A 461,373-nucleotide genomic window follows, 5' to 3' on the forward strand; every position below is an offset into this window, starting at 1 on the left:
GCCCGCAGCCTCAACACCGCCCCCCGCCAGACCGTGCCTTGGGCGATGGAAAACACACCGATGCCAATGTCCGGCGACCACGCCGAACACATGGCCCACAGCGGCACGCTAGCGGGTCCCGCCGCACCGACCATCAGCCTGCAAGACGTGCAGGACATCGCCGTGCAACGCCAGGTCGAACCGGGCTACAGCATCACTTTCCCAACCACCGCGACTGGCGTGTTCACCATCGCCGTGTTCGCCGACGACCCGCGCAACGACGCCACGCTGCATGTGGACCAGTACACCGGCGACGTCCTCGCCGACGTGCGTTTCGAGCAGTACGGCGCCGTCGCCCGTGCAACAGAAATCGGCGTGATGTTGCACGAAGGCAAAATGTTCGGCCCGCTCAATCAGATCATCATTCTGCTGATCTGCCTGATGATTCTGCTCAGCGCCGTCAGCGGTGTGGTGATCTGGTGGAAGCGCCGTCCACTAGGAAAATTCGGTGTTCCGCCGCTGCGCCACGACTTGCCGAAATGGAAAACCGCGATGGTCATCATGTTCGCACTGGCGGTGGCGTTCCCGTTGGTGGGCGCGTCCCTAGTGGTGGTCTGGCTGCTCGATCGGGTGCTGCTGTCGCGATTCAATCGGCAAACTGAATCGGCCTCACCTTCATCATGAAACAGGCGAGATGCGCGGCCTAGAGGGATCTGTAGACTTCCCGCGCTTATCTCCCGGTCATTTTCAGTGTTACTGTGTAACGCAAAATGCCGTCCTGATCCAATGGCCCCTTCGCGAGCAAGCCCGCTCCCACATTAGATCGCATTCCAGTGTGGGAGCGGGCTTGCTCGCGAAAGCGTCATCAGCATCACCAATATCTCAGAGCAAATGCATGACCTCGCTGAACCTCACAAACCTCGCCTGGACACCCTTGGGCCACGGCCATTGTCATCACCAGTTTCAACTGCGTGATGCAACCTTGCACGTGCTCCCCGGCGAGTTCGTCGGCCTGATCGGGCCCAACGGCAGCGGCAAAACCAGTCTGCTGCGCTGTGCCTGGCGCTTCAGCAAACCCGAGCGCGGCGAGGTCAAGCTCGACCACCACAACGTCTGGAAGCAATCCTCGCGCTGGTGCGCGCAACGCATCGCCGTGGTCCTGCAGGAATTCCCCGACGCCTTCGGCCTCACCGTCGACGAAGTCGTCGCCATGGGCCGAACCCCGCACAAAGGCCTGTTCGACGGCGACACCCTGGAGGACAGAAAACTCGCCACCCAGGCCCTCGAATCAGTCGGTCTGAAAGGCTTCGAGGATCATGCCTTCGCCACCCTCTCCGGCGGTGAAAAACAGCGCGTGATCCTCGCCCGCGCCCTGGCTCAGCAACCGCAAATGCTGATCCTCGACGAGCCGACCAATCACCTCGACCCGCGGTATCAGCTCGAACTGCTGCAGCTGGTCAAACGCCTGAAGATCGGCACCCTGGCGAGCATCCACGACCTCAATCTTGCGGCTGCTTTCTGTGATCGGCTGTACGTGATCAATCATGGCCGCATCGTCGCCAGCGGCACGCCGAAAGAAGTCCTGACCGCGCCACTGCTGTGCGACGTGTTTGGCGTCGAAGCGCTGATCGATGAACATCCCTTGCACGGCTACCCACGAATTACCTGGATTACCCAACCATGACTTTGCGTTACCTGCTTTGCGCCGCTCTGTTGCTGGGCAATGCCCAAGCATTTGCCGAGGCCACGCGTTACCCGCTGACGATTCAGAGCTGCAACCGCGAAGTGACCTTCAAGCAAGCACCGAAACACGCGGTCAGCCACGACATCAACATGACCCAGATGATGCTCGCCCTCGGCCTGAAATCCAGCATGGCCGGGTATAGCGGTGTGACCGGCTGGAAGTCGGTCACGCCCCAGATGCAGACCATCCTCAATGGCTTGCCAGAGTTGGCGGCCAAGTACCCGTCGGTGGAAACCCTGCTCAACGCCAACGTTGATTTCTTCTTCGCTGGCTGGGATTACGGCATGCGCGTGGGCGGTGACCTCACACCGCAAACGTTGCAGCCGCTGGGCATCGATGTCTACGAGTTGACCGAGTCCTGCGCGTTCGTGATGAAGCGTCCGCCGGCCAGCCTGGAAGACACCTACAACGACCTGCGCAACCTCGGCAAAATCTTCGACGTGCAGAATCGCGCCAATGCCTTGATCGCCCAGATGCAATCGCAGGTCGCCGACGTGCGCAAGGATCTGCCGGCAGTCAAACCTCGGGTGTTCCTCTATGACAGCGGTGAGGACCGGGCTATGACGTCCGGTCGCCTCGGTATGCCGCAAGCGCTGATCGACGCCGCTGGCGGGCGTAACATTCTCGACGACGTCGAAGCGAGCTGGACCCGGGTCAATTGGGAGAACGTGGTCGAGCGCAATCCGCAGGTGATCGTCATCGTTGATTACGGCGAAGTCACCGCCGAACAGAAAGAGCAATTTCTGCTGAAAAACCAGGCGCTGCAATCGGTGGACGCGATCAAGAACCGGCGCTTCATCGTGATTCCATATGTGCAGGCCACGCCGGGGATCGACAACGTGCTGGCGGTCGAAACCCTGGCCAAGGGATTGCGCGGCGAATGATCAATCGTCGCTACGCCTTGTTGCTGGTGGCCCTCGGCGTGTTGTTGCTGGTGTCGTGCGTGGTGTCGCTGGGCTTTGGCCCGGCGCGGGTGCCGGTGGAGGTGGTGTGGCGGATTCTGTTGCACAAGATGTTCGGTGTCGGCGTGCCGGACTGGGCCGCCGGGCAGGAACACATCGTCTGGCTGATACGCGTGCCGCGTATGCTATTGGGTGCGCTGGTGGGTGCCGGGCTGGCGCTGATCGGTGCGGTGCTGCAAGCGGTGACGCGCAATCCGCTGGCCGACCCGCATTTGCTCGGGGTCACCTCCGGCGCGACCCTCGGTGCGGTGATCGTGGTGCTGCATGTCGGTGAAATGGTTGGTCTGCTGACCTTGCCGATCGCCGCGTTTATCGGCGCGTTACTGAGCATGCTGATCGTGCTGATGATCGCTAACCGCAACGGGCGTCTGGACAGTGATCGGCTGCTGTTATGCGGCGTGGCGGTGTCCTTTGTGATGATGGCGATCGCCAATCTGCTGCTGTTTCTTGGCGACCATCGCGCGAGTTCGGCGGTGATGTTCTGGATGCTCGGCGGGCTGGGGTTGGCGCGCTGGGAATTGCTCGCGGTGCCGGCGGCCAGCGTATTGCTGGGGCTGGTGTTGCTGCTGGGCATGGCTCGACCGTTGAATGCGTTGATGGCCGGCGAACAGACCGCCGTAACCCTAGGCCTCAATGCTCGCACCGTGCGCTTGCGGGTGTTTTTGATTGCGTCGCTGATGACTGGGGTGCTGGTGTCCATCAGTGGTTCCATCGGGTTTGTCGGGCTGATGGTGCCGCATATCGCACGTCGGCTGGTCGGGGCCGAACACCGGCGATTGCTGCCGGTGTGCGTGCTGTTGGGCAGTGTGTTTCTGGTGTGGGTCGATGTCGCCGCCCGCACCCTGATCGCCCCCGAGGATTTGCCGATCGGCGTGGCCACGGCGGCGATTGGCGGGTTGTTTTTTATCGGTCTGATGCGCAGGCGCTGATGCCAACGGTTGTGACCGGTCCCCCGCCCCTCTTACAACTCATCCCGCGTGGGGTGGGGAGAGACATCCGGAATCTGTTGGCGTTTGATGCTCCAGTCGGAGCCCAGGCGCCTGGCCTGATTCCAGAAATACGCAGGCTTGAGCACCTGCAAATTGCCGATGTCCGCCAGACGGGTAATAAACACATCGGTCGACAGCACGGTGGCCCACTTTCCTTCGACGAGCTGAACGGGCTGGGTCAGCAGCAATGTTCGCTCCGAGGCTGAATAGGTTGGCGTGTATTTAAGCAATGCTCCATAACGCGTCGAATAGTAGTAGGCGTTGATATCGAACCCTTTGGCTTTCAAGGCATGGGTGTGCGCATGCACCTGGGCTGGAGAGGCGAAGTTTGCGTCAGTTGCATCGGAGCGTTCGGCCAGTGTCGAGCCTGCGGCCTGGAAAAGCTGATGGCCGGCCACCAATGTGTAGCCGTCGGGAAAACGTGGCGGCTTATTGCGCGGTGAGGTCAAGGGATCACTCGCAATACGGAAAATTCGCTTGATGGCTTCATTGGGATACCCAGGGTCTGCAATGGGCTCCAGTGCCACAAAGGAATTGCTGCCGGGGCTGCTCAAAATCCCGCTGGCGTGTACCGTCGTTTGACTCTCGTGACTGTCCAGCCGCGACTGCGCATAAAGGGCCGCGTCGTCAGGATGATGGAACATCGGCCCCAAGGCTGGCGCAGGGCTGTTTGCCCACTGCTCATCGACGGAAACAGAAGGCATGCGGGGCCGCCAGTTCTGGCCCACTTTGCCTTTTCGGGACCAATAGGCGCTGGTCACCAGGACCTCCAGTTCTCCGGACTTGGCCATTCGCTGGATGTAACGGCTCAGCCTGAACCTGCCCTCGCCGATGTCCTTCCAGTCACGCTGTGCGTGCTCAAGCGCGGCAAACGGATTGTCCTTGAATTCGTACTGGCCGAATTTGTCCCGCGAAAGGTCCGGGTCGAAGGGGCTGAGCACCAATCGCAACAAGGCACCATCGGCGCAGGAGAAATAAATCGGTCTGAAGCCATGGGGCGTTCGCGCAGCGTCACGGGCCAGACTCACGTCCATGGGGGAAAGGAAATGTCGGTAATCATCGTCCGACAGCTTTTGCGGCGCTTGCCCCGCGCACAGGTGAATCGCGCTGCTGACGTGGGAAGAAGGGAGTACACCGGGAAAGATTCGCTCATACGCCAACCATGTGCCTTGCACGTCAATGGGCAGGGTCGCAATGAAGGCGCCGGTACGGGTATTTTTCAGAATGAATCCAAAACCTGTCGCTGAACGATTGCGTGCATGTTCATGAGCGAAACAGGCCGCATCCTGTTCTCGAAGGTACATCGGGCTGCAGGCCGGTTCGGCAACCGCTCGTGCATAGCCGGAAGTTAGCGCGGCGGCCGGGGGATAGGCTTCAAATTCTGTCACGGTATGAGCCGGGCCCCATAGCGGGCTCCCTGAAACCACTTGCAGGTAACCGGACTTTGCCAGGCTTTTTACCCAGTTTGTCGGTGACAGCGACCCCCGATAGATTTGCTCCTTGATCGATGCGGCATCCAGCTCTCGCCCCGGCTTGCCCGAAGTGCCCAGGGCAATGGCCAGGTCGGCTTTGAATCGTGCCCATAACCCGGCCCGATAACGAATGGTCGCGCCGTCCGGCGCCAGAAAGTATTCATCGAGCGTTTGCCCTTCACGGGTGAATGCGGTGTACGCGACATCGGCGGAGAGCATGTTGAGATACACCTCCTTGTCGACTGTCGACAGCAGCACCGGCAACTCGCGAGGCACTCGGGAGCGATAGCGCGCCACCACCGAACACCCCGCCGGAAACTGGCCAAGCGTCACGGCTTCGTCCGGGAAGACCCACGGGATACCAAAGTCCTCTCGCAGGATAGCGATCGGATCGGTGGCCACAAAAAAACCATCGGCTCGTTTCAGGATCACACCGCCAAACGCCTTGACGCTACCGCTCGGTATTTGCGAACGCGCATGCAGAGCCGCATCATCAGCCGTCAGAAATACCGGGCCAAGGGTGCGCCGTTGCAGGTTCATGCTCGACTGCCAGTACTTGTCGACCATCCCTTTACTGTCCCAGCAGACATTGGTGCGCATCACCTGCAACGCACCGCTGTTGGCGACCACTCTGACAAAACCCGTCGGGGTCAGCACACCACTGGCCAGGTTTTTCTGGATATCCTCCAGCCCCATGCCGGGGGTGTCGTTGTCGAACAGCTTGGTGCCCTTGCGCGGGACGTATTTGAGCAGGGCTCCGTCCTGAGTCGAAATGTAGAGAGGAATGACCCTGTCCGGGTCCAGCACCGGACGTTTATTGGAGTCATAAACCACCACAAACAGATCCTTGGGCACAATGAAGTGGTGCGCCAGCCAGCGTCTGGCGGGGTCGCGGGCGTGCTTGACCCGTTGGCGCGAATAGTAAAAAGCGTGGAGCTTGAATGACTCGGGATAGTCATAGTCCCCGGCCTTGCGGGAAATGCCAAACAGGCTGCGCAACGAGTAAAGCTTGTCTCTCCCATCGCTGACCGGGACCAGTTCAGTGGCGATGTATTCTTCCTTACCTTGTTGTTTGAGGATGAATCCGAACCAGGTCCGTTCTTCGTCATGCAGCTCGGTGTCTTTGGCGTAGCGCTCCAGTGCCGCCTCATCGACTGACCGGGAAACCGCACCAAACGACACCCGCTGCGGCACGCTACGTTCCCACGGACCGGCCGCGACAGGGCCGGTTATTCTTCCCCGGGGCCGCCAGCGGCCGTTGCTGACAAGGACTTGTAAATCACCGGCCGCCGCTGCCTCCTCGACGAATTGTTCCGGTTTGATGACTCCCGTCTTCATTCCCAGGGCAAACACGCCAGGGGCGGCCTCGGTGCCCAGTTGCGCCAGCAGGCTCGACGTACCACGCCTGTCGGGAGTGAAACCGATCAGGCTGTTTTCCGCCCCTGAAAGATAAGCCGGCAGACCGCTCCGCAGGCTGTTGCGCAGTTCGTCAACGCTGAACATCAACAGGCTGGTCGCGGCGTCTTCGACAGTCCACTTCAGCTGAGTAACCTTGGCTACGTCGAGCGTCGAAAGCGCAGGATGCGAATAGAAACGACTGTGCAAGACATGCTTGTCGGGGATCACCTTGTGATGGGAAGTCATGCTGACCGGATGCCCGGTCAGGTCGGTGAGCACAAACCGCTGATCGTTTCGCTGAAGGATATAGCCGTAATACCCGCGGTTACGGTGGCGGCCGATTCGCTCATGGGCATAACGAGCGGCATCGTCCGCCGAAAGAAACGCCCTTTCCAATAGGTTCAGTGCCGATCCCGACGGGGTCGGCGCGAGTTGTTGGGGTTGTTCGTCCATGCAGTGGAACTCCATTGAGTCATTCAAGGGTGGTCCTCACTCTCGCACCGCAAAGCATTGCGCAGGCGGTACATAGTTACTACTTCGTGCGCTCGGCACCACTTGGACGCATCGCCGTGCACGCAAGCGTTTTTATGCCCGCTCACGGTGCAACAAGTAGCTGCGCCGAACGTTTTCACCCCCGCGCAAAAGCACTTGCGGTGTTAGGCACAGCCCTTGCTAAAGACCCTTCAGTAGTCCGCATCTGCCAACCAAGAAAATTCATAAGTTCATGGAGATCGCACAATGAAGCGTCGCAGCTTGATCAAGGCTTTCACACTCTCGGCAAGCATTGCCGCGATGGGCATGACCTGGAGCCTCCAGGCCGCCGAGACCATCAAGGTCGGTATTCTGCATTCGTTGTCCGGGACCATGGCGATCTCCGAAACCTCGCTCAAAGACATGGCGCTGATGACCATCGACGAGATCAACGCCAAGGGCGGCGTGAACGGCAAGATGCTGGAACCGGTGGTGGTCGACCCGGCATCGAACTGGCCGCTGTTCGCCGAAAAGGGCCGTCAGTTGCTGACCCAGGACAAAGTCGCCGTGGTGTTCGGTTGCTGGACGTCGGTGTCGCGTAAATCGGTGTTGCCGGTGTTCGAGGAGCTCAACGGCCTGCTGTTCTACCCGGTGCAGTACGAAGGTGAAGAGATGTCGCCGAACGTGTTCTACACCGGCGCCGCGCCGAACCAGCAAGCGATCCCGGCGGTGGAGTACCTGATGAGTGAAGAAGGTGGTAGCGCCAAGCGTTACTTCCTGTTGGGCACCGACTACGTCTACCCGCGCACCACCAACAAAATCCTGCGCTCGTTCCTGCACTCCAAAGGTGTGGCGGACAAGGACATCGAAGAGGTCTACACCCCGTTCGGTCATAGCGATTACCAAACCATCGTGGCCAACATCAAAAAATTCTCGGCCGGTGGCAAGACTGCGGTCATCTCCACCGTCAACGGCGACTCCAACGTGCCGTTCTATAAAGAGTTGGCCAACCAGGGCTTGAAAGCCACCGACGTTCCGGTCGTGGCGTTCTCGGTCGGCGAAGAAGAACTGCGCGGCATCGACACCAAACCGCTGGTGGGCAACCTCGCGGCCTGGAACTACTTCGAGTCAGTCGAGAACCCGGCGAACAAGAAGTTCGTTGCCGACTGGAAAGCCTACGCCAAGAAACACAACTTGCCGGGCGCCGACAAAGCGGTGACCAACGACCCGATGGAAGCCACGTACGTGGGCATCCACATGTGGGCGCAAGCGGCTGAGAAAGCCAAGTCCACCGACGTCGACAAAGTCCGCGAGGCCCTTGCCGGCCAGACCTTTGCTGCGCCGTCGGGTTACACGCTGACCATGGACAAGACCAACCACCACCTGCACAAACCGGTGATGATCGGCGAGATTCAGGCGGACGGTCAGTTCAACGTGGTGTGGCAGACCGAAGGGCCAATCCGTGCCGAGCCGTGGAGCCCGTTCATCTCGGGTAACGACAAGAAGCCGGATTATGCGGTGAAGAGCAACTGAGTCACTGGTTGTCGGACCGAGCCCCAAGCCCGGGCCCGACACAAATCCCTGTGGGAGCGGGCTTGCTCGCGAAGACGGCGGCACATCCAACATCCATGTGTCTGACACACCGCATTCGCGAGCAAGCCCGCTCCCACATAGTCCGCGCAAGGCGACTCTTTATGCCCACTGCCCTTTACCGTTTCATCCTCGCCCTCGCGCTCTTACTGCCGATGGCCGCGCATTCTGGCGACGCCGAAGACTTCGTCGTCGCCAATCCCATGCAGCAAGCCAGGCTTCTGGAAGCCTGGGCCGCGCAGCCCGATCCGGCCCGTATCGAGCTGATCAACGCCCTGCAGCAAGGCGAGTTGACCGTCGACGGCCAACCGAAAACCCTGCGCCTGAACAACCGCCTGCGGGGTCTGATCGACACCGCACTGGCCAGCCACCAATTACTCGCCACCGACGCCAAAACCCGTCTGGCCGCCGCGCAACAATTACAGAAAAGCGCCAAGCCGGCGCAGTTGAAATTCCTCGACCAGCAACTGGCTGGCGAAAAAGATGAAAGTGTTCACGCCGCTTTAAGCCTGGCCCTGGCCAATCTGCAACTGGTCGATGCTGACCCGGCCGTACGCCTCGCCGCTGTGCGTCTGCTGGGTGAAACCGGTGATCCGCTGGCTCGCACCCGCCTCGAAAGTCTGCTGCAACCCGGTGTCGAAGCCGACGCAGGCGTACGCACCGCTGCCGAAACCAGTCTGGCCCAGGTCAAACGCAAACTGCTGATCGGCGAGGTTCTCGGCCAGGCTTTTAGCGGCATGTCGCTGGGTTCGATCCTGCTGCTTGCGGCCCTCGGTCTGGCGATCACCTTCGGCCTGCTCGGCGTGATCAACATGGCTCACGGCGAGATGCTGATGCTCGGCGCCTACTCGACGTACGTGGTGCAACTGATGTTCCAGCGCTTCGCCCCGCAAGCCATCGAGTTCTATCCGCTGATCGCGTTGCCGGTGGCGTTTTTTGTCACCGCCGCCATCGGCATGGCGCTGGAGCGCACGGTGATTCGCCACCTCTACGGCCGCCCTCTGGAAACCCTGCTCGCCACGTGGGGCATCAGCCTCATGCTGATTCAGCTTGTTCGGTTGGTGTTCGGCGCGCAGAACGTCGAAGTGGCCAACCCGGCGTGGCTATCGGGCGGGATTCAAGTTCTGCCGAATCTGGTGCTGCCGTACAACCGCATCGTCATCATCGCCTTCGCGCTGTTTGTGGTGGTGCTGACCTGGTTGCTGCTGAACAAAACTCGCCTTGGCTTGAACGTGCGTGCCGTCACCCAGAACCGCAACATGGCCGCCTGCTGTGGCGTGCCGACCGGGCGCGTGGACATGCTCGCCTTCGGCCTCGGCTCGGGCATCGCTGGCCTTGGTGGCGTAGCCCTCAGCCAGATCGGCAACGTCGGCCCGGACCTCGGCCAGAGCTACATCATCGACTCGTTCCTGGTGGTGGTGCTCGGTGGCGTTGGTCAGTTGGCCGGTAGCGTGCTGGCAGCGTTCGGCCTTGGCATCGCCAACAAGATTCTCGAACCGCAGATCGGTGCCGTGCTCGGCAAGATCCTGATCCTCGCGCTGATCATTCTGTTTATCCAGAAACGTCCGCAAGGCCTCTTCGCACTGAAAGGACGGGTGATCGACTGATGAATCAGCCCCTGCTCGTTACCGCAACACAAAAAGCCGGTCCCAAAGTCACGATCGCCGTTGGCGCGGTGATCCTCGTTCTGTTGCTGGCGTTGCCGCTACTGTCGTTGTTGTCGCCGGACAGCGCATTTCACGTCTCGGCTTACACGCTGACGCTGGTGGGCAAGATTCTTTGCTACGCCATCGTCGCCCTCGCGCTGGATCTGGTCTGGGGATACGCCGGTCTGTTATCCCTTGGTCACGGTTTGTTCTTTGCCCTCGGCGGTTATGCGATGGGCATGTACCTGATGCGCCAGGCCTCGGGCGATGGCTTGCCAGCGTTCATGACCTTTCTGTCGTGGACCGAATTACCGTGGTACTGGATCGGCACCAGCAGCTTCCTCTGGTCGATGTGTCTGGTGGTATTGGCGCCAGGGTTGCTGGCGCTGGTGTTCGGCTTCTTCGCCTTCCGCTCGCGGATCAAGGGCGTGTATTTCTCGATCATGACCCAGGCCCTGACCTTCGCCGGGATGCTCCTGTTCTTCCGCAACGAAACCGGGTTTGGCGGTAACAACGGCTTCACCAATTTCCGCACCATTCTGGGCTTCGGCATCACGGAACCGGGGACTCGCGCGGTGCTGTTTTTCGCCACCGTGGTGTTGCTGGTGGCGAGCCTGTTCATCGGCTGGCGTCTGGCGCAGAGCAAGTTCGGCCGGGTGCTGACCGCCCTGCGCGATGCGGAAAACCGCCTGATGTTCTGCGGCTACGACCCGCGCGGTTTCAAGCTGTTTGTTTGGGTGTTGAGCGCAGTGTTGTGCGGCCTGGCCGGCGCGTTGTATGTGCCGCAAGTCGGGATCATCAACCCGAGTGAAATGTCGCCGACCAACTCCATCGAGGCCGCCGTGTGGGTGGCGCTGGGCGGTCGAGGTACGCTGATCGGCCCGCTGCTCGGTGCCGGGGTGGTCAACGGAATGAAGAGCTGGTTCACCGTGGCGTTCCCGGAATACTGGCTGTTCTTCCTTGGCGCATTGTTCATCGTCGTGACCTTGTACCTGCCCAAAGGCGTGATCGGTCTGCTGAAAAAAAGAGGTGAACAATGAGAGTCACTGCAACGGCTGAATTCATGCTCGAACCGGCTTTTTTTCCACCACTGGAACCCAACCGGGACGCCGGCAGCAGCCGTGACGCTATTGGCCTCGGCCAGCGCGCCAGCCCCGGCCTGAACACGCGCCACGGCACGATCCTGACCCTGGAAGACATCAGCGTCAGCTTCGATGGCTTCAAGGCGCTGAACAATCTGAATCTGTACATCGGCGTCGGCGAATTGCGCTGCATCATCGGCCCCAACGGCGCGGGCAAGACCACCCTGATGGACGTGATCACCGGCAAGACCCGCCCCAGTCACGGCAAGGCCTGGTTCGGTGAAACTCTCGACCTGACGCAGATGAGCGAAGTGCAAATCGCCCAGGCCGGCATCGGTCGCAAGTTCCAGAAGCCGACAGTGTTCGAAGCCTTGAGCGTTTTTGAAAACCTGGAACTGGCGCAGAAAACCGACAAATCGGTGTGGGCCAGCCTGCGGGCGCGCCTGAGTGGCGAACAGAAAGATCGCATCAGCGAGGTGCTGGACACCATTCGCCTGACCCCGTCGGTCAATCGCCCGGCGGGCTTGTTGTCCCACGGTCAGAAGCAGTTTCTGGAAATCGGCATGTTGCTGATGCAGGACCCGCAACTCTTGTTGCTCGACGAGCCGGTGGCGGGCATGACCGACGCCGAAACCGAATTCACTGCCGAACTGTTCAAGCGCCTGGCGGGCAAGCATTCGCTGATGGTGGTGGAACACGACATGGGTTTTGTCGGCTCCATCGCCGACCACGTCACCGTGTTGCACCAGGGCAGCGTGCTGGCCGAAGGGTCGCTGGAGCAGGTGCAGGACAACGAGCGCGTGATCGAGGTTTATTTAGGCCGATAGACCTGCAAATACCTATCCAATGTGGGAGCGGGCTTGCTCGCGAAAGCGGTGTATCAGGCAGCGAATATGTTGAATGCCAGTCCGCATTCGCGAGCAAGCCCGCTCCCACAGGGGATCTGAGGAGATCTGGAACATGCTGCAAGTCGACAAGCTGCACCAGTATTACGGCGGTAGTCACATCCTGCGGGGCCTGACGTTTGAGGTGAAGGTCGGTGAAGTCACCTGCCTGCTCGGACGCAACGGTGTGGGCAAAACCACCCTGCTCAAGTGCCTGATGGGTTTGTTGCCGGCCAAAGAAGGCGCGGTGAACTGGGAAGGCAAACCGATCACCGCGTTCAAGCCACACCAGCGGGTTCACGCAGGGATCGCTTACGTGCCGCAGGGTCGGGAAATTTTCGGCCGGCTGACCGTGGAAGAAAACCTGTTGATGGGCCTGTCGCGATTCCCCGGCGCTGAAGCCAAGGAAGTCCCGGCGTTCATCTACGAGCTGTTTCCGGTGCTGCTGCAGATGAAGCAGCGCCGCGGCGGTGACTTGTCCGGTGGCCAACAGCAGCAATTGGCGATCGGCCGAGCGTTGGCCAGCCGTCCACGCCTGCTGATTCTCGACGAACCCACCGAAGGCATCCAGCCCTCGGTGATCAAGGAAATCGGCGCGGTGATCAAGAAGCTTGCGGCCCGTGGTGATATGGCGATTTTGCTGGTGGAGCAGTTCTACGATTTCGCCGCCGAACTGGCCGATCAGTACCTGGTGATGTCTCGGGGTGAGATCGTGCAACAGGGTCGCGGGGAAAATATGGAGGCCGAGGGTGTGCGCGGTCTGGTTACGATCTAGTCTGTAGCGTCTCGACGATAATTAGACATCATGAATTTACCTGTTCCCACTGCCGTATTTACCCCGAGCTGGCACGCCGAGCTGGAACTCGGCTACGCCCGATTCGGCGACAGCACGCGCCCGGTTCAGCGCCGGCACAAAGGCCCGCTACGGGTGCAGAAGCATCTGTATGCCGAAGGACCCGAGGTTTGCCAGCACATCGTCGTGCACCCGCCGGGCGGGATTGCCGGGGGTGATCGGCTGGATATCTCGGCCAGTGTCGGCCCTGATGCCTGGGCGCAAATCACCAGCCCCGGCGCGGCCAAGTGGTATCGCGCGGCGGGGCCCGCTTATCAGCAGCTGGATTTGAAAGTGGCGAGCGGTGCGACACTGGAGTGGCTGCCACAGGAAACCATTATCTTCAGCGCCGCTCAGGCTGAGCTCAGCACCTCGATTGATCTGGAAGGCGATGCGCGATTGTTTTACTGGGATGTTGTGGCGCTGGGTCGCCCGGCCAGCGGCGAGCGTTTCGACCTCGGGCATTTTCAGGCGCAGCTGGACATCCGCCGCGACGGTCAGTTGCTCTGGCATGAACGCCAGCGCATTGTCGGAGGCGATGGTTTGCTGGATTCGCCGATTGGCCTGGATGGACAACCGGTGTTTGCGACCCTGTTAGTGACCGGCGACATCGATAGCGATTTACTGGAGAAATGCCGCTCGCTGCCCCATGACGTGCGCGGAGATCTGACCCAGTTGCCCGGGCTTTTAGTCGCCCGCTGCCTGGCCAGTGAAGCATTGTTGGCGCGGGGTTGGTTGATTGATTTGTGGCAACTGCTTCGGCCGGCATTGCTCGGCCGCGAAGCCGTCCCCCCCAGAATATGGAGCACCTGAAACACGATTCAATGTGGGAGCGGGCTTGCTCGCGAAAGCGGTGTGTCAGACACCGAAAATGATGAATGTAAGTCCGCTTTCGCGAGCAAGTCGAATCGTCGCACCGCCGCTCCCATAGGGCGTTCGTGTTTACAGATCCGAATACTTTTTTATCTGCCGATATGGATTCCAAACGATGGACCTGACCCCACGCGAAAAAGACAAGCTGCTGATCTTCACCGCCGGCCTCGTGGCCGAGCGGCGTTTGGCGCGCGGCGTGAAACTCAACTACCCGGAAGCCATGGCCTACATTTCCGCAGCGCTGCTCGAAGGCGCCCGCGACGGCCAGACCGTGGCCGAGTTGATGCACTTCGGCACCACCCTGCTCAGCCGCGAACAAGTGATGGAAGGCATCCCGGAAATGATCCCGGAGATCCAGGTCGAGGCGACCTTTCCCGACGGCACCAAACTGGTCACCGTCCACCAACCGATCGCCTGAGGCCGCGCCATGACTTACCACATCCGCGATGCAGCGCACGCCGACTTGCCGGCGATCCGCGACATCTACAACGACGCCGTGCTCAACACCACGGCCATCTGGAACGAACAGGCCGTGGATTTGGGTAACCGCCAGGCCTGGTTCAGCGCCCGCCAATCCCAGGGCTACCCGATTCTGGTGATTGTCGACGGCGACAACACGGTGCTGGGCTACGCTTCATTCGGTGACTGGCGGCCGTTCGACGGGTTCCGTCACACCGTCGAGCATTCGGTTTACGTGCGCAGCGATCAGCGTGGCAATGGTCTCGGCCCGCAATTGATGACCGCGTTGATCGAGCGCGCCAAAGGCTGCGACAAACATGTGATGGTCGCCGCCATCGAAAGCGGTAACGCCGCTTCTATTCGCCTGCATGAACGAGCCGGTTTTGTGACGACCGGCCAAATGCCCCAGGTGGGCACCAAGTTCGGTCGCTGGCTGGACCTGACTTTTATGCAACTGACCCTCAATCCTGGCGCGGAGCCGCCGACCGCCAACAAGGAGTAATTTGCCATGAACGCCGCCCAACTGCGCCGCGTCAATGTTGAAAGCTTTGCGCACTATCGTCAGGGTTTGATTGATCTGCTGCTCGACGCCGTCGGCTATGGCGCCAGTGTCGGGTTCATGGCCGATCTGGACGCGACCCAGGCCCGTGCCTATTTCGATGATGTTCAGGACAACCTGAACAAGGGCAACGTGCTGCTGTGGGTGGTGGTCAAGGACGAACAGGTACAGGCCAGCGTGCAACTGACCCTGTGCCAGAAAGCCAATGGCCTGAACCGCGCTGAAGTGCAAAAAATGTTGGTACGTGAACACGCGCGTCGTCGTGGTCTGGGCCAACAGTTAATGAGTGCTTTGGAACAAGCCGCCCTTCAGCACAAGCGCGGCATGCTCTACCTCGACACCGAGGCCGGCTCCCCCGCCGAAGACTTCTACAAAGCCCTGGGTTACACCAAGGCCGGTCAAATTCCCGACTATGCCTGCGACCCGAGCGGCCAGTACAAACCGACCGCCCTCTACTACAAGATTCTCCAAGGAGCCCATTGATGATTCCCGGTGAATACCAAATCCAGCCCGGTGATATCGAACTCAACGTGGGCCGCCGCACCGTCAGCCTGAAGGTGGCCAACAGCGGCGACCGGCCGATCCAGGTTGGCTCGCATTACCATTTTTTCGAAACCAACGACGCCCTGACCTTCGACCGCGCCGCCAGCCGCGGCATGCGCCTGAACATCCCCGCGGGCACCGCCGTGCGCTTCGAGCCGGGGCAGAGCCGCGAGGTCGAGTTGGTAGACCTGGCCGGGCATCGCCGGGTGTTCGGGTTTGCCGGGCGGATCATGGGTGACCTGTAAGTAATGCAGTGTCTGCACTGGCCCCTTCGCGAGCAAGCCCGCTCCCACAGGGGAATGCGATCAACTGTGGGAGCGGGCTTGCTCGCGAATCTGTGAGCGAAGCGAACAGTCTCAAATTCAATTGAATCTCAAGGCGAACGAATGAAGATTTCCCGTCAGGCCTATGCCGACATGTTCGGCCCCACCGTCGGTGACAAGGTCCGTCTGGCCGACACTGAGCTGTGGATCGAAGTCGAGAAAGACTTCACCACCTACGGTGAAGAAGTGAAATTCGGCGGCGGCAAAGTCATCCGCGACGGCCAGGGTCAAAGCCAATTGCTCGCCGCAGAGGTCGTCGACACGCTGATCACCAACGCGCTGATCATCGACCACTGGGGCATCGTCAAGGCCGATGTCGGCCTCAAGGACGGGCGCATCGCCGCCATCGGCAAGGCCGGCAACCCGGACATCCAGCCGAACGTGACCATCGCAGTCGGCGCCAGCACCGAAGTCATCGCCGGTGAAGGCATGATCCTCACCGCGGGCGGCATCGACACGCACATCCATTTCATCTGCCCGCAGCAGATCGAAGAAGCCTTGATGAGCGGCGTCACCACCATGATCGGCGGCGGCACCGGCCCGGCCACGGGCACCAATGCAACCACCTGCACGTCCGGCCCGTGGCACCTGGCGCGCATGCTCCAGGCCGCCGATGCGTTCCCGATGAACATTGGCTTCACCGGCAAGGGCAACGCCAGCCTGCCGGAGCCGTTGATCGAGCAGGTCAAGGCCGGGGCCATCGGCCTGAAGCTGCACGAGGATTGGGGTACCACCCCGGCCAGCATCGACAACTGCCTGAACGTCGCCGACCAGTACGATGTGCAAGTGGCGATCCACACCGACACCCTCAACGAGTCCGGTTTCGTCGAAACCACCCTCGCTGCTTTCAAGGGCCGCACCATCCACACCTATCACACCGAAGGTGCGGGCGGCGGTCATGCGCCGGACATCATCAAGGCCTGCGGCTTTGCCAACGTGCTGCCGAGTTCCACCAACCCGACCCGGCCGTTCACCCGCAACACCATCGACGAACACCTCGACATGCTGATGGTCTGCCATCACCTGGACCCAAGCATTGCCGAAGACGTGGCCTTCGCCGAAAGCCGCATCCGTCGCGAAACCATCGCCGCCGAAGACATCCTCCACGACCTCGGTGCGTTCTCGATGATCAGCTCCGACAGCCAGGCCATGGGCCGCGTTGGCGAGGTGATCACCCGCACCTGGCAGACCGCCGACAAGATGAAAAAACAGCGCGGCCCGTTGCCCGGTGATGGCGAAGGCAACGACAACTTCCGCGCCAAACGCTACATCGCCAAGTACACGATCAACCCGGCAATCACCCACGGCATCAGCCATGAAGTGGGTTCGGTGGAAGTGGGCAAATGGGCCGATCTGGTGCTCTGGCGCCCGGCATTTTTCGGCGTCAAACCGACGCTGATCCTCAAGGGTGGCGCCATCGCCGCCAGCCTGATGGGCGATGCGAACGCGTCGATCCCCACACCGCAACCGGTGCACTATCGCCCGATGTTCGCCAGCTACGGCGGCTCATTGCATGCCACCAGCCTGACCTTCATCAGCCAGGCGGCACAAGACGCCGGATTGCCCGAAGCGCTGGGATTGAAGAAAAGAATCGCCGTGGTCAAAGGCTGTCGCGAGGTGCAGAAAACCGACCTGATCCACAATGATTACCTGCCAAACATCGACGTCGATCCGCAGACTTATCAGGTCAAGGCCGACGGGGTTCTGCTGTGGTGTGAACCGGCTGACGTGTTGCCCATGGCGCAGCGCTATTTCCTGTTCTGAAGGTTCAAGGCACAAGAAAAAACCCTGAGTGCGCCAACACACACTCAGGGTTTTTCTGTTGTATCACCCGTTTCTTGAAGCGGGGTTTCAGCCAGCAGCTGGTCAGCTCTTGGTGTCCACCGTAAAGAGCGGAGGTTCAACCCGTTGCAGTTTTGCCCGGTCCATGGCTTGCTGAGTCAGTTGTTTGAGAAGGGTTTCACGCTCCTCCTTGATCAGGTCAAGCTCGGCGGCAAACGCTTCATCGGTCACGACTTGCCCCGGTGCAAAGGCGCTTTCAGGTTTACCGAGTTCGGCGGCCAGTATCCTTATTTCTTCCTTCAGCTTCTCTCGCTCTTCCAGTGTCAGGTCCGTGCGGGAGGCTCGTTCGTCAAGAGCAACCTTGAACTCGGTCGTCGCTACCGTTTTGCGATCAAACGCCCTGAAACGTGCGCGATTCGAACGCTGCACATAGGTCCGCCAAAATGGCTGCTCGGCAATCGAATCACGCAGCAGATCCCCCTCCTCCAGCCCCAGGATCCGCTGGTAGGCGTTCTCGATCATTTCGCTGGTAACGCCCGCGATCTGGCGAAACTGCATTCCACGCGCCTGCCACGGCAGGTCAAGCCGTTTTGCCAGGTCCGTCATGAACGCGAGGTGAACCTCGACCTCGTCAATGGTTCCTCGGACATTGCCTTGGCCGTCAACGCGTCGAAAACGTTCACCTGCGGCCTCGCGGTCGATGATATGTCGACGGGCGATTCGCTCGACTTCATCCAGGCGGCTCTTACCCCTGGCCAACTCGATCAACTGCGCTTCAGTCAAACTGGCGTTGCCCAATTCGAGGGCTTCCTGGACCAGCACATCTACCCCCAGAACGTTGAACAGCTGGGTCGCGCCATCCACGCATTGGGTGCGCATCGAAGCTTCGGTGAAAAACTTCGTGCGCAATTCAGCGTCCTTGGCCATGGTCTCGATCATCCGCCACATCTTGGCTGTCAGATCGGTTCGATAGGCGCCACCGGCGGTGAAGTCCGCCGATTGGGTCAGGCGCCTGATCTCGTCGAAGAAACCGGTCGAGTTGAACTCGTCTTCAAGCGCATCCCAGAGCTTTTGTTTCTCTACCCACTCGTCAAAGGTAATACCTTGTTGCCAGTCCAGGGTGTCACGCACGCCCCGGGGTGGATACGGGCGGTCAGGGTCCAGTCCTGTTGACCTGATGTATTCCCTGAGCAGCTCCAGGTTTTCGGGGGACATAAAGGGCGGTTGGCGGCTGAGCAACGTACGTGCCAGCAACTCCGCGTCGACCGAACCTGGCGTGACTTCGGGTATGTGTGTGAGCAGGTTGCGCTGCAGGTCCAGATAGATATGCCGGGGGCGCGGAAGGTCGAACAGCCCCGGTGGCCAGGTGGTCGCTCCGGTGTCGTACAGAAGCAGTGTGTGCAGGTCGGGCATGCGACCGATGTTCGGCAGCAGACTCAACGGATTGCCGGCCAGCGCCAGGGTTTGCAGCTTCGTGCAACGGCCGAGCATTTCGACATCGGCGGGCTTCAGCACAATCCGGTTTCCCGTGAGTTCGAGGAAATTGAGGTGCGGCATGTCGGCGATGTGTCGCGGCAAAGTGGTCAGTTTATTGCGACCAAGGTCCAGGGCTCGCACCTTGCGAAACGGCTTTAGAAAGGACTGTTCCGCATCGGTAATACCGGTGTTATATAGTTTCAGGTACGTGACATGGTCGAAATTGCCCTCCAGCGCCGGCATTTTTTTGAAATGCAGGTTCAGCGGAAAGCTGCTCAGGTCGAGCTTCTGCCCAACCACATTGCCGAACGAGTCAAACTGTTTTGGCCCCGTACGCTGCCAGCACTGCCTGATTTTTCGGGCGAATTGATTCCTGGCATTCCACTCCCCGACGCCACTGGGACTCAAACGAAAATCCCGGGTCGGCGAATTCACCCATCGCTTCAGCGTTGAATTCAACCGTTCGAACTCAAGTTCAAGCTCTTCGAGCTGCATGTCGACCGGAATCCCTTGTTGGTTGAAACGCTCCAGCAACGCAGTGGTTTCTTCCTCCGTGAAAGCGGGGTAGAGCTTTCTGATCCGCGCCTGCGAAATTTGCTCCCCACGCCCGCCAGCGAGCTCACGCAAATACCCCAACATGCCGCCTGGCAAGCGCATGGTTTGCGAGTCGTACAACGGTTTACGAATCGGCTGCTCAAGCAGGATCGGTTCGAATTGCTCGTGGCTGAGTGGTGAACGCCGCACCGCTTCCTTGAGCCGTGCACTTTCGTGAATGTCATAACCCAATGCGTTTCGTTCGGTATCCGGCAGGGCATGCAACACCGAGGCGTAGAGATCGTCGGTACCGTGCAGGTGCTGGTCCTCCGCGCCCCGCGCCTGATAACGACCATCCTCACCCAGCACCAATACTTTGCGGATCGGCGCATCCGCCGCCCCTACGCTTGCGAGCAGATCCCCGGAAAATCCCAAATGACGAATTTCGATCCGGACTTGCGTCGACCATCCGGGCAGGCTGGCCAGCGTGGCCAGTTCGAGCCGGCGAGTATCGGTACTTTCCAGTTCATCCAGGTAAAGCCCTTCATACGCCCGGTTCAAGCGCACGCGCTCCTGGGCCCGGCGTGCCTGCTGGCGCAAACGCAGCGACAGGCGCTGTTTCTCGGCCAGGTGTTTCAGGTCGGCGGGCTCGGCGTTGTCGAGTAATTCTTGCGCAACGCTGCCGGGCAGTTGCGGGTAATCGTCCACCAGCAAACGCACCTGCGCGCTGTCGGACACATCGCGGCTCTTGTATAGCGCGTCGAACAGGCGCTTGTGTTGTTTGCGCGCCTGCATGGCCAATCGGCTGCGCAGCGCGTCGATCCGTGAGGGCGTGTCATTGGCGACCTGTGCGCCAAGCATTTCCCGCAGTTCGGTCGGGTTCAGGGATTCAATCACTCGCTCAGGCAGTTTCCCGGCCATCACCTCCGAGCGGCTGATTTTGATGGTCTGCGGCTCAGCGGCCATGCTGTTGCCATGTTTGACGGATGCCCCGGTGCGATCATCGCCTTCGAACACCTCCAGGGCTCGGGACTCCGGCCAGCGTGGCAGCTCGACCAGAGTCGCCGGCAGAAAACCGGACATTTCCTCCGGCACCTGATTCGACAGGATTTGCTCGGGATAGTGTTGCGCGTCGGCATAGGTATTGAAGCGTTTGAGGGTGTCGCGCAGCAGCGCCGGCGGCGTTTCATGCTCGGCATGCAGCCGGCGCAACACGCCCTCTTCAACGCCACTCACCTTCTGGATTTTGGCCAGGGTGGCGGCCGAGTAATCCGCCATAGAGTCGTCCAGTCGGCGCATCAGGCGAGTCGTGTCCCAGGCCAGCGGTTGCTCGGTTTCAGCTTTCCAGGCACCAGCGCCGTTATGCTCCACCGTCGGTTGATAAGCGTTAGGCCGGGTCGGATGTTGCAGGCGATGCTCGCCCGTCACCGGGTCCTGGCGCACCTGGTAACGCTTTTGCTCCAGGCGCAGCCATTGCCGATCGTTGTGCTTATACAGCCCCAGGTCATCGGGTTTGGCCTCGGTGGGCAGCGTCAGCGGGTGTTCGTACGGCGTCAGGTCCGGTTTCCACAGGCGGGTCTTGCCCGTGGGCAGTTCCACCGGTTTGAGGTTGTCGATCAGCGGACTGGGTTTGACCGGGAGCCGGGCCGCCTGCGGGATCACGTGCCCGGCGCTCATCAGGGCCAGTTGCGCAAAGTTGATGATGACCCCGTTGATGTGCGCCGATGCCTCGTCGCGGTCGCCCTTGCTCCAGTCTTCGATGCCTTCCAGCAACTCGGCGGCCATCTGCGCCACCATCAGCGCCAGCATGGCTTCGCCCAGCCCCGGCACCAGCATCGCGGCAAAATTGAAGACGTTCCAGCCGATGTCCAGGTAGCTGCTCAGGCGCTTCCAGCGCGTGGCGGCGTCCTCATCGCCGGTCGGGACGGCAATCGCGCGCGCGTCGCTGAGCGCCTTGTCGCGCTTGAGCCGATACAGCTGCGGCCACAGTTCACCCGACAGTCGGTGGGTGACGGGTTCGGCATTCGGGTTCTCCACCGCGGTTTCCCGCCACCAGGGCCCCATGTCCAGCGGCTCGCGCTGCTGCCAGGTGATCCGGCTCAGACGCTCGCGGACCCGGGCAAAGAACCGGCCCTGGTCCTTGTGCGCCACGAAGCGGCTGAAGAACGCCTGATAGTCCGGCTCGCGCAGTTGGCTGATCAGCGTTTTCATGAAATCCGCCAGCGAGGCGTACTCTTTCAGCGGGTGCTGCGGGTCGTCCGGCACATAGGCAATCACCGGGCCGCTCAAGCGGCTTTGCCGGTAGATGTCACGCTGGCGCAGCATCTCTTCGCTGACCCCGGCCGGGCCATTGGCGAAAAACGCCTGCAGCAGTTTGAACTTGTCCAGGTCGCGACCTGGTGACATCGTCGACAACACGCTCGACCAGTCGAACCAGGAGGCCCGCACGTCAGGGGCCAGGGCCTCCACCGCCGCCTGGATCAGGCCCGCATCGCCCTCGGCGCTGAACAACACCACACCGTGCAACTTGAACCCCATCAGCGACAGCCGATGCAGGTGCAGCGGCCGCCGATGAAAACGGATATCGCTTGTGTTCTCGCGGAGCTGGCGCAACACCCCGTAGGCATTGGAACTGATGTCGTCTTTCAGCAGGGCGATCAGCGAGGCCAGTTCGAACGCCGCCTTTTCACTGGCGGCGCCATGCCGTTCCAGGGTTTGCCTTTTCTGCGCATCGGCCGGCAGCAGCCGGGCTTGCAGATGCGCTTGATACTGCCCGCCGAGGTCCAGCCGACGACACAGCGCGGCGATTTTACTCACCGTCATTGACGCTATCAGCGACGGTTCTCCCCTGAAGTTGCTGCGATAGACCCCGGAGCCGGTCCGGAAATAATCGGCGGCGGTTTCCGGTTCCTCGAAATTATGCAGCGCCGCGTCCAGGAGGCTGGACTCGCGCAGATGGCTGGCGCCGCGATCGATACCGAAGATGATCCGGTCCGGCACATACAGCTTAAGGGTCAGTTGGCTGACGTCCTCATGGACGTTGAAGTTCGAACTCATCGACAAGGACAGCAAGGGTTTGGCAAACGCTTTGATGTCCTGTTGCAGGTCTTGCAACGGGGCATCCACCAACCGCTGCAACAACCAGCGTTTGTCGATCAGTTCCTTGAGGTATTGCCGATCGATTGCGGAAGCTTTGAGGTACCAGCCCGGTGTCGGGACCATGGTGCTGGCGAGCAACGACATCCTGACCGGCGGGGTCGCTGTTATAGCGGGAGGAAGTGCCTGAACGATACGTTCATAATGAACACCGTTGTTGTCCGCCGGTAATACCGGCGAACTTGAAACATCGCTTACATCCTGTAACTCATCCATAGACTGACAATCCAAAACAACTTGATAAGCCCTCAGCTTAAATCCTGCGCAATAAAACAAAAGACTAAAAACCTGCTGAACGCTCTGGGCAATATTTAAATAATCATTCGAATATTAAAGAGATGGATATATATAAATACCGCCACGCCTTTCCGATACATCAACTAACAGAGTATCAATCTCGAGAAGGCCAGATTTTTTGATGTTGAACTACTCGATCACCAACCGAGCCAACCGCTGCTTGAGCATGCGGTTCTCGGCCCGTAGTTGCTGGACCTCTTCCAGCAGGTCCAGCGCCAGGGCGACGCCTTCCCATTCCAGCTCCAGGTCGCGCCGCAGCTTGGCGGCACGCTTGGCCAGCACCAACTCATAATCGTTGAAACGCCAATCCTTGGGCTGCTTGCCCTGAGGTTCGAGGATGCCGTGCTCGACGATTTCGATCACGTAGACGTCCGGCAGGTCGGTCGCCTCGCAGAATTCTGCCAGGTCCAGTTGAACGATCAGGGGGTTGCTCATGATGGGCTACTCCGTCTCTTGGATCAGAAGTTTTCTCTGGGGTTGAAAGCCGCTTTTTTCGCCAGTTCCTGCCACAGCGCCTTGACCTCGTCGTCCGAGGTTTTAGGCATGACGGCCTTGAGCTGTACAAACAGATAACCGCGATGACCGGCCTTGTTCAGCAAACCGTGGCCCTTGGCGCGCATGCGCTGGCCGTTCTGGCTGCCGGCCGGGATCTTGAGGTTGATCTTGCCTGTCAGGGTAGGCACTGCCACCTCAGTACCTAATGCCAACTCCCACGGCGCCAGCGGCAAGGTAATGATCAGGTTCTCGCCTTCGACGTCGAACTTGGGGTGCGGCGCAAAGCGAATGATCAGGAACAAGTCGCCATTGGCCCCGCCACCCGTGCCCGGTGCGCCCTGGCCCTTGAGGCGGATGCGCTCGCCGTCGGCCACGCCGGCCGGGATCTTCACGTTCAGGCTTTTGCTGGTGTTGCTGACATGCTGGCCGGCAGCGTTGTACTGCGGCACCTGGAAAGTAACCTTCTTCGATTCGCTCGAAAGGGTTTCTTCCAGGAAAATCCCGAGTTCCATTTCCACATCTTGCCCTCGACGCCCGGCGCTGCGGCCTGACTGTCCACCCCCAAAACCAGGGCCACGGTTGCCGAAGATCGAACTGAAGAAGTCCGAAAAATCGCCCGTGTCCTGACCACCACCGAAACCGCCTGCGCCACGCCCCTGCCATCCCGGCGGGCCCTGGAACGGTTGGCCGTGCTGGCCGTATTTGCGCAAGTCGTCGTATTCGGCGCGCTTGTCGGCGCTTTTCAGCGCTTCATAGGCTTCCGAGGCGTCTTTGAATTTGGACTCGGCGTCCTTTTCCTTGCTGACATCCGGGTGATATTTACGCGCCAGCTTACGATAGGCGGCCTTGATCGTCTTATCGTCCGCGGTCGGTTCCACACCGAGAATCTTGTAATAGTCTTTGAAGTCCATCTAAGGATCACCATCCGTTATCGATATCGCGCCACTACCGGCAGCATGCGCTCTTTGGCAGCCGCCAGGTTGATCGATCTCAAGGTGGCAGCGCATCAGAAGTTTTTCGGCAGCAGTGGGCGGTTCTTGCGACCGTCCGAGGGCTGCCAGGGCCAATGCAGACAAGTTTGGGGCATCTGGCCGTCTTATCAAGGCGCTAATCGTGGAGATTTAGCGGATAGTCGGCCTTCGAATCTGCGCCGCACTGACATACACTGCGCGGCCGTTTTTTAACCGGAACTCGATAGACATGAAAAACGCATCTCCAGCCCGTGCCTGTGGTATCGACTTCGGCACGTCCAACTCCACCGTCGGCTGGCTGCGCCCCGGCATGGAAACGCTGATCGCGCTGGAGGACGACAAGATCACCCTGCCTTCGGTGGTCTTCTTCAACATGGAAGAACGCCGCCCGGTGTACGGCCGCCTCGCGCTGCACGAGTACCTGGAAGGCTATGAAGGCCGGCTGATGCGCTCGCTCAAGAGCCTGCTGGGCTCCAAGCTGATCAAGCACGACACCAGCGTCCTCGGCACGGCAATGCCGTTCAAGGATTTGCTCGGGCTGTTTATCGGCCAACTGAAGAAACGCGCCGAAACCGCCGCCGGTCGCGAGTTCGATGAAGTGGTGCTCGGTCGTCCGGTGTTTTTCGTCGATGACGATGAAATGGCCGACCAGGAAGCCGAAAACACACTGGTGGACGTGGCCCGCGCCATCGGCTTCAAAGACGTTTCGTTCCAGTACGAACCGATTGCGGCGGCCTTCGACTATGAGTCGACCATCGAAAAAGAAGAGCTGGTGCTGATCGTCGACATCGGCGGTGGTACCTCGGACTTCTCGCTGGTGCGCCTGTCCCCTGAACGCCGTACCCACGACAACCGCCACGATGACATCCTCGCCACCGGCGGCGTGCACATCGGCGGGACCGATTTCGACAAGCAGCTGAGCCTGCAAGGCCTGATGCCGCTGTTCGGCTATGGCAGCCGGATGAAGAGCGGCGCCTACATGCCGACCAGCCACCATATGAACCTGGCGACCTGGCACACCATCAACTCGGTGTACTCGCAAAAGTCGACCCTGGCGCTGGGCAGCATGCGTTACGACATCGAAGACACCGGCGGCATCGATCGCCTGTTCAAGCTGATCGACCAGCGCGCCGGCCATTGGCTGGCCATGGAAGTGGAAGAAACCAAGATCCAGCTGACCCACGCCGACAGCCGCCATGTGCCGCTGGACCGCATCGAACCGGGGTTGAGTGTGGAGCTGAGCCGGGCACTGTTCGAATCGGCTATCGACAACTTGCTGGAGCGCGTACGTAACAGCGTGACCCAGCTGTTGAACGACGCCAATGTACGAGTCGATCAGGTCGATACGGTGTTCTTCACCGGCGGTTCGAGCGGGATTCCGGCACTGCGCAACAGCGTTTCGGCGATGTTGCCGAACGCGCGGCACGTGGAAGGGAACATCTTCGGCAGCATCGGCAGCGGCTTGGCGATTGAAGCGATGAAACGCTACGGCAACATGGACTGACCTGACACCCTGTGGTGAGAGGATTTATCTGTGGTAAGAGGATTTATCTGTGGTAAGAGGATTTATCTGTGGCGAGGGGATTTATCCCCGTTGGGCTGCGAAGCGGCCCCTTCTTTTTTGGATAAGGGGGGCCGCTTCGCGACCCAACGGGGATAAATCCCCTCGCCACAGTAGATCAGCAGCGGATCAAACCATCCCCACCTGCTTCAACTCACTCTTCAGGTACGCGTAATAAATCGGCCCCGCCACCACCCCCGGCAGGCCGAACGCGGCCTCGAACACCAGCATCGCCAGCAGCAACTCCCACGACTTGGCACTGATCTGCCCGCCAACGATGCGCGCGTTGAGAAAGTATTCGAGTTTGTGGATAAAAATCAGGTAACCCAGCGCCGCCACGGCCACCCAGATCGACAGCGACAAACCGACGATGGTGATCAGGGTGTTCGACATCAGGTTGCCGATCACCGGCAACAGGCCGAGCAGGAACGTCAGTACGATCAGGGTTTTGGTCAGCGGCAGCTTGATCCCGAACGTCGGCAGGACCACCGCCAGGAAAATCCCGGTGAAGAAGGTGTTGAGCAGGGAAATCTTGATCTGGGCGAACACGATGTTGCGAAACGCCTGGACCAGCAGGTGCAAGCGTTCGAACAGCGCGGCGGCCAATGGCTTGCGCTTGGTCACGTCCGGCACGCGCTGCAAGGCAATGATCGCCCCCAGCACCATGCCGATCAGCAGCGTCACAAACATGTGCGCCGCGTCCTTGCCCACCAGTTGCAAGTCGCTGAGGTGCTTGCTCACCCATTCGCCAATCGCCACACGGAATTCGGCGGCGCTGGCGGGCAGATAGGCGTCGATGAACGGCGGCAGTTGCCCGCGCGCCCGATCAACCACGTGCATGAATTTGTCGAGAGAAGCGCCGGGGTTTTCCGCTTCATGCAACAGAAAGCTGAAGGCACCGGCAAAGATCAGCGTCAACACACTGACCACTAGCGTTCCCAACAACGCCACCGCCAGCCAGCGCGCACGCCGCCCTTCGATCAGGCGCTGCAATTGTGGGGTGAGCATGTTGACCAGTTCGAACACCAGCAGGCCGGCCAGCAAACTCGGCAGTAATCGCAGCGGGATCACCAGCAACAAACCGCCGAAAATGATGACCCAACTGATGAGTTGCAAGACTTGGCGTTGAGAAAACGTTGGCATACAGCCTCAAAACGAACGGCGTAAAAGGATTGGCAGTCTGCCAGCGTTCCGATGCCAGCACTAGGGATTGTGTAGGTCGACCTTAGTGGGGGCGGTGGCGGCTTTTTGCAGTGCCCTTGCCGGCCCCTTCGCGAGCAAGCCCGCTCCCACAATGGATCTGTGTCCGCAGGACAAATGTGGGAGTGAGCCTGCTCGCGATGAGACCCTCTCAGCCCCACATCTTGCCGCCCAATGATTATTTTTTCTTCAGGCATTCGCTCATGAAGGCTTTACGCGCATCGCCTTTCAACGCCTGAGTGGCGGCATCGGCGTTGCAGGTTTTCATCTTCTCTTGCTGAGGGGTAAGGGTTTTTGCGTCATTGGCGGCCGGGGCCGCTTTGAGGCAATTGCTCATGAACGCTTTGCGTTCGTCTCCCTTGAGGCTTTTCGCGGTGGCGTCAGCATTGCAGGTGGTCATCTTGTTCTGTTGCTCGGTGGCGGCAAAGCCCTGGGCGCAGAACAGCAGACCGATCATCAACAAAGGGACACGCAACATCTTCATGAAGTTTTCTCCTTGTTGTCGCGCCGAGCGGCGCGACCTCAAGGGTAGTGTAGACAAGACCTGTTACCGCTTCATCCGCCAGCGATTATTCAGCATCCTCCTGCGCACGCAGGATGTCGTCGAACGCTTTCAAGTAGTTGCGATAAGCCTCAACTCGATTTTCAATGACCGAGGCAGGCAATCGCTCGAATGAAACCGGAGTGCCGTCCTCCACACGGTAGGTTTGGCCTAACTCTTTTAATGATGTCCATTGGGCGTACGCCCCGGATGTGTACAGCTTGTTCATTTTTATCTGCCTGAACGTGTTCGTTTCGGAAACGACAGGCAACGTCGCCGGGCCTGGTGGCGCCTCATTGATAAAGTTGTATTCGCTGACGGCCGGACCGGGCGCCAGTGTCTCCACCGGCGGCATTTCGAACTCGAAGTAGCCCTTGCTCGCCAGATGCGCCGCGGGGAACTCCGGCCAGGAGTCGGCGACGACCAGAGTCCCGGGATTGTCCAAGTCGCCAATGACCACATATTGATGATCGAAGTCAGAGGCTTTGACGATGTGAATGCTCGATGTCCGGGGCTGGCTGGCGAGGATCGAAAACGTCACTTTCGAGTTTTCCGAGCAATTGCCGCCCTTGATTTCAATGGCTTTACGAGCCGCTTCAGCGATGGTCAGTTTTGCGGTGAAACCACCTTCCTCCAGGTTCAGCTCCCTAAGACCCTTGATCTTCGCAATCGCCGAACCGCCCTTCTCCCACATGCTCGGCAATTGATTGCCGGACAGGGGGATAAGCTCCTTGGTGCGGCAGATTGCACGTTGTGCCATTTTCAGGTCGGCCATGATTGGCGGCGAAACCTCAATCGGTTCGTCGGACGTCACGACATCACTGGACAGCAGCTCACCATAGCTGAGCAAATCGGCCAATTCAGGGCTTGGCGTTACAGCGTTTTCCCGGACTGAACGTAACAGCGCCTGATACTCATCCGTCCGGCCGGTGCGCTCCAGATTTCGGGCATTGATGGCCAGGTTGCGCTCGGATTCGGGCAGCGGGATCAGGCCATCCCTGGTGAACATCTGCTCAATCAATGGTGTGAATTGCTCGTCCGACATCAGCTTTTCCAGGTCCGGCAACGCTTCGATGCTCTGTACGATGTTTGCATTGGCTTGCGCATCTTCGGCGGTGTTGGCGTCATACAACGCCTGCCAAAGAGAAGAAAAGTACTCTTCAGAATAGTTGTCCTTTATAAGCTTCAAGCCACGCAGGTAGTCATATTTTGCGTAGGACGAGACGGAAGAATCAAACGCACCTGCAACAAGACTCGGATAAAGAACCCCAATCGCCTGCAACACGACCGCCTCACCTTCGCCGGTCGGAGCGCCACCACGCAGGCGCATGACCTGCGGATCGAAAGTGAGCGGGTCAAGCACCGGAAGGTCTGAAAGGACTTTCAGGAGCCGATAAGGTTTCAATGCCCGATTACGAATCGCCTCTTTCAGTTGCCGTCCTTGCCCTATGTGAATGTTCAGGGCATTACGCTCGGCGTCCGGTAGTGCCTGCAGGATCGATGAATAAAAGTCCGACCCGGCATTCAAGGCGTTGCCCTCATCGTCATAGGCCTGGAAGGTCAGGTCTTCACGTTCGACGATGGTGCGTCGAATGGCGGCATCTTCCTTGCCAATGCTGTCCAGCAACGCACCTCCCAACTCGAACCGGTGAACGTCGATTCGCACGTCAGGATTCCAGCCGGGCAGGTTTTCCAGCGAGTGCAAGGCCAGCCTGCGGGTATCAGGATTGTCGACTGACTTCAGATGCAGCCCTTCATAAGCGCGGGCACTTCGTACGTCCCTAAGAGCCCAGCGCGCGAGGTTTTCCAATCTGTCGGACAGTTTCGCTCGTGCGATATCCTGCAACTCCTCGGGGGAGGCAATCGCCAGCAACTCTTGCGCAACGGTGCCCGGCAAATCCGGCACTCGGTCCTGGATATTTCGCACCAAGGCACTCTTCGCACTTCGGGCATTTTCAAGCTGACGGTAGCGCGCCTCGAACAGCCCTGTACGCCTGTTTTTGGCAAGTTTCGCCAGTTCAAGCCGCAGCTGTCGCGCGTTCACCTCGGCGGCCAATACCGGTGCGCCGAACTCGTTGTTCATCAGTGTTTTTGTTTCCGCTTGATCAAGGTGGGCTAACAGCGTTTTAAGCAAATCACCGTCGATCAAGCGATCCTTTCGTATCCGAACAGGTGACGCGTCGGCACGGCCAATCACCTCAAGGACCTGACCGTCAGCGCCCACCAGCTCAATTGCCCTACCGGGCCATACGCCATCGAGCAACCGGAACTGAAAGGCGGGGTCGGCTTTTAAATAGTCTTGCGGATGTTCACTGCCAATCTGCTCAATAAATGTCTGAATATCGTGGTCGATCCGGAAGCGCGTCACGGTATCGCTCAGCAAGGGCAAAGCGCGCTCCTTGTCGACATACATCCGGCGGATCGCGTTGACGTCGCTGCGACTGACCGTTCGAATGTCGCCGTATGCGTCCGCCAACCCTTTCATTGACTGGCCGAGTCGCGCCATCAACGTATCGTCATCCCACAAATGCGGCTGCTCTCCCTCAATCACGAAGGCGCCTTCTCCATTACTCTCGACCAGCGGTTGATACGCGTCCGGCCGGACTGGATGTTGCACTCGGTGCTTGCCAGTCTGCGGGTCTTTATTGAGTTCGAAGTAGCGCGTATCAAGATTGAGGATCGGCTTGCCTTCATGCCGATGCAGCCATTGATCGTCAGGTTTTGAATCGGCGGAAAGCATAAGATCGCGCTGGTAGGCCTCGAGGTTCTGTCCCCATAGACGCTTGTCGCCGTTGGCCAGGGTGACCGGCTTGCTCCCTTCGATGAACGAAGAAAGCTTGGGTAGCACCACCTCCGATCCGAGCTTCATGCCCGCGCCGAACGTGCCCAACTGGATCAAACTTTCAGCGAAGCCGATCAGGTGCTCGGCCCCTTCCAGATAAACACCTTCGGCCAGGTCAACGACACCTTCGACCACTTCACTGACTAATTGATAAACCATGTAAGCCATCATCGCCTCGCCCAGAAAAGGCACGAACGGCGTCACGACCAATAATGCGGCATTGAGAACGTCGGACAGCATCTTCTCCAAATTGTCGAACCAGGCCCAACGCTCCATGCGGTCGGCATCGGCGGTGGAAATCACCATCTCCCGTGCGTCGTTGAGGATTTTGTTTTGCTGGACCTGGTAGAGATAAACCCACAGGTCGCCATTGAAACGGGTTTCGCTATCCTCTTCGAACTTCAGGGTCCCAAAACGAAGGCGTGGGTTATCCACGGCAGTTTCTCGCCAGACAGGCAGGTCCACGCCCCATTCCTTTTCATGCCGGGTGATCACGACAAGTTTGCTGTTAAGTTCGGCAAAGAAATGCCCGCGTTGCTGATGGGCGACAAAGCGGCTGAAGAACTGCTGATAACTGCGCCTGTTGGGGAAGCCTTCACGAGTGGGCGCCTGGCCCGCGTCGCGCAACTGGCGGGTGAGTTCGAGCGCGAACTCGCCCAGCGACGCATACTCTTTCAACGGATGATCGGGGTCGTTCGGCACATAGGCAATGAGTCGCCTCCCTGCACCGGCAGCGTCCAGATCACCGGCGATCAGCACAATGCCGTGCAGCCGAGTGTCCAGCATCGTCAGGTGATAGTAACGAACCGGGATGCCTTCCAGTGTCAGGCCTTTAACCCCCTCGAGTATGCCCTTCATCACCCGATAGCCGTTGGCCGAGATATCTTTTCGCATCAAGGCCCAATCCATGGCGGCATTCAGCGCGGCTTTCTGACTTTTGATAATTCTGTGCTGCACCACGCCTTTTGCCAGGCCATCGCTGGGACGCAAATAACTTTCGAGGTGTTCTTTGTATCGAGCGCCAATATCCAGTTCCCGACATACTGCCTTGAACTGTTCGATAGACACCTTGTTTCGGATGTCCAGTATTTCAAAGCGACCCAGTTCGTCAGGTCTGGAAATAAACTGCGAGTCAGAGAGCAGAACTTCATTGAGTGCAAAGTTGTGCAACGCCGCATCAAGCATGGAGACGGTTCGAGAACTAACACCGCCCGTAATGTTATGCACCCACGGGGACAACTTTGCCGGAGAGAACAACTTTAAATAGGTGTTTCTAACATCGATGTCGACTCCGTATTGTTGTTTCAATGCCTGATGCAGTAAAGGTTCGGCAAATGCGTAAACATCTTGCAATTCACCGAGCATTCGGTCGACATGATTTTGGGCTTCCCAACTTGCCACCATCGTTTTTTTCAGACGTGAGTGCAATGCCGAAGACGCTTCTTTACTCCATTGAGGGATACCGGACATCCCAAGCTTCAGCGCACGTACTCTTTCTAACGAGGCATCAGTCACCCAGGTGGGTAGAGCCTCTTTGATAAATTCATGATGTATACTTTTTTCTTGCGTAGTTAATACGGACGGGACGCGAACTAAAACTGAATACCCCATGATTGATGACTCCAAGCAAGTTAATAAATGCGTACTGGAGCATACAGCGAGGCATAGAAATTTTATTGAGTGTATTTACGACAAAATCTGTAAGAGGCTTCGCAATAAAACAGATGTCGACTAAACAAAGCTACAACACACGACACCGCAACATTCAACTTAACGTTCATTCAGTATTATTTAAGAAACACTACTACTCAGGAACATCAGGTTCCCCGGTGTCGCCGATACTGTTCCGGCGTGCACCCTGCCTGGCGTTGAAACATCGCGATAAACGCAGAGCCCGTGCTGTAGCCCATGTCAAAGGCGATTTCCTGGATGCTGCGGTGGCTGTCCAGCGCTTCGATCGCTGCCAGAAACCGCAACCGCTGCCGCCACTCGCCAAAACTCATGCCCAACTCACGCACGAACCGCCGCGCCAGGGTGCGTTCGCTGACATGGATCTGCGCGGCCCACTCCGCCAAAGGTCGGTTATCACCGGGCTCGGCCTGCAAGGCTTCGAGTATCCCGAACAAGCCAGGGCTGCTGGCGTAGGGCAAATAACATTCCTGCACCGGCGCCTGCTGCAGTTGGTCCACCAACACCTGGGCCAGACGTTGGTCGGCTTCGTGCTCGGGAATCTTCACATCGCGGCCGGCGAAGTCTTTGAGGATCGCTTTAAGGATGTCGCTGATGGCCAGGGTGCAGGCCTGTTGCGGCAGGTCCTGGCACATCGGCGGAGCCAGGCAGACCGCGCGATAGTTGATCGGCTGATGGCTATAGAAGCTGTGTTCGGTCTGCGGCGGCACCCATACCGCGTATTGCGGCGGTGACATGAAGCGGCTGCCACCGATTTCCATGTGCAATACGCCGTGGGCCGAATACTCCAGCGTGCCCCATGGATGACGGTGCGCCGAGGCATAACGATGCGCATCAAAGTCGGCATAACGGAAGTACACCGGGGCCGGCAATTCGCTGAAGTCGAGCAAATCGATGTGTTTACTGTTCATGCTGTCCGTCATCAGGGGCAGGTTGTCTGGATCGAAGTATAGGCTTGTATCCAGACAGGCGATAATCACCCCTCATTAACGCTCTGGTTTTCTCTGATGCAATACGCTTATCCCCTGCTGGCCATTTTCATTTGGGCCGGCAACACCGTGATCACCAAGATGTCGGCCGGGGCGATCTTCCCCGCCGAGATCGGCTTTTACCGCTGGCTGCTTGCCGGACTGCTGTTCACCCCCTTCATGCTCAAACCGGTGATCGTCCATTGGCCGGCGATCCGCCCGAACCTGGGCAAGATCTTTGTGCTCGGCGTGCTCGGCATGGCGGTTTACCAAAGCCTGGCGTACTTCGCGGCAAGCCTGACCTCGGCCACCAACATGGGCATCATCCTGTCGCTGATGCCACTGATGTCGCTGGCCATGGCGATCATTAGCCTCGGCCAGCGCCTGACCATCGGCGCACTGGCCGGTGCGGTGCTGTCGTTCGCGGGGGTATTGGTGGTCGTCTCGTCCGGCAGCCTTGGTGCGCTGCTCGAACACGGGGTGAACCTGGGTGACGCGATGATGCTGATCGCCACCCTGGCCTACGCGATCTACAGCACGCTGCTGAAAAAATGGCAGCTGCGTTTACCGCCGCTGGTGTTGCTGTACATGCAGGTATGGGTGGCCGTAGCGGTACTGTTTCCGCTGTTCCTCGCTTCACCGAAGATCGGTCCGACGCTGCAGAACATTCCGCTGGTGCTTTACGCCTGCCTGCTGGCTTCGATGGTTGCGCCATTGGCATGGATGCAGGCCGTGATCCGCCTGGGGCCGAGCCGGACTACGCTGTTTTTCAATCTGCTGCCGTTGATTACTGCGCTGATTGCGGCGGTGGTGCTGCATGAGCAGTTGGCGATGTATCACTTGGTGGGCGGGGTGTTGACGTTGGGTGGGGTGATTCTTTCGGAGCGCTGGACCACGGTGTTGGGGCGTAAGGTCGTCGCTGCCTGATCTGGCGCCTTCGCGAGCAAGCCCGCTCCCACATTTGGAATGCATTCCCCTGTGGGAGCGGGCTTGCTCGCGAAGAACGATAACTCGGTCTGAAGGCTAAACACCGGCGGCTTTCAGCCGCGCCGCATGCTCAACAAACAACCGCACCGGCTCCGCGCTCCTGCCCACCAATCCCAACGACTGATTGACGATGTCGAAGTGATCCATCGGATACTCATCCCCAATCACTGTCCCCAGATGCGAGCTGTAACGCCCGACCATCCCGTCGCAATGCCCGGCTTCTCGAACGAAGGTCCTGGCAAACAACCGACAACTGCGGTTAGTCCCATCAAACAGGTTTCGCCCGCGATTGGTCTTGCCCGGCTGCAAGGTCCCGGACCATGAGTAATACCGCACGCCGTTGACCTCTTCCGGCCCATGCCCGCCCCAGGTATCAGGCAAGCCCTGTGGATAACGCTGGTTGAACAGCGCCACGCCTTCCGTCGTCAGTGAATGATGGGAGGCATGGATATCAACCGGCAATTTCGGTCCGCGATAACCGGTTTCCAGCAGGCTCATCAGCGCACAGATCCAGCGCAGCAAAACGCTGAGCAACCGCCCCTTGGCGCTGTCTCCCGGATAGTGTTTGTGCAGGTAATCCGCCAGCTCCGAACCGTGATTGGGTCCTGCCACCGAGGTGACCGAGGCGACCCGGTCCGGGCGTTTGGCCGCGGCATAGCGGGCGGTCAGCGCCCCTTGGCTGTGGCCGATCAGATTGACCTTCTCGGCCCCGGTTTCCCGCAGGATTTCCTCGATCCGCGCCAGCAGTTGCTCGCCGCGCACTTCGCAGGAGTTGATCGGCGAGACCTGCACCGCGATCACCGTTGCGCCACCCCGGCGCAACGCAGAAATGATCCCGTACCAATACGGATAGATCAGCAGACGGATAAACCCGAGCATTCCCGGGACCAGCACCAAGGGGTAACGCGTGGCGGAACCTTGCGACATGGGCGAACGTCCTTGTGATCGGTGAGGTGAGGCAAGGCTGAATGCAAGACATCAGCCAAGCATCGGCATCGAAGATGACAACTCGACGACCAGTCTATGACATCCCACCCTACTTCAGCCCCACCACCCCCGCCACGATCAATCCGACCGACACCAGTTTGACCGCCGTCAGGCTTTCACCGAGCAACGCAAACCCGAGAAACACCGTGCCCAGTGAGCCGATGGCGGTCCAGATCGGGTAAGCGATGCTCACCGGCAACTCGCGCATGGCCAGGGTCAGGAAGTAGATCCCGCCCACCGCGGCCACCACGGTGATCATCGACGGCCAAAGCCGGGTGAAGCCCTCGGCGTACTTCATGCCCATGGCAAAGGTGACTTCGAAGCCGGCGGCGATCAGCAAAAACAGCCAGGCCATCTAGAACTCCCTGGCCAGCGCCCGCAAACGCTGCTCGGCCTCGGCGGCGGAGATCTGGAAGGTGCGTTCCTCGGACTCTTCGCCTTCGGCGGCCACGACCGTGATGTCGGTGATGCCGATGAACCCCAATGCCGTTCGCAACAACGGATCGGCATGGTTCATTGCCTCAAGTTCTCCACCCGGCCCGAAACCGAAACCACCGCGACTGGTGACGATCAACGCCTTTTTGCCCTGCACCAGCGGCTCGTATTGAGCGACGCCATTGTCCAGGGTGTGATTGAAGGTCAGCCCCAACCGCACAATCTGATCGATCCAGGCCTTGAGGCCGCTGGGCACGCTGAAGTTGTGCATCGGCGTGGAAATCACCAATAAATCGTGACCGAGCAATTCACCCACCAGTTCATCGCTGAACGCCAGGTCGGCCTGCATCGACAGCGGCCGCGCATCGGGCTCGGGGTAAAACGCGGCGGCCACAAACGCCTCGTTGACCGGCGGAATCAACGCCCGACCGACTTCGCGACGGGTCATGTGCGACTGCGGATTGGCCGCCTGCCAGGCGGAAAGAAACACCTCGGCCAAGCGCCGGGAATGAGAACGGTCGCCACGGGGGCTGGCATGTATGGCAAGAATTGTGCTCATCTGAATCTCCTGAAGGACTAAACTCAAACTGCTGGTGGCTTGCAGCTTGAAGCGCGCAGCCGCCCCTCTTCAAATGAGCAAAAATCAGTCTGGATGAATTGATTTCACCCATGGAGCTTTCAATGTTTGCCTCGCTGCCGCTGACCGCCCTGCGCGCCTTTGAATCCGCCTCGCGCCTGCTGAGCTTCAAGGCAGCCGCCGAAGAACTCTCGGTGACACCGACGGCGGTTTCCCATCAGATTCGCTCGCTGGAGACCTGGCTCGGTGTGCCGCTGTTCGAGCGACTGCCACGGCAAGTTCGCCTGACGGACTGCGGTGAACGGCTGTTCCACAGCTTGCACGGTGCCTTGCTGGAAGTGGCGCAAAGTGTCGATACCTTGCGCCCGCAACGCAGCGGCGCGAGCCTGACGATCTCCACCACCGCCGCATTCGCTGCCTTGTGGCTGGTGCCCCGGCTGGGCCGGTTCTACGCCCGGCACCCGAACATCAGCCTGCGGCTCGATACCCATTGCGAAGTCATCGATCTGCATCAGGACGCCAGCGTCGATCTGGTGGTGCGCTACAGCCTCGATGATTACCCGAACCTTTATGGCCTGTGCCTGTTCGACGAATCCTTCGGCGTCTACGGCTCGCCCGAGCAAGTCGCCCTGGCCGCCAGCCAAGCGCCGACGCTGATCAGCGTGCGCTGGCACAACTCCAAACTGTACGCCCACGGCTGGGAAGCCTGGTGCGCACAATCCGGCGAGACCTGGCTTGCCGGGCAGCCAGCGGTTCGTGAATACGACGAAGAGCATTACGCCCTGCAAGCGGCGATTGCCGGGCAAGGCCTGGTGCTGGCGAGCAATATTCTGGTGTCCGAGACCGTGGCCAGTGGTTTGCTGGTGGCTTACAAGGGTGAGGTTCAGGTCGAGGGTGCCGGTTACGCTGCACTGTGCGTGCCGGGGCGCGAACGGCATCCGCCGGTGCGGGCGTTTTTTGCGTGGTTGCGGGAAGAAGCAGCGTTATCAGGGTTACTGCCAAGATCACAGCCTTCAGCAGCTGACTGATCGTTCCCACGCTCTGCGTGGGAATGCAGCCCGGGACGCTCTGCGTCCCAAGAGCGGACGCGGAGCGTCCATTGAGGCATTCCCACGCAGAGCGTGGGAACGATCTCCACCAACGAATTACTTGGTGGGTTTGACGGTGACGGGTGCCTTGCCGGCCTTCATCTGCTCCAGCAACGGCGCGCACTGATTCGGTTCGCCAGCGCTCGGCGCTATCAGCGCCAGCAAGCCCGCCGCAGGCGCGGCAATCACACCCAGTGCAACCATTCCGGCTCCGCGCAGCATCAGCGGCACAGTCTTCACACCGGCATCAGGTTTGATGAACTTGCCCCGTACATACAGCGGCGAACGCAACGAAATCACGCGCCAGCCCTTGGATTCCGGGGTGATGGTCAGGTCCAGTTGCTCAGTCGCCATGTCGGCGGTGCCATCGATGTAGACGATCGCGTTTTCGGTATCGAAGACGAACAGACGCGTGGTCGCCAGTCCGGTCTTGATGTCGAAGTCGGCGGCAGCGCAGTTGATCTTCACTTCCTTGTCGCCAAAGATCTTGCCCACCACATAGTTGCCGACGTTCAGCCCGACCAGCTCCATCAACTCGCGGCTGATAGCGCCATCGTTGATCAGCATCTTCAGATTGCCATTGGCGGTGCCCAGCAGTTTGGCCACCGAGTTGCCACGACCGGTGATGTCGGCATCGCCATTGAGTTCGCCGAAACTGGTTTTCATCGGTTCAAAGGTCGGGAACAACTGCTTGAGTTTGAACTTGCGTGCGGTGAGTTTTGCCTGGCCTTCCAACGGTTCGGTTCGGCCATTGAGGCGAATCTGAGCGTCCAGGTTACCGCCGGCGACACCGAAGCGCAGGGGTTCCAGGCTGAGTACGCCGTCAGTGAGTATCAGGTGGGTGTAGAGATCGTTGAACGGCAGTTTTTCGCTGTGGACGATGCGCTTGCCGGTGAACTCGACGTCGGCGTCCATAACGCGCCAGCGCTCGGTTTTGAACTCTTCGACCGGCAACACCTTGTCCGCCGGCTGGTTGCTTTCGCCGCCGCGGGCCTTTTGTTTGGCGTTGGAATCGGCACCGATCAGCGGAGCCAGGTCGGCAAACAGCAGTTGATTGGAAACCAGCGATCCGCTCAACTTCGGGCGCGGCTGACTGGCGACATAAGTCAGGCTGCCATGGATATCGCTCTGGCCGATCTTGCCGTTGAATTCTTCGTAACGGAACACTGCACCGTCCGCTTCATGCAGCTTGGCGATCAAGTGGCCGTCAGTCTCGTACGGCGGTGTGTCCGGCAGAGTTACCCCGGTCAGCGGGTAGAGATTGCCCAGGCTGGTGCCGGCCAGTTTCAGACGCAAGTCCAGGGCACCGAGATTCAGTGGATCGGTGAGGGTGCCGGCCAGTTCGACATGGGTGTCGGCGATGTTCACTTTTGCTTGAAGCGGGAACGGTCTGGCCGCGTCCTGCAACGCCAGCAGACCTCCAACCTTGCCTTCGCCCGCGAGTGTCTGGCCGTGGTACTGGCCTTTGACCTTCAGCGCGAACGCGTAATCCTGCGGCGAGGCGCCCTTTTCCGACGCGGTTTTCGCGGCTTTGTCACCGACGATGTCACTGAACGGAATCGGCTTGCCCAGCGGGTCGATGATCAAGTCGAGCTGAGTCTTCAGGCTCTGGTCGTCGAGGATCACGTGGCCTTTGTCGAAGCCGATCGCACCGATATCTACCACCCAGCTTGAAGGCTCGGCGTTCGGGTCTTTGGGGTCGAACTTGAAGGTCCAGTTTGCACGGCCGTCGGCCAGGCGCTGGAGGTCGGCATTTGGTTCGGTCAGGTCAATACGCGGGATCACCACGCGCTGCGCCAGCAAGGCCAGGGGCGAGATGCGCAACTCGACGCGTTTGAGGGTGACCATCTGCGGCTTCTTCGACCAGTCCGGGTTGCCCAGGCTCAAGTCCTGCGCCACGACATGCGGCCACGGCACCCACGCGCGCCAGCCGCCCTCCTCGGGCTCACGTTGCCAGACCACCTCGAGGTTGCCGTTGATGGCGAACGGGCGGTGCAGCTCTTCGGAAACCTTGGCGTTAAGCGGTGGTTTGATCCGGTTCCAATCGAAGAACGCGATTATCAGAACCAGTACGACCAGCAGGACAACCAGGCTGGCGAGGGTCCAGGTAAACACTTTACGAGTGCGCGTCATTGCACAGGGCTCCTGATACGACTGAGCGCCCTGACTGCGACGCACGTTTGAAACGTTAGGCCAGAACCGGCCTGCCATGGAATCTACGACTGAAAAACGGCTCGCAGGTTTAACCGAAATACCGCTTAACGTTCAAATAATCGGTCGGCGACAGGATGCGCCCTCAATCCAGCGTTACCGGCCCGCACTTTTGCAAGGCGCAAGTGAGTGGAAAATACCCATCTCAGCGCAAAAACATCCGCCGGAAACGCCCGATTTAGAGCTGTCTCACGGAACAATCAATTCCGTTGATTATTACCATTGCGTTTATGAACTTTTGTATCGACTTATCAAGAGTAGCATTGCCCTCGTACCCACTTTATCGCCCTCCAACGGAGCACCCAATCATGAAACGCCAATTACTGCTTAGCCTTACACTTTCAATGCTGGCCAGCACTGCTTTCGCCCTGCCAGCTGCTGACCAGGCGACCCCACAGGTCAAATCCACCCATTCGGTGTTCAGCCAAACCGTCGCCGAAGGTGGCAATGATCGCCTGAAAGAAAAAGGCCTGATCACCCAGGATGGCTCGGACCGTACTCCACAAGGTCAAACCCTGGCGGCTGACGGTTCCGATCGCACTCCACAAGGTCAAACTCTGGCTGCTGACGGTTCCGATCGCACTCCACAAGGTCAAACCCTGGCTGCTGACGGTTCCGATCGCACTCCACAGGGTCAAACCCTGGCTGCTGACGGTTCCGATCGCACTCCACAAGGTCAAACCCTGGCTGCTGACGGCTCCGATCGCACTCCACAAGGTCAAACCCTGGCCGAAGGTGGTGGTGACCGTGTCATCGAACGCAACAGCGCTTTGAGCTGAGCCCATGGCGGCCCTGAAAAAAAGCCCAATCCCCGGATTGGGCTTTTGACGTTATAGATGCCTCACTTCCCCGATTGATCTCCCGATAGCCATTCGACGCCGGCAAAGCCGATTTGCTAGAGTGCGCCGCTGTCTTATCCAGAAAACACCCTTGCGATGCTGCCCCGCGCCGAACAGAAACAACAGACCCGTAACGCCCTGATGGATGCTGCCCGCCACTTGATGGAATGCGGCCGAGGATTCGGCAGCCTGAGCCTGCGCGAAGTCGCCAGAACCGCGGGGATCGTGCCCACTGGTTTCTACCGGCATTTCGCCGATATGGATGAACTGGGCCTGGTGCTGGTGAGTGAAGTCGGTCAGACCTTCCGCGAAACCATTCGCCTGGTGCGCCACAACGAGTTCGTCATGGGCGGCATCATTGACGCCTCGGTGCGGATCTTTCTCGACGTGGTCACGGCCAATCGCTCGCAGTTCCTGTTTCTCGCTCGCGAGCAATACGGCGGCTCATTGCCAGTGCGCCAGGCCATTGGCCGCTTGCGCGAGGACATTAGCTCGGACCTGGCGGCCGACTTGTCCTTGATGCCGAAGCTGCAACACCTGGACATCGCCGGCCTGAGCGTCATGGCTGACCTGATTGTCAAAAGCGTGTTCGCGACCTTGCCGGACATCATTGATCCGCCTGCCGAGGCGCTGCCCGAGCATCTGACGCCACAGGCGAAAATTACCCAGCAATTGCGCTTTATCTTTATTGGCCTCAAACACTGGCAAGGCCTCGGCAGTACCGAGTAGCCCCTGTGGGAGCGGGCTTGCTCCGGGCGGCGTTCCGACGAATGCGGTCTTGCAGTCACATAGATGCTGGAGGTACCGACGCCTTCGCGAGCAAGCCCGCTCCCACATGAAAATATCGACCTCGCTGCAATTTGGTGCGCTCAATATTCTCCCGCACCAAATCAAACCAAAAAACCGCAACATCCTGAATTTCCATCCTCACTCCGACAGGCATTTCCTACGCATCACCCGATTGGCAAGCCCCTTGCTCTAGCCTAAGCATCGTCCAATGCTGGAAACCTTCCGATGCTGGTGATTCATCGCAGAATCGACCCTCAACCCGTCTGGGCCGCCGAGTTGCACCTGACCTTCGAAGCCCGGAGCAAAAGCCGTTTGCGCTGTTTCAGTGCCGAGGGTGAAGACGTCGGGCTGTTTTTGGAGCGCGGTCAGCCACCGCTGCATGACGGCGAGTGCCTGCAAGCCGAAGACGGGCGCATCGTGCGCGTCTGTGCCCGGGCCGAACAACTGCTGCACGTTACCTGCGCCAACGCTTTCGAACTGACTCGCGCGGCCTATCACCTCGGCAACCGCCACGTCGCCCTGCAAGTCGGCGATGGCTGGTTGCGCCTGCTCGACGACTACGTGCTCAAGGCCATGCTCGAACAGCTTGATGCCAAGGTCGAAAACATTGAAGCACCGTTCCAGCCGGAACACGGCGCCTATGGCGGCGGCCATCACCACTCGCGCCACGGCGATGAGGACTTCAACTACCCGCCAAAACTGCACCAGTTCGGCGTGCGGCTATGAACCCGGCCTGGGCGCTGTTGCGCCTGGCCAGTCCGCAGTTGCCGATTGGCGGTTACAGCTATTCCCAAGGCTTGGAAATGGCGGTGGATAACGGCCGAGTGAATGATCCTGACAGCGCCCGTCGCTGGATCAGTGATCAGTTACTGCTGAACCTGGCGCGTTTCGAAGCGCCGCTGCTGCTCGCCCATTGCGTGGCCGCCCTTGATGAGAACTGGGGTGAATTGCTGCAACGTTGCGAAGAACATCGCGCCAGCCGGGAAACTCGCGAGCTGCATCAGGAAAGCCGGCAGATGGGTTATTCGTTGCAGCAACTGCTCAACGGTTTGCCAGAACTCGATGCGCCCGCCCGTGCTTTTCTCGAACAACGTCCCGAGCCGCACCTGGCCCTCGGCTGGGCACTGGCCGCTCGCGCCTGGAATATCAGCCCGCAAGATGCCCTGGCAGCGTGGCTCTGGAGCTGGCTGGAAAACCAATTGGCGGTGCTGATGAAAACCCTGCCGCTGGGCCAGCAAGCCGCGCAACGCCTGACCAGCCAATTGCTGCCGCTGCTGCAAGAGGCTCAGCAGAACGCCACCCGAATCAACCCCGAACACTATGGCAGCGCTGCTTTCGGCCTGTCCCTGGCGTGCATGGCCCATGAACGCCAGTACAGCCGTCTATTCCGTTCCTAGGGCCTGTTATTTTGGCCCTGTTATTTTGGAGAAGCACATGAACACACAACCTCTGCGCGTCGGTATCGGCGGCCCGGTCGGTTCCGGCAAAACCGCTTTGACTTTGGCCCTGTGCCTGGCGCTACGCGACCGCTACAACCTGGCGGTGGTCACCAATGACATCTACACCCGTGAAGACGCCGACTTTCTGGTGCGCAACGAAGCCCTGGCGCCAGAGCGCATCATCGGCGTGGAAACCGGCGGCTGCCCGCACACGGCGATCCGCGAAGACGCCTCGATCAACCTCGAAGCCGTGGACCAACTGAACCGCCGCTTTCCTGGGCTGGACCTGATCCTTGTGGAGTCCGGTGGCGACAACCTGTCTGCCACCTTCAGCCCGGAACTGTCCGACCTGACCATTTACGTGATCGACGTCTCGGCTGGCGACAAGCTGCCACGCAAGGGTGGCCCGGGTATCTGCAAATCGGATCTGCTGGTGATCAACAAAGTCGACCTCGCGCCCTTGGTGGGTGCGTCGCTGGAACTGATGGACAGCGACACCAAGCGCATGCGCAACGGCAAACCGTTCGTTTTCAGCAACCAGAAAACCGGCCTCGGCCTGGAAGAAATCATTGCCTTCATCGAACGCCAGGGCTTGCTGACAGCGGCGTAAAGACGATCAACTTTTATCAACAAGGACGCTTATCCATGACACTTAAACGCACTCTGGGCGCCATGGCCCTGCTGCTGACCCCGGCCATCGCCTTCGCCCACCCGGGGCATGGCGACAACGGTTTGATCGCCGGTATCAGCCACCCGGTCGGTGGCCTCGATCACTTGTTGGCGATGGTTGCGGTCGGTTTGTGGGCGGCACAACAGAAAGGCGCTGCACGCTGGGCGCTGCCGTGCACATTCGTCGGCATCATGCTGATCGGCGGGTTGCTGGGGTTTGAAGGGCTGAACCTGCCAGCGCTGGAGAGCGCGATTGCGGCGTCGGTGCTGGCGCTGGGTCTGGCGGTGGCGTTGGCCGTGCGTCCGCCGTTGAGCCTCGCCGTTGCGGCAACCGCTTTGTTTGCATTGTTCCACGGGGTGGCACACGGACTGGAATTGCCGCAGATGTCGAGCCCTTGGGCGTATGCAGCGGGTTTCGTAGCGGCGACGGCTGCGTTGCATGGATTGGGTTACGCCGTAGTGCGGGTGTTACCGCAAGCGGTGGCGCCGTTGGTTCGACTGGCGGGTGCGGCCTCGGCGGCGACTGGCGTGTGGTTGTTGGCGGGCTAGCTGACCATGATCGTTCCCACGCAGAGCGTGGGAACGATCGATCTCTCTGGCCGACCTCTCTGCTAACATGTCGCGCAATCAACCCTGCCGTGACGACGCCAGCCAATGCCGCCTGTTTCCCGCTCCGCCTCCCAGCCTGAATTGACCGCTCTGTTTGCCTCGGTGCAACAACACTTTTTGGACGTGATCGTGCCGCTCTGGCAAGGGCCCGGCTGGAATGCCGACATGGCGCTGCCCTATGAAGCGCTGGACGCCGAGCACCAACCGCTGCCGCCCCAACGCTACCGGGCGATGGCCTGCGCGCGGCAGCTTTACCTGTTTTCCAGCCTGATCGGCCAGGTACCGGCCGCCGAAGAGCGCGCCGCAGCGCTGTTCCGCTCCCTGCAGCAGCATTTCCACGATGCCGAGCATGGCGGCTGGTTCTATAGCGTCGACCCCCAGGGTGCACCGCTGGATCAGCGCAAAGACCTCTATACCCACGCTTTCATCCTGTTCGCCTGCGCCCATTACTGGGACAAGGTCCGCGAGCCGCGGGTGGAATCGGTGCTCAACGCCGCACTGGAAGTGGTCGCGCAGCGCTTTGCCACGGGCGACGGCCTGTACGAAGCCAGCCTCGACCGTGACTGGTCTTCGCTTGAGTCGGGGCCGCTGCAAAACCCCCTGATGCACTTGGCCGAAGCTTTCCTCGCCACGTTGTCGGTGCGCGAAGACGTCGCCGTGCAAGACGCGCTCGTCGAGTTATGCACAGCCATGCAGAAGCGTTTTATCGACCCGCAACACAGTGTGCTGATGGAAAAACCGCTGGGCGCTGTGGATAACTGGTTTGAACCGGGGCATCAGTTCGAGTGGTATTTCCTGCTGGAGTCGTCTTCGTTGCTGCGCGGTTCGACCCTGCATGCTTCTCTGGAACGCGCTTTTGCGTTCACCGAACAACTGGGTGTCGATCAACAGACCGGCGCCGTGCGGGCGATGCTCGACCTGGAACCGGACAGCCCACCTCGGGATGCTACACAGCGAATCTGGGCGCAGGCTGAATACCTGCGCGCCCTGACCTTGCGGCCAGACAGCGAGGCCGCGGTGCTACGCCAATTGCAGGCGCTGCAACAGCATTCCCTGCACAAGGGTGGCTGGTATGAGTGCCGTGATGAGAACGGTGATGTGACACGTCGGGACATGCCGTCGACCACACCTTATCACTTGGCAACCTGCTATCGCGGACTGGCCGACTATCTCGACTAAGTCCTCTGTGGCGAGGGAGCTTGCTCCCGCTGGACTGCGCAGCAGTCCTTTTTTAGGGCCGCTTCGCGGCCCAGCGGGAGCAAGCTCCCTCGCCACAATTACGCCTTGCCAGCATTACGCTCAATCGCAAACCCGCTCCACGTCTGGCTCACCGGCATCAGCTCCAGGCTGTTGATGTTGATGTGCGCCGGGGCATTGAGCACCCAGAAAATGGTGTCAGCGATGTCCTGCGGCTGGATCGGTTCGGCACCGGCGTAGGTCGCGTTGTAACGCTCCTGGTCGCCGGCGAAACGCACCAGTGAGAACTCGCTTTCGCACAGGCCCGGCTCGATATTGCTCACCCGCACGCCCGTACCTTGCAGGTCGCAGCGCAGGTTCAGGGAGAACTGTTTGACGAATGCCTTGCTCGCGCCATACACATGGCTACCCGGGTACGGGTAATTGCCGGCGATGGAGCCAAGGTTGACGATGCCGGCACCGCGACCGTGAGCGATCAGGCGGGGCAACAACAAACGAGTGCTGTACATCAGGCCTTTGATGTTGGTGTCGACCATGGTGTCCCAATCGTCGAGGTCGCACTTGGGCGCCGGGTCAACGCCCAGGGCCAGGCCGGCGTTGTTGATCAGCCCGCGCAGTTTGGCGAAGGACGGCGGCAGGTTGGCAATTGCCTCCTCCATGGCCTTGCGATCACGCACGTCGAGCACCAGGCCATGGACCTCGGTCTGCTTCGACAACTCGGCGCACAGCGCATTGAGGCGCTCTTCACGACGGCCGGTCAGCACCAGTTTCCAGCCGGCCTCGGCAAAACGACGGGCGCAGGCTTCACCAAAACCGGAGGTCGCGCCGGTAATAAACAGGGTGTTGGACATCGTGTTCTCCTTGCTTCGGCTGATCGACAGCCACTGGAATAGAAAATCAGCAGCCAGCATGCCCGGCCTTGCCCACAGCGGCAACTACCGCAGAACCTGTACAAAAAACGATCAAACGTTGCCACGCCTTACCTGCCGTGGCTTTCAGCCATGTGCGCGCACCTTATCCACAGGCCGGTCCACAGTTTCCGGGGGCAAGTGGAAAAGCTGTAAGCCGCTGTGTACAAGGCTTTGCGGGCAAATTGGAAATTTTTTTGCTTGACCCTGGATCGCCGGGTGTGTAGCCCATGGCATTTTGCACGATTGACCGGTCATACCGACGATGGCGCCAAGCCAGTAACTACGGCCTTCAGCCGAGTCTTTCCAGAGTTTAACCACAGACTTATCCACAGGCAGCTCCACCCTGTTTCTGCCCGTTTTCGTCACCAACAAAAAGGTTGACAAAGCCCGCTCGCGGTCTTGTAAAAACGCCTGATCAAAAAACAACCACAACTCTGCAAGCCACGGTTTCAAAGGCTTTCAGACAGCTACTCCCACGTTATTCACAGCCAGCTCCACAGCAAACGGGGACAAGTCAAAACCGTGACAAAACAACTATTTGCAGCGGCTTTATGTCGCGCTTTGAGAGCTTGTGAATATTGTTTTCCACAATTTCCAAGAAGCACACAGAGACACCTGTGGAAGATACCTGTGGGAGTGAGCCTGCTCGCGATAGCGGTAGGTCAGTCAACGTTGAAGTGACTGATCCACCGCTATCGCGAGCAGGCTCACTCCCACATTGATTTGTGGTGTTTGGGAGGTGTAAAAAAGCCCCGGCGATTGCTCGTCGGGGCTTGTTGTTGCAGCGCAGACTCAGTGGCCGCCGAGATAGGCGTTACGCACTTCCTCGTTAACCAGCAGTTCCTTGCCGGTGCCCGTGAGGCGGATCTCGCCGTTGACCATCACGTACGCCCGGTCGGACAGTTTAAGGGCGTGGTTGGCGTTCTGCTCCACCAGGAAGATGGTCATGCCGGTTTTGGCCAGCTCCCGCAGGGTTGCGAAGATCTGTTTCACCACAATTGGCGCCAGACCCAGACTCGGCTCGTCAAGCAACAACAGTTTCGGCCGGCTCATCAACGCACGTGCGATAGCGAGCATTTGCTGCTCGCCGCCGGACATGGTCATCGCCCTCTGGGTGCGCCGCTCTTCGAGTCGCGGGAACAACTCGAACATGCGTTGCATGTCTTCCTTGGCGTACTTGTCACCGATCGGAATGGTGCCCATCAGCAGGTTTTCCTCGACGGTCATGTCAGGGAACACCCGCCGGCCTTCCGGCGATTGAGCGATGCCGTTGGACGCGATGTAGTGGGACGACTTGTGGGTGATATCCACACCCTGATAGATGATCTGCCCGTCCGCCGCCCGCGGCTGACCGAAAATCGACATCAGCAGGGTCGATTTGCCGGCGCCGTTGGAGCCGATCAGGCTGACCGTTTCACCTTCATTGATGTGCAGCGAGACATTCTTCAGAGCCTGGATTGGCCCGTAAAACACATCCAGATCCTTCAGTTCGAGGATGGGTTGGCTCATAGCACCACTTCCTCTTCATCGGCGCCCAGGTAGGCCGCAATCACTTTCGGATCGTTACGAATCGCATCAGGCCCGCCCTCGGCGATGACGATGCCGTGGTCCAGCACCACGATGTGGTCGGAAATGCTCATTACCATGCCCATGTCGTGTTCGATCAGCACCACGGTCAGATCGTGCTCGTCGCGCAGCAGCCGGATCATCGCGCTCAGCGCTTCAGTTTCCTGAGGGTTGAGGCCGGCGGCCGGTTCGTCGAGGCAGATGATCTGCGGCCGGGTGCACATGGCCCGGGCGATTTCCAGACGGCGTTGCTGACCGTAGGACAGCTCACCGGCCAGACGGTTGGCGCAGTCCACCAGATCCACCACTTCCAGCCAGTAGAACGCGTGGTCCAGCGCATCGCTTTCAGCCTTGCGATAGCCCTTGGTGTTGAGGATGCCGGCCAGCATGTTGCGGTTGACCCACATGTGTTGGGCCACCAGCAGGTTTTCCAGCACCGACATTTCCTTGAACAGGCGAATGTTCTGGAAAGTCCGCGCCAGGCCGGCACGGTTCACCAGGTGGGTGCCGCCGAACATTTTGTAGTGGAGCCGGCTGATGAAGTTTTTCGGCGATACAAAATCAGTCGCCTTGAACGGTTCACCCAGCATTTTGATGACATCGGTCCGCTCGCCACGCACGTTGAGTTCGATCTTGCCGCCCGAGGCCTTGTAGAACCCGGTCAGGCAGTTGAACACGGTGGTTTTGCCGGCGCCATTGGGGCCGATCAGGGCGAAGATCGAGTTGCGCTTGACCTTCAGGCTGACATCGTTCAACGCCTTGATGCCGCCGAAGTGCATCATCAGCTTCTCGACCGAGAGTACGACTTCGCTCATGGCGCTACTCCTTTACGCGGGGTCACACCGGTACGGCTGATCCGAATCAGGCCGCGCGGTCGCCAGATCATCATCAACACCATCAGGACGCCGAACAGCAGCACGCGGTATTCCGCGAACCCCCGCAGCAGTTCCGGGGCGACGGTCAGCACGAACGCCGCAATCACCACGCCGATGGTCGAGCCCATGCCGCCGAGTACCACGATGGCGAGGATCAATGCCGATTCGAAGAAGGTGAACGAGGTCGGGTTGACGAAACCTTGATAGGTGGCGAAGAACACACCCGCCAGACCGGCCGTCGATGCACCGATGGTGAACGCCGAGAGCTTCACCAAAACATGGTTCAGGCCCATGGAACGGCAAGCGATTTCATCTTCACGCAAGGCTTCCCAGGCGCGACCGACCGGCATGCGAGTCAGGCGGTGCTTGATGTACAGCACGGCCAATACCACCAGGAACAACACCGCATAGATGAAGTAGTACTTCACATCCGGGTTGTAGGCGATGCCAAAGAACTCATGGAAAGGTACGCCGCCGTCCTTTGCTCTTTTGCCGAACTCGAGGCCGAAGAACGTCGGCAACGGGGCCGGCATACCATTTGGGCCGCCAGTCAGTGACAGCCAGTTGTTGAGAATCAGACGGATGATTTCACCGAAGCCCAGGGTCACGATCGCCAGGTAGTCACCGTGCAGGCGCAGCACCGGGAAACCGAGGATGCAACCGGCAAGGCCCGCAGTAATCGCCGCCAGCGGCAGCACCGTCCAGAAGCCCAGCCCCAGGTATTGATATCCGAGCGCCAAACCGTAGGCACCGATGGCGTAGAACGCCACGTAACCCAGGTCGAGCAGACCGGCCAGACCGACCACAATGTTCAACCCCAGGCCCAGCAACACGTAGATCAGCCCGAGGATGACCACGCCCAACAGGTAGGAGTTGGAGAAGAACGGGAACACCACGGCGATGACAATCACCAGCGGCACGATCCAGCGCAGGCGGGTTTTGTAATCGGGTGGCAGTACATGAACCCCGGAGCCAGTGCTTTCAAAGCCTTCGAGGATTTTCAGGCCCTTGGGGGATTGCAGGAACAGGCTCAGGGCAAAGCGGCCAGCCATGACAATGGCAACGATCCAGGCCACGCGCGTCGGCTGCAGGTTGAAGCCGTAGCCGTCAAGGACAATGCCGACAATCGGGCCGAACACAATCAGGGCGACAAGGCCGGCAAGAATCGCGTCAACCAGGCTTCTTTTGACATCAATGGTTTTTTTAGTGGTTGAAGACATCGCTTACACCTTCGACACAAGAGGACGGCCGAGCAGGCCTTGGGGCCGAAAGACCAGAACGAGAACGAGCAGCGAGAAGCTGAAAACGTCTTTGTAGTCCGAGTTCACCAGACCTGAGAACAGCGACTCGGAGATCCCGAGAATGATCCCGCCGAGCATGGCGCCAGGCAGCGAACCAATCCCGCCGAGTACCGCAGCGGTGAACGCCTTGATGCCGATGACGAAGCCTGCGTAGAAGTCGAACGTGCCGTAGTTCATGGTGATCAACACGCCGGCCAGGGCCGCCATTGCTGCACCGATGATGAACACATAGGAAATCACTCGATCGGTGTTGATCCCTAAAATCGAGGCCATCTTGCGGTCTTGCTGGGTCGCGCGGCACATGCGGCCGAGCTTGGTGTACTTGATGACGTAGGTCAGCAGGCCCATCCCGACAAACGCGGCGACCAGAATGAAGATCTTGGTGTAGGTGAGTTGTACGAAGCCGCTCCCGACTTCAACTCGCCATGCACCGGTCAGCAGTGTAGGTACGCCTTGTTGACGGGCGCCCTGGGCGATCTGTGCATAGTTTTGCAGGATCAGCGAAATACCGATGGCGCTGATCAGCGGTGCCAGTCGTGTGGAGTTGCGCAACGGTTTGTAGGCGACGCGCTCGATGACCCAGCCATACACCGCCGTGACGATGATGGTGAAGACCAGGGTGCCGAGCATCAGCAGAGGGAAGGATTCAATACCGAAGTAAGCCAGCAGAGCCAGACTGATTGCCGCGAGGTAAGCGGAAATCATATAAACCTCGCCGTGGGCGAAGTTGATCATGCCGATGATGCCATAGACCATTGTGTAGCCGATGGCGATCAGGCCATAGACCGACCCGAGGGTCAGACCGTTGACCAGTTGCTGCAGGAAAATACCATCCATAACGCAATCTCACGCATTTGAGAGACTGCACAGAAGCGGGTTGCAACGGACCGGGGTTCAGCCGCCGGCGCAACACGGTTGTGTGCAGCTCTACGAGAAAAGACAGGTACTGCACGGACATGTTGATTGATCTGCCCGGTGCACCAGGCCCCGGGCAGATCAGCAGTTCATATCACTTCTGTTTTTCCAGCTGGTGGTATTTGCCGTCCTTGTCCCACTGGTAAACCACGTAGTCGGAGACTTTCAGGTCGCCTTTGCTGTCCCAGGTCTTCTCGCCCATGACGGTTTTGACTGGGTTCTTCTTCAGCCACGCGGCAGCGTCTTCGCCCTTGTTGGACTTGGCGCCGTTGAAAGCTGCAGCCAGGGTTTGAACCGAAGCGTAGGCGTACAAGGTGTAGCCTTCAGGCTCGGTGCCTTTTTTGCGGAACTCGTCCACTACCGTCTTGCTGTCCGGCAGCAGGCGCGGGTCGGCGCCGAAGGTCATGTACACGCCGTCAACGTTTTGCGGGCCACCGGCGGTGGTCACCAGCTCGTCGGTCACGATGCCGTCATCGGACATGAACTTGACGTCTTTGAGGCCTTGTTCACGCAGTTGGCGAACCAGTGGACCGGCTTCCGGGTGCAAGCCGCCGAAGTAGACCACGTCGGCACCGGCCGCACGGATCTTGGTCACCACGGCGCTGAAGTCTTTCTCGCCGCGGGTCAGGCCTTCGTACAACACTGGCGTTACGCCGCGCTTGACCAGTTGTGCCTTGGTGGCGTCCGCCAGACCCTGACCGTAGGTGTCTTTGTCGTGCAGCACCACGACTTTCTTGCCTTTGAGCACGTCGACGATGTAGTCGCCGGCCACGATGCCTTGCTGGTCGTCACGACCGCACATACGGAACATGGCGCTCAGGCCGCGTTCGGTAACTTGTGGGTTGGTGGAGCCTGGAGTGATCGCGATGATGCCCGCTTCGTCGTAGATCTCCGAAGCCGGGATGGTCGAGGAGGAGCAGAAGTGACCGACTACGCCAGCGACTTTCTGGTTGGTCAGGTCCTTGGCGACCGTCACAGCCTGTTTCGGTTCGCAGGCGTCATCGCCTTTGACCAGTACGATTTTTTCCCCGTTTACGCCGCCCGCTGCGTTGACCGCATCGGCCGCAGCCTGTGCACCCTTCATGTACTGCTCGCCAAATGCCGCGTTGGCGCCTGTCATAGGTCCCGCCACACCGATTTTCACATCAGCCTGTGCAAACGCAGAAACACCCAACGCAGTTGCCACTGCGAGGGCCAAAAAGCCTTTTTTGTAAAACGTCTGGGACATGAGGTGGTGCTCCAAGGGTTTTTTTTAGTTGGCACTGCGACTTCCTGAATGCTCAGAGCAAGGGCCGTGCCATCGGTTTTTTATTCTGAAAAAAGTCGCTGCTTTATTGTTATTTCGACTGTTTCGATCCCATTTTCATTGGGCGTGCAACCGTCTAAACCGCGGAAGGTGAAACCATTTATTTTTAAAGGCGCAACCCGAGCGCGCCATCATTGCAACCGCGGCGCCAAACGACGTGCAACCAGCCTGTAACAACGTGCGTCACCGAAGTGCACACTGCTGGTGCGCAACTGCTACAACCCGCACCTTTTACAGGCTAGCCGCTGCGCGAAAAAGCGCCGCTTTCAGCAACAAATTTCAACAATCAAATAACGATCCGCAGGCACTGGCCTGCGTGATACAGCGAGAATCCGGCCTCGTACAGACAGCTGCGCAATCCCACACCCGCCAATGGCTGCATGGGCGCAAAGGGAATCGGCAGCGCTTGAGGATTACCGTTACACAGATAATCGGCAAAGGCTTTACCGACCACCGTGCCAGTCGTGACGCCCCGGCCGTTGTAACCGGTGACTGCCACTAAACCGGGCGCTGGCTCGAACAAACGCATCAAATGATCGGGGGTGAAGGCGATGCAACCGGTCCAGGTGCACTCCCATTCCACCGGTTTGAGATAAGGAAAATAGTGCTGCTGAACCCGGTCGGCCCAGGCTTTGAGAAACCAGGTCGGTTTCTGATTGCCATTACCGAGACTGCCGAGCAGCAGACGGCCGTCCTTATCGCGACGAATACTGCTGAGGACCTGGCGGGTGTCCCAGGAACCCTGGCCACCCGGGAGAATTTGCTGCGCAGCCTCTTCGGTCAGCGGGACCGACGCCACTTGATAGTAATAACCGGGGAAGAAGTTACGCCGCAATTGCGTCCAGTCACCTTCGGTGTAGGCGTTGGAGGCAATCACCACTTGCTCGGCAAGCACCGAACCCTGAGCGGTTTGTACCGACCAGCGCTGGCCCTGACGTTCGAGTCGGGTTACCGGGGAATGATCGAACAACTGACCGCCGAGACCGATGGCCGCTTTGGCCAGCCCCGTCGTGTAAGCCATTGGGTTGATCGTGCCGGCACGTCGATCAAGCAGCGCAGCGGCGATCTTTTTGGTGCCCGTTGCTTGTTCGCAGGCTTGACCGGTCAGCAGTTCCACCGGCGCGCCGCGACGTTTCCATTGTTCTTCACGACTGCGCAAATCCGCTTCGCCACGGGCGTTGTGCGCCATGTGCAGCGTGCCTTCGCGACGCAGCTGGCAGTCGATGTTGTACTTATCCACAAGGCTGAACACCAGGGACGGTGCCGCACCGAGCATGCGATTGAGCTGACTGCCGACCGCCTCGCCGAAACCGGCTTCGATCTCGTCCGGTGGAATCCACATCCCGGCATTGACCAGCCCGACGTTGCGCCCCGATCCGCCATGACCGGCGCGATGGGCTTCCAGCACACAGACGCTTTTGCCTTTTTCCAGCAGATGCACCGCCGCCGACAGACCGGTAAAACCGGCACCGATGACGCAGACATCGACCGTCACCTCGCCCTTGAGCGCCGTGTTGTCAGGCCTTTGCGGCGTCAGTTTTTCCCACAGACACTCTTCGCGTAACGGCATTGCCAGACTCCAACAGAAACCTAACAGATACACAATTCAAGTGTGGGAGCGGGCTTGCTCGCGAAGGCGGCGGCACATCCAACATTAATGTGACTGACAGACCGATTTCGCGAGCAAGCCCGCTCCCACAGGGGATCACTGTTCGACTCGAGATTTAGTCGAAGGTAATGCCTTGAGCCAACGGCAATTCCAGCGAATAGTTCACGGTGTTGGTCTGACGGCGCATGTAGCCGCGCCATGCATCGGAACCGGATTCACGACCGCCGCCCGTTTCTTTCTCGCCGCCAAACGCCCCGCCGATTTCCGCGCCGCTCGGGCCGATGTTGACGTTGGCGATGCCGCAGTCGCTGCCCACCGCCGACATGAACTGCTCGGCTTCACGCACGTCAGTGGTGAAGATGCACGACGACAGGCCTTGTGGCACGGCGTTGTTCAGGCGCAGCGCTTCGTCGAAATCCTTGTAACCGACCACGTACAAAATCGGCGCGAAGGTTTCGTGGCAAACCACATCGCTCTGCTCCGGCATTTCAACGATGGCCGGCGACACGTAATAAGCGTTAGGGAATTTGTCTTCCAGTTGGCGCTTGCCGCCGAACACCCGGCCGCCTTCGCTCAAGGCCTGCTCAAGCGCGTCCTGCATGTTTTCGAAGCTGTGTTTGTCGATCAGTGGACCGATCAGATTGCCTTCCAGAGGGTTGCCGATACGCACTTTGGAGTACGCGGCTTTCAGGCGGGTGACGATTTCTTCCTTCACCGATTCATGGGCAATCAGGCGACGCAACGTGGTGCAACGCTGACCGGCAGTGCCGACGGCGCTGAACAGAATGGCTCGTACGGCCATGTCCAGGTCGGCGCTTGGGCCGAGGATCATGGCGTTGTTACCGCCCAATTCCAGAATGCTGCGAGCGAAACGTGCGGCGATTTTCGGCGCCACTTCACGGCCCATGCGGGTGCTGCCGGTGGCGCTGATCAGCGCGACACGCGGGTCATCGACCAGGGCTTCGCCGGCATCGCGACCGCCGATAATCACCTGACTCAGGTGCGGCGGCGCGTCGCTGAAGTTCTTCAGTACGCGGTCGAACAGTGCCTGGCAGGCCAGTGCGGTCAGTGGAGTTTTCTCCGACGGTTTCCAGATCACCGGGTTACCGCAGACCAGCGCCAGCGCGGTGTTCCAGGCCCAGACCGCAACCGGGAAGTTGAATGCGCTGATGACGCCAACGACGCCCAGCGGGTGCCAGGTTTCGCGCATGTGGTGGCCAGGACGCTCGGAAGCGATGGTCAAACCGTACAGCTGACGGGACAGGCCGACGGCGAAATCGCAGATGTCGATCATTTCCTGAACTTCACCCAGACCTTCCTGAGTGATCTTGCCGGCTTCCCAGGACACCAGCTCGCCGAGGTCGGCCTTGTATTCACGCAGGATATCGCCCAGTTGGCGGACCAGTTCGCCACGGCGCGGGGCCGGGACCTTGCGCCACAATTCGAACGCATGATCTGCACGACTGATGTGCTGCTCGACTTCAGCGGCGCCTTCCCAGTTCACGGCGGCGATCTGGCTGCCATCGATCGGCGAATGCACCGGCACTTTGCCGTTCTGGTACAGGGCCGGGTTCACACCAAGACGATCAAGCAATGCGGCAACCATGGGTCACTCCTCAAGCGAAAAACAGAAAACGTGCAGCCGGATTGATTCGGCTGGTGAGGCCTGTAGTTTTAGCGCTCCCGACGTTACCCAACAAACGACCTTTAAGAGAGATATCATTCCGTTTATTCATGCTGCGAATTGCTGGTAAGAAAGAAACAAGAAAAAGGACAACCCATGCTGAATAAACGCTACTTGCCGTCGATCACCGCGCTGCAGTGTTTTGAGGCCGTAACCCGGCACTTGAGCTTCACCCGGGCGGCTGAAGAGCTGAACCTGACCCAGAGCGCTGTGAGCAAACAGGTCGCGCAACTCGAAGAATTGCTGCAGCACCTGTTATTCCGCCGGGTGCGCCGACGCCTGCAAATGACCCCGGCCGGTGACTTGTACCTGGTGGAGGTCAGAAAAATCCTCACGCAGGTCGAGATGTCGACCCACTACCTGCGCTCCTACGGCGGTGAAACCGAAGTCCTGCGCGTCTCGACGCCTCCGACCTTCGGCGCGCGCTGGCTGGTGCCACGTCTGAAAGGCTGGCGTCTGCGCCATCCCTCGATCCACCTGGACCTGTGCAGCGAACAGGAAGCCGACGATCTGTTGCAAGGTCGCAGCGACCTGGCGTTTTATTTCGGCCAGGGCTCACGACCCGGCACTGAATGCCTGAAGCTGTTCGGCGAAGAACTGGTGCCGGTCTGCGCACCGGGCAGCCTGCCGGACACGCCGTTCACCGATCCAACGCAACTCACCGACCTGGTCCTGCTGCAAAACGCCTCCCGGCCCCAGGCCTGGCACGACTGGTTCGACAGTCAGGGCTACCACACCGAACACAGCTACCACGGCCCGCGTTTCGAAACCTTTTATATGTGCATCCGCGCAGCCCAGGTCGGCTGCGGTGTGGCGCTGTTGCCGCGTTTTTTGGTGGAAGAGGAATTGGCCGACGGCAAACTGGTCATACCCTGGCAGCACGCGATGCCCAGCACCGATGCCTATTACCTGGCGTATCCGGAGCACTCGGCGGAAGTGCCGAAGGTGCGCGATTTTGTGAAGTGGATGCTGGAGCAGATTGATAGCCCGGAGATGCCGCAACATTAAGTCCGCATGTAATACCTGTGGCGAGGGAGCTTGCTCCCGTTGGGTCGCGGAGCGGCCCTAAAATCGACGACTGCTGCGCAGCCGAGCGGGAGCAAGCTCCCTCGCCACAAAGGCTAGCTCCCACAGAGATTTCCAGCGCCTAAAAAAACGCTGGCAATACCTGCCGTTGATATGCGCCACTAGCCCCATTCATTGAAACAGCTGCAACGTCGCTGCCACGGGCCGCGGCCAGCCTGGAGAACCCCCGTTATGAGCGAGAGCGTGTTTGGCGATCGCATCGTGCAGAACCTGCTCGACACCGACTTCTACAAACTGACGATGATGCAGGCGGTGCTGCACAACTACCCGAACGTGGAAGTCGAATGGGAGTTTCGTTGCCGTAACAGTGAAGATTTGCGCCCGTACCTGGCGGAAATCCGCTTCCAGATCGAGCGCCTTGCCGAGTTGAGCCTGAGCGCCGACCAGTTGAGTTTCATGGAGCGCATCAGCTTCATGAAGCCGGATTTCCTGCGTTTTCTCGGGTTGTTCCGCTTCAATCTGCGCTACATCCACACCGGTATCGAAAACGGCGAGCTGTTCATCCGCCTGCGCGGGCCATGGCTGCACGTGATCCTGTTCGAAGTGCCGCTGCTGTCCATCGTCAGCGAGGTGCGCAACCGCTATCGCTACCGTGAAGTCGTCCTGGAACAGGCGCGTGAGCAGCTCTACCGCAAGTTCGACTGGCTCACCGCCAACGCCAGCGCGCAGGAATTGTCCGAATTGCAGGTCGCCGATTTCGGCACTCGTCGTCGCTTCTCGTACCGCGTGCAGGAAGAAGTGGTGAACGTGCTCAAGCACGATTTCCCCGGTCGTTTTGTCGGCACCAGCAACGTGCACCTTTCACGGGAACTGGACATGAAACCGTTGGGCACCATGGCCCACGAATGGATCATGGCCCATCAGCAACTCGGCCCGCGGCTGATCGACAGTCAGATTGCCGCCCTCGATTGCTGGGTCCGCGAGTACCGTGGCCTTTTGGGGATCGCCCTCACCGACTGCATCACCACCGATGCCTTTCTCAGCGATTTCGACCTGTACTTCGCCAAACTGTTTGACGGCCTGCGCCATGATTCCGGGGATCCGGTGCTCTGGGCGGAAAAGGCCATCGCGCATTATCACAAGCTGGGTATCGACCCGATGAGCAAGACGCTGGTGTTCTCCGACAGCCTGACGCTGCCCAGGTCCCTGGAGATTTTTCGGGCGCTGCGCGGTCGGATCAATGTCAGCTTTGGTATTGGCACCAACCTGACGTGCGATATTCCGGGTGTCGAACCGATGAATATCGTGCTTAAAATGGCCGCCTGCAACGGCCAGCCTGTGGCAAAGATTTCCGATGAGCCTGGCAAGACTCACTGCAAAGACCCGAATTTCGTCGCCTACTTGCGACACGTTTTCAAAGTACCTGCTGCCATTTCCAGCACATCAAGCAAGGAGTGAATTCATGCAAGCCGAACAGCGTGAGATTGCTGAACAGCTCAAGGTCCAACCGCCGTTCGCCGACCAGGCCGCCCTCGAGGCTGAAGTCACCCGGCGGATTACCTTCATCCAGGATTGCCTGGTCAATTCCGGGCTCAAGACCCTGGTGCTCGGCATCAGCGGCGGCGTCGATTCCCTGACCGCCGGTCTGCTGGCCCAGCGTGCCATGCGCGAACTGCGCACACGCACCGGCGACAACAGCTACAAGTTCATCGCCGTGCGCCTGCCGTACGAAACCCAGTTCGACGAACACGACGCCCAGGCCTCGGTGGATTTCATCGCCCCGGACGAGCGCCACACCGTGAACATTGGCCCGGCGGTCAAATCCCTGGCCAGTGAAGTCGCAGCGTTTGAAGGCAAGCACGCAGTCTCGGTGGATTTCGTGCTCGGCAACACCAAGGCGCGGATGCGCATGGTCGCCCAATACACCATCGCCGGCGCAGCCCACGGCCTGGTGATCGGCACTGACCACGCGGCAGAAGCGGTGATGGGCTTCTTCACCAAGTTCGGTGATGGCGCGTGCGACCTGGCGCCACTGAGCGGTCTGGTGAAAAATCAGGTCCGGGACATCGCCCGCAGCTTCGGCGCGCCGGAGTCGCTGGTGGAAAAAATCCCCACGGCCGACCTGGAAGACTTGTCGCCCGGCAAGCCGGATGAAGCGTCCCACGGCGTGACCTATGCCGAGATCGACGCGTTCCTGCACGGCGAACCGGTGCGCGAGGAAGCGTTCAAGATCATCTGCGACACCTATAAAAAGACTCATCACAAGCGAGTGATGCCGTTTGCACCTTGATTTCACCCCCATGGGCGCCTGGGATTGGCGTTGACGGGATTTGCGTTGGCCAATAAATAAACAAAAAAAAAGCGTCCCATGGGGACGCTTTTTTACGAGCTCGATTCGATTACTTCAGCACAACAGTGCCTTTCATCATCGAGATGTGGCCCGGGAACGAGCAGAAGAAACCGTAGCTTTCGCCAGCAGCCAGTTTCGAGATGTCGAAGGTCACCGAATCCGTTTCGCCAGCACCAATGATTTTGGTATGCGCGATGATGCGAGCATCACCTTCTTTCAGGTAGTTCTTCTCGATACCTGCACTCAGACCATCGGTGGCAATTGGCTGCATATCAGCTGTTTTACTCAGCACCCAGTTATGCCCCATGACGTTTTTCGGCAGGCTGCCGGAGTGTTTCAGCTCCACGGTGAACGTCTTGCAGCTCTTGTCGATGCTGATTTCCTTGGTATCGAAGGACATCTGGTCAGTCGAGTCGACAGTGACCTTGCACTCGGCAGCCATCAATTGGCTGCTGGCCAGTGTCAGCAGGGATACTGCAACAAGTTTGGCAAACATGGTGAATCTCCAAGGCAGGGTTAATAAAAGTGCGAATGGACAGAAGACTGCCTGAAAACTTCGCAAGTTCCTATGACCTGAATCAAAAATTGTATACAACTTTCGGGCTATGACACCTATCGAAACAATCTACCAGCCAGACGTCTGGGGCGGCCCTATCATCAGCTCGTCCTCACCCATCTGGAGCGTCAGTCATGTCCCTTAACAGCCTGTTGCGCAGTTTGCTCGCCGCCTATGCCTGTGGCGCCAGCGGAACCTTTGAAACACCTGAACGCGAAGTGTAGACCTTGGAACGCCGCGTGCCTGCCTTTACTCTGTGACCATCCTGACCATGGAGTAAGGCATGTCTTTAGCGTCCGTTTGTGTATTTTGCGGTGCCAGCACTGGCACCAACCCGGCTTATCGTGAAGCGGCTGTCGCCTTGGGGCGAGCATTGGCCGAGCGTAAACTGACTCTGGTCTATGGCGGTGGCGCCGTCGGGCTGATGGGCATCGTCGCCGATGCTGCGCTGGCGGCCGGCGGTAAAGTGATCGGGATCATCCCGCAAAGCCTCAAAGACAAGGAAATCGGTCACAGCGGCCTGACTCGCCTGGAAGTGGTCGACGGCATGCATGCGCGCAAGGCGCGGATGGCCGAGCTCAGCGACGCCTTTATCGCCCTGCCCGGCGGCCTGGGCACGCTGGAAGAACTGTTCGAAGTCTGGACCTGGGGCCAGCTCGGCTATCATGGAAAACCGCTGGGGCTGCTGGAAGTGAACGGTTTCTACAGCAAGTTGACGTCTTTTCTCGATCATATCGTCGGTGAAGGCTTCGTTCGCGAACCGCACCGTGACATGCTGCAAGTGAGCGAATCGCCGCAAACCCTGCTTGATGAACTGGATGCCTGGCAGCCGACAGTGGTGCCAAAATGGATCGAGCAAAAACCCAGCTAACGGCTGGGCATCGATACAGGGCAGAATACGCGCCGCTCAACCTCACCTTCGACCCCAGAGGATCGCCCATGGCTAAACCCAATTATTCCTTCGCCAAACGTCAGAGAGACTTGGCCAAGGAGCAGAAGAAAGAGGAAAAACTTCAGCGCAAGAAAGCTACAGCTGAAGAAGAAGCCGCCGCACTGAACCCCGATGCAGAAGGTGAAGTGGCCGCAGAAGACGCTGTTGAAGCACCGAAAGATCAGGCGCCCGACGCCTGAGACCCTCAGGGCCCGATGATCTGATCAGGCCCACCGGATCTGTGTCCAGGGTCAGCAGTTCTTTTGCTGACCCTCACAGTCCCATCTGAAATGTCCCCTCCAGAACTGACTTGCACATTCCCATGTGGGAGCGAGCCTGCTCGCGATGACGGCGGCACATTTAGCAATTATTTGACTGATACTCCGCTATCGCGAGCAGGCTCGCTCCCACAGTGGATCGTGGTCACTCCAGTGGCATTACGGTGACGCGGACTTCCGGGTCATGATTACCGCCACCCAGAATCACCCCGCGCAACGGCGATACATCGGAAAAATCCCGGCCCCAGGCCAAGGTGATGTGTTCCAGCGCCGGCTGCACGTTGTTGGTCGGGTCGAAATCCACCCAACCGAGCACCGGGCAAAACACTGAAACCCAGGCATGTGACGCATCGGCGCCGATCAGGCGCGGCTGGCCCGATGGTGGCTGGGTCAGCAGGTAGCCGCTGATGTACCGCGCCGCCAACCCACGGGAGCGTACGCAGGCGAGCATCAGGTGAGCGAAGTCCTGACAAACACCGCGCCGGCGCTCCAGCACTTCCACCAGCGGCGTCGCCACTTGGGTCGCCTCGGCATCGAAGGTGAACTCGCTGAAGATCTTCTCCATCAGCGCCTGAACACCCAACAGTAGCGGCCGACCCGATGGAAAGCAGCTTTCGGAAAACTCGACGAAGTTGCGCTTCAAATGCACGTAGGGCGATTCGAACCGGTAACGACACGCTTCCAGCAATTCGGGGGAAAGCGGCTGACTGCTGTAGGTCAGCGCGTTGCGGGTTTCTTCCCACGCCGGGGATTGATTGAAATCCAGCGCAGGCCGGGCCAGCACTTCGACGGTGAGCCGGGCATTGACCAGCAATTCATCATGCGGCCGCTCGAACGCCAACCGGGTCAGCGGATTACCGAACACATCCAGTTCATCGCGGCGGGTCGTCGGGTCGGGGCTGATCTGCAATTGTTGCTCGGTGCAGCGCTGCCAGGCACATGCACGCGGCCACAGGTGCGCGAGCTGCTGAGCCAGGGACACCGGGCTGTCGTAGTGATAATGGGTGTCATGGAGAATCTGGTAATGGGCGCTCATCAGACGGACACCGTGCGCTGGCTGACGTCATCGACGTGGGCGAAGTGGCGCAGGGCCAGACGATCCGACACTTGCCCGCTGGCGTCGGCGATCTCTTGCAACAGATCGGCCAGCCCCTCAATGGCGGCCCGAACGCTGGCTGCGCCGAACAGCGAGTTCTCCAGGCATCCCAGATCGAACTGTGCCAGGCGTTCCACCAACTGCGGCAACCCCGCTTCGCGAGGCACGCCGAAGTCGTCATTCAAGCGTTTCAAGGTACGAGTCACCAGTTTCAACTGAAACAGCACGGCGTGGGGGTTCTGCTCGTCGAGCAGCAACAGGTCAAGCACCGGGATCAATTGCGCCACCGCCAGATAGCGCGATCGGTAGGTGATGCTGCTGTTGCCCAGTTCCAGCAGCCACTCCAGCCCGGCCTGATCGAAAGCACCGGCGCCGCGCAGAAATGCCGCCAGGCTGGCGCTGAGAAATTGCAGACGTTCGATCCGGCGGCCGATCATCAGGAAGCGCCAGCCTTCGTCCCGGGTCATGTCGTCGAGGGCGAAACCGGATAACGCCGCCAGGGACATCACCAGACGGTTGAGGAAATCCAGCAACTCGCCGAAATCCGGTTCTTCGGCTTCCAGTTCCATGGCTTCGCGCTGCAGCTCCACCAGCGCTTGCCAGTTTTCCCGCGAGAGCTTGCCGCGCACCTGCGAGGCCGCCCACTGCAAACGCTGCAGGTTGGAACGCAGGCTGAACGACCAGTCATCGCCGAGCAATGCCGCCAGCAAACGCTCCGGCAACTCACCTTCATCGGGCAACAACATCAACCGTTCGCCCAGATCGACCGCCGCCTCCAGGGCTTGCGGGTCATCGCCATCGACATACCGCGCCAGCATGATTCGCAGCAGCCGCGCGCTGTCATCACAGCGTTCGCAATAACGGCCGAACCAGAACAGGTTTTCCACCACCCGTGACGGCAGGTATGGATCACGCCTTACCAGGTCGTGCACACCGATCGTGCGTTGGGTTTTCCATTGCTCACCGCTCGGCGGGCGATCGCCCAACACCCAGGTGTCTTTGCTCGCGCCACCGCGCTGCATCGACACCACTTCGGCGTCAGCCTCGGCGGCAACCCGGGTAAGGCCGCCGGGCAACACCCGATAGCCCTCACGGCTGGCCACTGCGTACACGCGCATGCCAATGGCCCGAGGTTGCAGATAACCGTCTTCAGCCTGCCAGATCGGCGCTTGAGAAAGCTGAGCCAATTCTTGCGCGACATAGGCATAAGGCCGGGCCTGCATGCGCTCAGCCAGTTCCTGACGCTGTTTTTCACTCAAATCACGGCCAAATACCGGAGCAAAGCTCTGTGACGGGAAAGCCGGTTTGATCAACAACTCCGGCAATTTTTCCAGTGCCTGGGCCAGCACCGGCGCTTCACCGCACCACCAGGTCGCGATGGAAGGCAGGATCAATTCTTCACCGAACAGGAATTGATTGATCTTCGGCAGGAAGCCCAATAACCCCGGCGACTCCAGCACGCCGCTGCCGAGGGCGTTGGCCACCAGCACCCGACCTCGGCGTACCGCTTCCAGCAACCCCGGCACACCAAGGGCCGAGTCAGTGCGCAGCTCCAACGGATCGCAGAAGTCATCGTCGAGCCGCCGCATGATCGCGTGGACCCGGCGCAGTCCGCTCAAGGTTTTCAGGTAAACCGTGGCATCACGAACGGTCAGGTCGCCGCCCTCTACCAGTGGGTAACCGAGCTGGCGCGCCAAATAGAGGTGTTCGAAATAGCTTTCGTTGAAACGTCCCGGCGTCAGCAGCACGATCAGCGGCGCGTCGTCATCACTCGGCGCCTGACGGGCCAGGGTTTCCTGAAGCGTGCGGAAAAATCCAGCCAAATGCTGCACTTTCAGGTCGCGGTACAGCTCGGGAAAGGCCCGGGACACGATGGTGCGGTTTTCCAGCGCATAACCGGCGCCGGACGGTGCTTGCGTCCGATCCGCCGTGACCCACCAGCGACCGTCGGGCGTACGCGCCAGATCCACGGCGTACAGATGCAGAAAAGCCCCGTCGGGTGGCGTAATGCCCTGACAGGGCCAGAGGAAATTGTTGTGACCGAAAACCAGCTCGGCAGGCAGCAGCCCCTCAGCGATTAACCGTTGCGGGCCGTACAAATCTGCCAGCACAGCATTGAGCAAGCGTGCCCGCTGAGCGATTCCGGCCGATAACTGCTGCCATTCATCAGCTGCAATCACGTGCGGCAGCAGATCAAGCTCCCAAGGTCGATCCGCCCCCTTGGGATCGGCGTAGACGTTATAGGTCACGCCGTTTTCCTGGATCTGCCGGGTCAGCAGCGCCTGACGCTGCACCAATTGCGTTGGTGTGCTGCGTTGCAAATGGTCGAACAACCGACGCCAGTGCGGGCGCACGGCGCCGCTGTCGTCGAGCAGTTCGTGATAAGTGCCCGCCGTCAGCGGGTAGCGGTCAAGCAGGTCAGGCATGGAAAGCTCGGCAGACAGCAAAGAACGGTCAGACTAACGCAGGCTCATGACGCCCGGATATACGAAAAGTCCGAGCGTCGCGTACGGTTTAGAAACGTCGTAAATCGAGAGTCATCGGCAGCTCGTCGTTAATTTCCATATTGGGTATAGGAAGTTTCCCAGGCGTATGTCCGATGCGGAAAAAACGCGCCATTCGACGGCTCTCCGCCTCATTGGCGTTCACCGGCAAGCTGTCGTAGTTGCGTCCGCCCGGATGGGCAACGTGGTATTGGCAGCCACCCAGCGAGCGCTGCATCCAGGTATCGAGCAAATCAAACACCAACGGCGCATGGACCGGAATGGTCGGCTGCAGGCAGTTGGCCGGTTGCCAGGCGCGGAAGCGCACGCCAGCGACAAACTCGCCGACTCGCCCGGTGGGTTGCAATGGCACTGGAATACCATTACAGGTCAGAAGATAACGCTGCGGCGGCAGGCCCGTGAGTTTGACCTGCAAACGTTCCAGCGACGAATCCACGTAACGCACCGTGCCGCCGACTGCGCCCTCCTCACCCAGCACATGCCAGGGCTCCAGCGCCTGGCGCAATTGCAGCTCGATCCCGCTGACCGCGTAATCGCCGACCTTGGGGAAACGAAACTCCAGATGCGCCGCAAACCACTCGGCGCGCACGGGATAACCGGCGGCATTAAGGTCGACGATGACGTCGGCGAAATCCTGTTCGATGAAGTGTGGCAACAGGAAACGATCGTGCAGCTCAGTGCCCCAGCGCGCCAGCTTCGGCGGTGCATAGGGCTCGCGCCAGAATCGAGCCACCAGCGCCCGCAGCAACAACTGCTGGGCCAGGCTCATGCGCGCATGGGGCGGCATTTCAAAGGCGCGCAATTCGAGCAACCCCAGACGCCCCGTCGCGCCATCCGGTGAGTAAAGCTTGTCTATGCAGAACTCGGCACGGTGGGTGTTGCCGGTCACGTCGATCAGCAGGTTGCGCAGCAACCGATCCACCAGCCACGGCGCGCACTCCTCCCCCGGTTCAGGCATCTGGGCAAAGGCGATTTCCAGTTCATACAACGCATCATTGCGCGCTTCATCGACCCGTGGCGCCTGAGACGTCGGGCCGATGAATAATCCCGAAAACAGGTAGGACAAGGACGGGTGGTTATGCCAGTAGCTGATCAGGCTGCGCAGCAGATCGGGGCGGCGTAGAAACGGTGAGTCAGCCGGTGTCGCGCCGCCCAGTACGAAATGGTTACCGCCGCCGGTGCCGGTGTGCCGGCCATCGATCATGAATTTCTCGGTGGTCAGTCGGGTCTGGCGCGCTTCTTCATAAAGAAATTCGGTGCGCTCGACCAGTTCATCCCATGTGGCGGACGGCTGCACGTTGACCTCGATCACACCCGGGTCGGGCGTGATCCGGAAGTTGCTCAGGCGCGGATCGCTCGGCGGTTCATAGCCTTCCAGCAACACCGGGCAATGCAATTCTTCGGCGGTGGCTTCGATGGCGCTGACCAGTTCCAGATAATCCTCGACCCGGTCCAGCGGCGGCATGAACAGGTACAACCGCCCTTCTCGTGCTTCCGCGCAGAACGCCGTGCGGGTCAGCCAGTCGGCGGATTCGTCGATCTTTGGCGTGCGCTCATCAGCAACTGCAGGCTCGCCTTGGCTCTGAAGTTGCGCAGTGTCGGGCAGTGCAGGGAAATCCTGATTCGGGTCCACAGGATGAATGAACGGGTACTCCGCCGCTTTCACCCAAGGCTGCGAGCCGAGCGGCAAGCGATAGCCCAGCGGCGAATCCCCCGGCACCAGTCGGCAATGCTCATCGCGCAGATACCAGCGGCCACTTTGCCATTGATCACCCTTGGCGGTGCGCGCCAGCGGCAGGACCTGGCCGATGACTTTGTCCAGACCCTGGCTGAAGACTTTGCGCAGGCGTGCACGTTCCAGAGGCTCTTCAAGACGTGAGTCTTCGGCGCTGACGTTCTGCGGCAAAGTGCCTTCGCGCCAGAGGTAATAGAAATTGTCTTCGTAGGCCGGAAATACAAAACGTGTCGGAATTTTCAGGCGTTCGGCGACACTCGCCAGAAAGCGTCCGGCCAACTCGCCATTGGCACCGTAGTCTTGCTGCTCATCGGCAATCAACGCGCTGTTGTGCCAGATCGGCACATCGTCGCGGCGCCAGTAGCAGTTCAGCGACCAGCGCGGCAATTGCTCTCCGGGGTACCACTTGCCCTGACCGAAATGCACCAGACCTTTGGGCGCGTAGTGCTTACGCATGCGCTGGAACAGTTCGGCGGACAGACGCCGCTTGTCTGGCCCCAGTGCCGCCGTGTTCCACTCGGCGCCGTCTGGATCGTCGATGGAAACAAACGTCGGTTCGCCGCCCATGGTCAGGCGTACGTCACCTTCCAACAGGTCGGCATCGATCTGCCGACCCAAGGCCTGGATCGCCAGCCACTGGTCTTCGCTGTAGGGTTTTGTTACCCGTGGTGCTTCCCAAATCCGCTCCACCGACATTTCGTGGGTGAATTCGCACTCGCACGGTTCAACCAAGCCACTGATCGGTGCCGCAGAGCCCGGATCGGGACTACAGGCCAACGGAATGTGTCCTTCACCGGCAAACAGCCCAGAGGTCGCGTCCAGGCCGATCCAACCGGCACCGGGCAAATAGACCTCACACCAGGCGTGCAGGTCGGTGAAGTCCACGTCAGTGCCCGACGGGCCGTCGAGGCTTTTAACGTCTGCGGTGAGCTGGATCAGGTAACCGGAGACGAAACGCGCTGCCAGACCGAGGTTGCGCAACAGCTGCACCAGCAACCACGCGGAGTCGCGGCAGGAACCGGAGGCATGTTCCAGGGTGTGTTCGGGCGTTTGCACACCTGGTTCCATGCGGATCAGGTAGCCAATGTCTTCGCTCAGGCGCTGGTTGAGTGCGACGAGGAAATCGACGCTGGGCAGCGGCGTGCGGTCGATGCCATCCAGATACGCTTTGAACTTTGGCGTCAGGGGCAAGGTTTCCAGGTACGGCGCCAGCTCTTTGCGCTCATCCGCGGCGTAGGCGAAAGGGATCTTTTCCGCGTAGGGCTCAAGGAAGAAGTCGAACGGATTGAAGACCGCCATCTCCGCCAGCAGATCGACTTCGATCCGCAGCTCATCGGTTTTCTCCGGGAACACCAACCGCGCCAGGTAATTGCCCTGGGGGTCCTGCTGCCAGTTGATGAAATGCTGCTCGGGCGAGACTTTCAGCGCGTAGGACAGTATCCGCGTGCGACTGTGGGCGGCCGGGCGCAGGCGAACGATCTGCGGACCGAGCTCGACGGCGCGGTCGTAGCGGTAATGCGTGACGTGGTGCAATGCGACATGGATCGACACGGCGTGCCTCCTGCGAGCCTTAAGCGTATTGGAAAGCGCGCAAGACTTATGCCATCCAGCAGCGCTGGCGCTTTCTCCGTTTACTTGAGGCAGTACAGCACCAAAATCGGGCGATGCGGGAATTTGGTTAAGAGGAGTTGCACGCAAATGTGGCGGACGGTGACCGCCAGCCTGGATGTGTAGTGGCTATGCTGGCCTCTTCGTGAGCAAGCCCGCTCCCACATTAGACCGTGCTCGCAAAGACCGCGCCGATCAAATGTGGGAGCGGGCTTGCTCGCGAAGAGGCCAGTTGCCCCAACACAGCTTCCGACCCGTCGCCCCGGTTTTCCGTGGCGCTCAACGCAAAACGCCAACCCGAAGGTTGGCGTTTTGTTCAGCTCAAGCGAGGTTTAGCGCGGTACAACCGGCTTGCGCGCAGGCTTCGGACCCTTGCCTTTGGCCGCGTCCTTGCGATCCTTGGCCGCCTGCTGGTTGCGGGCGAATGCCGCTGCCTTGGCCTGTTCACGCTTGTCCCACGGATTGCCGCCATCGCTGGCGCGCGGTGGCAAGCCCGTGTGCTGGGTCAGGATCTTGGTGGTCTTCTCACCCGCAACTTTGTGGCTGCCAGCCGGCGTCGAGTTCTTGCGACGGGCGCTCTGGTAGCTGTCGGTCGCCGGCTGGTGCAGCGGGATCAACTGGTTCTTGCCCGGCCCGATCAGGTCGGCGCGGCCCATGCGGGTCAGCGCCTCACGCAGCATCGGCCAGCCTTTCGGGTCGTGATAACGCAAGAAGGCCTTGTGCAGACGACGCTGCTCTTCGCTCTTGACGATGGTTACGGCGTCACTTTTATAAGTGACTTTGCGCAGCGGGTTCTTGCCCGAGTGGTACATCGCGGTGGCGGTGGCCATCGGCGACGGGTAGAACGCTTGCACCTGGTCGGCACGGAAGCCATTACCCTTGAGCCACAGGGCCAGGTTCATCATGTCTTCGTCGGTGGTGCCCGGGTGAGCGGCGATGAAGTACGGAATCAGGTACTGCTCTTTCCCGGCTTCCTTGGAGTACTTCTCGAACATGCGCTTGAACTTGTCATAGCTGCCAATGCCCGGTTTCATCATCTGGTTGAGCGGACCTTCCTCGGTGTGTTCCGGGGCGATCTTCAGGTAACCACCGACGTGGTGGGTCACCAGCTCTTTGACGTATTCCGGCGACTCGACCGCGAGGTCGTAGCGCAGACCGGAAGCGATCAGGATCTTCTTCACACCCGGCAAGGCACGGGCGCTGCGGTACAGCTGAATCAGCGACGAGTGATCGGTGTTCAGGTTCGGGCAGATGCCGGGGAACACGCACGAAGGCTTGCGGCACGCGGATTCGATTTCCGGGGTCTTGCAGGCGATGCGGTACATGTTCGCGGTCGGGCCGCCGAGGTCGGAAATGACGCCGGTGAAGCCGGGGACCTTGTCGCGGATCTCTTCGATTTCGCGAATGATCGACTCTTCGGAACGGTTCTGGATGATCCGGCCTTCGTGCTCGGTGATCGAGCAGAAAGTGCAGCCACCAAAGCAGCCTCGCATGATGTTCACCGAGAAGCGGATCATGTCGTAGGCCGGGATCTTTTCCTTGCCGTACGCCGGGTGCGGAATGCGCGCATAGGGCATGCCGAACACGTAGTCCATTTCTTCGGTGGTCATCGGAATTGGAGGCGGGTTGAACCAGACATCGACTTCGCCGTGCTTCTGCACCAGCGCACGGGCGTTGCCCGGGTTGGTTTCCAGGTGCAGCACGCGGTTGGCGTGAGCATACAGAACCGCGTCACCGCGGACTTTCTCAACCGAAGGCAGACGAATCACGGTCTTGTCGCGAGTCATCTTCGGGCTGGCCAGAATCTGCACGACCTTGGCTTCACTCGGGTCTTCAACCGGACCTTTTTCCTGCTCGATGGCGCAGGCTTGGGTGTCCTGGGTGTTCACGTACGGGTTGATGATCTTGTCGATCTTGCCCGGACGGTCGATGCGCGTGGAATCGATTTCGTACCAGTCTTTCGGGGTATCGCGACGGATGAACGCGGTACCGCGCACGTCGGTGATGTCTTCGATCTTGTGACCGTAGGACAGACGCTGGGCGACTTCGACGATCGCACGCTCGGCGTTGCCGTAGAGCAGGATGTCGGCGCTGGCGTCGATCAGGATCGAGTTGCGAACCCGGTCCTGCCAGTAATCGTAGTGGGCGATGCGGCGCAGGGACGCTTCGATGCCACCGAGAACGATCGGCACGTTCTTGTAGGCTTCCTTGCAACGCTGGCTGTAAACCAGGCTCGCGCGGTCCGGACGTTTGCCCGCCATGCCGCCAGGGGTGTAGGCGTCATCGGAGCGGATTTTTTTGTCGGCGGTGTAGCGGTTGATCATCGAGTCCATGTTGCCGGCCGCGACACCGAAGAACAGGTTCGGCTCGCCGAGCTTCATGAAGTCGTCTTTGGACTGCCAGTTCGGCTGGGCAATGATCCCGACGCGGAAGCCTTGCGACTCCAGCAGCCGGCCGATGATTGCCATGCCGAACGACGGATGGTCAACGTACGCATCACCGGTGACGATGATGATGTCGCAGGAATCCCAGCCAAGCTGATCCATCTCCTCCCTGCTCATCGGCAGGAATGGCGCTGGACCGAAACATTCGGCCCAGTACTTGGGATAGTCAAATAACGGCTTGGCTGTTTGCATGACGATGACCGGTGTTGAGATGAAAAATCGCGGGCGCGGAATATAGCACAAAAAATAACCAATTCCGACAACAGCGGTCGGCTTTTACCCTCAGGCCTGCCCCCCCTGACCGATACAGCACATTTCGCTGGTCACAGGTCACTACATAGAGATTCTTCAAGCAAAAAACCCGCGAGTAATCTGGCGCTTCAATTATCAGACTGGCTTATCCAGAGCCACGGAGCGCCCTTGAACGATTCGACTTTACGCAATACAGCCCCCGCACCTACCCCTGCGGCCCTATCTGCTCACGCAAGTTTCATCCAGAGCAAGCTGCCTGGCTGGCTAGTCGAGGGATCCGCCGAACAACGCAAAACGTTTCGCGCTTGCCTGCTCAAAAGCAATGCCGCCAGGCAGGCGTTGGCCTCAGTCTTCGAAGATCTGAAAAACCCCGTGAACTTTGCCCGATCCTTGTTGAGCGAAAAGCTTACAGGGCACCTGGGATCGCTGGACGCTGAAAAATCCACACTGCTGCGCGAGTGGAAGAACTCCCATCTCCTGGGGCTGATCAAAACACATCATAAAACCACCGAACAAACGCTTGTAGACGCCGCTTTGCAGAACTTCGAACCTTCCGAAGCCCAGAGCGGTGGCTTTGAAGCGGGATCGGCCATCTATTTGTCCGGGTACGTCGAAAAGAAAAAAAGCGCTGTCAGCCCAGAAAACTTCGCCGGGGTTTGTCGCGAGCTGGACATCGGCATGCAGTACCAGAGACACATCAGCGAAATACTGGAACCTTCCGCAACGGCGGGAACAACCGCCACTCACTCGGCAAACCAGATAAAGGCCCTGATCAGGAACGACGATCAAAATACTTTTGAGGCGGCGATCCACATCGCCCTGATGAAGAAATCCATCAACAAAGATCTTCACACGCTATTACTCGAACTGAGCCACGCCGGCAGCCACAAGGACTTGATCTGTTCACAGCTGACTCTGGACGGCATAGCCCTTCCGGGCATCGTGATACTTCGGGATAAATGGCCCCAGATCAAACACGTCCTTTACATTCCCGATGATCCCGATAACGCGATCAAACGATATGACTCATATAACGCGCTTCAAAAAGCCTTGGCAATTAAGCTGGACACACCCTCTTACCGCAAATTCTTCAATCGCTTCATTCCGTTTGAGCGCCAGGGAACGCCGCTGACCACAGGCACTTTGTGGTCAGGCGAAACCCGCCTTAGTAATCCGTCTTTTGCCAAACCCTTAGTGCGTGTCGATATGGCCGGTGACATCTATGAAACGACCTTCAAGCAACGCATTGCCCACCTGAAAGCTGATGCACGTGTACTGGCGGTCCCCACGGCAGATGCCAACACCGCCGGCAGCTTGAAAAAACGTCAGGAGCTCGAGGCAGCAGGAGAGTCGCTGTTATTTTTCGCCGCGTCCTTCATACCGGTCATCGGTGAAGTGATGCTGGCGGTAACAGCGTTGCAGTTACTTCACTCGGTCTATCACGGCGTTGCCGCCTGGAGTCGTGACGATACCGATGAAGCGTTGAATGATCTGCTCGACGTCGCAGACGCCGCGGCTCTGGGCATCATCACGGCTGGCGCAATAAAAACCACCGGGATCGCCACTCACCTGGTGAAAATCAGGTTGAGCGACAATAGCGAACGACTCTGGCACCCCGATCTGATGCCCTATCGGAATACACTTCAACTCCCTGAAAACATCCATCCCAACGCTCAAGGTTTGTATAAACACAACGCAAAAACCTATGTAGCACTGGAAGACCATTTCTATGAAGTAAAGGTCGACATCGCCACCCGGCAGTGGGAGCTGCAACACCCTTCTGATCCAAACGGGTATGCACCACAGATGGTACAAAACGATGCCGCCGGATGGCGCCATCTGCACGAGGACCCGCGCACTTGGGATGGGTTGAAACTGATCAGGCGTCTTGGCCCTGTCGCACGCAATATCCGCCAAGAAGCCGTCGAGCCCATTCTGCTGGTCTGCGGATTAGACAGATTGGCTCTCATTGAACTTCATCTGAACACCCAACGTCCGCCGGCCCTGCTGACCGATGTGTTGAAGCGCTTTGATTTGAGGCAGGAAATAAATGATTTCAAGATAGAACGCAGCAAAGGTACTAAAACCGGCACTTACTCACCGTTCATCTTGCTGCACCTGCTCACCGCACTGAGCGGCTGGCCAACCACTCGATACCTGACCGTAGTCGACGGGACTGAAACGCTCTTTGCTTTTGGTGACTCCGCCAATGCAACACTGCCAGAACTTAGATTGACCTACGCCCAACTCAGAAACAGTGAACTGACAGACGCTGTTGTCGAGCAGTTGGAAACTGAAGAGCTCAGTGAGCTGCTCAAAGGGCTGGCGCCCTCCACTGCCTCTAACGCAGAGCGCCTGGCGCAGTGTCTCGAGATCAAACTTGCGGCAACAAAAGCTCTGCTGTTTTCAAAAGTTTATGCGCTGACAGATCAACCGGAAAACTCGATACAGGAACACATTCGCACCAAGTATCCAACGCTGCCAAAAAGCTATCTGCAACAAATGACACTTAGCCTCAGCACACTGGAAAAACAACAAATCGTGCGGAAAGGGCAGTTGCTGCCACTCATGGAAAAGGAAGCAGCCGAATATTCCAAAGAAGTCGAAACAGCACGTACTTATGAGGGGCTTTATCTTGATTCGGCTCGCCCGCTCGACACCGACAAACTCATCCTCACGAACCTCAAGCACTTGCCTGACTGGGCCGACTCGGTGCACATCGAAATGCGTGATGCAACTCTCAACGGCACATTGCTGAGCAGCGTCGGCAGTGACACAGCCGTTCATCGCAGAGTTCTGGTTCGAGTAGGCACGCAGTACAGGGCTTACGATGCGGCGGGAAATTCGCTTAATGGATTGGCCGACCTCTATACCTCGATCAAAGCGGCCCTGCCTGAAGCCGAGCGCTTTGCCATTGCCAATAGCTGGACTGACCGTGTCAAAACCGCGCTCAACAACGTCATTGAGCATTTACACAAACAACCTTTGGTTATTCGAGAAGCTGATGCGTCATGGGCTACCGAGCCCGTCACTCCAGGCGTGCCTCTTGATACCTATTTTGCCCGGCAAGAAACACCGACAAACCTGTCGCTGCGCGCAGATGGCGTTTATGAACAGCGCCCCCTACAAGGTGGCACGCACACGTATTACGTGCTGGAAAACCGCCTGTACTATCAAGTGCAATACGCCAAACCGGGTTGGCAAATCATCGATGCGCGCAGCCCCTATCGAGCGTACAAGCCCTATGTGCGGAAAAAGGCTGGGGGTGGCTGGGAGATCGATACCGATAGCGGCTTACCGGGCGGCACCCCGGGCGTTGGCTCGTCAAGGCACCTCGATATTCCGGAGGAGGCAAGCGGCAGCTATCACAGCGCCACCGAATACATCATGCCTGTGCCATTCACTGCCGCCGAACGCGAGCGAATGTCCAGCATCAGATCCTTTCAACAGGCCATCAACACACGCGGCAACTATGATCGCGCCAACAACGGCCGTTACCCCCTCAGGGACTTGAAAGGGCAACCGTTACGCATCAAAAAAATTCAGCAGCAGGCCAGATCGGCTGACGGGGGTACCCGCTACCAGGCCGCGGCAATCAAACCTTACATTCAATGGGAGGGCTTCGAAGACGTAGCCAACCTGTACGAAGAGAAACTGACGCTACGTACATTCACCGCCGCCGACTGCAAGATGCCTGAGGAAAGGACCTTGATCGGGCAAGACATGGTGAGCAACAAAAAGCCGCTGGTTAAAGGGGAGATTCTTGGGGTCTATGGGGGAGGATTGATACCCGGTTATGTCGGTGTCGCCAGAAAGGACCCATTCCTCATCGATGTACTGCCAGGGAAGCTATTCACCCACGCCAGACCCTCTACCGTTCTGTTGTCTGGAGACAATGTGCTGTCCCGAATGAATACTCTCTTCGAGTATGAACAGGGCAAGCCGGCACGACAGGCAACAACGGGTTACAACGTCGAAGCCGTGCCGTTCGATGTGGTGGTTCAAGCCCAAGGCGCAGGCAAGGAAAAATACTTGCTGTACGCCTTCTTTGCCATCGACGACATTCCCGTCGATAACGAGCTGCGTTGGAACTATGGCTACACCGAGCCAGCGATCAGAGCCCTGTTCGCCTGAAACACAGCTATCAACCGGACACCCTTGACGTTACTCGTCGTCGAAGTTGTAGCTGCCCGGCGCCAGGTTTTCGAAGCGGGTGTACTTACCGATGAACGCCAGTCGTGACGTACCGATCGGGCCGTTCCGCTGCTTGCCGATGATGATCTCGGCGATGCCTTTGTGCTCGGTTTCCGGGTGATACACCTCGTCCCGGTACACGAACATGATGACGTCGGCATCCTGCTCGATCGCTCCGGATTCCCGGAGGTCGGAGTTGATCGGGCGTTTGTTCGGTCGCTGCTCCAGGGAGCGGTTGAGCTGGGACAACGCCACCACCGGGCAGTTGAATTCCTTGGCCAGGGCTTTCAAGGAACGGGAAATCTCGGAGATCTCGTTGGTCCGGTTGTCACCGCCAGAACCCGGGATCTGCATCAATTGCAGGTAGTCGATCATGATCAGCGCGATATCGCCGTGTTCACGCACCAGACGCCGGGTCCGTGCGCGCATTTCCGAGGGGCTGATACCGGCCGTATCGTCAATGAACAGCTTGCGATCGTTGAGCAAGTTGACCGCCGATGTCAGGCGCGGCCAATCGTCGTCTTCCAGGCGACCGGCACGAACCTTGGTCTGATCGATCCGGCCGAGGGACGACAACATACGCATGATCAGCGATTCGCCTGGCATCTCCAGCGAGTAAACCAATACGCATTTGTCGCTGCGCAGCACGGCGTTTTCCACCAGGTTCATCGCAAAGGTGGTTTTACCCATGGATGGACGGCCGGCGACGATGATCAGGTCAGACGGCTGCAGGCCGCTGGTCATACCGTCGAGATCGGTATAACCGGTGGACAGGCCGGTAATGGCGTTGTCCGTGTTGAACAAGGTGTCGATGCGGTCGATGGCCTTGGTCAACAGGTCGTTCACGCTCACCGGGCCGCCGGTTTTTGGCCGAGCCTCGGCGATCTGGAAAATCTGCCGTTCGGCTTCGTCGAGAATCTCTTCAGCCGAGCGGCCTTCCGGGTTGAAGGCGCTGTCGGCGATTTCGGTGGCGATGCCGATCAACTGCCGCAACGTCGCCCGCGCACGAACGATCTGGGCATATGCCTTGATGTTGGCGACGGACGGCGTGTTTTTTGCCAGTTCGCCAAGGTATCCGAGGCCGCCGACTTGCGACGTCTGACCTTCCTTGTCCAATTGCTCGGCAAGGGTCACGACGTCGATCGGCGAGTTCTGGTCAGCGAGCTTGGCGATCGCGCGGAAGATCAAACGGTGGTCATGTCGATAGAAATCGCCGTCCGACACCTGATCAAGCACGCGTTCCCAGGCGTTGTTGTCCAGCATCAAACCACCGAGCACGGCCTGTTCGGCCTCGATGGAATGCGGCGGCACCTTCAGGGCAGCGGTTTGCAGATCGTATTGCTCGGGAGCGGAGATATCGTTCATGGCCACTTGGAATTAGATGTGAAAATCAGGAACTGCAGAAAGACAAAGGGCACGACCTGTAAACAGGATCGTGCCCGATGTTACCGGCAAGCACCCGAGGGCACCAGCCGACAAGTGCTGCTTAAGCTGCTACCACGACAACGCGTACGGTGGCTTCAACTTCGGCGTGCAGGTGCACGGCTACGTCGAATTCGCCTACGTTGCGGATAGTGCCGTTCGGCAGACGAACTTCGCTTTTTGCAACTTCAACGCCAGAGGCGGTCAGTGCATCAGCGATGTCGTGAGTACCGATCGAACCGAACAGCTTGCCTTCGTCGCCAGCGGTGGCAGTGATAGTCACTTCCAGCTCAGCCAGTTGGGCAGCGCGGCTTTCAGCCGAAGTTTTACGATCTGCTGCGGCTTTTTCCAGCTCAGCACGACGCTCTTCGAACGCAGCCAGGTTGGCAGCGGTCGCAGCGGTAGCTTTGCCGTAAGGCAGCAGGTAGTTACGACCGTAACCAGCCTTAACGTTCACTTTGTCACCCAGGTTGCCCAGGTTGGTGACTTTTTCCAGAAGGATCAGTTGCATGTGAAAATCCTCTTAACTTTTAACCTTCACCGTTCGCGCTATCGACGTCTTTCGGCGTCGAACGACCGCGAAAATCAATCAGGCTGTCGACGATGGCCAAGACCACCAGCAACGGATAGATCAGCTGCATGAACAGCAACAGCGTGACGTACAACCCCACCAGCCAGAACCTGGCCAGTCGCTTTTGCGCCACCAGCCCGTGAATCAGGGCCAGCCCGGCGAACACCAGCGGTACACTGCACAACGGCGTCAACATGGCCATCTGTGGACCGATGTTCGGTCCCAGAAGCATGAACGCCAGCAGCAACATCGCCAGCCCCAGCGGGAATCGGATGGCGCGAAACTCGCGACCAAAACCACCCGGGTTGTACAACAACGCCTGCCAGTAGCGCCCGACAAGCAGGCTCAGCACACTGACGATTTGCAACAAGGCCGCAATCAGGCCGGTCAGGACCGGTGCGATCAGGGACGCAAAATGCGCTTGCTCGTCTACCGACAACTTCTGGTAGACATCACCGAGTAGCGACGGCATGACTTTTATCAAAGCCTGCGCCAGCATCTCGATTTGGGGACCAAAAGCCGTCCCCAGCACCACTGAAAACACCACTCCCATCGCTATGCTGACCAGCAGCACGCGGTTCCAGGATTCGCTTGCGCGCAAAACCAACGCAAGGCTCCAAGACCCCAGCAGCACCAGAAGTGCCCGTGGGTCATCGGAGTAAAGCCACCAGATCAACGCCGGCAGCAGTCCCAGAGCAAGAACGCCCAGGGCGTCCTTCAATCCGCGCCGCAGGAGCACAAGGCAACCCGCGGCAGCACCCAACCAATACAACAACGGCAATGTTGCGCATCCGGCCACTACCAGAGTGGCCTGCATACGGCCGCGCATGATGAACTCAGCTATGGCACGCATGCTTTCAATCCTTTGCTACGTGTCGACTGCCCGGTCTCAGCGGCCGTGGCTGTCGGTGTAGGCCAGCAGGGCCAGGAAGCGGGCGCGCTTGATAGCGGTGGCCAGCTGACGCTGATAACGTGCTTTGGTACCGGTGATGCGGCTTGGAACGATTTTGCCGGTCTCGGATACATAAGCTTTCAGAGTGTTGAGATCTTTGTAATCGATCTCTTTCACGTCTTCAGCGGTGAAGCGGCAGAATTTACGACGACGGAAGAAACGTGCCATGTAATAGGCTCCTCAAAAGGTCCGTGGATTACTCGTCAGCGTTATCGCTGTTGTCGCTGTCATCACTGTCAGCGCTTTCAGCGCCTTCGTGCTCAGGACGGTCGCGACGCTCACGGCGCTCACTGCGGTTTTCTTCAGCCTTGAGCATCTCGGATTGGCCGGTAACGGCTTCTTCGCGACGGATGACCAGGTTACGGATCACTGCATCGTTGTAGCGGAAGTTGTCTTCCAGCTCGGCCAGGGCCTTGCCAGTGCATTCAACGTTCAGCATCACGTAGTGAGCCTTGTGAACATTGTTGATTGCGTAGGCCAGTTGACGACGGCCCCAATCTTCCAGACGGTGGATTTTGCCGCCGTCTTCTTCGATCAGCTTGGTGTAACGCTCTACCATGCCGCCGACTTGCTCGCTTTGATCCGGGTGGACCAAAAAGATGATTTCGTAATGACGCATGAATGCTCCTTACGGGTTGTAGCCTGCCGCTCAAAAGCGGTCAGACAAGGAGTGAATGACACTTATGGACTTGCTTGCGATAGACACATGCGTGCCTGCCGTCACAGCAAGGGGCGCAATTGTAGAGAAGGGACAGAAGAGGTGCAAGGCAATTGGTGATTATTTGAACAGCCACGACTATTTGCCCAAAACACAAACCACTGTGGGAGCTAGCCTGCTAGCGATGAGGAAATAACATTCAATATTGATGTTGAATGTGACTCCGCCATCGCTAGCAGGCTAGCTCCCACAGGAGGGGGTTACCGCTGGATCAGGACTTCTTGGCGGTTCCGGCAGCCTTGACGACGCGCTGGCGCCGGGCTTCAAACAGGCAGACGCCGGTCGCCACGGAAACGTTGAGGCTACTGACGCTACCCGCCATCGGCAGGTGCACCAGGTAGTCGCAAAGATCGCGGGTCAGGCGACGCATGCCGCTGCCCTCAGCACCCATGACCAGGATGGTCGGGCCGGTCATGTCTTGCTGATACAGACTCTGTTCAGCCTCGCCCGCCGTACCGACAACCCACAAGCCACGCTGCTTGAGCTTTTCCAGGGTGCGCGCCAGATTGGTCACCGCAACCAACGGAATCACTTCCGCCGCGCCGCAAGCCACTTTACGTACCGTCGGGGTCAACGTCGCCGACTTGTCCTTCGGAACGATCACCGCCAGAGCACCGGCCGCATCGGCCGAACGCAGGCAAGCGCCGAGGTTGTGCGGATCGGTCACGCCATCGAGCACCAACAACAGCGGTGCGCCTTCGGTGCGATCGAGCAATTCGTCGAGCATCGCCTCGCCCCAGACCTGGCTCGGACTCACCTCTGCCACCACGCCCTGGTGCACGCCTTCAACCCAGGCATCCAGCTCACGGCGTTCGGCGTTGCCAACGGCCACGCGATTTTCGTTAGCCAGCTCGATCAGCGTCTGAACACGCGGATCACTGCGGCCTTCGGCCAACCAGATCTGCTTGACGCGTTTTGGGTGGTGACGCAGCAACGCTTCTACAGCGTGCACGCCGTAGATCTTTTCCAACTGACTCATGACTTGGCCTTCGGTTTACGCGCCCCGCCGCTTTTGGCGGCTGGAGCAGAACCCGCTTTTGGCGGGCCTTTACGGTGTTTGCTCGGTTTGGCTGGCTTGCCGCCGGGAGCCTTGTCAGGCGCCGACCGTCCGGTCTTTCCCCCAGACGCCGCTTTACCGCCGCTTTTCGCTTCAGACAATAACGCCTGCTTCAATTCGCGGCTTTTGCGCAATTCGGCATTTTTCGCCGCAGCATCGCTCGGGCGATAGGCTTCGACAGCCTTTTCCTTGGCAGGACGACGACCGGTTTTCGCCGGGGCCGGCTCTGCAGCCGTTTTGGTAGCTGGCGCAGCGGTTTCAGTCCCGCGTTTCTTGCGACCAATCGGCGCACTGATGGTTTTTTCAGCCATCTCGAAGTCGATCTTGCGCTCGTCGAGGTCGACGCGCATAACGCGCACTTCAACGGTATCGCCAAGACGGAAGCTGCGACCGGTACGCTCACCGGCCAGGCGGTGGTGCACAGGATCGAAGTGGTAGTAATCGCCCGGCAGCGCGGTGACGTGCACCAGGCCTTCGACGTAGATATCGGTCAGTTCGACGAACAGACCAAAACCGGTCACGGCAGTGATCACACCCGGGAACGACTCGCCCACACGGTCTTTCATGAACTCGCACTTGAGCCAGTTCACAACGTCGCGGGTCGCTTCGTCGGCACGGCGCTCGCTCATCGAGCACTGCTCGCCGAGTTGCTCCAGGATCGCTTCGTCGTACGGGTAGATGCGCGCTTTCGGAATGGTCATCGCGCCAGCACGGCGAACGTGCGGGGTGTCCATTTTCGAATGGATGACGCTGCGAATCGCCCGGTGCGTGAGCAAGTCCGGGTAGCGGCGGATCGGCGAGGTGAAGTGGGTATAGGCTTCGTAATTCAGGCCGAAGTGGCCCTGGTTATCGGCGCTGTACACCGCCTGACTCAACGAACGCAGCATAACGGTCTGGATCAGGTGGAAATCCGGACGGTCCTTGATGCTCGCCAGCAATGCCTGGTAATCCTTCGGCGACGGGCCGTCCTTGCCTTTGTGCAGGGACAGGCCGAGCTCGCCAAGGAAAGCGCGCAGTTTTTCCAGACGCTCCGGTGGCGGGCCATCGTGGACGCGGTACAGCGCAGGGATTTCGTGCTTTTTCAGGAATTCGGCGGTGGCCACGTTGGCCGCCAGCATGCATTCCTCGATCAGCTTGTGCGCATCATTACGAACGGTCGGACGGATTTCGGCAATCTTGCGCTCGGTCCCGAAGATGATCCGGGTTTCCTGCGTTTCGAAATCGATCGCGCCACGCACGTGACGAGCGGCCAGCAGCACTTTGTACAGCGCGTAAAGCTGCTTGAGGTGCGGCAGAACGTCGTTGTACTCGCCACGGAGCTCACGCGCCTCGGTGAGTTTCGGCGTTTCCAGCATCGCGCTGACTTTGTTGTAGGTCAGGCGAGCGTGGGAGTGAATCACCGCTTCGTAGAAGCAGTAGTCGGTCATCTCGCCGGATTTGGAGATGGTCATCTCGCAAACCATGGCCAGACGATCGACGTGCGGGTTCAGCGAGCACAGGCCGTTGGACAGCTGCTCAGGCAGCATCGGCACGACGCGCTCAGGGAAATACACCGAGTTGCCACGAACTTGGGACTCGTTGTCCAGCGCCGAACCGATTTTCACGTAGCTGGAAACGTCGGCAATCGCCACGTACAACTTCCAGCCGCCGGAGAACAGGCGCAGCTTGCCCGGTTTGGCTTCGCAGTAGACCGCATCATCGAAGTCGCGCGCATCTTCACCGTCGATGGTCACGAACGGCAGATGGCGCAGGTCGATGCGCTTCTCTTTGTCTTTCTCTTCGACTTCCGGCTTGAGCTTGGCGGCCTCTTTCAACACAGCCTCAGGCCAGACGTGAGGAATGTCGTACGTGCGCAGGGCAACGTCGATTTCCATGCCCGGCGCCATGTAGTTACCCACGACTTCGACCACGTCGCCTTGCGGCTGGAAGCGTGGCGTCGGCCAGTGAGTGATCTTCACTTCGACGAACTGACCGATCTGGGCGTTGGCGTTACGGCCCGGCGTCACCAGCACTTCTTGCTGGATCTTCGGATTGTCCGCAACGACGAAACCAATGCCGCCCTCTTCGAAGTAACGACCAACGATGGTCTCGTGGGCACGGGACACCACTTCGACGATCATGCCTTCGCGGCGACCGCGACGGTCGAGGCCGGAAACGCGGGCCAGGGCACGATCGCCATCGAACACCAGACGCATTTGCGCCGGGCTCATGAACAGATCGTCACTGCCGTCGTCCGGGACCAGGAAGCCGAAGCCGTCACGGTGACCGCTGATGCGGCCCAGGATCAGGTCGAGCTTGTCCACCGGCGCATAGGTGCCGCGACGGGTATAGATGAGTTGAGCGTCGCGCTCCATGGCGCGCAGGCGGCGGCGCAGGGCTTCGATCTGGTCTTCTGTCGTCAGACCAAACTCTTCGACCAGCTGCTCGCGGTTAGCAGGCGAACCCCGATCAGCAAGGTGCTGAAGGATCAGTTCGCGGCTAGGAATAGGGTTGTCATATTTTTCCGCTTCACGAGCGGCCTCGGGATCGAGGGACTGCCAATCGGCCATTAGAGAGTTTTCACCTTGTCTATATGCGGGTTAGTTTGGCATAGGCGTAATGAAACGGGAAATTTCAGGCTATGAGAGCCCATCTAAAGCCCTTTATCGACAGCGCGAAGCTGAATTAAATGCCACTGGTAAAATTTTCCAGGTTTTTTCGACTTCAGGGGTTTACAGTTAAAAAGACGCTCCGTATAGTGCGCGCCATCGACGACGCAGACGCATTGTCGATAATGCCCAGATGGTGAAATTGGTAGACACGCCAGCTTCAGGTGCTGGTGACCGCAAGGTCGTGGAAGTTCGAGTCTTCTTCTGGGCACCAATTTCGAGCTTGAGATTAGATCAATTTCAAGGCTCACACAAAAACCCGCGAAAGCGGGTTTTTTGCATTCCAAGCCCCTGAATTATTAAAACTAAATCAGGGGTTTACAGATCAAAAAGCTCTCCGTATAGTTCGCCACATCAACAGCGGCAACGCTGAAGATTATGCCCAGATGGTGAAATTGGTAGACACGCCAGCTTCAGGTGCTGGTGACCGCAAGGTCGTGGAAGTTCGAGTCTTCTTCTGGGCACCAATTCAAATTTCAGAGTCGATCTGAAATTTCACAAAAACCCGCGAAAGCGGGTTTTTGCGTTTCTGGCTTTCAAAAAATCTTATGAGAGCCACTGCGCGCCTTCTGTAGGAGCACGGCTTGCCGGCGATGGCGTCCTTGAGATCGCCATCGCGAGCAAGCTTAGCTCCTACAGGTTGAGCGTTACGCCCGAGCCCGCTCTAGCAGAGCCGTCTTCGCCCCGCAAGGCGCACTTGAGAAACAATATCGTTTATCATTGTTTCAAGTTTTTGCAATGCGACAGTGAGGAACCTTGCGAATGATGTTTCGAAATACCCTGCGCCGCGGCCTGACCATGACCCTGCTCGGCCTGGCACTCGCCACTCCCCTCACCCAAGCCGCCGAACCGGTTTCCCTGACACTCTATAACGGTCAACACAAAGAAGTCGGCGATGCCATCGCCAAAGCCTTCGAAGCCAAGACCGGGATTCACGTCAATGTGCGCAAAGGCAGCAGCAACCAGCTCGCCAGCCAGGTCGTCGAAGAAGGTGCTCGCTCCCCTGCCGACGTGATCTACACCGAAGAATCGCCACCACTGAACAAACTCGGCGAACAAGGCCTGCTGGCGCAGACCGATGCCGCCACTCTGGCCGTTCTGCCCAAAGACTACGTCGCCGGCAACGGCACCTGGATCGGCATCACCGCGCGAGTCCGCGTCGTCGCCTACAACCCAAAGCTGATTGACGAAAAAGACCTGCCCAAGTCGGTCATGGAGTTCTCCGATCCGAAATGGCAAGGCAAGGTCGGCTTCGTGCCCACCAGTGGCGCGTTCCAGGAACAGGCCGTGGCAATCATCAAAGTGCACGGCATGGACGCGGCCGAAGAATGGCTGACCGGTTTGCGTGCTTTCGGCAAGACCTACAGCAACAACATGGTTGCATTGAAGGCAGTGGAAAACGGCGAAGTCGCTACCGTGCTGGTGAACAACTACTACTGGTTCGCCTTGCAGCGTGAAAAAGGTCAGCTCGATTCGAAACTGCATTACTTCACCGGCGGCGACGTCGGCGGGCTGATCACTGTTTCCAGTGCGGCCGTGCTGAAATCCAGCAAACATCCAAAAGAAGCCCAGCAATTCCTCGCTTACATGGCCAGCGAAGAAGGTCAGCGCGTGATCACCCAGACCACCGCCGAATACCCGCTGCACAAAGGCATGGAATCGGATCGCGGGCTCAAGCCGTTCAGCGAACTTGAGGCACCGAAGGTCACCCCAGCCGATCTCGGCAATGCCGAGCAAGCCCTGGACCTGGAACGTGACGTTGGCTTGAACTGATGAGCGCATCGTTATCCGCCCCCGTCGCGCGCGGGGGTTACGTGCCACGGCGCAAGCGGCCATCGATCTGGCTGCTGCTACCGGTTTTGCTGCTGGTGGTGCTCAGCCTGTTGCCACTGGCGTATGTCGGACTCAAAACCTGGCAGGCCGGCTGGGCTGAGGCGCTGCATTTGTTGTGGCGCCCTTATGTGTTTGGCCTGCTGCGCAACACATTGGCACTGATGGTCGGTGTGACGCTCGCTTGTGGCGTGATCGGCCTGTCACTGGCCTGGCTGCTTGAGCGCAGCAACTTGCCGGGGCGGCGCTTGTGGGGCGTGATTCTGTGCCTGCCGTTCGCGGTACCGGCGTTTGTCAGCAGCTTTACCTGGGTCTCACTGAGTGCTCATTTCGAAGGCTTGGGCGGGGCGATCCTGGTGATGACCCTGTCCAAGTATCCGCTGATCTTTCTGCCGGTCGCGGCGACCCTGCGCAATCTCGATCCCTCCCTCGAAGAGTCCGCCCGCACACTGGGGCAGAATCGCTGGGGCGTGTTTTTCAGAATTACCCTGCCGCTGCTCTGGCCATCACTGCTCGCCGGCTCGCTGCTGATCGCGCTGCACATGCTGGTGGAGTTCGGTGCTCTATCGATCATCGGCCTGCAGACGTTTACCACCGCAATCTATCAACAGTTCGAACTGGAATTCAGTAACGCGAATGCGGCGATGCTTTCCGCCGTGTTGCTGGCGCTGTGTCTGATGCTGTTGTGGCTGGAACTGCGCGTACGCGGCAAGGGCCGACACGTGCGTACCGGTCAGGGCGCGGCCCGGCATGCGGAACAGGTCCGGCTGGGGCCTTGGGCTGCCGCCGGACAACTTTATTGCCTGGCGCTGGCGATCATCGGCAGCGGTATTCCGCTCGGGATGCTGGCGTACTGGCTAGCAGTGGGTTCGTCGGCAGCATTCCCGGTGGCGGCGATCAGCGAGGCGCTGCTCTCCTCCCTGGCGTTGTCACTGGGCGGCGCGGCGCTGTGCCTGGTGTTGGCAGTGCCGGTGGGATTGCTGGTGGTGCGCCACAAGGGCCAATTGGCGATCTGGGCCGAACGCTTGCCGTATCTGCTGCATGCTCTGCCAGGACTGGTGATCGCACTGACGTTGGTGTATTTCGCCCTGCACTATGTGCCCGTGCTGTACCAGACTTCGGCATTGTTGCTGATCGCCTATGCGTTGCTGTTTTTGCCGCTGGCTCAGGCGCCGATTCGTACGGCGCTGAACAAGGCTGCGCCGCAACTGGAAGAGGCTGCGCGCACGCTGGGCGCAACGTCTTTCAGTGCGTTTTGTCGGGTGACCTTGCCGATCATTTTCCCGGCGCTGGGCGCAGCGTTTGCGCTGGTGTTTCTGGACGCGATGAAGGAACTGACGGCGACGCTGCTGTTGAGTCCGACCGGGCTCAATACCCTGGCGACGGAAGTCTGGGCGCATACCGCGAATGTGGAGTTTGCGGCGGCGGCGCCTTATGCGGCGTTGTTGATTTTGGTGTCGGGGTTGCCGGTTTATCTGCTGACTACCCGGATGTATCTGAGCCGTTAAGACCGCTTTCGCGAGCAAGCCCGCCCCCACATTTGATCTGAAGTGTTCACAAATCTTGTGTCCACCAACAATCACTGTGGGAGCGGGCTTGCTCGCGAAGAGGCCCGCCCAGTCGATACACATTTAAGCCCTGAACTGCCCCAGACTCGCCTTCAACTGCGCCGCCAATCCATCCAGTACCTTGCCGCTGGCCGTGGTTTCCACCACCGCTTGAGCCGCTTTCTCAGCCTGTGCATGAATGGTTTCAACCCGACCGCGCACCGCTTGCGCGCCTTGCGCCTGATGCGCCGCTGCCTGCGTTGCCAGACCAATCGCCGCATGAACCTGCTCGACCGACGCCTGCACCGATTGCTGCAACCGCGCACTGTCACGCAGCACCAGCAAACCTTCGCTGGCCTGACGCCCGGCCTGACCGATCGCCGCCACCGCCTCACGCGCACCTTGTTGCAAGGCAACGATGTGCGCCTGAATATCGCCAGTGGAGCTCTGCGTCTTGCTCGCCAGCGCTCGCACTTCATCGGCGACCACGGCAAACCCGCGACCGGTCTCGCCCGCACGCGCCGCTTCGATCGCCGCGTTCAGCGCCAGCAGGTTGGTCTGCTCGGCGATCCCGTGAATCACCGTCAACACCACTTCAATTTGCTCACTCTGCTGCGCCAGCCGCTCGATGACTTTCGCCCCGGTGTCGACCTGCCCGGCCAACGCCTCGATCAGGCTGCCGACTTTCGCCGACGTCCGCGTGTTTTCATCCGTCGCCGAACGAATATCCACCACTTGCTGCAAGGCCGCCTGCATGGCATGACTTTCCGACTGGGCTTCATCAGCCATTTGCGACAACGCACGCAGGCTCTCGGCCACTTCATCGCGCTGCATGCCCGCCGCTTTATCGGCCCCGGCATTGCGCAACGTCATCGCGCCGATTTCCACACCGGTACGCTGAGCCACATCGCCCGCTTCGCGCACGATCGGCTGCAACTTATCCACAAAGCGATTGACCGCCGAGGCCATGTCACCGATTTCGTCCTTACTGTTGATCTGCACCCGCTTGGTCAAGTCGCCCTCGCCCGCCGCCAGGTCATCCATGGCAGCGATGAGCAGCTTCAAGCGATTGACCACTCGACGACCCAGCACCACCGCGAGCAACAGCAGCACACCGCAACCGACCAACGCGAGCCCCATGCCGATGCGCCAGCGCAAAGTGCCTGCCGCTTCCTGCACGGTGCTGGTGGTGTTGGCCTGCATCGCTGAAGCCGTGGACTGCGCCGACTTCAGACGCGCGCCCATCGCTGCTGCACTATCAGCCGCCGCGCCTTTGAGGCTGTCGCCGACCAGTTGATCACTGCTGGCGATCAGTGCCGAAAAGCGTTTGTCGAGGGCTGCCAGATCGACTTCCACGGAAGCGGTGGAAACACCCATCAAGACCTTGCCGATTTCCACGCCATTGGGGCTGATTGAGGCTTCGAGGTAGTAGACCGATGGATCGTTCTTCGCCGCATCCAGCACTTTGTCCAATGCGCGCTCGCCCTGGCCTTTCTCCAGTAGCGCTTTGTTGATCGGGTTCTCGCGGTTCAGATAGCGCGTCAGGTGCTGGCCAGTAGCGTCGTCGTAGATCACGAACAGCACGTTGGGATTGCGCTGGGCCCGGCGGGCGAATTCGGACAAGGTTGGAACGTCGCTGTCCCACATGGCGCGAGGTGCGACTGAAGCCAGAAGCTGCGCCATGTCATTGGCAGAGTCCTTCAGGTCCTTTTCCAATGTCCCACGCAGTTGTGCCTGCTCATCCTTCAAACGTGACGACAGGCCGGCGGTGAGTCGCTGACGGGTATTGGTCGACAGGCTGTCGAGGCTCGACGTGACTTCCCGCCCCGCCTGCTCCAGTTCCCCGGAGAGCTTTTGACTGTCAGCACCCAGGCGAACACCTAAATCAGCTTCCAGTGCGGTCACTGTGCTCCGAGTCAGGGCGACAGCTACAAGCACTTGCACCAAAAGGGCGATACCAAGGGTAACGAACACTGGCCGCAGAAGACGGCTTTGTAACAGTGAGAGAATGGCTGACACTTAAAATCCCTCTGCTTGACGCCATTAAATTGATGGCGCACTGGAAGCGATGCTTTTAATCAACATCACAGCAAAGGTCGTGCCGCCCGACAGGCAGATACGACAAAGGCCCCAAATGAGGGGCCTTTGTGTTTTACATCAACGACTTATTAAGCGAACGGATGACGCAAAACGATGGTTTCGTTGCGGTCCGGGCCCGTCGAAATAATGTCGATCGGCGCACCGATCAGCTCTTCGACGCGCTTGATGTAAGCACGGGCGTTAGCTGGCAGCTCTTCCATGGTTTTGGCACCCACAGTCGACTCGGTCCAGCCCGGCACTTCTTCGTACACAGGCTGCAGGCCCACGTAGCTGTCAGCATCAGTCGGGGCAACGGCATTGCCTTGCGCATCTTTGTAGCCGACGCAGATGTTGATGGTTTCGAGGCCGTCGAGCACGTCGAGCTTGGTCAGGCAGATGCCCGAGATGCTGTTCACATCGATAGCACGACGCAGGATAACGGCGTCGAACCAGCCGCAACGACGGGCACGGCCGGTGGTAGCGCCGAACTCGTGACCTTGTTTGGCCAGGTGAGCACCCACTTCGTCAAACAGCTCAGTCGGGAATGGACCCGAACCTACGCGAGTGGTGTAAGCCTTGGTGATGCCCAGAATGTAATCCAGGAACATCGGACCAACGCCCGAACCTGTCGCCACGCCACCAGCGGTGGTGTTGGAGCTGGTCACGTACGGATAGGTACCGTGGTCGATGTCGAGCAACGAACCTTGGGCGCCTTCGAACATGATGTCTTTGCCAGCGCGACGCAGGTCGTGGAGCTCGGCCGTCACGTCCAGCATCAGCGGCTTGAGCAGTTCAGCGTATTCTTTGCACTCGGCCAGGGTTTTTTCGAACTCGATGGCAGGCTCTTTGTAGTAACCCACCAGCATGAAGTTGTGGTAGTCCACCAGTTCGCGCAGCTTGTCTTCAAAGCGCGGCATGTTGAGCAGGTCGCCCACACGCAGGCCACGCCGTGCAACCTTGTCTTCGTAAGCCGGGCCGATGCCGCGACCGGTCGTACCGATCTTCAGTTCGCCACGGGCCTTTTCACGGGCCTGGTCCAGCGCTACGTGGAAGGACAGGATCAGCGGGCAGGACGGGCTGATACGCAGGCGCTCGCGCACCGGTACGCCTTTCTCTTCCAGCTTGATGATTTCCCGCAGCAGAGCGTCGGGTGCAACCACCACGCCGTTGCCGATCAGGCACTGCACGCCTTCGCGCAGCACGCCCGACGGGATCAGGTGCAAGACGGTTTTTTCGCCATCGATCACCAGGGTGTGACCAGCGTTGTGGCCACCCTGGTAGCGCACTACGGCGGCAGCATGTTCGGTCAGCAGATCAACGATCTTGCCTTTGCCCTCATCACCCCATTGGGTGCCCAGGACTACGACATTCTTACCCATAACACTTGTCCTCATTCGCGCAAACTTGGTGCCGGCCGCAGCCGACAGGAAAACTCAAGAAGCCAGTGGCGATACTTGCCAAAGCCCGTTCTGCTGAATCAATTGCCGGTCGCAGTCCGCTTCACGGGCGGCGGCCAAAGGTTGCCCAGGCAACGCCTGAACGACACGCTGACCCTCACTGCGCAACTGGCAAACCTGCTGCCAGAGTGCTGCATCCGTACTGTCAGGCATCCAGATACCGCCAGACGGTAACTCGATCTCAGCACGCCCCAGGGTCACCAGGGTTTTCAAATCGGTAGAGAAGCCGGTTGCCGGACGGGCACGACCGAAGTCGGCACCGATGTCGTCGTAACGACCGCCCTGAGCAATGGACTGGCCAACACCCGGTACGAACACCGCGAACACCACACCGGTGTGGTAGTGGTAGCCGCGCAACTCGCCCAGGTCGAAATACAACGGCAACTCGGGGAAACGCGTGGACAGACGCTCGGCAATCGCCAGCAAGTCGTCCAGAGCGGCCAGTACTGGCGCCGGCGCATCCGCCAGACGCTCGCGGGCAGCGCTCAAGACTTCACGGCCGCCACACAGGTCAACCAGCGCCCGCAACATGCCCGACAAATCGGCAGGCAGGCCTTCGGTCAAGGTAATGACCTCGTCGATGGCCTTACGTTGCAACGCGTCGAACAACTGTTGCTCGACTTCACCGGACAAACCGGCGGCGCGAGCCAGGCTGCGGTAGATACCCACATGACCGAGGTCCATGTGCACATCCGGCACATCGGCCAGTTGCAGCATAGCCAACATCAGGCTGATGACTTCCACGTCGCTGCTCGGGCTGGCATCGCCGTATAACTCGGCACCCAGCTGGATCGGGCTGCGCGAGGACGACAAGGCGCGCGGTTGAGCGTGCAGCACGCTACCGGCATAGCACAGACGGCTCGGGCCTTCGCGACGCAAGGTGTGCGCATCGATGCGCGCCACTTGCGGCGTAATGTCGGCACGGAACCCCATCTGCCGGCCCGATTGCGGGTCGATGACCTTGAAGGTACGCAGATCGAGGTCCTGGCCCGCGCCGGTCAGCAGGGATTCCAGGTACTCGATATGGGGAGTCACGACAAACTCGTAACCCCAGCTCTGGAACAGATCCAACACCTGACGACGCGCGACTTCAATGCGCGCCGCTTCTGGTGGCAGTACTTCTTCGATGCCATCTGGCAGCAGCCAGCGGTCTACCGTTGCCATTACGCCATTCCCCTATGATCCGGGCGGCAAGCCTTTGGGCGAGCCTTGAGTGAAGCAGAAAATGATCGGCTCATGCGCACAAACAACGCGCATGAACGACGCGGCGAAAAGCCTGAAATCGGCTTCACCAACCACTTTCCTCGAAAAACCTGTCGAGTCATTCAACTCGGACGCCTGCATAAAAAACAGCAATCAAACGTGCAGACGCAAAAAAGCCGGGAATTTCCCGGCTGCCGCATCATACACACGTTTTCCCAAAGGATCACCCCGCCCGAGGCGTTAGCCGCCAGGCGGGGGATGATTCAGGTCAACGTCGTATCAAGGCTTGGCTTTTTCCAGGTAACGGAAGAAGTCGCTGCTTGGGTCCAGGACCATGACGTCGGATTTGTTCGCGAAGCTTTCACGGTAGGCACGCAGGCTACGGTAGAAACCGTAGAATTCCTGATCCTGGCCGTAGGCCTTGGAGTAGATCGCAGCGGCCTGGGCATCACCATCACCACGAACCTCTTCAGATTCACGATAGGCTTCAGCCAGCAACACGCGGCGTTGACGATCAGCGTCGGCACGAATGCCTTCCGACAGTTCGTTACCCTTGGCGCGGTGCTCGCGAGCTTCACGCTCACGCTCGGAACTCATGCGTTCGAACACGCTGCGGTTCACTTCCTTCGGCAGATCGATGGCCTTGACCCGAACATCGACAACTTCGATGCCCAGCTCTTTTTCCGCCATCTTGTTCAGCGAAGCCGTGATATCGGTCATCAGCGCATCGCGCTCACCGGAAACCACTTCATGCAGCGTGCGCTTACCGAACTGGTCACGCAGGCCCGACTCCAGACGACGGGAAAGACGCTCGTCAGCAATCTGCTTGAGGCCGGAAGTCGCGGTGTAGAAGCGCTCGGCATCTTTCACGCGCCACTTGGCGTAGGCATCGACCATGACGGCTTTCTTTTCCAGCGTCAGGAAGCGTTGTGTCGGTGCATCCAGCGTCATCAGGCGTGCGTCGAATTTGCGCACCTGGTTAACGTAAGGCACTTTCACATGCAGGCCCGGCTGAACATCAGTCTGGACTACACGACCGAACTGCAGCAGCACCGCACGCTCGGTCTGAGCCACGATGTAGAAGCAGTTCCAGGCAGCGATCGCCACGACGACGCCGACAATAAGGGCGATCAGCGATTTATTGCTCATCAGCGACTCTCCCTGGTGCGTGCTTGCTGTTGCTGAAGATCGGCTGCACGCACATTCGCTTCATTGCTGGTGGCTGCCGCGCCGGTCACCGAAGTGCTGGTGTTGCGACCGCCTTCGACCATCTTGTCCAGCGGCAAGTACAGCAGATTGCTCTGGCCATTCTTGTTGCCGGTCACGAGAACCTTGCTGGTGTTGCTGAAGACTTCCTGCATGGTGTCCAGGTACAGACGCTGACGGGTCACTTCAGGTGCCTTGCGATACTCGCTCACCAGCTTGGTGAAGCGATCAGCCTCACCCTTGGCGCGCGAGACGGTTTCGTCACGGTAACCATTGGCATCTTCGATGATGCGCTGGGCCTGACCACGGGCTTCCGGCACGACACCGTTAGCGTAGGTTTCAGCCTGGTTACGCGAACGCTGCTCGTCTTCACGGGCGCGGATCACGTCATCGAAGGCTTCCTGCACTTCACGCGGTGCGGCTGCGCTCTGTACGTTGACCTGAGTGACGGTGATACCGGTGCGATAGGTATCCATGAAGCGTTGCAGACGCTCCTTGATTTCGCTGGCCATCAATTCACGACCTTCGGTCAGCACCTGGTCCATCGCGGTGGAACCCACCACATGGCGCAAGGCACTTTCGGTCGCGTGCTGCAGGCTGATTTCCGGCTGATCAACGCTCAGCACGAAGTCCTGCAGGTTGCTGATCTTGTACTGCACGGTCAGCGGCACTTCGACGATGTTCTCGTCTTCAGTCAGCATTTGACCCTGCTTGGTGTAGGCACGCTCACGCGTGACGTTTTCCAGGTACTTGCGATCGATCGGCGGGAAATAGATGTTCAGGCCCGGGCCAACGGTTTCGTAGTACTTGCCGAAGCGCAGCACCACGGCTTGCTCCTGCTCGTCGACTACATAGACCGCGCTGTACAGCCACACGGCCGCCAACACGACCAGGCCGATGCCGAGCAGACCGCCGAAGCCGCCACTCCTGCCCGAACCGCCACCGTCATCACCGCGTTTCTTACCACCACCGAACAACCCGTTCAGGCTTTCCTGCAGCTTTCGGAAGGCCTCGTCGAGATCCGGTGGTCCCTTGCGGTCGCCGTTATTGCGGCGTTTGCCACCCCAAGGATCCTGATTATTCGAGTTGCCACCCGGCTCATTCCAAGCCATAGCGCTCTCCATCTGATAAAGCAAAGACGCACCCACGGCGCGCCGACCAATGCTACAGAATGCCTGTCACCGCGGCACAACCGCTTTTTCAGGCTTTTATTGCAAAGTGTGTTGTTCGATGAATTCCATCGGTTGCAGACCTTCGCGACTCACCAGTCGATTCAACTCGACCCGCGGCAAGCGAACGGCCAGCAGGCTGATGCCTTCTTCGTCGTGTTCTTCTTTCTGCACCGCACCGAGTTCGAAAAACTGCGCACGCAGTCGAGCAAAACGTTGCGGCAAGCGCAAGGTGCCGATAAACAAATCACTGCCGAGTAACTCGGCAATGGCTTGTTCAAGCAATTCCAGACCAGTGCCATCACGCGCCGACAGCCATACCCGCTGGGGTTTGCCGTTTTCGTCGCGCTGGATTTGTGGCTCAACGCCTTCAAGCAAATCGAGTTTGTTATAGACCTCGAGGATCGGCAAGTCCTGGGCACCAATCTCGCCCAGCACCACCATCACCTGCTCGATCTGCAACATGCGATCGGGTTCGGCCGCATCGATCACGTGCAACAGCAGGTCGGAGTTGCTCGACTCTTCGAGGGTAGACCGAAATGCCTCGACCAGCTTGTGGGGCAAATGGCGAATGAAACCTACAGTGTCCGCCAGGACAATCGGCCCCAGATCGTCCAGTTCCAGACGGCGCAGGGTCGGGTCCAACGTGGCAAACAATTGGTCAGCCGCGTAAACGTCGGATTTCGTCACGTTATTGAAGAGCGTGGATTTACCGGCGTTGGTATACCCCACCAGCGACACGGTAGGGATATCCGCACGCATACGCCCACGTCGCGACTGTTCGCGCTGACTGCGCACTTTCTCCAGCCGACCCTTGATCTGCCGCAGACGAACCCGCAGCAAACGGCGGTCGGTTTCGAGTTGGGTTTCACCCGGGCCACGCATGCCGATACCACCACCCTGACGTTCAAGGTGGGTCCAGCCACGAACCAGCCGGGTGCTCATGTGGTCAAGCTGGGCCAGTTCTACCTGGAGCTTGCCTTCATGGGTACGGGCGCGTTGGGCGAAAATATCGAGAATCAGACCGGTACGGTCGATGACGCGACACTCGAAAACACGTTCGAGGTTACGTTCCTGACTGGGCGTGAGGATGTGATTGAAAATCACCAGATCGGCCTCTTCGGCCTTGACCAGGTCGCGCAGCTCCTCGACCTTGCCGCTGCCAATCAGGAATTTGGCGGTTGGCCGATGACGCGGCACGTTAAAAAACGCAACGGTCTCGGCGCCCGCCGAATTAGCCAGTTCCTGAAACTCCTGCGGATCTTCGCGCGCCTCAGGGTCCTGTCCATCCAAGTGAACGAGGATTACTCGCTCACCACCACCGTGGCGCTCAAAGAACAAAGGAGACTCCTATCAGGCGTTACCTGGCTCAGCGTCACCTGCTTCGGATTCGGTTGCGCTAGGCAGACGAATTGGACGAACCGGCACCACTGTAGAGATAGCGTGTTTGTAAACCATCTGGCTGACGGTGTTTTTCAGCAGGATAACGAACTGGTCGAAAGACTCGATCGTGCCTTGCAGCTTGATCCCGTTGACCAGGTAGATGGAAACCCCCACTTTCTCTTTACGTAAAGTATTCAAGTAAGGGTCTTGTAGCGAATGCCCTTTTGACATGTGCCGCACTCCTTTAAGGATTCAATATAAAAAATAGGTAAACAATGGCTTGTGGCCGTCACACCCCCAAGGATAGACGGCAATTGCAAGGACTCAGCTCAATATGGAGATGGTCCCAAGGTATTTCAAGGCGCGCGGCAGATTGTCGCAATCGAGGCTGTCCAACCAATGTAAATCAGCCCAACTGCGCAGCCAGGTGAACTGGCGCTTTGCCAATTGGCGCGTGGCAATGATTCCACGCTCCTGCATCTCGGCTTGCGTCAGCTTGCCATCCAGGTAGTCCCAGACTTGTCGGTAGCCTACTGCACGTATAGACGGCAACCCGGCATGCAGGTCACTTCGCTTACGCAGGGCTACGACCTCGTCAATGAATCCCTGTTCCAGCATATTCGTGAATCTTTGTTTAATTCGCTCGTGCAATACCTGGCGATTTGCCGGAGCAATGGCCAAGTTCGCGACAGTATAGGGCAATTGTTGCAGTCCCGAGGCGGCTGCTTCAGTACTTTGCGCAGATTGTTGCAACCTTAGTGCAGTCATGCTCTGACCACTGACGCGATAAACTTCCAGCGCCCGACTGAGTCGCTGCGGATCGTTCGGATGAATACGCGCCGCAGATTGCGGATCGATGACTGCCAATTGATCGTGCAAGGCTTGCCAGCCAAGGCGTGCAGCTTCTTCTTCGATCTGTGCGCGGACATCCGGATCGGCCGCCGGCATGTCTGCCAGACCTTCAACCAAAGCCTTGTAATAGAGCATTGTGCCGCCCACCAGCAGCGGAATTTTGCCCCGCGCGGTGATCTCGGCCATGGCTTGGAGGGCATCACGACGGAAATCGGCGGCCGAATAGCTCTCTGCCGGGTCGAGAATATCGATCAACCGGTGTGGAAATTCAGCCAGAAGCTCTTTTGAGGGCTTGGCGGTGCCGATGTCCATGCCACGGTAGACCAGCGCCGAATCGACGCTGATCAACTCGCAAGGCAAGACTTTGGTGAGTTCGATGGCCAGGTCGGTCTTGCCGGCGGCGGTCGGCCCCATCAGGAAAATCGCAGGAGGGAGCTGGTTCATCAACGACCGCGCAAAAACAGTTTGTCCAGATCGTCCAGGCCCAATTGGGTCCAGGTCGGTCGGCCATGGTTGCATTGACCGCTGCGTTCGGTGTTTTCCATGTCCCGCAGCAGACCGTTCATTTCCGGCAGGGCCAGGCGTCGATTCGCCCGAATCGCGCCATGGCAGGCCATGGTCCCGAGCAGCTCGTTCAGGTGCGCCTGAATCCGGTCGCTGGTGCCGTATTCCATCAGGTCCGCGAGGACGTCACTGACCAATCGATTGGCTTCTGCCTGCTTGAGCAGTGCCGGAATCTGCCGGATCGCCAGGGATTCCGGGCCCAGACGCTGCAATTCAAAGCCCAGGCGCTGGAACCACGCGACGTGTTCTTCGGCGCAATCGGCTTCACGCTGACTGACCGCCAGGGACTCTGGCACCAGCAGCGGCTGACCGCTCAGGCCTTCGCTGGCCATGGCGATTTTCAGGCGTTCGTACATGATCCGCTCGTGCGCAGCGTGCATGTCCACCAGCACCAGGCCCTGGGCGTTTTCCGAAAGAATGTAGATGCCTTTGAGCTGCGCCAGTGCATAACCCAGCGGCGGAATGTCGTCCTGCCCGGCCGGCAGCGCTACTGCGTTGGCTTCTGGCAATGGCGCAAAAAACTCGCGATAAGCGGCCTGGGCCTCAGCCACCGGCACGCCGGACTGAGGGCGCGGCGAGTACTGATATTGATAACCGGCACCCGCGCCCGAGCCGGCCGGCGTATTGAACGACGGCTGGGCCTGAGGCTGTTCCAGCAAGGCATTGGCCGCCAGACGCATTTCGCCCTGTGGCCCGAACTCGCCAGCATCAATGCCGGTAGGTCGAACGATGGCCGTCGCGACAGGTGCGGCCAGATGGTCTTCCGGCCGCACATCGCCCAAGGCGCGGTGCAGGGTGCCGTAGAGGAAATCGTGAACCATGCGCCCGTCACGGAAGCGCACTTCGTGCTTGGTCGGGTGCACGTTGACGTCAACGCCTGCCGGATCGACTTCAAAGAACAGCACGAACGTCGGATGCCGGCCGTTGAACAGCACGTCGCGATAGGCCTGGCGCACCGCGTGGGCCACCAGTTTGTCGCGTACTGCACGGCCGTTCACAAAGAAATACTGCAAGTCTGCCTGACTGCGGTTGAACGTCGGCAAGCCAACCCAGCCCCACAAATGCAGGCCATTGCGCTCGATCTCGATCGGCAGCGCCTGCTCGAGGAAACCCGAACCGCAAATCGCCGCCACACGCCGGGCACGGGCCGCGTCGTCATGGGCTTCATGCAGGCTGAGGATGGTCTTGCCGTTGTGGCGCAGATGGAACGCCACGTCAAAACGCGCCAACGCCAGACGCTTGATCACTTCTTGCAGGTGATCGAATTCGGTTTTTTCGGTTTTGAGAAACTTGCGGCGGGCCGGGGTGTTGAAAAACAAGTCACGCACTTCCACCGACGTGCCCACCGGATGGGCCGCTGGCTGCACGCGAGGCGCCATGTCCCGGCCTTCGGTTTCGACCTGCCAGGCTTGATCGGCCTCTTTGGTGCGGGACGTCAGGGTCAGGCGTGCCACGGAGCTGATCGACGCGAGGGCTTCACCGCGAAAGCCCAGGCTCATGACCTGCTCGAGGTCTTCCAGGTTGCGGATTTTGCTGGTGGCATGTCGCGCCAGGGCCAGCGGCAGGTCATCGGCAGAAATGCCGCTGCCATCGTCGCGCACCCGCAGCAGCTTGACGCCGCCCTGCTCCACATCGACATCGATACGCCTGGCGCCGGAGTCGAGGCTGTTTTCCAGCAGCTCCTTGATCACCGAAGCCGGGCGCTCAACCACCTCACCGGCGGCAATCTGGTTCGCCAGTCGCGGGCTGAGCAGCTCGATGCGAGCCGTGTTGGTCAGCACCTGGTTCATTCTTTGGCCGCCAGTTCAGTGCCGGGGATGGTCAGGTTCTGACCGATTTTCAGCTCGTCACTCTGTAGGTTGTTGGCGCTGCGCAGGGTGGCCGGAGACACCTGATAACGCACAGCGATCATCGCCAACGTCTCGCCCGGGCTCACCCGATGGTCACGTGGACCTTGAGCGATTTTGCCGGAATCACGTAGCCAGGCGATGTAGGTGCCCGGTGGCGGATTCTGCTGGAAGAACTGGCGAACACCGGCGCTGATCGAGCGTGCCAGCGCCTGCTGGTGGCTCGCCGCCGACAGTTTCGAGGCTTCGTTGGAGTTGGAGATGAAGCCGGTTTCCACCAGGATCGACGGAATGTCCGGCGATTTCAGCACCATGAACCCGGCCTGTTCCACCCGTTGTTTGTGCAACGGCGTGACCCGGCTGATGTTGCTCAAGACCTTTTGGCCAACGTCCAGGCTCGAAGTCAGGGAAGCGGTCATCGACAGGTCGAGCAGCACACCGGCCAGCATGCGGTCCTTGTCGTCGAGGCTGACGCTGCCAGCACCACCGATCAAGTCGGAGCGGTTTTCGCTGTCGGCCAGCCAACGGGCGGTTTCCGAGGTGGCGCCGCGATCGGACAAAGCGAACACCGACGCACCGAAGGCTGCCGCAGACGGCGCTGCGTCGGCATGGATCGAGACGAACAGGTCGGCGCCCTTCTTGCGGGCGATTTCGGTACGGCCACGCAATGGGATGAAGTAGTCGCCGGTGCGGGTCAGTTCGGCGCGGAAGCCTTTCATACCGCTGACCTGACGCTGCAATTCGCGGGCGATGGCCAGCACCACGTCTTTCTCGCGCTGACCGCGAGAGCCGGAGGCGCCCGGGTCTTCGCCACCGTGGCCAGCGTCGATCACCACAACAATGTCGCGCTTGCCGGCCGGAGCTGGCGGCAGCTTCACCGCAGGCTCCACCGGAGTGACCGGCACCGGGGCGACCGTCGCGACGTTGGTCGGCGCCGGAATTGGCGCGGCATCGGCGGCGTTGTCGAACAAGTCGACCACCAGGCGATTGCCGTACTGGGCGTTTGGCGCCAAGGTAAAACTTTTCGGCGTCACGGCTTTTTTCAGGTCGATGACCACCCGCAGATCGGTTGGCGTACGTTGAGCCGAGCGCATGGCGGTGATCGGAGTGTTCGAACTGTTGACGTTCAGCGGCGCCCCCAGAGTCGCGCCATTGATGTCGATGACCAGCCGATCCGGGGCGGTCAGGGTAAATACACTGTGCTGGACAGGACCACTCAGATCGAACACCAGTCGTGTGTTGTCCGGAGCCCGCCACAGGCGAACGCTGTTGACCTTCGTCTCGGCCACAGCGTCGACGGTCACCGCCAAAAACAACAATCCTACGGCAGCTACCATCGCGCGAAAGCGCATACCTAACCCCATCATTTAATTGGTTTCCAATGCCAAAGCGGCACACCACGACTCGCCACGCGAGCCCTGGGACAAAATTTTCAGCGAACGCCCGCTGTCTTGCGGGCCAATGGTAATGGTCAGGTCAGGCTTTGGCAAAAAGCCTGCACCCTTTTCGGGCCATTCGATCAGACACAACGCGTCGTCTTCGAAGTAGTCACGGATACCGAGGTACTCCAGCTCTTCAGGGTCGACCAGGCGATAGAGGTCGAAATGGAAGGCCCGGATTTCGCCAATCTCGTAGGGTTCGACCAGGGTGAAGGTCGGACTTTTTACCGCGCCTACATGCCCCAAGCCACGAATGATGCCCCGAGACAGCGTGGTTTTCCCCGCCCCCAGGTCCCCTTCCAGAAAAATCAGACCGTGCCCTTGAGTGGTTTTTGCGATGCGCGCGCCAAACGCGGTCATCGCCTCTTCATCAGCCAGGTACAGGGTTATTTCAGACACGGTGCTTGCTCCTCCAACAACTGACGAATGGCTGGAATCAGATCACTGGCCGCCAGCCCACGGCCCGATTTACCTTCTTGCGCACCAGCATTAGCGTGCAGCCAGACGGCCAGGCAGGCGGCGTCGAACGCCTCCATGCCTTGCGCCAGCAACGCGCCGACCAGACCGGCCAGCACATCACCCAAACCGGCGGTGGCCATGGCCGGATGGCCCTGATGACACAACGCCAGACGCCCATCGGGGCTGGCGATCAGGCTGCCGGCGCCTTTGAGCACCACGACAGCTGTATATTTTTTGCTCAATGCGTGAGCTGCCGCAGGACGATCGGCCTGCACTACGGCAGTGCTCACCCCCAACAAGCGCGCCGCTTCGCCTGGATGCGGCGTGATCACGCAGTCCTTGGGCAAGCTCACGTGCTCTGCGGCCAGCAGATTCAATGCATCAGCGTCCCAGACTTGCGGCAGCGGCGCCTTGGCAGCCGCCGACAAAAGGCTGCGCCCCCAGGAAGCCTGACCCAAGCCTGGGCCGACAACCAGCACGGAAACCTTTTGCAGCAGTTCCATCAGTTGATTGGCCGACGAAGTGCCCAACACCATGGCTTCAGGAATTCTCGCCAGCGCGGCCGGAACATGTTCACTGCGCGTGGCCACGGACACCATGCCCGCGCCGCTGCGCAGGGCACTTTGTGCGCTCAGCAGGACGGCGCCACCAAAGCCGCGATCACCGCCGATCAGCAGGACGTGGCCGAATTTGCCTTTATGGGAGGTTGGAGCCCGGCCCGCCAGACGCGGCAACGAACTGGCCGTCAGGCGACGTGCACTGATGGCGACGCCGTTAAACGACTCGGGGGAGGCCTGCAGATCGTTGAACACCAACGCCCCAACCACGTCTGCAGCATCACCAGTGAACAGACCCAGTTTCAGGCCGATGAACGTCACCGTCAGGTCAGCCCGCACCGCAGCGCCGAGTATTCGGCCGGTATCAGCGCACAACCCCGAAGGGATATCCACCGCCGCAACCGGCAGCCCGCTGCCGTTGATCGCCGCAATGGCGCCCGCGTAGGGTGCTCGCACCTCACCCGTCAGGCCGGTGCCGAGCAAGGCATCCAGCACGATACCGTGCAACTCAGACTGTGCGCTCCAGGCTTGAACCGCGACACCTTCGGACACGGCCTCGGCATGGGCTGATGCCGCATCACCCTGTAAACGCTTGGGATCACCGACCGCCAACACCCGCACATGCCAGCCGGCACGTCGGGCCAGCACGGCCACCAGATAACCGTCGCCGGCGTTATTGCCATGACCGGCCATGACACTCAATTCATTCGCCGCCGGCCAATGGCGAACCAGCGCACGCCAGGTCGCCCGCGCCGCGCGCTGCATCAATTCGAAGCCCGGTGTGCCGGCCGCAATCAGGCTTGCATCGAGGGCTCGCACTTGCGCGGCGCTATACAGCGCGTCGGGTAAATCATCTTTAGTGTGCGGCATGCGTCTTCGGGCTCCGATGTCTGGCAGAATTATACGCACCTCAGCTCCGGTTTCTCTCGCCTCATGCCCGCAATTACCACAGACCTGCCCGCCCTCGCCCAATCCATCAAGGACTGGGGCCGCGAGCTGGGCTTTCAGCAAGTCGGCATCAGCGGCCTCGACCTGGCCGAGCATGAGCAGCACCTGGAACGCTGGCTCGCGGCCGGCTACCACGGCGAAATGGACTACATGGGCGCCCACGGCAGCAAACGCTCACACCCGGAAGAGCTGGTGCCCGGCACGCTTCGGGTGGTTTCCCTGCGCATGGACTACCTGCCGGGCGACACCGAAATGGCCAAACGTCTGGCACAACCTGCAAAAGCCTACGTCTCGCGTTATGCCTTGGGCCGCGATTACCACAAATTGATCCGTAAACGCGTGCAACAACTGGCCGATAAAATTCAGGCCGAAATCGGCCCGTTTGGTTTCCGTGCCTTCGTCGACAGCGCGCCGGTGCTGGAAAAAGCCATCGCGGAACAGGCTGGTCTTGGATGGATCGGCAAAAACACCCTGGTCTTGAATCGCAAGGCCGGCAGTTACTTCTTTCTCAGCGAACTGTTCGTCGACCTGCCGCTGCCCGTCGACCCGCCTCACACTACCGAGCATTGCGGCCGCTGCACCGCATGCCTCGACATCTGCCCGACCAACGCCTTCGTCGGCCCGTACGTGCTGGATGCCCGACGCTGCATCTCCTACCTGACCATCGAACTGAAAAGCGCGATCCCGGAAGATTTGCGGCCACTGATCGGCAATCGGGTATTTGGCTGTGATGACTGCCAAATCGTCTGCCCCTGGAACCGCTTCGCCCGTCCGTCCGGCGAAAGCGACTTCAAGCCACGGCACAATCTGGACAACGCGGAGTTGGCAGAGCTGTTCATGTGGGATGAGGAGAAGTTTCTCAGCAGCACTGAAGGTTCGCCGTTACGCCGGGCGGGTTATGAGCGTTGGCTGCGAAACCTGGCGGTTGGCCTGGGCAATGCTCCGTCGAGCATTCCGGTGCTGGAAGCGTTGAAGGCTCGCAAGGATTACCCGTCGGAGTTGGTGCGAGAGCATGTGGAGTGGGCGCTCAAGCAACACGCCAAACGTCAGGCTTCGTCGTTATAAACGAACTTCGGCATTTCCCAATGAAACCGGATCGCCAGCAACCGCAGCAGGAAGCCGCCAAACAGCGTGATCAAAATCGCCTGTTCACCCGGCAATTGCAGGTAAATGCACAGCATGTAGCACCACGCCGCAGCGAACGAGACGCTGGCGTAGAGTTCGCGGCGGAAGATCAGCGGGATATCGTTGCAGAAAATGTCGCGCAGGATGCCGCCGAACACCCCGGTGATCACACCGCTGACGGACGCGACGAGCATGCCGTGGCCCATTTCCAGCGCGGTCATGCAGCCGATCAGGGTGAATGCCACCAGGCCCACGGCATCGAGCACCAGAAACAGTGAGCGCAGATGGCGCATCCAGCGTGCGGCGAAGACCGTGAACATCGCCGCCACCGAGGTTAGCACCAGGTATTCCGGGTGTTTGACCCAGGTCAGGGGGTAGTGGCCGAGCAGCACGTCACGCACCGAACCCCCACCCAACGCCGTGACGCAGGCAATCAGCACCACGCCAAACCAGTCCATTCCGCGACGGCCGGCAGACAGGGCACCGGTCATGGCTTCGGCGGTAATGGCAATCAGGTAAAGCATCAGCAACATGGTGGCGGTCCTTGCAAGAAGGCGCGCAGTCTAGCCATTTAGTCCCGGCACCAAAAGAGGGCAAAACAGACACTGAGACCTGTGGCGAGGGGATTTATCCCCGTTGGAGTGCGAAGCGCTCCCCTGCATTCTTTCAGTGGCAACGCATTCGCAGGTTTACGACTGCTTCGCAGCCGAACGGGGCGGTGCGACGTTTCGATAAATCCCCTCGCCACAGAAAGCCCCCTCGCCACAATGGCCAGCGAGCACCCAATCAGAACTTGATGAAGTTCTTGCGATAGTGCTGCAGCTCGGCGATCGATTCGCGGATGTCGTCCAGGGCCAGGTGAGTGCTGCCCTTTTTGAAGCTGTCGCGCACGTCCGGCGCCCAGCGTGCGGCCAACTCTTTCAGAGTCGACACGTCAAGGTTGCGGTAATGGAAGAAGCTTTCCAGGGATTTCATGTGCGTATAAAGGAAGCGACGGTCCTGGCAGATACTGTTGCCACAGATCGGCGACTTGCCCTTCGGCACCCATTTTTCCAGGAAAGCGATGGTTTGGGCTTCAGCTTCGGCCATGCTGATGCGGCTGTCGCGAACGCGCTGGGTCAGCCCGGAGCCGCCGTGTTGACGGGTATTCCACTCGTCCATGCCAGCGAGAATTTCGTCGCTGTGATGGATAGCGATCACCGGACCTTCGGCCAAAGTGTTCAGGTCACTGTCGGTGACGATGGTGGCCATTTCGATGATGACGTCGGTATCAGGGTTCAGACCGGTCATTTCCAGGTCGATCCAGATCAGATTCTGCGGGTTTTGCATGTGTCGGCTCCTAGGCAATGCTGCGCAGTTTAGCCTAGGGCGGCGGCCGGGCGTGCTAAACTCGCGGCCGTTTTACCTAATCGCTGCATTCTTGATACGGAACACCCATGGCCAAACGCCAACTCAATCGTCGTCAAAACTGGCGCATCGAAAAGATTCAGGGCGAACGCGCTGCCCGCGCCGCCAAACGCGAGTCCTCGGCTGTCGAGGCACTTGAGGGTGGCGATCTGGGTCCGGAACAGACCGGCCTGGTGATCGCGCACTTCGGTGTGCAGGTCGAAGTCGAAGCCCTCGATGGCGATCTGGCTGGCCAGGTGTTCCGTTGCCACTTGCGCGCCAACCTGCCGGCGCTGGTGACCGGCGATCAGGTGGTCTGGCGTGCCGGCAACCAGGGCATCGGCGTGATCGTGGCGCAACTGCCGCGTAAAACCGAACTCTGCCGTCCGGACAGCCGTGGCCAGCTCAAGCCTGTAGCCGCTAACGTCGACATGATCGTCATCGTCTTCGCGCCGCTGCCCGAGCCTCATGCCAACTTGATCGACCGTTATCTGGTCGCTGCTGAGCACGCAGGGATTCGTCCGCTGCTGCTGCTCAACAAGTTCGACCTGATCGACGAGCAGAACGCCCCAGCGCTGAATGCCTTGCTGGCGGTTTACCGCACGCTGGGTTATCCGGTGCTGGAAGTCTCGGCGCACCACGGCAACGGCATGGAGTTATTGCAGGCACAACTGGACGGGCACATCAGCGTGTTCGTCGGCCAGTCCGGCGTCGGCAAATCCTCGTTGGTCAACACCCTGTTGCCTGAAGTCGAAGCCCGTGTCGGCCCGCTGTCCGAGCTCTCCGGCCAGGGCACTCACACCACCACCACCGCGCGGTTGTTCCACTTCCCCGGCGGCGGTGAGTTGATCGACTCCCCGGGTATCCGCGAATTCGGCCTGGGCCACGTCAGCCGTGCCGACGTCGAAGCCGGCTTCATCGAGTTCAACGACTTGATCGGCACCTGCCGCTTCCGCGACTGCAAGCACGACCGCGAACCGGGTTGCGCGCTGCTCAAGGCCTTGGAAGAGGGTCGCGTGCAGCAGCAACGGATGAACAGCTATCGCTCGATCATCGCTAGCTTGCCCGAAACCAGCTACTAGACCGGCACAAAACCTGTGGGAGCGGCGGTGCGACGATTCGACTTGCTCGCGAAAGCGGTATGTCAGTCAACATTGATGTTGAAGCTGATGACCCCTTCGCGAGCAAGCCCGCTCCCACAGGGTTTAAGTACCCCATAAAAAGCCGCGATCATTTCGCGGCTTTTTAGGTTTCAGTGTGCTGCTTTTTCCAGCTTCCAGCCCAGGGCGTCCAAGGCGTCACAGCCATCTTGAATCAACATGTGTGCAGCACTGGCGAAATGCTCCAGATCGTGCCCTTCGGCTTCTTTAACGGACAGGCAAGTGACGCTGTTGAGCAGATTACGCGCGGCTTTAAGTCGGTGGACGGCGGTTTCGAGGAGATCGGAAGCGCGGGCTTCGGTGTCGATGTACAGCGTCGGGCCGACGCTGAAATTGCCTTGGAGCGGGTGGTACTTAGCCATGGTCAAAAACTCCGGATACGTTCGAGAGGTTTCATCTGTATTTAGACCGGCTAAGATCGGTCGCCACGTCGGCAGCAACGGTGGAACTATAGGCAGATGCTTGCGCGACTGAAAACCCAGGCGCGAAATTTCAGATCGTTCCTACAGCTATTGAGCAAACGCGCCCCCCCTCGAAAGCGCTAGCGCGGCATGACGACGCAGCAGGTGTCACCCTTAGCTCTTAACATCAATGCGAGCGTGCATACCGGCAAGAAAATCATCAGACAAAAGAACGTTACTTAAAGAAAACCGTTGATTTTTTTCTTTCAGATTTATCTCAAGCGACCTGAAAAACGGGTTGCGCCGAACTCGAATTGACTGGATATCTTCGTATCGAATGAGGTCTTGACGTTCATAACCAGCAGCCTCGTCACGAAAACTAAGTCCTTCCGGGATGATTGAGATACTGACTTTATGGTCGCGTTTTGCGAAATTGCAGACAACGAAAAATATTATGCTTATTAAAACTGACAAACCAAATGGCCAACCCGCTAGATAGCTTACTAGCGGAAGAAATGGGAAAAATATAAGTATGAACATCGCCGTAGTAACGGCGTAACTTGCAACAGTCCATGACATAATCCCAAAACCAACTTTTGCATTCCATACAGCTTTCATTGCTACTCCTTGCGTATCAATGGATTAAAGCGATTTTAGTTTAGAAAAATATTGTGTTGCCCTAGTACACACACCAACCATCGGTATTCAGGCACTGGCTTTCTGCATGCATTCGAGATCAACAAGCCTTGTCGTGGGGCCGTTAGCTTTTAAGCGTTCGGTTACAACTTTGGGCCAAAGGTTGCGGGAGCGACGCTTGGCGATGCTGTAGGTGAATTCTTGAATGCGACAGGTGGGATAAAAGCAGAGATCAAGTACCAAGCTCAGAACGTCGATACCACGCAGATAGTTTTTACCTCCGTTCTCTTGCTTGGTCTGTTTTATCCGCTCCAGTGTTTGCATGAAGCTGTCGCTCATTCTGGGCCGCACGGATAACTGACTTTGTACAAATGCATCTGACTCACTGTGATTACCGTGTTCATCGAAATAGGGGCCATTGTTCATATAGGAACGGATGTACTCCAAAAAGCCTTTCTGCATCGCCAGTGATTTACCAAAAGGCGCACCGAGGCTGACCATCAACGCCGATTCCGGTTTTTGAAACTGCCACACCCGAACTTCTAGTAAAGCGCTTTGCATGCCACCAATGTGAGTGCCAACTAGTTGAAATTCATTAGCAACGACGGAAATGCCATCCCACGGAGCGTGGAACAGTTCGCCTTCGTGATCGAAGTACACTTCGCGACTGCGGCGGTTAAACAGGATAGGTAGCGTTAGCGGACGTAGGGTTTCCCATAGGAACGGCACTACAAATAGCGGGGTACATATCGAAAGCATTATGAAAAGGCCTTCGGTTTCACCGCTGTGCATAAGGCTGACAAGTCCAAGCCCGATTCCTGCGACCCCACCAATACCGCCCAACACACCTGTCATCAGTCCTCGATAAGAGTCGCCACCTGCTTGCAAAGCCAGGTAATGCTCGGTGTGTTCATCGGTAATAAACAGCTCCATAGGCTGTTCGCCAGTGGGCTTGTTCGATTCAAGCGCGACGGTGGGCGTAGAACTGTAACGTGGCTCTTCTGGCATATTCATATCCATGCTCGTTCCATGATTTTTACTGCTGGCAGCGTCAACCCTTCAAGCGGATGAAAGATCAACTCTCCTTCGATACGCAACAACCCCGATCACGCTCCAGATCGACAAGTCGCGTGGTGGGACCGCCGGCTTTCAGGCGCTCAGTGACAACCTTCGGCCACAAGTTGCGGGAGCGGCGTTTGGCGACGCTGTAGGTGAATTCCTGAATTCGAAAACATGGATAAAAAAGAAATGTAAACACGAGCATGACTACATCGTTACCACCCAAGTAGTTTTTTCCGGCATTTTCGGCTTTTGTTTTTTTTACGCCATTGAAAGTGTCCTTGAACCAACCGCTCATATTCGGTTTCACGGCCAACTGACTTTTTACAAAAGCATCCGACTTGCTGTGATTACCGTATTCGTCGAACCAAGGGCCGTTGTTCATGTAGGCACGGATGTATTCCCAAAACCCTTTTTGCATTGCCAATGATTTGCCGAACGGTGAACCGAGGCTGATCATGAGTGCGGTATCCGGCTTTTCAAAACTCCACACGCGAATTTCAAGCGAAGTGCTTTGCATGCCACCGATGTGGGGGCCGACTAGTTGAAATTCATTGGCTACGGCGGAAATGCCATCCCACGGAGCGTGAAACAGTTCGCCTTCGTGATCGAAGTACACCTCGCGGGTACGGCGGTTAAATAGGATGGGCAGAGGTAGAGAACTTAGGGTTTCCCATAGAAAAGGCACCAGATATAAAGGGATGCCTATAGAAAACATCATGTAGGTGATGTCGAACTTGCCTTGCATTGCTCCCATAAGGCCAAGTCCAACCGATGCGCAGCCACCAATCCCCCCTAACACGCCCGTCAACAGTCCTCGATCAGAGTCGCCCCCGGTTTGTAACGCCAAGTAATGTTCGGTGTGCTCATCGGTAATGAACAGCTCCATCGGCTGTTCGCCCGTGGGCTTGTCCGCTTCAAGCATCACCGCGGGTGTAGCGCTGTAGGGGGGGTGTTCTGGCTTATTCATATCCATGCTCGTTCCATGATTTTTACCGCTGGCAGCGTCAGTCCTTCTTGCGGGGAATATATCAACTCGCCCTCGATACGCTGCAAATCCCGCACACCGTCCTCATGGTACACACGGCGGTAAAGAGTGATGCCGGCTTGTGCAGGAATGCGAGTGCCGCTGTGTCGAGCAAAGTCTTTGCCCGTCCATTCGACCTTTTTAATCTGTTCGGGGTAGTAGCCGAGTGTATCGCCCCAGACTTCATGGCCCTTGAAATGAATCATGGCGTCAGTCAGCGGCGCATTTTCTCCCGGCAGGTTCAGTATCAGATACGTGGAGGTGACTTGCCCTTGATACGGATGCATTTCTGCCAGCCGTCGGGCATCAAAACTAATGGGAAACAAGATGGGGTACAGCTTATCCATGGACAGCGAGAAGCTGCTTGACCAAGCGTCGTCCGGGCGGATACCAAAGTGACTGTTTCTCACCCACTGTTCGAGTGGCGAGTCTGTTGTATAGAGCCGGGCAATAATCCCCGCGACAATCGCCACGGTGAGGCCAAGTATTTTTATGGCTAGATGCGGTGCGGCATTCATCCCCCCTGCAATGGCGGCAGCTTCACCCACCATCACAGCCGCTTGTGCAGCACGGTACGCCCGGAATAGTTTTACATAAAGCACTATGCCGGCCGACTCGACGCTGACGATAGCCAAATCCGTCCCCATGGTGTCGAAGTCGCCCGCCTGATACGCCTCATAGGCTTCGATCCCGTAGATCACCACATCAAAACCAAGGACAACAGCCTGTAACGATGCAGCAACCGCGGCAATGCCCATTGCTCTGACCAGCATGAGCCTTGCTGGAATAGAAGTCCTCCCACTCTGGCGAACTGCCGAAGCCCAATCAACCTCTGCCACTCGCTGAACGACAGCTGCGCCTGCTGCACCAATGCCAAACACCGCCCCGGCTGTGCTAAATGCGCTTTTGTAAGTCCGCTTATCAAAAAGCTGATCTCCCGCCCAAACAAAATTCACTCCCGCCACCAACGTCACAATCGACTTGATCGGCGCTTTACTCAGCGCGCCTTTCAAATCAAACACACCGCTCAGCTCAACCCCCGCCGCCAGATTCACCGGCAACGGTGGCAGCTTGGTGCTGGCCGGGACCAAATGCATGAACGGGATACCGTCAGCCACCCCGCTGGCCAGCGGTGCGACGTTCAAATGCGCGGGCATTGACTGGCGTGTCCCCATCAAATCGCTGTACCACTCGCCCAGCTGACGCGATGTGACGCCCGAGGTCTGGATGCGCTGGTCGCTGCGGGCCAGCGCTGCCGCCATGTACAAACGCCCTGCCGCACCAGTGCCCTTTTCACCCTGATGCAATTGCAACCCGGCCACCGGGGCAAGGGACAGAAATAGGGCCTCAATGCTTGAGGCCGGCTTGTGTTGCTTCAGTTTGTCGGCGGTCTTGTTCAACGCTTCGGTATAACTAAAGGCTCTGGCGAGTTTGCTGGCGCCTTCTTGAACCGCAGCCTGGTTATCGCGGGCCACATCACTGAAGTCCACAAGGTATTTGATTTCGCCAACACCCAGCCGTGACGGCAACCCAAGCAATGCCCAAAGCAACCATGGCTTACCGGCCTTGTCACCTTCCAGGCTGAGGGTAATGGCCTCGGCGCCGACACTGGTACTGGCCGGACCAAGACAAGCCGTTGCGAAATGCAATTCCAGTGCCTCACGCGCCATCGACTGGGTTATGTCGAAATGGCCGCAAGCGGTGTCCATGCTCGACGGACCGGTCACTTGCAGGGTGTTGAACCACGCCACCCAGAGTTGGGCCAAACGTCGCAGGTCGGCGGTAAATCGGTCGTTCTGGTTCTCTTGATCCTTCCACGCCCGCTGGAGTTCGTCATAGCGGGTAATGGACGGCAGTTGTGCACTGAGTTGGCGGTCGCCGTCGCTCAGTGACTTGATGACACTGGCCATCGCCCACGTTTCAGCGTGATGTTCCTGGTAACTGTCGAACGCTTCTTTACGCACACGCATCAGCGCAGCAAGGTCGAGCAGTACGCCCCATGCATCATCAATGACGGCGTAACTCTGCTGTTCGCAAGCCTTCATCTGCTTCAGCGCTTTCAACCAGTCGGGTGCGTGCTCCGTCTCGGGCTCCGCGCTCCAGCCATAGCTCGTCGCATCGTTGTATTCGCCAATCTGCTTGGCGACGGTGTCGACCTTGCCGCTGAACGGCGCAACACCCGGAACAAAACTGCGCATGATGCGCTGACGCACGGCGGGGTCTTTTCTGGCGGCCTGGTATTGCGCCTCACTCCAACGTACGGGCGACCAGACCAATCCAGCAGGGTCGCCAGCTCTTAACACCAGATGGGGTTTGACCCGGGTGTCGATTACCCTGCCGGCACGCGGGGTTTGGGTGAGCTGAGCTTTTTCGACCTGATACTCCACCAGCTTGGGTGGACTGCTCTCCCAGACGTAGAGCCAACCGTCGCGCAACAAACGCGAGGTGTAATTGAGCGCATGCCCGGTCAAGTCAGGATGCCGAGGCCCCAACTCGGGAAACGAGCCGCTCAACGCTGGCAAGTCGTAGGTTTCGGTATCGACTGCGACGGTTGGGCCGAGAGCGTATCGCAGGGGTAAAACGGCAGCGAACAGCGGGCAGGTCCCAACGCGGATTTTACTCTGGGCACTCATGGGTTTTTCTCCGGGTGGGCGGGAAGGCTCAGTGCTTGCAGAAGCGGCTCAGGCAGGGTGATTTGCGCGGCCAGACCTTTATTGGCCGGTGCTGAGTCGAATTCCGGCGCCTCGTTTTCCCAAGCGCACACTGGTGCGTTGCCATGCCGTAACCAGACACTTTCCACACCAAACCAAAAGCCTGCTGGCCATTGCGCTCCGGCCAAACAGCCGCGTAGCAGCACCGAGCCATCAGCCAGACGCAGCCATAGCTCTCGCTGGTATTCATCAAATATGCGCAACCGACGTTGCAGGATCGGTAGCCATTGTTGGGCACTCTGTGGAGTAGCCAGCCAAACACCGTGTTGCAAATCAGAGCCACCCCACCATGCGGCGTAGGCTGCGCTACCCAGTGAGGCATTGAGCAGAAATGGCCCCGCGGCGCCAATCCGCTCGTAGGCGGTTCCCTTGAAAAGCGATTGAGGAGCGTCTGCGCCGTAGTGCTCGTGAAGCCAATCGATAGCGTCCTCATACTGGGAACCGTCAAGCAGGAGCAGGCCTTGGTTCGGGGTGATCGGGGTCATGCTTCAGCCCTCTCTGTTAACTGATGTTCCGGGGCGGCATCGCATACCGGGCAAATGCCGGTATCGGCCTCACGAAAGACGATGTTCTGTTTGAGCAGGGCTTCCATGGGGAGGGTGTCGATAACCACTGCCTCGGCAGCTTGGGGAGCTACTGACAGTGCCGCCTGCCCGGGCAGGCCCGCGACCGGCGAACCACCCTCGACAATGGCCACACTGCTGAAAATCCCGCTCGAATTGATCACGATGTGCTGACCACCGGCCTGCAACGTCAAGCTCGTTCCGGCATTAATGACCACGTTGGCAGCGCTGACATGGGCCTGCGAACCGGCCTGAATCACCAGCGTGCCGCCGGCCGTGGTGCTGCTGTTGCCGCTGATGGTGATCAGTTCATTGCCGCCGATCACCGTGTTGCGCACGCCTTGGGTGGTGTGCAACTCGTCGCCCTTGATCAGGCTGGCGCTGTGGTTGTCCACCTGTTCAAAACGGTCGTTGCTGATCAGGCTGTGGCTGTCGCGGGTGATCTGCTCGCGACGGTCGTTACCGATCTTGGTGTCGCTGTCATTGAGGATCAGTTGCTCAATATCGCGCTGCGCCCGCAGGTAAATTCTTTCCTGCCCGGCGCGGTCTTCCAGCGACAGTTCGTTGTAGCCGCCGGTGTGCGGGGAACTGTGGCTGCGCAAGACGGTTTTGGTTTTGTGCTCGGGCAACGCATACGGTACTGAGGTGACGGTGTTGGCCACACACCCGGTAATCAACGGTTGGTCGGGGTCGCCTTCCAGGTAGGTGACGACGACCTCCATGCCAATGCGCGGAATGGTCACCGCACCAAAGTTTTCTCCCGCCCAACTGGAGGAAACCCGCAGCCAGCAACTGCTTTTTTCGCTGTTGAGTTCGGCCCGATCCCACGGCAGCTCGACCTTCACACGGCCAAACTCGTCGCAATAGATCTCCTCGCCGGCAGGGCCGGTGACGCGGGCGGTCTGGCTGACCAGCACGGTTTTGCGTGGGCGCATCGGTGGGCGGTAGAACACGTCCCAGGGAATGGCGCTGAAACTGTTGCGATAGCCTTGGGTGAAGCCGTCTTCGGGTTTGACGTCGCTGGTGATGGCCTCTTCCAGTGCCTGCGGCTGTTTCCCAACGTGCGACACGCTGAGCAACAGCCACAAATCGTTGCAGGTTTTACGTGGGTGTTCGGTCAGCTCGAACAAGTGACCGCAGCGCAGAGTCGGCTGATCGCTGCGGCCCTCGGCCAACTGGTAATCGGTGCGGTGCCGCTCCAGGGCCTGGCGGGCGAGTTGTTTGCCGCGTTTTTCGTTCTCGATCAACACCGGGTAGCGATAGTCTTCGAGCTCAGGGCTGAACTCGGCGGTGAAGCGACTTTCCAGCAACAAACTCGGGCGTTGAAAGTCGTAGTGCCGGCGCGTTGTCGTGCTGGTGCGGGTGCGCAAACGCATGGAAAACTGGCTGACCACCGGGTGCTCCGCCACCATGCCGGAGTCCTGCTGATAAGGGGTTTCGCCCAGTTTGGGGAACCAGGTCTGGTCGTCGGTGAACACCAGCAGATGTCCATCGGGCGAATGCTGGTGATGCCAGGCGATGCCGTCCTCGGCGCACAGGCGCTGGACTAGCTCGAAGTCATTTTCCCCATATTGCGTGCAGTATTCGCGCTCGGGGCTGGAGCTGACATGGAAGGTAAACGCATCGGCCTGAATGCCGTGGCCTTTGAGCACCTGAGCGATGATTTGCGGCACCGTCAGCTTCTGAAAAATCCGCTGATTGTGGCTGAACTGCAAGTAGTGCAGCGCCGGCACAAGGGTCAGGTGATAACGGGTCAAACGTTTGCCGGCCTCACCGACGAATACGTCTTCGATACGGCCATGAAGGCCTTCGCCGTTAAGACCGAACTGGAGGAACGCGGGCTGGCTGAGCAGACTTTCGAGATCAAAATCCGGGTCTTCGCTGACCAGTTCAACCTGGATCGCGTACAAGGCGCTGATGGCCTCAACACCGTCAAAGGCGAGCACTTTGAAATCGTTACGAACAGCGGGGATGTGCAGCGAGAACTGCGCCGTATTGGCCGAACCGAACATACGCTTATCCTTAAGCAGAGAGGATATAAAAGCGCGACGTCCAAACCGTCCATGGTCTGTGCACGCGAAACTGGCGGGCACCCTACCAAGGGGATTATCGGATAGATGTAAGAACGGTCCCCAATCCACGAAGGACGTTTCCCAACGGAAGATCGGTACTCAATGAAAGGCAGGAAAATTCCCACTTCACAAACAACAGACACAAAAAAGCCGACATCTCTGTCGGCTTTTTCATGGGTCACTGCTTCGGCGGTTCACCTGGCTTCGGCGCCGGGTTGTCGAACAAATTCAACCGTTCACGAAGCTCATGCGCCGGCAACGGCTCTTTATCTGCCGGTAACGCGTTCGGGTCGGCTGGCTTGGCGGGCACTTCGCCCGGGCCGCCCTGCCCTTGCGCCGGCGTTGTTTCTGGAGCCGGTTCCGCACCTTGCGAACCTTCGATGGCACGCTGGGCTTTCTTGGTCAGCACAATAATGTCGATACGGCGATTGATCGGATTGAACGGGTGCTCGCGATCGAACAACGCTGACGAGGCATAACCGACGACGCGCGCCACCTGCGCATCCGGATAGCTGCCGGCGACCAGCGCACGACGGGCGGCGTTGGCACGGTTGGCCGAAAGCTCCCAGTTACCAAAGTCACCGGTGCCCGTGTACGGCTTGGCATCGGTGTGGCCGCTGATGCTGATCTTGTTCGGCACTGCTTTGATGGTGTCGGCCATGGCCAGCAGGATGTCTTCGAAGTACGGTTTCAGACGAGCTGAGCCTGAGTCGAACATCGGCCGGTTTTCGGCGTCCACGATCTGGATGCGCAAACCGTCCGGCGTGATTTCGAAACTGATCTGGTCTTTGAATTTCTTCAGCTGCGGGTTCTCTTCGACCTTGGTCTGCAGTTCTTGCAGCAACAGCTCGAGACGCTCCTTCTCGACCTGCTCGGCCATGCCTTCAACCTGCTCGGCGTCGACGGTCACCTTGTCTGGCTGCGGCTGGGATTTCACCTCGGGGTTGAGGGTGTTCTCCGGCGCCAGGGTCGGTGTGCCGCCCAGGTCGATGATGTACGGCGTGCCGCTTTCGGAAAAGCCGACCGGGTCCTTGAAGTAACCGGCAATGGCGATCTTCTGTTCAGGCGTTGCGGTCGACAGCAGCCACAGCACCAGGAAGAACGCCATCATCGCCGTCGCGAAGTCCGCGAAGGCGATTTTCCAGGCGCCCCCGTGATGCCCGCCGGCGATGCGCTTGACGCGCTTGATGATTATCGGCTGGTTATTTTCCATGACTTAACGTCCGCGGACCGCTTGTTCCAGCTCAGCAAAGCTAGGACGGTGCGCCGGGTACAGAACTTTACGACCGAACTCTACCGCCAGCGATGGCGGCATGCCGGAAGCCGAAGCGACCAGCGAGGCCTTGATGGCTTCGTAGATGTTGAGTTCTTCCTTGGCATCGTGGGCCAGGGAGTGGGCCAGCGGACCAAAGAAACCATACGCCGCGAGAATACCGAAGAAGGTACCGACGAGGGCCGCACCGACGTGCAGGCCGATGGATTTCTGATCGCCTTCACCCAAGGAAGCCATGGTCACCACGATACCGAGTACCGCCGCGACGATACCGAAACCAGGCATGGCGTCGGCAATACCGTTCACCGCGTGGGATGGATGCTCGAGGTCTTCCTTGAGGCTGTAAAGCTCCATGTCGAACAGGCCTTCAAGCTCATGGGGCGCCATGTTGCCGGAAGACATGATGCGCAGGTAATCGCAGATGAACGCGGTCATGCGTTCGTCTTTTAATACCGCAGGGTATTTGGCGAAGATCGGGCTCGCAGCGGCGTCTTCGATGTCGCCCTCAATAGCCATCATGCCTTCGCGGCGGCTCTTGTTGAGGATCTCGTAGATCAGGCCCAGCACTTCCAGATAAAAAGTGTGGTTGAAACGCGAACTGAACATGCCCAAGGATTTCTTGAGCACGTGCATGGTCATGTAACCGGGGTTGGCCTGCAGGAATGCACCGAGGGCCGCACCACCAATAATCATCACCTCGAAGGGCTGAATCAGGGCGGCAATTTTGCCGTGGGAGAGCACGTATCCGCCGAGCACGCTCGCGAATACGACGATGATGCCGATTAATTTAGCCATAGGTAGGAGAGCACTTACTGAGTCGGGTTCAAGGTCATATTCGGAAGTTAAAAAATCTCTTCTTCTACTTATCGGCAAAACTGCGCCAGACTATAGCCAGTTCAGGCGAAAAGCCAATTTGGCCCGCTCCGGGCATAGGTAATGCAGACGATGATCGCGTCCAGACATGGCTAACGAAACGAACGTTCCAACTCCCAAACCGACCACTCTCGAAGGCTGGGTCAAGCTTCTCGATGGCGTGCGCCTGCCGGTTCCGCAAGCCAGTCATGACCGTGTCTGCAAGGCCATCGCCAACAGTCGCAGCTCCCTGCGCGATATCGCCGAACTGATACAGGACAGCCCGGCGCTGGCCTTGAGCGTGATTCGCGAAGCCAATCGCCACACCCACGGCAGCATGACCGAGCCTGCGGAAAACCTTGAGGTGGCGATCAATCGCCTCGGTTTGAAGCGCACCGAAGAACTGCTCGCCCGGTTGCCTGCCCAGCCGCAATCGGAGATCCCGATCGCCCTGCGTCAGCTACAGCTGATCAGCCAGCACGCGACCCAACAGGCCAACGGTTTTTTCGCCAGTCGCCTGGCGCGGCTGTGGCAGGACATCCACTGGGGCAGCCTGCTGTTTCTCTCGCCGCTGTGGCCGATGGCGTTGACTCATCCGCAGCTGCTCGAAGAGTGGGAGCTGCGGGTCATGCATAAAGGCGAGTCGGCGCGCACAGTCGAAAAGCAATTGTTCGGCGCGCGCCTGCTGGATATCTGCCTGGCGCTCGTGGACATCTGGCGCCTGCCGATCTGGGTGCAGCAGGGTTACCGGCTGCTGCTCAACGAGCAACGTGAGCTGGTGAAAGTGCTGCGCATCGCGCGCGACAGCGATCATCCATTGCGCCAGCAGAACCGCCTCGATGACGATCCGACCCTGCGCCGCTGGCTCAATCAACCGGCCAATACGGTGCTGCTGGCCAACGGTCTGGCGCTGTCGGCGCAACAGGCCTGGGACAGTCCGCACAGTGAACGCTGGCAGTACCTGACCAGCCTTTACCTGCAAATGCCGATGGACGAGGTGCAGCAGCAGTTGCACCAACAGGCTGCCAACAGCGCCCGCCATCACGCCATGCCAGACCTTTGGCACCCGGCCGTTTCACTGATCTGGCCGTGGGGCATGAACCGCGTGCACGCAGGCTTGCTGCCGGCCCCGGCGCCGACGGCCGAAGACCTGGCGAAATGGCGCAGACAGTGTGCCGAGTTGCTGGTCGAGCCCAGCCGCTTCACCAATGCCATGCACTTGACCACCTCTGCCCGGGACGCTTTGGTCGCGTGCGGCATGCGTCGGGTGATGATCCTGATGGCCGACCGTACTCACGCCAATCTGCGGGTGCATCAGACGGCCGGGCTGCCAAAAGAAGTGGCCGGTCTGAACTTCGTCGTCAGCCAGAGCACCGTGCTGCAACGCCTGCTCTCGCAACAGGCCCAGGTACGCCTGACGCCAGCCAACAACGCACAATTCTCGGCCATGCTGCCGGCCAGCCTGCGCTCACAGTTCGGCGGCGAACACTTGCTGCTGCGTTCACTGGTCAATAATGGTCGGGTGATCATGATTGTGGTGGCGGATCAGGGCGGCGGGCCGTTCTCGGAAATCACCGTACAAGCCTTCGGCAAAACCGCGCAGTGCATCGAAAAGGCACTGCACAGCTTTAGTCAGCGCGGCCAATGACGCTGCTATACAATCCTCCCTTTTGTGCTCTGGAGACCTCACATGTCTGACTTCTCTGGCTTGCCGCTGGTGATCGAGCCGAGCGACTTGCTCCCTCGTCTTGACGCCCGCGAACTGATTCTGGTGGACCTGACCAGCAGCGCCCGCTATGCCGAAGGGCATATCCCCGGTGCGCGCTTTGTCGATCCGAAACGCACGCAACTCGGTCACCCACCTGCGCCGGGGCTGATGCCGCCGCAAGCGGCGCTCGAAGCATTGTTCGGTGAGCTGGGACACAACCCCGATGCGGTCTATGTCGTCTATGACGACGAAGGCGGCGGTTGGGCCGGGCGCTTTATCTGGCTGCTGGATGTCATCGGCCATAGCAAGTACCACTATGTCGACGGCGGCCTGAAGGCCTGGCTGGCAGAAGGCTTGCCCATGTCGATCCAGATCCCGGCGCCGGTCGGCGGCCCGGTTGCGCTGACCCTGCACGACGAACCCACGGCCACCCGCGAGTACCTGCAAAGCCGTCTCGGTGCCGCCGATCTGGCGATCTGGGACGCACGCGGGCCGCTGGAGTACTCCGGCGAGAAAGTCCTGGCGGCCAAGGCCGGGCACATTCCCGGCGCGGTCAATTTCGAATGGACTGCGGGCATGGATCAGGCGCGCAACCTGCGCATCCGCACCGACATGCCGCAGATCCTGGAAAAACTCGGGATCAGCAAAGACAAAGAAGTGATTACCCACTGCCAGACACACCATCGTTCTGGCTTCACCTATCTGGTGGCCAAATCCCTCGGTTATCCGCGGGTCAAAGGCTACGCCGGTTCCTGGGGCGAATGGGGCAACCACCCCGATACGCCCGTAGAGATTTAAGGTTTTTAAGGACAGTTAATGAATAAGCGTTTGTTTATCCTCAGCCAATACCTGCTGCCCCATCACCTGCTGTCGCGACTGGCCGGCTGCATCGCCGAATGCCGCGTACGCTGGTTCAAGAACGCCTTCACCGCCTGGTTCGCCAAGCGTTATCAGGTGGACATGTCGCAGGCGCTGGTCGAAGACCTGACCGCTTACGAGCACTTCAATGCGTTCTTCACTCGCGCCTTGAAAGACGGCGCTCGCCCGCTGGACGAGACGCCTGGCGCGATCCTCAGCCCGGCCGACGGTGCGGTCAGCCAACTGGGCCCGATCGAACACGGTCGAGTGTTCCAGGCCAAGGGCCACAGCTTCAGCGTGCTGGAATTGCTGGGCGGCGACGCTGCCAACGCAGCGCCGTTCATGGGCGGTGACTTCGCGACTATTTATCTCTCGCCGAAGGACTACCACCGCGTGCACATGCCGTTGGCCGGCACCCTGCGCGAGATGGTCTACATCCCCGGCCGGATCTTCTCGGTCAACCAGACCACCGCCGAAAACGTTCCGGAACTGTTCGCCCGCAACGAGCGTGTGGCGTGCATTTTCGACACCGAGCGCGGGCCGATGGCCGTGGTGCTGGTGGGCGCGATGATCGTTGCGTCGATCGAAACCGTTTGGGCCGGGTTGGTCACGCCGCCGAAACGCGAGCTGAAAACCTTCCGCTACGACGAAGCTGCCCGTGCGCCGATCCATTTGGAGAAAGGTGCAGAACTGGGCCGCTTCAAACTGGGTTCGACCGCTGTCGTGCTGTTCGGGCCAGATCAAGTTAAGTGGGCTGAAGAGCTGGCGGCCGGTTCGCCGGTGCAGATGGGCCAGGGCATGGGCCTGGCAAAAGCCTGATCCCTGATCCGAACCCCGCGAACGTCTTCGCGGGGCCGGACATTTCGGTGGGTGCCGTTACTCTATCTGTCCACGGAAGCCGATCGGCCCTTCGTTAGCGTAGGTATTGGTGCCACTGAGGTTTTTCCCTCCATCACTGGAGGTCACGCTCAACGCCACAACGTTCTGATTATCACGGCCGCCGATGACCCATTTGCCACCCGGATGCCATGGAGCGTCGTTGCCGCCCCACTGATTTTCAACGTTGTACTGGTTCTGGCCCGTGCGCTGAGCCTTGAAGCCAATGGGACCTTCACCCGCATACGTCATGGTGCCGGTGAAACTCTTGCCGCCATCGCCCGATTTGATCTCGATCGCGACAACGTTCTGGTTGTCCCGCGCGCCTAGCGTCCAGTCTCCGCCCGGATGCCAGGGTGCCGAACTACCGCCCCATTGATTTGCCACTACATATCTAGACATAAACTTCATCTCCTTGAAGTTACAAAGAGACCTGCCCTGCGTAGGCAGCAGGCCGTACGACCGTGCGTATCCAGTCGCACGACTGTCAGATTAGTAGTACGCCCGGATGGCATTCGACTGACAGACAAACGGTAAAAATCCATAGCTGCTACAGTCAGGTCATTCACTGCCCATTTACCGGTTGGAGTTTTTTCACGGCATGAATGAGACCAGCCCCCATCTTCTGCTACGCGCGCCCGTCCCGCTGCAGGTGCGTCTGTCGTTCTGTGAAGCCACCCCGCGCGACCTCAAGCGCTGGATCGCCAATCTGCCCAAAGCCAACATCGGCGAAACCGCTCGCCAGCTGTATCAAGGCTTGAGCGAACTCAACCAGCTGTTCACGCCCAGTGACAATCGCCTGCAATTGCTCGAACTGCTGCGGCCCGAGGTGTATTACGTCTGCAAACACCTTGAGCAGCATTTCCTGCATCAGTCGATTGTCCTCGACGAGCGTTCCCGCAAGATCGCCAACCTCTGCCAGGCGCTGCAAAGTCACTTGGCCATTGGTTATAAACAAATTGTCGTGCGCATCACACCAACGTTCAGCAAGGACCGTGCGCCGCTGCTGACCCAGGCGCTGCAACGGGCGCTCCATTGCCTGAACGGGTCGCTGATCCGCGCGACCAAACTCTATTGCCCCGTGCCGGAAGGCCTGTGGCTGGAGCTGCATCAACTCTACCGGATCGCCTGCGCGCACCGGCTCCAGCACACGAGCCTGCGCGATGAGCTGGCCAATCAGACGCAAACCCTGAGCATCGAACAGACGTACGTGGTCGCCTTGCTGCTGGGCGCCTCACGCTGCAACCAACTGCGCCAGCACCAGATTGCCCGGGTGGCCGAAGTGCTGGAACCTTGGAGCCAATGGATCAAGCTGCAACCCGGCAAACCGGCCACTGGGTTATTTGCCGTCGCGCCAGACCTCGACACCGGACCGCGTTACCGCACCAAGTTCCGCGCCGAGCAGCAAGAGAGCTTGTTGGGGATTGATCCGCAGCCGTTGGTCGCGGCAATTGAAGCTCATTTGCAAAAAAACGACAGCTCATCGCCACTGCCCATGTCGACAGGGTTAAGCCTGGACTCGTTGCAACACCTTCATGCCGCCTGGGGCCAGACGGCCGAGCGCAGTTTCCAGCGCACCGTTGGCCAAGGCACGTTGACCCTGTGCATAGGCATGAGTGCGCTGCACTTTTATCTGGGTGGGCAACGCTCATTCAGCGACATCCTGAAAAACCACGGCGCCCGGCCTGCACAGTTTTCGGTAACGTCAGCGACCGGCCGGGAAAAGGACCAATGGCACCAGGCCTTCGACGCCGCGCCCCAAGGCAATGCAGACGCTCTGTTGCCCTACGAAGAGATCGAATACCCGCAGCTTCAGAATGACGACAGCCACGCAGCATCCGACCGCAATCAGCACTTCCCGACCCATGTTCTGTCAGTGATCAATCACAGCCCCGGCGGTTACTGCCTGGCCTGGCCCGGCGCTGTGCCGGCCGAGTTACAGGCAGGTGAGATGGTCGGTATCGAGGATTCTGCCGGTCAGGGTTGGAGCATCGCGGTGGTGCGCTGGATCCGCCAGGTGCGCGGCGGCGGCACGCAAATGGGCATCGAGCAGGTTGCGCCCTGCGCCGAGCCTTGCGGCCTGCAACTGGTGCGCACCCGTGATGACCACAGCCAATACCTTCGAGGTCTGTTGTTGCCGCAAATCAGCGCCATCGACGTGCCGGCCACCCTGCTCGCGCCGCGCCTGCCCTTCCAGGAGGGCAATAAGGTCATGATCAATACCCACGGCGAGGAACGTCGGGTCGGGCTGGAGCGGCGGGTGGCGAGCACCAACAGCTTCAATCAGTTCGCCTACCGCCCACTGGAGGTCGCCAAAAACGACAACGCCGCAGTGAGCGGCGCTGAGGAGGATTTTGACTCATTGTGGAAAACACTTTGAGGATGAATCTGTAAGACCGTGGCGCGGCCTTCGCGAGCAAGCCCGCTCCCACATTAGATCTGCGTCGAACAGAGATCAATGTGGGAGCGGGCTTGCTCGCGAAGAGGCCAGATCAGACAGCAAATACCTCAAAGCTGCCCGTCGCGATCCCGGAAGCCCAGCAGATACAGCACGCCATCCAGCCCAAGGGTGGAAATCGCCTGCTTCGCCGACTGCTTGACCAGCGGCTTGGCACGGAACGCCACGCCCAACCCGGCAATCGCCAGCATTGGCAAATCGTTGGCGCCGTCGCCGACCGCAATGGTCTGTTCCAGACGCAAACCTTCCTTGTGCGCCAGTTCCTTCAGCAGATCCGCCTTGCGTTGCGCATCAACAATCGGCTCGACCGCCACGCCAGTCACTTTGCCGTCCACCACTTCCAGTTCGTTGGCGAACACGTAGTCGATGCCCAGCTTGGCCTGCAATTGCTTGGCGAAGTAGGTAAAGCCGCCCGACAGGATGGCGGTCTTGTAGCCCAGACGCTTGAGTTCGGCGAACAGTGTTTCGGCACCTTCGGTCAGACGCAGGGAGGCGCCGATGGAATCCAGCACGCTGACGTCCAGCCCTTTCAACAAGGCCAGGCGCTCCTTGAAGCTGGCGCGGAAGTCCAATTCGCCGGCCATCGCCCGCTCGGTGATCGCAGACACCTGATCGCCCACGCCGGCAGCCTTGGCCAATTCGTCGATGACTTCGGCTTCGATCAGCGTCGAATCCATGTCGAACACCGCCAGGCGACGGTTACGACGGAACAGTGAATCTTCCTGGAAGGCGATGTCGACGTTCAGTTCCTGCGCGACGCTGAGGAATTCGGCCCGCAGCGCTTGCGGATCCGCCGCTTCACCACGAACGGAAAACTCGATGCAGCCCTTGCCCTGATCGGCCGGGGTGTCCAGCGGCATGCGCCCGGACAGACGATCGATGTGGTCGATGTTCAGGCCATATTTGGCGGTAATCGAACTCACGGCCTGCAATTGCCCGGCGGTCACTTTGCGGGTCAGCAGGGTCACGATGTGGCGTTTCTTGCCCTGATTGCCAACCCACTGCTGGTAATCCTCTTCGGACACCGGCGTGAAACGCACCTGCTGATCGAGCTTATACGCCGTGAACAGGATGTCCTTGAGCACCGACTTGCCTTGCTCGGTGTCAGGAATTTCAACCAGGATGCCGAACGACAAGGTGTCGTGGATCACCGCCTGACCGATGTCGAGAATGTTCACACCACCCTGGGCCAGAACGCCGGTAATGGCCGCAGTCAGACCCGGACGGTCGACTCCCGTGATGTTTATCAGGACGATTTCGCGCAAGGCGCACCCCCGCAGGTGGAAAAAAACCGCATTCTACCCACATTCAGTGACCATCGGGCACCGTGAGCGCTTTGACGGTCTAGGGCCTGTCGCTATACTGCGCGTCAACTCCACGGACAAAAGAGCCGAGCTCAAGTGAACCGGCCCACGCCAGTAAAAACCGATAACTTCTTTCTGCTGATCTTCCGTGCACTGCGCCACCGCCGTGTACCGATTGCATTGCGCATCGCCAGCCATAACGTGATCCTGGTCGCTCTGGCCCTGGTGATCTATGCCTGCGTGATGGGTTTGCAGTTCAAGCAGGCCATGCACGAGCAGGCGGATGCGCTGGGCGAAAGCCTGACCACCCAGACTGCCACGTCCGCCACAGAGCTGTTGGTGTCCAACGACATCCTCAGTCTCAATGTGCTGCTCAACAACCTGACCAAAAACAAGCTGGTGGCTCACGCTGCCATCTACAGCGTGGATAACCGCATCCTCGCCGAAGCCGGTCAGCGCCCCAAGCACAGCCTGCTGGGCGAAGCCGAAGGCATGTACCAGAGCAAGATCACTTTCCAGGATGTGACCGCCGGGCAACTGCGTATCAGCCTGGACATGGATCAGTTCCAGCAGCCGATGACCATCAGCCTGCAAAGCATGGGCATTTTGAGCGCGATTCTGCTGGCGCTGTCCCTGGCCTTGAGCCTGCGCCTGGGTCGGCACATCTCCACGCCGTTGCTGCAATTGCGGGTGTGGCTGCGCCATATCGACGAACACACCCCGGCCACCGAGCGTCAGGATGAGATCGGCGATCTGGCCCGTCAGCTGCACGCCGACTTCGCACCAGAGCCCGCCGAGCCGGAACCTGCTCCCGAGCCTGAATACGACGAAAGCGACTACGAAGATGCCGACGATAACGAGCCAACCTTCGAAGTGCGCAATTTGCGTGACCCGAGTTTCGATGAATCCAAGCCTGTGGCCGGTCTCAAACCTGCGCCACGGCGCATTGTCAGCACCGTTGAAGACGATGATGACGACGATGCATTTGCCGACTTGCGTGATGAATCAGCTTCGACTGCGCCGAAACCGGTAGCCAAACCGCAACTGTCGAACGTGCCGCAACACAGCGCGGTGCTGGCCGTGCAACTGGGCGCTCAGGATCAGCTGCGTCGTTTGCCCCGCACACGCCTGGAAGAACTGCTCAAACGCTATCGCGACTGCCTCGATCAGGCCGCCTCGCTCTACCAGAGCGAGCTGCACACCCTGAACGATGGCAGCACGCTGATGTTGTTCCATACCGAAGACAGCGGCGACGACTACCTGACCAATGCCATCTGCTGCGGTGAATTGTTGCGGGCTCTGGGCCATCAGTTGCAGATCGAAGTCGCCGACAGCGGCATCACCCTGCAATTGCAACTGGGCCTGACCCTGGGTGACGAACTGTTTGGCCTGAGCCAGATTGATCTACTGCTGACCGAAACCGCCCAGGATGCGCTGGCCCTGTCGCAACACAGCCGCAACCTGTTGCTGGTGGAGCGCAAGATCGGTGACGACGCACTGATTCGCCAGCGCGCTCGAATCCGACCGATCGCAAGCCCGGAAGGCGCTTGTTGCGTAGAGCGGCTGATGGAGCCTTATCCGTCGATGCTTGAGCGGCAACTGGCGCGGATGCATGAACGACGGGCGTAAACCCTAGTCCCGGTTGTAAAGAAGCCCGCAGACGAGTGATCGTCTGCGGGCTTTTTGGTGACTGCTCTGAAAAGATCGCAGCCTTCGGCAGCTCCTAAAAAGTTCGCATGCCTCTGCAAAGCCGCGGTCTATCCGACCCTGTAGGAGCTGCCGAAGGCTGCGATCTTTTGATCCGGGCTTTTTGTTGCCTGTTCCCGCCTCTTCGCGAGCAAGCCCGCTCCCACATTGATCCCCGCTGTCCATAAACAGCGTGCTCATTGAAGATCCACTGTGGGAGCGGGCTTGCTCGCGAAGAGGCCATAAGAAGCACTGAAGATTCATTGCGCAGAAGCAACAAAGCCCGCACATGGCGGGCTTTGTTTCTGGATCAATCCAGGCTCAGAACCTGAACACTTCCATATCGGTCCTGATCGGCGAAGCCATCGGGATCTTCGGCTGTTTGTCCTGCTCGGCAGCAGGGGCCACAGGCTTAGGCGACGGTTTGCGCGGCGCTTCGGCAATCGGCGGCTGATTCGCCAGCGGCTTGAGGGCCGTCGACAGTTGCTGGGCCAGACGCTGCAACAACACACCCTGAGCCTGAACCTGAGCCGCCGTGCCACCGGCATGTTGCTCTTGCAGGTGAATGATGCGGTTATCACGAACCTGGCCACGACGGTCGATCAGACGCCATTGCGCATCAAGGATCGCCGGTTGCGCCTCACCCGAGTCCAGGCGAGTAATCGTCAGGAGAACCTGCACATCCGGCGTGAAGCCCACTGTCGCTGGCGCCAGCACTACGCGCTGGCTGTCCAGATGACCGGCGACCTGACGCAGCAGCAGTTGATCGATATCCGACGACAGGCTACCCGCCCAACGACCATCAGCCGACGCTTGCAGGCTGCCATCCGGCTGTCGCTGCAACAACGTTTCGCGTTGCAGATAATCGGCTACCGTTACCGGACCCAGCAATACAGCCATGCCCGCGCTTTGCGCAGGCTGAGCCGGACTTCCGCTGTCCAGCTGATACAGCGACACCGGTTGGTGAACGCTGCAACCCGCCAGGCCAAGAACGCCCGCGAGCATCAAAATAAAAGGAAGGCGCAGAGCAGTCATCGTCCCATCCAGGTGGTTGCCACAAGGCTAACCACAGTGAAAATACTCAATAAATATGAAGAACGCTCGGCCACGCCGGCGCTTGAAAGGCCATATCATCCGTGAATATGCGTTCCGACTCCAGCGCCAAAGCGTCGATCTACGCGCTAAATCGTAGATCGAGCGCTCTAGGACGCTTAATTGAGGTTTTCGACGAGCAGCGCATCTACCCTCTGAAAGCCACGTGGCAATTTGTTCCCACGACGTCCACGCTCACCTTTGTAGTGCTCGAGGTCGTCCGCTTTTAGTGACAAGGTACGTTTTCCGGCCTGCAGCACCAATGTGGCGCCATCCGGCAGAACGGCGATGTCCGTGACATATTCTTCCCGGCTGGCAACACGCTCGCCGGAAATCCCGATGATCTTATTACCTTTACCTTTACCTAATTGTGGCAGATCGCTGATTTTGAAGATCAGCAGGCGACCTTCGGTGGTCACCGAGGCCAGCCAGTTTTGCTCACGATCAGCCACCGGACGCGGCAGAATCACCTTGGCGTTGTTCGGCAGACTCAACAGCGCCTTACCCGCCTTGTTCTTGGCTTGCAGGTCCTCACCTTTTACCACGAAACCGTAACCGGCGTCGGACGCAATTACATACAGCGAATCGTCTTCCGGCATCAGCACGCATTCGAAGCTCGCCCCTGGCGGCGGCGTCAGACGACCGGTCAGCGGTTCGCCCTGGCCTCGGGCTGATGGCAGCGTGTGCGCGGCCACCGAATAGCTGCGACCGGTGGAATCGATAAACACCGCAAACTGGTTGGAACGTCCGGGCGCCAAGGCCTTGAAACCATCCCCGGCCTTGTAGGAAAGCCCGGTGGCGTCGATTTCGTGGCCCTTGGCGGAACGAACCCAGCCTTTTTCCGACAGGACGACGGTCACTTTCTCGTTCGGCAGCAGATCGTGCTCGGTCAGGGCCTTGGCTTCGGCGCGCTCGACGATTGGCGAGCGACGGTCGTCGCCGTAGGTTTCGGCGTCCTTGATCAGCTCGGTGCGCACCAGTTTTTTCAGCTTGGCTTCGCTGCTCAGCAGGGCTTGCAGCTTGGCCTGTTCCTTGAGCAGTTCATCCTGCTCGGCACGCAGCTTCATTTCTTCCAGTCGCGCCAACTGACGCAAACGGGTGTCGAGGATGTAGTCGGCCTGGATTTCGCTCAGGGCGAAACGTGCGATCAGCGCGGCTTTCGGGTGCTCCTCGGTGCGGATGATGTGGATCACTTCATCCAGGTTGAGGTAGGCGATCAACAAACCGTCCAACAGGTGCAGGCGACGCTCGACCTTGTCGAGGCGGAATTGCAGACGACGACGCACAGTCTGGACCCGGAACTCCAGCCACTCGACCAACAGCGCACGCAGGTTTTTCAGCTGCGGCTTGCCATCCAGACCGATGATGTTGATGTTGACCCGGTAGCTCGACTCCAGCTCGGTGCTGGCGAACAGGTGGGTCATCAATGCATCGTGGTCAAAGTTTTTGCGTGCGCCCGGAATAATCACGATCCGACACGGGTTTTCGTGGTCGGATTCGTCTCGCAAGTCAGCGATCTGCGGGGCTTTCGACGGTTTGGCCTGCATCATGGCCGCGATCTGTTCCAGCACCTTGGCGCCAGACACCTGATGCGGCAGCGCCGTGACGATGATGTCGCCGTCTTCGATGTGGTACACGGCGCGCATGCGCACCGAGCCCTTGCCGGTTTCGTACATTTTCAGCAGGTCAGCGCGCGGCGTGATGATTTCCGCTTCGGTCGGGTAATCCGGCCCCTGGATGTGCTCGCAGAGTTGTTCGACCGTGGCTTTGGGCTCATCGAGCAAACGCACGCACGCCGTGGCGACTTCGCGCAGGTTGTGCGGCGGTACGTCGGTGGCCATGCCCACGGCGATGCCGGTGGTGCCGTTGAGCAGGATGTTCGGCAAACGCGCCGGCAACACCAGCGGCTCGTCGAGGGTACCGTCGAAATTCGGCCCCCAGTCCGCAGTGCCCTGGCCCAGTTCACTGAGCAGCACTTCGGAATAACGCGACAGCCGCGCCTCGGTGTAACGCATGGCGGCGAAGGACTTGGGATCATCCGGCGCACCCCAGTTACCCTGACCGTCGACCAGCGTGTAGCGATAGCTGAACGGCTGGGCCATCAGGACCATGGCTTCGTAGCAGGCCGAGTCGCCGTGCGGGTGGAACTTACCAAGTACGTCACCGACGGTACGCGCCGATTTCTTGTGCTTGGAATCGGCGTCCAGCCCCAACTCGCTCATCGCGTAGATGATGCGCCGCTGTACCGGTTTCAGGCCGTCGCCGATATGCGGCAAGGCACGGTCCATGATCACGTACATGGAGTAGTTGAGGTAGGCATTTTCGGTGAAGTCAGCCAGTGACCGGCGTTCTACACCGTCCAGGCTGAGATCAAGGGAGTCGCTCATGCGGGCCTCATCGGTTCGTTGTCTGGCGCAGCAGCATGGTGCCACCGCGCTGGGTAAATTCAAGTTGGTTCAGCGCGCTCATACCGAGCAGCACTTGCTTGCCATCCAGGCCTGGCACGACGAGGGCGCGCACATCACGCAGCACAATGTCGCCCAGTTGCAGCCGGTCGATGCGGGTTCGGTAACCCTGGGTTCGACCGTTGGCTGTGCTCAGGGTCACCCCGAAGCCTTTTTCCAGTTTCAGCCGTTCGGCCATTTCCGCCGGGATCGACACGTCGGTCGCCCCGGTATCGAGCATGAAATCCACCGGCTGGCCGTTGATCTGGCCGCTGGCGACGAAGTGACCCTGGTTGTTACTGGCCAGTTTCACCTCGATAAAATCTTCGCCCCGCTCGGAGCTGACCACCATATTAGGATTCTGCTGACGCACTTCCCACTGGCCGAAAAATCGAGTGGCCAGAAACAGCGCCGCGCACCAGGCCAGCACCATAAATACCCGACCGGCGCGTTTACCCGGCGTTTGCTGGCTCACGGCTTGGCGCTCCAGCCGCCTTCAGGCGCGGCAAAGCGCCAGACGATCGGACGTTCCTCGCCATCGGCGCGGGCATCGTTGTTGTTGTCGGTGCCAATCCACGCGCCCTCGGCGTCAACAATCAACGCTTCGGTCAGGCCGTAAGGATTTGAATAGCGGCGATGCGCCTGCAAGGCTTCATCGGCAAACGACCAGCAGCGCTCGACCTTGGCCGTCACCGGATCACGGCGGCAGATCTGGTAAGCGTTGCGCTCAAGGGTAAACAGCTTGCCGTTGAACAGCGACAGGTCGGAAAAGTCTCTGGACACTGCTTTGGCTCGGGGAAACTGCGCCGGTTGCATTTCTTTCCCGGCTTCGCTCAGCAACACACAGCCACCATCGCAATCCCATACCGTCTGTTTGCGCTTGATCAACAACAATCCACGGCTCTGACGCTCGGCGGCGAGCCACATTTGATCACCCCCCGGATTGATCGCCAGGCCCTCGAACAACGCATTGAAGTGCAGCAGCATGCCGCTGGCCCGGGCTTCTCGAATCAGCATCGGCGAGATCTTCAGCCAGGACGATGGCCCAACGGGCGGCACTTGCAGAATCGCAGCATGGGATTCGCTGACGATATAGCGGTTACCGGCGCTGTCGCAGGTGATGCCTTCAAAATCCAGATCCCCGCCACGGACAAACGACGCCAGCCAGGTCCGCGAACGCAGGCCCCAGGGCAAACCGCTGTCTGGCACCGGCGGCACGCCGATGCCCACGGTTTCGGCTTGCCATACCCTGTCGCGGGTATCGAGCCGGTAAATCTGATCGTCGTCGCGATCCGACACCGTCCACATATCCTTGCCGCACTGGGCCAACCCTGACAGGTTGCCGCCGCGCATACCGTCAACGGGATGCTCGGACAACAGGCGCAGTTCCGGCACCGGTTCGGCAAACACCGAAACCGAGGTCAGAAGTAACGCACACGCCAGGGCAAAGCCAACCCGCATCAGCCAAGAACCTCGGCCAGATTGCCTTTGGATTCCAGCCAGGATTTGCGGTCACCGGCGCGTTTCTTCGCCAGCAGCATGTCCATCATTTCCGAGGTCGCTTCAAAATCGTCCAGCGTCAGCTGCACCAGACGCCGAGTGTTCGGGTCCATGGTGGTTTCGCGCAGCTGTGGCGGGTTCATTTCACCCAGACCTTTGAATCGTGTGACCTGCGGCTTGCCGCGTTTCTTCTCGGCCACCAGACGATCGAGGATGCCATCGCGCTCGGCTTCGTCCAGGGCGTAGTAAATCTCTTTGCCCAGGTCGATACGGTACAACGGCGGCATCGCGACGTAGACGTGACCGGCATCCACCAACGGGCGGAAATGCTGGACGAACAACGCGCACAGCAACGTGGCGATGTGCAGACCGTCGGAGTCGGCGTCGGCGAGGATGCAGATCTTGCCGTAACGCAGCTGAGCGATGTCCGCCGAGCCCGGATCGACACCGATGGCCACGGCGATGTTGTGCACTTCCTGGCTGGCCAGCACTTCGCTGCCATCGACTTCCCAGGTGTTCAGGATCTTGCCGCGCAACGGCAGGATCGCTTGAAATTCTTTGTCTCGTGCCTGTTTGGCCGAACCGCCGGCGGAATCACCTTCCACCAGGAACAGCTCGGAACGCATCGGGTCCTGCCCGGCGCAGTCGGCGAGTTTGCCCGGCAGTGCCGGCCCCGCCGTGATGCGCTTGCGCTCGACCTTTTTGCTGGCCTTCAGACGACGGCCGGCATTGTTGATCGCCAGTTCCGCCAGCAACATGCCGGTTTCCGGGTTGGCGTTGAGCCACAGGCTGAACGCGTCCTTGACCACACCGGAAACAAACGCGGCCGCTTCACGGGACGACAGACGCTCTTTGGTCTGGCCGGAGAATTGCGGCTCTTGCATCTTCATCGACAGCACGAAAGCGATGCGTTCCCAGACGTCTTCCGGCGCCAGCTTCACGCCGCGTGGCAGCAGGCTGCGGAATTCGCAGAACTCGCGCATCGCATCGAGCAAGCCCTGACGCAGACCGTTGACGTGGGTACCGCCCTGCGCCGTCGGGATCAGGTTGACGTAGCTTTCCTGAACGCTGTCGCCACCTTCCGGCAACCACAGCAGCGCCCAATCGACCGCTTCTTTGTTACCAGCCAGGCTGCCGCAGAACGGTTCGTCCGGCAGCCGTTCGAATTCGCTGACCGCGTCCACCAGATAGGAGCGCAGGCCGTCTTCGTAATGCCATTCGACTTTCTCGCCGGTGGCCTTGTCTTCAAAACTGACCAGCAGCCCCGGGCACAGAACGGCCTTGGCCTTGAGCACGTGCTTGAGGCGGCTGATGGAGAATTTCGGCGAATCGAAGTATTTCGGGTCCGGCGCGAAGAATACGCTGGTACCGGTGTTGCGCTTGCCGACGGAACCGATGATTTCCAGCTCGGTTTTCTTGTAACCGTCGGCGAAAGTCATCTGGTATTCGTTGCCGTCACGCTTTACGCGCACCCGGACTTCGTTCGACAAGGCGTTGACCACGGAAATACCTACCCCGTGCAGACCGCCGGAGAACTGGTAGTTCTTGTTGGAAAACTTGCCGCCCGCATGGAGCTTGGTGAGGATCAGCTCGACGCCCGACACGCCTTCTTCGGCGTGGATATCCACCGGCATGCCACGGCCGTCATCGCTGACTTCCAGGGAGTGATCGGCGTGCAGGATGACCTGCACCGAGGTCGCGTGCCCGGCCAAGGCTTCGTCGACGCTGTTGTCGATGACTTCCTGGGCGAGGTGGTTCGGCCGACTGGTGTCGGTGTACATGCCGGGGCGTTTGCGCACCGGGTCGAGGCCCGAGAGGACTTCGATGGCGTCTGCGTTATAAGAGCTAGCGCTGGGAGTGGCCATGGGGTCTCGTCGTCCGCCTGTAAAAAGAGTGTTCTGTGAAAAAGAGGTGACGACTCACAGTGCAGTGAAATCAATCGCCTGATACAAATCTGCGCCGATGCCGGCAAAACTCAGCATTGCCGGCAATTGCTCGGCAAAACCCTGGAAGCTATGGTCGCCGCCGGCCTGGATGCGCAAGGCACAGGCCCGGTAATACTGCTGGGCGAGGCGGTAGTCCAGCGTTTCATCGCCAGTCTGCAACCACACCTGATACCGCTGCGGGTCCTGGGGCGCCGGCACTTCCAGCTCGGCCAGGGCCGTCACGTGGTCGTGGGTCAACTCCCAGGCCTCATCGGTATACAGGTTTTTCTGCGTCCCCAGATACCCGTCGAACATCCGGTGCGGACTGACGGCAGGGTTGATCAACAGGGCCTTGAGGCCATGGCGCTCGGCCAGGTGAGTCGCATAGTAGCCGCCGAGTGAGCTGCCGACCAGCAGTGGCCGCCCAAGCTCCTCAATCGCCTTGTTTAGCTGACCGATGGCCTCACGCGGATGGTGATGCAAGGCCGGGACGCGCAACTGATCGCTCAAGCCCAGACGCTCCATTACCTGTACCAACTGCGTGGCCTTTTTAGACGAAGGCGCACTGTTGAAACCGTGAATATAAAGGATCGAACCAGACATTTGAGCTCCCTGTGCGTCGGGTAAAGAGGCGCAGTTTACAGGGTGTCGGGGGAATCGGGGACATCCGCAGAAATGAGGGTGTCTGTGCCGCCTTCGCGAGCAAGCCCGCTCCCACATTGGATCGGTGTCGTTCACAAATCCCCTGTGGGAGCGGGCTTGCTCGCGAAAGCCGCGACTCGGTCCTGCTGAATGACAAAAAAGTCAGTAGCCGCTGGAGCCGTAATCCACCTGGAAGTCGAAGCCGGTGACACGTTCCACGCCGGTTTCCAGTTGACCATCCGGCAACAGTCGCAACCACCGATACCCCGGCGCCTGGTCACTGACCTTGAAATCATCACTGCCCGGTTCGAACTGAATACACGTCGAAGGCGAGGCGATCAGCCGCACGCCATTGCGATCCTGGTCGATCTCCTGATGCACATGCCCCCACAAAACAGCACGTACTTGTGGAAACCGATCCAGCACCGCAAACAGCGCCTCAGGATTACGCAATCCAATGGACTCCATCCACGCACACCTGATCGACACTGGATGATGATGGAAGCACACCAGATGATGCCGCTCCGGCGCCTCACTCAACGAACGGGCCAGCAACTGTAGCTGCTCATCCTGCAAATACCCCGGCACCGAACCCGGTACGGCTGAATCGAGCAACGTGACGCGCCAGTTACCGATATCCACCACCGGCTCCAGCAAGGCACTCTGCACGGCAGCCTCAGCCATGATCTGCGGCTCATCATGATTGCCGGGAATCCAGCGCGCCGGCGCATCGAGTTGCCGCGTCAGGTCGCGAAACAGTTGATAGGACTCCAGCGTTCCGTCCTGAGAAAGATCACCGCTGGCAATGATCAGGTCGATCTGCGGCTGCTGTAGCCGCACCAGCTCGATGACTTTTTGCAGGCTGTCACGGGTATTCATGCCCAATAACGTCCCGTCCGCCTCGGCAAACAGATGACTGTCGGACAGTTGCACCAGCAACGCCGAATCGGCGGTGGTCAATGTGGATACGCTCGGCAAGGCGTTCTCCCAGGGCTGAATCACGGGATGGATGAGTGCCGCAATTATGCTGGGGGATGATCAAAAGGGGAAACCTGTGAAGCTGACGCAGTTCACAACTACCGCTACCGCACAACCGCGTACTCGTGTCCGCAGGCCAGGCAATGGCTCAGCCATTCACCCAGGAACATATTCAGCTGGGCCTTTTCGTCCGGCTGATGCATTGAGGCATTCGGATAAGGATAGATGCCGCGAAAGCGTCGTGCATGTTCGGCGCTGACGACTTCGGCCATGCACGCGTCGTGATAGACCTGAACTTCCAGTTGCGGCACCGGCAGCCACGGCAGGCTGTGTTCCTGGCGCACTTGCAAGGTTGTGGTGTACGGACAGACTTGAAGGACTTCGAGGGCCAGCACGCCGAGCATCTGGTCGCCGTGGGTCACGGCAATGCGCCGCGCCTCCGGCTCGTTGCGCATGTCCGGCAGCAGTCGCATCAGGCGCGCGTAGTTGGCCTCGCAGGAGGCTTGCAGCCCCACGAGGTCGACCCTATAGCGATCGCGCAGTTTGTTTACGACCATAACCCCCTCACTTCAACGCGGTTCAAAGCTAACCATTGCAAGGCAATGATGCTGGCCGCGTTGGCAATTCGTCCGTCGCGTACGGCCTGCAGGGCATCTTCGAACGCCCAGACCGTGACGCGGATATCTTCTGCTTCTTCCTCCAGCCCATGCAGGCCGCCGACGCCGGTGCTGTCGCAACGCCCCAGGTACAAGTGCACAAATTCATTGCTGCCGCCCGGCGATGGAAAATATTGGGTCATCGGCCAGAGCGCCCCGAACACAAGCCCAGCTTCCTCCTGCGCTTCGCGGTGAGCAACTTCTTCCGGCACTTCATCCTTGTCGATCAGACCGGCGACCAGTTCGATCAGCCATGGATTGTCGGTTTTGCCCACAGCGCCGACGCGAAACTGCTCGATCAACACCACTTCATCGCGCTGCGGATCGTACGGCAGCACGCACACCGCATCGTGGCGAACGAACACTTCACGATTGATCTCGCGACTCATGCCACCGGCAAACAATTCGTGGCGCAAGTGCACACGATCGAGCTTGTAGAAGCCCTCGTAGCACCTTTCGCGCCGAACGATATCAATGGCGGTCGGTATGGCGTTGGCAAAATCAGTCATGACAATCCTCGTTTACTGCAAATCCGTTATGAGGCTCCTTGTTTGTTACTTGCAACCTCGACTTCGCGCCATCCTAACGCGCCCGCGACCTTTGATGCAGCCCCTTTCCAGTCAGCGGGATAGACGGTGAGGGCGAAACCAACTCTAATTAGCTTAGTGGCGAACTGACTGCTTCGTTGATAGTCGAAGCGGATAACTTTTTGCCTTTCCCTGTTTTATGAAGGACGCCCATGTCGCTTTTTAAAATCGCCTCCGTGGCTGCAATCGCCCTGACCCTGGGCGCCTGCCAGAGTTTGTTCCAACCCAACTACCGGACGCCGCTGGAAACTACCCGCGATGCATCCGAACAGCTGAAACCGGGTTGCACAACAGCTGACTGCCCGCTGGTGAACATCGATACGCTGCACTTCCCTGCCGAACCGCAGTTGGACGGCATCATCGAAAAACGCCTGCTGCAAATGACCCGCACCTCGCCCGACGCCCCGGTGGCGCCGACGCTGGCAGCGTATCGCGAGCAATTTTTGAGCAGTGCCGGCCCGCGTAACAGCAGCTACCTGCAAGCCAAGGTACGTGAGCAGCATGACGGCTTGGTGATCGTCGAATTTTCCAGCTACCTGGACACCGGCGGCGCCCATGGCACGCCGGGCCGCAGTTTCATCAACTATTCGCGCCAGCAACACAAAGTGCTGACGCTGTCGGACATGTTGGTGCCGGGGCAGGAAGAGGCGTTCTGGAAAGCCGCGCAGGTGGCGCACAACAGTTGGCTGATCAGCACCAAACTCGATCAGGAGCCAGAGTTCGTGAAGAGCTGGCCCTTCGTCAAAACCCAAAACGTTGCGCTGACGTACGGCGGGGTGATCCTCAAGTACGAAGTGAGCTCCATCGCACCTTACGCGCTGGGTCACGTCGAACTGAAGATCCCTTACCCTCGCCTGAACGGCATTCTCAAGCCCGAGCTGTTTCCTGGCCGTAACTGAAGGCCCGACCCAGCACGAGTTGCAGCAGCCCTGCCAGAATCAGTGACGGCAGGGTTGCGCCGATGTCCGGGTACAGATTAGCCAGCAAATGATAGGTGCTTACCCCGCCCAACCAGGCGAGCAACGCCGGCCAGCGCAATGCGGCTGACGCCACGCGAGCACCGCGTTTGCGCAGGATGAAGTGATCCACCAGCACCACGCCGAACAGCGGCGCAAACACCGAACCGATCAACAGCAGGAAGTTCTGATACTGGGCCAACGGCGCCAGGCACGCGATCAGCGTGCAGATCACGCCAATCGCCAGCGCCAGATGCTCGACCTTCATGCGCAACAGAATTCCGCTGGAAACGGCCGCCGAGTGTATGTCGGCGAAGGCGTTTTCCGACTCGTCCAACAGGATCAGCAGCAGCGGAATCCCCAGGCCCGCACCGGCCAATGCCAACAGCAAGGCATTCACTTCACCGCTCGGCGCAAACGCCAGGGTGTAGGCCACGCCCAGGCTCATCAGCCAGAAGTTGCCAACAAAGAAACCCACTGCCGTGCCGCCAAACACATTTTTCCCACGCTTGCCGAAACGCGAGTAGTCGGCAATCAGCGGCAACCACGAAAGCGGCATGGCGATGGCAATGTCGAAACCCACGGCGAACGGCATCGAACCATCACCGGCCTGCGCCCACAACGCCGCCAGATCAGCTTTGGCGAACAGGTTCCAGGTCAGCCAGATGCACGCGGCCAGCAGCAACCATATACCCCACTTGCGCAGGATCTGACGGACGAACGTCAGCGGACCACTGACGGCCAACAAGGTTGCCAAACCACCAAAGAACACAGTCCACAGCAGTGGATTCGACAGCAGGCTGCCTTCGCTGAACGCCCGCGCGCCGAGCAGGCTGGCAGCGTCACGCATGACGATGATTTCGAACGAGCCCCAACCGATCAGTTGCAGCAGGTTCAGCACGGCCGGCAGGCTCGCGCCTTTTGCACCGAGGCTGAGTTTGAGCGCGGCCATCGACGACAGACCAGTGTCGCTGCCGATCACGCCAACCGCCGCCAGCAAAAGAACACCGACCAGCGTGCCAAGGAAGATGGCCAGCAGCGAGCCGGACAGGCCCAGACCTGGCGCGAGCAGAGCACCGGTCTGCAGGACCATCAGGCCGATGCCGAGGGAGAACCACAGGGAAAACAGATCGCGGCCGCCGAAGACACGTTTGTCTGTGGGCACCGCAATATCAGGGGAATAAGTACTGGGTTGAATGCTCAAGGGTGTTATCTCAGAGGGACATTTGTTGTTATGTAGATCGCTATCGCCAGCAGGCTGGCTCCCACAGGGGACTTGTGAACACCACAAATCCAATGTGGGAGCCAGCCTGCTGGCGATGGGGCCGGTGCAGGCCCCACCGCTTCAGGTCAGATCAAACCTTCTTGTACAGCTGACTGCCTTCCTGTTTGAACCGCTCGGCCTGTTCCGCCAATCCCTGGGCGACTTCGGCATCAACGGTTTCGATGCGCTGGTTGGCCGCGTACTCACGGACTTCCTGAGTGATCTTCATCGAACAGAATTTCGGCCCGCACATGGAGCAGAAGTGCGCGACCTTGGCCGAATCCTTCGGCAGGGTCTCATCGTGATACGAACGAGCCGTGTCCGGATCGAGGCCCAGGTTGAACTGGTCTTCCCAACGGAATTCGAAACGCGCCTTGCTCAAGGCATTGTCGCGGATCTGCGCCCCCGGATGCCCTTTTGCCAGATCGGCGGCATGCGCGGCGATTTTGTAGGTGATGATCCCGGTCTTCACGTCATCCTTGTTCGGCAAACCCAAGTGTTCCTTCGGCGTCACGTAGCAGAGCATCGCGCAACCGAACCAGCCGATCATCGCCGCACCGATCCCCGAGGTAATGTGGTCGTAGCCTGGTGCGATGTCCGTGGTCAGCGGGCCGAGGGTGTAGAACGGCGCCTCGTCGCAGCATTCCAGCTGCTTGTCCATGTTCTCTTTGATCAACTGCATCGGCACGTGGCCCGGGCCTTCGATCATGCATTGCACGTCGTGTTTCCAGGCGATTTTGGTCAGCTCGCCCAGCGTTTCCAGCTCACCGAATTGCGCCGCGTCGTTGGCGTCGGCAATCGAGCCCGGACGCAGGCCATCGCCCAGCGAGAAGCTGACGTCGTAGGCCTTCATGATTTCGCAGATGTCTTCGAAATGGGTGTAGAGGAAGTTTTCTTTGTGGTGCGCCAGGCACCACTTGGCCATGATCGAACCGCCACGGGACACAATGCCGGTCACGCGCTTGGCGGTCAGCGGCACGTAGCGCAACAACACACCGGCATGGATGGTGAAGTAGTCGACGCCCTGCTCGGCCTGTTCGATCAGCGTGTCGCGGAACAGCTCCCAGGTCAGGTCTTCTGCGGCGCCGCCGACTTTTTCCAGGGCCTGATAAATCGGCACGGTACCGATCGGCACCGGCGAGTTACGGATGATCCACTCGCGGGTTTCGTGAATGTGTTTGCCGGTGGACAGGTCCATGACCGTGTCCGAACCCCAGCGAATGCCCCAGGTCAGTTTCGCCACTTCTTCTTCGATGGACGAACCCAAAGCGCTGTTGCCGATGTTGCCGTTGATCTTCACCAGGAAGTTACGGCCGATGATCATCGGTTCCAGTTCGGTATGGTTGATGTTGGCCGGAATGATCGCGCGACCGCGGGCGATCTCTTCACGGACGAATTCGGGGGTGATGATTTTCGGCACGCTGGCGCCAAAGCTGTAACCGGCGTGTTGCTGGTCCAGCAGGCCAGCGGCGCGGGCCACTTCAAGCTTCATGTTTTCGCGGATGGCGACGTATTCCATCTCGGCGGTGATGATGCCTTTGCGGGCGTAGTGCATCTGGCTGACGTTGGCACCGGCCTTGGCACGGCGCGGGTTGTTCACGTGGGCGAAACGCAGCTTGGTCAGCTCCGCATCGGCGAGGCGTTCCTGACCGAAGCTGGAACTCAGACCTGGCAGGCGCTCGGTGTCGCCACGGGATTCGATCCACGGCGAACGTACATCGGCGAGACCTTTGCGCACGTCGATGGTGACGTTGGGGTCGGTGTACGGGCCCGAAGTGTCGTACACAACGACCGGCGCGTTGATCTCGCCGCCGAAGTCGGTCGGGGTCACATCAAGGCTGATTTCGCGCATCGGCACGAGGATGTCCGGGCGAGAGCCCTGAACATAGATTTTTTGCGAGCGGGTAAACGGCTGAACCGATTGCTGATCGACCTTGGCCGAGTCACTCAAGTTGGTTGCGATTTTTGATTTTGTAGTCATCACGGGCTCTCCAGACACACATCCAGGCAGTGGATTTTTTGTCGGAGCGAACCTGTAAACGAATGGACGCACGGGCGCTGGGGAAACCAGCTGTGCTGTGCTCAGTGCTCGAGGGGTGTTCGATTGTCGAACAACATCCCGGACGAAGCACAAGAGGACTCGCCGGGTGACGAGAAATCTTGTTCCCTACGCAGGCGCTAACCTGATCAGGTTCAACGGGATCCGAAATTATTCGATCTCAGCCTCATAGCAAGGCACCCCGACAAGAACCCGGCCAGTCTAGACACAACCGGCAAAGAACGCCAACACCGCAGTAAACACCATGATGAATGGCGCAATTACAGGATTGTTGCGGCCGTTGCGCACAACTACACTCGCTACGCCATACCGCACCTTGACGCTGTATGAGCCGCGCCGTAGCCTTGGCGCTCAAATTATCAGCGTAATTTTTTAGGGATGGCCTCATGCTGCGCAAACTTTCACTGGCTCTTGCCGTGTCTTGTGCGTCCAATGGAATGGCCTGGGCAGCAGAAGCGCCCTTATCGACCAAGAACGATCTGGTCAGCGTCTATCAGGAAGCGGTGGACAACAACGCCGACCTTGCAGCAGCCATCGCTCAATATGGCGCCCAGAAAGAAGTCGTGCCCCAGGCCCGCGCCGGGCTGTTGCCGAACCTCTCTGGCGGCGCCGAACTTGCCAACGTGCGCACGGTGATCGATCAGCCTTCGGCTACCGCCAACCGTAATGCTCATTCCTATCAGGCGACCCTGGCGCAACCGCTGTTCCGTGCTGATCGCTGGTTCCAGTTCCAGGCCGCCAAAGACGTTAACGAACAGGCTGCATTGCAGCTCTCGGCAACCCAGCAAAACCTGATCCTGCAATCTGCCGTCAGCTACTTCAATGTCTTGCGAACCCAGGACAACCTGGCGTCAACCAAGGCCGAAGAAGCCGCGTTCAAACGCCAGCTCGATCAGTCCAACGAACGCTTCGACGTCGGTCTCTCGGACAAAACCGATGTGCTGCAATCGCAAGCCAGCTACGACACCGCCCGCGCCAACCGAATCGTCGCGCAGCGCCAGGTCGATGATGCGTTCGAAGCCCTGATCACCCTGACCAACCGTCAGTACAACTCGATCTGGGGCATTGCCCATACCTTGCCGATCCTGCCGCCAGCACCGAATGACGCCAAGGCCTGGGTCGATACGGCAGCCAGACAGAACCTCAATCTGCTCGCGAGCAACTACGCCGTCAGCGCCGCCGAAGAAACCCTCAAGCAGCGCAAGGCCGGCCATGCGCCCACCGTGGATGCCGTGGCGAAATACGAGAAAGGTGACAACGACGCCCTGGGCTTCAGCAACCCGAACGCCTTCGGCCAGCCTTACGGTGGCAACGTCGAGCAAACGACGGTTGGCCTGCAACTGAACATCCCGATCTACAGCGGCGGCCTGATCAATTCCCAGGTGCGTCAATCGTATGCGCAGCTGGATCAGTCCGAGCAGCAACGTGAATCCTTGCGCCGGCAAGTGGTGGAAAGCACCCGCAATCTGCATCGCGCAGTGAACACCGACGTTGAGCAGGTACAGGCGCGCAAGCAGTCGATCATCTCCAACCAGAGCGCCGTGGAAGCGACCGAAATCGGTTATCAGGTGGGCACACGGAACATCGTCGACGTGCTGGATGCCCAGCGTCAGCTGTACACCTCGGTGCGCGACTACAACAACACGCGTTACGACTACATCCTCGACAACCTGCGTTTGAAACAGGCCGCTGGCACGTTGAACCCAGGGGACCTGCAGGATCTGGCGCGTTACCTCAAGGCTGATTACAACCCGGATAAAGACTTCCTGCCGCCGGATCTGGCGAAGGCTGCGGCGGAGCAGCTCAAAGCCCGGCCCTGACAGCAAAAAAACGCTCGCCGATGCAGACCTGTAGGAGCACGGCTTGCCGGCGATGGCGTCCTTGAAAACGCTATCGCCGGCAAGCCGTGCTCCTACAGGTTAGCGCTGAATCAACCTGTCGAGCCCATCCAGCAATCGCTGCAACGCGCCCTGATTGGTGCGCATGACTTTCAGCCCCGCCTGCGCCATCCGCTGCGCGTCGCGCGGCAACTCGAACAGCCGCTGCACCGCCAGCGCCAGACCTTCGGCATCCTCCACTTCCTGCAACGCCCCGGCACTGCGTAGTTGCGCGGCGATTTCGAGGAAGTTAAACAGGTGTGGCCCGCTCAATACCGGTTTGGCCAGAGCCGCCGGTTCCAGCAGGTTGTGCCCACCATTCGGCACCAGACTGCCGCCAACAAAAGCGCTGTCGGCCAAGGCATACAGAAACAGCAACTCACCCATGGTGTCGCCCAGCAGCACCGAAGTTTGCGCGGTGACCGGGTCGCCAGTGGAGCGACGGACCGTGGCGAAACCCTGTTGCCGACACAGCTCGAACACCGGGTTGAAACGCTCTGGATGGCGCGGCACCAGAATCAGCAACGCATCGGGATGATTGGCGAGCAACTGGCGATGAGCCGCCAGCACTACTTCGTCTTCGCCTTCGTGCGTACTGGCCGCAATCCACACCGGACGCTCCTGCGCCTGCCATTGCGCACGCAACTCGGCGGCACGCTGAAGCAGTGCCGGGTCGATGGTCAGGTCGAACTTGATCGAGCCGGTCACTTCCACGGTTTGCGAACGCGCACCCAAATTGCGGAAGCGCTGGGCCTCGGTCTCGGTCTGCACCGCGAACAGGCTCATCTCGGCGAGCATCGGCTGGGTCAGTTTGCCGAAGCGGCCATAGCCCTTGGCCGAACGCTCGGACAGTCGCGCATTGGCCAGGGCCACGGGAATCCCGCGCCTGGCGCACTGATGAATATGGTTCGGCCAGAGCTCGGTTTCCATGATCACCGCCAGTTTCGGCTGGACCCGATCAAGGAATCGCTTCGCTGCGCAAGGCAAGTCGTAAGGCAAATAGCAGTGCTGGATGCGCGGTTCATTGGCGAACAGCGCGTGGATGCGCTCCGATCCGGTCGGGGTCATGCAGGTCACGGTAATGGGCAACTGTGGATAACGTTGCAGCAAGGCGCGAATCATCGGCGCCGCGGCAATGCTTTCGCCCACCGACACCGCGTGCACCCAGATGCCGCCCGTTTTCATCGCCGGTAACCCGAGGGAGAAACGTTCGCCAATGCGCTTGGCGTACGCTGGCGCCTTGCGCGCCCGCAGCCACAGCCGAATCGCTACCAGTGGCAGCCCCAGGTAAAACAGCGCGGTGTAGAGAGTTCTATTCATGGCGGCGGAGTTTATCGGCTTTTTTCACCGATCGTCTGCAAGTGCACGGCAAAACGTTCCGCCAGCCAACGAGCCGCCGGCCCCAGTGGCTCATCGCGGCGCCAGACCAGCTCCACCACCAGCGCTGGCGGGGTCCATTCACTGACCAGTTCAATCATTAGGCCCTGATACGCCGGATACTGCACCACGTGGCGCGGCAGCCAAGCCCAGCCGAGGCCGCGCACCAGCCATTCAGCCATCACGTAGAAACTGTCGGCCCGCCAGACTTGCGGGCTGGCCGGTTCGCTTCCGGGATAGACACTCGACTGTGTGGACATCAGCAACTGACGATGCTGCGCCAGTTGCTGACAATCGACCTGAGCCTGCTTCGCCAATGGATGCCCGACGCCGCACACCGTGACCATTTCAACGCTGCCCAACACCCGCCGCTCGAGCGCTTCGGGAATCTGGTCGTGATAAAACAGCAACCCCAGATCGGCCCGACGCTCCACCAGTTTTCGCGCGACATCGCCCTGGGCGGCGCTGGTCAGCTGCACTTCAAGGCTGGGAAATTGTTCAGCCAGGGCTTCGAAGCTTTCGATGATCGGCTGATAAGGCATCGCCTCATCCTGGGCCACACGCAAACGCGCCTCCTGGCCGCGCATCATGGCCAGCGCCCGACCGTTAAGGCGCTCGCATTGACGCAGCACTTCCCGAGCCTCATCCAGCAACGCGTTACCGGCCTCGGTGAGCTTCGGCTGGCGGCCGCTGCTACGGTCGAACAGGCTGACACCCAGATCCTCTTCCAGCAGCGCAATCGAACTGCTGACCGCCGACTGCGCCTTGCGCTGATCCCGCGCTACCGCAGAAAACGAACGCTGCTCCGCTACGCTGACAAACAGCCGCAGCTGCTCCAGATTCCATTGCGTGTTCATGGCTCAACCCATCTCCATAACAGATAGGTAATGACTTTACCGCATCTGGTGAATCTCTAAAATGCCGACCTCAGAAAGCAACACTTCACACGAGGATGCACCCATGACCGCTTACTACTACCTGGCCATTGCCATCTGCGCCGAAGTGATCGCCACCGTTTCGATGAAAGCGGTCAAAGGCTTCAGCACCCCGCTGCCGCTGATTCTGGTTATTGTCGGTTATGGCATCGCCTTCTGGATGCTCACGCTGGTAGTGCGCAGCGTTCCGGTGGGCGTGGCTTACGCGGTGTGGGCCGGCATGGGGATCGTGATGGTCAGCGTTGCGGCGCTGTTCATCTACGGGCAGAAACTGGATGTGCCGGCGATGATGGGGATGGCGCTGATCGTATTGGGCGTCGTTGTCATCCAACTCTTCTCCAAAACCGCCGGGCATTAAGCGCGCATCCAATCCACTGTGGGAGTGAGCCTGCTCGCGATGGCGGCAGAGCATTCAACATCAATGTTGATTGATCCACCGCTATCGCGAGCAGGCTCGCTCCCACAGAGTTTTGCATTCGCCGCGTTGATCGCCAGCAAAACCTCCAATCTTCGAGTCTGTATACTGCGCCCTCGTCTTGAACACTGAGGTCGCTGCATGCCATCCGTTATTTCCACCGACGTTCTGATTGTCGGCGCTGGTGTCGCCGGCCTCTGGCTGAATGCGCGCCTGCGCCGCCAGGGTTTTTCGACAGTGCTGGTGGAAAGCGCCAGCCTCGGTGGCGGGCAAAGCTTGAAATCCCAAGGCATCATCCATGGCGGCGCCAAGTACGCATTGCATGGCGCCTTGACCGGCGCCTCGGAAGCCATCGCCGACATGCCTCGGCGCTGGCGCGAAGCCCTGGCCGGTAACGGCGAACTGGACCTGACCGGCGTGCGCCTGCTGTCCGAAGCCCACTACCTCTGGTCCCCCGGCACGATCGCCGGCAATCTCACCAGTTTCTTCGCCAGCAAGGCCGTGCGCGGCCGTGTCGATCAGGTCAAGGGCGAACAATTGCCGCCCGCCCTGCAAGACAAGCGCTTCAAAGGCAAGGTCTATCGTCTGGCGGAACTGGTGATCGACGTGCCGAGCCTGATCCGGCGCCTGGCCGATCTGGCGGGTGACGGCCTGCTTGCCGGTCAGAACATCGAACCGTTGCTGGAGGGTGGAAAACTGGTCGGCCTGAAGGTCGACGAGCGCGAGATTCGTGCCCAGCGCATCGTCTTGAGCGCCGGCGCTGGCACGGCAGCGCTGCTCGAAGCCCTGGGATTGAGCCAGCCCGCCATGCAACGCCGTTCGTTGCACATGATCATCGTCAAGGGTCCGGGGCTCAAACCGCTGTATGCCCACTGCCTGGGCGGCGGCACCAAGCCGCGCATTACCGTGACCACCCATCCGGCCGCCGATGGTCAATGGGTCTGGTACCTGGGCGGCGATATCGCTGAAGCCGAAGGTGTCGCCCGCGAACCCGCCGAGCAAATTGCCACCGCGCAGAAAGAACTCGGCCAGTTGCTGCCATGGATCGACCTGAGCACAGCGCAATGGGCCACCCTTCGAGTGGATCGCGCCGAACCACTGCAATCGGGACTGACCCGTCCTGACAATGCATTCCTTGCCGAAGAAGGCCGGCTGCTGGTCGGTTGGCCAACCAAACTGGCGTTGGCTCCGGACTTTGCTGATCGCGTCATTGCCTCCCTACAGCGCGACGGCATCCAGCCAAGCCATCCGGCGTCGCTGCCCGACCTGCCAAAACCGCCGATGGGCGTCCCTGCCTGGGAGCAATTGCTGCCATGAGCCAACCGACCCTGCACGATCTGCACCGCCCGTTGGGCAGCACCGGCCTGCTGGTTTCGCCACTGGGCCTGGGCACGGTAAAACTCGGTCGCGACCAAGGCGTGAAATATCCCAACGGCTTCCAGATTCCCGATGACGACGAAGCGCGCATGCTGCTCAAACTCGCGCGCGACCTGGGCATCAACCTGATCGACACTGCCCCGGCCTATGGCCGCAGTGAAGAACGCCTAGGTCCGTTGCTGCGGGGTCAGCGCCAGGACTGGGTGATCGTCAGCAAGGTCGGCGAAGAGTTTGCCGACGGCCAGTCGAGCCACGATTTCAGCGCCGCCCACACCCGGCGGTCGGTGGAACGTAGTCTGCAACGGCTGGAAACGGACTTCATCGATCTGGTGCTGGTGCACTCCGACGGCAACGACCTGGCCATCCTCAACGACAGTGAAGTCTATGCGACCCTCGCCGAGCTGAAGCGCGAAGGCAAGATTCGCGGCTTCGGTTTTTCCGGCAAAACCGTCGAAGGTGGTTTGAAGGCTCTGGAACAAGGTGATTGCGCGATGGTCACCTACAATCTGAACGAGCAGAACGAGAAGCCGGTCATTGACTATGCTGCTGCTCACGGCAAAGCCATTCTGGTCAAAAAAGCCCTCGCCAGCGGTCATGTTTGCCTGAGCCCGGGGGTGGACCCTGTTCGCGCCAGCTTCGAGTTGTTGTTTGAACATCCGGGTGTTGCCAGTGCTATTGTCGGGACCATTAATCCGCTGCACCTCGCCCATAACGTCGCGACCGTTGCCCAGGTCCTACGTCGAAACTGATGCCGCCCACGCGGCCTTAAGCAGGAGCCGACATGCCGCGTACGCTCATAAGAAAGAACCCGAGCAACTTCAAGACCCTGCCGTTATTCGTCGAAGCGACTCCCGAAGGCCTGAGTTATCAAAGCGTCGGGATGCCGCTCAATTTCTCCCAGACGCTGCAACGGCGCCGCCCGGTGACGGTCGCCGACACTCAGCGGTTTTCGCTTGAGCTGGCCAATCTCGGGGTTTCGGTGCGCCTGACCCTGCATTGGCAGAACCGCGATTACTGGGTGTTGGTGCGTCAGCGTCGGCAAGACCGCGGCGACGTGGTGCTCAAGCTGATCTCCGGCTACGTGCCCGCCCATGAGCTGAACCTGCCACTGCACACCGCGATTCAGGAAATTGCCGAAGAGTGCCTGCTGGAAACCCCGGAAGGCTGGCTCGGCGGTCGCTTCAATGACACTTGGCTGCCGGCACCCTACTCGTCCGCGCTGCATTACCGTGAAGCCCTGCCGTTTCGCCTGACGCCGTTGTCCGGTTCGGCGCGGCCGGTGCGTTGCGCCAAGATGCAGTTGATCGAACGCCCGCGGGCTTACGTGCATTTGCCGACGGCCTCGCTGCAATTGATCTATGACTTGCGTCTGGACGTGCCCAAGGAGGCCAAATCCCTCAGCCTGTTCCATGTCGACGAGCGACTGGAAGGCGATCAACTGGTGGCCCGCCTGGATCGAAAACGTCCCGATTTGTACTTGATGCCGCTGCAGGATGGCCAACCGATGGCCGAGCTCTACACCTTGAAAAAGGATCAGCTGTACCCGGCGAGTACTCGCGGGTTGTACCTGGCAGAGAGTTTTGCCCAGCAGGAAGGCTGGCTGGTGAGGGATGAGCGGATTCGCTGGAAGGATTGGGTGCAGCAACAGGGCTTGAGCCCGCCGGGGAAAGATTCAGGTTTGGCGCGGTTGCGTGGGAAGGCAAAGCAATTGCTGAAGAAAATCGTACCGCGGAAAAAAGTCAGCTCCTGATTGATCGTTCCCACGCAGACGCGTTCGACGTGGGAACGATCAGTGTTACTCGGACTTGCGGATCTTCTCGACAATCGCGGTAGTCGAGCTGTTTTCCACCAGCCCCAGCACTTTCACCGTTCCGCCGTAAGCGGTCACGATGTCCGCGCCGACAACCTGCTCGATTCCATAGTCCCCGCCCTTGACCAGCACATCCGGCTTGACCTCGCGCAGCAGGTTTTCGGGGGTGCCTTCAGCGAAGCTGATCACCCAATCCACGGCGCCCAGACCTGCCAGTACGGCCATGCGACGGTCGACGCTGTTGATCGGACGACCCGGGCCTTTCAGGCGGCTGACCGAGGCATCGTCGTTGACCGCAACGATCAAGCGATCGCCCTGAGCCCGCGCCTGTTCGAGGTAGGTCACGTGACCGGCGTGCAAAATGTCGAAGCAGCCGTTGGTGAAGACAATCTTCTCTTTATGCGCACGCGCATCATCGACCGCCAGCAACAGCTGCTCCAGGCCGAGTACGCCGCGCTCCGAACCTTCTTCACGCTGGATGGCGCGACGCAGCTCCGGTGCGCTGATGGCTGCGGTACCCAGTTTGCCGACCACGATACCCGCCGCCAGGTTGGCCAGGGCCACCGCGTGGGGCAGTTCTTCGCCAGCGGCAATGGCGGCCGCCAGGGTGGAAATCACCGTGTCGCCGGCACCGGTCACATCGAACACTTCACGGGCACGGGCCGGCAGGTGCAGCGCCGGATGATCCGGACGCAACAGGGTCATGCCGTGTTCGCCGCGGGTGACCAGCAATGCGCCAAGGTCAAGGTCGTGCATCAGCTGCGCGCCCTTGCTCACCAGTTCGTGCTCATCGGCGCAACCGCCGACGATGGTTTCGAATTCGCTGAGGTTCGGAGTGATCAGGCTCGCACCACGGTAGATCGAGAAATCCTTGCCCTTGGGATCGGCCAGCACCGGAATGCCACGGGCACGTGCCGCCTGGATCAGCACCTGATGGTTTTTCAGCGCGCCTTTGCCGTAGTCGGACAGCACCAGCACCTTGATCCCCTCGAGCAATTCGTCGACTTGCTCGCCCAACGCCAGCGCATCGGTGGCGAACGGTTCTTCGAAGTCGATACGCAGCAGTTGCTGGTGACGGCTCATGACCCGCAGCTTGACGATGGTCGGCTGGTGCGCGATGCGCTGGAACAACGCCCGTACGCCAGCGCCCTTGAGGCTATTGGCCAGACTGTCGGCGGCTTCATCGTCGCCGGTCACGCCGACCAGCGAGGCCGGTGCGCCGAGGGCGGCAATGTTCAACGCAACGTTGGCGGCACCGCCCGGGCGGTCCTCGATTTGCTCGACCTTGACTACCGGTACCGGCGCCTCAGGGGAAATCCGTGAGGTACCACCATGCCAGTAACGGTCGAGCATGACATCGCCGACCACCAAGACAGGGGCTTGATCGAATCGCGGCATGGACAACTTCATGGAGCAACCCACATACAAAATGAACAGGGGCGCGATATTAACACAGGGTTGGCGTGGGCTTGCGCATGGCATTAATGAGAGGATTTTTTGCGGCCGCCACCCCTCGGTGGCGGCCAGCGGGGGTCAGGCGATACCCGCAGTAACCGGCTCGTCCAGGCCCATCGCATGCAGGCGCGAGTAGTAGCCGTTTTGCGCCAGCAGTTGAGCGTGGGTGCCGCGCTCGACGATTTCGCCATGATCCATGACCAGGATCAGGTCGGCTTTCTCGATGGTCGACAACCGGTGAGCAATCACCAGTGTGGTGCGACCTTTCATGACCTGATCCAGTGCCGCCTGAATGTGCCGCTCGGACTCGGTGTCGAGCGCCGACGTTGCCTCGTCGAGAATCAGTAACGGTGCGTTCTTCAACAAGGCCCTGGCAATCGCCAGGCGCTGACGCTGGCCACCGGACAGCAACACGCCGTTTTCCCCGACCTGGGTGTCCAGGCCCTGCGGCATCTCCGCAATGAAGTCCATCGCGTAAGCATCCTTGGCAGCCTTTTCAATGTCGGCACGTGGTGCGCCGGCCAGGTCACCGTAAGCGATGTTGTTGGCGATGGTGTCGTTGAACAGGGTCACATGCTGCGTCACCTGCGCCACGTGTCGACGCAGATTGCGCAGACGATAGTCTTCGACTTCCACATCATCGAGCATGATTTCGCCGGTTTCGTGATGATAGAAACGCGGAATCAGGCTGGCCAGGGTCGACTTGCCGCTGCCCGACCGACCGACCAGGGCGATCATTTGCCCCGGTGCCGCCGTGAAATTGATGTTCTTCAGCACTTCACGTTCGGTCCCTGGATAGGTGAAGCTCAGATTGCGCACTTCCAGATGGCCGCTGACGCGATTGCGCTCGACGGTACCCTGGTCAATCTCGGGCTCGACGTCCAGCTGCTCGAAAATGCTCTCGGCACCGGCAACGCCTTTCTGAATTGTCGAGCTGACTTCCGACAGCTGCCGAATCGGCTTGGGCAGCAGGCCCGCCGCGGTGATGTAGGCCACCAGGTCACCGGCGGTGGCATCGCCGCGCAGGAACAGCACCAGGAACATCAGCACCGCCATCGCGGTGTAGATCACCAATTGCAGCATGGGCGTGTAGACCGCACCGGTCTTGGTCATGCGCAGTTGCTTGTCGGTGTTGCCCTGGCTGGCTTCGGCGAAACGACGCTCTTCATAGCTCTCGCCACCGAAGCTGCGCACCACGCGATAGCCCTGGATGGTTTCGGAGGCCACGTGAGTCACGTCGCCCATCGCCACCTGGATTTTCTTGCTCTGCTTGCGGAATTTTTTGCTGGTGCTGCTCACCATAATCGCGATGATTGGCAGGATCGCCAGCATCACCAGGGTCAGTTTCCAGTTCATCCACAACAGGTAAGCAAACAGGAACACCACGGTCAGGCCTTCACGAATGACCACTTTGATGGCGTCCGTGGCCGCCCCGGTGACCATGGTCACGTTGAAGGTGATGCGCGAAATCAGGTGCCCGGAGTTATGGGTGTCGAAATAACGGTTGGGCAATACCAGCAACTTGTTGAACAGCTCGACACGCAAGTCGTGGACCAGCCCCAACGATACTTTGGCCAGGTAATAGTTACCCAGGAACGATCCCAGGCCTTGCCAGGCGGCGATCAGGATGATCAGCAGCGGCACGGCCATCAGCAACTGCAAGTCTTTCAGGTAGGGAACAGTCGGGAAGAGCACCGCTTCAGGGTTGCTCAGACCATCGACGAAATATTTGAGAATCCCTGCGAGCATGGGCTGCGTCGAGGCAAAAATCACAAAGCCGACGATACTGATGGCAAACATGCCCCAGTACGGGCGCACATACGACAGCAGGCGCAGGTAAATCTTCAAGCTCGACGGCGCAGGCGAATCAGGGCTGGTCATGAGAACCCGTTGTATGAGAAAAGAGCCCGCGAGTGTAACACAGGCCATTTTAGTCGCTGAGCTGCGGTAACATGGCTGGCTATCCATGCCTCACGGCACCCAACCCGGAGTATTGATGCAAGCGCTTGATCACACCCGATATCTCGCCCTGCGCGAGGGAGCACAAGTCCTTGAAGCGGATGGTTCGGGGGACAAGGTTCTGCGGTTGACGGACGGTTCAATACTCAAACTGTTTCGCCGCAAACGCCTGCTGACGTCGGCCGCGTGGTACCCGTACGCCAAACGCTTTGCCGACAACTGCGATGCGTTGCGTGAACGGCACATCCCCTGCCCGTCGATTCGTCAGGTTTACCGTATTGCGAGTATCGAGCGCGATGCCGTGCACTACGATCCACTTCCGGGCCAGACCCTGCGTCAGCTGCTGGACATCGAGGGCGATGCCGATCCGTTACGTGGCCAATTGGGGGTCTTCATGGCCACTTTGCATGAGCGGGGGATTTATTTTCGCTCGGCGCACCTGGGCAACATCGTGCTCACACCCGAGCATCAGCTGGGCCTGATCGACATCGCCGACATGCGGGTGTATCGACGTCCGCTGCGCAAGACTCTGCGACTGCGCAACTTCAAGCATATGGTGCGTTACCCGCAAGATCGGCAATGGTTGCTCGACGGTCGCGGCGAAGTCTTCATGCACAATTATGGCCAGACCCAGAGCATCTGCTCCCCGGAGGAGCTGAGCGTCGCCCTGCAAAAATGATCTGAGCGCCTTCGCCTCCGGGGAGGAAGCGAAGGCCAGGCATTACGCCAGCGCGGGTTGTCGCGCCTTCAGCACGCGAGACAGGATCATCGCGGCGGGCAGCAGTACCAGTGGCCACAACTCGTCAGGGTTACCAATCAGCAAACTGCCATCGAAGTTCAGCATCACCAGCGCACACGCCAGGTACATACCCCACGCGTCGCGCAGACGCCAGGCCTGCCAAAGGGAGGCGGCCATCAGCGCGACGAACAACGCCAGAGCGACTCCGCCGCTGTACAGCCCCAGGGCTACGAAAATGTTGTGCGGATGCTGAATCGGCATCCAGCCATCGAGTACCTGGGTGGTGTGGAAGTTGATGCCACAGCCCAGTGCCCAGCCGCAGTGGCGCCACTCGCCGACCATGATATGGAAAATCTCGATGCGGTATGAATCACCTCGGTTCCAGAGGGACTGGTACCAGGCTTCGTTGTGCACCACCAGGAACAGCAGGCCTAAAACGATTGCGCAAATTGCCACCGCACCGCCTACCAGCCGCGGCTTGTGGTAAATGCCGTAAAGCACCCAGAGACTAAACAGGAACACAGCCCCCACAAACGCAGTACGCGTCTGCAGGACGAAGGCTACCGCGAACACCGACAAAACGATGGCCAGGCCAGCTTCGATGTACTTTCGCGTCTTGAGCCAGATTGGCAGCGCCAGCGCCAACGCACAGAACAGCCAAATGCTGGCGTAGATGACGTTCTCCAGGCGCGCCGGAAGCAGCGCCACCCGGCCGCCGACGGCGAACTCACCGGTGGCCCAACCGTAGAGCGCGCTGCCGAAAATGTACAACGTCAGAATCCAGAACTGAGCGCGAACAAACGCCGCACTGCGGAAGAACTGCGGATCGGTGAAGGCGCCGGCCACCATGATGAACATCAGTACATAGAAGACGTGTTTGTAGAACTGTATCTGCCCTGCAATCGTTGCAGGCACCAGAAACCATAGAATGAACGCCAGCCAACCCCACGCCAGCGGCTCCTTGAGCAAGCCCGCACCGCGTTCCTTGATCAGGAAGATCAGGCCCGGCAATACCATCAAGGCGTAGAACAGGTTGTTGGTCCACTTCGACGACCAGCCCACCACAAAGCTCAAAAGAAACAGACAGAGCACCGTTCCGAAATACGCCATGGTGTTCTTTCCTGGCTTCATGCCGCTAAATTCCATGTAGCACCCAACCTATTGCAAGACCCGAGATAAGAGCGGCAATCAGCTTCAGCCGTTCAAGACGTTTACGCCGTAATTTGTTCTCCCGCTCCTTCGGAACCACCACATGCTCACCGAAACCGGTGTGCAATACCGCGTCGTTTTCCAGAATCAACGCATAGCGGTTTTCGCCAGCGTACATACGCGACAGGTCTTTCTCCCCGGAAAATCCGGAATACGGTGCATGCAACAAGTAATCCGCGCGACGACGCAGCCCTGGATTAAAGGAAAAACCTTGCCACTCGGCTTTTTGCGAGCCCAGTACGTAGAAAGGAATGCCATGGCTGACTTTGCGCTCGTTCAGGAACACGTAAGGGCTGTGAACCATCAGGTCATGATTGAAGCTGCGCAGCCACACCTGCAGTGCCTGCGGATCTTCCTCCAGCAGGCATTGAGACTCTTCGATGAACCCTTCGCGGTAGAAGTCCCAGTCGTCTTCACAGTGGAAAATCCACGATGTCTGCACCTGAGTATAAGCGGCATCGATGGACCGCAACTGCCCCAGGCGTGGCTTGTTGATGAAGAACTGGGTATGCGCCCTCCAGTGCTCTGGAATACAGGCCTCTACGGCGCTGTCGCCGGAGTCCTCTGTAATGAACACCTTACGGATGGGAGCCGTGTTGAACCGGTCAAACGTCTCGAGGGTACGCTTCAACAGATCGAAACGACCGCAACTAGTGATTACAACCGAAATGTCGCTAGTCTCGCTGAACAGCATTTATTTGCACCGCACCATAGGTTGTTTAATCGCCCGGCTTCACAGCCCCAGCGACAAGCGTAGTTTTTCTTTCCAGCCCAGCGGGACATGCTCGCGCAGCGGCGCATGCAGGGCGTCGACAATCGCATGCCCTACAGCCCTAAACGTATAACGCTGCTCTACCAAAGCCTGTCCGGCCAATGAAATGGTCTCGGTCAGCTGGGGGGACTCGCGCAACACCGCCAGTTTTTCCCTGAGTTCGTCGCGGGTTCGATAGAGCACGATGTTGTGCATATCGACAAACCCCAGCGCGCGATTCTCTGCTTCCCCTTGATCGTAAGCAAACAGCACACAACCACAGGCCATGGCCTCGAAATTCTTGATCATGTACTCGCCCATGCCAACGTCGGCACTCACGAAGTAACGGATCCGGCTCAACGTCTCGCAGTATTCCTCACCTGACTTGGTGCGCGTGATCAGCAGGTTCTCCACTTCGGCCACGGACTCGAGCATGGCCTTGCGCCCGGCATACGCCACGCTGTTGAGGCTGCCGACAAAACCCAGCTCGATATCCCGTTCACGCTGGCAGTTTTGCAACAGTGCCTGATCGTAGCCCTTGGGCACGAAATGCGCGTCAAACCCTTCCTCACGCAAACGCTGGCTGACCATGAAGCCCGAGCTGATCACCCGCACCCAGGGCAGCTTGCGGTAATGGGCGCTGAACTTGCCGGTGTATTTGCACGGGATGTAGTTCTGGTACGCATCGTGTTCCAGAATAACCAGATTGGGCAGGGTTTGTATGAACCTCACCTGTCTGATTTCTTTTTTGAAGCGCAGGAAAAAAACAATCCGGTCGTAGCGGGTCACATCGACATGCTTGCGGAAATATCCACGCAAGTCGTCCTGCTCCGCGCTGGTCAGCTCGCGCTTGTCGCAGTCGCAGTGCTCGGCGATACCGTCGTACAGTCGATCGAGGATCGCTCGCTGCTCTTTCTGTACCAGAAACAGAACTTTCAATTGGTCTCTCTCTTTCCAGACAGCTCTTGGACCCAGAATAATTCGTGGCGGCGCACCGCTTTACGGAAGAACTCGTTTTCGCCGAAAGCCGGCCAGCGTCGGGCCGCCAGACAACGCTGGATCGCCCGGCGAAGTAGACGCTTGAGGGGAAGTCGGGGCTGAAGGTCGTGCATCATGCCCAACGACATAGCCTTGTGCCACTGCTTTTCAGCCGACAAACAAAGCGCCCAGGGCCGCAACGGTTCGTGATCATTGATCTGTGGCGGCAGTGTTACACCGGTACCGGCATCACCCATTGGCCAGCGATCGTTGTCGTGTAGATGATTGGCGTAATGCAACAAGGTTTCGGGCTGCCAAGCTGTACCGTTGAGTGCCTGCATCACCGCTTGCTGTGAGCATAGATGGTCTGGGTGCGGGTCGAAACGCGGATGTGGCAAAACGATGACCTGAGGCTGGATACGCTCGATCAACTCACTCAGGTCGGCCAGCAGATTGTTCCAGGACGGTATGCCATCGACGTCACTGCCCAGGGCAAACGGATTGAACCGTCGAAAATATCGAGTATCGCCAAGCTGTGCCTCACGGGATACCACGGCCTCGGTCGGCGTGCTTTGCATGGCGGGCAATTGCAGGCAGAAATACCCCAACTGTATGCAGCGCTCCTGAGGCACACCGCCCCACAGCGGCACGCTGAGACTGTCCCAGGCGCGAAGCGAGCCTTTCAACCGAGACGCTTCGACGCCATTGAGCCCCATCTGCTGATAGTGCCCGGCCTCTATTTCACCGGCAGTCAGGGTCACAATCCAGCTTTGACTGGCGCTGCTGTACAAGCCGAATGCGGCCAACTCGGCATCGTCGGCGTGGGGCGCGATCACCATCACCCGTTGACGGCTGTAATCCGGATGCTCGAACACCCTGAGCACCGGCTCACCCAGCAGTCGGCAGAAACGCCCGCGCAGGCGTAACTCACCTTGCGACAGAACGTGCGCCTGACCACTGAGGTTGAGGTAACGCAGGCCGTTCACACCACGCTCGAACGTTTGCCGGTCCGGGTGATCCCCACCCGACAACTCGACCACGGGATCGATGAAGCGGCCCAGCCAAGTGCTTTTTATCCGCAGCGCCAAGACCAGCGTGGCGTCGTCGACCAGCATGACACCGTCGTCCAGGCGCAAACGCTCACCGTCAAGATGAACCTTGGGCTGCTGGGTGTACGGTGGAAAGCTGTACTGATAATCGTCTTTGGGCGAATAAAACAAATGGTCGGCAAACCATGCCTCGTGGGCAATCCAGCCCAGAACCGCGAGCACCAATGGCAGCCACCAGCTCACCAGCACACCCATGGCAATCAATAGCACCAGCGCGATGAGCAGACCGATGCGTTTGTTGCGCCGATGGCGCTTGAGCAATTGCTGTTTGCGGTTCATGGGCTGACTCATACGGTGAACACCGGCACAGGATTGCACCAGCGATCCTTGTATTCACGGTCGGCGCGGCCGAAAGAAAAGCGCAAGGGTTTGTCCAACGCCCGGGCATGCTCCCAGGCGCTTTGCGTATTGAGAAAACTCAGCACGCTGCCCGGACTGAATTCGCGGGTTTCAGGATCGACGCCGCCATTGATGTACTCGACGCTGATCCACTGCGGTGTCTCGACACGGTAGACCAGTTGAATCGCTATTGGCGCATCGTTGAGAAAAATCACCGAACCGATCAGCAAATCACGCAGCAACTCGATGACCTCAGCCATGCGCTCGGCCCCCGTCGCCGGGAATCCCCAGCGACGCTGGAACAAGTCGCAATAGATCGCCGCCAGTTCACTGCTGGAAAACTCCGCGACCGGCCGAACCACTCCGCCCGCTTCTTCCAGCAATCGCAATTCACGGCGCTGGTTGTAGCGAAACTTCTTCGACAGTTCTTCGGGAGTGCGGGCCATCGCCAACTGTTCAGCCTGCAACTTGATGCCGGTGAAGCGGCCTTCATTCAGCGCCGACAGGTAGCGTCCACGATGACGTAGCGGCGCTTGTGCATCGGCTGCGGCCGGCAGGATGAACTCGGCATTACCGAGGTCGAACAGGCCTTTTTTACCGCAGCGTTTGAGTACGTCCTTGGACAACGCGAGGTCGCGCCCCCAGGTCGGGATCGCGGCTTTGACTTCACCGTTTTGCTCCCAGGCCAGGTAGCGCACAGGAATGTCGGCCAACTGCGAAAGCCGCTCGACCACCATGGGATGAGTGGCGACGCTGCCGCCATATCGTTGCCAGGCCTGGGCATATGTCGAGGCGTCGACTACCGCCCAGCCACGTTCGCGCCAGCCTTGAAATCGGTTGAGCATCAGCCCCTCGGCGCCAGTTCGGTAACGTGCGGCAAACGCCAGAAGGCATCGCGTACCGCGCGGTCAGAGAAGCGCTCACGCAAGCGATCGAGCATCAGCTCGGCACACTGGTGACGCTGCTGCTCGTCCATCGCGGCCAGATGTTGCAGCCCTTGAGCCAAGTGTTCGGCATCGCCCAGCGGGAACAGAATACCGACGCCCTCGACCACTTCCTTCGCCCCGCCACACGCCGTGGCGAGCAAGGGCACGCCGGCAGCCATGGCCTCCAGCAGCACCATGCCGAACGGTTCGTGATCGGAACTCAGGGCAAACACATCGAAGGCACGGAAATAACGCCGTGCTTCAGGCACCTGCCCGAGAAACAGCACCCGGTCGCCAATGCCCAACTCACGGGCCAGGGCCTTGAGGTCCTGTTCCAGTCGACCGGCACCGAGAATCACCAATTGACTGCTGGCCGGCAAACCCGGCAATGCCGCAGCAAAACCGTGCAGCAGCGTGGTCTGATCCTTGTCCGGATGCAGCCGTCCGACATTGCCGACAACCCAGGCATCCGGCGCCAGGCCGAGGGTTTCCCGGGCCTCGCGAACCGACACCTGGCTGTCCTGCAAGGTCTGCACATCGATACGGTTATAGAGCGTCTGAATCCGCGCCGCCGGCCACTTCGGCAGGCAATGGCGCATGTCGTCGCGCACGGCATCGGAAACCCCGAGCAGGCTCAGGCGCTTGCGGAAAATATTGGCGAAGAGTTTGCGCGTGCCGCGCTTGTAATCGTCAAACGCGTGATGCACGCCAATCACCGGCAACGACGTGCCGAGCAAGGCGATATAAATAGGCTTGAAACGGTGAGCGATGCAAAAACTGAAATTGCGCGAGGCAGCGATCTTGCGCAGATCGCTGATGGCGCCCAGCTTCAGGCCACGAATGGCCTTGGAGCTGTATTCCATGAACAACACTTCATCGGAAGCGCAGCCCGCGGCAACTTCGGCATCGGCAGCCCCGGTCAGAAACACCGTGGTCACCCGATAACCGGTCCCCGCGAACAGGCTGGCGTACTGCCGGGCGCAGTCCAGAAACGGCCCGTCATAGCCGTGACAGAACTGCAACACATGGCGTTCAGCCGAGCGTGTCATATGCGTCCGCGCCCTCTTTGACCACCAGGATGTCTTCCATGATCAGATACTGTAGATCGGAACCGAAGAACATGTTCAGGGCGTCCGTCGGCGAGCAGATCATCGGTTCGCCACGACGGTTGAGCGAGGTATTCAGCGACACGCCGTTGCCGGTCAGTACTTCCAGCGCCTTCATCATGTCGTAGTAACGCGGGTTGTATTCGCGCTTGAGCACCTGGGCCCGGGACGTACCGTCTTCGTGGACGACTTCCGGCACGCGGGTCTTCCATTCTTCCGCCACTTCAAAGGTGAAGGTCATGAACGGCGCCGGGTGGTCGACCTTGATCATCTGCGGGGCCACGGTGTCGAGCATCGACGGGCAGAAAGGCCTCCAGCGCTCGCGGAACTTGATCTGGTGGTTGATGCGATCAGCCACGCCAGTCGCACTCGGGCAACCAATGATCGAACGACCGCCCAAGGCGCGCGGACCGAACTCCATGCGGCCCTGGAACCAGGCTACCGGATTGCCATCGACCATGATTTTGGCGATGTTTTCCGGCATGTTCTCAAGCTTGCGCCAGACCGGCTTGCTCGGGTGACGGGCACACGCGGCGAGCACGTCTTCGTTGGTGTACGACGGGCCGAGGTAGACGTGTTCCATCTTCTCGACCGGCACACCACGGGCGTGGGACACATAGGCCGCCGCGCCGACCGCGGTGCCGGCATCGCCGGACGCTGGCTGCACAAACAGTTCTTTAACGTCGTCGCGGGCGATGATTTTCTGGTTCAGCTTGACGTTCAACGCACAGCCGCCGGCGAAGGCCAGCTTGCCGGTTTCCTTGAGCACGTCGCCCAGGTAGTGGTCGATCATCTGCAGCGAGATCTTTTCGAACAGCGCTTGCATGCTCGCGGCGTAATGGATGTACGGCTCGTCGGCGATGTCGCCTTCGCGCTTCGGCCCCAGCCACTCGATCAGCTTCGGCGAGAAGTAGAAACCCTTGCCCTTCTCTTTATAACGACGCAGGCCGATGACGTTGGCGTAGTCAGTGTTGATCACCAGCTCGCCGTTCTCGAACGAAGCCAGGCGCGAGAAATCGTATTTGCTGGCGTCGCCATACGGCGCCATGCCCATGACCTTGAACTCACCGTCGAGCATCTCGAAACCGAGGAACTCGGTGATCGCGCCGTACAGGCCACCGAGGGAGTCCGGATCGAAGAATTCCTTGATCTTGTGGATCTTGCCGTTTTCGCCGTAACCGAAAAAGGTCGTGGCGTACTCACCCTTGCCATCGATCCCCAGGATCGCGGTTTTCTCTTTGAAACCGGAGCAGTGATAAGCGCTAGAGGCGTGAGCCAGGTGATGCTCGACCGGCTCGATCTTGATTTTCTTCGGATCGAAACCCAATTGCTCGAGGCACCAGACAATCTTGTTGCGATAGCGCTTGTAGCGACGGTTGCCCATCAGGATTGCGTCGAGCGCGCGGTCCGGGGCGTACCAGTAACGTTTGGCGTAATGCCAGCGAGCCTTGCCGAACAGGCTGATCGGCGCGAACGGGATCGCTACCACATCAACGTCGGATGGCTTGATGCCGGCCTGCTCGAGGCAGAACTTCGCCGACTCGTAGGGCATGCGGTTCTTTGCATGTTTATCGCGCACAAAGCGCTCTTCCTCAGCCGCCGCGACCAGCTTGCCGTCGATGTACAACGCTGCGGAAGGATCATGGCTAAGGGCGCCGGACAGGCCAAGAATCGTCAATGCCACAGGGGTCTAGCCTCTTTAGTCTGCATGCAGGCGCAAAGCGCCTCAAAGATTAATGTGCCCTCGCAAAGGGCGAGTGGCAGCTAAAGGGCGGGATTATAGCTTAAAAGCGACGGCAAGCCTCTAGCGGGAAGTGGCAAGCTGGCGCGTTGACAGATGACGGACCTCGACATAGACTCCTGCGCAAATGGACTGGGGGATCCCGGTCGGCGTTGCGGCCTCGGTGAGTTTCACCGGGGCTTTTCGCTTTCTGAGAGAGGGAAAATTTTTAACCCCCAATTCTCGAAACCCTCTCCCACATTGTTACGCCCACCACTGCAGTAGAACTTGCGCTTGAGCACGTCAAAGGCACGATTTTCTTGCCCCGACCGCAAAACGCTCATACCAATGGGTCTTGCAACAAGATCCGCTAGCTGTAACCCCGTGGAATTCACTTGTTTGGTTGCAAAGACGATGTCGAACGGCAGTTGTATGCCCAATCTGTTCGCGCCATCGCACATGCGACGAAACTCCAGCTCAAGCTCATTATCCTCACGTTTCCCTCGACGCTCGAAAATCACATGAGTTAAAACGCTCTGTTGATTCTTTTCCTGCAAATACTCATAAAGCGTTTCAAGGCAGAATCCGAGCGCGAGGTGATAAGGATTGTGGACAGGACCTTGCTTTTCGCGAAGAGCGGCTTTGTCGATAACGCAGCTGATCAGGACGAAATTGCTGGCCTCATTAGTTTCAGCTTCGCTTTCGTTTTCAAAAAGAAAAAACTGTTGAGAGGGCAAAATCGGGGTCGACACGAGCTATTCACCTTTTGTTCTTCGAGCCAAGTGCGTCAGGTGTAGCACTGACACGCCGGAATACAAAAGCGTTACCCGCGGCCTGCTCGCCAATAGATGCTGAGATTGCCGTCGGTAGCCTGGCGGTAAACCGTATAGGGCAGCAGGACGGTATCGAAAACACCCGACAGGGTGAAATCCACCAATACGAACGGCAACAGAATACCCGTGGGATCAGGCGCTGCATTTAATACGCAAAAGTCGTAGGCCAGGCCGCTGTAGATGCGCGGGATGGATTGACAGTAGGTCTTTTGCTTTCTAAGGCTACGAGCCGCGTCTTCGTCATCCTGCAGCACTGTAACAGCGGTTCCGCAGCCTGATAAAACCAGTGCGAAAGTGCTTAGTAACACCGTCGTTTTTATTGTCAAAATCTGCCCTCCGTGAACGTCAGGCAAACTAGCATCGCGGCTATTCAGGGCACAGTTCACGGCATCTGCGGATTATGTAGGACGATTCATAAAAACCTGTCCCCTTTTGACATTCACAGCTTTTTCGCTGGATGTACCGGCCTCTTCGCGAGCAAGCCCGCTCCCACAGGGGATCTTCGGCGTTACATAGATCCAGTGTGGGAGCGGGCTTGCTCGCGAAGGGATTCAGGCAGCGCTAGAGATATCCTTGGGCAAACGCTGATCAATGACCTGATACAGCGCGCTGCTCTCAGGCCAATTGCGCATGAACCTTGCCCGATCCCGCGCATAGGCCGGGGCGAAGCTGCTGAGCGTGGCATGCTGACACATCGAATCGAGATCGATCAGCGCCCAGCGATCGTGCTGCCAGAACAGGTTATGCCCCTTGAAATCCCCGTGACTGATCCGCTCGCCAATCAGCTCGGCAAACAAATGATCCAGCGCCAGCAATTCGGCTTCCGGTGCCTCACCGCTTTCGACATAAGGCGCAAAGCGCTCGATGATGTCCGGCCCCGGTAAATACTCGGTCACCAGATAAGCCCGACTGCGCAACCAGAGAAAACGCTTCTCCAGCAACGCCAATGGCTTGGGCGTGGCGATGCCGAGAAACGCCAGGCGATTGCCTTCGCGCCAGGAGTGCCAGGCACGGCTCGGGCGCCAGAAGCGTTTGAGCCAGTGGGCAAAACCTTTGATGTTGTAGCGCTTGATCACCAGCGCACGACCCGCCACCTCGACCTTGCCGACGCTCGCCGCGCCGCCGGTCTTGTACAGATGGCCCTGATCGAGCAACGTATCGGCCTGCGCCAGCACCGGCAGCATCGCCGCCTCTTCCTCGCGGCGAATCGCCCGTAAGCCGAACGCTCCACGCTGGACACTGAACAGCGTGCATTCGCGGCCAATCTTGATCAGGTAGTCCTTGAGACGCCAGTTGCGAACCTTGCTGATCTGCTTCTGCAACGCTTCCATCGGCAAGGCATGCTCGCCGTTGCTCAGCAGGTAATACACCAGCAATTCTTCGGTGTAGGGCTCCAGCGACTTGGGCAACTGGGCGAAAAACACCCCGAGGTTTTCCAGGACTTTCTGCCGCGACAGCGGTTGGCCAGGCGTTTCGGAGCAGACGCCGCCGCCATCGATCAAATACAACCGGCCGCGCTGGCGCAAGAGGTTGTCCAGGTGCAGGTCTTCCTGCCAGAGCCCCTTGCGATGCATTTGGCCGATAGCGCCCAATGCCTCGGCCAGCACAGCCCCTTGCATATCCGCCAGCACCGGCAAATGCTCGACCTGTTTCCAGGTTTCACCGAGGCTTTCGGCGCCCTCGATGAACTCGAACAGCAGCCAGCCGCCCTCGCCGTCCTTCAGGCCATCAGCCAGCAACAACGGCGTGGTCAACCCCTGAGCCGCCAGCAACCGCACGCCGTCCAGCTCACGCTGGAAATGCCGCGCTGCCTTGCTGCCGACCAGCAACTTGGCCAGCACCGGCCGGCCACGCCAGACGCCGGCACCGACATAACGCTGTCCCGGCAACACCCGCAACAGACTTAGCAACTGCAACTCGGCAGGGCCGGCGGCATCAGCCAATGGAATGTTCAGCGGCAGGCTCGGGCTGCGTCCTGCGTTTTTCAGTTCAGACAAACGCATCAGCGCGTCTCCTTATGAGTGCGACGCGCGGTCAGCCGTGCAAACCAGTTGTCGATCAGCGAACTGTCTTGCGATTGATCCAGATAGGCAGCCAGCAGCTCGCGCAACTGCGCTTCGCTCCACTCAGGCGCCCGACGCAGCAACGGCTCCAGGTCTTTGGCCCGATCACGCAGACCAAACAGCAACGGCCGGGTCTTTTCCAGGTCGATCAGTTGGGCCAGATAACCGTCACCGGTGGCCTGGAGAAAAATGTGCTTGGGGTAGAAACAACCGTGAACCTGACGCGCGCCGTGCAGGCGACGAGCCAATTGCCCACAGGCCTTCAGAATGGCCGAATGCTGCGCCGAACTCAGGTCCGACCAGCGCTGCAACAGCGAATCCAGGTCATCCCAACCGTCCAGGGCACGGGTCAGCAGAATCGCCCGGACTTCGCCGTCGACTTTGCGCTCACCGAAAAACGCCGCTTTCAACGCTGGAATACCGAGCTTTTCATAGCGACTGATATTACGAAATTCACGGGCAAAGCTCGGCTCACCAAAGGGCGCATGCAAGGTGCGCATCTGGTAGTTGCTCTGGCGTTTGAGGTAGTAGCCATGACCTTCCAGATCCAGCCGAAACACGCTACTCCAGCCACCGCGACCGGTGTTGGGCTCATCCACAGCGTCGAGCTGCTTGGCCCAGAGTGCGTCGAAGGTGCCGAGGCCATGACGCTCAAGCAGCGCACGGTCTTCGGCCGCCAGAAAATCAGTCATTCGCGCCCCTCGAAAAATCTCACCACGTGCCGGATCCGTTTTTTGTCGGCGGCATTCAGCCGATCACACTGGCGGTATTGCAGGTAAAAGCGCAGGCGTTGGGTCGCCGACAAGTGATACTTGGCGACCTTGTCCAGACAGGCCAGGTCCTTGGTGATCCGGTACTTGAGCCAAAAGCCGCGCCAGAAATCGCCATTGGGGCAGTCGATCAAAAACAGCCGGGGTTCATCGTCGATCAGCAGGTTGCGCCACTTCAAATCGTTATGGGTGAAGCGGTGGTCGTGCATGGTCCGGGTATACCCCGCCAGCTGCCGGCTGACAGTGTCCACCCAGGCGCGGTCCGCCAGTTTTGGATCATGCCGCTCGGCCAGGGCCGACAAGTCTTCAGTATGCGGCAGCTCACGGGTGATCATCGCCCCGCGATCGTACGCGGCACCGCGACGTTCCAGGCCCCAGGCCACCACTTCGGCGGTAGGAATGCCCCACTTGGCGAAGCGCCTGAGGTTCTGCCACTCGGCTTTCACCCGAGGCTTGCCCAGGTAACGGCGCAGACCTTTGCCCGCACCCACGTAGCGTTTGACGTAATAGTTGACGCCATTGCGCTGGACGCGAATGACCTCGGACAACAGGTCGCGCGTCAGGCGCTCACCCTGAAGCGCAAACACAGCCTCAAGACTGCCGAAATCTTCTGCCAGATCGCTGTACTCAGGCTCCAGTGTCCAACCCGCCATCAGAGCGCATCCCCGTATCGCTGTTTACGGTCGTAGAGTTTGTTGGCCTTGCCTTCGAGCCAGGCGAGCAACCCGGCTTCTTCACCCAGAATCTGGCGCAGGGGCTGCTGGAAATACCCCTTGAGGAAACGCAGTTTGTCGCGACGGGTCAGGCCAATGTCCAGCGCCGAAAAATACAATGCCGCCAGGTCCTTGTTGCGCCAGCGCCGGGTAATCGTCGGACGGGTCTGCGCGCGGTGCAGGTCGATCACCGAGAGCCTGAAATCGTCGGCTGTCACCGGTTTGTCGGTGTGCAGCAGAAAGTGGCAGATGTAGCAGTCGCGATGGTTGACCCCGGCGCGGTGCATCATGCCGGTCATGCGCGCGACTTCGGCGATCAGCGCACGCTTGAGTTTTGGCTCGGGCGGGTGCTTGACCCAGTCGATGCTGAAATCTTCGAGGCTGACAGTGGGCGCCAGCTCTTCGGTGATGATGAACGAATGCTGGTCCGCCGGGTTGCGGCCCCTCTCGCCGTAAGCCACGGCAGTCATGGTCGGCACGCCGACTTCTTGCAGGCGCTGGATGGCCTTCCATTCCTGGCCGGCACCGAGCACCGGCAGCTTGGCGGTGAGCAGGTTCTTGAAGATCTCGCCCCAGCCAATGCCACGGTGGATCTTTACGAAAAAGCCACTGCCATTGACTTCGGTACGCAGGGTCCGGCGCGCTTCAAGTTCGCGGTATACCTCGCCCTGGAGGTTCTCGACTTCGGCGAACGGGTCGCGTCCGGCCCAGAGGCTCTTGAACGGTTCAGCCAGCATCAACTTCATTAAGCGTGCTCCGCCAGAATCACATCGGCCGCGTGCTGCGGCATGCTGTAGAGGTCGGCCGTCTCGGCGAAGGCCAGACCATTGCGGCTCCAGGCCGCCCGTGCTTGAGCGTCGCTCAACATACCGGTCAGGTACTGGGTCAACTGCGCCTGATCGAAAGGCTCGTCCAGCACCAGACCGGCGTCGGCCTCGGCGATGTAATGGGCGTAACCACACACCGCGCTCACCAGCACCGGCAGCCCGGCCACCAGGGCTTCGAGCAACACAGTCCCGGTGTTTTCGTTGTACGCCGGGTGAATTAACAGATCGGCGCCGAGCAGAAAACGCGGGATGTCGCTGCGGCCTTTAAGGAACGTCACGTTATCGCCGAGCCCCAGTGTGGCGCTCTGCATCTGGAATAATTTGGGGTCGTCCTGGCCAATTACAAACAGCCGGGTGCGTTTCTTCAGATCGGCGGGCAATGCGGCCAGCGCCTTGAGGCTGCGATCCACACCCTTGGTCTTGAACCCGGAGCCGATTTGCACCAGCAGCAGCTCATCGTCTTTGAGGTTGAATTCGCGACGGAAGTCGGCACGGATCTCGGCGGCATTGGCTGGCGCGCGACGGTCCTGGGAAATGCCCGGTGGCAGCAAATGGAAGCGCTCAAGCGGTGTGTCGTAATGCTTGATGAACAGTGGCTGCTGGACTTCGGAAATCATCAGCACTTCGGTCTTGGCATCCTTGGCGAACACGGCGCGCTCGTACTCGGCGAAGTGCCGGTAGCGGCCCCAGCGACGGTACAGCGAGTTGCGCAGGTTCTGTGCCTTGTCTTCGAAGCAGCCGTCTGCGGCGTAGTAGACGTCCAGACCCGGCATTTTGTTGAAGCCGATCAACCGGTCCACCGGACGCTTGGCCAGGTCCGCTTCCATCCATTCGCTGAGCTTCTCGTTGCGTCGATGATTAAAGAACGCCTTGACCGGCGCCACCAACACTTCGAAGCCCGGCGGAATGTCGCCTTCCCAGATCAGCGTGTAGACCCGAATCTGATGGCCGCGTTGCTGACATTCCAGGGCGATGCGCATGAAATCGCGCTGCAAGCCCCCGAATGGAAAGTACTTGTACAAGACGAATGCCAATTGCATCAGCGCAGCTCCTCAGCCAGTAACAACGTGCTCAGTCGGGTTGCGACACGCTCGGGATTCAGACGCGTGAAGCACAGTGGCCACTCGCGTTTAAGGTCAAACTGACGGGCATCTTCGGCCGTCGGTTGATACGTACATTTCTTTTGCATGCACGGCGCGCAGGGGAAATCGCTGGCGATGTGGATCTGCGATTTACCGTAGGCGCCGGTCAGGCCCGGGTTGGTCGGGCCGAACAGCGACAACGTCGGCACGTCCAGCGCCGCGGCGAGGTGACCGAGACCGGTGTCCACCGCCACGCAGGCTTGCGCGCCAGCCAGCACTTTGCCGACACCCGCCAGATTCAGCTTGGGCAGCACTTCGACGTGCCTCATGTCTTTGGCGATGCGCTCGGCCCGGGCTTTCTCGATCGGATTACCCCACGGCAGCTTCACCGCGACACCGAGATAGCCGACGCGCTCGGCCAACTCGCGCCAGTAGGCTTCAGGCCAGTGTTTGGTATCCCACGTGGTGCCGTGCAGAAACACCACGTAAGGATTCTTGCGCGGCAATTCCACCAGTCGCTCGATGTTTAGGCCGTAATCGCCCAAGCCTTTTGGCAGATCGTAACCCAGGGCCAGGGCGAACAGCTGACGCACTCGCTCCACCGCGTGCTGCCCACGGGCCACGGCCAGACGCCGGGAATAGAAGCGTGCGGCAATCGGCTCGCGGGCCGAGTTTTTATCCAGCCCGGCCACCGGGGCTTTGGCGTATCGGGTCAGCAAGGCACTTTTGAGCAGGCCCTGGGCATCGATCACCAAATCATATTTATTGGCGCGAACGCTTTGCTTGAAGCGCTTCCACTCGCCACTCTTGATGGTCTGCCAGATGTTTTTGCGCCAGCGACGGATCGCCACCGGAATCACCTTGCCCACGGCCGGGTGCCAGGTCGGGATTTCGGCGAAGCCCTCTTCCACCACCCAGTCAAACTGGATGCCGGGGATCGCCCGTGCCGCGTCGGTCAGCGCCGGCAACGCGTGAATCACGTCGCCCAGCGAAGAAGTCTTGATCAGCAATACCCGCAAACTATTTGACCTCGACCACAGTGCCTTGCAAACGCTGCAAAGCTTCGTTCACCGCTTGCGGCATGAGCTGGCGCAGGCAGTTGTAATGGCCGAAACGGCACGTGCGATCGAAGCAGGGACTGCATTCGATGCCCAGGCGCACGATCTCGACGTGCTCGGCCAATGGCGGCGTGAAACCCGGCGACGTCGAGCCGTAAACCGCCACCAACGGGCGATTCAGCGCAGCGGCGACGTGCATCAGGCCGGAGTCGTTGGACACCACCGCGTCGGCGCAGGACATCAGGTCGATGGCTTCGGCCAGGGAGGTGCCGCCGCTGAGGTTCACCGACTCTTCACGCAGCCCGGGAATCAGCCGCGAGCGGATGTCTTCGCCGACGGCGTGATCGTTTTTCGAACCGAACAGCCAGACTTGCCAGCCTTCGCGGATCTTCGCTTCGGCAACCTTGGCATAGTGCTCGGACGGCCAGCGCTTGGCCTCGCCAAACTCGGCACCGGGGCACAGCACCAATACCGGGCGGTCGAGCGCCAGGCCGAACTTGGCCATTGCCGCTTCGCGAGTGACCGGGTCAATCTGCAAGCTCGGCCGTGGATAAGGTGTCGGCAGCTCGGCACCCGGCTCGTAAGCCAGGGCCATGAAGCGTTCGATCATCAGCGGGTAACGTTCTTTATCCAGCGTGCGCACGTCATTGAGCAGGCCGTAGCGCAATTCGCCACGCCAGCCGGTGCGTTTCGGGACACCGGCGAAGAACGGCACCAATGCCGACTTCAGGGAATTGGGCAGCAGGATCGCCTGGTCGTACTGGCCGGCCAGGGATTTGCCGATGCGCCGACGTGTTGCCAGCTCCAAAGCACCGTGACCGAGCGGAAAGCTCAAGGCCTGGCGTACTTCGGGCATGCGCTCAAGAATCGGCCGGCTCCACTCGGGGGCCAGCACGTCGATTTCGCATTGCGGGTGGCGCTGCTTGAGACACTGGAACAGTGTCTGCGCCATCACCATGTCACCGACCCAACTGGGCCCAACGATCAGAATTTTCATGTGGTTTCCATAAACGAGCCGGGGAGGCATACGCCTCCCCGCCTCGAGAATCACTGCGGGAGCAAGGCTGCTTGCGATGGGTCATCACCTTCAACATTATTGTCGACTGTCATTCCGCTATCGCGAGCAGGCTCGCTCCCACATTGGGATTTGGTGTACATCGATCTGCGAAACACTGCAGATCTACTGTGGGAGCGGGCTTGCTCGCGAAGGCGGAGTATCAGTCGCCATCATTGTTGAATTTAATGGCCCCTTCGCGAGCAAGCCCGCTCCCACATTTGAATCTTGTCGCTTCAGCTTGCGTGTTTCAGCTTAGCCCCAGCTCGCGCCAGATCCGCACTACCTGCCGTCGTTCGTCCACGAACTGGTCGCCCGGTATCACCCCGGCGTCCTTCTGCAACGCCTGCCGGTGAGCGGCTGAACGGTAGGCTTTATAGGCCTCGCGCAACAGGCTGGCGTCTTCGGCGGGCATCAGCCCTTCCTCCTCCAGCCCTTCCAGAATGCGGATATTGTCCGTCCAGCGCAGCAAGGGCGGATGCGATTCGGACCACGCCAGGGCCGCGTATTGCACCATAAATTCAATATCGACGATACCTCCGGCGTCCTGCTTGAGATCGAACGGCGCCGTGGCCTCGAAGGCATTTGCTCCGGTGCCCGCCGCGGTGCTCTTGCTGCCAAGGTTATCGCGCATTTTGGCGCGCATCTCGCTGACCTCCTGGCGCAAGGTCGCCAGGTCCCGCGGCTTGCCCAATACCGCCGCGCGGACTTTCTCGAACGCCTGGCCGACGTCCGGGCTGCCCACCAGCACCCGCGCCCGCACCAGCGCCTGATGTTCCCAGGTCCAGGCTTCATTTTCCTGATACCGGGCAAACGCACCGAGCGAACTCACCAGCAACCCCGACGCGCCGGACGGCCGCAGACGCATGTCCACTTCATACAGCTGACCGGAGTTGGTCTGAGCCGTGAGCAAGTGAATGATCCGCTGCCCCAGCCGAGTAAAGAATTGCGCGCCGTCGATAGGCTTCGGCCCATCGGTTTCCGCCTGCGGGTCGCCATCGTGGATGAACACCAGGTCCAGGTCCGAACCATGCCCCAATTCCAGACCGCCGACTTTCCCATAACCGACAATGATGAAGCCGGGATCGCACAACGTACCGTCGGTACGCTGCGGCGTACCGTATTTGGCCACGGTCTGGCGCCAGGCCAGGGCCAACACTTGTTCCAGGATCGCTTCGGCGAGCCAGGTCAGGTAATCACTGACCTTCATCAACGGCAGGCTGCCGGCGATTTCCGAAGCGGCGACACGCAAGCGGTGCGCCAATTTGAAATGTCGCAGGGCTTCCATTTGCTGCTCAAGGTCGTCCTCGGGAATCCGCGTCAAACGCTCGCGCAACTCGGCGGCCAGTTCCGGCGCCAGTGGCGGCTTGAACAGTCGACCTTCGTTGAGCAATTCGTCGAGCAGCAGCGGGAAGCGGGTGATCTGTTCGGCAATCCACGGGCTCGCGGCGCACAAGGTCAACAAGCGTCGCAGCGCGCCGGGGTTTTCGGTCAACAACACCAGATACGCGGAACGACGGGCCACGGCTTCCACCAGCGGCAATACTCTTTCGAGCACCAGATCCGGATTGGCGTGTTCCACGGCCTGAGCCAGCAACCGCGGAATAAAGGCATCGAGGCGCTCGCGCCCCAGTCGTTGCATCGCGCGCAATTGCGGACTGCTGCGCAAACCGGCCAACGCTTTCAGGGCTTTGGTGGCATCAGCGAAACCGCCCTCTTCCAACTGACGGCAAGCGGCCTCTTCATCCTGAGCCTCTTCCCACAACGGCAGCCATTCACCGCCGACCACCACTTCGCTTTCGGTGCCTTCCTCTTCGTCGGGATCGGCAATCACCTGCCCGAAGTGCCAGGCCACGCGACCGCGCCAATACATCAGCTGTTCGTGGAAAGCGGCCCAATCGGCGAAGCCCAACATAAAGGCAATGCGCGCCTGATCCTGAGCGCCGTCCGGCAGCATCTGGGTCTGGCGGTCGGCAATCGCCTGGATCGCGTGCTCGGTGTACCGCAGGAATTCGTAGCCTTCGCGCAGTTCACTGATCACCGCCGGCGGCAGGTAACCCTGACCTTCCAGCGTGCTCAGTACCTTTAATAGAGGACGCTGCTGCAAGCTCAGGTCGCGGCCACCGTGGATCAGCTGGAAGGCCTGGGCGATAAATTCGACTTCACGAATGCCTCCGGAGCCGAGTTTGATGTTGTCGGCCATGCCCTTGCGCCGGACTTCCTGCTGAATCAGCTGCTTCATGGTGCGCAGCGCTTCGATGGCCGAGAAGTCGAGGTAACGCCGGTAAACGAACGGCCGTAGCATGTCTTGCAATTGCGCGCCGGCCACTTGATCGCCGGCCACCACCCGCGACTTGATCATCGCGTAGCGTTCCCAGTCACGGCCCTGATCCTGGTAATACTGCTCCAGCGCATTGAAGCTCAGCACCAATGCGCCGGCCGAACCGTAAGGCCGCAGGCGCATGTCGACGCGGAATACAAAACCGTCGACGGTCATCGGGTCCAGGGCCTTGATCAGGCGCTGGCCGAGACGAATGAAAAATTCCTGGTTATCCAGCGAGCGTTTGACCCCGACGGTTTCGCCACCTTCGGGATAGGCGAAGATCAGGTCGATGTCCGACGACAGGTTGAGCTCCACCGCGCCGAGCTTGCCCATGCCGAGAATGACCATTTGCTGCGGCTCGCCGCTGCGCCGGCCAGTCGGCACGCCGAACTGCTGACAATGCCGTGAGTACAACCACTGATAGGCCTGATCGATGCTGGCATCGGCCATGTCCGAGAGGTCGCGGCAGGTCTGGATCAGATCGCACTGACGAGTCAGGTCGCGCCAAATGATCCGCACTTGATGACGGGTACGCTGACGACGCAGGGCGCGACCGAGCTCATCGTCGGTTTCTGCTGCATTCACCGCTGCCGCAATCTGTGCGCACAGCTCGCCGGGCGCAAAACTTCGGTCCAGCTCGCCGGACTGCACCAGCTCCAGCAACATCAACGGGTCACGAACACTTTGTTCAATCACGAAGTCGCTGGCAGCGGTGACGCGGGCAAATTGTGCCCAGCGTTCAGGCGTCCAGGCGGCCAGGCCATGGTCGTCGTCGAGGCCGGCGACGGCCGCTCGGAACGACTGCTTGGCGCGGGTGACAAATGGCAGGAGGATGCCAGGCAGTTCGGCAAGCGAAGGGAGGCTCATGGTCTATCCTTGATCGGCGTGTAGAGGGCTGCATGTAGTGATTCGCGAGAATGCACTACGTGATCGACTGTCGAACAAAGGTTAGAAATAGCTGAAATTTCTTTTTTTTTGGCAGACAGCATCAAGCTTTCACCTTTTCTGGTTGGCAAAAGACCAACCTTAACGATTATTCTCACAACGCAGCTGGAGGCCACAAGCCGCTCATCTGTAGTTTTACTACTCGTATATACATCCGAAAGGCTGAAATGCCCGATGATTTGTAGTAAAACTACACGCCGCCGGAACAACCTCTCGGCAATCCAAGAATTTATATCGTCTGCCCACAAGGCCAGTCGCAAACTCAGGCAACCGATTCTGGAAGCCTTTCCGCCCTGGAGCAAGCCATGCAAGACCTCGATCCCGTCGAAACCCAGGAATGGTTGGACGCCCTGGAATCGGTTCTCGACAAAGAAGGCGAAGACCGCGCTCACTATCTGATGACCCGTATGGGCGAACTCGCAACCCGTAGCGGTTCGCAATTGCCTTACGCCATCACCACGCCATATCGCAACACGATCCCTGTTACCCACGAAGCACGCATGCCTGGCGACCTGTTCATGGAACGCCGCATTCGCTCGCTGGTACGCTGGAACGCGATGGCCATGGTGATGCGTACGAACCTGAAAGATTCTGACCTGGGCGGTCACATCTCCAGCTTCGCCTCCAGCGCTACCCTGTATGACATCGGCTTCAACTACTTCTTCCAGGCCCCGACCGACGAACACGGCGGCGACCTGATCTACTTCCAGGGCCACACCTCGCCAGGCGTTTACGCCCGTGCGTTCATGGAAGGCCGCATCACCGAAGACCAGATGAACAACTTCCGTCAGGAAGTCGATGGTCAAGGCCTGTCGTCCTATCCGCACCCGTGGCTGATGCCTGATTTCTGGCAGTTCCCGACCGTATCCATGGGTCTGGGCCCGATCCAGGCGATCTACCAGGCACGCTTCATGAAGTACCTGGAAGCCCGTGGCTTCATCCCTGAAGGCAAGCAAAAAGTCTGGTGTTTCCTGGGCGACGGCGAATGCGACGAGCCGGAATCCCTGGGCGCGATCTCGCTGGCTGGCCGCGAGAAGCTCGACAACCTGATCTTCGTTATTAACTGCAACCTGCAGCGCCTTGATGGCCCGGTTCGCGGCAACGGCAAGATCATCCAGGAACTCGAAGGCGTGTTCCGCGGTGCTCAGTGGAACGTGACCAAAGTCATCTGGGGCCGTTTCTGGGACCCACTGTTGGCCAAAGACGTCGACGGTATCCTGCAACGCCGCATGGACGAAGTCATCGACGGCGAGTACCAGAACTACAAAGCCAAAGACGGCGCGTTCGTGCGTGAACACTTCTTCAACTCGCCAGAACTCAAGGCGATGGTTGAAGACTTGTCCGACGACGAGATCTGGAAACTCAACCGTGGTGGCCACGACCCGTACAAGGTCTACGCGGCGTACCACGAAGCGGTCAACCACAAAGAACAACCGACCGTCATCCTGGCCAAGACCATCAAAGGTTATGGCACCGGTGCCGGCGAAGCGAAGAACACCGCGCACAACACCAAGAAGGTTGATGTTGAAAGCCTGAAGCTGTTCCGCGATCGTTTCGACATTCCGGTCAAAGACGAAGAGCTGGAAAACCTGCCGTTCTTCAAGCCAGAACCGAACAGCGCCGAAGCCCGTTACCTGAGCGAGCGCCGCACTGCACTGGGCGGTTTCGTGCCACAGCGCCGCGCGAAGAGCATCAGCGTGCCAACGCCGCCACTCGATACCCTCAAGGCAATCCTTGATGGCTCGGGCGACCGTGAGATTTCCACCACCATGGCGTTCGTGCGGATCCTCGCGCAACTGGTCAAGGACAAGGAAATCGGCTCGCGCATCGTTCCGATCATCCCGGACGAAGCCCGTACCTTCGGTATGGAAGGCATGTTCCGTCAGTTGGGCATCTACTCCTCCGTCGGCCAGCTCTACGAGCCAGTCGATAAAGACCAGGTGATGTTCTACAAGGAAGACAAGAAAGGCCAGATCCTCGAAGAAGGCATCAACGAAGCGGGCGCCATGAGCTCCTTCATCGCTGCCGGTACTTCGTACTCCAGCCACAACCAGCCAATGCTGCCGTTCTACATCTTCTACTCGATGTTCGGCTTCCAGCGTATCGGCGACCTCGCCTGGGCCGCTGGCGACAGCCGCACCCGTGGCTTCCTGATCGGCGGCACCGCCGGCCGGACTACGCTGAACGGCGAAGGCCTGCAACACGAAGACGGTCACAGCCACATCCTGGCTGCCACCATCCCGAACTGCCGCACCTTTGATCCAACCTACGGCTATGAGCTGGCGGTGATCATCCAGGACGGCATGAAGAAGATGACCGAAGAGCAGCAGGACGTTTTCTACTACATCACCGTGATGAACGAGTCCTACCAGCAGCCAGCCATGCCGGCCGGTGTCGAGGAAGGCATCATCAAGGGCATGTACCTGCTCGAGGAAGACACCCGCGAAGCGGCGCACCACGTTCAGCTGATGGGCTCCGGCACCATCCTGCGCGAAGTTCGCGAAGCGGCGAAAATCCTGCGTGAACAGTTCAACGTTGGCGCTGACGTGTGGAGCGTTACCAGCTTCAACGAACTGCGTCGCGACGGCCTGGCCGTAGAGCGCAGCAACCGTCTGCACCCGGGCCAGAAGCCTAAACTGAGCTATGTCGAAGAGTGCCTGAACGGCCGTCAAGGTCCGGTCATCGCGTCTACCGACTACATGAAGCTGTTCGCTGAGCAAATTCGTCAGTGGGTCCCGTCCAAGGAATTCAAAGTCCTGGGCACCGACGGTTTCGGCCGCAGTGACAGCCGTAAGAAGCTGCGTCACTTCTTCGAAGTCGACCGTCATTTCGTGGTGTTGGCAGCCCTGGAAGCCTTGGCTGACCGTGGTGATATCGAGCCTAAAGTGGTGGCTGAAGCCATCGCCAAGTTCGGGATCAACCCGGAAAAACGCAACCCACTGGACTGCTGAGGAGACACTCTGTGAGCGAACTCATTCGCGTACCTGACATCGGCAGCGGTGAAGGTGAAGTAATCGAACTATTTGTGAAGGTCGGCGACCGTGTGGAAGCGGACCAGAGCATCCTGACGCTTGAGTCGGACAAGGCGAGCATGGAAATTCCTGCGCCCAAGGCCGGCATCGTCAAAAGCATCAAAGTGAAGCTGGGCGATCGCCTGAAAGAAGGCGACGAACTGCTGGAGCTGGAAGTCGAAGGTGCCGCTGCTGCGGCCCCTGCGGCGGCGGCGGCTGCGCCGGCTGCCAAAGCTGAAGCGAAACCGGCTGCTGCTCCTGCTCCGGCAGCAGCTGCACCGGCCGCAGCTCCTGCTGCCGCCAGCGTCCAGCAAGTGCACGTGCCGGACATCGGTTCGTCGGGCAAGGCCCAGATCATCGAGATCCAGGTCAAGGTCGGCGACACCGTCGCGGCTGATCAGTCGCTGATCACCCTGGAATCCGACAAGGCCAGCATGGAAATCCCTTCACCTGCCGCTGGCGTGGTCAAGAGCATCAGCGTCAAGCTCAACGACGAAGTCGGCACTGGCGACCTGATTCTGGATCTGGAAGTGGCGGGTGCTGCGGCCCCTGCTGCTGCCGCGCCAGCCCAGGCTGCTGCGCCTGCTCCGGCTGCCGCTGCTCCAGCCGCTGCGGCTCCGGCTGCACCGGTTGCCGACAGCGTTCAGGACATTCATGTCCCGGATATCGGCTCTTCGGGCAAGGCCAAGATCATCGAAGTCCTGGTCAAGGCCGGCGACACCGTTGAAGCTGATCAGTCGCTGATCACCCTGGAATCCGACAAGGCGAGCATGGAAATTCCATCGCCTGCCGCTGGCGTGGTGGAAAGCGTTTCCGTCAAGCTGGATGACGAAGTCGGTACCGGCGACCTGATCCTGAAGCTGAAAGTCAAAGGCGCTGCGCCTGCTGCGGCCCCGGCGACCGCCGCTGCTGCACCAGCACCTGCGGCGGCCAAGGCTGAAGCTGCTCCGGCAGCCGCCGCCCCGGCACCGGTCGCACCGGCTGCTGCACCCGCCAAGCCGGGCGCCAAGGTTCACGCAGGCCCGGCTGTACGCCAACTGGCTCGTGAGTTCGGCGTCGAGCTGAACGCTGTCAGCGCCAGTGGTCCGCACGGTCGCATCCTGAAAGAAGACGTGCAGGTTTACGTCAAAGCCATGATGCAGAAGGCCAAGGAAGCACCGGCCGCCGCTGCTGGCGCAACCGGCGGCGCGGGCATCCCGCCGATTCCGGTCGTGGACTTCAGCCGCTTCGGTGAAACCGAAGAAGTGCCGATGACCCGCCTGATGCAAATCGGCGCGTCGAGCCTGCATCGCAGCTGGCTGAACATTCCACACGTGACTCAGTTCGATTCGGCTGATATCACCGACCTGGAAGCGTTCCGTATCGCTCAGAAAGCCGTTGCAGAGAAGGCTGGCGTCAAACTGACCATCCTGCCGCTGCTGCTCAAATCCTGCGCGCACCTGCTCAAGGAACTGCCGGACTTCAACAGTTCGCTGGCACCAAGCGGCAAAGCGATCATCCGCAAGAAGTACGTGAACATCGGCTTCGCCGTCGACACCCCTGAAGGCCTGCTGGTACCGGTCATCAAGAACGTCGATCAGAAGAGTCTGTTGCAACTGGCAGCCGAAGCCGCTGTGCTGGCCGCCAAAGCCCGCGACAAAAAGCTCACCGCTGACGACATGCAAGGCGCCTGCTTCACCATTTCCAGCCTCGGCCACATTGGCGGCACCGGCTTCACGCCGATCGTCAACGCGCCGGAAGTGGCGATCCTCGGTGTTTCCAAGGCAACCATCCAGCCAGTCTGGGACGGCAAAGCCTTCCAGCCGAAACTGATGCTGCCACTGTCGCTATCCTACGATCACCGTGTGATCAACGGCGCCGCTGCTGCACGCTTCACCAAGCGTCTGAGCGACCTGCTGGCGGACATCCGCACCATCCTGCTGTAACACCGACCGGCCCTCCTTCACCGGAGGGCCCGTCGCGTTCCACGTTTTCCGAGCGCCACGCTCGTACCTCAACCCCGCCAGTTTGGCGGGGCTTTTTTTGCCTGGAAGAAAGTCACCCGACGCCCCTATTCCTACATTCGCGGCTTACGTCGCCCACAACTCCAGTCCACTTTTGCTCGATATTTCTTGTTAACCAATAACTAAGCTTAGTTCAACTAATTATCGTTAAACCTTCATCAGCCAATTTTGCTTAACTAGCACTAATTCGAATGGATTCGAACATGCTCAAACCGACTGTCGGCCCTATTATTGGCCACACAACAACTAACCACGCACGCATCTTCTTGCGTGGCGAACTTCAAAACAATGCACCGGTATTTGCAGGCATTCGTTATCGCCGGCTCGGCGAAGAGCGATGGTCCCGAGGTGTATTTGCAAAGTTAACGATCTTGCATGATATGTCTGATGTCATCGCACTCAACGATCTTGCCGCCGATACCGAGTACGAATACCAGGCGGGCTGGTTCAGCCCCATGAGCCCGGTGCACACCGTGGAAACGGTTCAGGAATTGCCGCTGCAATGGCCGCGGGGTATCTACCGATTCCGCACACAGTCCAGCAAAGCCACGACTCCACGGGCCTATATCGTCGGTTCATGTCGTTACCTGCGCATGACCGCCGGCATCCCGTCTGCGCCGCATCTGGGGGACCGGATTTTCGCCTCGATCACGAATCTGGCGCAGCAGGCCGAGCCGCCCATCAGCGCCATGTTGATGACCGGCGATCAAATCTATGTCGATGACCTGAACGTTATCGCTCCCGACCGGGAATACAAGGCAATACTCAGTAAGTACCGCGCCGCTTTTTCCCAACCCAATATTGCAAAGTTAATGTCCGGCATGCCGACTTACATGATCCTCGACGATCACGAAATAGAAGACAACTGGCCCGCCAACGAAAGTAAAGCCGATGCCTACTTATACAAAAACTCCATCGCGGCGTATGAGTTGTATCAAGCCAGTCATAGCCCGGCGCATGAACTTCTCGCCAGCGGGCAAACAAATAGAAAACTGGAACATTATTGGTATCAATTCGCCGAAGGCGATATTGAATGGTTTGTCACTGACAGTCGAACCCGACGCAACCTGTCGGCCAATGATCGACGCATCCTCGACGAAGAGCAGGAACGGGCCTTGTGCAAATGGTTGATTCACAGCCGAGCCAGGGTCAAATTCGTGGTCACCAGCGTGATGTTCTACCCCGACCGCAAAGCCCATGGCGACGACGCGTGGAAGGCCTTTCCCGAACAGCGTCTGCGGCTGCTGGAGACCATTCGCACACACCGCATCAATAACGTCTTCTTCGTTTCCGGCGATGTCCATGGCTCCCTGACCAGTCGCCTGACCCACAGCGAGGACCCGGACTTCGAGGTTCACACCGTCGTTTCTTCACCGCTGTGCAACAGCAAGCTGCTGCCGTACGCCAAGGCATCCACCTTCATCCTTGATCAACCGTTGGCGCGAACAGCCGCTGGCGACTATCAGCATGAACTGACCAGCCAGGTGGTCAGCCAGGACAATTTCGCGCATCTGGTTGTTGATCAGGAAAACGTACAGGTCAACTATCACGATCGGGACGGACAGCTGCTGCAATCGGTAGGCATTCCTTTGCGTTAAACCAACCCTGTGGCGAGGGAGCTTGCTCCCGCTTGAGTGCGCAGCGCTCACAAGATTTTTGGGCCGCTGCGCAGCCCAGCGCGAGCAAGCTCGCTCGCCACAGGGCTCCAAACGATTACTTTTAGCCATCCATTGGAGAAATCCTCCCTCCTGCCGACATATTCTTATAGCACTTGGCCTTCATGTCTCTTGTCAGTCAGTGTCGCAATGATGCAACCTTGCCGCAGGTCACAGTAAAAAGGGCGAGAGCCCGGCGCGTTCAGCCTATTCGAAGCGAGTTTCCCTCCATATGAAGAGCCAACCCGATGCCGCCAGCCGTATGGTGGCCGAGGTAGTGACGCAGTTGCCTGTGCCCTCGCGGCTTGGCATGCTGCGTTTCGAACGGCTGAATGAAGCGAGCTGGGCGCTGCTGTTTCTCGATCCCAATTGCGAGCGACAGTTCGGCCTGCCGGCGGTGGAGCTCTGCGCTCTGGTCGGCTCGCCCTACGCCAGCCTGATGGAGCCCGAAGCGCGCTATCAGCTGCATGACGCGGTTCAGCAGCAACTCACCCAAGCCCCGCATTACCTGATCCGCTACACCCTGCACACCGCCGCAGGCGCCTTGAACCTGCTGGAACTGGGCGAAGCCTACAAACAACACAATCGACACCTGCTGCGCGGCTACCTGCTGGTGGTCGACGGCCTGTTCGAGGGCGAGCAACTGCTGCCGTCCCTGGACCTCGAAACCCAGAACTCTCGCCTGCAAATCGCCCTGGAACTCAATCAGCGCGCCCAGCAGGAACAGCTTCTGCACCTGGACCGGGTGCGCGCCCAGCAAGACTTGATCCTGCTGCTGACCCGCCAGCGCTATAGCAGCAACAACTCCCTGAAAGAAGCCGCCGAACTGATCACTCGCAGTGCCTGTGACATTTACGAAATCGACTGCGCCAGCCTGTGGAACCTCGAAGGTTCACAGCTCGTGCCGATTTCGGCCTATCACCGCGCCAGCCAGGAATACCTGCTGCCGGAGCCGATTGACGTCAGTCTCTTCCCTGATTACCTGGACGCCTTGCACACCGGCCGCGCCATCGACGCCCACAACGCCATGTGCGACCCGCGTACCCGGGAAATGGCCGAACACCTGCGCTCGCGTGATGTGAACGCCATGCTCGACGCCAGCATCCGCGTCGACGGCCAAGTGGTCGGCGTACTCTGCCTGGAACAGACCGGTACGACCCGCGCCTGGCAATCGGACGAAATTGCTTTCGCCGGTGAGTTGGCGGATCAGTTTGCCCAAGTCATCAACAACCACAACCGCCGCACCGCCACCAGCGCCCTGCACCTGTTCCAGCGTGCGGTCGAGCAAAGCGCCAACGCCTTTTTGCTGGTCAATTGCGACGGTGTGGTGGAATACGTCAACCCGAGCTTCACGGCGATTACCCAGTACACCACCGAAGAAGTCCACGGCCAGCGGCTGTCGGAACTGCCGGCACTGGAAAACCTCAGCGAGCTGCTGTTCGACGCGCCCTCGGCGCTGGCCAAGAGCAACAGCTGGCAGGGTGAGTTCAAAAGCCGCCGTAAAAACCTCGAGCCCTACTGGGGCCAGTTGTCGATTTCCAAGGTTTACGGCGACAACCGTGAGCTGACGCATTACATCGGCATCTACGAAGACATCACCCAGACCAAGCTCGCCCAGCAGCGCATCGAGCGTCTGGCTTACACCGATAACCTGACCAACCTCGGCAACCGCCCGGCCTTCATCCGCAACCTCGATGAACGTTTCGCCCGAGACAGCGATACCCCCATCAGCTTGTTGCTGGTGGACATCGACAACTTCAAGCGGATCAACGACAGCCTCGGCCACCAGACCGGCGACAAACTGTTGATCAGCCTGGCCCGACGCCTGCGCAACAGCCTGAGCCCGAGCGGCAGTCTGGCGCGGTTCGCCAGTAATGAATTCGCCGTGCTGCTGGACGACACCGACCTGCGGGCGGGCCAACAAATTGCCAATCAATTGCTGGCGACCCTCGACAAACCAATGTTCGTCGACAACCAGCTGATCAGCGTCACCGGCTCCGTAGGCCTGGCCTGCGCGCCGTTGCACGGTCGCGACCCGCAAACCCTGATGCGCAACGCCGGCCTCGCCCTGCACAAGGCCAAAGCCAACGGGAAACATCAGGTTCAGGTGTTCACCGAAGCGCTGAACGCCGAAGCCAGTTACAAGTTGTTCGTCGAAAACAACCTGCGCCGCGCCCTGACCCAGAACGAGCTGGACGTGTTCTACCAGCCCAAGCTTTGCCTGCGCAGCGGTCGTCTGTTGGGGATGGAAGCGCTGCTGCGCTGGAACCATCCGGAAAAAGGCATGATCCGCCCGGACCAGTTCATCAGCGTCGCCGAAGAAACCGGCTTGATCATCCCCATCGGCAAATGGGTCGCCCGCCAGGCGTGCCGCATGAGCAAAGACCTGACCGCCGCTGGCCTGGGCAATCTTCAGGTGGCGATCAACCTGTCGCCCAAGCAGTTCTCCGATCCGGACCTGGTGTCGTCCATCGCCAACATCCTCAAGGAAGAAGCGCTACCGGCAAACCTGCTGGAACTCGAACTCACCGAAGGCCTGCTGCTGGAAGCCACCGAAGACACCCACTTGCAGCTCGATCAGCTCAAGCGCCTGGGCCTGACCCTGGCCATGGACGACTTCGGCACCGGTTACTCGTCGCTCAGTTACTTGAAAAAATTCCCGATCGACATCATCAAGATTGATCGAAGCTTCATCCACGAAATCCCCGACAACCAGGACGACATGGAAATCACCTCCGCGGTGATCGCCATGGCCCACAACCTGAAACTCAAGGTCGTGGCTGAAGGCATCGAAACTGCCGAGCAGTTGGCTTTCCTGCGCCGTCACCGCTGCGACGTCGGCCAGGGTTACCTGTTCGACCGACCGATCCCCGGCGTAGAGCTGATCGAAAAGCTCAAGCGCTACCCGCGTGGCCCGTTATCTCTGTAACACAACAGCACCCTGTGGGAGCGGGCTTGCTCGCGAAGGCGGCGTGACAGTCGACATCATTGTTGCCTGACACACCGCCTTCGCGAGCAAGCCCGCTCCCACATTTTGGATAGTGATTAACTTGGCATCATTGGGCAAACTGGCGGTCTGACTTTCTACATTCAAACCTGACTGAGAGGACTGATCATGGTTCTGCGCTCGGAAATTCTGGTGAACAAAAACGTGCTCCCGACTAAAGAACAAGCTCTGCCTGGCCGTGAAACCCCAATGACCGTGCCGGAAAAACACTTCGTCCACGACGCCCCGCTGCTGGGCCCGTTCGCGATGGACGTAGATTTCGCGATCTTCGGCCTCGGCTGCTTCTGGGGCGCAGAGCGCAAGTTCTGGCAGCGCGAAGGCGTCGTCAGTACGGCGGTGGGCTACGCTGGCGGCTTTACGCCGAACCCGACGTATGAAGAAGTCTGCTCGGGCCTGACCGGCCATAGCGAAGTGGTACTGGTGGTCTACGAGCCGGCGAAAGTCAGCTACGAAGAGCTGCTGAAGATGTTCTGGGAATTGCACAACCCGACTCAGGGCATGCGCCAAGGCAATGACATCGGTACTCAGTACCGCTCGGTGATCTACGCCACCAACCCGGCTCAACTGGCGGCGGCCAAGCACAGCGAGCAAGTGTTCCAGGCCGAGCTGACCAAGGCTGGCAAAGGCACCATCACCACTGAAATCGACGAAGCCCCGACGTTCTACTTTGCCGAGGCTTACCACCAGCAATACCTGGCAAAAAACCCTGAAGGGTATTGCGGGATTGGCGGTACCGGCGTGACTTGCCCGATCTAAATTTCAGGCCCTAAAAGCATCGCGGGCAAGCCCGCTCCCCCAAGTTATGTGTCTGACCACAATGTTGTGATCGACATAAAACCCTGTGGGAGCGGGCTTGCCCGCGAAGGCGTCCGATCAGACGCCACTCATGCAACTGGTCAACTCTCTGCGATCAACCAATCCATCTGCCACCCACCCTGGGTCTGCCCCAACTTCTTGGACAACCACGGCAGCAACTCACGCAACTCCTCTTCCAGCCCCCACGGCGGATTCGCAATCGCCAACCCCGAACCGTTCAGGCTGTTCGGCGTATCCAGCGGATGCACCAGCAACTCGACCCGCAGCAACTTCGGCGCGCCCGTACCCGCCAGGTCCTGATAAAAACGACGCAACAGGCGCTGGTCCTTCACCGGGTACCAGATCGCCGCCACCGTTTGGCGCATCCGGCCAATCGCCTCTTTCAGCGACGCCGCACAGCGCTGCATCTCATCCAGCTGCTCGAACGGCGGATCAATCAACATCACCGCCCGCTTCTCCTGCACCGGCAACATCGCCCGCGGCACATGCCAGCCTTCGCCCAGATGCACCTTCACCCGACGGTCGCCCGCCATGTTGTCCTTGAGCAGCAAGCCGTCCTCGGGGTGCTTCTCATTGAGCATCACCCGATCCTGCGGCCGCGTCAGCCGCCGCGCCAACTCCGGCGACCCCGGGTAATAGCGCAACTGACCATCCGGGTTCATGTCGTGCAGCACCTTCATGTAATCAGCGGTCAACGCCGGCAGATCCGGCTGATCCCACAAACGCGCAATACCTTCCAGGTACTCACCGGTACGGCTCGCCTGATCACCCTGCAGGTCATACAGACCAATGCCGGCGTGAGTGTCGAGATAGGCAAACGGCTGCTCCTTGCGCGACATCAAAGCGATGATGCGGGTCAAAGTCAGGTGTTTGAACACATCGGCGTGATTGCCGGCATGGAAGGCGTGACGATAATTCATGGCTGCTCCTGCGAAGGGCGGGAAGTTTACCTTGTACGGCGGCGAACGTCAGGACCTCACAGCCGAGCGGGCTATCCCACCCCCTACTTCGGGCATCACACAACCCCTGTGGCGAGGGGGTTTACCCCCGTTGGGCTGCGAAGCAGCCCCAAAACCTGCAATCCGGTTATGCCTGACATACCGCACTGCCCGGTTTACGACTGCTGCGCAGCCGAGCGGGAGCAAGCTCCCTCGCCACAAAAGCCGCCCGGCGCTACTCCGAAGACCGCGCCTTCAACCGCCGCCCAAGAACATCCAGCACATCACACCCATCCCGCAACGGAATGGCACAGAGCAAAGCAAAATCACTAAGAATGAAGGACTGACACTCGATCGAACCGCGCATGGACAAGTTCTCCATCACCTGGGTGACGGCGCGAATTCGGTAGTTGGCAGCGTCATACAAAACATCCAGCGGCGCCTGGGTGTCGACGAACAGGGTCGGCATGTCGTCGCAATTGCTGGTGAGCGCCATGAAGCGGCTTTGGGGATGGGGGGTTGGTTTTACGTAGGGTGGATCGGGGGTAAGTGTTTTCATCAATTTGAGTCCTAACGTATGGATTGAAGCCGCCAGAAATCACTTCCACGCAAATAGGTGGCGGCTGTACGCAGGTGTGGAAGACCGGGACGTTAGGCACCCGGCGCACTCGAAAGCGCCCCGCGCACAGCCACCATAAAACACAGACGATAAAACACGCCGAACTGGTGGCGCTTAATGCGCCTAACGATAGAAGGGCTTCCACGCCCTGTCACTGAATTTGCAGTGACAGCTAAGAGACTATCGATGAGGTCCGTTGCGCACCAGTTCATGGAAACCGCTATGAGTTGAAGGAAACTTCCGATGACCTTGCCCGGAAATGTCGCGAACATCATCACAAAATTAAACAACGTCTAATCAGTCAGAAGTACTGGCGATCAATGCGCTAAAAGTCCGACGTGTGGGATTCCAGATCGTCAAACACCATACGCCCCACCATTCCAAGCCTTCATCAAAGTAATCGCTCCATGGCTCACGCCCTGGAATTGCGTCGTCATTATCAAGCCATTCCTTTTTAAATCCCTTAACCCAGTTAATTACGACGATATCATCTTGCTCTTCGAGCCCCAGAATTTGGCGCCACTCATGGAACAGTTCCTTCGCCTCGAGCTCTCCACCTTTGAATTCCGTGCCATAAGGCGGCTCTCTGAAATAACCATAAAGCGCCAGCGGCCCTCGTACATAACCATCGGTCAGAATCAGATTATGTATTTCTTCTTGGGTCAAAATAGTAGCAACGGCTTTATCCAGCTCCCAGCTGATAGCAGGATCTCCAGAGCTTTTATATTCCGGATTTTTTATTAAACTGTTATGCAAATCCCATGAGTCTTTCATGAGTTTTTCGTGAAGCCTGACCAAGGCTTGTCGATGAATCGACTCGTTGACCTTCACACCCTCCTCAAGAGAGAGCACTACAAAATTAAAAACACAGCCTGCGTCATCCATTCGTTCAAGCAAGGATGTAGTTTTTTCTTTTTCAATAACTTTCAACACAAACAAAACCTTCCCTAACAAAACAGATAAAAAAGATATATATCCATTTATTTCTAAATCAAAAAGGGGACGGACATATTTACCCTTTACACAAAAAACGGGACGGATTTATTTATTTTAGAATCGCATCGTTTTTATTTCATTTCAGCCTGATATCGCAACAGGCATTCCAGAAGGACCCGCATAAATTTCCGATGATCGTCAACCTCGCCATCAAAATAAGTTGTCAATTTATCAAAAACAGAATCAAAGTTCTCCTCCAGTCCCAAATAATAAATCAATGTATCGATATACCACTCGCGATCACTGTCACTATAGGCAGTGAATTCTGGCCTCATAAGCATATCGAACAACTCAGCGAGCTCCGCCTCATCATTAACGTTTTTAGAAACTATTATCTCTTCTCTTTCAACGTCATCAATATTGTCAATGTCGAATAGAAAAAGCAGGCCGCGCAAGATAGAAAGCTTAGGTTGGCGTTTCATATTCAAAAATCCGCATAAGTTGTTATAGGAGCACCGGTTCTATCTAGCATGACGACTGCATCTGTTTGTTTGCCATAGACCAAACCACCTCGCTTGTACCCCTCGCCTATTTGCTTACCCATATTCATTGGCTCTTTAGATGCAGCATGGCCATTACGCCTGAATATTAGCTGAGCACGGTGAATAGCGTTCAACTGATCTCTATAACTAATAAAACGTGTCGCAGCACTAGGGATCTTTGGCTGACCAGCCCTTCTCCCGCTTGTGTATCTTTCAATAACTCCCGTTGTAGGGTTTCGTCCGGTCATTGCACGCTCACGTTGCGACGCCAAACTAGTTTGCTTGCCATGTTTTTCTAGAAAATGAGCACCTGGAGTGGCCCTTTCCATCTCATCTAAACGTCGATATGCATTCGCTTCGGCCAGCTCATCGATACGCGCTCTTCGCTGATCCCCCGTCAGCTTCGGCAGCGGTGGCTCACCCTCATCAACCTTAGCGCCAGTCGTATCATCCGGCGCCTTACACCCAGGTTTATTCGGCGGCGGGCAATTCCCGCTCAACCCCAACGGATCAACCCACCCCGTCGGATTCGGCGTGTACTGGTACTGGTTCAGCCCGCCCGCCAACTTGATCGGATCCGGCGTCAGATACCGGCCCACCTCCGGATCATAGTACCGATGCCGGTTGTAATGCAGGCCGCTCTCGGCGTCGAAGTACTGCCCCTGAAACCGTAACGGTTGCTCGAGTTGCTCTCCCCCACCGAATGCAAGGCGAGTGACTTTGCCGTAGGCGTTGTACTTCGCCGACCAGACAATCTCGCCACCAAAATCGGTCAGTTCCTGCGGTGTACCGAGGTGATCGAGCTGGTAGTAAAACGGGCAGGCCTTGCGCGGGCCTTTGCCGTCGAGAATGGCCAGTGGGCGGAAGCTGCCGGGCTCGTAGACGTAGCTGCGGTAATGCTCGCGGCTGCTTTCGGCGATGAGGTGGTCGCCTTGCCAGAAGAACTCGGTGGTTTTGCCGTCGACGGTTTTGCTGATACGGCGGCCGAAGGCGTCGTAGCGGTAGCTGGCGCTGCGGCCGTCCGGGGTCGTAACGCCGACCAAGCGGTGCTGGCAGTCGTAGCGGTATTCGGTGACGAGTTTTTGCGCGGTGCCGCGGCGTTCGCGGATGAGGTTGCCGAAGGCGTCGTAGTCGTAATGGCGGTCGCCTTGCATGAGCAGGCGGTTGCCTTTGACGGTCGCGGCGCCGGGGCGGTCCTGCATCAGCAGATTGCCCGCTGGGTCGTGGGCGAAGCTTTCCGGTGCGTCGTCGCGGGTGTGGCGGACGCGGGTCAGGCGGTTGAGCGGGTCGTATTGGTAGTTGCGTTGGCCGTGACGGGTGTCGGCGATGCTGTCGAGATTGCCGTTGGCGCTGTAGGCATAGTCGCGGCGATACAGGGTTTGGTGCTGTTGACTGACAGCGTGGGCCTTCAATCGGCCCTGATCGTCGTAGGCATATTCGCTGAGTAACTGCCCCTGCTGGCGTTGCTGTTCGCGGCCGAAGGCGAATTGGTGAGTGGTAAGCCGCGCGCCGTTGAGGTCGATGGCCGTCAGCGCGCCGCCCTTGGCGTGGTGGTAATCGAGTTTGCTGCCGTCCGGCAGGCGCAGATGGTTCAGTTGACCGCAGGCGTCATAGCCGTAGCGCAACGTGCCCCAACCCTGATGCTCGGTGATCAGGCGGTCCTGTTGGTCGTACTCAAATTCCAGCGGATGGTCGTGGCCATCGTCGACGCTGATCAGTCGACCGAGGCTGTCGTAGCGGTATTCAACCTGGATGCCGTCGGGCAGGGTTTTGACCCGCAGGCGTCCGGCCGAGTCTCGCTCGTAAGCGGTCATCAGCTGCGAGCCGTCCTCGCCGAACTCGGTTTTCTCCAGCAACTGGCCATTGAGGTCGTACGCGTACGCCGTGCGTTGGCCGTCGAATCCGGTTTCCTGTCGGATCAAGCCGTTGGGCGTGTAGTCCAGGCGATATTTTTCGCCGGATTCGTTTTCGATTTCCGTGAGTAACAGCTGGGCGTTGTCGTAGCGGTACCTCAGCTGAGTACCGTCGGCATTGAGGCGGCGGCTGACCAGGTGCAGGTCGTCGAGGTATTCGTAGCGGGTGACGCGGCCCAGCTCATCGCGTTCGGCGGTGATCTTGCCGTAGGCGTTGTAGCTGAACGCGCGGCTGGCGCCGGTAGGAAGCGTGGTCTGGATCAGTCGGCCAACGGCATCCCATTGGTACCGGGTGACGGCGCCGTGTTCGTCCTGACGGGTAATCTGCCGCCCCAACGCGTCGTAGGAAAACCGCCGCTGGCCACCGTCCGGCAAGGTTTCTTCGAGCAGTTGCCCCAGGGCGTTCCAGACGAAGACATGCCGACTGGTGTCCGGGTAGCGGATCGACAGCAGTTGCCCTTTGTCGTCGTAGTGATAGTGGGTGACCTGACCGTCGGGATCGGTCGCTTCGGTGACGTCGCCCTGGGCGTTGCGTTGATATTTCCACACCGCTTGGCCGCGATAACGCGCATGCAGGAAACCGCTGCGATACGCGTAGGCCGTCGGTTCGTCGTCCGGCGGAATCAGCGCAACCAGCCGTCCGACTTCGTCGTAACGGTATTCGGTGACGGCGCCGAGCGGATCCTGCTCGGCAATCAGCCGACCGTTGTCGTCGTAGGCCTTGAGGTGCTCGCCGCCGTCCAGCTCGACCTTGCGCACCAGCCGCGCGCGGTCGTCGTGGACGTAAACCTCTTCGCTGCCATCGATGTTCTGGACGGTGACACTGCCTTCGTCATCCCAGATATAACGCGCGTCCATCTGCGCAAACGACGCCCAATGCCGGATGCATCGTGCAGCCTTGCCGGACCGTTCCCACTCCCAGAAGAAACTCGCCCCACCGGCCAACTGCCGTTGCAGGATGACGTGCTGATCGTCGTAGTCGTAGCGCTCGCTTTCGCCGGCGGCATTGGTTGCTTCGATCAGTTGATCGCGTTCGTCGTAGCTGTAACTGACCAACGTCTGCTCGGTGTGCCAAGCCTCGTCGAGGGTCTGGGCCGGGACAAAAACCTGATAGTCGACGGCGACCAAATGGCTGCGGTCATAGCGCAATCGCAGGGCGCGGCCGGCGCCGTTGTCGAGACGTTTGATGCGGTCTTGTCGGTCGCGGATGATGCGCAGGCGGTTGTCGTAAGCGTCGCTGATCGTTGTCAGTCGGCCGTTTTGAAAGTGATAGAAACGCGTGTCGTCACCGGCCTGGGCGAGGATCAGTTCTTCTGGTTGATCTCCGAGATAGATCGCCGCCCGCGACAGGCTGTTGTGTATCGACGGGCGCTCGGTACTCGGTAGCGGAAAGGTCGTACGGCGGTTTTCGTGGTCGATCCAGATGACGGTGTCGCCATCGATTTCCAGTCGATGTGCAAGGCTGTGACTCCAGCCGAAACCGAGGCCGATATCGATCTCGGCGGCGCTGGTGCGATAGAGCCGGGTGAAGTCGAACGGCAGGATGCCGTCCAGCGCACCGTCGGTCAGGGTCAGCAGTTCTTCGCCGGTGACCATCGACACCGGGCAGTTGTTGGTGCAGGTCAGCGGCACACAATCGGCGCTGTCGCCGTTAGGGTTTTTCGCCTGATCCGGGGCGTTGTCGTGGTGTTCGTCTTTCTTCAATGACGCGTTGCGACGTGCGCTCCAGTTCAACTGCATCCGGCCTTTTTTCATGCCGGCAGCAACGCCTCGGGCAGCGACTTTTTTGTAGCGGTCGACGTAGCTGATGAAGCCATTGATGATCGTGAAAATCGCTTTGACGAGGCGCAGGACAGCGCTGAGTAATTGCGCAGCTCGATTAGCCAGCCGCATCGTCAAATAGGCGATACCGGCCCCTGCCGCAGCGAACGTCAGAACGATGCCAATCAGGATGTCGATCAACAGTTGCACCACCACCGTCGACACGGCCTCGGCGGTTTTACCGGCAATCTCGCCGGGCGGCAGCATGTCCAACCAGAGGCTGGCGGTGCGTAACAGCAGGCACAACGCCGCTTCGTCACTGGCCAGCAGTTGGGCTTTTTCCATGACATCGGGGGCGGTTTGCGCGAGTTTCTTCAACTCTGCCGCGCTCTCGCCCAACCGCTCACCAAACTTCCCGGGATCCTTGAGGATGTCCGAAAGCAGGCCGATGCCGTCCCACACGCCCTCGATTGCCGCCCAACTGCCCGCGAGCATTCCATTGCCTACAGCAACCGAAGACGATTCCGACCACTTCGGCTTGAATGTCTTCCATTCATCTTGCAGCCAGTTTTCGAGCTCTTTCGTCAGGCCATCGTAGGAAGAGAAAAGATCATCGACGTGCTGCGGCGTGACTTCGTGGTGAACATGAACGCGGTAGAACTTGCCGGGTGTACCGGTGAACGTTCCCTTGCCGTTTTTATCGAGTGTGACCAGCGTCTTCTCGCCGCCCTCACTGGCAATCACATCGACCTGAATATTCCCCACAGGGATGTCATAAACCGATTCAAACTTGCTCTCTATCTCTAGCGTTCCACCCTTTGGGCATTGCACGACGGAGGAGAGAAAATCGTCGTCGCCACTGCTCACCGCGGTGCTGGTGCTGCCGAATCGAATGATCCGTTCCATGCCCATTAGCGAAGGCAAATCAGCCGCGTGACTGGCCTTGTCCGCCGTCCGATTGAACCAGTGCTTTAACTGTTCGCGATAAAGAGAAAGGGTGTTTGGGAAACTGTCGAGCTCCTGCTCGATCCGTACGATCTGGTCCATCAGTTCAGCTCCGCCATCAGGTAGTCCACCAAGGCTGTTTTGGGTGCCTGAGGCAGGTCCGGTGTATCAAGAAAGATCGCGACCTTGTGGCGCAAAACGCTTTCGGAAAACGCCTCAAAAAGATCAGGACGTTCCTCGCTCAACCACTTCAGCAAGTTGCTGATGCGGGTTGTTGCGGACTCTTCTGCGAGGTGTTTGAGCAGCGATTCGGAAACTTCCCACCATGGAAAAACACGAGAAGCTTTCAGCGCACTACCACCAATTTCGACCGATTGGCCATTGATCAAACAACGCCCGATCACCGGCAGCAGCTGCGTAGCGTCAACCTCGGCAGACCGAAGAATCGACAGCAAATAACGCCCGTCCCAAAAGCGGAAAAACACCGCGTTACCGTTGGGCAAAAGGACTTGAGTGAGGCTGCGAAGATGCTCGACCAACACCTCCTGAGGGGCAGAAGAAACCGCCAGCCAACCCCAATCACGAGACTCGGTATTGGCAACCCATTCCAAAAACTCACTGCCAGCAGCGACGATTCCGACATAGGGCATTACCGGTTCCCACTCGGCGTAAGCGGTGTCGGCCCAGATCGGACTGGGTGCTTGAGCGGAGATCGAACGCTGCCAGGCTTTAAACGGTTCAGCGGCGCTCGCACTGCTGAAAACCGCGAACAACCGCTCGGAAGGTTTGAGTGGTTGGCGATCCAGCCAGTCGAGAGGTGACAAGTGATCAGGCTGCACAGACACCATCCTTGCAGCGCTCGCATTCTTCGCAGAATGGCGCATCGCTTTGCAGGCTCATGATCTGTGCGGCGCTCAGCAGAGCGGCCGGGGCGGCGACGAGTTTCAATGGCGTATCCGGCGACACGGGCGCAGCGGCCATCGACGGCATCAACCCGCCACCGACCTGAATTGGCACGCTGCTGAAAATCCCGCCGGGACCGATGTTGATCCACTGCCCGCCCGCCTGAATCGTCGCGCTGGCCCCGCCGTCGATGACCACTTGCTGACCGGCGCTGACATGGAATTGCTGACTGGCATTCAGCGCCTGGCTGGTCACCCGAATGTGTCGGTCACCGACCACCACCAGGTGATCATCCAGCTTCACTTCGGTCTGGCGCTGGCCATGGGTGATGCGCTGCTCGTCGGCTTTCAGCTCATGGCGAGCGGTGCCGGTGACGACGATGCTGCGGGTGTTATCGACCTGCACCTGTTGATCATTCAGTACGTGCTGAGTCCAGTTTCGCTGGGCGCGCAGGTAGATTTCCTCGGCGCCCTTGCGATCCTCGATGCGCAATTCGTTGTAACCGCCGCCACCGGGACTGCTCTGGCTGCGGAAAATGCTGCGGGTTTTGTCGGCGGGCAGATCAAGCGGCACCGGGGTTGCGGCGTTGGGCAGGCAACCCATCACCAGCGGTTTGTCGGCATCGGCGTCGACGAATCCCACCAGCACTTCCATACCGACCCGCGGGATCATCACGCTGCCATAACGGTCGTGCGCCCAGCCGGTGGCGACGCGCAGCCAGCAACTGGAGTGTTCATCGAGCTGACCGTCACGGTCCCAAGCCAGCTGAACCTTGACCCGACCGAACTCGTCGCAATGGATTTCACTGTCGGTCGGGCCGGTGACCACGGCAGGTTGATAGCCGAGCATGCGTGGTTTTTCTGGCCCGAGTGGAGGGCGAAACGAAACGTCCCACGGTGTTGCCAGAAAGGTATTGCGATAGCCCTGGAAATCATCCGGGCCGTCGCTGGTAACCGACTCTTCCAGCACTTGCGGCTGGCGGCCACGGTGTTCGATTTCGGTGATCAACCACAGGTCATTCCATGCCTGACGCGGATGCTCGGCCAGGTGTAGGAAATGCCCGCTGACCAAAGCCGATTCGTCACCACGACCTTCGGCCTGACGGAAGTCGGCGTTGTGGCGTTCGAGGGCTCGTTGGGCCAGATGCTTGCCGTGTTCGCGGTCGGTGAATTGGCCCGGGAAGTGGTAATCCTCGAGTACCGGTCGCAGCTCACTGTCGAGGCGGCTTTCAAGTTGCAGGCGCGGTTTTTTGAAGTCGTAGTCGCGACGGGTTACCGCTGTCGTCCGGGTTTCCAGGCGCACGTTGAAACGTTTGATGGCCGGCGCATCCGCTGCCATTCCGCTGCCTGGCAGGTACAACGTCGGCTCGGGCAGACGAGGAAAAACCGTCTGGTCATCACCAAACACCAACAGATGCCCGTCGAGGCTGTGCTGAAAGTGGTAGTGAATGCCGAGCTCGGCACACAGCCGCTGGATGAACGCCAGATCGCTTTCGGCGTATTGCACACAGTACTCACGCGCGGGGTAGTCGCTGCCGAGCCGGAACTCGAAGGCATCGCGCTGGATGCCGTGGTCCTTGAGAATTTGCGCGACGATCGCCGGCACGCTTTTGTGCTGGAAGATCCGCTGATTGATGCGCTGACCGAGGTAGGCCAGACGCGGCACGAGGCTGATTTGGTAGCCCGTCAGACGTTGCCCGGAATCGCTTTGGCCAACGCGAAAAATCTGACCATGAATGCCGGAACCCTGCGCATCAAAACTCAGAAATGCCTGACGATGCAGGAGGCTTTCGAGTTCGATGTCCGGCCGTTCGCTGACCAGTTCCAGGTCAAAACGGTAGGGCTGGCTGATGGCTTCCGTACCTGTGAACTCAAGTACCTTGAGCTCATTCTGGACGCCGTCGATCGTCAACGTGAAGCGCGGTTGATTGGCAGGAGCGAACATCCGATGTGTCTCTGCAGAATGAAGGCGGGCGATTCTGCATGAGCGACTAGGGATGTTGATGGAGGGGCAGGAAAATCAGATTTGCCCTACTTATTTAGAGATTTGTCCTTCAACAATCAGTGTGTTTGGCTACAGACATTCCCTTCAGACGCGCCACCATCCCCTGTGGGAGCGGGCTTGCTCGCGAATGCGGTGGGTTATTCGGCATTAATGTTGACTGACACACCGCATTCGCGAGCAAGCCCGCTCCCACATTGGAACTTCGATGCCACAAGATCTGCGCCATAAAAAAACGGCCCGTTTCCTACCGGAAGCGGGCCGTTTTCATGTTCGGCGAAAGGGTCAGAGCATCAGCTCATCCCGATCACTTGTTCAGGCGGAAATCTGCCTCGGCAGCGGCGAAGCGCTGAAGCATGCCTTTGGTAGGCTCGCCCGATTTGCTGACGAAGTAGATCGCCAGGCTGGCGAAGATGAAGCCCGGGATGATTTCGTACAGGCCCAGCAGTTCGAAGTGTTTCCAGACGATCACGGTGATCGCGCCGACCAGGATGCCGGCCAGTGCGCCGTTGCGGGTCATGTCTTTCCAGATCACGGAGATCAGGACAACCGGACCGAAAGCAGCACCGAAACCAGCCCAGGCGTAGCTGACCAGACCCAAAACGCGGTTTTCCGGGTTAGCGGCCAGAGCGATAGCGATCAAGGCAACCAGCAGCACCATGGCACGGCCGACCCAGACCAACTCGACCTGGGAAGCGGTTTTACGCAGGAAGGTTTTGTAGAAGTCTTCGGTCAGGGCGCTCGAGCACACCAGCAATTGGCAGCTCAAGGTGCTCATCACAGCAGCCAGAATGGCCGACAGCAGTACACCGGCAACCCATGGGTTGAACAGGATCTTGGCCAGCTCGATGAACACACGCTCGTGGTTTTCGCTCACTGGCATGGCCACGGCAGGGTTTGCCGAGAAATAGGCAATACCGAAGAAGCCTACAGCCACGGTGCCGCCCAGGCACAGGATCATCCAGGTCATGGAGATGCGACGTGCTTTGGCAATCGACTTGACCGAATCCGCCGCCATGAAACGCGCCAGGATGTGCGGCTGGCCGAAGTAGCCCAGGCCCCAGCCCATCAACGAGATGATGCCGATGAAGGTGGTGTTTTTCAGCATGTCGAAGTTGCTTGGGTCTTGCGCTTCGATGGCCAGGAACGTGGTATCGATGCCACCGGTGGCCAGCAGCACGATGATCGGCGTCAGCAACAGGGCGAAGATCATCAGGGTGGCTTGTACGGTGTCAGTCCAGCTCACGGCCAGGAAACCGCCGACGAAGGTGTAGGCAATCGTCGCCGCGGCACCGGCCCACAGTGCAGTCTCGTAGGACATGCCGAAGGTGCTTTCGAACAGACGGGCGCCAGCCACGATGCCGGAAGCGCAGTAGATGGTGAAGAACACCAGGATCACGACCGCGGAGATGATCCGCAGCAGGCCGCTTTTGTCTTCGAAACGGCTGGAGAAGTAATCCGGCAGGGTCAGCGCATCACCGTTGTGCTCGGTCTGCACGCGCAAACGGCCGGCGACGAACAGCCAGTTCAGGTAAGCACCGATGATCAGACCGATGGCGATCCAGCTTTCGGACAGACCGGACATGTAGATAGCGCCCGGCAGGCCCATCAACAACCAGCCGCTCATGTCGGAGGCGCCGGCGGACAATGCCGTCACGACGCTGCCCAGGCTGCGACCGCCCAGAATGTAGTCAGAAAGGTTGTTGGTGGAGCGATAGGCCATGAAGCCGATCAGCACCATTGCTGCGATGTAGATCACGAACGTGATCAGTGTTGGATTGCTTACGCTCATTAAGTGATGCCCTGGCTTTGTTTTTATGTAGCGGCAGAGTGTGAAAACGCCGACAAACGACAACGTTTGTTCAGACGACTTCGGGACCCGCGCATTTAGGACTGATGTTTCCCCAGGAAAGCCATCAGCCGGTGCACCTGTCTTTTGTGACCGGTTGCACCTTGGGCGCGAATGCTATTCAACAAAGCAAATAAGGTGCAACCAGTTTCGCGAGAATAAGTTGCACCTAATCGGATTTACCTGAAAAAGCCCTGTTTTTGCTCCCTTTTAGCGCAGTCTTGGCGGTTTACTAGAAGCAAAAGCACCAAGCAGGAGCGGTACGCTCGTACCGGAATTTATTTCCTGACGAGCTGCGTATTATTCCGACAAAAAAAGGGTTGCACCCGGTTGCACCTCGACGGTTGCACGGCTAATCTTGCCGCCAGCTGATGCCACGCGGTCGTGGCAAACATGAGGATAAAAATATGGCTACCACCACCCTTGGGGTCAAACTTGACGACCCGACCCGCGAGCGCCTCAAGGCCGCCGCGACCTCGATTGATCGCACGCCGCACTGGCTGATCAAGCAGGCAATTTTCAATTACCTGGAAAAACTCGAGGGTGGTGCAACCCTGACCGAGCTGAGCGGTTTGATCAGCAAAGATGCTGACGACGCCGGCGAAGTACACGCTGACCACGCGCATCAGTGCTTCCTGGAGTTCGCCGAAAGCATCCTGCCGCAATCGGTCCTGCGCGCTTCGATCACCGCCGCTTACCGTCGCCCTGAGCCGGAAGTGGTGCCGATGCTGATCGAGCAGGCTCGCCTGCCGATCGCCATGGCCGAAGCCACCAACAAGCTCGCCGCCTCGATTGCTGAAAAACTGCGCAATCAGAAAAGCGCTGGCGGCCGTGCCGGGATTGTTCAGGGCCTGTTGCAGGAATTTTCCCTGTCGTCCCAGGAAGGCGTGGCACTGATGTGCCTGGCCGAAGCGCTGTTGCGCATCCCGGACAAAGGCACCCGCGACGCGCTGATCCGCGACAAGATCAGCACCGGCAACTGGCACCCGCACTTGGGCAACAGCCCGTCGTTGTTCGTCAACGCCGCCACTTGGGGTTTGTTGCTGACCGGCAAACTGGTCGCCACCCACAACGAAGCCGGCCTGACGTCGTCCTTGAGCCGCATCATCGGCAAGAGCGGCGAGCCGATGATCCGCAAGGGCGTCGACATGGCCATGCGCCTGATGGGCGAGCAGTTCGTCACCGGCGAAACCATCGCCGAAGCCCTGGCCAACGCCAGCAAGTTCGAAGCCAAGGGCTTCCGTTATTCCTATGACATGCTGGGTGAAGCCGCACTCACCGAGCACGACGCCCAGAAATACCTGGCCTCGTACGAACAAGCCATCCACTCGATCGGCAAAGCGTCCCACGGCCGTGGGATTTATGAAGGCCCGGGCATTTCCATCAAGCTGTCGGCACTGCACCCGCGTTACAGCCGTGCGCAGTACGAGCGCGTGATGGACGAGTTGTACCCGCGCCTGCTGTCGCTGACCCTGCTGGCCAAGCAATACGACATCGGCCTGAACATCGACGCCGAAGAAGCCGACCGCCTCGAGCTGTCGCTGGATCTGCTGGAGCGCCTGTGCTTCGAGCCGCAACTGACCGGCTGGAACGGCATCGGTTTCGTGATCCAGGCTTATCAAAAGCGTTGCCCGTACGTGATCGACTACGTGATCGATCTGGCTCGTCGCAGCCGTCATCGCCTGATGATCCGTCTGGTAAAAGGCGCGTACTGGGACAGCGAAATCAAGCGCGCCCAGGTCGAAGGCCTGGAAGGCTATCCGGTCTACACCCGCAAGGTGTACACCGATGTTTCCTACATCGCCTGCGCTCGCAAATTGCTGTCGGTGCCGGAAGTCATCTACCCGCAATTCGCCACGCACAACGCCCACACCCTGTCGGCCATTTACCACATCGCCGGTCAGAACTATTACCCCGGCCAGTACGAGTTCCAATGCCTGCACGGCATGGGTGAACCGCTGTACGAACAGGTTGTAGGCAAAGTTTCCGAAGGCAAGCTGAACCGTCCGTGCCGCGTGTACGCACCGGTCGGTACTCACGAAACACTGCTGGCGTACCTGGTGCGTCGTCTGCTGGAAAACGGTGCGAACACTTCGTTCGTCAACCGCATCGCCGACCAATCTATTTCGATTCAGGAGCTGGTGGCCGATCCAGTGGCCAGCATCGAGCAGATGGCGACGCTGGAAGGCGGCTTCGGCCTGCCACACCCGCGTATCCCGCTGCCGCGTGATCTTTATGGTGCCGAGCGCGCCAACTCCAGCGGCATCGACATGGCCAACGAACATCGTCTGGCTTCGCTGTCCTGCGCACTGCTGGCAACCGCTCATAACAACTGGAAAGCCGCGCCGATGCTCGGTTGCGCGTCCAGCACTGAAACCCCGGCTCCGGTTCTGAACCCGTCGGATCTGCGCGACATCGTCGGCCACGTACAGGAAGCGACCGTCGAAGACGTCGATAACGCGATCCAGTGCGCCCTGAACGCTGCACCGATCTGGCAGGCCACTCCGCCCGCCGAGCGCGCCGCAATTCTGGAACGTGCCGCTGATTTGATGGAAGGCGAGATCCAGCCGCTGATGGGCCTGTTGGCTCGCGAAGCGGGCAAGACCTTCGCCAACGCCATCGCCGAAGTACGTGAAGCCGTGGACTTCCTGCGTTATTACGCGGTGCAGGCCCGCAACGATTTCACCAACGACGCCCACCGCCCATTGGGCCCAGTGGTGTGCATCAGCCCGTGGAACTTCCCGCTGGCGATCTTCAGCGGCCAAGTCGCTGCGGCACTGGCTGCCGGCAACCCGGTTTTGGCCAAACCTGCAGAACAAACCCCGCTGGTAGCTGCTCAAGCCGTGCGCTTGCTGCTCGAAGCCGGGATTCCGGAAGGCGTGGTGCAATTGCTGCCGGGCCGTGGCGAAACCGTTGGTGCTCGCTTGGTCGGTGACGATCGGGTTAAAGGCGTGATGTTCACTGGCTCCACCGAAGTTGCTCGTTTGCTGCAACGCAACGTCGCGGGTCGTCTGGATGCACAAGGTCGCCCGATTCCGTTGATCGCCGAAACCGGCGGCCAGAACGCAATGATCGTCGACTCTTCGGCACTGACCGAACAAGTTGTGATCGACGTGGTGTCCTCAGCCTTCGACAGCGCCGGTCAACGTTGCTCGGCACTGCGTGTGCTGTGCTTGCAGGAAGATTCCGCTGACCGTGTCATCGAAATGCTCAAAGGTGCCATGGCTGAATGCCGTCTCGGCAACCCGGAACGCCTGTCCGTGGACATCGGCCCGGTGATCGACGCCGAAGCCAAGGCCGGTATCGAGAAGCACATCCAGGGCATGCGCGACAAAGGTCGCAGCGTGTACCAGGTGGCAATCGCCAACACCGAAGAAGTCAAACGCGGCACCTTCGTGATGCCGACGCTGATCGAACTGGAAAGCTTCGACGAGCTGCAACGGGAGATCTTCGGTCCGGTGCTGCACGTGGTTCGCTACAAGCGCAAAGACATCGATCAGCTGATCGGTCAGATCAACGCTTCCGGTTACGGCCTGACCTTGGGTGTGCACACTCGCATCGACGAGACCATCGCCAAGGTGGTCGACAACGTCAACGCCGGTAACGTCTACGTGAACCGCAACATCGTCGGTGCTGTGGTCGGCGTGCAGCCGTTCGGTGGCGAAGGCTTGTCGGGTACGGGTCCGAAAGCAGGTGGTCCGTTGTACCTGTACCGTCTGTTGTCGACACGTCCTACCGATGCAATCGAACAATCCTTCGCTCGTGGTGATGCCATCGCGGCACCGGACGTTCGTCTGCGTGATGCCATGAGCAAACCGCTGAAGGCTCTGCAAGCCTGGGCCGACAGCAGCAAGCTCACCGACCTGAGCACCCTGTGCGTGCAGTTCGCGGCGCAATCGCAAAGCGGGATCACCCGTCTTCTGGCGGGCCCGACCGGCGAACGCAACAGCTACGCCATTCTGCCGCGCGAACACGTGCTGTGCCTGGCGGAAGTCGAAGGCGATCTGCTGACGCAACTGGCGGCGGTATTGGCCGTCGGCGGTTCGGCGGTATGGCCGGAAGCTGAATTGACCAAGGCGTTGTTCGCACGTCTGCCGAAGGACATTCAGGCGAAGATCAAGCTGGTTTCCGACTGGAACAAGGACGAAGTGCTGTTTGATGCGGTTCTGCATCACGGTCATTCCGATCAGTTGCGTGCGGTCTGCCAGCAAGTGGCCAAGCGTGCCGGCGCGATTGTCGGGGTTCATGGCTTGTCGCAAGGCGAGACCAACATTGCGCTGGAGCGTCTGGTGATCGAGCGGGCGTTGAGCGTTAACACTGCTGCGGCGGGTGGTAATGCCAGTCTGATGACTATCGGCTAAACCGCAACAAGACCAGGCACCTGCAATAGGTGCCTGGTTCGCAATATCCCCTGTGGGAGCGGGCTTGCTCGCGAAGGCGGAGTGTCAGTCGACATCCACATTGACTGATCCACCGCCTTCGCGAGCAAGTCGAATCGTCGCACCGCCGCCCCCACATTTGATTAGCGGTGCCCGCACCGCACCATCACGCTCATCAATCATCCTGTTCAGCCTTTATTCGCACGCCTAGACTCGGTCCATTCCAAAAAAAGGTAGGCCGCCATGTCCGAGACGTTGCTCAGTTCCCGCAATCTGGCTTTCGAGCTGTATGAAGTCCTTGATGCCGAGGGCCTGACCCAGCGTGAGCGTTTCGCCGAGCACAACCGCGAGACCTTCGACGCCGCCATCGGCACCGCCCGCACCATCGCCGAGAAGTTCTTCGCCCCGCACAATCGCAAGGGTGACGAGAATGAGCCGCGCTATGAGGACGGTCAGGCAATTCTGATTCCGGAAGTGAAACCGGCGGTCGATGCCTTCCTTGAAGCCGGTTTCCTCAACGCTGCGCGCAGTTTCGATGCGGGCGGCATGCAACTTCCTACGCTGTTGTCCCAGGCCTGCTTCGCACATTTCCAATCCGCCAACGCGGCGTCGACTTCTTATCCGTTCCTGACCATGGGCGCGGCGAACCTGATCGAAAGTTTCGGCACCGAGGAGCAAAAACAGCGCTTCCTGCAACCGATGATCGACGGTCGTTTCTTCGGCACCATGGCGCTGACCGAACCCCATGCCGGCTCGTCGCTGTCGGATATTCGTACCCGCGCAGAGCCGGCGTCTGACGGCACGTATCGACTCAAGGGCAACAAGATCTTCATCTCCGGCGGTGATCACCCATTGTCGGAAAACATCGTGCACATGGTGCTGGCCAAACTGCCGGATGCACCGGCCGGGGTGAAAGGTATTTCGCTGTTCATCGTGCCCAAGTTTCTGGTCAACGATGACGGTAGCCTGGGCAAACGCAACGATGTGTTGCTGGCCGGGCTGTTCCACAAGATGGGCTGGCGCGGCACCACCTCCACCGCGCTGAACTTCGGCGATAATGGCGAGTGTGTCGGCTACCTGGTGGGCAAGCCTCATCATGGCTTGAGCTACATGTTCCAGATGATGAACGAGGCGCGGATCGGCGTCGGCATGGGCGCGGTGATGCTCGGTTACGCCGGTTATCTATATTCCCTGGAATACGCCCGCGAGCGGCCGCAGGGTCGCGTGCCGGACAGCAAGGACCCGAACACCGCGCCGGTGGCGATCATTCAGCACGCCGACGTCAAACGCATGTTGCTGACTCAGAAAGCCTACGTCGAAGGTTCGTTCGACCTGGGGCTGTACGCGGCGCGGCTGTTTGACGACACCACAACCCTTGAGACTGAAGCCGAGCGCAAACAGGCCCACGAACTGCTGGATTTGCTGACACCGATCGTCAAATCCTGGCCGTCGGAGTTTTGCCTGAAGGCCAACGAACTGGCGATCCAGATACTCGGCGGCCATGGCTACACCCGCGAATACCCGGTGGAGCAGTATTACCGCGACAACCGTCTGAACCCGATCCACGAAGGGACTCACGGCATTCAATCGCTGGACCTGCTGGGCCGCAAACTGGCGCAGAACGGTGGTGCGGGGCTCAAGCAATTGATCCGTCTGATTGCCGATACCGCCGAGCGCGCTCAAGCGTATGAATCGTTAACCGCGCTGCGTGAGCCGCTGGAGAAATTGGTGGCGCACCTGCAAACGGTGACCATCGGTTTGCTGATGGATTTGGCGCAAGGCAAGGTTAATAGCAGCCTGGCGAACTCGGCGCTGTACCTCAAAGTGTTCGGGCACACGGTGATTGGCTGGCGCTGGCTGGAGCAGGCGATTCGCGCGCAGGAAGGGTTGGCCAAAGGGAATGCGGCGGATGTGAGCTTCTATAAAGGCAAGCTGCAGGCGGCGCGGTATTTCCTGACGTGGGAAGTGCCGGGTTGCCACCATGAACTGGCGATTCTTGAGGCGCGGGATGATGTGTGTCTTGGGATGCAGGATGAGTGGTTCTGACTAGAGCCTTGTGGTGCTGCTGACATCCATTCGCGAGCAAGCCCGCTCCCACAGTTGACCGTGTTCCAATGTGGGAGCGGCGGTGCGACGATTCGACTGCTCGCGAAGGCGCCCGTACAGACAACTCATTAGCTCAACTTGAACCCACCTACTTGCCGCGCCAAATCATCCGCCAACCGCTGCAACGTCTGACAATCCTCACGACAAGCCCTGACCTCCCCGGCGGTGGCACGGGCCAGGTCAGAAATCCCCTGCACATTGCGGTTGATCTCTTCCGTCACCGCCGACTGCTCTTCCGTCGCCGCCGCCACCTGATGGTTCATGTCGCTGATGCGCTCCACCTGCCCGGTAATCGCCGTCAACGACACCCCGGTGCGTTGGCTCGACTCAACGCCCGTGCCAGTCGCCGCTTGCCCGGAATGCATCGACGACACCGCGTTCTCCGCGCCTTGCTTGAGGCTGCCAATCATCTGCTGAATCTCATCAGTCGACGATTGCGTGCGCCGCGCCAACGTGCGCACCTCATCCGCCACGACCGCAAACCCACGCCCCATGTCCCCGGCCCGCGCCGCTTCGATGGCCGCGTTGAGCGCGAGCAAATTGGTCTGCTCGGAAATCCCGCGAATCACCGCCAGCACCTGATCGATGGAGGCCACCTGATGGGCCAACTCGCCCACCGCGCTGGCCGCGAGGCCAATCTCATCGGACATGCTTTCAATATGCCGGATCGACCCGCCCACCACTTCCCGCGCCTGCATCGCCTCATCCCGGGCAGTTTGTGAAGCCACCGCGGCATTGCCGGCGTTCTGGGCGATTTCCTGCACCGTCAGGCCCATTTCGTGAACGGCGGTGGCGACCATGTCGGTCATTTCCTGCTGACGGCCGGAGCGTTCAGCGGTGTTGTCCACTACCCGCGCCACTTGCCCGACGGCCGTGCGTAAACGCTCGCTGGTGGTCAGCACTTCACCGATCATGTCGCGCTGACTTTCCAGGAACCGATTGAAGCCGCGAGCCAGGTCACCCAATTCATCGGCGCGGCTGGAATCTAACCTGTGGGTCAAATCTCCACCACCGCTACCGATGGCTACCAGCGCCGCTGTTACCTGACGGATCGGCCGCACCAATCCACGGGCCAACAACACCACCAGCATCAGGCAAACCAGCGCCACCGCCAGGCCAATGCCGCTGCTCATCCACATCGCGCGGCGGGCTTCGGCGTAGATCTGCGACTGTGGCACTTCGGCCACCAGGGTCCAGCCCAAGTCCCGCAACGGCAGACTCAATGCCAGAAAATCTTCGCCATCGCGATCGAAGCTGCTGTGGGTGGCAGCCTGTTGGCCCATGACGGCTTGCGCTGCCGGGGTGCCAATCTGTTCGGCCAACGTGCGTTTGCCGCTGAACTGCGCTTCGGGGTGAACCTGGATCAAACCGTCGGAACGCACGAGATAGACCTTGCCGCGCTCACCGAAGTTGAAGTTGTGGATCAGCTCCGACAGCTCTTTCATGCTCAGGCCAAGCCCGGCAACACCCACGACTTTGCCGGCCTGCTCGACCTTGAGGTCGATGAACAGCGCCAATTCTCCGGTCGCGGTGTCATTGTCGATATTGAGGGTGCGCGGCTGGTTGCTGTCGAGAAACGAGTAGAACCAGGCGTCTTTGGGGTTGGAACGGCTGAGGGTCCGGTCCAGGCCTTTTTCCGTGAAGTAATGGTTTGAAGCCGTGCCGACGATCAGCGCGGTAAAGGCTTTGTGCTCGGCGCGGATGCCTTCCAGATAGGTGACGAAGGTGTTGGTCTGGGCACTGTTTTCACCCCCGGCCAACCAGTCGCGCACCATGCTATTGCTGGCGATGTCCTTGGCGGCAGTGAGGGGTTGAACGAGGATTCGCTCGATGTCGTTGCGCATCGCTTCGATGCTCGACGGTAGCGCTTGCTCGACCAGATAGCGCTCGGCGAGGCGATTGACCACGAGGGTATAAATGCCAACCACGATCAGAATACTGACCAGCAGGGCGGTGCCCATGCTCAGGATCAACTGCCATTGAATACTGCGTCGCCAGAACTGCATGGAGCACCCCCAAAGAATAAGAGGCTGAAACACTGCAACAGCCGTGCCGATTGTATACAACGCAAACGACAATTTATTCTTTGGTTGTGCGCAAAGCCGATCAGGCCTGATTGATCGTCTTGGAGATCACTTCAACCGTGGCGCTGACTTGCTCTTGGTAACGGTCGAGTTCCTGCTTGTGCTGCTTCTGCATTTCGATCTGCTGGGAGCACAGATTCATCGCGGCCAATACCAGCAAGCGGTCACCGATCAGCGTCGGGTACTTCCTTTTGGTGTCGGCCAGGGCAGCCTTCAGCATTAACGCGGCGTCCAGCAGGGTTTGCTCTTCCCCGGCCGGCGCCTTGATCGAATAGTCCTCCCCCAGGATCGAGACGACTTTTACCCCTGCGGCGCCGTGATTCATGCGCTGACTGGGCCGGCGCTGACGCGCTCAACCAAGGCCTGGATGCGTGCAGCGGTGGCACCTTGTTTCTCTTCCTGTTCCATCAGGCTCAGTTGCAGGCTTTCGTTTTCATCCTTGGCCTGGGCCAGTTCTGCGCTCAGGGTTTGGTTGGTGCCGAGCAGGGTCTGGTTCTGTTGCACCAGGTCGCTGACCAGCTGTTCCAATTGGCTTAGGGATGCTTCCAACATTTTGATTTTCCAAGCATTTTCAAAGGGCGCGTACGATAAAGAAAAGTCACCATGGATGCCAGGGTTATTGGGGCGCAAGGCCTTGATTTTCCTGGCGGGCGACCTTCCTCGCGAGCTTTAAAGACTGTGATTGGCGGATCTGGTTCCTGCACTTCGTCGCCGGAGCGGTTGTGCGACAAAAACCCGCAGGGGCTCAAGACTTTAGTCATATGACCGATAAGTCATCCATACGTCAGTCTCAGCGCCGCACGGATGCGCTCTTTTCGGTAAACACCATGTCCCTTCGTAATATGAATATCGCGCCACGGGCGTTCCTCGGTTTTGCCCTGATTGGCGGCCTGATGCTGATTCTGGGTGTGTTTGCCTTGAACCAGATGAGCAAGATTCGCGGCGCCGGTGAAGACATCGCCTCCATGAGCGTGCCGAGCATCAAGAGCCTCGACGAATTCACTCAGCTGACCCTGCGCCTGCGGGTGCTGTCCTACCGTTTGCTGGTGAACCGCGAGCCGGACGTCCAGCAAAAGACCATGGATCTGCTGGAAACCCGCAATCAGCAGATTCGTGCCGCTCAGGCGACTTACGAAAAACTGATCACCAGCCCGCAGGAACGTTCGGCCTACGACCAGTACGTGCAGTTGCTCGGCCAGTACCGTCAGATCGAAGACCGGATGAAGACCCTGTCGCGCAACAATCAGGTGGATGAACTGCGCACCCTGCTCAACACCGATCTGCTGACCAACTCTGAAGCGGTGAACACCGTGTTGAACCGTTTGCTGGAGATCAACACTCAGCAGACCCTCGACACCAATCAACAAGCCGCCGACCAGTACGCTTCGGCCTTCAACCTGGTGATCACCCTGCTGGTGATCGCGACCGGCCTGACCCTGCTGTTCGCCTGGTTGCTGACCAACAGCATCACCAAGCCGATCGCCAACGCCCTGAGCGCTGCCGAAGAAATTGCTGAAGGCAACCTGACCCGCCCGATCACCGTCGATGGTGAGGACGAAGCCGGCCGCTTGTTGCTGGCCATGTCGAAGATGCAGGACAAGCTGCGCGACACCCTGCAACGAATTTCCGGGTCCGCCACGCAACTGGCGTCCGCCGCTGAAGAACTCAACAGCGTCACCGACGAAAGCGCCCGTGGCCTGACCCAGCAGAACAACGAAATCGAACAAGCTGCCACCGCAGTCAACGAAATGACCAGCGCCGTGGAAGAAGTCGCGCGCAATGCCGTCAGCACATCCGAAGCTTCGAAAAACGCCACCACCTCCGCCGGTGATGGCCGTGACCTGGTGCAGGAAACCGTCAGCGCCATCGAACGCATGAGCGCCGACGTGCAGAGCACCGCCACCCTGATCGGCGACCTGGCCAACGAGTCCCGTGACATCGGCAAAGTGCTGGACGTGATTCGCGGCCTGGCTGATCAGACCAACTTGCTGGCACTGAACGCGGCGATCGAAGCCGCCCGTGCCGGTGAGGCCGGTCGTGGTTTTGCCGTGGTGGCGGACGAAGTCCGTGCCCTGGCGCATCGCACCCAGCAGTCGACCAGCGAAATCGAACGCATGATCGGCAGCATCCAGAGCGGTACCGAACACGCGGTGGATTCGATGCGCAACAGCACCGAGCGTGCTGAGTCGACGTTGAACATCGCTCGTGGTGCAGGCATGTCGCTGGACACTATTAATAGCGCGATCGTCGAAATCAACGAACGCAACCTGGTGATCGCCAGCGCTGCCGAAGAGCAGGCGCAAGTGGCCCGTGAAGTGGACCGCAATCTGGTGAACATTCGCGATCTGTCGGTGCAGTCGGCGACCGGGGCGAATCAGACGAGCGCTGCCAGCAATGAGTTGTCGCGATTGGCGCTGGACCTGAACAACATGGTTGGGCGGTTTAGCCTCTAAAGAGCACCGCGAACTCTGTGGCTAAGGGATTTATCTGTGGCTAAGGGATTTATCTGTGGCGAGGGGATTTATCCCCGTTCGGCGGCGAAGCCGTCGCAAGACCTGTTTGCGGGGCATGCCTGAAAGAACGCAGGGGGCCGCTTCGCAGCCCAACGGGGATAAATCCCCTCGCCACAGTGATTGCACCCGGAGCTGCGGGTGTCATCTGCTTGCTGCAAAAGCTTTTTGACAGCATCACATTTCAACAGGTTAGAATCGCTGGCACGTAGACTGCATGGTCAGTTTGCGCCCGCCTTTCAGCTTTCTGGAGTACTGCCTTTGAATGCGACGACCATCAACAGCCTGTTCTTGATCGGCGCGTTGCTGGTAGGTGCAAGCATTCTGGTGAGCTCACTTTCATCACGCCTCGGTATCCCGATTCTGGTGATCATCCTCGCGGTGGGCATGTCGGCCGGCGTCGATGGCGCCGGCATTATTTTCGATAACTACCCAACGGCTTATCTGGTCGGCAACCTCGCGCTGGCCGTCATCCTGCTCGACGGCGGCTTGCGCACCCGGGTTTCCAGCTTCCGCGTGGCGTTATGGCCGGCGCTGTCGCTGGCGACGGTCGGGGTGTTGATCACCACCGGGCTGACCGGCATGGCCGCCGCGTGGCTGTTCAACCTGAACCTGATTCAGGGCCTGCTGATCGGCGCTATCGTCGGCTCCACCGACGCCGCGGCGGTGTTCTCGCTGCTCGGCGGCAAAGGCCTGAACGAACGGGTGACCGCCAGCCTCGAGATTGAGTCCGGCAGCAACGACCCGATGGCGGTGTTCCTCACCGTGACCCTGATCGACATGCTCGCCAGCGGCCAGACCGGTCTGCATTGGAGCCTGCTCGGGCACTTGATGCGTGAGTTCGGTATCGGTGCTGTCATCGGCCTGGGCGGCGGCTGGGTCATGCTGCAACTGGTCAACCGTATCCACTTGGTCACCGGCCTTTATCCGATCCTGGTCATTGCTGGCGGACTGGTCGTGTTTGCCCTGACCAACGCCCTGCACGGCAGCGGTTTTTTGGCGGTTTACCTGTGCGGCCTGGTCATCGGCAACCGCCCGGTGCGCAGCCGCCACGGCATTTTGCACATGCTCGATGGCATGGCCTGGCTGGCGCAAATCGGCATGTTCCTGGTTCTGGGGCTGCTGGTAACGCCCCACGACTTGTTGCCGATTGCCCTGCCCGCTCTGGGCCTGGCGCTGTGGATGATTCTGTTTGCGCGGCCGTTGTCGGTGATCGTCGGCCTGCTGCCCTTCAAGGCGTTCCATGGGCGCGAGAAGGCGTTCATTTCCTGGGTCGGGTTACGCGGCGCGGTTCCGATCATTCTGGCGGTGTTCCCGCTGATGGCTGGCCTGCCCAACGCCCAGCTCTATTTCAACCTCGCCTTCTTTATCGTGTTGGTGTCGCTGCTGGTGCAGGGCACAAGCCTGCCGTGGGTGGCGAAGCTTTTGAAAGTGACCGTTCCGCCGGAGCCGGCACCGATCTCCCGCGCCGCCCTGGAAGTCCACGTCACCAGTGAGTGGGAGCTGTTCGTTTATCGCCTCGGTGCCGAGAAATGGTGCATCGGCTCGCCCCTTCGCGAACTGAAAATGCCCGAAGGCACCCGCATTGCAGCCCTGTTTCGTGGCCAGCAACTGCTCCATCCGTCGGGTAGTACGGTGCTCGAAGTCGACGATTTGCTGTGCGTCATCGGCCATGAACACAACCTTCCGGCCCTCGGAAAACTCTTCAGCCAGGCACCGCAACGGGGCCTCGACTTGCGCTTCTTCGGCGACTTCGTACTCGAAGGAGACGCCCAGCTGGCGGCGGTTGCGGCGCTGTACGGGTTGAAAGTGGAAGGCATCGATCCGGACATGTCGCTCGGCCACTTCATTGCCCAGAAAGTGGGCGGTGCCCCCGTAGTCGGTGACCAGGTGGAGTGGAACAACACCATTTGGACCGTCGCGGTCATGGAAGGGAACAAGATCGGTAAAGTGGGCGTCAGATTCCCCGAAGGAAGTCGCCCCGGCCCGGGCTTGTTCCTCTAAACTCCATTCTTCGTCTCGCTTTCGATCGGTCTCTATGTCAACCCTGCGCACGTTTATCATTACGGCCCTGCTGGGCTTGAGTCTTTCTGTCGGTACATTGCAAGCGGCCGAACCGCCGTCCAGCGAAGCCGTGCAGGCGAACCTGGACAAGATCGCCGAGCGCAAATTGCCGGAAGCCGATCAGAAAGCTCTCCAGAGCATCCTGCAAAGCACGCTGACACAGCTCAACAACAAGCGTGATTACGAGCAGAAACTGGCCGATCTCAAGCAGCAACTGGCCAACGCCCCAAAGCAGAACATCGAGAACCAGCGAGAACTGGCCAAGCTCAAAGTCACCAAATTGCTGCCAGTACCGCAGCGCTATGCCAAAGAGCCTATTCAGCAACTGGAGCAAATGCTCACCGAGCGCTCCACCCAGCAAAGCGATCTGCAAAAAGCCCTGGCCGACGCCAACAGTCTGGTGATTACTGCCCAGACCCGCCCCGAGCGCGCCCAGGCCGAAATTTCTGCCAGCCAGACGCGCATCCAGCAGATCAACAACATCCTCAAGATCGGCAAGGACGGCGGCAAGATCTTGACCCCTGAGCAACGCGACCTGCTCAACGCAGAGCTCGCGGCGCTGAATGCCCTGATCCCGTTGCGCCGCCAGGAACTGGCCGGCAACAATCAACTGCAGGACTTGGGCAACAGCCAGCATGACTTGCTCTCGGAAAAATCCGATCGCCTGGATCAGGAAATCCAGGAGCTGCAAACCCTGATCAACCAGAAGCGCCTGGCCCAGTCCCAGGAGACGGTGACGCAGCAGTCCATCGAAGCGCAGAAATCCGGCGGCAGTACCCTGCTGGCGACCGAAAGCGCGGCCAACCTCAAGCTTTCTGACTACCTGCTCAAAAGTACCGACCGCCTCAACGAAGTCACCCAGCAGAATCTGCAGACCAAGCAGCAACTGGACAATGTGACCCAGAGCGACTCGGCGCTGGACGAGCAAATCAACGTGCTCAAGGGCAGCCTGCTGCTCTCCAAGATTCTCTACAAACAGAAACAGTCCCTGCCACGCCTCAGGCTCGACCGTGACCTGGCCGACCAGATCGCCGACATTCGCCTCTATCAATTCGAAGTCAGCCAGCAACGGGAACTGCTCAGCAACCCGGCGACCTACGTCGACAACCTGCTGTCGACTCAGCCTCCCGAGCAAGTCACCCCGCAACTGCGCAAAAGCCTGCTGGAGCTGGCCACAACCCGCGCCGACCTGCTGGAGCGGCTGAACCGCGAACTCAGCGCGGTGCTCAACGAATCCATCACGTTGCAACTCAATCAGAAGCAACTGCTCAGCACCGCGCAAAGCCTGCGGGCGACCCTCGATGAGCAGATGTTCTGGATTCCCAGCAACAAGCCACTGGACCTGGAATGGATGCGCGCCGTGCCGGAGCGCCTGGAACGTCAGGTCACCACGCTGCCGTGGGCTTCCAGCCTGAGCGAATTAAGTGACGGCCTGACCCAACGGCCGCTGCTGTTCCTGCCCCTGGCGCTGTTGATCGGTGCCCTGCTGTGGCGACGCAAAAGCCTGTATGCCCGACTGAGCAAGGTTCACCAGGACATCGGCCACTTCAAACGCGACAGCCAGTGGCACACGCCGCAGGCCATCCTGATCAACATTCTGCTGGCGATGCCGGTCTCCCTGGGCCTGGCCTTGTGTGGCCTGGCCTTGCAAATCGACGCCCGCGGACAGAACGCGAACATGGGCGCGGCGCTGCTGCAAATGGCCCAGGCGTGGCTAGTGTTCTACACCGCTTACCGGATTCTTGCGCCGGGCGGCGTGGCCGAATTGCATTTCCGCTGGGAAAAACCTCAGGTCGAATTCCTGCAGGGCTGGGTCCGTCGACTCGGGCTGGTGGTCATGGCGTTGGTCGCGGTGGTGGCAGTCGCCGAGCTGCAACCCGCGACCCTGGCCGATGACGTACTCGGCATGCCGGTGGTGCTGACTTGCTATGCGCTGATGGCCTGGCTGCTCAGCCGCCTGCTGATCAGCAGCCCGACTCACCAGAACGCTTCGCTGTTCCGCAAGGCCGTGGGGATCCTGTTCACCGTCCTGCCTGTCGCGTTGTTCGTGGCGGTGTGCTTCGGCTATTACTACACCGCGCTGAAGCTCAGTGACCGATTGATCAACACCCTTTACCTGCTGATGTTCTGGCTGGTGATCGAGGCCACCTTCGTGCGCGGCCTCAGCGTTGCGGCACGCCGCCTGGCCTACCAGCGCGCCCTGGCCAAACGCCAGGCCGCGAAAGAGGCCGGCGACGGCGAAGCGGTGATCGAAGAGCCAACCCTGGATATCGAGAAGGTCAACGAACAGTCCCTGCGCCTGATCCGCCTGGCACTGCTGGGCGGTTTTATCGCGGCGTTGTACTGGGTCTGGTCCGATCTGATCTCTGTGTTCTCGTACCTGGATAACGTCACCCTCTACGAATACACCAGCGGCACCGGCGCCAACATGAGCATGGTGCCGATCAGCATTGGCGATATGCTCGGCGCGCTGATCATCATCGGCATCACCTTCGCCCTCGCGCGCAACTTGCCGGGATTGCTGGAAGTGTTGGTGCTGTCGAAGCTGAACCTGGCTCAGGGCAGTGCGTACGCCACCACCACCTTGCTGTCTTACGTGATCGCTGGCATCGGTTTCGTCTCCACCCTGTCGACACTCGGCGTGAGTTGGGACAAGTTGCAATGGCTGGTGGCGGCGCTGTCGGTAGGTCTCGGCTTCGGGATGCAGGAAATCTTCGCCAACTTCATCTCCGGGATCATGATCCTGTTCGAACGTCCGGTGCGGATTGGCGACACCATCACCATCGGCAACCTGTCCGGTACGGTGAGCAAGATCCGCATCCGCGCCACGACGATCACCGACTTCGACCGCAAGGACATCATTGTCCCGAACAAGACGTTCATTACCGGGCAACTGATCAACTGGTCCCTGACCGACACCATCACCCGAGTGACCCTCAAGCTCGGTGTCGATTACGGCTCGGACCTGGACCTGGTCAAGGAATTGCTGCTCAAGGCCGCGCGCGATAACCCGCGAGTGCTGAAAGACCCGGAACCCCACGTGTACTTCCTGAACTTCGGCGAAAGCACCCTCGACCACGAGTTGCGCATGCATGTACGTGACCTCGGTGACCGTAACCCGGTACTCGATGAGGTCAACCGCTTCATCAATCGCGAGTTCAAGAAACAGCACATCAACATCTCGTTCCGGCAGATGGAGGTTTACCTCAAGAATCTTCAGGGCCAGGAATACAAAATGGTGCCCATCGAGCCGGAAACCAAGACCATCGTTCCCATGGCCGATGGCAAACCTGTGCAAGAGCCGCCGGCCGCCAAGCTCGACTAAGCGGCTTATCCCTAGCAGAATGCTCGGACATTCTGCTGGAGATGGCCCTTGAAAGCCCTCGACGAACTGACCTTCGATAATCGTTTCGCCCGCCTGGGCGATACGTTTTCCACCCATGTGCTGCCCGAGCCGATCGACAATCCGCGCCTGGTGGTGGCCAGCCCTGCCGCCATGGCGCTGCTCGATCTCGACCCTGCCGAGGCCGAAACCCCTGAGTTTGCCGAACTGTTCAGCGGCCATAAGCTCTGGGCCGACGCGATCCCGAGGGCGATGGTCTATTCAGGTCATCAATTCGGTTCCTACAACCCGCAGTTGGGCGATGGTCGCGGTCTGTTGCTGGGCGAGGTCTACAACGAGGCCGGCGAGCATTGGGACCTGCACCTCAAGGGTGCTGGCCAGACGCCCTTTTCGCGCATGGGTGATGGGCGGGCGGTGCTGCGCTCCTCGATCCGCGAATTTCTTGCCTCCGAAGCGCTGTATGCCCTGAACATCCCGACCACCCGCGCCCTGTGCGTGATCGGCTCCGACACGCCGGTGTGGCGCGAGAAGCAGGAACGCGCGGCCATGGTCCTGCGCATGGCGCCGAGCCATGTGCGTTTCGGGCATTTCGAGTATTTCTACTACACCAAACGTCCCGAGAAGCAGAAAGAACTCGGCGACCACGTGCTGGCCATGCATTTCCCGCAATGCCTGGAACAGCCGGAACCGTACCTGGCGATGTTTCGCGAAATCGTCGAGCGCAACGCCGAGCTGATCGCCAAATGGCAGGCTTATGGCTTCTGCCACGGCGTGATGAATACCGACAACATGTCGATCCTGGGCATTACCTTCGACTACGGCCCGTTCGCCTTCCTCGACGACTTCGACGCCCACTTCATCTGCAACCACTCCGATGACCAGGGTCGTTACTCCTACAGCAACCAGGTGCCGATCGGCCAGTGGAACCTCAGCGCCCTGGCCCAGGCCCTGACGCCGTTCATCAGCGTCGAAGCCCTGCGTGAAACCCTCGGCCTGTACTTCCCGTTGTACCAGGCCCATTACCTGGACCTGATGCGCCGCCGCCTCGGTTTCACCACGGCCGAAGACGATGACCAGAAACTGCTGGAGCACCTGCTGCAACTGATGCAGAACAGTGGCGTCGACTACAGCCTGTTCTTCCGCCGCTTGGGAGAAGAATCACCGGAACTGGCCGTCGCCCGGTTGCGCGATGACTTCGTCGACATCAAAGGTTTCGATGCCTGGGGCGAGCTCTACATCGCCCGGGTGACACGTGAAGGCGAGGTTGATCAGGAACAACGCCGCAAACGGATGCATGCGGTGAATCCGCTCTACATTCTGCGTAACTACCTGGCGCAGAAAGCCATCGATGCGGCGGAAAGCGGCGACTATGCAGAAGTTCGCCGCCTGCATGCGGTGCTGAGTAATCCGTTCGAGGAGCAACCGGGGATGGAGAGCTACGCCGAGCGTCCGCCGGAGTGGGGCAAGCATCTGGAGATCAGTTGCTCATCCTGAACCCGGTCAGATAAAGGTCTCCACCGACACTCCGAAGCGCTCGGCCAACCAGCGGATCTGCCGCAGGTTGAGCTGACGCTTGCCGCTCAAGATCTCGGATACCACTGATTGAGTGCCGACGCCGGGCAGGTCACTCTGAGTCAGGCCGTGTTCGCGCATCATGTATCCGAGAACCTCTGCACCAGAGGCCTCGCGCATAGGGTGATGCTCGCGATCCCACGCCTCGATCCAGTCACCGATGATATCCACCAAACTCATCAGCGGATGGGACTCATCGTCGCCCGTCATCTCGAGCAACTCGTCTAACGCCTGCGCCAACATGTCATAGTCATCTTCATTTTTTGGTTTGCGCAGCACAGGCGAGACAAACTCCCAGTGCTCGACCGCATTTTTAATCAAAACATTCATCCCTTCTCCTCCTTCCATTTTCCCCGGTCATACTCGCGATGATCCAGCACATGCTTGATGTACAGCTTCTGCGACCGGTATCTGACAAAAGCAATCAAGCGCAGCTTGTTTCCCCCAATATCGAATACGTGAAATTCCCCTACCTTGTCGGTCGCAGGAAACACCGCCTTCATTGCCGCAAAATCCCCTGGATTGTTGCGTTTGACCTGTCGATACCATTGATCGAGGGCATTCGCTGCCTGAGGCCATTTTTCCTTGGCCTCCCAGATTCGTTTTTCAATGAACACATGCATGCAATCTCCTTATCGCATTTTGCTATGGAAGAGTTAAACACAGACGGCGAATATCGCAAGATGCGATATTCACGAGCAGACCAATGGTCCATCCGACGCTCCCTCAGCCTAGATAGGCCGTGTCCTTCTGCACGATTGAAAATGTGAGCAGACGTCTCCACATAGAGATGACCGGCTTCTTTACAGGATCATCCGCATGTCCGACCCACTCCTCATCCCCTGCCCCCACTGCAACGGCCTCAACCGCATCCCCGCGGAGCGCCTCAACGACCATCCAAAATGCGGTCGCTGCAAAGCCGAAGTCCTGCTGAACAAACCCTTTGAGTTGAAGCAAAGCGATTACGCCAGCCAGATCAAAGGTGATCTGCCGTTGTTGGTAGATGTTTGGGCGGATTGGTGTGGGCCGTGCAAGTCGTTTGCGCCGGTGTTCGAGCAGGCGGCGGCGCAATTGGCGGGCAAATGTCGATTGGCCAAGCTGGACAGCGAGACAAACCAGCAGTTGTCGGCGCAGCTGGGGATCCGTTCGATCCCGAGCCTGATCCTGTTCAAGAACGGCCGGGAAGTGGCGCGTCAGAGCGGGGCCTTTCCGTTACCGCAGTTGATGAGCTGGTTGCGTAGCCAAGGGATCTAAAGCCACCCCAAATCAACTGTGGGAGCGGGCTTGCTCGCGAAGGCGATTGATCATTCAACATTGATGTCGACTGACCTGACGCATTCGCGAGCAAGCCCGCTCCCACATGGGTTCTGTGTCACCTGTAGGAATCAGGCGTTTTCGAGGAGGTTGTGCAGATCGACGAATTGCTGCGTCAGCTTGTGACGCGGGTCGAGGTGAATCAGCGGCGTGTTGGCCTGGTGGGATTCACGCATGCGCACCGAGCTGCACAGGTACACCGGTAATACCGGCAGGCCTTCGGCGATCAGTTCGTCGAGGATTTGCTGGGGCAGACTGGCGCGCGCCTGGAACTGGTTGACGACGATACCTTCGACTTCCAGCCCTTCGTTATGGTCATCCTTCAATTCTTCGATTTCCGCCAACAGGCCGTACAGCGCCTGACGCGAGAAGCTGTCGCAGTCGAAGGGAATCAGCACACGATCAGCGGCAATCAATGCAGATACCGCGTAGAAATTCAGCGCTGGCGGCGTATCGAGGTAGATCCGGTCGTAATCGCCGTCCAGCTCCTCGAGCAATTTGCGCAGCTTGTTGATCTTGTGTTTGGCCTCAAGCTTGGGCTGCAAGTCAGCCAGCTCGGCAGTGGCCGTGATGACGTGGAGGTTGTCGAATGGGGTTTCGTAGATATCGACCTGGTTTTTCTTGGCGAAAGGCCCGGAAGACAGGGTCTGCTTGAAAAAATCGGCGATACCCATGGGAATGTCATTACCGGTGAGCCCCGTCAGGTACTGAGTGGAGTTCGCCTGGGCATCGAGATCCACCAATAAAGTGCGATAACCCTCGCTGGCACTGACCGCCGCCAGATTGCAGGCAATGCTGGATTTGCCTACGCCACCTTTCTGATTGAACACCACGCGCCGCATGTCAAAACCTCCGTGTATCAAAGAATGACCGAGTGTAGTAGTCCACGGCGCTGCTTAGCTACCTCGCCAGCATCGGGACTACACAGTCAGGTGCAATCTCGCGCGGAAAAATCCGTGAACTCATGCACCGCTTGCTGACAGAGCCGGCAGATCCGCCGGCCGAAATGCGGATAATGGCCAAACGACAGCCATGCACGAACCAACCGGTACATTTCATTGAGCAAAATGTAACCATCATTTGCTACACGCCCGCCGCAACGGGATAATGCGCACCACTCAGCGCTCAGCGCTACGTAAGGTACGTTCGCCTGTTTTGCGACTCACCGCGTCAAGGAAGCCCGCAGGGGCGGGATGAATGTCAGTGATCAATTTCAACATCGCCCAATGGCGCGCGTGGGCTCCTGGGCTCGAAAGCGTGGACGATTGGCAAGCCTGGAGCCGACAACCGGTCGTGCTTGCGAGCAGCGATGCCGCACCTGACGTCTCGTTTCTGCCGGCCATGCAGCGCCGGCGACTCAGTCGCCTGGCGCGGATGGCGTTCAGTGTCGGCTGGCCCTTGGCCGAAGGCCGTCAGGACCTACCGTTGGTCTTTATTTCGCGCCACGGCGAAACCCCGCGCACTTTCGATATTTTGAGCGATCTGGCTACCGAACAGCCGCTGTCGCCGACTCAATTCAGCCTGTCCGTGCACAACGCGATCATCGGCCTGTGGTCGATCATGCGCGGCGAAACCAGTGAAATGACGGCCCTCGCAGCAGCCGGCGATGGCCTTGAACACGGCATGCTAGAGGCCGCGGCTTTGCTTTCCGAGGGCGCTCCCGCGGTACTGCTGATCGCCACCGAAGAGCAACCGCCAAAGGCCTACTCGAGCTGGATCGACGACGTGCCGTTCCCTTACGCGGTCGGCCTGCTGATCACTCCCGGAAATGACTGGCAGTTGTCCCTGAACAGCGCCTCCGATGAGTTGTCCAACGCCCAATGGCCCCATGCTCTGAACCTTTTGCGTACCCTGCTCGGCCAGCAGACAACCTGCCAACATGCCTGGAAAAATCGTGTATGGACCTGGCAACGCAACCTGTAACCGAAAAAAACCGCGACGCCTATTACTGGCGCCTGCTGGCTACCGCCGCAAGCTTCACCCTGTTCGGGTTGGGCGGGCTGTGCCTGCGACTTGTGGTTTTCCCGCTGCTGAACTGCCTGCCCGGCGATGCCCGGACACACCGGCGGCGAGCGCGGCACACCGTCGCCCGCCTGTTCTGGTTTTTTGTGCGATTCATGGCGCGTACCGGCGTGCTGACTTACGACATCCAGGGTGCCGAAAAACTCGGTCGGCCGGGGCAAATGATCGTCGCCAATCACCCGTCGCTGATTGATGTGGTGTTCCTCATCGGCCTGGTGCGCCACGCCAACTGCGTGGTCAAGAAAAGCCTCTGGGAGAACCCTTTTACCCGCGGCCCGCTACGCTGCATCGAATACATCAGCAACGACGGCAGCATGGACATGCTCGATGCCGCTGCCGACGCGCTGAAAAGCGGCCAGACCCTGATCATCTTTCCTGAAGGCACCCGCACTCAGCCCGGTCAGACGCCAGCCTTCCATCGGGGTGCTGCGGCAATCGCCCTGCGCGGTGCGAAAATCCTCACCCCGGTGATCATCAAGGTCAACCCGACCACATTGACCAAGGCCGACCCCTGGTATCGGATCCCCAAACGCCGTGTGCACTTCAGTTTTCGTGTCGGGGCCGATATAGACCCACAAGCCTTCGCCTCGCTGGGCCCTGCTCCTCAGGCCTCGCGCAAGCTCAATGACTATTTGCATCATTACTACATTAAGGAGCTCGCCGAAGATGAGCGATCTACACCGTGAAATCAAAGAACTGATCATCGACGCCCTGGGCCTTGAAGACATCAGCGCACAAGACATCGGCGACGAGCAGACGCTGTTCGGCGAAGGCTTGGGCCTGGATTCGGTAGACGCCCTGGAACTCGGCCTGGCCATCCAGAAAAAGTACGGCATCAAAATCGACGCCGACGCCAAAGACACCCGCAATCACTTCAGCAACGTGGCGAGCCTTGCGGCGTTCGTCACTGCAAAACAGGCAGCTTGAGACCGGACCATGCAAACTCGTGACGACATCTTCAACACCCTGCGCGATGCTTTGGTCGAACTCTTCGAGCTGGACCCCAAGCGCGTAAGCCTCGAATCCAACCTGTATCAGGACCTGGAAATCGACAGCATTGACGCGGTCGACCTGATCGATCACATCAAACGCCAGACCGGCAAGAAAATCGCGGCCGAAGAGTTCAAATCGGTGCGTACCGTCAGCGACGTGGTCGAGGCGGTCTACCGCCTGGTTCAGCCAGCCGCATGAGCCGACTGATCGGCCTCGGCCTGCTGCTGGCGGGCCTGCTGTACCCCTTCGCGGTGTATTTCGGCATGGAACATTTCGCGCCGTGGCAGTTCGGCCTGCTGCTGGGCAGCCTGTGGCTGGCCCGGGCGCTACTGGGTGCGCGCCGGCCTGGCAATCTCTGGATGGCGATCACCGCGATTGCTTTTTGCCTGTTGCTGGCGCTGTTCGACAGCCCACTGTTGCTGCGCTGGTACCCGGTGCTGATCAGCGCCTTCATGCTCGGGCTGTTTGGCCTGAGCTTGATCGTTGGCCCGCCGATCATCGAACGCCTGGCGCGTTTGCGTGAACCGCAACTGCCGGCCAAGGCGATTGTTTATACCCGCCAGGTGACGATCGTCTGGTGCGTGTTTTTCTTCTGTAACGGTTTGCTCGCTGCTGCCCTGACCCTCTGGGCGCCGCTAAGTTGGTGGATGTTGTACACCGGCCTGATTTCATACGGATTGATGGGCCTGCTGTTTGCCATTGAATGGCTTATACGACAACGGGTACGAGGCCACCCATGAATTGGATAAAACTTGAGCAATTGTTGCTCAAGGCACAACCGGAACGTGCCGTGACGGCCGAACCGACCCTGAATCACGCTCAGCTGTGCGAACGGGCGTTAAGCCTCGCCGCGGGCCTGCAAGCCCAGGATGTGCGGCGTATTGCCGTGCACCTTGAGGACGCCGCTGACCTGGCGATTGCCCTGCTCGGTGCCTGGCGCGCCGGGGTCAGCGTGCTGCTGCCCGCAGACCTGCAAGCCCAGACTCGCCAGCGCTGGTCGACCGAAGTCGATCTGTGGCTGACCGATCAGGCCGATGACGCACACCTGAGCGATTACCGGGATCCGCCGTTGATGGCGGCCGCACTGGATCTGGATCGCTGTTCGCTGAGCCTGTGCACGTCCGGCTCCAGCGGCGAGCCCAAGCGTATCGACAAAACCCTGCGCCAACTGGCCAATGAAGTCGAAGCGCTGGAACGGCTCTGGGGCGCCGATCTTGGCGCCGCTTGCATCATCGGCAGCGTCGCCACTCAACATATCTATGGATTATTGTTTCGGGTGCTATGGCCGCTGTGCGCCGGGCGCTCGTTTGTGCGCAAGCAGCTGGCATTCCCTGAAGACCTGCAGCGCGCCAGCCGTGAACACCCGGCATTTGCCTGGGTCGCCAGCCCGGCGCTGCTCAAGCGCATGGGTGACAACCTCGACTGGCCCGCATTAAGTGCGGTTCGCCGAGTATTTTCCTCCGGCGGTGCATTACCGGCCGAGGCCGCACAAAGTCTTCAGCAACGCCTGCAGCAATGGCCGACGGAGATCCTCGGCAGCTCGGAGACCGGCGGTATCGCCTGGCGTCAGGGCCACGCGCTCTGGCAGCCCTTTGCTGACATCGAGTTGAGCCAGGACAGCGACGGCGCCCTGCTCATTGCTTCGCCGTACTTGCCGCCCGGCCATATCGAACACACCGCGGATGCCGCGCGAATCGCTGCCGACGGCCGATTCGAACTGCTCGGACGGCTGGACCGAATCGTCAAACTGGAAGAAAAACGTATCTCGCTACCGATGCTGGAACAGGCACTGATGGCCCACGACTGGGTCGCCGAAGCGCGTCTTGGCGTGGTTCAGGAAAACCGCGCCTCATTAGGTGCGTTGCTGGTGCTGACCGAGTCAGGCCTGCATGCCTTGCGCAATCAGGGTCGACGCACCCTCACGCAAGAACTGCGTCAGCATCTGAGCCAGCATTGCGAAGCCCTGGCCCTGCCACGACGCTGGCGCCTGCTGCGGCAACTGCCGCTGAACGCTCAGGGCAAACTGCCCCAGGCCACCGTTGAAGCCCTGCTGCTGGCGCCGCGCCCAAAGGCGCCGCAAGTGCTGGAGCAGGTCGAAGTCGATGGCGAGTGGAGCCTGCAACTGGCAATACCACCCGACCTAGCCTACTTCAGCGGCCACTTCCCCCAGGCGCCGGTATTGCCCGGCGTGGTGCAAGTGGAATGGGCGTTAACGCTGGGCCAGCAATTGATGGACCTGCCGGCAAAATTCGCCGGCATGGAAGTGCTGAAATTCCAGCAACTGGTGCGCCCCGGCGATGAAGTCCAACTGCACCTGCGCTTCGATCCGACGCGCAGCAAGTTGTATTTCACCTATCGCAACGAGACCGCGACCTGCTCCAGTGGACGGATCTTGCTGGAGGCCTCAAGCGATGCATAACTATGGTGAGTGCTGCGCACTCATTCGCGAGCAAGCCCGCTCCCACAGGGGATTCGTGTTTGCAAGAGATCCAATGTGGGAGCGGGCTTGCTCGCGAAGCAGGCACCTCGGTCTTTCAGGTGTGAGCCAACATGCATAACCCCTGCGCAATTGTCCCGGTCTACAACCACGAAACCGCCATTACCACGGTGGTTGATGCGCTGCTCGCCAGCAGCCTGCCATGCATTCTGGTGGACGATGCCAGCAGCCTGGCCTGCGCAAAGGTGCTCGATCAACTGGCCTTGCGCGACAACGTATTCCTGATCCGGCTTGGCGCCAACCAGGGCAAGGGTGGCGCGGTCATGACCGGCTTTCGCGAAGCCTCGCGCCTGGGCTTCAGCCATGCCTTGCAGGTGGACGCCGACGGTCAGCATGATCTGCAAGACGTCCAGACCTTCATTGAACTGTCACGCGCCCATCCCGAGGCGGTGATCTGCGGCTATCCACGATACGACGCCAGCGTGCCGAAAGGTCGCTTGTACGCCCGTTACCTGACTCACGTCATGGTCTGGATCAACACCCTGTCATTGCAGATTCGCGATTCCATGTGCGGCTTCCGCGTCTATCCGTTACCACCGACCCTGGCGCTCATCGATTCGGCGAAGATCGGCAAGCGCATGGACTTCGACTCCGACATTCTGGTACGACTGGCCTGGCGCAATCTCCCCATGCAATGGCTGCAAACCAACGTCCATTACCCGCTGGATGGCGTCTCGCATTTCCGCCTGTTCCACGACAACGTGCTGATTACGAGCATGCACACCCGGTTGTTCTTCGGCATGTTGCTGCGCGCGCCAGTGATTCTCTGGCGACGGTGGCGAACATGAGTACTGACGCGGATAAAAAGCACTGGGCTGATCGCGAAGAGCGCGGCAGTTTCTGGTTGATGAAATTCACCGCACTCTGCGCCAAAGTGCTGGGCCGTCGGCTGCTGAGCCCGCTGCTGTACGGCATCGTTCTGTACTTTTTCCTGTTCGGTCGCGGCGCCCGTCGCAGCGCCTGGCAATATCAGCAGCGCCTCGCCGACTGGAGTGGTCGCAACGACTTGCGCCCGACCCATTGGCGAGTCTTCGGACAGTTCATGGCCTTCGCCGACTCGATGCTCGACAAGCTCGACGTCTGGAACGGCAAATTGAGCATCGAGCAGATCGAAATCATCGACCCGGCCTTGCTGCGCAATCAACTGCGCGGCACCCGCGGACAGATGCTGGTAGGCGCGCATTTGGGCAATCTCGAGGTCTGCCGTGCGCTGGCCGAGATCGGCGAAAAAGTCACGATGAACGTGCTGGTGCACACCAAGCACGCCGAACAATTCAACCGCTTGCTCGGCGAAGCCGGTGCGACCAATTTGCGGCTGATTCAGGTCAGCGAACTGGACCCGCTGATCATGCTGCAACTCCATGAACGCCTGGAGCGCGGTGAATGGCTGGCGATTGCCGGCGATCGCGTGCCGCTGCATGGCGGGCGTAGCGTGACGGTGGATTTCCTCGGCCATCAAGCCGCGTTCCCTCAGGGGCCCTGGTTGCTGGCCGGTCTGCTGAAATGCCCGATCAACCTGATGCTGTGCCTGAAGAAGCCGACGGGCGACTATCGACTGACCCTCGAACCATTCGCCGAGGCCGTGGTGTGGAAACGCAGCGACCGTGAGCAGGTCATTCATCAGTGGGCCTCCCGCTATGCCGAACGCTTGGGTCACTATTGCCTTGAAGCGCCCCAACAATGGTTCAACTTTTACCCTTTCTGGAAGACCGATGACGACGCCAACGCTTGAGCCGGTAACCTTCGGCGAACTCCCTTTGCGCATCGAAGACGTGCTGGCCCTGGCCAACCGTCAGGTGCCGACGCAGTTGCAAAGCGACCCTGCGTACCGCGAGCGTATCGCCAAGGGTGCGCGATTCCTCGACTCCCTGCTGGACAAGGAAGGCGTGATCTACGGCGTGACCACCGGTTACGGCGATTCCTGCGTGGTCGCGGTGCCGCTGCATCACGTCGAGGCGTTGCCTCGTCATCTGTACACGTTCCACGGCTGCGGTCTGGGCAAACTGCTGGATGCGCAGGCCACTCGCGCGGTGCTGGCGGCGCGTTTGCAGTCGCTGTGCCACGGCGTGTCCGGGGTGCGCGTGGAACTGCTGGAACGCCTGCAAGCCTTCCTCGAACACGACATTCTGCCGCTGATCCCCGAAGAGGGTTCCGTGGGCGCCAGCGGTGATCTGACGCCGCTGTCCTATGTCGCGGCGACCTTGTCCGGCGAGCGTGAAGTGATGTTCCGGGGCGAACGCCGACTAGCTGCCGACGTGCACCGCGAACTGGGTTGGGAGCCGCTGGTACTGCGCCCCAAAGAAGCCCTGGCGCTGATGAACGGCACCGCTGTCATGACCGGTCTCGCGTGCCTGGCCTATGCCCGCGCCGATTACCTGCTGCAACTGGCCACGCGCATCACCGCGTTGAACGTGGTCGCCCTGCAAGGCAACCCCGAGCACTTCGACGAGCGCCTGTTCGCCACCAAACCGCATCCTGGGCAAATGCAAGTCGCCGCGTGGCTGCGCAAGGATCTGGCGATCGACGCGCCGACCGCGCCGCTGCATCGCCTGCAAGACCGTTATTCCCTGCGTTGCGCGCCCCACGTCCTCGGCGTATTGGCCGACAGCCTGAACTGGCTGCGCTCGTTCATCGAGATCGAGCTCAACAGCGCCAACGACAACCCGATTATCGACGCCGAAGCCGAACGCGTGCTGCACGGCGGGCACTTCTACGGCGGCCACATTGCGTTCGCCATGGACAGCCTGAAAAACCTGGTGGCCAACGTCGCCGACCTGCTCGACCGTCAGCTCGCCTTGCTGGTGGACGAGCGTTACAACCACGGTTTGCCGAGCAACCTGTCCGGCGCCACCGCGGATCGCGCAATGCTCAATCACGGCTTCAAAGCCGTGCAGATCGGCACCAGTGCCTGGACCGCCGAAGCGCTGAAAAACACCATGCCGGCCAGCGTCTTCTCGCGCTCCACCGAGTGCCACAACCAGGACAAAGTGAGCATGGGCACCATCGCCGCCCGCGATGCGATCCGCGTGCTGGAGCTGACCGAACAGGTCGCCGCCGCCACCCTGCTGGCCGCCAACCAAGGCGTCTGGCTGCGCAGCAAGGCCGAGGATGCACGTCCATTGCCGCCAGCCCTGGCCGCCATGCACGAAGAGTTAGCCAAGGACTTCCCGCCGGTCATCGAAGACCGCGCGCTGGAAGGTGAATTGCGCCTGTGCCTGCACCGCATCGCCGAGCAACACTGGAGGCTGCATGCGTAGCAAGGGAGTGCTTCACACCGATACGGAAATCCTCGTGCCGTTCTTTGATGTCGACACCATGAACGTCGTCTGGCACGGCCATTACGTCAAATACCTGGAAGTCGCCCGCTGCGCGCTGCTGGACAAGATCGGCCACAACTATTCGGCCATGGTCGAGTCGGGTTACGCCTGGCCGGTGATCGATCTGCAATTGCGTTATGTGCGCGGCGCCGTGTTTGGCCAAAAGCTCAACGTGCGGGCCAATCTGGTGGAATGGGAGAACCGTCTGAAGATCAGCTACCTGATCAGCGATCTGGAAACCGGCGAACGCTTGACCCGCGCCAGTTCCGTGCAGGTCGCCGTGGACATGAGCAGCCGCGAAATGCAGTTGGCCTCACCCAAGGTTTTCACCGAAGCCGTTGAAAGGATGCTCGCATGAACCCGCTGAAAACCCTATGTAGCAGCTGGCGAAGTTGTGGCGAGGGGATTTATCCCCGTTCGGCGGCGAAGCCGTCGCCATGCGTTTATCCTGATGCACCGCATTCTCAGGTTTTACGACGACTTCGTCGCCGAACGCAGCCTCGCGGGCTCGGCAGCTGCTACGGGTTCGTGGTGGGGCTGGTTTTGATGTTTGGCTTTACTTCGTTGGCGCAGGCTTTTGATTTGCAACAGTTGAGCGATCAACTGGCAAAACCTGACGTGATCCACGGCAATTTCATCCAGGAAAAACACCTGCGCGCCCTGCCCCAGCCGCTGACCAGCAAGGGCACTTTCGTCCTCGCAAAAAACCACGGTTTGCTCTGGCTGCTGAAAACCCCGCTGCAACAGGATTACCGCATCAGCGCCAAAGGCATTGCCCGGCGTGACGCCAACGGTTGGCAAATGCTGCCGAGCAAGAGTGCCGGCGCCGAGCAGAACCGTTTGTTCCTCGCCGTACTGCAAGGCGACAGCAGCGGGCTGCAACGGGATTTCGAGCTTTCACTGAGCGGCGACGCACAGAACTGGAAGCTGACGCTGACCCCGCGTTCCATGCTGCTCAAGCAGGTGTTCACTCAGATCAACATTGACGGCGGCGAACTGGTGCACAGCATCGAGCTGCTCGAAACCCAGGGTGACAGCACCCTCTTGCGCATGCAGAACAGCACCAGCGCCCAACCGTTGAGCGACGCGGAGCAACATGACTTTGCCGAGTGAACGGAGGCTTCCACGGCTGTTTCTGATCCTGCTGCTGGCGGTGCTCGCGCTCGCCGGTTGGCAATGGCGTGACGGCGCACCGCTGTCGGCCAACCTCATGGAACTGGTGCCGGGTACGGCGCCGGACGCGCTGGAACTGCGCGCCGAACAACGCATGCAAGAACCACTGAACCGCGAAATGCTGGTGCTGGTCGGCCACACCGATCGCCAGCAAGCGGTCGCGATGGCGCAGAAACTGGGTGAGCAATGGCAGGCGAGCGGCTTGTTCGAGAAGGTCCAGTGGAACCTGCAAGCCGACTTGCCGGCGTTGCGCACGCAATTGCTCAATGGCCGACTGGCAATGCTCTCAGCGGCTGACCGACAGCAACTGATCGAGCATCCCGACGCCTTTATCCAGCAGCGAGTACAAGCGCTGTTCGACCCCTTCACCGGTTTCAGTCTGGTGCCGAGCCAGGATGACTGGCTTGGCCTGACCGGGCGCATCCAGAACAGCCAGCCGCAGCACGGTTCAGTGCAACTGGACATCGGCAGCGGTGCGCTGGTCGCCGATGCCGACGGTAAAAGTTGGGTGCTGCTGCGCTCGCGCACCACGGGCAACGCCTTCGACATGAACCTGCCGCTGCAAGTGGCCGACCTGCTCCAGCACAGCCGTGAAGAAGCCGCCCAGGCCAACGTTCAATTGCTTGCCGCCAGCGGCTTGCTCTATGCGGCCAGCGGGCAAAAGCAAGCCACCCGGGAAATGACCTGGGTCGGTGGCGGCGCCACGGCGGGCATTCTGTTGCTGTTGCTGCTGGCCTTCCGGCGCTGGAGGGTGTTGCTGGCTTTCGTCCCGGTGCTGGTCGGCATGCTTTTCGGCGCGGTGGCCTGTGTGGCGCTGTTCGGCCATATGCATGTGATGACGCTGGTGCTCGGTTCGAGCCTGATCGGCGTAGCGGTCGATTACCCGCTGCACTATCTGTCCAAGAGCTGGAGCCTGAAACCCTGGCACAGTTGGCCGGCCCTGCGCCTGACGTTGCCGGGCCTGACGCTGAGCCTGATCACCAGTTGCATCGGTTACCTGGCCCTGGCCTGGACACCGTTCCCGGCGCTGACCCAGATTGCCGTGTTCTCTGCCGCCGGTCTGCTCGGTGCTTATTTGTCTGCGGTGTGCCTGCTGCCGGCACTGCTCAAGGGCACGGATTTGCGTCCAGCGCAGTGGCCGCTGCGGGTGTCCGAGTATTTGCTGAGGTGCCGTGAAGCGCTGCTCAAACTCGCGAGTACGCCGGTGCTGCTGGCACTGCTGATTGCCTTTTGTGTGGGCGGCCTGTTGCAGCTCGACACCAAAAACGACATTCGCCAATGGGTCGCTGCACCGCAGCAACTGACTGACGAAGCACAAACCATTGCACGCCTCACCGGCTATCAACCCACCAGCCAGTTCTTCCTGGTGCGCGCGGCCAATCAGCAGCAACTGCTGGAACGCCAAACCGCGCTGAGCGAGCGGCTGGATCAGCTGGTCAGCCTGGAAAAACTCCAGGGTTATCTGTCGCTCAATCAATTGGTCAGCCCACCCACCGAACAGCGCAAAGTGCGTGAAGCGCTGAACAAGTTGCCGCCGTTCTGGCAACCGCTGCTCGATGTCGGCGTGCCGGCCGAGGCGCTGCAAGCAGAGCTCACGAAGTTGCAGGCACTGCCCACCGAAGACATCGACGCGGCGCTGGTCGGTCCGTTGGCTGAACCCTATCGCCCGCTGTGGCTGGGACCGACCGATGACGGCGTAGCGGCGATGGTCAGTCTGCAAGGGCTGAACAACCCTGCCCTGCTGCGCGCCCAGGCGCTGGATTTGCCGGGGGTGGAACTGGTGGACCGCCTCGGTGAGTTGAACAAGGTGTTCGCCGACACCCAGATCAGTGCCGCAGAGTTGAAGCTCGCGTCCTGTGTGCTGATCGTGCTGGTGCTGATCCTGCCGTTCGGTTTCGGCGGCGCGCTGAGAATCGTCTCGCTGCCGCTGTTGGCCGCGCTGTGCAGCCTGGCCAGTCTCGGCTGGCTGGGGCAACCGCTGACGCTGTTCAGCCTGTTCGGCCTGCTGCTGGTGACGGCCATCAGCGTCGATTACGCGATCCTCATGCGTGAACAGGTCGGCGGCGCTGCCGTGAGCCTGCTGGGCACCTTGCTGGCGGCGCTGACCACCTGGCTGTCGTTCGGTTTGCTGGCGGTGTCCAGCACGCCGGCGGTGAGCAACTTCGGTCTGTCGGTGAGCCTCGGCCTGGCGTACAGCTTCATCCTTGCGCCGTGGGCCGGACGCCAGGTTCACGTCGCTCCGGTCACGGAGTCAGCAACATGATGATCGCCGTGTTCTGGGTCATGGCCCTGGCGCTGTTCGCCGTGGCCACCCGTGTCGGTCGTCACTTCGGCGTGATCCCGATTGTCAGCCAGTTGCTGCTGGCCACCTTCGGCCTGCCGCTGTTGATGTACTTCTGGATCGAGCCCCAATGGCAATTGAGCGGCGCCGCACTGGTCGCGCCGGCCTGGCTGAAAAACGTCTACAGCCTGGGCTTTGCCTTATTGCTGGGGCACATTCTCAGTGACGTGATTGACCTGCGACTCGACCGTCAGAGCCTGAAAATCGCCCTGCCGAGTTTCTGCATTCCATTTGCCTGCGGCCTCGCGACAGCGGTGTGGCTCCTACCGCCGCAACCCTGGATCAGTTCCCTGGCGGTTGGTCTGCTGTTCGCCATCACGGCGATTCCGGTGTTGTATCTGTACCTGCGACACATCAAGTACCCGCCTGCCGCTACCCGGCGACTGGTGCAGACCGCGATCCTGATCGACCTCACCTGTTGGACCCTGTTCGCCATCGCCCAGGGCAGCCTGCACCTGAGCAGCCTCTTGCTGCCGCTGGCCGGCGCCTGCCTGCCGTTGTTGCTGCGTCTGCTGCGCTTGCGCCAACCGTTGCTGCACAGCGGTTGCTTCTTCGCACTGCTGGTCGTGGCGGAACACTTCAAGCTCAATGCGCTGATTTTCGGTATCGGTTACCTGCTGTGGATGGCTGCGCTCAAAGTGCCGCTGGTGCTGCCGTTGCCGGTGATCTGGATGAGTCACTTGCAGACGTATGTCGCGATCCCGCTGATCCTCACGTTCGGTATCGTGCAAATCAACGTCCACGCGGCCATGGCCAGCCTCGGCTGGGTGCAACTGGCAGCACTGTTGCTGTTCCCGATAGCCAGTAAACTGCTGGGCAACTGGCTGGGCCTCGGCTGGGCCGGCGCCTCGTTTGAAGGCGCCAGTCGCTGGCGGGAAAGTGTCTTGCTGAATATTCGTGGCTTGAGCGAGATCGTCTTTCTCAACCTGCTGCTGCAACAACAACTCATCAGCCCGGCACTGTACTTCGCGCTGATGGTGATGGGCCTGATCGCGACACTGCTGCCGGCACTCGCCGGTATGCACCGAACCCCTCTGAACATCGCCGTCCCGGCAAGGAGCCCCCGTGCCAACAGTTGAAATGGAACATCGCCAGGTCGTGGTTATCGGTGCAGGTCCATCGGGCGCCATCGCCGCCGCGCTGCTCAAGCGCAAAGGTCATGACGTGTTGATGATCGAACGCCAGCATTTCCCAAGGTTTTCCATCGGTGAAAGCCTGCTGTCCCACTGCCTGGATTTCGTCGAAGAAGCCGGCATGCTCGAGGCGGTGAACGCCGCCGGATTCCAGTTGAAAAACGGTGCGGCATTCGCTTGGGGCGAGCAATACAGCGCCTTTGATTTCGGCGAGACGTTCAGCAACGGCAAGCCGACCACCTTCCAGGTCCTGCGTGCCGATTTCGACAAGCTGCTGGCCGATCAGGCCGCGCTGCAAGGCGTGGACGTTCGTTACGGCGAAGCCATCGTCAGCGTCGATTTCGCCCTGCCGAAACCGCAGCTCGACGTGCTTCGCGAAGACGGCAGCCAGTACCGCGTCGAAGCCGATTTCGTGCTGGATGCCAGCGGCTACGGCCGTGTGCTGCCGCGCTTGCTCGACCTTGAAGCACCGTCGGATTTCCCGGTGCGCCAGGCCGTGTTCACCCACGTCGAAGACCACATCGACAACCCGGCCTTCGAGCGGGAAAAAATCCTCATCACCACCCATCCGATCCACCGCGATATCTGGTTCTGGACCATCCCGTTCAGCAACGGCCGTTGTTCGGTGGGCGTGGTCGCGGCAGCCGAACACTTCGAAGGCCGTATGGAGAATCTGGATGAGTGCCTACGCGGGTTCATCGCTGAAACCCCAAGCCTGGCCGGTGTTCTGAACAACGCCGTGTGGGACACGCCTGCTCGAACCATCGGCGGCTACTCGGCCAACGTCAAAACCCTCCACGGGCCAGGCTTTGCCCTGCTCGGCAACGCGGCGGAATTCCTCGACCCGGTGTTCTCCTCCGGCGTGACCATCGCCATGCGCTCGGCGAGCATGGCCGCCGCGGTGCTGCATCGCCAACTGCAAGGCGAAAGTGTCGACTGGCAGACTGAGTTCGCCATCCCGCTCAAGCGCGGCGTCGACACGTTCCGTTGCTACGTCGAAGGCTGGTACGCCGGGACGTTCCAGGATGTGATTTATTTTGAGGGCGGCTCGCCGGATATTCGCCGCATGATCAGCTCGATCCTCGCCGGTTATGCCTGGGACGAACGTAATCCGTTCGTCGCCGAACCCAAGCGCCGGCTGCGGATGCTCTCGGAGCTCTGTGCAAAGGACGCCACATGAGCTATTTGAGCGACACCTACGTCGAAGAAACCCGCTTTGGTTTCTGGTTCCTGCGCAGCCACACCTGGCAGCACCATGTTCTGCGAGTGGCAATCACCGATTTGCGCAGCCTGTTCAGCGAAACACCGCCAAGCAACCCGGTGCTGCTGGATGCCGGTTGCGGTCAGGGCAAGTCGTTTCAGTACCTGCGCCAGACCTTCGCGCCCCAGCGCCTGATCGGTCTGGACGCCGACCCGCACAGCCTGAACCTGGCCGGCGAAGAAGCCGTCCGTCAGGGCATGGCGGTGGAGTTGACCGGCAGCGACTGCGCGAGCATCAACGTCCCGAACGCCAGCGTCGATTTGCTGTTCTGTCACCAGACCTTCCACCATCTGGTGCAGCAGGAACAGGCACTGGCCGAGTTCTACCGTGTACTCAAGCCCGGAGGCTATCTGCTGTTCGCCGAATCCACCGAGGCTTACATTGATACCTGGGTAATCCGCTGGTTGTTCCGCCATCCGATGCACGTGCAAAAGAGCGCCGCCGGGTACCTGGACATGATTCGCCAGCAGGGTTTCGAACTCGGCCCGCAAAACGTGTCTTATCCATACTTGTGGTGGAGCCGCGCCAAGGATTTCGGCCTGTTTGAACGCTTGGGTCTGCGCCGGCCAAAGCCCTTCGGCCAGCGGGAAGAAACCCTGGTCAATGTGGTCGCGCGCAAACCTCTTGAAAGGTGCGTTTGATGTTTACTCACGCTAAACCCTGTGGGAGCGGGCTTGCTCGCGAAAGCAGTGTGCCAGTCAACAATAGTGTTGGATGTGCCGACGCATTCGCGAGCAAGCCCGCTCCCACAGGGGCTGCTGTGCTGATCCGCTTTCTGCTGTTGGGTTGCGTCCTGTTGCTGAGCGCCTGTGCCAGCCGGGCGCCGCTGCCCGAGCAAACCCCGAACCTGGCGTTGCCGCTGCAATTGCACATCCAGCGTCTGGTGGCCGACCAACGGCAGGACTGGGTGCTGGTGATCCAGCGTGAAGGCCCTGGCATTCGCTGGTCGATGATGGACTTGCTGGGCATTCCCCAGGCACGCCAGAAACTGGTCGATGGCGAGTGGCAGGCTGACGGTCTGCTGCCGCCCAATCCGGAAGCGCGAGAGCTGTTCGCCGCGCTGCTGTTTGCGCTGACTCCCAAAGATGAATTGACGGGCAACTATCCCGCCGCGTGGCAGCATGGCTCGCAACGGTCCTTGCCAGCGCACTGGGAAGTCCGCTACTCACAACCCATGAGCTTTGAATTGAACCTGCCCAAAGGCCCGAAATATCAAGTCACTCCGCTCAGCGAGGACGCGCCATGACGGCCTACCTGAATGCTCTCGGGGTGATCTGCGCCCTGGGCCGTGACAAGTCCGAAGTCGCCCGCAACCTGTTTGCCGGGGACTGTTCGGGCATGCGCAATGAGGCTGGCTGGGTGGCGGAACGGTCGTTGCCCGTGGCCGCGGTCCAAGGCGAACTGGCGCCGATTCCGGCTGAGCTTGCGCCGCAAGACACTCGCAATAATCAATTGCTGCTGGAAGCCGCGCTGCAAATTCGCGAAGACATCGACCAGGCGATCCAGACCTACGGCCGCGACCGCATCGGCATCGTCTTGGGCACCAGCACCTCGGGCATCGACGAAGCCAGTCGCAGCCTGGCCCATTACATCCGCGAGCATCAGTTCCCGGCCGATTACGACTATCAGCAACAGGAACTCGGCGCCCCGGCCAACTTCCTCGCCGACTGGCTGCAACTGAGCGGCCCGGCCTATGTGATTTCCACGGCCTGCACCTCCAGCGCCCGAGCGCTGATGAGTGCTCAGCGACTGCTGGACCTGGGCGTGTGCGACGCGGTGTTGTGCGGCGGTGTCGACAGCCTGTGCAAGTTGACCCTCAATGGGTTTTCGGCGCTGGAAGCGGTGTCCGGGCAACGCTGCAACCCGTTTTCGGTGAACCGTAACGGCATCAACATTGGCGAAGCGGCGGTGCTGTTTCTGATGAGCAAAAATGTCGGCGACAGCCAGCCGATTGCCCTGCTCGGCAGTGGCGCCAGCTCCGATGCACATCACATTTCCGCACCGGAACCGACCGGCCGCGGCGCCCTGCAAGCGATGCGCAAAGCCTTGAGCCGAGCAAATCTGCAGCCGCAGCAGATCGATTACCTGAACCTGCACGGCACCGCCACCCAACACAACGACGCCATGGAAAGCCTGGCAGTGGCGACGTTGTTCCCGGCGGGGGTGCCATGTTCATCGACCAAACCCATGACCGGCCACACCCTCGGGGCGGCCGGCGCCCTGGAAGCGGCGTTCTGCTGGTTGAGCCTGAGTGCAGGCAATCACGAGCACGCCCTGGCGCCCCACGTCTGGGACGGCCAACCGGATCCCCAATTGCCAGCCCTGAAATGGGTGACCCCGGCCGATCGCCTGACGTCCATTGCACCTCGCTATCTGATGAGCAATTCCTTTGCCTTCGGTGGTAACAACGTCAGCCTGATTATCGGAGATGCCCCATGATTGACTGGCCGATCGCCGAGCTGCTGCCACACGCTGGCGACATGATCTTCATCGAGCAGATCCTGTCGTTCGATGACGAGCAGATTTACACCCGCCTCACGGTCAAACCCGATGGCCTGTTCAACCGCCCGGACGGCAGCCTGCCGGCCTGGGTCGGCATCGAACTGATGGCCCAGAGCGTCGCCGCCTACGCCGGTTGCCATGCGCGCCAGCGAGGCGATGCGGTGGAGCTGGGGTTTCTGCTCGGCACCCGCAAATTCGAATGCAACGTCGAGCACTTCCCTGCCGGCACCGAGCTGACCATCCACGGCATCCGCTCGCTGGAGGACGACAACGGCATGGGCGTGTTCGAATGCCACATCACCGCCCCCGGCATTCACGCCACCGCTCGTCTGAACGTGTTCCGTCCGCCTCAGGCTGCCCAATACCTTCATGAAACCCAAGGAACCCAGCCATGACTGAATCCGTACTGATCACCGGTTCCAGCCGTGGCATCGGCCGTGCTATCGCTTTGCGTCTGGCCCAGGCCGGGCATGACATCGTGCTGCATTGCCGCAGTGGCCTGGCGGACGCAGAAGCCGTGAAGGCCGAAATCGAAGCCTTGGGGCGCAACGTGCGCATCGTGCAATTCGACGTGTCCGATCGCGCCAACTGCAAAGCCATTCTCGAAGCCGACGTGGAAACCCACGGCGCCTATTACGGCGTAGTGCTGAACGCCGGCCTGACGCGCGACGGTGCTTTTCCGGCCTTGAGCGAAGAGGATTGGGACGTGGTGATGCGCACCAACCTCGACGGTTTCTACAACGTGCTGCACCCGGTGATGATGCCGATGATTCGTCGTCGCGCCGCCGGGCGGATTGTTTGCATCACCTCGGTGTCCGGGTTGATCGGCAATCGTGGCCAGGTCAACTACAGCGCTTCCAAGGCCGGTTTGATCGGCGCGGCGAAAGCGTTGGCGATTGAATTGGGCAAGCGCAAAATTACTGTTAACTGTGTCGCACCCGGCTTGATCGACACCGCGATGCTCGATGAAAACGTGCCGGTGGAAGACATGATGAAAATGATCCCCGCACAACGCATGGGTACCCCGGAAGAGGTGGCCAGCGCGGTGAATTTCCTGATGTCGGCGGAAGCGTCGTACATCACCCGGCAGGTTCTGGCCGTCAACGGAGGCCTGTGCTGATGAAGCGCGTCGTCGTCACCGGCATGGCCGGCATCACCTCACTCGGTAGCGATTGGGACACCATCGCCGCCAACTTCGCGGCCAACCGCAGCGGTATCCGTCGGATGGACGAGTGGGATCGTTTCACCGAACTCAACACGCGCCTTGCGGGGCCGATCGACGACTTCAAAGTGCCGAGCCACTGGACCCGCAAGCAATTGCGCAGCATGGGCCGGGTCTCGCGCCTGGCGGTCGGCGCGGCAGAACAGGCCTTGGCCGATGCCGGGTTGTTGGGTGACGAATCGATCAAGGACGGGCGCATGGGCGTTTCCTGCGGCTCATCCACCGGCAGCACCGACGAGATCAAGGCGTTCGGCAACATGCTGCTCAACTCGGTGGCCGAAGGCCTGAACGCCAACTCCTACGTGCGCATGATGCCGCACACCACGGCGGCGAATATCAGCATCTTCTTCGGCCTCACCGGCCGGCTGATCCCGACCTCCAGCGCTTGCACCAGCGGCAGCCAGGGCATCGGTTATGCCTACGAGTCGGTCAAATTCGGCCGCTTGCCATTAATGCTCGCCGGCGGTGCCGAAGAACTGTGCCCCACCGAAGCGATGGTCTTCGATGCGCTCTACGCCACCAGCCTGAAAAACGATGCGCCGCAGACGTCCCCGCGCCCCTACGACAGTGGCCGCGATGGCCTGGTGATCGGTGAAGGCAGCGGCATGCTGGTGCTTGAAGAACTCGAACACGCCTTGGCTCGCGGTGCGCACATCCACGCCGAACTCGTCGGTTTCGGCAGCAACGCCGACGGCCAGCACGCCACCCGCCCAGAGCAGGTCACCATGCGCCGGGCCATGGAACTGGCGCTGGAAGACGCCGGGCTGCAGCCTTCTGACATCGGCTACGTGAATGGTCACGGCACCGCCACTGAACAGGGCGACATTGCCGAAACCCTGGCAACGAGCGCGTTGTTCGGCGAGCACATGCCGATCAGCTCGCAAAAGAGTTTCCTCGGTCACACCCTCGGAGCCTGCGGTGCACTGGAATCCTGGTTCAGCATCGAAATGATGAACCGCGACCTGTACATCCACACCCTCAACCTCGACGACGTCGACCCGCACTGCGGCAAACTCGATTACCTGCGCGGCGAGTTCCGGCCGATGAGCAACCAGTACGTGATGAACAACAACTTTGCGTTTGGTGGGGTTAATACGTCGCTGATCTTCCGGCGTTGGTCGTAACGAGGCGATGCCCGGCAGATAAAGAAACGCTGCGAGCAATGAATAACCTGTGGCGAGGGAGCTTGCTCCCGCTGGACTGCGTAGCAGTCCTTTCTTTTGGGGCCGCTTCGCGACCCAGCGGGAGCAAGCTCCCTCGCCACAATAGCGCCGTCTCAAACAGGTCGGTTCGACATAGCCCCGGCCCTGTCTGGCTCTGCGATGGCTGGTTACCCAGGATCCTCAGAGTCTCACAAGCCCCTCTCGGGAAAGCAGGCAGTGTTAGCGCCCTGACGCACTAGGATGGATCGAGGTTATCCAGCACCCGATTCACCGCCAGCTCCCCCAGCATGATCGACTGTTGAATACCCAGCAGTGTGTTGCTTTGCGATCCTTCCAGATATCTCGCGAAATCGCTCGCCATGACGTTGGCTGATGCAAGCGATTCACAGGCGTATGCCAGCAGGGTGTGATTGTCGATATCGGGGGCGATGAGGAAGATTTTGCTTGGTTGGCGTGGAGCATCCGGATCGGTGTCCGGTGAGTTCGATTTATATTCACGCATCATTCAGGTCCTGGAGATTAGAGCTACCACCACATCCCTACTAATAAGATGAGGTGGTAGCTGTGCGCAGGTTAGTAGACCGGGGACCCGTGAGACCGGCGCGCTCGAGAGCGCCCTACGCACAGCCACCATAAAGTACAGGGATGGGGATACCTGACAATCTGATGCGCTATACGCCACGGGTAAACACGGGCTACTAAACCCGATCACTGGAAATCAGTGATGCGAACGAAGTTACCGATGGCCCCCAAAGCGCACAAGCCGGCGGATTCTGGAGTAGTTGTAGGCAATGCCGCAAGGCGCTGTGGCCTGTTCAAGGTAGTTCGGAAATGTCTTACACCCTTCAGCGAAGCGTCCGCTTTGGCATAGGCAACTGCACCCTTTTTGGTGGACTTGCGAACGCTTTCTCGAGCAAGCCCGCTCCCACAGGGATTTGCGGTGTGGAGTGATTTTTGTTCCACCACCCATCCACTGTGGGAGCGGACTTGCTCGCGAATGACTGCGAAGCAGTCACGCCTTCAGCGGCTCAACCTTACGCGTCAACAACTCCACAAACGCCTTAGCCATCGGCGACTTCTGATCCTTGCGCTGCACCAACCAAACCGCCGACACGGCCTCAGGATCGAGCAGAGGCCGATAGACCACACCATCGATGCGCATCCGTTGATAAGACGCCGGCAGCACCGAAACACCCAACCCCGCCGCCACCAGACCAATGATCGTCATAGCCTCGCCCGCCTCTTGGGCAAAGTGCGGACTGAAACCGGCATCCCGGGCCAGGCTGAGCAATTGTGCGTACAGACCACTGCCATAACTGCGTGGGAAAAATACGAAAGGCTCGAGGGCCAGGGCTGACAGAAACAAGCCTTCTTCGCTGTCGTTCACCAATGGATGCTTGGAGCTGAGCACCGCCACCAGTGGCTCACGCATCAGCTCCACCACGCTGAGCGAGTCCGGCAACCCAAGCGGCCGCATGATCCCGACTTCAATCGACTCATCCACCAGCGCATCCGCTACCTGAGTGCTGCTCATCTCCCGCAGGTTCAGGTGCACCGCCGGGAATCGCTGACGAAACGAAAAAATCGCCTGAGGGATGGTCGAGTTGAATGGCGCCGACGAGGTGAAGCCAATCTTCAGTTCGCCCAGCTCACCCAGCTGCGCCCGCCGTGCAACATCCGCCGCCTTGTCGACCTGTGCCAACACCAGCCGCGCCTCTTCCAGAAACAGCCGACCGGCTTCACTGAGCTCGACCCGACGATTGGTCCGCTCGAACAACCGCGCGCCCACCTCTTGCTCCAGCGCCTGAATCTGCTGGCTCAGGGGCGGTTGCGAGATGCCCAGCACCTGGGCGGCGCGGCCAAAGTGCAGCTCTTCGGCGACGGCGATGAAGTAGCGCAGGTGACGCAATTCCATGAAAACTCCATTAGGTCGTTAAACCTATCAAACAGGTCGAACAATATATTGGATTGAATCATTAGGCAGCTATATGCTTTTTTCATTGCCTGACCGGCTGCGCCCTCCGAGGTCCGAAGTGAAAACTGCTGTTGCTCCCCTTGCCCATGAAGTTCCGCCCGCAGCGGTGGACGATGTTGTCGCCGAATTAAAGGAGATCTACATCGAAAAAGGCACGCCGATGTTCATGCGCACGGTGCTGGCGCTGTTCTGCGGCGGCTTCGCGACCTTCGCCCTGCTTTATTGCGTGCAGCCGATGATGCCGCTGCTGTCCCATGAGTACGCCATCAACGCCGCCCAGAGCAGCCTGATCCTGTCGGTCGCCACCGGCATGCTCGCCATTGGTCTGCTGATCACCGGCCCGATCTCCGATCGCATCGGGCGTAAACCGGTGATGGTCGCCGCGCTGTTCGCTGCCGCGCTCTGCACAATCGCCAGTTCCATGATGCCGAGCTGGCACGGCGTGCTGGTGATGCGGGCGCTGATAGGGTTGTCATTGAGTGGCCTGGCAGCGGTTGCCATGACGTACTTGAGTGAAGAGATTCACCCGCAGCACATCGGCCTGGCCATGGGTTTGTACATCGGCGGCAACGCGATTGGCGGGATGTGCGGACGCTTGATCACCGGCGTGCTGATCGACTTCGTCAGCTGGCACACAGCGATGCTGGTGATCGGCGGCCTGGCCCTGATCGCAGCGGCGGTGTTCTGGAAAATCCTTCCCGAGTCGCGCAACTTCCGCGCCTGCTCTTTGCACCCCCGCAGCTTGATTGACGGCTTCACCCTGCACTTTCGTGACGCCGGCCTGCCGCTGCTGTTCCTTGAAGCCTTCGTGCTGATGGGCGCGTTCGTCACCCTTTTCAACTACATCGGCTATCGCCTGCTGGCCGAGCCGTACCACATGGATCAGGCCTTCGTCGGGCTGCTCTCGGTGGTGTATCTGTCGGGTATCTACAGCTCAGCGAAAATCGGCTCGTTGGCCGACCAGCTCGGCCGTCGCAAAGTGCTGTGGGCGACCATCGTGCTAATGATCGCCGGCCTTGCACTGACCATGTTGACGCCGCTGCCGGTGGTGATCATCGGCATGCTGATCTTCACCTTCGGCTTCTTCGGCGCCCATTCGGTGGCGAGTAGCTGGATTGGCCGCAGAGCTATCAAGGCCAAAGGGCAAGCATCGTCGCTTTATCTGTTCAGCTATTACGCCGGTTCGAGCATTGCGGGTACGGTGGGCGGGGTGTTCTGGCACTTGGGCGGGTGGAACGGAATCGGGTTGTTCATTGGCGGGTTGCTGGTGATTGCGCTGTTGGTGGCGTTGAAACTGGCGAAGTTGCCGCCGCTGGGCGGAGTGAAAGCCTGACGCGGAACCCTGTGGGAGCGGGCTTGCTCGCGAAAGCGGTGGGTCAGTCGACATCGATGTTTAATGTTCAACCGCTTTCGCGAGCAAGCCCGCTCCCACATTTTGACCGCATACGATCCGATATCTCATACAAAAACGCCCGGCATAAGCCGGGCGTTTTTTATTGGGCGACGATCACTCGTGATACTGCGCCGACAGTTCATGCACCGCGCGCAGGAAGGCGCCGGCGTGTTCCGGGTCGACTTCCGGGGTGATGCCATGGCCGAGGTTGAACACGTGGCCGCTGCCCTTGCCGTAGCTGGCGAGGATGCGACCGACTTCGGTGCGAATGGCTTCTGGCTTGGCGTAGAGCACGGTCGGGTCCATGTTGCCTTGCAGGGCGACTTTGCTGCCGACGCGATCACGGGCGCTGCCGATGTCGCAGGTCCAGTCCAGGCCTAGCGCGTCAGCGCCAGCATCAGCAATGCTTTCGAGCCACAGGCCGCCATTCTTGGTGAACAGAATGACTGGCACTTTACGGCCTTCATGTTCGCGGATCAGGCCGCTGACGATTTTGCGCATGTAGGCCAGGGAGAATTCCTGGTACGCCGCCGCCGACAGGCTGCCGCCCCAACTGTCGAAGATCTGCACCGCTTGCGCCCCGGCCATAATCTGGCCGTTGAGGTAGCTGGTGACCGTCTGCGCGAGCTTGTCCAGCAGCAGGTGCAAGGCTTGCGGGTTGTCGTAGAGCATGGTTTTGGTCTTGCGGTAGTCTTTCGACGAGCCGCCTTCGACCATGTAGGTGGCCAGGGTCCATGGGCTGCCGGCGAAGCCGATCAGCGGCACGCGGCCGTTCAGTTCGCGGCGGATGGTGCTGACCGCGTCCATGACGTAGCCGAGGTCTTTGTGCGGATCAGGAATCGGCAGTGCTTCGATGTCAGCCATCGTGCTGATGACTTTCTTGAAGCGCGGACCTTCACCGGTTTCGAAGTACAGGCCCTGTCCCATGGCATCGGGGATGGTCAGGATGTCGGAGAACAGGATCGCCGCGTCCAGTTGTGGGTAGCGGTCGAGCGGCTGCATCGTGACTTCGCAAGCGAACTCCGGGTTCATGCACAGGCTCATGAAGTCGCCGGCCTTGGCACGGCTGGCGCGGTATTCCGGCAGGTAGCGACCGGCCTGACGCATCATCCAGACAGGCGTGACGTCTACGGGTTGCTTGAGCAGGGCGCGAAGGAAACGGTCGTTCTTCAGGGCAGTCATGTCGGCATCCGGAAAAAAAGTGGGGGCATTTTCTCAGAGCGCGACGCAAAAGGCACGGTTGCAGGTCAGCCTTTTGTCTATCGGGTCAATTTGTCGCGGTGGAATGCGCTATTTAGCAACACCCTGAAACCAATGTGGGAGCGGGCTTGCTCGCGAAGAGGCCGTCACATTCAACAGAGATGTTGACTGACAGACCGCCTTCGCGAGCAAGCCCGCTCCCACATTTAATCGCGTTTCAAGTCTAGTTAAACGCCCAGGTAATCCAGGATCCCTTCGGCGGCATTGCGGCCTTCGAAGATCGCCGTCACTACCAGGTCAGAACCGCGAACCATGTCGCCACCGGCGAAGATTTTCGGGTTGCTGGTCTGGTGCTTGTACTGACCTTGCTCCGGGGCCACGACGCGGCCCTGGCTGTCGGTCTGGATGCTGTGCTGTTCGAACCACGACGCCGGGCTTGGACGGAAGCCGAACGCGATGACCACGGCATCAGCCGGGATGATCTCTTCGGAACCCGGAATCGGCTCGGGGCTGCGACGGCCACGGGCGTCCGGTTCGCCGAGACGGGTCTCGACCACCTTCACGCCTTCGACGCGGTCTTCACCGACGATCGCGATTGGCTGGCGGTTGTAGAGGAATTTCACGCCTTCTTCCTTGGCGTTCTTCACCTCTTTGCGCGAGCCCGGCATGTTCGCCTCGTCACGACGATAAGCGCAGGTCACCGATTTGGCGCCCTGGCGAATCGACGTACGGTTGCAGTCCATCGCCGTGTCGCCGCCACCCAGCACCACCACCTTCTTGCCTTTCATGTCGACGAAATCTTCCGGCGACTTTTCAAAGCCCAGGTTGCGATTGACGTTGGCGATCAGGAAGTCCAGCGCGTCATGCACGCCCGGCAAATCCTCACCGGCAAAGCCGCCCTTCATATAGGTGTAGGTGCCCATGCCCATGAACACGGCATCGTACTCTTCGAGCAGTTGCTCGACGGTCACGTCCTTGCCCACTTCGGTGTTCAGACGGAACTCGATGCCCATGCCGGTGAAGACTTCGCGGCGATTGCTCAGCACGGTCTTTTCCAGCTTGAACTCGGGGATGCCGAAGGTCAGCAAGCCGCCGATTTCCGGGTTCTTGTCGAACACCACCGGGGTCACGCCGCCGCGGACCAGCACGTCGGCACAGCCCAGGCCTGCCGGGCCCGCGCCGATCACCGCAACACGCTTGCCGGTCGGTATGACCTTGGACATGTCCGGGCGCCAGCCCATGGCGAACGCGGTGTCGGTGATGTACTTCTCGACCGAACCGATGGTCACCGCACCGAAGCCGTCGTTAAGGGTGCAGGCACCCTCGCACAGACGATCCTGCGGGCACACCCGGCCGCACACTTCCGGCAGGGTGTTGGTTTGGTGCGACAGCTCGGCAGCCTGGAGGATGTTGCCCTCGGCCACCAGCTTCAGCCAGTTCGGAATGAAGTTGTGCACCGGGCACTTCCATTCGCAATACGGGTTACCGCAACCCAGGCAACGGTGGGCCTGATCGGCCGAGTGCTGGGGTTTGAAGGGTTCGTAGATCTCCACGAACTCTTTCTTGCGTTGACGCAACAGTTTCTTCTTCGGATCCTTGCGCCCGACATCGATGAACTGGAAGTCGTTATTCAGACGTTCAGCCATTGTTAAAACCTCATCAAACTCTTCAGGCGCATATCACTGCGGGTTGGCACGGGTGCTGGAAAGCAACGATTTCAGGTTGGCAGCCTTGGGCTTGACCAGCCAGAAACGACGCAGATAGTCATCGAGGTTTTCAGCGAGGTTACGACCCCACTCGCTGTCGGTTTCCTCGACGTATTCGTTCAGCACGCGTTGCAGGTGGCTGCGATAGGCTTCCATCGCCTCACCGCTGATCCGCTGGATTTCCACCAGTTCGTGGTTGACCCGGTCAACGAAGGAGTTGTCCTGGTCGAGCACGTAGGCGAAACCACCGGTCATGCCTGAGCCGAAGTTGTAACCGGTCTTGCCCAATACGCAGACGAAACCACCGGTCATGTACTCGCAGCAGTGATCGCCCGTGCCTTCCACCACGGTGTGAGCACCGGAGTTACGCACGGCGAAACGCTCGCCCGCGGTACCGGCGGCGAACAGCTTGCCGCCAGTGGCGCCGTACAGGCAGGTGTTGCCGATGATGGCACTGTCCTGAGTCTTGTAGACGCTGCCCTTCGGCGGAACGATGACCAGTTTGCCGCCGGTCATGCCTTTGCCGACGTAGTCGTTGGCGTCGCCTTCCAGGTACATGTTCAGGCCGCCGGCGTTCCACACACCGAAGCTCTGACCAGCCGTCCCTTTGAAGCGGAAGGTGATCGGTGCGTTCGCCATGCCTTGGTTGCCATGCTTGCGAGCGATTTCACCGGAGATCCGCGCGCCGATCGAACGGTCGCAGTTGCAGATATCCAGCGCGAAATCAGCGCCGCTCATGTCGTTGATGGCCGAGGTAGCCATGTCGACCATTTTCTCGGCCAGCAGGCCTTTGTCGAACGGTGGGTTGCGATCGACCTGGCAGAACTGAGGCTTGTCTGCCGGGATGTGATCGCTGCCCAGCAACGGCGTCAGGTCCAGGTGTTGCTGCTTGGCGGTCTGGCCTTCGAGGATGTCCAGCAGATCGGTACGACCGATCAGTTCTTCGAGGGAACGCACGCCCAGCTTGGCCAGCCACTCACGGGTTTCTTCGGCGACGTAGGTGAAGAAATTCACCACCATGTCGACAGTCCCGATGTAGTGATCCTTGCGCAGCTTCTCGTTCTGAGTCGCGACGCCGGTGGCGCAGTTGTTCAGGTGGCAGATACGCAGGTATTTGCAGCCCAGCGCGATCATTGGCGCGGTGCCGAAGCCGAAGCTTTCAGCGCCGAGGATCGCTGCCTTGATCACGTCGAGGCCGGTTTTCAGACCGCCGTCGGTTTGTACCCGCACTTTGCCGCGCAGGTCGTTGCCCCGCAGGGTCTGGTGAGTTTCGGCCAGGCCGAGTTCCCACGGAGCGCCCGCGTATTTGATCGAGGTCAGCGGCGATGCACCGGTACCACCGTCGTAGCCGGAAATGGTGATCAGGTCCGCGTAGGCTTTGGCCACACCGGCAGCGATGGTGCCGACGCCCGCTTCTGCAACCAGCTTCACCGAGACCAAAGCCTTCGGGTTGACTTGTTTCAGGTCGAAAATCAGCTGCGACAAATCTTCGATCGAATAGATGTCGTGGTGCGGTGGAGGCGAGATCAGGGTCACGCCCGGCACTGCGTAACGCAGCTTGGCGATCAGACCGTTGACCTTGCCGCCTGGCAGTTGACCGCCTTCGCCGGGCTTGGCGCCCTGAGCGACTTTGATCTGCAGCACTTCAGCGTTGACCAGGTATTCCGGGGTCACACCGAAACGACCAGTCGCGACCTGTTTGATTTTCGAGCTCTTGATGGTGCCGTAACGCGCCGGGTCTTCGCCGCCTTCGCCGGAGTTGGAACGCGCACCGAGGCGGTTCATCGCTTCGGCGAGGGCTTCGTGAGCTTCCGGCGACAAGGCGCCGAGGGAGATGCCCGCGGAGTCAAAGCGCTTGAGCACCGATTCCAGCGGTTCGATCTCGCTGATGTCCAGCGGCGTGTCCAGAGTTTTGACCTTGAACATGTCACGAATCATCGACACCGGACGGTTGTCCACCAGCGCCGTGTATTCCTTGAACTTGCTGTAGTCGCCCTGCTGCACAGCGGCTTGCAGGGTGTTGACCACGTCCGGGTTGTACGCGTGATATTCGCCACCGTGGACGAACTTCAGCAAACCGCCCTGCTGGATTGGCTTGCGGGGGCTCCAGGCTTCGGCCGCCAGGGCTTTCTGCTCGGCTTCGATGTCGACGAAACGCGCACCTTTGATGCGGCTCGGAACGCCACGGAAGCTCAGCTCGCAGACTTCTTCAGACAGGCCGATGGCTTCGAACAACTGCGCACCGCGGTACGACGTAATGGTCGAGATACCCATCTTCGACAGGATCTTCAACAGGCCTTTGGTGATGCCTTTGCGGTAGTTCTTGAACACCTCATAGAGGTCGCCCAGGACTTCACCGGTACGGATCAGGTCGCCCAGCACTTCGTAGGCCAGGAACGGATAGACCGCCGAGGCGCCAAAACCGATCAACACGGCGAAGTGATGCGGATCGCGGGCCGTCGCGGTTTCCACGAGGATGTTGGAGTCGCAACGCAGGCCTTTTTCGGTCAGGCGATGGTGCACCGCGCCGGTGGCCAGGGAAGCGTGGATCGGCAACTTGCCCGGGGCAATGTGACGGTCACTCAGCACCACCTGGGTACGACCGGAGCGCACGGCTTCTTCAGCCTGATCGGCAACGTTGCGGATCGCCGCTTCGAGGCCGACGCTTTCGTCGTAGTTGAGGTCGATGATCGCGCGCTCGAAGCCCGGACGATCGAGGTTCATCAGCGAGCGCCACTTGGCCGGGGAAATGACCGGCGAGCTGAGGATCACACGCGAGGCGTGTTCCGGCGACTCCTGGAAGATATTGCGCTCGGCACCGAGGCAGATCTCCAGCGACATGACGATGGCTTCACGCAGCGGGTCGATCGGCGGGTTGGTGACCTGCGCGAATTGCTGGCGGAAATAGTCGTACGGCGTGCGCACGCGCTGGGACAGCACGGCCATCGGCGTATCGTCGCCCATCGAGCCGACGGCTTCGTAGCCTTGCTCGCCGAGCGGACGCAGCACCTGATCACGTTCTTCGAAAGTGACCTGGTACATCTTCATGTACTGCTTGAGCTGGTCGACGTCGTAGAACGCCGAACCGTGGTCGTTGTCTTCCATGGTCGCCTGGATGCGCAGGGCATTCTTGCGCAGCCATTGCTTGTACGGATGACGCGACTTCAAGCGGTTGTCGATGGCGTCGGTGTCGAGGATCTGGCCGGTTTCGGTGTCCACGGCAAAGATCTGACCCGGGCCAACACGGCCCTTGGCGATCACGTCTTCAGGCTGGTAGTTCCAGACACCGATTTCCGAGGCCAGGGTGATGAAACCGTTCTTGGTGGTGACCCAACGCGCCGGACGCAGACCGTTACGGTCGAGCAGGCACACCGCGTAACGACCGTCGGTCATTACCACGCCGGCCGGGCCGTCCCACGGTTCCATGTGCATGGAGTTGTATTCGTAGAATGCACGCAGGTCCGGGTCCATGGTTTCGACGTTCTGCCACGCAGGCGGAATGATCATCCGCACACCACGGAACAGGTCGATGCCACCGGTGACCATCAGCTCGAGCATGTTGTCCATGCTGGAGGAGTCGGAACCGACACGGTTGACCAGCGGGCCGAGTTCTTCCAGGTCCATCAGGTCATTGGTGAACTTGGTGCGACGGGCCACGGCCCAGTTGCGGTTACCGGTGATGGTGTTGATCTCGCCGTTGTGGGCGAGGAAGCGGAACGGCTGAGCCAGCGGCCATTTCGGCAAAGTGTTGGTCGAGAAGCGCTGGTGGAACACGCAAATCGAGGTCTGCAGGCGCTGGTCGCTGAGGTCTGGATAGAAGGCGGTCAAATCCGCCGGCATCATCAGGCCTTTATAAATGATGGTCTTGTGCGAAAAGCTGCAGACGTAGTGATCGGCGTCGGCGGCGTTGGCCACGGACGAGCGACGACGGGAGGTGAACAGCTTGACGGCCATGTCCTGATCGCTCAGGCCATTACCGGCGATGAACACTTGTTCGATCTGCGGCAGGCGCTCAAGGGCCAGACGACCGAGGACGCTGGTGTCGATCGGCACTTTGCGCCAGCCGACGAGGGTCAGGCCAGCAGCGAGGATCTCGCGGTTCATGTTCTCGCGAGCGGCTTCGGCTTTGACCGGGTCCTGGTTGAAGAAGACCATGCCCACTGCATATTGCTTGGGCAGTTCGACACCGAAGGTTTCCTGGGCGATGGCTCGCAGGAACACATCCGGCTTTTGAATCAGCAGACCGCAACCGTCACCGGTCTTGCCGTCGGCGTTGATCCCACCGCGGTGGGTCATACAGGTCAGGGCCTCGATGGCCGTTTGCAAAAGGGTATGACTGGGCTCGCCCTGCATATGGGCTATCAGGCCGAAACCGCAGTTATCCTTGAATTCATCTGGTTGGTACAGACCTGCTTTCATAGACACTTTCTCACCAGGCTGCCTCTTGTCGAGGCAAATTTCTTTTCAATTCAACCACTTACCATCCGCGCCGAACGTACGCCAGCTTTGCGGGGGCAAAAGGGAGGTCATTGTACACACCGACACGGAGGCTCACAAATTTGACGACGAACTGTCGCAAATCTATGTCGCATTTGTGAAAGGTTTAAAGCGATATGCTGTGCTAGTCAAAACTTTTTTAATTTTGACCGCAACGACTCAAAGACTACTGTGACGCAGACACCACAAGGCACGCGGCCCAAGGGTCTGTTGGTGCTTGCTGACGAACCGCGTTGTGATGCCAACGTGCGTGAGGCAAGGCGCGGGATGCCGCCAATGGCTCTTCCCTTGGCAAGTCCCGCAACGCAGCCTCGCGCGCGTTGGCGCGCAACGCGGTCGTCAGCAAGCGCCAACAGACCCTAAGGGCGGCGCGCACTTGCAGAAATTTTGAGGTGCTTGGAGAGGCGGCCTGGGTAAGGCCGCCGAATCTTCAGCGAGTTGTTGCCAGTTCCTGTTGGACGCTGGCGACAGTGCGAGGCCAAGGTTTACCAGCCTGAACCTTCGCTGGCAAGGCCTTGATGGCGGTAACGGCTGCATCGCGGTTGGCGAAGCTACCGTAAGTGATGACGTAAAGCGGCTTGCCGTTGAGGACTTTCTTGAAATAACGGTACTCGCCGCCCTGCTCCTTGACGAAGGATTGCGCGGCCGCTTCGGAGCTGGTGCCGAGGATCTGCACCACGTAGTTACCCGGCGCTTGTGCTGAGTACCAGGTGCCGCCAGCGGCCTTGGCCACGGTGGCTGGTTTCTCGACAGGCTTGGCAGCAGCAGCGGCGGCTGGTTTGGCTGGCACTGGAGCCGGCTTCACGGCAGGCGCAACCGGGACTGGCTTGGCCGTCGCGACCTGAGTCGGCGCAGGCACAGGCTTGGCGGCAGGTGTCGGTGCCGGGCCAGGCTGGACGCCCGCAGGCGGCGCGGTGGTAGTCACGGTCGGCGGCGTAGCGCTCGAGCCTTCGACCGGCACACCGTCATCGCCTTCGGTGATGCCACCGGCGGCTTCGGCCAGCGGACCGCGCATGACCGGCTGCGAGTTGCCGACCAGCGGCAATGGCATCGGTTGCGAGTTACCGGCGAATTCGACGGCAGGCGCGCCGCCGCTGTTAGGTTGTGGCGTGCCCTGACCGAGCGGCAGTTGCGCCTGTTCGTTGGCAGGTGCGCCAGTGGTCGGTGCTTTGCTGCGACCCGGCATCAACCAGGCGGCGGCTACCGCGACCACGACAACAGCGGAAATCGCCAATACGTGTTTCTTCGGCATGTTGAACCCCATACTTGGACGCTTCACCGCTGAGCGGCTGGCAATCATGGCTTCGATCATCGCATCGCGGGCAACCTGGTTGATGGTGCCAGGCCAACCGTCGGAGCTTTCGTGAATATCAGAGATCTGATCTGCGGTGAAAAGTTCGATACCCCGGCCGGCGCCTTCGAGTCGCTGGTCCAGATATTCGCGGGTTTCTTCTTCGGTGTAAGGCTGCAATTCGATGACGTGGAAACGCTCTTCCTCGAGGCTCAGCGCATCCAGTTGAGCAATCAACGACGACTCGCCGAACAGGAACACATGCGGGCGACCTTCCGGTGCACCGGCGGCCAGGGCCAGCAAGGCTTCCAGCGCGGACTCGTCGAGTTGCTCGGCGTCATCCACCAGCAGATAGACTTCCTGCCCCGTCAGTGCAAGTTGCACCACTTGAGCCAGAATCGCGCCGATCTCGGCCTGGGCGACGTTCAGCGCCTGAGCCACCTGACGCAGCACGCCGGCCGCGTCACCGGCGCCACGGGCGGAAACAACCACGCTCTGCACCGACTGTTTGTTGGTGCTGGCCACCAGGGCCTGACGCAACAGCGTCTTGCCACTGCCTTGCGGGCCGGTGACGACCAGCAACAACTGACTGTAGCGTGCCAGGTGATGCAGTTGCCCCAGCACCGGTTTGCGCTGGGCCGGGAAGAATTTGAAGCCAGGCACCCGTGGAGAAAAAGGGTCATGACTCAACTGGTAATGGCCGAGGAAAGCCTCGTCGGCGTGCAAACTAGTCATCGGGATCTTATTAACCTTTAAGCTGAGCCAGAGCGCGGTAATCCGCTCCCAGCGTGGCCTGTAAAACCTCTTTCGGATAATCGTCGGTCACCACCGCTTCGCCCATGTGGCGCAGCAGCACCAGGCGCAAACGACCGTCGATCACTTTCTTGTCAATTGCCATGTGTTCGAGAAAATCGGCTTCAGTCATCTCTTCAGGCGGGATAACCGGCAGGCCGGCACGCTGGAACAGACGAATGCCGCGATCGCGCTCTTGCTCGCTGATCCAGCCCAGGCGCGCGGACATTTCCAAGGCCATTACGGTGCCAGCAGCGACCGCCTCACCATGTAGCCAGACACCATAGCCCATATGAGTTTCGATGGCGTGGCCGAAGGTATGACCCAGGTTAAGCGTGGCGCGAACACCGGTCTCCCGTTCGTCGGCACCGACCACCGCAGCCTTGGCCGCGCAAGAGCGCTCGATGGCGTAAGTCAGAGCTACTTGATCCAGAGCGCGCAGGCGATCAACGTTTTCTTCGAGCCAGGTCAGAAACGGCTCGTCGCAGATCAGCCCGTATTTGATGACTTCAGCAAGCCCGGCGGAGAGTTCGCGGGCCGGCAGGGTATTGAGGGTCGCGGTATCAATCAGCACCACGTTCGGCTGATAGAAAGCGCCAACCATGTTCTTGCCCAGCGGATGGTTGATCCCGGTCTTGCCGCCCACCGAAGAGTCGACTTGCGACAGCAGCGTGGTCGGAATCTGGATGAAATCGACACCACGCTGGTAGCAGGCGGCAGCAAAACCGGCCATGTCACCAATCACGCCGCCACCGAGGGCGATGACCGTGGTACGGCGGTCGTGCCGCGCGGTCAGCAGACCGTCGAAAATCAGTTGCAGGGTTTCCCAGGTCTTGAACGCTTCGCCGTCCGGCAGCACCACGGAAACCACCGAGAACTGTGCGAGGCTGCGGGTCAGACGCTCGAGATAGAGCGGCGCAACGGTCTCGTTGGAGATGATCGCCACTTGCCGTCCGCGGATGTGCGGGGCCAGCAGCTCAGGCTGATCCAACAAACCTTCGCCAATATGAATCGGGTAGCTGCGCTCGCCTAGATCGACCTTGAGTGTCTGCATGTGTCCCCACAGTGAAGATGGAATCAGGCGTCCTGCCTTGAGTTAACGAATATCCACGGCGTCTGCTGGTGTGACGCCGTTCGGTAGCCATCTGCCACAACCTTGAGCGGCCATGACAGGACGCCGAGGATAGCGCATTTCGCGCTGCGCTTTAACGGGGAGGTAGCTGCTGCAAGCGTTCGAGAATATCGAGCACCACCATTCGCGGCGGCCGCTCATCGGTTTCCACCACCAGATCGGCGATTTCCCGATAAAGCGGATCGCGGATCGCCAGCAGATCCCGAAGGGTCTTGGCCGGATCGGCAGTACGCAACAGGGGTCGATTGCGATCGCGGGACGTGCGGCCCACCTGCTGCTCGACAGACGCATGCAGATAAACCACCCGCCCCCCGGCGTGCAGCGCCCGGCGATTGGCCTCGCGCATCACCGCGCCGCCACCGGTCGCCAGCACCACGCCGTCGCACCCACACAGCTCGGCGATCATCGCCTGCTCGCGGTCACGAAAGCCCGGCTCGCCTTCCTTATCGAAAATCCACGGGATATTGGCGCCCGTGCGCAATTCAATTTCCTTATCGGAATCTTTGAACGGCAGGCGCAGCTCTTTGGCCAGCAACCGGCCGATGGTGCTTTTTCCAGCCCCCATCGGTCCAACAAGAATCAAATTTCGCACAGAATCAATGACTCACAGCAATCGCCTGGTTATTCATGATACGCGGAGTGAGAAATACCAGCAGCTCGGATTTTTTCTCCGAAACCACGTCACGCCGGAAAAGGCGGCCAAGATACGGCACATCACCGAGAAATGGCACCTTATCTACAACCTTGCTCTGAGTATTTGAGAAAACCCCGCCAATCACGATGGTCTCGCCGTCGTTGACCAGGACCTTGGCATTGACCTCGTTTTTCTTGATCGGCGGCACATCCTGCACCTTGTTCAGGTAGTCCGGTTCGTCCTTGGTGACCTTGACCTCCATGATGATCCGGTTGTCCGGAGTGATCTGCGGCGTCACTTCCAGAGACAGCGAGGCCTCCTTGAACGACACCGAGGTAGCGCCGCTGGAGCTGGCTTCCTGATAGGGAATCTCTGTGCCCTTGAGGATTTTCGCGGTTTCCTTGTCCGAGGTGACCACCTTGGGCTGCGAGACGATTTCGCCGTTGCCGGTTTTTTCCATGGCCGTCAGCTCAAGATCCAGCAGCACATTGTCAGTGATGAAAGCGATGCCGAGCCCCGAGGTGTTGCCGGCGGCGCCCAGGTCGACGAACGGCGAGTTGGTGCTGGTGCTGCCAGGCGTACCGATGGTCGATGAAGCATTCGCCCCATTATTGCTGACGCCTGAGGTGTTCCAGTTGCCCTTGTTCTGCATCGATCCACCCCAGCGCACGCCGAGGCTTTTGTCATAGTCGACGTTGGCTTCAACGATGCGCGCCTCGATCATCACCTGACGCACCGGAATATCCAGTTGCGCGACGATACGGCGCAGTTCGTCGAGGCGATCCTGGGTCTGGTAGGCAATGATGTTGTTGGTCCGCTCATCCACCGTGATCGAGCCCCGCTCGTCGGCTTTGGCCTCGGCACTGGTCACCGACTGGAACAGCTTGGCGATATCGGCAGCTTTGGCGTAGTTGACCTGCAACAGCTCGCGACGCAGGGGGGCCAGGTCGGCGATTTGCTTCTGTGACTCCAACTCCTGACGCTCGCGGGCGGAGATTTCATCGGCCGGCGCCACCAACAAAACATTACCGATCTTGCGTTTATCCAGGCCCTTGGTTTTCAACACCAGATCCAGCGCCTGATCCCACGGCACGTTCTGCAAACGCAGCGTGATGCCGCCCTGCACCGTGTCGCTGGCCACCAGATTGAGGTTGGTGAAATCGGCGATCAGTTGCAGCACCGAACGCACATCAATGTCCTGGAAATTCAGCGAGAGCTTTTCACCGGTGTAGGCGAAGCGTTCGGTGTTGCGTTTCTGCAAGTCATCGACGGTCATCGGCCGGATGCTGACAGTCAGCTTGTTGTCGGTCTGGTAAGTCGAATAATCGAAGGCGCCGCTGGGTTCAATGCTGATCGTGGCCCGATCACCCGTGGCGCTGGCGTTGACGAACTGCACCGGGGTGGCGAAATCCTTGACGTCCAGACGCACACGCAACGGTTCAGGCAATTGGGTCTTGGGGAAACCGAGGATGATCTTGCCGTCGCGCTCCTGAATGTCCGGGGCGATGGAAGGATCCGACAGATCGATGACCACATTGCCTTCGCCCTGGGTGCCGCGCTGGAAATCCACACCCCGGATGGCCTTGCCTACAGGCGCATAGGCTTTCGCCGGGGCTGGCGTTGCAGTCGCTGTGCGCGGGGTTTTGGGCGCCGGGCTGGAGGCCGTTTTGTTGGCGCCTTGCCCGACCACCACAAACAGCGTGTTGCCTTCGACCCGTGCGTTGTATGGCGTCAACTGGGTCAGATTGATGATCAGCCGCGTACGATCCTTGGCTTGCACCACCGTGGCGCTGCGGGCATTTCCGCCACCCAGTTCACGACTTTTGCTTTTTAGCTGACTGACAACGCCAGGCAGATCCAGCGCAATCCGTGCAGGCGATTCCGTGGTGTAACCGTGAGGCGACGGTGGCGGCTCATCGAACGACAACTTCAACTCGACGCGGCCCCCCGGCAGCGCCGCTACATCCAGCGCTTTGAGGTTGGCCGCTAGCACCATCGGCGACAGCAACGCTATCCATAGCGAAATACCGAAGGTTGAGAAAATCCTGTTCATTTTTCGAGTTCCACTATGAGTGCTCTTTCAAAGGGATGGTCCGCGGCCGCTCCAGCCAGGCGCCTTCGCCGTCGGGAACGATTTCGACCACATCGACCTGCGAGCTACTGATGGCGACGATCCGCCCATCGTTACGCCCCAGGTAATCGCCGACTTTCAACCGATGTACCCCGCCCGCCCCGCGCAGCAGCGCAAAGGAGCCGGTCGCATTGGCGATCGTTCCGACCATTTCAAACTGCTCGATGTTGAAACCTTCGAGGTACTGTTTGACCCGGTTCGGGTCAGGTTTGACGTTGCGCGAGCCGTGTTTCTGGCCGGCCAGATCGACTCTGATCTGCCGGGAAAACGGGCTTCGCAGGTTGGCGGCGCTGTAGGTGAATGTTGGGTAAGACCGAAATGTCGGCGTTGGTTCAATCTTGCCGGGCGCACGCAAACGCATTTCGTTCATGTACGCGTCCAGGTCGCTGAAGTCATTGTCGCTGCCGCAACCGGCCAGGCTGGCGACCAACACAACCATCGAAAAACAACGAGTCGGGCTCATTTTTGCAGCCCCTTGTCGTTGTAGCGGTAGGTCTTGGCGAGGATGCTCATGCGCAACTTCGGACCACCTTCCGGGTTGGCCGGCGCAAGGTCGAAGTCATGCAGGGTGACAATCCGTGGCAGCCCGGCGACGCCGCTGACGAAGGTAGCCAGGTCATGATAGGCACCGGTGACGGTGATCTGGATCGGCAGTTCGATGTAGAACTGCTGCGTGTTCTCCGGCAGCAGTTTGATCTCTTCGAACTCCAGGCCACTGCCCAGGCCGGTGCGCGTGATGTCCTCCAGCAGGCCGGGCACTTCGGTGTCACTGGGCAATTGCCGCAGCAGCACGCCAAAGGAGTTCTCCATTTCCTTCATCTGCTGCGTATACAGCTCCAGATTCGCCGCCATATGGGCTTTGTCGGCGAATTGCTCCTTGAGGGTCGACTCTTCCTCGCGCTTGAGTTCGAGTTGGCTCCGAAGGTCGCTGATGGAAAAACTGTAGCCCAGTGAAAACACCAGAATCATGAGCAGGATACCCGCCAGTGCCTTGATGGCTGGCGGCCAGGAACCCATGTTATTGGTGTCCAGGTCATTGATGTCGATCTTGCGCAGGCCTTCGAACCAGTCAGACAGCCTCATTTGCCGCCCTCCGTAGCGGCGGGCTGAGCCTGACGAACGGTCAGCTGAAAGACGTTGGTCTGATCCAGCTGACCGGCGGTCGTCGCTTTGACTTCCGTGAGGCTGGGCGCATCAAACCAATCGGACGCATCCAGATTGCGCATCAGGTCTGACACACGATTGTTGGACTCCGCCGCACCCGTGATGGACAAGGACTTGCCGGCCATTTTCACCTCAGTGAAATACACGCCGTCAGGCAGCGTCCGCGCCAGCTGATCGAAAATACGCCCGCTGATCGGCCGGTTGCCTTGCAGGTCCTGGATGATGCGCCTGCGCTCGACCAATTGCTGGCGACGGGCCTTCAAATCGCTGATCTGTTTAATCCGCTCGTCGACCACGGCAATCTGTTTGCCGATGTAATCGTTACGAGCTACTTGCCGATCGATAGCGCCGCTGATGGCCTGGTTCGCGATCAACACCGCGCCCACGGCCCCCACCATCACACCGACCAGTGTCAGCAAAAAGCGTTTGCGGCGCGCTTCACGCAGCTCTTCACGCCAGGGTAAAAGATTGATCCGCGCCATCAGTCGAAACTCCTGAGGGCCAGCCCGCAGGCGATCATCAGTGCCGGCGCATCGCTGGCCAGGGCACCGGCGTTGACCTTGCTGCTCAGGGTCATGTCGGAGAAGGGATTGGCCACTTGCGTCGGCGTTCCCAATCGTTGCTCGATCAACCGGTCCAGCCCTGGGACCGATGCGGTACCGCCGGCCAACAGAATGTGATCAACCGAGTTGTACTGACCCGAGGCGAAGAAAAACTGCAACGAGCGCGACACCTGCTGCACCAGCGCGTCGCGAAACGGCTGCAGCACCTCACTGACGTAATCGTCCGGCAAACCACCCTGCTTCTTCGCCAGCCCCGCCTGCTCAATGGTCAGGCCATAACGTCGCTGGATTTCCTCCGTCAATTGACGACCACCGAACAATTGCTCGCGGGTGTAGATGATCCGCCCCTGATGCAGCACGCTCAGAGTGGTCATGGTGGCGCCGATATCGACTACCGCTACCGTCAGACGTTCTTGAGAGGCAGCCAGCTGGCTCGCCAGCAATCCGTAGGAACGCTCCAGCGCATAAGCCTCGACGTCGACCACGCGGGCTGTCAGGCCGGCCAGGGCCAGGGCCGCTTCCCGGACTTCGACGTTTTCCTTGCGACAGGCCGCCAGCAGCACGTTGACTCGCTCGGGGTTGCGCGCAGAAACGCCCTGGACCTCAAAGTCGATGGCCACTTCGTCCAATGGATAAGGGATGTATTGATCGGCCTCGATCTTCAGCTGGTTTTCCATTTCATCGTCGGAAAGTCCGGCGTCCATCTCGATGGTCTTGGTAATCACCGCCGAACCGGCCACGGCCACGGCGACGTTCTTGAGGTTGGTCCTGGCCTTGAGCAGCACGCGCGCGAGTGCCTGCCCTACGCCTTCGAGCTCGGCGATATTTTTCTCGACCACAGCGTTAGTGGGTAAAGGTTCCACCGCATAGGCCTCGACCCGATAACGGTCGCCTTGGCGGCTTAGCTCCAGAAGCTTGACCGACGTGGAGCTGATGTCGATCCCCAGAAGCGTATTGGCCTTTTTATTAAAGAGTCCTAGCACTACCAATTCCCTATGACTATCCGTGTCTTACGGACTCTGTAATATCAGTTGCGTTCAAACCACCCGTCTTGACAGCAGCGCAAATGACGCTCTCGGCGGAAAAATGCTTATAATGCCCAGCGTTTTTTTCCGGTTTTTACTTCAAGCGCGGGTCGTTCCCTGTTTATCTGAACCCTGATGCCTAATTCATTCTTTGCCCTGGATGTCCAAAAGCCTTGATTCGTCTGCTGAAATTTTTCGGATGGTCCATCGTCGCCGTTTTCTGCGGACTGCTCCTCGGTCTTAGCGGCGCCTTTCTCTACCTTAGTCCGGGTTTACCATCCGTGGAGGCTCTGAGAAGCATCCAGTTGCAGATTCCTTTGCGGGTCTACAGCAGCGATAACAAGCTGATCGCAGAATTTGGCGAAATGCGCCGCACACCGATCCGGTTCGCCGACATTCCCCCCAATTTCATTAATGCGTTACTAAGTGCTGAAGATGACAACTTCGCCAATCACTACGGTGTCGACCCCAGCAGCCTGATGCGCGCGGCCACCCAGTTGGTAAAAAGCGGACACATTCAGTCCGGCGGCAGCACCATCACCATGCAGGTGGCGAAGAACTTCTTCCTGACCAGCGAACGCAGCTTCTCACGCAAAACCACCGAAATCCTCCTGGCCCTGCAGATTGAACGGCAGCTGACCAAGGACGAGATTCTTGAGTTGTACGTCAACAAGATCTATCTGGGCAACCGCGCCTACGGCATCGAGGCCGCCGCGCAGGTTTACTACGGCAAGTCGATTCGTGATGTCAGCCTGGCGCAGATGGCGATGATCGCCGGCCTGCCGAAAGCCCCTTCGCGCTTCAACCCGCTGGCCAATCCGGCCCGCAGCAAGGAACGTCGCGACTGGATCCTTGGGCGCATGTACAAGCTCGGCAAAATCACCGAAGCCGACTACACCACCGCGATCAACGAGCCGCTGAACGCCAGTTATCACGTGCCGACTCCGGAAGTGAACGCACCGTACATCGCTGAAATGGCCCGCGCCGAAATGGTCGGCCGTTATGGCAGCGACGCCTATACCGAGGGTTTCCGCGTCACCACCACGGTGCCGAGCAACCTGCAGGAAATGGCCAACACCGCAGTCCACGAAGGGTTGATGACCTACGACCAGCGTCATGGTTATCGCGGACCGGAGTCGCGCCTGCCGGGCAAGACTCGCGAGGCCTGGACAATCGAGCTGACCAAGCAGCGCACCATCAGCAGCCTTGAACCTGCCATCGTCACCCAGGTCGACAAGACCGGCCTGCAAGTGATGACCCGTACCGGTGACGAACACGTCGGCTGGGACAGCATGAAATGGGCGCGCCCGTTCCTGAACACCAACAGCATGGGCGCCAATCCGAAGCAGCCTTCGGACGTTGCGCAGGTCGGCGACCTGATTCGTGTGCAGCGCCAGCCGGACAACTCGCTGAAATTCAGCCAGATCCCGCAGGCTCAGGGCGCGCTGGTTTCCCTCGATCCGCAGAACGGTGCCATTCGCTCCCTGGTCGGTGGCTTCGCCTTTGAGCAGAGCAATTACAACCGCGCCCTGCAGGCCAAGCGTCAGCCGGGCTCGAGCTTCAAACCGTTCGTCTACAGCGCCGCACTGGATAACGGCTACACCGCCGCCAGCCTGGTGAACGACGCACCGATCGTGTTCGTCGACGAATACCTGGACAAGGTCTGGCGGCCGAAGAACGACACCAACACCTTCCTCGGTCCGATCCGTCTGCGCGAAGGGCTGTACAAGTCGCGCAACCTGGTGTCGATCCGTCTGGTGCAGGCGCTGGGCGTTGATCGCACCATCGACTACATCAGCAAGTTCGGCTTCAACAAGCAGGACCTGCCGCGCAACCTGTCGCTGGCCCTGGGCACCGCGACGCTGACGCCAATGGAAATCGCCACCGGCTGGAGTACTTTCGCCAACGGCGGCTACAAGATCACCCCCTACATCATCGAGAAAATCGAAAGCCGCAATGGCGACACGCTGTTCGTCGCCAACCCGTCGAGCGTCCCGAAAGGCAACGTCGCCACTGACGGCATCGCCGCTCCTGTCGCGGCCAGCGCCTTCACCGTCAACGCAACCCCGGGCGAAGCCCTGACTGCCCAGCCAGCGCCACAAACGCCGGCCGTGGCCGAGCGCATCATCGATGGTCGCACCACTTTCATCCTCAACAGCATGCTCGAGGACGTCATCAAACTCGGCACCGGTCGCCGCGCCCTGGCCTTGGGCCGCAGCGACATTGCGGGCAAGACCGGTACCACCAACGAGTCCAAGGACGCCTGGTTCTCCGGGTACAACGCCGATTATGTGACCACTGTCTGGACCGGTTTCGACCAGCCTGAAAGCCTGGGTCGCAAGGAGTTCGGCGGTACCGTCGCCCTGCCGATCTGGATGAACTACATGGGCGCCGCACTCAAAGGCCTGCCGCCCCATACGCAGCCAGAGCCGGAAGGCATTCTCAGCCTGCGAGTCGACCCGATCAGCGGCCGTGCAGCCACCCCAGGCACGCCAGGCGCCTACTTCGAGCTGTTCAAGGCCGAAGACACGCCACCGTCAGCGAACGAACTGGGCAACGGCAGTGCGCCGGGCAGCCCACTGCCTGCGGATGAAGCGGCACCGATCGATTTGTTCTGATCGCCTGACGCTGCAAAAAGCCCCGCCTTCGAAAGAAGAGCGGGGCTGATCGTTCCCACGCTCTGCGTGGGAATGCCTCTACGGACGCTCCGCGTTCGGCTGTGGGAAGGGACGCGGAGCGTCCCGGGCTGCATTCCCACGCAGGGCGTGGGAACGATCATCTGCAGGCAAAAAAAAAGCCCCGACTCGCAAGAGCCGGGGCTTTGTGTTGAAGCGCTACAACGACTTAGCCGTTGAACACGTCATCCACGCTTTTGAGCGGGTAGTTCTTCGGATACGGCAGGGTCGCTACGCCGGTCTCGATCGCAGCCTTGGCCACGGCATCGGAGATCACGGTGATCAGACGAGCATCCATTGGTTTCGGAATGATGTACTCACGACCGAATTCCAGTTTGATGCCGCCGTAGGCGTCGCACACTTCCTGAGGAACCGGCAGCTTGGCCAATTCACGCAGGGCGTTGGCCGCAGCCACTTTCATTTCTTCGTTGATGCGCTTGGCGCGAACGTCCAGGGCACCGCGGAAGATGAACGGGAAGCCCAGCACGTTGTTGACCTGGTTCGGGTAGTCCGAACGGCCGGTCGCCATGATCACGTCGTCACGGGTGGCGTGAGCCAGTTCCGGGGCGATTTCCGGATCAGGGTTCGAGCACGCGAACACGATCGGGTTGGCCGCCATGGATTTCAGGCCTTCAGCGCTCAGCAGGTTCGGGCCGGACAGGCCAACGAACACGTCCGCGCCTTTCAGGGCGTCGGCCAGCGTGCGTTTTTCAGTCGAGTGAGCGAAAACAGCCTTGTACTGGTTCAGGTCGTCACGGCCGGAGTGGATCACGCCGGTACGGTCAACCATGAAGATGTTTTCGATGTTGGCACCCATGCTCACCAGCAATTTCATGCAGGAGATGGCAGCAGCACCGGCGCCCAGGCAGACGATCTTGGCGTCAGCGAGGGTTTTGCCAGCGATTTCCAGGGCGTTGATCATGCCGGCCGCAGTCACGATCGCGGTGCCGTGCTGGTCATCGTGGAATACCGGAATGTCGCACTGCTCGATCAGAGCACGTTCGATCTCAAAGCACTCAGGTGCCTTGATGTCTTCCAGGTTGATGCCACCGAAGGTGATGGAGATGCGCTTGACGGTGTCGATGAAGGCTTGCGGGCTTTCGGAGTCGACTTCGATGTCGAAAACGTCGATGCCGGCGAAGCGCTTGAACAGCACGCCTTTACCTTCCATTACTGGCTTGGAAGCCAATGGGCCAAGGTTACCCAGGCCGAGAATTGCGGTGCCATCGGAAATGACTGCAACCAGGTTGCCTTTGCCGGTGTATTTGTAGGCCAGTTCAGGATCGCGGGCGATTTCGCGTACTGGTTCGGCTACGCCGGGGCTGTAGGCCAGCGACAGGTCGCGGGCGGTAGCGGTGGCCTTGGTGAGCTCGACACTCAGCTTCCCTGGACGGGGATGGGCGTGATATTCGAGAGCGGCAGTTTTCAGATCAGACATAGGGGCATTCCGCTTTTTACTGTTGGACAGACGGACCGCCGAGGATACTCGTGTCGCAAAGTCCCTACAAGACTGACCGGTCACCCCTGTCAAGCACCCGGCCCTACGACTTTGGACCAAGAGCCGCGTAACACAAGGGATTGACTGTTCACAATCAGAATAAAAAATGTCTACAATTTTTTATCACTGCGCCATCTGAAGCATCGCCGGGTCGGTCAAGGGCAAAAGCCAGCGTGCCTGTCCTTCTTTCAGGCCGCCGCGCCGCGAACGGTCCAGCACCCAGCCACGGGCTTCGATCTGCCTGCCCTTCAGCCGCTCGAGATTCGCCACATCGAACTGCCCCAGCAAATTGGGTGCAACGCGCAGTACAACCGAATCCTGCAATTCGATCCAAACCCCGCCGCGATTGCGCTGAACCTTGCTCACACGACCGCTGAGCACAGCGAAACCGGACGTGTTGATCTGCTCCGCTTTCAGTACAGGGGATTGACGCCACAACCCGAGTCCGGCCTGACGGGCGCGGTGTTCCGCCGCTTGCTGGCAGTCGACCAGATCGACATTTGGCGCGACCGCTACCTGGAAACCAAGTCCTTCAGCGAGCATCTGCGCTTCAAGGTTCGCGCCATCGGCGCTGTAGACATGGGCCAAGGTGCGGCCGTAATGGTCTTTGCTTTCTTTACCGGGCAATAAACCGACCCGTCCGTCGCTTGCAGCCACCAGTGCTTCCAGGCGTTGGCGTGCCGCCACTGCGAACGGCTCGTCGGAACGGCCTTTCTTGCCCAGCTCCGGCGTATTCAAACCGATCATGCGCACGCTGCGGCCATCGCTCAGGCGCAGCGTGTCACCATCCACCACCCGCTGCACCACAACGGGTGTCAGCCCGCTCGGCGCCGGGCAGAAGGCCTGGGCACCGGAAAGCCAAATCGCAGACACAAAAAAGGCGCCCGCGAGGGACGCCTTTTTCATCAGCAAGGTAAAGCCCATGGGGCTTTGCAACCTTACTCTGCAGCAGCAGGAGCTTTCTTGCCGAAAGCACCGAAACGGTCTGCGAAGCGCTGTACACGGCCGCCAGTATCCAGAGTCTTCTGCTTACCGGTGTAGAACGGGTGGCACTCGTTGCATACGTCAGTACCCAGTGGCTTGCACAGGTTCGAACGAGTTTCGAACTTGTTGCCGCAGCTGCAAGTTACTTCGATGGTTTCGTACGCTGGATGGATATCGGCTTTCATGGTGTATTCCTCAGGCTAGTGTGCCGCCACTCAACACTATTGTTGAATACCGCACATAATTAGGCCGCGGATTCTACCAGACCTTTGCGATCACGCAAGCTGTCCCTTACACCAGTCGTCTGCTAGGCTCCCGGCCCAAAGCGCCGTCCCTGTTGGAGCGAACTGTGGCGAGGGGATTCATCCCCGTTGGGTCGCGAAGCAGCCCTGAAGCTGTGATAACGGTGTTTCAGAAAAACCGTATTCACTGATTTGCGACTGCTTCGCAGCCGAACGGGGATAAATCCCCTCGCCACAGCCCGCTCCCACAGGGATTGCGCTCAGCCTTTCTTACTGCCCGCCCAGAGAGAATCCCCCGCGTGCCCGACGCCATTTTGCGCCTCGCCCTGCCTTCGCCTCTGCGCCGCCTGTTCGATTACCGTGCCCCGGCCGGGATCCTGCGTGCCCAGTTGCAGCCGGGCATGCGCCTGCGGGTGCCGTTCGGCCGACGGGAGATGATCGGGATTCTGGTGGAGGTGACCGATCACAGCGAAGTGCCGGTAGAAAAGCTCAAGCCGGCCCTGGCCCTGCTCGATGCCACGCCACCCCTGCCGCCAGCGCTATTCAAACTGTGCCTGTGGACGTCTCAGTATTACCAGCACAGCCTCGGCGACACTTTGAGCTGGGCGCTACCGGTACTGTTGCGACAAGGCGAACTGGCCGAAGCGCGGCAGGAGCGCTTCTGGTCCGCCGCGCCCGGCGCCAGCCTTGATGACCCGCGCATCGCTCGCGCCCCGCGTCAACGGGAGGCCCTGGCGACCCTGGCCCAACATCCCCACGGCGTCGCCCATCAGTTGTTGAGCAAACTGATGCTGAGCAAGGACAGCCTGGATTTGCTGCTGGCCAAGGATCTGGTGCAAGTCGAAATCCGCAAGCACGCCCCCGACGCCCGCCACGAACACTGGCTGGCGCAGCCGGAACTGCCGCTCAACCCGGAGCAACGTGCAGCCTATGAGGCTATTCGCGCCGGTTTCGACAGTTATCACGCATTCCTGCTGGCCGGCGTCACCGGCAGCGGCAAGACCGAAGTCTATTTGCAGCTGATCCGCGAAACGCTCGAGGCAGGCAAACAAGCGCTGGTGCTGATCCCGGAGATCAACCTCGGCCCGCAGACCCTGGCGCGCTTCGAGCAGCGCTTCAATGCACGCATCGCGCTGATCCACTCGGCGGTCAATGACCGCGAGCGCCTTGAAGCCTGGCTCGCGGCCCGGGACGGTGACGCCGACATCATTATCGGCACCCGCTCGGCGCTGTTCACGCCGATGAAGAACCCCGGCCTGATCATCATCGATGAAGAGCACGACGGTTCCTATAAACAGCAGGAAGGCCTGCGCTATCACGCCCGCGACCTGGCATTGGTGCGCGCACGCCAGGAAAACATCCCGATTGTCCTCGGCTCCGCCACGCCTTCGCTGGAAAGCCTGCACAACGCCTACACCGGCCGATACGGGCTCTTACGCCTGAATGAGCGCGCCGGCGGCGCCAAGCAACCGCGATTCCTGCGCCTGGACGTAAAAAGCCGCCCACTGGACAGCGGCATTTCCGGACCGATGCAGCAAGCCATCGGCCAGACGCTGGCCGCTGGGCAACAAGTGTTGGTGTTCCTCAACCGTCGCGGTTTTGCGCCCACGCTGCTCTGCCATGACTGTGGCTGGATGTCCGAATGTCAGCGCTGCGATGCGCGCATGACCGTGCACCAGCGCTCCGGCGAACTGCGCTGCCACCATTGCGGCTACGTCGAGCGCGTCCCTCGGCATTGCCCGAAATGCGGCAAGGTCGATTTAAGGCCAGTCGGCGCTGGCACCGAGCGCGCCGAAGAACGATTGGGGATTTTGTTTCCCGACGTCCCGGTGCTGCGGGTCGACCGCGATAGCACTTCGCGAAAAGACGCCATGAATCAGCTGTTCGCGACCATTCAGAAGGGCCAGCCCTGCATTCTGGTCGGCACGCAAATGCTTGCCAAAGGGCACCACTTTCCACGGGTGACGCTGGTGTCGATTCTCGATGCCGACGGCGGGCTGTTTTCCGGCGACTTCCGCGCCAGCGAGCGCATGGCGCAGTTGATCGTCCAGGTGGCCGGGCGCGCGGGCCGGGCTGAAGAGCCGGGCAAAGTAATCATCCAGACGCACTTGGCCGACCATCCGCTGCTGGTGCAATTGACTGAACAGGGCTATTTCGCCTTTGCCGAACAGGCGTTGAGCGAACGTCGCTCGGCGGGTCTGCCGCCGTTTGCGCACCTGGCGCTGCTGCGGGCCGAAGCGCACAAACCGGGGCAAGCTGAAGGTTTTCTTGATGAGGCGTGCAGCGAGGCCGAGCGTTTGCTGGCCGAACAGCACCTGACCGGGATTGAACTGCTAGGGCCGGTGCCGGCACCGATGGAACGCCGGGCCGGGCGTTATCGTGCGCAGTTGTTGCTGCAAGCGACGGCCCGGGCGCCGTTGCATCGACTGTTAAGCAGCTGGCTGCTGGTGTTGGAACAGATGCCGAGCGGGCGGGCGGTGCGCTGGTCGCTGGATGTCGATCCTGTGGATTTGTATTGATTTTGATATCGCCATCGCGAGCAGGCTCGCTCCCACAGTGGATTTGCGGCGCTCACCCGGTCAATGTGGGAGCGGGTTTGCTCGCGAAGGCGGCCGATTTGTCACCACATATCCATAACCTGCCCGCTATAGTTGGCAAGCCCGTCTTCGCAACGGATAATGCCCAGTTTTTCCACTAGCGCATCCAGGCGCCGCCGCGCTTGCGGTCGAAAGAGAACACCATGAAAGACACCATTCGCCAGCTGATCCAACAAGCCATCACCCAACTCGTCAACGAAGGTGTGTTGCCTGAAGGCCTGTCGCCGGCGATCCAGGTGGAAAACTCCCGTGACAAGACTCACGGCGATTTCGCCAGCAACATCGCCATGATGCTGGCCAAACCGGCCGGTATGAAGCCGCGCGACCTGGCCGAGAAAATCATCGCCGCGCTGCCGGCTGACGAAAACGTCACCAAGACCGAAATCGCCGGTCCCGGCTTCCTGAACTTCTTCCAGAACACCCAGGCCCTGGCCACTCGCCTGGACGCCGCCCTGGCCGACGCCCACATCGGCGTGCGCAAGGCGGGTCCGGTACAGCGCACTGTCGTCGACCTGTCGGCACCGAACCTGGCCAAAGAAATGCACGTCGGCCACTTGCGCTCGACCATCATCGGCGACGGCGTGGCGCGCGTGCTGGAATTCCTCGGCGACGAAGTGATCCGTCAGAACCACGTCGGCGACTGGGGCACCCAGTTCGGCATGCTGATGGCGTATCTGCAGGAAAACCCGATCACCAGCGACGAGCTGTCGGACCTCGAAAACTTCTACCGCGCCGCCAAGCAACGCTTCGACGAATCCGCAGAGTTCGCCGATCGCGCCCGCGGCCTGGTGGTCAAGCTGCAAGCCGGCGACCCGGACTGCCTGGCGCTGTGGGCCAAGTTCAAAGACATCTCGCTGTCGCACTGCCAGAAAATCTACGAACTGCTGAACGTCAAACTGACCATGGCCGACGTGATGGGCGAAAGTGCCTACAACGATGACCTGATCAACGTAGTCAACGACCTCAAGGCCGCTGGCCTGCTGGTCGAGAGCAACGGCGCCCAGTGCGTGTTCCTCGACGAGTTCAAGAACGCAGACGGCGATCCGCTGCCAGTGATCATCGTCAAGGCTGACGGCGGTTACCTCTACGCCACCACCGACTTGGCGGCCGTGCGTTACCGCAGCGGCAAGTTGAAGGCTGATCGCGCGCTGTACTTCGTCGACCAGCGTCAGGCCTTGCACTTCCAGCAAGTATTCCAGGTCGCGCGCCTGGCCGGCTTCGTGACGCACCCGATGGAAATGGAGCACATGGGCTTCGGCACCATGAACGGCGCCGATGGCCGTCCGTTCAAGACCCGTGACGGCGGCACCGTGAAGCTGATCGACCTGTTGACCGAAGCCCAGGAACGCGCCTACACACTGGTGAAAGAAAAGAACCCTACACTTGCTGAAGACGAACTGCGCAACATCGCCAAGGTTGTGGGCATTGGCGCGGTGAAATACGCCGACCTGTCCAAGCACCGCACCAGCGACTACAGCTTCAACTTCGACCTGATGCTGAACTTCGAAGGCAACACTGCGCCGTACCTGCTGTACGCCTACACCCGCGTGGCCGGCGTGTTCCGCAAACTCGGCAAGGACTTCAGCGAAGTCGAAGGCCAGATCGTCCTCGAAGCACCCCACGAGCACGAGCTGGCGGCGAAGCTCGCGCAGTTCGGCGAAGTGCTGAACAACGTTTCTGACAAAGGCACGCCGCACATCCTGTGCACCTACCTGTACGATGTCGCCGGCCTGTTCTCCAGCTTCTACGAGAACTGCCCGATCCTCAACGCCGACACCCCGGCGCAAATGCAAAGTCGTCTGCGCCTCGCCGCGCTGACCGGCCGCACTCTCAAGCAAGGCCTGGAACTCTTGGGTCTGGAAACTCTGGAGCGTATGTAAGTTGGCTGCCAAGAAAAAACCTGCACCCAAGCGTGGCGCCAGCCGTTACCAAGCTCCTGCAAAGCAACCGATCCCGGGGTGGCTGTGGATGGCCATCGGCCTGACGGTCGGCGCGTTTGTTGTGTTCCTGATGAAACTGGAACCAGGCAAGGGCAGCGAGAGCGTCAAGCGCGAGAAGATCGAGCAGCAGAAAGCCACCAAGATCGCCGAGGCCAACAAGACCCCGCCGAGCCCGACGCAACCGGTGAAGCCGAAGTACGACTTCTACACGTTGCTGCCGGAATCGGAAGTCATCGTGCCGCCGGATGCCGTGCCGGAGAAAACCCTGCCGACGCCACAAGTGCCGGCCATTCCGACGACGCCGGTTACGCCAGAGCAAGCGGCGAAGATCGATACTGCGCGGGCTCAGGCCGCACTGGCCGGGATTACCCCGCCGCCAGCGCCGCCGGTGTCCAAAGCGGCGCCAGTGACCAAGTTCTTCCTGCAGGCCGGCTCGTTCCGCAAGGAAGCTGATGCGGACAAGGTCCGGGCCCAGATCATCCTGCTCGGCCAGGCGGTGGCGGTTGAATCCGGCACCGTGAAGGACGAAACCTGGTACCGGGTATTGGTCGGCCCGTTCAGCAACCGCGAGCAACTGACCACCGCCCAGAAACAACTGGCCGGCAGTGGGTTCAGCAACCTGTTGTTACAACAACGCCAAAGCCGCTGACCCTTTTTTTGTGGGCACCTTAATCTGAGGTCGCCCACAAACCTGTGGTGAGGGGATTTATCCCCGTTGGGTCGCGCAGCGGCCCTCAAACCTCCACCTGCGGAGTATCAGACATACCGCGGGCACTGGTTTTGCGACTGCTCCGCAGCCGAACGGGGCGGTGCGACGTTTCGCTAAATCCTCGCCACAGTCATCGCATGCCATTCGTCTCCCACCGTTGAAATACGCTCCACCACCCCCATATGAGTTGGCATAAGGCATTTTCGCCCCGCTGCGTGGAGACTCTCCCTTTGACCACCATCGTTTCAGTTCGCCGCCACGGCAAAGTCGTCATGGGCGGCGACGGCCAGGTTTCGCTCGGCAATACCGTGATGAAAGGCAATGCGAAGAAAGTTCGCCGCCTGTACCACGGGCAAGTGATCGCCGGTTTTGCCGGGGCCACCGCTGACGCCTTCACCCTCTTCGAGCGTTTCGAAGGCCAGCTTGAGAAACATCAGGGCCACCTGGTTCGCGCCGCTGTCGAACTCGCCAAAGAATGGCGCACTGACCGCTCCCTCAGCCGCCTCGAGGCCATGCTCGCGGTCGCGAACAAAGACGCCTCTCTGATCATCACCGGCAACGGCGACGTGGTCGAACCCGAAGAAGGTCTGATCGCCATGGGTTCCGGTGGCGGTTACGCCCAGGCCGCCGCCAGCGCGCTGCTGAAGAAAACCGATCTGTCGGCCCGGGAAATCGTCGAAACCGCCCTCGGCATCGCCGGCGACATCTGTGTATTCACCAACCACACCTTCACCATTGAGGAGCAGGACCTCGCTGAGTAAGCCTGTTTTGGCCACCACGCCACGGCTCACTTTTACCTGAGGACCGCCAATTACTATGTCCATGACTCCCCGTGAAATCGTCCACGAACTCAATCGCCATATCATCGGCCAGGACGATGCCAAGCGCGCCGTCGCCATCGCGCTGCGTAACCGCTGGCGCCGGATGCAGCTGCCTGAAGAGCTGCGCGTTGAAGTCACACCAAAAAACATCCTGATGATCGGCCCGACCGGTGTCGGTAAAACCGAGATTGCTCGTCGCCTGGCGAAACTGGCCAACGCGCCGTTCATCAAGGTCGAAGCAACCAAGTTCACCGAAGTCGGCTATGTCGGCCGCGACGTTGAATCGATCATTCGTGACCTGGCCGACGCGGCGATCAAGCTGCTGCGCGAACAGGAAATGACCAAGGTTCGCCACCGCGCCGAAGACGCCGCCGAAGATCGCATCCTCGACGCCCTGCTGCCACCGGCACGCATGGGCTTCAGCAACGAAGACGCCGGATCGCCCGCTGATTCCAACACCCGTCAGCTGTTCCGCAAGCGTCTGCGCGAAGGCCAGCTGGATGACAAAGAGATCGAAATCGAAGTCGCCGAAGTGACCGGTGTCGATATCTCCGCGCCGCCGGGCATGGAAGAGATGACCAACCAGTTGCAGAGCCTGTTCGCCAACATGGGCAAGGGCAAACGCAAGAGCCGCAAGATCAAGGTCAAGGAAGCACTGAAACTGGTGCGTGACGAAGAAGCCGGTCGCCTGGTCAACGAAGAAGAGTTGAAGGCCAAGGCGCTGGAAGCGGTCGAGCAGCACGGCATCGTGTTCATCGACGAAATCGACAAGGTCGCCAAGCGCGGCAACTCCGGTGGCATCGACGTCTCCCGTGAAGGCGTACAGCGCGACTTGCTGCCACTGATCGAAGGCTGCACCGTCAACACCAAACTGGGCATGGTCAAGACCGACCACATCCTGTTCATCGCATCCGGTGCGTTCCACCTGAGCAAGCCGAGCGATCTGGTGCCTGAGCTGCAAGGTCGTCTGCCGATTCGTGTCGAACTCAAGGCGCTGACGCCTGAAGATTTCGAACGCATTCTCAGCGAACCGCACGCCTCGCTCACCGAGCAATATTGCGCCCTGCTGAAAACCGAAGGCCTGGTGATCGAGTTCCAGCCGGACGGTATCAAGCGCATTGCCGAGATCGCCTGGCAGGTCAACGAGAAGACTGAGAACATCGGTGCCCGTCGCCTGCACACGCTGCTTGAGCGCCTGCTTGAAGAGGTGTCGTTCAGCGCCGGTGATCTGGCCAGCGCCCACGACGAAAAGGCGATCCTGATCGATGCCGATTACGTCAACAGCCACTTGGGCGAATTGGCGCAGAACGAAGACCTGTCCCGTTATATCCTGTAAGCCAAGCGACCCTCTGTAGGAGCACAGCTTGCTGGCGATAGCGCACTTGAGATCGCCATCGCCAGCAAGCTGTGCTCCTACAGGAGTCAGACCACGCGCCTACAGACGGACTCCAGGTCATGACCCAACTCCCCACCGACATCAAACTGCACAAAGCCTCGAAAACCCTGTCGCTGAAATATGCGTCCGGCGAGGAGCATCACCTGCCCGCCGAGTTCCTGCGCGTGCACTCTCCTTCCGCCGAGGTCCAGGGCCACGGCAAACCTATCCTGCAATTTGGCAAGATCGGCGTAGGCCTGACCAAGGTCGAACCGGCCGGTCAGTACGCACTGAAATTGACCTTCGACGACGGCCACGACAGCGGCCTGTTCACCTGGGAATATCTGTACCAGCTGGGCGTGCGCCAAGAGGATCTCTGGAACGATTATCTTGCCGAACTCAAAGCCGCCGGAAAGACCCGCGATCCGAACGAATCCGTCGTCAAGCTGATGCTCTAGCTCAGGCCTTTCGCTCATTAGAAGGCATTTTCTAATTCCATCTGTTTGAATGCTCCGCTTTCGGGTCAACGATTGGCCCGCTTGCGAAAAAAATTAAACTCGGGTAACCAATGGAGCTGGCAAGGTACCTGCAGTGCTCTCTGAACTAAAAAGCAGCGATGCAGAATTAACGGTCACCCGAGCAGTAGTACCTGGCATTGGCTGTGGACTGCACAGCTGGACCCAGGTATTCGTCTCAGGACAATGGAGCGTCGTAGATGAGTAACAAGAATAACGATGACCTGAAAGTTCAGGCCTCGGAAAATACCTTGGGGCTGAATCCGGTCGTTGGACTGCGTAGAAAAGATCTGTTGGGCTCTGCCCGAATGGTGCTGACCCAGGCCATCAAACAACCGATTCACAGTGCAAAGCATGTCGCTCATTTCGGTATCGAACTGAAGAACGTGCTGTTCGGCAAATCCGCGCTGCAACCGACAAGCGATGACCGTCGCTTCTCCGATCCGGCCTGGAGTCAGAACCCGCTCTACAAACGTTATTTGCAAACTTACCTGGCGTGGCGCAAGGAGCTCCACGACTGGATCGGCGAAAGCAACCTCTCGCCCAAGGACGTCGCACGCGGGCATTTCGTGATCAACCTCATGACCGAAGCCATGGCCCCGACCAACAGTGCGGCCAACCCGGCGGCGGTCAAGCGCTTCTTCGAGACCGGCGGCAAAAGCCTGCTCGACGGCCTCTCCCATCTGGCCAAGGATCTGGTGCACAACGGCGGCATGCCGAGCCAGGTCAACATGGGCGCGTTCGAGGTCGGCACGAGCCTGGGCGTCACCGAAGGCGCGGTGGTGTTTCGCAATGATGTGCTGGAGCTGATCCAGTATCGGCCGACCACCGAGCAGGTGCACGAGCGCCCACTGTTGGTGGTGCCACCGCAGATCAACAAGTTCTATGTTTTCGACCTGAGCCCGGACAAGAGCCTGGCGCGTTTCTGCCTGCGCAACAACATGCAGACGTTCATCGTCAGCTGGCGCAACCCGACCAAAGAGCAGCGTGAGTGGGGTCTGTCTACCTACATCGAAGCGCTCAAGGAAGCGGTCGATGTGGTCACCGCGATCACCGGCAGCAAAGACATCAACATGCTCGGCGCCTGCTCCGGCGGCATCACCTGCACTGCCCTGCTGGGACACTACGCCGCGCTCGGCGAGAATAAGGTCAACGCCCTGACGCTGCTGGTCAGTGTGCTGGACACCACCCTGGACAGCGATGTGGCGCTGTTCGTCGACGAACAGACCCTCGAATCCGCCAAGCGCCACTCCTATCAGGCCGGCGTACTGGAAGGCCGCGACATGGCGAAAGTTTTCGCCTGGATGCGCCCCAACGACCTGATCTGGAACTACTGGGTCAACAACTACCTGCTGGGCAACGAGCCGCCGGTGTTCGACATCCTGTTCTGGAACAACGACACCACACGGTTGCCCGCAGCGTTCCACGGCGACCTGATCGAGATGTTCAAGACCAACCCATTGATCCGCCCCGACGCACTGGAAGTGTGCGGCACACCGATCAATCTGAAGCAGGTCACTGCCGACATCTACTCCCTGGCCGGAACCAACGACCACATCACCCCGTGGAAGTCCTGCTACAAGTCGGCACAACTGTTCGGCGGCAAGGTTGAATTCGTGCTGTCCAGCAGCGGGCATATCCAGAGCATTCTGAACCCGCCGGGCAATCCGAAATCGCGCTACATGACCAGCACCGAGATGCCGGTCAAGGCCGAGGACTGGCACGAAAACTCCACCAAGCACACCGATTCCTGGTGGCTGCACTGGCAGGCATGGCAAGCCGAGCGTTCCGGCAAGCTGAAGAAGTCTCCAAGCAGTTTGGGCAACAAGGCTTATCCAGCAGGTGAAGCTGCACCGGGCACTTATGTGCATGAGCGATAACTGACACACCTCGCCCTCCTGTGGGAGCGGGCTTGCTCGCGAAAGCGATTGATCATTCAACAGTGATGTCGACTGACCTGACGCATTCGCGAGCAAGCCCGCTCCCACAGGGGATCGAGGGTGAAATTGAGACAGTGACCCACAGGGCCTGAAGCATGCCGCAACCGTTCATATTCCGTACCGTCGACCTGGATGGCCAGACCCTCCGCACGGCGGTACGCCCCGGCAAGCCTCACTTGACGCCCTTGCTGATTTTCAACGGCATCGGCGCCAACCTGGAGCTGGTGTTTCCGTTCGTCGCGGCGCTGGACCCGGACCTGGAAGTCATCGCTTTCGACGTCCCTGGTGTCGGCGGTTCGTCGACGCCAAGGCGACCGTATCGCTTTCCGGGCCTGGCGAAACTCACGGCGCGGATGCTCGACTATCTCGACTACGGGCAAGTCAACGTCATCGGCGTGTCGTGGGGTGGCGCCCTCGCCCAGCAGTTCGCTTACGACTATCCCGAGCGCTGCAAGAAACTCGTTCTGGCGGCCACGGCGGCTGGCACGGTGATGGTGCCGGGCAAGCCGAAAGTCCTGTGGATGATGGCCAGCCCACGACGCTACATCCAGCCGTCTCACGTGATTCGCATTGCGCCGATGATCTATGGCGGTGCATTCCGTCGCGATCCGACCCTGGCCGCCAGCCATGCCGCCAAGGTCCGCTCGGCAGGCAAACTCGGTTACTACTGGCAGCTGTTCGCCGGCCTCGGCTGGACCAGCATTCACTGGTTGCACAAGATCAACCAGCCAACCCTGGTACTGGCCGGTGACGACGATCCACTGATTCCGTTGGTCAACATGCGGTTACTGGCCTGGCGGATTCCCAACGCCCAATTGCACATCATCGATGACGGGCATCTGTTCTTGATTACCCGGGCCGAAGCAGTGGCACCGATCATCATGAAGTTTCTCCAGGAAGAACGTCAGCGTGCCGTGATGCATCCGCATCCGGCACCATTGGGCGGCTAATCGGCCCTGGCTTTTGTTACAAAAAGGGGTCGGGAAGACGCAGCGCCGCGCAACAATCCGCAACAGCGTCTATGGTGTTCTGGTTCGGTGTAACTGTATTTGGCCTGAAGACGAAGGAGTGTTGATTCATGCGCGAAAAACCAGCGAGGGAATTTTTGCCCACTCCCGCCGCGTTCATTAATGCGCAGAGTGCGATTTCCGGTTTGCGTGGGCGGGATCTGTTTTCCACCCTGCGCAGCGTTGCCGCCCATGGATTGCGCAACCCGGTGCATACCGCCCGACACGCCTTGAAGCTGGGCGGTCAACTGGGCCGCGTACTGCTGGGCGAAACCCTGCACCCGACCAATCCGCAGGACAATCGCTTTGCCGACCCGGCGTGGAGCCTCAATCCTTTTTATCGCCGCAGTTTGCAGGCTTACCTGAGCTGGCAGAAGCAGGTCAAACACTGGATCGACGAGAGCAACATGACTCCGGACGATCGCGCCCGCGCGCACTTCGCCTTCGCCTTGCTCAACGACGCCATGGCGCCGTCCAACAGCCTGCTTAATCCGCTGGCGATCAAGGAGATCTTCAACTCCGGCGGCAGCAGCCTGGTGCGAGGCATCAGCCACCTGGTCGACGACTTCCTGCACAACGACGGTCTGCCCAGACAAGTCACCAAACAAGCTTTCGAGGTCGGCAAAACGGTCGCCACCACTACGGGCTCCGTGGTGTTTCGCAATGAGCTGCTGGAGTTGATCCAGTACAAGCCCATGACCGAAAAGCAGTATTCCAAACCGCTGCTGGTGGTGCCGCCACAGATCAACAAGTACTACATTTTCGACCTGAGCCCGCACAACAGCTTCGTCCAGTTCGCCCTGAAGAACGGCCTGCAAACCTTCATGATCAGCTGGCGCAATCCGGATGTGCGGCATCGCGAATGGGGGCTGTCGACGTACGTCGAAGCCGCGGAAGAAGCGATGAATGTGTGCCGGGCGATCACCGGTGCTCGCGAGGTCAACCTGATGGGCGCCTGCGCGGGCGGGCTGACCATTGCCGCCCTGCAAGGCCATTTGCAGGCCAAGCGACAACTGCGGCGGGTGTCCAGCGCGACCTACCTCGTGAGCCTGCTCGACAGTCAGATGGACTCGCCGGCGACCCTCTTCGCCGACGAACAGACGCTTGAAGCGGCCAAGCGTCGCTCCTATCAGAAAGGCGTGCTGGATGGCCGCGACATGGCCAAGGTCTTCGCCTGGATGCGCCCCAACGATTTGATCTGGAGCTATTTCGTTAACAACTACCTGTTGGGCAAGGAGCCGCCAGCGTTCGACATCCTCTACTGGAACAACGACAACACACGTTTGCCGGCAGCCTTGCATGGCGACTTGCTGGACTTCTTCAAATACAACCCGATGAGTCATCCGGGGGGTCTGGAAGTGTGCGGCACACCGATCGACTTGCAGAAAGTCACCGTCGACAGCTTCAGCGTCGCGGGCATCAACGACCACATCACCCCGTGGGATGCGGTGTACCGCTCGACCCTGCTGCTGGGTGGCGAGCGGCGCTTCGTGCTGTCCAACAGCGGTCATGTGCAGAGCATTCTCAACCCACCCTCAAACCCGAAAGCCAACTTCGTCGAGAGCACGAAGCTGAGCGCTGACCCAAGGGCCTGGTACTACGACGCCAAGCCAGTCAGCGGCAGTTGGTGGACTCAGTGGCTGGGCTGGATTCAAGAACGTTCAGGCGCGCTAAAAGAAACCCACATGGCGCTCGGCAACCAGAACTATCCACCGATGGAAGCGGCACCCGGCACTTATGTGCGCGTGCGCTGACTGACAACGAACCACGGCCGGCGCCGGCCGTGGCATGACTCGACCATTAAGAAGACTGGATGAAAACCCGCGACCGGATTCTCGAATGTGCTTTGCAGTTGTTCAATCACAAGGGCGAGCCGAACGTCTCCACCATGGAAGTGGCCAACGAAATGGGGATCAGCCCGGGCAACCTCTACTACCACTTCCACGGCAAGGAGCCGTTGATTCTCGGACTGTTCGAGCGCTTCCAGGCCGAACTGGCGCCGCTGCTCGATCCACCGGCCGATGTGGAACTGGCACCGGAAGATTACTGGCTGTTCCTGCACCTGATCGTCGAGCGCCTGGCCCATTACCGGTTTCTGTTCCAGGACCTGTCGAACCTCGCCGGGCGCTTGCCGAAACTGGCCAAGGGCATACGCAACCTGCTCAATGCGCTGAAGCGCACACTGGCTTCGTTGCTCGCACGATTGAAGGCTCAGGGGCAATTGGTCAGCGATACCCAAGCGTTGGGGCAGCTGGTGGAACAGATCACCATGACGCTGCTGTTCTCGCTGGACTATCAGCGGATTCTTGATCGCGAGGGTGAGGTGAGACTGGTGGTGTACCAGATCATGATGCTGGTGGCGCCGCATTTGTTGCCGCCGATCAAGGTCGCGACGGAGCAGATGGCCCTTCAATACCTCGAAGAACACGAGTAACCCACATTAGGTCTGCGGCGTTTTCAAGGCCGTGCACAAACAAAAACGCCCGACCTTTGCAGGCCGGGCGTTTTCTTGAGCCCTGAAAATCAGGACTGACTGGTTGGCGTCGAAGGAGCTGGCGCGACAGTCGGGGTTACAGCAGGGGTCGGCGCGGCAGCAGAGTTCGATGTGCTGACCGGAGCCGGGGTTGCCGGTTTGGCGGCAGCTACTGCTGGTTTTGGTGCAGCAGCTTTCGGCGCTGCCGGCTTTTTCACCGCTGGCTTCTTCGCTGCGGCAGGTTTGGCCGCTGGCTTGGTAGCGGGTTTGGCCGCTGCAGTTTTGGCAGCCGGTTTAGCGGCTGGTTTTGCTGCTGCTTTGGCCGCTGGCTTGGCTGCTGCAGGTTTCGCTGCGGCAGTTTTGGCCGCTGGCTTGGCAGCCGGTTTAGCGGCAGCTTTAGCCAGTGGTTTGGCAGCGGACTTCGCTGCAGGTTTGGCCGCCGCGGTTTTCGCCGCAACAGGCGCCACCTTGGCACCAGTGAGTTTTTCGATTTGCTTGGTCAGGGTATCGACCTTGCTGTGCAGTGCTTTGACTTCATTGCGGCTCGGTACACCCAGGCGCGAAATGGCGCTGTTCAGACGCTTGTCGAAAGCCCCTTCCAGCTCATCCCACTTGCCCAGTGCGCGATCTTTCACGCCGCTGATGCGCGACTTGGCCGACGAAGCAGAGTCCTTGGCAGCATCGACTTTTTTGCCGACAGCGCTCTTGGTGAGCTTCTCGGCTTTCTCGCCGTCTTTAACCAATGTATCGAAGAGCTTGCTGCCGTCAGTGTCGATCTTCGAGTACACGCCTAAACCAGCCAGCCAGATTTTGCGGGAGTAGTCTTCGACTTTCCCGATCCACGAGCTGCCTTCTTTTTCGGTGTTCTTTTTACCAGCCATCCCGTTCTCCTTAAGATTTACGCGCGACGCGTTCGAGCAATGCCGTCAGCTCATCGAGCTTGGCAGAGAGTGTCTCAACGTCATGTTTAGACGGAATGCCGATACGATTCAAGGTACTTGCGACACGCGAGTCAAAAGCCTTCTCGACCTTGTCGAGCTGAAGTTCGACCTTGCCTTTGAAAGTGCTTACTTCACTCTTGGCTTCATCGATCTCGGCATTGGCCGCTTCAAGTTTCTCGGCAACTACTTTTTTACCTTTCTTTTCAACAGTTTGACCAGCCTTTACCAACTCTTGAAAGTACTCGCTGCCCTCTTGGCCGACCTTGGTGTAGGCACCCAGGCCTGCCAGCCAGATCTTGCGGGCATAAGATTTAACGTCGCTCAGAGCAGTCGTCGAAGCGTCGATTTTTTTCTTCAAAATAACTTTGGCCATGGTGCACCTCACGCGCAGAAGGTTTGAGGAACTGCCCGCGAAAGCGTCGGGCTCAGGCACAAAGTAGGGAGAAAAATTAGAAACGGCACCCTAACAACTGACACAAACCCTTGGTCACACCACAAAACAAATGTGGGAGCGGGCTTGTTCGCGAATGCGGTGTATCAGTCAACATCTCAGGCAACTGACAGGCTGCATTCGCGAGCAAGCCCGCTCCCACATTGATCGCATTTCACAAAAAGAATCGGATCAGACCAACGCTTTATCGAGGGCCTTTTCGATTTCCGATTTGATCATGCCGCTCATGGCCGACATCATCAGGCCCAACTCCACATCGACGCGGATCGAATCCTCGCCCACATACACCGCGCCTTTCACACCGGAACGTTTGAGGTTCAGGGTGTCGCCGGACCATTGCGGCTCCAGGCCATATTGATCGGACAGCTTCTGCGCCAACAGATCAGCCTTCTCGCGGGCCGCTTCCTTACCCAGGCCATGGGCACGTTCAACACTAATACGGGCCATCGAATGACTCCTGCTTTATGAATACTTCCCTGAAGATCTTGACCGCTACTGCGGCAAAACGTCCCGGCGGTTACCTATCTTACCTGCAGCCTTGCCAAGACAAAGCAGGCCACCGGGATTAGAATGTCCCGCATTCTCTTTTGGTGACAGCGATATGACTGATCAGCGCAAAGGCAGCGATGCCGAACCCACCACTCACTTCGGCTTCAAAAACGTTCCGGAAAGCCAGAAAGCGGAAAAAGTCGCTGAGGTATTCCACTCGGTAGCCGCCAAGTACGACTTGATGAACGACCTCCTGTCGGGCGGCATGCACCGTCTGTGGAAGCGTTTCGCGATCGAGCTGTCGGGCGTTCGCACCGGTAACCGCGTGCTGGACATCGCCGGCGGCACGGGCGATCTGACCAAGAAGTTCTCGCACCTCGTTGGCCCGACCGGCCAGGTGGTGTTGGCCGACATCAACGAATCCATGCTCAAGGTCGGTCGTGACCGCCTGTTGGATCTGGGTGTGGCCGGTAACGTCGAATTCGTTCAGGCCGACGCTGAAAAGCTGCCGTTCCCGGACAACCATTTCGACTGCGTGACCATCGCTTTCGGCCTTCGCAACGTTACCCATAAAGAAGACGCCCTGCGCTCGATGCTGCGCGTACTGAAACCGGGCGGCCGTTTGCTGGTGCTGGAGTTCTCCAAACCGACCAACGCGTTGATGTCCAAAGCCTACGACGCCTACTCGTTCGCCTTCATGCCGCTGATGGGCAAGCTGATCACCAACGACTCGGAAAGCTATCGCTACCTGGCCGAATCGATCCGCATGCACCCCAATCAGGAAACCCTGAAGTCGATGATGGTCGAGGCCGGTTTCGACCGCGTGACCTACCACAACATGACCGCAGGCATCGTCGCCCTGCACCGTGGCATCAAGCCCTGATGTTGCTGGCCGGCCTGCTCGCCAGCGTTGAACTCGGTCTGAACCGGGTGCTGCGTCTCGACAGCACGGCGTTGCCGCGGCTGGCGCATTTGAGTGGCAAGGTGATTGCGGTCGACTGCCGAAGCCCGGCGCTGCAAGTGTTCATCCTGCCCAGCGACGAAGGCCTGATGCTGGCTTCCCACTGGGAAACCGGCGCCGACTGCACCTTGCGCGCACCGGCCTCCAGCCTGTTGAAACTGGCCATGAGCAAGGACAAGACGTCGGTCCTGCATGCGCCTGAAGTCGAACTCGACGGCGACAGCGGCGTGCTGCTGGAGCTGGCGGCGATCCTTCAGGACCTCGAGCTGGACTGGGAGTACGAACTCTCGCGCTGGCTGGGGCCGGTCGCCACGCAACTGCTCGGCGGTCACCTGCGCAGTCGCGCACGCTGGTATCAGCAAGGGTTCGCCAGCCTGAACCAGAACCTTGGCGAGTACCTGGCCGAAGAATCGCGCACCCTCGTCGGTCAGCGCGAAGCCGAAGCCCGTTTTAGTGAACTGGACCAGATCAAACTCGATCTGGAACGTCTTGAGGCGCGTTTCGAGCGCCTCTCCCGATCCCTCGACCCAAGCGATAACGCATGAAGCTGCTTGCCGTCCGCCGTTTGTTGCGCATCCAGCGCGTTGTGATTCGCTACCGCCTCGATGACCTGCTGTTCGCCCTGCCACTGCCGTGGTTTCTGCTGGCGCTGCGCTACGCCTTGCCGTGGCGCTGGTTCCCGCGCAAGACGCTGGACCTGAGCCGCGGCGCGCGATTGCGTCTGGCGTTGCAAGACCTGGGACCGATTTTCATCAAGTTCGGGCAAATCCTGTCCACCCGCCGCGATTTGCTGCCCGAAGACATCGCCGATGAGCTGATGAAGCTGCAGGACCGCGTGCCCCCGTTCGACTCGCAAGTGTCGGTCAGGCTGATCGAAGAACAGCTCGGCAAAAAGATCAGCGAAGTCTTCAGCCGCTTCGACGTCGAACCGCTGGCCTCGGCCTCGGTGGCGCAGGTGCATGCCGCGCAGCTGAAAACCGGTGAAGAAGTGGTGGTCAAGGTCATCCGCCCGGGGCTCAAACCGATCATCGCGCAGGATCTGGCGTGGCTGTTCATCCTCGCCCGCGCCGCCGAAAAGCTCTCGGCCGACGCGCGCCTGCTGCACCCGGTGGACGTGGTCCAGGACTACGAAAAAACCATCTACGACGAACTCGACCTGTTGCGTGAAGCGGCCAACGCCAGCCAGTTGCGACGTAACTTCGACGGCTCGGACCTGCTCTACGTGCCGCAAGTCTATTGGGACTGGTGCCGGCCAAAAGTGCTGGTGATGGAGCGCATCTACGGCATTCAGGTCACCGACCTCGCGACCCTGGCCGACCAGCGCACCGACATGAAAATGCTCGCTGAGCGCGGCGTCGAGATCTTCTTCACCCAGGTGTTCCGCGACAGTTTCTTCCATGCCGACATGCACCCCGGCAACATCTTCGTCAGCACCGTGAACCCGTGGAGCCCGCAGTACATCGCGATCGACTGCGGCATCGTCGGCAGCCTGACGCCGGAAGACCAGGACTACCTGGCGCGCAACCTGTTCGCGTTCTTCAAGCGTGATTACCGTCGTGTGGCGCAATTGCACATCGATTCGGGGTGGGTGCCGGCGGAAACCAAACTCAACGAATTCGAGGCGGCGATCCGCACCGTGTGCGAGCCGATCTTCGAAAAACCGTTAAAGGATATTTCTTTCGGCCAGGTGCTGATGCGCCTGTTCCAGACCGCCCGGCGCTTCAACATGGAAGTGCAGCCGCAGCTCGTTTTGCTGCAAAAAACCCTGCTGAACATTGAAGGCCTGGGCCGTCAGTTGTACCCGGACCTCGATTTGTGGAACACCGCCCAGCCATTCCTTGAACGCTGGATGCGTGAGCGCGTCAGCCCCAAAGCCTTGATCGGCAACGTGCAGAGCCAGTTCGAACAGCTGCCGCACCTGGCCAACATGGCCCGCGACCTGCTCGAACGCATGTCCCAGCCCCACGCCTACGACCCGCCGCCACCGTGGCACCGCCGCAAGGACGATTGGCTGCTGCGACTGCTCGGCTGTGCGCACCTGGCCGGCGGCACGATACTCGCTGCCGGTGGGCCGCTGAACGAACTGGGTCATTGGCCGGCCGGCATCATGGTGGCGGTTGGTTTGTATCTGGTCGTTCGCCGATAGCCAGCGTCCCCGCACGCTGGCACACTGTTTCAAAGCTGAATTTCACGTAGGCTTCTATTCATGAAGTGTGGGCCTGCATCGGAGTCGAAGATGAAAAACTGGCTGGACGAGATCAAGTGGGACGCCGATGGCCTTGTGCCGGCGATTGCCCAGGATCACAAGACCGGGCGCGTCCTGATGATGGCCTGGATGAACCGTGAAGCGCTGGAACTGACCGCTGCCGAGAACCGCGCCATTTACTGGTCACGTTCCCGTGGCAAGCTGTGGCGCAAGGGCGAAGAGTCCGGCCACGTGCAAATCCTGCATGAGATGCGCCTGGACTGTGACGCCGACGTGATCATCCTGATGGTCGAGCAGATCGGCGACATCGCGTGCCATACCGGCCGTCAGAGCTGCTTCTACCGCGTCTTCGAGAACGGCGACTGGAAAACCGTCGACCCGGTGCTCAAAGACCCGCACGCTATCTATTCCGCAGGACACAGCCATGAGTGACACGTTGACCCGTCTGGCCCAGGTGCTGGAAGAGCGCAAAGGCGCCGCCGCCGACAGCTCGTATGTCGCCAGCCTGTACCACAAGGGCTTGAACAAGATTCTGGAAAAGGTCGGCGAAGAGTCGGTCGAAACCATCATTGCCGCCAAGGATGCCGCCATCAGCGGTGACTGCAGCGATGTGATCTACGAAACCGCCGACTTGTGGTTCCACAGCATGGTCATGCTCGCCCAACTGGGGCAGCATCCGCAGGCTGTACTCGATGAACTGGACCGTCGTTTCGGTCTGTCCGGACACGCCGAGAAAGCCTCGCGTCCGTCCGCCTGAACAACTATTAGAGAGGAGCAGCGACATGGGCATTTTTGACTGGAAACACTGGATCGTCATCCTGGTTGTTGTCGTGCTGGTGTTCGGCACCAAGAAACTGAAAAACCTCGGTACTGACGTGGGCGAGTCGATCAAGGGCTTCAAAAAAGCCATGAGCGATGAAGACAAGCCAGCTGATCCGACGGTGACACCGGCCCAACCGGTTCCACCTGCGCAGCCACAGACCACTCAGTCGGTGAATCAGCCGCACACTATCGACGTGCAGGCGCAAAAAGTCGAAGAGCCGATCCGCAAAGACGTGTGAGCACTGACTAATGTTTGGTATCAGCTTCTCTGAACTGCTGCTCGTCGGCCTCGTGGCCCTGCTGGTGCTGGGTCCCGAGCGTCTGCCGGGTGCTGCGCGCACCGCCGGCCTGTGGGTCGGGCGGTTGAAGCGCAGCTTCAACGCGATCAAACAGGAAGTTGAACGTGAAATCGGTGCCGACGAGATTCGTCGGCAACTGCACAACGAGCACATTCTGTCGCTTGAGCAGGAGGCGCGGAAGATTTTCACGCCGACTCAGCAGGAGGCCACGCCGGTTCAACCGGTTGAGCCTGTGGCGGAGCAGACGATTCATGCTCCAGTCGCTGCCGAACCTGCACCTGTTGTAGCAGCCGTTGAGCCTGCGCCCGTTGTTGCAGCAACACCGGTTGAACCTGTTACGCCTGCGGCTGCGCCTGTTGCGTCGGCCCCTCATGACCCAACACTGCCGCCGCGAGCCCCATGAGCGATCTCCCCGAAAACGACCAGCACATGCCGCTGGTTTCGCACCTCACCGAGTTGCGTACCCGTCTGCTGCGCTGTGTAGCGGCGATCTTCATCATCTTCGCCGGGTTGTTTGCCTTCACCCAGCAGATCTACACTTTCGTCTCCACGCCGCTGCGCCAGTACCTGCCCGTGGGCGCGACGATGATCGCCACCGATGTGTCGTCGCCGTTCCTGACGCCGCTGAAGCTGACGATGATGGTCTCGCTGTTCCTGGCGATCCCGGTGATCCTGCATCAGATCTGGGGCTTTATCGCGCCAGGCCTGTACAAGCATGAGAAACGCATTGCGGTGCCTCTGCTGGTGTCCAGCATCCTGCTGTTCTATACCGGCATGGCATTCGCTTATTACCTGGTGTTCCCGCTGATCTTCAAATTCTTCGCCTCCGCCACCCCGGCCGGCGTGGAAATGATGACCGACATCAGCAGCTACCTCGATTTCGTCATGACGCTGTTCTTCGCCTTCGGCGTAGCGTTCGAGATTCCGGTGGCCGTGGTGCTGCTGGTGTGGATTGGCGTGGTCGACGTCAAATACCTGAAGAAGATCCGACCGTACGTGGTCATCGGCTGCTTCGTGGTCGGCATGATCCTGACGCCACCGGACATCTTCTCGCAGACACTGTTGGCCGTACCGATGTGGCTGCTGTTTGAAATCGGCATCCTGTTCGGCAGCCTGGTCAGCAAGCGCGGCGAGCACCCTGACGACCAACCGGCCGACGATCACAACGACCAGCCGCCAGCGACTCAACCGTGAACCTGCTGCTGCTCGAAGAGGCCGACTTCATTGCGGCCGACCGGGCGATCCTGCGTGATCGCCGGTTGACGCACATGCAGGAAGTCCACCGCTCGGTTGTCGGCGACAGCCTGCGGGTCGGGCGTATCGGCGGGCTGATGGGCTCAGCCGAACTGCTGCGCCTGGACGCCGATGAAGCCGAACTGCGCGTCACCCTCGACCAGCCACCACCGGCCAAGCTGCCGCTGACCCTGGTGCTGGCCCTGCCACGGCCGAAAATGCTGCGCAGGGTGTTCCAGACCGTAGCGGCCATGGGTGTGCCACGAATCATTCTGGTGAACAGCTATCGCGTCGAGAAGAGCTTCTGGCAAACGCCGTTCCTGGAGCCCGAGGCGATTCGCGAGCAGTTGATCCTAGGCCTTGAACAGGCCCGGGACAGCGTGCTGCCGGAAATCGTCATCGAGAAGCGCTTCAAGCCGTTCGTCGAAGACCGTCTGCCAGCCATTACCGATGGCACCCTTGGCCTCGTCGGCCACCCCGGCAATTACCCGCCCTGCCCTCGTGGCCTGAACGAACCGGTGACCCTGGCCATCGGCCCCGAAGGTGGCTGGATTCCTTACGAAATCGACCTGCTCGGCAAGGCCGGCCTGCAACCAGTGCAGCTCGGCGACCGCATCCTGCGGGTCGAAACCGCCGTCACCGCGCTGCTCGCTCGCCTCTTCTAAGGTCAAACGCCCTACCTGTGGCGAGGGAGCTTGCTCCCGCTTGGGCGCGAAGCGGCCACCGTTTTTCTCCACTAAGAACTCATCCACCGGTTTCACGACGGCTTCGCCGCCGAGCGGGAGCAAGCTCCCTCGCCACAGGTGATTTTGCCTGCCCATATATGGGTAGCACCTACAGATTCCCGGCGGCCAGCCGATACAGTCCCCATAAAACCAACAAATGGTTCGAGGGAGTAGCACATGCACCGATGGCTAGCCGAGAAACTGGGGAACGTCAGCGTCAATCGCAAACTGAGTGTCGGCTTCGGTCTGGTGCTGCTGCTTACCTTGTTGATCACCTTCACCGGTTGGACCGGCCTGAGCGGCGTGATGAGTCGCGGCGATAAGCTGGGGTTCATTGCCAGCCTCAATGACCTGACCAAAGACCTGCGCGTGGCCCGCCTGGAATACGAAATGCGTCGTGGCGAACAAGGCCCCGGTGCGGTCAACGACCTGCTGGGCCAACTCGATACCGGCCTGAAAACCGCGCGCACGTTGATCGAACAACCGGCCGACGTGGCCATGATCGACCAGCAACTGGCCGCCGTCAGTGAATACAAACAAGCCTTCACGATCATGACCCAGGCCGGCGCCAACCGCGAAGACGCCCGCGGCAAACTCGGCGCCACCGCCGACAATGCCGTGGCTCGTGTCGCCGAAGTCGAAAAATCCATGCTGCAAGGTGACAGCGTCGCCGATTTCAACAGCGTGATCGACCTGAGCAAACTGATCCAGCAAGCGCGCTTCCAGGTGCGCGGTTACACCTACAGCGGCAAGACCGAGGCCGAGCAACCGGCTCTGGACGCCATCGACAACGCGCTGAAAAACCTCGAAAGCCTGCCCTCCAAACTGCCGGAACAGCACATCGCCAACCTGCAGCAGGCCACTGACTCGCTCAAGGCCTATCGCGCCGCCGTCAGCCAGTTCCGAGACTCTCAGGTTGCCAGCGCCGCAGCCCTCCAACGCATGGCCGATCAAGGTCAGATCCTGCGCGACACCAGCAAAAAACTCACCGCGTCGCAAACCATCGTCCGGGACACTGACGCCGCGCACGCCAAAAACACGCTCCTAATGGCTACCGCCCTGGCGCTAGCCTTCGGCATGCTTGCCGCGTGGGCCATCACTCGCCAGATCGTGATTCCCCTGAGCCAGACCCTCAAAGTGGCCGAGCGAGTTGCCGCCGGCGACCTGACCCAAAACCTGATCTCTGAGCGTCAGGATGAACTCGGCCAGCTGCAGCGCGCCATGCAGAGCATGACCCTGGGCCTGCGCGAATTGATTGGTGGCATCAGTAACGGCGTCACGCAAATCGCCAACGCTGCCGAAGAACTGTCGGCAGTCACCGAGCAGACCCGCACCGGGGTCAACAGCCAGAAGGTCGAGACCGACCAGGTGGCCACCGCCATGAACGAAATGACCGCCACTGTGCAGGAAGTCGCGCGTAACGCCGAAGAAGCGTCCGAAGCTGCCGTCGCCGCCGACCAGCAGGCCCGTGAAGGTGACAAAGTGGTCGGCGAAGCCATCGCCCAGATCGAGCGCCTGGCCAAGGAGGTCGGCAACTCCACCGAGGCCATGAGCCATCTCAAGCGCGAAAGCGACAAGATCGGCAGCGTGCTCGACGTGATCAAATCCGTGGCCCAGCAAACCAACCTGCTGGCCCTCAACGCCGCCATCGAGGCCGCCCGCGCCGGTGAGGCCGGACGTGGTTTTGCGGTAGTTGCCGATGAAGTCCGGAGCCTGGCCCAGCGCACCCAAAAATCTACCGAAGAGATTGAAGAGCTGATCGTCGGCCTGCAAACCGGTACCCAGCAAGTGGCGACCATCATGGACAACAGCCGCAGCCTGACCGACAGCAGCGTCGAACTGACCCGCCGCGCCGGTGGCTCGCTGGAAAGCATTACCCGCACCGTCTCGGCGATTCAGTCGATGAACCAGCAGATCGCAGCGGCGGCCGAGCAGCAGAGCGCCGTGGCCGAAGAGATCAACCGTAGCGTGCTGAACGTGCGCGACGTATCCGAGCAGACCTCGGCAGCCAGTGAAGAGACCGCGGCGTCCAGCGTTGAGCTGGCACGGTTGGGGACGCATCTGCAGATGCTGGTGGGCAGGTTCAAGGTTTGAGGTGATGTGAATGCCTCGGTTCGCACAGGACCGAGGTGACGCCATCGCGAGCAGGCTCGCTCCCACATTGACCGGCGGCGGACACATAATTTGTGTCTGACACGTAACCCTGTGGGAGCGAGCCTGCTCGCGATAGCGGTTCGACAGGCGCGGAGGTCAGAGGACCTGACGCAAGAAGGCCTGAGCCCGCGGATCCTTCGGTGCATCGAAGAATTCGGCCGGTGAAGCGTCTTCCAGCAATTTGCCGTGATCGAAAAACAGCACCCGATCCGCCACTTCCCGGGCAAAGCCCATTTCATGGGTGACGCACACCATGGTCATGCCTTCCACCGCCAGGGTTTTCATCACATCCAGCACTTCGCCGACCATTTCCGGGTCAAGCGCCGAGGTCGGCTCATCGAACAGCATGACCTTCGGTTCCATCGCCAATGCCCGGGCGATGGCCACACGCTGCTGCTGACCGCCAGACAGGCGCGACGGAAACTCGTTGGCCTTCTGCGCAATACCAACCTTCTCCAGCAACGCCAAGGCCTTGGCCTCGCGCTCCTTCTTGCCACGCTTGCGCACGACTTTCTGGGCCAGGCAGAGGTTTTCCAGCACGGTCATGTGCGGGAACAGGTTGAAATGCTGGAACACCATGCCGACTTCGCGGCGATAGGCATTCACATCGGTTTTCGGGTCGGCCAGTTGCAGGCCGTCGATGCTCACCGAGCCCGAGTCGAACGCTTCCAGCCCGTTGAGGCAGCGCAGGAAGGTCGACTTGCCGGAACCGGAAGGGCCGATCACCACCAACACTTCGCCCTTGGCCACCTGCGTGGTGACGTTATCCACCGCGCGAACCACGTGGCCACGGGTGTCGAAAACTTTTACCAGATCGCGGACTTCAATCACTTTGCGCGAGCCTCCGCTCAAGCCGGCTGGCGATTTTCGACAGCGGCAGGTTGATCAACAGGTACAGACCGGCCACGCAGAACAGGATTTCGAACGGCGAGAACGAGGTGGTGATGACTTCGCGACCACTTTTGAGCAGCTCGGTAATGGCGATCACCGACACCAGCGAGGTGTCCTTGACCAGACTGATGAACTGACCGGCCAGCGGTGGCAGCACCCGTTTGAACGCTTGCGGCAGCACCACGTGGCGCATCGACTGACCCGCGCTCAGGCCCAGGGAGCGCGCGGCTTCGTTCTGGCCACGGGCGATGGATTGCACGCCGGAACGGATGATTTCCGCCACATAAGCGCCGGTGAACAGCGACAACGCAGCGATCCCGGCGAACTCCCGGGAGAGGTTCATCACCGTGCCGATGAAGAAGTAAAAGATGAAGATCTGCACCAGCAGCGGCGTACCGCGCACCAGCTCGACGTAGATCGTCGAAAGATCGCGCAGGGTCGGGTTGCTCGACAGTCGGCACAGGCCCGTGGCCAGGCCGATCAGCAGACCGAGCACACCTGAAACCACGGACAACCACAAGGTGGTCCAGAGCCCCCACATCAGCGGTCCGGCGGCCCAATGGCGGGTCACACCGATCACGTCGCCTTCGGCCACGTCATCACCTTGGGCGACTTGCAGGCTGTTGTCATCGACGGTCAGGTGCTGCTCGACGCCGGCATCGTTGCGCAGGGTGACTTCTGCCTTGTCGCCTTTGCGCACCAGTTCGCTGACGGTGGAGATGTCGGCGACACGCTGGGATTCTTCGGCGTGGTAGGCGAAGTATTGCGGCACACGGTTCCAGCGCCATTCGTAGGACATCAGCGAGGTGGCGTAATACAACGCGCCGGCCAGGCCGATCAGCAGCAGCACGGTTAAAACGTGCCACGGCCATTGGGCTTTTTTCTGTTTCATGGGTTTAACAAAATCCGAAAGTTGTGTCGCCAGGAAGGCCGTCATCGCCAGCAGGCTGGCTCCCACAGGGGATTTGTGTACGCCACAGATCCAGTGTGGGAGCCAGCCTGCTGGCGATGGGAGCGACGCGGTCTAACTGACCGGGGGTTATTCCATGTCCTTGAGCCAAGCGGTGTCTTTGAACCACTTGTCATGGATACGATCGTAGGTGCCGTCTTCGTGGATCTGGCGCAGGAAGTTGTTGATGAAGTTGATGCTGTCGTAGTCACCCTTCTTCAGACCGAAGGCCAGCGGCTCGTAGGTGAACGGCTTGTCGAGGAACACCAGTTTGCCGTTGCCGACCTTGTTAACCGCCACAACGTTGTAAGGCGCGTCGTAGATGAAGGCGTCGGCCTTGCCGTTGACCACATCAAGCACGGCTTCCTGCTCGTTGTCGTAGCCGTGGTACTTGGCCTTGGAGATCAGCTTTCTGGCGACCATCTCGCCGGTGGTGCCGAGCTTGGAAGTGATGCGGTAGTCGGCGGTGTTCAGGTCTTTATAGGACTGGATGGTGCCTTCCAGTTCCTTGCGGATCAGCAGGGTCTGGCCCACCACGATGAACGGTTCGCTGAAGTTCAGGCGCAGGTTGCGTTCCTGGGTCAGGGTCATGCCGCTGCCGATCATGTCGAACTTGTCGGTGAGCAAGGCCGGGATAATGCCGTCGTAGCCGGTGGAAACCATCTCCAGCTTGACGCCCATGGCCTTGGTCATGGCTTTGAGGATGTCGACTTCGAAGCCGATGATCTCACCGCGCTTGTTGGTCATTTCGAACGGCATGTAGGTCGGGTCCATGCCGACTTTCAGCGTGCCACGCTTGACCGCGTCATCGATGGCACCGGCGTGCGCCGCGCTGACTGCAACCAATGCCGTGACGCCGACCAGCAGCATCGAGAGATACTTCTTCATCTTCAAGTCCCCAAAACCATCGCGTTGTGAGGCGCGCAAACCGCTGATTTTCCTTTGAAAACCGGCAGATACGAACAGAAAGTTGTCCGGGCGCACCAATTCGGGGACGGATGCTAACGCACTCGTTCGTTTGCACAAGGGCTTACACAGGATTTGTTACTCGACGCCGATCAGCAGCGCAAAAAAAACCCCGCTTTCGCGGGGTTTCTTGTCAGGCCAACTGAGGCTGCTCACTCAGCGGTTTGAGCGGCAACAGCGGCGCATGGGGGTCGGCGTTCACCGATTTACGCCACGCTTCCAGCCACTCGGGGTGACCTTCGCTCCAGATTTGCTCATGCAGACGACCCAGTGCTACCGGGTCACTGAGCAGTTGCACGCGCTCATTGTTGTTCAGACCCTCAGGCCCGACTTTCAGCGCATGACGCACCCGTTCGACCCGCAACCATTCGATCGGCTCGGCCTCACGGTGGCGTGAAGTCGCCAGCGAGCACGCCAAGGCGTTCTGCTGTGGATCGACCACTGCCCGGACGAAGCCGTCGTTCAGCGCATGCCAACGGTTTTCGTGGGTGTACTGGTCGGTCGCCAGCAACGCCTGTGGCGGATTGTATTCCTCAGGGATCAGGAACAGGCTTTCGTCACGGGACTTGAGGCCCAGGCCAACTCGACTGGAGATCACCGACACCGGAATCGACAGCATCAACGAACCGACGATCGGCACCAGCCACCAGAGGAAGCTCGGGTTCAGCCAGATCACCAACAGGGCCCAGAAGAAGCCCAGCAAAGTTTGCGGACCGTGGCGTTTTACCGCTTCGCTCCATGGCGTGGAGTCGTCGTCACGTTGCGGCGAGTTCCACGTCGCAGCCCAGCCGAGGAACGCGGCGAGCACGAAGCGGGTGTGGAAAATCATCCGCACTGGCGCCAGCAACATGGAGAACAGCATCTCCAGCAGCATCGACAGGGTCACCTTGAACTTGCCACCGAACTCTTTCGCGCCCTTGGCCCAGATCAGGATGACGCTCAACAACTTAGGCAGGAACAGCAGCACGACGGTGGTCGAGAACAGCGCGATCGCCTTGTCCGGATGCCATTGCGGCCACAACGGATAGAGCTGACGTGGCTCAAGGAAGTACTGCGGCTCCATCAACGTGTTGACCGCCAGCAGCGCCGTCGACAGCACGAGGAAGAAGAACCACAACGGCGCCGACAAGTAAGACATCACGCCCGTCAGGAACACCGCACGGTGCACCGGGTGCATGCCTTTTACCAGGAACAGGCGGAAGTTCATCAGGTTGCCATGACACCAACGACGGTCACGCTTGAGTTCGTCCAGCAGGTTCGGCGGCAATTCTTCGTAGCTGCCCGGCAAGTCGTAGGCAATCCACACGCCCCAGCCGGCACGGCGCATCAGAGCCGCTTCGACGAAGTCGTGGGACAGAATTGCACCGGCAAACGCGCCTTTACCGGGCAACGGCGCCAGGGCGCAGTGCTCGATGAATGGCTTCATGCGGATGATCGCGTTGTGGCCCCAGTAGTGGGATTCGCCCAACTGCCAGAAGTGCAGACCGGCGGTAAACAGCGGACCGTACACGCGGGTGGCGAACTGCTGCATGCGTGCATACAGCGTGTCCATGCCAGACGCGCGCGGCGCGGTCTGGATGATCCCGGCGTCCGGGGTGGCTTCCATCAAGCGCACCAGACTGGTCAGGCAATCGCCGCTCATCACGGAGTCCGCGTCGAGCACGACCATGTACTTGTAATCACCGCCCCAACGACGGCAGAAGTCGTCGAGATTGCCGCTTTTACGTTTGACGCGACGGCGACGGCGGCGATAGAAGATCTTGCCGAAGCCTTTGGCTTCACGGCAGACATCCAGCCAGGCTTGTTGCTCGGCGACGCAGATATCGGCGTCGTTACTGTCGCTGAGGACAAAGAAGTCGAAGCGATCCAGGCTACCCGTGGCCGCAACCGACTCGAAGGTCGCCCGCAAACCGGCAAACACCCGCGGCACGTCTTCGTTGCAGATCGGCATCACCAGTGCGGTGCGAGCGTCCTTGGGGATCGGCTCGTTGCCGGCGCTTTTACCGGAAATGCGGTATTTGTCGTGACCGGTGAGCAACTCGAGGAAGCCCATCAACGCGGTCCAGAAACCGGCCGACACCCAGCAGAACAGAATCCCGAACAAGATCAGGATGCTGGTTTGCAGCGCATACGGCAGCACTTGCGTAGCCGTTTGCGACAGCGGTTGATGCAGCACTTCGTTCAGGTCGACGAACGACCAGCCCTGGTACGGCATGATGCCCTTCATGTACCAGCCGGCGACGATGGTCTGGCCGAGCATCAGCACCAGCAGGATGTAGCGGCGGATCGAACCGACGGTGCGCCAGCGAGCGGCCGGCAGCACACGCTCATCCTTCGGCGGGGCCGGCGGATTGGTGCGACCGGTCAGACGACGCCAGCCACGCACCAGAATGTTGGTGCGCCACGGCTCCGGCACGACTTTGGTCCGACGAATCGGCGGGGTTGCCCGCAGGCAAACCCGGCCGCTGGCGTCGAGCACCAGCATTTCAGCGTCGGCCAGTTCTTCGGCGGTGTTCAGGGTCAAACGACGACCCACCGAAGCTTGAGCAGCCTCGGTCGGCGCGTCGAACGTCGAGGACGAAAGGCGCTCATGCAATTCGCTGAAAGACTGGCAGCCCGCGAGTTCCGCGCGCTGCTCGTCGGTCATTGGCAGATGCGCCAGATACTCGGCAAGAGTCTCTGGCTGTACTTGAGAATTACTCATCGGCAGGCAACTGATAGCTCCAGGTCTCGGTCAAGACTTCTTCAGTCGGTACCGATTCCGGTGTGGCTGGGACCGCTTCGGCAGCGACTGGCTGCTTGGCGTCTTTGTTGTCCTTGTCCTTGGAATCTGCGGCTGGCTTGGCTGCGGCCGGTTTGGCTTCAACCTGCTTGGCATCAGCTTGCTTGGTTTCCTTCGCGTCCTTGGCTTCCTTGTCCAGCTTCTCCTGCTGCCGAGCGGCAATCTTGTCAGCCTTGGCGACGGAAGAATTGGATGCCGGCAACGATGTTTTGGCCAGGTCGGCAGTCACGGCGTTCTTGACCAGCGCTGCACGCATCTCGGTAGGCTTGCCCGGATCCTTGATTTTCATCCGCAGCGTCAGGCGCCAGCCCTTGGTTTCAGGGTTGTAACGCACGCTGTTCTCGACCAGCTCGGCATTCTCGCCAACGCTGACCTGGCTACGAATTTCCGTATCGTCCGGCAATGCCGAAAGGGACGGGCCTTCGAAGTCCACCAGGTAGGCAACGCTACCGTCCGGCTGACGAATCAGGTTGGACTGTTTCACGTCACCCGTGGAACGCAGGGTCTGCTGGACCCAGGCGCTGTCCGGTGCGTGAAGCGCGGCTTCGTCGATGGTCCAGTGCATGCGATAAGCGACGTCCAGCGGCTGGCCAGGCTCAGGCAGTTTTTCCGGACTCCAGAACGCAACGATATTGTCGTTGGTTTCGTCGGCAGTCGGAATCTCTACCAGATCGACGGAGCCCTTGCCCCAATCGCCTTTTGGTTCGATCCAGGCACTTGGGCGCTTGTCATAGCGGTCGTCGAGGTCTTCGTAGTGGCTGAAGTCGCGGCCACGTTGCAGCAGGCCGAAACCGCGCGGGTTCTCGATCGAGAAGTTGCTCACCGACAAGTGTTTCGGATTGTTCAGAGGGCGCCAGATCCACTCGCCGTTGCCGGCATGGATCGACAGACCGCTGGAGTCATGCAGTTCACGACGGTAGTTCAGCACTTTCGACGGCTGATTGGCGCCGAACAGGAACATGCTGGTCAGCGGCGCAACGCCAAGCTTGGTGACCTTGTCACGCAGGAACATCTTGGCCTTGACGTCGACAACGGTGTCGCTGCCCGGACGCAGGGTCAGGCGATAGGCACCGGTCGCGCGTGGCGAATCCAGCAGCGCAAAGATCACCAGATGTTTGTCACCCGGTTGTGGCTGTTGAATCCAGAACTCGGTGAAACGCGGGAATTCTTCGCCGGACGGCAAAGCGGTATCAATGGCCATGCCGCGAGCGGACAAGCCATAGGTGTGACCCTTGCCGACAACGCGGAAGTAACTCGCGCCGAGCATGGTCATGATTTCGTCTTGCTTGTCAGCCTTGTTGATCGGGTACAGCACACGGAAACCGGCATAACCCAGTTGTTCGGTGGATTTTGGATCGAACTTCACGTCGCCGAAATCGAAACGACTTGGGTCGTATTTGATCTCTTCGACGGTATTAGCTGTGATTTCGTTGATTTTCACCGGCGTATCGAAATGCATACCCTGGTGATAGAAAGACAGCTTGAACGGGGTTTTCTGACCGGCCCACTCGGCTTTTTCGGTCAGGAAGCGAATTTTTTGATAGTCCGCGAATTTCATCTCGCGGAACTCGTTCGGCAGGTTACTGCGCGGAGCTTCGTATTTCTGCCCGGCCAGCTCTTTTGCCTTGACCGATACATCATCCAGATTGAATGCCCAAAGCTGACCGGCGCTGAGCAGGCAGAGCAGTGCAGAGCCCGCTACCAGAGCGCTTCGTAACCGTTTGGCAGACAATTTTGCATTACAGGGACTAACAATCACGAGCAACCCTCGCCGAAAACAGATCAAAAAACCAACGGCCAGTTAAAGTGCCTGTGAGGTTTACGGCATGAAAAAACCGACCCTACAGACCACTCTTGCCAAGTTGGCGAGCATTGTTCCGACTCCCATGGGGCTAAATGATTCCCCAAGAGGTCCAGGACAAGTCTCTACCTAAGTCAAAATGGACCAACGAACGCTGATCCCCGTAGCGCGCGATTATCTAGTAGGCCGCGTTACAACGCATCAGGGGTAACAAAGTATTTATCGCGAAAAACGCCTGTTTTCAGTCGAAAAGCCCTTAAAAACATGTTTCAAGCGCTTTCAGGTCTGTAACAGGAAGGTGACCGGGCCGTCATTGACCAGGTGCACCTGCATATCCGCGCCGAATCTACCTGATGCCACAGTGCCATGCACCTGTTTCGCCTTACCTAATAGATAGTCGAAAAGCTCCTCGCCCAAGGCCGGAGGGGCAGCGGTCGAAAAACTCGGGCGCAACCCGCTCTTGGTATCGGCGGCCAGGGTGAACTGTGAGACCAGCAGCAACCCACCGCCTACATCCGCCAGGGACAGATTCATCTTGCCCTCGGCGTCACTGAACACACGATAGTTAAGCAGTTTCTGCAGAAGTTTGTCGGCGCTCGCCCGAGTATCCTCAGGCTCAACCGCCACCAGCACCAGCAATCCCTGATCGACGGCGCCAACCACCTCCCCCGCTACCTCGACTCGCGCGCCACGCACGCGTTGCAGCAGGCCCTTCATGCTTCTTCAGGGGCCAGGTCGAGCAGACGATGGGCCATCAGATCGGCGGCGCGAACCAGTGCGTCAGTAATGCCAGGTTCGGAGGCGGCATGGCCGGCGTCACGGATCACCTGCAATTCACTGTTCGGCCAGTTCTGATGCAGTTCCCAGGCGTTGTCCAGCGGGCAGATCACGTCGTAGCGACCGTGGACGATCACGCCAGGCAAATGGGCGATCTTGCCCATGTCGCGGATCAGCTGGTTGGGCTCAAGGAACGCATTGTTGGTGAAGTAGTGACATTCGATGCGGGCGATAGACAGCGCGCGCTGTGGCTCGGAGAAACGATCGACCACCATCGGGTTCGGGCGCAGGGTGGCGGTCCGGCCTTCCCAGGTAGACCAGGCCTTGGCCGCGTGCATCTGGGCAATCTGATCGTTGCCGATCAGGCGCTTGTGGAAAGCCGAGAGCAAGTCTTCGCGCTCGTCCAGCGGGATCGGCGCGATGTAGTCCTGCCAGTAATCGGGAAACAGACGACTGGCGCCACACTGGTAGAACCACTCGATTTCCTGCGGACGGCAGAGAAAAATCCCGCGCAGAATCAGACCGTGCACGCGCTCCGGGTGGGTTTGCGCGTAGGCCAGTGCCAGGGTCGAGCCCCATGAGCCGCCGAACAACACCCACTTATCGATGCCAAGGTGCTGGCGAATTCGCTCAAGGTCGGCGACCAGATCCCAGGTGGTGTTGTTTTCCAGGCTGGCGTGGGGCGTTGAACGACCGCAACCACGCTGGTCGAAGGTCACAATGCGATACAGGTTCGGATCGAAATACCGACGGCTCTGGGCATCACACCCGGCGCCGGGGCCGCCGTGGATGAACACAACGGGCAAACCTTCCGGCGAACCGCTTTCGTCGACATACAGCGTGTGGGTTTCATCGACGGCCAGATCGTGCCGGGCGTGGGGTTTGATCTGCGGGTACAAAGTCTGCATTGCGCGCTCCGTAAGGGGTCGAGGTCATCCCTGGGGGGACTTCTATTATTCTGCCGTCCGGCATCATAAACCCGAATTACGCCAATGAGCATGCCTTGCAGAGTCAGAGGTTTTTCAGCGCGTTTTTTCAGACAAATAGCCGAGCAGCGTTTCATAGAGTGCGTCGACCTCAGCGACCTGCCCCCGAGCCCGCAAACAGCCGTGGACCAACCCCTCGCCGTAACAAAGCGTCGCGGCCACGCCTGCTGCGTTCAGTCGCTCGGCGTAGAGCATGCCGTCATCGCGCAGCGGGTCGAATTGCGCCACGGCGATCAAGGCCGGCGGCAACCCACTGAAATCCTCGGCAAGCAACGGCATCGCATAGGCACTTGGCTGTCCGGTGCCGCGCAAGTACAGGGCGTGATAACAATCCAGATCGCTGCTGCTGAGCAAAGGAGCATCGACGCATTCCCTGCGCGACGGCAATCGGTGATCACCGCCCAGCCCCGGATAAATCAGCACCTGCGCCGCCGGCAATGGCTCGCCCGCATCGCGTAACGCCAGACACAACGCCGCCGCAAGGTTGCCACCGGCGCTATCCCCGGCCACCAGCGTTCGCTCGGGATCGAGCCGGAATGGCCCGGTCCGTAGCGCGCGCCAGACACCCAGACAATCCTCGAACGCCGCCGGAAACGGATGTTCCGGCGCCAACCGATAATCCACGGCGATCACCAGCACGCCGAGCGTCGACGCCAGTTCGGCGCAGATGAAGTCGTGGGAATCCAGGTCCCCCACCACCCAACCGCCGCCGTGCAGATACACGATGCACGGGCAACCGCTGGTCGGTGGTGAAAACGGCGGTTGATAAAACCGCACCGGCACGCCGGCCAATTCGAAATCCACCACATAAAGCCCGGCGGGACGTGAAGGGGTGAACGCCCGGCACATGTCGCTGTAGGCCTGACGCAAACCGGCGAGGCTGCTGTCGGTGCTGTTGAAGCTGACGGTTTTCTCGACGAAAGCCGTCATCTGTTCAGAAAGCGGGTAAGGAGCCATGAGCCGGTGCCCGTTCAAGGAAATAGGTAGGTCACCCCCCCCTGTGGGAGCGGGCTTGCTCGCGAAAGCGGCGGATCAGTCAACATTGTTGTCGTCTGACCCGCCGCTTTCGCGAGCAAGTCGAATCGTCGCACCGCCGCTCCCACAGGGTTTTGCGGTTGTGGTCAGTTTTTCAAACTGGCCTGAACGGTGGCCACGCCATCCTTGCCATCGAGACTGCTGACACCGGCAAGCCAGCGTTGCAAATCTTCTGGATGGTCGCGCAACCACTGTTTGGCAACATCCTGCGGCGTCTTGCGCTCCATGATCGGCACCATCAACTGGCTTTCCTGGGCGGCGGTGAAGGTCAGGTTTTCCAGCAAGCGATTGACGTTCGGGCAGCGCTGGGCGTAGTCCGGGGCGGTCACAGTGGAGACGGTGGCGGCGCCCTCGTTCGGGCCGTAAACGTCTTCGCTGCCGGTCAGGTAGGCGATCTTCATGTTGATGTTCATCGGGTGCGGGGTCCAGCCGACGAACACCACGAATTCCTTGCGATTCACCGCTCGCTGAACGGCGGCAAGCATGCCGGCCTCGCCTGACTCGATCAGTTTGAAATCCTTCAAACCAAATTGGTTGGTCTCGATCATGGTTTTGATGGTGGTGTTGGCGCCACTGCCCGGCTCGATGCCGTAGATCTTGCCGCCGAGTTGGTCCTTGAATCTGGCGATATCGGCGAAGGTTTTCAGCCCCGCTTGGGCGACGTACTCAGGTACGGCGAGCGTTGCCTGGGCGTCGGCCAGGCTCGGTTTTTCCATGACTTTCACTTGATTGGCAGCCAGGAACGGCGCGATGTTTTTGTCCATCGCCGGTTTCCAGTAACCGAGGTAGATGTCCAGACGCTTGTCGCGGATGCCGGCGAAGATGATTTGCTGCACGGCGCTGGTTTGCTTGCTTTCGTAGCCGAGGCCATTGAGCAGTACGTCAGCCATGCCGCTGGTGGCGATCACGTCGGTCCAGTTGACCACGCCCATGCGCACGGCCTTGCAGGAAGCGTCATCACTGGCCAGGACGCTGGTGCTCAGCAGAGCAGTGCCGCAGAGGATTGAGAGACAGCGGGTAAACAGTCTTTTCATTGGGGAGGTTCTCGTGCGGCAGCGGATTATTGTCGGGCCGGTGTCTTTGTGCACCGTGCCCGGAACATTACGCAGCGTCGAGAGGGTAAAAGCGAACTGTAGCGACCGTGTTTTGCACGGTGGCGACTTGGTAACAAAGTGCTTTACCTGTGGGAGCGGGCTTGCTCGCGAAAGCGGTGGGTCAGGCAACATTGTTGTTGCCTGACATGCCCTCTTCGCGAGCAAGCCCGCTCCCACAGGGTTATGCGCTGTAGTGTTTCTCGCCCCAGGCCAGCAGCCCTTGCAGCAATTCCTTGAGCACCACTTGCGTCGGCGCCGCCAGGTCCGGGCGATAACGGAACGGCTCGAACTCTTCCATGTACGTGCACTGGCCCAACTCCAGTTGCACCGCATGGATGTTTTCGGCCGGATTGCCGTAATGCCGGGTGATGTGGCCGCCCTTGAAGCGACCGTTCAGCACATGGCTGTAATCGCCGTGGCGCGCGCAGATGGCTTCCAGCTGAGTGGCCAACTGTGGATCGCAACTGGCGCCGTTGAAGGTGCCAAGGTTGAAGTCCGGCAGCTTGCCGTCGAACAGGTGCGGGATGATCGAGCGGATCGAGTGCGCATCAAACAGCAGCGCATAGCCGAACTCGGCTTTCAGTCTCGCCAGTTCCTGCTGCAAGGTCGTGTGGTACGGCGTCCAGATCTGCTCCAGGTAAGTCGCGCGCTCTGCGGCCGATGGCTCATGCCCTTCGCGGAACAACGGAATACCGTCGAACAGAGTCGCCGGGTACAGGCCGGTGGTCGCGCCGGCATACAAAGGCTTGTCGTCGGACGGTCGATTCAGGTCGATGACAAAACGCGAGTACTCGGCGGCCAAGGTGCTGGCGCCAAGCTCGGCAGCAAATTCGTAAAGCTGCGGGATATGCCAGTCAGTGTCCGGCAGGCTTTTCGCGTCGGGGATCAACCCGGCTTCGACCGTCGGGGTCAGGCGCAGGCCGGCGTGGGGCATGCTGATCAGCAGCGGTACGCGACCTTGTTTGAAGTTCAGAACCTTATCCACAACTGTTCTCCTAAATGCTCACTTCAACGCCGTGACGCACGACGCGTTTTTCCAGGTCACCGCCCAGCCAGTACGACAGGTCGGCCGGACGATCGATTTGCCAGGCGACGAAATCCGCACACTTGCCGACTTCCAGCGAACCGTGGATTTCAGCCATGCCCAGCGCGGTAGCGGCATGAATCGTTGCACCCGCCAAGGCTTCTTCCGGGGTCATACGGAAACAGGTGCACGCCATGTTCAGCATCAAACGCAACGACAGTGCCGGCGAGGTGCCTGGGTTGAGGTCGCTGGCGATGGCGATTTTCACGCCGTGTTTGCGCAGCGCCTCCATCGGCGGCAATTGGGTTTCCCGCAGGAAGTAAAAGGCGCCGGGCAGCAGCACCGCTACGGTACCGGACTTGGCCATGGCGATGGCGTCGTCTTCGGTCATGAATTCCAGGTGATCGGCCGACAGTGCGTGGTAACGCGCGGCCAGACTTGAGCCATGCAACGACGACAACTGTTCGGCGTGCAGTTTCACCGGCAAACCGAGCTGCTGCGCGGTGATGAACACCCGCTCGACCTGCGCGGGCGAAAACGCCAGGTATTCGCAGAACGCGTCCACCGCATCCACCAGCCCTTCGGCGGCCAGGGCCGGGAGCATCTCGGCGCAGATGTGATCGATGTAGTCGTCGGCACGGTCTGCGTATTCCGGCGGCAAGGCGTGAGCGGCCAGGCACGTGCTGCGCACGCTGACCGGCAGTTCGGCGCCGAGACGGCGGATGACCCGCAGGATCTTGCGTTCACTGGCCAGGTCCAGGCCGTAGCCGGATTTCATTTCGACGGTGGTCACGCCGTCGCGCATCAGGCTCTTCAGACGCTTGGCGGCGCTGGCGAACAGTTCATCTTCAGTGGCCGCGCGAGTGGCGCGCACGGTGCTGGCGATGCCACCACCGGCCGCTGCGATTTCTGCATAGCTGACGCCTTGCAGACGCTGCTCGAATTCACCGCTGCGGTTACCGCCGAACACCGTGTGGGTGTGGCAGTCGATCAGGCCCGGCGTCACCCAGGCCCCTTTGAGATCATTGACTGCCGGGTACTCGCCCGCCGGCAGTTCAGCGCGTGGGCCGATCCACTCAATGTGCGCTCCTGACGTCACGATGGCCGCATCCTCGATGATCGAGTAGGCGCCTTGCGCCATGGTTGCGACGTGGCAGTGTTGCCAGAGAGTTTTCATCCGTGGCCTCCGTTAGGTTATCGATGAGAAAAAGAAGGTTCCCGCTCCACCGGTACTGTCTTGCCTGCCGCCGGTTTCACCCACGTCAGGTAGGCCAGCACCAGCAATACAATCCAGACCACGCCGACGATCAGAGCCGCCTGGGTGTCCGGGAAATAGCCCAGCACGCCAAAGATGAACAGCATGAAGGCAATCGCCGCCATCGGCGCATAGGGCCAGAACGGCACCGGGAATTTCAGTTGGGCGACCTGGTCGGCACTCATGGAGCGACGCATGGCCACTTGGGTGAACAGAATCATCAACCAGACCCACACCGTCGCAAAGGTTGCGATGGAGGCGATCAACAGAAATACGTTTTCCGGAATCAGGTAGTTCAGCAGCACGCCCAGCAGCAACGCGACACTCATCACCACTACCGTCATCCATGGCACGCCATTGCGCGACAAGCGGGCAAAGCCCTTGGGCGCATGCCCTTGCTGGGCCAGACCGTACATCATGCGGCCAGCGCCGAAGATGTCACTGTTGATCGCCGACACTGCCGCCGAGATCACCACGATATTGAGAATGGTCGCCGCCGAGCTGATCCCCAGGTTGTCGAAAATCTGCACGAACGGGCTACCTTGGCTGCCAATCTGCTGCCATGGAAAGATCGACATCAATACGAACATCGTCAGCACGTAGAACAGCAGGATACGCAACGGTACGGCATTGATCGCCCTGGGCAGCACGCGCTGCGGGTCTTTGGCTTCACCGGCGGTCACGCCGATGATTTCAATGCCGCCAAATGCAAACATCACTACCGCAAACGAAGCGATCAGGCCGCCCACGCCGTTGGGCATGAAGCCGCCATGGCTCCAGAGGTTGCTAATGTCGGTCGCCTGGGCGCCCGGTGCCGTGCTGATGCCGAACAACATGATGCCGAAGCCACCGAGGATCATCGCGACGATGGCCGCGACCTTGAGCAGCGACAGCCAGAACTCCATTTCACCGAAGACTTTGACGTTGCACAGGTTCAAGCCGCCGACCACCGAAACGATGCCCAGTACCCAGATCCAGCGGGCGACTTCCGGAAACCAGAAGCCCATGTAAATACCGAATGCGGTGACGTCGGCCATGCCGACGATGACCATTTCAAACGCGTAGGTCCAACCGAGGATGAAGCCCGCCATCGGCCCAAGATACGTGCTGGCGTAGTGGCCGAAAGAGCCGGCCACCGGGTTGTGCACCGCCATCTCGCCGAGGGCGCGCATGACCATGAACACCGCCGCGCCACCGATCAGGTAAGCGAGCAGGACCGCAGGACCGGCCATTTGAATGGCCGAGGCAGAACCGTAAAACAGCCCGGTGCCGATCGCCGACCCCAGCGCCATGAAGCGAATATGTCGGGCAGAGAGCCCGCGTTTCAAACCTTTTGCTGGCTGTTGCATTGCTCGTCCTTAATTATTCTTATTCGACGCTAATCAAATCGCGAGCAAGCTCGCTCCCACAGGTTCAGCGCAATCCAATGTGGGAGCGGGCTTGCTCGCGAATAGGCCATTACAGGCTCGGCAGCAACTTCGCCGTAACCAGCTCATTCAGGCAACGCGTCGCCAACAACTCGCTCGCCGCATTGATGTCCGGTGCGAAGAAACGGTCTTTCTCATAGAACGGCACTTCGGCACGCAAGATGGCACGAGCCTTTTCCAGCTTCGCAGAGGTCTTCAGACCTTCACGCAGGTCGAGGCCCTGAGCCGCCGCCAACCATTCCACCGCGAGAACACCACGAGTGTTTTCGGCCATTTCCCACAGACGCTTGCCAGCAGCCGGCGCCATGGAAACGTGGTCTTCCTGGTTCGCGGAAGTCGGCAGGCTGTCCACCGAGTGCGGATGAGACAGCGCCTTGTTCTCGCTGGCCAGTGCGGCAGCGGTCACCTGAGCGATCATGAAGCCGGAGTTCACACCGCCATTGGCCACCAGGAACGGCGGCAGTTGCGACATGTGCTTGTCCATCATCAGCGAGATACGACGTTCGCTCAGGGAACCGATTTCAGCGATGGCCAAGGCCATGTTGTCGGCGGCCATGGCGACCGGTTCGGCGTGGAAGTTACCGCCGGAGATCACGTCGCCTTCAGCGGCGAATACCAGCGGGTTGTCCGAAACGGCGTTGGCTTCGATGGCGAGCACTTCGGCGGCCTGACGGAACTGAGTCAGGCAGGCGCCCATGACTTGCGGCTGGCAGCGCAGGGAGTACGGGTCCTGGACCTTTTCGCAGTTCTGGTGCGAGTCGGACACTTCGCTTCGCTCGCCCAGCAGATCGCGGTAAGCGGCAGCGGCGTCGATCTGGCCTTTCTGGCCACGAGCAGCGTGGATGCGCGCGTCGAACGGCGAGCGCGAGCCCAGCACGGCTTCAACCGTCATACCACCAATGGCCAGGGCGCCAGCAAACAGGTCTTCGCCTTCGAACAGACCACGCAACGCGTAAGCGGTGGACACCTGAGTACCGTTGAGCAGCGCCAGACCTTCTTTGGCAGCCAGGGTCAACGGGGTCAGACCGGCCACTTTCAGTGCTTCGGTGGCTTCCATCCACTCGCCTTTGTAGCGAGCCTTGCCTTCGCCCAGCAGCACCAGCGACATGTGGGCCAAAGGCGCCAGGTCGCCGGATGCACCGACTGAACCTTTCAATGGAATGTGCGGGTAAACCTCGGCATTGATCAGGGCGATCAGGGCGTCGATCACGACGCGACGAATGCCGGAGAAACCACGGCTCAGGCTGTTGACCTTGAGCACCATGACCAGTCGAACCAGCGCGTCGCTGATCGGCTCGCCAACACCGGCAGCGTGGGACAAAACGAGCGAGCGCTGGAGGTTTTCCAGGTCTTCGCTGGCGATACGGGTCGAAGCCAGCAGGCCGAAACCGGTGTTGATGCCATAAGCGGTGCGGTTCTCGGCGAGGATCTGTTCCACGCAGGCAACGCTGGCTTCGATCTGGGCCGAGGCACTGTTGTCGAGGGTGATTTTGACCGGTTGCTGATAAACATCACGCAGTTGGGCAAGGCTCAGTTGGCCGGGAATAAGGTTTAACGCAGTCATTTCGTGCTCCTTTTGAGAGTTTTTATTAACTCACCAGACGCTCCGGAGATGTCCGTTGTCCGTCGCGTCTCGCCTTCTGGGGAGCCGCGCCTTGGCACGCTGGTGTGGTGGAAATCAGTTCAGGTTCGGTAACACTTTGTGCAGCAAAATCGGGTCTTTCAAAACGGCGGCAGCACTGGCGATGTCCGGTGCCAGCCAGCGGTCCTGATCATAGGCCGGGACTCGCTCGCGCAGCAGGCGCCAGGCAGCATCGGTGCCGGCCCCGAAGCGTTGCTCTTTCAAGAACTCAAACGCCTGAGCCGCCAGCAAGTACTCGATGGCAAGGATCTGCGTGCAGTTTTCCAGCGCGCGATGAAGCTTCAGCGCGGCGTTGGTGCCCATGCTCAAGTGGTCTTCCTGCAGGCCAGAGGTGACGTAGTTGTCGAGTACCGCCGGTTGCGCTAACTGGCGGTTTTCCGCACACAGCGAAGCGGCGACGTACTGGACGATCATCATCCCGGAGTTAACCCCCGGGTTGGCCACCAGGAATGCCGGCAAACCGCTGACATGCGGATTGATCAAGCGGTCCAGACGACGTTCGGCGATGGAGCCGATTTCAGCCATGGCGATGGCCAGCAAATCCGCCGCCAAGGCCACGGATTGACCGTGCGGGTTAGCCTGGGACATCACGCGGAAGTCGTCCGGCGTACCCAGCAGCATCGGGTTGTCGGTGACCGAGTTGAGTTCGGTTTCGATTTGCTTTTTCGCGTGTTCGAGCTGATCGCGAGCGGCGCCGTGAACTTGCGGAATCGAGCGAATGCTCAGCGCATCCTGAGTACGAATGCCTTTGCTGCTGGCGATCACTTCACTGCCATCGAGCAACGCACGCAGGTTGATGCCGACTTGCTGCATGCCTGGATGCGGTTTGAGCGCGATGATCTCGGCATCGAACGCGGCAATCTGACCGCGCTGGGCTTCGAAGCTCATGGCACCGATCACGTCGGCCCATTGCAGCAGACGTGTCGCGTCGGCGAGTGCCAGGCAGCTGAGGCCGGACATGCACGGCGTGCCGTTGACCAGGCACAGGCCATCTTTGGCGCCGAGCTGAACCGGCTGCAGACCTTCTTCGGACAGGGCTTGCTGCGCGGAAACGATCTGCCCGCGATAGCTGACAGTGCCGACACCCAGCAGCGCAATGCTGATGTGGGCCATGTGGGTCAGGTAACCCACCGAACCCTGGGACGGCACTTGCGGGGTGATGCCGCGATTGAGCAGCGCCAACAGGGCTTCGACCACCCGGCGATGAATGCCGGATTTACCGTGGCTGTAGTTGCGAATCGCAGCGCAGATGATTGCGCGGGTCTGTTCGTCGGCCAAGGGGGCGCCGACGCCACAGGCGTGACTGAGCAGGGTGTTGCGCGACAATTGGCTGAGTTGTTCGTCTTTGAGCGAGACATTGCACAGCGCGCCGAGGCCGGTGTTGACGCCATAAGCGCGCTCGCCGCTGACGACGATGCGCTGGACGATGGCCTGGGCATTTTCGATCCGCGCCCAGACCTGTGGTGACAGCTCAAGCTGTGCGCCATGGCGGGCGACGGCAACCACATCCTGCCAACGCAACGGGGCGTCGGCGATAACGATTTTTTCAGCCTGGGACATCTTCAACCTCGTGCGTACAACTTTGATATTGATGCAGCTTTGCCGACGCTATCGCGAGCAAGCTTTGCTCCTACGGGGTTTCACCGCGGATCTGTAGGAGCAAGGCTTGCCCGCGATGAGGCCAGCAAAGTCACTGCAAATCTCTTAAACCACCGCAGCCCGACGTTGTACGAACCGGTCGACATACTCATCCGCCGGCGAATGCAGGATCTCTCTTGGGGTACCTACCTGAATCAGGCGGCCATCCTTGAGAATCGCAATGCGGTTGCCGATGCGCACGGCCTCGTCGAGGTCGTGGGTGATAAAGACGATGGTCTTGTGCAGGGTCTTTTGCAGCTCCAGCAACTGGTCCTGCATTTCCGCGCGAATCAGCGGGTCGAGGGCGCTGAACGCCTCATCCATCAGGATGATGTCGGTGTCCGCCGCCAAGGCGCGAGCCAGGCCCACACGCTGACGCATGCCGCCCGAGAGCTGATGCGGGTATTTGTTTTCGTAGCCCTTGAGGCCCACGGTGTTGATCCAGTGCAACGCACGCTCGGAGCACATTTGCTTGGTCTCGCCACGCACTTTCAGGCCGTAGGCAACGTTATCCACCACGGTCTTGTGCGGCAGCAGGCCAAAGCTCTGGAACACCATGCTGATCTTGTGCCGGCGAAATTCGCGCAGGGCTTCCATGTCGTATTGCAGGATGTCCACGCCGTCCACCAGGATCGCGCCGCTGGTCGGGTCGATCAGGCGATTGAAGTGGCGCACCAGGGTCGACTTGCCGGAACCCGACAGGCCCATGATCACGAAGATCTCGCCGGTGCCGATGCTCAGGGACAAATCGTTCACGCCGACCACGCAGCCGGTTTCGGCCAATACCTGGTCCTTGGTCTTGCCCTGGCCAATCATGGCCAGCGCGTCCTTGGAACGGTTGCCGAAAATCTTGAAGACGTTTTTGACTTCTATCTTGCTGATGGCTTCGTTGTTCATTTGCTCACCTCATGCCGTGCCCGACCATACGCCTGAGTAATACGGTCGATGACCACAGCCAAAATCACGATCGCCAGACCGGCCTCAAGACCACGTCCAACGTTGAGGGTCTGAATCCCCACCAACACGTCCTCACCCAAGCCACGGGCACCGATCATCGAGGCAATCACTACCATCGACAGGGCCATCATGGTGGTCTGGTTAATCCCGGCCATGATGCTCGGCAGGGCCAGCGGAAGTTGCACACCAAACAGTTGCTGCCAGCGGTTGGCACCGAAGGCGTTGATCGCTTCCATCACTTCGCCGTCGACCTGGCGAATACCCAGATCAGTCAGGCGGATCAGCGGTGGTGCGGCGTAGATCACGGTGGCGAAAATCGCCGGGACCTTGCCCAGGCCGAACAGCATCAGCACTGGGATCAGGTACACGAAACTCGGCATGGTCTGCATGATGTCCAGCAGCGGCATCAAGATCGAACGCAGGCGATTGCTGCGCGCCGAAAGAATGCCCAGCGGAATGCCGATCATCACCGAAATGATGGTCGCCACCATCATCAGCGCCAGGGTCTGCATCAGCTTGTCCCAGAGGCCAACCGCGCCCACGAGGAACAACAAGCCTACGATCACGGCGGTGGTCACGACTTTGCGGGTCGCGTGCCAGGCAACGCCCGCCACGATCGCCAGCATCAGCCACCAGGGCGCCGCACGCAGCAGCCCTTCAAGATTGACGATGGCCCACAACAGGGTGTCGGAGATGTGCCGGAACACGTCGCCGTAGTTGGTGACCAGCGAATCGACCCAACTGTTGACCCAGTCGGCGATGGAAAAGGTAAAGCTTTCGGGAAACATAAGAGACTCTCAATCAAGGGGTTGCGATCAAGCATCCGACTGCCGCTCAGGGCAGTCGGAGAGGCTCAACCTACAAGGCCGCGTCGATCTTTTTGGCTGCGTCGTCGCTCACCCACGCGTGCCAGACTTCAGGATGTTCCTTGAGGAAGATTTTCGCCAGTTTTGGTGACTCGATCCGCTCTTTGGCCATGCGCCCGAGGTTCTGGTTAAGCAGGTCGATTGGCAGGTTGACCTTTTCCAGCACAGCCACCAGTTCCGGGGCTTGCTCGTGGAAGGTCTTGGACAGACCGACCTTGATGGTCACTTGCTTGTTCACGCCTGGTTTCTCATCGAGTTTGACCAGATCCACCTGGCCCATCAGCGGGGTTGGCGACCAGTAGTAGAACAGGATCGGCTCGCCACGCTTGTAGCTCGACAGCACCGCGGCATCCAGCGCCGGGCCGGTGCCCGGACGGAAGTTGGTGTAGGTGCTTTCCAGGCCGTAGCTTTTCAGCATTTCACTGTTGTCCAGCTCACAGGTCCAGCCAGCCGGGCAGTTGTAGAAACGGCCCTTGGAGGGTTCTTCGGCGTCCTTGAACACTGCAGCGTATTTACCCAGATCGGCGATCGCTTTCAGGTCCGGGGCTTTAGGCTCCAGCTTGCGCTTGGCGTCGCCTTCGATCACGTAACGCGGCACGTACCAGCCTTCGACAGCACCCACGACAGGCGCGCCGACACCGACAACTTTGCCGGCCTTCTCAGCCTTGTTCCAGACTTCGCTACGGCCGACCCACTCTTCGGCGAAGATTTGAATATCGTTGCTGCTCAGGGCGTTTTCCATGGTGATGGAGTTGCCCGGCAGGCTGTCGGTCTTGCAGTCGTAGCCTTTCTCCAACACGACTTGCAGCACGTCGGTCAGCAGCATGGCGCTTTCCCAGTTCAGGCCGGCAAATTTCACCGGTTTGCCCGACTCGCACCAACCCGCCGCCTGAGTGGCGCCGGCGCTGGCCAGCAGGCCCATGGAAAGCAATGTGGTCAGCAGGGTCTTGTTCGATTTCATTGTAGTGACGCTCCTAATCATGAGTTGGCTTACGGCAGTCAAGAGGCATCCAGCCCTGTCCACGTCCAATCAGGCCTGCGCCGCAGCGCGACCGGCCCCGCTTGTTATAGGTGCTGCATCGCTGTCCTGCTCGAGCGGCAGGATCAGGTGATCGGGAACTGCGCTGTGCCATTTTTTCGCACACACGTAATACAGGGCTGCAGGAATCACCAGACCGATGATCCAGGAAATATCCACATCACCCAGGGCCGCCACCAGCGGACCGGTATAGAACTTGGTGGAGATAAACGGCAGCTGCACCAGCACACCTAAGACATAGACGCTGATACCGAGGGCGTTCCAACGGCCGTAGCGACCGTTCGGATCGGCCAGTGCCGGCACGTCATACCGTTCGCGGGTGATGCAGTAGTAGTCCACCAGGTTGATCGCGCTCCATGGCGTGAAGAACGCCAGCAGGAACAGGATGAAGGACTTGAATGCACCGAGGAACGAGTGCTGACCGAGCAGCGCCATCAGGGTCGCGGCACCGACGATGACCAGCACGAAGACCAGACGCTGCAAGCGCGATACCTTCAGGTCACCACGGAAGCCGCTGATGATGGTCGCAATGCACATAAAGCTGCCGTAGGAGTTCAGCGTGGAGATGGTGACCTTGCCGAATGCGATGCTGAAATACAGCAGCGCAGCGGTGGTACCGGTACCGCCCAGACCGACGATGTAGGCGACTTCATGGCCAGCGAATTGCCCGTTGGCCGATGCGGCAGCGAACACGCCGAGGACCATCGCTACCTGCGCACCAATGACCGAACCTGCGCCTGCGGCAAAAAAAGTTTTCACCGAGGAAATCTTGCTCGGCAGGTAGCGAGAGTAGTCAGCCACGTAAGGACCGAAGGCGATCTGCCAGGACGCCGCGAGCGATACCGCGAGCAGGAAACTGCTCCAGCTGAAGTGGCGGATTTGCAACAGTGCGCCAACATCAACCTGGCTCATCAGACGGCTGAACAGATAAACAAAAGCAATCACGCCAATGACACTGGCAACACGGCCGATCCAATGGATCACCCGATAACCAAGCACCGTGACCAGCACGATGACACTGGCGAAGATCAGGATGCCGACGCTGTCGCTGACATCAAACAACTGGCCCAGCGCTTGACCGGACAGAACGGTGCCCGTTGCGGTGAAACCGAGGTACATCAAACACACCAGCACGATCGGGATGGCCGCGCCATACACGCCGAACTGCACCCGGCTGGAGATCATCTGCGGCAGGCCAAGCTTGGGCCCTTGCGCCGCATGCAGTGCCATTACGCCACCGCCGAGCAGTTGACCGATCAACAGACCGATCAACGACCAGAACACGTCACCGCCCAGCACCACGGCCAGGGCCCCGGTGACAATCGCGGTGATTTGCAGGTTGGCACCCATCCACAGGGTGAACTGGCTCAACAGACGACCGTGTCTTTCCGCTTCCGGGATGTAGTCGATCGAACGTTTCTCGATCAACGGTTTACTGCCTGCACGATCGCTGTTAACAGCCATGATTCAACCTCTGTGGATTGTTATTGGAATTCACTGTGAAGCGGCTCTTTGTGGGAGCGGGCTTGCTCGCGAAGAGGCCGGCACATCCAACATCAATGCCGACTGGTCTACCGCTTTCGCGAGCAAGCCCGCTCCCACAGGTATTGCGTTATTTGCCGGTAATCATCGGCAGGTTCAGCCCCTGTTCCTTGGCGCAGTCGATCGCGATCTGGTAACCCGCATCGGCGTGACGCATGACACCGGTAGCCGGGTCGTTGTGCAGGACGCGAGCGATACGCTCTGCCGCTTCGTCAGTACCGTCGCAGACAATCACCATGCCCGAGTGCTGGGAGAAGCCCATGCCGACGCCGCCGCCGTGGTGCAGGGAAACCCAGGTCGCGCCGCTCGCGGTGTTGAGCAGAGCGTTGAGCAGTGGCCAATCGGACACGGCATCGGAACCGTCCTGCATCGACTCGGTTTCGCGGTTCGGGCTGGCTACCGAGCCGGAGTCCAGGTGGTCGCGACCGATCACGATTGGCGCGGACAATTCACCGCTGCGAACCATTTCGTTGAACGCCAGACCGAGCTTGGCGCGCAGGCCCAGGCCAACCCAGCAGATACGTGCCGGCAGCCCTTGGAAACTGATGCGCTCGCGCGCCATGTCCAGCCAGTTGTGCAGGTGCGCGTCGTCCGGGATCAGTTCTTTGACCTTGGCGTCGGTTTTGTAGATGTCTTCGGCGTTGCCCGACAGTGCAGCCCAGCGGAACGGACCGATACCGCGGCAGAACAGCGGACGGATGTAAGCCGGTACGAAACCCGGGAAGTCGAATGCGTTCTCGACGCCTTCTTCCTGAGCCATCTGACGGATGTTGTTGCCGTAGTCGAAGGTCGGAATACCCATTTTCTGGAATTCGAGCATCGCTTTAACGTGTACAGCCATCGATTGCTTGGCGGCCTTGACCACGGCAGCAGGCTCGGTCTTGGCGCGAGCGCGGTACTCTTCCCAGGTCCAGCCGGCTGGCAGGTAACCGTTGAGCGGGTCGTGGGCGCTGGTCTGGTCGGTGACCATGTCCGGGCGCACGCCACGCTTGACCAGTTCCGGCAGGATTTCCGCCGCGTTACCCAGCAGGGCGATGGAAATCGCTTTGCCTTCCTTGGTGTATTTGGCGATGCGGGCCAGCGCGTCGTCGAGGTCGGTGGCTTGCTCGTCGACATAACGGCTGTTCAGACGGAAGTCGATGCTGACCTGTTGGCATTCGATGTTCAGCGAGCAAGCGCCGGCCAGGGTCGCGGCCAGAGGTTGAGCGCCACCCATGCCGCCGAGGCCTGCGGTCAGTACCCAACGACCTTTCAGGTCATCGTTGTAGTGTTGGCGACCGGCTTCGACGAAGGTTTCGTACGTACCTTGAACGATGCCCTGGCTGCCGATGTAGATCCAGCTGCCGGCAGTCATCTGGCCGTACATGGCCAGGCCTTTGGCGTCGAGTTCGTTGAAGTGTTCCCAGCTCGCCCAGTGTGGCACCAGGTTGGAGTTGGCGATCAGTACGCGCGGGGCGTTGCTGTGGGTCTTGAACACGCCGACCGGCTTGCCGGATTGCACCAGCAGGGTCTCGTCGTCATTCAGGTTGGTCAGGCTTTCGACGATCTTGTCGTAGCATTCCCAGTTACGTGCCGCACGACCGATACCACCGTAAACCACCAGTTCTTTAGGGTTCTCGGCGACTTCCGGGTCGAGGTTGTTCATCAGCATGCGCAGCGGCGCTTCAGTCAGCCAGCTCTTGGCGGTCAGCTTGTTACCGCGTGCGGCACGGATTTCTACATTGCGGTATTTAGTAGGTTTCTGGGTATTGTCAGTCACGAAAAAGACTCCTCAGCGATCAATCCAAACCAACCCTGGCGGTGGGTAAGCCAGCCTGTGCGCGTCAACGCGACACAAGCGAATCAGTGGACGTTGCGAGGAGTCTCGATCGACTCATACGCATACGTCTTTACTTGTACATACAAGCATATGCAATCAAGCGGCCAACTTGCTGAATGAGTGCTCAAGAAAAGTTCTGAAAGGGCTGGAAAGCGCCTGGATCAAGGGTTCTGGCAAAGATGAAATTTTTCGGGGGGATTTTGTGAGGGGATGACAGCTGTTACTTGAGCGGGGTTTTGCGCCACGCTGGGGCGTTCGGTAACAAAATGGTGCGCGATGGGAAACAGGGGTAGAAGGCTGCTTTGTGGTGAGGGGATTTATCCCCTCACCACATTAGATTGCCTCAGCAGTTAATCAGCGTGCAGTCAGTTCGATCACGCAGCATGGGCCATTGCTGGAGACTTCCAGCAGGCCGGCGTTACCGTCGAGTTGCAGGCAATCATGGCGACCGAGTTGTGAGGCACTGTTACCGACCTTCACTTCAAGTTCGTCGGTGACACTGAATACGAGCACGGTGCCTGCCGAGCTGAAAAACCGCTGCTCGCCATCCAGCCACTGCAACCGCGCGCTATAACGCTGCGGTGCATAAATCAGGTTGAAGTCGCGGATCGGCCCACCGAGCAATGTGCAGGAAACCTGGCTCTCGCCGCTGAAAGCAAAGGGCTCCAGCGGTAACAATGGCCGAGTGTCCTGACCATCAACCCGCAAGGTCATGCCGTCGCCTTGCAGCACAGTGATCACTCGCTCATAGCCGGCGAATGTCGAGAAGCCGCCCGACTCGCCGATGTCGGCAATCGACAGACGCCAGCCGAAACCCTCAAGGCCGGCACCTCCATCACGGGTGATTTCTTCAGTGCTGCCGCCGCCGTTTTTCCACGGCATGCGCGGGTAATCTTTTGCGCGTAGAACCTTTACTTGATTCATTTATGAAACCGACCTTCCAGACGATGACGGGAACCGGGGTGGATCAAACGGGCGGCGGTCACTGGCTGACGGCCGGACCAGGTGCGGCGGCGAATCAGCAGGCACGGCTCGCCCTTTTCAATCTGCAGCAACTTGCACTCGCTGGCCTCGGCCAGAATCGCTTCGACCACGTGTTCGCCTTCCGTCAGCGGCGCGACCTGGTTCAGATAGGCGTATGGCGTTTGCAGGGTGAAGTCTTGCTTGAGGTAGTCCGGTGCTACCAATGCGTTGACGAAACGGTCTTCGATTTGCACCGGGATATCATTTTCAAAATGCACGATCAACGAGTGAAAGACTTTCTGGCCTTCACGCATGTCCAGGGCCAGTGCGCGCTCGGAACCGGCAGCCTCTTCTTCGAGGGTGATGACCTTGCAGGTGTGGCGATGGCCACGGGAGGCGATTTCGTCGGCGATGTTGTGGACTTCAAACAGCGCGGACTGACTTTTCGGCTCGGCGACGAACGTGCCGACACCCTGCATGCGCACCAACAGACCGTCGGCGGTCATCTCGCGCAGGGCGCGGTTGATGGTCATACGACTGAAGCCCAGCTGGTTGACCAGTTCGCTTTCCGACGGAACGCGGTAGTGCGGCGGCCAGTTTCCACTGTCGATTTGCTGGGTGATCATCTGTTTGACGCGGGCGTACAAGGGCGCCGGACTGTCGCCCAGATTGGCGCTCAGATTGGCATTCGGCGGCAATGTGGCAGACGGAGTTGGCACGGTTAATCCTTGTTCATTTGTTAGAGATTGCTAGCTTGCCGGAGTTTACCGAGCAGGCAAACGTCTGTATATGTATATACAAATAACACACGATGGGGTGCTGAACCATGTCCGCCTTCTTTGCCGAACGCGCGCTGCTGCCTAGTGGATGGGCCAACAATGTACGCCTTGAGGTCAGCGCCGATGGCGTGTTGACCCATATCCAGGCCGATTCCAACGCAAATGGCGCCGAACGGCTTAGCGGTCCGCTGCTGCCGGGTATGCCGAATTTACACTCCCACGCCTTCCAGCGCGCCATGGCCGGACTGGCGGAAGTGGCGGGTAATCCGAATGACAGTTTCTGGACCTGGCGCGATTTGATGTATCGCCTCGTCGGAAAAATCAGCCCGGATCAACTCGGCATCATCGCCCGTCAGCTGTACATCGAAATGCTCAAGGCCGGTTACACCTCGGTCGCGGAATTTCATTATGTACACCACGACACCAACGGCCAGCCTTACGCGGACCCGGCCGAACTGGCCCTGCGCATCAGCCACGCCGCCAGTTCCGCCGGGATCGGCCTGACCCTGCTGCCGGTGCTCTACAGCCATTCCGGTTTCGGCGGCCAGGCCCCGAACGAAGGCCAGCGCCGCTTTATCAACAGCACCGAAAACTACCTCAAGCTTCAGTCGCGCTTGCAGCCGATCCTGGCGCAGCAACCGGCGCAGTCGCTGGGTTTGTGTTTCCACTCGTTGCGCGCGGTAACACCGCAGCAGATCAGCGAAGTGCTGGCCGCCAGCGACCAGCAGTGCCCGGTGCACATCCACATCGCCGAGCAGCAGAAAGAAGTCGATGACTGCCTGAGCTGGAGCGGTCGCCGTCCGCTGCAATGGCTGTATGAGAACACCGAAGTCGATCAGCGCTGGTGCCTGGTTCACGCCACCCACGCCAACCCGGAAGAAGTCACGCTGATGGCCAAGAGTCGCGCCATCGCCGGCTTGTGCCTGACCACCGAAGCCAACCTGGGCGACGGGATTTTCCCGGCGGTGGATTTCCTCGCTCAGGGCGGGCGCATGGGCATCGGTTCCGACAGCCATGTGTCATTGAGCGTGGTGGAAGAATTGCGCTGGCTGGAATACGGCCAGCGTCTGCGTGACCAGCGCCGTAACCGTTTGTATGGCGCGGATCAGCCGATGGTCGGCCGCACGCTGTACGACGCGGCGCTGGATGGCGGCGCTCAAGCGCTGGGTCAGTCGATTGGCGCGCTGGAAGTTGGCAAACGTGCGGATTGGCTGGTGCTGGATGGCAACGATCCGTACCTGGCGACAGCCAGTGGCGACGGGATTCTCAATCGTTGGTTGTTTGCCGGCGGTGATCGCCAGGTGCGCGATGTGCTGGTCAATGGCCAGTGGGTTGTGCGCGACGGGCGCCATGCGGACGAAGAAGAAAGTAACCGCGCCTTCACCCAAGTCCTTCGCGATCTCTTGGGCTGACACAAAAAAAAATGTGGGAGCGGGCTTGCTCGCGAAGGCGGCTTAACAGTCAACGAATATGTTGAATGTGATGGCCTCTTCGCGAGCAAGCCCGCTCCCACATTTGTTATTCGCGAGCCATTAGTTCGAGGTCTTGGCCATCTGCGTATCTGTCGCGCGCCAGATCAGCCGCGTGGTGTCGTAACCTTGCTGACGCGCCTTGCTCAGCAGTTCCTCACGCACGACGCCATTGACCGTCGGGGTCCGGGACAGCAGCCACAGATACTTGCGGCTCGGATCGCCAACAATGGCGGTCTTGTAGTCATCACTGACGTACAACACCCAGTACTCTCCCTTCGCCGCACCCGGAATCAGCCGCGAAAACCAGGTATCGAACTCGACCCACAGCTTGTCGGTTTTGCCCGGTTCCTGTGGCCAGGCCATGCCTTTGGCCTCTTCCCATTGCCAGTCCGCCGTCAGGCAGCGATTGTGCACCAACACCGTGCCGTCAGGCTTGAGCGTGTAATGGGCTTCGGATTGCGCGCAGTTGCGCTGGAAATACATCGGCAGACGAGCCAACTCGTACCAGGTCCCTTGGTACTTCTTGAGATTGACGCTATTGGCAGTTTTCGGTGCCAACGGATCTACGCCAGAGGTGGCGCAGCCGACCAATACCAGGCCGGCTAAAAGGACTATCAGTAACCGCTTCATTATTTTTCTCCCGTGGGCGTATAACCCCGGTTTACTTCAGGCCTTGGCCGGAAAACATCAGCACTTTGTCACCGGCGTACTGCACGCTGATAAAGCTGTTCTTGTCGCCCCAGGTACAGCTGGACATGCCAAGCGCGCCCGAGCAATCGGCGGGTTTGCCCAGCAAGGCTTCTACTTCGGCCTTGGGCATGCCTGACGACAGCTTCGAGTAGTTTTCCTGATTGATCTTGCTGCAAGCGGCCAACAACACGCAGAACGAAAGCAGGGCGATAGAACGCAGCGACATGGTGTAGCTCCTGGGGCGAAGGGGAATGGCATGGCTGCCAAGCTGAAGCTTAGAAGAGAAAACCCCTATCTGGTTCCCTGGGCGGCCGGCTATTTATCAGGCCGCTCGTCTGCCTTATTTGGAAAATCTGCAACTTTACTTTCGCTATTGGGTATTTCGTCGGTTTTCGCAAAAACCGCCTAATCTTTGGCGTCGGCCAGTCGACATAAAAGCAGCGCAACGCCCACGACTGTGGCAAATTGACGCCCCTTTGTTGACCAGCCCCTCCGCGGTAGCTCATTTAATGACCAGAAACATGAAGTTCAGCCACAAGATCTTGTTGGCTGCCGCCCTCGTGGTGGCCGTTGCATTCGCTTGTTTCATCCTCTTCAACGACTACCGCCAGCGGCAAACCCTGCGCAGCAACACCGAATCCTCGATGCAGGAACTCGGCAGCCTGACCACCAGCAACATCCAGACCTGGCTGGAAAGCCGCATGCAGTTGCTGCAATCGCTGTCCCAGCAGATCGCCGTGGACGGCAGCGCCCAGGCCAACCTCAAGCGCGCTATCGATCTGCCGGCCTACACCAGTAATTTTCAGTTGAGCTACTTCGGTGGCACCGACGGTGTGATGTTCTCGGTCCCGGCCGGCAATCGTGCAGCGGATTACGACCCCCGCGCCCGTGGCTGGTACAAGGCGGCCAACGGTGCGCAACAAACCATCGTCACCGAACCTTACATCGCCGCGTCGTCGGGCAAACTGGTGATCACCGTTGCCACCCCGGTGAAATATCAGAATCAAATGATCGGCGTCGCTGGCGCAGACATCGACCTGTCTAGCGTCAGCGCGATCATCAACTCGCTGAACTTCGGCGGCCACGGCCATGCGTTTATTGTTAGCGCCGACGGCAAGATCCTGATCCACCCGGACAGCAAACTGGTGCTCAAGAGCCTGACCGACGCCTACCCGAACGGCGCGCCGAAAGTCAGCCCGGGCATGAAAGAAGTCGAGATCGACGGCAAGCGTCAGTTCATCTCCTTTACCCACGTCAACGGTGTGCCCTCGGCAGACTGGTACGTGGCGCTGGTGCTGGATCAGGACACCGCATTCTCGATGCTCAGCGAGTTCCGCACCTCGGCGATCATCGCCATGGTCATTGCCGTGGTGATCATCATCGCGCTGCTGGGCATGCTGATCAGCTTCCTGATGCAGCCGCTGCTGACCATGGGCCGCGCCATGCATGACATCGCCGAAGGCGAAGGTGACCTGACCAAACGCCTGACGATTCACGGCCAGGACGAATTCGGTGCACTGGGCACCTCCTTCAACCGCTTTGTGGAGCGTATTCATACGTCGATTCGCGAAGTGTCCTCGGCCACCGGCCAGGTCAACGAAGTCGCCTTGCGTGTGGTGGCGGCGTCGAACTCGTCGATGTTCAACTCCGACCAGCAAGCCTCGCGCACCAGCAGCGTGGCCGCCGCCATCAACGAACTGGGTGCTGCCGCCCAGGAAATCGCCCAGAACGCCGCCCTCGCCTCTCAGCATTCGAGCGATGCTCGTGCATTGGCCGAGGACGGCCAGCAAGTCGTCGATAAAACCATTGCGGCGATGCAGCAGCTCTCGGCGAAGATCAGCGATTCGTGCGGCAACATCGAAACGCTCAACAGCAACACCGTGAACATCGGGCAGATTCTGGAAGTGATCACCAGCATCTCCCAGCAGACCAACCTGCTGGCACTCAACGCCGCCATCGAAGCGGCCCGAGCCGGTGAAGCCGGTCGCGGTTTTGCCGTGGTCGCGGACGAGGTGCGTAACCTCGCGCACCGGACTCAGGATTCGGCGCAGCAAGTGCAGAAGATGATCGAGGAGCTGCAAGTCGGCGCCCGGGAAGCCGTGATAACCATGACCGACAGCCAGCGCCAGAGCGAAAGCAGCGTCGGCATCGCCAACCAGGCGGGCGAACGTCTGGGCAGCGTGACCCAGCGCATCGGTGAGATCGACGGGATGAACCAGTCGGTGGCCACTGCGACGGAAGAGCAGACGGCTGTGGTGGAGTCGATCAATGTCGACATTACCGAGATCAACACGCTGAACCAGGAAGGCGTGGAGAACTTGCAGTCGACGTTGCGCGCGTGTGCGGATCTTGAGCAGCAGGCGGCGCGGTTGAAGCAATTGGTCGGAAGCTTCAGGATTTAAGCCATTCTTGCGGGCCCCTTCGCGAGCAAGCCCGCTCCCACAGTGGATTTGCGTCGATCACAAGTCCACTGTGGGAGCGGGCTTGCTCGCGAAGGCTGCATCAGCCGCGATGAAGATTTAGAACCTTGAACCAGGCGCTGAAAGAAACTCAATTTCCTCAGCCGTAGATTCTCGTCCCAACACCGCATTGCGATGTGGAAACCGTCCAAACCGCGCAATGATCTTCTGATGCCGCTCGGCATAATCCAGGTTGTCCGCAAACACCGCACGATCCGCCTCGGGTTGCTGTTCAACCAGCTCGATAAACCGCGAAACCGCTTCGTTCTGCACCGCCAGATTTTCGCAATGCTCAAACACCAGGTAGATGAATACCCGCTGGATCGGCTGCAACTGCCGATCGAAATCCGCAGCAATGCCTTGCGCCACCAGAGCCTGAGCCCTGAGATCGCCTGAAAAGGATTTGGGAGTGTCGCGAAAGATCATTCGCGGGAGCTGATCGAGCAGCAGCACCAGGGCCAGCCAACCTTCGGGGCGTTGCGCCCACTCGGTCAATCCGCCGGCCAGTGCCTGCTCGACCCAGTCCCCGAAACGCGTCTGCGCTTCGAGGTCCTGGCTGTCGCGCTTGCCGAACCATAACTTGCCCTTGTCAGCCGCTATTTCGCTGGGGGATTCGAATGTTCCGAACCACCATTCGAGCAACGGCTGCCAGGGCGCGGTCATGGTTTATTCCTTGTGGTAAGCCGTGACGCGCTCGACTTCTTCTTTCGAACCGAGGAACACCGCGACACGCTGGTGCAAGCCGTCAGGCTTGATGTCGAGGATGCGCTGATGGCCATCGGTGGAAGCGCCGCCAGCCTGTTCAACCAGGAACGACATCGGGTTGGCTTCGTACATCAGACGTAGCTTGCCCGGCTTGGACGGCTCGCGGCTGTCGCGTGGGTACATGAACAAGCCACCACGGGTCAGGATGCGGTGCACGTCCGCGACCATCGCGGCGACCCAGCGCATGTTGTAGTTCTTTTTCAGCGGGCCTTCTTCGCCAGCCAGCAATTCGCTGACGTAGCGTTGTACCGGCGCTTCCCAGTGACGCTGGTTGGAGGAGTTGATCGCGAATTCCTGAGTAGACTCCGGAATCTTGATGTCCTCATGGGTCAGAACGAAGCTGCCCATTTCGCGGTCCAGGGTGAAGCCTTTTACGCCGTCGCCCAGGGTCAGGATCAACATGGTCTGTGGACCGTAGATCGCGTAACCGGCAGCCACTTGCTCAGTGCCTGGCTGCAAGAAAGCCTTTTCGTTCAAGGGCTCGTTTTGGCTCAGGTATTCGTTCGGGCAACGCAGCACCGAGAAGATAGTACCGACCGGCGCGTTGATATCGATGTTCGACGAGCCATCCAATGGGTCGAAAACCAGCAGGTATGCGCCTTTCGGGTATTTGCCCGGGATCTGGTAGGCGTTGTCCATTTCTTCGGACGCCATGCCCGCCAGGTGACCGCCCCATTCGTTGGCTTCGAGCAGGATCTCGTTGGAGATCACGTCGAGTTTCTTCTGCACTTCACCTTGGACGTTTTCGGTGCCCATGCTGCCCAGAACACCACCGAGGGCGCCTTTGGACACGGCGTGGTTGATCTCTTTGCAAGCACGCGCCACCACTTCGATCAGGAAACGCAGATCGGCAGGGGTGTTGTTGCTACGGGTCTGCTCAATCAAATAGCGACTCAGGGTAACGCGGGACATGGAAGGCTCCGGTGGAATGGGGGGCTAAAAACCCGCGCAGTTTAACGCGAGTCAGGGCGCATTTCCTCCTATCAGACGTGTTACATCCAATAGAGTTCATGCGCCCGGTTGAGCGTAGTTCGAATCCGGGTTCTTTACCGACCGATAAACCGCCTTCGCGAGCAGGTCGGATCGCCGCACCGTCGCTCCCACATTGGAATGCGAACATTTGTGGGAGCGGGCTTGCTCGCGAATGGCGCGCAGCGCCAGCCATTCTCAGGATTTGGTAACAGGCTTGCGCAACAGACTGAACGCCATCGCGCCCAGGAACAAAACACTGAGCAGCAACACCGCCCACAGCCCGATTTTCTTCCAGTTTGTGTCGATCGTCGCAGCCGTTGTCACGGTCGACGCGGGTGTGGCCACCGCCCCGCCGTCCACCGTAGCCTTGCCCAATGTCGCCAACTTCGCAGCGCTGTAATCTGGAATCAACGTCGACAGCGGTAGGCTCGCCGCCTTCACCGTGGCACTTCCCAGCGCGAGCGTATAAGGCCCCGCCCCGCGCGCCAGGAACACCAATTGAATGGAGCGCACGGCGAATCGCACTGTCGGCGCCTCTGCCCCCAGACCGCCGCCGCGCTCGTCCACCGTCAGCTTCAACTGCTGAACGATTTGCCCCGACAGCTGCAATTCGTTCTGCACCACGTCCTGGCCATTCTGGGTCAAGCGATAGAGCAAACCGCTGCTCATCGGCTGCCACGGCAGGCTACTTTCCCGACGACCGGATAAGGTCACGGGCGCCAAACTGTTGGGCTGACTCAACTCGACCTGCAAGCGCTCGACATTCAGTCCCATGGGTAATTGCCAGGTGTATTCACCGGCCTTTACGCTGCTGCCGGCCAGCGGTTGCGACCAGACAAGCGGTAACGGCAAGCTGCGGGTCTTGGCGCTTTGCAGCTGCGCCGAAGTCAACGTCGGTGCCGATTGCGGCGTGCTCCACAGCAAGCGCAGATAACGGGCCGACTGACCCGGCAGGGCGACTGCATGTTGCTCGACCTGTTCGTCAGCAAACGTCAGACGCGCCACCTGACCTTCACCCCAAGACTGCCAATGCTGCAAGTCGTCGCTGGCTTCGATGGTGAAACGCTGGAAGCCGTCGCGTTCGCTGGTCCAGTCGAGGATCAACTGCTGCAACGGAGCTTTGATGCTGCTGGCATCGAGCAACCAGCCGCGCAGCATTTCTTCGCCCGCCTCCAGCTGACTGGACGGTTGTACTTCGACCAGCGTGCCGTTGGCGCTCGATTGCACCCGCACGCTCGGTGCGTGCTCGGTGGAGTCTGCCGAGTTGTACAGCGGGAACCATTTCACGTCGGTCAGGGTACGGTTTTCGCTGGTCTGCGCCGGCGCGCGCGCCAAGGAATACGCCTGCGCCTCTCCGGCGGCATTGAACACGCGCACATCACTGAGATCGGTTTGCCGCGCATTCAATTGCACGCTCAATGGCAATTCGAGGCGATACCACGGACCTTCGCCGCTGACCGACAACGGCACCTGCGTGGCGAAGTCCGCCAGTTTTTCCTGGGCACTGGCCGACAGCGCCACACCCAGCGCAACAGCGCCCAACCAGACCAGGTTCAGCTTCTGACTCAAGACGACACTCCTTCGGTTTGCGGGGCCGGTTTTTCAGCCTCCGGATCAGCATCAAAGCGCTTGGGCGGCAACGGGGCGAAATAGCCCACCACCAACAACAACACGCCAACGCCGATAAACGAGACGATCCGGGCGAGTCCGCCGCGGTTACTCAATTCGACAAAGAACAGTTTGGCCACCACCACACCAATCAGCGCCGCTCCGATCAGCCAGACTTCGCGGCGATGACGCAAATGACCGCCGATCATCAGACTCAGGGCCATCAAGGTCCAGACGATGGACAGACCGGCCTGCACCAGCATGGATTCGAGCAACGTATCCAGCTCGAACGGCACACCGCCCCAATGGTGGGCTGTGCGCATCACCAGCGCCGTGAAGAACACAAACAGCGAGGCGCCAGCGATCAGTTGCGTGGCGTGTTCAGCATAGTCCTTGCGAATCGCCAGTTGCGTCACGGCGCTGCGGGACCACACGTAGACGCCGAACAGCGCAAACAGCAGACCCAGCTCCAGCGGGTTGATCAGCGGTACGTAAGGCAACGGCTCGGCGGTGCCGTCGCTGACGATGTTCGCCAGCCAGAACCAGCCGAGCATGAGTAATGCCAATGGTGCGGCGGCATAGACACGGTATTCGCGGGCATAAGTCGACACCGGCCATGGCCAGGCACGGGGTGCGGCCGCGAGCACCAGATACAGGCTCGGCAGAATCGCCCAACCCAACCAGCGCCAGGCGTTGTACTGCTCGGACAACAGCAACAGGCCGTAACGCAGCTCCAGGGCCAACACACCGATCAACAGCCAGCAGCCGAGCACGTGCGCGGTACTGAGGGCGCGCGCCGGCAACATCGGCACCAGACGCCGCAGGGAGATGAAGTGCACAACGAACACGGCCGCCCATACCAGCCAACCAAAATTGGCCGCCGGGTGATAACGCGAGTGCCACGCAGCCAATAACACCAAACCGGCCGCAGGCATCAGCAAGGTGCAGAGCAAGCCCAGCGACGACCATTTCAAACGCAACGCCAACACCGTCCACAGCGCCACGCTCAGCGCCGCAACGGCCAGCAACAACGTCGCTTGCAGATTCAACGGTGCGAAGCGCAGCACCTCACTGACCCACGCCAGCGCCCACCAAGCCGCGCCCCACACCAGCAGCACTTCAGACAAACGCTGCAAACTCAGCCCATCGAAGGCCGACGCATGATTGCCGAGCTGCAAGCGCCAGGCCCCAACCATCGCAGCCAAACCCAACACCAGCGGCGTCCAGAAACCGCTGTGAGCCAGAGGCTTCAATCCTTCACTCGCAAGCGGTCCGAGCAAATCCGGCCCGGCCATCAGGAACGCCGCGCCACCGATCACCTGCAACAGCAAACCGAAGACAAAACTCACTCGCTGCTTCAGGTACAGACTCAGCCAGATGATGAACAGACCGCTGGCCGCCCATACCGCACTCGCTGTTTGCCAAGGCAGGACGAACAGCACCGCCAGATTGATCAACACCAGACCGGCCAGCAGCACCACCGACAAGCCGCGCAGCAATCGCACGTCGCTTCGGACCATCTCATCGCGCGCCGCCAGCAACATGCCAGCGATCAGCGCCAGGCCGATCAACGACGCGCTCAGCAATCCGCTCCAACCCGCACTGAACACGGCGCCAGACTCACCGCTCGAACCTTGCAGCCGCAGCAGGAACAACGCACCGCCGAGCAACTGCACGGCGAATGCGGTGAACAGGAAGGTGCGCGACTGCAGACGCAAGCCAACGAACAAGGTCGCCAACCCCGCCAGCGCCCAACTGATCGCCGTGCCGTGAGTGAAGAAGAACAACGGCGCCAGCAGATAAAGGAAGGTCAAACCGAGGCAGGCCAACACGGGCAGCCCTTTGCGCTCCCAGTCCGACGTCTGCTCGGGCAAGGCTTTGCGCAACTGGTAGAAGCTGAACAACAACGCCACGCCGAGCATCAACGCGCCCAGCGGCGCACCGTCGAGCAGGCTGCTTTCACCGATCCGCAGTTCGCTGATAAAAGTCAGCGCCGAGCCCAGCTGCAACAGCAAGGCAAAGGCTCGGGCCAGCGGTCGTTGCTGACGCAGGCCCAGCCAGAAGATGCCGGCGCCTTCGACGGCCCAAGCGGCGGCAGTCCAGCGCGCATCGAGCCCCAACGGAATCGCCAGGCTGGCGAAGATCACCCCCAACGCCAGACAGGTTTCCGCCAACAGCAACGCTCGTCCGCCCATCAGCAGCCGCGCCAGGCCCATGTAAATCACGCCCAACGCCAACGCGCTGAAGGCTGAGGCGAATTCCAAGTGCTGGACCAACGCGAACTGCAAGCCGAAGCCCACCAACGGAGGACCGAACAGCATCGTGCCGTCGACGTAATCGCCCTTGCGCGCCGACCAATGCAGCAGCGCTTCACGGCTGCCATCCTCGGGGGCGTCGCTCATTTCCAGCAACTTGCGCCGGGCGAACAGCAGACCGATGGCCAGGTACATCAGGAAGAACACGATCAGGAACGGCTCGGTACTCCACAACAACTCCGGCGTATAGGAACGCAGGCCCCAGGCGAAACTGATGCCGAAGGTGCCGACGAAGCCGATCAGGTTGAGCAGCCGCCAGGCCTTGAACCAGGCGATGGCGAGGATGCCGGCGTTGAGTAAGGCGAAGTAGCTGAACAACGCGACATGGTTGCCAGCGCCGGTGGAGGTCAGGATCGGCGCGGCAAAACCGCCCAACGCCGCAGCGGCAGCCAGGCCCAAGGCATCCTGGGTGATGGCGAGGATCGCCGAGAACACCGTCACCGCGACCAGCAGGCCTAACGCCGCCGTAGGGTCGAGCAGCGGATGCAGGCGCATCGCGGCAAACACGGTCAGGTACAGCACCGCGATCCCGGTGCCCTGCAACATCAACGCGAAATGGCTGTTGCGTGTTCTAAGCCACCAACCCAGCCCCAGAAGCCCCAATGCCGCCGCCGCAACACCGGCGTAACGCAACTCGATCGGCACCACCATGCCTTCGGTGGCGTAACGCAGCAGGAAGGCCAGGCCGAGAAACAACAGCACCACACCGACCCGCAGCACCGTGTTCCCGCCGAACAGCCAGTTGCGGGCGCCACTGATGGCGCGATCGATGAAGTTCGGGCCACGCGGGATGGCGGGTTGTTGTGGTTCGCGGGCGACCGGTTCGGGTTTCCAGGCATCGACGGGCACTGGACGACTCGCTTCGGCGGCCGCCGCGGTAATCGGTTCCAGTTCGGGAGGGAGTTCCCAGGTCAGCTCCGGGGCTTCGGCAGGGATTTCGTCGAGCGTGAACTCAGGAGACGGCTCGGGTTCGTGGGATTCCTGCGTCTTGACGCCTGACACTTCCAGCAATGACAGCCGTTGCTGCACCGCATTCAGCGCGATCTGAGCCTGATCAAGTAGCTTACGTTGCTCGGCAGCCTGTGAACCCAGACGGCCAATGCGAATGGCCTGGCCAATACCCAACCCGAGCAGCGCGCCCAGCAGCGCATCGCTGAACGACTCGTCGAGTACCCAGCCCAGCACCAGCCCTATCAGCATGAACATCCATTGCATGGTCGATATCCCTAAGCGGCCCCGCTGCGGGGCGAATCCGGGCGATACAGCGTCTGGTTCAGTCTAGTGACCAGTCACCCGGAATCCAGTGTGAGAGCAGATTGCATCTGCACCACAAATCCAATGTGGGAGCGGGCTTGCTCGCGAAAGCGGTTGGTCAGTCAACATGAATGCTGAATGATCAACCGCTTTCGCGAGCAAGCCCGCTCCCACAAAGGGTCAAGTTGGCGCTTAGTATATCGGCCAGGCCCAACAACCGTCGGGCCTTGCTCGCAATTATTGCTAAAAGTTACTCCAAAGCTTTCCAGATATCCGTGGCGTACTCGCGAATGGTCCGGTCGGACGAGAACCAGCCCATCCTGGAGGTGCTCAGCACTGCCGAACGCCACCATGCTTGAGAATCGTGCCAATGGGCTTCTACCCGCATCTGCGCTTCCCAATAGGAGTCGAAATCGGCGCAGACCAGGAAGCGATCGTAGTCGATCAGCGAATCGATCAATCCTGTGTAACGGGAAGGATCATCCGGCGAGAACACCCCGCCGCGTATCGCTTGCAAGACGTCATTAAGCCGATGGGAGGCCGCAATATCAGGCGTCGCATTGAACTCATGGTTCTGCTTGCGCGCTTCAACCTGCTGAGCGCTGAGGCCGAAGATAAACATGTGTTCGACGCCGATGCGTTCGCACATTTCCACGTTGGCCCCGTCCAGGGTGCCGATGGTCAGCGCGCCGTTGAGGCCGAACTTCATATTGCTGGTGCCCGAAGCCTCGAAGCCTGCGGTGGAAATCTGCTCCGACAAATCCGCTGCCGGGATGATGCTTTCCGCCAGACTGACGTTGTAGTTGGGCAAGAACACCACTTTGAGCAAACCGCGCACCGTCGGGTCGTTGTTTACCACCCGGGCGATGTCGTTGGTCAGTTTGATGATCAGCTTGGCCTGGTGATAACTGGCCGCCGCCTTGCCGGCGAAGATCTTCACCCGCGGCACCCAATCGACTTCCGGCTCGGCGCGAATCGCCTGATACAGCGCAACGGTGTGCAACAGGTTGAGCAGCTGCCGTTTGTATTCGTGGATCCGTTTGACCTGCACGTCGAACATCGCGGCCGGGTTGACCGCGACCCCCAACCGTTCGTGAATGATGTACGCCAGGGCTTTTTTGCTGTGCAGGCGCTGCTCGGCGAAAGCCTTGCGGAACGCGGCTTTCTCGGCGAATGGCTCCAGGCCGAGCAAACGCTCTTCGGCGTTGTCCAGCAGATCCGGGCCGAGGGCGTCGACCATCATCGAGGTCAACTCCGGGTTGGCCTGGTAGAGCCAGCGGCGGAAGGTGATGCCGTTGGTCTTGTTGTTGATCCGGTCCGGGTAGATTTTGTGCAGTTCGGAGAACACGGTTTTGCGCATCAGCTGCGTGTGCAGCCCGGACACGCCGTTGACGCTGTGGGAACCAAGGAACGCCAGGTTGCCCATGCGCACGCGGCGGCCGTTGTCTTCTTCGATCAGCGACACCGCGCGCAGGACCTCGAAGTCATGGATACCCTTGGCCCGCAGCGAATCGATGTGCTGGGCGTTGATCAGGTAAATGATCTGCATGTGCCGCGGCAGCATCCGCTCCATCAAACCGACCGGCCAGGTTTCCAGCGCTTCCGGCAGCAGCGTGTGGTTGGTGTAGGACAGCGTATCGACGGTGACTTGCCACGCGGCATCCCACGCGACGTCGTAAACGTCGACCAGCTGACGCATCAGCTCGGCCACGGCAATCGAGGGGTGGGTGTCGTTGAGCTGGATCGCGGCATGATCGCCCAGGGTCAGGACCGAGGTGTGCATGTTGCGATGGCGGCGCAGCAAGTCCTGCAAGGACGCGGCGACGAAGAAATACTCCTGACGCAGGCGCAGCTCCTGGCCCGCTTCGGTACTGTCCGCCGGGTAGAGCACCCGGGAAATGCTTTCGGCCCGGGCGACTTCTGCCACGGCGCCCAAGTGGTCGCCGGCGTTGAAGCGTTCCAGGTGCAAATCTTCCATGGCCCGGGCGCGCCACAGGCGCAGCGTGTTGACGCTCGCCCCGCGCCAGCCGACGACCGGCGTGTCATAAGCAATGGCGCGAACGGTTTCCGCTGGCGCCCAGACTTGCTTGGACTTGCCGGTTTCGTCGGTGACGGTTTCGACACTGCCGCCGAAACCGATCGGGTAAACGACCTCTGGCCGTTCGAACTCCCAAGGGTTACCGAAATCCAGCCAGTGTTCGGTCTGCTCCTGTTGCCAGCCGTCGACGATGGCCTGGCGGAACAAGCCGTGTTCGTAACGAATGCCGTAACCGTGGCCGGCAATGCCGAGGGTCGACATGCTTTCCATGAAGCACGCGGCCAGACGACCGAGGCCGCCGTTGCCCAGCGCGGCGTCGGGCTCCAGCAGACGGATGCGCTCGAGGTCGACGCCGAGTTCAGTCATGGCCTCGCGGGCGACGTCCAGCAGGCCAAGGTTGCTCAGGCTGTCATAGAGCAGACGGCCGATCAGAAATTCGAGGGAGAGGTAATAAACCCGCTTTTGACCTTTGCGGTAGATCTGCCGGGTGTGATCCATCCAGTGCTCGACCATGTGATCGCGCGCCGCCAGGGCAATGGCTTCGAACCAGTCGTGGTCGAAGGCGTGATCCGGGTCTTTGCCCACCGCGTAGGTGAGTTTGGTCAAGACGGCGTCGCGAAATGCGGCCACCTCTGCTTCGCGAACAAGTGGTTCTTGAGTCATTGATAGGACCTCGAGCGAGCGTGGAGTAGTTGAGCCTAGACGGTCTGACAGGCCGTTGGAACTCTGGTTCGGCAGTTTTTCCCGTTAGTGTGAGATAGATCGACATTACCTTGCCGCGCACCGGAAAGAATGCAGGGGCCGTGCCGGGTTACAGGTGTTATTGGGCGGAATACGAAAAAATCTGGCGAAAGGTTGTTCAAAAATCCACCAGTCCCGGTATGATCGCGCGCCCTGATGCACGCTGGTAACAACCGATGATGAAGTCCAACCTGATCGCCGCCGCGGAGATCGATCGCCTCGACACCTGGGCCAAGTACTCCGCCCCGATGTGTGGTTCGTGCGTTTCCAGCTGCTGCACCCTGCCGGTCGAGGTCAAGATCAAGGATCTGATCCGTATCGGCATCGTCGATGAATTCGAGCGCGGCGAGCCGCCGAAGAACATCGCCAAGCGTCTGCAGAAGGAAGGGATCGTCGAGCGTTACAACCAGAAGTCCGAGATCTTCACCCTTCAGCGCATGAGCAACAACGATTGCCTGTACCTGGATCGTAAGAGCCGTCTGTGCACTATTTATGAAAAGCGCCCGGATACTTGCCGCAACCACCCGAAAATCGGGCCGCGGCCGGGGTATTGCGCGTATAAGCCCAAAGAAGTGGCGCGCGAGACCAGCGAGAGCCGCCGCACCCTCGAAAAGTTCTGATCGAGGCTAAGGGCCGATTCTGCGTCGTTCTTGAGCCCCCCCTCACCCCAGCCCTCTCCCCAGTGGGGAGAGGGGGAAAGGGAGCAGATCTTCAAGCTTTTCAAACCTGAGTTCGACTCGATATTTCAGGTCGATGTATCTCGAAAGAACAACTTGGTCAGTCCCCTCTACCCCTTGGGGAGAGGGTTAGGGTGAGGGGGCGATCCCAAGTCATCCCAAGATTCTGAAAACTCCACCATCAATTTCCCCTTCCCCAAACAAACAAAAACGCCCCCGACCTTGCGGTCGGGGGCGTTTTTTTAGCAGCTAACTAAGTCGAAACTCAGTTACCGGCTTTCTTGGCAGCGCGGGTACGCTCGCTTTCGCCCAGGATCTTCTTACGAAGACGGATGGACTTAGGAGTGACTTCGCACAGTTCGTCTTCTTGCACGAACTCAAGCGCTTGTTCCAGGGTGAAACGGATAGGCGGAACCAGAGCGATGGTTTCGTCTTTACCCGAGGCACGCATGTTGTCGAGCTTCTTGCCTTTGGTTGGGTTAACGCCCAGGTCGTTGTCGCGGCTGTTGATGCCGACGATTTGACCTTCGTACACGTCTTCACCGTGACCCAGGAACAGTTTGCCGCGAGCTTGCAGGGTTTCCAGCGAGTAAGTCAGCGCCTTACCGGTAGCAACCGAAACCAGCACGCCGTTCTGACGGCCGGACATGTCGCCGGACTTCATCACGTCGTAACGGTCGAAGATCGAGGTCAGGATGCCTGCACCGGAGGTCAGGGTCAGGAACTCGTTACGGAAACCGATCAAGCCACGAGCCGGGATGTTGTACTCAAGGCGCACACGGCCCTTGCCATCCGGAACCATGTTGGTCAGGTCGCCTTTACGGATACCGATCTGTTCCATGATCGAACCTTGCGATTCTTCTGGCAGGTCGATGGTCACGTTTTCGTACGGTTCGTGCTTGACGCCGTCAACCATGCGGATGATCACTTCCGGACGACCAACACCCATTTCGAAGCCTTCGCGACGCATGGTTTCGATCAGTACCGAGAGGTGCAGCTCACCACGGCCGGAGACTTTGAACTTGTCGGCGGTGTCGCCTTCTTCAACGCGCAGGGCAACGTTGTAGAGCAGTTCTTTGTCCAGACGCTCTTTGATGTTACGGCTGGTGACGAACTTGCCTTCACGACCGCAGAACGGCGAGTCGTTAACCTGGAAGGTCATGGAAACGGTTGGTTCGTCAACGGTCAGCGGCTTCATCGCTTCGACGTTCAGTGGGTCGCACAGAGTGTCGGAGATGAACAGCTGGTCGAAGCCGCTGATGCAGACGATGTCGCCGGCAGCTGCTTCGTCAACGTCGATACGGTGCAGACCGTGGTGACCCATCAGCTTCAGGATACGACCGTTACGGCGCTTGCCGTCGGCGTCGATAGCCACAACTTGAGTGTTCGGCTTGACGCGACCACGGGCGATACGGCCAACGCCGATAACACCCAGGAAGCTGTTGTAGTCCAGTGCCGAGATTTGCATCTGGAACGGACCGTCACGGTCAACTTTTGGAGCCGGTACGTGGTCAATGATCGCCTGGTACAGCGGGGTCATGTCTTCAGCCATGTCGGTGTGTTCCAGACCGGCAATGCCGTTCAGGGCCGAGGCGTAGACGACTTTGAAGTCCAGCTGTTCTTCGGTAGCACCCAGGTTGTCGAACAGGTCGAAGATCTGGTCCAGAACCCAGTCCGGACGCGCGCCTGGACGGTCAACCTTGTTGATGACCACGATTGGACGCAGGCCGGCTTCGAAAGCCTTCTTGGTCACGAAACGGGTTTGCGGCATAGGGCCGTCTTGAGCGTCAACCAGCAGCAGAACGGAGTCAACCATCGACATTACGCGTTCAACTTCGCCGCCGAAGTCGGCGTGGCCCGGGGTGTCCACAATGTTGATGTGGTGGCCGTTCCAGTTGATGGCGGTGTTTTTCGCCAGAATGGTAATACCGCGCTCTTTCTCCTGGTCGTTGGAGTCCATCACGCGCTCGTCGTTGAGCTCGTTGCGCTCCAGGGTGCCGGATTGACGCAAGAGTTTGTCTACCAGGGTGGTCTTACCATGGTCAACGTGAGCAATGATGGCGATGTTGCGTAGATTTTCGATCACTTGTGTATCTCGATCAGAGGATTCGGTGTGCTGACAAGTCTTGGCAGCGATTTACAGTAGAGTCAGGCCTTGCCGTTACAGCTTGACGGCAGAGTCGGGGGGCCGGTGACGCAGGCCACAGGCGTACAGCCCCGGGCTCTTAGCTCGGTCGATAAACGCGCACATTGGCATGCCCCTCACTGAGCAAATGGTGGGCATGCAGGCGACTCATCACGCCTTTGTCGCAATACAGCAGGTACTGGCGAGTAGGGTCCAGTTCCTTGAAACGAGCGTTCAATGCATAAAACGGCATCGTTTGTACCTCAATGCCAACGAGGCTCAGCGGGTCGTCTTCAGCGGCATCCGGATGACGGATGTCGATGACGATCTGACCAGCCAGCGCTTCACTGACTTCTTCGATCTGCAAGTCCTGGCCCAATTCGTCGATCACGCGATCGATCGGCACCAGTTTGGCGTTCTCGAGCGCACGCTCAAGTACTGCCATGTCGAACTGTTGTTCTTCGTACTCCACGCGTGGACGCTTGGCGTGGGTCTTGGGGTTCACCGAGATGACCCCGCAGTATTCCGGCATGTGCTTGGCGAAGTCGGCAGTCCCGATTTCGTTGGCCAGGTCGATGATGTCCTGCTTGTGACTGGCGATCAGCGGACGCAAGACCAGCTTGTCGGTCACGCAGTCGATCACGGACAGGTTCGGCAGCGTCTGGCTCGACACCTGGGAAATCGCTTCGCCGGTGACCAGCGCTTCGATCTCCAGCCGATCGGCAATACGGGAAGCAGCGCGCAACATCATACGCTTCAAAACTACGCCCATATGACTGTTATCGACTTTCCCGAGAATTTCTCCCAGTACTTCCTCGAAAGGCACACTCACAAATAACACGCGTTGGGAGCTGCCGTACTTCTTCCAGATGAAGTGCGCGACTTCCATAACGCCCAGTTCATGGGCTCGTCCGCCCAGATTGAAGAAGCAGAAATGGCTCATCAGGCCGCGGCGCATGATCTGGTAAGCAGCAACTGTGGAATCGAAGCCGCCGGACATCAGCACAAGTGTCTGTTCCAGGGCACCCAGCGGATAACCGCCGATGCTGTTGTGCTGGTTGTGGATCACGAACAACCGTTTGTCGCGAATTTCGAGGCGTACTTCGATTTCCGGCTCTTTCAGCGAAATTCCGGCGGCGCCGCACTGACGACGCAGTTGGCTGCCGACGTATTTCTCGACGTCCATCGAACTGAATTCATGCTTGCCGGCACGCTTGCAGCGCACCGAAAAAATCTTCCCGGCCAACGCATCACCAAAGTGCTGCTTGCACTTGGCGACGATGTCGTCGAAGTCACCCAGCGGGTATTCGTCGACTTGCAGGAAATGCGCGATGCCCGGCATGCAGCTCAGGCGCTCGGTCATCTCCTTCAAGGCTTTGGGCTCGCTGACGCGGGTTTCCAGCTCGAGATTGTCCCACACACCGTTCACCACCACAGCCGGGTCCAGGTCGCGGAGCACGGTACGGATGTTTTTGGCCAACTGGCGGATGAAACGCATCCGTACCGGGCGGCTCTTGATGGTGATCTCGGGAAAGACTTTTACGATTAGTTTCATGAAAACAGCGCGCGCTGGGCCAGCCGAAAAAGGGGGGCGCGGATTATAGCGGAAATTGCTCAAGGTTTAACCAGTTAATGTGCAGAAGGTTTTTCGCGCACCAAAACAGGTCATTTACCGAATTTGACGCTACATTACGGGGCGCTATTTCCAGCTTTGCTGCGCTTTGCACCTTTATAAGCGTGAAATTGGGGCAAAAAACCCATGGTGGGGCACTGGCATGCAATTTGCTCCCTTGTGAGGCAGGTTGCCTTGGCAGAGTATTCGCGCCGGCATCACCCACATTCTAAGGGCATCCACTACTAAGCCCGAAGCCACCCGGAGGACACTATGTCGAAGTCGGTTCAACTCATCAAAGATCATGACGTCAAGTGGATTGATCTGCGCTTCACGGACACCAAAGGCACTCAGCACCACGTGACCATGCCGGCTCGCGACGCGCTGGATGAAGCTTTCTTCGAAGAAGGCAAAATGTTCGACGGTTCCTCCATCGCTGGCTGGAAAGGCATCGAAGCCTCCGACATGATCCTGATGCCGGACGACAGCACTGCCGTTCTCGACCCGTTCACCGAAGAGCCAACCCTGATCCTGGTTTGCGACGTGATCGAGCCTTCGACCATGCAAGGCTACGACCGTGACCCACGTGCGATCGCCAAGCGTGCCGAGGAATACCTGAAGTCGACCGGTATCGGCGACACCGTATTTGTGGGTCCAGAGCCTGAATTCTTCATCTTCGACGAAGTGAAGTTCAAGTCCGACATCTCCGGTTCCATGTTCAAGATCTACTCCGAACAAGGTTCGTGGATGTCCGACCAGGACGTGGAAGGCGGCAACAAAGGCCACCGTCCAGGCGTCAAAGGCGGCTACTTCCCGGTTCCTCCGTTCGACCACGACCACGAAATCCGTACCTCCATGTGCAACGCTATGGAAGAAATGGGCCTGGTCATCGAAGTTCACCACCACGAAGTGGCGACTGCCGGCCAGAACGAAATCGGTGTGAAGTTCAACACCCTGGTTGCCAAGGCTGACGAAGTTCAGACCCTGAAGTACTGCGTACACAACGTTGCTGATGCATACGGCCGCACCGCGACCTTCATGCCTAAGCCTCTGTACGGCGACAACGGTTCGGGTATGCACGTTCACCTGTCCATCGCCAAAGATGGCAAGAACACCTTCGCTGGCGAAGGCTATGCCGGCCTGTCCGACACCGCCCTGTTCTTCATCGGCGGCATCATCAAGCACGGTAAAGCGCTGAACGGCTTCACCAACCCGTCGACCAACTCCTACAAGCGTCTGGTCCCAGGTTTCGAAGCTCCGGTAATGCTGGCCTACTCGGCTCGTAACCGTTCCGCTTCGATCCGTATTCCTTACGTGTCCAGCCCTCGCGCTCGCCGTATTGAAGCCCGCTTCCCGGATCCAGCAGCTAACCCGTACCTGGGCTTCGCTGCACTGTTGATGGCCGGCCTGGACGGTATCCAGAACAAGATCCACCCTGGCGATGCTGCTGACAAAAACCTGTATGACCTGCCGCCTGAAGAGGCGAAAGAGATCCCACAAGTTTGCGGCAGCCTGAAAGAAGCCCTGGAAGAGCTGGACAAAGGTCGTGCGTTCCTGACCAAAGGCGGCGTATTTAGCGACGACTTCATCGACGCTTACATCGCTCTGAAAAGCGAAGAAGAAATCAAAGTACGTACCTTCGTACACCCACTGGAATACGAGCTGTACTACAGCTGCTGATCCGGTAGCGCCTGCGCAAGCGGCGTGACAAAAAAAAGGCCTCCTTCGGAGGCCTTTTTTGTGGGCACGATTCAGCAGTCAATGAAGAAACCTGTGGGAGCGGGCTTGCTCGCGAATGCGGTCTGTCAGCTTGCATTGATGGCGACTGACACTCCACTTTCGCGAGCAAGCCCGCTCCCACAGGGGGTTTATGGTGTTTGGAGGATTGCGTTAAATCATGCCCAAATGTTTTCAACTTGGGTCAACCGCCGCCCCTGACCTATGCTGCAAGCCAACGCCTTCGCTTCCGGTCAATTTTATGGGTCGTGGTTTTCTACTGATGCTGCTGTTGATCGCCCTGCCCGCCGCCGCGCAGATCTACAAGTACACCGACGCCGACGGCAACACCGCCTACAGCAATCAACCGCCCGATGGCGTGAAAGCTCAGCCGGTCGAGTTGCCACCGCTGAACAGGGTTGAGCCCCAAGCCCCTTCTGCGCCACCTGTCGAAGCCACCAGCCGTGAACAGCCGCTTAGCGCTTACGAGGTGCTGGAACTGACCAACTTGCCCACCACCGAAGCGCTGCGTGCCAACAACGGCACCTTCACCGTCAACGTGCTGATCAAACCCCGCCTGCAAGGCCCCCATTTGTTCAGGCTGTTGCTGGACGATCAACCTTACGGCCAGCCGAGCAACGTGCCGATCCTGCAACTGGTCAATATTGATCGCGGCACACACAGCCTCGCGGTGCAGGTGATCGACGGGGAAAACATCGTTCAACAAAGTCCCGCCGTGACGTTCACCGTACAACGGGTGCACAAGCCGTGAGGCTGTGGCTGCTGATCACCTGCCTGATCGCCCTGCCGGTGACAGCGGAGGTGTTCACCTACGTCGACGCCCAGGGCAATCGGGTCTACACCGACCAGCCAGGCTCCGGCAACGCCAAGCGTGTGCCGATGGCAACGAGCAATCGCATGTCCGCCAACCCTGGCGGCGCAGCACCGGCGATGGCTGGAAAGAAGGCCGAAGCAAAACCACTGTTTCACTACGACATGCTGAGAGTACTGGTGCCGGAGCCAGATGCCACGGTGCGCAGCAATGCTGGCGAGATTATTGTCAGCGTCACCAGCGAACCCGGCCTGCAGCGAGGCCATCGCTACCAACTGCTACTCGACGGCCAACCCACCGCAGCGCCCGGCCTGAGCCCGGTATTCGCCCTGAGCAACATCGATCGCGGCAGCCATAACCTCTCGGTGGAAATCCTCGACGAGCAGGGCCGCACGGTCGAGCGCACCGCCAACCAGCCGTTTCACATGCTGCGCATCTCCCTCGCGCAGAAGCGCCAGGTCAAACCCTGCGCCCTCACCGATTACGGCCAACGGCCGGAATGCCCGCTCAAAGACAAACCCGTAGTAGAAGAAAAAAATCCCTTCCTGCGCTTCTTCTAACGCCGTTCAGGTTTGCGCACTATATTGGTGCAATTGGTTGCACCGTACCCATATACCAACCCATTTTGGTTCGAAAGTACCCGTCAAAGCTGGCAGAACGCCACGCAAACGAGCGTCAAACGCCCGTTTCAGGCCTTAAACGCTTCTTTTCGGAGCCTTGGTTTGGTTTTTGCATTTTCCTCGTATCAGCGCTTTATTCATGCGCGCGCCCTGCTCCAAAAGAGGTCCTGATGACCATTAGCGACGCACTGCATCGATTGCTACTCGACAACCTGACCACCGCCACCATTCTGCTCGATGCCGAACTGCGCCTCGAGTACATGAACCCGGCGGCGGAGATGCTCCTGGCCATCAGCGGTCAGCGTAGCCATGGGCAGTTCATCAGTGAGTTGTTCACCGAATCCACCGAGGCGCTGAACTCCCTGCGCCAGGCGGTCGAGCAGGCACATCCGTTCACCAAACGCGAAGCGATGCTCACCGCCCTCACCGGCCAGACACTGACCGTCGACTACGCGGTAACGCCCATCCTGGCCAACGGCGCCACCATGTTGCTGCTGGAAGTCCACCCCCGTGACCGCTTGCTGCGAATCACCAAGGAAGAGGCGCAGCTGTCGAAACAGGAAACCAGCAAGATGCTGGTGCGCGGCCTCGCTCACGAGATCAAGAATCCTCTCGGAGGGATTCGCGGCGCGGCGCAATTGCTCGCCCGCGAACTGCCGGAAGAAAGCCTGCGCGACTACACCAACGTGATCATTGAAGAGGCCGACCGCCTGCGCAATCTGGTCGATCGCATGCTCGGTTCCAATAAGCTGCCGTCACTGGCGATGTGCAATGTCCACGAAGTGCTGGAACGCGTTTGTCATCTGGTGGAGGCCGAAAGCCAGGGCTGCATCACTTTGGTGCGCGACTACGACCCAAGCATTCCCGACGTGTTGATCGACCGCGAACAGATGATTCAGGCCGTGCTGAACATCGTGCGCAATGCGATGCAGGCCATCAGCAGCCAGAACGAACTGCGCCTTGGCCGCATCAGCCTGCGCACCCGCGCCATGCGTCAGTTCACCATCGGCCACGTGCGCCATCGCCTGGTGACCAAGATCGAAATCATCGACAACGGCCCGGGCATTCCCGCGGACTTGCAGGAAACCATCTTCTTTCCCATGGTCAGCGGCCGTCCGGACGGTACCGGGCTGGGCCTGGCCATTACCCAGAACATCATCAGCCAGCACCAGGGCCTGATCGAATGTGACAGCCATCCAGGCCACACCACCTTCTCGATCTTTCTGCCACTGGAACAAGGAGCCACATCGACATGAGCCGTAGTGAAACCGTGTGGATCGTCGATGACGACCGTTCTATCCGTTGGGTCCTGGAAAAAGCCTTGCAGCAAGAAGGCATGACCACGCAAAGCTTCGACAGCGCCGATGGCGTGATGAGTCGCCTGGCGCGCCAGCAGCCAGACGTGATCATCTCCGACATTCGCATGCCGGGTGCCAGCGGTCTGGACCTTCTGGCGCGGATTCGCGAACAACACCCACGGCTGCCGGTCATTATCATGACCGCTCACTCCGATCTGGACAGCGCTGTCGCGTCCTATCAGGGCGGCGCGTTTGAATACCTGCCAAAACCGTTCGACGTTGACGAAGCGGTGTCGCTGGTCAAACGCGCGAACCAGCACGCCCAGGAACAGCAAGGCCTGGAAGTCCCGGTTGCCTTGACCCGCACGCCGGAAATCATCGGTGAAGCGCCGGCAATGCAGGAAGTGTTTCGCGCCATCGGGCGCTTGAGCCACTCCAACATCACTGTGCTGATCAACGGCGAATCCGGTACCGGTAAAGAGTTGGTGGCACACGCGCTGCACCGTCACAGTCCGCGTGCGGCTTCGCCGTTCATTGCGCTGAACATGGCGGCGATCCCCAAAGACCTGATGGAATCCGAGCTGTTCGGCCATGAGAAAGGCGCGTTCACCGGCGCGGCCAACCTGCGTCGCGGGCGTTTTGAACAGGCTGACGGCGGCACGCTGTTCCTCGATGAAATCGGCGACATGCCGGCAGACACCCAGACTCGTTTGCTGCGGGTGTTGGCGGACGGCGAGTTCTACCGCGTCGGCGGTCATGTGCCAGTGAAGGTCGATGTGCGAATCATCGCCGCGACTCACCAGAATCTGGAAACCCTGGTGCATGCCGGGAAATTCCGTGAGGACTTGTTCCACCGCCTCAACGTGATTCGCATCCACATTCCACGGTTGTCGGACCGTCGCGAAGACATCCCGACCCTGGCCAAGCACTTCCTCAGCCGTGCCGCGCAAGAACTGGCGGTGGAGCCGAAGCTGCTGAAAAGCGAAACCGAGGAATACCTGAAGAACCTGCCGTGGGGCGGCAACGTGCGTCAGCTGGAGAACACCTGCCGCTGGATCACGGTGATGGCTTCGGGTCGCGAAGTGCACATCAGCGACCTGCCGCCGGAGCTGCTGAACCTGCCGCAGGATTCGGCGCCGGTGACCAACTGGGAGCAAGCGCTGCGCCAGTGGGCCGATCAGGCGTTGGCTCGTGGCCAGTCGAGCCTGCTCGACAGCGCCGTGCCGGCGTTCGAGCGGATCATGATCGAAACCGCCCTCAAACACACCGCCGGCCGCCGCCGCGATGCCGCCGTTTTGCTGGGCTGGGGGCGTAATACCCTGACGCGCAAGATCAAGGAGTTGGGGATGAAGGTTGATGGTGGGGATGATGATGAGGGGGATGAAGGCTAGCAGCCTTTAGTTTTCTGCTGACTGTCAGAACCAATCGCGAGCAGGCACGCACACAGATGTTGTGCAAGAGCATCATTTTTTGGTCAACATCGAACCAATGTGGGAGCGGGCTTGCTCGCGAAAGCGGTGTATCAGGCGACATTAATGTCGACTGACACGGCCTCTTTCGCGAGCAAGCCCGCTCCCACATTTAGAGCTCCGTGCACCGCGTCAATGCACCGTGAACCGCAATCGCGCACGACAATCGACCCAAAACCCCGCCTTCATCTGCAAGAAAACCCCTATCGAAAAAACACGAAAGCCCCGAAATACGGGGCTTTCGACGTTTCAGCGCGACATTCTGTTTCAACTTGTTAAAACCTGGCACGCCCCCTGCAATAGTCCATTCAGTGATTCAGTTCACTACCCAGTTTCGGGGACCTTGGTACAGGCAGGCCGGGGATTCCCCTCTTTACACCGGGCTCACACCGCACAAGCGACGAGCCCAAGCAGTTTTGGGGCCCTTGATACAGGCAGGTCAGGGGTTCCTTCTTTACACCGGGCTCACGTCGCAATGCGCGAGCCCTGCCGTTTTGGGGACCTTGGTACAGGCAGGCCGGGGATTCCCTCTTTTATTGCTCTCGGAGATGGATCTCCAGCCGCCAGCGGTCATCGACCTCGCTACCGGCCCACTCGCCCTGCAGTGGCCGGGCCGCCACCACCGTCAGCAACAACCCCCCATCACTCAAACGCACGCGCCAGTTCACGCTCTTGTCGTTGATTTTGAGCTGACCTTTCTGTGCCTTTCCTTCAGCTTCGAACAGCAACGCGAGGCTACCGTCGACGAACTCGCCGTGAGCCTTGGGTTCGTTGTTGAACCACACCACCAGCCCATCGCTCGTGACCTCGACCTGCTGCAATTCGCTGGGGTCGGGAGTGGTCAGGCGACCGATCATCAGTCCCACCATCACCCCGACAATCGCCAGCGAAGCCATCACTCGCGGGAATAGCTTCGAACGCGGGTCAGCTTCAGGCGTAGAATGCCGCTCATCTTTACCTTCGGAGCCGTGCATGTTTCACGTCATCCTTTTCCAACCAGAAATTCCGCCGAATACCGGCAACGTTATCAGGCTGTGCGCCAACAGTGGCTGCCACCTGCATTTGATCGAACCGCTGGGCTTCGAGATGGACGACAAGCGTCTGCGCCGGGCCGGCCTCGATTACCACGAGTATGCCACCCTGCAGCGCCACGCAGACCTCGCCAGCTGTCTGGAGAGCCTCGGTCATCCTCGGCTGTTCGCCTTTACCACCAAGGGCTCGCGGCCGTTCCACGATGCCAGCTTCGCCGAGGGCGATGCGTTCCTGTTCGGCCCGGAAAGCCGTGGTTTGCCGGCAGAAGTACTCGATGCCCTGCCCGGCGAACAGCGCCTGCGCCTGCCGATGCGTGAAGGCTGCCGCAGCCTGAACCTGTCGAACACCGTGGCGGTCGCCGTATACGAAGGCTGGCGCCAGCTCGGCTTTAAATAACACCGCATAACAAATGTGGGAGCGGGCTTGCTCGCGAAGAGGTCATAACATTCAACATCATCGTTGTCTGTTACACCGCTTTCGCGAGCAAGCCCGCTCCCACATTGGACTTGCTTTGACTCAGGACCGCTTACTGAACGGTTGGAGTCTCGCCAGCCGCCTGCATGCGTTGCAGCTCTTGTGCGTACAGCGCGTCGAAGTTCACCGGAGCCAGCATCAGCGCCGGGAACGAACCGCGGGTGACCAGGCTGTCCAGGGTCTCGCGAGCATACGGGAACAGGATGTTCGGGCAGAACGCGCCGAGGGTGTGGCTCATCGAAGCGTCGTCGAGGTTCTTGATCAGGAAAATCCCGGCCTGTTGCACTTCGGCAATGAACGCCACTTCTTCACCGTTTTTCACGGTAACGGACAAAGTCAGTACGACTTCGTGGAAGTCGCCTTCCAGAGCCTTTTGACGGGTGTTCAGATCCAGACCGACGCTCGGTTCCCACTGCTGGCGGAAGATTGCCGGGCTTTTCGGTGCTTCGAAGGACAAGTCACGTACGTAGATGCGCTGCAAGGAGAATTGCGGTGCGGTTTCTTCTTCGCTAGCTGCAGTGTTCTGTTGGTCAGTCATCTCAGATCCTTTCTGATCTTGGGGTCTTATAGGGAAGGCATTCAGGCCTTGAGCATGGCGTCGAGCTTGCCAGCGCGCTCAAGGGCGAACAAATCATCACAACCACCCACATGGGTGCTGCCGATCCAGATCTGCGGCACGGACGTACGTCCGGCCTTCTGAGCCATGGCGGCACGCACCTGCGGCTTGCCATCGACCTTGATCTCTTCGAAGGCCACGCCTTTGTTCTCGAGCAGGTACTTGGCTCGCGAACAGTAAGGGCAGTAATCGCTGGAATAGACGACGACGTTGCTCATATCACTTCACCAGCGGCAGGTTGTCGCCTTTCCAGCTGGAAATACCGCCGGAAAGCTTGGCGGCGGTGAAGCCGGACTTCATCAGTTCGCGGGCATGCGTGCCAGCAGTCTGGCCCATGGCGTCGACCAGGATAATGGTCTTGGCCTTGTGCTTTTCCAGTTCGCCAACGCGAGCGGTCAGTTTGTCGTGAGGAATATTCACCGCGCCAACAATGTGACCGGCGGCGAAGTCCTTGGTCGAACGAATGTCGATCACAATGCCCGCGTCCTTGTTGACCAGCCCGGTCAGTTCACCGGTGCTCAGGCTGCGGCCGCCGCCTTGCATCTGATAGGCCAAAAGCAAGGCCGCCAGTACGACGAAGATACCCACGAGAATGTAGTGGTTGGTGGCGAATTGGATCAGATGTTCAACCATCGAAGGAAGTTCCAGGGCGTTAAAATGTCGGCCAGTATACACAGCCACTATGGTGGGCCAAACCCCGTCCGGCGGTGACGTGGCCGGAACTTCGCTTTAAACTGCCACTCCCTTTTCCATCGCCCTCTTTTAACTCAGCCACGAGTGGAATCCATGACTACCACGCCTAAACCTTTGGTCCTGATTATTCTCGACGGCTTCGGTCACAGTGAGAGCCCTGAATCCAACGCCATCTTTGCGGCGAAGAAGCCCGTACTGGACCGCCTGTGGGCCACCGTGCCGAACGGCCTGATCTCGGGCAGCGGCATGGACGTCGGCCTGCCGGATGGCCAGATGGGCAACTCCGAAGTCGGCCACATGAACCTCGGCGCCGGCCGCGTGGTGTATCAGGACTTCACGCGCGTCACCAAATCGATCCGCGACGGCGAGTTCTTCGAGAACCCGACCATCTGCGCCGCTGTCGATAAAGCCGTCGCTGCCGGCAAAGCCGTGCATTTCATGGGCCTGTTGTCCGATGGCGGCGTTCACAGCCACCAGGATCACCTGGTTGCCATGGCCGAACTGGCTTTCAAGCGCGGCGCTGAAAAAATTTATCTGCACGCTTTCCTTGATGGTCGCGACACGCCGCCGAAAAGCGCTCAGTCGTCCATCGAACTGCTGGATGCAGCCTTCCAGGCCCTCGGCAAAGGCCGGATCGCCAGCATTATTGGCCGTTACTTCGCCATGGACCGCGACAACCGTTGGGACCGCGTGTCCCAGGCTTACAACCTGATTGTCGATGGCAACGGCGAATTCAACGCCGCCACTGCTCAGGAAGGCCTGCAAGCCGCGTACGAACGCGGCGAGAGTGACGAATTCGTCAAAGCCACCAGCATCGGTGAGCCGGTGAAAGTCGAAGACGGCGACGCCGTGGTGTTCATGAACTTCCGCGCTGACCGCGCCCGCGAACTGACCCGCGTGTTCGTCGAAGACGATTTCAAGGAGTTCGAACGTGCCCGCCAGCCAAAACTGGCCGGCTTTGTCATGCTGACTCAGTACGCCGCCAGCATTCCTGCGCCATCGGCCTTCGCTGCAGGCAGCCTGGACAACGTGCTGGGCGACTACCTGGCGAAAAACGGCAAGACCCAGCTGCGCATTGCCGAAACCGAGAAGTATGCCCACGTGACCTTCTTCTTCTCAGGCGGCCGCGAAGAACCGTTCCCGGGCGAAGAACGCATCCTGATCCCGTCGCCAAAAGTCGCCACTTATGACTTGCAGCCCGAGATGAGCGCCCCGGAAGTCACCGACCGCATCGTCGACGCCATCGAAAACCAGCGTTACGACGTGATCGTGGTCAACTACGCCAACGGCGACATGGTCGGCCACAGCGGCGTGTTCGACGCAGCGGTAAAAGCCGTTGAATGCCTCGACCTGTGCGTCGGCCGCATCGTTAATGCCCTGGAAAAAGTCGGTGGTGAAGCCCTGATTACTGCCGACCACGGCAACGTCGAGCAGATGTCCGATGAAACCACCGGCCAGGCGCATACCGCCCACACCACCGAGCCGGTGCCGTTCATCTATGTCGGCAAGCGTGACTTCAAGGTTCGCGACGGCGGCGTGCTGGCGGATGTGGCACCGACCATGCTGATGTTGATGGGCCTGGAAAAGCCGGCGGAAATGACCGGGACTTCGATTCTGGTGTAACCCGCCCCTTCAAACACCACCAAAACCCTGTGGGAGCGGGCTTGCTCGCGAATGCGGTGTATCAGTCGACATCAACGTTGCCTGACACACCGCATTCGCGAACAAGTCGAATCGTCGCACCGCCGCTCCCACATTGGTTTTCGGTGTTTTTCTGTCCGGTTATCACACAACCCCAATTGGGCGTTTTTTTTGCAGCGCTTGGCGGGCATACTAGGCCCGTCCCTTTCCCTGGTGTCGCCCGCCTCTATGCTTCGCGTCCTGATAGCCCTTGCTCTGACATGCCTGCTCCAACCGGCCTTTGCTGACGAGCGCGCGCAAACCCAACAACAGTTGGACGCCACGCGTCAGGACATTGCCGAGCTGAAAAAGCTGCTGGGCAAGCTCCAGGAAGAAAAGTCCGGTGTGCAGAAAGACCTCAAAGGCACCGAAACCGAGATGGGCAAGCTCGAGAAGCAGGTCGATGCCCTGCAAAAAGAGCTGAAGAAAAGCGAATCCGAGCTGCAGCGACTCGATGCCGAGAAAAAAAAACTCCAGAGCGCGCGCATTGAACAGCAGCGACTGATCGCCATTCAGGCCCGCGCGGCCTATCAGAACGGTCGTCAGGAGTACTTGAAGCTGTTGCTCAACCAGCAGAACCCGGAAAAATTCGCCCGCACCCTCACCTATTACGACTACCTGAGCCAGGCCCGCCTGGAGCAGCTGAAGAATTTCAACGAAACCCTGCGCCAACTGGCCAATGTCGAAAAAGACATCGCCATGCAACAGGCGCAATTGCTGGTGCAGAAAAGCAGCCTCGACAGCCAGCGTGATGAACTCGACAAAGTCCGCAAGGAGCGCCAGCAAGTCCTGGCCAAGCTCAGCGACGACGTGAAGGCCCGGGATCAGAAGCTGGCAGCCCGCGAGCAGGATCAGGCAGACCTGTCTAAAGTCCTTAAAACCATTGAAGAAACCCTGGCCCGTCAGGCCCGAGAGGCAGAAGAAGCGCGGCAAAAAGCGCTGATCGCCCAGCAGGAAGCCGAAAAAAAGCGTTTACGTGAGGCTCAGGCTGCAGCAGATGCTGACGCCACTGATGCCCCACGCAAACCCGTTAAATCGACACCCGGCGCCCTGGTATCAAGTTCAGGTGAGACCTTCGGCGGTCCCTTTGCTTCAAGTCGGGGAAAACTTCCCTGGCCAGTCGATGGTCGACTGCTGGCACGCTTTGGCGAAACCCGTGGCGACGACGCCCGCACCAAGTGGGACGGCGTGATGATCAGCGCCTCCGCCGGCAGCCAGGTGCATGCCGTGCATGGCGGTCGCGTGGTGTTCGCCGACTGGTTGCGAGGCGCCGGGCTGCTGGTGATTCTCGACCACGGCAACGGTTTTTTGAGTCTTTATGGTCACAACCAGACACTGCTCAAGTCTGCGGGTGACGTGGTAAAAGCCGGTGAGTCCATCTCCACTGTGGGTAGCAGTGGCGGGCAGGACACGCCAGCGCTGTATTTCGCTATTCGTCAGCAGGGTCACCCTAGTGATCCAGCGCAATGGTGCCGCGCGCAAGGATAGGCGTTGAGTCACCTACATTAGGAGTTCGTTCGACATGCTGCATTTGTCCCGCCTTACCTCGCTGGCCCTGACGATCGCCCTGGTGATCGGCGCGCCTCTGGCGTTTGCCGCTCAACCTGCTCCGGCGGTCGCGCCTGCGGGCACTGCTGCGACCACCAAGGCGCCGTTGCCTCTGGAAGAGTTGCGCACCTTTGCCGAGGTCATGGATCGGATCAAGGCAGCCTATGTCGAGCCGGTGGACGACAAGACCCTGCTGGAAAACGCCATCAAAGGCATGCTCAGCAACCTCGACCCGCACTCCGCCTACCTGGGCCCGGAAGACTTCGCTGAATTGCAGGAAAGCACCAGCGGCGAATTCGGCGGCCTGGGCATCGAAGTCGGTGCCGAAGACGGTTTCATCAAGGTGGTTTCGCCGATCGATGATACCCCAGCCTCCAAGGCTGGCATTCAGGCCGGCGACTTCATCGTCAAGATCAACGGCCAGCCGACCCGCGGCCAGAGCATGACCGAAGCCGTGGACAAGATGCGCGGCAAGATCGGCCAGAAAATCACCCTGACCCTGGTGCGCGACGGCGGTGCGCCATTCGACGTGACCCTGGCCCGCGCCATCATTCAAGTGAAGAGCGTGAAGAGCCAGTTGCTGGAGTCCGGCTACGGCTACATCCGCATCACCCAGTTCCAGGTCAAGACCGGCGACGAAGTCTCCAAGGCCCTGGCCAAGCTGCGCAAGGACAACGGCAAGAAGCTCAAAGGCATCATCCTCGATCTGCGTAACAACCCCGGCGGCGTGCTGCAAGCAGCGGTGGAAGTGGTCGACCACTTCATCACCAAGGGCCTGATCGTTTACACCAAGGGCCGTATCGCCAACTCCGAACTGCGCTTCTCCGCCACCGGCAAGGACGAAAGCGAAGCCGTGCCAATGGTCGCGCTGATCAATGGCGGCAGCGCCTCGGCCTCGGAAATTGTCGCCGGTGCCTTGCAGGATCAGAAACGCGCGGTGGTCATGGGCACCACCAGTTTCGGCAAAGGCTCGGTACAAACCGTGCTGCCGCTGAACAACGAACGCGCACTGAAGATCACCACGGCGCTGTATTACACGCCGAACGGCCGCTCGATCCAGGCTCAGGGCATCGTCCCGGACATCGAAGTGCGCAAGGCCAAGATCACCAACGAGCAGGACGGCGAGTACTTCAAGGAAGCCGATCTGCAAGGTCACTTGGGCAATGGCAACGGCGGCGCCGACAAACCGACCAGCTCCAGCGGCAAAGCCAAGGCAATGCCGCAGGATGACGACTACCAATTGGCCCAGGCCCTGAGCCTGCTCAAAGGGTTGAGCATCACCTCCGGCCGCTGAGATGCGCCTGCGGTTATTACTCGGTCTGCTGTGTTGTCTGGCGGGTGTCGCTCACGCGGCGCCTGCCACAACAGCGGCCACACCTCAAAAAGCTTATCTAAGCCTGATCATCGATGACCTGGGGCAAAACCTGCCCCGGGATCGCCGCGTGCTGGCCCTGCCCGGCCCGGTCACCGCGGCGATCATGCCGGACACGCCCCACGCCACCGAATTCGCCCGCGAGGCCCATCGCGCTGGCAAGATTGTCATCCTGCACATGCCCATGGACCCGGCCACTGGCCCGTTCGCCTGGCACCCTGATTTGCCCATCGACGAACTTGAGAAACGCCTGAACGCAGCGTTCAAGGTCGTGCCCTACACCGCAGGCATCAACAACCACATGGGCAGCCGCATGACCGTTCAGCCGGCTGCCATGGCTTGGTTGATGGCGGACTTGCAACGTCGACACAAGTTCTTCGTCGACAGCCGCACCAGTGCGCAAACCGTGGCGGCCGCCGAGGCGCAGAAGATTGGTCTGGCAAGTGTTTCGCGGGATGTGTTTCTGGACGACGAGCCCACTGAAGCCGCGATATTTACTCAGCTGCAGACGGCAATCAGCCTGGCGCACAAGCAGGGTTCTGCGGTGATGATCGGGCATCCGTATCCGCAGACATTAGCGGTGCTTGAACGTGAATTGCCCAAGCTCAAGGCTCAGGGCATTGACTGGATCGACATCAAACAGATGGTCAGTGTGCGCGGCAATCGTGCCACGGCAGCGCATGGCAAGGATGGCCAATACCGCCTCCCGACCGCCCGGTAATTCCTCGCAGCCCACTCCATTTCGCGATAACTATTTATACCTGCCGGTACAGCGCCCCGTGCCACGATAGCGCTCACCCTGAATTTCATCCCCAAGGAATGGACATGAAATACCTCAGCTTCTTTTGCTGCGCCGGCCTGTTTGGTCTGCTGGCTATTTCCGCAGTGCAGGCCCGCGATTTGGGCGAAGGCGCCATCAACGATTCACCGTCAAGGGCGCTGCAAAACAGCGACCATTTTTATGAAATCTGGAGCGGCGTGGGACGACTCAGTCTTCAATCGGGCGGGAGTTGCAGCGCCGTCTTGCTGGATACGCGAAACAGGCAAGGCCGAGCCACCGGCCCTGCTTATCTGCTCACCGCCGGTCATTGCGTGCTTTTTCAGTACGGTTCGGCGCGGACCGATCTGCCTTTGGAAGCCAGCGTCACCTTCCACTACTTTCATGACATGCCACAGCGTAAGCGCCAATACGCCATCCGAACTGCCCGATGGAGCAGTCTGGTCGGGACCGATCTTGCAGTACTGGAGGTCGACGCAACATTGGCGTCGTTGATACGGGCCGGGGTCAACCCGCTCAAGCTGGCGTCCCATCAAACCTACGAGAGTCAGGATGCGCTTAACGTTGGCGCGCCGGGCGGCTTTACCGAACACGGGCTTCGATTGAGCGCTTGTGCTGAACAAACCGCCGGAACGTTCATCGATCAGCCCGGGGTGTTCCCTTTGGCTATGAAAAACAGCTGCGATCTTCACGCGGGCAGCTCCGGTAGCCCGATGCTGAACCGCCGCACCAATGAAATCACCGGCATCGTCAGTAAAGTCGCGATCTCGCGCAATACCCCAGCGCCGCCCGAGTGTGAGCACTCGACGTCTTGCACAGCTGCCCGTTTCAACTACGGCTACTCTGCCAACTTTCTACACCACTGCTTTATTGACGGCGTCTTTACCAGCGATGGGGCGAACTGTTCGTTGGAGCCAGTCGAGCTGACTGTCACGGAGCCCTGGAAGCTCAAGTCAAACGTGTATAAAACGCGGAATGCGAATGGGCAGATCGTACTGCCTGCCTGGGATTTCAGGTTTTCGCTCGGGGCACCCTTCTATCGCTACAAAACGGTCCATAACGCCAGGGACTGCAAAGCGCCCGACAATTACAGCGCCGCCATCAACGCTGTAGACGCTTATATCAATAGTGAAATCGGACCACAAAGCGGCGCACATGCACTCTGTATTATCGGCGTCGTCTCAGGGGAGCAGCCGCTGACAAGGGCGATGTTGAATAACGTATTTACCAGTGCCGTGTACTTGAGCGCGACACCGGCGCCGTCTCAGGCTGTATCGAAATGAGCGCTACAGATACTTCGCCATGATGTCGTCCACCACGCCTTCCTTGCGTAGCTGATCCAGCGCGGATTGCAGCTTGGCCACGACCTCATCCGGCACGTCCTTGTTCAACGCCAGATACAACTCGGCGCTGTTGAAGCGCAGCACAGTCTTGAGCCCGTTCACGCCGTCCTGGCGCGCCAGATAGCGGCCTGCCGGGTCACCCGTGGCCCACAGGTCGATCTGGCCGTTGACCAGTTTTTTGGCGTTGTCTTGATCGCGCAGCACAACGATCGGTTTCAATCCTTGCTTGGCCAGCGTCTCGGCAATCGCATCGCCCTTGTAGGCGCCGATCTTGTACTTGCGCGCCTGATCCAGCGTCTCGAGCGTGATCTTGCTGTCCGCATTGGCCAGCATGATCCAGTCGTCCGGACCAATCGGGCCGACCCACTTGAAGAGTTTCTCGCGGTCCGGCAAACGCGCCATCACGAACACGCCATAACCGGGTTTTTCCAGGGCGAGTTTGTAGATTCGCTCCCAAGGGAAACGCAGCGTCAGGCTGTAAGGGATGTCGGCACGTTTGAACATCTCACGGACAATGTCCACGGCAATGCCGTTGATGTTCTCGTCCTGAGCGAAGTTCTTGCCGTTCTTCGCCATGTTGTACGGCGGGAAGTTTTCCGTCAGCAACACCAGACCGGTGCCGGGATTTTCTGCGGCGTGAACTCCGTTGATGAACAACAGAGAAGCACTGGCGAGGACAAGAAGAAGGCGTTTAAGCATGTCGGGCTACCGAGATCCATGGCGTACCCAAGAGTGCCCTGAGCCCGCCATGCTGTCCACTGGCCTGTACTGTTTAACGCATCACGATGCCGCGATGAGCCATGTAGGCCTTGGCTTCCTGCACGGTGTATTCGCCGAAGTGGAAAATACTCGCCGCCAGCACCGCGCTGGCGTGGCCTTCGAGGATGCCGTCGGCCAAGTGCTGCAGGTTGCCGACACCGCCGGACGCGATGACCGGAATCCCCAACGCATCGCTGATGGCGCGGGTGACGCCCAGGTCGAAGCCGTTTTTCATGCCGTCCTGGTCCATGCTGGTCAGCAGGATTTCACCGGCACCGAGACCTTCCATCTTCTTCGCCCACTCAACGGCGTCGAGACCGGTTGGCTTGCGACCACCGTGGGTGAAGATTTCCCAGCGCGGGATTTCGCCCGGACCGGAAACCTTCTTGGCGTCGATGGCGACGACAATGCACTGCGAGCCGAAATGCTGAGCCGCTTCGCCGACGAATTCCGGGTTGAACACCGCAGCGGTGTTGATCGAAACCTTGTCCGCGCCGGCATTCAACAAGTTGCGAATGTCCTGCACGGTACGCACACCGCCGCCCACGGTCAGCGGGATGAACACCTGGCTGGCCATGCGTTCGACGGTATGCAGCGTGGTATCGCGGCCATCGACGCTGGCGGTGATGTCGAGAAAGGTAATCTCGTCGGCACCTTGCTCGTCGTAGCGACGGGCGATTTCCACCGGGTCGCCGGCGTCGCGAATGTTCTCGAACTTGACGCCCTTGACCACCCGGCCGTTATCCACGTCCAGGCAAGGGATGATGCGTTTGGCCAGCGCCATGGTCAGTCCTCAGCCTTTGTACGAATCGCAGAAAGCTTGCGCTTCAGCGACATCGAGGGTGCCTTCGTAAATCGCCCGGCCGGTGATGGCGCCGATGATGCCTGGCGCCTTGGCGTCGAGCAGCGACTTGATGTCACCCAGATTGTGGATACCGCCGGAAGCGATCACCGGAATCTTCGTCGCAGCGGCCAGGGCGGCGGTGTACGAAACGTTGCAGCCCTGCATCATGCCGTCTTTGGCGATGTCGGTATAAACGATCGCGGATACGCCGTCGGCTTCGAATTGCTTGGCCAGGTCGATCACCTGAATAGTGCTGATTTCAGCCCAGCCGTCAGTGGCGACAAAACCGTCTTTGGCATCCAGACCGACGATCACCTTGCCCGGGAACGCGCGGCAGGCCTCAGCAACGAAAGCCGGATCTTTCACGGCTTTGGTGCCGATGATCACGTAGCTCACGCCCGCTTTGACGTAGTGTTCGATGGTTTCCAGGGAGCGGATACCGCCGCCGATCTGGATCGGCAGGTTCGGGTAGCGCTTGGCGATGGCGGTGACCACTTCGCCGTTGACCGGCTGGCCTTCGAAGGCGCCGTTCAGGTCGACCAGATGCAGACGGCGGCAACCGCCTTCCACCCACTTGGCAGCCATGCTCACCGGGTCATCGGAGAACACCGTGGAATCTTCCATGCGGCCCTGGCGCAGACGAACACAGGCACCGTCTTTAAGATCGATAGCGGGAATAATCAGCATCTGGCAAACCTTCAAATTCGATTGTTCAGCTTCGCTCGAAAATCAGTTTTTCTCGAGCGCCCACAGGTCGCTTTCGATGCTTTCGAACCTCTCTTTGAGGTGCGTCTGCACATCGAAAATCGCCCTGTTGTAATAGTGCGGCGCAATTTCACGGGTAAACAGCTCAAGGATTTCAGCCGCTTCGAACGAACCCAGGTCCAGCTCGAAGCGGTCTTCCATGAAGCGTTTGATCTTGTGATTGGCCTCGTTCTCCTGTTCAGGAGTGAGGGTCAGGATCGGCGGCTTCTTCTTGACGGCCATTTACCAGCGACCATCCCACGCGGCGAAGTTCTGCAGCAATTGCAGGCCATGGGTATGGCTCTTCTCCGGGTGGAACTGCACCGCGAACCGCGAGCCATCGGCCAGCGCTGCAGCGAAATCGACACCGTAGTGACCGCCACCCACCACTTGCCGCGGGTTGCCGGCAGCAATGTAGTAGCTGTGCACGAAGTAAAAACGCGCCAGGTCCGGAATGTTGTGCCACAGCGGATGTGTGACCGTCTGCTTCACTTCGTTCCAGCCCATGTGCGGGACTTTCAGGTGTTCGCCATCTTCGTGCAAATCCTTGCCGAAGAACTTCACCTGACCCGGGAACAGGCCGATGCAGTCGACGCCGTCGTTCTCTTCACTGTTGTCGAGCAAGGCTTGCATGCCGACGCAGATGCCGAGGAACGGGCGGTCCTGGCTGACTTCGCGCACCAGCGAATCGAAGCCCAGGCGACGGATCTCCGCCATGCAGTCGCGAATCGCGCCGACGCCGGGGAAAACCACCCGGTCGGCTTCGCGAATCACAGCGGCATCGCTGGTGATCAGGACCTTGCCGGCACCCACGTGCTCGAGTGCCTTGGCCACCGAGTGCAGGTTGCCCATGCCGTAATCGATAACCGCAACCGTCTGCATTACAGAACGCCTTTGGTCGACGGCATCTGACCGGCCATGCGGTCATCCAGCTCTACAGCCATGCGCAGGGCGCGGCCGAAAGCCTTGAACACGGTTTCGATCTGGTGGTGAGTGTTGGTGCCGCGCAGGTTGTCGATGTGCAGGCTGACGAGCGCGTGGTTGACGAAGCCCTGGAAGAATTCCTGGAACAGGTCAACGTCGAAGCCGCCAACGGTGGCACGGGTGTAGGGAACGTGCATCTGCAGGCCAGGGCGGCCGGAGAAGTCGATCACCACGCGCGACAGCGCTTCATCGAGCGGCACGTAGGCGTGGCCGTAGCGACGGATGCCTTTCTTGTCGCCGATGGCTTTGGCAAAGGCCTGCCCCAGAGTGATACCGACGTCTTCCACCGTGTGGTGGTCGTCGATATGCAGGTCGCCCTTGCTGACAATATCCAGGTCGATCAGCCCGTGACGGGCGATCTGGTCCAGCATGTGCTCAAGAAAAGGAACACCGATATCAAATCGGGCCTTTCCGGTGCCATCCAGGTTAATCGAGGCTTTGATCTGGGTTTCCAGAGTGTCGCGCTCGACTGACGCCTTACGTTCGGCCATCACCAGCTCCGCAAAATCATTGGGCGAAAAAAGGCAATCATTATAGGGGCGCGGGCGCCAAACAGAAACACGATACGTGATATCCCTGACGGGCTGAACCCGGTGCTGTCGAGGATAGACATGTCCATACAACTCATTTCGGACACTCCAAAAACAACTGTAGGAGCGAGCCTGCTCGCGATGGGGCCCTAACATTCAACATCTCTGTCGACTGTCAGGCCGCTATCGCGAGCAGGCTCACTCCCACAAGGGGTATGCGTTTACTTAACTTAGTGGAACAGTACTGCCGTTTTCTGCAGAGTCACCCAAACACCCCACGCCAACGGAATACCCACCACCAGCCACGCAGCCACTGCCAAAGGCTTGGTGCCCGCATCCGCTTTCCACTCCAGTACGGTGCTGCTGTCAGCTCCTTTGTCGTGGCCCAGCGCCTGTTCGGCGGCCAGTTCAGCGTCGGTCATGAAGTACTTGTCAGCCACCGGACGCACCAGCAGGTTGCAGATGAATCCCAGCACCAGCAAGCCCGCGAGGATGTACAAGGTGATGTCGTAAGCCGCGGCGCGTTCAACGCCGATGCTCAGCTGATATTCACGCAGGTAGTTCACCAACACCGGACCCAACACGCCCGCCGCCGCCCAGGCCGTCAGCAGACGACCGTGGATCGCGCCGACCATTTGCGTGCCGAACAGGTCCGCGAGATACGCAGGAACCGTCGCAAAACCACCGCCGTACATCGACAGGATGATGCAGAAAGCCGCCACGAACAGCGCAACGTTGCCCAGGTGACCGAGGTTCGGGATCAGCGCGTACAGGGCAAAACCCAGGGCGAAGAACACGAAATAGGTGTTTTTGCGGCCCAGGTAGTCCGAGAACGAGGCCCAGAAGAAGCGGCCACCGATGTTGAACAGGCTCAGCAAACCGGTGAAACCGGCAGCAATCGCCGCGATCGAGGCCAATTGCGAAGCGTCCAGTTGACCGAATGTCAGGCCGTTACCCAACAACGTGCCAGCGAACACTTCCTGCAACAGCGGAGAAGCCATGCCGAGAATGCCGATACCCGCCGAAACGTTCAGGCACAGCACCAGCCACACCAGACGAAATTGCGGGGTTTTCCACGCCACGTTCACGTGGACGTGACGGTGGGTGATCATCGCGTTGGAAGCTTTCTTCGCCGGAGCGGTCCAGCCTTCAGGCTTCCAGCCGGTTGGCGGAACACGGTAAGACAGTGCGCCACCGATCATGAACACGAAGTAGATCGCGGCCATCACCAAGAAGCTCTGCCATACGCCGACGCTGGTTGGCGAAGCGAAATGGCCCATCAACGCTGCGGCCAGCGGAGCACCCACCATCGCGCCACCACCGAAACCCATGATCGCCATGCCGGTCGCCATGCCGCGCTTGTCCGGGAACCACTTGATCAGGGTCGATACGGGCGAGATGTAACCCAGGCCCAGGCCGATACCGCCAATGACCCCGGAGCCGATCCACATCAGCCATATCTGGTGGGTATAGACCCCCAGCGCTGAAATCAGCAGACCGCCACACCAGCACAGGGCCGATACAACGCCAGCCTTGCGTGGCCCGGCATGTTCCAGCCAGCCGCCCCAGATGGCTGCCGAGCAACCGAGAAAGATGAAGAACAGGGTGTAGATCCAGCCGAGCATCGAGATCGGCCAGTCGCATTGGGACGAGAAGACTTGCGAGATGAAGCTCATGTCCGGCGCGCAGGCCACGGCCTTGGTCACGCCCAGGGCTTTGGACAGTGGCAACCAGAACACCGAAAAGCCGTAGGCCATGCCGATGCAAAGGTGAATGGCCAAGGCGGCCGGTGGTACCAGCCAGCGGTTGAAACCGGGCTTGGCGATGATGCGTTCCTTGGACAGGAACGCGGGCTGGTCGGCTTTGAGGCCGTCCGCCGTGATGCTCGTGGTCATGGTGTATCCCCCAATTATTAGAATGGTTCGTCAGCGCTCCTCACCCCCAGCCTTTATGCGCACGCATGACTGTTTTTGAGGTGAAGCTCCATTTTGGTGCGACATCGCGTCGCAGAAGGACGGACGAACCAGCAAAGGTTACCATCTGTACGTGACAGAAAAACCAAAGTGATATCACCTTTTGTATGTCATCAGTTCTCGTACCACTGAAGGAGCCCTCATGCCGATCATTGTCGAGCCGCTAAACGAAGCCACTTATCAAGATCAGCAAGATCTGCAGAAGATCTACCGCGATGCTCCGGACTGGCTGTTTGCCCCGTTTGCCGGGGAATTGCAGTTGATCGAAGGCTGCCTGCGGGACGGTTCGCTGATCGCCGGCCGCTTCAACGATCGGCTTTTGGGCGCGGCACGCCTGCAACGGCACTCGGATGTCTGGCACCTGTCCCAACTATGCGTACGAAAAATTACCCGTCGTCGTGGCGTGGCCGAGCGACTGGTGAATGAAGCGCAGAAAATGGCGTCGCAAGCGGGTGCGACATTGCGCCTGTTGGCGCCTGCCGGGCATCTGGAGGCACAAGCGCTGGCGGCCAAACTGAAAATACCGCTGGATGTGTTGCCGAGGTGATCGCTGACCGGTCGTCCGCTGCGGAGCGCTATACTCCCCGGCTAAATTTCGAATTCGACTAACTACAAGGACTCGCCCATGAAAGCGTTCGGCAAAATCCTGGGTCTGGTACTTCTCGGGCTATTGCTGATCATTGTGGCGCTGGGCTTTGCCCTGACCCACCTCTTTGATCCCAATGACTATAAAGACGAGATTCGCCAGATAGCCCGCGACAAGGCCCACATCGAGCTGACGCTCAATGGCGATATCGGCTGGAGCCTGTTCCCGTGGCTGGGCCTGGAATTGCACGAAGCCACGGTCGCGACCCTGGCCAAGCCCACCGAGCCGTTCGCTGATTTGCAGATGCTCGGCTTGTCGGTCCGTGTGCTGCCGCTGCTGCGCCGTGAAGTGCAAATGAGCGATGTGCGCGTCGAAGGCCTGAACCTGCGCCTGACCCGCGACAAGGACGGCCACGGCAACTGGCAAGACATCGGCAAGGTACCGGCGCCGGCTACCCCGGCCACACCGCCCGCGACCACTGGCGAACCCGCGACCGAGACCACCGCCCAAGCGGAAAAACCGGCCCAGCCGATTCGCCTGGACATCGACAGCCTGACCGTCAACAACGCCCGCGTTGAATACAGCGACGAAAAAACCGGCAAGCAATTCAGCGCCGAAAGCATCCAGCTGAGTACCGGCCCGGTGCATGACTCCACGAACATCCCGGTCAAACTTACTGCGTTCCTGGGCACCAACCAGCCGGTCTTGCGTGTCCGTACCGAGCTCAATGGCGAGCTGCGTTTCGAGCGCGCACTGCAACGCTACAAATTCGAAGACATGAAACTCTCTGGGGAAGTGGCTGGCGATCCGCTACAAGGCAAAACCATGACCTTCGCCGCCCAAGGGCAGTTGCTGCTGGATAAAGCGGCGAACGTCGCCGAATGGACCGGCATCAAGATCTCTGCCAACCAACTGCGCGCATTGGGTGAACTGAAGGTCAACGACCTCGACAAAACCCCGCAAATCAGTGGCGGCCTGTCGATCGCCCAGTTCGATCTGGCGAAATTCGTCGACAGCATTGGCCAGCAGCTTCCGGCGATGGCTGAAGGCAGCCTGAGCAAAGTCGAACTGGTCAGCCGCCTTGCCGGCACGCCGACCAGCGTGATCCTGGACGACATCAACCTCAAAGTCGACGACAGCACCTTCAGCGGTCGCATCGCCGTCGAGGACTTCGCCAAACAATCGCTGCGGGCGAACCTCAAGGCCGACACCTTCAACGTCGACCGTTATCTGCCACCAAAATCCGCCGAAGCCAACAGCGCGACGCAGGTGCGTCAGGCCGAAGTGGCCAGTACCGAAGCCGACGCCATGGCTGGCCCGGGCAATACCCCGCTGCCGCCAGCACCGACCAAAGACGCGTGGAGCAACGAGCGCCTGTTGCCAGTGGAGCGCCTGGCCAAACTCGACGTAGACGCCGACCTCACCTTCGGTCAGTTGACCCTCGATAAATTGCCGATCCAGAACGCTGCGCTCAAGGCCACGGGCCTGGGCGGTCTGCTGACTCTGGAAAGCCTTCGCGGCGACCTGTACGACGGCAACTTCGACGCCAAAGGTACGCTCGACGTGCGCCAACAGGTGCCAGCGCTGAACATACAGACGAGCATCAGCAAAGTACCGGTGGAAAAAATCCTCGAAAGCCAGGGTAAAAATCCGCCGGTCAAAGGCTTGGTGACACTCAACAGCAACCTGACCGGCAGCGGCAACAGCCAGAAAGCGCTGATCGAAACCCTCAATGGCAATGCCAGTTTCATCATCAACAACGGCGTGTTGCTCAATGCCAACCTCGAACAACAGCTGTGCAAAGGCATCGCCACCCTGAACCGTAAAACCCTCAGCGGCGAGCCACGGGGCAAGGACACACCGTTCCAGGAGTTCAAGGGCAACCTGACCTTCCGTAACGGCGTGGCCAGCAACCCGGACCTGAAAGTGCGCATCCCGGGCATGACCGTCAACGGCGACGGCGACGTCGATCTGCGGGTACTGGGCATGGATTACCGCGTGGGCGTTATCGTCGAAGGCGACAAGAGCGACATGCCGGACCCGGCCTGCCAGGTCGGCGAGAAGTTCGTCGGCATCGAGTGGCCGCTGCGCTGCCGTGGCCCGCTGGAACTGGGCGCCAAGGCTTGCCGCCTCGATAACGAACGCATGGGCCAGGTCGCGAGCAAACTGGCCGGCGAAAAAATCAGCGAAAAAATCGACGAGAAGCTTGGCGACAAAGTCAGCCCGGAACTGAAAAACGCGTTGAAGGGGCTGTTCAAGCGATGATAGCCGAGCAGTTTTCATCGGCGGTGCTGGACTGGTACGACCGCCACGGCCGCCACGACTTGCCCTGGCAACAAGGCATCACCCCATATCGGGTGTGGGTCTCGGAAATCATGTTGCAGCAGACCCAGGTCAGCACGGTGCTGAACTACTTCGACCGCTTCATGGCCTCGTTGCCGACGGTCGAAGCCCTGGCCGCTGCGCCGGAAGACGAAGTCCTGCACCTTTGGACCGGCCTCGGTTACTACACCCGTGCGCGCAATTTGCAGAAGACCGCGAAGATTGTCGTCGCCGAGTACGGCGGCGAGTTTCCGCGGGATGTGGAAAAGCTGGTTGAGCTGCCAGGCATCGGCCTGTCCACGGCCGGCGCTATCGCCAGCCTGAGCATGGGCCTGCGGGCGCCGATCCTCGACGGCAACGTCAAACGGGTGCTGGCGCGCTTTACCGCGCAAGAGGGCTATCCGGGCGAGCCCAAGGTCGCCAAACAGCTGTGGGCCAACGCTGAGCGCTTCACGCCGCATGATCGGGTCAACGCCTACACCCAGGCGATGATGGATCTGGGCGCGACGCTCTGTACCCGCAGCAAACCGAGTTGCCTGCTCTGCCCGCTGGAAAAGGGCTGCGAAGCGCACATGCTCGGCCTGGAAACGCGCTACCCAATCCCCAAACCGCGTAAAGCCGTGCCACAGAAGCGTACGCTGATGCCGATGCTCGCCAACGGTGACGGCGCGATTCTGCTTTACCGTCGCCCTTCCACGGGCTTGTGGGGCGGTCTATGGAGCCTGCCGGAACTCGATGACCTCGACGACCTGCAACATCTGGCTTCGCAGCATTCGCTGGAGCTGGGCAGCCAACAGGCGCTGCCGAGCCTGGTCCACACCTTCAGTCATTTTCAGTTGTCCATCGAACCCTGGCTGGTTCAGGTCCAGGAGGCCGGCCATCACGTGGCCGAGGCCGACTGGCTCTGGTATAACCTCGCCACCCCGCCGCGCCTGGGCCTTGCCGCCCCGGTCAAAACCTTGCTCGAACGCGCGGCCGCCGTATTGAACGCAGGAGAGTCGTCATGACCCGCACCATCATGTGCCGCAAGTACAAAGAAGAATTGCCCGCCCTGGAGCGTGCTCCATTTCCTGGCGCAAAAGGTCAGGACATTTTTGACCACGTCTCGGCCAAAGCCTGGGCAGACTGGCAAAAGCACCAGACCCTGCTGATCAACGAAAAACGCCTGAACATGATGAACGCCGAAGACCGCAAATATCTTCAGGGCGAGATGGACAAGTTCTTTTCCGGCGAGGAATACGCCAAGGCTGACGGCTACGTTCCGCCGGCTGAATAATCCCGCTTTTTCGAGGGTCGGAACGTAAGCGACGGTAATAATTAAAATTTTTTTGAAAACTTTCTTGACGACCCCCTGAAAAACCAGTTTAATGCGCCCCGTTGCCCAGATAGCTCAGTCGGTAGAGCAGGGGATTGAAAATCCCCGTGTCGGCGGTTCGATTCCGTCTCTGGGCACCAAATACCGAAAACCCTGAATCGCAAGATTCAGGGTTTTTTTATGCCTGGGATTTGATCAGACCTCGCGCAAGTCGTCTCTCTTTGGCTAGTTTTCACTACCCCAATGGAAGACCAGATTGCGAGCAGCACCGCTTCCTACCTCCGCCGTATCACGCCGCTCCTCACCATTACGTGTCGCGACGACGGTGTACTTGCCAGGTGGCAGCTGTACGTAAACCAACGGGCCGGCCTCACTCAGCGTCAGCACGGGCGACCCTGGGGTTTTCTGAATGACCAGATTCACATCCGGAACATATTCGTCCTTCGGTCCGGTGGAGAAGGTCATGTGCAGGTTGTAGCCCTGCGTTTGTTGAATGGCTTTAGCCTCATCCTCTCCAACCCCTCCGGACAGGTAAGTAATCCCGTTTTGCTGTTGCTGCTGGACTTGCACACCGGTGCTGTCGATCGGTTCAAGACTGGCGGCGTTAAGCACGACTGGAAACATCAGTACGCCGACGGCGGCGATGGGCAGCATGAATGAATGGACGTTCTTCATGATGGTGACTCCCGGGTTGCTCAGAACCCAATCGTTACTCTTCTTAGATTTGTTACAGAATGTTCAAGTTTTAGATCGATTAGCACTTGAGCTAACTGCGAATCGGACTACGTGATGTATTCCTCATGCACGTGCTGTCGTCGGCGCGGTCCTGCAAAGCAAACTCGCCTTTCCTTCCGATTTACCAGCAACGCCCGGCATCGCGGACTATCACTCTCTTGCCATCCTCTTCCGCCTGTTTCCTTCAGCCGCGGAAAATGTCATGAGTCCTCTCAAACCCGGTAACACTCAAGATTCACAGATCACTTCACTGCTCGGCAATCTTGGCGAGCTGATCCGTGAAGCGCGTCAGAAGGTGCTGCGAGCGGTCGATACCGTCCAGGTGCAAACCTGTTGGCAGATCGGACGGCATATTGTGGAGTTCGAGCAGGAGGGGGCTCGGCGGGCGGGTTATGGGAAGCAGTTACTGGCGACGCTGGCGAAGAGTCTGACAGCAGAGTTTGGCAAAGGCTTTGACATCTCCAACCTTCGCTACATGCGCCTGTTCTATCAAGCATTCCCAATTCGTGACGCACTGCGTCACGAATTGAGCTGGACCCACTACCGCAGATTGCTACGAGTCGAGAACGATCACGCTCGCCATTGGTACATGAACGAGTCAGCGATGCAGAACTGGTCAAGTCGCGCCCTCGAGCGCCAGATCAATACCCTCTATTACGAACGCTTGCTGGCAAGTCGCGACCGGCCGGCCGTCAAACAGGAAGCCGCCATTCATATCGAGCAAATGAACGCCAGCCCTCGGGATTTCATCCGCGACCCAGTGCTTCTGGAGTTTCTCGGCCTGCCCAATGCGGGCTTGATCCAGGAAAGCGAACTTGAACAAGCCTTGATCAATCAACTCCAGGGCTTCCTGCTCGAACTGGGCAAAGGCTTCGCCTTCATCGCTCGCCAGCAACGCATCAGTACCGAGAGCAAGGACTTCTACATCGATCTGGTGTTCTACAACTACCTGCTCAAGTGCTTCGTCATCTTCGACCTCAAGCGCGGCGTACTGACCCACCAGGATGTCGGCCAGATGGACATGTACGTGCGCATGTACGACGACCTCAAGCGCGGACCGGAGGATGGTCCCACCGTCGGCCTCATTCTCTGCGCGCAAAAAGATGAATCGGTGGTGCGCTATTCGGTGCTGCAAGGCAACGAACAACTGTTCGCCAGTACCTACAGACTGGTACTGCCGAGCGAGGAGGAACTTCGCACAGAACTGGATCGGGAATGGGCGGTGCTTGAGGAGCGATTACTCAAGCAGAGGCTCCGATAAGCACGGGCGGATTGTTCATACGCTGCGTGAAGACTATCGTTGGCAGCTACCCGCAAAGGTCCGACGCCGATGAATTTGCAGGACATGCCCTCACTGGCACCCACTCAAACCGAGTTGCCACCGCGCACATCTACGGCAGGCGAACCGTTCAAGGAGCTCGCCGCAGACGGCTACAGCCTCGGCGGTTTTACCTGGAGGCACCCCCGCCAGGACGCTACCCGCCCGGTCGTCATCATCAACGCCGCCACCTCCGTCCGCTGCCGCCATTACTCGCGCTTCGCCGATTACCTGTTCGCCAACGGCTTCGACGTGATCACTTACGACTACCGTGGCATCGGCGAATCGCGACCCGCCTCGCTGAAAGGGCTTCGGGCTTCATGGTCAGATTGGGGCGCGCTGGACTTTGAGGCGATGCTCAAGCGCGCTCAGCGTGAATTCCCCGGGCAACCCATCGATGTTGTAGGCCACAGCTTTGGAGGCTGTGCCGCGGGCCTGGGAGCTTCCGGGCATATGATTCGACGTCTAGTGACCGTCGGTGCGCAATTCGCTTACTGGCGCGATTACTCGCCCGCCCATCGCTGGCGGATGTTCGGCAAGTGGCATCTGGTGATGCCGTTGATGACATTGCTTTGCGGCTACTTCCCCGGCAAACGTCTCGGCTGGCTAGAGGACACGCCCGCCGGCGTGGTTCGCGATTGGAGCATGCCCACCGCGCATTACGAGAAACGCCCCAGCGGTCGCGTCCTTCACGCAAAGTCCGGACGACTGCCCTTCTCATCCGTCACCGCACAAAACCTGGCCATCAGCATCAGCGACGATCCTTACGGCACGATTCCAGCCATCGAACGGCTGCTGGGTTACTTCACCAACAGCACGAACGCCCACTTGCGAATCGCCCCCGAAGACATCGGCGAACAAGAAGTCGGACATTTCGCCTTTTTTCGTAGCCCATACCAAGCCACACTATGGCCCATTGCATTGTCCTGGTTGCAGACCGGCAAACTGGCCCCCGACACACCTGGGCGGCTCGTGCCACGCAACTGACTGATGCGCCCATTCAACGGAATACGGAACGACGCCCATGGCATCCGCCAACAAGCAGAACAAACGCGCCACTCGCGCCAAAGCCAAGGCCAAGCAGAACCGCACCCAACGGGCTGCCGCGCCGGTCGAGCTGGACCCGAACGACGACCGCATCGACTTCGAATCGGTGGACTTGACCGACCTGTTCAAAGAAATGATCGACGCACAAAAGATCAGCCAGCAAGCCATGTGCAAGGTCTTCCTTGAACACCCGCTGCTCGCGCTGGTGCTGGAGCAGGAAGGCGAAGAAACAGCGACAGACTTTATCGTCGCCGCGCTGATCGAGTACCGCCAATGGTCCACCGAAGTGGACGAAGCCGGCGCACTGGCGTGGATCGAATCCCCGGCCTTCCAGGCTGACTACGTGGCGGCGTCCGACGCCATCGCGGCCCAAACACAACCGAAAGCGAACTGAATTTAATGGCCTCCCTGAACAAGCAACAGAAACGCGCCAAACGCGCCAAGATCAAAGCCAAACAAATCAATATCCACGGCAGAAAACCCGCCGCACTGGACGATGACCTGGGCGAAATCGGCGAGCCGATCCCGGAATACACCCTGGCGATGTTCAGCAAAATGCACGACGCAGAAGCCACCAGCCGCAATGACATGCTGCTGACCTTGTTGTCGAACCTCGCCGGAATCATCAGCGACCATCCAGAACTGCTGGACATGGAAAACGCCGACAACGAAGCCATGGCCGCCACTCACCTGGCCGCCGACATGCTGATCGATTACCGCATGTGGGCCGACGGCATGGACCGCGACACCGCCCAGGCCTGGCTGACGGATCCGCAGTTCATCACTGACTTCGGCACGGCGCTCGACAGCTATCGCGAGTCGCTGGATGCACAGGAAGAAAAGGCTGAGTAAACACTCGCCTCAGAAACAAAAACGGCCGCTTGTCATCACTGACAGCGGCCGTTTTTTGTGGAAGCCACCCACCTGAAACAATCGATCATTACCTCTCGTCAACAACTATGTATATCCCATTGACATATCCCCCAAGAGATCTATTCTCTGGACTCACAAACCCCGCAAATACAGGAGGCCAAAATGGAACAGACCACCCTTTTCATGAGCAATCGAAGCCAGGCTGTCCGCCTCCCCAAAGCTGTTGCGATGCCAAGCGACGTGAAACGAGTAAACGTAGTTGCCATCGGCAGAGCTCGCATCATCACTCCCGCAGATGAAACATGGGACAGCTGGTTCGACGGGGATGGCGTGAGTGCAGATTTCATGACCGATCGTGAACAACCCGCCGATCAGGAGCGTGAGTCGTTCTGATGATCAAATACATGCTCGATACCAACATCTGTATCTTCACCATCAAGAACAAACCGCAAATCGTACGAGAAGCTTTCAACCGTCATGAAGGGCAGCTATGCATCAGCGCCGTCACGCTGATGGAGTTGATTTACGGTGCGGAAAAATCAGCAGCACCCGAAAAAAACCTCGCTGTGATCGAGGGTTTTGCGGCACGCCTTGAGGTCTTGCCTTTCGACAATGAAGCAGCCTCGCATACCGGAATGATTCGATCCGAGCTGGCCAAGGCTGGCACGCCTATCGGACCCTACGACCACATGATTGCCGGCCACGCGCGTTCACGCGGATTCATAGTGGTAACCAACAACCTGCGAGAGTTTGAAAGGGTACCAGGGCTACGCGTAGAAGACTGGGTTCACCCCGATTGAGCTCAGTACAACTGACAGAAACAAAAACGGCCGCTTGTCATCACTGACAGCGGCCGTTTTGCGTTATGCGGTGCGAATCAGTTCAGCACCACCGCGCCCATCTTCTGCAGCTTGCGACGACGAGCCACAAACAAACCGGCAGCCACCACCAGCAAACTCAGCAGACCGGTCGCCAGGATCTCCACGCGATGCGCTTCCTGGAACAGCATGATGGTCAGGGCCGCAACGATGAAGATGATCACCGCGTAGGTCAGGGCCGGGAACAGCCACATGCTGAAGGCGATTTTTTCACCGCGTGCCATGCGCTGCTTGCGCATACGCAATTGCGAGATGGCGATCACCAGGTACACCAGCAGCGCGATAGCGCCGGAGCTGGCCAGCAGGAATTCGAACACGGCGGCTGGGGCCACGTAGTTGGCGAAAACCGCGATGAACGCAGCACCGGTGGACAACATGACGGCCCAGTACGGCGTGCCGCTCTTGTTGGTGCGCTGGGAAACGGCCGGTGCATCACCGCGCTTGCCCAGAGAGAACATCATGCGCGAGGCGGTGTACAGCGCCGAGTTCAGGCAGCTGGTCACAGCAACCAGCACCACGATGTCGACGATCAGCTTGGCATTCGGGATGCCCATGCGCTCGAGCACAGTCTGGTAGGAGCCGACGGCTGCCAGTACCGGGTCGTTCCATGGCACCAGGGCCACAACGATGAAGATCGACACGAGGTAGAACAAGCCAATCCGCCAAATCACCGAGTTGGTGGCCTTGGAAATTTGCTGGCCAGGGTTCTTCGATTCCGCGGCCGCGATGGTCACGATCTCGGTGCCCATGAAGGAAAACATGGTGGTCAGGATCGCGCCCAGCACGGCGCCCATGCCGTTTGGCAGGAAGCCCTGGGTGTCGAACAGGTGCGAAACGCCGCTGACCTGGCTGTTGGGCAGGAAGCCGAAGATCGCCAGAACGCCGAGGCCGATGAAACCGATGATCGCCACGACTTTGACCAGGGCGAACCAGAATTCGAATTCACCGTAGTTCTTCACGCTGAACAGGTTCGTCACCGTCAGCAGCAAGGTGATGATCAAGGTGAAGGCCCAGATCGCTACATTCGGGAACCAGGCGTGCAGGATGGTCGCGGCGGCGTTGGCTTCCAGCGGAATCACCAACACCCAGAACCACCAATAGAGCCAGCCGATGGTGAAACCGGCCCAGTGACCGATCGCGCGATCGGCGTACGTCGAGAAGGAGCCTGTGTCCGGCGAGGCCACGGCCATTTCGCCGAGCATGCGCATCACCAGCACCACCAGCATACCGGCGGCAGCGTAGGCCAACAGCACGGCCGGGCCTGCAGCGGCGATGGCGTGGCCGGAGCCGACGAACAGGCCGGCACCGATAACCCCGGCGATCGACAGCATGGTCACATGACGCGGTTTGAGCCCCTGTTCGAGGCCATTGGAGCTTGGGGTACTGCTCATTGAAACTACCTTTGTAAGGAAAAGCGATGACGTCCACCCGGTGTGGCGATCCTTCTCGTAAAAAGAAACCAACGGGGCGTTCCGTATTCTGCACGCAATAATTGCGCCAAAATATTACAGAACGCCCAAGCATGGGGCTCTCCGCCAGACCGGACATTTATCGCAAGTCATTGAGATTAATGGCAATTCGCCAGAGCGTTACCCTGCGACCCACTTTAAGAACAAAACAGCGCACCAGAAACACCCCCAAAAATATAGCGACGCACAATAAAAGTGCGGTTCAGGAACGTTTGGCCGGTTAGCGCTTCCAACCCCCCGGCAAAGCTGGCAACATCGCGCCCTTTTTTGGAACAGCCCCAGCCTTTTTATTGACAGGCAGGGTTCAAACGGCTGTTCGGTTGATAGCAGCGCGACAGTCTGCTGTACCGATGCGACAACCTGCCACAGACCACCCGTTTACCGCCCGTAGCGCTGTTGGCTGCCATTCAGACGCTATGCTAGCTTGGCCGCCTCGCCAGGAAGGCCGCCAATAGCAGGAGCGAAATACTTATGAGGAACGCACATGGCTGAGGCCACGCCCGCGCTTGAAATCCGCAACTTGCACAAACGCTACGGACAGCTTGAGGTGCTCAAAGGCATCTCGCTAACCGCCCGCGACGGCGACGTGATCTCGATCCTGGGTTCTTCCGGTTCCGGCAAGTCCACCTTCCTTCGTTGCATCAACCTGTTGGAAAACCCGCATCAGGGACAAATCCTGGTGGCTGGCGAAGAACTCAAGCTCAAAGCCGCCAAGAACGGCGAACTGGTCGCAGCCGATGGCAAGCAGATCAATCGCCTGCGCAGCGAGATCGGTTTTGTATTTCAAAACTTTAATCTCTGGCCGCACATGAGCGTGCTCGACAACATCATCGAAGCGCCGCGCCGCGTACTCGGTCAGAGCAAGGCCGAGGCCATCGAAGTCGCCGAGGCCTTGCTGGCCAAGGTCGGCATCGCTGACAAACGCCACGCCTACCCGGCGCAACTCTCCGGCGGCCAGCAACAACGCGCCGCCATTGCCCGCACGTTGGCGATGCAGCCCAAGGTGATCCTGTTCGACGAACCCACCTCCGCCCTTGACCCGGAAATGGTCCAGGAAGTACTTAATGTCATCCGCGCATTGGCCGAAGAAGGCCGCACCATGCTGCTGGTCACCCATGAAATGGGCTTCGCCCGTCAGGTTTCCAGCGAGGTGGTGTTCCTCCACCAGGGCCTGGTAGAAGAGCAAGGATCGCCACAGCAGGTGTTCGAAAACCCGCTTTCGGCGCGCTGCAAACAATTCATGTCCAGCAACCGCTAACGGAGCTACCCGCATGCAGAACTACAAAAAGATCTTCCTGGCTGCTGCCGTCACCCTGGCCTTCAGCGCCGGTGCCGCCGCCGAGACCTTGAAGATGGGCATCGAAGCGGCCTACCCACCGTTCAACAACAAAGATGCCAGTGGCAATGTCGTCGGCTTCGACAAAGAAATCGGCGACGCCCTGTGCGCCAAGATGAAAGTCGAATGTACCGTGGTTACGTCCGACTGGGACGGTATTATTCCGGCCCTGAACGCCAAGAAGTTCGACTTCCTGATTTCCTCGATGTCGATCACCGACGAGCGCAAGCAAGCGGTGGACTTCACCGACCCGTACTACTCCAACAAGCTGCAATTCATCGCGCCGAAAAACGTCGACTTCAAAACCGACAAGGATTCCCTGCAAGGCAAAGTGATCGGTGCACAACGTGCGACCCTCGCTGGCACCTGGCTGGAAGACAACATGGAAGGCGTTGAAATCAAACTCTACGACACCCAGGAAAACGCCTACCTCGACCTGACCTCCGGTCGTCTGGACGGCATCCTGGCGGACAAGTACGTCAACTACGAGTGGCTGAAAAGCGACGCCGGCCGTGCTTATGAGTTCAAAGGCGACCCGGTGGAAGAAAGCGACAAGATCGGTATCGCTGTACGTAAAGGCGATGAGATTCGTACGAAGCTGAACGCCGCACTGAAAGAAATCGTCGCTGATGGCACCTATAAAAAGATCAACGACAAGTACTTCCCGTTCAGCATCTATTGATTCTGACCTGCCGGGCCGGCGCCGTTATTTGACGGCGCCAGTCCTTGGTATTGCCTGCGTGATTTGAAAAGAAATCCATGACTATCGATCTCTACGGATTCGGCCCGGCGCTCGCCGCTGGCGCGCTGATGACTGTGAAACTGGCACTCTCGGCCTTGTGCCTGGGGCTGGTGCTCGGTCTGCTCGGTGCTTTGGCCAAGACTTCCCCGTACAAGCCGCTGCAATGGCTTGGCGGCACTTATTCAACCCTGGTTCGCGGCATCCCCGAATTGCTCTGGGTGCTGTTGATCTACTTCGGCACAGTCAACCTGATGCGTGCCCTGGGTGAGTTCTTCGGCAACCCCGACCTCGAACTCAATGCCTTCGCCGCTGGCGTAATTGCGCTGGGGCTGTGCTTCGGCGCCTACGCCACGGAAGTATTTCGTGGTGCAATTTTGGCCATCCCCAAAGGTCACCGCGAAGCGGGTGTGGCGTTAGGCCTGTCGAAATTCCGTATCTTCACCAAACTGATCATGCCGCAGATGTGGCGCATCGCCCTACCCGGCCTGGGCAACCTGTTCATGATCCTGATGAAAGACACCGCGCTGGTATCGGTCATCGGCCTGGAAGAAATCATGCGTCACGCGCAAATCGGCGTAACCGTGTCCAAGCAGCCGTTCACCTTCTATATGGTGGCCGCGTTCATGTACCTGGGCCTGACGGTTCTCGCCATGTCCGGCATGTACTTCATGGAAAAACGCGCCGCTCGCGGCTTCGCGAGGAGCACCCAATGAACTGGGAAGTCATCATCAAGTGGCTGCCGAAACTGGCTCAGGGCGCGACACTGACCCTGGAACTGGTGGCCATCGCCGTGATCGCCGGTTTGCTGCTGGCAATTCCGCTGGGCATCGCGCGCTCGTCGCGACTCTGGTACGTGCGGGCAATTCCCTACGGCTACATCTTCTTTTTCCGTGGTACGCCGTTGCTGGTTCAGCTGTTCCTGGTCTACTACGGCCTGGCGCAGTTCGACGCGATCCGTAACAGCTCGATGTGGCCATACCTGCGCGATCCGTTCTGGTGCGCCACGGCGACCATGACCTTGCACACCGCGGCCTACATCGCCGAAATCCTGCGCGGTGCGATCCAGGCGATTCCGCCGGGCGAGATCGAAGCGGCGCGAGCCTTGGGCATGTCCCGGGCCAAGGCGCTGGTCTACATCATCCTGCCCCGTGCCGCGCGAATCGGCCTTCCGGCCTACAGCAACGAAGTCATCCTGATGCTCAAGGCCAGCGCCCTGGCCAGCACCGTGACCTTGCTGGAACTGACCGGCATGGCTCGCACCATCATTGCCCGGACCTACCTGCCGATTGAAATCTTCTTCGCCGCGGGCATGTTCTATCTGTTGATGGCCTACGTGCTGGTTCGCGGCTTCAAGCTGCTGGAGCGCTGGCTGCGCGTCGATGCCTGCCAAGGGCGTTGATTCCCAGGTGCTGACGGGCGAGGCCCTACTCGCCCGCTTCACGGCGCTGGATACTTTTCTGATCGAGCATCAGGCGTTATGGAAGCCTCGTCCGTTCACTCATCTGCGGCTTCCGTGGGAAGCGTCCTACCCCGAGTTGTCTGTATGGCTACGCGGCAGGTCATTGGACGATGCGGAAAATGCTCATAACCAACCCGCTCTTTTGGAGGCGCCGGAGCCATTCGCTTCACTGGCGGCGTTTTCCCTTGAGCTGAGCGCTGTGGGTGAATTGCCGCCTCATGCACTCGAAGCCGCTGACCATCGGCTGAATGTCGATGTGCCGGGGCGCAAGTGGCAGCAGATCGAGGCGTTTGCCAGTCGGCTGGAATTTTCTGAGTCGCCGAAACATTGGCTGGATTGGTGTTCAGGCAAGGGCCACTTGGGGCGACGCCTGTTACAAACCGGTCAGCAGCTCACTTGCCTGGAATATGACCCAGCGCTGGTCGTCAGCGGTCAGGCACTCAGTCAGCGTCATCAATTGCATGCCCTTCACGTCGAGCAAGACGTGCTCGCGCCGGGGGCGGCCTCTTTATTGAAGGCTCACCACACGCCAGTAGCGCTGCACGCCTGCGGTGATCTTCATGTACGGCTGATGCAACTCGCGAGCGCCACCGGTTGCAAGCAGCTGGCCATCGCCCCTTGCTGCTACAACCGGATCAGCGTGAGCGAGTATCAGACGCTTTCCTCTGTGGGTATGCGATCCGACCTACAACTATCGCTCGAAGATCTCTCGCTACCGATGAGCGAAACCGTCACCGCTGGCGCTCGCGTCCGACGTCAGCGTGACACCTCCATGGCCCGGCGCCTGGCCTTCGACCTGCTGCAACGGCAACTGCGCGGCGTTGACGAGTACCTGCCCACCCCTTCCCTCCCCAGTGCCTGGCTGGATAAATCCTTTGCCGATTACTGCCATCATTTGGCCGCGCTCAAGGAGTTATCCACAACCGGACCGCAAGATTGGGCAGCGCTCGAAGCTACCGGTTGGCAACGACTGGCTGAAGTACGCAATCTGGAGCTAGTGCGCGGACTTTTTCGACGCCCGCTGGAGCTGTGGCTGGTACTTGATCGAGCCCTTTTCCTCTCCGAGCAAGGGTATGCGGTTTGCCTCGGCACCTTCTGCGAAAGCACGCTCACCCCGCGTAATTTCCTGATCCTCGCTGAGCGCCCTTAAAACGCCTCAACCTGTGGATAACTCTGTTGATGAAATTATCGTGGATCCAATATATACGGCTGTTTCGGGCTAGAAACACCACTGTTCAATTTTCGTACACCTATAAAAAAAGCGGGAAAACAGGTATTTGCGATCAAATGAGAACGGGTCCACAAATTTGCCTCTAAGCAGGTGCGGTACAGATCCCGTTGTGCATAAGCATTAAGGCAAAACAGCATAACGACCGGCGAAACCTCAACTATCTTTGCCAAACGCCAGATTTTCCTGGCGCTCAAACAGCAAGGAGCTGGGAAAATCATGAGCACATTGAACAGTGCGCAGGAAGCCGTCGATACCGTCGCCAACCAAGCCATTGATGCTGCGCTGCAGCAAACCTTCGCGGTGGGCGGCGCCATCATCAACAATGCAACGGGCGAAGTCATCGCCGCGCTGCACAACAACGTGTTGATGCCTTTCCCCGGCGGTGGCACCACGTACTTTCTACCTCATGACCCGACCGCCCACGGCGAGCGGCAATTGGTGGACTGGTACTACGAAAACGTCGCGCCATTGAACCTGCCACCGCCCAATCAGTTGACCGTCGTCACCACGCTAGACCCGTGTGCCATGTGCGCCGGTTCGCTGCTGACTGCAGGATTTAACGTCGCCGTCAGTGCGATCGATGACTACGCAGGCATCAACTACAACAGCCAGTTCACCTTTCCGTCGCTGCCGCCGCAGATCCGCCAACAGGCGCAGGCCACCTGGGGTTATTACACGATTGCGGCGCCGGTCAGCCGGGCCTATCAGGGCTCGACCAGTCCGGTGTTTGCTGGCCAGACCATCGACTCGGCGGCGTACTTCCTCACCAGCTCGATTTTCTCCGCCAGCGTCAACACCGTACGCGAGGCCAGCAACAACAGCGGTCTGCCACCGGATCAACTGCAAAACCCGGCGAACCTCCCGGCCAACAGCAAAGTGCGCCAGGCACTGACTGCGCTCAGCCCGTTTGCGCTAACCGTGCAATCGACGAACCCGCGTGACCCCGGCGCAGAACTTGCTCCGCCGCTGTTACAAACCGCACAGCACAGCCCGGTATTCAACTCGGTGGCCCTCATCGATCCGTTCGGCAACTTGCTCGTGTGCCTGGGAGGCGTCGAGAATCAGTCGCCGATTCGCACAGCGTTCATGGAAACCACCCGCAGCTATGCGGTCATGCGCTGGACCCTGATGAACGACCCCGACCCCGTCGTGCGCGCCGAGGCCGGCCAATACCTGACCCATCCGAAGTACGGCACCTTCGTCTTCCTCTACGCCCCCGACCCCACCACCCCGCAGGCCGTGATGACCTTCGGCGCGTACGGCTCGACCATGGAAGGCCCCGTGCCGCAAAGCTATCCGTCCAACCTGCAATACGTGCTGCTGCCGGGTAATACCACCCCGCAAGCCTTGTCGACACTGGCCCAGAACCTGCCGCCGTTCTACACACAAAGCGTGCAAGTGGCGCCCGCGCAGGTGCTGAGTCAGGACCTGATCAACGCGGTTAAAAACGGCGTGTAAGGGGCTAAAGCAATCGCATTGGCCGGCCCCGCAGAAGCGTCCGCGGGGCGGGCCTGACGCCTGCGCAAAAATAGTCTGAATTCAGGGGTTTACAGAACCAACCCAATCGCTATAATCGTCGCCCAACACGCCGGTATAGCTCAGTTGGTAGAGCAACTGACTTGTAATCAGTAGGTCCCGGGTTCGACTCCTGGTGCCGGCACCATACAAAACGAAGCCCTCGTAGAAATACGAGGGCTTTGTTGTTTCTGGGGTGTGGAAATCAACTCCCTGGACGTCGCCAGATTGCCGCGACAAGACCATTGTCCTCGACAGTGCCTGTACGCCCACCCGTTACAATTTCACGTCAGTGCAACGTTGACGGGCTCTCACGTCTACCTATAATGCACCCCAACACACCCGCCAAGCCTAGGTTGACTCAGTCAGCAAGCTCAAATCGTGCGGGTTTTTTTTGCCTGGAGAAAAGCTACATGAGGCCCTTTGACAAACCGGCTCTCAGCGTAGAACAGCAATTGGAACTGCTAAAGCAACGAGGCCTACAAGTCGCCAACGACGACAGGGCCATGCGCTTCCTCGAAGTGGTCACGCTGTTTCGTCTGAGCCCCTATATGCGTCCCTTTCAGGAACAAGGGCCGGATCACACCTTCAAGTCGGATAGCACCCTGAAAGCGGTAGTCGACATTTATCGGTTCGATGGCTCTTTGCGGCGCATAACCATGGATGCCATTGAGCGGGTCGAAGTCGCCATACGAGCAACCATCAGTAACCACATGTGCCCCAAATATGGACCCGATTGGATTGCTGATGCTTCCGTATTCTCCTCGTCCTACTCGCATTGCGAGCTACTACGTCCCCTTCGCGAGCAGTTGAGCAAAGAACGAAAAAAATTCGGACGTGAGATTGATCGCATCAAAAGAGGTCGACAGGAAGATGGGCTTCAGCAACAGAGGATCGAAAACCGTATGCGCGATAACTATTTTCGGTACTACGGCGCGACCTATGCCCTTCCTGAACTACCGCCCGCATGGGCGATTCTTGAAGAACTCAGCCTCGGAACGGTATCCACCCTCTTTAATGCCATCGGCAGAAGTGCCGACAAGAAAGCTATTGCGGCCAGATTCCGCTTGCCATTCGATGTATTGGCTTCTTGGCTCCACACCCTGACCTTCATACGAAACTGCTGCGCACACCACTCGCGACTATGGAACAGAGAACTCTCAATTCGACCTTCGCTTCCGAAAGAGTGGAATATCCCAAACGCAGCAGCCGACAGACCTCAGCCGAAGCAACGGCTTTATATTGTATTGACAATACTCGCGTATCTAACCGACTTGATAAGTCCAGACAGCCTTTGGAAGCCTCGTCTCGAAGAAATCATGGACCATCTGGAATCAACGAATTTGAGCCTTATGGGCTTTCCAAGTGATTGGAAACGTCAACCGCAATGGCTCCTCGAATAAAAATACGGCACGACAACAAAGCCCTCGTAGAAATACGAGGGCTTTGTTTTTCCCGGGGTTTGAGTTTCTATGCGACCAGAGTTTCGATCAGTCGAATTCCGTCGATTCCGAAAGGTGCTCCCAAGCGTCGATTTCCGCCTGAAGATGCGCAATCTTTTCGCGCACCAGCCTCACTGCATCCTTACCCAGTAACAAATGAACCGGCGGCTTTTGCGCAGCCACCAGAGTCAACAATGCCTGCGCCGCTTTGTGCGGATCGCCGGCCTGCTTGCCACTTTTTTCTTCACGCGCCTTGCGGACCGGATCGAACACCGCATCGTACTCACTCAATGTGCGACCTGAACGGATCATCGAGCGGCCTGCCCATTCGGTTCGAAACGAGCCCGGCGCCATGGCGGTCACGTGGATGCCCAGACTTTCCACTTCTTTGGCCAGCGCTTCACTCAAGCCTTCGAGGGCGAATTTGCTGCCGCTGTAGTAGGCGATGCCTGGCAACGTGATGAAGCCGGCCATGGAGGTGATGTTGACGATATGCCCGCTGCGCCGCTCACGCATACCGGGCAGAACTGCCTTGATCATTGCCACCGCGCCAAACACATTAACGTCGAACTGGCGCTGCATCTCGGTCAGAGGTGACTCTTCGAGGATGCCCTCATGACCATAACCGGCGTTGTTCACCAACACGTCGATCTGGCCCACCTCGCGCAGAATATCGGCCACCAGCGGCTCAATCGCCGGGAAATCGGTGACGTCGAGCACGAACGCTTTGGCACGATGGGCGTCCAGCGCTTCGAACGCAGCCCGCTCGGATTCGCGCCGCACCGTCCCCACCACCGTGTGGCCCGCCGCCAGCGCTGCTTGTGAAAAAGCCAGGCCGAAGCCTGAACTGACCCCGGTGATCAGGAAAACCTTGTGAACGTGGGCATTCATGGTGTGCTCTCCAATGAAAACGCCGTCGACATTTGATCGACGGCGCTGGGGACAGATCAGGTCTTAGTGACCCGCGCTCTGCCCACCATCCACATGCAGGATCTCGCCAGTGACAAAGTTGGCGCTGTCCAGATACACAACAGCCTGCGCAATATCACTGATCTCGCCCATATGCCCAACCGGGTGCAGATTGCCCAGCGCTTCATGAGTTTCCTCGCCATGCATCGGCGTCTTGATGATGCCTGGGGACACCGCATTCACCCGAATCCCGCGCTTGGCGTATTCAATGGCCAAGGATTTGGTCGCCGCGTTCAAGCCACCTTTAGTCAGCGAAGCCAGTACCGACGGCACACCGTCAATCGCGTGGTCTGTCAGGCTGGTGGTGATGTTGACGACGTGGCCTTTGCCTTGTTTTTCCATCTCGTTGATCGCGAGTTGAGTGATGTAGAAGAAGCCGTTCAGGTTCACCGACAGCACGTTGGCGTAGTCTTCAGCGGTGTACGCGGTGAACGGCTTGGCAACGAAGATCCCGGCGTTGTTGACCAGGGTGTCGATGCGGCCGAAACGTGCGATGGCTTCACGGATGACTTGCTGGGCGACTTCCGGGTTGCCGATGTCGCCCGCCACGGTGAGGATGTCCGGGTCGGTGGACGGTTTGATCGAACGCGAAGTGGCGACAACTTTGTAATCCAGATCACGGAAAGCTTTGACCATGCCTGCGCCGAGACCTTGGGAGGCGCCAGTAATTACGATGACTTTTTTCGAATTGCTCATGATGAACCTCAACTAATAAATGATGGTTTGAAAAAGTAAGTAATCAGGCTTCGGCGGGGGCCTTCGCCATTTGTCTCAACATTTGTTCGTAGTACTCGACTGACTGCGAACCGGACACCAGGTGACGACCGTTCAACACCATGGCCGGAACCGAATTGATGCCGCGCTGGCGGTAAAACTCTTCAAGCTCACGCACTTCTTTGGCGAACGCGCCGGACGCCAACACCTCTTGAGCAGCCGCCGCATCCAGTCCCGCTTCAGCAGCCAGACCCACCAGCGTCTCGCGATCGCTCGGGTTCCGGCCGTCGGTGAAGTAAGCGCGCAGCAGGATCTTCTTCAGTGCGACCTGCCGCCCTTCCTGCAACGCCCACATCAACAACCGGTGAGCATCAAAGGTGTTGTAGAAGTGCGTGCGCTTCTCCAGATCGAACTTGAAGCCGATGGCCGCGCCGCGTTCGATCTGCATCGCTTTGCCGGCGGCGACGTCTTCGGCGGTTCGTCCATATTTGCGCATCAAATGCTCAACCGCTTTTTCGCCGACTACCGGCATGTCCGGGTTCAACTCGAAGGGCTTGTAGGTCAGCTCCACCGAGACTTCCCCGGCCACATTCTCGATCGCCTGCTCCAGCGCCGTTGCGCCCAAGGCGCACCACGGGCACACCACGTCGGAGACGAAATCGATGGAGACGGTCGCGGTCATGACTTCCCCTCCGCCTCAGCCAGCTGCTTGCGGTACTGGGTGGTGGTGATGCCGGCGTAGCCCCAGTTATCGGTGTCGACTTCTTCGATCACGATGTGGGTCAGGTGCGGATCCTTGTTGAGGACGCGTTGCAGGGTTTCAGTGATTTCGGCGATCACCTGAGCTTTCTGCTCAGAGGTAACGCCATCGCGGGTGATGCGTACGCTTACGAAAGGCATGAGGAATCTCCAAGTGACCTTCCCTTCGGAATGAATGGGTCGGCGTTGGAGTTCAATGTATGGGGTTGGCTGGAGGGGATAAAGGTGGGGGCGGGAACATCATTAGTTACGTGGCGTAATGAGTAGGGACAGGAGAGAACCCTCACAAACTCTCTAAGCCAACGACTGCTCTGTACAGCTCAGGCCGTACGTACTCTTATTCAACGCCATGTCTCTTATCACTTTTTTGTGGGAGACGATGACATTTCACGTAGATTTGCTGTTGCACGAATATAATTTAAATTTTAAAAATAAAAAACAATATAAACACACTAATTAAATAGCACTTAATAGACCGACTTACGTCAAATATAAACATTAGCACTACATATTAAAATATGAACAACGCTCAAGTTAGTATATCGAAAACGCCACTCATCCTTGAGCTAAACTGGCAATTAATACTTTTAAAAATTAATTAAAATAGCGGTTTTGGTTTCAGGATATAAGTAGCCACCTTTTTTTGCTTAACAACAACCCCCTCGTCAATCAAATAATGCAGCCAAGTTCTAGCCTGAGTTACGGAAACTCCTAATACCGAAGCAATTTCAACATCTTTCATTGGGGATTTCAAAACTTCAAAAATCAATTCTCTAACTACTGAAAACAATATATCAGAAGGATCTTCCGCAGTGTTTTTCACATCAACTTTCAGAGCAACACTCTTAAAATCTTCATTACCAAACCCAACACTTCTATTTTTATTATGCTCATCTATACGAGATACTCCTCCACTTTCAGCTTCTTGGATTCCTTGCTGAAAATTTTCTGGCAAGTTCTGTTCTGCGGCCACCTCCCCTGCATCCACCATCTTACCTAGGAGATCTAATTCTGAAATCCCATTACGAAGTTGAGTGAATGAAGCGTCAAAGACATCCAAAAACTCTTCTTTGTTTTTAGGATTTGGCCACGGGATCGCACCTCTACGCTGCAGGGCTTCCACCCCATCAGAATACGTCCCTGAAGATCTTACGAATACAGGCACATAATTTAGTTTGTCCAATTGCTCTATTGCGCCAGCCCAAGTTCCGCCTTTATTAAGATCACTATTTACTACTAAAGAGGCATCAGAAAGCGCATAAATTAGTTTATTACGCTGCATTGCATGACCAACACTAAATCCAGCAGAAGGATCATAAGCTGAAACCAACACCAAATTCCCACTTATTAAAAAATCTCGATTAGACCTTTTTAAAGCTGCACTTTCTAAATGCTCTGCTAAAACCTCACAAACAACACCACCAAGATCTAGACAACCTTGCATCGCAGCCCGATCTACCCCTTTAGCACCACCAGATATAACCATTCGGTTAGACTGCGCAGCAAGCTTCCCCACTGATGCTGCATAGTCGATTAAATCTTGTTCAACTTTCCGAGAGCCGACCACTGCAACTCCGCCCATATCTAAAAGCTTTACATCTCCACACCCGTACAATATTGGAGGAGCATCTGACTTCATTTTCAACTTAAGTCTACGTGGGTACTGAGGGTCTGCTCGACTTAAAACCCATATACCTAAACTTTGCCATCTATCTATTACTTGGCTAAGCAAAAAAGCACGATTTAGTAATTTCTCAATACGTCCTTCTTCAATAAAAAGATTGCCGCATGCGCGTATCAATTCTGATGAGTCACTGTAAAGTAAATCCGACGGCTGCCTTTTAATTCCATGTAAATAATGCGCCAGCTTTTTATACTCTCGAGGCGCAAGCACTTTTGTAACCGCTGCCTCTTTCCCTACTAAAAGAGGCGCGGTAAGCAACAAAACTGCTTTGGTGTTGATTGATACTTCTGTATTCATTACTCTTGCCCGGTAATTGAAAGCGCAAGTGGATAAACCCCATCGCAATCGCTATTGCGCAACAACCATGCAGCGACTGTAATAGTCCAGCGCGAATTCACAATATCATCAATTAATAACACTGGACCTTGTGGGATTTCATCCATTTCTATTTCTAAAGAACCGTCCACATTTAGCGCCTGCTTTGTAGAGTTAGCCATACTTTTTTGCTCATGTGTATGCGTAACTTTCACTAATGAATCTAGATATGGAAGCCCAATTTTTTTAGCTAGACGCTTTGCAAAGCCTGGGACCAAATCTGGATGTCGCAGAGAAGGTATTGCCGTAACCCATGTTGGCCTAGGCTCTGGCGACCAACTATGAAACATATTTGCACAAGCTTCAACCAACCTATCACTGAAGTGTTGGCCTACATAGCGCCCATTCTTAACTTCTGCCCCCCATCCAGCATCCCCCCAATAACAGAGCGCCTGCCCTGGAAAAGCTTGTAGATGAGGAGGAATTTTGCCCCTCAGTCCATAAGTAGGCAGCCCGCCAGGCGGCCACATCTTTCTTGATTCTATTGGTAAATTTGTTTGGGATAAAAACTCAACTGCCTCTTTCAATGTAGCCTCAGAAAATTCACTATCTAAAGGCTTTAGCGAAGGAGGCGCGATGAGTGATAGGTCTCCATCTAAAGCGCGAACAAGAAAGCCCATATGCTCACCAAAAGGTAGCTGAACGTACTTCTTCATCTGTTCCAACTCTTCGCGTCGAAGGGTCGTAAGCCTGTTCGCACGGTGCCTAAACTCGCCTGAAAGCTCATTCGCAGTAAGCTGCCACCCTCCCGCAACTTTTATGACCGGCGCTGGAATCTCTAAAGCAAGTGACTCAATAGTCTTCGCAATCCTGCCCTTACCAAGATTTACCTCCCTCATCAGGTCCGGAATAGACAGAGGTTCTTCCGAGGCTTCTAGCGCACTCAGAACCTGTGTGACTTCTTCCTCTGTTGGAAATGCACTGTTTATGAACCATTCGGATATCTGTGATTCTTCTTTCCCACTAAGCAAGACTCCATATGCATAAGGGATAGATCTGCCTGCACGTCCTACCTGTTGATAATAAGCAACTACTGACCCAGGCATCTGATAATGAATAACGAATGCCAAATCTGGCTTATCGTACCCCATTCCCAACGACGTTGTTGCCACAAGCGCTTTTACATCATTATTTAGTAGAGCATCTTCAAGAAGCTCCCGACGATCACCCGTCTGACCGGTATACGACTCCACAACAAATTCTTTTTTCCTTAACCACTTTGCGACCTGGTTAGCATCTCTAACAGTTAAAGTATATATAATACCGCTACCAGGAAGCACTTTAAGTTTATCTGCAAGCCACGCCAGTCTCTCAGCTTGATTTGGCAAAGTTATTGTTTGCAATGTAAGGGAGGAACGATTCAAGTCCCCCTTGAAAACTGTTATATCAGGTCCAAGAACCGCTGCAAGATCAGCCGACACACGATCATTAGCTGTCGCTGTCGTTGCAAGAATCCTCATATTAGGGGTAAGTTGCTTTATTGTGCGCTCTAACAAACGATATTGAGGTCTAAAATCATGCCCCCAGTCGGAAATACAGTGCGCTTCATCAACCACAAGTAACGAAATATTTGCTGCGATACGCGGAAGTACTTCTGCACGAAATCGTTGATTAGAAAGACGTTCAGGTGAAACTATCAATATATCAACATCATTTGCCTTTATCTTTTTTTCGATTTCAGACCACTCGTCTTCATTGTCTGAATTGATAGTTTCGGCACGAACACCCATTTGCTCAGCAGCGGAAACCTGGTTACGCATTAGAGATAGAAGAGGGGATACTAATAATGCTGGACCTTCACCACTTTCGCGAAGTAATTTGGTGGCGATAAAATATACAAAACTTTTCCCCCAGCCGGTTTTTTGAACAACTAATAGCCGGCCCCGTCCTTCCACAACATGTTGAATGGCCGCCTCTTGATTCTCACGAAACGCAGCATTTACATTACCCGACCCAATCCTTAGCAGTTCAATAGCTCTTTCTGCGTTATAGTTCAATTCCATTTCTCCCCAGTCCCTAACACGGATCAAGATAATCCGTTAGATTTATAATTTACAATAATTCATTCTATTGCGAGATGCTTCTCGTATACCACAGAATATCTCCGTTCGCTCAATGTAAACAGACCCACCCGCAGTCGTTAGCTTCCCCATTCCTAAAAACTGAAGAAAATCATAAACCAAATCAGAAAAAGAAGAGATTCCTTCTTTATACAAGCATCTCATGCAACAAAGACTGCCTATTTCCTTATTTTAAATTGCTTGCAGGTCACGCAACGCCTCCGGATGCTGACTCGCAACACGCAACAACGTTTGCGCCGCTCCCGTCGGTTGCCGACGCCCTTGTTCCCAATCCTGCAACGTTCGCAAACTTACTCCAATCAGCTTGGCAAACGCACTTTGAGAAACGCCCACCTTAGCTCGCGCTTCGGCAGCCGCTGACAGCGGCACCTCTGTCACGCGAGCCGCTTTGCCGACTTTCATTTGCCGCACAGAATCCAGCAAGTCCTGCTGGAATTGCTCCAGTTCATTGACCATCGCTGATTTCCTCCTTCAGTTGCTTGAGAAAGGCTGTGGGTAAATTGTCGAATTTCGCCTTGGTGTAGGCGATCAACAACCAGATAGAGCCTTCTGAAAGCGTGTTGTAGTAAATGACACGTGTACCACCTCGTTTACCCATCCCGCTACGGGACCAACGAACCTTGCGCAGACCGCCGCTACCAGGAACCACATCGCCGGCCAACGGGTTAGCCGCCAGCCAGGTAATGAATTCATGACGTTCGCCATCGTCCCAGATGGATTCAGCATAACGCTTGAAAATTTCGGTTTCGATAATCGTGAACATGGGCCCGACTATACGGCTTTGCCGTATAGATGGGCAATGCACGTTTGTCTGGCCGAAGCTGATGATTGGGTACTCCGCGCAACCACCTCATGATGGAATGACCCTTAATTCGGGCGCAGAGCCCATTCCAGAGCCTTCAGCACTCGATCATCGGAATTATTGAAAATTATGGCTGGGCAATAATTATTGCCCAGCCATAATTTTCAATAAAACGTTCCCCCACGCCACCACCTAGCCACGATTGCGCATCCTCCGCCCGCAAGCTACCTTCAGACCGTCGCTGCCAATTCAGCGACCGGGCCTGAGAACCCAAGTAAGATACAGGCGCACAAGCGCCCATAATCACGATTGCTGGCGTTTTTTTTGTGCCAACATTTCCGTGTAATGGCGGCTGTGCGTGGGAGACCTTCGGGTCTGCCGGGTTCCTGTATCTCCGGTTTCTCAGCCCGCGCATAGCTGCCACCCATTCGCCTGAGAACGAACGTGGTAGCTCTAACTTTGATTCAGGAGTTTTTGCTAATGCCCGCTATCGATCCGTCCAAAACTCGCGTTCCCGCTTCACTGGTTACCACCCACCACCGCCCAAAAACCGGAGGTGCCCAATGACCAACCCCCAAGACCTGAAAACCATCGGCTTCACCCCTTTCTCCTTCCACGGCAACCAACCGCTGTTCCGCATCAACGGCGGTGTCCCGATCATCCAGGCCCTCTCCCACGCCTCCGACCTGCTCCACATCGCCAAACTTCTCGCCTCTGACGCCGCCATGGTTCGTGACACCGACCGGCATGCCTGGGCGTCGCATTTTTTGCAGGAGATGAGCAAGGCGATCATCGATGACGTAGCGAAGGTGCTCGATGCACCGGGTAACAACCGAGCCAGTAACGTCGCGCCCTAAACAAATCGCAAACAAGAAAAGCCCGAATCAATCGTAATGCTGTTCACTTAAGCGCGGCGTCCACATTTGTGGCGAGGGGATTTATCGGAATGCCGCACCACCCCGTTGGGCTGCGAAGCGGCCCCAGCGTCTTTTCAGACAGACTAAGTTGCCTGGATTACGACTGCTTCGCAGCCGATACGGGGATAAACCCCCTCGCCACAGGTTTTAGCTCGACTGAAGAATGTCTTAAGTGCACAGCATTACGAATCAATCGGGGCTTTTTGCGTAAGTCGGGCCATCGACCCACTGGCTGATTCGGGTGATATCGATCACTCACGCTATTGAATGGGGCACCGTCGAACTGACCCCAACGCATAAAAACGATTTTACTTGCTCAAAAACGATCATAAATCTGGCTTTTTGCACAAAACCGTTTCGAATCCGGACATTCCCACTGAGCCCCTCACGCAATGAAAACCCGCAACGCCGCCCCCTTTCATCCAAAAAAAAGCCCCGAACCAGTCGGTAATGCTGTTCACTTAAGCGCGGCGTCCACATTTGTGGCGAGGGGATTTAGCGAAACGTCGCACCGCCCCGTTGGGCTGCGAAGCGGCCCCAGCGTCTTTTCAGACAGACTAAGTTGCCTGGATTACGGCTGCTTCGCAGCCGATACGGGGATAAATCCCCTCGCCACAGGTTTTAGCTCGACTGAAGAATGTATTAAGTGAACAGCATTACGAACCAGTCGGGGCTTCTCCTTTCTCAGCCTTACATCAGGCCTCGATAGCGCAACCGATCATCAGAAAATGTTGATCGGGTAATCCACGAACACACGCACTTCATTACCGCTGGAGTTGTACTCACTCGATTTCTGCGACACACGCAGGATCGAGCTGCGCAGTTTCACGCTCAGGTCTTTGGCCGGGCCGCTTTGCACGACGTATTTGAACTGGTTGAAAATTTCCCTTTCGGTGCCGCCTTCGCTGGTGGAGGTGGTGATGTTGTCGCCGCGCACGTAGGCGAAGTTGTAGCTCAGGCCTGGAACACCGAAGGTGCTGAAGTCCAGGCCGTAGCCCAGCTGCCAGCTGCGTTCGTCTTCGGCGTTGAAGTCGGACCAGTAGGAGTTCGCCAGGTAGATGGTGTTGCCGCCGTCGCCGACGCGACCTTGGTCCTTCTGATAGCCGCCGTAGGCATAGCCCAGGTTGCTGTCGCCGGTGCTGCGCTGGTGGGCGAGCGTGAACGAGTGCGCGCCGGTGGCGAAGGTGGCGGCCAGGCTCCAGATTTTGTTGTCGTCGCCGGTCGCACCGCTTTCGCGAACGTAGGAATCGTCCAGCTTGGTGCGGTAGCCGTTGAAGTCCAGGGTCAGGGACTGATCCTTGTCGATCGGGAACACGTAGTTGGCGTTCACGTATTGCTTCTTCAACACGTCTTCGACGTCGGAGGCGTACAGCGCAGCCTTGAACTGTTCGGTGAACTGGTAACTGCCGCCCAACACGTTGATCGACTTCAGGCCACCGCTGTCATGGCCTTCAGCACTTTTGCGCGATTCGGCGGTGAAGCGACCGGCGTTCAGCTCCAGGCCTTTGATCTCCTTGGAGGTGATCAGCGTGCCGGTGTAGCTTTCCGGCAGCAGACGCCCGTTGTCATAGCTCAACACCGGCAGCACTGGCATCTGGTCGCCGTAGGTCAGGACAGTGCTGGATACGCGGAATTTTACCGCGCCACCGGCTTTGGCCAGGTCGCCGGCCGGGTTACCGCTGTCGCCTTCCTTGAAGAAGTCGATGCCTTGGCCACCACTGTGGCTACCACGGTCCAGACGCAAGGCGTACAGACCGAAGGCATCAACGCCTACGCCGACGGTACCTTGGGTGAAGCCCGAGGTGTAGGTGCCGATGGCAGCCTGACCCCATTCACGCTGGTCATCGTTGCCGTCTTTTTTGTCGCGATTGATGTAGGCATTGCGCAGCAGCACTTTGAGGCTGCTGTCTTCAACAAAACCCTTGGATTCGGCCTGGTCGTTAGCCATGACCTGTGTAGCACTCAACATCCCCAGAGCGATCAGGCTGATTCGCTTGTTCAACATTTTGTTCTTTTCCTTATGATCGGTTGATACGCACTGTGTCGAACGGCTGAAACGGCGCTATCGCGCTCTTTTTTCACCCCAAACAAAAAGGCCCGCGCACGAAGAAATCGTGGCGGGCCTTTTTGTTATTTTTATGAGTCGTGGCGGTTGGCCACAGGCGTGGGGCGAATCCTAGCCGCGCCCTTAACGATGTGTCAATTTCATGAATCGTCTGTGAATAGGCGAAAAACGTCTAAGAAAACACTTGTCGCGCGTCAATGGGCGCAGCCGTCGAGGCCACAGGCTTGAAGCGCCGATGATGACCCTTGTGCGGGCAGCGACTGACTCAGCCATGCCGCGAACGCTTGCGGCTTGCCGAGCCACGGGCCGATATCGATCAGGGTAAATTGGCCGTTGCGTTCCAGGGCAAAGGTCGGGAAACCCTGGCCGCCGACTTCGGCCAGCAACGCTCGACTGTCCTTGATGTGGCGATCGGTTTCAGCTTCCTTGAAAGCAGCCTGGAACGCTTGAGTTTCCAGTCCGATGCCTTTCGCGAGTTCGAACAACACCGCTTCATCGGCAATGCGTCGACCTTCCTCGTAGTGAGCACTCTGCAAACGCCCCAGCAACTCCAGTCCTCGGCCGGCGATCTGCTCGGCTGCCAGCACGGCGGCAATCGGCGGTGCGGAATCGAACACCGCTGTCTCATCGCGCAGCAATCCTTCGAAATACGCCTCGCCGAACGGCTGGCCGGTGTACTCGGCAATGCGACGGTCGTGGGGCATCACGTAGTTGCGCAGTTTTGGCGAAACGGTCTGGCGGTTGGCGCCGGTCATCATGCCGCCGCCATGGGCGATCACGGGCAACACAGCCTGAGCGGCTTGCACCAGCGGTTTTGCGCCATAGCACCAGCCGCATAACGGGTCGTAAATGTAGTGAAGGATCATGGGAAGACTCCGGCAAAAGCGTAGGAAAACGAGATGCCGGCAGATTAGTCCTCCGCCCGTTTCTGAAAAACGCTGGAATGGCTTTCAGTCTGTTTCATGAATCGGTCGAATGAACCCGCCGAGTCGTTGCAGCAGGATTTACGCGCGGCGCTGAACAACATCAGCGACAAGACCTATTACTCGTCGGCCACCAGTGCAGCGCAGATTCAGCCGGGCGAACCGCGTAGCCTGGTCGTGACCGGGACTTACAGGCTCTAAAAACACTGCCCCCCCCCACGACTTGATCGTTCCCACGCTCTGGTGTGGGAATGCCTCACCGGACGCTCTGCGTCCGCTCTTGGGACGCGGAGCGTCCCGGGCTGCATTCCCACGCGGAGCGTGGGAACGGTCATCAACGGACAAAAAACCTTCGCGCATAAAAAAGCGCCGCCATCCCGGCAGCGCTTTTACCAATCCTTTGTTTTTTCTTCTTATCCTTCCATCACATCCCACAACGCTTCCAGCTCCGCTTCGCTGAATAAACCAGCGGGGTAGCGTTCGATCATCGTCCGGCGCGGATCAGGTTCTCTGATCTGACGCGTTCCATTGGACTTCAACCAGTGCGCCAGGACCTGGAGCGATTCGCTGTTTACTGCCAGGGGATGCAACGCCCGCTCGCTCACCACATTCATTTCGGCGTTCATTTCCGCGCTCTCTCCTGGATTGTGAGCGGCTAACTTATCCAAGGTTTATGACAGAACATCGCAGTTCTCCCCCTCCCTGTTACACCCTGAGCGATACAAGAGCTGTGCCAAAGTTTCGCAACTGTCGACAAGCGGATACAAAAAAGCCCGCAGTCCTTTAGGGCTGCGGGCTTTGTGCTAAACCGTGAGTGAAAACGGTTGCCGAATCGATTCTGCAATCAACTCAAGCTGTTACAACTGCACTCACTCTTTGTGCGGTGCTGGCTGTTGTTGGGTAAGGCAGTGGATGTTACCGCCTCCCAGTAACAGTTCGCGGCCGGGCACCATCACCACTTCGTGCTGCGGGAACAGTGCCTGCAACATCTCTTTTGCCGGGCCATCCAACGGGTCGTCGAAGCTTGGCGCGATGATGCCGCCGTTCACGATCAGAAAGTTCACGTAGGAACCGGCCAGACGCACGGTCGGATTACGTTCCTGAGTCCCGTCCACCGGATCAACCCCCGCGCACTCTTCTTCGGTCGCATACAGCGGCCCCGGAATCGGCATCTTGTGCACCGTGAATGGGCGACCCTTGGCGTCGGTGCTGCTTTCCAGCACGTTCATTGCTGCCTGGCAGCGCGGGTAGTTCGGGTCCTGCGGGTCATCGGTCCAGGCCAGCAACACTTCGCCCGGACGCACGTAGCAGCAGAAGTTATCCACATGGCCGTCGGTTTCGTCGTTGAACAAACCGTCCGGCAGCCAGATGATTTTATCCACAGCCAGATTCGCGCTGAGCACCGCTTCGATCTCTGCACGGTTCATGTGCGGATTGCGATTGCGGTTGAGCAGGCATTCTTCGGTGGTGATCAGTGTGCCTTCGCCATCGACGTGGATCGAACCGCCTTCAAGTACAAAGCCCTCGGTGCGGTAGCGCTGGCTGCGCTCGATCTCGAGGATTTTACCGCCGACCTGGGAATCGCGATTCCACGGCGAGTACAGCCCCCCGTCGAAACCGCCCCACGCGTTGAAGTCCCAATTCACACCACGGACTTCGCCGCCGTTATTGATGACAAACGTCGGCCCCGTGTCGCGAACCCAGGCGTCGTCGCTGGACATTTCCACCACACGAATATTCGGCACGTCCAGACGGGCGCGGGCGTTTTCGTATTGGCCGGCGGAAACCGCCACGGTCACCGGTTCGAAACGCGCAATGGCTTTGGCCACCGCGACGTGCGCGGCTTGCGCCGGTTTGCCACCCAGACGCCAGTTGTCCGGGCGCTCGGGCCAGATCATCCAGGTCTGGGTTTGCGGCGCCCATTCGGCGGGCATGTAAAAGCCGTCGGCGCGAGGCGTGCTGTGCAAAGTGGTCATGACAATCAGGACTCCAGGGAACCGTCGAGGGTTTTCAGTGTGCCATACAGGTTCGGGCGACGATCACGGAAAGAGCCCCAGGCGCTGCGGATGTGTTCCAGTTCGTCCAGATCGAAGCTCTGAACCAGTACGCCTTCTTCGGTTTCGTTGAGCTCTTGAACCTTCTCGCCGAACTGGTTGGCGATGAACGACGAGCCGTAGAACGTAATGTCGTAGCCGTCCTGCTCTTCGTTGCCGATGCGATTGCTGGCGATCAGCGGCATCAGGTTGGCGCCGGCATGGCCTTGTTGCACGCGCTGCCAGTGATCGCGGGACGAAATGCTCTTGTCGTGTGGCTCGCTGCCGATCGCGGTCGGGTAGAACAGAATTTCCGCGCCGAGCAACGCCATGCTGCGGGCGCATTCCGGGAACCACTGGTCCCAGCAGATGCCCACGCCGATTTTCGCGTAACGGGTGTTCCAGACTTTGAAGCCGGTGTCGCCCGGATTGAAGTAGTACTTTTCATGGTAGCCAGGGCCGTCCGGGATATGGCTTTTACGATAAATCCCGAGGTTGCTGCCGTCGGCATCGATGATCGCGATGCTGTTGAAACGCGCGCGGCCCGCCAGTTCGTAGAAGCTGATCGGCAGAACCACTTGCAGCTCTTTGGCGATTTTCTGGAAGTGCTTGATGGCGACGTTGTCTTCAACGGTCGTGGCCAGCTGCAGGTAATCCGGGTTCGGCTTCTGGCAAAAGTACGGAGCCTCGAACAGTTCCTGGATCAGGATGATCTGCGCGCCTTGCGCCGCGGCCTCACGGACCAGCCGCTCAGCGGTCTCGATGTTGGCTTCAAGGTCCCAGGAACAGGCCATCTGGGTGGCGGCGACGGTAACGATACGGCTCATGAATCATCTCCGGGGCAATTGCTTGAGGGTCGAGCGTGGCATCGACCAATGACAGAAATGGGAAGCACCGGGCGTGGTGAGGCCACACCGGGGCAGCGGTGACTTTATAGCCGATAAAAATCGGCTTTAGAAGTCACAAGCAAACCTTTTGTCATATTTTTTTGCTAAAAAGCCGATATCTATCGAATTAACACCGTACCAATGTGGGAGTGAGCCTGCTCGCGATTGCAGTCGAACATTCAACTTGGATGTCGACTGATCCTGCCCAATCGCGAGCAGGCTCACTCCCACAGGGATGTGTGTTTACAGGCCCTCTGCGAGAACCTTCGACAGCATGTCCACAAAGAAATCCACGCTCTGACGCGAGGTCACCATCGGCGGTTTGATCTTGAGGACGTTCAGGTAATCACCCGTCGGCTGCATGAAGATCCCCAGCTCGCGCAATCGATCACACAGCGCCGTGGTTTCTTCGGTTGCCGGTTCCAGGGTTTCGCGATTGCGGATCAACTCGACGCCCAGATAGAAGCCGGAACCATGCACCGCGCCCACCAGCGGATGAATATCGATCAGCGCTTCAAGCCGTTCCTTGAAATACCCGCCCACGACCTGAGCGTTTTCCCAGAGCCTTTCTTCCTCCATCACATCCAGCACGGCCATGCCGATCTGGCAACTGACCGGGCTGCCGCCGGCCGACGAGAAGAAGTAACCCTCAGCCTCCAGCGCTTCGGCGATTTCCCGACGGGTGATCACCGCGCCCAACGGCTGGCCATTGCCCATGCCTTTGGCCATGGTGATGATGTCCGGCACCACGCCTTGCTCTTCAAACCCCCAGAAAAAATTGCCCATGCGGCCGTAACCGACCTGCACTTCATCGGCGATACAAACGCCGCCCTGAGCACGAACCAGCGCATAAACCTGTTGCAAATACCCCGGCGGCAGCGAGATACCGCCGGCATTGCCGTACACCGGTTCGCAGATGAAACCGGCCAGCTGACGCTTCTGCTCGGCAATTTTCGCCAGGTTGTGTTCGACGCTGCGCACGTAGTCCGGGGCGCTATCCGGGCCACGGAATTCGCCGCGATAGGTGTTCGGCGCGGTGACCGGATGCACCCAGTCTGGACGGCTGCTCAAAGCCTTCGGGTTGTCGGCGATCGAGGTCGAGACCGCGTCCGCGCCCACTGTCCAGCCGTGATAGGCCTCGAGCACGCTGAGCATGTCGCGACCACCGCTGTAGGCCCATGCCAGGCGGATTGCCAAGTCATTGGCCTCGCTGCCACTGTTGACCAGGAACACCCGGTCCATGGAGTCCGGCGACAGTTTCAGCAAACGTTCGGAGAATTCGGCAACCGCCGCGTAGTTGAATCGCGAGTTGGTATTGAGCAGCGACCACTGACGACTGGCGACAGCAGCCATGCGCGGATGACCGTGGCCAAGCACCGCGACGTTGTTGAGCATGTCGAGGTAGGAACGGCCTTGCATGTCGATCAAGTGATTGCGCCAGCCGCGTTCGATACGCGGCGGGTCGACGTAATAGTGCTTCTGGGTACGGGCGAAACTGGCGTCACGGCGCGCCAGCAACGTCTGCGAATCGAGTTCCTCTTCGGCGTCACAGGCCAGTCCCAGCAGCACCGCCGGTGATGGGCACAACGCTTGCCAAGCCGCAGCGCGAGACGGCGTGCAAAACAACGGCGCCGTGAACAAAGCGCCGCGACACAACTGCACGATCAACGGCCCGCTGACCGAACCCAGCACCTGGCCTTTGACCAGCGCTGCGCCCGTGTGCAGCGACGGCGTCACGCCCCACAGGCGCACGCTCAGTTGCGGGCCGTCCAGTTGCAGCACACCCGCCGCCGGCTGATGCACCACACCGGCAAACGGTGATTCGACCGCTGTGCCGTGGGGCACTCGCAATTCGACGTGCAATGGGCAGGTGTCGGGTTCGCTGGCGCTGTCCGGGCGGGTGCGAGACAAGCGATATTGCCCATAACGACTGGCCGCCAAACCGTGAGCCGCGGCAGCTTCGGTCAGCAGCCGCTGATCGATCCCCTCCTGTTCCCAATTGCCGGCCTCGAAATGCGGACTGAGCACGCCCAAATCGATCAACGCAAACTCACGCCCCACCAGGCTCGGCAGCAGCGGCGCAAAGCCTTCGCTGCCGATGCCCGGCAGTTTCTGGCCGACGGCGGTCAGGATCGCGGCTTCCATCAACGCCAACGGCACCGATGTGGCGACGCGGAAAATCTCCCACTCGTGGGTGAGGTTGTCGCGACTGTATTCGTTGCCCGGATCGATGCTGACCTGCTGTTCGCCGCTGAGCACCAACACCGCCGCACGGGCGACGATCAGCGGCCAGAGCGCCAATAGCTCTTCATGCGTGAGCGGATTGACCGCGTGATAGGCCCGAACCGCCGGCAAAATGTAGAACGGATCGCCATCAGCGTGGTGCAGCAGCGCCGCGCAGGTTACCGACAGATCAGTGATGCGCCAGGTACGAACCAGGTCGCCGAAATCGATCACCCCCTGCAATTGCCACTGACGTTGCGAATCTCGCTGCCACACCACGTTGTCGTCAGTGATGTCCATGTGAATGGCCTGCACCGGCAGCTTATCCACAAGCGGCTGCAAATGACGCTCGGCCTGTTCAGCCGCATCAGCGATCAGCCGGCGTTGCTGGTCGTCAGTGATGACCGGCAGCAAATGCGCGATCAACGCGTTGGCGTGGCGGGCGTCCCATTGAAGAGTGCGCTCGAGGCCCGGATGGTCGAAACCGGCCAGCGCCAGGTCCATTTCACCGCAGAGTCGACCAAAACCGGCCACCACTGAACCGGGCAGATGATCCAGATGTGTGAGCGACTGGCCTTCGATGTAATCGAGCAGGCGCACATGCACCGGTTGGCCGCCGACTTCCAGCGAGAGAAGGTCTGCACCGTTTTTGGCGGCAATCACTCGCGGCACATGCACATCGGGGTGTTCACCCAAATGCTTGAGTCCGGCGTGCTGGGCGTGCAGCTCCTGCGCCGAGTAATCACCACGGCAGATTTTCAGGACAAAACGCCCCTGGTCGCTGTCGACCCGATAGTTAAGATCCTGCTGGCTGCCGAGGGCCTGCAACCTTCCACTCAGGCCGTAATGTCCCTTCAGCAGCTCAAGCGCTTGCTCCGCAGACACTTTCGGGCTGGGCAAACTGGCGCGATGAATCAACGTGGCGAGTGGCATACAACGACCCCTGAAATTTTATTAGGCGCTTATATCGCCACTGCTTTGGGTGATACGCAACCCCTTCGCCTGCCAGCCTCCCTCCTGAGGCTCGACAAATCAGTTAACTGATCAGAAAAAAATCACTCCACTCGCGCCAGCCGCCACTTTGCGCAAGAATGACGCCCATCACGCCTATTGCTGGAGAAAGACCATGAAAGTAGTCACCACCGACCTGCCCGGTGTTCTGATCATCGAACCCAAGGTATTTGGTGACGAGCGTGGTTTCTTCTATGAAAGCTTCAATGCCAAGGCTTTCAAAGAAGCGACGGGCCTGGAGACGAATTTCGTTCAAGACAATCATTCCCGCTCGCAAAAAGGCGTACTGCGCGGCCTGCATTACCAGCTGGAAAACACTCAAGGCAAACTGGTTCGGGTCACCGTCGGTGAAGTACTCGACGTGACCGTGGACATTCGCCGCAGCTCGCCCCATTTCGGCAAATGGGTGGCTGTGCGTCTGTCCGCCGAGAACCATCGCCAACTCTGGGTCCCGGAGGGTTTCGCCCACGGTTTCGTGGTGCTGAGCGACTTCGCCGAATTTCTCTACAAAACCACCGACTACTACACCCCGTCCGCCGAGCGCAGCATTCGCTGGGATGACCCAGACCTGGCCATTGATTGGCAACTGGACGAAGTACCACAACTGTCCGGCAAAGATCAGGCCGCGGCGTTTTTCAAGGATGCTGACGTCTTTTCCTGAAACACCGTCTGAATCTTCACCACGCAAGCATCCTGACCCACGGCGCGCAGACTACGCCCGCAAGCCTAGGCATAATGCGCCTGTACCCACAGGCGCTCGATGCTCATGACTCCGACCCTTCCCCGCAGACCCCGCTGGCGCAGCCTGGCCCTGCTCGCGCTGTGCCTGGCACCGTTGCTGTGGCCGCTGGAGCATCTGGCCGAGCGCTACTACCGCAGCGAACTGGCCGGGCAGAACCGTCAGACCCTCGACCTTTACGTCGCCAACCTGCTGGGCACCCTGCACCGCTATGAAGTGTTGCCGCAGATCCTCGGCGATCTACCGGCCCTGCGAGCCGTCCTCGGTGCGCCCGACGATGGCGTCACCCAGGGCAACGCCAATCGCTTGTTGAAAAACATCAGCGCCCAGACCGGCGCCGAAGTCATGTACCTGATGGACACCACGGGCAAGACCCTGGCCGCGTCCAACTGGGACAAACACGACAGTTTCGTCGGGCGTAATTTTTCCTTCCGGCCGTATTTCAGCGAAGCCATGGCCGGGCGGCTTGGGCGCTTTTTCGGTTTGGGCACAACATCGGCCAAGCGCGGCTATTTCTTCGCCGCCGCCGTGCGTAACGGCGAAAAGATCATCGGCGTGCTGGTGGTCAAGGTCGACCTGGACCACACCGAAAGCCTCTGGGGCAAAACCCCGGAACAACTGCTGCTGACCGACCATAACGGCGTGGTCATTCTCACGTCGCGGCCCGAGTGGCGATTCCGCTCGACCCGCCCGTTGGGCGAAGAAGAAAGCAAGGCTATTACTGCGATTCAACCTTATCCGACCCGTGATCCCAAACCCTTGCGGCTCAACCCCAACGCCTGGCTGACACAAACCCAGTCCATCGCAGAAACCGGTTGGAACGTCAGCATCCTCGCCCCACGTACTTTGATCGATCGCCCGGTACGCACGGTCGTCGCCATCGGCGGCGCGACGTTGTTGGTGTTGATGTTGCTGCTGGGGCTGATGATGCAGCGCCGCCGTCATTACCTTGATCGAATCGCCTTCGAAGCCAAGGCCCGTCGCGAGCTGGAAGGCCGGGTAGCCGAGCGGACCAGCGACCTCGAAGGCCTCAACCGTCGACTGAAACAGGAAGTGCTGGAACGCGAACAGGCCCAGCAAGAGCTGGTTCGCGCTCAGGATGATCTGGTGCAGGCCGGCAAACTGTCGGCCCTTGGCACCATGTCGGCGAGCATCAGCCACGAATTGAATCAACCGCTGGCGGCGATCCGCAGCTACGCAGAAAACGCCGAAGTGCTGCTCGATCATCAGCGCACTGAAGATGCACGCGGCAACCTCAAGTTGATCAGCGAACTGACCGGGCGCATGGCGTCGATCATCGCCCACCTGCGCGCCTTCGCCCGGCGCGATCGCCACGCCCCGGAAAGCGTCGCCCTGCAACCGGCGCTGGACGATGCGCTGGCGCTGCTGGCCAAGCGTCGACGCAGCATGGAAGTCGAGCTGATCCGCGATTTGCCGGCCGCCACCCTGTGGGTCGAGGCCGGGGAAACCCGTCTGCGTCAGGTGCTCGGCAATCTGCTGGCCAACGCCTTGGACGCCCTGACGGAAAAAGGCCCGCCGCGTAAGCTCTGGTTGAGTGCCCAATCGACTGCCGACGGCGTCAATCTGTACATTCGCGACAATGGCCCCGGGTTCTGCCTGGAGGCACTTGGCCGCGCCAGCGAGCCCTTCTACACCACCAAGACCCGCACTCAGGGGCTTGGGTTAGGGCTGGCGATTTGCGAAACCCTGATGCGCGCCTTCGGCGGTGAACTGTCGTTCTCCAACCACAAGGAAGGTGGCGCCCTGATTACCCTGAAGCTGCGTGCAGGCGCACCGGGTGTGAGCCTGCAACCGTCCGAGGACCGAAGTGCATGACCATCGAGAACCGCATCCAGGTCGTGTTGATCGACGACGATCCGCACCTGCGTCAGGCCCTGAGCCAGACTCTGGATCTCGCTGGCCTGAAAATCCTGCCACTGGCCGAAGCCAAGGGCCTGGCGGCGCAACTGGAACGCGACTGGCCCGGCGTGGTGGTCAGTGACATCCGCATGCCGGGCATGGACGGTCTCGAACTGCTGACTGAACTGCATGCCCAGGACCCGGAACTGCCGGTGCTGCTGATCACCGGTCACGGCGATGTGCCGCTGGCCGTGCAAGCCATGCGCGCCGGGGCTTATGACTTTCTGGAAAAACCCTTTGCCAGCGACGCCCTGCTCGACAGCGTGCGCCGCGCCCTGGCCCTGCGCCGGCTGGTGCTGGACAACCGCAGCCTGCGTCTGGCCCTGAGCGATCGCAATGAGCTGAGCGCCCGACTGGTCGGGCAATCGGCGCCGATGCTGCGCCTGCGCGAGCAGATCGGTGCATTGGCGGCGACCAAGGCCGATGTGCTGATTCTCGGCGAAACCGGTGCCGGTAAAGAAGTTGTCGCACGTGCATTGCACGATCTGTCGAGCCGTCGAAACGGTCCGTTCGTGGCGATCAATGCCGGCGCCCTCGCCGAGTCGGTAGTAGAAAGCGAGCTGTTCGGCCACGAGCCAGGCGCCTTTACCGGCGCGCAAAAGCGGCGCATCGGCAAGTTCGAATTCGCCAATGGCGGCACGTTGTTTCTTGATGAAATCGAAAGCATGAGCCTGGATGTGCAGGTGAAATTGCTGCGTTTGCTGCAAGAGCGGGTCGTCGAGCGCTTGGGCGGTAATCAGCTGATCCCGCTGGACATCCGCATCATCGCTGCGACCAAGGAAGACCTGCGTCAATCCGCCGATCAGGGCCGCTTCCGTGCCGACTTGTATTACCGCCTGAACGTCGCACCGCTGCGTATTCCGCCGCTGCGTGAACGCGGCGAAGATGCGCTGATGCTGTTCCAGCATTTCGCCGACGAAGCCAGCGCTCGACACGGTCTGCCACCCCACGAGTTGCAACCGGGACAACGCGCCCTGCTGCTGCGCCACACCTGGCCAGGCAACGTGCGGGAATTACAGAACGCCGCCGAACGCTTTGCCCTGGGCCTGGAATTGGCCCTGGACAATAGCCCAGCGGATGGCGCTGTCGGCATGACGGTCGAGGTGGTCAGTGGCGGTCTCAGTGAACAAGTGGAAAACTTCGAGAAAAGCTTGATCGCCGCCGAACTGGCGCGTTCTCACAGCTCGGTGCGCAGCCTCGCCGAAGCCCTTGGCATCCCACGCAAGACCTTGCACGACAAACTGCGCAAGCACGGGCTGAACTTCGCCGACGGTGGCAGCATCCACACCGACGAACCCGATTGAGCTACCGTCCAATCATCATCTTCAAACAAGAGATCCATGCATGAGCCGCGACAGCCGTCATCTGGAATCAGTTCTCCATCGCGACATTCCCCTGACGCGGGACATGGGCCTCAAAGTGCTCGATTGGCACGACCAGCAACTGCGCCTGCACTTGCCGCTGGAGGCCAACGTCAATCACAAAAGCACGATGTTTGGCGGCAGCCTGTATTGCGGCGCGGTGCTGGCCGGTTGGGGCTGGCTGCATTTGCGTTTGCGTGAAGAAGGAGTTGAAGGCGGGCACATCGTGATTCAGGAAGGGCAGATCAGCTACCCGCTGCCGGTGACCATGGACGCGACAGCGATTTGCCATGCACCGAGTGCGGCGGTGTGGAAGAAGTTTTTAGCGATGTATGGGCGGTATGGACGGGCGCGGTTGACGCTGCATTCGCGGATCGTCAATGCCGACAGTGATGACGATGCGGTGACGTTTACGGGGCAGTACGTACTGCATCGGTAGGGCTTAAGAACCACCCCTCACCCTAACCCTCTCCCCGGAGGGTAGAGGGGACTGACCGAGGTGTATTTTTGAGCTACATCGACCTGAAAGTCCGAGTCGAACTCAGGTTTTGAAAAGCGTGGAGATCGGCTCCCTTTCCCCCTCTCCCCTATGGGGAGAGGGCTGGGGTGAGGGGTGGCTCTTGAATCCGAACGATCAGCTCCGAGCCAACGCCAGCAGTTTTTCGCGCCACGCAGCCTTCGCCGGCAGCGCCAGGAAAAACGCATTCAACAACGATTCCCGCGCCGGATAACTGAACGGCGCACCGCTCAAATCCAGCACTTCACCACCCGCCCCTTCCAGCACGCCTTGCGCAGCCGCCGTGTCCCACTGCGAAGTCGGCGCCAACCGCGGATAACAATCCGCCGCCCCTTCCGCCAACAAACAGAACTTCAACGAACTGCCGATGTTAGCCAATTGCAGTTCACCCAGACTGGCGCTCAACCCGGCCAGCAGGCGCTCCTGCTCAGGACTGGAATGCCGACGACTGGCAACCACGGTAAACGCTTCACCCTCAGCAGGAACCTCGCGAACCTGAATCGGCAAAGGCTGCGCGTCTTTATCGCCACGCCACGCGCCCAGACCCGCACCACCGACGTAGAAGCGCCCGTTGGTCGGCATCGACACCACGCCAAACACCACACGCCCCTGCTCGATCAGCGCGATGTTGACGGTAAATTCTTCGCTACCGGAGATGAACTCCTTGGTCCCGTCCAGCGGGTCCACCAGCCACCAACGCTGCCACCCGGCGCGCACGCTCTGGGGAATGTTGGCGTCTTCTTCGGACAGCACCGGGATGCTCGGGTCCAGCGCCGTCAGCCCGGCCAGGATCAGATGATGAGCAGCCAGGTCAGCCGCCGTCACCGGGGAATCGTCAGCCTTGGCGGTCACAGCCGTACCGATGCGCCAGAACGGAAGTATTGCTTCGCCAGCCTTCAGCGCCAGTTCAACAACAGGCGCCATCAACGGATGGGGGAAAATCATGGCTGGAACACTCCACGCTGAGTCAGCAGATCACGGGCCAGATACAGTGCTGCCAATGCCCGGCCCTCGGTGAATCGCGGGTTCTGGGCCAGAGCCGACAACTCACGCAGGTTGATTTTGTCCACGCCCATCGGCTCGGGCTCATCGCCTTCAAGGCTTTCTTCGTACAGATCAGTGGCCAACACCACCTGGATCTTCTGGCTCATGTAACCGGGGGACAACGACAACTCAGTCAAATGCTCCAGTTGCCGCGCGCCGTACCCGGCCTCTTCCTTGAGCTCCCGCTCGGCCGCCGCCAGCACGTCCTCGCCCGGCTCGATCAAGCCTTTGGGCAAGGACAGCTCGTATTCATCGGTGCCGCCGCAATACTCTTCAACCAGCACCGCGTGGTCCGCATCCAGCATCGCCACGATCATCACCGCGCCATAACCGACGCCCTTGCCCACCAGTCGCTCATACGTGCGCTCCACGCCATTGGAAAAGCGCAACTTCAGCTCTTCGACGCAGAACAAACGGCTGGTGGCGACGATCTCGCGGGCGAGGACGGTGGGTTTCTGGCGCATGAGCGGCTCCTTGGCGATAGCGCGTTACTATACCCGGCCTATCCTGATTGTTTACGTCGGATATCTTTTTTACCGCTGGAGAAGTTTTTATGTCCCTGCTGCCCTGGCGCGACATCGACACCGTTCTGCTGGATATGGACGGCACGCTGCTGGACCTGCATTACGACAACCATTTCTGGATGGAGCACCTGCCCCAGCGTTACGCCGAATTGCACGGGGTGAGCCGGGCGATGGCCGAGATGGAATTGCAGCCGTTGTTCGAACGCAACGCCGGCCAGTTGCAGTGGTATTGCCTGGATTTCTGGAGTGCCGAGCTCAAGTTGCCGGTGCGCGAACTGAAACTGGAAACCGCGCATTTGATTGCCCTGCGTCCGGACGCGGACACCTTTCTGGCCGCCATCAAACGGGCCGGCAAGCGTGTGGTGCTGATCACCAATGCGCATCGCGATTCGCTGTCATTGAAACTGGAAAGAATCGAGCTGGCGCCGTACTTCGAGCGGTTGATCAGCTCGCATGATTACGGTTTCGCCAAGGAAAACCCGCAATTCTGGGATGCCTTGCAAGCGGACATCGGTTTTGATCCGGCGCGCAGTCTGTTTATCGACGATACGTTGCCGATCCTGCGTAGCGCGCGGAATTTTGGGGTGGCGCATCTGTTGGCCGTGAGTGAGCCGGACAGCCGTAAAGGGCCGAAGGACACGGCGGAGTTTGCGGCGGTTGGGGATTATCGGGAGTTGATTGCCGGGCTTTAGACCGAGTCGCCTGCTTCGCGAGCAAGCCCGCTCCCACAGGATCTATGTCGTTCGCATCCATCGTGGACGACACAGATCCTGTGGGAGCGGGCTTGCTCGCGAAGGCCATCACACAGCCTTGAGACTTACTCAGGAATCCGCAACGACTGCCCCGGATAGATCTTGTCCGGGTGAGTCAGCATCGGCTTGTTGGCCTCGAAGATTTTGTTGTACTTGTTGGCATCGCCGTACTCAGCCTTGGCAATCGCGCTGAGGGTGTCGCCCTTTTTAACGGTGACGAACCGCGCCGCCTGAGCAACCGGGCCCGTTACGGTGATCTGGTCATCCACACTACCGACACCGGCAATATTGCCCACCGCCAGCAGGATTTTTTCCTTCTCTTCCTGACTGCCGACTTCGCCGGTCACGGTGACTTTGTCGCCATCCACCGTCGCCTGCACATTCGGGTTACCCAGGCCGACCTTGCTGATGTGTTCTTTCAACTGCTCGCTGGCATTGGCGTTGCCTGGCGTCAGCAAGTCGATAAGTTTTTCGCCTGCTTCTTTCACGAAGCTAAAAATACTCATGGTGCGCTCTCCTTGGGTTTTGGGTTCCAGACGCAAAAGACTAGACCAAGGCTGTTACCTGCGGTTCCAACCCGACCAATGACGCCGCTTCCCCCCAAGCGCTAGAATCCGAGCCTTCCCGCGCCCTGGAGCGAAGATGGACATCAAGCAACTTAAATTCCTCATCGCCCTCGATGAAACCCGACATTTCGGCCAGGCCGCTGCGCGTTGTCACATCACCCAGCCGACCCTGTCCATGCGCCTGCGCAGCCTCGAAGAAGAACTCGAGTTGCCGCTGGTCAATCGCGGTCAGCGCTTCGAGGGTTTCACCGCACCGGGTGAACGGGTGCTGGCGTGGGCGCGCACCGTGTTGGCGGCCTACGACGGCTTGCAGGCCGAGGCGGCGGCCTGTCGCGGCAACCTGGTCGGTACGTTGCGTCTGGGCGTGGTGCCGCTGTCGAGCTTCGATCCGTTGCCGCTGATGCAACGCCTGCACGCCGAACACCCGAACCTGCGCTTCGAACTCTCGGCCCTGAGCTCCGAGCAGATCCTCGAACAACTGGCGAACAATCGCCTGGATCTGGGCGTGTCGTACCTGGAGCGGCTGGACGGCGAACGCTTCGATTCCCTGGCATTCAGCGAAACCCGCATGGGCCTGCTCTACGATCAGCGCTTCTTCAGTTTCGGCGAGGCGCCGCTGAGTTGGGAATCGCTGATCGAACTGCCGCTGGGCATGCTCAGCAGCGGCATGCATTTTCGGCAGTCCATCGACCACAACTTCCACAGTCGCGGCCTCACCCCGCAGCCGTTGCTGCAAACCGATGCCGTCCACCAATTGTTACAAGCGGTGCACGGTGGATTCTGCTGCGCCGTGATGCCGCTGGACGGTGGCCTGGAAAAACTCACCGATCATTTGCGCCTGCACCCCATCGAAAATGCTCAAACCCTTGCCCGGCTGGGGCTGATCATGCGTCGCAGCGCCCCGCGTTCGGCGCTCGCGGAAGCCTGTTTCGCGATATTTCAGCAATCGCTGCCGAGCTCTTGATCGATGCCATCTATCGGTAGATCAGTATTAGCGATTAGACGCGACAAGTTGACACGCCTAGGCTTAAAGCAGCCTAAACCGTCGGTGATACCTCATGAACGCCAAGCGCCCTGCCTGCGCGGCGCCAGCCCTCGAAACGCCAGCGCCCGCCGCAAGCCAGACATACAGATACTGCGACCTTCAAGACACCGAATCGGCCAGCACCGCGCTGGCCGAAGAAGTCGCGTTGGCGATCGCTTATAACGGCATCAGTCAGGCGGTCATGCTGGTGACGCCGACGGACCTTGAAGACTTCATCGTCGGCTTCAGCCTCGGCAGCGGCATCATCGAAGACGCTTGCGACATTTATGACCTGCAACTCAGCGGCTCGGGTTCAGCGCAATACGCCCAAGTGACCATCGCCAACCGCGCTTTCTGGAACCTCAAGCAACAGCGTCGGCAAATGGCTGGCACCAGCGGTTGCGGGCTCTGCGGCGTGGAAGCGGTGGAGCAGGCATTGCCAGACCTCAAGGTGTTGCCCGGCGCACCCTTGCCGCCCGCCGAATGGCTGGATGGCTTGCGTCAGCGCATCGGTGCGTTCCAGCCTCTTGGCCAGTACTCCGGCGCGGTGCACGCCGCCGTGTTCATGAACAGTCAGGGCCAATTACTGCTGGGTCGCGAAGACATCGGCCGACACAATGCCCTCGATAAACTGATTGGCGGACTGATCCGTCAGAAGATCCCGACCACCGGCGGGCTGGTGATTGTCACCAGCCGTTGCAGTCTCGAACTGATCCAGAAAGTGTTGCGCGCAGGTATCCAGACCCTGGTCAGCCTGTCGTCGCCCACGGGCCTTGCCGTGCAATGGGCCCGTCGCCACAACCTCAATCTCATCCACCTGCCGCAGAAAAGTGCGCCGCGGGTCTACAGCCCCGCGACGGAGAACCCAGCGTGAGTCAACATCAACAAGCCGACCAGAAACCCGTTCCGCGTTATAAGCCCTACAAAGGTCCAGCCGGTGGCTGGGGCGCGTTGGCCAGCGTTGCCCGGGCCTGGTTGACCAGCGACAACGCGCTGAAAAACCTGCGCATGATGCTCAAAACCAACAAAAACGGCGGGTTCGACTGCCCCGGTTGTGCCTGGGGCGATTCCAATGAAGCCGGCATGGTGGCGTTCTGCGAGAACGGCGCCAAAGCAGTGAACTGGGAAGCGACCAAACGCCGTGTCGACGGTGCGTTCTTTGCCAAACACAGCGTCAGTTCGTTGCTGGATCAAAGCGACTACTGGCTGGAATATCAGGGCCGTCTGACCGAGCCATTAAGCTATGACGCCGAAACCGATCGCTACAAGCCGATCAGCTGGGACGCTGCGTTCTCCTTGATCGCCAAACATTTGCAGGGCCTGTCGAGCCCGAATCAGGCCGAGTTCTACACCTCGGGCCGCGCCAGCAACGAAGCGGCGTACCTGTATCAATTGTTCGTGCGTGCCTACGGCACCAATAACTTCCCCGATTGCTCGAACATGTGCCACGAGGCCAGCGGTGTGGCCATGGCGCAAAGTGTCGGCGTCGGCAAAGGCACCGTCACCTTCGACGACTTCGAACACGCCGACGCGATTTTTGTCTGGGGTCAGAACCCTGGCACCAACCATCCGCGGATGCTCGAACCGTTGCGCGAAGCGGTGAAACGCGGCGCTCAGGTGGTGTGCATCAACCCTTTGAAGGAGCGTGGCCTGGAACGCTTCCAGCACCCGCAACACGCGATCGAAATGCTCACCAACAGCGACAAACCGACCAACACCGCGTACTTCCGTCCGGCATTGGGCGGCGACATGGCGATCATGCGCGGCATGGCCAAGTTCCTGCTGCAGTGGGAGCGTGACGCACAGAAGGAGGGTGAGCTTGCCGTATTCGACCACGACTTCCTCAATGAACACAGTGTCAACGTGCTGGAATACCTGGGCATCGTCGACGACACCTCGTGGGAGCAGATCGTCGAACAATCCGGACTGACGCTGGTTGAAATCGAGCAAGCGGCGCGGATGTACGCCAAAGGCAAGAACGTGATCATGTGCTGGGCGATGGGCATCACCCAGCATCGCCATTCGGTGGCGACCATCCAGGAAATCGCCAACCTGATGTTGCTGCGCGGCAACATCGGTCGGCCCGGCGCCGGTCTGTGCCCGGTGCGCGGCCACAGTAACGTGCAGGGCGACCGGACCATGGGCATCAACGAGCGTCCGCCGGTGGCGTTCCTCGATTCCCTGGAGCGTCGCTTCAAGTTCAAGGTGCCGCGTGAAAACGGTCACAACGTGGTCGAGGCGATCCATGCCATGGCCGATGGCCGCGCGAAAGTCTTTATCGGTCTGGGCGGCAACTTCGCCCAAGCCACCCCGGACAGCTCACGGACGTTCCAGGCCCTGAGCAACTGTGACCTGACCGTGCAAATCAGCACCAAGCTCAACCGCAGTCATCTGGCCCACGGTAAAGAGGCGCTGATCCTGCCGTGCCTGGGCCGCACCGATATCGACATCCAGACCGAAGGCCCGCAAGCGGTGACCGTCGAAGACTCGTTCAGCATGGTTCACGCCTCCAACGGCCAGTTGCAGCCGCTGTCGAAGCAGATGCGCTCGGAGCCCGCGATCATCGCCGGCATCGCCGCCGCGACCTTGGGCAGCGAACCGGTGGACTGGAACTGGCTGGTAGCCGATTACCGGCGCATCCGCGACCTGATCGCCGACACCATTGTGGGTTTCAAGGACTTCAACGAGAAGATCCAGAACCCGGGCGGGTTCTACCTCGGCAGCAGCGCCGGTGCTCGCCGCTGGAATACCGCGTCGGGGCGCGCCAATTTCCGTCCGAACGTCCTGCCTAAAGATCTGGTGCACGAACGCACGCGCGCCACCGGCGTATTGCCGGACCTGATCATGCAGTCGATGCGCTCTCACGATCAGTACAACACCACGATTTATGGGCTTGATGACCGCTATCGCGGCGTGAAAGGTCAGCGTGATGTGTTGTTCGTCAATGAAGCCGACATCATTCGCCTGGGGTTCAAGCCGGGGCAGAAGGCTGACATCGTTTCGATCTGGGATGACGGCCGTGAGCGTCGGGTGAAGGGCTTTACGCTGCTGGCGTTTGATATCCCTGCCGGGCAAGCGGCGGCTTATTACCCGGAAGTGAATCCGCTGGTGCCGCTGGAGAGCATCGGGGATGGCAGCCATACGCCGACATCGAAGTTTGTGGCGATCCGGTTGGAAGCGGCGAGTGAAACCGGACTCATCATGGCCAAGTCGGCCTGACGCAGCGTCTGATCTACCGCAATCGCGAGCAGGCTCGCTCCCACATTTGATCTGTGTCGTACACAAATCCACTGTGGGAGCGAGCCTGCTCGCGATTGCGGTGGAACATTCAACGAATCTTCCACTCACTTTCCAAACGCCCACAAAAAAGGCCGTTTTGCATGAAAACGGCCTATCCGAAGTAGCTAAAGACCGGCGAAAAACACTTAAGTTCCAGCTAAAAAACAGTAACTTATAGAAATGTGCTCAAGTCGTGTTACTCGTCGGATTTCGATTGTCAGGACCATGACACGGCCTCAGGATCGCGCCGTCATCCCCTTGAGGTTCCTCTATGAAGTTCTCCTCGATTCTCTTGTTGTCCCTTGGCCTGGTCAGTGGCTTCGCTTCTGCTGGCGGCACCACCGAAGCAGGTGTGGGCGGCGCATTGGGCGGGGTTCTGGGCTCGGTCGTCGGTCAGTCATTAGGCGGCAGTACAGGTTCCACCATTGGCGCGGCCCTGGGCGGCGCGGGTGGTAGCGCAGTTGGCGCAGACAAACACAGCCGTGGCGAAGCCGCCATTGGTGGTGCGTTGGGCGCAGCAGGCGGTAACGTGGTTGGCCGCAGCATGGGCGGCACCACCGGCAGCCTGATCGGCTCCGCAGCAGGCGGCGGCGTCGGTGGCGCGCTGGGCAATCACATGGGCAACAGTAGCAATGACGATGATGATGACCGTCGTTCTTATCGTGGCGACCGTGGTGATCGTGGCTACTACCGTGACGACCATCCTGGGCGCGGTCATGCCTATGGCCACCGCAAGCATCACCATCGCTATCGCGACTGAGGCTTCAATCGCCTGATTTGCCGATGTATCAAAAAATCGCAGCCCAAGGGCTGCGATTTTTTTCGCCCGTCAAACCGCCAACCGCTGAAGCGCCCCGCGCAACCCGGCAGGAATCGCCACCGGCTGATTCGATGTCCGATCCACAAACACATGCACAAAGCGCCCTGCCGCGCAGGCTTCGTCTTCCCCGGCCTTGAACACCGCCAGCTCGTATTGCACCGAACTGTTGCCCAACTTGCCCACCCGCAAACCGATTTCGATCCGGTCAGGGAAGGCAATGGAAGCGAAGTAATCGCAGGCCGAACTCACCACAAAGCCAACGACTTCGCCGTCATGGATATCCAGACCACCGACTTCGATCAGGTAGGTGTTCACTGCCGTGTCGAAGAAGCTGTAATAGGTGACGTTGTTGACGTGACCATAGGCGTCGTTATCGTGCCAGCGGGTGGTGATGGGTTGGAAGTGGGGATAGTCGGTGCGTTGGGACATCAATGCGGTCCTTTCATGATCGTTCCCACGCTCTGCGTGGGAATGCAGCCCGTGACGCTCTGCGTCACATTCAGGAGCGGACGCAGAGCGTCCATGGAGGCGTTCCCACGCAGAGCTTTGGGAACGATCAGCATTATGAAGTCTACCGATCCGCAAACCCTTTACCCACCGCCGCCAACTCCCCGATCAACCGCGCCGGGTTCCACTGATCACCCTGCTTCGTCTCAAGCGCGAGCAACCGCTGGTGAATATCCGCCAGCCCTTGTTGATCCGCCCAGGCCATCGGCCCGCCCTTGTCCGCCGGGAAGCCGTAACCATTGAGGTACACCAGATCGATGTCGTGCGCCGATTCGGCAATCCCTTCCTGAAGGATCTTCGCCCCTTCATTGACCAGTGCCAGCAAGCAGCGCTCCAGAATCTCCTCGGGGCTTATCTCGCGTCGCTGGAACCCTAGTTCTTCGCTGACCTTCAGCACCAGCGCATCGACTTCAACGTCGTGCTCAGCCTGGCGACTGCCCGGCTCATAGTGGTAATAGCCATTGCCACTCTTTTGACCGAAACGACCCAATTCGCACAGACGATTGTCCACCTGAACTTCGGGCGCATCTTGCCCAATGCCGGCCAACTGCCGAGCGCGCCACTCCAGATCGATGCCGACCACGTCGTACATGCGGAACGGCCCCATGGCAAAGCCAAAACCTTGCAGCACCGCATCGACTTGATAGGGATAAGCGCCTTCGAGCAACATCTTGCGCGCTTCGAGCACATACGGATGCAGCATGCGGTTGCCGATGAAACCATGGCAGTTGCCCGACACCACGCTGACCTTCCCCATGCGCTTGCCCAGTGCCAGAGCCGCCTCAAGCACCACCGGAAAAGTCTGGGCACCGCGAACGATTTCCAGCAGTTTCATGATGTGCGCCGGGCTGAAGAAGTGCAGGCCCAGGACCTGTTGCGGACGGCGAGTAGCCGCAGCGATGGCATCGATATCCAGCGCCGAGGTATTGCTGGCCAGAATGGCTTCAGGTTTGAGCAGACCGTCCAGTTCACGGAAGATTTTCTGCTTGAGTTCGAGGTTTTCGTACACCGCTTCGATCACCAGATCGACCTCGCGGATCGCCGCATAGTCAGCAGCCGCCGTTACCCGTGCCAGGCGAGCGTCCGCCTCGGCCTGATCGATCCGTCCCTGACGCACGCTGTGGGCGTAGGTGTCCGCCACGCTCGCCAGCGCCTGTTCAAGCATCTGTGGGTTGTTATCGACCCACTGCACCGGGACGCCGGCGTTAGCCAGGCACATGACAATGCCACGGCCCATGGTGCCTGCGCCAATGACGGCGGCGCGCTGAATAGTGAACGGTGTCTGGCTCATGGTTATTCTCTTGTTGGCGATCCAAAGACAGCCTTCACCATAGTCAGCCACCGCGCGTTTTTGAAATTTATTCCTGTGATGAGCGACATTCAGCGGATGGATGACCGCCCACTTGATCGTTCCCACGCTCCGCGTGGGAATGCAGCCCGGGACGCTCCGCGTCCCCTTCTAAAGCCGAACGCAGAGCGTCCGTTGAGGCATTCCCGCGCAGAGCGTGGGAATGATCTAGCGTGGCAAATGCGCCTCGGCCCACGTCCGGACTTCGGCATACGGATAGTCCTCCAGCGCCGCAAACCCGGGAATCGACCGTGCCTTGAGCTTGGTGAACAGCGGCACGCCGATGCCGCATAAAAACCGTGTCACGCGTTCCGCCGATGGAGTGTTGCCGGTGTACTGCGCGTGCCTGTGGATAAAATCACCACACAACGCCTCGAAATTTTTATCCACAAGCGCCGGTAATTCCGGTGGCGTCGGCAACCGCGCCACATCCCCATGACACACCGAACAATGCCCGCACTGCTGCGGCGCATTTTCATCGCCGAAGTACTCGGCCAAGCGATAACCCAGGCAATGGTCCGTGGCGAACAGATCCAGCATGGCGTGAATCCGCGCAATCTCGGTTTGTTCATGGCGGGTGAAGTAGGCGTGTAACTCTTCGCTCAAGGCTTGGGCATCAAAGTCGGTTTGCAGCAGGCTGTAGACCTCGGTCATCTGCTTGCTTTCGAGCTCGACCCAGCCCTTTTCCTGGAAATAATCCAGCGCCTTCACCACGCGATTACGCTCGGCCTGATGCTGCTCATACAGGGCATCGAAATTCACCGTGGCCCAGGTCCGTGCGCGGCTCGAGGTCTGGATGATCGCCGCGACGAAGTCTTTGCGCTCACCCTCGAAGCGGGCCAGCAACGCCTCGGGTTCCTGCAAGTATTTGAAGCGGTATTCAGCGTAATAGGCGTAACGCGGCGCAATGATTGCGCGCAGTTCCAACTGCACCAGCAAGGTCTTGAGCGGCAATTGGCGGATGTTGCTGTGGTCCGCCAACGGCCCCAACAGAAACTCCCACTGCCCCTCGGGCACGGCGGCCTGCAACTCGTCGAGCACATGGCGGATGCCATCCAGCTCAGGCGTGTCGCCGTAGACGAAGTTTTCCAGCACGTTGAGGCTGTCGCGGTTGGCCAATACCAGGCAATCGGACGGCTGCCCATCACGCCCGGCGCGGCCGATTTCCTGGCTGTAGTTTTCGATGGATTTGGGCAGGTCGAAATGCACCACGTTGCGGATGTCGCTCTTATCGATGCCCATGCCGAAAGCAATGGTGGCGACGATGCAATTGGACTGCCCGCCCATAAAGCGCTTTTGAATGCCTTCCCGTTGTTCGTGGGGCAAACCGGCGTGATACGCCTCGGCCTGTATGCCGTTGCGCCCCAGGTGTTCGGCGATGTACTCAGCAGTTTTCTGCAACGTGACGTAAACGATGCTCGGCTGGTCGGGACGTTCGCTCATCCATTCGACCAGGCGTCGGCGTTTATCCTGCCCGCGCACCGGTTCCACTAACAGATTGAGGTTCGGCCGATAGAAACCGGTGGTCACCACATCGTCGGGGGCGATGCCGAACTTGGCCTCCATGTCGGCGATCACTTTGGGTGTCGCGGTGGCGGTCAGTAGCAGCGCCTGAGGGATGTTGAACTGGCGCTGATAGTCGGGAAGCTTGAGGTAATCGGGGCGGAAATTGTGGCCCCATTCCGAGATGCAGTGCGCCTCATCCACCACCAGCAACGAGATGGGCACTTGCTGCAAGAAATTGCGGAAACGCTCGTTCTTTAGGCGCTCCACGGAAATCATCAAAATCTTCAACTCGCCGGACTTGGCCCGAGCCATCACATCGCTGGCGTCATCGCGGCTCTGGGCCGAATCGATACTGCCCGCCGCAATGCCGTGGCGCTGCAGGAACGCCAGTTGATCCTGCATCAACGCCAGCAGCGGCGAGACCACCAGCGTCAGGTGCGGCAGCAGCAAGGCGGATAATTGATAACACAGGGACTTGCCCGAGCCGGTGGGGAAAATCGCCGCCGCCGAACGCCCGGCCAACACCGCGCTGACCGCCGCTTCCTGGCCGGGCCGAAACTGTGGATAACCGAAAACCTGTTCCAGGGTGTTGTGCATAAGCTGTCACTCCGTTGACCGCTGCGAAGCCCAAAGCCTAGCCGGCAAACGCAGCGAGTCGAGAAAAGGTCGGGGACCAAAACGATACGGGATGATACAGCTTCGAACGATCGTCAGCAGTCGATGAGGCTACGGCTTCGCACGCGAGGGCAGAAGGGTTCGCCGAGGCCACACGTAGCCATTGCATACCTAATTCCCGTTAAGCGTTGGGCGGACATTTGGAAACGTCCTACTGATTCTGGCGCGCACCCTACAGAGGTTTGATGGGTTGGGCCTGACAACCCCGTAGGAAATCTGCCGTGTAAGGGTTCGGGCGTAAAAAACCTTGGGAAACACGTAGGTTCGGTCCGAAAAGGCAGGTAAACCCCCTACAAAACCTGTCCATCGAAGCCGTATTGCCGCGCTGCGTCGCCACCTTCATAGTTTGCGGCGCGGCTGAAATCAGGGTGTCGGCTGCCGGCGAGATTGCCCGAATTCCTATAGGACTGACCTCAATGCAAGACCGCTATCGTCCCCTCAAAACCAGCTACAGCGAAACGCCCGTCCTCGTCATCGACACCACGGCCAGCACTGGCGCCGTCCTCGACGCCGCACACCAACGTCTGCGCGCGGCCAGCGATTTGCTCGAAACGCTTTATTGCCTGTGCTTCAAACAGGCCGATGTTAAAGACATCCCTCATATCGTGAATGCGCTTTATTTATTAACGCAGGATGGTTGCGAACTACTAGAAGTTGCCAAACAAAGAATAGGGCACTAAAACTTCTAACACACACTACAACCCCGGTAACAACTAACCACTTCATTATTTAAATAACTCAAACTAGCCTGTACGCTCTTAAACCAAACAAGATCATTACAATGACTACATTAACTATTTTCTTTTGCGGTACCGGCTCGACTAAATTCGACAATCAAAACCCAACTTACTGGAATGGCGAACTGGTTTCGGCACTCGCCTCCCATCATGCTGGCCGAGAGTTTGCCGAATGGATCGTGGTCGACGGTCCCGGCACCAGCAACCTGCAAGCTGATGAACTGTTCACTCAATCCAAGGACTATGGCCTGAGTGGCACGCTGTTCGGCAGCGGCTGGGAGGAGAACGTCAAGCACGCCGTCAACATCATCAAAGGCCAGTGTGACTGGCAACGTGAAAAACTGACCGAGACCGAATACAACCGCCTGAAGGCTGCGGGCATTCCAATCGAAGACGTGATCGTCGAAGGTTCCTGGCTGTGGCGTAAATATAACTATGGCGACCGCAGTGTGACCCAACAGCAGTTGCAAGAACAAATCATTAAAACGTTTCGCAAGGACGGCGTTATTCCAACCCAGGTCAACTTGGTAGGCTGGAGCCGCGGCGGTATTAGTTGCCATATGCTGGCCAATGCCATGTTCAAGGACAGCGAACTGAAGAACATCCCGGTCAATATCTTTGCCATTGATCCGGTACCGGGCATCGGTAACTTTCAGGAGGACAAAGTAAAACTGAATGCCAACGTAAAAGAATACGTCGGCTTCTACGCCCGAGACGAGCGTTCCAAAGGCTTCAGCTGCGTCATCCCGCAAACGGCCACCGGCACCCGAACCCACATTTACCCGATGCCCGGCCGCCATGGCACGCTGGTTGGCAACGCCGCAGCAGACGGTGTCAGCGGCCCTAAAGTGCTGGCCGAACCCGGCCTGATCGTCCGCCACTTCGCCGAAGTGTGCCTGAAGCGCTGGGACGTGCCGCTGAACAAGACCCTCGACCTGAGCGCGGCCGACCTGCAAAACCACCACAACACCATGGCCAGCGCCGCCGCGAAATACAAAGCGATGGAAAAGTGCTCGTACACCTACTTCACCGAGCTGGACCAGGGCGAGCGCTACGTTTCGCTGGGCAGTAATGGGGTGAGGTTCTCGGCAGTGAAAGGCACGATCTATGCGCCGGCGACCGGGCTGAGCACTGACCTTCTGGATGTGGCTTCGTATCAGCATATTCGTTGAGGTGATGGGCGCGGGAGGGTGGAAAGCGCGAGAACATTCGTCGCGAAAATTCCTATAGAAAGGGCCTAGCCGAGGTTCGGCCCGATCCTACAAGCGGGGACTCTTTATCGTCTATCGCTGCCCGGTGGCTGACACCTATAGTCGGGCTGTCGCTGCTAACTCAGCGGCTCGGGCTTGGTCACTCGATGGAATACATAAACGCGTCCGTTGTATGCTGCCGGCACCTCAAGTGTCTGCACGCTATATGGTGGCTGTGTTTGGGACGCCTTATGGCGTGCCGGTCTTATGTATTCTTCCGGCTGACCAACCCGAACACAGTCCGCCTCCATCGCTTGGTCACGATGGTGGTGGTTTCATCTGATGCATTTGAGAATACATAAAATGAATAAATTGAACCCGTTCCCCGATCGCTACCGCCCACTCGAAACAAACCTCACCGATTCCCCACCCCTGATCATCGACACAGAAGCCAACCCGCAAGACATCCTCGAAGCCGCCCTCCAGCGCATCCGAGCCTCCGGCGACCTGCTCAAAACCCTACATTGCCAATGCTTCAAAAACGGTGACGTGGAAGACATCCCGCACATCACCCACGCCGTCTACCTGTTGACCCAGGACGGCTGCGACCTGCTGAAAGTCGCCCAACAACGCATGATGGGCTGGAAAGCACCCACCTGACGCAGAGCCAGGATCGTTCCCACGCTCGGCGTGGGAATGCCTCAAGGGACGCTCCGCGTTCCAGCTCTCGAAAGGGACGCGGAGCGTCCCGGGCTGCATTCCCACGCAGAGCGTGGGAACGATCAAAACCCGGGGATAACCTTGAGCAAGTTTTTTGATGAGCTGATGGAAAGCGTGCAACAAATGAACGAGATCGTACGAGGTGAGCGCCAGCCTTCCCGCGAATTCCATGTTCGCAGCTCTGATCGACATCCACGCATCGCAAAATCAGGCTTAATCCGCCTCACGAAATGGCCCTAAACGGAAGACACCCCATGAACCTCGCGCCCAACTTCCCCGACGACCACGCCATGCACCTGCTCATGCAGTTGCTGCACGAAGAACTCGGTCTCCCCGAACGCAAAACCATCAGCCTCACCACCTCGATCAACTTTGATCTGGGCTGCGACGGTGCCGATGCGCGGCATTTGATGGAAGCGCTGGAAGAACAGTTCGGGATCGACTTCGTGGACTACGACGCCTATCGCTACTTCCAGCCGGAAGGGTTTGATGTGTTCCTCAAACGCCGAGCCAAAGGTCGTGGCGACAAAGCCCCCCTGACCATCGGCATGCTTTACCAAGCGGTCAAGTTGCAACGGTGGGATACAAAAGCTCTGGAAAGGATCTCGTAGACCACTTAAGTGGCAATATTCTGGCTGTTTTTAGCGATTTAAGTTGGAATAATGGCAGTTTCAATAATCCCGCCTCCGACGTCCATCTGGAGCGGCCGTACTGGCAGAGAGAGACTTGCTACACGTTGGGGCAGCCCAGCAAATCATCACATAAGTGCTATTATTCTGGCAGTTAAAGCCTAAAAACGAAGGAATAATGGCACATGGCTAAAAAAACAGCGCCGCTCCTGCCAGCAGCAGCCAAGCTGCTCTCTGAATTTGGCGAGCGGCTCAAACTCGCTCGGTTGCGCCGCAAGCTGACAGCCAAGCAGGTTGCCGAGAGGGCTGGCATGTCACTGACAACACTGCGCTCTCTAGAGTCAGGCGGATCAGGCGTGACAATGGGGGCCTATTTGTCAGTGATGCAGGTGCTGGGCCTGGAGAAAGACCTGAGCAAACTCGCCGCAGTGGATGAGCTGGGGCGCCAGCTGCAAGACGCTCAATTAACCCCGAGAGCAAGCCTCGCGGCCAGTAAACGCCAACGAGTACGCAGCGTAGCGCCAGCGAAGGTATCGCCACCTATTCGCGACAGAGAGACGGGAGCATTTGACAGCCCCTCTGAATCGGACCTTGGTGACGATTTCCCTTTGAACACTCACTCTTTATCCAATTTGTTAACCAAGAAAAACCCCAAACCTACGACGGGTAAAAAATGACATTGATCTCGGTGTATGCGGATTGGGAATCCTTGAACGGACCAAGGCGTCTTGGGTTCCTCCATGCCAGAAAGGCTCGTGCCACCAACGTGTTCGAGTTTGAGTACGACGCGGCGGCGCTGGCCGATCCCGAGTTGAGCTTCACATCCCTGGACCCCCGAATCGGCCTTTTTGAGGGTCGGCAGTTCCCTGGCCAACATCAGACCCGGTTTGGCGTTTTTGCCGATTCAAGCCCGGATCGATGGGGCCAATTGCTGATGAAGCGGCGGCTGGAACGAGACATCCGTGACGGGTTGACCCCTAAAGGCACCAAGCTGTACGAGTCAGATTTCCTTTTAGGTGTTCATGACCTCTATCGGGTTGGAGCTATCCGCTACAAGCTCAATGACGAAGGCAATTTTCTGGATGATCGCGATGGGTTGGCCGCCCCACCCTTTGTCGAGTTACGCGCGTTGGAGCAGGCAAGCCGAGCCTTGGAAAACGATCCAGACAATACGTCACTCGATGGGCGCGAGTGGCTGAGGATGCTGATAGCGCCTGGTGGCTCATTAGGTGGCGCCAGACCAAAAGCCAGCGTTGCTGACGAGCATGGTCATTTATGGATCGCCAAATTCCCGAGCACTCGCGATGACTATGACGTCGGTGGCTGGGAAATGGTGGTGAATGCCTTGGCGAATCATTGTGGCTTGCGGGTCGCAACCGGCACTGCACGCCGTTTCGCGAGCGAACATCACTGCTTCATGGTCAAGCGCTTCGACCGCACCGAACAGGGTGGTCGACTGCATTTTGCTTCAGCAATGACCATGACCGACCGTGTTGACGGTGACGACGCATCGGTAGGTGCCAGCTACCTTGAGTTAGCAGAAGTGCTCATGGAGCACGGCTCAGAAACCAACGCAGATCTTCGCGAGTTATGGTCTCGTATCGTGTTCAACATCCTGGTCTCCAATACCGACGACCACCTGCGCAATCATGGCTTTATCCTTGACCCCGGTCGGGGATGGCGCCTGTCTGATGCCTACGACATGAATCCGGTGGCGCACGCCGATGGGCTAAAGCTCAACATCACAGACGCCGACAACGCGCTGGATCTTGAACTCGCTCGCGAAGTGGCCGAATACTTTCGGGTCAGTCGCGCGGATGCAGAAGAAATTATTGAGAGCTTCCGAGAGGTCGTCAGCCAGTGGACGACGCTGGCCGGAGCATTGGGGTTATCTAAGCGTGAGCAAGACAATATGGCGTCGGCGTTTCGGCTTTCTGGCAATTAATATCTAAAGAGTTGGAGTGTCGGAGGCCATGCCATCTCCCTTCCAGCCCGAAGACTACAACGTGTTCCTCAAACGTAGGGTCGAGGGCCGCAGGACAAACTCCGTCAGACCACCGGCATGTTCTACACAAGCCATTAGCGCAACGCGAGGATACTCGGGTGCTAGAAGGGCTCTACCGTCCGCAGTGCACACCTATCCGGATACAGTGTGGAGATACTGATGGTTTTGTTACTCGCCGCCTTGCTTTGAAGCGGCGCGTATTTTCTGGTGGGACTGAACACCTGCTCGGTCAACATCAAAGGTGTACACAGCCTTAAATTGTTAGGGTTATCCATCCTCAGCACTCACTTTGCTCCAAAAATTCCACTCATCAAGTAAACAACTCCATTGTCTGTGCCGTACTTTGTCACCCTACTCTACAAATTACTGGCAGAATGACTCCATTCCGATTTAATCTGAGATTCACTTTCCAATTTACCTAGCGCCGCAAACCATGATGATGCTCAAAAAGGAGACGATGATGCCAGAATCTAATATAGGCGTGATGAGTTCACGTCATTTAGCTTCTGTTGCAAATTTTTTGGATAAAAACAAGCACAACCGGAGCTTTAACTTTTAAACCACTCAACAAGCCATACCCCCGATATGAATATAAAAAAGCCTCGATAGACATCTACAAAAATCAGAGTGAATTACAGGAGTTAACATTGCTAAATCTAATCGACATTACTACAGCCGATGGAACCCACATAAAGTTTAAAGATACAGGTAGCGACTCATCGTACCTTTTTATTACCGGAGACAATGGCTGTGGAAAAAGCACAATACTCAAAAACGTGCTAACCAATTTCATTAACATTCACCCAAAAAAGACAGATCCAAAGTTCAAGTTAACATCAACCGGCACCCCATCCAAGATAATCACATACTCATTAACCCCATTTAATAAATTAGATATAAATCGTAGGTATTTTCCCAATGAAGATATTGAACTTGAACAAATCGGCACCACAAACAACGGAAAATATTCTCTGATATTCCAAGCCGCATGCGAGTTCGCAAAAAAAAGAGGAGAAGAAAACTCAAGAATAATTGAGCACATAAAAAAAGAAACAAAGCTATCGCCAAACTTTATTATTCGAGCACAAGTATCCAGGAGCAGCAATGATATATTACTCTCCAGATTTCAAAAACAAAATCTCCAAGATTTTTACAATCTCATCCTAGAAACACCTGGTTCATTAGAAATTGAAATAAGCCCTGGACACTTCAACTTAATAATAGGTGAGAAACCAATTACAGGACTACCTATTGAAGAAATGATAAGAGGAATCCTATTACTGCGAAGCTCTGGTCGAATGCGAATTGTAAAAATCAATGGCATTCAGAATAATCGCGACATTGATGTAGCAGATCTTAGCTCAGGACAAATTGCTTTATTTGTCGGACTAACCATTTTATCAAGCTCAATGAAAAATAACTCACTTATACTTATAGATGAGCCGGAAATAAGCTTACACCCAGCATGGCAAACACTCTTCACAAAGTTAATTTTTGAGATCGGCAAGCATTTTAAAAACTGCTTTTTTATAATCGCCACCCATTCGCCACTTGTCATAAGCGGCGCAGTAAAAAAATACTCAAACACTGTAAACCTAACTAATAAATTTGATTTCCCGGAAAGCTATGACAGTGAAGGGATCGAAAGAATTTTCATCGATCACTTCGACACAATCACAAAAAACAACTTTATCGTGAAGGATTTAATAATTAAAGCCGCGCACTCAATCATAACAAAGAGCAAAAACAACGAATACGAGTCCGCACTCAAACAACTACATGCACTAACAACTAGGGAAATAGATAAAAAGTTAATCTCGAGTATCTTGGAAAAAACAAAAAAATGATTGCACTTGAGAAAATCAACCCACCAACCCTCTTCACCTCCAATGATAAATTGGTCATTTCGAGAATAAACAACCTTCCCATAACAGGAAGAAAGAAATGGGCGCATGATGACTTCTCAGCAATATATACATCGGCAAAAGCCATACTCATACAGCATCAAGACAGAAGATGTTTTTATTGTCAAAAGAAAAATCCACACATAGACAATGACGACTTACACATTGACCATATCGTACCTATTGATGAAGACCCAAGATTCATTTTTGAAGAAAAAAATCTTGTTCTAACATGCAAAAAATGCAACAAAAGAAAAAACAACAAGCCCGTACTAACAAAACAAACCAAATTAAAATATTCACTCAGCCCCAGCAACTACAGCATAATTCATGCTCACATCGACACCTATAGCAAACATATTGACATCACTGGGGATATTATATTTTCGGGCATCGATAAAAAAGGGAAACGAACGGTATATGACTGCAATTTAGATAGATATGTACTTGAATATCTAACGTGTCTATCTTCTACGGATCGAGAGTTTGTTAACGCGGCACTAAAACTGCTACTAACAAATGACCCTAAAGCGCTTATCACATTCGTCAAGGCTTTCCCTTGAACGTTAAAAAGCATACGACACATCAACGTACTTTATTAGACCTAAAAAAAAAGCCGCCCCAAAGGGCGGCTTTCTCATTCCATCAAACCAACACTTACAACTTAGGCCCAGCAGCCTTGATCGCGTCGCTCACTTCAAACTTCTTGAAGTTCTCAACAAACAATCCAGCCAGTGCTTTAGCCGCTTCATCGTAAGCAGCCTTGTCAGCCCAGGTGTTACGTGGGTTCAACAGGCCAGTTTCAACGCCCGGCACAGCCAGTGGCACGTCGAGGTTGATGGTGTCGAGGTGTTCGGTTTCAACACCGATCAACGCGCCGCTCTGGATCGCTGCGATCACGCCACGAGTGGTCGGGATGTTGAAGCGTTTGCCGACGCCGTAGCCGCCGCCGGTCCAGCCGGTGTTGACCAGGTAGACCTTGGAGCCGAAGCCGCGGATGCGCTTGATCAGCAGTTCTGCGTATTCGCCAGCCGGACGCGGGAAGAACGGTGCGCCGAAGCAGGTGGAGAAGGTCGATTTGATGCCGCTGCCGGAACCCATTTCGGTCGAGCCCACCAGTGCGGTGTAGCCGGACAGGAAGTGGTAGGCCGCTTGTTCTTCGCTGAGGATCGACACTGGCGGCAGTACGCCGGTCAGGTCGCAGGTCAGGAAGATCACAGCGTTTGGCTCGCCACCGAGGTTTTTCTCGGAGCGCTTGGCAACGTGCTCCAGCGGGTAGGCGGCGCGGCTGTTCTGGGTCAGGCTGACATCGGCGTAGTCGGCGTGCTTGGCGTCGTCGATAACGACGTTTTCCAGGACTGCGCCGTGCTTGATGGCTTTCCAGATGACCGGCTCGTTCTTCTCGGACAGGTCGATGCACTTGGCGTAGCAGCCGCCTTCGATGTTGAAGACAACGCCTTCACCCCAGCCATGCTCGTCGTCACCGATCAGGTAACGGCTTTCATCGGCCGACAGGGTGGTCTTGCCGGTGCCGGACAGACCGAAGAACAGGGTTACGTCGCCCGCTTCGCCGATGTTGGCGGCGCAGTGCATTGGCAGCACGTCGGCAGCCGGCAGCAGGTAGTTCTGCACCGAGAACATGGCTTTCTTCATTTCACCGGCGTAACGCATGCCGGCGATCAGCACTTTCTTTTGAGCGAAGTTGAGGATCACGCAACCGTCGGAGTTGGTGCCGTCACGCTCTGGCACGCACTCGAAGTTGGCAACGTTGAGCACTTGCCACTCATCACGGCCAGCCGGGTTGTACTTTTGCGGGTTGATGAACAGGCAACGGCCAAACAGGTTCTGCCAGGCAGTCTGGGTGGTCATCTTCACGGCCAGGTAGTGGTCTTCGGACGCACCTACATGCACGTGGGAAACGAAGTGCTCTTGCGCATTGTTGAACGCTTCAACACGGTCCCACAGGGCATCGAACTTGTCGGCCGGGAACTTGCGGTTGATCGGGCCCCAGGCGATGGAAGCCGAAGTGGACGGCTCGTCAACGATGAAACGATCGACTGGCGAGCGGCCGGTGCGGTGACCGGTGCGAACAACCAGCGCGCCGGTATCGGCAAGCTCGCCCTCACCGCGACTCAGAGCTTCTTTTACCAGATCATCAACACTCAGATCGGTGTACACGGCGTTATTGGCTTGCGTCATGAGATTCCCCGTCGGCCAGTGGCCGAGTGTGCTCCAAACGTTTTGTAGTAGAAAGTCGTGCACTACTACCGCGACAAAAAGTGGGCCGGATTATGCCAGAAAAGCCCAAAAATAGTAGGGCCCTCCCGTCGTAATGGCGTTATTCCGGCACAAACCAGTGAATTTACCTGCGCTGAACCGTTTTAGTGACGGGTATCTGACGGCGTATCGACACCTGCTCCAGCGAATAATTGAGCGATATCGGCGGCGTCGAACAGGTAGCGCTCGTTGCAAAACTGACAGTCAATCTCGATATTGCCGCCATGTTCGATCACGAGCGACTGGGCATCTTCCAGACCCAAACTGACAAGCGCATTGGCAGAACGTTCGCGCGAGCAGCTGCAACGGAAGCGCAGTTTCTGCACATCGAACAGACGAACCTGCTCTTCGTGGTAGAGACGGTGGAGGATGGTTTCGTTGTCCAGGCTCAGCAATTCATCGGCGGTCAGGGTGCTGCCCAGCGCGGTGATGTGCTGCCAGCTGGCGGCGCGTTCTTCTTCGTCTTTCAAGCGATCAGCAGGCAGTTGCTGCAGCAACAGGCCACGGGCGCGACGACCATCGGCGTACAACCAGAAACGCGTACCGACTTGTTGCGACATCACGAAGTAATTAGTGAAGCACTCCGACAGGGTTTCGCCATCGAGGTCGACGATGCCCTGGTAACGCTGGCCCTGGGTCGGGTCGACGGTCAGCGCCAATACGCCGTTGGGCATCAGGTCGGCGAGGGTCGCATCGGGGGCGATCTGGTCGGCTTCGTATCGGGCCAGGCCACGGATTTCGCGCTCGCTGGAGCACTCGATCATCAGCAGCGGGATCGGGCCTTCGGAACGGGCCTGGAGAATCAGCAAGCCATCGAACTTCAAGGTGCCGACCAACAACGACGCCGCCGCCATCAGCTCGCCAAGCAGTTGTGCAACCGGCTCCGGGTACGGGTGTTTAGCGAGGACTTCGGCGTAGCTACGCTCCAACGCAACCAGCTCGCCGCGGGTGTCGCTGTCATCGAAGATGAAGCGTTGGGTGTAGTCGGTATCCGGTAAATCGGTCATAGGTCTGGGTATCTGAAGTAATGACAAAAATGATTTCAAACAGCGAGAAATTGCGCCTCTGCGGCACCATTCGGGTGCGCGATGTTCAGCCGTGAGGGGCATTTTATGAACAATCCGGGTTTGTTCCAAGCAAGGTGGAACCTCCGCGGTTGGCTTTATGCAATTTCTTGCCTCTGGCGCGGCTGGCCTTCTGGTTATGGCCTACGGGTCAGAGGCTGTGAGCGGTTTTCGACGAGTGGCGCTTTCACCCATTCAACGCGCTGCTGGCGAATGACCCGATATGGCTACATGTTTGGGCAATTGCAAGTCTGTGGCCTTTCGATGTGGTGGTTGGGGCTGCTTTTTATCCGCAAGTTATTCGCCAAATTCGCTGGCCAGGCGAGTGCTGCGCACTCGTTCGCGAGCAAGCCCGCTCCCACATTGGAATGCTGTCTCGTGTGGGAGCGGGCTTGCTCGCGAAGGCTGCCTCACAGGCAACACAGCGCTAACTGACTTACTCGTCGTTGCTGCTTCCACGAAACTTGAACAAATCCCGTCGCTGCTTCTTGCTCGGTTTGCCATCAGTGCTCACGCCCAGCGCACCGGCCTTACGCATGGCCGCAGCCGCCTCGCGCTTGGCGATGCTGGCTTCGGTTTCGGCGTAGAGCGCCTGAGCCTCTGGCGCGCCACGGCGTACGATCGACAGCGCCTGAACCACCACCGTGCGCTCCTCGAACCCTGTGCGAATCTGAAATTCGTCGCCAATCCTCGGTTCCTTGCCCGGTTTGCAGCGCTCGCCCCGACAATGCACCTTGCCGCTTTCAATCGCCGCCTTGGCCAAGGCGCGTGTTTTATAAAAACGCGCGGCCCACAACCACTTATCGAGACGGACTTTGTCGTCCTCTTCGCTTTTTTGTGCCATGGAATTTCCTCATTCTGAAATATTGCTGAACTGTACTACCGTTTCTGTCGTGCCATGAATTACGCCAGCTCGGATTACAATGCACACGTTCCAGCGCCTCCCTTGAGGGCTGGAAATCCGGGCCGTAGATATCTGTCGCCTTTTACCCATTATTCTGCGTGAATACCGCGAATTCGGCCGCGTGCGGCCTGAGCGGTTTCTACCGGTTGAGCACCTTTGAAGACATTTGACCATTTGACCGTTGTCGGTCTGCGCGAGTGGGTGGCGCTCCCGGATTTGGGAGTCGCGGGCCTGCGCGCAAAAATCGACACCGGCGCCAGCACCTCCAGCCTGCATGCCACCGATATCGAACCGTTCGAGCGCGACGGGGAACAGTGGGTGCGCTTTACTGCTCACTTGGGCACGGTGGTGCAACTGCGTCACCGGCGCTGCGAAGCACCCCTGGTGACGATGAAAACCATCAAAAGCTCCAACGGCCACGCGCAGATGCGTTACGTGGTCAGCACCACCCTGGCCCTCGGTGATCGGGTCTGGCGGGTCGAATTCACGCTCGCCTGCCGCAAGTCCATGCGTTATCGCCTGTTACTCGGTTCCAAAGCCTTGATCGACGGCCAGTTGGTGGTCAATCCGGGTATTAAGTACGTACAAGACAAGCCGGTGTTCCCGGTATCTACCTCCTCCACAGGTGTTGCATGAAGATCGCTGTGCTGTCGCGGAACCCGCGTCTGTATTCCACTCGTCGTCTGGTCGAAGCCGGTACCGAGCGTGGCCATGAAATGGTGGTGATCGACACCCTGCGCGCCTACATGAACATCGCCAGCCACAAGCCGCAGATCCACTACCGCGGCAAGCCGCTGGAGGGTTTCGATGCGGTGATCCCGCGGATTGGCGCGTCGGTGACGTTTTATGGCTGCGCGGTGTTGCGTCAGTTCGAAATGATGGGCGTTTTTCCACTCAATGAATCGGTGGCCATCGCCCGCTCGCGAGACAAACTGCGGTCCCTGCAATTGCTGTCACGCCGAGGGATTGGTTTGCCGGTCACCGGGTTTGCCCACTCCCCGGATGACATTCCCGACTTGATCGAGATGGTCAACGGTGCGCCGCTGGTGATCAAGGTGCTGGAAGGCACCCAGGGCATTGGCGTGGTGCTGTGTGAAACGGCGACGGCGGCGGAGTCGGTGATCGAGGCGTTCATGGGCCTGAAGCAGAACATCATGGTTCAGGAATACATCAAGGAGGCCGGCGGGGCGGACATTCGCTGCTTCGTGGTGGGCGACAAGGTGATCGCGGCAATGAAACGCCAGGCCAAGCCGGGGGAGTTTCGCTCCAACCTGCATCGCGGCGGCAGTGCCAGCCTGATCAAGATCACACCGGAAGAACGCATGACGGCGTTGCGCGCGGCGAAGGTCATGGGGTTGGCGGTGGCGGGTGTGGATATCCTGCGTTCCAATCACGGGCCGTTGGTGATGGAAGTGAACTCGTCGCCTGGGCTTGAAGGGATTGAAACCACCACCAGCAAGAACGTGGCGGGGATCATCATTGAGCATCTGGAGAAGAATGGTGGGCCGAATATGACGCGCACCAAAGGCAAGGGCTAAAGCCAAGAGCCCCCTCACCCTAACCCTCTCCCCAAAGGGGCGAGGGGACTGACCGTGGCGTTCTTTCGAGCTACATCGACCTGAAAAATCGAGTCGGGCTCAGGTTTTGAGAACAACCGAGATCTGCTCCCTTTCCCCCTCTCCCCTATGGGGAGAGGGTTGGGGTGAGGGGTGGATTCAGAATTCCCTCAAATCTAAAGCCATGACCGCAGTCGTTAAACCGCATCTCTAGGCAACATTAGTCCCAAAGGCAACCGCACCCGCGCTTCCAGCCCGCCACCGGACCGATTACGCAGTTCAACATTCCCGCCATGCATCGAAGCAATCCGCTTCACGATCGCCAAGCCCAACCCGGTCCCCTTCCCGCCCCGGGCTTGATCACCCCGAGTAAACGGGTTGAAAATCGCCTCCAGCTCCGACGGATCAATCCCCGCCCCACGGTCCATGACACTCAGCACCACATACGGCGCGCTGGTGTCCCCGGACACATAAGCCGCCACCTCAACCCCGCTGCCCGCGTGATGCAAGGCGTTGCCAATCAGGTTGTTCAGCAGCCGCTTCATCGACACCCGACGCAATGGAAACGGCTGAATCGGCTCCAGGCGCAGGCGCACTTTCTCTTCGTTCTGGTTGTAGGGCGCCGCGACTTCGCGCACCAGATCGCTCAGGTCCACCTCTTCCACCGACTCGTCACGACCATCGCGAATGAACGCCAGGAACTGGTCGAGAATCGCGTCCATGTCTTCGATGTCGCGGACCATGTCGTCGGTCAGGTCGCTGTGGTCGCCCATCAGCTCCAGAGACAACCGCAAACGGGTCAGTGGCGTGCGCAAGTCGTGGGACACCCCGGCGAGCATCAGTTCGCGCTCACGCCCCGCCTGTTCGACGTCTTCCGCCATCTGGTTGAAGGCCCGGTAAACCTCGGTCATTTCACTCGGCGTGTCGCTGATCGGCAGACGCACACTGCGGCCCTGGCCGAGTTGCCTCGCTGCATAGACCAGACGTTTCAAGGGTTGATTGAGCTGGCTGACGAAGATCCACGCCGAGGCAGTGGACAGCAGACCGATAGCGAGGAACCAGCCGAGTACGTTCCAGATTTTCTGGCCGCGCAATGGATGCGGGTAAAGCGGCACTTTCAACCAGCCGTCACCCAGGCTTGGCGCCCGAACCCACAGGGCCGGCGGCGAGTGCATACGCAATCGGACTTCAGTGTCGGCACCCAGCTCCGCCTGCATCTGCCGCTGATAGATCTCGCTGTAAGGCCAGTGTTGCTCACCTTCCGGCACGCCAGCACCGACTACCCGGATCAGGGTCGCGGCATCGGCAATCTTCGTGCGGTTTTCTTCATCGGCGGCCCAATAGGCGCGTAGCGTCAGGGCGACGCCGTGGCTGTATTGGCGATCCACCAGCACGTCTTCGTTCATCAACAGATAAACCAGGGTCAGCGCCTTGGAGAACAGGACGACGATCAGCACCAGCCAAAGGGTGCGGGAGAAGAAACTCTGGGGGAACCAAACGGGGGTTTTCATGGATAACCGCTACACACTTGCAGGAGCGAGCGATGCTCGCATATTGCGGATCGCGAGTCTGCGAGCAAAGTCATCTGACCCGTTGCCCGCAAGACCCGCTCCTACAAATCACCGATCACTTGGTGGCGGCGCCATCCGGAACGAACACGTAACCCACGCCCCAGACAGTCTGGATGTAACGCGGTTTGGACGGATCGGGCTCGATCATCCGGCGCAGACGGGAAATCTGTACGTCGATGGAGCGCTCCAGGGCGTCCCACTCGCGGCCACGGGCCAGATTCATCAACTTGTCGCGGGTCAGTGGCTGACGGGCGTTCATGACCAACGCCTTGAGCACCGCGAACTCACCAGTGGTGAGCATGTGCACTTCGTCGCCGCGCTTGAGTTCGCGGGTCGCCAGGGACAGTTCGTAGTCACCGAAGGTCACGCTTTCGTCTTCGCTGCCCGGGGCGCCCGGCACCGGTGCCGCCTGACGACGCAGAACCGCTTTGACGCGAGCCATCAGCTCGTCCGGGTTGAACGGCTTGGCCAGGTAATCGTCGGCGCCCAGTTCCAGGCCCTTGATGCGGCTCAGCTCATCGCCCTTGGCGGTCAGCATGATGATTGGAATCTGGTTGTTCGCGGTGCGCAGGCGGCGGCAAGCGGTCAAGCCGTCTTCGCCGGGCAGCATCAGGTCGAGGACGACCAGGTTGAACACTTCACGCGCCAGCAGGCGATCCATTTGTTCCGTGTTCGGTACGGCGCGGGCGCGGTAGCCCTTGCTGACGAAAAAACGTTCCAGCAGGCTGCTCAGCCCTGGATCGTCATCAACAATAAGAATTTTTTCGCCTTCAGCAATGTTTGCAGTGCTGCTCATTAGATGCTCCTTTGATCTCGGCGCGCATTATGGCGTAGCTGCCGTTATACGCACCGTGTGCATTGTTAGCAGATTTTTCCTTGATCGCCAGAAATCCGGCCTTTATGCCTACAGCCTGCGATGCCCCCGAATGACAGAACGCTGGTTATAATGCGCGGCCTTTTGTGTCAGGCAACGTCTGATCATTTCTGTAGATGGCCGTTTTTTATTTTCACGGCACAGGCAGTAATTGTTCGATTTCACGGGTCAACGGGATACCTGTTGATCCAGGTAGCGGCGCAGGCCAGGCCGCTCAACCAGACTCGCCGAGCCCCTATCTCTGCGCCTGCGAGCCTGCTTTCACAATTTGTCAGGTGGTTTTATGGACAGCATCAACAGCCGCATCGCCGAGGAACTCGGCGTACGCCCACAACAGGTCGAAGCGGCCGTCGCGCTACTCGATGAAGGCTCTACCGTTCCCTTCATCGCCCGCTACCGGAAAGAAGTGACCGGCAGCCTCGATGACATTCAGTTGCGTCATCTGGAAGAGCGTCTGCGCTACCTGCGAGAACTCGACGAACGGCGCATCAGCATCCTTGCCAGCATCCAGGAACAAGGCAAGCTGACCCCGCAACTTGAACGCGACATCAAGCTCGCCGACACCAAAACCCGCCTCGAAGACTTGTACCTGCCGTACAAGCAGAAGCGCCGCACCAAGGGCCAGATCGCCCTGGAAGCCGGCCTCGGCGAGCTGGCCGACGGCCTGTTCAACGACCCGACCCTGACGCCAGAAGCTGAAGCCGTGCGCTTCGTCGATGCCGAAAAAGGCGTGGCCGATGTGAAGGCGGCCCTCGAAGGCGCCAAGTACATCCTGATGGAACGCTTCGCCGAAGACGCTGGCCTGCTGGACAAACTGCGCAGCTACCTCAAGCAGGAAGCCACCCTCAGCGCCCGCGTCATCGCCGGCAAAGAAGAGGAAGGCTCCAAGTTCCGCGACTACTTCGAACACGATGAACCGCTCAAAAGCATGCCGTCGCACCGCGCGCTGGCGATTTTCCGTGGCCGCAACGAAGGCATTCTGAGTTCGGCGCTGAAAGTCGGCGACGAACTGCCGGGCGCCATGCACCCATGCGAAGGCATGATCGGCCAGCAATTCGGCATCCAGAACCAGAACCGCGCCGCCGACAAATGGCTGGGCGAAGTGGTGCGCTGGACCTGGAAGGTCAAGCTCTACACCCACCTCGAAACCGACCTGCTGGGCGAACTGCGCGACGGCGCAGAAACCGAAGCGATCAACGTGTTCGCCCATAACCTGCACGACTTGCTGCTGTCGGCGCCGGCTGGCCCGCGCGCCACATTGGGCCTCGACCCGGGTCTGCGCACCGGTTGCAAGGTGGCCGTGGTCGATTCCACCGGCAAGCTGCTGGATCACGCCACGGTTTACCCGCACGTACCGCACAACAAATGGGACCAGACCATCGCGATTCTGGCGGCCCTGTGCGCCAAGCATGCCGTGGACCTGATCGCCATCGGCAACGGCACCGCCAGCCGTGAAACCGACAAGCTGGCCGCTGAACTGATCAAAAAATACCCAGCCATGAAGATGACCAAAGTCATGGTCTCCGAGGCCGGCGCATCGGTTTACTCGGCGTCGGAACTGGCTTCCAAGGAATTCCCAGACCTCGACGTGTCGATCCGTGGCGCGGTGTCGATTGCCCGTCGCCTGCAGGATCCACTGGCTGAGCTGGTGAAGATCGATCCGAAATCCATCGGCGTCGGCCAGTACCAGCACGATGTGTCGCAGCTGAAACTGGCGCGCGGCCTGGACGCCGTGGTCGAAGACTGCGTAAACGCCGTGGGCGTCGACGTGAACACCGCTTCCGTGGCGCTGCTGGCCCGTATCTCCGGCCTCAACGCAACGTTGGCGCAAAACATCGTCAGCCACCGCGACGAACACGGCGCGTTCAAAACCCGTGCGGCATTGAAGAAAGTCGCGCGTCTGGGCGAGAAAACCTTCGAACAGGCCGCTGGCTTCCTGCGCGTCATGAACGGTGACAACCCGCTGGATTCGTCCGCAGTTCACCCGGAAGCCTATCCGCTGGTCCAGCGCATTGCTGCTGAGACCGACCGCGATATTCGCTCGCTGATCGGCGACGCCAGCTTCCTCAAGCGTCTTGATCCGAAAAAGTACACCGACGAAACCTTCGGTCTGCCAACGGTCACCGACATTCTGCAAGAGCTGGAAAAACCTGGCCGCGATCCGCGTCCCGAGTTCAAGACCGCCGAGTTCCAGGAAGGCGTCGAAGACCTCAAGGACCTGGAGCTGGGGATGATCCTCGAAGGCGTGGTGACCAACGTGACCAACTTCGGTGCTTTCGTCGACATCGGCGTGCATCAGGACGGTTTGGTGCATATCTCTGCGCTTTCGGAGAAGTTCATCAAGGATCCGCGTGAAGCGGTGAAGGCCGGCGACGTGGTGAAAGTGAAGGTCATGGAAGTCGACATTCCGCGCAAACGCGTTGGCCTGTCGATGCGCATGAGCGACACGCCGGGCGAGAAAATCGACGGTGCCCGTGGTGCACGTCCGGGTTCGGCGCCACGCCAGTCCCAGAACACCGCACCGCGTAAAGAAACCACGGCGGCGGCCCCGGCCAACAACGCCATGGCTTCGCTGTTCGCCAATGCCAAGCAGTTGAAGAAACGCTGATGGAGATCCCGGCCGGGCTGACCGAAAGCGCTTTTTTCAAGTTGCTGGGGTGTCGCTTGCACATCCTGGAGACCGGGGTGGCGCAAGTCGCCCTCGGGCTTGCGCCAGAGCTGCGCAATCGCGGCGGCAAGCTGCACGGCGGAGCCTTGTTCAGTCTGGTGGACATTGCCATGGGGCTGGCCTGTTCCAGCACCCATGGTTTTGACCAGCAGAGCGCGACCATCGAGTGCAAGATCAACTACATTCGCGCCGTCGCAGACGGTGAAGTGATGTGCACGGCGCGGGTGATCCACCCGGGCCGCCGCACGCTGGTGGTCGAAGCCGATGTGATGCAAGGCGACAAACTCGTCGCAAAAGCACAAGGCACGTTCGCTGTCCTGTAGATGAATGCCATCGATTTGAGTTAATTTCGGCGCAATGAATCCTGCGCCGGGATTTCCTGTGGGAGCGGGCTTGCTCGCGAAGGCGGTGTATCAGGCGACTTAATCGTTGAATGACACGCCCTCTTCGCGAGCAAGCCCGCTCCCACAGGGATTGTGGCGATTGATCCTTGTCTGACCGGCATTAGGCCTGTGCGGCTCGAAAAAACCAGGCGAAAACGCCAGTTTCAACTTCACCCTTGTAGACCGTCTTGCCCACCCCCATATTGGGGCGACTGACGCGTGAAGGAATCCAACTTGAGCGAACTTCTCAACCGCCGCCTGGCTCTGCTCGGCGAGCGCGCTAACCTCTCTCTGCTCGAACAGTGCCTTCACGGCATCGAACGTGAATGCCTGCGCGTGACCGGCGAAGGTCGCCTGGCGCAAACGCCGCACCCGGAAGCATTGGGTTCCGCGCTGACCAACGAACAAATCACCACCGACTATTCCGAGTCACTGCTGGAGTTCATCACGCCCGCCCTGCCCGACCCGGCGGATACGCTGGCGAGCCTGGACAAGATCCACCGTTTTGCCTACAGCAAGCTCGGCAACGAGTACCTGTGGAGTCCATCGATGCCGTGCCCGTTGCCGGCCGAGGAAGACATCCCGATTGCCTATTACGGCACCTCCAACATCGGTCAGCTCAAGTACGTCTACCGCAAGGGCCTGGCCCTGCGCTACGGCAAGACCATGCAGTGCATCGCCGGGATTCACTACAACTTTTCCCTGCCGGAAAAGCTCTGGCCGCTGCTCAAGGAAGCAGAAGGTTTTGTCGGCACCGACCGTGACTATCAGTCGTCGGCCTACATCGCGCTGATCCGCAACTTCCGCCGCTACAGCTGGCTGCTGATGTACCTCTTCGGTGCTTCGCCTGCGCTGGACGCCGGTTTCCTGCGCGGTCGTTCGCACCAGTTGGAACAACTGGACCCGGACACCTTGTACCTGCCTTACGCCACCAGCCTGCGCATGAGTGACCTGGGTTACCAGAGCAACGCCCAGGCCGGTTTGACGCCTTGCTACAACGATCTGGCCAGCTACACCGACAGCCTGCGCAAAGCGGTCGCCACGCCGTACGCGCCGTACGTCGAAATCGGCACGCATCAGGACGGTGAGTGGGTTCAGCTCAACACCAACATCCTGCAGATCGAAAACGAGTACTACTCCAACATCCGTCCGAAACGCGTGACCTACACCGGCGAACGGCCGATCCAGGCGCTGGTGGCTCGCGGCATTCAGTACGTCGAAGTGCGTTGCCTGGACATCAACCCGTTCCTGCCGATGGGCATCGATCTGCCGGAGTCGCGGTTCCTCGACGCATTCCTGCTGTATTGCGCGCTGAACGACAGCCCGCTGCTGACCAATACCTCGTGCGGCAACGCGACCTCGAACTTCCTCAGCGTGGTCAAGGAAGGTCGCCGTCCGGGTCTGCAATTGCAACGCGACGGTCATCCGGTGGACCTGAAAGAGTGGGCCAGCGAGTTGCTGGAGAAGATTGCCCCCCTGGCGGCGATGCTGGATCAGAGTCATGGCGGCGATGCGCATAGCAAGGCGCTGGATGCGCAACTGGCCAAGGTCAAGGATCCATCGCTGACACCATCGGCCCAGGTGCTGGCGGCGATGGCTGAGCACAAGGAGAGCTTTGCTCAGTTCTCCCTGCGTCAGAGCCAGGCGCATGCGGAGTTTTTCCGCAGCGAGCCGTTGAGTGGCGAAGATCAGGCGAAGTTTGAAGACCGGGCGCGTTCGTCGCTGGCTGAGCAGATTGAGCTGGAGCAGAACGAAGTCGGCGATTTCGATGTGTTTGTCGGGTCGTATCAGGCGAGCATTCTGGCCATTAGCAACTAACCTCAAGATCCACCCCTCACCCTAACCCTCCCGAAGCGTCGGACCGCCCCAAGGGGTAGAGGGGACTGACCGAGGCGTCTCACGTCATACATCGACCTGAAAGCCCGAGTCGAACTCAAGTTCCGAAAAGCATGAAGTTCGGCTCCCTCTCCCCTCTGGGGAGAGGGCTGGGGTGAGGGGTCGATCCACCTGACTGCACGCAATGCCAAAATATATGATCGTTCCCACGCTCTGAGTGGTAATGCCTCAAGGGACGCTCCGCGTCCAGGTGACGCGGAGCGTCACCGGCTGCATTCCCACGCAGAGCGTGGGAACGATCAGGGTACCTGCTTAGAATTTTCCGCTCATAAGCTCATTCTAAAAAGTTATTTATTTTCGGATTCTTAGATCATTTAGTCTTCTTTTCACGCCGGCTCTCGGTCGTCTGAAAAGGAGCTTCTCAATGAAACTGACTTTCCCCCTTCGCCTCCTGGCGGCCGCGTCTCTGGCTGCAGTGAGTTTCTTTGCCCAGGCGGCTGACGTCACCGTCGCCTACCAGACCACCGTAGACCCGGCGAAAGTCGCCCAGGCCGACGGCGCGTACGAGAAAGCCACCAACGCCAAGATCGACTGGCGCAAATTCGACAACGGCGCCGACATCATCGCCGCCATCGCTTCCGGCGACGTGCAAATCGGTTACCTCGGTTCCAGCCCCCTGACGGCGGCAATCACCCGCAAAGTCCCGGTAGAAACCTTCCTCATCGCCACGCAGATCGGCGCCGCTGAGGCTCTGGTTGTCCGTGACGGTTCCGGGATCAAAACCCCGCAGGACCTGATCGGCAAGAAAATCGCCGTGCCGTTCGTTTCCACCGGCCACTACAGCCTGTTGGCCGCGCTGAAGCACTGGAATATCGACCCATCAAAAGTCACCGTCCTCAACCTTGCCCCACCAGCCATCATTGCCGCGTGGAAACGCGGTGACATCGACGCCACTTACGTGTGGGACCCAGCCCTCGGTGTCGCCAAGGAAAACGGAAAAGTGCTGATCACCTCCGGCGAACTGGCCAAGTTCGGCGCGCCGACCTTCGATGCGTGGATCGTGCGTAAAGACTTCGCCGAGAAGCACCCGGAAATCGTCACCGCGTTCGCCAAAGTGACCCTCGATGCCTACGCCGACTACCGCAAAGACCCGAAAGCCTGGCTCGCCAATCAATCCAACGTCGACAAGCTGGTGAAGCTCTCCGGCGCCAAGGCCAGCGACATTCCATTGCTGCTGCAAGGCAACGTCTTTCCATTGGCGGCTGATCAGGTGATCACCCTCGGCGCGCCGACCACCAAGGCCATCACCGACACCGCCGCGTTCCTGAAAGAACAAGGCAAGGTTGAAGCCGTGCTGCCGGATTACGCCCCGTACGTCAGCGCCAAATACATCACCAACTGATCGGAGTTAATTGCGATGGCTTTGCTTCAGCTGGAGCGCATCAGCGCACAGTACCCAGGTAGCCCCGAACCGGTACTGGCGGATATTTCCCTGAGTCTTGGGCCCCAGCAATTGCTGGTCGCCCTCGGTCCGTCCGGCAGTGGCAAGACCTCGCTGTTGAACCTGATTGCCGGTTTCGTCGAGCCCAGCGCCGGGCGCATCACCCTCGATGGCGTCCCGGTCAAAGGCCCGAGCGCCGAACGCGGCGTGGTGTTTCAGGACGATGCTCTGCTGCCCTGGCAGGACGTGCTGGCCAACGTCGGTTTCGGTCTGGAACTGGCCGGCATTGCGCGGGAAAAACGTGAACTGCGCGCTCGGGAAATGCTCGCTTTGGTGGACCTTTCCGGCTTCGAAAACCGTCGGATTTGGCAACTCTCGGGCGGGCAGAAGCAACGTGTCGGCCTGGCCCGAGCCCTGGCGGCTGATCCGCGCGTGTTGCTGATGGACGAACCCTTCGGCGCCCTCGATGCCTTCACCCGCGAACAGATGCAGGAGTTACTGCTGCAAGTCTGGCAGCGCACCGCAAAACCCGTTTTTCTGATTACTCACGACATCGAAGAAGCGGTGTTTCTCGCCACGGACCTGATTCTGCTGGCGCCGAACCCTGGGCAAATCGTTGAGCGCCTGAGCCTGGATTTCGGTCAGCGTTATGCCGCCGGGGAGTCGGCTCGTTCGATCAAGTCAGACCCGCGCTTTATCGAAACCCGCGAACACGTGCTCGCCAAAGTGTTCTCCCAACGCAGCGCCGCCCAGCGGCAGGAGCGCGCATGAGCATTTATGAAATTCCCGCCGCGACGGTGAAACCGGGCTCGACGGTAATCCCGCTGCGTCGCAGTTTGAACACGCGCTGGATCAGCATGCTGACACTGGTCGCTCTCGTTGCCATTTGGTGGGCCGTCACCGCCACTGGAATGATCGAACCGCTGTTCCTGCCGCCACCGTCCGCGGTGCTGCAAAAAGGCTGGCTGCTGGTGACCACCGGCTACATGGATTCAACGTTGTGGCAGCACCTTGGCGCGAGCCTCAGCCGAATCGGTCTGGGCCTGGGCTTCGCGGTGCTGACCGCCGTACCCGTTGGAATCGCCATCGGCCACAACCGCATTGCCCGCGGCATTCTCGATCCGCTGATCGAGTTCTACCGCCCTATTCCACCGTTGGCTTATTTGCCGCTGATCGTGATCTGGTGTGGCATCGGTGAGCTGTCGAAAGTCTTGCTGATCTACCTGGCGATCTTTGCCCCGATCGCCATCGCTACGGCGACCGGCGTGCGTACCGTCGACCCAGCCAAATTGCGCGCGGCGCAGTCGTTAGGCGCGACCCGGGCGCAGTTGATTCGCCATGTGATTCTGCCGAGTGCGCTGCCGGATATTTTGACCGGTGTGCGCATTGGCCTGGGTGTGGGTTGGTCGACGCTGGTTGCCGCCGAATTGATCGCTGCCACCAGTGGTTTGGGCTTCATGGTGCAGTCGGCCGCGCAGTTTCTGGTCACCGATGTGGTGGTGCTGGGGATTCTGGTAATCGCGCTGATCGCCTTCGCCATGGAAATGGGCTTGCGCGCCTTGCAACGCAAACTGGTGCCGTGGCATGGCCAGGCGCACTAAATAACCCTGTGGGAGCGGCGGTGCGACGATTCGACTTGCTCGCGAATGCGGCGTGTCAGGCAACACTGCTTCGACTGAAACACCGCATTCGCGAGCAAGCCCGCTCCCACAGTCGGCACCCCGGATTGAAGAGAAAGACCATGAGCAACCTGACCATCGTCCCCTTAAGCTATGCCCTCGGCGCACACATCAGCGGCGTCGACATCAGCCAACCGCTGAGCCTGGAACAGCGCGACGCTATCGAGCAGGCGCTGCTCAAACATCAAGTGTTGTTCTTCCGCGATCAGCCGATCACACCCCAGCAGCAAGCACGTTTCGCCGCCAATTTCGGCGACCTGCACATTCACCCGATCTACCCGAATGTGCCGGAACAGCCCGAAGTGCTGATCCTCGATACAGCCGTCACCGACGTGCGCGACAACGCGATCTGGCACACCGACGTGACCTTCCTGCCGACCCCGGCTCTGGGCGCGGTACTCAGTGCCAAGTTGCTGCCGGAGTTTGGTGGCGACACGCTATGGGCCAGCGGTATCGCAGCGTATGAAGCGCTGTCGGCGCCGATGAAAACCTTGCTCGAAGGGCTGACCGCCACCCACGATTTCACCCGTTCGTTCCCGCTGGAGCGCTATGGCAACACGCCCGAAGCGCTGGCCCAGTGGGAAGAAGCGCGCAGGAAAAACCCGCCGCTGTCACACCCGGTGATTCGTACTCATCCAGTGAGCGGACGTCGGTCGTTGTTCGTCAATGAAGGCTTCACGTCGAAGATCAATGAGCTGTCGGAAACCGAAAGCGAGGTGATGCTGAAGTTTCTGTTTGCCCATGCCACGCGGCCGGAATTTACCATTCGCTGGCGTTGGCAGAAGGACGACGTGGCGTTTTGGGATAACCGCGTGACGCAGCATTACGCCGTGGATGATTACCGGCCGGCGCGACGGGTAATGCAGCGGGCGACGGTGTTGGGGGATGTGCCGTTTTTCCGGTGAACCCTGAAGTTCTTTATTGGCTTTGATGACCTCTTCGCGAGCAAGCCCGCTCCCACATTCAACCGCTTTCTTACTGAACGACTCGGTCTAATGTGGGAGCGGGCTTGCTCGCGAAGACAATCTGACAGGCGCCAAAGGTTCTGGCGCCAAATACTTACTCCGCCGTCGAAGGCTTCTCCCAAAGATTGACCCCGCCCTCTTGGGCAAACCGGTCAATCTCCGCCAGCTCTTCCACGCTGAAGCTCAAATTCTTCAACGCCCCGACGTTCTCGATAATCTGCTCCGGCCGGCTCGCACCGATCAACGCCGACGTCACGCGCGGATCGCGTAACGTCCACGCCAATGCCAACTGCGCCAGGCTCTGACCGCGACGTTTGGCGATCTCATTCAGCGCGCGCACATGAGCGATGTTGGCTTCGGACAGGTGCGCCGCCTGCAACGAACCTCCCCCCGGACGATTGACCCGCGCGTCCGCCGGCACACCGTTGAGGTACTTGTCGGTCAACAACCCCTGAGCCAACGGCGTAAACGCAATCACGCCCGTACCGAGTTCGTCCGTCGTATCCAACAAGTCTTTTTCTACCCAACGATTGAGCAGGTTGTAAGCCGGTTGGTGAATCAGCAACGGGACTTTCCACTCTTTCAGCAGCGCGGCCATTTCACGGGTTTTAACCCCCGAGTACGAGGAGATACCGATGTACAACGCCTTGCCCTGTTGCACCGCGGTGGCCAGTGCGCTGGCGGTTTCTTCCAGCGGCGTGTCCGGGTCGAAGCGGTGGGAATAGAAGATGTCCACGTAGTCCAGGCCCAGGCGCTGCAGGCTCTGATCAAGGCTGGCCAGCACGTATTTGCGCGAACCGCCGCCCTGGCCATAAGGGCCGGCCCACATGTCCCAACCGGCCTTGCTGGAGATGATCAGCTCGTCGCGATACTGCTTGAAGTCTTCACGCAGCAAACGACCGAAATTGATCTCTGCACTGCCGTACGGCGGGCCGTAGTTGTTGGCCAGGTCGAAATGGTTGATGCCAAGATCAAACGCGGTACGCAGCAACGATCGCTGGGTGTCGATCGGCGTGCTGTCACCGAAGTTGTGCCACAGGCCCAAAGACAGCGCCGGCAGCACCAGCCCGCTGCGCCCCACGCGGCGGTAAGGGATGGAGTCGTAGCGGTTTTCGGCAGCGGTGTAGGTCATCGAATCCTCTCTTGTCTGTCTTGAAGTTGGTATCGACTGCTTCGCAAGTTGCCCAGCATACGCCCAGACAAACGCCGATAGACCTCGGACTCGAGAAAATGCTGAAACGTTTCATATGATCGTTCCCATGCTCTGCGTGGGAATGCAGCCCGGGACGCTCCGCGTCCCAATCCAGAGCCGAACGCGGAGCGTCCGTTGAGGCATTCCAACGCGGAGCGTGGGAACGATCTGTGAAACTGCGGCTACCGTGCCCCCGCAAGCACTTCCCCCAACCGGCATCGGCGGTGGTGGCATATCGATCAGGATTTCCTGCACTGCGCGTCAACGGTGGGCTGGTTTAACTATGCTCACTTGATACCGCAGCGCTCCTATCGCGAGCCGGCTCGCTCCCACAGGATTGCGACGACCTTATGGGAGCGAGCCTGCTCGCGAAGGCGGCCCCAAAAGCAACACACATTTGAAGGGCGGAACACACCATGCACACCACGATCATCATCTCCTTCGGCCTGATCCTGCTGGCGCTGATGCTGTTCATCGGCGAGAAAATCGGCTTCAGCCAACAGACACTGACCTACAGCTTCGTGGTCCTGTGGCTGGCGTTGACGTTGATCAACGGTGCCGTTGGTGTGGTCACGGCCGGCCAGTCACTGAGTACGGAACTGATGATCGGCACGGTGGTGTTCAGTGTGCCGGTGGCGGCGCTGGTGCTGTTCATGGTGTTGAGCGCCGAGACCTGAAAAAGGCCCGGCGCCACGGGTTCTCGATCAACGCACCAAATGCAGGAACTGCAGGTGCCGCTCGTACTGATCGAGGATGTCGTTGATGATCTGCTCCTTGGTGTAACCCACCAGATCGTAGTCCTGACTGCCCTCGCTCAAATGCACTTCGGCCCGATGATAACGACGGTTGTTGAGTTCCTTGGAACCCATGCCGCCACGGGCGAAGGACGGTGTGAAGTAGCCGCGCATCTGCACCTGATAAATGAACGGACGCTCCTCGCCATGACCGATTTCCAGGCTGACGTTGTCGTTGGTCGGGTCCGGCTGAGTGACCACCTTCAAACCCTTCTCGACGAACACCGCCGAGACTTCTTCAATCGCCGGGCGCACCGCCGTATCGAGGAAGCGATAGACCTCATCCCGTGACGGGAAATGTACGGCCTGACTCAAACGCTGACGCCAGCCGCCACGCCGCGAGCCGGAGACCGGCGCCAGGGAATGCAGTTGCGCGATCTGCTTCTGCGACTCCAGATAGAACGCCTTGTGCAGCCCCCACATCATCAGCAGCAAGATCATCGAGAACGGCAACGAGGTCAGCACCACCGCTGACTTCAGCGCATCGATACTGCCGGAGAACAGCAGCGCACTGGTCACCAACGCGGTCATCGCGCCCCAGAACACCCGGAGCCATTTCGGCCCGTCTTCGTCAGGATTGCCGCCCTTGGCGGACAGTGTCGATAGCACCACGGTGCCGGAGTCGGCGGAGGTGACGAAGAACACGAAGCTGATGAACACCGTGACCGCGATCACGGTTTTGCTCCACGGGTAGGTTTCCAGCAGCAGGTAGAGGGTCATCGACGGGTTATCGATGGCCGACATGCCGAGGGCGCTCATGCCGTGGTTGAGGACTTGATCGATGGCGCTGTTGCCGAAGATCGACATCCACGCCAGGGTGAAGCCGAGCGGAATCAGCAGCACACCGAAGACGAATTCGCGGATGGTCCGGCCACGGGAAATCCGTGCGATGAACAGGCCCACGAACGGCGACCATGCGATCCACCAGGCCCAGTAGAACACCGTCCAGCCGCCCAGCCAGTCACTGGGTTTGTCGTAGGCGTAGAGGTCGAAACTCTTCATCGGCAAGGCGCCGAGGTAGTCGCCGATGTTCTGGATCAAGGTGTTGAGCAGGTGCTGAGTCGGGCCGGCGAACAACACGAACAGCAGCAGCGCGCAGGCCAGCAGCATGTTGATGTCGGACATCACGCGTACGCCTTTATCGACACCAGACACGGCAACGATGATCGCCGCGCCCATCATCAGCGTGATCAGGCCGACCTGAATCCATTGGGTGTGAGCGATGCCGAACAGGTAGTCCAGACCCGAGTTGAGGTGCAACACGCCAAAGCCCATGTCGGCACCAAGGCCGAACACCGTGGCGATGATGCCGAAGCCGTCCACCGCGTAACCGATCGGGCCGTTGATGCGTTTGCCGATCAGCGGATAGAGCGCCGAACGCAGGGCCAGCGGCAGGTTATGACGATAAGCGAAGTAGGCCAGCGCCATGCCGACGAAGGCGAACACGCCCCAGCCGTGCAGGCCCCAGTGCAGAAACAGAATCTGCATCGCCTGACGCGCTGCTTCCGCCGTGTTCGCGTCGCCTTGCGGCGGTTGCGCCAAATGGGTCAGCGGTTCGGACACGCAAAAGAAGAACAGCGTGATGCTGATCCCGGCGGCGAACAGCATGCCGGCCCAGGACAGGTAACTGAATTCGGGTTCGTCGTGGTCGGCACCGAGCTTGATCTTGCCGTAGCCGGACAAGGCGGTGACCACCACGAAGACCAGATACAGGGTCATTGCGAGCATGTAGTACCAGCCGACCGTGTTGGCCGCCCAGTTTTGCGCTTCCAGAAGCCAGGCACCGGCCTGTTCAGGCATGGCGATGACGATGATGCCGAACAGCAAAATGAACGTCGCCGAGAAGTAAAACACCGGCGGATTCATGCGGACCTGACCGCTGGCGGGGGTGGGCGATGCACTCATGAAAGGTGCACCTCAAGGGGGAGAAACAGGGCAATCAGTAACGGACTCGGCAAAGGCAAGCCTCCTGTTGTGAGCGGGCAGCAAACCGGCGGTTTAACTTGAATGAGCGTTCAAGTTAAACATGAATAGGGGGCTAAGGACTAATCGCAAGGCTCGGCGGTACTGTTCGTGCGCTAGCTCAAGGGCGGGTATGACGGGGGATTTGGAGGATTCGTTCAGTCAAGAATTAGCTAAATGCCATTATCCAGGTTCGGCTTGAAACCATTCGCGAGCAAGCCCGCTCCCACATTAGACCGAGGCGCGGGACAGGTACACGATCTAATGTGGGAGCGGGCTTGCTCGCGAAGGCGGCCGATCAGACAGCGAACATTTTCACAGGCTTACTTCTGCGTCCCGTCATCATGCTGCAGATTCGCCTGAGTCAGGTTGCTCCCCGCCGGCACGCTGCGGGTCAGCCAGACATTGCCGCCAATGGTCGAGCCCTTGCCGATGGTGATCCGCCCCAGAATCGTCGCACCGGCATAGATCACCACGTCATCCTCGACAATCGGATGTCGCGGCTGCCCCTTCTGCAACTGACCGTCTTCATCCGCCGGGAAGCGCTTGGCGCCCAACGTCACGGCCTGATAAATCCGCACACGCTCGCCGATGATGGCGGTCTCGCCGATCACCACACCCGTCCCGTGATCGATGAAGAAGCTGCGACCAATCTGCGCGCCAGGGTGAATGTCGATGCCGGTGGCCGAGTGGGCGATTTCCGCGCTGATACGTGCCAGCAGCGGCAATCCGGCGCGGTACAAATGATGGGCCAGGCGATGATGAATCACCGCCAGAATCCCCGGATAGCACAACAACACTTCATCGACGCTGCGAGCCGCCGGATCGCCGTGATAGGCCGCCAGCACGTCGGTGTCGAGCAGACTGCGCAGCCCCGGCAATGCGAGGGCGAAGTCCTGAATGATCTGAATCGTCTTGGCCTCGACCCCAGTGTCGGCCTGGGCACTGTGGCGAGCGGCGTAGCGCAGTTCGAGTCGCGCCTGAGCCAGCAACGCGTTCAACGCAACGTCCAGCGTGTGACCGACGTAGAAGTCTTCACTTTCCTCGCGCAAATCCACCGGTCCCAGGCGCATCGGGAACAACGCGCCGCAAAGGGCTTCGAGAATCTCTGCCATGGCCGCTCGGGAAGGCAACTCGCGACCGCCCTGTTCGGTGCTGGCGCGGCCATTTTGTAGCCGCCACTGGTCACGCGCCGTGCGCAGTTGGCTGACGATGGTCTGCAGTTGCCAATGACTGGAACGCTCGCTCACGGTAAAAACTCCTCACGGGCGGCCGGACTGTCTGGCCGCGTTAACCGCGATTACTTTACGGCATGGTCTGGAAGCCGAATTAAGAACCGATTGTGCTGTGCTCAGCACTTTTTGGCATAAGGCCGATTGGCAGTTGCCCCGCTAAATAGGCGTGCCTATAGTCCTGTCATCTCCCTCCGCCAGTACGGACCCCATGATCAAACAACAGCTTGCCCGCTTTAACCGTCTCGACCTGCTCGGTCATCCTACTGCCCTGGAAAAACTCGAACGTCTGTCGGCCTGGTTGGGCCGCGATGTGTACGTCAAGCGTGATGACCTGACGCCGCTGGCGATGGGCGGCAACAAGCTGCGCAAACTTGAATACCTGGCGGCCGATGCACTGGCACAAGGCGCCGATACGTTGATCACCGCTGGCGCGCTTCAGTCCAACCACGTGCGCCAGACCGCCGCCATTGCGGCCAAGCTTGGCCTGGGCTGCGTGGCCCTGCTGGAAAACACTCTCGGCACCGACGACGCTAACTATGTCGGTAACGGCAATCGGCTGCTGCTGGACCTGTTCGACGCCAAGGTCGAGCTGGTGGAAAACCTCGACAACGCTGACGAACAACTGCAGGCCCTGGCTGATCGCCTGCGCAACAACGGCAAGAAGCCGTATCTGGTGCCGATTGGTGGCTCCAACGCATTGGGCGCTTTGGGTTATGTGCGCGCCGGGCTGGAACTGGCCGAGCAGATCAAGGACACCGGGCTGACATTCGCGGCCGTGGTTCTGGCTTCGGGGAGTGCCGGGACCCATAGCGGTCTGGCGTTGGCGTTGAGTGAAGCACTGCCGGATTTGCCAGTGATTGGTGTCACGGTTTCTCGTAGCGACGAAGACCAGCGCCCGAAAGTCCAGGGCCTCGCCGAACGCACTGCCGAGTTGCTGGGCGTGAGCCTGCCAGCGAGTTTCAAGGTCGAGTTGTGGGACGAATATTTCGGCCCGCGCTACGGTGAACCGAATGCCGGGACGTTGGCCGCCGTGAAGCTGGTGGCGAGTCAGGAAGGTTTGCTGCTGGACCCGGTTTATACCGGCAAGGCCATGGCGGGTTTGCTCGATGGCATCGGCCGCCAGCGCTTCAATGACGGCCCGATCATCTTCCTGCACACCGGCGGGGCGCCAGCACTGTTCGCCTACAAAGACTTTCTGTAGGCGGCAGTCCTGTGGCGAGGGGGCTTGCCCCCGTTCGGTTGCGAAGCAGTCGTAATGTCTGCTGACTCGGTATGACTGTCAGACACAATGGGCTGCTGCGCACCCCAACGGGGGCAAGCCCCCTCGCCACAATGGTTCGCGTCAACTGCATATTCCAATATAGAATAACAAATTGATTATTCATTATTTTCAAATCTAAAGGCGCCATCATATAGTCACGCCGCAGGCGAATTTGCAGCGAGACGCATACGATGCTTTAGGGCAGGATATTGCAGTCGTTCAAATCCCGAATTTGCCAACATTCCTAAAAGCGTCTTCATAAGAAAACACAGGGGCTTGTCATGAATTTTTCCGCATTACGTCGAAACCTGCTGGTTGGTTCGCTGGGCCTGGCGCTGAGCGCCGGTCTGCTGGGGCAAGCGGTTGCCGGTGAGCAGCTGCAAAAAATCAAAGACGCTGGCGTGATCAACGTGGGTCTGGAAGGCACTTACCCACCGTTTAGTTTCGTCGACGCCGACGGCAAGCTGACGGGCTTCGAAGTCGAGTTTTCCGAAGCCCTGGCCAAAGAGCTGGGCGTGAAGGTCAAACTGCAGCCGACCAAATGGGACGGCATCCTTGCAGCCCTGGAATCCAAGCGTCTGGACGCCGTGATCAACCAGGTGACCATCTCCGAAGAGCGCAAGAAAAAGTATGACTTCTCCGAGCCGTACACCGTTTCCGGGATTCAGGCGCTGACCCTGACCAAGAACAAAGACACCATCAAGACCGCTGCCGATCTGGCCGGCAAGAAAGTAGGCGTAGGCCTGGGCACCAACTACGAGCAATGGGTGAAAGAGAATGTGCCTAAGGCTGACATCCGCACCTACGAAGATGACCCGACCAAGTTCCAGGATCTGCGCGTTGGCCGCATCGACGCCATTCTGATCGACCGCCTCGCCGCACTGGAATACGCCAAGAAGGCCAAGGACACTGCCGCCGCCGGCGAAGCGTTCTCCCGCCAGGAAGCCGGTATCGCCCTGCGCAAAGGCGAGCCAGAGCTGCTGGCCGCGGTGAACAAAGCCATCGACAAGCTGCGTGCCGACGGTACGCTGAAAAAGCTTTCGGAAAAATACTTCAGCGCTGACGTCACTAAATAATGGAAGAAGCTTTCCAACTCGCGCTGGATTCCGCGCCCTTCCTGTTGAAGGGCGCGTACTACACAGTGATCTTGAGCCTGGGCGGGATGTTCTTCGGCCTGGTGATGGGCTTCGGCCTGGCGTTGATGCGCCTGTCGCGCTTCAAACTGGTGAGCTGGATCGCCCGCATCTACGTGTCGTTCTTTCGCGGCACGCCGTTGCTGGTGCAACTGTTCGTGATCTATTACGGCTTGCCGCAATTGGGCATCGAACTTGATCCGCTGCCGGCGGCCCTGATCGGCTTCTCGCTGAACATGGCGGCCTATGCCTGCGAAATCCTCCGCGCCGCGATCAGCTCTATCGAGCGCGGCCAGTGGGAAGCCGCCGCGAGTATCGGCATGACCCGCGCGCAGACGCTACGCCGGGCCATCCTGCCGCAAGCGATGCGCACAGCCCTGCCACCATTGGGCAACAGCTTCATTTCGCTTGTGAAGGACACCGCGCTGGCAGCCACTATTCAGGTGCCGGAACTGTTCCGTCAGGCGCAGCTGATTACCGCCCGTACCTTTGAAATTTTCACCATGTACCTTGCCGCCGCGCTGATCTACTGGGTTCTGGCCACGGTGCTTTCGCACCTGCAGAATCAGTTGGAAGCACGGGTCAATCGGCACGATCTGGAGTCCTGACCCAATGATTGTCGTGGAAAAACTGACAAAGCAGTTCAAGGGTCAAGTGGTGCTCAACGGCATCGATCTGCAAGTGAAGGAAGGTGAGGTGGTGGCGATCATCGGGCCCAGCGGCTCGGGAAAAACCACGTTCCTGCGCTGCCTGAATTTCCTTGAAGAACCCACCAGCGGCCGGATCAAGGTCGGTGACATCGAAATCGATGGCAGCCGTCCGCTGAACCAGCAGCAAGGCCTGGTGCGACGCTTGCGCCAGCACGTGGGTTTCGTGTTCCAGAACTTCAACCTGTTCCCTCATCGCACCGCCCTGGAAAACGTCATCGAAGGCCCGATCATCGTAAAGAAGATCCCGCACGCCGAAGCCGTTGCCCTGGGTAAAAAGCTGATGGCCAGGGTCGGCCTGGCGGGCAAGGAAGACGCGTACCCGCGACGCCTTTCCGGTGGCCAGCAACAGCGTGTGGCGATTGCCCGCGCGCTGGCGATGGAGCCGGAAGTGATTCTGTTCGATGAGCCGACCTCAGCCCTCGACCCGGAGCTGGTAGGTGAAGTGCTGGCGACCATCCGTAGCCTCGCCGAAGAGCGGCGCACCATGGTCATCGTCACCCACGAAATGGGCTTTGCCCGGGACGTGGCGAACCGCGTGGTATTTTTCGACAAAGGTGTGATCGTCGAACAAGGCGAAGCCAAGGCCTTGTTTGCCAATCCGAAAGAAGAGCGGACGAAGCAGTTTTTGAGCAAGTTCCTGAATAACGCTCAGCACTGAAACATCGCCTCACTACTTGTTAACTTCCACGGATGGAAGTGACAACTCCCCCACTAACAAAATCTCTCGATATATTCTCCTGGCTTATTCACCCACCCGAACAATAGATAATTTTTTATAGCGGTATGCGGTACATATATATGTCCTGCAACAGAATAACCTCGCCTAAAATTCGCCAAACCCAACGCCCTCACCGCACCGGCCTTCGCCGTAAGCAACACACTAAAAGCCCATAAAACAAGGTCAAGTTCGACAGCGCGGTGCAGCTTATTAACTCCACCGCGTAGGATTTTTCTGAATAACACTAGATCCAATACTTAACTAACAAACACTATTGACACCTATCCAAGCGCACTCTTATCTAGTCTCCAACAGGCATTTAACCTCGCACTCATTCACTCTTTAATTTCACACACAGTGAACAGTTTTGTTGCTCGGTAATTCACGCCTTTCGAACTTTCAGAAACGGACTTTCGCTGCAAGGCTTCAAGGAGAAACCCCATGACAAGCACTTCGAACAAACCCGAACTTGCGGCCCCGACCCTGGCGCAATCTCACAAGACCTGCATCAACATCACCTCGGCGGCGCACCTGCTGATCGATGTGGCGCCCTACTCCGGCATGGACGAAGGCGACCTGATCGAACTGTTCTGGGATAACTGCTACGTGGCCTCCAGAGTGCTGACGGCTGACGATGTCGGCCAACCGGTCCAACTGCGTGTGCCCGAGAGCTTTATCGCCAATGGCACCTCGCACGTTCACTACCGGATCATGCAGATCGGGCAAGGGCCAACCCTTTCGGCCACCAGACGGGTGCAAATCAAACTCGACTGCCCCGGCGGCCAACCGTCGGCGCTGTCCGGCGATGAAAACCAGAGTCTGGAGCCCGTGAACATTCCCGAGACCATTCGCCGTCAGGGCGTCAATCCGAACCAGATCAAGCGCGGTGTTCCGTTGACCATCGAGCCTTACCTGAACATGGCCGCCGACGACGAAATCACCTTGCGCTGGGGCGATGTGCGCATGGATCTGCCACGACTCAAGGCCGGCGATGTCGGCCAGCCGATCCAGGTCTGGGTGCCGCCGGCGATCATTCTCGAAGCCGGCGAAGACCTGCGGCTGGAAGTGACTTACTGCATCCTCGACCGGGTGGGTAACAACTCCCGCTGGGCACCACCGCGCAGGCTGAAGATCGGTTGCGCCAATCCCTATTTGAAGGCCCGGCCGAAAGAAATGCTCATGGCCGCCGAACCCCGCAAACACTGAGATCCCATGTAGCAGCTGGCGAAGCCTGCTGCTACATGAATCTGTGGCACCGCCTTCTATGCATATTCCTAAAAGTTAGTTTATTAATTTTTTATACACGCTTAGGGTATATGCACCGGACCACCGGACATTCTTGTTTTCGTTCGTCGCAACCCTCGCGACGTTTCCATGAGATGTGAGGTAGGTATGGTCCGGAACACAATCACCCCAGTGCAGATCGCCAGGGCATTGCGTGCAGCCAAGGAGCGGCACTGATGTCCAGTCTGGCAGAAGCAATCGTCCAGAGTGATCTGGACGTCGCCCCGTTGTTGTTGCCCGCGCAGGTCTTGCGTAACGACGCACAAGCCATCAAGGCCGCCCATGAGCTGGCGCAAGTCGCCCGCCTGCAAGCAGCCAAACGCGACCAGCAGCGCAAGCTGCCGTGGTCGGAAATCGAACAGTTCACCCGCAGCGGCCTGGGCAGCATTTCTATCCCGCGTGAGTACGGTGGCCCGCAGGTTTCGTTCGTCACCCTTGCCGAAGTCTTCGCGATCATTTCCGCGGCCGACCCGGCATTGGGACAGATCCCGCAAAACCAGTTCGGCATTCTCAATCTGGTGCTCGGCAGCGCCACTGAATCGCAGAAAAAACAGCTGTTCAAAAGCGTGCTCGACGGCTGGCGGATCGGTAACGCGGGACCAGAACGCGGCACCAAAAACACCCTTGAACTCAAGGCGCGAATCACCGCCAGCGGCGACGGCTTTGTCCTCAACGGGCAGAAGTTCTATTCCACCGGCGCCCTGTTCGCCCACTGGGTCGCCGTCAAGGCGCTGAACGACGATGGCAAGCAAGTGCTGGCCTTCGTTCGTCGCGGCACTCCTGGCCTGCGCATCGTGGATGACTGGTCGGGCTTCGGCCAACGCACCACCGCCAGCGGCACCATTTTGCTCAACAACGTGCAGGTCGACGCCGAGCTGGTGGTGGATAACTGGAAGATCAACGACAGCCCGAACATACAAGGTGCCGTGTCGCAGCTGATTCAAGCCGCCATTGACGCCGGCATCGCCCGGGGCGCCATCGACGACGCCATCGAATTCGTGAAAACCCGTGCACGGCCGTGGATCGACGCCAAGGTCGAACGGGCCAGCGACGACCTTTATGTGATCGCCGACATCGGCAAACTGAAAATCGAACTGCACGCCGCCGAAGCGCTGTTGCGCAAGGCCGGGCAAGTGCTCGATCAGGTCAATACCGCGCCGCTCACCGCCGAGTCCGCCGCCCGCGCCTCGATTGCCGTGGCCGAAGCCAAAGTGCTGACCACCGAGATCTCGCTGCTGGCCAGCGAAAAGCTTTTCGAACTGGCCGGCAGCCGCGCCACCCTCGCCGAATTCAACCTCGACCGCCACTGGCGCAACGCCCGCGTGCACACGCTGCACGACCCGGTGCGCTGGAAATATCACGCCGTCGGCACCTATCACCTGAACGGCACGCTGCCCGCACGGCACTCCTGGATCTAACGACCAGAACACTTTTGACCAGATCTCTGGAGAAACACATGACCATTTCTCACCACGTCGCGGTCATCACCAGCGATGAGCAAGCCCTGATCGTCGCCAGTGACCTGGCCGAAGATTTCAAACGCGACAGCGCCCTGCGCGACCGCGAACGCCGTTTGCCACACCCGGAACTGGAAGTGTTTTCCCGCTCGGGTCTTTGGGGCATCAGCGTGCCAAAAGAATACGGCGGCGCCGGTGTTTCCAACGTCACCCTGGCCAAAGTGATTGCGCTGATCGCCCAGGCTGACGGCTCCCTGGGCCAGATCCCGCAGAACCATTTCTACGCGCTCGAAGTGCTGCGGGTGAACGGCAGCGATGAGCAGAAAAAACGCCTTTACGCAGAAGTATTGGCCGGCCAGCGCTTCGGCAATGCTCTCGCGGAACTGGGCACCAAAACCGCCCATGACCGCGTCACCAGCCTGGCCCCTGATCGGCATGGAGAAGGTGACGGCTATCGCATCAACGGCCGCAAGTTTTACGCCACGGGCGCGATTTATGCCCAGCGCATCCCGACGTCAGTCGTGGACGAAAACGGTGTTCAGCAACTCGCTTTCGTCCCTCGTCATGCCAAGGGTCTGACGGTAATCGACGACTGGAGCGGCTTCGGCCAGCGCACCACCGGCAGCGGTTCGGTGGTGTTTGAAGATGTCTACGTCGCCGCCGAAGACGTGATCCCGTTTCAAAGTGCATTCGAGCGCCCGACCACCGTCGGCCCGTTGGCGCAGATCCTTCACGCAGCCATCGACACCGGTATCGCCCGCGCCGCCTATGAAGATGCGCTGCATTTCGTGCGCACCAAGACCCGGCCGTGGATCGATTCCGGGAACGACAAAGCCACCGAGGACCCGCTGACCATCAAGAGCTTCGGCCACTTGAGCATTCGTCTGCACGCCGCCGAAGCCTTGCTGGAACGCTCCGGCGAATTCCTCGACAAGGCTCAGGCCGACACCAACGCCGAGACCGTCGCCGCCGCGTCAATTGCCGTCGCCGAAACCCGCGCCATCAGCACCGAGATTTCCCTCGCCGCGGGCAGCACGCTGTTTGAACTGGCTGGCAGCCAGGCAACCTTGATTGAACACGGCCTGGATCGCCACTGGCGCAACGCCCGGGTACACACGCTGCACGACCCGGTGCGCTGGAAGTATCACGCGGTCGGCAATTACTACCTCAACGATGAAAACCCGCCACTGCGGGGGACCATCTGATGGCCGCTGCCAAGAAGAAGATCCTGCTCAATGCGTTCAACATGAACTGCATCGGGCACATCAACCATGGTCTGTGGACGCATCCTCGGGACACCTCCACTCATTACAAAACCATCGAATACTGGACCGAACTGGCGCAATTGCTGGAGCGTGGACTGTTTGACGGTTTGTTCATCGCTGACATCGTCGGGGTTTATGACGTCTATCAAAACTCGGTGGATGTACCGCTCAAAGAATCAATCCAACTTCCGGTCAACGACCCGCTACTGCTGGTTTCGGCCATGGCCGCGGTCACCAAAAACCTTGGCTTCGGCCTCACCGCCAACCTGACGTACGAACCGCCGTATCTGTTCGCCCGACGCATGTCCACGCTCGATCACCTGAGCCGTGGTCGGGTCGGCTGGAACATCGTCACCGGCTACCTCGACAGCGCCGCCAAGGCCATGGGGCTAAGCGAACAGGTCGAACACGACCGTCGTTACGACCAGGCCGACGAATACCTGCAAGTGCTCTACAAACTCTGGGAAGGCAGCTGGGAAAACGGCGCGGTGCTTAACGATCCGCAGCAGCGGATCTACGCCCAACCGGAGAAAGTGCACAAGGTCGAGCACAAAGGCGAGTTCTATCAGGTCGAGGGTTATCACCTCTGCGAACCCTCGCCGCAACGCACACCGGTACTGTTCCAGGCCGGCAGTTCGGATCGCGGTTTGCTGTTCGCCGGGCGACATGCCGAGTGCGTGTTCATCAGCGGCCAAAACAAACCGTCGACCAAGGTTCAAGTGGACAAGGTGCGCGCCAGTGCCGTCGAGGCCGGGCGCAACCCCGAGGACATCAAGGTGTTCATGGGGCTGAACGTGATAGTCGGCGCCACCGAAGCGCTGGCCTGGGCCAAGCACGCCGAGTACTTGAGCTACGCCAGCGCCGAGGCCGGCGTGGCGCATTTCTCGGCGTCCACCGGGATCGATTTTTCCGAGTACGACATCGATGAACCGATCCAGTACGTGAAGAGCAACGCGATCCAGTCCGCCACCAAGAACCTGCAAAACAACGACTGGACTCGCCGCAAATTACTCGAGCAACACGCCCTCGGTGGTCGCTACATCACCGTGGTGGGCTCGCCTGAGCAGGTGGCGGATGAGCTGGAATCGTGGATCGCCGAGACCGGGCTGGATGGCTTCAACCTGACGCGAATAGTCACGCCCGAGAGCTATGTGGATTTCATCGACCTGGTGATTCCGCAGTTGCAACGGCGCGGGTCGTACAAGACCGCTTACGACAGCGGCAGCCTGCGGGAAAAACTGTTTCACGAAGGGGCGCATTTGCCTGAGCAACACACGGGCTCGGCCTACCGCCGCTAAAAGCTTCGCGAGCAAGTCGAATCGTCGCACCGCCGCTCCCACAGGGATTGTGTGAACACCCGAAAACACTGTGGGAGCGGCGGTGCGACGATTCGACTTGCTCGCGAAGAGGCCCGACCCAACACCACACAACTATGCACTGACTGGAAAACCCATCATGAAAAAGACCTGCCTCTCCCACCCAGTCAAAGCACTGGCCCTGGCCCTCGGCCTTTTCAGCTCCCTCACCTTCGCCGCCGACGCGCCGCTGAAAGTCGGCACCACCGCCGCTTTCGCCATTCCCCTGGAAGCCGCCGTCGAAGAAGCCAGGAAACAAGGCCTGCAAGTCGACCTGGTGGAGTTCAGCGACTGGATCGCGCCCAACGTCAGCCTCGCTGCCGGCGACATCGACGTGAACTACTTCCAGCACGTCCCGTTCCTGGAAAACGCCAAGGCCGCCGCCGGTTTTGACCTGGTGCCGTTCGCACCGGGAATCATCAACAACGTCGGCCTCTACTCGAAGCAATACAAAAGCTTCGACGAACTGCCGGAAGGCGCCAGCGTGGCGATCGCCAACGACCCGATCAACAGCGGTCGTGGCTTGCAACTGCTGGCCAAGGCCGGGCTAATCACGCTCAAACCGGGTGTCGGCTACAAGGCCACCGAAGAAGACATCATCGCCAATCCGAAAAAGATCAAAATCCTGCAGGTCGAAGCCGTGCAACTGGTACGCGCCTATGACGACGCCGATCTGGTCCAGGGCTACCCGGCCTACATCCGCTTGTCGAAGACCTTCGATGCCGGCTCCGCCCTGCTGTTCGACGGCCTGGATCACAAGGAATACGTGATTCAGTTCGTGATCCAGCCGAAAAGCAAAACCGACCCGCGCCTGATCAAATTCGTCGACATTTACCAGCATTCGCCGGCCGTTCGTGCAGCGCTGGATAAAGCCCACGGCAAGCTCTACCAAGCCGGTTGGGAAAGCTGAATATGATGGCAGCCACGCAACTGCGACTGGAGATTCCAGAGCTCAAAAACGCTGAACAAACGGAACTGCACCCGAACCTGAACCGTGCTCACGTGCGCTTCATTGGCCTGGGCAAAACCTACAACGGTCAGCAAGGTCCGGTCGCCGCGCTGCACGGTATCGACCTGGCGATTCAACGCGGCGAGGTGTTCGGCATCATCGGTCGCAGCGGCGCCGGCAAGTCGTCGCTGATCCGCACCATCAACCGCCTGGAACAACCGAGCACGGGCCGCGTGCTGATCGATCAGGTCGATATCGGCGAGTTCGATGAAGACCGCCTGGTGGCGCTGCGTCGGCGCATCGGCATGATCTTCCAGCACTTCAACCTGATGTCGGCCAAGACGGTTTGGCAGAACGTCGAATTGCCGCTGAAAGTCGCCGGTGTGCCGAAGGAAAAACGCGAGCAGAAAGTCCGCCAATTGCTGGAACTGGTAGGCCTGCAAGAGAAACACAAGGCCTACCCGGCGCAGCTTTCCGGTGGACAGAAACAACGCGTCGGCATCGCCCGCGCCTTGGTGCATGACCCGGCGATTCTGCTGTGCGACGAAGCCACTTCGGCACTGGACCCGGAAACCACCCAATCAATCCTCGGCCTGCTACGCGAGATCAATCAGCGCCTGGGCCTGACCATCGTGCTGATCACCCACGAGATGGCGGTAATCCGCGATATCTGCGACCGAGTCGTGGTGCTGGAACACGGGCGAATCGTCGAACAAGGGCCGGTCTGGGAAGTCTTCGGCAACCCGCAGCACGAGGTCAGCAAAACCTTGCTGGCGCCGTTGCAACACGGTTTGCCGCAAGAACTGCAAAGCCGCTTGCAGGCACATCCACAGTCCTCGGACGCCGCTGTTGTGCTGCGTTTGCAGTTCACCGGCAGCGCCAGCGACGAGCCCGACCTGGCCGCCTTGTTCAGTGCCCTCGGCGGTCGCGTGCGCTTGCTGCAAGGTGGCGTGGAACGGATTCAGGGCCATGCCCTCGGGCAATTGCTGCTGGCGGTGACCGGTTCGTCCCTCGGCGCAGAGGAATTGCGTCAACGCGCCGGCAACTGGGCGCAACAGGTGGAGGTGCTGGGTTATGTGGTTTGATCGCTTGCTGCAAGGCTTCATCGACACCTTCCTGATGGTCGGCGTGTCGTCATTGATCGCGCTGCTGGCAGGTATTCCGCTGGCGGTAATCCTGGTCACCAGTTCCAAGGGCGGAATCTATGAAGCGCCAACGCTGAACCGCGCGTTGGGCGCATTCGTGAACCTGTTCCGCTCGATTCCGTTTCTGATTTTGATGGTGGCGCTGATTCCGTTTACCCGGTTGATCGTCGGCACCACGTACGGCGTTTGGGCCGCCGTGGTGCCGCTGACCATCGCCGCCACGCCGTTCTTTGCGCGTATAGCCGAAGTCAGTTTGCGGGAGGTGGACCACGGGTTGATCGAAGCGGCGCAGGCGATGGGTTGCCGGCGCTGGCATATCGTTTGGCATGTGTTGTTGCCCGAGGCGCTGCCGGGGATTGTCGGGGGTTTTACGATTACGTTGGTGACGATGATCAACTCGTCGGCCATGGCCGGGGCGATTGGTGCGGGTGGACTGGGGGACATCGCCTACCGGTACGGGTATCAGCGGTTTGATAGCCAGATCATGTTGACGGTGATTGTGTTGCTGGTGGTGTTGGTGGCGGTGATTCAGTTGGGCGGGGATCGGTTGGCGCGGGGTCTCAATAAGCGTTGAGCCTGGCTGAAGTTATTAGTTGTCAGTGATACCGCTTTCGCGAGCAAGCCCGCTCCCACAATGATCGCGTCCACTGCAGGTCAACTGTGGGAGCGGGCTTGCTCGCGAATGGCTGCGAAGCAGTCACCGGCTTCATGGCGTATATTCGGCAAATCCCAATTGCCTGCGCAGCCGACCATGAAACAGACCCCCACCGACCTCGAGCAGATCACCTCCACCACCCTGGGCCATTACAACTCGGTGGCTGAAAGTTTTCGCGAAGGGACTCGCGATCATGATGTCAGCCAGAACATCGATGCGTTGCTGCGGCATATTCAGGGTGAAGCGCCGTTCGACATCCTCGATTTTGGCTGCGGGCCGGGTCGTGATTTGCAAACCTTCACGCACATGGGCCATACCGCTGTCGGGCTTGATGGCTCGGAGAAGTTTGCGCAGATGGCCCGACAGGACAGCGGTTGTGAAGTCTGGCAGCAGGATTTCCTGAAGCTGGATTTACCGGCCGAGCGCTTTGACGGGATTTTTGCCAATGCGGCGCTGTTTCATATCCCGACTCAAGAGCTGCCCCGGGTGTTGAAGGCGTTACACGGGGCTTTGAAACCGGGTGGTGTGTTGTTCAGCTCAAACCCTCGTGGCGAGAATCAGGAGGGTTGGAACGGGCCGCGTTATGGGGCGTACCACGATCTTGAGACGTGGCAGCAATTGCTGACGGCGGCGGGGTTTGTGGAGCTGGAGCATTACTACCGGCCGGCAGGGCTGCCGCGGGAGCAGCAGCCTTGGCTGGCGAGTGTCTGGCGTAAGCCGGCGTAGCCTGTCAGGACGCAAATCGCGAGCAAGTTCGCGACGGTTTTCTAACGTTGCACAGCGACTTGATAGGTTGTCACTCCCCCGTTCGCGTCAAACGCGGTGATGCTTCGATCGGCCAGCGGTCGACCATCCATCTCACGTTCGCGCACATCAAAATTCGCCACCAACCTGGTGCCATCGGCGAACGTTGTCTGCTGCACCTGACGATCCTCAGTCAGCCAACGAAAATCTGTCATCGCCTGAGTCGCCAGACGCTCATGCAGCGGGCGGAAGAACACATCCTGACGCGCAATCGCCGGTAACCGCTGCTTCAGCGTCGCCGCACTCAGGTGATACAGCGGCGGCACGTTGTAGAGCAATTGAGTCAGCTCATTCTCGGCGCGCACATTGCTCAACTTAAGGCTGTCGAACAGCCAATGATGGGTGGTGATCACCGAGCCATGGAACACCGCCTGATAAAGCGGCAAGCGTGTTTGCGGAGCAAAGTGAACCGTGCGATAGGGTTCCTTGAGCGGCACGGTCTTGAAGAAAACCTGCGGCTGTTCATCAGGAAACCAGCGGCCCAGGTAATAGGGCGACTTCGGATTCTTGCTCATATCCGAATCACCCCAGCCGATCACCGGTGTCTGCATTCCATGGGCAAACAGTACCCCTTGGGCCGTGGTGGCGTTGCCATCCTCGGAGCCGGTCGGTAGCTTCAACGTCTCGTTGACCCAGCGCGAGGCATCGATGTTGCCCTCGGCATTTTGCGCCTGAGTCATGGTCGCTCCCACACGGTAGCTGTCGAACAGCATGCCGGTGGCGTAGGCGTCCAGAAACCAGCTATTGAACCCGGCCTTGCTCTGTACAGCCTTGATGCGCGCCTCAAGCAATGGCCGAACACAACGCGGATCGGTGTAATGCCCCGATTGCTGAAACCCGCTTTTGAACGTCCCGGTTTCCAGCACGACCGCACATTCCTGATTGGCTCTGGAGCCCAGATGCGCGGTGGTCCAGTCCGGGTTTTCAGTAATGGTCAGCGCCGTCTCATAGGAATCATAGGGTGCCACCAGGTAACCTGCGGCAACACCTTGACGCACCGTTTCAGGGTGCCAGAGACCACCTTCCCAACCCTCGCCAAGGCCTAACCATAATCGCGACAAGCCTGCAGCTTTCAGTTGTTCGATCGTCGTGAGTGACAAGGTATTGCCCCAGCGTTCCGGGGTTGCCGTCACAGCATCGGAGAACGCCACCGCCAGCTCTGCACGTAACACGCCGTAGCCGTCAGCCAGTTTTTGCATGTCCGGTTCGACCACAGACTGCCAGCCGCTGCGGGCCTTCCTGTTGAGCGCAGCATTGAGGCTGCGTAGCAACGTGACTTGCTGGTAACGATCAAGCGGTGGCTCAGCCCGGGCCAGTAACTGCGAGCTTTCAGCATCAAAACTCGTACGTAACTCACTGGCCAGTGCGCCGTTGCCGCGCAATCCTTTCAGCAAGGCTGGCCAACTCCGAACATCTTCCGGTCCGAGCAGGTCGTTACCCCACAGATAAACATGACTGGCGCCCAGGAGCTTTTTGGCTTCGGGAGTCTTCAGCAGTTTGTCGCTCAAGGTTTCGTATTGCCCGCTGTCGACCAACCATTTCCGATAGCGCCTGGCACCCGCCAACAGATCGACATCACCCAACGACAGCTGGAAAGTCAGCGGTGCATTGGGCTCAAGGGAGGTGAATTGATGATGGACAGTCAGAGCAAGGGTGTTGTTTTCGGCGCTGAAGATCAGGCGATTGTTGTAAGGGTTGGTCATCAGCCAGTTCAGCGTGAAGCCACCGTGATCAACGCCCCACAGCGGCAGACTCAGGTCTTGGGTGGTATTGAACGCCCCCTGATCGAGCAGAAAGGTTTGCCACAGCGGATCACCGGCAGGCACGTAACGCCCCTCGGCCAGCGGCCAGATCAGCCCTTTTCCCATAGAACTGCCAGGCTGTTTCAGAAAGCTCAGCTCACCAGGATCCCGAGCGGTGATGGACAGGGACAGGTCACGCTGATCGAGGGCGGCACTGAGCGTCCAGGCGCCGTCATCCCACTGCCAGTCCATGCGATTGGCGCTTTGCTTGAGGTTGCTGACCTTATACCCGGTAACGCCCGACGAGGCTTGCACTGGCGAATGTTGTGCGGGGGTGACGCGAATCGCCAGCGTGGCGGGATCGAGCTCGACACGCCACAGCGAATTTTCCAGCACATTGCCGGCCAGCGTCGGGGGTGAACACAACAGAGCGCCGAGCAACAGCACATAGCGCAGACAATAGGTCATCGGTGACATCGAAGCCCCTCCTCCATTTGAAAAGGGACCGTACAGCAACGCACCGGCCATGTAAGTAGGACCGTTCCCAAACGTCACTCGGGAACGATCAACGCACCAATTACTGCGCTTCTTTTTTCGGTTCGCGAATTTTGTACCAGGCCACATACAGCGCCGGTAAAAACAGCAACGTCAGCAATGTCGCAATAATAATCCCGCCAATCATCGCGTAGGCCATCGGCCCCCAGAACACTTCCCGGGCGATCGGAATCATCCCCAGGCTCGCTGCCGCTGCCGTCAGCAGAATCGGCCGGCGGCGATGCTCCGTGGCTTGCACCACCGCATCCCACGGTGCATGACCGTCCTTCTCCAGGGCATCGATCTGTGTCACCAGAATCACTGAGTTGCGGATGATGATGCCGATCAGCGCCAGAATCCCCAGGATCGCCACAAAGCCCATCGGCGTGCCCGTCGGGATCAGCGCCAGCACCACGCCAATCAAGCCGAGCGGCGCGACACTGGCCACCAGGAACAGCTTCTGCACGCTGTGCAACTGGATCATCAGGAAGGTCGCCATCAAAAACAGCATCAACGGCACGACCTTGGCAATCGGCCCCTGGGCCTTGCCGCTTTCCTCGACGGTGCCGCCGGTGGCGACCTTGTAGCCCACCGGCAAACTGGCGGCGAATTTATCGATGTCGGGTTGGAGTTGTTTCACCAGGTCGGTCGGCTGAATCTCATCGCGCACCGCCGCCTTGATGGTGATGGTCGGTTTGCGGTCTCGGCGCCAGACCAGCGGCTGCTCAAGCTCATAACGCACGGAAGCGAACGCCAGCAGCGGAATCGACGTGCCGCCCGGCGTGACGATCTGCAAATTCTGCAGGGTTTCCGGGGTGCCGCGTTCGGCGTCTTCCGCACGCCCCACCACGTTGATCAGGTAGATATCGTCATCGACCTGAGTCACTGGCGCACCGACCACAATGCTGTTCATCAGATTGGCCACGTCTTCTGACGACAGTCCCAATTGCCGCGCCTTGTCTTGCGCGATGTCGATGCGCAGGACTTTGCCCGGTTCGTTCCAGTCGTAAATGATCTCGCCGATGTGGGTGTTTTTATCCAGTTCGGTGGCCAGGGCGATGGCGTGTTTGCGCACCTGATCGATGTCCTTGCCGCTGACCCGGTACTGAATCGGCCGCCCCACCGGCGGGCCCATTTCCAGCGCCTGGACGTAGCTGCCGATACCGACAAAATCCTTGCGCAGGCGCTCGCGCAAGCGTTGGCTAAGCGCGTTGCGCGATTCCAGCCCTTTGCTGACGATCACCAATTGCGCGTAGTACGGGTTCTGCAATTGTTGGTCGAGGGGCAGGTAGAAACGGATCGCACCTTCGCCGATGTAGGTGCTCCAGCGCACGATGTCCGGGTCGTCCTTGAGCGTCGCCTCCAGCTTGTCCACCGCCTTGCGGGTTTCGGCGATCGAAGCGTTTTGCGGCAGGTTCAGGTCGACGAGAATTTCCGGGCGGTCCGAAGACGGGAAGAACTGGTTCTGCACGAACTGCATGGAAAACACCGACGCCACAAACAGGGCAACGGTGATGCCGATCGCCCACCAGCGATTGCGCATGGCCCAAAGCAAGCCGTAATTGAACGACCGACCGATGCGCCCCGGTTCGGCGTCATGAGGCTTCACGTTGGCGCTGAGGATGTGCACGCCGATCACCGGGGCGAACAGCACCGCGACAATCCACGACACGATCATGGCCACCGCGATCACCGCGAACAGCGTGAAGGTGTACTCGCCGGCCGAGCTGGCATTCAGGCCGATGGGCACGAAACCGGCCACCGTCACCAACGTACCGGTGAGCATCGGGAACGCGGTCGAGGTGTAGGCGAACGTGGCCGCCTGCTCCTTGGTATCGCCCATTTCCAGGCGCGTGACCATCATCTCGACGGTGATCATCGCGTCATCCACCAACAGCCCGAGGGCGATGATCAACGCGCCGAGGGAGATCCGCTGCATGGTGATGCCGCTGTATTCCATGAAGACGAAGACCATCGCCAACACCAGCGGAATCGAGCAGGCCACCACCAATCCGGCGCGGACGCCGAGGCTGATGAAGCTGACGATCAGTACGATCACCACCGCTTCGAACAACGCGCTGGTGAAGCCGCCGACGGCTTTTTCCACCACTTCGGCCTGGTCGGAAACGTTGTGCACGCCAACACCCACCGGCAGGTCGGCGGTCAGGTCATTCATGCGCTGGTGCAGCGCCTTGCCGAACACCTGGATGTTGCCGCCCTTCTTCATCGCAATAGCGAGGCCGATAGCCGGGTGGCCGTTGAAACGGAATTCCGGTGTTGACGGGTCGACGTAACCACGGCTGATCTCGGCGACGTCGGCCAAGCGGTAGAAGCGATCGTTGAGCCGCAGGTTGACGTTTTCCAGGTCTTTCTCAGAGACAAACTGCCCCGACGTGCGCACGGAAATCCGCTCGGGACCGGCCTCGATCACACCGGCCGGGGTCACCGCGTTTTGCGATTGCAGGCTCTGCACCACCTGACGCTGATCGATGCCCAGCGCCGCCAGTTTGCGGGTGGAGAAGTTCAGGTAGAGGACTTCATCCTGCTCGCCGACCATCTCGACCTTGCCCAGCCCCGGCACTTCGCGGATCTCGGCGCGGACTTGCTCGACGTAATCGCGCAATTGGCGCATCGACAAACCGTCGGCGGTAAAGGCGTACACCGAGCCGAACACGTCACCGAATTCATCGTTGAATCCCGGCCCTTGCAGGCCTTGAGGGAAGTCGCCGCGAATGTCGTTGATCTTCTTGCGCACCTGGTACCAGATTTCCGGGATGTCCTTGGCGCTGGTGGTATCACGCAAGTTTACGAAGACCGTCGACTCGCCGGGGCGGGTGTAGCTTTTCACGTAGTCGAGCGAGTCGAGCTCTTCGAGTTTTTTCTCGATCCGGTCAGTGACCTGCTTGAGAGTTTCTTCCTGGGTCGCGCCCGGCCACCGGGTCTGGATCACCATGGTTTTGATGGTGAACGACGGGTCTTCCTCGCGGCCCAGGTTCAGGTACGAGAACACGCCCATCAGCAGCGCGACGAACATCAAATACCAGACAAACGACTGATGCTTGAGGGCCCATTCGGATAAGTTGAAACTCCCTTTCATTGCGGGCTGTCCTCATCGATTTTTACTTTCTGGCCCGGTTTCAGGCTGTTCACGCCGGCACTGACCACCCGCTCGCCGGACTTCACGCCATTGGCCAGGACCATCGTTGAGTCAGTGCGGCTGATCAGGCTGACGTCTCGCGGGGAAACGGTTTGGGTCTGCGGATCAATGACCCAGATCCGCGGTTTGCCATCGACCTCCTGAAGCGCGGTCAGGGGCAGTTCGATACGCGGCTTGATCGCGGAGCTGAGGGTCACGCTGATGGCCGTGCCCAGGCGAAAACCCGGTGGCGTGTCGGTCAGTGTCAGGCGAGCGCGACGGGTGCGGGTCGCGCTTTGCGCCTGGGGTTCGATTTCGCGAATGATGGCGGTGGTGGTGACGCTCGGGTCGAGTTGGACAGCCACCTGAAACACCACGTCTTCCGGCAACTGGTCGACCAAAGTATCCGGCAGATCAATTACGGCTTCCTTGATGTCCGGCTGCGCCAGGGTTACCACTTGCTGGCCGGCGCTGACGACTTGCCCGGCTTCGGCGTTCCACGCGGTGACGATGGCTTTGTGATCGGCGCGCAGTTCGACGTAGTTGAGCTGGTCCTTGGCCTGATCGACCGCAGCCTTCGCTTGATCGAGGGAGGCCTGGGTGGTTTTGAGATCGGTTTGTGCGATGTCGAGTTGCGCCTGGGCGCCCACTCCGCGATCAAACAACTCCTGCTGACGCCGGGCGTTGGCCTGGGCGTTGATGAGTTGCGCCTGGACGCTGGCCAGATCACCCTGGGCGGAGCGCAACTGGTTCTGCTGATCGGTGGGATCGAGGGTGGCGAGCAACGCGCCCTTTTCGACTTCGGCACCGACATCGACATGACGGCTGGCAATGCGCCCCGGCACCCGGAACCCGACATTGCTTTCATACCGGGCCTGGATACTGCCGGCGAAGCGGCCCAGGCTTTCTTCGTCCAGGGACTGGACCTTGATGGACAGCACCGGACGCACAGGCTCCGGCGGCGGTTCCTTTTTCGAGCAGGCCACCAGCATCACACTGGCGCATACCAGTAACAGACGCTTCATGGCTGGGCTCCCGCGGCTAAATCCTTATAGGTGTCTTCGGCGATTTCCACCTTCACGCCAGGGTGCAGCAACTGGCCGCCAGCGATGACCACTTTTTCGCCACCCTTCAGGCCGGCGCTGATGATCACTTTGCCCGTCAAGTAGCGGCCGACGGTGACGGTGTGCAGCTGTGCCTTGCCCTCGTCGTCCACCAGCCACACCGCCGGCTCGCTGAGATTTTTCGTCAGTGCCGACCAGGGCAGTTCGACCGCCGACTTGCCTGGTGTCTTGGCCGTGGCACTCACCACCGAACCGAGCTGCATGCCTTCCGGCAGTCCATTGAGCGTGACTTTGACCTGCACCGTGCCGGTCTGCGCGGAGACGGCCGGGGTGATTTCCCGAACGGTGCCGGTGGTTTTGATCGCGGGGTTGTCGAGCAGGCTGACGACCACCGTTTTATCCTCTGGTGGCTCTTTCAGCAGCGATTCGTAGACGTTGAACACGGCGTCGCGCTCACCGTCCCGGGCCAGGCTGAAAATCGGCACGGTGGCCTGCACCACCTGGCCGACCTCGGCCTGACGCGCGGTAATCACCCCCGGCGCGTCGGCAATCAGCGCGGTGTAGCCCAGTTGTTCCCGGGCGTTGGCCAACTGCGCCTGAGCGGCAGTCAGCGCACTCTGACTGCTGCGCAAGGCGGCTTGGGCGGAATCGAACTCGCTTTGGCTGGTATAGCCCTTGGGCAGGAGTTTTTGCTGGCGAACGAAAGCGGCGGCGGTCTGTTTGACCCGGGCCTGTTCGGCAACAACCTGCGCCTGGGCCGAGTCGACGTTGGTTTGCAGGTCCTTGGGATCGAGCTTGGCTAGAACCTGTTTGGCCGAAATACGATCACCGACATCGACCATACGCTGGATGATCTTGCCGCCAACGCGGAACGACAGATCGGTCTGGACCCGTGCCTGAACATCACCGGTCAGGGTCACCGTCGCCGCGTAATCCGCAGGTTTTACCTCTTGTACGAATACCCGCGGACGGTCCTTTTCGACCGGTTTTTTATCGTCACAGGCGCTCAGCAGAACAAGGAGGCTCAGGCCAACCACTGTTTTCAATCCGGGACCCACCATGCAGACTCCTTTGCGTTGCACGAACGTGCCAATGGCGATACGACTGTGAGCGTAGAACAGGGTTCCAAGGGTGCGCCTGACTGCTTCAAATAAAGCGATCACGCCGCGATCCTTGTAGCAGCTGACGAAGCCCCTGTGGGAGCGAGCCTGCTCGCGATGGCGGTGTTTCAGTTGGCATTAATGTTGGCTGATACACCGCCATCGCGAGCAGGCTCGCCCCCACAGGGGTTTCGTCAGCGGGTACAGGGGATCACAGTGTTTCCGACAATAAGGCAAACTGGCGAGCCATGCAGCAGGAAGCTTCCCATGCTCAAAACCCTCGCGGTGGCCAATTACCGCTCGATCAATAAATTGGTGATTCCGCTGGGTCGCTTGAACCTGATCACCGGCCCCAACGGCAGCGGCAAATCCAACCTCTACCGCGCGCTGCGCCTGCTGGCGGAAACCGCTCAGGGCGGCGTGGTCAATGCGTTGGCCCGCGAAGGTGGGCTGGATTCGACCTTTTGGGCCGGCCCGGAAAACATCAGCCGACGAATGCGTAACGGCGAAGTCCCGATCGAGTCGAGTGTACGGCACGGCGCCAAACGCCTGCGCCTGGGGTTTACCGGGGAGGACTTCGGATACTCGATCAGCCTCGGACTACCCGACTCCAACGGCCACTTCATGCTACCCGGGCACAGTTCACCCATTGCGTCACGTTTCAGCCTGGACCCGCAAATCAAACGCGAATGCGTCTGGGCCGGGCCGTTTTATCGTCCGGCGAGCCTGCTGGTGGATCGCGACGGGCCTATGATCCGTGCCCGAGCCAACCGCAGCTGGGACGTGCTGGCCCAGCACACACCGACTTTTGACAGCCTGTTCGATCAGGTCGGCAGCTTGCGTACTTCGCCAGAGGTTCTGGAAATGCGTGAGTTCATCCGTCGCTGGCGCTTCTACGATCACTTTCGCAGTGACACCGATGCCCCCGTGCGCCAACCGCAACTCGGCACCCGCACGCCGGTGCTGCACCACGACGGTCGCGATCTGGCGGCAGCCTTGCAGACCATCATCGAAATCGGCGACCCCGAGGCGCTGCAAGCGGCCATCAGCGACGCCTTCCCCGGCGCGAGACTGAACATCGAATCGCTGCCCGGTGGACGCTTTGCCATCGAGTTTTATCAGGAAGGCTTGTTGAGGCCCTTGTCGGCGGCCGAGTTGTCGGACGGGACGCTGCGCTATTTGCTGCTGGTCGCAGCGCTGCTGACGCCCAGGCCGCCGACGCTGATGGTGTTGAACGAGCCGGAGACCAGTTTGCACCCGGATCTGTTGCCGGCGTTGGCGCGGTTGATTATTCACGCTTCCGAGCAGTGTCAGGTGTGGGTGGTTTCTCATGCCCGGCGGCTGATTTCGGCGGTGCAGGAGGACCCGGAGTGCAATTGCATTGTGTTGGAGAAGACATTGGGACAGACGGGGATTGTCGGGCAGCGGATGCTGGATGAACCGGCATGGTATTGGCCGGATTGATCTGCGCCTGACAAAAAGCATTCGCGAGCAAGCCCGCTCCCACATTTGATCGGGGACGGACGCAAATCTTGACGCAAAAAACTATCCTCCGCATTTGCTGCGGCAGCGGAAGACGACTATTTTTCTTTGCGCTGTAGGAAGGATCTTTTTTTCGGATTACCCCTCCAAGGATGCACTGCTTTTGGCCAGACTCCCCGGCCGAACCATCACAAGGAAGAGAAAAATGGCTGACGTAAAAATGCCACAGCGGCTGGATCCGCAGGACATCGTGAAGTTGTTGATGGCGTTGCGCAGGGCGTTGAATACGCGGGGGTAGTTAGAACCTCCCCTCACCCTAACCCTCTCCCAAGGGGCGAGGGGACTGACCGATGTGTTTGTTCGAAATTCTGCGACCTGCAATTCCGAGTCGAACTCAGGCTTTGAAAAGCACAAAGATCTGCTCCCTTTCCCCCCGTGGGGCGAGGGGACTGACCGATGTGTTTGTTCGAAATTCTGCGACCTGCAATTCCGGGTCGAACTCAGGCTTTGAAAAGCACAAAGATCGGCTCCCTTTCCCCTTCTCCCCTGTGGGGAGAGGGCTGGGGTGAGGGGGGGTTCTAAAGCCAGACCAATGCTCGAAAATTTCCGTCCTCAAACAAAAAAACGCCGACGCTGTGTCAGCCGTCGGCGTTTGAAACCTTGAAGGGTTTGATGCTGCGTCGAATCAGAACGCCGGCAATACCGCGCCGCTGTACTTCTTCTCGATGAATGCTTTCACTTCCGGGCTGGTCAACGCTTTGGCCAGTTTCTGGATAGCTACGCTGTCCTTGTTGTCCGGACGAGCCACCAGGAAGTTCACGTAAGGCGAATCTGCACCTTCGATCACCAGCGCGTCTTTAGCCGGGTTCAGACCTGCTTCCAGCGCGTAGTTGGTGTTGATCATGTCCAGGTCGACCTGGTCCAGAACACGCGGCAGCATGGCCGATTCCAGTTCCTTGAACTTGAAGTTGTGGGGGTTCTTGGCGATGTCTTTCGGGGTGGCCAAGGCGTTTTTCGGGTCTTTCAACTCGATCAGGCCAGCTTTCTGCAGCAAGATCAGGGCGCGGCCGCTGTTGCTGCCTTCGTTCGGGATCGCGATGGTTGCGCCGTCTTTCAGCTCAGCCAGGGTTTTGACTTTCTTCGAGTAGCCGCCAAAGGGTTCGACGTGCACGCCGATCACGGTCACCAGGTTAGTGCCTTTGCCTTCGTTGAAGCTTTTCAGGTACGGCAGGGTCTGGAAGTAGTTGGCGTCCAGACGCTTCTGGTCGACCTGTACGTTCGGCTGAACGTAGTCGGTAAAGACTTTGATTTCCAGGTCCACGCCTTCTTTGGCGAGGGTTGGCTTGATCAGTTCCAGAATCTCGGCGTGTGGAACCGGGGTCGCCGCCACCACCAGTTTCTCGCCAGCCTGGGCCAGGCCCGCGGTCAGGGCAGCCGCCAATGCGGTGAACAACAGAACCTTTTTCATGCAGTGTCCTTATCGAAAATCACGGTCGTCATCGACGACGGCTTGTTTAGTACAGGTGCCAGTGAAGTGCTATCGCTGGCGTGACGCGGACGATACCGGGATTTTTTATTCCCGAACAATATCTTTTATTCACTTTCATATTCCATTTTGTTCATACAGCTCTAACTCACGCATCTACCCGTAGGAGCAAAGCTTGCTCGCGATTCTAGCGACGTGCTCTGTCTGGAGAACGCTATCGCGGGCAAGCCTTGCTCCTACAAGAGCGCGGTGTTTTTGAGGAGTTGTTTCAAGGCTTCTTTCTCTGCGATGGAACCATTGCCGAGGATTTGCTTCAGTTGCCGCTCAATCTGCACCAATGACGCAGGCGCTTCAGGCAGATTCAAATGCTCGGGCAAAATCTCATCGCCGGTGCTGACCAGCAACGCAAAGTGAATGACGTTTTCCAGCTCCCGGGTGTTGCCCGGCCAACTGTGTTGCTCTAACAGATGCTGCGCGGCTTCGCTGATCAGCGGCACTGGCAGGTCCAGGCGCTGGCTATAGATGCCGAGGAAATATTCGGACAGCGACAGAATATCGCCCACTCGTTCACGCAAGGCTGGCAGTTCAAGCTGGCCTTCGCTGAGGTAGTGGAAGAGTCGCTCATGGAATTTTCCGGCGGCCACCGCTTGGGCCAGGTCGATGCTGGTAGCCGCCACCAGGCGTACGTCCACCGGGCTCGGTTGGTGAGCGCCGACACGGGTGACTTCGTGGTTTTCCAGCGCCGCGAGCAATTTGATCTGGATCGGCAGCGGCAAGTCGCCGATCTCATCCAGGTAGAGCGTCCCGCCGTTGGCAGAACCGAACCAGCCCGCGCGACTGCTGGCCGAACCGCTGTAACTGCCAGCGGCATAACCGAACAATTCCGCATCGGCGTAGGTCGGACTGATCGCGCCGCAGTTGACCGAGACGAACAACCCGCCACGATCACTCGCACGATGGATGTGCCGTGCGAGCAACTCCTTGCCGCTGCCGGTTTCGCCACGGATCAACACCGAGATCGAGCGCGGCGCCAATAGCTCCAGCTCCTGGCGTAACTGACGGGAACGCGGATCGACAAACACCAGCGCCTTGGCGCGAATGCTCAGGGGGCTTTTTTCGGCGTCGGGGAAGGTCAGCAATGGCTGACCGAAGGCTTCAAAACTCATGGCAGACTCCCGCCCAAAACCGCCGGGAGACGGTGGGCGTTTTTAAAAAACAAAAGCAAAAAAGAAAAGGTTCAAGCGCGGCGCAGGGCGTGGTGTTCCATTCGGTTTTGCAAGCGATAGAGATAAGCAAAACCCTGCTCCCAGCGTTGGTGACCGGACTTCACATTGATGTGTCCGGCACCCGACAAAATCCCCGCCTCGGCGCCCCAGTTGCGCGCCAGCTCCATCGCACGCGGCGCGCTGACGGCGCTGTCGTTGTCGGAGCTGACAACCTGACTCGGGAACGGCAGCAGGTGGGTTGGAATCGGTGCGAAATTGCGCAGGGCCGGTGCGCAGGCCGCACGCTCGACGTCCGCCGGGGCGACCAGCAAGGCGCCGCGAACCTGACGCAAAAACTGCCCGGGCGCCGTGGCGGCCCAATGCGCGACAGTGATGCAACCCAGGCTATGGGCGATCAGGATCACCGGGGTGCTGTCGACGGCAATCGCCTCAGCCAGTGCCGCGACCCAGTCTTCACGACGCGGCGTCAGCCAGTCGGCCTGTTCCACCCGCGCGCTGTTCGGCAGGCTGTTCTGCCAATGGCTTTGCCAATGATCGTCTGGCGATCCTTGCCAGCCCGGCACAATCAGGTAGCGAATTGATTCGTTGCGCATGGGGGAACTCTCCTGCTGCGTGTCTGTTCCTGAGCGAGTATAGGGAGGAGAGTTATATTCGTTAAGGAATAAGAAGCTATTTATTAAGACCAATATCGAATAAACAACGCGATCAATATGGGAGCGGGCTTGCTCGCGAAGGCGCCCTCACCTTCAACATTCATGTCGCCTGACTCTCCGTCTTCGCGAGCAAGCCCGCTCCCACAAGGGTTTCTCCAGACAAAAAAAGGGACCGCACCCTGCCAAGGAGACGGCCCCGGAAACTCAACATTTGATAGCGCGATGATTGGCTGTAATGGTTATCTAATAAAGGAATATTTAATTACTTTGTTAGATCCAAAACACATATATCAATCAGCGATACAGCAACCACCAAACAGCCCTGCTTGCGTCATAACGTATCGTCCTTTTGGGTCAGATTGATGACGGGTTGAGTTTCCGGACACATCGATCAAGCCTGAACGGGACGCACCTCCTGTGCCTCTGCTCTTTCCTTGCGCACAAATCGATTCGCCCGCCCAAACGTCCCTAAATCATTGAACCGCACGCCCATCTCGCGCATCACTTTATGCGCCTCCGACACGGTCATCTGACGGATGTAAAACGGTTCCTTCACCACAAAATGATGAATCCCGTGAGTGCTGCCGAAGTTGAAGCAGAACGCCTGCAACGGCCACATCCACCAAGGGTTCAGCACCTGGGTCTGCTGGATCACATTGCCCGGCTCCACGTCACCGTAGTAGTGCATGTTCGAGCTGACGAAATGCAGGCAAAAGGTACGCAACACGTTAGGGCCGATGATCACCACGGCAGCGATATCGATCACCTGCATCACCGACAACGTGGTCGCCGACCATTCGATAGGCGTACCCAGCAGATGAGCGATGCCATTGGCCGCATGGAAGCCCAGGAACATGTACCAAGCGCCCCAATGCACCAGTGCCAGCGGCGCGTAGACCTTCAGCGCGCGCTTGATGATGCTGATCTTGTGAGCCCGAGTCTTGGCCCGCAGCATACGAATGTACGCCGACATCACGTTGTCGCCGACCATCAACAGCCGCGCAAAACCCCAAGGTTCGCCGTTGGTAATGGCACGCTCTTCCATGTCGGATTCTGTGCCGGAGACTTTGTGGTGATTGAGGTGCAGATGCCGACGAATCCACGGATTGATCGTGCTCGGCCGCGCCAGCCACACCAGTCCCATCATCAGGTTGTGCGGCACGCGCTGTTTGCGGAAGTACATGCTATGAATCAGGTCGTGTTCCAGCTCGTGGGTCAACGAGGCAAAAAATGCGTTGAGCAACAGGCATGCCCACCACGCCATGTGCCCGGTCATGTAGAGCGTCGCCGAGCCCATCATGCCGATCAGTGCAAAGGCCAGAATGCCCGCGCCCAAGGCGTCCTGATGGTTGAGAATCGGGTAGCGCTGACGCAGTTCGACCCCCTTGGCCAGCACCACTTGGCGAATATGTGCTGATCGCTGAGCAACATTCAGTCGCTGGGGACTTGCAGAAGTACCGTGCATGCTTCCATCCTCTGGTTATTGATGTTCGCATCCTGCCTTGTGAGCCCTCGCAACGCGGTAGCCGTGAACGCCAACCTGTTGACCGGAAGCGCCAATCAGCATGACTGAACCGACCTCCCTCGCCAGCTGGACCCGCGCCCTGCGCAAGCAACTCGATGCGCTGGGCCTCGACAGCACCGCCCTGTGCCAACAAGCGGGGCTCGACCCGCAACTGATGGACGACCCGAACGCCCGTTACCCGTTGTCCGGTACCACGCGCCTGTGGGAAATCGCGGTGCAAGTCAGCGGCGACCCGGCGATTGGTTTACGGGTATCGCGCTTCGTCAGCCCCACCACGTTTCACGCACTCGGTTATGCGCTGGTGGCCAGCGGCAGTCTGCGAGAAGTGTTCGAGCGCATCGTGCGTTATCACCAGGTGGTCAGCGATGCCCTGGACCTGGAACTGACTCGCGCCGACGACCGCTACCGTTTCCGCCTGAAAATCCCGCCAGGCAATCCGGCCCCGGCCTTCGAAGCCATCGACGCCTTCACGGCGATTTACGTACGCACCTGCCGCAACCGCCTGGGCCGCGATTACGCCCCGCTGGCGGTGTACCTGCGTCGTCCGGAACCGGCGGACCCGCATCAATGGCACAAAGTCTTCCGCTCACCGGTGTACTTCGCCGCCGATGAAGACCGACTGGAATTCGCCGTCGTGGACTTCGACAGCCACCTGGACGACGCCAACCCGGAACTGGCCGAGCACAACGAAACCGTGCTCAAACGCACCCTCGCCCAACTCAAACCCCTGACCTGGGAACGCAAGGTTCGCGACGCCATTGAGGAGCAATTGCCTGAAGGCGAGCCCAGCGCCGAACACATCGCCCAAGCCCTGCACCTGAGTTTGCGCAGCCTGCAACGGCATCTGGCGGACGAGGGTTGCCGGTTCGATACGCTGCTCAACGAGAGTCGCGAGAACCTGGCGCTGCTGCATCTGCGCGATCCGCAATGCTCATTGAGCGAGATCAGCTATCTGCTGGGATTTGCGGACACGAGCAGCTTCAGCCGCGCGTTCAAGCGCTGGACCGGGATGACACCGGGGCAATTTCGGGATGGGTTGCGGTGATCAGCTTTTGACCAAGCTGCGGACTACACCTGATTCCCACTGCTCGATCATCGCTTCGCCAACCCTGGCAAAGGCGCCATTTCCCCTGATGTAATCAACCATTTCCGCCTTCGCAACATCCATTCCCTGAGCGACTTGCTGCAGCAGTTCATTGCACCGTCCCTCGGTCAGGTTGCAAGCCGACCGACCAAAACGCATCAGCATTTTGTATTTGGGCCACGCCTTTGATCCGCCTAACAGCAACGCCATACTGTCTGCCTTGATGTAGACCGAAGTCGTGACGATGTCATAGGCCGGAGCCAGTCTGATTTGCGCATCAGCCCCGCAATGTTCGTACAGCACACCGAAGTTCTTGAGGTGAGCATCGCCATTCTTCAGAGCGGACGACAACGCCACAATTTTGAAAAAAGACTCAAGGGCGTCGTTGAGCAACGGCGGGGAGACAAACTCCTTGATCTGCCTCGCGGCGCCTTCGTACGAACCGTCGTATTTGGCCTTCGAAGGCCAGGCATTGAGCACGCAGAAATCCTCAAAGCCCAGATAACCTCTTTCATTCAGATCGAAACGTTCGACGACCAGAAATTTACCGTGATCGCTCAGTTCGAAAACCGGCACTTCAAGACCCGAATGCAGCGCAGCCCTCATGCAGAAATATTCGTTGGCAGCAAGTTCAGGGTACTCCTCTGGCCGAAACGATTTGACCAGATGCGTTGCTCCTCGATGGGTCAATCGATCGACAGTTGTTGCACTGTCACGGATAAGCACCTTCGGCTGCACACCGGAAACGCCCGAATATTGGCCATAAGTGTGTAGCAAGTCTTCGAACAAACCTTGCGCACCGTCATGAACCAGCAGATCCGCAAGGCTGGTTTCTGGTAGCCGGTAACTCGCCTCTTGCGCGTTTTTAATCCCCACTCGCCCAAGCTGGTGCGGGCCGACGATCGCCAACATCGCGAAGTCGTCAAACCCTCGAATCGCCTTGCTGAAGCGACGAGTCAATTCATCGCGCAGAGAACCTTCCGGTAGATTCATTTCAAAAACCGGCGGTACACCTCGCTCCCACGTGTAGCTCTCGAGGCGAGCGGGCATGGTCAACGAGACCGCGTTTTCTTCCAGCGCGTCTTCGGCATAGGCAAACACTGAATCAACGCGAGACTGACCACGGCCCAAGGTTCCGACCGTTGTGCCGGAAACACTGATGTGCAGCCTGTCCTTTTCCTGCTGCTCACCCATGGAAGTTCACCTTTTTGAGGGTGTCCAGTGTAGGACGCGTCGACCGCCGCGGCACGGCCGTCAGTTCGTACCCGAAGCCATTGAGGATCGCTTCAACCTTGCGCAGGCCAATTTCGGAAATAGTGTTGTTCTCGATACCCGAAATCGTGGAACGGCTCATGCCGTACTGCTTGGCCAGGTCTTGTTGAGACATCTTTCGTTCTTTGCGCAGCAACCTGATCAATTCGCCGAGGTTTTCCATTCCACCCAACCTGCACTATATACAGTGCATATTTACCGAAATTACCTATTTGCATTGTATTTAATGCATAAACAAGTCGAAGTCTAGCTCATTGATTGATCGGAACCGGTCTCAGCGCCCCCGATCCCGCCGCAACAACTTGCGCACCCGCTTCACCAGTTCACTCACGGCAAACGGCTTGAGCAGGTAATCATCCTCATGCAACTCCAGATCGCGCAGGCGATCCTCGATGCCGTCCCTGGTGGTCAGGAACAGCACCGGCGTATCACCGAGCTTGCGGATCTGCTGCAGCAACTGCCAGCCATTGAGCCCGGGCAGCATCACGTCGAGGATGATCAGCTCGTATTCGCCAGACTCGATGAAACGACGGCCGTCCATACCGTTGACTGCCACATCGACTGAGTAACTTGCCTCGTTCAGACCTTTAGCCAGGAGTTTGGCGGTCTCCGGTTCGTCTTCTACTAACAGCACTCGCATGGCACACCTCGATTGTCGTCATCACAGGCTAGGCGCCTTCGCGTCCAAAGCCCACCCCTAATGCCGGGTTTCAGATAATCGCCAACATTCGCAACCGTTGTGCATCCAGAATCTCGATCTCGCCGTACCTGAGATTCACAATCCCCTGCCCCTGCAAGTCCTTGAGAATCTGGTTGGTGGTCTGGCGCGACAGCGAGAGCATCGACGCCAATTGTTCCTGGGGCAGTTGCAACACCCGTCGCGGCGGGTCGATTTCGCCGTAACCCTCGGCGATCATCAGCAAGCGATGAGCCAGTCGAGCGGCGGTTGGCATCAGGCTCAACTGTTCGAGATTGATGAAGGTCAGGCGCAGTTTCTGGCTCATCAGCAATGCCAGTTGCCGCCAGTACGCCGGTTGCTCATCAAGCAACCTCAGCAGCACGGTTTGCGGGATGTGCAACAGGACGCAATGACCCAGACCGAACGCATCATGAGTGCGCGGCTGACTATCAAACAGACAGATTTCGCCGAACCAGTGGGGCGACTCCACCAGGCTCAACAGCGCCTCCTTGCCCTGCTCGCTCACCGCGCCTATGCGCACCGAACCTTCGAGTACCGCGTACAGCCCGCACGGTGGATCGCCGCGTTTGAACAGCCGCTGGCCTGGCGACAACCGCCGCACCCTGGCGGCGGCCAGCAGACTATCCTGTAAAGGAACAGGTAAATGGCTGAACCACTGCCCTTTATCCAGCCGCGAACGCCAAACCTGCATGTCCATGAAAACTCCTGGAGATTGTCGCCTGCCTGACAGAGCGAAATGTGGACCCGGGGCATGATCCATCACCCAACAGGAGGAACAACAATGAAAAGCCTCGTCGACCATCTCAGTCAATACGCCGCCTACCACCGTGACCCGCGCAATATTGCCAGCCACTTTATCGGTATTCCGCTCATTGTGGTGGCGGTTGCGGTGTTGCTCTCGCGGCCCCAATGGGTCGGAGGCTGGGTTTCACCGGCGGTGCTGATTGCGCTGGCGTCGGCGTGGTTTTACCTGCGCCTGGAGTTGCGCCTCGGGTTGTTGATGACCGTGTTGCTCGGCCTGTGCATTTGGGCAGGCCAGGTTCTTGCGCAGCAAAGCACGCTGATCTGGCTGGCAAGCGGCATCGGGATGTTTGTGGTGGGTTGGGCGATTCAGTTTGTCGGTCATCACTACGAAGGACGCAAGCCGGCGTTCGTCGATGATGTGACGGGGTTGATTGTCGGGCCGTTGTTTGTGGTGGTTGAGCTGGCGTTTTTGCTGGGGTTGCGGCATGACCTCAAAGAGCAGATCGAGGCGCGGGTGGGTGGTGTGCGTTTGCGACAGAAAGGCGCAGCGGCGTAAGACGCCTTCGCGAGCAAGCCCGCTCCCACAGGGTTTAGAGTTGGCCACAGATGTGTGTTCAACGCAGATTCACTGTGGGAGCGGGCTTGCTCGCGAAGCTTTTGCTTTAGAGGTTGGCGAGTTTCTGCCAGACCTTCGGCTTGAAGAACAGCGTCTCGCCCTTCGCCAACCCGATCAGGCTGTCGTGATCTTTCACCACTTCAGCTTCGATCAATTCGCTTTGGCCTTCGACCTTCAGCGTCACCCGTGTCGTCGCGCCCAACGGGCGAATATCCCGCACCTCGGCGGCGTGGTGATCCTCCAGCTCATGACGCGACAGCGACACCTCGTGAGGACGGAACAGCACATGGTTGTCGTCACCCAGATGCAACCGGTTCGAGTCACCCAGGAAGTGATAAACGAAATCGCTGGCCGGGTTTTCGTAGACGTCGCCCGGTGAGCCGATCTGCTCGATCACGCCCTTGTTCATCACCACGATGCGGTCGGCGACTTCCATCGCTTCTTCCTGGTCGTGGGTCACGAACACCGAGGTCAGGTTGATGTCCTCGTGCAGGCGTGCCAACCAGCGACGCAGTTCTTTACGGACCTTGGCATCAAGGGCGCCGAAGGGTTCGTCGAGCAGCAGGACCTTCGGTTCCACCGCCAAGGCACGAGCCAAGGCAATACGCTGGCGCTGACCGCCAGAGAGTTGTTCCGGGTAGCGATCCGACAGCCAATCCAGTTGCACCATGTTCAGCAGCTCGTGGACTTTCACCGCGATCTGGCTTTCGCTCGGGCGCTGGTTTTTCGGCTTCATGCGCAGACCGAACGCAACGTTGTCGAACACGGTCATGTGGCGGAACAGCGCGTAGTGCTGGAACACGAAACCGACGTTGCGATCACGCACATCATGGCCGGAGACGTCTTCACCGTGGAACACGATGTTGCCCTGATCCGGGGTTTCCAGACCAGCGATGATCCGCAGCAACGTGGTTTTACCGCAACCCGAGGGGCCAAGCAGCGCCACGAGTTCGCCGCTTTGAATGTCCAGGCTGATGTTGTCCAGCGCCTTGAACGCGTGAAAATTCTTGCTGACGTTACGCACTTCAATCGACATGACTTATTCCTCCGCGGCGCTGGCGCGCAGGCGGTTAATACGGTTTTCGCTCCACTGCTTGAGCAGCAGGATGAAGAGCGCCAGGATCAGCAACAGGCTCGCCACGGCGAACGCGGCCACGTGGTTGTATTCGTTGTATAGGATCTCGACGTGCAGCGGCAGGGTGTTGGTCACCCCGCGAATGTGCCCGGAAACCACCGACACCGCACCGAACTCACCCATGGCCCGCGCCGTACACAGCACCACGCCGTAGATCAGGCCCCATTTGATGTTAGGAACGGTGACGTGCCAGAACATCTGCCAGCCATTGGCCCCGAGCAGGCGCGCGGCCTCTTCTTCCTGTGTGCCTTGTTCCTGCATCAGCGGAATCAGCTCGCGCGCCACGAACGGCACGGTGACGAAGATCGTCGCCAGTACGATGCCCGGCAGCGCAAAGACGATCTGGATGTCGTGATCCTGCAGCCACGGCCCGAACAGGCCCTGGGCGCCGAACATCAACACATAGACCAGACCGGCGATCACTGGCGAAACCGAGAACGGCAGGTCGATCAGCGTGACCAGCATACTTTTGCCACGGAACGAGTACTTGCTCACGCACCATGCAGCGCTGACGCCAAACACCAGGTTAAGCGGCACCGAAATCAGCACGGCGATCACCGTGAGTTTCAGGGCCGACAAAGCGTCGGGTTCGAAGATCGCGGTGAAGAACGCACCGATTCCGAGCTTCAGGCCCTGAGACACCACGATCACCAGGGGCAGCAACAGGAACAGGGTGAACACCAGCCAGCCAAGGCCGATCAGGATTCGCCGCGATGAAGCACTGCCACGGCGGGCGGCGTTCGAGGAAGCAGCAGCAATAGACGATTGGGACATTTCTGCGCCTCCTTATGGGGTTTCGATGCGTCGTTGCAGCAAGTTGATCAGCAGCAACAGGACGAAGGAAACCACCAGCATCAGTACACCAATGGACGTGGCGCCGGTGTAATCGTACTGGTCGAGTTTGACCATGATCAGCAACGGCAAAATCTCGGTTTTCATCGGCATGTTGCCAGCAATGAAAATCACCGAACCGTACTCGCCGACCCCGCGGGCAAAGGCCAACGCGAAACCGGTCAGCCAGGCTGGCAACAGCGCGGGCACCAGAATATGGCGGAAAACCTGCAACGGTTTTGCACCCAGGCATGCCGCCGCTTCTTCCACTTCACGCGGGATATCGGCCAATACTGGCTGTACGGTACGTACTACGAATGGAAGTGTCACAAAAGTGAGGGCAAGGGTGATGCCGAGGGGGGTATACGCGATCTTGAAACCCAGCTCCGCTGCAAACTGACCCACCCAACCATTGGGCGCGTATAGCGCAGTCAGCGCGATACCGGCCACGGCGGTGGGCAATGCGAAGGGTAAGTCGATCATCGCATCGATGACTTTGCGTCCAG

At 59.3% G+C, this 461,373-nt stretch carries 384 protein-coding genes, 4 tRNA genes, 6 pseudogenes and 1 riboswitch (2 of these 395 running past the window's edge); of the genes and pseudogenes, 185 read left to right on the forward strand and 209 right to left on the reverse strand.

Annotated elements, in window-relative coordinates; all coding sequences use genetic code 11:
• From DFS28_RS07410 to DFS28_RS07425, 4 genes are all read left to right on the forward strand, one after another.
• Positions 1 to 663: the 3' end of a PepSY domain-containing protein gene (locus tag DFS28_RS07410; protein ID WP_111449210.1), read on the forward strand. It extends 717 nt beyond the left edge of the window; only the last 663 of its 1,380 coding nucleotides appear in the window; its start codon lies off the left edge, out of view; its stop codon occupies positions 661 to 663.
• Positions 664 to 874: 211 nt separating this feature from the next.
• On the forward strand, positions 875 to 1,663 hold the full coding sequence (locus DFS28_RS07415) for an ABC transporter ATP-binding protein (RefSeq protein WP_111449211.1): 789 nt from the start codon (positions 875 to 877) through the stop codon (positions 1,661 to 1,663).
• Positions 1,660 to 2,607, forward strand: a complete 948-nt coding sequence (locus DFS28_RS07420; RefSeq protein ID WP_111449212.1) for an ABC transporter substrate-binding protein — start codon at positions 1,660 to 1,662, stop codon at positions 2,605 to 2,607. Before DFS28_RS07415 ends, DFS28_RS07420 begins: the two co-directional genes overlap by 4 nt.
• Positions 2,604 to 3,614, forward strand: a complete 1,011-nt coding sequence (locus tag DFS28_RS07425; RefSeq protein ID WP_111449213.1) for an iron ABC transporter permease — start codon at positions 2,604 to 2,606, stop codon at positions 3,612 to 3,614. Before DFS28_RS07420 ends, DFS28_RS07425 begins: the two co-directional genes overlap by 4 nt.
• Positions 3,615 to 3,646: 32 nt before the next feature.
• Here DFS28_RS07425 and DFS28_RS07430 read toward each other — a convergent pair whose 3' ends face one another.
• Complete coding sequence (locus tag DFS28_RS07430; protein WP_111449214.1) at positions 3,647 to 6,997, reverse strand: hypothetical protein; 3,351 nt, start codon at positions 6,995 to 6,997, stop codon at positions 3,647 to 3,649.
• A 285-nt stretch (positions 6,998 to 7,282) separates the two neighbouring features.
• On the opposite strand from DFS28_RS07430, the gene urtA reads away from it, so the two are divergent.
• From urtA to ureC, 11 genes are all read left to right on the forward strand, one after another.
• Positions 7,283 to 8,548: an urea ABC transporter substrate-binding protein gene (gene urtA / locus DFS28_RS07435; protein WP_033055613.1), complete on the forward strand. Its 1,266-nt coding sequence runs from the start codon at positions 7,283 to 7,285 to the stop codon at positions 8,546 to 8,548.
• A gap of 161 nt (positions 8,549 to 8,709) precedes the next feature.
• Entirely contained in the window at positions 8,710 to 10,212 is a 1,503-nt protein-coding gene (gene urtB, locus DFS28_RS07445; RefSeq protein WP_111449215.1) for an urea ABC transporter permease subunit UrtB, read from the forward strand.
• Entirely contained in the window at positions 10,212 to 11,291 is a 1,080-nt protein-coding gene (gene urtC, locus DFS28_RS07450; protein ID WP_111449216.1) for an urea ABC transporter permease subunit UrtC, read from the forward strand. The genes urtB and urtC overlap by 1 nt, the downstream gene beginning before the upstream one ends.
• Positions 11,288 to 12,160 carry an urea ABC transporter ATP-binding protein UrtD gene (urtD, locus tag DFS28_RS07455; protein WP_111449217.1) on the forward strand — a complete coding sequence of 291 codons (873 nt, stop codon included), beginning with the start codon at positions 11,288 to 11,290 and terminating at the stop codon, positions 12,158 to 12,160. The genes urtC and urtD overlap by 4 nt, the downstream gene beginning before the upstream one ends.
• 133 nt (positions 12,161 to 12,293) lie before the next feature.
• Complete coding sequence (urtE, locus tag DFS28_RS07460) at positions 12,294 to 12,992, forward strand: urea ABC transporter ATP-binding subunit UrtE (RefSeq protein WP_056746278.1); 699 nt, start codon at positions 12,294 to 12,296, stop codon at positions 12,990 to 12,992.
• Between the two features lie 30 nt (positions 12,993 to 13,022).
• Complete coding sequence (locus DFS28_RS07465) at positions 13,023 to 13,862, forward strand: urease accessory protein UreD (RefSeq protein WP_111449218.1); 840 nt, start codon at positions 13,023 to 13,025, stop codon at positions 13,860 to 13,862.
• Between the two features lie 175 nt (positions 13,863 to 14,037).
• Positions 14,038 to 14,340, forward strand: coding sequence for an urease subunit gamma (gene ureA / locus DFS28_RS07470; protein ID WP_007907366.1), 303 nt, complete (start codon positions 14,038 to 14,040; stop codon positions 14,338 to 14,340).
• Between the two features lie 9 nt (positions 14,341 to 14,349).
• Positions 14,350 to 14,883, forward strand: a complete 534-nt coding sequence (locus DFS28_RS07475) for a GNAT family N-acetyltransferase (RefSeq protein ID WP_111449219.1) — start codon at positions 14,350 to 14,352, stop codon at positions 14,881 to 14,883.
• 6 nt (positions 14,884 to 14,889) lie between these two features.
• Positions 14,890 to 15,423: a GNAT family N-acetyltransferase gene (locus tag DFS28_RS07480; RefSeq protein ID WP_111449220.1), complete on the forward strand. Its 534-nt coding sequence runs from the start codon at positions 14,890 to 14,892 to the stop codon at positions 15,421 to 15,423.
• On the forward strand, positions 15,423 to 15,728 hold the full coding sequence (locus tag DFS28_RS07485) for an urease subunit beta (RefSeq protein WP_008146494.1): 306 nt from the start codon (positions 15,423 to 15,425) through the stop codon (positions 15,726 to 15,728). The genes DFS28_RS07480 and DFS28_RS07485 overlap by 1 nt, the downstream gene beginning before the upstream one ends.
• A 141-nt stretch (positions 15,729 to 15,869) precedes the next feature.
• Positions 15,870 to 17,570, forward strand: coding sequence for an urease subunit alpha (ureC, locus tag DFS28_RS07490; protein WP_111449221.1), 1,701 nt, complete (start codon positions 15,870 to 15,872; stop codon positions 17,568 to 17,570).
• 102 nt (positions 17,571 to 17,672) lie between these two features.
• Here the strand turns inward: ureC and DFS28_RS07495 are convergent, their stop codons facing one another.
• From DFS28_RS07495 to DFS28_RS07505, 3 genes are all read right to left on the reverse strand, one after another.
• On the reverse strand, positions 17,673 to 22,970 hold the full coding sequence (locus tag DFS28_RS07495) for an NEL-type E3 ubiquitin ligase domain-containing protein (RefSeq protein WP_111449222.1): 5,298 nt from the start codon (positions 22,968 to 22,970) through the stop codon (positions 17,673 to 17,675).
• 210 nt (positions 22,971 to 23,180) lie between these two features.
• On the reverse strand, positions 23,181 to 23,486 hold the full coding sequence (locus DFS28_RS07500; protein WP_111449223.1) for a chaperone modulator CbpM: 306 nt from the start codon (positions 23,484 to 23,486) through the stop codon (positions 23,181 to 23,183).
• A 23-nt stretch (positions 23,487 to 23,509) separates the two neighbouring features.
• On the reverse strand, positions 23,510 to 24,457 hold the full coding sequence (locus tag DFS28_RS07505; RefSeq protein ID WP_074873327.1) for a DnaJ C-terminal domain-containing protein: 948 nt from the start codon (positions 24,455 to 24,457) through the stop codon (positions 23,510 to 23,512).
• A 289-nt stretch (positions 24,458 to 24,746) separates the two neighbouring features.
• Between DFS28_RS07505 and DFS28_RS07510 the strand changes: the two genes are divergently transcribed.
• The gene (locus tag DFS28_RS07510) at positions 24,747 to 26,021 is read left to right on the forward strand and encodes an Hsp70 family protein (RefSeq protein WP_111449224.1); all 1,275 of its coding nucleotides are present in this window, start codon (positions 24,747 to 24,749) and stop codon (positions 26,019 to 26,021) included.
• 186 nt (positions 26,022 to 26,207) lie between these two features.
• Here the strand turns inward: DFS28_RS07510 and DFS28_RS07515 are convergent, their stop codons facing one another.
• The 4 genes from DFS28_RS07515 to DFS28_RS07530 all read right to left on the reverse strand — a co-directional run bounded on the left by DFS28_RS07515 (position 26,208) and on the right by DFS28_RS07530 (position 33,261).
• The gene (locus tag DFS28_RS07515; protein WP_111449225.1) at positions 26,208 to 27,221 is read right to left on the reverse strand and encodes an AI-2E family transporter; all 1,014 of its coding nucleotides are present in this window, start codon (positions 27,219 to 27,221) and stop codon (positions 26,208 to 26,210) included.
• Between the two features lie 235 nt (positions 27,222 to 27,456).
• Positions 27,457 to 27,762, reverse strand: coding sequence for a PsiF family protein (locus DFS28_RS07520; protein WP_111449226.1), 306 nt, complete (start codon positions 27,760 to 27,762; stop codon positions 27,457 to 27,459).
• Positions 27,763 to 27,847: 85 nt separating this feature from the next.
• The gene (locus tag DFS28_RS07525) at positions 27,848 to 32,131 is read right to left on the reverse strand and encodes a dermonecrotic toxin domain-containing protein (protein ID WP_256596820.1); all 4,284 of its coding nucleotides are present in this window, start codon (positions 32,129 to 32,131) and stop codon (positions 27,848 to 27,850) included.
• 347 nt (positions 32,132 to 32,478) lie between these two features.
• Positions 32,479 to 33,261: a helix-turn-helix transcriptional regulator gene (locus DFS28_RS07530; RefSeq protein WP_178082200.1), complete on the reverse strand. Its 783-nt coding sequence runs from the start codon at positions 33,259 to 33,261 to the stop codon at positions 32,479 to 32,481.
• Between the two features lie 96 nt (positions 33,262 to 33,357).
• On the opposite strand from DFS28_RS07530, the gene DFS28_RS07535 reads away from it, so the two are divergent.
• Positions 33,358 to 34,245: a DMT family transporter gene (locus DFS28_RS07535; RefSeq protein ID WP_111449228.1), complete on the forward strand. Its 888-nt coding sequence runs from the start codon at positions 33,358 to 33,360 to the stop codon at positions 34,243 to 34,245.
• A 96-nt stretch (positions 34,246 to 34,341) separates the two neighbouring features.
• Here DFS28_RS07535 and DFS28_RS07545 read toward each other — a convergent pair whose 3' ends face one another.
• From DFS28_RS07545 to DFS28_RS07555, 3 genes are all read right to left on the reverse strand, one after another.
• Positions 34,342 to 35,232: a triacylglycerol lipase gene (locus tag DFS28_RS07545; protein ID WP_111449230.1), complete on the reverse strand. Its 891-nt coding sequence runs from the start codon at positions 35,230 to 35,232 to the stop codon at positions 34,342 to 34,344.
• 109 nt (positions 35,233 to 35,341) lie between these two features.
• Entirely contained in the window at positions 35,342 to 35,647 is a 306-nt protein-coding gene (locus DFS28_RS07550; RefSeq protein WP_008157366.1) for a multidrug efflux SMR transporter, read from the reverse strand.
• Positions 35,648 to 36,286, reverse strand: coding sequence for an FMN-dependent NADH-azoreductase (locus DFS28_RS07555; protein ID WP_111449231.1), 639 nt, complete (start codon positions 36,284 to 36,286; stop codon positions 35,648 to 35,650).
• 110 nt (positions 36,287 to 36,396) lie between these two features.
• On the opposite strand from DFS28_RS07555, the gene DFS28_RS07560 reads away from it, so the two are divergent.
• On the forward strand, positions 36,397 to 37,332 hold the full coding sequence (locus DFS28_RS07560; protein ID WP_165934032.1) for a LysR substrate-binding domain-containing protein: 936 nt from the start codon (positions 36,397 to 36,399) through the stop codon (positions 37,330 to 37,332).
• Positions 37,333 to 37,449: 117 nt separating this feature from the next.
• Here the strand turns inward: DFS28_RS07560 and DFS28_RS07565 are convergent, their stop codons facing one another.
• On the reverse strand, positions 37,450 to 39,525 hold the full coding sequence (locus DFS28_RS07565; RefSeq protein ID WP_111449233.1) for an AsmA family protein: 2,076 nt from the start codon (positions 39,523 to 39,525) through the stop codon (positions 37,450 to 37,452).
• 386 nt (positions 39,526 to 39,911) lie between these two features.
• On the opposite strand from DFS28_RS07565, the gene DFS28_RS07570 reads away from it, so the two are divergent.
• The 7 genes from DFS28_RS07570 (at position 39,912) to DFS28_RS07600 (ending at position 45,127) form a co-directional block, all read left to right on the forward strand.
• The gene (locus tag DFS28_RS07570) at positions 39,912 to 40,382 is read left to right on the forward strand and encodes a hypothetical protein (protein ID WP_008157373.1); all 471 of its coding nucleotides are present in this window, start codon (positions 39,912 to 39,914) and stop codon (positions 40,380 to 40,382) included.
• Positions 40,383 to 40,538: 156 nt separating this feature from the next.
• Positions 40,539 to 41,171, forward strand: a complete 633-nt coding sequence (locus tag DFS28_RS07575; protein WP_046054906.1) for a TetR family transcriptional regulator — start codon at positions 40,539 to 40,541, stop codon at positions 41,169 to 41,171.
• A gap of 285 nt (positions 41,172 to 41,456) precedes the next feature.
• Positions 41,457 to 41,957, forward strand: coding sequence for an urease accessory protein UreE (gene ureE, locus DFS28_RS07580; RefSeq protein ID WP_111449234.1), 501 nt, complete (start codon positions 41,457 to 41,459; stop codon positions 41,955 to 41,957).
• Positions 41,954 to 42,628 carry an urease accessory protein UreF gene (locus tag DFS28_RS07585; RefSeq protein ID WP_111449235.1) on the forward strand — a complete coding sequence of 225 codons (675 nt, stop codon included), beginning with the start codon at positions 41,954 to 41,956 and terminating at the stop codon, positions 42,626 to 42,628. Before ureE ends, DFS28_RS07585 begins: the two co-directional genes overlap by 4 nt.
• A gap of 37 nt (positions 42,629 to 42,665) precedes the next feature.
• The gene (gene ureG / locus DFS28_RS07590) at positions 42,666 to 43,280 is read left to right on the forward strand and encodes an urease accessory protein UreG (protein ID WP_111449236.1); all 615 of its coding nucleotides are present in this window, start codon (positions 42,666 to 42,668) and stop codon (positions 43,278 to 43,280) included.
• Between the two features lie 35 nt (positions 43,281 to 43,315).
• Entirely contained in the window at positions 43,316 to 43,888 is a 573-nt protein-coding gene (locus DFS28_RS07595; protein WP_111449237.1) for a HupE/UreJ family protein, read from the forward strand.
• A 105-nt stretch (positions 43,889 to 43,993) separates the two neighbouring features.
• Entirely contained in the window at positions 43,994 to 45,127 is a 1,134-nt protein-coding gene (locus DFS28_RS07600; protein ID WP_111449238.1) for an AGE family epimerase/isomerase, read from the forward strand.
• 98 nt (positions 45,128 to 45,225) lie between these two features.
• Here the strand turns inward: DFS28_RS07600 and DFS28_RS07610 are convergent, their stop codons facing one another.
• The 8 genes from DFS28_RS07610 to DFS28_RS07650 form a co-directional block, all read right to left on the reverse strand.
• The gene (locus tag DFS28_RS07610; protein ID WP_046044806.1) at positions 45,226 to 45,996 is read right to left on the reverse strand and encodes an SDR family oxidoreductase; all 771 of its coding nucleotides are present in this window, start codon (positions 45,994 to 45,996) and stop codon (positions 45,226 to 45,228) included.
• Positions 45,997 to 46,848: 852 nt separating this feature from the next.
• Complete coding sequence (locus DFS28_RS07620) at positions 46,849 to 47,565, reverse strand: ABC transporter ATP-binding protein (RefSeq protein ID WP_008153378.1); 717 nt, start codon at positions 47,563 to 47,565, stop codon at positions 46,849 to 46,851.
• Positions 47,562 to 48,437: an ABC transporter ATP-binding protein gene (locus DFS28_RS07625; RefSeq protein ID WP_111449239.1), complete on the reverse strand. Its 876-nt coding sequence runs from the start codon at positions 48,435 to 48,437 to the stop codon at positions 47,562 to 47,564. Before DFS28_RS07625 ends, DFS28_RS07620 begins: the two co-directional genes overlap by 4 nt.
• On the reverse strand, positions 48,434 to 49,717 hold the full coding sequence (gene livM, locus DFS28_RS07630) for a high-affinity branched-chain amino acid ABC transporter permease LivM (protein WP_111449240.1): 1,284 nt from the start codon (positions 49,715 to 49,717) through the stop codon (positions 48,434 to 48,436). The genes DFS28_RS07625 and livM overlap by 4 nt, the downstream gene beginning before the upstream one ends.
• A gap of 3 nt (positions 49,718 to 49,720) precedes the next feature.
• Positions 49,721 to 50,635 carry a branched-chain amino acid ABC transporter permease LivH gene (locus DFS28_RS07635; protein ID WP_111449241.1) on the reverse strand — a complete coding sequence of 305 codons (915 nt, stop codon included), beginning with the start codon at positions 50,633 to 50,635 and terminating at the stop codon, positions 49,721 to 49,723.
• A 172-nt stretch (positions 50,636 to 50,807) separates the two neighbouring features.
• Positions 50,808 to 51,941 carry a branched-chain amino acid ABC transporter substrate-binding protein gene (locus tag DFS28_RS07640; RefSeq protein WP_111449242.1) on the reverse strand — a complete coding sequence of 378 codons (1,134 nt, stop codon included), beginning with the start codon at positions 51,939 to 51,941 and terminating at the stop codon, positions 50,808 to 50,810.
• A gap of 364 nt (positions 51,942 to 52,305) precedes the next feature.
• Positions 52,306 to 53,589 (reverse strand): FAD-binding oxidoreductase, encoded by a 1,284-nt coding sequence (locus tag DFS28_RS07645; RefSeq protein ID WP_111449243.1) that lies wholly within the window; start codon positions 53,587 to 53,589, stop codon positions 52,306 to 52,308.
• A 154-nt stretch (positions 53,590 to 53,743) separates the two neighbouring features.
• A complete protein-coding gene (locus DFS28_RS07650; RefSeq protein ID WP_008153370.1) occupies positions 53,744 to 55,234 on the reverse strand; it encodes an aldehyde dehydrogenase family protein in 1,491 nt (496 codons plus the stop codon).
• Between the two features lie 174 nt (positions 55,235 to 55,408).
• Between DFS28_RS07650 and DFS28_RS07655 the strand changes: the two genes are divergently transcribed.
• The 3 genes from DFS28_RS07655 (at position 55,409) to nadE (ending at position 58,628) form a co-directional block, all read left to right on the forward strand.
• Positions 55,409 to 56,320, forward strand: a complete 912-nt coding sequence (locus DFS28_RS07655; protein ID WP_076028847.1) for a LysR family transcriptional regulator — start codon at positions 55,409 to 55,411, stop codon at positions 56,318 to 56,320.
• Positions 56,321 to 56,569: 249 nt separating this feature from the next.
• Positions 56,570 to 57,796, forward strand: coding sequence for a nicotinate phosphoribosyltransferase (pncB, locus tag DFS28_RS07660; protein WP_111449244.1), 1,227 nt, complete (start codon positions 56,570 to 56,572; stop codon positions 57,794 to 57,796).
• A 4-nt stretch (positions 57,797 to 57,800) separates the two neighbouring features.
• On the forward strand, positions 57,801 to 58,628 hold the full coding sequence (gene nadE / locus DFS28_RS07665) for an ammonia-dependent NAD(+) synthetase (protein WP_111449245.1): 828 nt from the start codon (positions 57,801 to 57,803) through the stop codon (positions 58,626 to 58,628).
• Positions 58,629 to 58,737: 109 nt separating this feature from the next.
• Here nadE and azu read toward each other — a convergent pair whose 3' ends face one another.
• Positions 58,738 to 59,184 (reverse strand): azurin, encoded by a 447-nt coding sequence (gene azu / locus DFS28_RS07670; RefSeq protein WP_111449246.1) that lies wholly within the window; start codon positions 59,182 to 59,184, stop codon positions 58,738 to 58,740.
• Positions 59,185 to 59,527: 343 nt separating this feature from the next.
• Between azu and DFS28_RS07675 the strand changes: the two genes are divergently transcribed.
• Together DFS28_RS07675 and DFS28_RS07680 are read left to right on the forward strand one after the other, a co-directional pair.
• Positions 59,528 to 60,115: a TIGR00730 family Rossman fold protein gene (locus DFS28_RS07675; protein WP_111449247.1), complete on the forward strand. Its 588-nt coding sequence runs from the start codon at positions 59,528 to 59,530 to the stop codon at positions 60,113 to 60,115.
• Between the two features lie 68 nt (positions 60,116 to 60,183).
• Entirely contained in the window at positions 60,184 to 60,375 is a 192-nt protein-coding gene (locus DFS28_RS07680) for a hypothetical protein (protein ID WP_008157021.1), read from the forward strand.
• A 223-nt stretch (positions 60,376 to 60,598) separates the two neighbouring features.
• Here the strand turns inward: DFS28_RS07680 and DFS28_RS07685 are convergent, their stop codons facing one another.
• The 4 genes from DFS28_RS07685 to DFS28_RS07700 form a co-directional block, all read right to left on the reverse strand.
• Positions 60,599 to 61,489 (reverse strand): transglutaminase family protein, encoded by an 891-nt coding sequence (locus tag DFS28_RS07685; protein WP_111449248.1) that lies wholly within the window; start codon positions 61,487 to 61,489, stop codon positions 60,599 to 60,601.
• Entirely contained in the window at positions 61,489 to 63,975 is a 2,487-nt protein-coding gene (locus tag DFS28_RS07690) for a circularly permuted type 2 ATP-grasp protein (protein ID WP_111449249.1), read from the reverse strand. Before DFS28_RS07690 ends, DFS28_RS07685 begins: the two co-directional genes overlap by 1 nt.
• 88 nt (positions 63,976 to 64,063) lie before the next feature.
• Positions 64,064 to 67,339, reverse strand: a complete 3,276-nt coding sequence (locus DFS28_RS07695; protein WP_111449250.1) for a DUF2126 domain-containing protein — start codon at positions 67,337 to 67,339, stop codon at positions 64,064 to 64,066.
• A gap of 389 nt (positions 67,340 to 67,728) precedes the next feature.
• A complete protein-coding gene (locus tag DFS28_RS07700; RefSeq protein ID WP_111449251.1) occupies positions 67,729 to 70,032 on the reverse strand; it encodes a YgiQ family radical SAM protein in 2,304 nt (767 codons plus the stop codon).
• Between the two features lie 228 nt (positions 70,033 to 70,260).
• Here DFS28_RS07700 and DFS28_RS07705 point away from each other — a divergent pair, with 228 nt between their 5' ends.
• Positions 70,261 to 74,226 (forward strand): dermonecrotic toxin domain-containing protein, encoded by a 3,966-nt coding sequence (locus DFS28_RS07705; protein WP_111449252.1) that lies wholly within the window; start codon positions 70,261 to 70,263, stop codon positions 74,224 to 74,226.
• 30 nt (positions 74,227 to 74,256) lie between these two features.
• Here DFS28_RS07705 and dnaB read toward each other — a convergent pair whose 3' ends face one another.
• The 7 genes from dnaB to rnr form a co-directional block, all read right to left on the reverse strand.
• A complete protein-coding gene (gene dnaB, locus DFS28_RS07710; RefSeq protein ID WP_033055553.1) occupies positions 74,257 to 75,651 on the reverse strand; it encodes a replicative DNA helicase in 1,395 nt (464 codons plus the stop codon).
• A gap of 121 nt (positions 75,652 to 75,772) precedes the next feature.
• On the reverse strand, positions 75,773 to 76,219 hold the full coding sequence (gene rplI, locus DFS28_RS07715; protein ID WP_003197251.1) for a 50S ribosomal protein L9: 447 nt from the start codon (positions 76,217 to 76,219) through the stop codon (positions 75,773 to 75,775).
• 19 nt (positions 76,220 to 76,238) lie between these two features.
• Positions 76,239 to 77,132, reverse strand: coding sequence for a hypothetical protein (locus tag DFS28_RS07720; RefSeq protein ID WP_056746335.1), 894 nt, complete (start codon positions 77,130 to 77,132; stop codon positions 76,239 to 76,241).
• 36 nt (positions 77,133 to 77,168) lie between these two features.
• On the reverse strand, positions 77,169 to 77,399 hold the full coding sequence (rpsR, locus tag DFS28_RS07725; protein ID WP_002551829.1) for a 30S ribosomal protein S18: 231 nt from the start codon (positions 77,397 to 77,399) through the stop codon (positions 77,169 to 77,171).
• A gap of 28 nt (positions 77,400 to 77,427) precedes the next feature.
• Positions 77,428 to 77,850 (reverse strand): 30S ribosomal protein S6, encoded by a 423-nt coding sequence (gene rpsF, locus DFS28_RS07730; RefSeq protein ID WP_003217491.1) that lies wholly within the window; start codon positions 77,848 to 77,850, stop codon positions 77,428 to 77,430.
• Between the two features lie 310 nt (positions 77,851 to 78,160).
• Positions 78,161 to 78,928, reverse strand: coding sequence for a 23S rRNA (guanosine(2251)-2'-O)-methyltransferase RlmB (gene rlmB, locus DFS28_RS07735; RefSeq protein ID WP_111449253.1), 768 nt, complete (start codon positions 78,926 to 78,928; stop codon positions 78,161 to 78,163).
• A complete protein-coding gene (gene rnr / locus DFS28_RS07740; protein ID WP_111449254.1) occupies positions 78,925 to 81,555 on the reverse strand; it encodes a ribonuclease R in 2,631 nt (876 codons plus the stop codon). The genes rlmB and rnr overlap by 4 nt, the downstream gene beginning before the upstream one ends.
• 226 nt (positions 81,556 to 81,781) lie before the next feature.
• Here rnr and DFS28_RS07745 point away from each other — a divergent pair.
• The 4 genes from DFS28_RS07745 (at position 81,782) to DFS28_RS07760 (ending at position 84,992) form a co-directional block, all read left to right on the forward strand.
• Positions 81,782 to 81,868: transfer RNA gene (locus DFS28_RS07745), tRNA-Leu, on the forward strand.
• A gap of 166 nt (positions 81,869 to 82,034) precedes the next feature.
• Positions 82,035 to 82,121: transfer RNA gene (locus DFS28_RS07750), tRNA-Leu, on the forward strand.
• Positions 82,122 to 82,416: 295 nt separating this feature from the next.
• The gene (locus tag DFS28_RS07755; protein WP_111449255.1) at positions 82,417 to 83,427 is read left to right on the forward strand and encodes an iron ABC transporter substrate-binding protein; all 1,011 of its coding nucleotides are present in this window, start codon (positions 82,417 to 82,419) and stop codon (positions 83,425 to 83,427) included.
• Entirely contained in the window at positions 83,427 to 84,992 is a 1,566-nt protein-coding gene (locus tag DFS28_RS07760; RefSeq protein ID WP_111449256.1) for an iron ABC transporter permease, read from the forward strand. The genes DFS28_RS07755 and DFS28_RS07760 overlap by 1 nt, the downstream gene beginning before the upstream one ends.
• A 123-nt stretch (positions 84,993 to 85,115) precedes the next feature.
• Here DFS28_RS07760 and DFS28_RS07765 read toward each other — a convergent pair whose 3' ends face one another.
• The 12 genes from DFS28_RS07765 to DFS28_RS07820 all read right to left on the reverse strand — a co-directional run bounded on the left by DFS28_RS07765 (position 85,116) and on the right by DFS28_RS07820 (position 100,116).
• Positions 85,116 to 87,050 (reverse strand): methyl-accepting chemotaxis protein, encoded by a 1,935-nt coding sequence (locus tag DFS28_RS07765; protein WP_111449257.1) that lies wholly within the window; start codon positions 87,048 to 87,050, stop codon positions 85,116 to 85,118.
• A gap of 149 nt (positions 87,051 to 87,199) precedes the next feature.
• Positions 87,200 to 88,489, reverse strand: coding sequence for an adenylosuccinate synthase (locus DFS28_RS07770; protein ID WP_074873214.1), 1,290 nt, complete (start codon positions 88,487 to 88,489; stop codon positions 87,200 to 87,202).
• A 54-nt stretch (positions 88,490 to 88,543) separates the two neighbouring features.
• Complete coding sequence (locus tag DFS28_RS07775; RefSeq protein ID WP_111449258.1) at positions 88,544 to 89,731, reverse strand: ATP phosphoribosyltransferase regulatory subunit; 1,188 nt, start codon at positions 89,729 to 89,731, stop codon at positions 88,544 to 88,546.
• 318 nt (positions 89,732 to 90,049) lie between these two features.
• A complete protein-coding gene (gene hflC / locus DFS28_RS07780) occupies positions 90,050 to 90,919 on the reverse strand; it encodes a protease modulator HflC (protein ID WP_008156983.1) in 870 nt (289 codons plus the stop codon).
• On the reverse strand, positions 90,919 to 92,088 hold the full coding sequence (hflK, locus tag DFS28_RS07785; RefSeq protein ID WP_008156982.1) for an FtsH protease activity modulator HflK: 1,170 nt from the start codon (positions 92,086 to 92,088) through the stop codon (positions 90,919 to 90,921). Before hflK ends, hflC begins: the two co-directional genes overlap by 1 nt.
• 96 nt (positions 92,089 to 92,184) lie before the next feature.
• Positions 92,185 to 93,486 carry a ribosome rescue GTPase HflX gene (gene hflX, locus DFS28_RS07790; protein WP_111449259.1) on the reverse strand — a complete coding sequence of 434 codons (1,302 nt, stop codon included), beginning with the start codon at positions 93,484 to 93,486 and terminating at the stop codon, positions 92,185 to 92,187.
• A gap of 12 nt (positions 93,487 to 93,498) precedes the next feature.
• Positions 93,499 to 93,759, reverse strand: coding sequence for an RNA chaperone Hfq (hfq, locus tag DFS28_RS07795; protein WP_007902656.1), 261 nt, complete (start codon positions 93,757 to 93,759; stop codon positions 93,499 to 93,501).
• Between the two features lie 93 nt (positions 93,760 to 93,852).
• Entirely contained in the window at positions 93,853 to 94,824 is a 972-nt protein-coding gene (gene miaA, locus DFS28_RS07800) for a tRNA (adenosine(37)-N6)-dimethylallyltransferase MiaA (RefSeq protein WP_111449260.1), read from the reverse strand.
• Positions 94,824 to 96,734, reverse strand: a complete 1,911-nt coding sequence (mutL, locus tag DFS28_RS07805) for a DNA mismatch repair endonuclease MutL (RefSeq protein ID WP_111449261.1) — start codon at positions 96,732 to 96,734, stop codon at positions 94,824 to 94,826. The genes miaA and mutL overlap by 1 nt, the downstream gene beginning before the upstream one ends.
• Positions 96,731 to 98,158 (reverse strand): N-acetylmuramoyl-L-alanine amidase, encoded by a 1,428-nt coding sequence (locus tag DFS28_RS07810; protein ID WP_111449262.1) that lies wholly within the window; start codon positions 98,156 to 98,158, stop codon positions 96,731 to 96,733. The genes mutL and DFS28_RS07810 overlap by 4 nt, the downstream gene beginning before the upstream one ends.
• Positions 98,159 to 98,629, reverse strand: a complete 471-nt coding sequence (gene tsaE, locus DFS28_RS07815; RefSeq protein ID WP_111449263.1) for a tRNA (adenosine(37)-N6)-threonylcarbamoyltransferase complex ATPase subunit type 1 TsaE — start codon at positions 98,627 to 98,629, stop codon at positions 98,159 to 98,161. It abuts the gene before it with no gap.
• Entirely contained in the window at positions 98,617 to 100,116 is a 1,500-nt protein-coding gene (locus tag DFS28_RS07820; protein ID WP_111449264.1) for an NAD(P)H-hydrate dehydratase, read from the reverse strand. Before DFS28_RS07820 ends, tsaE begins: the two co-directional genes overlap by 13 nt.
• Positions 100,117 to 100,179: 63 nt before the next feature.
• Between DFS28_RS07820 and queG the strand changes: the two genes are divergently transcribed.
• Complete coding sequence (gene queG, locus DFS28_RS07825) at positions 100,180 to 101,259, forward strand: tRNA epoxyqueuosine(34) reductase QueG (protein ID WP_111449265.1); 1,080 nt, start codon at positions 100,180 to 100,182, stop codon at positions 101,257 to 101,259.
• On the opposite strand, the gene DFS28_RS07830 is transcribed toward queG, so the two are convergent.
• Entirely contained in the window at positions 101,241 to 101,852 is a 612-nt protein-coding gene (locus DFS28_RS07830) for a trimeric intracellular cation channel family protein (protein ID WP_008153267.1), read from the reverse strand. The genes queG and DFS28_RS07830 overlap by 19 nt on opposite strands.
• A gap of 253 nt (positions 101,853 to 102,105) precedes the next feature.
• Complete coding sequence (gene orn, locus DFS28_RS07835; protein ID WP_111449266.1) at positions 102,106 to 102,648, reverse strand: oligoribonuclease; 543 nt, start codon at positions 102,646 to 102,648, stop codon at positions 102,106 to 102,108.
• 107 nt (positions 102,649 to 102,755) lie between these two features.
• Here orn and rsgA point away from each other — a divergent pair, with 107 nt between their 5' ends.
• Positions 102,756 to 103,787: a small ribosomal subunit biogenesis GTPase RsgA gene (gene rsgA, locus DFS28_RS07840; RefSeq protein WP_111449267.1), complete on the forward strand. Its 1,032-nt coding sequence runs from the start codon at positions 102,756 to 102,758 to the stop codon at positions 103,785 to 103,787.
• Between the two features lie 170 nt (positions 103,788 to 103,957).
• Here the strand turns inward: rsgA and DFS28_RS07850 are convergent, their stop codons facing one another.
• The 9 genes from DFS28_RS07850 to motA form a co-directional block, all read right to left on the reverse strand.
• Positions 103,958 to 104,227, reverse strand: coding sequence for a hypothetical protein (locus tag DFS28_RS07850; RefSeq protein WP_111449268.1), 270 nt, complete (start codon positions 104,225 to 104,227; stop codon positions 103,958 to 103,960).
• Positions 104,228 to 104,440: 213 nt separating this feature from the next.
• Positions 104,441 to 104,884 (reverse strand): hypothetical protein, encoded by a 444-nt coding sequence (locus DFS28_RS07855; RefSeq protein ID WP_111449269.1) that lies wholly within the window; start codon positions 104,882 to 104,884, stop codon positions 104,441 to 104,443.
• 87 nt (positions 104,885 to 104,971) lie between these two features.
• Positions 104,972 to 105,922 (reverse strand): hypothetical protein, encoded by a 951-nt coding sequence (locus DFS28_RS30760; RefSeq protein ID WP_111449270.1) that lies wholly within the window; start codon positions 105,920 to 105,922, stop codon positions 104,972 to 104,974.
• A 55-nt stretch (positions 105,923 to 105,977) separates the two neighbouring features.
• The gene (locus tag DFS28_RS07865; protein ID WP_111449271.1) at positions 105,978 to 106,937 is read right to left on the reverse strand and encodes a hypothetical protein; all 960 of its coding nucleotides are present in this window, start codon (positions 106,935 to 106,937) and stop codon (positions 105,978 to 105,980) included.
• Positions 106,928 to 109,621, reverse strand: a complete 2,694-nt coding sequence (locus tag DFS28_RS07870; RefSeq protein WP_111449272.1) for a toxin VasX — start codon at positions 109,619 to 109,621, stop codon at positions 106,928 to 106,930. The genes DFS28_RS07865 and DFS28_RS07870 overlap by 10 nt, the downstream gene beginning before the upstream one ends.
• Positions 109,618 to 110,184: a DUF4123 domain-containing protein gene (locus tag DFS28_RS07875; RefSeq protein ID WP_111449273.1), complete on the reverse strand. Its 567-nt coding sequence runs from the start codon at positions 110,182 to 110,184 to the stop codon at positions 109,618 to 109,620. Before DFS28_RS07875 ends, DFS28_RS07870 begins: the two co-directional genes overlap by 4 nt.
• The gene (gene tssI / locus DFS28_RS07880) at positions 110,181 to 112,274 is read right to left on the reverse strand and encodes a type VI secretion system tip protein TssI/VgrG (RefSeq protein WP_111449274.1); all 2,094 of its coding nucleotides are present in this window, start codon (positions 112,272 to 112,274) and stop codon (positions 110,181 to 110,183) included. Before tssI ends, DFS28_RS07875 begins: the two co-directional genes overlap by 4 nt.
• 238 nt (positions 112,275 to 112,512) lie before the next feature.
• On the reverse strand, positions 112,513 to 113,547 hold the full coding sequence (gene motB / locus DFS28_RS07885; protein WP_111449275.1) for a flagellar motor protein MotB: 1,035 nt from the start codon (positions 113,545 to 113,547) through the stop codon (positions 112,513 to 112,515).
• A gap of 3 nt (positions 113,548 to 113,550) precedes the next feature.
• Entirely contained in the window at positions 113,551 to 114,402 is an 852-nt protein-coding gene (gene motA, locus DFS28_RS07890; protein ID WP_111449276.1) for a flagellar motor stator protein MotA, read from the reverse strand.
• 166 nt (positions 114,403 to 114,568) lie between these two features.
• Between motA and DFS28_RS07895 the strand changes: the two genes are divergently transcribed.
• From DFS28_RS07895 to asd, 3 genes are read left to right on the forward strand one after another with little or no spacing between them, the layout of a single operon-like run.
• Positions 114,569 to 116,107: an HDOD domain-containing protein gene (locus tag DFS28_RS07895; RefSeq protein ID WP_111449277.1), complete on the forward strand. Its 1,539-nt coding sequence runs from the start codon at positions 114,569 to 114,571 to the stop codon at positions 116,105 to 116,107.
• 42 nt (positions 116,108 to 116,149) lie between these two features.
• A complete protein-coding gene (gene rhdA, locus DFS28_RS07900; protein ID WP_111449278.1) occupies positions 116,150 to 116,965 on the forward strand; it encodes a thiosulfate sulfurtransferase in 816 nt (271 codons plus the stop codon).
• 18 nt (positions 116,966 to 116,983) lie between these two features.
• On the forward strand, positions 116,984 to 117,844 hold the full coding sequence (asd, locus tag DFS28_RS07905) for an archaetidylserine decarboxylase (protein WP_046045706.1): 861 nt from the start codon (positions 116,984 to 116,986) through the stop codon (positions 117,842 to 117,844).
• 57 nt (positions 117,845 to 117,901) lie between these two features.
• On the opposite strand, the gene DFS28_RS07910 is transcribed toward asd, so the two are convergent.
• Positions 117,902 to 118,303, reverse strand: coding sequence for a hypothetical protein (locus tag DFS28_RS07910; protein WP_042932429.1), 402 nt, complete (start codon positions 118,301 to 118,303; stop codon positions 117,902 to 117,904).
• Positions 118,304 to 118,502: 199 nt separating this feature from the next.
• Here DFS28_RS07910 and DFS28_RS07915 point away from each other — a divergent pair, with 199 nt between their 5' ends.
• Positions 118,503 to 120,281, forward strand: coding sequence for a molecular chaperone (locus tag DFS28_RS07915; protein WP_111449279.1), 1,779 nt, complete (start codon positions 118,503 to 118,505; stop codon positions 120,279 to 120,281).
• A 128-nt stretch (positions 120,282 to 120,409) separates the two neighbouring features.
• Here the strand turns inward: DFS28_RS07915 and serB are convergent, their stop codons facing one another.
• Positions 120,410 to 121,624: a phosphoserine phosphatase SerB gene (serB, locus tag DFS28_RS07920; protein ID WP_008153333.1), complete on the reverse strand. Its 1,215-nt coding sequence runs from the start codon at positions 121,622 to 121,624 to the stop codon at positions 120,410 to 120,412.
• A 135-nt stretch (positions 121,625 to 121,759) separates the two neighbouring features.
• Between serB and DFS28_RS07925 the strand changes: the two genes are divergently transcribed.
• Complete coding sequence (locus DFS28_RS07925; RefSeq protein ID WP_111449280.1) at positions 121,760 to 123,292, forward strand: AhpA/YtjB family protein; 1,533 nt, start codon at positions 121,760 to 121,762, stop codon at positions 123,290 to 123,292.
• Between the two features lie 378 nt (positions 123,293 to 123,670).
• On the opposite strand, the gene DFS28_RS07930 is transcribed toward DFS28_RS07925, so the two are convergent.
• From DFS28_RS07930 to DFS28_RS07975, 9 genes are all read right to left on the reverse strand, one after another.
• On the reverse strand, positions 123,671 to 124,384 hold the full coding sequence (locus DFS28_RS07930) for a membrane integrity-associated transporter subunit PqiC (protein WP_111449281.1): 714 nt from the start codon (positions 124,382 to 124,384) through the stop codon (positions 123,671 to 123,673).
• Between the two features lie 176 nt (positions 124,385 to 124,560).
• A complete protein-coding gene (parC, locus tag DFS28_RS07935) occupies positions 124,561 to 126,828 on the reverse strand; it encodes a DNA topoisomerase IV subunit A (RefSeq protein ID WP_008153344.1) in 2,268 nt (755 codons plus the stop codon).
• A 7-nt stretch (positions 126,829 to 126,835) separates the two neighbouring features.
• Entirely contained in the window at positions 126,836 to 127,360 is a 525-nt protein-coding gene (locus DFS28_RS07940) for a TIGR02281 family clan AA aspartic protease (protein WP_111449282.1), read from the reverse strand.
• Complete coding sequence (locus DFS28_RS07945) at positions 127,357 to 128,346, reverse strand: esterase-like activity of phytase family protein (protein ID WP_111449283.1); 990 nt, start codon at positions 128,344 to 128,346, stop codon at positions 127,357 to 127,359. Before DFS28_RS07945 ends, DFS28_RS07940 begins: the two co-directional genes overlap by 4 nt.
• Positions 128,346 to 130,250 (reverse strand): DNA topoisomerase IV subunit B, encoded by a 1,905-nt coding sequence (parE, locus tag DFS28_RS07950; protein ID WP_111449284.1) that lies wholly within the window; start codon positions 130,248 to 130,250, stop codon positions 128,346 to 128,348. The genes DFS28_RS07945 and parE overlap by 1 nt, the downstream gene beginning before the upstream one ends.
• A 54-nt stretch (positions 130,251 to 130,304) precedes the next feature.
• Positions 130,305 to 130,913 carry a YqiA/YcfP family alpha/beta fold hydrolase gene (locus tag DFS28_RS07955; protein WP_008153348.1) on the reverse strand — a complete coding sequence of 203 codons (609 nt, stop codon included), beginning with the start codon at positions 130,911 to 130,913 and terminating at the stop codon, positions 130,305 to 130,307.
• Between the two features lie 201 nt (positions 130,914 to 131,114).
• Positions 131,115 to 131,930 carry a 3',5'-cyclic-AMP phosphodiesterase gene (cpdA, locus tag DFS28_RS07965; RefSeq protein ID WP_111449286.1) on the reverse strand — a complete coding sequence of 272 codons (816 nt, stop codon included), beginning with the start codon at positions 131,928 to 131,930 and terminating at the stop codon, positions 131,115 to 131,117.
• A gap of 104 nt (positions 131,931 to 132,034) precedes the next feature.
• Complete coding sequence (locus DFS28_RS07970; RefSeq protein ID WP_008153350.1) at positions 132,035 to 132,487, reverse strand: DUF1249 domain-containing protein; 453 nt, start codon at positions 132,485 to 132,487, stop codon at positions 132,035 to 132,037.
• Entirely contained in the window at positions 132,478 to 133,095 is a 618-nt protein-coding gene (locus tag DFS28_RS07975) for an NUDIX domain-containing protein (RefSeq protein ID WP_111449287.1), read from the reverse strand. Before DFS28_RS07975 ends, DFS28_RS07970 begins: the two co-directional genes overlap by 10 nt.
• Positions 133,096 to 133,325: 230 nt before the next feature.
• Between DFS28_RS07975 and DFS28_RS07980 the strand changes: the two genes are divergently transcribed.
• Positions 133,326 to 134,072 (forward strand): RsiV family protein, encoded by a 747-nt coding sequence (locus DFS28_RS07980; RefSeq protein ID WP_111449288.1) that lies wholly within the window; start codon positions 133,326 to 133,328, stop codon positions 134,070 to 134,072.
• Here DFS28_RS07980 and cytX read toward each other — a convergent pair.
• Positions 134,041 to 135,333 carry a putative hydroxymethylpyrimidine transporter CytX gene (cytX, locus tag DFS28_RS07985; RefSeq protein ID WP_111449289.1) on the reverse strand — a complete coding sequence of 431 codons (1,293 nt, stop codon included), beginning with the start codon at positions 135,331 to 135,333 and terminating at the stop codon, positions 134,041 to 134,043. The genes DFS28_RS07980 and cytX overlap by 32 nt on opposite strands.
• A gap of 151 nt (positions 135,334 to 135,484) precedes the next feature.
• On the reverse strand, positions 135,485 to 137,374 hold the full coding sequence (thiC, locus tag DFS28_RS07990) for a phosphomethylpyrimidine synthase ThiC (RefSeq protein WP_111449290.1): 1,890 nt from the start codon (positions 137,372 to 137,374) through the stop codon (positions 135,485 to 135,487).
• Positions 137,375 to 137,540: 166 nt separating this feature from the next.
• A riboswitch (TPP riboswitch) is annotated at positions 137,541 to 137,646 on the reverse strand.
• Positions 137,647 to 137,838: 192 nt separating this feature from the next.
• On the opposite strand from thiC, the gene DFS28_RS07995 reads away from it, so the two are divergent.
• Positions 137,839 to 139,272 (forward strand): TolC family outer membrane protein, encoded by a 1,434-nt coding sequence (locus DFS28_RS07995; RefSeq protein WP_111449291.1) that lies wholly within the window; start codon positions 137,839 to 137,841, stop codon positions 139,270 to 139,272.
• Positions 139,273 to 139,371: 99 nt separating this feature from the next.
• Here the strand turns inward: DFS28_RS07995 and waaA are convergent, their stop codons facing one another.
• Entirely contained in the window at positions 139,372 to 140,649 is a 1,278-nt protein-coding gene (gene waaA, locus DFS28_RS08000; RefSeq protein ID WP_111449292.1) for a lipid IV(A) 3-deoxy-D-manno-octulosonic acid transferase, read from the reverse strand.
• An 11-nt stretch (positions 140,650 to 140,660) separates the two neighbouring features.
• Positions 140,661 to 141,563 (reverse strand): LysR family transcriptional regulator, encoded by a 903-nt coding sequence (locus tag DFS28_RS08005; RefSeq protein WP_111449293.1) that lies wholly within the window; start codon positions 141,561 to 141,563, stop codon positions 140,661 to 140,663.
• A gap of 103 nt (positions 141,564 to 141,666) precedes the next feature.
• Here DFS28_RS08005 and DFS28_RS08010 point away from each other — a divergent pair, with 103 nt between their 5' ends.
• The 4 genes from DFS28_RS08010 (at position 141,667) to DFS28_RS08030 (ending at position 145,183) form a co-directional block, all read left to right on the forward strand.
• A complete protein-coding gene (locus DFS28_RS08010) occupies positions 141,667 to 141,999 on the forward strand; it encodes a multidrug efflux SMR transporter (protein WP_008146221.1) in 333 nt (110 codons plus the stop codon).
• A gap of 198 nt (positions 142,000 to 142,197) precedes the next feature.
• The gene (locus tag DFS28_RS08020; RefSeq protein WP_111449295.1) at positions 142,198 to 143,373 is read left to right on the forward strand and encodes an FAD-binding oxidoreductase; all 1,176 of its coding nucleotides are present in this window, start codon (positions 142,198 to 142,200) and stop codon (positions 143,371 to 143,373) included.
• The gene (locus DFS28_RS08025) at positions 143,370 to 144,182 is read left to right on the forward strand and encodes an aldo/keto reductase (RefSeq protein ID WP_111449296.1); all 813 of its coding nucleotides are present in this window, start codon (positions 143,370 to 143,372) and stop codon (positions 144,180 to 144,182) included. The genes DFS28_RS08020 and DFS28_RS08025 overlap by 4 nt, the downstream gene beginning before the upstream one ends.
• Positions 144,183 to 144,214: 32 nt before the next feature.
• Positions 144,215 to 145,183 (forward strand): metal ABC transporter ATPase, encoded by a 969-nt coding sequence (locus DFS28_RS08030; RefSeq protein ID WP_111449297.1) that lies wholly within the window; start codon positions 144,215 to 144,217, stop codon positions 145,181 to 145,183.
• Positions 145,184 to 145,228: 45 nt separating this feature from the next.
• On the opposite strand, the gene hldE is transcribed toward DFS28_RS08030, so the two are convergent.
• Together hldE and msbA are read right to left on the reverse strand one after the other, a co-directional pair.
• Positions 145,229 to 146,653 (reverse strand): bifunctional D-glycero-beta-D-manno-heptose-7-phosphate kinase/D-glycero-beta-D-manno-heptose 1-phosphate adenylyltransferase HldE, encoded by a 1,425-nt coding sequence (gene hldE, locus DFS28_RS08035; protein ID WP_033055483.1) that lies wholly within the window; start codon positions 146,651 to 146,653, stop codon positions 145,229 to 145,231.
• Positions 146,654 to 146,776: 123 nt separating this feature from the next.
• Positions 146,777 to 148,579, reverse strand: a complete 1,803-nt coding sequence (msbA, locus tag DFS28_RS08045; RefSeq protein WP_165934023.1) for a lipid A export permease/ATP-binding protein MsbA — start codon at positions 148,577 to 148,579, stop codon at positions 146,777 to 146,779.
• A 115-nt stretch (positions 148,580 to 148,694) separates the two neighbouring features.
• Between msbA and DFS28_RS08050 the strand changes: the two genes are divergently transcribed.
• Positions 148,695 to 149,336, forward strand: a complete 642-nt coding sequence (locus tag DFS28_RS08050) for a toluene tolerance protein (protein ID WP_111449300.1) — start codon at positions 148,695 to 148,697, stop codon at positions 149,334 to 149,336.
• A gap of 42 nt (positions 149,337 to 149,378) precedes the next feature.
• On the opposite strand, the gene DFS28_RS08055 is transcribed toward DFS28_RS08050, so the two are convergent.
• The 17 genes and pseudogenes from DFS28_RS08055 to glnE form a co-directional block, all read right to left on the reverse strand.
• Positions 149,379 to 150,527 carry an O-antigen ligase domain-containing protein gene (locus DFS28_RS08055; protein WP_111449301.1) on the reverse strand — a complete coding sequence of 383 codons (1,149 nt, stop codon included), beginning with the start codon at positions 150,525 to 150,527 and terminating at the stop codon, positions 149,379 to 149,381.
• Positions 150,528 to 150,531: 4 nt separating this feature from the next.
• Positions 150,532 to 151,299 (reverse strand): glycosyltransferase family 2 protein, encoded by a 768-nt coding sequence (locus DFS28_RS08060; protein WP_111449302.1) that lies wholly within the window; start codon positions 151,297 to 151,299, stop codon positions 150,532 to 150,534.
• 39 nt (positions 151,300 to 151,338) lie between these two features.
• Positions 151,339 to 152,295: a glycosyltransferase gene (locus DFS28_RS08065; RefSeq protein WP_111449303.1), complete on the reverse strand. Its 957-nt coding sequence runs from the start codon at positions 152,293 to 152,295 to the stop codon at positions 151,339 to 151,341.
• Entirely contained in the window at positions 152,292 to 153,722 is a 1,431-nt protein-coding gene (locus DFS28_RS08070) for a PIG-L deacetylase family protein (RefSeq protein ID WP_111449304.1), read from the reverse strand. The genes DFS28_RS08065 and DFS28_RS08070 overlap by 4 nt, the downstream gene beginning before the upstream one ends.
• Before the next feature lie 8 nt (positions 153,723 to 153,730).
• Complete coding sequence (locus tag DFS28_RS08075) at positions 153,731 to 154,627, reverse strand: antimicrobial resistance protein Mig-14 (RefSeq protein ID WP_111449305.1); 897 nt, start codon at positions 154,625 to 154,627, stop codon at positions 153,731 to 153,733.
• A complete protein-coding gene (locus DFS28_RS08080) occupies positions 154,627 to 155,757 on the reverse strand; it encodes a glycosyltransferase (protein ID WP_111449306.1) in 1,131 nt (376 codons plus the stop codon). The genes DFS28_RS08075 and DFS28_RS08080 overlap by 1 nt, the downstream gene beginning before the upstream one ends.
• On the reverse strand, positions 155,741 to 157,498 hold the full coding sequence (locus DFS28_RS08085; RefSeq protein ID WP_111449307.1) for a carbamoyltransferase: 1,758 nt from the start codon (positions 157,496 to 157,498) through the stop codon (positions 155,741 to 155,743). The genes DFS28_RS08080 and DFS28_RS08085 overlap by 17 nt, the downstream gene beginning before the upstream one ends.
• 227 nt (positions 157,499 to 157,725) lie before the next feature.
• Positions 157,726 to 158,217, reverse strand: a pseudogene (locus tag DFS28_RS08090) (DUF3800 domain-containing protein); the annotation flags it as partial.
• A 140-nt stretch (positions 158,218 to 158,357) separates the two neighbouring features.
• Positions 158,358 to 158,693 carry a YceK/YidQ family lipoprotein gene (locus tag DFS28_RS08095; protein WP_111449309.1) on the reverse strand — a complete coding sequence of 112 codons (336 nt, stop codon included), beginning with the start codon at positions 158,691 to 158,693 and terminating at the stop codon, positions 158,358 to 158,360.
• A gap of 225 nt (positions 158,694 to 158,918) precedes the next feature.
• The gene (locus DFS28_RS08100) at positions 158,919 to 160,370 is read right to left on the reverse strand and encodes a lipopolysaccharide kinase InaA family protein (RefSeq protein WP_111449310.1); all 1,452 of its coding nucleotides are present in this window, start codon (positions 160,368 to 160,370) and stop codon (positions 158,919 to 158,921) included.
• Positions 160,370 to 161,122 (reverse strand): lipopolysaccharide kinase InaA family protein, encoded by a 753-nt coding sequence (locus tag DFS28_RS08105; protein WP_111449311.1) that lies wholly within the window; start codon positions 161,120 to 161,122, stop codon positions 160,370 to 160,372. Before DFS28_RS08105 ends, DFS28_RS08100 begins: the two co-directional genes overlap by 1 nt.
• Entirely contained in the window at positions 161,119 to 161,853 is a 735-nt protein-coding gene (locus tag DFS28_RS08110) for a lipopolysaccharide kinase InaA family protein (protein WP_111449312.1), read from the reverse strand. The genes DFS28_RS08105 and DFS28_RS08110 overlap by 4 nt, the downstream gene beginning before the upstream one ends.
• Complete coding sequence (gene rfaP, locus DFS28_RS08115) at positions 161,853 to 162,659, reverse strand: lipopolysaccharide core heptose(I) kinase RfaP (protein ID WP_111449313.1); 807 nt, start codon at positions 162,657 to 162,659, stop codon at positions 161,853 to 161,855. Before rfaP ends, DFS28_RS08110 begins: the two co-directional genes overlap by 1 nt.
• Positions 162,659 to 163,780, reverse strand: coding sequence for a glycosyltransferase family 4 protein (locus DFS28_RS08120; RefSeq protein WP_111449314.1), 1,122 nt, complete (start codon positions 163,778 to 163,780; stop codon positions 162,659 to 162,661). The genes rfaP and DFS28_RS08120 overlap by 1 nt, the downstream gene beginning before the upstream one ends.
• Positions 163,780 to 164,841 carry a lipopolysaccharide heptosyltransferase I gene (gene waaC / locus DFS28_RS08125; RefSeq protein ID WP_111449315.1) on the reverse strand — a complete coding sequence of 354 codons (1,062 nt, stop codon included), beginning with the start codon at positions 164,839 to 164,841 and terminating at the stop codon, positions 163,780 to 163,782. The genes DFS28_RS08120 and waaC overlap by 1 nt, the downstream gene beginning before the upstream one ends.
• Before the next feature lies 1 nt (position 164,842).
• A complete protein-coding gene (waaF, locus tag DFS28_RS08130; protein WP_111449316.1) occupies positions 164,843 to 165,877 on the reverse strand; it encodes a lipopolysaccharide heptosyltransferase II in 1,035 nt (344 codons plus the stop codon).
• Between the two features lie 307 nt (positions 165,878 to 166,184).
• Complete coding sequence (glnE, locus tag DFS28_RS08140; RefSeq protein ID WP_111449318.1) at positions 166,185 to 169,124, reverse strand: bifunctional [glutamate--ammonia ligase]-adenylyl-L-tyrosine phosphorylase/[glutamate--ammonia-ligase] adenylyltransferase; 2,940 nt, start codon at positions 169,122 to 169,124, stop codon at positions 166,185 to 166,187.
• 383 nt (positions 169,125 to 169,507) lie between these two features.
• Here glnE and aceE point away from each other — a divergent pair, with 383 nt between their 5' ends.
• The 5 genes from aceE (at position 169,508) to msrA (ending at position 179,634) form a co-directional block, all read left to right on the forward strand.
• Complete coding sequence (aceE, locus tag DFS28_RS08150) at positions 169,508 to 172,153, forward strand: pyruvate dehydrogenase (acetyl-transferring), homodimeric type (protein WP_111449320.1); 2,646 nt, start codon at positions 169,508 to 169,510, stop codon at positions 172,151 to 172,153.
• Positions 172,154 to 172,164: 11 nt separating this feature from the next.
• A complete protein-coding gene (gene aceF / locus DFS28_RS08155) occupies positions 172,165 to 174,138 on the forward strand; it encodes a dihydrolipoyllysine-residue acetyltransferase (protein WP_111449321.1) in 1,974 nt (657 codons plus the stop codon).
• Positions 174,139 to 174,419: 281 nt separating this feature from the next.
• Positions 174,420 to 175,814, forward strand: a complete 1,395-nt coding sequence (locus tag DFS28_RS08160) for an alkaline phosphatase D family protein (RefSeq protein ID WP_111449322.1) — start codon at positions 174,420 to 174,422, stop codon at positions 175,812 to 175,814.
• 289 nt (positions 175,815 to 176,103) lie between these two features.
• Positions 176,104 to 178,800 carry a bifunctional diguanylate cyclase/phosphodiesterase gene (locus DFS28_RS08165; RefSeq protein WP_111449323.1) on the forward strand — a complete coding sequence of 899 codons (2,697 nt, stop codon included), beginning with the start codon at positions 176,104 to 176,106 and terminating at the stop codon, positions 178,798 to 178,800.
• Positions 178,801 to 178,986: 186 nt separating this feature from the next.
• A complete protein-coding gene (gene msrA, locus DFS28_RS08175) occupies positions 178,987 to 179,634 on the forward strand; it encodes a peptide-methionine (S)-S-oxide reductase MsrA (protein WP_111449324.1) in 648 nt (215 codons plus the stop codon).
• Positions 179,635 to 179,774: 140 nt separating this feature from the next.
• Here the strand turns inward: msrA and DFS28_RS08180 are convergent, their stop codons facing one another.
• The 8 genes from DFS28_RS08180 to putP form a co-directional block, all read right to left on the reverse strand.
• On the reverse strand, positions 179,775 to 180,614 hold the full coding sequence (locus DFS28_RS08180) for a 23S rRNA (adenine(2030)-N(6))-methyltransferase RlmJ (RefSeq protein ID WP_111449325.1): 840 nt from the start codon (positions 180,612 to 180,614) through the stop codon (positions 179,775 to 179,777).
• A 253-nt stretch (positions 180,615 to 180,867) separates the two neighbouring features.
• Complete coding sequence (locus DFS28_RS08190) at positions 180,868 to 181,191, reverse strand: hypothetical protein (RefSeq protein ID WP_111449326.1); 324 nt, start codon at positions 181,189 to 181,191, stop codon at positions 180,868 to 180,870.
• Positions 181,192 to 181,548: 357 nt separating this feature from the next.
• Positions 181,549 to 182,184, reverse strand: a complete 636-nt coding sequence (locus DFS28_RS08195) for a hypothetical protein (protein WP_111449561.1) — start codon at positions 182,182 to 182,184, stop codon at positions 181,549 to 181,551.
• Positions 182,185 to 182,318: 134 nt separating this feature from the next.
• Positions 182,319 to 182,669, reverse strand: a complete 351-nt coding sequence (locus DFS28_RS08200) for a hypothetical protein (RefSeq protein ID WP_111449327.1) — start codon at positions 182,667 to 182,669, stop codon at positions 182,319 to 182,321.
• A gap of 2 nt (positions 182,670 to 182,671) precedes the next feature.
• Positions 182,672 to 187,450: an RHS repeat-associated core domain-containing protein gene (locus tag DFS28_RS08205; RefSeq protein WP_111449328.1), complete on the reverse strand. Its 4,779-nt coding sequence runs from the start codon at positions 187,448 to 187,450 to the stop codon at positions 182,672 to 182,674.
• The gene (locus DFS28_RS08210) at positions 187,450 to 188,187 is read right to left on the reverse strand and encodes a DUF4123 domain-containing protein (protein ID WP_111449329.1); all 738 of its coding nucleotides are present in this window, start codon (positions 188,185 to 188,187) and stop codon (positions 187,450 to 187,452) included. The genes DFS28_RS08205 and DFS28_RS08210 overlap by 1 nt, the downstream gene beginning before the upstream one ends.
• A complete protein-coding gene (locus DFS28_RS08215) occupies positions 188,177 to 190,195 on the reverse strand; it encodes a type VI secretion system tip protein VgrG (protein WP_111449330.1) in 2,019 nt (672 codons plus the stop codon). The genes DFS28_RS08210 and DFS28_RS08215 overlap by 11 nt, the downstream gene beginning before the upstream one ends.
• A 364-nt stretch (positions 190,196 to 190,559) precedes the next feature.
• Positions 190,560 to 192,044, reverse strand: coding sequence for a sodium/proline symporter PutP (gene putP / locus DFS28_RS08225; RefSeq protein WP_111449332.1), 1,485 nt, complete (start codon positions 192,042 to 192,044; stop codon positions 190,560 to 190,562).
• 464 nt (positions 192,045 to 192,508) lie between these two features.
• Between putP and putA the strand changes: the two genes are divergently transcribed.
• Together putA and DFS28_RS08240 are read left to right on the forward strand one after the other, a co-directional pair.
• Positions 192,509 to 196,462, forward strand: coding sequence for a trifunctional transcriptional regulator/proline dehydrogenase/L-glutamate gamma-semialdehyde dehydrogenase (gene putA, locus DFS28_RS08230; protein ID WP_111449333.1), 3,954 nt, complete (start codon positions 192,509 to 192,511; stop codon positions 196,460 to 196,462).
• A 261-nt stretch (positions 196,463 to 196,723) separates the two neighbouring features.
• The gene (locus DFS28_RS08240; RefSeq protein ID WP_111449334.1) at positions 196,724 to 198,526 is read left to right on the forward strand and encodes an acyl-CoA dehydrogenase; all 1,803 of its coding nucleotides are present in this window, start codon (positions 196,724 to 196,726) and stop codon (positions 198,524 to 198,526) included.
• A gap of 128 nt (positions 198,527 to 198,654) precedes the next feature.
• Here DFS28_RS08240 and DFS28_RS31105 read toward each other — a convergent pair whose 3' ends face one another.
• The 4 genes and pseudogenes from DFS28_RS31105 to DFS28_RS08255 form a co-directional block, all read right to left on the reverse strand.
• A complete protein-coding gene (locus DFS28_RS31105; RefSeq protein ID WP_371922128.1) occupies positions 198,655 to 199,500 on the reverse strand; it encodes a methyl-accepting chemotaxis protein in 846 nt (281 codons plus the stop codon).
• A gap of 21 nt (positions 199,501 to 199,521) precedes the next feature.
• Positions 199,522 to 200,592, reverse strand: a pseudogene (locus tag DFS28_RS31110) (cache domain-containing protein); the annotation flags it as partial.
• A 100-nt stretch (positions 200,593 to 200,692) separates the two neighbouring features.
• The gene (locus tag DFS28_RS08250; RefSeq protein ID WP_008149648.1) at positions 200,693 to 200,995 is read right to left on the reverse strand and encodes a cell division protein ZapA; all 303 of its coding nucleotides are present in this window, start codon (positions 200,993 to 200,995) and stop codon (positions 200,693 to 200,695) included.
• The gene (locus tag DFS28_RS08255; RefSeq protein WP_008149645.1) at positions 200,992 to 201,222 is read right to left on the reverse strand and encodes a hypothetical protein; all 231 of its coding nucleotides are present in this window, start codon (positions 201,220 to 201,222) and stop codon (positions 200,992 to 200,994) included. The genes DFS28_RS08250 and DFS28_RS08255 overlap by 4 nt, the downstream gene beginning before the upstream one ends.
• Before the next feature lie 290 nt (positions 201,223 to 201,512).
• Here DFS28_RS08255 and DFS28_RS31115 point away from each other — a divergent pair.
• From DFS28_RS31115 to selO, 5 genes and pseudogenes are all read left to right on the forward strand, one after another.
• A pseudogene (locus DFS28_RS31115) lies at positions 201,513 to 202,268 on the forward strand (MCP four helix bundle domain-containing protein); the annotation flags it as partial.
• Entirely contained in the window at positions 202,260 to 203,123 is an 864-nt protein-coding gene (locus tag DFS28_RS31120) for a methyl-accepting chemotaxis protein (RefSeq protein ID WP_371922129.1), read from the forward strand. The pseudogene DFS28_RS31115 and the gene DFS28_RS31120, both read left to right, overlap by 9 nt.
• Positions 203,124 to 203,441: 318 nt before the next feature.
• Positions 203,442 to 205,184, forward strand: a complete 1,743-nt coding sequence (locus tag DFS28_RS08265) for a potassium/proton antiporter (protein ID WP_111449337.1) — start codon at positions 203,442 to 203,444, stop codon at positions 205,182 to 205,184.
• Positions 205,185 to 205,218: 34 nt separating this feature from the next.
• On the forward strand, positions 205,219 to 208,569 hold the full coding sequence (gene mscK, locus DFS28_RS08270) for a mechanosensitive channel MscK (protein ID WP_111449338.1): 3,351 nt from the start codon (positions 205,219 to 205,221) through the stop codon (positions 208,567 to 208,569).
• A gap of 48 nt (positions 208,570 to 208,617) precedes the next feature.
• Complete coding sequence (gene selO / locus DFS28_RS08275; protein ID WP_111449339.1) at positions 208,618 to 210,081, forward strand: protein adenylyltransferase SelO; 1,464 nt, start codon at positions 208,618 to 208,620, stop codon at positions 210,079 to 210,081.
• A gap of 6 nt (positions 210,082 to 210,087) precedes the next feature.
• Here the strand turns inward: selO and DFS28_RS08280 are convergent, their stop codons facing one another.
• The gene (locus DFS28_RS08280) at positions 210,088 to 210,489 is read right to left on the reverse strand and encodes a type II toxin-antitoxin system HigA family antitoxin (protein ID WP_111449340.1); all 402 of its coding nucleotides are present in this window, start codon (positions 210,487 to 210,489) and stop codon (positions 210,088 to 210,090) included.
• The gene (locus DFS28_RS08285; protein ID WP_111449341.1) at positions 210,486 to 210,782 is read right to left on the reverse strand and encodes a type II toxin-antitoxin system HigB family toxin; all 297 of its coding nucleotides are present in this window, start codon (positions 210,780 to 210,782) and stop codon (positions 210,486 to 210,488) included. The genes DFS28_RS08280 and DFS28_RS08285 overlap by 4 nt, the downstream gene beginning before the upstream one ends.
• A 196-nt stretch (positions 210,783 to 210,978) precedes the next feature.
• Between DFS28_RS08285 and trxC the strand changes: the two genes are divergently transcribed.
• Positions 210,979 to 211,413, forward strand: coding sequence for a thioredoxin TrxC (gene trxC, locus DFS28_RS08290; RefSeq protein ID WP_111449342.1), 435 nt, complete (start codon positions 210,979 to 210,981; stop codon positions 211,411 to 211,413).
• A 131-nt stretch (positions 211,414 to 211,544) separates the two neighbouring features.
• Here trxC and DFS28_RS08300 read toward each other — a convergent pair whose 3' ends face one another.
• Positions 211,545 to 212,315 carry a ParA family protein gene (locus DFS28_RS08300; protein ID WP_111449343.1) on the reverse strand — a complete coding sequence of 257 codons (771 nt, stop codon included), beginning with the start codon at positions 212,313 to 212,315 and terminating at the stop codon, positions 211,545 to 211,547.
• 355 nt (positions 212,316 to 212,670) lie between these two features.
• Between DFS28_RS08300 and DFS28_RS08305 the strand changes: the two genes are divergently transcribed.
• The 20 genes from DFS28_RS08305 (at position 212,671) to DFS28_RS08400 (ending at position 231,058) form a co-directional block, all read left to right on the forward strand.
• Positions 212,671 to 213,396, forward strand: coding sequence for a beta-ketoacyl synthase chain length factor (locus tag DFS28_RS08305; protein WP_111449344.1), 726 nt, complete (start codon positions 212,671 to 212,673; stop codon positions 213,394 to 213,396).
• Entirely contained in the window at positions 213,372 to 214,181 is an 810-nt protein-coding gene (locus tag DFS28_RS08310) for a 1-acyl-sn-glycerol-3-phosphate acyltransferase (protein ID WP_111449345.1), read from the forward strand. Before DFS28_RS08305 ends, DFS28_RS08310 begins: the two co-directional genes overlap by 25 nt.
• On the forward strand, positions 214,162 to 214,422 hold the full coding sequence (locus tag DFS28_RS08315) for a phosphopantetheine-binding protein (protein ID WP_046045641.1): 261 nt from the start codon (positions 214,162 to 214,164) through the stop codon (positions 214,420 to 214,422). The genes DFS28_RS08310 and DFS28_RS08315 overlap by 20 nt, the downstream gene beginning before the upstream one ends.
• A gap of 9 nt (positions 214,423 to 214,431) precedes the next feature.
• Positions 214,432 to 214,686 (forward strand): acyl carrier protein, encoded by a 255-nt coding sequence (locus tag DFS28_RS08320; protein ID WP_110965992.1) that lies wholly within the window; start codon positions 214,432 to 214,434, stop codon positions 214,684 to 214,686.
• Positions 214,683 to 215,228: a hypothetical protein gene (locus tag DFS28_RS08325; RefSeq protein WP_111449346.1), complete on the forward strand. Its 546-nt coding sequence runs from the start codon at positions 214,683 to 214,685 to the stop codon at positions 215,226 to 215,228. Before DFS28_RS08320 ends, DFS28_RS08325 begins: the two co-directional genes overlap by 4 nt.
• The gene (locus DFS28_RS08330; RefSeq protein WP_111449347.1) at positions 215,225 to 216,907 is read left to right on the forward strand and encodes an acyl-CoA synthetase family protein; all 1,683 of its coding nucleotides are present in this window, start codon (positions 215,225 to 215,227) and stop codon (positions 216,905 to 216,907) included. The genes DFS28_RS08325 and DFS28_RS08330 overlap by 4 nt, the downstream gene beginning before the upstream one ends.
• Positions 216,908 to 217,038: 131 nt before the next feature.
• Positions 217,039 to 217,773, forward strand: a complete 735-nt coding sequence (locus DFS28_RS08335; protein WP_111449348.1) for a glycosyltransferase family 2 protein — start codon at positions 217,039 to 217,041, stop codon at positions 217,771 to 217,773.
• Positions 217,770 to 218,717 carry a glycosyl transferase gene (locus tag DFS28_RS08340; RefSeq protein ID WP_111449349.1) on the forward strand — a complete coding sequence of 316 codons (948 nt, stop codon included), beginning with the start codon at positions 217,770 to 217,772 and terminating at the stop codon, positions 218,715 to 218,717. The genes DFS28_RS08335 and DFS28_RS08340 overlap by 4 nt, the downstream gene beginning before the upstream one ends.
• A complete protein-coding gene (gene hutH, locus DFS28_RS08345; protein ID WP_111449350.1) occupies positions 218,698 to 220,242 on the forward strand; it encodes a histidine ammonia-lyase in 1,545 nt (514 codons plus the stop codon). Before DFS28_RS08340 ends, hutH (DFS28_RS08345) begins: the two co-directional genes overlap by 20 nt.
• The gene (locus tag DFS28_RS08350) at positions 220,235 to 220,660 is read left to right on the forward strand and encodes a thioesterase family protein (RefSeq protein ID WP_111449351.1); all 426 of its coding nucleotides are present in this window, start codon (positions 220,235 to 220,237) and stop codon (positions 220,658 to 220,660) included. The genes hutH (DFS28_RS08345) and DFS28_RS08350 overlap by 8 nt, the downstream gene beginning before the upstream one ends.
• A gap of 188 nt (positions 220,661 to 220,848) precedes the next feature.
• Positions 220,849 to 221,415 (forward strand): outer membrane lipoprotein carrier protein LolA, encoded by a 567-nt coding sequence (locus DFS28_RS08355; protein ID WP_111449352.1) that lies wholly within the window; start codon positions 220,849 to 220,851, stop codon positions 221,413 to 221,415.
• Positions 221,399 to 223,738: an MMPL family transporter gene (locus tag DFS28_RS08360; RefSeq protein ID WP_111449353.1), complete on the forward strand. Its 2,340-nt coding sequence runs from the start codon at positions 221,399 to 221,401 to the stop codon at positions 223,736 to 223,738. The genes DFS28_RS08355 and DFS28_RS08360 overlap by 17 nt, the downstream gene beginning before the upstream one ends.
• Positions 223,735 to 224,895 (forward strand): sodium:proton antiporter, encoded by a 1,161-nt coding sequence (locus DFS28_RS08365; RefSeq protein WP_111449354.1) that lies wholly within the window; start codon positions 223,735 to 223,737, stop codon positions 224,893 to 224,895. Before DFS28_RS08360 ends, DFS28_RS08365 begins: the two co-directional genes overlap by 4 nt.
• A complete protein-coding gene (locus tag DFS28_RS08370; RefSeq protein WP_111449355.1) occupies positions 224,882 to 226,129 on the forward strand; it encodes an NAD(P)/FAD-dependent oxidoreductase in 1,248 nt (415 codons plus the stop codon). The genes DFS28_RS08365 and DFS28_RS08370 overlap by 14 nt, the downstream gene beginning before the upstream one ends.
• Complete coding sequence (locus DFS28_RS08375) at positions 226,126 to 226,851, forward strand: class I SAM-dependent methyltransferase (RefSeq protein ID WP_111449356.1); 726 nt, start codon at positions 226,126 to 226,128, stop codon at positions 226,849 to 226,851. Before DFS28_RS08370 ends, DFS28_RS08375 begins: the two co-directional genes overlap by 4 nt.
• A 122-nt stretch (positions 226,852 to 226,973) precedes the next feature.
• Positions 226,974 to 227,456 carry a hypothetical protein gene (locus DFS28_RS08380; protein ID WP_111449562.1) on the forward strand — a complete coding sequence of 161 codons (483 nt, stop codon included), beginning with the start codon at positions 226,974 to 226,976 and terminating at the stop codon, positions 227,454 to 227,456.
• The gene (locus DFS28_RS08385) at positions 227,453 to 228,649 is read left to right on the forward strand and encodes a beta-ketoacyl-[acyl-carrier-protein] synthase family protein (protein ID WP_111449357.1); all 1,197 of its coding nucleotides are present in this window, start codon (positions 227,453 to 227,455) and stop codon (positions 228,647 to 228,649) included. The genes DFS28_RS08380 and DFS28_RS08385 overlap by 4 nt, the downstream gene beginning before the upstream one ends.
• Positions 228,646 to 229,107, forward strand: a complete 462-nt coding sequence (locus DFS28_RS08390) for a hotdog family protein (protein WP_008149597.1) — start codon at positions 228,646 to 228,648, stop codon at positions 229,105 to 229,107. Before DFS28_RS08385 ends, DFS28_RS08390 begins: the two co-directional genes overlap by 4 nt.
• Positions 229,104 to 229,832 (forward strand): 3-oxoacyl-ACP reductase FabG, encoded by a 729-nt coding sequence (gene fabG, locus DFS28_RS08395; protein WP_111449358.1) that lies wholly within the window; start codon positions 229,104 to 229,106, stop codon positions 229,830 to 229,832. The genes DFS28_RS08390 and fabG overlap by 4 nt, the downstream gene beginning before the upstream one ends.
• Positions 229,832 to 231,058 (forward strand): beta-ketoacyl-ACP synthase, encoded by a 1,227-nt coding sequence (locus DFS28_RS08400; RefSeq protein ID WP_111449359.1) that lies wholly within the window; start codon positions 229,832 to 229,834, stop codon positions 231,056 to 231,058. Before fabG ends, DFS28_RS08400 begins: the two co-directional genes overlap by 1 nt.
• 274 nt (positions 231,059 to 231,332) lie before the next feature.
• Here DFS28_RS08400 and DFS28_RS08405 read toward each other — a convergent pair whose 3' ends face one another.
• Complete coding sequence (locus DFS28_RS08405; RefSeq protein ID WP_111449360.1) at positions 231,333 to 231,599, reverse strand: DUF6124 family protein; 267 nt, start codon at positions 231,597 to 231,599, stop codon at positions 231,333 to 231,335.
• Between the two features lie 510 nt (positions 231,600 to 232,109).
• Positions 232,110 to 233,012 carry a LysR family transcriptional regulator gene (locus DFS28_RS08410; protein ID WP_111449361.1) on the reverse strand — a complete coding sequence of 301 codons (903 nt, stop codon included), beginning with the start codon at positions 233,010 to 233,012 and terminating at the stop codon, positions 232,110 to 232,112.
• A gap of 118 nt (positions 233,013 to 233,130) precedes the next feature.
• Between DFS28_RS08410 and DFS28_RS08415 the strand changes: the two genes are divergently transcribed.
• Entirely contained in the window at positions 233,131 to 234,405 is a 1,275-nt protein-coding gene (locus DFS28_RS08415) for an MFS transporter (protein ID WP_111449362.1), read from the forward strand.
• 174 nt (positions 234,406 to 234,579) lie between these two features.
• Here DFS28_RS08415 and hemE read toward each other — a convergent pair whose 3' ends face one another.
• From hemE to DFS28_RS08480, 11 genes are all read right to left on the reverse strand, one after another.
• Complete coding sequence (hemE, locus tag DFS28_RS08425) at positions 234,580 to 235,647, reverse strand: uroporphyrinogen decarboxylase (RefSeq protein ID WP_008149581.1); 1,068 nt, start codon at positions 235,645 to 235,647, stop codon at positions 234,580 to 234,582.
• A gap of 245 nt (positions 235,648 to 235,892) precedes the next feature.
• The gene (locus tag DFS28_RS08430; protein ID WP_008149580.1) at positions 235,893 to 237,311 is read right to left on the reverse strand and encodes an FAD-dependent oxidoreductase; all 1,419 of its coding nucleotides are present in this window, start codon (positions 237,309 to 237,311) and stop codon (positions 235,893 to 235,895) included.
• A gap of 33 nt (positions 237,312 to 237,344) precedes the next feature.
• Positions 237,345 to 241,790: a glutamate synthase large subunit gene (gene gltB, locus DFS28_RS08435; protein ID WP_111449363.1), complete on the reverse strand. Its 4,446-nt coding sequence runs from the start codon at positions 241,788 to 241,790 to the stop codon at positions 237,345 to 237,347.
• Positions 241,791 to 242,298: 508 nt separating this feature from the next.
• Positions 242,299 to 243,894: an AAA family ATPase gene (locus DFS28_RS08445; protein WP_111449364.1), complete on the reverse strand. Its 1,596-nt coding sequence runs from the start codon at positions 243,892 to 243,894 to the stop codon at positions 242,299 to 242,301.
• Positions 243,895 to 243,904: 10 nt separating this feature from the next.
• On the reverse strand, positions 243,905 to 245,005 hold the full coding sequence (gene aroB, locus DFS28_RS08450) for a 3-dehydroquinate synthase (protein WP_111449365.1): 1,101 nt from the start codon (positions 245,003 to 245,005) through the stop codon (positions 243,905 to 243,907).
• Between the two features lie 151 nt (positions 245,006 to 245,156).
• Positions 245,157 to 245,675, reverse strand: a complete 519-nt coding sequence (aroK, locus tag DFS28_RS08455; protein ID WP_010464421.1) for a shikimate kinase AroK — start codon at positions 245,673 to 245,675, stop codon at positions 245,157 to 245,159.
• A gap of 4 nt (positions 245,676 to 245,679) precedes the next feature.
• Positions 245,680 to 247,770 carry a type IV pilus secretin PilQ gene (gene pilQ, locus DFS28_RS08460; protein ID WP_111449366.1) on the reverse strand — a complete coding sequence of 697 codons (2,091 nt, stop codon included), beginning with the start codon at positions 247,768 to 247,770 and terminating at the stop codon, positions 245,680 to 245,682.
• A 13-nt stretch (positions 247,771 to 247,783) separates the two neighbouring features.
• The gene (locus DFS28_RS08465) at positions 247,784 to 248,311 is read right to left on the reverse strand and encodes a pilus assembly protein PilP (protein WP_111449367.1); all 528 of its coding nucleotides are present in this window, start codon (positions 248,309 to 248,311) and stop codon (positions 247,784 to 247,786) included.
• Positions 248,308 to 248,931 carry a type 4a pilus biogenesis protein PilO gene (gene pilO / locus DFS28_RS08470; protein ID WP_111449368.1) on the reverse strand — a complete coding sequence of 208 codons (624 nt, stop codon included), beginning with the start codon at positions 248,929 to 248,931 and terminating at the stop codon, positions 248,308 to 248,310. The genes DFS28_RS08465 and pilO overlap by 4 nt, the downstream gene beginning before the upstream one ends.
• Complete coding sequence (locus DFS28_RS08475) at positions 248,928 to 249,494, reverse strand: PilN domain-containing protein (RefSeq protein WP_111449369.1); 567 nt, start codon at positions 249,492 to 249,494, stop codon at positions 248,928 to 248,930. Before DFS28_RS08475 ends, pilO begins: the two co-directional genes overlap by 4 nt.
• On the reverse strand, positions 249,494 to 250,558 hold the full coding sequence (locus DFS28_RS08480) for a pilus assembly protein PilM (RefSeq protein WP_111449370.1): 1,065 nt from the start codon (positions 250,556 to 250,558) through the stop codon (positions 249,494 to 249,496). The genes DFS28_RS08475 and DFS28_RS08480 overlap by 1 nt, the downstream gene beginning before the upstream one ends.
• Before the next feature lie 215 nt (positions 250,559 to 250,773).
• Here DFS28_RS08480 and DFS28_RS08485 point away from each other — a divergent pair, with 215 nt between their 5' ends.
• A complete protein-coding gene (locus tag DFS28_RS08485; RefSeq protein WP_111449371.1) occupies positions 250,774 to 253,218 on the forward strand; it encodes a penicillin-binding protein 1A in 2,445 nt (814 codons plus the stop codon).
• Between the two features lie 226 nt (positions 253,219 to 253,444).
• On the opposite strand, the gene DFS28_RS08490 is transcribed toward DFS28_RS08485, so the two are convergent.
• From DFS28_RS08490 to rpmE, 3 genes are all read right to left on the reverse strand, one after another.
• Complete coding sequence (locus tag DFS28_RS08490) at positions 253,445 to 254,713, reverse strand: malic enzyme-like NAD(P)-binding protein (RefSeq protein ID WP_008149557.1); 1,269 nt, start codon at positions 254,711 to 254,713, stop codon at positions 253,445 to 253,447.
• 183 nt (positions 254,714 to 254,896) lie between these two features.
• Positions 254,897 to 255,697 (reverse strand): thermonuclease family protein, encoded by an 801-nt coding sequence (locus tag DFS28_RS08495; protein ID WP_111449372.1) that lies wholly within the window; start codon positions 255,695 to 255,697, stop codon positions 254,897 to 254,899.
• A gap of 14 nt (positions 255,698 to 255,711) precedes the next feature.
• Positions 255,712 to 255,942: a 50S ribosomal protein L31 gene (rpmE, locus tag DFS28_RS08500; RefSeq protein WP_008080648.1), complete on the reverse strand. Its 231-nt coding sequence runs from the start codon at positions 255,940 to 255,942 to the stop codon at positions 255,712 to 255,714.
• Positions 255,943 to 256,298: 356 nt separating this feature from the next.
• On the opposite strand from rpmE, the gene DFS28_RS08505 reads away from it, so the two are divergent.
• The 10 genes from DFS28_RS08505 to DFS28_RS08555 all read left to right on the forward strand — a co-directional run bounded on the left by DFS28_RS08505 (position 256,299) and on the right by DFS28_RS08555 (position 269,337).
• Positions 256,299 to 258,518: a primosomal protein N' gene (locus tag DFS28_RS08505; RefSeq protein ID WP_111449373.1), complete on the forward strand. Its 2,220-nt coding sequence runs from the start codon at positions 256,299 to 256,301 to the stop codon at positions 258,516 to 258,518.
• Between the two features lie 221 nt (positions 258,519 to 258,739).
• On the forward strand, positions 258,740 to 260,476 hold the full coding sequence (gene argS / locus DFS28_RS08510; RefSeq protein WP_111449374.1) for an arginine--tRNA ligase: 1,737 nt from the start codon (positions 258,740 to 258,742) through the stop codon (positions 260,474 to 260,476).
• Position 260,477: 1 nt separating this feature from the next.
• Positions 260,478 to 261,185: an SPOR domain-containing protein gene (locus DFS28_RS08515; RefSeq protein WP_111449375.1), complete on the forward strand. Its 708-nt coding sequence runs from the start codon at positions 260,478 to 260,480 to the stop codon at positions 261,183 to 261,185.
• Between the two features lie 290 nt (positions 261,186 to 261,475).
• On the forward strand, positions 261,476 to 262,006 hold the full coding sequence (gene hslV / locus DFS28_RS08520; protein ID WP_007899242.1) for an ATP-dependent protease subunit HslV: 531 nt from the start codon (positions 261,476 to 261,478) through the stop codon (positions 262,004 to 262,006).
• A gap of 55 nt (positions 262,007 to 262,061) precedes the next feature.
• Entirely contained in the window at positions 262,062 to 263,402 is a 1,341-nt protein-coding gene (hslU, locus tag DFS28_RS08525) for an ATP-dependent protease ATPase subunit HslU (RefSeq protein WP_111449376.1), read from the forward strand.
• 119 nt (positions 263,403 to 263,521) lie between these two features.
• Positions 263,522 to 263,899, forward strand: coding sequence for a gamma-butyrobetaine hydroxylase-like domain-containing protein (locus DFS28_RS08530; RefSeq protein WP_008025216.1), 378 nt, complete (start codon positions 263,522 to 263,524; stop codon positions 263,897 to 263,899).
• 257 nt (positions 263,900 to 264,156) lie between these two features.
• Positions 264,157 to 265,836 (forward strand): class II poly(R)-hydroxyalkanoic acid synthase, encoded by a 1,680-nt coding sequence (gene phaC, locus DFS28_RS08535; RefSeq protein WP_111449377.1) that lies wholly within the window; start codon positions 264,157 to 264,159, stop codon positions 265,834 to 265,836.
• A 155-nt stretch (positions 265,837 to 265,991) separates the two neighbouring features.
• On the forward strand, positions 265,992 to 266,846 hold the full coding sequence (gene phaZ / locus DFS28_RS08545; protein WP_111449378.1) for a poly(3-hydroxyalkanoate) depolymerase: 855 nt from the start codon (positions 265,992 to 265,994) through the stop codon (positions 266,844 to 266,846).
• A gap of 128 nt (positions 266,847 to 266,974) precedes the next feature.
• Positions 266,975 to 268,657, forward strand: coding sequence for a class II poly(R)-hydroxyalkanoic acid synthase (gene phaC / locus DFS28_RS08550; RefSeq protein WP_111449379.1), 1,683 nt, complete (start codon positions 266,975 to 266,977; stop codon positions 268,655 to 268,657).
• Between the two features lie 59 nt (positions 268,658 to 268,716).
• A complete protein-coding gene (locus DFS28_RS08555) occupies positions 268,717 to 269,337 on the forward strand; it encodes a TetR/AcrR family transcriptional regulator (protein WP_008149531.1) in 621 nt (206 codons plus the stop codon).
• A gap of 89 nt (positions 269,338 to 269,426) precedes the next feature.
• Here DFS28_RS08555 and DFS28_RS08560 read toward each other — a convergent pair whose 3' ends face one another.
• From DFS28_RS08560 to DFS28_RS08570, 3 genes are all read right to left on the reverse strand, one after another.
• Positions 269,427 to 270,257, reverse strand: a complete 831-nt coding sequence (locus DFS28_RS08560; protein ID WP_111449380.1) for a phasin family protein — start codon at positions 270,255 to 270,257, stop codon at positions 269,427 to 269,429.
• Positions 270,258 to 270,267: 10 nt separating this feature from the next.
• Positions 270,268 to 270,690, reverse strand: a complete 423-nt coding sequence (locus DFS28_RS08565; RefSeq protein ID WP_074872868.1) for a phasin family protein — start codon at positions 270,688 to 270,690, stop codon at positions 270,268 to 270,270.
• Positions 270,691 to 270,939: 249 nt separating this feature from the next.
• Complete coding sequence (locus DFS28_RS08570) at positions 270,940 to 271,215, reverse strand: polyhydroxyalkanoic acid system family protein (protein ID WP_111449381.1); 276 nt, start codon at positions 271,213 to 271,215, stop codon at positions 270,940 to 270,942.
• A gap of 154 nt (positions 271,216 to 271,369) precedes the next feature.
• On the opposite strand from DFS28_RS08570, the gene ubiE reads away from it, so the two are divergent.
• From ubiE to DFS28_RS31130, 11 genes and pseudogenes are all read left to right on the forward strand, one after another.
• The gene (gene ubiE / locus DFS28_RS08575; protein WP_007948968.1) at positions 271,370 to 272,140 is read left to right on the forward strand and encodes a bifunctional demethylmenaquinone methyltransferase/2-methoxy-6-polyprenyl-1,4-benzoquinol methylase UbiE; all 771 of its coding nucleotides are present in this window, start codon (positions 271,370 to 271,372) and stop codon (positions 272,138 to 272,140) included.
• Positions 272,140 to 272,763: an SCP2 domain-containing protein gene (locus tag DFS28_RS08580; protein WP_111449382.1), complete on the forward strand. Its 624-nt coding sequence runs from the start codon at positions 272,140 to 272,142 to the stop codon at positions 272,761 to 272,763. Before ubiE ends, DFS28_RS08580 begins: the two co-directional genes overlap by 1 nt.
• Positions 272,760 to 274,364: a ubiquinone biosynthesis regulatory protein kinase UbiB gene (ubiB, locus tag DFS28_RS08585; RefSeq protein ID WP_111449383.1), complete on the forward strand. Its 1,605-nt coding sequence runs from the start codon at positions 272,760 to 272,762 to the stop codon at positions 274,362 to 274,364. Before DFS28_RS08580 ends, ubiB begins: the two co-directional genes overlap by 4 nt.
• A gap of 90 nt (positions 274,365 to 274,454) precedes the next feature.
• Positions 274,455 to 274,856, forward strand: coding sequence for a phosphoribosyl-AMP cyclohydrolase (gene hisI / locus DFS28_RS08590; RefSeq protein ID WP_111449384.1), 402 nt, complete (start codon positions 274,455 to 274,457; stop codon positions 274,854 to 274,856).
• Positions 274,849 to 275,181 (forward strand): phosphoribosyl-ATP diphosphatase, encoded by a 333-nt coding sequence (locus DFS28_RS08595; protein WP_007899279.1) that lies wholly within the window; start codon positions 274,849 to 274,851, stop codon positions 275,179 to 275,181. The genes hisI and DFS28_RS08595 overlap by 8 nt, the downstream gene beginning before the upstream one ends.
• Before the next feature lie 25 nt (positions 275,182 to 275,206).
• On the forward strand, positions 275,207 to 275,485 hold the full coding sequence (locus DFS28_RS08600; protein WP_074872853.1) for a twin-arginine translocase TatA/TatE family subunit: 279 nt from the start codon (positions 275,207 to 275,209) through the stop codon (positions 275,483 to 275,485).
• A 10-nt stretch (positions 275,486 to 275,495) separates the two neighbouring features.
• Positions 275,496 to 275,948 (forward strand): Sec-independent protein translocase protein TatB, encoded by a 453-nt coding sequence (gene tatB / locus DFS28_RS08605; RefSeq protein WP_111449385.1) that lies wholly within the window; start codon positions 275,496 to 275,498, stop codon positions 275,946 to 275,948.
• Entirely contained in the window at positions 275,945 to 276,739 is a 795-nt protein-coding gene (gene tatC, locus DFS28_RS08610) for a twin-arginine translocase subunit TatC (RefSeq protein ID WP_111449386.1), read from the forward strand. Before tatB ends, tatC begins: the two co-directional genes overlap by 4 nt.
• Positions 276,736 to 277,443, forward strand: coding sequence for a 16S rRNA (uracil(1498)-N(3))-methyltransferase (locus DFS28_RS08615; RefSeq protein WP_111449387.1), 708 nt, complete (start codon positions 276,736 to 276,738; stop codon positions 277,441 to 277,443). The genes tatC and DFS28_RS08615 overlap by 4 nt, the downstream gene beginning before the upstream one ends.
• A 237-nt stretch (positions 277,444 to 277,680) precedes the next feature.
• Positions 277,681 to 278,739 (forward strand): annotated as a pseudogene (locus DFS28_RS31125) (methyl-accepting chemotaxis protein); the annotation flags it as partial.
• Between the two features lie 144 nt (positions 278,740 to 278,883).
• Positions 278,884 to 279,597: a methyl-accepting chemotaxis protein gene (locus DFS28_RS31130; protein ID WP_371922130.1), complete on the forward strand. Its 714-nt coding sequence runs from the start codon at positions 278,884 to 278,886 to the stop codon at positions 279,595 to 279,597.
• Positions 279,598 to 279,753: 156 nt separating this feature from the next.
• On the opposite strand, the gene DFS28_RS08625 is transcribed toward DFS28_RS31130, so the two are convergent.
• From DFS28_RS08625 to hutC, 21 genes are all read right to left on the reverse strand, one after another.
• On the reverse strand, positions 279,754 to 280,488 hold the full coding sequence (locus DFS28_RS08625) for an amino acid ABC transporter ATP-binding protein (protein ID WP_111449389.1): 735 nt from the start codon (positions 280,486 to 280,488) through the stop codon (positions 279,754 to 279,756).
• Positions 280,481 to 281,440, reverse strand: a complete 960-nt coding sequence (locus DFS28_RS08630) for an amino acid ABC transporter permease (protein WP_111449390.1) — start codon at positions 281,438 to 281,440, stop codon at positions 280,481 to 280,483. The genes DFS28_RS08625 and DFS28_RS08630 overlap by 8 nt, the downstream gene beginning before the upstream one ends.
• A 147-nt stretch (positions 281,441 to 281,587) precedes the next feature.
• Complete coding sequence (locus DFS28_RS08635) at positions 281,588 to 282,385, reverse strand: transporter substrate-binding domain-containing protein (RefSeq protein ID WP_111449563.1); 798 nt, start codon at positions 282,383 to 282,385, stop codon at positions 281,588 to 281,590.
• 211 nt (positions 282,386 to 282,596) lie between these two features.
• On the reverse strand, positions 282,597 to 285,167 hold the full coding sequence (mdoH, locus tag DFS28_RS08640; protein ID WP_111449391.1) for a glucans biosynthesis glucosyltransferase MdoH: 2,571 nt from the start codon (positions 285,165 to 285,167) through the stop codon (positions 282,597 to 282,599).
• A complete protein-coding gene (locus DFS28_RS08645; protein WP_111449392.1) occupies positions 285,160 to 287,004 on the reverse strand; it encodes a glucan biosynthesis protein G in 1,845 nt (614 codons plus the stop codon). The genes mdoH and DFS28_RS08645 overlap by 8 nt, the downstream gene beginning before the upstream one ends.
• A 321-nt stretch (positions 287,005 to 287,325) precedes the next feature.
• Positions 287,326 to 287,763 carry a D-aminoacyl-tRNA deacylase gene (gene dtd / locus DFS28_RS08650; protein ID WP_008149496.1) on the reverse strand — a complete coding sequence of 146 codons (438 nt, stop codon included), beginning with the start codon at positions 287,761 to 287,763 and terminating at the stop codon, positions 287,326 to 287,328.
• Complete coding sequence (pip, locus tag DFS28_RS08655; protein WP_111449393.1) at positions 287,760 to 288,731, reverse strand: prolyl aminopeptidase; 972 nt, start codon at positions 288,729 to 288,731, stop codon at positions 287,760 to 287,762. The genes dtd and pip overlap by 4 nt, the downstream gene beginning before the upstream one ends.
• A gap of 114 nt (positions 288,732 to 288,845) precedes the next feature.
• Entirely contained in the window at positions 288,846 to 289,766 is a 921-nt protein-coding gene (locus DFS28_RS08660) for an alpha/beta hydrolase (RefSeq protein WP_111449394.1), read from the reverse strand.
• A 164-nt stretch (positions 289,767 to 289,930) separates the two neighbouring features.
• Positions 289,931 to 290,878 carry a choline ABC transporter substrate-binding protein gene (locus DFS28_RS08670; protein WP_111449396.1) on the reverse strand — a complete coding sequence of 316 codons (948 nt, stop codon included), beginning with the start codon at positions 290,876 to 290,878 and terminating at the stop codon, positions 289,931 to 289,933.
• A gap of 241 nt (positions 290,879 to 291,119) precedes the next feature.
• Positions 291,120 to 291,923 carry an N-formylglutamate deformylase gene (hutG, locus tag DFS28_RS08675; protein ID WP_111449397.1) on the reverse strand — a complete coding sequence of 268 codons (804 nt, stop codon included), beginning with the start codon at positions 291,921 to 291,923 and terminating at the stop codon, positions 291,120 to 291,122.
• A 10-nt stretch (positions 291,924 to 291,933) separates the two neighbouring features.
• Positions 291,934 to 293,139, reverse strand: coding sequence for an imidazolonepropionase (hutI, locus tag DFS28_RS08680; RefSeq protein WP_111449398.1), 1,206 nt, complete (start codon positions 293,137 to 293,139; stop codon positions 291,934 to 291,936).
• 17 nt (positions 293,140 to 293,156) lie between these two features.
• Entirely contained in the window at positions 293,157 to 294,566 is a 1,410-nt protein-coding gene (locus DFS28_RS08685; protein ID WP_111449399.1) for an amino acid permease, read from the reverse strand.
• Positions 294,567 to 294,675: 109 nt separating this feature from the next.
• Positions 294,676 to 296,208, reverse strand: coding sequence for a histidine ammonia-lyase (gene hutH, locus DFS28_RS08690; protein WP_111449400.1), 1,533 nt, complete (start codon positions 296,206 to 296,208; stop codon positions 294,676 to 294,678).
• A 114-nt stretch (positions 296,209 to 296,322) separates the two neighbouring features.
• Positions 296,323 to 297,846 carry a histidine ammonia-lyase gene (gene hutH, locus DFS28_RS08695; RefSeq protein WP_111449401.1) on the reverse strand — a complete coding sequence of 508 codons (1,524 nt, stop codon included), beginning with the start codon at positions 297,844 to 297,846 and terminating at the stop codon, positions 296,323 to 296,325.
• A 144-nt stretch (positions 297,847 to 297,990) separates the two neighbouring features.
• The gene (locus DFS28_RS08700; protein WP_052962672.1) at positions 297,991 to 298,821 is read right to left on the reverse strand and encodes a glycine betaine/L-proline ABC transporter ATP-binding protein; all 831 of its coding nucleotides are present in this window, start codon (positions 298,819 to 298,821) and stop codon (positions 297,991 to 297,993) included.
• Complete coding sequence (locus DFS28_RS08705) at positions 298,818 to 299,669, reverse strand: proline/glycine betaine ABC transporter permease (protein ID WP_111449402.1); 852 nt, start codon at positions 299,667 to 299,669, stop codon at positions 298,818 to 298,820. Before DFS28_RS08705 ends, DFS28_RS08700 begins: the two co-directional genes overlap by 4 nt.
• Before the next feature lie 70 nt (positions 299,670 to 299,739).
• The gene (locus tag DFS28_RS08710; protein ID WP_111449403.1) at positions 299,740 to 300,708 is read right to left on the reverse strand and encodes an ABC transporter substrate-binding protein; all 969 of its coding nucleotides are present in this window, start codon (positions 300,706 to 300,708) and stop codon (positions 299,740 to 299,742) included.
• Positions 300,709 to 300,777: 69 nt separating this feature from the next.
• On the reverse strand, positions 300,778 to 302,250 hold the full coding sequence (locus tag DFS28_RS08715) for a cytosine permease (protein ID WP_111449404.1): 1,473 nt from the start codon (positions 302,248 to 302,250) through the stop codon (positions 300,778 to 300,780).
• Positions 302,251 to 302,398: 148 nt separating this feature from the next.
• A complete protein-coding gene (gene hutU, locus DFS28_RS08720; protein ID WP_033055312.1) occupies positions 302,399 to 304,087 on the reverse strand; it encodes a urocanate hydratase in 1,689 nt (562 codons plus the stop codon).
• Between the two features lie 414 nt (positions 304,088 to 304,501).
• Positions 304,502 to 305,071, reverse strand: a complete 570-nt coding sequence (locus DFS28_RS08725) for a HutD family protein (protein ID WP_111449405.1) — start codon at positions 305,069 to 305,071, stop codon at positions 304,502 to 304,504.
• On the reverse strand, positions 305,068 to 305,736 hold the full coding sequence (gene hutC, locus DFS28_RS08730) for a histidine utilization repressor (protein ID WP_236713266.1): 669 nt from the start codon (positions 305,734 to 305,736) through the stop codon (positions 305,068 to 305,070). The genes DFS28_RS08725 and hutC overlap by 4 nt, the downstream gene beginning before the upstream one ends.
• A 200-nt stretch (positions 305,737 to 305,936) precedes the next feature.
• Here hutC and DFS28_RS08735 point away from each other — a divergent pair, with 200 nt between their 5' ends.
• On the forward strand, positions 305,937 to 307,301 hold the full coding sequence (locus tag DFS28_RS08735; protein ID WP_111449406.1) for a formimidoylglutamate deiminase: 1,365 nt from the start codon (positions 305,937 to 305,939) through the stop codon (positions 307,299 to 307,301).
• A 120-nt stretch (positions 307,302 to 307,421) separates the two neighbouring features.
• Here the strand turns inward: DFS28_RS08735 and DFS28_RS08740 are convergent, their stop codons facing one another.
• Together DFS28_RS08740 and DFS28_RS08745 are read right to left on the reverse strand one after the other, a co-directional pair.
• A complete protein-coding gene (locus DFS28_RS08740; protein ID WP_111449407.1) occupies positions 307,422 to 307,991 on the reverse strand; it encodes a lipocalin family protein in 570 nt (189 codons plus the stop codon).
• A 31-nt stretch (positions 307,992 to 308,022) separates the two neighbouring features.
• Entirely contained in the window at positions 308,023 to 308,277 is a 255-nt protein-coding gene (locus tag DFS28_RS08745) for a hypothetical protein (RefSeq protein WP_111449408.1), read from the reverse strand.
• 30 nt (positions 308,278 to 308,307) lie between these two features.
• On the opposite strand from DFS28_RS08745, the gene DFS28_RS30500 reads away from it, so the two are divergent.
• Both DFS28_RS30500 and DFS28_RS08750 read left to right on the forward strand, forming a co-directional pair.
• Positions 308,308 to 308,460, forward strand: coding sequence for a hypothetical protein (locus DFS28_RS30500; protein WP_158539665.1), 153 nt, complete (start codon positions 308,308 to 308,310; stop codon positions 308,458 to 308,460).
• A gap of 100 nt (positions 308,461 to 308,560) precedes the next feature.
• The gene (locus tag DFS28_RS08750) at positions 308,561 to 310,453 is read left to right on the forward strand and encodes a methyl-accepting chemotaxis protein (protein ID WP_158539667.1); all 1,893 of its coding nucleotides are present in this window, start codon (positions 308,561 to 308,563) and stop codon (positions 310,451 to 310,453) included.
• 117 nt (positions 310,454 to 310,570) lie between these two features.
• Here the strand turns inward: DFS28_RS08750 and DFS28_RS08755 are convergent, their stop codons facing one another.
• The 5 genes from DFS28_RS08755 to DFS28_RS08785 all read right to left on the reverse strand — a co-directional run bounded on the left by DFS28_RS08755 (position 310,571) and on the right by DFS28_RS08785 (position 320,125).
• On the reverse strand, positions 310,571 to 311,173 hold the full coding sequence (locus DFS28_RS08755; protein WP_111449410.1) for a DUF924 family protein: 603 nt from the start codon (positions 311,171 to 311,173) through the stop codon (positions 310,571 to 310,573).
• Positions 311,174 to 311,176: 3 nt separating this feature from the next.
• Positions 311,177 to 312,187 (reverse strand): class 1 fructose-bisphosphatase, encoded by a 1,011-nt coding sequence (locus tag DFS28_RS08760; RefSeq protein WP_008149456.1) that lies wholly within the window; start codon positions 312,185 to 312,187, stop codon positions 311,177 to 311,179.
• 255 nt (positions 312,188 to 312,442) lie between these two features.
• Entirely contained in the window at positions 312,443 to 313,816 is a 1,374-nt protein-coding gene (locus tag DFS28_RS08770; RefSeq protein ID WP_111449412.1) for a DUF3999 domain-containing protein, read from the reverse strand.
• Positions 313,813 to 317,385 carry a DUF2339 domain-containing protein gene (locus DFS28_RS08775; protein ID WP_111449413.1) on the reverse strand — a complete coding sequence of 1,191 codons (3,573 nt, stop codon included), beginning with the start codon at positions 317,383 to 317,385 and terminating at the stop codon, positions 313,813 to 313,815. Before DFS28_RS08775 ends, DFS28_RS08770 begins: the two co-directional genes overlap by 4 nt.
• A gap of 289 nt (positions 317,386 to 317,674) precedes the next feature.
• A complete protein-coding gene (locus tag DFS28_RS08785) occupies positions 317,675 to 320,125 on the reverse strand; it encodes a glycogen/starch/alpha-glucan phosphorylase (RefSeq protein ID WP_111449414.1) in 2,451 nt (816 codons plus the stop codon).
• A gap of 254 nt (positions 320,126 to 320,379) precedes the next feature.
• Between DFS28_RS08785 and DFS28_RS08790 the strand changes: the two genes are divergently transcribed.
• Positions 320,380 to 320,823 carry a YkgJ family cysteine cluster protein gene (locus DFS28_RS08790; protein ID WP_008149447.1) on the forward strand — a complete coding sequence of 148 codons (444 nt, stop codon included), beginning with the start codon at positions 320,380 to 320,382 and terminating at the stop codon, positions 320,821 to 320,823.
• Between the two features lie 322 nt (positions 320,824 to 321,145).
• On the opposite strand, the gene typA is transcribed toward DFS28_RS08790, so the two are convergent.
• Positions 321,146 to 322,966 carry a translational GTPase TypA gene (gene typA / locus DFS28_RS08795; protein WP_033055293.1) on the reverse strand — a complete coding sequence of 607 codons (1,821 nt, stop codon included), beginning with the start codon at positions 322,964 to 322,966 and terminating at the stop codon, positions 321,146 to 321,148.
• 139 nt (positions 322,967 to 323,105) lie between these two features.
• Complete coding sequence (thiI, locus tag DFS28_RS08800) at positions 323,106 to 324,560, reverse strand: tRNA uracil 4-sulfurtransferase ThiI (RefSeq protein WP_111449415.1); 1,455 nt, start codon at positions 324,558 to 324,560, stop codon at positions 323,106 to 323,108.
• A 330-nt stretch (positions 324,561 to 324,890) separates the two neighbouring features.
• On the opposite strand from thiI, the gene glnA reads away from it, so the two are divergent.
• The 5 genes from glnA to ntrC all read left to right on the forward strand — a co-directional run bounded on the left by glnA (position 324,891) and on the right by ntrC (position 330,474).
• On the forward strand, positions 324,891 to 326,297 hold the full coding sequence (gene glnA, locus DFS28_RS08810; protein WP_111449417.1) for a glutamate--ammonia ligase: 1,407 nt from the start codon (positions 324,891 to 324,893) through the stop codon (positions 326,295 to 326,297).
• Positions 326,298 to 326,595: 298 nt separating this feature from the next.
• A complete protein-coding gene (locus tag DFS28_RS08820) occupies positions 326,596 to 327,105 on the forward strand; it encodes a DUF4124 domain-containing protein (RefSeq protein WP_111449418.1) in 510 nt (169 codons plus the stop codon).
• A complete protein-coding gene (locus DFS28_RS08825) occupies positions 327,102 to 327,725 on the forward strand; it encodes a DUF4124 domain-containing protein (protein WP_111449419.1) in 624 nt (207 codons plus the stop codon). The genes DFS28_RS08820 and DFS28_RS08825 overlap by 4 nt, the downstream gene beginning before the upstream one ends.
• 230 nt (positions 327,726 to 327,955) lie before the next feature.
• Complete coding sequence (gene glnL, locus DFS28_RS08830) at positions 327,956 to 329,041, forward strand: nitrogen regulation protein NR(II) (RefSeq protein ID WP_010464561.1); 1,086 nt, start codon at positions 327,956 to 327,958, stop codon at positions 329,039 to 329,041.
• Positions 329,038 to 330,474, forward strand: a complete 1,437-nt coding sequence (ntrC, locus tag DFS28_RS08835; RefSeq protein ID WP_008149434.1) for a nitrogen regulation protein NR(I) — start codon at positions 329,038 to 329,040, stop codon at positions 330,472 to 330,474. Before glnL ends, ntrC begins: the two co-directional genes overlap by 4 nt.
• 611 nt (positions 330,475 to 331,085) lie before the next feature.
• On the opposite strand, the gene DFS28_RS08840 is transcribed toward ntrC, so the two are convergent.
• Positions 331,086 to 331,526: a hypothetical protein gene (locus DFS28_RS08840; RefSeq protein ID WP_111449420.1), complete on the reverse strand. Its 441-nt coding sequence runs from the start codon at positions 331,524 to 331,526 to the stop codon at positions 331,086 to 331,088.
• On the opposite strand from DFS28_RS08840, the gene DFS28_RS08845 reads away from it, so the two are divergent.
• Entirely contained in the window at positions 331,525 to 331,980 is a 456-nt protein-coding gene (locus DFS28_RS08845) for a tRNA (cytidine(34)-2'-O)-methyltransferase (protein WP_007949025.1), read from the forward strand. The genes DFS28_RS08840 and DFS28_RS08845 overlap by 2 nt on opposite strands.
• 130 nt (positions 331,981 to 332,110) lie before the next feature.
• On the opposite strand, the gene secB is transcribed toward DFS28_RS08845, so the two are convergent.
• The 3 genes from secB to DFS28_RS08860 are packed head-to-tail and all read right to left on the reverse strand — an operon-like array spanning position 332,111 to position 333,307.
• Positions 332,111 to 332,596, reverse strand: coding sequence for a protein-export chaperone SecB (gene secB, locus DFS28_RS08850; RefSeq protein WP_007897410.1), 486 nt, complete (start codon positions 332,594 to 332,596; stop codon positions 332,111 to 332,113).
• A gap of 41 nt (positions 332,597 to 332,637) precedes the next feature.
• Positions 332,638 to 332,892 (reverse strand): glutaredoxin 3, encoded by a 255-nt coding sequence (gene grxC / locus DFS28_RS08855; RefSeq protein ID WP_008149430.1) that lies wholly within the window; start codon positions 332,890 to 332,892, stop codon positions 332,638 to 332,640.
• A 1-nt stretch (position 332,893) separates the two neighbouring features.
• Entirely contained in the window at positions 332,894 to 333,307 is a 414-nt protein-coding gene (locus DFS28_RS08860; protein WP_111449421.1) for a rhodanese-like domain-containing protein, read from the reverse strand.
• Positions 333,308 to 333,460: 153 nt separating this feature from the next.
• Here DFS28_RS08860 and gpmI point away from each other — a divergent pair, with 153 nt between their 5' ends.
• From gpmI to DFS28_RS08890, 5 genes are all read left to right on the forward strand, one after another.
• Positions 333,461 to 334,990 (forward strand): 2,3-bisphosphoglycerate-independent phosphoglycerate mutase, encoded by a 1,530-nt coding sequence (gene gpmI, locus DFS28_RS08865; RefSeq protein ID WP_111449422.1) that lies wholly within the window; start codon positions 333,461 to 333,463, stop codon positions 334,988 to 334,990.
• Between the two features lie 246 nt (positions 334,991 to 335,236).
• Positions 335,237 to 336,535: a murein hydrolase activator EnvC gene (locus DFS28_RS08875; RefSeq protein ID WP_056745475.1), complete on the forward strand. Its 1,299-nt coding sequence runs from the start codon at positions 335,237 to 335,239 to the stop codon at positions 336,533 to 336,535.
• A gap of 34 nt (positions 336,536 to 336,569) precedes the next feature.
• Entirely contained in the window at positions 336,570 to 337,889 is a 1,320-nt protein-coding gene (locus DFS28_RS08880) for a S41 family peptidase (protein ID WP_111449423.1), read from the forward strand.
• 1 nt (position 337,890) lies between these two features.
• A complete protein-coding gene (locus DFS28_RS08885; protein ID WP_111449424.1) occupies positions 337,891 to 338,688 on the forward strand; it encodes a divergent polysaccharide deacetylase family protein in 798 nt (265 codons plus the stop codon).
• A 104-nt stretch (positions 338,689 to 338,792) separates the two neighbouring features.
• The gene (locus tag DFS28_RS08890; RefSeq protein WP_111449425.1) at positions 338,793 to 340,028 is read left to right on the forward strand and encodes a serine protease; all 1,236 of its coding nucleotides are present in this window, start codon (positions 338,793 to 338,795) and stop codon (positions 340,026 to 340,028) included.
• A 3-nt stretch (positions 340,029 to 340,031) separates the two neighbouring features.
• Here DFS28_RS08890 and DFS28_RS08895 read toward each other — a convergent pair whose 3' ends face one another.
• The 7 genes from DFS28_RS08895 to DFS28_RS08925 form a co-directional block, all read right to left on the reverse strand.
• Positions 340,032 to 340,787, reverse strand: a complete 756-nt coding sequence (locus tag DFS28_RS08895) for an ABC transporter substrate-binding protein (protein WP_111449426.1) — start codon at positions 340,785 to 340,787, stop codon at positions 340,032 to 340,034.
• A gap of 73 nt (positions 340,788 to 340,860) precedes the next feature.
• The gene (hisF, locus tag DFS28_RS08900; RefSeq protein ID WP_084318197.1) at positions 340,861 to 341,631 is read right to left on the reverse strand and encodes an imidazole glycerol phosphate synthase subunit HisF; all 771 of its coding nucleotides are present in this window, start codon (positions 341,629 to 341,631) and stop codon (positions 340,861 to 340,863) included.
• 9 nt (positions 341,632 to 341,640) lie between these two features.
• The gene (gene hisA / locus DFS28_RS08905; RefSeq protein WP_007897434.1) at positions 341,641 to 342,378 is read right to left on the reverse strand and encodes a 1-(5-phosphoribosyl)-5-[(5-phosphoribosylamino)methylideneamino]imidazole-4-carboxamide isomerase; all 738 of its coding nucleotides are present in this window, start codon (positions 342,376 to 342,378) and stop codon (positions 341,641 to 341,643) included.
• A gap of 42 nt (positions 342,379 to 342,420) precedes the next feature.
• The gene (locus DFS28_RS08910) at positions 342,421 to 342,678 is read right to left on the reverse strand and encodes a DUF2164 domain-containing protein (RefSeq protein ID WP_008024930.1); all 258 of its coding nucleotides are present in this window, start codon (positions 342,676 to 342,678) and stop codon (positions 342,421 to 342,423) included.
• Positions 342,679 to 343,317 (reverse strand): imidazole glycerol phosphate synthase subunit HisH, encoded by a 639-nt coding sequence (gene hisH, locus DFS28_RS08915; RefSeq protein ID WP_111449427.1) that lies wholly within the window; start codon positions 343,315 to 343,317, stop codon positions 342,679 to 342,681. It lies immediately after the preceding gene.
• Positions 343,317 to 343,910: an imidazoleglycerol-phosphate dehydratase HisB gene (gene hisB / locus DFS28_RS08920; protein ID WP_003218037.1), complete on the reverse strand. Its 594-nt coding sequence runs from the start codon at positions 343,908 to 343,910 to the stop codon at positions 343,317 to 343,319. Before hisB ends, hisH begins: the two co-directional genes overlap by 1 nt.
• A 269-nt stretch (positions 343,911 to 344,179) precedes the next feature.
• Positions 344,180 to 345,844, reverse strand: a complete 1,665-nt coding sequence (locus DFS28_RS08925; RefSeq protein ID WP_008149415.1) for an OFA family MFS transporter — start codon at positions 345,842 to 345,844, stop codon at positions 344,180 to 344,182.
• A 220-nt stretch (positions 345,845 to 346,064) separates the two neighbouring features.
• Between DFS28_RS08925 and DFS28_RS08930 the strand changes: the two genes are divergently transcribed.
• From DFS28_RS08930 to DFS28_RS08950, 5 genes are all read left to right on the forward strand, one after another.
• The gene (locus tag DFS28_RS08930) at positions 346,065 to 346,469 is read left to right on the forward strand and encodes an acetyl-CoA sensor PanZ family protein (RefSeq protein WP_111449428.1); all 405 of its coding nucleotides are present in this window, start codon (positions 346,065 to 346,067) and stop codon (positions 346,467 to 346,469) included.
• 78 nt (positions 346,470 to 346,547) lie between these two features.
• The gene (locus tag DFS28_RS08935; RefSeq protein ID WP_111449429.1) at positions 346,548 to 348,773 is read left to right on the forward strand and encodes an AsmA family protein; all 2,226 of its coding nucleotides are present in this window, start codon (positions 346,548 to 346,550) and stop codon (positions 348,771 to 348,773) included.
• Entirely contained in the window at positions 348,770 to 349,837 is a 1,068-nt protein-coding gene (gene mutY, locus DFS28_RS08940; protein ID WP_111449430.1) for an A/G-specific adenine glycosylase, read from the forward strand. The genes DFS28_RS08935 and mutY overlap by 4 nt, the downstream gene beginning before the upstream one ends.
• The gene (locus tag DFS28_RS08945) at positions 349,834 to 350,106 is read left to right on the forward strand and encodes an oxidative damage protection protein (RefSeq protein ID WP_008149405.1); all 273 of its coding nucleotides are present in this window, start codon (positions 349,834 to 349,836) and stop codon (positions 350,104 to 350,106) included. Before mutY ends, DFS28_RS08945 begins: the two co-directional genes overlap by 4 nt.
• A gap of 103 nt (positions 350,107 to 350,209) precedes the next feature.
• Positions 350,210 to 350,285 (forward strand) — tRNA-Phe (locus DFS28_RS08950).
• Positions 350,286 to 350,370: 85 nt separating this feature from the next.
• Here the strand turns inward: DFS28_RS08950 and DFS28_RS08955 are convergent.
• Positions 350,371 to 350,820: a carboxypeptidase regulatory-like domain-containing protein gene (locus DFS28_RS08955; protein WP_111449431.1), complete on the reverse strand. Its 450-nt coding sequence runs from the start codon at positions 350,818 to 350,820 to the stop codon at positions 350,371 to 350,373.
• A gap of 262 nt (positions 350,821 to 351,082) precedes the next feature.
• Here DFS28_RS08955 and DFS28_RS08960 point away from each other — a divergent pair, with 262 nt between their 5' ends.
• The 6 genes from DFS28_RS08960 to vapC all read left to right on the forward strand — a co-directional run bounded on the left by DFS28_RS08960 (position 351,083) and on the right by vapC (position 354,918).
• Positions 351,083 to 352,141: a YhcG family protein gene (locus DFS28_RS08960; protein WP_111449432.1), complete on the forward strand. Its 1,059-nt coding sequence runs from the start codon at positions 351,083 to 351,085 to the stop codon at positions 352,139 to 352,141.
• Between the two features lie 69 nt (positions 352,142 to 352,210).
• Positions 352,211 to 353,185 (forward strand): alpha/beta fold hydrolase, encoded by a 975-nt coding sequence (locus DFS28_RS08965; RefSeq protein WP_111449433.1) that lies wholly within the window; start codon positions 352,211 to 352,213, stop codon positions 353,183 to 353,185.
• Between the two features lie 37 nt (positions 353,186 to 353,222).
• Positions 353,223 to 353,639 carry a hypothetical protein gene (locus tag DFS28_RS08970; RefSeq protein WP_111449434.1) on the forward strand — a complete coding sequence of 139 codons (417 nt, stop codon included), beginning with the start codon at positions 353,223 to 353,225 and terminating at the stop codon, positions 353,637 to 353,639.
• Positions 353,640 to 353,644: 5 nt separating this feature from the next.
• Complete coding sequence (locus tag DFS28_RS08975; RefSeq protein ID WP_111449435.1) at positions 353,645 to 354,097, forward strand: hypothetical protein; 453 nt, start codon at positions 353,645 to 353,647, stop codon at positions 354,095 to 354,097.
• Positions 354,098 to 354,280: 183 nt separating this feature from the next.
• Positions 354,281 to 354,511 (forward strand): type II toxin-antitoxin system VapB family antitoxin, encoded by a 231-nt coding sequence (vapB, locus tag DFS28_RS08980; protein ID WP_033058311.1) that lies wholly within the window; start codon positions 354,281 to 354,283, stop codon positions 354,509 to 354,511.
• On the forward strand, positions 354,511 to 354,918 hold the full coding sequence (vapC, locus tag DFS28_RS08985; protein ID WP_111449436.1) for a tRNA(fMet)-specific endonuclease VapC: 408 nt from the start codon (positions 354,511 to 354,513) through the stop codon (positions 354,916 to 354,918). The genes vapB and vapC overlap by 1 nt, the downstream gene beginning before the upstream one ends.
• A 77-nt stretch (positions 354,919 to 354,995) precedes the next feature.
• Here the strand turns inward: vapC and gabP are convergent, their stop codons facing one another.
• Positions 354,996 to 356,387 (reverse strand): GABA permease, encoded by a 1,392-nt coding sequence (gabP, locus tag DFS28_RS08990; RefSeq protein WP_111449437.1) that lies wholly within the window; start codon positions 356,385 to 356,387, stop codon positions 354,996 to 354,998.
• A 562-nt stretch (positions 356,388 to 356,949) separates the two neighbouring features.
• On the opposite strand from gabP, the gene DFS28_RS08995 reads away from it, so the two are divergent.
• The 8 genes from DFS28_RS08995 to DFS28_RS09030 all read left to right on the forward strand — a co-directional run bounded on the left by DFS28_RS08995 (position 356,950) and on the right by DFS28_RS09030 (position 364,151).
• On the forward strand, positions 356,950 to 357,723 hold the full coding sequence (locus DFS28_RS08995) for an ABC transporter ATP-binding protein (protein WP_007897462.1): 774 nt from the start codon (positions 356,950 to 356,952) through the stop codon (positions 357,721 to 357,723).
• A gap of 13 nt (positions 357,724 to 357,736) precedes the next feature.
• Positions 357,737 to 358,483 carry an ABC transporter substrate-binding protein gene (locus DFS28_RS09000; RefSeq protein WP_111449438.1) on the forward strand — a complete coding sequence of 249 codons (747 nt, stop codon included), beginning with the start codon at positions 357,737 to 357,739 and terminating at the stop codon, positions 358,481 to 358,483.
• Positions 358,484 to 358,560: 77 nt separating this feature from the next.
• Positions 358,561 to 359,256 (forward strand): ABC transporter permease, encoded by a 696-nt coding sequence (locus DFS28_RS09005; RefSeq protein WP_111449439.1) that lies wholly within the window; start codon positions 358,561 to 358,563, stop codon positions 359,254 to 359,256.
• On the forward strand, positions 359,253 to 359,942 hold the full coding sequence (locus DFS28_RS09010) for an ABC transporter permease (protein WP_111449440.1): 690 nt from the start codon (positions 359,253 to 359,255) through the stop codon (positions 359,940 to 359,942). Before DFS28_RS09005 ends, DFS28_RS09010 begins: the two co-directional genes overlap by 4 nt.
• A complete protein-coding gene (locus DFS28_RS09015; protein ID WP_111449441.1) occupies positions 359,923 to 361,152 on the forward strand; it encodes a methyltransferase in 1,230 nt (409 codons plus the stop codon). Before DFS28_RS09010 ends, DFS28_RS09015 begins: the two co-directional genes overlap by 20 nt.
• Positions 361,153 to 361,449: 297 nt before the next feature.
• Positions 361,450 to 362,691 (forward strand): nucleoside deaminase, encoded by a 1,242-nt coding sequence (locus tag DFS28_RS09020; protein WP_111449442.1) that lies wholly within the window; start codon positions 361,450 to 361,452, stop codon positions 362,689 to 362,691.
• A gap of 129 nt (positions 362,692 to 362,820) precedes the next feature.
• Positions 362,821 to 362,896, forward strand: a tRNA-Thr gene (locus tag DFS28_RS09025).
• A 265-nt stretch (positions 362,897 to 363,161) separates the two neighbouring features.
• Positions 363,162 to 364,151, forward strand: a complete 990-nt coding sequence (locus DFS28_RS09030; protein WP_111449443.1) for an Abi family protein — start codon at positions 363,162 to 363,164, stop codon at positions 364,149 to 364,151.
• 87 nt (positions 364,152 to 364,238) lie between these two features.
• Here the strand turns inward: DFS28_RS09030 and DFS28_RS09035 are convergent, their stop codons facing one another.
• The 8 genes from DFS28_RS09035 to DFS28_RS09070 all read right to left on the reverse strand — a co-directional run bounded on the left by DFS28_RS09035 (position 364,239) and on the right by DFS28_RS09070 (position 371,535).
• Positions 364,239 to 365,081: an oxidoreductase gene (locus tag DFS28_RS09035; RefSeq protein ID WP_111449444.1), complete on the reverse strand. Its 843-nt coding sequence runs from the start codon at positions 365,079 to 365,081 to the stop codon at positions 364,239 to 364,241.
• 63 nt (positions 365,082 to 365,144) lie between these two features.
• Positions 365,145 to 365,855: an SDR family NAD(P)-dependent oxidoreductase gene (locus DFS28_RS09040; RefSeq protein WP_111449445.1), complete on the reverse strand. Its 711-nt coding sequence runs from the start codon at positions 365,853 to 365,855 to the stop codon at positions 365,145 to 365,147.
• A 43-nt stretch (positions 365,856 to 365,898) separates the two neighbouring features.
• Entirely contained in the window at positions 365,899 to 366,555 is a 657-nt protein-coding gene (locus tag DFS28_RS09045) for a DsbA family oxidoreductase (RefSeq protein WP_111449446.1), read from the reverse strand.
• Entirely contained in the window at positions 366,552 to 366,773 is a 222-nt protein-coding gene (locus DFS28_RS09050; RefSeq protein WP_008149366.1) for a 4-oxalocrotonate tautomerase family protein, read from the reverse strand. Before DFS28_RS09050 ends, DFS28_RS09045 begins: the two co-directional genes overlap by 4 nt.
• Positions 366,774 to 367,230: 457 nt before the next feature.
• Positions 367,231 to 368,613, reverse strand: coding sequence for a DNA-processing protein DprA (locus DFS28_RS09055; RefSeq protein WP_111449447.1), 1,383 nt, complete (start codon positions 368,611 to 368,613; stop codon positions 367,231 to 367,233).
• The gene (locus tag DFS28_RS09060) at positions 368,613 to 370,694 is read right to left on the reverse strand and encodes a RecQ family ATP-dependent DNA helicase (RefSeq protein WP_256596848.1); all 2,082 of its coding nucleotides are present in this window, start codon (positions 370,692 to 370,694) and stop codon (positions 368,613 to 368,615) included. Before DFS28_RS09060 ends, DFS28_RS09055 begins: the two co-directional genes overlap by 1 nt.
• 249 nt (positions 370,695 to 370,943) lie before the next feature.
• Entirely contained in the window at positions 370,944 to 371,228 is a 285-nt protein-coding gene (locus tag DFS28_RS09065; RefSeq protein WP_165934016.1) for a DNA-binding transcriptional regulator, read from the reverse strand.
• On the reverse strand, positions 371,218 to 371,535 hold the full coding sequence (locus DFS28_RS09070) for a transcriptional regulator (protein ID WP_111449448.1): 318 nt from the start codon (positions 371,533 to 371,535) through the stop codon (positions 371,218 to 371,220). The genes DFS28_RS09065 and DFS28_RS09070 overlap by 11 nt, the downstream gene beginning before the upstream one ends.
• A gap of 602 nt (positions 371,536 to 372,137) precedes the next feature.
• Here DFS28_RS09070 and DFS28_RS09075 point away from each other — a divergent pair.
• Complete coding sequence (locus tag DFS28_RS09075; protein ID WP_111449449.1) at positions 372,138 to 372,431, forward strand: DUF3077 domain-containing protein; 294 nt, start codon at positions 372,138 to 372,140, stop codon at positions 372,429 to 372,431.
• Between the two features lie 781 nt (positions 372,432 to 373,212).
• Here the strand turns inward: DFS28_RS09075 and DFS28_RS09080 are convergent.
• The gene (locus DFS28_RS09080) at positions 373,213 to 374,496 is read right to left on the reverse strand and encodes an OprD family porin (RefSeq protein WP_008149359.1); all 1,284 of its coding nucleotides are present in this window, start codon (positions 374,494 to 374,496) and stop codon (positions 373,213 to 373,215) included.
• 254 nt (positions 374,497 to 374,750) lie between these two features.
• Positions 374,751 to 375,422 (reverse strand): DsbA family protein, encoded by a 672-nt coding sequence (locus DFS28_RS09085; RefSeq protein WP_111449450.1) that lies wholly within the window; start codon positions 375,420 to 375,422, stop codon positions 374,751 to 374,753.
• A 96-nt stretch (positions 375,423 to 375,518) separates the two neighbouring features.
• Between DFS28_RS09085 and DFS28_RS09090 the strand changes: the two genes are divergently transcribed.
• On the forward strand, positions 375,519 to 375,680 hold the full coding sequence (locus tag DFS28_RS09090; RefSeq protein WP_218281363.1) for a hypothetical protein: 162 nt from the start codon (positions 375,519 to 375,521) through the stop codon (positions 375,678 to 375,680).
• Between the two features lie 212 nt (positions 375,681 to 375,892).
• On the opposite strand, the gene DFS28_RS09095 is transcribed toward DFS28_RS09090, so the two are convergent.
• The 4 genes from DFS28_RS09095 to DFS28_RS09115 all read right to left on the reverse strand — a co-directional run bounded on the left by DFS28_RS09095 (position 375,893) and on the right by DFS28_RS09115 (position 381,555).
• On the reverse strand, positions 375,893 to 376,105 hold the full coding sequence (locus DFS28_RS09095; RefSeq protein ID WP_046052216.1) for a hypothetical protein: 213 nt from the start codon (positions 376,103 to 376,105) through the stop codon (positions 375,893 to 375,895).
• 243 nt (positions 376,106 to 376,348) lie between these two features.
• Entirely contained in the window at positions 376,349 to 377,455 is a 1,107-nt protein-coding gene (gene aguA, locus DFS28_RS09100) for an agmatine deiminase (RefSeq protein ID WP_111449451.1), read from the reverse strand.
• Between the two features lie 5 nt (positions 377,456 to 377,460).
• Entirely contained in the window at positions 377,461 to 378,339 is an 879-nt protein-coding gene (aguB, locus tag DFS28_RS09105) for an N-carbamoylputrescine amidase (RefSeq protein ID WP_111449452.1), read from the reverse strand.
• A gap of 303 nt (positions 378,340 to 378,642) precedes the next feature.
• Positions 378,643 to 381,555, reverse strand: coding sequence for an aminotransferase (locus DFS28_RS09115; protein WP_111449453.1), 2,913 nt, complete (start codon positions 381,553 to 381,555; stop codon positions 378,643 to 378,645).
• Between the two features lie 193 nt (positions 381,556 to 381,748).
• Between DFS28_RS09115 and rfbC the strand changes: the two genes are divergently transcribed.
• The 4 genes from rfbC to DFS28_RS09135 all read left to right on the forward strand — a co-directional run bounded on the left by rfbC (position 381,749) and on the right by DFS28_RS09135 (position 386,092).
• Positions 381,749 to 382,294, forward strand: coding sequence for a dTDP-4-dehydrorhamnose 3,5-epimerase (gene rfbC / locus DFS28_RS09120; RefSeq protein WP_111449454.1), 546 nt, complete (start codon positions 381,749 to 381,751; stop codon positions 382,292 to 382,294).
• Between the two features lie 105 nt (positions 382,295 to 382,399).
• Positions 382,400 to 384,208 (forward strand): ATP-binding protein, encoded by a 1,809-nt coding sequence (locus DFS28_RS09125; RefSeq protein WP_111449455.1) that lies wholly within the window; start codon positions 382,400 to 382,402, stop codon positions 384,206 to 384,208.
• Positions 384,205 to 385,596: a sigma-54 dependent transcriptional regulator gene (locus tag DFS28_RS09130; RefSeq protein ID WP_111449456.1), complete on the forward strand. Its 1,392-nt coding sequence runs from the start codon at positions 384,205 to 384,207 to the stop codon at positions 385,594 to 385,596. Before DFS28_RS09125 ends, DFS28_RS09130 begins: the two co-directional genes overlap by 4 nt.
• Positions 385,597 to 385,636: 40 nt before the next feature.
• The gene (locus tag DFS28_RS09135; RefSeq protein WP_111449457.1) at positions 385,637 to 386,092 is read left to right on the forward strand and encodes a YiiD C-terminal domain-containing protein; all 456 of its coding nucleotides are present in this window, start codon (positions 385,637 to 385,639) and stop codon (positions 386,090 to 386,092) included.
• A 195-nt stretch (positions 386,093 to 386,287) separates the two neighbouring features.
• Here the strand turns inward: DFS28_RS09135 and cysQ are convergent, their stop codons facing one another.
• Positions 386,288 to 387,115, reverse strand: coding sequence for a 3'(2'),5'-bisphosphate nucleotidase CysQ (cysQ, locus tag DFS28_RS09140; protein ID WP_111449458.1), 828 nt, complete (start codon positions 387,113 to 387,115; stop codon positions 386,288 to 386,290).
• Complete coding sequence (gene nudE / locus DFS28_RS09145; protein WP_111449459.1) at positions 387,112 to 387,678, reverse strand: ADP compounds hydrolase NudE; 567 nt, start codon at positions 387,676 to 387,678, stop codon at positions 387,112 to 387,114. Before nudE ends, cysQ begins: the two co-directional genes overlap by 4 nt.
• Positions 387,679 to 387,767: 89 nt before the next feature.
• Between nudE and yrfG the strand changes: the two genes are divergently transcribed.
• Entirely contained in the window at positions 387,768 to 388,430 is a 663-nt protein-coding gene (gene yrfG / locus DFS28_RS09150; RefSeq protein ID WP_111449460.1) for a GMP/IMP nucleotidase, read from the forward strand.
• A gap of 125 nt (positions 388,431 to 388,555) precedes the next feature.
• Here the strand turns inward: yrfG and lysM are convergent, their stop codons facing one another.
• The gene (gene lysM, locus DFS28_RS09155; protein WP_111449461.1) at positions 388,556 to 388,996 is read right to left on the reverse strand and encodes a peptidoglycan-binding protein LysM; all 441 of its coding nucleotides are present in this window, start codon (positions 388,994 to 388,996) and stop codon (positions 388,556 to 388,558) included.
• Positions 388,997 to 389,132: 136 nt separating this feature from the next.
• On the opposite strand from lysM, the gene DFS28_RS09160 reads away from it, so the two are divergent.
• The 4 genes from DFS28_RS09160 to DFS28_RS09175 all read left to right on the forward strand — a co-directional run bounded on the left by DFS28_RS09160 (position 389,133) and on the right by DFS28_RS09175 (position 394,119).
• Positions 389,133 to 390,020, forward strand: a complete 888-nt coding sequence (locus tag DFS28_RS09160) for a LysR family transcriptional regulator (protein WP_111449462.1) — start codon at positions 389,133 to 389,135, stop codon at positions 390,018 to 390,020.
• Between the two features lie 94 nt (positions 390,021 to 390,114).
• Positions 390,115 to 390,954, forward strand: a complete 840-nt coding sequence (gene fdhD, locus DFS28_RS09165; protein ID WP_111449463.1) for a formate dehydrogenase accessory sulfurtransferase FdhD — start codon at positions 390,115 to 390,117, stop codon at positions 390,952 to 390,954.
• Entirely contained in the window at positions 390,951 to 393,299 is a 2,349-nt protein-coding gene (locus tag DFS28_RS09170) for an FdhF/YdeP family oxidoreductase (RefSeq protein ID WP_111449464.1), read from the forward strand. Before fdhD ends, DFS28_RS09170 begins: the two co-directional genes overlap by 4 nt.
• A gap of 331 nt (positions 393,300 to 393,630) precedes the next feature.
• Positions 393,631 to 394,119, forward strand: coding sequence for a glycine zipper domain-containing protein (locus tag DFS28_RS09175; RefSeq protein ID WP_111449465.1), 489 nt, complete (start codon positions 393,631 to 393,633; stop codon positions 394,117 to 394,119).
• Positions 394,120 to 394,188: 69 nt separating this feature from the next.
• On the opposite strand, the gene DFS28_RS09180 is transcribed toward DFS28_RS09175, so the two are convergent.
• The 3 genes from DFS28_RS09180 to DFS28_RS09190 form a co-directional block, all read right to left on the reverse strand.
• Positions 394,189 to 394,608 (reverse strand): thioesterase family protein, encoded by a 420-nt coding sequence (locus DFS28_RS09180; RefSeq protein ID WP_111449466.1) that lies wholly within the window; start codon positions 394,606 to 394,608, stop codon positions 394,189 to 394,191.
• A gap of 142 nt (positions 394,609 to 394,750) precedes the next feature.
• Positions 394,751 to 395,977 carry a 3-hydroxyacyl-CoA dehydrogenase gene (locus tag DFS28_RS09185; protein WP_111449467.1) on the reverse strand — a complete coding sequence of 409 codons (1,227 nt, stop codon included), beginning with the start codon at positions 395,975 to 395,977 and terminating at the stop codon, positions 394,751 to 394,753.
• Positions 395,978 to 396,202: 225 nt separating this feature from the next.
• Positions 396,203 to 398,137 carry an ATP-dependent DNA helicase RecQ gene (locus tag DFS28_RS09190; RefSeq protein WP_111449468.1) on the reverse strand — a complete coding sequence of 645 codons (1,935 nt, stop codon included), beginning with the start codon at positions 398,135 to 398,137 and terminating at the stop codon, positions 396,203 to 396,205.
• A 494-nt stretch (positions 398,138 to 398,631) separates the two neighbouring features.
• Here DFS28_RS09190 and DFS28_RS09195 point away from each other — a divergent pair, with 494 nt between their 5' ends.
• The 9 genes and pseudogenes from DFS28_RS09195 to DFS28_RS09235 all read left to right on the forward strand — a co-directional run bounded on the left by DFS28_RS09195 (position 398,632) and on the right by DFS28_RS09235 (position 405,963).
• Positions 398,632 to 398,895, forward strand: a complete 264-nt coding sequence (locus tag DFS28_RS09195) for a hypothetical protein (protein WP_074872576.1) — start codon at positions 398,632 to 398,634, stop codon at positions 398,893 to 398,895.
• Positions 398,896 to 398,996: 101 nt separating this feature from the next.
• Positions 398,997 to 400,124, forward strand: a complete 1,128-nt coding sequence (locus DFS28_RS09200; RefSeq protein WP_111449469.1) for a hypothetical protein — start codon at positions 398,997 to 398,999, stop codon at positions 400,122 to 400,124.
• Between the two features lie 381 nt (positions 400,125 to 400,505).
• Complete coding sequence (locus DFS28_RS09205) at positions 400,506 to 400,802, forward strand: hypothetical protein (RefSeq protein WP_111449470.1); 297 nt, start codon at positions 400,506 to 400,508, stop codon at positions 400,800 to 400,802.
• 141 nt (positions 400,803 to 400,943) lie between these two features.
• Positions 400,944 to 401,036, forward strand: a pseudogene (locus DFS28_RS30765) (transcriptional regulator); the annotation flags it as partial.
• A gap of 80 nt (positions 401,037 to 401,116) precedes the next feature.
• Positions 401,117 to 401,473, forward strand: coding sequence for a DUF1493 family protein (locus DFS28_RS09215; protein WP_111449472.1), 357 nt, complete (start codon positions 401,117 to 401,119; stop codon positions 401,471 to 401,473).
• Between the two features lie 203 nt (positions 401,474 to 401,676).
• Positions 401,677 to 402,168: a helix-turn-helix domain-containing protein gene (locus tag DFS28_RS09220; RefSeq protein ID WP_111449473.1), complete on the forward strand. Its 492-nt coding sequence runs from the start codon at positions 401,677 to 401,679 to the stop codon at positions 402,166 to 402,168.
• Positions 402,165 to 403,436 carry a type II toxin-antitoxin system HipA family toxin gene (locus DFS28_RS09225; RefSeq protein WP_111449474.1) on the forward strand — a complete coding sequence of 424 codons (1,272 nt, stop codon included), beginning with the start codon at positions 402,165 to 402,167 and terminating at the stop codon, positions 403,434 to 403,436. Before DFS28_RS09220 ends, DFS28_RS09225 begins: the two co-directional genes overlap by 4 nt.
• A gap of 707 nt (positions 403,437 to 404,143) precedes the next feature.
• Entirely contained in the window at positions 404,144 to 405,343 is a 1,200-nt protein-coding gene (locus DFS28_RS09230; protein WP_158539671.1) for an AAA family ATPase, read from the forward strand.
• The gene (locus tag DFS28_RS09235; RefSeq protein WP_111449476.1) at positions 405,340 to 405,963 is read left to right on the forward strand and encodes an HNH endonuclease; all 624 of its coding nucleotides are present in this window, start codon (positions 405,340 to 405,342) and stop codon (positions 405,961 to 405,963) included. Before DFS28_RS09230 ends, DFS28_RS09235 begins: the two co-directional genes overlap by 4 nt.
• Before the next feature lie 94 nt (positions 405,964 to 406,057).
• On the opposite strand, the gene DFS28_RS09240 is transcribed toward DFS28_RS09235, so the two are convergent.
• Positions 406,058 to 407,599 carry a phosphoenolpyruvate carboxykinase gene (locus DFS28_RS09240; RefSeq protein WP_111449477.1) on the reverse strand — a complete coding sequence of 514 codons (1,542 nt, stop codon included), beginning with the start codon at positions 407,597 to 407,599 and terminating at the stop codon, positions 406,058 to 406,060.
• 182 nt (positions 407,600 to 407,781) lie between these two features.
• On the reverse strand, positions 407,782 to 408,684 hold the full coding sequence (gene hslO, locus DFS28_RS09245) for an Hsp33 family molecular chaperone HslO (RefSeq protein WP_008149293.1): 903 nt from the start codon (positions 408,682 to 408,684) through the stop codon (positions 407,782 to 407,784).
• Between the two features lie 105 nt (positions 408,685 to 408,789).
• On the opposite strand from hslO, the pseudogene DFS28_RS30770 reads away from it, so the two are divergent.
• Positions 408,790 to 409,046: pseudogene (locus DFS28_RS30770) on the forward strand (phosphoesterase); the annotation flags it as partial.
• 131 nt (positions 409,047 to 409,177) lie between these two features.
• Here the strand turns inward: DFS28_RS30770 and DFS28_RS09255 are convergent.
• On the reverse strand, positions 409,178 to 409,585 hold the full coding sequence (locus DFS28_RS09255; protein ID WP_018929316.1) for an RNA-binding S4 domain-containing protein: 408 nt from the start codon (positions 409,583 to 409,585) through the stop codon (positions 409,178 to 409,180).
• A 234-nt stretch (positions 409,586 to 409,819) separates the two neighbouring features.
• On the opposite strand from DFS28_RS09255, the gene DFS28_RS09260 reads away from it, so the two are divergent.
• Together DFS28_RS09260 and rimK are read left to right on the forward strand one after the other, a co-directional pair.
• On the forward strand, positions 409,820 to 410,281 hold the full coding sequence (locus tag DFS28_RS09260; protein WP_176471525.1) for an ATP-dependent zinc protease: 462 nt from the start codon (positions 409,820 to 409,822) through the stop codon (positions 410,279 to 410,281).
• Positions 410,278 to 411,183 carry a 30S ribosomal protein S6--L-glutamate ligase gene (rimK, locus tag DFS28_RS09265; protein ID WP_008149287.1) on the forward strand — a complete coding sequence of 302 codons (906 nt, stop codon included), beginning with the start codon at positions 410,278 to 410,280 and terminating at the stop codon, positions 411,181 to 411,183. The genes DFS28_RS09260 and rimK overlap by 4 nt, the downstream gene beginning before the upstream one ends.
• Before the next feature lie 215 nt (positions 411,184 to 411,398).
• On the opposite strand, the gene DFS28_RS09270 is transcribed toward rimK, so the two are convergent.
• Both DFS28_RS09270 and ompR read right to left on the reverse strand, forming a co-directional pair.
• Positions 411,399 to 412,712 carry an ATP-binding protein gene (locus DFS28_RS09270; protein ID WP_111449478.1) on the reverse strand — a complete coding sequence of 438 codons (1,314 nt, stop codon included), beginning with the start codon at positions 412,710 to 412,712 and terminating at the stop codon, positions 411,399 to 411,401.
• Between the two features lie 115 nt (positions 412,713 to 412,827).
• Positions 412,828 to 413,568, reverse strand: coding sequence for a two-component system response regulator OmpR (ompR, locus tag DFS28_RS09275; protein ID WP_007903084.1), 741 nt, complete (start codon positions 413,566 to 413,568; stop codon positions 412,828 to 412,830).
• A gap of 361 nt (positions 413,569 to 413,929) precedes the next feature.
• Here ompR and DFS28_RS09280 point away from each other — a divergent pair, with 361 nt between their 5' ends.
• From DFS28_RS09280 to tauD, 7 genes are all read left to right on the forward strand, one after another.
• Entirely contained in the window at positions 413,930 to 416,254 is a 2,325-nt protein-coding gene (locus DFS28_RS09280) for a Tex family protein (protein WP_111449479.1), read from the forward strand.
• Complete coding sequence (locus DFS28_RS09285; protein WP_111449480.1) at positions 416,254 to 416,637, forward strand: PaaI family thioesterase; 384 nt, start codon at positions 416,254 to 416,256, stop codon at positions 416,635 to 416,637. Before DFS28_RS09280 ends, DFS28_RS09285 begins: the two co-directional genes overlap by 1 nt.
• 294 nt (positions 416,638 to 416,931) lie before the next feature.
• Positions 416,932 to 418,515, forward strand: coding sequence for a glutamate--cysteine ligase (gshA, locus tag DFS28_RS09290; RefSeq protein ID WP_111449481.1), 1,584 nt, complete (start codon positions 416,932 to 416,934; stop codon positions 418,513 to 418,515).
• A gap of 442 nt (positions 418,516 to 418,957) precedes the next feature.
• Positions 418,958 to 419,935 (forward strand): taurine ABC transporter substrate-binding protein, encoded by a 978-nt coding sequence (gene tauA / locus DFS28_RS09295; RefSeq protein WP_111449482.1) that lies wholly within the window; start codon positions 418,958 to 418,960, stop codon positions 419,933 to 419,935.
• A gap of 15 nt (positions 419,936 to 419,950) precedes the next feature.
• Positions 419,951 to 420,745, forward strand: a complete 795-nt coding sequence (gene tauB, locus DFS28_RS09300; RefSeq protein ID WP_111449483.1) for a taurine ABC transporter ATP-binding subunit — start codon at positions 419,951 to 419,953, stop codon at positions 420,743 to 420,745.
• Entirely contained in the window at positions 420,742 to 421,575 is an 834-nt protein-coding gene (gene tauC / locus DFS28_RS09305) for a taurine ABC transporter permease TauC (RefSeq protein ID WP_111449484.1), read from the forward strand. Before tauB ends, tauC begins: the two co-directional genes overlap by 4 nt.
• A 140-nt stretch (positions 421,576 to 421,715) precedes the next feature.
• The gene (gene tauD, locus DFS28_RS09310) at positions 421,716 to 422,558 is read left to right on the forward strand and encodes a taurine dioxygenase (RefSeq protein WP_111449485.1); all 843 of its coding nucleotides are present in this window, start codon (positions 421,716 to 421,718) and stop codon (positions 422,556 to 422,558) included.
• 154 nt (positions 422,559 to 422,712) lie between these two features.
• Here tauD and mgrA read toward each other — a convergent pair whose 3' ends face one another.
• Positions 422,713 to 423,750, reverse strand: a complete 1,038-nt coding sequence (gene mgrA / locus DFS28_RS09315; RefSeq protein WP_008149262.1) for an L-glyceraldehyde 3-phosphate reductase — start codon at positions 423,748 to 423,750, stop codon at positions 422,713 to 422,715.
• A gap of 476 nt (positions 423,751 to 424,226) precedes the next feature.
• On the opposite strand from mgrA, the gene DFS28_RS09320 reads away from it, so the two are divergent.
• A complete protein-coding gene (locus DFS28_RS09320; protein WP_111449486.1) occupies positions 424,227 to 424,487 on the forward strand; it encodes a hypothetical protein in 261 nt (86 codons plus the stop codon).
• A gap of 27 nt (positions 424,488 to 424,514) precedes the next feature.
• Here DFS28_RS09320 and betT read toward each other — a convergent pair whose 3' ends face one another.
• Together betT and epsC are read right to left on the reverse strand one after the other, a co-directional pair.
• The gene (gene betT / locus DFS28_RS09325) at positions 424,515 to 426,470 is read right to left on the reverse strand and encodes a choline transporter BetT (RefSeq protein WP_165934017.1); all 1,956 of its coding nucleotides are present in this window, start codon (positions 426,468 to 426,470) and stop codon (positions 424,515 to 424,517) included.
• A 419-nt stretch (positions 426,471 to 426,889) separates the two neighbouring features.
• Positions 426,890 to 427,816, reverse strand: a complete 927-nt coding sequence (gene epsC / locus DFS28_RS09330; RefSeq protein WP_111449488.1) for a serine O-acetyltransferase EpsC — start codon at positions 427,814 to 427,816, stop codon at positions 426,890 to 426,892.
• Between the two features lie 193 nt (positions 427,817 to 428,009).
• On the opposite strand from epsC, the gene DFS28_RS09335 reads away from it, so the two are divergent.
• From DFS28_RS09335 to DFS28_RS09395, 12 genes are all read left to right on the forward strand, one after another.
• A complete protein-coding gene (locus DFS28_RS09335) occupies positions 428,010 to 429,002 on the forward strand; it encodes a D-cysteine desulfhydrase (RefSeq protein WP_111449489.1) in 993 nt (330 codons plus the stop codon).
• A 341-nt stretch (positions 429,003 to 429,343) separates the two neighbouring features.
• Positions 429,344 to 430,138, forward strand: a complete 795-nt coding sequence (gene tcyJ / locus DFS28_RS09345; RefSeq protein WP_008148278.1) for a cystine ABC transporter substrate-binding protein — start codon at positions 429,344 to 429,346, stop codon at positions 430,136 to 430,138.
• The gene (tcyL, locus tag DFS28_RS09350; protein WP_008148276.1) at positions 430,138 to 430,803 is read left to right on the forward strand and encodes a cystine ABC transporter permease; all 666 of its coding nucleotides are present in this window, start codon (positions 430,138 to 430,140) and stop codon (positions 430,801 to 430,803) included. The genes tcyJ and tcyL overlap by 1 nt, the downstream gene beginning before the upstream one ends.
• Before the next feature lie 4 nt (positions 430,804 to 430,807).
• Positions 430,808 to 431,563, forward strand: coding sequence for an L-cystine ABC transporter ATP-binding protein TcyN (gene tcyN, locus DFS28_RS09355; RefSeq protein ID WP_008148274.1), 756 nt, complete (start codon positions 430,808 to 430,810; stop codon positions 431,561 to 431,563).
• A gap of 501 nt (positions 431,564 to 432,064) precedes the next feature.
• Positions 432,065 to 432,829 carry a hypothetical protein gene (locus DFS28_RS09360; RefSeq protein WP_111449491.1) on the forward strand — a complete coding sequence of 255 codons (765 nt, stop codon included), beginning with the start codon at positions 432,065 to 432,067 and terminating at the stop codon, positions 432,827 to 432,829.
• A 254-nt stretch (positions 432,830 to 433,083) separates the two neighbouring features.
• Positions 433,084 to 434,325, forward strand: coding sequence for an SfnB family sulfur acquisition oxidoreductase (locus tag DFS28_RS09365; protein WP_111449492.1), 1,242 nt, complete (start codon positions 433,084 to 433,086; stop codon positions 434,323 to 434,325).
• A 38-nt stretch (positions 434,326 to 434,363) separates the two neighbouring features.
• Complete coding sequence (locus DFS28_RS09370) at positions 434,364 to 435,569, forward strand: SfnB family sulfur acquisition oxidoreductase (protein ID WP_111449493.1); 1,206 nt, start codon at positions 434,364 to 434,366, stop codon at positions 435,567 to 435,569.
• Positions 435,569 to 436,927, forward strand: coding sequence for an LLM class flavin-dependent oxidoreductase (locus DFS28_RS09375; protein ID WP_111449494.1), 1,359 nt, complete (start codon positions 435,569 to 435,571; stop codon positions 436,925 to 436,927). Before DFS28_RS09370 ends, DFS28_RS09375 begins: the two co-directional genes overlap by 1 nt.
• Before the next feature lie 157 nt (positions 436,928 to 437,084).
• Positions 437,085 to 437,894, forward strand: a complete 810-nt coding sequence (locus tag DFS28_RS09380) for a MetQ/NlpA family ABC transporter substrate-binding protein (protein ID WP_111449495.1) — start codon at positions 437,085 to 437,087, stop codon at positions 437,892 to 437,894.
• Between the two features lie 2 nt (positions 437,895 to 437,896).
• Complete coding sequence (locus DFS28_RS09385) at positions 437,897 to 439,018, forward strand: methionine ABC transporter ATP-binding protein (RefSeq protein WP_111449496.1); 1,122 nt, start codon at positions 437,897 to 437,899, stop codon at positions 439,016 to 439,018.
• Complete coding sequence (locus DFS28_RS09390) at positions 439,008 to 439,652, forward strand: methionine ABC transporter permease (protein ID WP_111449497.1); 645 nt, start codon at positions 439,008 to 439,010, stop codon at positions 439,650 to 439,652. The genes DFS28_RS09385 and DFS28_RS09390 overlap by 11 nt, the downstream gene beginning before the upstream one ends.
• Before the next feature lie 177 nt (positions 439,653 to 439,829).
• Entirely contained in the window at positions 439,830 to 440,459 is a 630-nt protein-coding gene (locus tag DFS28_RS09395) for a bifunctional 2-polyprenyl-6-hydroxyphenol methylase/3-demethylubiquinol 3-O-methyltransferase UbiG (protein WP_111449566.1), read from the forward strand.
• Between the two features lie 41 nt (positions 440,460 to 440,500).
• On the opposite strand, the gene DFS28_RS09400 is transcribed toward DFS28_RS09395, so the two are convergent.
• The 4 genes from DFS28_RS09400 to DFS28_RS09415 all read right to left on the reverse strand — a co-directional run bounded on the left by DFS28_RS09400 (position 440,501) and on the right by DFS28_RS09415 (position 448,074).
• Positions 440,501 to 442,756 (reverse strand): glycoside hydrolase, encoded by a 2,256-nt coding sequence (locus DFS28_RS09400; protein WP_111449498.1) that lies wholly within the window; start codon positions 442,754 to 442,756, stop codon positions 440,501 to 440,503.
• Between the two features lie 100 nt (positions 442,757 to 442,856).
• A complete protein-coding gene (locus tag DFS28_RS09405) occupies positions 442,857 to 445,910 on the reverse strand; it encodes an efflux RND transporter permease subunit (protein WP_111449499.1) in 3,054 nt (1,017 codons plus the stop codon).
• Positions 445,907 to 446,974, reverse strand: a complete 1,068-nt coding sequence (locus DFS28_RS09410) for an efflux RND transporter periplasmic adaptor subunit (protein WP_111449500.1) — start codon at positions 446,972 to 446,974, stop codon at positions 445,907 to 445,909. Before DFS28_RS09410 ends, DFS28_RS09405 begins: the two co-directional genes overlap by 4 nt.
• Positions 446,971 to 448,074: an efflux RND transporter periplasmic adaptor subunit gene (locus DFS28_RS09415; RefSeq protein WP_111449501.1), complete on the reverse strand. Its 1,104-nt coding sequence runs from the start codon at positions 448,072 to 448,074 to the stop codon at positions 446,971 to 446,973. Before DFS28_RS09415 ends, DFS28_RS09410 begins: the two co-directional genes overlap by 4 nt.
• Positions 448,075 to 448,380: 306 nt before the next feature.
• Between DFS28_RS09415 and DFS28_RS09420 the strand changes: the two genes are divergently transcribed.
• Positions 448,381 to 449,577 carry an AAA family ATPase gene (locus tag DFS28_RS09420; protein WP_111449502.1) on the forward strand — a complete coding sequence of 399 codons (1,197 nt, stop codon included), beginning with the start codon at positions 448,381 to 448,383 and terminating at the stop codon, positions 449,575 to 449,577.
• 703 nt (positions 449,578 to 450,280) lie between these two features.
• Here DFS28_RS09420 and DFS28_RS09425 read toward each other — a convergent pair.
• The 4 genes from DFS28_RS09425 to DFS28_RS09440 all read right to left on the reverse strand — a co-directional run bounded on the left by DFS28_RS09425 (position 450,281) and on the right by DFS28_RS09440 (position 454,425).
• A complete protein-coding gene (locus DFS28_RS09425) occupies positions 450,281 to 451,063 on the reverse strand; it encodes a MetQ/NlpA family ABC transporter substrate-binding protein (RefSeq protein WP_010464830.1) in 783 nt (260 codons plus the stop codon).
• Between the two features lie 254 nt (positions 451,064 to 451,317).
• Complete coding sequence (locus DFS28_RS09430) at positions 451,318 to 452,247, reverse strand: sigma 54-interacting transcriptional regulator (RefSeq protein ID WP_111449503.1); 930 nt, start codon at positions 452,245 to 452,247, stop codon at positions 451,318 to 451,320.
• A 71-nt stretch (positions 452,248 to 452,318) separates the two neighbouring features.
• On the reverse strand, positions 452,319 to 452,900 hold the full coding sequence (locus DFS28_RS09435; protein ID WP_111449504.1) for an alpha/beta hydrolase: 582 nt from the start codon (positions 452,898 to 452,900) through the stop codon (positions 452,319 to 452,321).
• Between the two features lie 451 nt (positions 452,901 to 453,351).
• Entirely contained in the window at positions 453,352 to 454,425 is a 1,074-nt protein-coding gene (locus DFS28_RS09440) for a fatty acid desaturase (protein WP_111449505.1), read from the reverse strand.
• A 100-nt stretch (positions 454,426 to 454,525) separates the two neighbouring features.
• Here DFS28_RS09440 and DFS28_RS09445 point away from each other — a divergent pair, with 100 nt between their 5' ends.
• Positions 454,526 to 455,530 (forward strand): AraC family transcriptional regulator, encoded by a 1,005-nt coding sequence (locus DFS28_RS09445; RefSeq protein ID WP_111449506.1) that lies wholly within the window; start codon positions 454,526 to 454,528, stop codon positions 455,528 to 455,530.
• On the opposite strand, the gene DFS28_RS09450 is transcribed toward DFS28_RS09445, so the two are convergent.
• The 4 genes from DFS28_RS09450 to DFS28_RS09465 form a co-directional block, all read right to left on the reverse strand.
• Positions 455,531 to 456,763 carry a type II toxin-antitoxin system HipA family toxin gene (locus DFS28_RS09450; protein WP_111449507.1) on the reverse strand — a complete coding sequence of 411 codons (1,233 nt, stop codon included), beginning with the start codon at positions 456,761 to 456,763 and terminating at the stop codon, positions 455,531 to 455,533. It lies immediately after the preceding gene.
• Positions 456,756 to 457,004, reverse strand: a complete 249-nt coding sequence (locus DFS28_RS09455) for a helix-turn-helix domain-containing protein (protein WP_056745799.1) — start codon at positions 457,002 to 457,004, stop codon at positions 456,756 to 456,758. The genes DFS28_RS09450 and DFS28_RS09455 overlap by 8 nt, the downstream gene beginning before the upstream one ends.
• Before the next feature lie 111 nt (positions 457,005 to 457,115).
• The gene (locus DFS28_RS09460; protein WP_111449508.1) at positions 457,116 to 457,481 is read right to left on the reverse strand and encodes a response regulator; all 366 of its coding nucleotides are present in this window, start codon (positions 457,479 to 457,481) and stop codon (positions 457,116 to 457,118) included.
• Positions 457,482 to 457,551: 70 nt separating this feature from the next.
• A complete protein-coding gene (locus DFS28_RS09465) occupies positions 457,552 to 458,238 on the reverse strand; it encodes a Crp/Fnr family transcriptional regulator (RefSeq protein ID WP_111449509.1) in 687 nt (228 codons plus the stop codon).
• Between the two features lie 84 nt (positions 458,239 to 458,322).
• Here DFS28_RS09465 and DFS28_RS09470 point away from each other — a divergent pair, with 84 nt between their 5' ends.
• A complete protein-coding gene (locus DFS28_RS09470) occupies positions 458,323 to 458,841 on the forward strand; it encodes a DUF962 domain-containing protein (protein ID WP_111449510.1) in 519 nt (172 codons plus the stop codon).
• A 106-nt stretch (positions 458,842 to 458,947) separates the two neighbouring features.
• On the opposite strand, the gene DFS28_RS09475 is transcribed toward DFS28_RS09470, so the two are convergent.
• The 3 genes in view from DFS28_RS09475 to cysT are tightly spaced (at most 12 nt apart) and all read right to left on the reverse strand, a layout consistent with a single transcriptional unit that may run on beyond the window.
• Entirely contained in the window at positions 458,948 to 459,937 is a 990-nt protein-coding gene (locus DFS28_RS09475; protein ID WP_102616212.1) for a sulfate/molybdate ABC transporter ATP-binding protein, read from the reverse strand.
• Positions 459,938 to 459,940: 3 nt separating this feature from the next.
• A complete protein-coding gene (gene cysW / locus DFS28_RS09480; protein ID WP_111449511.1) occupies positions 459,941 to 460,810 on the reverse strand; it encodes a sulfate ABC transporter permease subunit CysW in 870 nt (289 codons plus the stop codon).
• Between the two features lie 12 nt (positions 460,811 to 460,822).
• A protein-coding gene (cysT, locus tag DFS28_RS09485) for a sulfate ABC transporter permease subunit CysT (protein ID WP_111449512.1) crosses the window boundary here: on the reverse strand, positions 460,823 to 461,373 show its 3' portion. It continues 268 nt past the right edge of the window; the window shows 551 of its 819 coding nt (coding positions 269-819); its start codon lies beyond the right edge, outside the window; the stop codon is at positions 460,823 to 460,825.

The organism is Pseudomonas sp. 478 (genome assembly GCF_003254125.1).
Taxonomy (GTDB): Bacteria; Pseudomonadota; Gammaproteobacteria; order Pseudomonadales; family Pseudomonadaceae; genus Aquipseudomonas.

Bases quoted from the DNA above. Each gene is read 5' to 3' on its own strand.
- DFS28_RS09015 (WP_111449441.1), top strand. From the start codon at position 359,923: ATGCCTGCCAAGGGCGTTGATTCCCAGGTGCTGACGGGCGAGGCCCTA.
- DFS28_RS09175 (WP_111449465.1), top strand. From the start codon at position 393,631: ATGAAGTTCTCCTCGATTCTCTTGTTGTCCCTTGGCCTGGTCAGTGGC.
- aguB (WP_111449452.1), bottom strand. From the start codon at position 378,339: ATGAGCCGTATCGTTACCGTCGCCGCCACCCAGATGGCCTGTTCCTGG.
- DFS28_RS08885 (WP_111449424.1), top strand. From the start codon at position 337,891: ATGCGCCTGCGGTTATTACTCGGTCTGCTGTGTTGTCTGGCGGGTGTC.
- mgrA (WP_008149262.1), bottom strand. From the start codon at position 423,750: ATGACCTACACCGCTGCCGAAAACCGCTACGACTCCATCCCTTACCGC.
- parC (WP_008153344.1), bottom strand. From the start codon at position 126,828: ATGAGCGACTCCCTTGATCTCAGCCTGGACGGTGTAGAACGCCGGTCA.
- orn (WP_111449266.1), bottom strand. From the start codon at position 102,648: ATGCAAAACCCGCAGAATCTGATCTGGATCGACCTGGAAATGACCGGT.
- DFS28_RS07425 (WP_111449213.1), top strand. From the start codon at position 2,604: ATGATCAATCGTCGCTACGCCTTGTTGCTGGTGGCCCTCGGCGTGTTG.
- mscK (WP_111449338.1), top strand. From the start codon at position 205,219: ATGTCAACCCTGCGCACGTTTATCATTACGGCCCTGCTGGGCTTGAGT.
- DFS28_RS07700 (WP_111449251.1), bottom strand. From the start codon at position 70,032: ATGCAAACAGCCAAGCCGTTATTTGACTATCCCAAGTACTGGGCCGAA.
- DFS28_RS07770 (WP_074873214.1), bottom strand. From the start codon at position 88,489: ATGGGTAAGAATGTCGTAGTCCTGGGCACCCAATGGGGTGATGAGGGC.
- DFS28_RS08490 (WP_008149557.1), bottom strand. From the start codon at position 254,713: ATGTCTGATCTGAAAACTGCCGCTCTCGAATATCACGCCCATCCCCGT.
- DFS28_RS08760 (WP_008149456.1), bottom strand. From the start codon at position 312,187: ATGTCCCGCGTTACCCTGAGTCGCTATTTGATTGAGCAGACCCGTAGC.
- cysW (WP_111449511.1), bottom strand. From the start codon at position 460,810: ATGTCCCAATCGTCTATTGCTGCTGCTTCCTCGAACGCCGCCCGCCGT.
- DFS28_RS08945 (WP_008149405.1), top strand. From the start codon at position 349,834: ATGACCCGCACCATCATGTGCCGCAAGTACAAAGAAGAATTGCCCGCC.
- DFS28_RS08120 (WP_111449314.1), bottom strand. From the start codon at position 163,780: ATGCAATTGGCATTCGTCTTGTACAAGTACTTTCCATTCGGGGGCTTG.
- grxC (WP_008149430.1), bottom strand. From the start codon at position 332,892: ATGAGCAACGTCGTCGTCTATTCCAGCGATTACTGCCCTTACTGTTCG.
- ntrC (WP_008149434.1), top strand. From the start codon at position 329,038: ATGAGCCGTAGTGAAACCGTGTGGATCGTCGATGACGACCGTTCTATC.
- DFS28_RS08955 (WP_111449431.1), bottom strand. From the start codon at position 350,820: ATGAAGAACGTCCATTCATTCATGCTGCCCATCGCCGCCGTCGGCGTA.
- DFS28_RS07760 (WP_111449256.1), top strand. From the start codon at position 83,427: ATGAGCGCATCGTTATCCGCCCCCGTCGCGCGCGGGGGTTACGTGCCA.
- tcyJ (WP_008148278.1), top strand. From the start codon at position 429,344: ATGAATTTTTCCGCATTACGTCGAAACCTGCTGGTTGGTTCGCTGGGC.
- DFS28_RS09220 (WP_111449473.1), top strand. From the start codon at position 401,677: ATGGCTAAAAAAACAGCGCCGCTCCTGCCAGCAGCAGCCAAGCTGCTC.
- DFS28_RS08010 (WP_008146221.1), top strand. From the start codon at position 141,667: ATGACCGCTTACTACTACCTGGCCATTGCCATCTGCGCCGAAGTGATC.
- DFS28_RS08595 (WP_007899279.1), top strand. From the start codon at position 274,849: ATGAGTGACACGTTGACCCGTCTGGCCCAGGTGCTGGAAGAGCGCAAA.
- msbA (WP_165934023.1), bottom strand. From the start codon at position 148,579: ATGACCAGCCCTGATTCGCCTGCGCCGTCGAGCTTGAAGATTTACCTG.
- gabP (WP_111449437.1), bottom strand. From the start codon at position 356,387: ATGAGCAGTACCCCAAGCTCCAATGGCCTCGAACAGGGGCTCAAACCG.
- DFS28_RS08530 (WP_008025216.1), top strand. From the start codon at position 263,522: ATGACCCAACTCCCCACCGACATCAAACTGCACAAAGCCTCGAAAACC.
- DFS28_RS08080 (WP_111449306.1), bottom strand. From the start codon at position 155,757: ATGACACGCTCGGCTGAACGCCATGTGTTGCAGTTCTGTCACGGCTAT.
- thiC (WP_111449290.1), bottom strand. From the start codon at position 137,374: ATGACTACAAAATCAAAAATCGCAACCAACTTGAGTGACTCGGCCAAG.
- DFS28_RS08745 (WP_111449408.1), bottom strand. From the start codon at position 308,277: ATGTCGCTGCGTTCTATCGCCCTGCTTTCGTTCTGCGTGTTGTTGGCC.
- DFS28_RS09445 (WP_111449506.1), top strand. From the start codon at position 454,526: ATGACTGAACCGACCTCCCTCGCCAGCTGGACCCGCGCCCTGCGCAAG.
- DFS28_RS07855 (WP_111449269.1), bottom strand. From the start codon at position 104,884: ATGAAAGCTGTATGGAATGCAAAAGTTGGTTTTGGGATTATGTCATGG.
- DFS28_RS08340 (WP_111449349.1), top strand. From the start codon at position 217,770: ATGAGTACTGACGCGGATAAAAAGCACTGGGCTGATCGCGAAGAGCGC.
- phaZ (WP_111449378.1), top strand. From the start codon at position 265,992: ATGCCGCAACCGTTCATATTCCGTACCGTCGACCTGGATGGCCAGACC.
- tatC (WP_111449386.1), top strand. From the start codon at position 275,945: ATGAGCGATCTCCCCGAAAACGACCAGCACATGCCGCTGGTTTCGCAC.
- DFS28_RS07625 (WP_111449239.1), bottom strand. From the start codon at position 48,437: ATGAGCGAAGTCGTACTCTCGGTCGAGAAGCTGATGATGCACTTCGGC.
- msrA (WP_111449324.1), top strand. From the start codon at position 178,987: ATGGTTCTGCGCTCGGAAATTCTGGTGAACAAAAACGTGCTCCCGACT.
- nudE (WP_111449459.1), bottom strand. From the start codon at position 387,678: ATGCGCCAGAAACCCACCGTCCTCGCCCGCGAGATCGTCGCCACCAGC.
- DFS28_RS07565 (WP_111449233.1), bottom strand. From the start codon at position 39,525: ATGACGCGCACTCGTAAAGTGTTTACCTGGACCCTCGCCAGCCTGGTT.
- DFS28_RS09095 (WP_046052216.1), bottom strand. From the start codon at position 376,105: ATGAACGCCGAAATGAATGTGGTGAGCGAGCGGGCGTTGCATCCCCTG.
- DFS28_RS08935 (WP_111449429.1), top strand. From the start codon at position 346,548: ATGAAAGCGTTCGGCAAAATCCTGGGTCTGGTACTTCTCGGGCTATTG.
- DFS28_RS31130 (WP_371922130.1), top strand. From the start codon at position 278,884: ATGAACGAAATGACCGCCACTGTGCAGGAAGTCGCGCGTAACGCCGAA.
- DFS28_RS08200 (WP_111449327.1), bottom strand. From the start codon at position 182,669: ATGAAACGCCAACCTAAGCTTTCTATCTTGCGCGGCCTGCTTTTTCTA.
- DFS28_RS08890 (WP_111449425.1), top strand. From the start codon at position 338,793: ATGAAATACCTCAGCTTCTTTTGCTGCGCCGGCCTGTTTGGTCTGCTG.
- aceE (WP_111449320.1), top strand. From the start codon at position 169,508: ATGCAAGACCTCGATCCCGTCGAAACCCAGGAATGGTTGGACGCCCTG.
- tcyN (WP_008148274.1), top strand. From the start codon at position 430,808: ATGATTGTCGTGGAAAAACTGACAAAGCAGTTCAAGGGTCAAGTGGTG.
- DFS28_RS07970 (WP_008153350.1), bottom strand. From the start codon at position 132,487: ATGGTCGTAAACAAACTGCGCGATCGCTATAGGGTCGACCTCGTGGGG.
- rpmE (WP_008080648.1), bottom strand. From the start codon at position 255,942: ATGAAAGCCGATATCCATCCAGCGTACGAAACCATCGAAGTAACTTGC.
- DFS28_RS08320 (WP_110965992.1), top strand. From the start codon at position 214,432: ATGCAAACTCGTGACGACATCTTCAACACCCTGCGCGATGCTTTGGTC.
- motA (WP_111449276.1), bottom strand. From the start codon at position 114,402: ATGGCTAAATTAATCGGCATCATCGTCGTATTCGCGAGCGTGCTCGGC.
- DFS28_RS07910 (WP_042932429.1), bottom strand. From the start codon at position 118,303: ATGTCTAGATATGTAGTGGCAAATCAATGGGGCGGTAGTTCGGCACCC.
- thiI (WP_111449415.1), bottom strand. From the start codon at position 324,560: ATGAAACTAATCGTAAAAGTCTTTCCCGAGATCACCATCAAGAGCCGC.
- DFS28_RS09460 (WP_111449508.1), bottom strand. From the start codon at position 457,481: ATGCGAGTGCTGTTAGTAGAAGACGAACCGGAGACCGCCAAACTCCTG.
- DFS28_RS08070 (WP_111449304.1), bottom strand. From the start codon at position 153,722: ATGAACCGCAAACAGCAATTGCTCAAGCGCCATCGGCGCAACAAACGC.
- pilO (WP_111449368.1), bottom strand. From the start codon at position 248,931: ATGAGGCTGTCTGACTGGTTCGAAGGCCTGCGCAAGATCGACATCAAT.
- DFS28_RS07505 (WP_074873327.1), bottom strand. From the start codon at position 24,457: ATGGACTTCAAAGACTATTACAAGATTCTCGGTGTGGAACCGACCGCG.
- DFS28_RS09060 (WP_256596848.1), bottom strand. From the start codon at position 370,694: ATGGAATTGAACTATAACGCAGAAAGAGCTATTGAACTGCTAAGGATT.
- hslO (WP_008149293.1), bottom strand. From the start codon at position 408,684: ATGACCGATTTACCGGATACCGACTACACCCAACGCTTCATCTTCGAT.
- DFS28_RS08255 (WP_008149645.1), bottom strand. From the start codon at position 201,222: ATGTTGGAAGCATCCCTAAGCCAATTGGAACAGCTGGTCAGCGACCTG.
- tatB (WP_111449385.1), top strand. From the start codon at position 275,496: ATGTTTGGTATCAGCTTCTCTGAACTGCTGCTCGTCGGCCTCGTGGCC.
- DFS28_RS07685 (WP_111449248.1), bottom strand. From the start codon at position 61,489: ATGAGCGCCCATTACCAGATTCTCCATGACACCCATTATCACTACGAC.
- DFS28_RS07810 (WP_111449262.1), bottom strand. From the start codon at position 98,158: ATGATGGGGTTAGGTATGCGCTTTCGCGCGATGGTAGCTGCCGTAGGA.
- DFS28_RS08685 (WP_111449399.1), bottom strand. From the start codon at position 294,566: ATGCAACAGCCAGCAAAAGGTTTGAAACGCGGGCTCTCTGCCCGACAT.
- DFS28_RS08180 (WP_111449325.1), bottom strand. From the start codon at position 180,614: ATGAATTATCGTCACGCCTTCCATGCCGGCAATCACGCCGATGTGTTC.
- DFS28_RS07595 (WP_111449237.1), top strand. From the start codon at position 43,316: ATGACACTTAAACGCACTCTGGGCGCCATGGCCCTGCTGCTGACCCCG.
- DFS28_RS09410 (WP_111449500.1), bottom strand. From the start codon at position 446,974: ATGAAGCGTCTGTTACTGGTATGCGCCAGTGTGATGCTGGTGGCCTGC.
- fabG (WP_111449358.1), top strand. From the start codon at position 229,104: ATGACTGAATCCGTACTGATCACCGGTTCCAGCCGTGGCATCGGCCGT.
- rsgA (WP_111449267.1), top strand. From the start codon at position 102,756: ATGGCCAAACGCCAACTCAATCGTCGTCAAAACTGGCGCATCGAAAAG.
- urtE (WP_056746278.1), top strand. From the start codon at position 12,294: ATGCTGCAAGTCGACAAGCTGCACCAGTATTACGGCGGTAGTCACATC.
- DFS28_RS08355 (WP_111449352.1), top strand. From the start codon at position 220,849: ATGTTTGGCTTTACTTCGTTGGCGCAGGCTTTTGATTTGCAACAGTTG.
- DFS28_RS07720 (WP_056746335.1), bottom strand. From the start codon at position 77,132: ATGCGTGCCATAGCTGAGTTCATCATGCGCGGCCGTATGCAGGCCACT.
- DFS28_RS07480 (WP_111449220.1), top strand. From the start codon at position 14,890: ATGAACGCCGCCCAACTGCGCCGCGTCAATGTTGAAAGCTTTGCGCAC.
- DFS28_RS09380 (WP_111449495.1), top strand. From the start codon at position 437,085: ATGAAAAAGACCTGCCTCTCCCACCCAGTCAAAGCACTGGCCCTGGCC.
- DFS28_RS09005 (WP_111449439.1), top strand. From the start codon at position 358,561: ATGACTATCGATCTCTACGGATTCGGCCCGGCGCTCGCCGCTGGCGCG.
- gltB (WP_111449363.1), bottom strand. From the start codon at position 241,790: ATGAAAGCAGGTCTGTACCAACCAGATGAATTCAAGGATAACTGCGGT.
- rhdA (WP_111449278.1), top strand. From the start codon at position 116,150: ATGTCTGACTTCTCTGGCTTGCCGCTGGTGATCGAGCCGAGCGACTTG.
- DFS28_RS08895 (WP_111449426.1), bottom strand. From the start codon at position 340,787: ATGCTTAAACGCCTTCTTCTTGTCCTCGCCAGTGCTTCTCTGTTGTTC.
- DFS28_RS07980 (WP_111449288.1), top strand. From the start codon at position 133,326: ATGTCGCTTTTTAAAATCGCCTCCGTGGCTGCAATCGCCCTGACCCTG.
- DFS28_RS09280 (WP_111449479.1), top strand. From the start codon at position 413,930: ATGGACAGCATCAACAGCCGCATCGCCGAGGAACTCGGCGTACGCCCA.
- DFS28_RS09270 (WP_111449478.1), bottom strand. From the start codon at position 412,712: ATGAAAACCCCCGTTTGGTTCCCCCAGAGTTTCTTCTCCCGCACCCTT.
- DFS28_RS08465 (WP_111449367.1), bottom strand. From the start codon at position 248,311: ATGAGCCCGACTCGTTGTTTTTCGATGGTTGTGTTGGTCGCCAGCCTG.
- DFS28_RS08845 (WP_007949025.1), top strand. From the start codon at position 331,525: ATGTTTCACGTCATCCTTTTCCAACCAGAAATTCCGCCGAATACCGGC.
- DFS28_RS08315 (WP_046045641.1), top strand. From the start codon at position 214,162: ATGAGCGATCTACACCGTGAAATCAAAGAACTGATCATCGACGCCCTG.
- hslU (WP_111449376.1), top strand. From the start codon at position 262,062: ATGTCCATGACTCCCCGTGAAATCGTCCACGAACTCAATCGCCATATC.
- pncB (WP_111449244.1), top strand. From the start codon at position 56,570: ATGAGCGAGAGCGTGTTTGGCGATCGCATCGTGCAGAACCTGCTCGAC.
- DFS28_RS08930 (WP_111449428.1), top strand. From the start codon at position 346,065: ATGCCGATCATTGTCGAGCCGCTAAACGAAGCCACTTATCAAGATCAG.
- mutY (WP_111449430.1), top strand. From the start codon at position 348,770: ATGATAGCCGAGCAGTTTTCATCGGCGGTGCTGGACTGGTACGACCGC.
- DFS28_RS09135 (WP_111449457.1), top strand. From the start codon at position 385,637: ATGAGCCGCGACAGCCGTCATCTGGAATCAGTTCTCCATCGCGACATT.
- DFS28_RS08750 (WP_158539667.1), top strand. From the start codon at position 308,561: ATGACCAGAAACATGAAGTTCAGCCACAAGATCTTGTTGGCTGCCGCC.
- DFS28_RS07995 (WP_111449291.1), top strand. From the start codon at position 137,839: ATGCTGCGCAAACTTTCACTGGCTCTTGCCGTGTCTTGTGCGTCCAAT.
- DFS28_RS07485 (WP_008146494.1), top strand. From the start codon at position 15,423: ATGATTCCCGGTGAATACCAAATCCAGCCCGGTGATATCGAACTCAAC.
- DFS28_RS09365 (WP_111449492.1), top strand. From the start codon at position 433,084: ATGTCCAGTCTGGCAGAAGCAATCGTCCAGAGTGATCTGGACGTCGCC.
- DFS28_RS08445 (WP_111449364.1), bottom strand. From the start codon at position 243,894: ATGACTAGTTTGCACGCCGACGAGGCTTTCCTCGGCCATTACCAGTTG.
- nadE (WP_111449245.1), top strand. From the start codon at position 57,801: ATGCAAGCCGAACAGCGTGAGATTGCTGAACAGCTCAAGGTCCAACCG.
- DFS28_RS08430 (WP_008149580.1), bottom strand. From the start codon at position 237,311: ATGGCTGAACGTCTGAATAACGACTTCCAGTTCATCGATGTCGGGCGC.
- dnaB (WP_033055553.1), bottom strand. From the start codon at position 75,651: ATGAACGATATCTCCGCTCCCGAGCAATACGATCTGCAAACCGCTGCC.
- ureC (WP_111449221.1), top strand. From the start codon at position 15,870: ATGAAGATTTCCCGTCAGGCCTATGCCGACATGTTCGGCCCCACCGTC.
- DFS28_RS07945 (WP_111449283.1), bottom strand. From the start codon at position 128,346: ATGCGGGTTGGCTTTGCCCTGGCGTGTGCGTTACTTCTGACCTCGGTT.
- DFS28_RS30500 (WP_158539665.1), top strand. From the start codon at position 308,308: ATGGCTGCCAAGCTGAAGCTTAGAAGAGAAAACCCCTATCTGGTTCCC.
- DFS28_RS09405 (WP_111449499.1), bottom strand. From the start codon at position 445,910: ATGAAAGGGAGTTTCAACTTATCCGAATGGGCCCTCAAGCATCAGTCG.
- DFS28_RS09040 (WP_111449445.1), bottom strand. From the start codon at position 365,855: ATGAGCAATTCGAAAAAAGTCATCGTAATTACTGGCGCCTCCCAAGGT.
- hldE (WP_033055483.1), bottom strand. From the start codon at position 146,653: ATGAAGTTGTCCATGCCGCGATTCGATCAAGCCCCTGTCTTGGTGGTC.
- mutL (WP_111449261.1), bottom strand. From the start codon at position 96,734: ATGAACCAGGTGCTGACCAACACGGCTCGCATCGAGCTGCTCAGCCCG.
- urtC (WP_111449216.1), top strand. From the start codon at position 10,212: ATGAATCAGCCCCTGCTCGTTACCGCAACACAAAAAGCCGGTCCCAAA.
- DFS28_RS09180 (WP_111449466.1), bottom strand. From the start codon at position 394,608: ATGTCCCAACGCACCGACTATCCCCACTTCCAACCCATCACCACCCGC.
- azu (WP_111449246.1), bottom strand. From the start codon at position 59,184: ATGTTTGCCAAACTTGTTGCAGTATCCCTGCTGACACTGGCCAGCAGC.
- ureA (WP_007907366.1), top strand. From the start codon at position 14,038: ATGGACCTGACCCCACGCGAAAAAGACAAGCTGCTGATCTTCACCGCC.
- DFS28_RS07515 (WP_111449225.1), bottom strand. From the start codon at position 27,221: ATGCCAACGTTTTCTCAACGCCAAGTCTTGCAACTCATCAGTTGGGTC.
- DFS28_RS09370 (WP_111449493.1), top strand. From the start codon at position 434,364: ATGACCATTTCTCACCACGTCGCGGTCATCACCAGCGATGAGCAAGCC.
- DFS28_RS07895 (WP_111449277.1), top strand. From the start codon at position 114,569: ATGGCTAACGAAACGAACGTTCCAACTCCCAAACCGACCACTCTCGAA.
- DFS28_RS08705 (WP_111449402.1), bottom strand. From the start codon at position 299,669: ATGTTTCCCGAAAGCTTTACCTTTTCCATCGCCGACTGGGTCAACAGT.
- DFS28_RS07555 (WP_111449231.1), bottom strand. From the start codon at position 36,286: ATGAGCACAATTCTTGCCATACATGCCAGCCCCCGTGGCGACCGTTCT.
- mdoH (WP_111449391.1), bottom strand. From the start codon at position 285,167: ATGAGTAATTCTCAAGTACAGCCAGAGACTCTTGCCGAGTATCTGGCG.
- hisB (WP_003218037.1), bottom strand. From the start codon at position 343,910: ATGGCCGAACGTAAGGCGTCAGTCGAGCGCGACACTCTGGAAACCCAG.
- DFS28_RS07610 (WP_046044806.1), bottom strand. From the start codon at position 45,996: ATGTCCAACACCCTGTTTATTACCGGCGCGACCTCCGGTTTTGGTGAA.
- DFS28_RS09440 (WP_111449505.1), bottom strand. From the start codon at position 454,425: ATGCACGGTACTTCTGCAAGTCCCCAGCGACTGAATGTTGCTCAGCGA.
- DFS28_RS08960 (WP_111449432.1), top strand. From the start codon at position 351,083: ATGAGTCCTCTCAAACCCGGTAACACTCAAGATTCACAGATCACTTCA.
- DFS28_RS07955 (WP_008153348.1), bottom strand. From the start codon at position 130,913: ATGTCTGGTTCGATCCTTTATATTCACGGTTTCAACAGTGCGCCTTCG.
- DFS28_RS07510 (WP_111449224.1), top strand. From the start codon at position 24,747: ATGAAAAACGCATCTCCAGCCCGTGCCTGTGGTATCGACTTCGGCACG.
- DFS28_RS08710 (WP_111449403.1), bottom strand. From the start codon at position 300,708: ATGAAATCGAACAAGACCCTGCTGACCACATTGCTTTCCATGGGCCTG.
- DFS28_RS09065 (WP_165934016.1), bottom strand. From the start codon at position 371,228: ATGGTCAATGAACTGGAGCAATTCCAGCAGGACTTGCTGGATTCTGTG.
- DFS28_RS07530 (WP_178082200.1), bottom strand. From the start codon at position 33,261: ATGAACAGTAAACACATCGATTTGCTCGACTTCAGCGAATTGCCGGCC.
- DFS28_RS07930 (WP_111449281.1), bottom strand. From the start codon at position 124,384: ATGACTGCTCTGCGCCTTCCTTTTATTTTGATGCTCGCGGGCGTTCTT.
- DFS28_RS09255 (WP_018929316.1), bottom strand. From the start codon at position 409,585: ATGGCACAAAAAAGCGAAGAGGACGACAAAGTCCGTCTCGATAAGTGG.
- ubiB (WP_111449383.1), top strand. From the start codon at position 272,760: ATGAAGCTGCTTGCCGTCCGCCGTTTGTTGCGCATCCAGCGCGTTGTG.
- DFS28_RS09070 (WP_111449448.1), bottom strand. From the start codon at position 371,535: ATGTTCACGATTATCGAAACCGAAATTTTCAAGCGTTATGCTGAATCC.
- DFS28_RS08910 (WP_008024930.1), bottom strand. From the start codon at position 342,678: ATGGCCGTCAAGAAGAAGCCGCCGATCCTGACCCTCACTCCTGAACAG.
- aroB (WP_111449365.1), bottom strand. From the start codon at position 245,005: ATGCAGACACTCAAGGTCGATCTAGGCGAGCGCAGCTACCCGATTCAT.
- DFS28_RS07875 (WP_111449273.1), bottom strand. From the start codon at position 110,184: ATGACCCCGATCACCCCGAACCAAGGCCTGCTCCTGCTTGACGGTTCC.
- DFS28_RS09385 (WP_111449496.1), top strand. From the start codon at position 437,897: ATGATGGCAGCCACGCAACTGCGACTGGAGATTCCAGAGCTCAAAAAC.
- DFS28_RS09430 (WP_111449503.1), bottom strand. From the start codon at position 452,247: ATGAGTTTTGAAGCCTTCGGTCAGCCATTGCTGACCTTCCCCGACGCC.
- DFS28_RS08860 (WP_111449421.1), bottom strand. From the start codon at position 333,307: ATGGTTGAACATCTGATCCAATTCGCCACCAACCACTACATTCTCGTG.
- motB (WP_111449275.1), bottom strand. From the start codon at position 113,547: ATGGAAAATAACCAGCCGATAATCATCAAGCGCGTCAAGCGCATCGCC.
- DFS28_RS07775 (WP_111449258.1), bottom strand. From the start codon at position 89,731: ATGGCAACGGTAGACCGCTGGCTGCTGCCAGATGGCATCGAAGAAGTA.
- DFS28_RS09075 (WP_111449449.1), top strand. From the start codon at position 372,138: ATGACCAACCCCCAAGACCTGAAAACCATCGGCTTCACCCCTTTCTCC.
- DFS28_RS08390 (WP_008149597.1), top strand. From the start codon at position 228,646: ATGATTGACTGGCCGATCGCCGAGCTGCTGCCACACGCTGGCGACATG.
- hisH (WP_111449427.1), bottom strand. From the start codon at position 343,317: ATGCAGACGGTTGCGGTTATCGATTACGGCATGGGCAACCTGCACTCG.
- DFS28_RS08310 (WP_111449345.1), top strand. From the start codon at position 213,372: ATGGACCTGGCAACGCAACCTGTAACCGAAAAAAACCGCGACGCCTAT.
- DFS28_RS08495 (WP_111449372.1), bottom strand. From the start codon at position 255,697: ATGGGCTTTACCTTGCTGATGAAAAAGGCGTCCCTCGCGGGCGCCTTT.
- DFS28_RS08995 (WP_007897462.1), top strand. From the start codon at position 356,950: ATGGCTGAGGCCACGCCCGCGCTTGAAATCCGCAACTTGCACAAACGC.
- hisA (WP_007897434.1), bottom strand. From the start codon at position 342,378: ATGCTGATTATTCCCGCTATCGATCTTAAAGACGGTGCCTGTGTTCGT.
- rfaP (WP_111449313.1), bottom strand. From the start codon at position 162,659: ATGAAGTTGATGCTGGCTGAACCGTTCAAGAGCCTCTGGGCCGGACGC.
- DFS28_RS08755 (WP_111449410.1), bottom strand. From the start codon at position 311,173: ATGACCGCGCCCTGGCAGCCGTTGCTCGAATGGTGGTTCGGAACATTC.
- DFS28_RS09475 (WP_102616212.1), bottom strand. From the start codon at position 459,937: ATGTCGATTGAAGTGCGTAACGTCAGCAAGAATTTTCACGCGTTCAAG.
- DFS28_RS08630 (WP_111449390.1), bottom strand. From the start codon at position 281,440: ATGAAACAGAAAAAAGCCCAATGGCCGTGGCACGTTTTAACCGTGCTG.
- DFS28_RS08410 (WP_111449361.1), bottom strand. From the start codon at position 233,012: ATGGAATTGCGTCACCTGCGCTACTTCATCGCCGTCGCCGAAGAGCTG.
- DFS28_RS07545 (WP_111449230.1), bottom strand. From the start codon at position 35,232: ATGTCGCAAGGTTCCGCCACGCGTTACCCCTTGGTGCTGGTCCCGGGA.
- DFS28_RS07525 (WP_256596820.1), bottom strand. From the start codon at position 32,131: ATGTCCGGTATCCCTCAATGGAGTAAAGAAGCGTCTTCGGCATTGCAC.
- DFS28_RS08820 (WP_111449418.1), top strand. From the start codon at position 326,596: ATGGGTCGTGGTTTTCTACTGATGCTGCTGTTGATCGCCCTGCCCGCC.
- tssI (WP_111449274.1), bottom strand. From the start codon at position 112,274: ATGTTCGGTTCGGCCAATACGGCGCAGTTCTCGCTGCACATCCCCGCT.
- DFS28_RS07535 (WP_111449228.1), top strand. From the start codon at position 33,358: ATGCAATACGCTTATCCCCTGCTGGCCATTTTCATTTGGGCCGGCAAC.
- DFS28_RS09285 (WP_111449480.1), top strand. From the start codon at position 416,254: ATGGAGATCCCGGCCGGGCTGACCGAAAGCGCTTTTTTCAAGTTGCTG.
- hutH (WP_111449401.1), bottom strand. From the start codon at position 297,846: ATGTCCCAGGCTGAAAAAATCGTTATCGCCGACGCCCCGTTGCGTTGG.
- DFS28_RS09360 (WP_111449491.1), top strand. From the start codon at position 432,065: ATGACAAGCACTTCGAACAAACCCGAACTTGCGGCCCCGACCCTGGCG.
- hisI (WP_111449384.1), top strand. From the start codon at position 274,455: ATGAAAAACTGGCTGGACGAGATCAAGTGGGACGCCGATGGCCTTGTG.
- DFS28_RS08975 (WP_111449435.1), top strand. From the start codon at position 353,645: ATGGCCTCCCTGAACAAGCAACAGAAACGCGCCAAACGCGCCAAGATC.
- DFS28_RS08375 (WP_111449356.1), top strand. From the start codon at position 226,126: ATGAGCTATTTGAGCGACACCTACGTCGAAGAAACCCGCTTTGGTTTC.
- ubiE (WP_007948968.1), top strand. From the start codon at position 271,370: ATGACTGATCAGCGCAAAGGCAGCGATGCCGAACCCACCACTCACTTC.
- tauC (WP_111449484.1), top strand. From the start codon at position 420,742: ATGAGCATTTATGAAATTCCCGCCGCGACGGTGAAACCGGGCTCGACG.
- DFS28_RS08965 (WP_111449433.1), top strand. From the start codon at position 352,211: ATGAATTTGCAGGACATGCCCTCACTGGCACCCACTCAAACCGAGTTG.
- DFS28_RS07575 (WP_046054906.1), top strand. From the start codon at position 40,539: ATGCTGCCCCGCGCCGAACAGAAACAACAGACCCGTAACGCCCTGATG.
- DFS28_RS08555 (WP_008149531.1), top strand. From the start codon at position 268,717: ATGAAAACCCGCGACCGGATTCTCGAATGTGCTTTGCAGTTGTTCAAT.
- DFS28_RS08100 (WP_111449310.1), bottom strand. From the start codon at position 160,370: ATGCGTTTGTCTGAACTGAAAAACGCAGGACGCAGCCCGAGCCTGCCG.
- argS (WP_111449374.1), top strand. From the start codon at position 258,740: ATGAAAGACACCATTCGCCAGCTGATCCAACAAGCCATCACCCAACTC.
- DFS28_RS08785 (WP_111449414.1), bottom strand. From the start codon at position 320,125: ATGACTCAAGAACCACTTGTTCGCGAAGCAGAGGTGGCCGCATTTCGC.
- DFS28_RS09190 (WP_111449468.1), bottom strand. From the start codon at position 398,137: ATGCACAACACCCTGGAACAGGTTTTCGGTTATCCACAGTTTCGGCCC.
- DFS28_RS09465 (WP_111449509.1), bottom strand. From the start codon at position 458,238: ATGGACATGCAGGTTTGGCGTTCGCGGCTGGATAAAGGGCAGTGGTTC.
- DFS28_RS08360 (WP_111449353.1), top strand. From the start codon at position 221,399: ATGACTTTGCCGAGTGAACGGAGGCTTCCACGGCTGTTTCTGATCCTG.
- DFS28_RS09115 (WP_111449453.1), bottom strand. From the start codon at position 381,555: ATGCCACTCGCCACGTTGATTCATCGCGCCAGTTTGCCCAGCCCGAAA.
- tcyL (WP_008148276.1), top strand. From the start codon at position 430,138: ATGGAAGAAGCTTTCCAACTCGCGCTGGATTCCGCGCCCTTCCTGTTG.
- parE (WP_111449284.1), bottom strand. From the start codon at position 130,250: ATGGCCACTCCCAGCGCTAGCTCTTATAACGCAGACGCCATCGAAGTC.
- DFS28_RS07570 (WP_008157373.1), top strand. From the start codon at position 39,912: ATGAAACGCCAATTACTGCTTAGCCTTACACTTTCAATGCTGGCCAGC.
- DFS28_RS07495 (WP_111449222.1), bottom strand. From the start codon at position 22,970: ATGGATGAGTTACAGGATGTAAGCGATGTTTCAAGTTCGCCGGTATTA.
- DFS28_RS08330 (WP_111449347.1), top strand. From the start codon at position 215,225: ATGAATTGGATAAAACTTGAGCAATTGTTGCTCAAGGCACAACCGGAA.
- betT (WP_165934017.1), bottom strand. From the start codon at position 426,470: ATGAATCCGCCGGTGTTTTACTTCTCGGCGACGTTCATTTTGCTGTTC.
- yrfG (WP_111449460.1), top strand. From the start codon at position 387,768: ATGTCCCTGCTGCCCTGGCGCGACATCGACACCGTTCTGCTGGATATG.
- DFS28_RS08160 (WP_111449322.1), top strand. From the start codon at position 174,420: ATGCTCAAACCGACTGTCGGCCCTATTATTGGCCACACAACAACTAAC.
- urtB (WP_111449215.1), top strand. From the start codon at position 8,710: ATGCCCACTGCCCTTTACCGTTTCATCCTCGCCCTCGCGCTCTTACTG.
- cysQ (WP_111449458.1), bottom strand. From the start codon at position 387,115: ATGATTTTCCCCCATCCGTTGATGGCGCCTGTTGTTGAACTGGCGCTG.
- rpsR (WP_002551829.1), bottom strand. From the start codon at position 77,399: ATGGCACGTTTCTTCCGTCGTCGTAAATTCTGCCGCTTCACCGCTGAA.
- ureE (WP_111449234.1), top strand. From the start codon at position 41,457: ATGCTGGTGATTCATCGCAGAATCGACCCTCAACCCGTCTGGGCCGCC.
- urtA (WP_033055613.1), top strand. From the start codon at position 7,283: ATGAAGCGTCGCAGCTTGATCAAGGCTTTCACACTCTCGGCAAGCATT.
- DFS28_RS08570 (WP_111449381.1), bottom strand. From the start codon at position 271,215: ATGGCCCGTATTAGTGTTGAACGTGCCCATGGCCTGGGTAAGGAAGCG.
- DFS28_RS08105 (WP_111449311.1), bottom strand. From the start codon at position 161,122: ATGACTGATTTTCTGGCGGCCGAAGACCGTGCGCTGCTTGAGCGTCAT.
- phaC (WP_111449377.1), top strand. From the start codon at position 264,157: ATGAGTAACAAGAATAACGATGACCTGAAAGTTCAGGCCTCGGAAAAT.
- DFS28_RS08250 (WP_008149648.1), bottom strand. From the start codon at position 200,995: ATGAATCACGGCGCCGCAGGGGTAAAAGTCGTCTCGATCCTGGGGGAG.
- DFS28_RS08560 (WP_111449380.1), bottom strand. From the start codon at position 270,257: ATGGCTGGTAAAAAGAACACCGAAAAAGAAGGCAGCTCGTGGATCGGG.
- DFS28_RS08790 (WP_008149447.1), top strand. From the start codon at position 320,380: ATGATGAAGTCCAACCTGATCGCCGCCGCGGAGATCGATCGCCTCGAC.
- DFS28_RS08005 (WP_111449293.1), bottom strand. From the start codon at position 141,563: ATGAACACGCAATGGAATCTGGAGCAGCTGCGGCTGTTTGTCAGCGTA.
- DFS28_RS07915 (WP_111449279.1), top strand. From the start codon at position 118,503: ATGAATGAGACCAGCCCCCATCTTCTGCTACGCGCGCCCGTCCCGCTG.
- DFS28_RS07415 (WP_111449211.1), top strand. From the start codon at position 875: ATGACCTCGCTGAACCTCACAAACCTCGCCTGGACACCCTTGGGCCAC.
- DFS28_RS09205 (WP_111449470.1), top strand. From the start codon at position 400,506: ATGAATAAATTGAACCCGTTCCCCGATCGCTACCGCCCACTCGAAACA.
- dtd (WP_008149496.1), bottom strand. From the start codon at position 287,763: ATGAAGGGCCTGCTGCAACGCGTGCGTGGCGCGCGAGTCGAGGTAGCG.
- DFS28_RS09395 (WP_111449566.1), top strand. From the start codon at position 439,830: ATGAAACAGACCCCCACCGACCTCGAGCAGATCACCTCCACCACCCTG.
- DFS28_RS07820 (WP_111449264.1), bottom strand. From the start codon at position 100,116: ATGCCGCACACTAAAGATGATTTACCCGACGCGCTGTATAGCGCCGCG.
- DFS28_RS09400 (WP_111449498.1), bottom strand. From the start codon at position 442,756: ATGTCACCGATGACCTATTGTCTGCGCTATGTGCTGTTGCTCGGCGCT.
- DFS28_RS08285 (WP_111449341.1), bottom strand. From the start codon at position 210,782: ATGCATGTGTTCATTGAAAAACGAATCTGGGAGGCCAAGGAAAAATGG.
- DFS28_RS08240 (WP_111449334.1), top strand. From the start codon at position 196,724: ATGTCCGAGACGTTGCTCAGTTCCCGCAATCTGGCTTTCGAGCTGTAT.
- DFS28_RS08335 (WP_111449348.1), top strand. From the start codon at position 217,039: ATGCATAACCCCTGCGCAATTGTCCCGGTCTACAACCACGAAACCGCC.
- DFS28_RS07650 (WP_008153370.1), bottom strand. From the start codon at position 55,234: ATGGTTGCCGCATTGCTTGATCGTCTTGGTGTGAACCCGGCCCTGTAC.
- DFS28_RS09130 (WP_111449456.1), top strand. From the start codon at position 384,205: ATGACCATCGAGAACCGCATCCAGGTCGTGTTGATCGACGACGATCCG.
- DFS28_RS07640 (WP_111449242.1), bottom strand. From the start codon at position 51,941: ATGTCCCAGACGTTTTACAAAAAAGGCTTTTTGGCCCTCGCAGTGGCA.
- DFS28_RS07635 (WP_111449241.1), bottom strand. From the start codon at position 50,635: ATGGATGGTATTTTCCTGCAGCAACTGGTCAACGGTCTGACCCTCGGG.
- DFS28_RS08350 (WP_111449351.1), top strand. From the start codon at position 220,235: ATGCGTAGCAAGGGAGTGCTTCACACCGATACGGAAATCCTCGTGCCG.
- aguA (WP_111449451.1), bottom strand. From the start codon at position 377,455: ATGACCACTTTGCACAGCACGCCTCGCGCCGACGGCTTTTACATGCCC.
- rlmB (WP_111449253.1), bottom strand. From the start codon at position 78,928: ATGAGTCAGTTGGAAAAGATCTACGGCGTGCACGCTGTAGAAGCGTTG.
- DFS28_RS09010 (WP_111449440.1), top strand. From the start codon at position 359,253: ATGAACTGGGAAGTCATCATCAAGTGGCTGCCGAAACTGGCTCAGGGC.
- DFS28_RS07870 (WP_111449272.1), bottom strand. From the start codon at position 109,621: ATGAGTGCCCAGAGTAAAATCCGCGTTGGGACCTGCCCGCTGTTCGCT.
- DFS28_RS08110 (WP_111449312.1), bottom strand. From the start codon at position 161,853: ATGGCGGGTTGGACACTGGAGCCTGAGTACAGCGATCTGGCAGAAGAT.
- DFS28_RS09055 (WP_111449447.1), bottom strand. From the start codon at position 368,613: ATGAATACAGAAGTATCAATCAACACCAAAGCAGTTTTGTTGCTTACC.
- DFS28_RS09090 (WP_218281363.1), top strand. From the start codon at position 375,519: ATGAATCGGTCGAATGAACCCGCCGAGTCGTTGCAGCAGGATTTACGC.
- DFS28_RS07550 (WP_008157366.1), bottom strand. From the start codon at position 35,647: ATGGCCTGGCTGTTTTTGCTGATCGCCGCCGGCTTCGAAGTCACCTTT.
- DFS28_RS09420 (WP_111449502.1), top strand. From the start codon at position 448,381: ATGCTCAAAACCCTCGCGGTGGCCAATTACCGCTCGATCAATAAATTG.
- DFS28_RS07680 (WP_008157021.1), top strand. From the start codon at position 60,184: ATGGCTAAACCCAATTATTCCTTCGCCAAACGTCAGAGAGACTTGGCC.
- DFS28_RS09425 (WP_010464830.1), bottom strand. From the start codon at position 451,063: ATGAAAAAGGTTCTGTTGTTCACCGCATTGGCGGCTGCCCTGACCGCG.
- DFS28_RS09390 (WP_111449497.1), top strand. From the start codon at position 439,008: ATGTGGTTTGATCGCTTGCTGCAAGGCTTCATCGACACCTTCCTGATG.
- DFS28_RS09045 (WP_111449446.1), bottom strand. From the start codon at position 366,555: ATGACCGCGACCGTCTCCATCGATTTCGTCTCCGACGTGGTGTGCCCG.
- DFS28_RS08300 (WP_111449343.1), bottom strand. From the start codon at position 212,315: ATGCGGCGCGTGGTGTTCAATCAGAAAGGTGGCGTAGGCAAATCCAGC.
- DFS28_RS07475 (WP_111449219.1), top strand. From the start codon at position 14,350: ATGACTTACCACATCCGCGATGCAGCGCACGCCGACTTGCCGGCGATC.
- DFS28_RS09415 (WP_111449501.1), bottom strand. From the start codon at position 448,074: ATGGTGGGTCCCGGATTGAAAACAGTGGTTGGCCTGAGCCTCCTTGTT.
- waaF (WP_111449316.1), bottom strand. From the start codon at position 165,877: ATGAAAATTCTGATCGTTGGGCCCAGTTGGGTCGGTGACATGGTGATG.
- DFS28_RS09050 (WP_008149366.1), bottom strand. From the start codon at position 366,773: ATGCCTTTCGTAAGCGTACGCATCACCCGCGATGGCGTTACCTCTGAG.
- DFS28_RS08475 (WP_111449369.1), bottom strand. From the start codon at position 249,494: ATGGCGCGGATCAATCTTTTACCCTGGCGTGAAGAGCTGCGTGAAGCG.
- hutH (WP_111449350.1), top strand. From the start codon at position 218,698: ATGACGACGCCAACGCTTGAGCCGGTAACCTTCGGCGAACTCCCTTTG.
- DFS28_RS08365 (WP_111449354.1), top strand. From the start codon at position 223,735: ATGATGATCGCCGTGTTCTGGGTCATGGCCCTGGCGCTGTTCGCCGTG.
- DFS28_RS09185 (WP_111449467.1), bottom strand. From the start codon at position 395,977: ATGAGCCAGACACCGTTCACTATTCAGCGCGCCGCCGTCATTGGCGCA.
- tauD (WP_111449485.1), top strand. From the start codon at position 421,716: ATGAGCAACCTGACCATCGTCCCCTTAAGCTATGCCCTCGGCGCACAC.
- vapB (WP_033058311.1), top strand. From the start codon at position 354,281: ATGGAACAGACCACCCTTTTCATGAGCAATCGAAGCCAGGCTGTCCGC.
- DFS28_RS09225 (WP_111449474.1), top strand. From the start codon at position 402,165: ATGACATTGATCTCGGTGTATGCGGATTGGGAATCCTTGAACGGACCA.
- DFS28_RS09125 (WP_111449455.1), top strand. From the start codon at position 382,400: ATGACTCCGACCCTTCCCCGCAGACCCCGCTGGCGCAGCCTGGCCCTG.
- DFS28_RS07755 (WP_111449255.1), top strand. From the start codon at position 82,417: ATGATGTTTCGAAATACCCTGCGCCGCGGCCTGACCATGACCCTGCTC.
- DFS28_RS31120 (WP_371922129.1), top strand. From the start codon at position 202,260: ATGCAGGACAAGCTGCGCGACACCCTGCAACGAATTTCCGGGTCCGCC.
- DFS28_RS09195 (WP_074872576.1), top strand. From the start codon at position 398,632: ATGCAAGACCGCTATCGTCCCCTCAAAACCAGCTACAGCGAAACGCCC.
- DFS28_RS08580 (WP_111449382.1), top strand. From the start codon at position 272,140: ATGTTGCTGGCCGGCCTGCTCGCCAGCGTTGAACTCGGTCTGAACCGG.
- DFS28_RS08025 (WP_111449296.1), top strand. From the start codon at position 143,370: ATGAGCCAACCGACCCTGCACGATCTGCACCGCCCGTTGGGCAGCACC.
- phaC (WP_111449379.1), top strand. From the start codon at position 266,975: ATGCGCGAAAAACCAGCGAGGGAATTTTTGCCCACTCCCGCCGCGTTC.
- DFS28_RS08055 (WP_111449301.1), bottom strand. From the start codon at position 150,527: ATGAAGCCAGGAAAGAACACCATGGCGTATTTCGGAACGGTGCTCTGT.
- queG (WP_111449265.1), top strand. From the start codon at position 100,180: ATGCCCGCAATTACCACAGACCTGCCCGCCCTCGCCCAATCCATCAAG.
- putA (WP_111449333.1), top strand. From the start codon at position 192,509: ATGGCTACCACCACCCTTGGGGTCAAACTTGACGACCCGACCCGCGAG.
- DFS28_RS07500 (WP_111449223.1), bottom strand. From the start codon at position 23,486: ATGAGCAACCCCCTGATCGTTCAACTGGACCTGGCAGAATTCTGCGAG.
- DFS28_RS09235 (WP_111449476.1), top strand. From the start codon at position 405,340: ATGATTGCACTTGAGAAAATCAACCCACCAACCCTCTTCACCTCCAAT.
- DFS28_RS08305 (WP_111449344.1), top strand. From the start codon at position 212,671: ATGTCAGTGATCAATTTCAACATCGCCCAATGGCGCGCGTGGGCTCCT.
- DFS28_RS08715 (WP_111449404.1), bottom strand. From the start codon at position 302,250: ATGGCTGTTAACAGCGATCGTGCAGGCAGTAAACCGTTGATCGAGAAA.
- rpsF (WP_003217491.1), bottom strand. From the start codon at position 77,850: ATGCGTCATTACGAAATCATCTTTTTGGTCCACCCGGATCAAAGCGAG.
- DFS28_RS07520 (WP_111449226.1), bottom strand. From the start codon at position 27,762: ATGAAGATGTTGCGTGTCCCTTTGTTGATGATCGGTCTGCTGTTCTGC.
- DFS28_RS08385 (WP_111449357.1), top strand. From the start codon at position 227,453: ATGACGGCCTACCTGAATGCTCTCGGGGTGATCTGCGCCCTGGGCCGT.
- DFS28_RS08325 (WP_111449346.1), top strand. From the start codon at position 214,683: ATGAGCCGACTGATCGGCCTCGGCCTGCTGCTGGCGGGCCTGCTGTAC.
- asd (WP_046045706.1), top strand. From the start codon at position 116,984: ATGAATAAGCGTTTGTTTATCCTCAGCCAATACCTGCTGCCCCATCAC.
- trxC (WP_111449342.1), top strand. From the start codon at position 210,979: ATGTCCGACCCACTCCTCATCCCCTGCCCCCACTGCAACGGCCTCAAC.
- tauA (WP_111449482.1), top strand. From the start codon at position 418,958: ATGAAACTGACTTTCCCCCTTCGCCTCCTGGCGGCCGCGTCTCTGGCT.
- DFS28_RS07830 (WP_008153267.1), bottom strand. From the start codon at position 101,852: ATGTTGCTGATGCTTTACCTGATTGCCATTACCGCCGAAGCCATGACC.
- DFS28_RS09375 (WP_111449494.1), top strand. From the start codon at position 435,569: ATGGCCGCTGCCAAGAAGAAGATCCTGCTCAATGCGTTCAACATGAAC.
- hisF (WP_084318197.1), bottom strand. From the start codon at position 341,631: ATGGCGCTGGCCAAACGCATCATCCCTTGCCTGGACGTGGATAACGGC.
- DFS28_RS08030 (WP_111449297.1), top strand. From the start codon at position 144,215: ATGCCGCGTACGCTCATAAGAAAGAACCCGAGCAACTTCAAGACCCTG.
- DFS28_RS08165 (WP_111449323.1), top strand. From the start codon at position 176,104: ATGAAGAGCCAACCCGATGCCGCCAGCCGTATGGTGGCCGAGGTAGTG.
- secB (WP_007897410.1), bottom strand. From the start codon at position 332,596: ATGACTGACCAACAGAACACTGCAGCTAGCGAAGAAGAAACCGCACCG.
- DFS28_RS08060 (WP_111449302.1), bottom strand. From the start codon at position 151,299: ATGCTGTTCAGCGAGACTAGCGACATTTCGGTTGTAATCACTAGTTGC.
- DFS28_RS08635 (WP_111449563.1), bottom strand. From the start codon at position 282,385: ATGAAGAAGTATCTCTCGATGCTGCTGGTCGGCGTCACGGCATTGGTT.
- DFS28_RS08775 (WP_111449413.1), bottom strand. From the start codon at position 317,385: ATGCAATGGATGTTCATGCTGATAGGGCTGGTGCTGGGCTGGGTACTC.
- DFS28_RS09020 (WP_111449442.1), top strand. From the start codon at position 361,450: ATGAGCACATTGAACAGTGCGCAGGAAGCCGTCGATACCGTCGCCAAC.
- rnr (WP_111449254.1), bottom strand. From the start codon at position 81,555: ATGGCCGATTGGCAGTCCCTCGATCCCGAGGCCGCTCGTGAAGCGGAA.
- gpmI (WP_111449422.1), top strand. From the start codon at position 333,461: ATGACTACCACGCCTAAACCTTTGGTCCTGATTATTCTCGACGGCTTC.
- DFS28_RS07655 (WP_076028847.1), top strand. From the start codon at position 55,409: ATGCTGAATAAACGCTACTTGCCGTCGATCACCGCGCTGCAGTGTTTT.
- DFS28_RS08735 (WP_111449406.1), top strand. From the start codon at position 305,937: ATGTCCGCCTTCTTTGCCGAACGCGCGCTGCTGCCTAGTGGATGGGCC.
- lysM (WP_111449461.1), bottom strand. From the start codon at position 388,996: ATGAGTATTTTTAGCTTCGTGAAAGAAGCAGGCGAAAAACTTATCGAC.
- fdhD (WP_111449463.1), top strand. From the start codon at position 390,115: ATGAACGCCAAGCGCCCTGCCTGCGCGGCGCCAGCCCTCGAAACGCCA.
- DFS28_RS09470 (WP_111449510.1), top strand. From the start codon at position 458,323: ATGAAAAGCCTCGTCGACCATCTCAGTCAATACGCCGCCTACCACCGT.
- pip (WP_111449393.1), bottom strand. From the start codon at position 288,731: ATGCAGACTTTGTACCCGCAGATCAAACCCCACGCCCGGCACGATCTG.
- DFS28_RS08190 (WP_111449326.1), bottom strand. From the start codon at position 181,191: ATGAAAACACTTACCCCCGATCCACCCTACGTAAAACCAACCCCCCAT.
- DFS28_RS08740 (WP_111449407.1), bottom strand. From the start codon at position 307,991: ATGAAGCGGTTACTGATAGTCCTTTTAGCCGGCCTGGTATTGGTCGGC.
- DFS28_RS09320 (WP_111449486.1), top strand. From the start codon at position 424,227: ATGCACACCACGATCATCATCTCCTTCGGCCTGATCCTGCTGGCGCTG.
- DFS28_RS08925 (WP_008149415.1), bottom strand. From the start codon at position 345,844: ATGACCACGAGCATCACGGCGGACGGCCTCAAAGCCGACCAGCCCGCG.
- DFS28_RS08970 (WP_111449434.1), top strand. From the start codon at position 353,223: ATGGCATCCGCCAACAAGCAGAACAAACGCGCCACTCGCGCCAAAGCC.
- DFS28_RS09435 (WP_111449504.1), bottom strand. From the start codon at position 452,900: ATGCGCAACGAATCAATTCGCTACCTGATTGTGCCGGGCTGGCAAGGA.
- DFS28_RS08600 (WP_074872853.1), top strand. From the start codon at position 275,207: ATGGGCATTTTTGACTGGAAACACTGGATCGTCATCCTGGTTGTTGTC.
- hutH (WP_111449400.1), bottom strand. From the start codon at position 296,208: ATGACTGCGTTAAACCTTATTCCCGGCCAACTGAGCCTTGCCCAACTG.
- DFS28_RS07865 (WP_111449271.1), bottom strand. From the start codon at position 106,937: ATGGATATGAATAAGCCAGAACACCCCCCCTACAGCGCTACACCCGCG.
- ureG (WP_111449236.1), top strand. From the start codon at position 42,666: ATGAACACACAACCTCTGCGCGTCGGTATCGGCGGCCCGGTCGGTTCC.
- urtD (WP_111449217.1), top strand. From the start codon at position 11,288: ATGAGAGTCACTGCAACGGCTGAATTCATGCTCGAACCGGCTTTTTTT.
- DFS28_RS08875 (WP_056745475.1), top strand. From the start codon at position 335,237: ATGCTTCGCGTCCTGATAGCCCTTGCTCTGACATGCCTGCTCCAACCG.
- DFS28_RS08050 (WP_111449300.1), top strand. From the start codon at position 148,695: ATGCAAGCGCTTGATCACACCCGATATCTCGCCCTGCGCGAGGGAGCA.
- hutC (WP_236713266.1), bottom strand. From the start codon at position 305,736: ATGATCACCCAGCAAATCGACAGTGGAAACTGGCCGCCGCACTACCGC.
- vapC (WP_111449436.1), top strand. From the start codon at position 354,511: ATGATCAAATACATGCTCGATACCAACATCTGTATCTTCACCATCAAG.
- hfq (WP_007902656.1), bottom strand. From the start codon at position 93,759: ATGTCAAAAGGGCATTCGCTACAAGACCCTTACTTGAATACTTTACGT.
- hutI (WP_111449398.1), bottom strand. From the start codon at position 293,139: ATGAAAACTCTCTGGCAACACTGCCACGTCGCAACCATGGCGCAAGGC.
- DFS28_RS09240 (WP_111449477.1), bottom strand. From the start codon at position 407,599: ATGACGCAAGCCAATAACGCCGTGTACACCGATCTGAGTGTTGATGAT.
- DFS28_RS09200 (WP_111449469.1), top strand. From the start codon at position 398,997: ATGACTACATTAACTATTTTCTTTTGCGGTACCGGCTCGACTAAATTC.
- DFS28_RS09000 (WP_111449438.1), top strand. From the start codon at position 357,737: ATGCAGAACTACAAAAAGATCTTCCTGGCTGCTGCCGTCACCCTGGCC.
- DFS28_RS09030 (WP_111449443.1), top strand. From the start codon at position 363,162: ATGAGGCCCTTTGACAAACCGGCTCTCAGCGTAGAACAGCAATTGGAA.
- DFS28_RS08880 (WP_111449423.1), top strand. From the start codon at position 336,570: ATGCTGCATTTGTCCCGCCTTACCTCGCTGGCCCTGACGATCGCCCTG.
- DFS28_RS07560 (WP_165934032.1), top strand. From the start codon at position 36,397: ATGGAGCTTTCAATGTTTGCCTCGCTGCCGCTGACCGCCCTGCGCGCC.
- pilQ (WP_111449366.1), bottom strand. From the start codon at position 247,770: ATGAACAGGATTTTCTCAACCTTCGGTATTTCGCTATGGATAGCGTTG.
- DFS28_RS07620 (WP_008153378.1), bottom strand. From the start codon at position 47,565: ATGAGCCAACCCATCCTCGAACTGAAGGATCTGGATGTGTTTTACGGG.
- DFS28_RS08020 (WP_111449295.1), top strand. From the start codon at position 142,198: ATGCCATCCGTTATTTCCACCGACGTTCTGATTGTCGGCGCTGGTGTC.
- DFS28_RS07465 (WP_111449218.1), top strand. From the start codon at position 13,023: ATGAATTTACCTGTTCCCACTGCCGTATTTACCCCGAGCTGGCACGCC.
- hflC (WP_008156983.1), bottom strand. From the start codon at position 90,919: ATGAGCAATAAATCGCTGATCGCCCTTATTGTCGGCGTCGTCGTGGCG.
- DFS28_RS08405 (WP_111449360.1), bottom strand. From the start codon at position 231,599: ATGCGTGAATATAAATCGAACTCACCGGACACCGATCCGGATGCTCCA.
- DFS28_RS08660 (WP_111449394.1), bottom strand. From the start codon at position 289,766: ATGGCTCCTTACCCGCTTTCTGAACAGATGACGGCTTTCGTCGAGAAA.
- DFS28_RS07430 (WP_111449214.1), bottom strand. From the start codon at position 6,997: ATGGACGAACAACCCCAACAACTCGCGCCGACCCCGTCGGGATCGGCA.
- DFS28_RS31105 (WP_371922128.1), bottom strand. From the start codon at position 199,500: ATGATCGGTGAAGTGCTGACCACCAGCGAGCGTTTACGCACGGCCGTC.
- livM (WP_111449240.1), bottom strand. From the start codon at position 49,717: ATGTCTTCAACCACTAAAAAAACCATTGATGTCAAAAGAAGCCTGGTT.
- DFS28_RS08670 (WP_111449396.1), bottom strand. From the start codon at position 290,878: ATGAAAAGACTGTTTACCCGCTGTCTCTCAATCCTCTGCGGCACTGCT.
- tauB (WP_111449483.1), top strand. From the start codon at position 419,951: ATGGCTTTGCTTCAGCTGGAGCGCATCAGCGCACAGTACCCAGGTAGC.
- rfbC (WP_111449454.1), top strand. From the start codon at position 381,749: ATGAAAGTAGTCACCACCGACCTGCCCGGTGTTCTGATCATCGAACCC.
- waaA (WP_111449292.1), bottom strand. From the start codon at position 140,649: ATGAATAGAACTCTCTACACCGCGCTGTTTTACCTGGGGCTGCCACTG.
- DFS28_RS07850 (WP_111449268.1), bottom strand. From the start codon at position 104,227: ATGGCTAAGTACCACCCGCTCCAAGGCAATTTCAGCGTCGGCCCGACG.
- glnE (WP_111449318.1), bottom strand. From the start codon at position 169,124: ATGAGCCTCCCTTCGCTTGCCGAACTGCCTGGCATCCTCCTGCCATTT.
- DFS28_RS08840 (WP_111449420.1), bottom strand. From the start codon at position 331,526: ATGCACGGCTCCGAAGGTAAAGATGAGCGGCATTCTACGCCTGAAGCT.
- glnA (WP_111449417.1), top strand. From the start codon at position 324,891: ATGTCGAAGTCGGTTCAACTCATCAAAGATCATGACGTCAAGTGGATT.
- DFS28_RS07675 (WP_111449247.1), top strand. From the start codon at position 59,528: ATGTCTTTAGCGTCCGTTTGTGTATTTTGCGGTGCCAGCACTGGCACC.
- rplI (WP_003197251.1), bottom strand. From the start codon at position 76,219: ATGCAACTGATCCTTCTGGAAAAAGTCACCAACCTGGGCAACCTGGGT.
- DFS28_RS08205 (WP_111449328.1), bottom strand. From the start codon at position 187,450: ATGGACCAGATCGTACGGATCGAGCAGGAGCTCGACAGTTTCCCAAAC.
- ompR (WP_007903084.1), bottom strand. From the start codon at position 413,568: ATGAGCAGCACTGCAAACATTGCTGAAGGCGAAAAAATTCTTATTGTT.
- rimK (WP_008149287.1), top strand. From the start codon at position 410,278: ATGAAGATCGCTGTGCTGTCGCGGAACCCGCGTCTGTATTCCACTCGT.
- hflK (WP_008156982.1), bottom strand. From the start codon at position 92,088: ATGGCTTGGAATGAGCCGGGTGGCAACTCGAATAATCAGGATCCTTGG.
- DFS28_RS07975 (WP_111449287.1), bottom strand. From the start codon at position 133,095: ATGACTGATTTTGCCAACGCCATACCGACCGCCATTGATATCGTTCGG.
- DFS28_RS07600 (WP_111449238.1), top strand. From the start codon at position 43,994: ATGCCGCCTGTTTCCCGCTCCGCCTCCCAGCCTGAATTGACCGCTCTG.
- DFS28_RS09215 (WP_111449472.1), top strand. From the start codon at position 401,117: ATGAACCTCGCGCCCAACTTCCCCGACGACCACGCCATGCACCTGCTC.
- putP (WP_111449332.1), bottom strand. From the start codon at position 192,044: ATGAGCGTAAGCAATCCAACACTGATCACGTTCGTGATCTACATCGCA.
- DFS28_RS07645 (WP_111449243.1), bottom strand. From the start codon at position 53,589: ATGCCGTTACGCGAAGAGTGTCTGTGGGAAAAACTGACGCCGCAAAGG.
- DFS28_RS09450 (WP_111449507.1), bottom strand. From the start codon at position 456,763: ATGGGTGAGCAGCAGGAAAAGGACAGGCTGCACATCAGTGTTTCCGGC.
- DFS28_RS08280 (WP_111449340.1), bottom strand. From the start codon at position 210,489: ATGAATGTTTTGATTAAAAATGCGGTCGAGCACTGGGAGTTTGTCTCG.
- DFS28_RS09335 (WP_111449489.1), top strand. From the start codon at position 428,010: ATGATCAAACAACAGCTTGCCCGCTTTAACCGTCTCGACCTGCTCGGT.
- miaA (WP_111449260.1), bottom strand. From the start codon at position 94,824: ATGAACCAGCTCCCTCCTGCGATTTTCCTGATGGGGCCGACCGCCGCC.
- DFS28_RS08400 (WP_111449359.1), top strand. From the start codon at position 229,832: ATGAAGCGCGTCGTCGTCACCGGCATGGCCGGCATCACCTCACTCGGT.
- DFS28_RS07690 (WP_111449249.1), bottom strand. From the start codon at position 63,975: ATGCCTGACCTGCTTGACCGCTACCCGCTGACGGCGGGCACTTATCAC.
- DFS28_RS09160 (WP_111449462.1), top strand. From the start codon at position 389,133: ATGGACATCAAGCAACTTAAATTCCTCATCGCCCTCGATGAAACCCGA.
- DFS28_RS07420 (WP_111449212.1), top strand. From the start codon at position 1,660: ATGACTTTGCGTTACCTGCTTTGCGCCGCTCTGTTGCTGGGCAATGCC.
- DFS28_RS09080 (WP_008149359.1), bottom strand. From the start codon at position 374,496: ATGTTGAACAAGCGAATCAGCCTGATCGCTCTGGGGATGTTGAGTGCT.
- DFS28_RS09455 (WP_056745799.1), bottom strand. From the start codon at position 457,004: ATGGAAAACCTCGGCGAATTGATCAGGTTGCTGCGCAAAGAACGAAAG.
- DFS28_RS09085 (WP_111449450.1), bottom strand. From the start codon at position 375,422: ATGATCCTTCACTACATTTACGACCCGTTATGCGGCTGGTGCTATGGC.
- DFS28_RS08565 (WP_074872868.1), bottom strand. From the start codon at position 270,690: ATGGCCAAAGTTATTTTGAAGAAAAAAATCGACGCTTCGACGACTGCT.
- DFS28_RS08725 (WP_111449405.1), bottom strand. From the start codon at position 305,071: ATGAATCAAGTAAAGGTTCTACGCGCAAAAGATTACCCGCGCATGCCG.
- DFS28_RS30760 (WP_111449270.1), bottom strand. From the start codon at position 105,922: ATGGATATGAATATGCCAGAAGAGCCACGTTACAGTTCTACGCCCACC.
- hemE (WP_008149581.1), bottom strand. From the start codon at position 235,647: ATGACTGCCCTGAAGAACGACCGTTTCCTTCGCGCCCTGCTCAAGCAA.
- DFS28_RS08215 (WP_111449330.1), bottom strand. From the start codon at position 190,195: ATGTTCGCTCCTGCCAATCAACCGCGCTTCACGTTGACGATCGACGGC.
- DFS28_RS09035 (WP_111449444.1), bottom strand. From the start codon at position 365,081: ATGAATGCCCACGTTCACAAGGTTTTCCTGATCACCGGGGTCAGTTCA.
- DFS28_RS08075 (WP_111449305.1), bottom strand. From the start codon at position 154,627: ATGCTCAACCGATTTCAAGGCTGGCGCGAACGTGGCTGGGCGGTAGTC.
- glnL (WP_010464561.1), top strand. From the start codon at position 327,956: ATGACCATTAGCGACGCACTGCATCGATTGCTACTCGACAACCTGACC.
- DFS28_RS07585 (WP_111449235.1), top strand. From the start codon at position 41,954: ATGAACCCGGCCTGGGCGCTGTTGCGCCTGGCCAGTCCGCAGTTGCCG.
- DFS28_RS08700 (WP_052962672.1), bottom strand. From the start codon at position 298,821: ATGAACAACGAAGCCATCAGCAAGATAGAAGTCAAAAACGTCTTCAAG.